Raw genomic sequence first — 461,373 nt, 5'->3', positions numbered from 1 at the left:
AGGACAAGGAAGTACAGGCCTTGGAAAACCAATTGGCTACCTTACGTTTAGAGCATGAAAATCAACTGCAAAAGACCCTCTCTGACCTAGAAAAAGAACGAGACCAGGTCAAAAATCAGCTTCTCTTGCAAGAAAAGGAAAACGAGTTGTCTCTAGCTTCCGTCAAACAAAATTACGAAGCCCAGCTCAAGGCAGCCAGTGAACAAGTCGAATTTTACAAGAATTTCAAAGCCCAACAATCCACAAAAGCTATCGGTGAAAGTCTGGAACAGTATGCAGAGAGTGAGTTTAACAAGGTTCGGAGCTTTGCTTTTCCAAATGCTTACTTTGAGAAGGATAATAAGGTCTCCTCGCGTGGGTCAAAAGGGGACTTTATCTTCCGTGAGTGTGATGAAAATGGGGTCGAAATCATTTCCATCATGTTTGAGATGAAAAATGAAGCGGATGGAACTGAGAAGAAGCATAAGAATGCGGATTTTTACAAAGAATTGGACAAGGACCGTCGCGAAAAGAACTGTGAGTATGCCGTTTTGGTTACTATGTTAGAAGCAGATAACGACTACTTTAACACAGGGATTGTTGATGTCAGCCACGAGTATGAAAAGATGTATGTGGTTCGCCCACAATTCTTTATTCAGTTGATTGGTCTCTTGCGTAATGCTGCACTAAACTCTTTGAAATATAAACAGGAGTTGGCCTTGGTTCGTGAGCAGAATATCGATATCACCCACTTTGAGGAAGACTTGGATGCCTTTAAGCAAGCCTTTGCTAAGAACTACAACTCCGCTTCGACCAATTTTGGCAAAGCCATTGACGAAATTGACAAAGCCATAAAACGTATGGAAGAGGTCAAGAAGTTCCTAACCACATCCGAAAACCAACTACGCCTCGCCAACAACAAGTTGGAAGATGTCTCAGTCAAAAAACTTACACGAAAAAATCCAACCATGAAAGCGAAGTTTGAAGCATTGAAGGGAGAGTGAGGAAGAAAATAATGTTTTACTCTTCGAAAAATAAGGCCCTTCAACTAGATCAGAAAAGCATGGATTATGTAACCTTTGGTAAAGGAAAGAAGTCTCTCGTTATCATACCAGGGTTGGGGGATGGATTACAGACAGTTAAGGGCATGGCTCAAATGCTAGCTTTAACTTACCGAGAATTTGCCAAGGTTTATAAAGTTTATGTTTTTAGTCGTATCAACAAACTTCCAGAAAATTATACAACACGAAATATGGCTGCTGATGTAGCGGAAGGTATGGGTGTTTTAGGGCTAAAAAGTTCTGCTGTTATGGGGATTTCCCAGGGTGGCATGATTGCTCAATGGCTAGTTGTAGATTTTCCAGAAAAAGTTGAAAGATTGATTTTGGCTGTTACAACTGCAAAACTTAGTGATCTTGGCATGGGGCGTATTAGACACTGGCTGAACCTGAGTCAAACAGGGACTTATAAAGAACTAATGTTTGATATGGCTAGTCACTCTTACACAACTAAATCCTTTGGAAAGTTTAAATACCTTTATCAAATAATGGGAATCTTTGGTCGCATTAAAGATAAACAACGTATTGCTATTCAGTCTGTATCTTGTTTGAAACATGATAGCCTAACTGTTTTGGAAAAAATCAACTGTCCTACGCTAATCATTGGAGCGGAAAAAGATGATGTTCTAGGTATAGAAGCTTCGGTTGAATTGCATCAGCATGTTAAAGGTAGCCAGCTCACTATTTTGCCAGAGTGTGGCCATGCACTCTATGAACAGCATAAGAATTTCCAAAAGAGTGTTTTAGTATTTTTAGAAAGTTAATCAATGAACGGTATTATCAACTTAAAGAAAGAAGCGGGAATGACCTCGCACGATGCGGTTTTTAAGCTGCGCAAAATTTTAAAAACCAAGAAAATCGGTCATGGAGGAACCTTGGATCCAGATGTGGTAGGTGTTTTGCCTATTGCAGTTGGCAAGGCGACGCGTTTGGTCGAGTTTATGCAGGATGAGGGCAAGGTCTATGAGGGTGAGATAACCCTTGGCTATTCAACAACGACCGAGGATGCTAGTGGGGAAGTGGTCGCAGAGACTTCTGTTTTGTCGCCCTTGGATGAAAAGCTTGTCGATGAAGCGATTGCTAGTCTGACTGGGCCTATCACACAGATTCCGCCTATGTACTCGGCTGTCAAAGTCAATGGTCGCAAGCTCTATGAGTATGCGCGTGCTGGTCAGGAAGTGAAACGTCCAGAACGCCAGGTAACTATTTATCAATTTGAGCGGACAAGTCCGATTTCTTATGAGGGCCAACTTGCTCGTTTTACCTTTCGTGTAAAATGCAGTAAGGGTACATATATCCGTACTCTTTCTGTTGATTTAGGAGAGAAGCTTGGTTATGCGGCTCATATGTCACATTTGACACGGACTAGTGCTGCAGGTATGCGACTTGAGGATGCTTTGACCTTGGAACAAATAACAGAGCGAGTAGCAGAAGAAGATTATTCTTTTCTCCAGCCGCTAGAACTGGGTATCGGGGATTTACTGAAAGTCGAGCTATCAGACGAGCAGCTTGAAGATGTGAGAAATGGCCGTTTTATCAGCTTGATATCAGATGAAGCTGAGCTAGCTGGTTTTTATGGAGAAAAGCTGGTAGCTATTTTAGAAAAAAGAAAGGACCAGTTCAAGCCTCGCAAGGTCTTTCTCTGATAATTTATGATAGAATATAAGAATGAAAACAATCCATATTTCAAATGACAAAGATATCCAACAAACTCAGGATACTGTCTTAGTTTTAGGTTATTTTGATGGTTTACACAGGGGGCACCAAGCCCTTTTTGCCGAGGCACGTCAGATTGCAGCAGAAAAAAAACTGAAGATCGCTGTGCTTACTTTTCCTGAATCTCCCAAGCTAGCTTTTGTGCGTTACCAGCCTGATTTATTACTTCATCTCAACAGTCCTGAAGAAAGAGAGCAACTACTTGAAGCACAAGGAGTTGACTATCTCTATTTGATTGACTTTACTAGCTGTTTTGCAGGAAATAAAGCAGAAGATTTTTTTGAAAAGTACGTTAAAAGACTGAAAGCTAAAGCTGTTGTAGCAGGATTTGACTATCATTTTGGATCAGACAAAAAAGAAGCCGAGGAACTTAGTCAGTATTTTGATGGCCAAATTGTTATCGTTTCATCGGTAAATGAAGATGATAAGAAAATTTCCTCTACTCGGATACGTCAAGCCATTAAAGAGGGTCGTGTTGCTGACGCTACAAAATTACTAGGCTATCCATTATCAACTAGGGGAATTGTAGTCCACGGAAATGCTCGTGGTCGGACTATTGGTTATCCAACAGCTAATTTAGCACCACTTGATCGAGTCTTTTTGCCGGGAGACGGTGTTTATGTCGTCGAAGTTGAACATAATGGTAAACGTTACAAAGGAATGGCAAGCGTTGGAAAGAATGTCACTTTTGAAGGTGATGAACTTCGTTTTGAAGCAAACATTTTTGATTTTTCAAGAGATATTTATGGTGATACGATTAAAATATACTGGCTTGATAAAATTCGGGATATGGTGAAGTTTGATGGAATTGAAAGTTTACTCAATCAGTTAAAATCAGATGAAGCCATTGCACGTTCCTGGAAAGCATAAAAGAAGTATCTGGATATAAAAAGGTCTAGTCAAGTGCTTATATTTTTAGTATAATAGAGGAAGTTATTAAGAAATAAGAAGAGAAGCGCATGATTACATTATTTTTATCACCGAGTTGTACGTCTTGCCGTAAGGCGCGTGCTTGGTTGCTAAACCATGAAGTTCCTTTCGTGGAACATAATATCATGACCAGTCCTCTATCAGCTCAGGAGTTACAACACATCCTATCACTGACAGAAAATGGAACGGACGATATTATCTCAACTCGATCAAAAATTTTTCAAAAGCTAGACTTGGATGTTGAGAGTTTATCTATATCAGAATTAATTAAATTGATTGAGGAAAACCCTTCTTTGTTGCGTCGTCCAATTATTTTGGACGCCAAACGGATGCAGATTGGTTTTAACGAAGATGAAATTCGAGCGTTTTTACCTCGCAGTTATCGTCAACAGGAACTTAGAGAAGCTACTTTACGAGCTGAAATTGAATAAGATATGAATAAGAACTATAGTTACCCACTAGATTTATCGTGGAGCACTGAAGAGCTTGCTTCAGTGCTTTCTTTTTTGAATGATGTTGAAAAGGCCTATGAGTCAAAAGTCTCTGCTCAGCAGTTACTGGGCTCTTATGCTGTCTTTAAGGAAGTTGTTCCCAGCAAGGCTGAAGAGAAAAGAATTGGCCGTGAGTTTGAATCGGTTAGTGGCTATTCTCTTTATCGTGCAGTTCAAGCAGCTAAAAATACAGAGAAAGGAATGATTTCTCTTGGAAAATAAATTTGCTTTTGCTAAAGATTTGGTATACAAAGCTGGTGCCTATATATTGGAACATATGGAAGAAGGCTTGGAAGTAGAAGAAAAGACTTGTGCAACTGACTTGGTAACTCAGATGGATAAAAATGTTCAGGCTTTATTGGTATCTGAAATCTTAAAGCATTACCCGAATGATGCTATTTTCGCTGAAGAAGGTCAACTCAAAGAAGATATAGAAGTTGGCGCAGTCTGGGTAATCGATCCAATTGATGGCACGGCTAATTTCGTGGCACAGGGTTATGACTTTGCAGTGATGGTTGCATACTATGAGAACGGTATTGGACAATTTGGGATTATCTATGACGTTATGAGAGATGAAATGTATCACGGCGGTGGACAGTTTGATGTCAAATGTAATGATAAAGTCTTGAAACCATTTCGCAATCACCCTTTGAAACGTTTTTTGATCGCTTCAAATGCTGGAATGTTAGAAAGAAATGACTGGGGAGTAGCAGACCTTACGAAGGACTGTCTTGGAGCGCGTGCCTATGGAAGTGCGGCTATTAGCTTCAGTCGTATTCTACAGGGGCGTTTGCTAACCTATATCACCTATCTTTATCCTTGGGACTATGCTGCAGCGTCAATTTTAGGGGAAAAACTAGGCTATCAAGTAATGACTCTTGATGGAGCTAAACCCGATTATAAGACGAGACAAGGGATTATGATGCTTCCTAAAGAAAAAATATCTGAACTACAAGAATATATTTATCGCAGAGGAGAGAATTAAATGCGGTTTCCGACAGGTTTTGAAGAAAAATACCAGCGACTTTTAGGAAAAGAAGCCACTTCTTTTTTCTCAACTTTTGATCAAGAGCCTATTTCCGCTTTTCGGACCAATCCTTTGAAAGAAGGGCGAGTTACATTTTCTAATCCTATTCCTGAAACCAAGTGGGGGTATTATGGTAAGGTATCAGGAAAATCACCTGAACACGTAACAGGCCTGATTTATTCACAAGAGCCTGCGTCTCAAATGGTTGCTCAAGTTGCTCATCCTCATGAGGGCATGAGGGTTCTAGATCTAGCTGCAGCACCAGGTGGAAAATCCACTCATTTGCTATCCTATCTAAATAATACAGGTCTATTGGTTTCCAATGAAATCAACAGCAAACGCTCTAAGATTTTAGTAGAAAATATCGAACGATTTGGTGCGAGAAATGTCCTTGTCACCAACGAATCAGCGGAGCGCTTGGCAAAAGTATTTCCTTCCTATTTTGACTTAATTGTTTTAGACGCACCATGTTCTGGTGAGGGAATGTTTCGCAAGCAACCTGATGCCATGGACTATTGGTCACTTGACTATCCAGCTCAATGCGCTGCTCTACAAAGAGAAATCTTAGAAGATGCAGTTAAGATGTTGGCGAATTGCGGGGAGCTTGTCTATTCAACTTGTACCTGGGCTCCAGAAGAAAATGAAGAAATTGTGGCTTGGCTACTAGACGAATTCCCTTTGGAATTGGTTGACCTTCCAAAGATTAATGGAATGACTCCTGGGATAGACTATCCAGAAACAGCTCGTATGTATCCTCATCGTTTCAAAGGAGAAGGGCAATTTGTCGCTAAGTTTCGATTTGTTGGCGAACACAAATTACCAAAGTTGAAGCCTGCTCGATCAAATTTAACTGCTGACCAGAGAAGTCTTTGGCAGATTTTCCAAAAAGAGCATTTGAAAGTAGAGCTAAAAGGTGATTTACAAACTTTTGGTGATCAACTTTATCTATTACCACTTGGTCTTCCTGATTTATCCAAAGTAAAAATAGCTCGTAACGGCCTTCATTTAGGTACCTTTAAGAAGAAGCGCTTTGAGCCAAGCTTTGCTTTAGGATTAGCCTTGCAACCTAGTGAAGTTAAGAATAAACTAGAATTAAGTCAACAAGACTTTGAAGTCTATGTAGGAGGAGAAACTCTTCAAATTAAGGAATCTCTTCCTAATGGTTGGTATCAATTGATTATTCATGGAAATGGATTAGGTTTTGCAAAATTAGCTAATCAAACATTAAAAAACTATTTTCCTAAAGGGCTTCGCTTTAGGTAAAAATCTTTTCAAAAATCTATATATATGATATAGTTGGAAATGAGGAGCAAATGCGAAATTGCAGGCTTTTCTGTCCAAACTAAAAGGAGATATAATTTGAGAACGAGTAAGAAAATAGCTTTAGGGCTGATAACCATTTTTAGTAGTTTTACTTTATCAGCCTGTGCTTCTTGGATTGATCGTGGAGAATCCATGACAGCCGTAGGTTCAACTGCATTACAGCCCCTGGTTGAGGCTGCAGCTGATGAATTTAGCTCCAACAATCTCGGAAAGACAGTCAATGTACAGGGCGGTGGTTCTGGAACTGGCTTGTCTCAGGTTCAATCTGGAGCGGTTGAAATCGGAAATTCTGACGTTTTCGCTGAAGAAAAAGAGGGAATTGATGCTTCAGCTCTTGTTGATCATAAGGTTGCTGTCGCTGGACTAGCCGTAATTGTCAACAAAGAAGTCAGCGTTGATAACCTTACGACAGAGCAACTGAAAAAAATCTTTTCAGGTGAATACACTAACTGGAAGCAGGTAGGTGGTAAGGACTTAGAAATTTCCATTATCAACCGAGCAGCCAGCTCAGGCTCACGTGCAACCTTTGATAGTGTAATTATGGGTGGCACTTCAGCCGTTCAAAGTCAAGAGCAAGATTCAAATGGGATGGTTAAGTCTATTGTTTCCCAAACACCAGGGGCAATTTCTTATCTAGCTTTTGCTTATTTAGATCATTCAGTAAAAACGATTAGTTTGAATGGAAATAAACCGACTACAAAAAATGTAGCCACAAATGCTTGGCCTCTTTGGTCTTATGAGCATATGTATACACTTGGTAAGCCGAAAGGTTTAGCAAAAGAATTCCTGGATTATATGCTTTCAGATGAAGTTCAAGAAGGCGTTGTTAAGGGAATGGGCTATATTTCCATCAATGATATGAGAGTTAGCAAGGATGCTGACGGCAATGTCACAAAGATAGAAGGAGATAAGAAATGAAACGTGAAGAACTAGCTAAGAAATTGCTATCATCTTCTAAGAATTCTCGTTTGGAGAAGTTTGGTAAGTATCTGACTTTTGCTTGTCTGTCTTTGATTGTCATTATCGTTGCTATGATCTTGATCTTCGTTGCTCAAAAAGGTCTTTCTACTTTCTTTGTCAACGGAGTTAATGTCTTTGAGTTTCTCTTTGGCTCAACCTGGAATCCTTCTGGTAAAGAATTTGGTGCTTTGCCAATGATTTTAGGATCTTTCATCGTAACCATCCTATCTGCTGTGATTGCAACACCTTTTGCGATTGGAGCAGCAGTGTTTATGACTGAGGTATCTCCAAAAGGAGCTAAAATATTACAACCTGCTATTGAACTTTTAGTTGGTATTCCTTCTGTTGTGTATGGATTTATTGGTTTGCAAGTAGTTGTACCATTTGTACGTTCTATTTTTGGTGGAACTGGTTTTGGTATCTTGTCAGGTATCTTCGTTTTATTTGTCATGATTCTGCCAACCGTTACTTTTATGACAACAGATAGCTTACGTGCTGTACCTCGTCACTATCGTGAAGCCAGTTTGGCCATGGGTGCTACCCGCTGGCAGACAATTTGGCGAGTAACCTTGAAAGCAGCTCGGCCTGGAATTTTTACAGCTGTAGTCTTTGGAATGGCGCGCGCATTTGGTGAAGCACTTGCCATTCAAATGGTTGTTGGTAACTCTGCAGTAGTCCCAACTTCTTTAACAACACCAGCAGCAACTCTGACATCTGTCTTGACCATGGGAATCGGAAATACTGTTATGGGTACAGTTGATAATAATGTTCTTTGGTCATTGGCTTTAGTTCTTTTGATTATGAGCTTGGCCTTCAACAGTGTGATTAAATTGATTACGAAAGAAAGGGGTAAGAAAAACTATGCACGCTAAGAAATTAGATAAATTAGCAACGAGCATTCTCTATACCATAGCAGGTATTATTGTGACCATTCTTGCCTCCTTGATTCTTTATATCTTGGTAAGAGGATTGCCACATATCTCATGGTCTTTCTTGACTGGCAAATCATCTTCTTATCAAGCTGGTGGTGGTATTGGGATTCAGCTATACAATTCCTTCTTTCTTTTGGTGATTACTCTGATTATCTCTGTTCCTCTTTCTATGGGGGCTGGTGTCTATCTTTCTGAGTACGCTAAAAAAGGTCCTGTGACCAATTTTATCAGAACCTGTATTGAGATTCTGTCTTCTTTGCCATCAGTCGTTGTCGGACTTTTTGGTTATTTAATCTTCGTTGTACAGTTTGAATATGGATTTTCAATCATTTCTGGTGCCCTGGCTTTGACCGTGTTCAACTTACCACAGATGACGCGTAATGTTGAAGATAGCTTGCGCCATGTTCACCATACACAGAGGGAAGCAGGACTAGCTTTAGGGATTTCTCGTTGGGAGACAGTGATTCACGTAGTTATTCCAGAAGCTCTCCCAGGGATTGTGACAGGGATTGTTTTGGCTTCAGGACGTATCTTTGGTGAAGCTGCAGCCTTGATCTATACCGCTGGTCAATCCGCTCCAGCTTTGGATTGGTCCAACTGGAACATCTTTAGTATCACTAGTCCAATCTCTATTTTCCGTCAGGCAGAGACTCTTGCGGTTCATATTTGGAAAGTCAATAGTGAGGGGACCATTCCGGATGCAACAGCTGTATCTGCTGGGTCAGCAGCCGTTCTTTTGATTTTCATATTGATTTTCAACTTTGGTGCTCGCAAGCTCGGTAGCTATTTACATAAGAAACTAACCTCTGCATAAAGGAGAAGAAATGACAGAATATAATTGGAATGAAAAACATATCATTACTTTTCCTCAAGAAAAAGTGGCCTTAGAGACCAAGGATTTACACGTTTACTATGGTAAAAAAGAATCCATCAAGGGCATTGATATGCAGTTTGAAAAAAATAAGATTACCGCTTTAATCGGTCCATCAGGTTCCGGGAAATCAACCTATCTACGAAGCCTTAATCGAATGAATGATACCATCGATATCGCAAGCGTAACAGGAGAAATTCTCTATGAGGGGATTGATGTCAACCGTCCTGAAATTAATGTTTATGAAATGCGGAAACACATTGGCATGGTCTTTCAAAGACCCAATCCTTTTGCTAAGTCCATTTATCGAAACATCACCTTTGCTCACGAGCGGGCAGGGGTTAAGGACAAGAAAGTCTTGGACGAGATTGTAGAAACTTCACTCAAGCAGGCGGCCCTTTGGGATCAGGTCAAGGACGATTTACACAAGTCGGCTCTGACACTCTCAGGTGGTCAACAACAGCGCTTGTGTATTGCTCGAGCTATCTCTGTCAAGCCTGATATCTTACTGATGGATGAGCCTGCTTCAGCCTTGGATCCTATCGCGACCATGCAGCTGGAAGAAACTATGTTTGAACTCAAAAATAACTATACCATCATCATTGTGACCCACAATATGCAACAGGCAGCACGCGCAAGCGACTATACTGGATTTTTCTATTTGGGAGATTTGATTGAATATGATAAGACGACTAATATCTTCCAGAATGCTAAACTCCAGTCTACGAATGATTATGTATCAGGACACTTTGGTTAAGTTTGTTTATTTTAAGTGAGATTGAGATAAGGGAGTTAATACATATACTAAAAAACTTGCTTTTCTTTACTAACTCATCAAAAAAATTAAGGATAGAAAAAATGACAGAACCTATTTTACAAGTCAAGGACTTGTCGGTTTATTACAATAAAAAGAAGGCTCTGAATAGTGTTACTCTAGATTTTTTGCCAAATGAAATTACAGCTTTGATTGGACCATCCGGTTCCGGGAAATCAACCCTTTTAAAAGCTATTAATCGTATGGGTGATCTTAATCCAGAGGTGACGACTACAGGAACGGTTCTTTATAATGAACACAACATTTATGGGCCTAGGACTGATACTGTAGAGCTGCGAAAAGAAATCGGTATGGTCTTTCAACAACCCAATCCTTTCCCAATGACTATCTATGAGAATGTGGTCTATGGATTGAGAATTAATGGGGTTAAAGATAAGCATATCTTGGATGAAGCTGTTGAGAGCTCTTTAAAAGGTGCTTCTATCTGGGATGAAGTAAAGGACCGTTTACATGATTCGGCTATCGGTCTCTCTGGTGGGCAACAGCAACGTGTCTGTGTAGCACGTGTACTTGCTACAAGCCCTAAAATCATTCTTCTGGATGAGCCAACTTCGGCCTTAGACCCCATTTCAGCAGGGAAAATTGAAGAAACCCTCTACGGTTTGAAAGATCAGTATACCATGCTCTTGGTCACTCGCTCTATGCAACAGGCTTCACGGATTTCAGATAAAACAGCCTTTTTCCTAGGTGGAGATTTGATAGAATTTAATTCGACCAAGCAAATGTTCCTAGAGCCTGCTCATAAAGAGACAGAAGATTATATTACTGGTAAATTTGGATAAGTAGAAAGGATAAAGACAGGTATGCTTCGTGTACAATTTGAAGAAGATTTAGAGAAATTGCATAATCAATTTTATGCGATGGGAAATGAAGTACTTTCGCAAATCAATCGGACAGTCCGTGCTTTTGTAACACATGATCGAGATATGGCTAAGGAAGTTATCGAGGAAGATGCTGAAGTCAATGAATACGAAGTGAAATTGGAAAAGAAATCCTTAGAGATTATTGCATTGCAGCAACCAGTTTCACAAGACTTACGGACAGTTATCACCGTTCTAAAAGCAAGTTCAGACTTGGAAAGAATGGGTGATCATGCTGTATCTATTGCTAAGGCAACCATTCGTATGAAAGGTGAAATTCGCATTCAGTCTGTCGAGGAAGAAATCAAGAAGATGGGTCGAGATGTGAAAAACTTTGTTGAATCAGCCTTGGATCTTTACCTTAATGGAAGTGTAGATCAAGCTTATGAAGTGGCTGCTTTAGATGAAAAGATTAATCATTATTTCGAAAATATTCAGGAGTTAGCAACAGAAGAAATTCGTAAGAATCCTGAATCCATCGTAACTGGTCGTGATTATTTCCAAGTAATCAATTATTTGGAACGTATTGGCGACTACGCAAAGAACATTTGCGAATGGGTTGTCTACTTCGAAACAGGTAAAATTGTTGAAATGTAATGTTATAAAAGATGCGATTTATATCGCGTCTTTTTTTATATATGAAGCTATATAAGAGGTCTGTTTTTCATTGGATCTTAAGCTTGACTATGATACACTAGTAGAATACACGAAAGGCAATATTTTCATAGCAAAGAATTTAGGAGACAAAAATGAAGAAAAAATTTTTAGTTATTATCAGTATCTTGCTTATTTTGCTTTCAGCTGGCTTTGTTTATATGACTCAATTTCACAGTTCAACAGGTTTAGATCAGAAGGAAGAAAAAATCATCAAACATGGTTTTCGTTTGTTGGAAGAACAGATTGGAACATATATCAAAGAAAACTACTCAGGAATCTCTAAAATAGAATTCTCGCCTATTTTCATCCAAGGTGGTAAGGACAATCCTCCATTCACAGCGGACGTCCTGCCAGTAATCTATGATGATGAGGGAAATAGAGCCGTTTTAGGAGGACAAATCGGGAAAACTGGTTATCCTTCTTATGGAATACTCTCAGGATTACTTTTAAATTTTGATCACAATGATAATGAAATTATTGAATTAGAAGATTCCGGAAAGGGTTTAGGAGTTGAAATAGATGTAAGTAATGCTAAAACTTTACCGGAAGAAGCGAAATTAACACCTCCAATTAAAGGAACAGACGATAACATTGATGCTTTGGTAAAAGATGGTCAGTTGAAAAATATCATCAAAAGTGATGGTGGAAGTCCGAAAGCAAAAATAAATTATAACCTTGAAATTGAAAGAGGAGAATATTGGAAATATAAATAGGCTTTGAAAAGAAAAACGATACTGTTATTCTTAATATCACTACCCAGAGGAAAAAAGTTATGAAGAAAAAAATTTTTACGACACTTGCTCTTATTTTAGTCTTGGTATCAGGGGGTATCTTTGTATACAACAAACTAACAAAACCTAACTTTGGGCCTAAAACAACCAGGCTCTATCAACATGGATTTCAACTTCTTGAAGAACAAATTGCAACCTATATCAAGGAACACTATAAAGGTATTAAGAAGATTGAATTTTCTCCAATATATGTTACAGGGGATGATGGTTCTTCCATGTTGAATGCGGAAATTGTTCCAATTATTTATGATTATCACGGAAATAAAGCAAAATTTGGAGGATTATATAAAAATTTTCAACACCCTGCTTATGGTACTATAGGTTATTTACGTCTGAGTTTTGATTATTCAGGGAAACCTTATATCGAATTAAGCACAGACACAGGAGAATTTAAAGATGTGACTTATGGACAATCATTACCAGAAGAAATAAAAGGGAAGAAAATAAAGGATATTGATTTTAATTTTGAAACCTTAATAAAAGAAGGCAGGCTAAAGGGTGTTGAAAAATCAGATGTTGGAAGTCCTAATGCAGAAATAAACTATAACGTGGAAATGAAAAAAGGAGTTCTTTCGGATGACCTTGAATGATAAAGAAGTCCAAGACTTACAAGTATTTACGAAAGGTCATGTAAGATTACCCGAGGGAAAAGTATTCAAACTTAATGATTTAGAAAATGCTGTAAAATTATTCTTCGCATAATTATGACACGATATATGTAACCAATTTATTGTTTTTTGTGTTTATTAATAAAATGGAGGAGTCTGATGAAGAAAAAAATTTTTGCAATAGGCGCAGCTTTTGTAGTTTTAATTTCAGGAGGAGTATATTGTATGACAAAATGGATTGAACATCAAAACTCTCCATATAATGTTAGTGACGTTTTAGACGACAAAGGAGTGAAACTTTACAAACGAGGATTTCGTTTGTTGGAAGAACAACTGGCGACTTATATCAAAGAACACTATTCAGGAGTTAGTAAAATTGAGTTTTCACCAATTTTTGTTCAAGGTGGGGATGGACAGACTATGTTCAGCGCTAATATTGTTTTTTCTGTTTATGATAAGAATCAAAATAAGGCATACTTTGGTGGAACAATAGGAGATATTACTTATCCAACTTATAATAATGTTTGGGATGTAAGAATGGATTTTAATGGCTGGGATGAAGAAATAATTGAATTAAGAACTAGCGATGAAAAGTTAATTGATGTATCTGATTTTCAGCATTTACCACCAGAGGCTAAACTTACAGTAAGCAATAAAGTAGATGAAAATATTGAAGCTTTGGTTCAAGATAAACAGATTGAAGGGGTTAAAAAAGATTCAAAAGGAAGCGCTGATTTAGATGTGGTATATAATGATGAAATAAAAAAAGGGGATGAGAGGGAATGGGAAAACTAAAGAAAGATAAGGTCATAAATCTGCACTGAAATCAAAATGGAAAGTTAATAAAATGGTATTTATGTTATAATACAGGTATATAGTTGCTGTTACACAGTTTTCACAAAATACAAAAGGAGGAGACTGATGAAGAAAAAAATTTTTGCAATCGGTGCAGTTCTTATAGTTTTAATTTCGGGAGGAGTATATTGTATGACAAAATGGATCGAACACCAAAACTCTCCATATAATGTTAGTGACGTTTTAGACGACAAAGGAGTGAAACTTTACAAACGAGGATTTCGTTTGTTGGAAGAACAACTTGCAACTTACATTAAAGAGCATTACTCTGGTGTCAGTAAAATTGAGTTTTCACCAATTTTTGTTCAAGGTGGGGATGGACAGACTATGTTCGATGCTAATATCGTTCCCGTAATTTATGATAATCATGGGAATAAGGCTTATTTAGGGCGGAAGGTTGGTAAGCATGGATATGCAAGCTACGGTCTTTTGGGAGATCTACGGTTAGATTTTAATGGATTTGATGAGGAAGTGATTGAAATTGATGTAGATGGTAAATTTCTTGACATAACGAATTACAAAAGCTTGCCTCCAAAAGCTAAATTGACAATCAACCCCTCAATGGATGAAAATATTGTAGCGCTTGTCAATGCTGGTCACCTAAAAGATGTGGTTAAAAGTGAAAAAGGCAGTCTAAAAGCAGAAGTTGCCTATAATACAGAAATTAGGAAAGGAAATGAGTGGGAATGGCATTGAATGATGAACAGGTACAGCAATTGCAAACAAGAGTTCTAAAAATAATTAAAAACCATTATGTTGGTGAAGATTTTTCGTTAAAAAGGGGAGGACAAAAATATGTCTTAATCAACGAAGTCAACGAAACCACCCAAGCTATTGCTGTCGCACCTCTTGATAAGGAAGGTAAGCCAGATTACAGTCAAACTACTATCGTTGTTGCTGGTACTCAATCACCTAATAATGAAAATAATAATCATGTTACAGAGTCAGTATTTAATGCGATACTAGCTAGAAATCAATTAACAGAACAGACAAAAGACGTTCGTGAGTTTTATAACCAATCATTATCTAAGGCTAAAAAAATGGCTGGAGAAGGACAAAAAGTTGATATTAGTAATATGTCGGGATTCAGTCAAGCTGGACCAGCAGTTGCTAAAGTAGCTGCGGAAATGAAAGTCCAGAAGATTACAAATTTCATGGACTGGGGTGCGTGGAATTCGTTGAAAAAAAATACGACTGATTATAGAGGTATTAGTGATGAAGAACTTGATTATCTTAATAAACACTTACATTCATACAGTGATCAGGGGAAGGATTTAACAAGTTGGGATGGCCATGGAGGTATCATTACATATGGAAAAGTATTTACCGTAGAGGGAAAACATCATAATGCTGGCTTGCCAAAGATTAAAGGTAATAGCCCAGATCTTGAATGGTATGAAAAAAATGGTCTTTTTTGCTCAGGTATGACCGAAAAGCAAGTTAGAAAGATTGCAAAACGTAAAGCAAAAATGTACGAAATAAATCCAGTAACTGCAAATTTTGGATTAGACTATGCTAAAAAAGATCCTGAACATTATGTTCTTGAGTATCTAAAAGAATATGGAGACTTTGCTCCTGAGCCTTCTAAGCAGGACTTAATCGCCATAAATAGAGGATACATTGATGAGCTACACGCTTCTTTAAGAACCAGCTCTGGCGACAAAATAATTAGTTTAAGAGAGGAACTCGTTCGCACAAGCGCTCAAACCGCTCAGCTTCAAGCCGAGGTCTACGAGCAAGAGATTAAAGATAAGTTAGCAAGTGCAAAATCAAAAGTAGAGGCGCACATCTCAGAACTAAGAAACGCAGCTTTTACATTAGCTCACAACCTTTCATCTGGAGAAGTAGAAGATCTCTTGTCTGAACTGACATTATCCAAAGCTTGGAATGGTGGGACAGAAACCTCAACTCTCGCCTCAGCAAGTGCATATACGACTAGAATGACAGAAATTGCTGGCAATTTAAACAAGGCCGCTGATAATATCGTAGCAATTGATCAAAAAGGCGCCCAGATTTTCACAAAAAAATAGGAGGAAACCCATGATTGAACCAAATACAGAAGATCGAGCTGAAGCAGAACGTATAAAAAAAGAATATTTAAAGATTCAGGAACGTATTGCCATTCGTGGCTTGATTTCAGCTAAAAGAGCTGTCCTTCTTGAAGAAAGTCAAGCTTTGCAAACTTGGTTAGATAGTCAAGCTGAGGCCATGAAAACTTTTGCATCCACTCAAGTACCAGCTGACTTATCCGGGGCCTTCACAGGTGGAGCAGCAGATTCAATCAAGGAGGTACTAGGTGCTGTTCCTAAGCCTAGTTTGACCAGCCCTATCTTATAGGAGGCTCTATGGATATTCAGAAAAAAATTGATCGTCTTGATGACGAGCACATAGCTTTTCGAAAGAAAGTTAGTGAGTATGAATGGGATTACCAAGATATGAGAAGAGAGGCTAGAAATGTCTCTGAAAGAATGAGTGAATCTATCCTGTCTTTCTGTCGTAACAATCCCGACTCTATCCCGACTTATGAATTGCATCAGCTAGAGGATAATAGGGATGAATTTGAAAGACAAATTCGACGATTTGAGGATCGTCTGCAAGAGACCTACCAGGAAGAAAACCGCATCTACAATCAAAGCATAGCAGAACTCGAAAAAGAAAAAAGAAAAACCTGATGTTTTGAGTTTCTCGTGAATTACAAAGACAGGTCATCCTTGTCTTTTTCTTTGCTTTAAAATGTGGTAAAATGGTTTCAAAAAGTATTTAATGAACAGGAATTCCTGTATCTTAGATGAGGAGAAAAACATGCAAGCAGTTGCACACTTTATTGACACTTTTGTTCCTGAACACTACGATCTATTTCTAGATCTCAATCGTACAGATAAGACCTTTTCAGGCAAAGTGACCATTATTGGGGAGGCTAAGTCAAGTAAGATTTCCCTGCACCAAAAGGACCTAGTAATCGAAACTGTCGAAGTAGCGGGGGAGGCGCGTCCTTTTACAGTCGACAATGCGAACGAAGCTCTTTACATCGAGTTAGATGCCACAGGTCAAGTTGAAGTAACGGTGACTTATACTGGTAAGATCACGGATAATATGACTGGTATTTATCCATCTTACTACACAGTGGATGGTGTAAAAAAAGAAATCATTTCTACACAATTTGAGAGTCACTTTGCTCGTGAAGCTTTTCCAAGCGTGGATGAGCCAGAAGCTAAGGCAACCTTTGACTTGGCTTTGAAGTTTGACCAGGCAGAAGGCGAGTTGGCTCTATCTAATATGCCAGAAATTGACATTGAAAATCGTAAAGCAACTGGTATTTGGAAGTTTGAAAGAACTCCACGTATGTCGTCTTATCTACTAGCTTTCGCTGCAGGTGATATGCAAGGAGTAACTGCCAAGACTAAAAATGGAACCCTGGTCGGTGTCTATGCGACAAAGGCACATCCGGCCAGTAATTTAGAATTTGCTTTAGACATTGCTGTTCGTTCTATTGAGTTTTATGAGGATTATTATGGAGTTAAATATCCTATCCCACAGTCTCTTCATGTAGCTTTGCCTGACTTTTCATCTGGTGCTATGGAAAACTGGGGTCTGGTTACTTATCGCGAGATTTACCTCTTAGTTGATGAAAACTCTACGGTATCCAGTCGACAAGATGTAGCTCTTGTTGTTGCCCATGAGTTGGCACACCAATGGTTCGGAAACCTTGTCACTATGAAGTGGTGGGATGACCTTTGGCTTAATGAAAGCTTTGCTAATATGATGGAATATGTCTGCGTCAATGCTATTGAGCCGACTTGGAATATTTTTGAGAATTTCCAAACAACAGGAGTTCCGCTTGCTTTGAAACGAGATGCAACAGACGGGGTTCAGTCTGTCCATGTGGAGGTGAATCATCCAGACGAAATTAATACCTTATTTGACCCAGCAATCGTATATGCCAAGGGAAGCCGTCTCATGCATATGCTTCGCCGCTGGTTGGGTGATGAGGCCTTTGCCAAAGGTTTAAACGCCTACTTTGCTAAACACCAGTATGGAAATACAATCGGACGTGATCTTTGGAATGCACTTGGAGATGCTTCTGGTCGTGATGTGGCAGCCTTTATGGACTCTTGGTTGGAGCAACCTGGCTATCCTGTTTTGACTGCCCGTGTAGAAAATGACACCTTGAAGTTGACTCAGAAGCAATTCTTTATTGGTGAACATGAAGACAAGAAGCGGACTTGGGTTCTGCCATTAAACAGTAATTGGAATGGTTTGCCTGATACACTGGAAACTGAAACACTTGAAATTCCAAACTATTCTGCTTTGGCAGCTCAGAACCAAGGAGCTTTGCGCTTCAATACAGAAAACACAGCCCACTATATCACAGATTATCAAGGTGTCTTGTTAGACCAGATTCTAGATACGATTACTGAGTTAGACAGCACCAGCAAGCTCCAAGTGGTGCAGGAACGCCGTCTCTTAGCAGAAGCTGGCCACATTTCATTTGCTGAATTAGTTCCAGTAATTGAAAAACTGACAGAAGAAAGCTCTTACTTGGTTGTTTCTGGGGTTAAAGCTGTTCTGAGTGGTTTGAAAATCTTTGTTGAAGAAGGTAGCGAGAGTGAAAAAGCTTATAATGACTTAGTTATCAAACTTAGCCGATTCAACTTTGATCGCCTAGGCTTTGAAGCTAAAGATGGAGAAAGCGATGAGGATGAATTAGTCCGTCAAATCGTTATTGGAAACTTGATTGCTGCCAATGATGAAAAAGCGACTCAAGAAGCTGACGGCATCTTTAAAGCTCATCAAGATGATCTGGAAAAACTTCCTGCAGCTATCCGCTTGCATATCCTGATTAACCAAATCAAACATCATGAGAACAAGGAGCTGACGGATCAATATCTGAAGAACTACGTATCGACAGTTGATGGAAGTTTCAAGAGACAATTGGCTTCGGCTTTAGCCTACACTAATGATAAGGAAACGCTTGACCAAATTTTAGAAGCTTTGAAGAATAAAGATATTGTTAAGCCACAAGATTTAGCTATGAGCTGGTATCTGCCTTTGCTCAATCACGATTTTACTCAAGCTACTGTTTGGGCTTGGGCTCGTGAGAATTGGGGCTGGATTAAGGCGGCCTTGGGAGGTGATATGAGCTTTGATAAGTTTGTCATCTATCCAGCTAATGCCTTTAAGACAGCAGAAAGGCTCGCTGAATACAAAGCTTTCTTCGAACCTCAATTATCAGATATGGCTATCAGTCGTAATATCAGCATGGGTATCAAAGAAATTGCAGCTCGTGTTGACTTAATTACACGAGAAAAAGAAGCAGTAGAAAAGGCTTTGAAAGCAAGTAAGTAATAGATAAAAAACAGCGGATCTTGCAATCTGCTGTTTTTTTGGAAGTCAGTATAAAGTGTCCATCCTAAAAATCATGTTATAATAGCAATGTCAAAGAAATTTTACCTAGAATTGTATAGGGTGTTAAAGAATTTCGTCTAGCCAATTCGTGAAGAAAAGAATAATATAAAGAGGAAATGCAGATGTTAGGAAAACAATTAAAATTACTTAGAGAACAAAAGGGCTATAGTCAGAATCAAATCGCAGAATATCTGGGCACGACTCGTCAAACTATCTCAAATTGGGAAAATGATAAAACAATTATAGATAGTCATAGTTTGATTCGCTTAGCTGATTTTTATCAGATCTCTTTAGATGAGTTATGTGGACGAAAAGTGATTCCTGTTTACAAGAATTCTAATATAAAGTCTATGATTTTAGCCAATGTTTGTTCACTTTGGACTTGCCTCGTTTCCACTCATCGATAAATCAATTGTTTACCTACTAGCTTTTCAATTCTATTGATTCTAGGAGGACAATGATGTCTTATGTTTATTTAACTCTTGCTATTGTATCTGAAATAGCAGCCACAAGTCTGTTAAAACTGTCGCAAGGTTTTTCGAAAATGCTTTTTGGGATTCTTGCTTTAGTTTTGTATGGCTTGTGTTTTTTCTTTTTATCCTTGTCTTTGAAAGGCATGCAACTAAATCTAGTGTATGCTATTTGGTCGGGTGTTGGTTTGGTTGGAACAACAGTACTATCTATTTTGCTTTTTCATGAAAAAGTAACGTTCGCAAGCCTCTTGGGAATTGCTTTGGTTATTGTGGGACTCGTAATATTAAACTTATCGCAAAAGGTTCACTAATGAGGGGGTATGTTATGTGTGACAATTATTTTAAAAATAAAAAGGTCGTTATTATTGGTGCTAGTGGTAATTTGGGAAAAGCATACACACAAGCTTTTTTTCAAGCGGGTTCTCATTTATTTCTTTTAGGTCGCAATATGAATAAATTAGCTGCTTTTTCTGAGGATATTGCTTCCAACATTCCAATTTGCTCGGTAGATATAACAAATGAAACTTCTATTAAAGTTGCAGTGTCTGAAGTTCAAAAGTGGTCGGATAATATAGATATTGTTATTAATGCAACGGGATTTGATGTTCGAAAATCTTTATTATCTCACTCTGAGGAGGAGATCAATCAGACTATGACGATTAACCTAATAGGGGCTATTCTTGTCAGCAAACATTTTTTACCTTTGTTAAAAAATCAAAAAGGAGCAACCATTGTGCATTCAGGAGGTTTTGCAGATGGTAGGCTGGCCTTTCCCTATTATAGTGTAGATGTGGCGAGCCGCGCCGGACTTTTTTCTTTTATCGAATCAATGAATCGAGAATTAAAACAGGAGAAGAAAAAAATGCATCTAACTTATTTTTGCCCCAATGCAGCAGATACACCATCAGAAAAGCCTTATCATCCAGTTTGGAGAGAGATGGGGATCTCTATATCAAGTACAAATCAAGTAATCCAAGCTTTACTTAAAGGTATAAAATCTCGTAAAAGAGTGATTTTGATGGGACAAGGTACAAAGATTTTTACAACATTGAACCTGCTATCCCCAGCAATAGCGGATTATCTTTTACTGAGACGATACGGTCGTATTTTAAAAAAATATTTTGGATAAATTTTCTATTATTTTTCTAAGAATTTTCTCATCATTTAGTATTCTTTAAGAAAAAATTTAGGTCACTTTAAGAAAAAATAATTAAAATGTATGTAACCTAAAGAAAGGATGTGGTGAATTCATGAAGTAAAACTTCTTTACTTTATCACAGAAACTTAAAACAGAAAGAAGGAAAAACCTAGAATGAATAAAGAGAAAATGATTGTTGTAGAAAAAAGCACCAAGTGGTGGCTATCGGTAGTAGCGACAGGTTCTTTAGTAGTCGGCTTGCTTGGTGGCTATACATTCGGTTCTTTGACGCAAAAAGCAACAAATCAGCAGTCAACCGTTCAAACATCGAAAACGCAGCAAAATAATCAAGATGGCAATAATATGCAAGGTCCCGGTGGACAACCGCCTCAAGGACAGGGTGAAAATAATGGAAATGGTATGCCACCTCAAATGAATGGTCAAGATGGACAAGGTGGTCCTGGTGGTAACGGTGGACCTGGAGGGCCAGGAGGACAGCCACCACAAGGAAATAATAATCAAGAAGGCGGTAGCAATTCTAAGAAGAAGCCAGCCAATGCAGATGGAAGTACAAAGGATAAGGAAAGCAATTCTAATCAAAATAATGAAGAAAACGCTACAAAATCTTAATCCATTTGTTAAAGTCATGATATAATAATTAAAGAATTATACTAAGATCCAAAAAAATGGGACAAAAATTCTTTATTTTACATAATCTTAGATGAAGCAGATCAGTATCTTATAGCAGGAGGAGAACAAGATGATTAAGATTTTACTAGTAGAAGATGACTTAGGGTTGTCGAACTCTGTATTTGATTTCTTAGATGACTTTGCGGATGTCATGCAGGTTTTTGATGGTGAAGAAGGACACTATGAAGCCGAAAGCGGTGTTTATGATTTGATTTTACTTGATCTGATGCTCCCTGAAAAAGATGGCTTTCAAGTTTTAAAAGACTTGCGTGAAAAAGGAGTCTCAACTCCTGTTCTCATCATGACTGCTAAAGAAAGTTTAGATGATAAAGGGCATGGTTTTGAATTGGGTGCAGATGACTATCTAACCAAGCCGTTTTATTTAGAAGAATTAAAGATGCGGATCCAAGCCTTACTCAAGCGTTCAGGAAAATTTAATGAAAATACCTTATCATATGGTGATGTAACAGTAAACCTCTCTACCAATACCACATTGGTGAACGGAAAAGAAGTAGAATTACTAGGAAAAGAATTTGATTTATTAGTTTATTTCTTGCAGAACCAAAACGTAATTCTACCTAAAACTCAGATTTTTGATCGACTCTGGGGCTTTGACAGTGATACTACCATTTCTGTCGTTGAAGTCTATGTCTCAAAAATTCGGAAAAAATTGAAAGGAACGACTTTTGCGAACAATATGCAAACCCTTCGCAGTGTCGGTTACATTTTGAAGAATGCTGAATAAACTTAGACGAACTTTTTATGCGGATGATTTTTCATATTTCATTCGCTATTTTGGTGTATTCACACTTATTTTCTCGGCCATGACTCTTTTAATCATTCAGATTATGCGCTCAGGGCTTTATACAACAGTTGACGATAATTTAAAAAGTTTAAGTCAGAATCCCAGATCTGTCCTCCACCTTGCTTTGGCTCGTGCAGCCAATATGCAACCAACGATTGATGAGGGTCAGTCATCTGATGATGATACTGGGCCACAAGACGCCCCAGACCCTGGACCAATGGATAATCTGAAGGTGAATTCGAACACTGAAGCAGTCTTGTTCGATGAAGACTTGAAACCATTGACTACTGCAGATCATTTTCTTAGTTTAAAAAAGATTTCAATCAAGAAAAAGGATGTAGGTAAAATTATTCAGACTACTTTGAAAAACAACTATGGTCAAGAAGAACTCTATCGTATGTTGGTTTTTGAGATTAATCCAAGCGAATTCTTATCTGGGAATCTTTTGAACAAAGTAAAATATGCAGCAGTTTTGATTAATGTCAATCAATTGGAGCAAACCAGTCAGAATCATGAACAAATCATTGTCATTGTTATGATTAGTTTCTGGTTAATTTCAATTATTGCCAGTATTTATTTGGCTCGGGTCAGCGTGAAGCCTCTAATAGACAGTATGCAGAAGCAAAAATCTTTTGTTGAAAACGCCAGCCATGAGTTGCGTACTCCTTTAGCTGTTTTGCAGAACCGTTTGGAAACTCTTTTCCGAAAACCGGAAGCTACGATTATGGAATCTAGTGAAAATATTGCCTCCAGTCTGGAAGAAGTTCGGAATATGCGGATGCTAACAACTAATCTATTGAATCTTGCAAGAAGAGATGATGGCATTAAGGCTGAAATTACTGAAGTTGAACCAGAATTTTTCACTACAACATTTGCCAACTATGAAATCATTGCGGATGAAAATGAGAAAGTATTTATCTACGAAAATCATATCGACCACAACATCAAGACAGATAGAACACTTCTAAAACAGCTGATGACTATTCTCTTTGATAATGCTGTGAAATATACAGAAGAAGATGGGGTTATTAAGTTTATAGTATGGTCAAAAGACCGTTCTCTATACTTACGAGTGTCCGATAACGGCCCTGGAATCAATAATGAAGACAAAAAGAAAATTTTTGATCGTTTTTATAGGGTTGATAAGGCTAGAACAAGACAAAAGGGTGGTTTTGGTCTAGGTCTATCTCTTGCAAAACAAATAGCCGATGCTCTAAAGGGTACAATTACTGTTAAAGATAATAGACCTAAAGGTACCATTTTTGAAGTCAAAATTTCAATCAAATCAGAAAGCAAGAAACGAGTTGGACGATTGAGTGATGGGAAAAAAGATTGAAGGTTTTATTCTAAAGAGAAGCTATTGGATAGACATCATTGTCTTTGTCAAAATAGGATTAACAGATATATAGTGATTCTAAAAAGCTTGGCTTTATTAAGCCAAGCTTTGTTGTTGTATTTAAAAATCAGCTCAAAGAGCTGATTTTTAATTTTTAATAGACCAAACGCTAACAGATTGTTCTTCAACAGGGAACTCTCCCCAGCCTTCTTCATCGATAGTGACAATTGTTTGGCAATTACCCAGGTAGTCCGAACACTCGTGCCCTGACCAATCTTGTCCAAAATACATCCGTTTTGACGTAGCAGTAGCATTTGAAATTAGAACTGCGATAGGCTGACTACCTTCTTGACCAGCCCTTGTCCATCCGATACAATTTGGGTCATCAAAATAGTCGGTCTCTTCACCATAAGCTAGGTTTAGACGAAGGTCTAATAGTTTGTCAATCTCTTCTCGGAAATCTTGCTGAGCGAATTCACCATTTATGCCATAGTAGTCTCCATAGAAAATACATGGTAGTCCAGACTCTCGAAGTAAAATAAGAGCATAAGCCGCTGGTTTAAACCATTCTTCCACAGTCGATTCAAGTGCTTGACCACGCTGAGTATCATGGTTTTCTACAAATGTCACTGCTGATTCAGGGTGGTTTTTCACTAAAGTATGATCAAAAATAGTACGCAAGTCATATTCTTCACCTTTTTGACTCGCTTCAAAAAGATTAGTATGCAATTTAACATCGACAAGGTCGAAGCGATAGTCAATATTTTCTAAGTAGTCATTATTAGCAGCTTCATCATTATTCCAAAACTCTCCGAAAACGTAGAAATCATCACCATATTCTTGCAAAATATCTCGAATAAAGTTGGCCATAAAGAAGGAATCTATATGCTTAACTGCATCCAAGCGGAAACCCTGTATACCTGTAGTTTCGATAAACCATCTAGCCCAATCGTATAGGTTTTTAATAACATCTGGGTGTTTGAAGTCCAGATCGGCGTACATTAGATAGTCATAGTTTCCGTTTTCGCTGTCTACCAGCTCGTCATTCGCCCAACCTTTATTGTCACCTTGAATTAAATAAATTCCAGACCGACGACTTTTTGCATCAAAGTCAGTTCCAGTAAAATGGTACCAATGCCATTCAAAGTCATTATATTGCTTGTTTCTTCCTGGAAAAGTAAAGTGAGTCCATCCTTTAATCATAAAGGGCTCAGAAATAGCAGTAGTACGGTCATTTGGATCTACTTCAATAACCGTAAATGTTTCAGTTCCGTCGGCTGCAGCCTTATGATTTAAAACGACATCAGCAATTGGATCGATTCCATTGTCTTTTAGTGTTTGGATCGCTTGAAGATATTCTTCTTTTAATCCATACTTAGTCCGAACGGTTCCTTTTTGATCAAACTCTCCTAAATCAAATAAGTCGTAAATGCCATAGCCGACATCATTTGAGGCAGTTGCTTTAAAAGCCGGAGGCATCCATATTTTTTTAATCCCTTTGGCCGCTAAATTTGGCGCATCCATTGCTAATCGATTCCAATGCTGGCCATCATCTGGCAGATACCATTCGAAATACTGCATTAAAGTTTGGTTTTTCATATCAAATTCCTTATTCAATCAATTATTCTGACTCCTAGAATGTATTCGTGTCAGATTTACCGCTATTTTATCAAAAATAGAAGGAGGACGCAAAAGTTTGCGTCACTGTTTTTTGAACCTTATCTCAAATACTGTACAATTATGATCGTTTAGAAGTAGCAAAATCGCATCCCAATGAATTAAGGCGCAAAAAAAGCTCCGAAGAGCTCATTTTGTATGCAGTTAATTGATTAACCAAGTTTTGCTGCAAGACGTGCTTTATCACGGCTAGCTTTGTTCTTGTGGATCAAACCTTTAGTTTCTGCTTTATCGATAGCTGAGCTAGCAGCGCGGTAAAGTTCTTCAGTTGGGTTTGCTTCAAAAACTTTGATTGCAGTACGCATAGCTGATTTTTGAGCTGAGTTTTTTTCGTTATGTTTAACGTTCAATTCAGCGCGTTTGATAGCTGATTTAATGTTTGCCAAGTTTTTCACCTCCAATGTATACTAACTATCTAATTATATATGAAAAGTTCGCATTTGACAAGCCTTAATTATTCTTTTAAAAAAATATCACTTGATTTCAATCGATTATAGTTATTTCTTTAAGTAAATCTCATCTATTTCATGGTTATGAGCTTTATGAAGGATTAATTCAGCGCGATTGCGAGTTGGCTCAATATAATCTTTTAAGTTAACTAAATTAATAGATTTCCATATGTTGCGAGCCATTTTCATAACATCTTCAACTGGTTCTTGGGTGAAGCGATGGTAGTAGTTCTTTGAATCCTGTCTAGCCAAGTCCAATAATTTACCAAAACGATCAAGATACCATTTCTCGATATTCTCAACCTCAGCGTCTACATAAATAGAAAAATCAAAGAAATCTGTTATATAGAGACGTTCATTTTGAGGATTTTGAAAAACATTAATCCCTTCAACAATGACGAAATCAGCAACTTGGATTGTCTGTGTTTGATTTGGAACAATATCATAGATTTCATGAGAGTAGACAGGAACCTGATAAGTTTGTCCGTTTTTTAGGTGATCTAAGAAATTTAGAAGAAGTTCCATGTTATAACTTTCAGGGAAGCCTTTTCTATTTAAAAGGTCATGTTTCTGTAAGACAGAGTTTGGATATAAAAAACCGTCTGTCGTTACGAGTTCAACTCTTGCATTTTCAAATGTCCTAGAAAGTAAAATTTGGAGAAGGCGGCTTGTTGTCGACTTTCCAACTGCTACGCTACCAGAAACACCAATGATAAAAGGCTGTTTTTTTAAGGTTTTTTGTAGAAATATTCCCTTTGAAAAAGCAAGATCTTCTTTGGCTCTCTTATAAATTTGAATCAGATTAGTTAATGGTAAATAGATATCCATAACATCTTGCAAACTAATTTCATCATTAAAACTTTTTATTGAATTTAATTCTTCTTCAGTTAATGGCGGTGTTGTTTTTCTATGTAATTGTTGCCATCTTTCTCGGCTAATTCTATCAAAATGAAGAAATTCGTTTGTCATATTTTTTCTCCTATCAACTTGATTAGTATACCATATTGTTAAAAAAAATTGTAGAAAATATTGTAAACGGTTTACATTTTAGGTAAAATTGTGATAAAATTAATTTATGTCAAAGATGTATTTTGCAGAAAATCCGGATGCTAAGCACGATATCCATAAATTACAACTGAATTTATTAGGTCAACCAATGACCTTCCTTACGGATGCTGGCGTCTTTAGCAAGAAGATGATCGATTATGGTAGTCAGGTCCTCCTGTCTACCATAGATTTTTCTATAGGGGATACTATTTTGGATCTGGGCTGTGGTTATGGTCCATTAGGTTTAACATTAGTAAAATCGCAAGCTGTGAAAGCCACCTTAGTGGATATTAATCTGCGTGCTTTGGATTTAGCCCGAAAAAACGCAGAACTTAATGGGGTTTCAGCGGAAATCTTTCAATCTAATGTCTATGATCAAGTAACTGGAGTTTTTGACCATATAATTAGTAATCCTCCCATTAGAGCTGGGAAGCAAGTAGTTCATCAAGTTATTGCAGGTAGCCTTGAGCATTTGACGGTAGGTGGTGACCTAACTATCGTCATACAGAAGAAGCAGGGGGCGCCAAGCGCTAAAGCCAAAATGGAAGAAGTTTTTGGAAATTGTGAAGTTGTCAAAAAAGATAAAGGCTACTATATTTTAAGGAGTGAGAAACTAGAATGAGAGCTGTCGACATTATTCAAAAAAAACGTGATGGTTTGGAATTAACAAAAGAAGAAATTCAATGGTTGATTGATGGTTATGTTGCTGGTACAGTGCCCGATTATCAAATGTCTTCTTTTGCAATGGCTATTTACTTTAAGGGAATGACAACCAGAGAAATTTCAGACTTGACTATGACAATGGTAGGAACAGGTCAGCAAATTGACTTATCAGAAATTTCTGGTATTAAAGTGGATAAGCATTCTACTGGTGGTGTTGGTGACAAGGTTACCTTAATCCTTGTTCCCTTGGTTGCTAGCTTTGGTGTACCAGTTGCAAAGATGAGTGGTCGAGGTCTAGGTCATACGGGCGGAACTATTGACAAACTGGAATCTGTAAAAGGATTTCAAGTGGAGCGCAGTCAAGAAGAATTTATCAAACAAGTTCAAGAAATCGGGCTTTCTGTAATTGGTCAGTCAGATCAACTTGTGAAAGCTGATAAGTTGCTTTATGCTCTTCGTGATGTGACCGCAACAGTCGACACAATTCCTCTAATTGCGAGCTCTGTTATGAGTAAGAAGATTGCTGCCGGAGCAGATAGTATTCTTCTAGATGTGACAGTTGGTGAAGGCGCCTTTATGAAGAATATTGAAGATGCGCGTCGCCTTGCTCAGACTATGGTTGAGTTAGGTAAAGCTGTAGGCAGACGAACAGTAGCTGTTATTACAGATATGAGCCAACCTGTGGGAACAAGCATTGGTAATCGTTTAGAGATTCTTGAGGCTTTAGAGATCCTTCAAGGAAAAGGCAGAGAAGATGTAACCCATTTTATCTGTGAGTTGGCTCAGATTATGCTTAGCTTAGCAAATGTAGAAAAAACTGTAGAGGAAGTTCGCGAGCACATAATGAACGGCTCTGCTCTCAGAAAGTTTGAAGCTATGATTCAAGCACAGGGCGGTGACTTGGAGGACCTTTATAGGCCATCTTCAGCCCAGTATATAGTAGACATCACTGCAGATCAGTCTGGTTTCATTTCTGAACTACCAGCTATGGAATTCGGTTTATTTGCTATGCGTTTAGGTGCTGGTCGAGCAGTTAAATCTGACAACTTAGATTATGAAACTGGAATTGTTTTTGAGAAAAAAGTTGGCGAAGCTGTTCAATCAGGTGAAGTAGTTGCTAAAATCTATGCTAACCAAAAAATCTCTGAGGAAATGATTACAGAATTCAAAAAAAATGTTAGAATAGATGTCGAACGGAAAAAAGTAAGCGAAATCATTGAGGTCATTTCTTGAGTTTAAAGGAGAAAAAATGAAATTGAACAAATACATTGACCATACTCTTTTAAAGCCGGAAGCAACAAAAGAGCAAATTGAAAAAATAATTGAAGAAGCCAAAGAATATGATTTTGCAAGTGTCTGCGTTAATCCAACTTGGGTAAAGCTTGCAGCTGAAGAACTAAGCGGATCTGATGTAAAAGTTTGTACAGTTATAGGTTTCCCTTTGGGGGCAACCACTCCTGAAGTAAAGGCATTTGAAACAAAAAATGCGATTGAAAATGGGGCTGATGAAATCGATATGGTAATCAATATTGGCGCTCTCAAGTCTGGCAACTTGGATTTGCTTGAAAAAGATATTCAAGCAGTAGTAGAAGCAAGTGGTGAGAAACTTGTGAAGGTCATTATTGAAACTTGCCTTTTGACTGATCAAGAAAAAGTTCTGGCCTGTCAAATTTCCCAAAAAGCTGGAGCCGACTTTGTAAAAACATCGACTGGCTTTTCAACTGGTGGTGCTACTGTAGAAGATGTAGCTTTGATGAGACAAACAGTTGGTCCTGATATGGGAGTTAAAGCATCTGGAGGCGCTCGTTCTTATGATGATGCTCAAGCTTTCATTAAAGCTGGAGCTACTCGGATTGGTGCTTCATCAGGTGTTGCTATCATGAAAGGGGAAACAGCTAGTGGCAACTACTGATTTAATCGATTTGGCCGTAGAGACAAGCAAAAATGCGTATGTTCCATATTCTCACTTTCCAATTGGTGCTGTACTAGTTGCTAAAGATGGCCGTGTCTTCACTGGAGTTAATGTTGAGAATGCTAGTTTTGGTTTGACAAACTGTGGTGAACGAACAGCAATATTTAAAGCAGTTTCTGAAGGAGCACTTGAGTTTGAAGAGCTGATTGTCTATGGGCAGACAGAAAAGCCAATTTCTCCATGTGGAGCATGTCGTCAAGTGATGGCAGAATTTTTTAATAAAGATCTAAAAGTGACATTAGTCGCTAAAGATAAATCGACGGTCGTGATGACGGTCGGGGAATTACTTCCATATTCTTTTACCGACTTAAAATAGTTGGTAGTCTGGGTCATCTGACCACACAATTTTGCAACATTGTTGCATATCTTATTTAGGAGGTTCAGAAATGAACAAGAAAAAATGGCTAGGCCTTGGTCTAGTAGCTGTCGCAGCAGTAGGACTTGCTGCATGTGGTAACCGTGCATCTCGCTCAAATAGCAATTCAGATGCTAAAACAGATCTGAAAGCTGCTATCGTAACCGATACTGGTGGTGTTGATGACAAGTCATTCAACCAATCAGCATGGGAAGGTTTGCAAGAATGGGGTAAAGAAAACGGTCTTTCAAAAGATCATGGTTTCACTTACTTCCAATCAACAAACGAATCTGAGTATGCTAATAACCTTGAGCAAGCTGCATCAAGTGGTTATAAAGCAATTTTTGGTATTGGATTTGCTCTTCGTAACGCTGTAGAAGCTGCTGCCAAAGACCACTCAGACATCAACTATGTCATCATTGATGATGAAATCAAAGGTCAAGACAATGTCGCTTCTGCTTTGTTTGCAGATAACGAAGCAGCTTATCTTGCAGGTGTAGCTGCAGCGAAAACAACTAAAACAAAAGTTGTTGGATTTGTAGGTGGTATTAAAGGTGCCGTATTGACTCGTTTTGAAAAAGGTTTCGAAGCTGGTGTTAAATCAGTAGACCCATCTATCAAGATTGATGTTCAATATGCAGAATCATTTGGTGATGCTGCTAAAGGTAAAACAATCGCCGCTGCACAATATACAGCAGGTGCTGATATCATTTATCAAGTAGCTGGTGGTACAGGTGCTGGTGTCTTCAACGAAGCGAAATCAATCAATGAAACAAGAAACGAAAGCGAAAAAGTTTGGGTTATTGGTGTGGACCGTGACCAAGAAGCCGAAGGAAAATTTAAATCTAAAGATGGTAAAGAATCTAACTTCGTTCTTGCTTCTACCTTGAAAAAAGTTGGTGGAACAGTTAAAGACATCGCAACCAAAGCATCTAAAAACCAATTCCCTGGTGGTAAAACAACAGTTTATGGTTTGAAAGATGGTGGTGTTGATTTGACAACTAAAGCTTTGTCAGATGATGCTAAAAAAGCAGTAGAAGATGCTAAAGCTAAAATTCTTGACGGAAGCATCAAAGTTCCTGCAGAATAAAATTCAAACATTGACTCTCAGGAAGCGATCTTAGAGAGATCGCTTCTTTGAGATTGAGACAAAAGGTTTTGTCTCAATAGAGCTTACTAACTCTTAGTAGGTTCTATTGAAATAAAAGTTTTGAAAGGATGGGATCACAATGACACATGAAAATGTCATCGAAATGCGGGAGATTACCAAAATCTTTGGACAATTTGTTGCAAATGACAAAATTAACCTTCATCTTCGTCGTGGTGAAATTCATGCTCTTTTAGGAGAAAACGGAGCAGGTAAATCTACTTTGATGAATATGTTGGCAGGATTGCTTGAGCCTACTAGTGGTGAAATTGCAGTAAATGGGCAAGTTGTTAAACTAGACTCACCATCGAAAGCAGCCTCTTTAGGTATTGGAATGGTGCACCAACACTTTATGCTGGTCGAAGCATTTACTGTTGCCGAGAATATTATTTTAGGAAGTGAAATTACTAAGAATGGTGTTCTAGACATCAAAAAAGCAATCCAAGAGATAAAAGAATTATCTGAAAAATATGGACTTGCCGTAGATCCTTCTGCAAAAATCGAGGACATTTCAGTCGGCGCTCAACAACGTGTTGAAATCTTAAAAACTCTTTATCGTGGTGCTGACATCCTTATTTTTGACGAACCAACAGCTGTATTAACACCAGCTGAAATCGACGAATTAATGATCATTATGAAGAACCTTGTCAAAGAGGGGAAATCGATCATTTTGATTACGCACAAGTTGGATGAAATTCGTGCAGTTTCTGATCGTGTTACAGTTATTCGTCGTGGTAAAAGTATTGAAACGGTTGAGATTGCTGGTGCTACAAACCAAGATCTAGCTGAAATGATGGTAGGACGTTCTGTTTCATTTACAACAGAAAAAAATCCTCCTCAACCAAAAGAAGTCATTCTTTCAATCAAGGATTTAGTTGTTAATGAAAACCGTGGTATTCCAGCTGTCAAGAATTTATCACTTGATGTTCGTGCAGGTGAAATCGTTGGTATTGCCGGAATTGACGGAAATGGACAAAGTGAATTAATTCAAGCGATTACTGGTTTGCGTAAAGTTAAATCAGGAACTATTAATATAAAAGGTAAGAATGTAGTTGGCTTGCCTCCTCGTAAGATTACGGAAATGAAGGTCAGTCACGTTCCTGAAGACCGCCACCGTGATGGTTTGGTCCTTGATATGACTATTTCTGAAAATATTGCTTTACAAACTTACTATAAAGAACCACTGAGCAAGAATGGTATTTTGAATTATACTAATATTCATAATTATGCTCGTAAACTGATGGAAGAGTTCGATGTTCGTGCAGCAAATGATTATGTTCCTGCATCAGCTCTATCTGGAGGTAATCAGCAAAAGGCAATTATTGCTCGTGAAGTAGACCGTGATCCAGACCTTCTAATTGTTAGTCAGCCTACACGTGGATTAGACGTTGGTGCGATTGAGTATATCCATAAACGTTTAATTGGTGAGCGTGATAAAGGAAAAGCAGTTCTTGTTGTCAGCTTTGAATTGGATGAGATTCTCAATTTATCTGATAGAATCGCTGTTATTCATGACGGTAAAATTCAAGGTATCGTAACGCCAGCTGAAACCAACAAACAAGAACTTGGTATTTTGATGGCCGGAGGAGAACTAAAGAAGGGAGATTCTAATGTCTAAGAAAACACAGCAGATTGCCGTTCCTTTGATTTCTGTCGTTCTTGGGATTTTACTCGGTGCGATTATCATGTGGATTTTTGGCTACGATGCTATTTGGGGGTATGAAGAACTTTTCAAAACAGCCTTTGGTACTCTAAGAAGTTTGGGGGAAATCTCTCGTGCAATGGGACCACTGATCTTGATCGCCCTTGGTTTTGCAGTGGCTAGTAGAGCCGGCTTCTTCAACGTTGGTTTGCCTGGTCAAGCTTTGGCTGGCTGGATTACTGCCGGTTGGTTTGCCCTATCATTTCCAAATTTACCGCGCCCACTTATGCTCATCATGACTGTATTCCTTGGTATTGTAGCGGGTGGTATTATTGGTGCGATTCCTGGTATTTTACGTGCTTACCTTGGAACATCAGAGGTCATCGTAACGATCATGATGAACTATATCGTTCTATATGTTGGTAATGCCTTTATCCATAGTTTCCCGAAATCTGTCATGCAGAGTGTGGATTCTAGTATCACTGTTGGCCCTAACGCCACCTATCAGACAGAGTGGTTGCGTGCTTTGACCAATAATTCGCGGATGAACATCGGAATCTTCTTTGCAATTATTGCAGTTGTTTTTGTATGGTTCCTTCTTAAGAAAACGACACTTGGTTTTGAAATTCGTTCAGTTGGTATCAATCCACATGCAAGTGAGTATGCTGGTATGTCAGCAAAACGTACAATTATCCTTTCAATGATCATTTCTGGTGCCCTTGCTGGTGTCGGAGGAGTAGTAGAAGGACTTGGTACATTCCAAAACGTATATGTTCAAGGTAGCTCATTAAGTGTTGGTTTCAATGGTATGGCAGTTAGTCTTCTTGCAAGTAATTCTCCTGTGGGAATTCCTTTTGCAGCCTTCCTGTTTGCAGTACTTCAAGTTGGAGCTCCAGGTATGAATGTTGCAACGATTCCTTCAGAATTGGTCAGCATTGTAACAGCAGCTATCATCTTCTTTGTAAGTGTTCATTACATTATTGAACGTTTTATCAAACCACGCAAACAAGAAAAGGGAGGTAAATAAGATGAATTTTGTCTCAATGCTAAATTTGTTAGTGTCGTCAATGCTTATTTATGCAGCTCCTTTGGTCTTCACTAGTATTGGTGGTGCCTTCTCTGAACATTCAGGTGTTGTTAACGTGGGACTTGAAGGTATCATGGTGATGGGTGCTTTCTCAGGTGTTGTTTTCAACCTTACGTTTGAAAGTACTTTCGGAAGTTTAACACCTTGGTTGGCCCTTTTGGTCGGTGGAATAGTCGGACTTGTTTTCTCACTTATTCACGCAGTCGCTACTATCAACTTTCGTGCAGACCATGTTGTCAGTGGTACAGTTTTGAACTTGATGGCACCTGCCTTGGCAATTTTCTTAGTAAAAGCTCTTTACGGAAAAGGTCAAACTGATAACATTCGAGTTTCTTTTGGTAAATTTAATTTCCCAATCCTGTCTGATATCCCTGTTATTGGAGATATTTTCTTCAAACACACCAGTCTGATGGGTTACTTGGCTGTAGGTTTTGCCTTTGTCGCTTGGTTCATCATGTTTAAGACGAAATTTGGTCTTCGTCTTCGCTCTGTTGGTGAACATCCACAAGCTGCAGATACACTGGGAATTAATGTTTATCTGATGCGCTATTGGGGAGTAATAATTTCTGGATTCCTCGGTGGTGTCGGTGGAGCGATCTACGCACAATCAATCTCAGTTAACTTTGCTGCAACAACAATCATTGGACCAGGTTTCATTGCTCTAGCAGCTATGATCTTTGGTAAATGGGATCCAATTGGAGCAATGCTTTCAAGTCTTTTCTTTGGATTATCTCAAAGTTTAGCAGTTATCGGAAGTCAATTACCATTTCTATCTCATGTTCCAGCGGTTTACTTGCAGATTGCGCCTTACGTTTTGACAATTCTTGTCCTAGCACTCTTCTTCGGAAAAGCTGTTGCACCTAAGGCGGATGGTATTAACTATATCAAATCTAAATAAAGTGAAACAGGAATTTTTCCTGTTTCTTTTTTGTTTTATGGAGAGGAAAATTGTATTATGTGGTATAATGTCCATAACAATTTAGGAGTGTAAGATGAATATACAAGTAAGAGTTCAATTGTCTGACAAAGAAAAGAATGATGCGTTTTCGATAGTAAAAGAATGTAACCAAGTAGATCAGACATATAGAATTCCATATTTAGACAGCAATTATAATGACAATCCCAACATGCCTGCTTTTATCTTAGCGTTTGTAGACGAGGCTTTGGTTGGCTTTCTATCAATATATGCTGATGAACCACATGAAGCAGAAGTGTCTATTTATGTTGCTCCTGCTTATCGCTGTCAAGGCATAGCTAAGGTACTAGTAAATGAATTTAAGAAGACTGCTAAGCGTTATCAGCTTATTAATATCCATTATATTTCAGAAACGAATTTTTTAGATCGATATCCAGATTTTTGGAATAAATATTCTGCTAACATAGATGAGAATGAGATTTGGCTGGAACAAGATTCTCGTCAATTCTATTTGGATGATGTTTCAGATATAGAAGTTGCTTTAGCAGACCTAAGTTTAATTAGTGATATCGCAAATTTTCAATCGCAAGAGTTTGGTACTACATTGACTTGTGCAGAAAAGTATGCCAGAGAGGCTGTACTTGATGAAACTTGTCGCTTATATGTCTTACGTAAGGATGGACGAGTTCGTGCATCTTGTTCGGTAGATGTCAGCTTAGGAACCAATTACTTATTTGGTTTGGCAGTGGAAAAAGGGTATCAAGGCCAAGGATTAGGGTCCTATCTAGTCAAATATATTCTAAACGATTTACACAAAATCAATGGCCGACTTTGTCAAATAGTTGTTGAAGTTGTAAACACTGGTGCCTTGAGATTATATCAAAGGTTGGGTTTTGAGAAAAAGTCGGAAATAGTTTACCTGGAAAGAAAAGATAATTTATAAAAAGGTCATGGTTAGTTTAACTTTGGCCATTTTGGAGAAGAAATTATGAAGATAAAGAGAAGAGAACCCTTGTTGGTCCAATCTGGTCTAGTATTAGGTTTGTTAGCCATTGGAAACTTGATTGGAAGTTTGAGTCAGATTTTACGGTATTTCTTTGCTGGGCTAGCAGTTTTCTTTTTAATTCATTTGATATTTGGTATGGTCTCATATAAAAAACTGGTTAGAAAACAGTTAAGAGATCCTCTCATTGCATCTGTCTTTCCGACTTTCTTCATGCAAGGGATGTTGCTTTCAAGCTATCTGGCAAGCTGGACATTTTGGGGATCTTGGACCATGTTCTTGGCTCGAATTCTGTGGTGGATTAGTTTTATCGGCTTAGTCTTTTTGATGATTTATTATTTCTTTTCGTTTCTTATTCCTTTCAAGTGGGAAAATGTTTATCCTTCTTGGACTGTTCTCTTTGTAGGAATTGGCGTAGCTCCTTTGACAATCTTTGTTTCTGATCAATTCTTTCTTGGGCAGATAATCTTTTGGTATTGTCTTCTTGCTACCATTCTAGTTTTGCCAATTGTTTTTTATAAGACTTTTAAGATTGGACTAACAGAAGCGATTCTGCCGAATATGACGACGTTTTGCGCTCCGGTTTCATTGATAACAGCGGCTTATGTAGCTAGTTTCCCAAATCCAAACAATCTTTTGCTCTTATTCCTTATCGTTTTTGGGCAGATACTTTATTTCTTTATTCTATATCAACTTCCAAGTCTTTTGAGAAGACCTTTTTCTGCAGGATTTTCCGCCTTTACTTTTCCTTTAGTGATTTCAGCAACAGCCCTAAAAACTTTCTTATTGCATTATAATATAGGAATTACTGGACAAATTATTTATGTATGTGAAGTGCTAATCGCTTTAGTTGTTGTTCTAAGAGTAACTTTCCTGTATTTAAAAGACATATTTGCATTATCAGAATAGTGTAAAAGAGGATCTCTAGTTTAGAGACCCTCCATTTCTTTATGAAAGAACGAATTTATGGTATAATATCAATACTTTACATGAGGAAGATAAAATGAATATTCAACAATTACGATACGTGGTTGCTATTGCAAATAGTGGAACTTTTCGAGAAGCGGCAGAAAAAATGTATGTCAGCCAACCGAGTCTTTCCATTTCCGTGAGAGATTTAGAAAAAGAGCTTGGTTTTAAGATTTTTCGGAGAACTAGTAGTGGGACCTTTTTAACTCGTCGAGGAATGGAGTTCTATGAGCGGGCTCAGGAATTGGTAAAGGGCTTTGATATTTTCCAAAATCAGTATGCTAATCCTGAGGAAGAAAAGGACGAATTTTCTATTGCTAGTCAGCACTATGATTTCTTACCCCCTCTTATCACAGAGTTTTCAAAGTTATATCCAGCATATAAGAATTTTCGGATATTTGAATCGACTACCGTCCAGATTCTAGATGAAATAGCCCAAGGTCATAGCGAGATAGGAATCATCTATCTTAACAATCAGAACACTAAGGGAATTATGCAAAAAATAGACAAGCTTGGTTTAGAAGTTATTGAGCTCATTCCTTTCCAGACGCATATTTATCTAAGGGAGGATCATCCGCTGACCAATAAAAAAGAATTGATTATGGATGATTTGACTGACCTACCTACCGTTCGATTTACTCAAGAAAAAGATGAGTATCTCTATTATTCTGAAAACTTGGTGGATACCAGCGCTAGTTCCCAGATGTTTAATGTGACCGACCGGGCCACATTGAATGGTATTTTAGAAAGAACAGATGCCTATGCGACTGGATCAGGTTTCTTGGATAGTAATAGTGTGAATGGCATTACAGTGATTCCAGTCAAGGATGCTCTAGATAATAAAATGGTTTATGTCAAACGTTCTGAGGTTGAACTATCTCAAGTTGGAGAGGCATTTGTAGCTGTTATGAAAGAATATTTTGAGAAGAAGAGAAAAGTATGAGAAGAAAAATAACCATTCCCCTTACGATTGTCTTGCTGATTGTTTTAGATCAGTTGGTTAAGTGGACTATTGTCTCTAATATTAAATTAGGTGAGGTTAAGGGATTCATTCCTTCAATCATGAGCCTAACATATCTTCAAAACACAGGAGCTGCTTTTTCTATTTTAGAGAATCAGCAGTGGCTCTTTACAATTATCACACTCCTTGTGATTGGAGGAGCCATCTGGTATTTGATAAAAAATATAAAAGGTTCATTTTGGCTTATCAGTGGGTTGACCTTGATTATTGCAGGTGGTTTAGGTAATTTTATTGATCGCTTGCGCCAAGGATTTGTTGTCGATATGTTCCAAGTTGATTTTATCAATTTTGCAGTCTTTAATGTTGCGGATACCTATCTAACTTTTGGAGTTTTAATCATGCTCCTAGTCATCATAAAGGAAGAAACTAATGGAAGTGAAAGTTGAGCAGGCTGGGGCGCGTTTAGATAAAGCCGTCGCTGATTTAACTGATTTGTCAAGAAGCCTAGCTAATGAACAAATTAAGACAGGTAAGATTTTAGTAAATGGCTTGGTAAAAAAAGCTAAGTACACTGTTAAAGAGGGCGATGTCATCTCTTACAAACTACCAGAGGTTGAGGAAGTTGAGTATGTAGCAGAGGATATTCCGTTAGAAATCGTCTATCAAGATGAGGACGTGGCAGTTGTCAATAAACCGCAGGGTATGGTGGTCCATCCTTCTGCAGGTCATACTAGTGGCACTCTAGTCAATGCTCTTATGTATCACATCAAAGACCTGTCTGGCATCAATGGAGTTCTCCGGCCGGGGATTGTCCATCGGATTGACAAGGACACTTCAGGGCTTCTCATGATTGCTAAGAATGACCATGCCCATGTGGCTCTGGCTGATGAGCTCAAGGATAAGAAATCCCTACGCAAGTATTGGGCTATTGTTCATGGAAATCTACCTAATGACCGCGGAGTGATTGAGGCTCCGATTGGCCGTAGTGAAAAAGACCGCAAGAAGCAGGCTGTGACGGCCAAAGGCAAGTCAGCTCTGACGCGTTTCCAAGTCTTGGAGCGTTTTGGTGACTATAGCTTGGTTGAGCTTCAGTTGGAAACAGGACGAACTCATCAAATCCGCGTTCACATGGCCTACATCGGACACCCTGTAGCTGGAGATGAGGTCTATGGACCTCGTAAGACTTTAAAAGGACATGGCCAGTTTCTGCACGCGCGAACATTAGGCTTTACCCATCCTCGAACTGGTGAAATGCTAGAATTTACAGCTGAAGCGCCAGCTATTTTCCAAGAAACCTTGAAAAAGCTACGTCAAGAATAATCAGGTTCATTCATTATTAAAATACAAAACAGTCCCTAGGAGCTTTTGAAGCTGCCTTGCGGCTGTTTTTTTATATTAAAGAGGAGAATTAATCATGTGCCAAGTTAAATTTTCCTATCACCCGAATATCTATCAATTGGAGTTTAGCCCAATCAAGCCTAATCAAGATAGTTTAGTTATGACATACCGGAACTGTGCTTTATCCCCAAATTTCATAACCAAAAAAATTAAAGTAATGCTACAAGTTCCTAATATACCTGCTACAAGATACATCATAGGATTTATCAATAATCTATAAAACTGCAAAAGTTTGACACAGTTTTCACATAGTTGTATAATCGTAGCATAGCTCTGACAGAAGTTTCATAATGAAATTTTTTGCCATAACTAACTTGTAAACCCTTTGCTGTTCAGCTATGAACGTGTCGCGGTATCATGGATACCAAGGAGGAATCATATGTCAAAAGTTGCTATTGTTACAGGTGCAGGTCAAGGGATTGGTTTTGCGATTGCAAAGCGCTTGGTTCAAGATGGATTTAAAGTCGGACTATTGGACTATAATGCGGAAACTGTTGAAAAGGCTGTTGCAGAGTTATCTGCTACTAAGACCTTTGCTGTAGTTGCAGATGTGTCTAAACAAGCAGAGGTAGCTGCCGCCTTCCAAAAAGTCGTTGATCATTTTGGGGATTTAAATGTTGTTGTCAATAATGCTGGTGTAGCACCAACAACACCACTTGATACCATCACAGAAGAACAATTTACACGTACTTTTGCCATTAACGTAGGTGGCGTCATTTGGGGATCTCAAGCGGCTCAAGCACAATTCAAGGCTCTTGGCCATGGAGGCAAGATTATCAACGCTACATCTCAGGCAGGTGTTGTGGGAAATCCTAATTTGACAGTCTACGGTGGTACGAAATTTGCGGTTCGTGGAATCACTCAAACATTAGCGCGTGATTTAGCCGACTCTGGAATTACAGTCAATGCTTATGCGCCAGGTATCGTGAAGACACCAATGATGTTTGATATCGCTCATGAAGTCGGAAAAAATGCTGGCAAAGATGATGAGTGGGGTATGCAAACATTCGCTAAAGATATCACGCTGAAACGTCTCTCTGAACCAGAAGATGTTGCAGCAGCTGTTAGCTTCCTAGCAGGGCCAGATTCAGACTACATTACTGGTCAAACTATTATCGTTGATGGTGGCATGCAATTCCATTAAGAAATGTTCAAAAGATTCGTTCAAAACTGTGATCAATTGGTCGCAGTTTTTTACGTCCTTTATAGAAAAAATTTTAGTTAGTTGAAGCTATTTTATCAAAGATAGCTTTAAAATCGACGAACAGTTATTTAATGCTCGCTGTATACCGTTCAAGTAAAATAACGTCCTTCACCCCCTCGACCGCTTCAATCACGGTCGTTTTTATTTTCCGTAAATCATGGTATAATAAGACAATCTAGCAGTGAAGGAAAAGGAAATGAAAGCAAAGCGAATCGTATTTAAAGTGGGAACTTCGTCATTGACAAATGCAGATGGTAGTCTGTCACGCGCTAAGGTAAAGGAAATTACTCGGCAGTTGGCTCTCTTGCATGAGGCGGGACATGAGTTAATCTTGGTCTCATCAGGAGCTATTGCGGCAGGCTTTTCTTCTCTGGGCTTTAAAAAGCGACCGACCAAGGTAGCAGATAAACAAGCTTCAGCTGCGGTTGGACAGGGTTTGCTATTGGAAGAATATACAACCAATCTTCTTTTGAAACAAATCATTTCTGCTCAGATTCTTTTGACCCAGGATGATTTTGCAGATAAGCGGCGTTACAAGAATGCCCATCAAGCCTTATCTGTCTTACTGAATCGCGGAGCTATTCCTATCATCAATGAAAATGACTCGGTGGCCATTGAGGAGCTCAAGGTTGGGGATAATGATACACTGAGTGCTCAGGTGGCAGCCATGGTTCAGGCGGACCTCTTGGTGCTCTTGACAGATGTAGATGGACTCTACACAGCCAATCCCTCTACCAATCCAGATGCCCGCCGGCTTGAAAAGATTGAGAAGATTAGCTCTGAGTTGATTGATATGGCAGGTGGCGCTGGATCAAGTAACGGAACTGGTGGCATGCTGACAAAGATTAAGGCTGCAACGCTTGCGACCATGTCTGGTGTTCCGGTCTATATCTGCTCCTCGCTCAAGACGGATGCTCTACTAGAAGCTGCGGAGGAAACCAAGGATGGCAGCTTCTTTTTGGCCCAGGAAAAGGGGCTAAAAACGCAGAAGCAATGGCTGGCTTTCTATGCTAAAAGTCAAGGGGAAATCTATGTAGACCAAGGAGCAGCCGACGCTCTCAGAAACAATGGTAAAAGTTTGTTGGTGTCTGGTCTTGTATCTGTATCGGGTAGCTTTGCCTATCAAGATACAGTAACGGTTTACGAAGAAGGTAGCGGAACTATTCTTGGTAAAGGGCGCGTGCGTTTTGGCAAGTCAGCTCTTAAAGATATGCTCAAGTCCAATAAACCTAAAGGTGTTGTCATTCATCGGGATGACTGGATTTCTCTGACACCGGAGTTGAATGATTTATTTGCAGAATTTTAGAAGACGAGGAAAGGAGAAGCGATGACCTCAACGCAAGCAATTTTTGAAAAGGTTCAGAAAGTCAAGAAGACGATCAATACGGCCACAACTACTGAGAAAAACCATGCTTTAGAAGAAATGGCAAAGCAGCTCTGGTTTTCTCGTGCGGATATTTTGACAGCTAATGAACTGGATATGACCGCGGCTAAAGGTAAGATTTCAGATGTGATGTTGGATCGCCTCTATCTAGATGAGGAGCGGATTGCTGCTATGGCAGAGGGCATTCGCCAGTTGATTGACTTGGAGGATCCTGTAAGGCAAGTCTTGGAAAGGACCGAGCTTGATAACGGCCTTGTCATCAGTAAAATGCGAGTGGCTATGGGCGTGATTGGTATTATCTACGAAAGTCGGCCCAACGTCACCTCTGACGCTGCGGCTCTGGCCCTAAAGAGTGGTAGCGCAGTCGTTCTCAGAAGTGGCAAGGATGCCTATCAGACAGCGCTAGCAATTGTCACAGCTTTGAAAGAAGGCTTGGCTCAGACGGAGATTTCGCCGGATTGTATCCAGTTGGTTTCTGATACCAGCCGGGCTTCCGCCCAGGCTATGATGAAGGCCAAGGGTTATCTGGATTTGCTCATCCCTCGTGGTGGCGCGGGACTGATTCAGGCGGTTGTAGAAAATGCTACTGTGCCAGTTATTGAGACAGGTACTGGAATTGTTCATATATATGTAGATAAGGACGCTGATCAGGACAAGGCTTTGGCGATTATTGAGAATGCCAAGACCAGTCGCCCCTCAGTCTGCAATGCCATGGAAGTGCTACTGGTACATGAAGAGATTGCAGCTGCATTTTTACCACGTTTGCAGAAGATTTTGGTGACAGATCGTGATGCTGTACAAGAAAAGTCTGTTGAATTACGTTTGGATGAGAAAGCGGCACAGTATATCTCGAGCTCGCAAGCTAGACCGGAAGATTTTGATACCGAATTTTTGGATTATGTCTTAGCGGTCAAGCTGGTTTCTTCGCTGGAAGAAGCGGTGGAGCATATTGAGGCTCACAGCACTCATCACTCGGATGCCATTGTGACGGAGAAGTCTGCAGCGGCAGCTTACTTCACAGAGCAGGTGGATAGCGCAGCAGTTTATGTAAATGCTTCAACCCGCTTTACAGATGGCGGTCAATTTGGCCTTGGCTGCGAAATGGGTATTTCTACTCAAAAACTTCATGCCAGAGGTCCTATGGGGCTGAAAGAGCTGACCAGCTATAAATACGTCATCCAAGGGACTGGTCAAGTGAGGAAATAATGATGAAAATTGGATTTATCGGTCTGGGGAATATGGGCGGCAGTCTCGCTCGCCTAGTTGCCCAAGATGAAAGATATAGAAGTGAATTACTCCTGGCTAATCGCAGTCGTGACAAGGCTGAAAAGATTGCTGCGGAACTTGGTGGCCAGCCTGTCAGTAATGCAGAAGTTTTTGCTCAGGCAGAAGTGATTTTCCTTGGCATCAAACCAGCTCAATTTGCTGACTTGCTAGCTGAATATCAGGAAATTATAGAAAAACGAGATTCTCTTCTGCTGGTTTCGATGGCTGCTGGTTTGCCTTTGGTGCTATTAGAGAAATTAACACCTAGCCACCATCGTTGGATTCGGATCATGCCTAATACACCAGTAGCCGTAGGTGAGGGTGTTATTACCTATAGCTTATCTCACCAGGCGAATCAAGTAGACGAAGATTTGTTGCGTGAGCTTCTGTCTTCTGCTGGTCTTTTGGTCAGACTAGAGGAAAAACAGTTGGATGCAGCGACTGCTCTTGCTGGCTGTGGACCAGCCTTCGTTTATCTCTTTATAGAAGCTTTAGCGGATGCTGGTGTTCGAGCAGGACTCAGTCGCGATATATCGCTTGAGCTTGCCAATCAGACTCTTTTAGGCGCTGCAAAGCTAAGCCAAGCCAGTGGGCAACATCCTGCCCAGCTCAAAGACCAGGTCTGCAGTCCAGGCGGATCGACCATTGCAGGGGTAGCTAGTCTGGAAGAAAATGCCTTTCGAGGAACAGTCATGGATGCCGTTCAAGCTGCCTACAAGAGGACCCAGGAATTAGGGAAAAAATCCTAACTAGTTTGTCAAAAGTCGCAGAATAGAGTATAATAAATCAGTATATTTTTAAAAGGGAGAAAATAATGAACACTTTACCAAATTGTCCAAAATGTAACTCAGAATATGTCTATGAAGATGGTGCACTTTTAATTTGCCCAGAATGTGCTTATGAATGGAACCCAGCTGACGTTCAAGAGGTAGAAGAAGGAGTGGTAGCTATTGATGCCAATGGCAATAAGTTGGCTGATGGTGACACTGTTACCCTAATCAAGGACTTGAAAGTCAAAGGTGCACCTAAAGATCTCAAACAAGGTACACGTGTGAAAAATATCCGCATTGTAGAAGGTGACCACAATATCGACTGTAAGATTGACGGCTTCGGTGCGATGAAGCTCAAGTCAGAGTTTGTAAAGAAAATCTGAGGTAAGTATGAATCGTAGATTGATTTTTGCATATCGTATCATACTCTTTTTTCTAAGCTTCCTCGGAGTATATCTCGAAATATCTAAATATGGTTGGGGTATGCTCATGTATTATACAGTCCTGTCAAATCTTTTAGTTTTGCTTTTTACTGGCTACCTTATCTATCTCATGACAAGAACAGATGATAAATGGCAGTCAGCAGGAGTGCTTAGAGTCAAGGGTGGTGTAACCATGTCTATCATGATTACTTGCGTGGTTTACCATCTTTTACTGGCCCCAATTGCGACAGACTTTTATCGTTTAGAGAATTTCCTTTGTCATTATATAGTTCCCCTTGCTTTTCTTTTGGATACTTTAGTTTTTGACAAAGCCCGTCAATACCGTTGGTTTGATCCTATTTCTTGGACAAGCGTCCCTTTGATTTACATGATTTTTTCACTGATTAACGGTTTTGTTCTCAAGATTGATATTCCAAGATCCAAGGACAATCCGTTTCCTTACTTTTTTCTAAATGTCTTTAAACACAAATGGCCCTATGTCATCAAGATGTGCTTAATCATCTTTGTAGCCTATCTGGTCTTTGGATTTATCTTTTACGGTGTAAAATCGTTCTCTTTTTCAAAGAAGAAAGCTTCTTAAAAAGAGACAAATGATAAATTAAACACAATTTTGTGATTACCTATGCATAAAAATACATTTTTCTCTTGAATTAGTTTTTAATTTGTGATAGAGTATTAACAATTAAATAATCCTTTAATTCTATCCAGAGAGATAGACAAGGAGCAAGTAAAATGATAGGTGGAGTGTAAGCAAGTGCGTCTTGTTTTAGCTTGCCTGATTAGATTTTTCTGAGGTCTCCTTGTATGAGGAGGCTTTTTCTGTTGTTTGAGGAGGAATGAATGAAAACAAAAGAAGTAGTTGATGACATCACCATGAATCGTGCGATTACGCAGATTATCTATGAAATCATTGAGCGCAGCAAGGACCTAAACCAAGTTGTTTTGGTTGGCATTAAGACCCGGAGGGTTCACTTGGCTTATCGCATTCAGAAGCGACTGGCTCAGTGTCTTTGTCAGAATGGCTATTATTGAAGCAGTTCTGAAAGGACGACAATAATCTCGGACAGTGAGCCGGGAGTGGGTGAAGCTATGCGAAGCAATCCTACTCCCTATTATTATATTTCTTATGTGGATGGTCATAGGTGGTCTGCATCTTAGACAGGAGGGAACAATGGTAAAGAGACTTTTAATATTAGAAAATGGCATGATTTTCGAAGGGGAAGCTTTTGGAGCAGATCTTCTCGTAACAGGCGAAATCGTCTTTAACACGGGCATGACAGGCTATCAAGAATCAATTACGGATCAGTCTTATAACGGACAGATTTTGACCTTTACTTATCCCTTAGTTGGAAATTATGGTGTCAATCGGGACGACTATGAATCTATTCTGCCGACCTGTAAGGGAGTTGTGGTCTATGAGTATGCACGACGTGCCAGCAATTGGCGCCAGCAATTGTCTTTGGATGAGTTCCTCAAAATCAAGAAGATACCAGGAATCTCAGGGATTGATACAAGAGCACTAACTAAGATTATACGCCAACATGGAACCATGCGGGCAATCATTGCCAACGCGAATGGTAGTATTGAGCGTTTACAAGACCAGCTTCAGTCTATAGTTCTGCCAACTGATAACATTAAGCAGGTTTCTACCAAGCAGTCTTATCCTGCTCCGGGAACTGGTCGAAACGTGGTATTGGTGGACTTTGGTCTCAAGCATTCTATCCTGCGGGAGTTAGCCAAACGCAACTGTAGCGTGACAGTGGTACCTTATAATACCAGCGCTGAGGAAATTCTCCAGCTTAATCCTGATGGGGTTATGTTGTCAAATGGACCGGGAAATCCGGAAGATGTGCCGGAGGCTCTGGACATGATTCGAGGTATTCAGGGCAAGATTCCAATTTTTGGAATCTGTATGGGACATCAGCTCTTCTCCATGGCTAACGGTGCAAAGACGCATAAGATGAAGTTCGGTCACCGTGGTTTCAACCATGCGGTACGTGAGATTGCAACAGGCCGAGTTGATTTTACCAGTCAAAATCACGGCTATGCAGTCAGTCGTGAGGGGTTGCCGGAATGCCTGATTGTGACTCATGAAGAAATCAATGATAAGTCTGTCGAAGGTGTGCGCCATCGGGATTATCCTGCCTTTTCTGTGCAGTTCCACCCAGATGCTGCGCCGGGACCGCATGACTCAGATTATCTCTTTGATGAATTTATGGAAATGATGGATGCCCATCAGGCATATTAGGAAGCAAGATTGAGAGGTACACTATGCCAAAACGTAAAGATATTCAGAAAATTATGGTCATCGGTTCTGGTCCTATCGTTATCGGTCAGGCCGCGGAGTTTGACTATGCTGGGACTCAAGCTTGCCTGTCCTTGAAAGAAGAGGGTTACAGTGTTGTTTTGGTCAATTCTAACCCAGCGACCATCATGACGGACAAGGAAATTGCAGACCGAGTTTATATCGAGCCTATCACGCTGGAGTTTGTTGCACGGATTTTGCGTAAGGAGCGGCCAGATGCTCTGCTGCCTACTCTGGGCGGTCAGACTGGACTCAATATGGCCATGGAATTATCCAAGTCAGGGCTTTTAGAAGAGCTGGGAGTGGAACTCTTGGGGACTAAGCTGTCAGCCATTGACCAAGCGGAAGACCGGGATCTCTTCAAGCAGCTGATGGAAGAGCTTGGCCAGCCCATCCCTGAGTCAGAAATTGTCAATACAGTTGATGAAGCGCTGGAATTTGCGGCTGAAATCGGCTATCCAGTCATTGTCCGTCCGGCATTTACACTGGGAGGAACTGGCGGTGGTATCTGTAGTAATGAAGAAGAGCTGCAGGAAATCGCAGAAAACGGCCTCAAACTCTCTCCAGTGACTCAGTGCCTGATTGAGCGCTCCATAGCAGGCTTTAAGGAAATCGAATACGAAGTCATGCGGGATGGCGCAGACAATGCGCTGGTCGTATGTAATATGGAAAACTTTGACCCAGTCGGCATTCACACAGGCGATTCTATCGTCTTTGCGCCAAGTCAGACTATCTCAGACTATGAATACCAGATGTTGCGGGACGCCAGCCTCAAGATTATTCGAGCGCTGAAGATTGAGGGCGGCTGTAATGTACAGCTGGCTCTGGACCCGCATAGTTTCAAATACTATGTTATCGAGGTCAATCCACGGGTTTCCCGCTCATCAGCCCTTGCCTCTAAGGCGACCGGCTATCCGATTGCCAAGCTGGCGGCTAAAATCGCAGTCGGGCTCACATTGGATGAAATCATCAATCCGGTGACAGGCTCTACCTATGCTATGTTTGAGCCGGCTCTGGACTATGTAGTCGCTAAGATTCCGCGCTTTCCATTTGATAAATTTGAGCAGGGTGAGCGCCGTCTGGGAACCCAGATGAAGGCGACCGGGGAAGTCATGGCTATCGGCCGCAATATTGAGGAGAGTCTGCTCAAGGCTTGCCGTTCTTTGGAAGTTGGTGTGGACCACAACGAGCTGCCTGCTCTCAGCCAAGTAAGCGATGTTGAGCTGATGAGGAAGATTGTCAAAGCGCAAGACGACCGGATTTTCTATATCTCAGAGGCTATTCGTCGTGGTTACAGTCCGGATGAAATTGCTGAGCTGACCAAGATTGATGTCTTTTTCCTGGATAAGCTGCTCCATATTTACGAAATTGAGCAGGAGCTGGTCAGCCATATCGGAGATAGCTATGTGCTTAAGAAAGCCAAGCAAAATGGCTTTGCGGATACTAAGATTGCTGCCTTGTGGGGGATGACAGCCGAGCAGGTGCGTCGCATCCGGCAGGAGCAGAAGATTGTGCCGGTTTACAAGATGGTGGATACCTGTGCTGCTGAGTTCGAGTCTGCGACACCTTATTTCTACTCTACCTATGGCTTTGAAAATGAATCTGTCAAATCCAGCAAGGAATCAGTTCTGGTGCTGGGCTCTGGTCCTATCCGAATCGGGCAGGGAGTCGAGTTTGACTATGCGACCGTTCATTCTGTAAAGGCTATTCAGGCGGCTGGTTACGAAGCGATTATCATGAACAGCAATCCAGAGACTGTATCGACTGACTTTTCTGTTTCTGACAAGCTTTATTTTGAGCCGCTGACCTTTGAAGATGTCATGAATGTCATTGAGCTGGAACAGCCTAAAGGGGTTATCGTTCAGTTTGGCGGTCAGACAGCCATTAATCTGGCAGAGCCTCTGTCCAAGGCTGGTGTTAAGATTTTAGGTACCCAAGTGGCGGACCTAGATCGAGCTGAGGACCGGGATCTCTTTGAGCAGGCGCTGAAGGAGTTGGATATTCCGCAGCCGCCGGGTCAGACGGCCACTAATGAAGAGGAAGCGGTAGAAGCTGCTCGTAAGATTGGCTTCCCTGTTCTGGTGCGGCCTTCCTATGTCTTGGGTGGCCGTGCTATGGAAATCGTAGAAAACGAAGCGGATCTACGCTCTTATATGCGGACAGCGGTTAAGGCCAGTCCAGACCATCCGGTTTTGGTGGATTCTTACATTGTTGGTGATGAGTGTGAAGTGGATGCCATTTCTGATGGTCGACAGGTCTTGATTCCAGGAATTATGGAGCATATCGAGCGGGCGGGGGTTCACTCAGGGGATTCCATGGCAGCCTATCCGCCGCAAACCTTATCGCAGAAAGTCAAGGATACTATTGCAGACTATACCAAGCGTTTGGCTCTGGGACTGAACTGTATCGGCATGATGAATATTCAGTTCGTCATCAAAGATGAGCAGGTCTATGTCATTGAGGTCAATCCACGGGCCAGCCGGACTGTTCCTTTCTTGTCCAAGGTGACTGATATTCCGATGGCACAAGTGGCGACTCGTTTGATTCTTGGGGAAAGCTTGGCAGAGCTGGGCTATGAAGATGGTCTTTATCCAGAAAGTTCCATGGTTCATATCAAGGCGCCAGTCTTCTCCTTTACAAAGCTGGCAAAGGTTGACAGTCTTTTGGGGCCTGAGATGAAGTCTACTGGTGAAGTCATGGGCAGCGACCGCACGATCGAAAAAGCGCTCTACAAGGCTTTTGAGGCTTCCTATCTCCATCTGCCAAGTTTTGGTAATGTCGTCTTTACTATTGCAGATGATAGCAAGGAAGAAGCCCTGCAGCTGGCTCAGCGTTTTGCAAATATTGGCTATGGTATCTGGGCAACCAAGGGAACAGCCTCTTATTTTGAAAATCACGGCCTGCACGTCCGTCTGGTAGAAAAAATCGGCAGTGATGATAACAAGGACATCCCAGCCTATATCCGCAAGGGCAAGATTCAGGCTATTATCAACACGGTCGGAACCAAGCGGACTGCAGATAAGCATGGTCAAATTATTCGCAGCTCAGCTATTGAGCACGGAGTACCCCTCTTCACAGCCTTGGACACAGCTGATGCCATGCTGAAGGTGCTGGAAAGTCGTAGTTTCACTACAGAAGCGATATAGAGCTAGATTTTTGTGTTTCAGATTGTCGTTTGACTGTCTGAAAGTCGGAAAAGTAATCTTATACAGCAAACATTGAAAAATCATCTGTCCAAGCTTATTCTGTCCTTGAATAGCCATAATAAATAACCGTTCAAATATATAAAATTAAAAGCAAAGAAGAAGTGGGAAAGTATCCTGCTTCTTTTTTTGCTTTATTTTGGTTTCTAGTCACTCTCAGCCATTCTTGAAGAATTTAAACTTAGGTGAGAATGAGCTGAAAAACTGGATGGAATTAATCAATTTACTTCTTTAGATAATTTGGATATGGACAAGAATAAAATCATAACTCTAGCACTTCAGAAACCAAATAAGATTGTAACTTTAATCAATGTCAGCGACAATCATGTCCCCAAAGCAGATCTTGAATCAAATGAAAATAAAATTCCAAAAGCAATGGCGCAGCATTTCCCTGATATTCAGTGTGGTAACATTGACAATAACAAGTAAGCTAAAGAAAGAAATGCTGATGAACTTAAAGGAGAAGCACCTTCTAAAGACACGCCAAGATATGAGGCGAAAGATGGAAATTCTTTGCCAATCATTGATGAGAAGGAGTCTCTAACCGCTGAGAAAAAAGAGACAGACATAAAAAACGAGAAAAAGAAGAAGTTCTGGGATAAATAATCTATTTTTTGCTTAAAATTTGAATTTAATTCTTGAAATTGTTTTTAATTTGTGATAAAGTATTAACAATTAAATATTCCTTTAATTCTATCCAGAGAGGTAGACAAGGAGCCAGTAAAAATTGGGTTGAGTGTATACAGGTGCATCTTGTTTTGCATGCCCAACGAATTATTCTGTAGTCTCCTTGAAAAAGGAGACTTTTTTATTGGTTTAGGGGGTATTCATGAAAACAAAAGAAGTTGTTGATGATATTACTATGAACCGTGCAATCACACGGATTACTTATGAAATCATCGAACGCAATAAAGAATTGAACCAAGTAGTTTTGGCTGGAATCAAAACTCGGGGAGTTCACTTGGCTCATCGTATTCAAAAACGTTTAGCCCAATTGGAGCAAATTGACCTTCCAGTAGCTGAAATTGATACAAAACCTTTTAGAGATGACAAAAAGAGTCAGGAAGCAGATACAACTTTAATTCCAGTAGATATTACCGACCGTCAAGTAATCTTGATCGACGATGTTCTCTACACAGGTCGTACCATTCGGGCGGCCATTGACAATCTCGTAAGCCACGGTAGACCTTCGCGCGTTAGCCTAGCAGTCCTGGTTGACCGAGGCCATCGGGAATTACCAATTAGAACTGACTATATTGGAAAAAATATTCCAACTAGTAGAACAGAAGAAATCATTGTAGAAATGACCGAAACTGATGGTCAGGATCGTATTTTGATAAAGGGGGAATAATAATCTATATGAATCAAGATGTAAAATATGATGTCCACGATATGCCAAAGCCAGGTTTACTTTTAGGCTTATCCTTCCAGCATCTGTTTGCCATGTTTGGCGCGACTGTTCTAGTTCCAATCTTAGTAGGGATTGATCCCGCAGTTGCCTTATTCTCAAGTGGCCTGGGAACCCTAGCACACCTCACAGTTACCAAGTATAAGATACCAGCCTATATGGGATCCAGCTTTGCTTATATAGCAGCCATGCAATTACTGATGAAAACAGATGGTATCGGAGCGGTAGCACAAGGAGCTATCACAGGCGGTTTGGTCTACTTTATCGTAGCCATGGTTGTTAAGTTTGCTGGAAACGCCTGGATTGATAAAATCCTACCTCCTGTAGTTGTAGGACCAATTATCATGGTCATTGGTCTGAGTTTGGCCAGTACAGCTGTTAGTGATGTTATGAATAAGACAGGAGCTAATGGTGAAAAGGTTTATGATTTAACTTATTTCACTATTGGAATGGTGACCTTGTTAGCAGTCATTCTCTTTAACATATATGGTAAAAAAATTATCGGTATCATTCCTGTCTTACTAGGTTTGATAGTTGGATACTTCTTTAGTTTAATTCTTGGTGCAATAACTGGACAGGAGATTGTCTCATTTGCAAAGGTTGGTGAAGCATCTTGGTTCCACCTTCCACCAATGAGCCTTCCTTTCTTAGATTATGATGTAAAATTTTACCCTAGTGCGATTTTAACCATGGCACCTATCGCCTTTGTAACTATGACAGAACACTTTGGTCACGTCATGGTACTAAATAGCTTGACAGGAAAAGATTTCTTCAAAGATCCGGGCTTAGATAAAACTTTGACTGGTGATGGGCTAGCTCAGATTATTGCAGGGCTTTTCGGAGCGCCGCCAGTGACTAGCTATGGAGAGAATATCGGAGTCATGGCGCTCAATAAAATATACAGCGTCTATGTGATAGCTGGTGCTGCAGTTCTTGCCATCGTCATGAGTTTTGTCGGAAAAGTTTCCGCTTTGCTCCAATCAATCCCGAGTCCAGTTCTAGGTGGAATATCCATTGCTCTCTTCGGTGTAATTGCCTCAAGTGGACTTAAAATTCTCATAGAAGCCCAGACTAATTTTGATAACAAAAAGAATCTACTGATTGCCAGTGTCATATTGGTTTCTGGTATCGGTGGCCTGACCTTGCAACTGTCGGGTCTGCAAATCTCAGGCGTAGCCTTGTCAACTATCTTGGGAATCGTCCTCTATCTTGTCCTGCCAGAACCTAAAAATTAGGTCTGACATCTGATTTTTAAAACTGTTCACCATTTATTTCAATCTTATCTTACAGAAAAAATTGAAATAGAGCTCTAATCATTATCACAAAGGAGATCTTATCATGTCATCTAACCAAATCGCTCTTAAAAATCTTGTCTCAATGGAAACTTTGTCAAACGAAGAAGTAATGGCCTTAATCAAACGAGGAATTGAATTTAAAAATGGAGCAAAAGCCAACTATGACGAACAGCATATCGTGGCCAATCTTTTCTTCGAACCTTCAACAAGAACCCACAAGGCCTTTGAAGTAGCAGAATTGAAATTGGGTTGCGACCTATTGGATTTCGATGTGAAAACCAGTTCAGTCAACAAAGGTGAAACCTTGTATGATACTATTTTGACCATGTCTGCACTCGGAGTTGACATTTGTGTCATTCGCCACCCAGAAGTAGACTACTACAAAGAGCTAGTGGAAAGCCCAACCATTACTACATCCATCGTCAACGGTGGTGATGGTTCAGGTCAGCACCCAAGTCAAAGTCTCCTAGACTTGATGACAATTTACCAAGAATTTGGACACTTCGAAGGATTGAAAGTTGCAATTGCTGGTGACTTAGATCACTCACGTGTAGCTAAATCTAACATGCAGATTCTTAAACGATTGGGAGCGGAGCTTTATTTTGCAGGACCAGAAGAATGGAGAAGTGAAGAATTCTCTCACTATGGTGAATTTGTAACAATCGATGAAGTTATTGACAAAGTAGATGTCATGATGTTCTTGCGTGTTCAACACGAGCGTCATGATTATGAGTCTATCTTTTCTAAAGAAAACTACCACAGACTGCATGGGCTGACTCAAGAGCGTTACGACCGTATGAAAGACACAGCTATTCTGATGCATCCAGCTCCGGTTAACCGAGATGTAGAAATCGCTGACCATTTAGTTGAAGCACCAAAATCACGTATTGTTGAACAGATGACGAATGGAGTCTTTGTCAGAATGGCAATTATAGAAGCTGTTCTCAAAGGTCGCCAAAAATGATAAGAAATATCCCAAAAATCAGGCATCTAGTCTGATTTTTTAATTATTTTATAAAAAAACTTACATTTGCAAATAGTCATCAAATTGTAATCAAAAAGCTATGAAAACGAAACGAATTTTATCTTTGTTTTTCACATAGACATGATAGAATAAGTCAAGCAATATGGTATGAATAAATATCAATATAAAAATTAGGAGGGTTTGGAGAGAGAAATGGAAAAGAAATTAGGAAAATCTGTTGTTGCAACGGGGATTGCAGCAACTACTTTGATTTCAGGAGTTGTAGGAAATCATGTAAATGCTGATGAGTTAACAAAACCTTCTCATCGATCAGAGCAAAATGATCTTGAAGTGACGGAGATTCAGAAAGATTTAGCGAAAGCACAAGTCGATGCCCAGAAAGAAGTTGTTGAAAAAGCTAAAGATGAACTTGAAAAGGCTCAAGAGACAAGCCAAAACACTCAAGCACAGCTTAATCAAGCAAAAGAAATCAACAAAGAAGCTAGTCCAGAAGCTGTGGCCGAAGCAAAAGCAGAAGTAAATAAAGCTGAAGCAGAAGTGAATGCAAAGCAAGCTTCACTAGACAACTCGCAAAATCAAGAACTTCCTTCAGAACAAGCAGTTCAACAACAGGAAAATGTCGTTGTCGGACAACGAACTTTGGTAGACGTTGCCGAAAGAGAATATAACGAAGCGAAAGCACCTATCGTTAGGGAAGAACAAGAACTAGCTCAGGCAAAAGCAGAAGAAGAACAAGCGAATCAAGAACTCGCAGCTAAACAAGCTAATCTTACAGCTGTTCAGCAAAATATTGCTAATTCACCAAGTAGTACAGCTAATCTTGAAAAAGCTATCCAGACAAACCAAAATGAAATCAACCAGATTCAGACTGCAATTAATCAAAAAGAAGCTGAATTGGCAAATACCCCACAAACTGAAACAACAACACAAGCTGCTAATACCTATCAAGAGCTCCTTCAAAACTTGCAAAGCCAAGGAGCAACTCAAGAAATTAGAGATGCTGCAGCTAACGCACTCGCTTTATACAAACGGTCCCAAGCTGAAGATGGATTAACAGTTGGCAGCGACTCTACCAGCTCAGCGACTCTTGAAAATAATTTAAAAGCTGTAGAAGTTATTCGAGCAATAAATAACTATCGAGCACAGGCAGGATTACCTCCATTATATGTTGATCCATATGCAAATGTTGCCAGTCAAATTCAATCAGCCTTTTTCGAGCAAAACGGTCGCCACATGTTTAAGTATATAAAAAATGAAAATGTGGCTATCAGCTTTACACCTAAGGCATCAGTTGATTTTTGGTACAGTGAAAAAGCATTGTATCAAGAGATCGCTGCGCGCTATAATTTACCAACCGACGAATCTCAGCTGGATGCCAATGATATTTATATGAAAATTGGTGCTGCTGAATTCGCAAGAGTTGGCCATTACTTGCAAATGTTGGACAATAAAGCAACTGCAATTTCTGCATCTTATAACACTGTTCCTAATCAGTACAGTTCAACAAATGGAACTGCAACAGTTGGTTTCCATCAAGTAGGAAACTTGAACCAACGCTTGCAAAACGGGACCTTGATGAGCCTAGCTGATTACGAAAACTTACTAGCTAGTGCACGCCAAACACGGACGAATACAAACGAAAAATATGCTACTTTAAGAAATGAAATTGCTGCCTTAAAAGTTGAAAAAACAAATCGCGAAGTAAGAGCTGGTATTTTAAACAGTCAACTAAATGATCTCCAGTCACAATCAAATGACCAAGCGCAACTTTTAGCAAATGCTCAATATCAACTACTGAATGCTCAAGATCGTGTAGCGGCGGCTGCAAGAAACACTGCTGACAAACAGCAAGCACTTGAGAATGCAACTAGAAGATACGAAGCAGAGTTCGAACCTAAGCGATTGGCTTTAGATTTAGCAAGAGAGAAATTAGTTGCAGAAAGTTCAAAACTTGAATCTTTAAGAGCAGCTTTACAATCAACTAAAGCGAATACAATCGAAGCAAGAAAGCAATTAATTGATTCTCAAGTTCGCTTGAAACAAGTTCAAGAAAGAGCTAAACAATTAGCTCAAGCTCCTCAACAGCTTTCTAAGGCTCGTAAGGCAGTTGCATCAGCCAAAGCTGATCTTGCCGCAAAAGAAACAAAATACAAAGCCGAAGAGAGTCTTTTGGAGCTCTATCAAGAAGTTCATGCTAGATTAGAAGCAAAACACAATCAATTAAGAGCTAAGAATGCTACAAAAGAAACTGCTAAAGATCAGCCTGTTGATGCCAAAAATGTTTATCAGGGTGAAGCAATACATCAAACACAAGATAAGTCTTCTAAAACAAAACAAAACGTATCTGCTACAGGAGTAAAGACAGAGCAAATTGGAATTATAGCGGCAGTAGCTGGATTCTTTGGACTTGCTGGTGTTGCTCTTAAACGATTTAGAAGAAAATCCTAAAAATTAACAAAGAGGTTTGAGATCTTCTCTCATCCTCTTTTTATAATAAATTTTTAGTGATAGAAAATGATAGAATTTGCTTGACATTGAAAAATATTGGTGTATAATGATAAATGTAAGCTGTTTCAGGAGGGAGAAGTATGCTAAAGTCTGAACGAAAACAAGTGATTTTAGAACAGTTAAAAGATCATCGAACAGTTTCCTTAGATCGTTTAGTTCATATTCTAAAAACTTCAGAATCCACTGTCCGGCGCGATTTAGATGAATTAGAAAGTGAACAAAAGCTTCGACGGATTCATGGCGGTGCAGAAAACATTCATTTTTTACAAGAAGAAGAAAGCAATCAAGAAAAATCTATCAAAAACATTCAATTTAAGCAGAAAATTGCAGAAAAAGCTGCTAGCCTTATTCAGGATCATGATGTAGTCTTTATTGATGCTGGTACTACAAATGAGTTATTAATACAAGCAATTCATAATCACAAAGTCACGATCGTAACCAATTCTATTCATCATGCATCAAAACTTGTAGAGCGAAATATCCCTACAGTTATCGTGGGTGGAATAGTAAAAAGATCTACAGATGCCAGTATAGGAGGGATAGCTCTTAATCAAATTGGTCAACTGAATTTTGATAAAGCTTTTATTGGAATGAATGGAATTGATGATAGTTTCTATACAACACCAGATATGGAAGAAGGAGCTGTTAAGCGAGCCATTATTGAAAACGCAAAACAAACTTATGTCTTATCAGACTCGTCAAAACTGGATCAAGTATCCTTTGTCAAAGTGGCTCCTCTTGCTAAAGCAAAAATAATTACTAATAAAATTTCGTCCATCTTGCTGGAAAAAATTAAGGAAAAAACGGAGGTGATTGAAGTATGATTTATACTGTAACTTTAAACCCGTCCATTGACTATATTGTTCGTTTGGATAAGGTCCTGATAGGAAGTGTCAATCGGATGGATAGTGACGACAAGTTTGCTGGTGGAAAAGGTATCAATGTCAGTCGTGTTCTAAAAAGATTAGGTATTGATAACAAAGCAACTGGTTTTATCGGTGGCTTTACTGGCAAATTTATCACAGATACACTTGAAGAAGAAGGAATCTCCAGTCACTTCGTAGAAGTTGAGGATGATACACGCATCAATGTCAAGATAAAGGCAGATTCTGAAACAGAAATTAACGGACCTGGTCCTGACATTTCTAGCCTGAAATTGGAGGAATTAAAGAGTATTCTTGCTTCTCTAACTGCTGATGATACAGTAGTTTTTGCTGGAAGTAGTCCTAAAAATTTAGGAAATACTATCTACAAAGACCTGATTGGATTAACCAGGAAAACAGGAGCGCAAGTAGTCTGTGACTTCGAAGGACAAACACTACTTGATTCCTTGGAGTTTGAGCCACTTTTGGTCAAACCTAATAATCATGAACTAGGTGATATTTTTGGAGTGAAACTCGAAAGTTTAGATGAAATCGAAAAATATGCTCGTCAAATCTTAGACAAAGGAGCACAACATGTGATCATTTCTATGGCTGGTGACGGTGCCTTGTTGGTGACTCAAGGAGGTGCATACTTTGCAAAACCTATCAAGGGGAGTGTCAAAAATTCTGTCGGGGCTGGCGATTCTATGGTCGCTGGATTCACAGGCGAATTTGTCAAATCAAAAGATGCAGTAGAAGCATTTAAATGGGGTGTGGCTTGCGGAACGGCAACTACCTTCTCAGATGACTTGGCAACAGCTGAATTTATTAAAGAAACATATGAAAAAGTTGAGGTAGAAAAAAGATGAAAATTCAAGACCTATTGAGAAAAGATGTCATGTTGCTGGATTTGCAGGCAACTGAAAAAACTGCAGTCATAGAAGAGATGATTAAAAGCTTGGTTGATCACGGTTATGTAACAGACTTTGAAGCTTTTAAAGAGGGAATTTTGGCGCGTGAAGCCTTGACTTCTACGGGTCTTGGTGACGGAATTGCTATGCCTCATAGCAAGAACTCTGCTGTAAAGGAAGCAACAGTTCTCTTTGCTAAGTCAAACAAGGGTGTTGACTACGAAAGCTTGGATGGACAACCAACTGATCTATTCTTCATGATTGCTGCTCCAGAAGGTGCTAATGATACTCACTTGGCAGCCTTGGCAGAATTGTCTCAATACCTGATGAAAGATGGCTTTGCGGATAAATTGCGCCAAGTGACTTCGCCTGATCAAGTGATCGAGCTCTTTGACCAAGCTTCAGAAAAAGCGGAAGAAGTTGCTGTGGTTGAACCCGCAAATAAAGGTGGAGACTTCCTTGTAGCTGTAACAGCATGTACTACAGGGATTGCGCATACCTACATGGCTCAAGAGGCCTTACAAAAGGTCGCAGCTGAAATGGGTGTCGGCATCAAGGTTGAAACCAATGGTGCCAGCGGTGTTGGAAATAAGTTGACAGCTGAGGATATTAAAAATGCTAAGGCTGTTATTATTGCTGCTGACAAGGCAGTAGAGATGGATCGTTTTGATGGCAAACCATTAATTAATCGTCCAGTCGCGGATGGTATCCGTAAGACAGAAGAACTGATCAATTTGGCTCTTTCAGGAAAGGCTGAGATATACAAGGCTACTAATGCCAGTGGTGTTGCAGGATCTAGCAACGAAAAACTTAGTCTGGGTGGCGCTTTCTATAAGCACCTGATGAGTGGTGTATCTCAAATGCTCCCATTTGTTATCGGTGGCGGGATTATGATTGCTATTGCATTCTTGCTGGATCAGATCTTAGGTGTACCAAAAGATCAGCTTTCTAATCTAGGAAGCTATCATGAGATTGCAGCGCAGTTTAAATCAATTGGTGGAGCAGCCTTTGGCTTCATGTTACCAGTATTGGCTGGTTACATTGCTTACTCAATTGCTGAAAAACCAGGTCTGGTTTCTGGTTTCGTAGCCGGTGCGATTGCTAGCAGTGGTGCATCCTTTGGTGGCGTTGCTTACGCTGCAGGTGGTGAAAAGACGCTTTCTTTGGTAGGCGTATCGTCTGGTTTTCTTGGAGCTCTGGTCGGCGGTTTCTTAGCTGGTGGGGTGATTTTAGTCCTTCGCAAATTACTTGCAGGTCTACCTCGCTCACTTGAAGGTATCCGTTCAATTTTGCTCTTGCCACTTCTTGGGGTATTAGTTACTGGATTCCTGATGTTGGCTGTTAATATTCCAATGTCTGCAATCAATACAGCCCTCAACGATTTCCTTGCTAGTTTGAGCGGAAGTTCAGCTGTCCTTCTTGGCCTCTTGGTCGGTGGTATGATGGCGGTCGATATGGGTGGACCAGTTAATAAGGCTGCTTACGTATTTGGTACTAGTACACTCGCAAGTACTGTTTCAACTGGTGGATCACCTGTTATGGCAGCGGTTATGGCTGCTGGTATGGTCCCACCTCTAGCAGTATTTGTGGCTACTCTCTTCTTTAAAAATAAATTCACTGAGGAAGAACGCAATTCTGGTATTACAAACATTGTCATGGGACTATCTTTCATCACAGAAGGTGCGATTCCATTTGGTGCTGCTGACCCAGCCCGCGCTATTCCAAGCTTTATCGTAGGTTCAGCTCTTACAGGTGCTCTTGTAGGTCTTTCTGGAATCAAACTCATGGCCCCTCACGGAGGAATCTTCGTAATTGGATTGACAAACAACCCAATCCTTTACTTGGTATATGTTTTGATTGGTGCAGTAGTCAGTGGTATTATCTTTGGATTCTTACGCAAACCATTGTCAAAATAAGTATAATATTGGACTTCTTCGGAGGTCCTTTTTTGTAGATAATTTTATTCATTATGAAGAAAAAGAGAATGAGTAAGAGAGAAACAAACTATAGTCAGTGATTGAAAATTATGCTATAATTTACATAACGCAAATTTTTAGGAGAACAACAATGGAACTACAACGCGAAAAAGAATTCGTCAGCCAATATCACTTTGATGCACGTAATTTTGAATGGGAAAAAGAAAACGGAACACCCGAAACAAAAGTCGATGTCAATTTTCAACTATTGAATCATGATCAAGAAAATCAAGTAACTTCTTTGGTTGTTATTTTGAATTACATGATCGTTTTTGAAGCCTTTGTGATTAGTGGAGTGATTTCTCAAGTTAACCATATTCAAGGTCGAATAATTGGCGAACCAAGTGAATTTGATCAAGAAGAAGTAGAGCAACTAGCTAAACCTTGTTTATCAATGCTTAACCGCTTGACTTATGAAGTGACAGAAATCGCCCTGGATTTACCAGGTATTAATTTGGAGTTCTAAATGAAACTAGCTGTTATTACAGATTCCTCAGCCTACTTTAAACCGGAAGTCTTAGAAAAGGAAAATCTATTTATTCTGGATATTCCAGTTTTCATTGATGGGAAAACATACGTTGAAGGGAAAAATCTGACTGCAGAAGAATTCTATCAAAAAATGGCACTCTCTGCTGAATTACCCAAAACAAGCCAGCCTAGTATAGCTGAATTGGAAGATCTGCTTTCTACTTTAGCGGGGAACGGATATACTCACGTTTTGGGACTCTTCCTTTCTAGCGGTATTTCTGGCTTTTATCAAAACATTCAGTTCTTAAAAGATGAATTTCCTCAATTGGAAATCGCTTTTCCAGACTCCAAGATTACCAGCGCCCCATTAGGAATTATGGTTCAATCTGCGCTCAACTGGGCAGAAGCAGGACTTGATTTCAATGAGATTCTCAGAAGAATTAATGTTCAGATTGACGGGACTAGCGCCTTTATCATGGTTGATGATTTGAATCATCTTGTTAAAGGGGGGCGCCTTTCAAATGGCGCTGCGATTCTAGGAAATCTACTAAGTATTAAACCAATTCTATATTTTAATCATCATGGTGTGATTGAGGTTTTTGAAAAAATTCGAACGGAAAAGAAGGCAACTAAACGACTTATTGAACTAGTTGAGGAACGGACTTCGTCAGGAAAATATGAAATTATCGTTATTCATGCTAATGCAGTTGACAAGGCTGAAACCTTACGCCAATCTCTACTAGAAAGTAACATTAGTGCAGAGATTTCTCTAGCAACTTTTGGTAGTGTTATTGGCACACATCTTGGAGAAGGAAGTATCGCATTAGGCTACATTCCTCTGTTTGAGTAATACTCAAATCTATCAAAAAAGGAGATGCAGATGGGAATCAAAATAATCATTGCAGGCTTCAAAGGTAAAATGGGCCAAGCAGCCTATAAAATGGCAACAGAAGATCCAGAACTAGAATTAGTTGGACTTTTGGATCCTTTTACGGATGAAAAAGAAGTAGCAGGTGTTCCTGTCTTCAATGCCAAGGAAGAATTGGCTGGACTGGAAGCCCATGTCTGGGTTGATTTTACAACCCCTAAAGTAGCTTATGACAATACTCGCTTCGCTTTGGAACAGGGATTTTGCCCAGTGGTCGGAACAACAGGTTTTACTCCAGATCAATTGAAAGAGTTGATCACGCTGTCTAGGGAAAAGCAGTTGGGTGGATTGATTGCTCCAAACTTTGCCTTGGGAGCTGTTTTACTAATGCAGTTTGCAGCTCAGGCTTCCAAGTATTTCCCAAATGTAGAAATTATCGAGCTGCATCATGACCAGAAAAAAGATGCACCGAGTGGGACAGCTATTAAGACGGCTGAGCTCATTAGTCAGGTTAGACCAAGCAAACGGCAGGGAGCTGCTGATGAGGAAGAGTCTATAGCTGGCGCCCGCGGAGCTGATTTCGATGGCATGCGTATTCATTCAGTTCGCTTGCCTGGTCTGGTTGCTCACCAAGAAGTAATCTTTGGCAGTCAGGGAGAGGGATTGACCCTGCGGCATGATTCCTATGATCGCGCTTCCTTTATGACAGGGGTTAATCTGGCCATTAAAGAAGTTGTCAAACGCTCAGAATTAGTCTATGGATTGGAACATTTACTATGAGATTAGAAACTCTGCCTTCTGAATTTCAGGAGGCTTTGCCAGTATTAGAGAAGATAAAAGTGGCTGGCTTTGAAGCTTATTTTGTTGGGGGCTCTGTTCGCGATGCCCTTTTGCAGCGACCTATTCACGATGTAGATATTGCAAGCTCCAGCTATCCCGAGGAAACCAAGCGTATCTTTGACCGGACGGTTGATGTGGGGATTGAGCATGGAACCGTCTTGGTTCTGGAAAATAACCGTGAATACGAAGTGACAACTTTCCGGACTGAGGATGTCTATGTGGACTACCGCAGACCTAGCAAGGTTTCTTTTGTGCGCTCTTTGGAAGAAGATCTCAAGCGTCGCGATTTCACCATCAACGCCCTAGCTTTAGCTGAAAACGGTCAAGTCATCGATCTTTTTCAGGGTCTAAATGACTTGGAAAATCGGATTTTGCGGGCCGTTGGGACGGCAGCAGAGCGTTTTAATGAAGACGCTCTTCGTATCATGCGGGGATTTCGCTTTCAGGCTGCTTTGGATTTTGACTTAGAGCAAGATACTTTATCAGCTATGACGGACTGTGCTCCCCTGCTGGAAAAGATTTCAGTTGAACGCATTTTTATCGAGTTTGACAAACTCTTACTGGCTCCGTTTTGGCGCAAGGGCTTAGAGGCACTCTTGACAAGCGGTGCCATAGAATTTTTACCAGATTTGAAGGGAAGCAGAGCTAAGTTAGAACAGCTCTTTGAATTGGATTCAGACTTTTGCTTTTCAGCATCTGAACAGGCTTGGGCAGCTCTTTTATTAGCATTGAAAACACAGGATGTTCAACGATTTTTGAGAATTTGGAAAACCTCTCGTGAATTTGCCAAAAGAGTAGCAGATATTGTTGAAATTATGACGATTCGCTCAGAACGGGACTTGACCAAGCGTGACTGCTATGATTACGATATAGACTTATTGCTACAAGCAGAGGAACTTCGAAAAGCGCAAGGTTTGCCAGTGAATTTTTCTGCCATTCAAGATCTTGATGCTAGTCTGACTATTCATAACAAGCAGGAAATGGTGGTCAATGGTGGCATGCTGATGAGGGAGTTTAATTTTAAGCCAGGACCAAAACTTGGTCAAATTCTAAAAGAGTTGGAATACGCTATTGTAGACGGCCATTTGCCTAATAATTTAGAGGCCATTTATGCCTATATCAAGGAGAAGAAATGAGCGATTTTATCGTTGACAAGCTAACCAAATCAGTAGGAGATAAGACTGTTTTTCGGGATATTTCCTTTATCATTCACGACCTAGACCGGATTGGTCTGATTGGTGTCAATGGAACAGGAAAGACAACGCTACTAGATGTCTTGTCAGGCAAGTCGGGCTTTGACGGCGATGTCAGCCCTTTTTCTGCTAAGACGGGCTATAAAATTGCTTATCTGACTCAGGAGCCTGATTTTGATGAGGAGCAGACGGTGCTTGACACTGTTTTATCCAGTGATTTACGGGAAATGCAGTTGATTCGAGAGTATGAGCTGCTTTTGACGGCTTATGATGAAAGTCAACAGTCTAGACTAGAAGCGGTTATGGCAGAGATGGACTCGCTCCATGCTTGGGAAATCGAAAGCCAGGTTAAGACAGTCCTGACCAAACTTGGTCTAACAAATCTGTCTCTCAAGGTTGGTCAGTTATCAGGAGGCCTTCGTCGCCGAGTGCAGCTGGCCCAGGTTCTCTTAGGCGATGCAGATTTGCTATTACTTGATGAGCCGACCAACCACCTAGACATTGATACCATTGAATGGCTGACGCACTTCTTGAAAAATTCAAAGAAGACCGTGCTTTTCATCACCCATGATCGCTATTTCTTGGATAATATTTCGACACGGATTTTTGAGTTAGATGGCGGTCGCTTGATTGAATACCAGGGAAATTATCAAGACTATGTCCGTCTCAAGGCAGAGCAGGATGAACGGGATGCAGCCTTACTCCATAAGAAGCAGCAATTATACAAGCAAGAGCTATCCTGGATGCGCCGGCAGCCTCAGGCTCGGGCAACCAAGCAGCAGGCTCGTATCAATCGTTTCCATGACCTCAAGAAAGATTTGGCCGGTCAGACGACTGATAGCAACCTGGAAATGAACTTCGAAACCAGCCGTATCGGAAAGAAAGTCATCGAGTTTCAAAATATAGACTTTGCTTATGATCAGAAGCCTATCCTCTCTCAATTTAGTTTTTTGATTCAGAACAAGGACCGCATTGGGATTGTCGGAGATAACGGTGTCGGCAAGTCAACCTTGCTTAATCTGATTGCTGGAAAACTTCAGCCTCAGGCTGGTCAGCTCATTATCGGAGAGACAGTTCGAGTGACCTATTTCTCTCAGCAGATTGAGGGCTTGGATGAGTCTAAGCGGGTCATTAATTACCTGCAAGAAGTGGCCGAGGAGGTCAAGATAGGCAGTGGAACGACTTCCATCGCAGAACTCTTGGAGCGGTTTCTTTTTCCTCGTTCTACTCATGGAACTTTAATCGAAAAGCTTTCTGGTGGAGAGAAAAAGCGCCTTTATCTGCTCAAGCTTCTCTTGGAAAAGCCCAATGTCTTGCTTCTTGATGAGCCGACCAATGATTTGGATATTGCGACTCTGACGGTCTTGGAGAACTTTCTGCAAGGCTTTGCAGGGCCAGTCATTACAGTCAGTCACGACCGCTATTTCCTAGACAAGGTTGCCAGCAAGATTTTAGCGTTTGAAGATGGAGGTGTCAGAGAGTTTTTCGGGAATTACACGGATTATTTAGACGAAAAAGCTTTTCTAGCAGAAAGCTCTGCTATTTCCCAAAAGACTGAAAAGGAAAAATCGACCAAGGTGCGCGAGGAGAAAAAGCGCATGACCTATTTTGAAAAGCAGGAGTGGGAGACTATCGAGGCCGATATCGAGGCGCTTGAGGAGCGGATTTCTGAGATTGAAGCAGCCATGCAGGAAAATGGCTCTGACTTTACTCGCCTGTCTGAACTCCAGCAAGAACTGGATGAGCAGAATGAAAAGCTGCTTGAAAAATACGAGCGCTATGAATACCTGAGTGGGTTAGAGTAAAAAAGCGTCAATGCGATAAACACACTGAGAAAATGTACTGACCCCAAAAGTTAGACAGAAAAAATCTAACTTTTGGGGTCAGTACAAAAGGATCTCAGTGTGTTTTTATGCTAAAATAAAATAGATTAACAAATAAAAAAACTTCTTTTATTAAAAATTTTAACGAAAAATCAATAAGATAGATTCTTTTAAAAAAATAGGAAAATAATGGAAAGCCAGAAGAATAGGGGCAATCTTTTAACCCTTTTATCAGTTTTCCTACCAGATTTGGCACAAAATTTATTCGACAAACCTCGTTGAATCTCTCAACAAAGAAATCAAACGTCAAACGAAAAAGAAGATTCTTTTTCCTAACGAGGAGGCTCTAGAACGTTATTTAGTTACTTTGTTTGAGGAATATAATTTCAAGCAAAGTTAACGAATCCATAAAGTGATTGACAATGTTCTGACACCCCTTGAAAGATTATTTGATTAAAACTTCGTAACTCTACTTTAGTGTTTACACAAAATTATTGTACTTTGTTTTAACTTGAAGATATAAAGACTTTACAAAGTTCGAATATAGTAATTTGGAGGAATTTATTAATAAAGGAATAAATCCAAATTTGAATCTAAGATTTAGCGATATAAATGAATTAAAGAAGGCGTTTTTAAAAATTAAACCAAAATAAAACCGCCTTATTAAATATGATGGTTGACTAATCTATTTTATGGTATTAATTGATGTCAATTTTATCCAAATCAGTGGATTTCGTTCCGTTTTTATGGAAGGTTCAAAGATAAAATTGTTGATATAAAGAGATTTGTGAGGATCGAGGTACCTTAGCGTTCAATGTGAAAAATCTCTAAACTTTAATATTCGTTTATGTGTATTTGAAGCATTTCGTTATATACGAGATGCTTTTTTATATTATCGAATATATAATTGATAATTGGAACAACTAAAAAGACATCTGAAAGAAATTAAATCAGATGTCTTTTATTCTTTCTTTTAAAGTAGTGGCTATGACACAATTATTGCTCAGGATGTTCGTTTTCAAAGGAATTATATACTTCAAAAAGTTGATTTCGTTTAGTGATCTCAAGTTTTATAAAAATATTGTGTACATGTGTCTTCACAGTTCCAACTGAAAGAAACAATTGATCCGCAATTTCCTGATTGTTTTTGTGTTCAAGAAGTAGAGGAAGAATTTCTTTTTCACGTTCAGTTAAATGAAGTTTTTCAGAGAATAGATCTAGTGTACTGGGGTTGTCAATTTTTTGGGATTTATCAGATGAACTTAATTGTTCTTCTACATTCGAAATAGCTTTCCAATCAGAAAGAATATATTTGATTATTAAATAACAAACAGCAATAGTAAACATGTCTTCACACATATTTCTATTTTGAATTCGCAGATTCAACAAGTCATACGAATCTACATTAAAAATAACAAATAAATCTTCTAAGATAATTAGAATGCCAAATAGCACTCCGATATTTGAAATAGTTTTTAAGTAATTTTTATTTCGACTACTAATATTTAAAGATGTTAGATTTCGTCTCGCATATATACCAGTATAAATCAAAAGAAGCTGATTGGGTAAATAGTACATAAAAACTCTTAATGGTGAATTGTTTAGAATTGGGAAAGCCATCCATATGAAAGTAATAGAAATAAAGCAATAGTGGGTTAATAAAGGTGTTTCTTTCCTCAGTCTAGCAACTATCCAAAACTGACAAATATTATTAACAAGATATATGACAGTTTTAACAAAAGGAACTCCCAGAAAGTGTTGGTTATATGTGTTTCCGAAATCTTTAATTATTTCTGTCATTGAAAGGATCAGATTATCAAAAATAAAAAAAACAAGATATAAACCGACTACAAAAAATAAGTATTTTTTATCCTTTTCTGAGTTTAAAGAATAGGTCAATACAATACCAAGGGTCAAAGTATACAGTATAATTAAAAATACATTGTATATATAAACTATTTCAATCATATTTAGCCTCCATTTATTCTGTGAAACTAATTAAAACTCTAAACTTTATCTAAAAGGAATAAAATAGGGAATTTATATTTAAAATAGCATTACATTTTTAAAAGCATAAATACTGGGTTTAGTACTTAAACTTTTAAAAAATAGGGTTTACACCTTTAAGTTTATCGCAAACTATAAAATTTTTCAATATCATTAAAGCATAACAACACAGGAGGTCTCAATTATGAGCAACAAAATTGATTATATTACAACAGAAGAGTTCTCTAAAGAGCAACTTTTAGAAATGGCTGAGCTATCTCTTAAGATTAAAGCTTGTATTAAAAATGGGTATTACCCACCTTTGTTGGAAAATAAAACTCTAGGTATGATTTTTCAACAATCATCTACAAGAACACGGATTTCTTTTGAAACCGCTATGACTCAACTTGGAGGGCACGCACAATATTTGGCACCTGGTCAAATTCAACTAGGAGGACACGAAACACTAGAAGATACAGCAACCGTGGTTTCTCGCTTAACAGATATTATAATGGCACGTGTTGAGCGTCATAAGAGTGTAGTTGATTTAGCAAAATTTTCTCAAGTACCAGTAATTAACGGTATGAGTGATTATAATCATCCTACACAAGAATTGGGAGATCTGATTACGATTATTGAAAATTTGCCGAAAGGAAAAAAATTAGAAGATTGTAAGGTAGTATTTGTAGGAGATGCAACTCAAGTATGCTTTTCTTTAGGATTAATTACATTGAAAATGGGTATGGAATTTGTTCACTTCGGTCCGAAGGGATTCCAATTGAATGATAGGCATAAGTCAAAATATGATGAAATTTGTAAACTATCAGGTGGTAAATATTTGGTAACTGATGAAATAGATTCAATTACTGGTGCAGATTTCTTATACACTGATGTATGGTATGGCCTATATGAAGCAGAATTATCAGAAGAAGAACGTATGAAGGTTTTCTATCCTAAATATCATGTTGATTCAGAGATGATGGCAAAAGCAGGAGAAAAATGTAAATTCATGCACTGTTTACCTGCTACACGTGGCGAAGAAGTGTCTGATGAAGTGATGGATGGGCCAAATTCAGTTTGTTTTGATGAGGCGGAAAATCGTTTAACTTCAATGCGAGGTATCTTAGTTTATCTACTTCGTGATTTTGAAAAACGACATCCATATGACCTTGAAAAACAATCTGTAGCTAAAGCAGAATTGGAATCATTTTTAAAATAAAAAGTGTCAATTTACTTTAAATTGACGATGTTACAACTCTCCTCTTAAAGGAAGGAGAAAAAAATGGAAGAAAAGAAAAAATTTAGTTTGTTTACTACAGTATTAACTGTAATATGTGTTGTATTTGTTGCAGAAGCTGCTGCTCCAGTTGCAGCGATTGGAAATTCTCAATTCTTTTGGTGGTTATTTCTATTAATTGCTTTTTTGTTACCTTACGGATTGATTTCAGCTGAATTAGGTACTACTTATATAGGTGATGGTGGAATCTATGATTGGGTGACTAAGGCGTTTGGACACCGATGGGGCTCAAGGACCTCCTGGTATTATTGGATTAATTTTCCATTGTGGTTAGCATCACTAGCTGTTATGACTCCTGGGTTGTTGACAACGATAACAGGAATTGAGTTTTCGATGTTCTGGACATTATTAATTGAACTTGTATTTATTTGGTTAATTATATGGATAAGCTTTTATCCCGCAAGTGATAGCGTATGGATCCTCAATGGTGCGGCAATTATAAAAATGATATTAGCTCTATTGGTGGGAGTCTTGGGATTATATATTGCCTTTACAAAAGGAATGGCTAATAAAATTACGTTGGATTCACTTTTACCATCATTTGATTTAAATAGTCTATCATTTATTTCTGTTATTATTTTTAATTTACTTGGCTTTGAGGTTATTTGTACGTGTGCGGATGACATGGAGAATCCTAAAAAACAAATACCACAATCTATAATTGTTGCAGGTTTAGTTATTGCTGCTATTTATATATTTTCTGCATTTGGTATTGGTGTAGCGATTCCTGTTGATAAAATTTCTACTAGTAGTGGTATGATGGATAGCTTTAAACTTTTGACCGGATCAGAAAATGGATGGTTTATAATTTTAATGGCATTTCTTTTCTTACTAACCCTTTTTGGAAATATGATTTCATGGTCATTAGGAGTGAATAACACGGCATGTTATGCTGCTGAAAACGGAGATATGCCAAAGTTTTTTGCAAAACGTAGTAAAAAGAATAACATGCCAATTGGATCAGCTTTAGCAAATGGTTTTGTTGCGACATTTGTAGTAGTCATAGCACCAATATTGCCAAATCAGGATCTGTTTTGGGCGTTCTTCTCATTAAACCTTGTTATGTTCCTACTTTCTTATATACCAGTTTTTCCATCATTTTATAAGTTAAGAAAAATTGATCCAGAGACCCCTCGACCTTTTAAAGTAGGAGGAAGTGATCTTATTTTAAAAATTATGGTTGTAATTCCAATTATTATGATTTTGATCTCGCTTTTATTTACAGCATTCCCATTATCTTTTGATGAAGTAACATTAGCTGATAAATTACCTGTAACTATCGGTTCATTGATTTGTCTTATCTTAGGTGAAGTAATTATTCGTGTGAAAAAAATCAAAAAATGATAGCAACTAAATACCAGTACAATAAAAGGAGGACTTGAGATGTCTAAACGTATTGTGGGGACAACCCCTAAAGTAGATGGATTTCGAATGCCAGGAGAATTCGAAGAACAAGAACAAATTTGGATGTTATGGCCATGGCGAAATGATAATTGGCGTCTAGGAGCCAAACCGGCTCAAAAAGCATTTTTAGATGTTGCTAAAGCTATTAGTGAATTTGAGCCAGTTTCACTTTGTGTACCACCTCTTCAATTTGAAAATGCTATAGCTCGTGTATCTGCTCTTAATTGCGAAAATATAAGAGTAATTGAGATGACAAATGATGATTCGTGGATTCGCGACTGTGGTCCTACATTTCTTATAAATGATAAAGGTGAACGTCGTGCAGTAGACTGGGAATTCAATGCATGGGGTGGTTTAGTAGATGGACTCTATTTCCCTTGGGATCAAGATGCGCTTGTTGCAAGAAAAGTTTGTGAATTAACAAATACTGATTCTTATAAAACAGATGATTTTGTTTTAGAAGGAGGATCAATTCACGTTGATGGTGAAGGTACAGTGATGGTTACTGAAATGTGTCTTCTTCATCCAAGTCGAAACCCACATTTGTCAAAAGAAGAAATTGAACAAAAATTAAAAGATTATTTGAATTGTGAAAAAGTAATTTGGGTGAAAGATGGTATTGACCCATATGAAACGAATGGTCATATTGATGATGTAGCATGTTTTGTAAAACCTGGAGAAGTTGCATGTATTTACACTGAAGATGAAAGCCATCCTTTCTACAAGGAAGCAAAAGCTGCGTTTGAATTCCTAAGTGAACAAACAGATGCAAGAGGCAGAAAATTAAAAGTACATAAAATGTGTGTTACTAAGAAGCCATGCTATCTAAAAGATGCAGATACGATTGATTTTTCAGAAGGGGCTATTCCAAGAGAGGAAGGAGAAGTTGCAATTGCATCATATTTGAATTTCTTAATAGTGAATGGAGGAATTATTCTCCCTCAATATGGTGATGAGAACGATGCGTTAGCGGTTGAACAAGTGCAAGCGATGTTCCCTGATCGTAAAGTAGTTGGAGTTGAAACTACAGAGATTGCATATGGTGGTGGCAATATTCACTGTATAACACAGCAACAACCAGCAACGAAATAACATATGCAGAGTCTGGTAAAGCAGGCTCTGTTTTTTCTAATATATCGCATTAAGTAGACGGAGGAATATGAAGATAAATTGTTTTACTAAGAGGTATTAGAGATGAAAAATATTAAAATAGAATATAGCTGGTTGAAAAATTCTGCTATAACAGGAGTCAATCAATTACCTGAACATTCTGAGCATTATTATTTTGATAAGTACGTAGATATAAATCAACTAGACTATTTTCAAATAGATAAGATGCACTTAAACAGTAATTGGACTTACATGAAATCAGATTTCAATGAAAAAAACGGTGATGACGAATCTACATTGGTAACTTTGTTTAATCATTTTAAAGGTGAAGATAAATTAATTACTAAAAATATTATCTTGAAAATGAAAAGCTTAAATCTTCCCGTGTATATTTGGATGAATGGGGTCTTTGTTGGATTTTCAAAGGGACTTGAACAGTCTATAGAGTTTGAAATTACAAATTTACTACGTTTGGAGGAAAATGAACTTATAATTAAGGTATGCTCTATTGAAGAAGAAAAACAAAACAATAATGTGATACTAGATTCAACGTTAGATTCTATCTTAGACAAAATTGCGGAGAGTATTATTTATAGTACTCCTAAACTACATGTATATGATTTTAATGCTGTATTAGGAAATAGTCAAAATTTAAATAAATCGACATTAAACATTGATTGCTTATTAAATGGATATTCTAATAGCGCTATAATTAGTGTTTATATATATGATAAAGAAAAAAAAATTATTTTTAAGGAGAATATAGATTATACTAATAAACTTGAAAAAAGATATGATTTAGATATAAATTATTTAGCGATTTCTTTTGTAGAATTGTTAATAATTGATGATGGAACAATAGTAGAAACAGCTATAACAAAAGTTAAGATAGTGTAGGAAAAGTTGTGTAAACATAAAAAGGGATAAATTCCTTATAGTAGAATTGCGAAACATTACTCTATAAGGGATTTATTTCTATGACACAATTTACTACATTATTGTTTAATTTCCCAGTATCAAAACGAGATACGATGAATTTTTTCATTCTTCTTATAGAGAAGAAACTATAATTTGCGCTTTTACATCTTTAAAACAAAAGCGCCCCATCAGATCAGTTTCTGGTGGGGCTTTTGGTGGGGAACCAATCAATTTTGATTGATTTTTAACCTTTTATAATAACCGAAAATGCTGTTAAAACAAACATTTCACTTCAAATCATGTTTATAAATCATTCCCACTCAACAGTTGCAGGTGGTTTGCTGGTGATATCGTAGACGATGCGGTTGACGTGGTCTACTTCGTTTACGATACGAACAGAAATTTTCTGTAAGACTTCCCAAGGAATCTTAGCGAAGTCAGCTGTCATGCCATCGATAGAAGTGATTGCGCGAATTGCAATTGTGTAGTCGTATGTACGTCCGTCTCCCATAACACCAACAGAACGAACACCTGTATTAACAGTGAAATACTGCCAAATATCGCGATCAAGACCAGCCTTAGCGATTTCTTCACGAAGAATAGCATCAGACTCACGAACAGTTTCTAGTTTTTCTTCAGTGATTTCTCCCATAACACGAATAGCAAGACCTGGGCCTGGGAACGGTTGGCGCCAGACGATTTCATCAGGCATACCAAGCTCTGTACCTAAGGCACGAACCTCGTCCTTATAAAGTGTGTTCAGTGGTTCAATCAGTTCAAACTGCATGTCTTCTGGCAGACCACCCACGTTGTGGTGAGACTTAATAGTTTGAGCGGTATCAGTACCAGACTCAATCACATCGGTATAAAGAGTTCCTTGAGCCAAGAATTTTACATCTTTCAATTTGCTGGCTTCGTCGTCAAAGACATAGACAAATTCATTCCCAATGATTTTGCGTTTTTGTTCTGGATCAGAAACACCTGCGAGTTTATCAAGGAAACGTTTAGCTGCGTCTGCTTTGACGATATTTAGTCCGAATTTTCCGCCCAACATTTCCATAACTTGATCAGCTTCACCCTTACGCAAAAGGCCGTGATCAACAAAGATACAGATCAATTGGTCCCCAATAGCTTTTTGCAAAAGAACACCGACCACAGAAGAATCAACTCCACCTGATAGACCGAGAAGGACGCGTTTGTCGCCAACAGTCTCACGTATTTGTTTGATCTGCATATCAATGAAATTGTCCATTGACCAGTCACCTTTGGCTCCACAGATATTTAGAGCAAAGTTGCGAAGAATATCATAGCCAAACTCAGAATGGCGAACTTCAGGGTGGAATTGAATCCCATAAATCTTCTTAGCAGGATGCTCAATTGCTGCAAAAGGACAATCAGCAGAAGTACCAGTGCGGACAAAGTCAGCAGGGATTTCAGTTACCGCATCTCCATGGCTCATAAGAACCAATTGTTCTTCAGGTGTACTCTCAAAAAGAGGAGAAGAAGTGCGAGTCAATTTAGACTGACCATATTCGCGGTTTCCAGCGTCACCAGCCGGCACTACCTTACCTCCTAATTTATGAGTCAGAAGTTGCATACCATAGCAAATTCCCAAGATAGGAATGCCTAACTCAAAAATTTCAGGATCAATATCAAAGGAACCGTCTTCATAAACAGAGTTTGGTCCACCAGAAAGAATAATTCCGACGGGATTGATCTCTTTTACCTCTGCAGCGGAAATTTTATTACTCTTTAATTCAGAAAATACCCCAATTTCACGAATTCGACGAGAGATGAGCTGGTTGTACTGGCTGCCGTAGTCCAATACGATAATTTTTTCGACATCTTGCAATTCAGATTTAGTCATCTTTTTCCTTCCCTAAAAGAAATTTATTTTTCCTTATTTTATCATAAAAGAAAGGCTTTTTCCAATGCCATGAAGTAAATGTTGACTTTTATTTCGATTGATAATACAATATTTTTAAAAGGAAATCCAAAAGGAAATCACTATGCTCCCTGCTTATTTACAAATTCATGATCAAATAAAAAAAGAAATTGATGAAGAAGTCTGGCAAATCGGGCAGAGATTGCCCAGTGAGCGAGACTTAGCTGAGACTTTTCAAGTTAGCCGAATGACTCTTCGCCAAGCGATCACACTCCTTGTAGAAGAAGGGGTACTGGAACGCCGGGTTGGAAGCGGAACATTTGTTGCCAGCACGCGCGTCCAGGAGAAAATGAGAGGCACTACCAGCTTTACTGAAATTATGAAATCTCAGGGTAAAACCCCTTCTAGTCAGTTGATTTCCTATCGACGAACTCTACCAAGCAAACAAGAAGTCGAAAAGCTAGGAATAAACAAGACTGAAAATATCATTCGAATGGAGCGGGTTCGCTACGCAGATAAGCTACCAGTTGTATACGAAGTAGCTTCAATACCAGAAAAGTTTATTAAAAATTTCAACAAAGAAGAAATTACCAGTCATTTCTTTCAAACTCTTCAAGAACATGGTTATAAGATTGGCAAATCCCAACAAACGATTTACGCACGCTTGGCTAAGGAAAAGATCGCCCATTATCTTGAAATCCCAAGAGGACATGCCATTTTGGCTTTGACTCAAGTATCTTATTTCGAAGATGGGACAGCCTTCGAGTATGTAAAAAGTCAATATGTCGGAGATCGTTTTGAATTTTATTTAGAAAACAACTAATTTACATAATTATAATTACGTCACACCCTAAAAAATACAAGGGTGTTTTTAAAACCCGAAAAAGATGAATTTGAATTACCTTAAAACATTTGCGAAAGAAAAGTCATTTCCACTGTGAGTAACTAGAGTTTATCAGCCTTTTTTGGTATAATATTTCTTATGGAAATCGAAAAAACCAATCGTATGAATGCTCTGTTTGAATTTTATGCTGCTCTATTGACAGATAAACAAATGAATTATATTGAGCTATATTATGCGGATGATTATAGTCTTGCTGAAATAGCTGAAGAATTTGGTGTCAGCCGTCAGGCAGTCTATGATAATATCAAACGAACAGAGAAAATTTTAGAAGACTATGAAATGAAGTTACATATGTATTCTGACTACATTGTTAGGAGCCAAATCCTGGAGGAAATCGCTGAAAAGTATCCTAAAGATGGTTTCTTGCAAGAGCAAATTGCAACTCTATCCAGCATTGATAACAGAGACTAATCATGGCAAGACAAGTTATCTATAAGGGAATGTCTTGCTGGTTATTGGAGTCGGAAGAACCTTTCCCTGCCAGAGTGCAAATCATCTCCCCCGACGATCTTTCTAAAGCGATGAAATTAGGATTCAGTTGCTGGGGATATCCAAATGAGATTATGAAAGAACTCTCTACAAAAGAATACCAATGTTTAAGTCGTCATGGACGATTTCCACTAAATTGATTGAAATAGAAACTAGGAGAAATAAAAAATGGCATTTGAAAGTTTAACAGAACGTCTGCAAAACGTCTTTAAAAATCTGCGCAGAAAAGGAAAAATCTCAGAGAGTGATGTACAGGAAGCAACCAAAGAGATTCGTCTAGCCCTTTTAGAAGCCGACGTTGCTCTGCCAGTTGTCAAAGACTTTATCAAGAAAGTCCGTGAGCGTGCGGTCGGTCACGAGGTTATCGATACCCTCAACCCAGCTCAACAGATTATCAAGATTGTTGACGAAGAGCTGACAACTATCCTGGGCTCTGATACTGCTGAAATTATCAAATCACCAAAGATTCCGACTATTATCATGATGGTCGGTTTACAAGGGGCTGGTAAGACCACCTTTGCTGGAAAGCTTGCTAATAAGCTCAAGAAAGAAGAAAAGGCTCGCCCGCTCATGATTGCGGCAGATATTTACCGGCCAGCGGCTATTGATCAGCTGAAAACACTGGGACAGCAAATTGATGTACCAGTCTTTGCCTTAGGTACGGAAGTTCCGGCTGTTGAGATTGTCCGTCAAGGTTTGGAGCAAGCAAAAGCCAACCACAATGACTATGTCCTGATTGATACGGCTGGGCGTCTTCAGATTGACGAAAAGCTCATGCAGGAGCTGTCAGATGTCAAAGCGCTGGCTAATCCCAATGAAATCCTCTTAGTTGTCGATGCTATGATTGGTCAGGAAGCAGCTAATGTCGCTCGAGAATTTAACAGCCAACTAGAAGTGACCGGGGTTATCCTGACTAAGATTGATGGTGATACCCGTGGTGGTGCAGCTCTATCTGTCCGTCAGATTACTGGTAAGCCTATTAAATTTACTGGTACTGGTGAAAAGATCACTGATATCGAAACCTTCCACCCAGACCGTATGTCCAGCCGGATTTTGGGTATGGGGGACATGCTGACTCTGATCGAAAAAGCCTCTCAAGAATACGATGAGAAAAAATCGCTTGAAATGGCTGAAAAGATGCGGGAAAACACCTTTGATTTCAATGATTTCATTGATCAATTAGACCAAGTGCAAGGCATGGGGCCCATGGAAGATTTGATCAAAATGCTACCTGGTATGGCTAGTAACCCTGCTCTTAAAAACTTTAAGGTCGATGAAAGAGAAATTGCCCGCAAGCGTGCCATTGTATCTTCAATGACACCTGAAGAACGTGAAAATCCTGATTTATTGACACCTAGCCGTCGTCGTCGAATTGCCAATGGCTCAGGAAACAGCTTTGTAGACGTCAATAAATTTATCAAAGATTTCAATCAGTCTAAACAATTAATGCAAGGCGTTCTCTCTGGTGACATGAGCAAGATGATGAAGCAAATGGGACTCAATCCAAACAATATGCCTAAAAACATGCCTGGAGGCGGTTCAATGCCAGATATTTCAGCCCTGGAAGGCATGATGGGACAAGGTGGTATGCCGGATATGTCAGCTTTGGGAGGAGCTGGTATGCCAGATATGAGCCAAATGTTTGGTGGTGGCCTAAAAGGGAAGGCCGGAGAGTTTCTGATGCGTCGAAGTATGAACAAAATGGCTAAGCAAATGAAGAAAAACAAGAAGAAGCGGAAGTAATAACAAAAAACAAGTCGCATAACTAAGTTTTATGTGGCTTGTTTTTGGAAACATCAGATTCAGATACGGAGACTAGAATGAAGCCTTTTTTGACTCAATTGATTCATCGACTTGCTAAAACATTTCAAAAATTATTGAATAAGCTGCCTAGCCACCCTATTTCTCATCTACCTGCCAGCAAGGTCGAAATACGCCCCATTATCATGATTCCGGGTAGTTCTGCAACGGAAAATCGCTTTAATCGAATGGTTAAAAAGCTCAACCGCAATCAGCATCCACATCATAGCCTTGTCCGTATCAAAGTCTGGAATGATGGACACATGACTTACCGAGGGCATTTGAAGCGCAAGGACAGAAATCCTATTTTTGTAGTTGGATTTCAAAATAATCGTGACGGTTATGAAAATATCAAGCAGCAGGCGGCAATGTTTGACACTGCTTTAACAGTTTTAAGAGAGAAGTATTCTTTTAACAGCTTTAAAGCGCTGGGGCATTCTAACGGTGGTCTAATTTATACAGTATTCCTGCAGCAATACCTTGCAAACCACTCTGAGCTAGAGATGGAAAAGCTCCTGACTATTGGTAGTCCTTATAATCTGAATAAGAAAAACATCAATCATCGAGTTGCGATGCTAGATGACTTCATATCTCACCAAGAAAATCTACCTAAGAAGTTGCAACATTTGTCAATTATGGGAATCTTTTTCCGAGACGGTGACGGAATTGTCCATAAAAGCAGTGTAGAGGCTGGGAGCTTGATTTATAAAGGAAAGATTGCTTCACACAGAGAAGTAGTCATCGTAGGCAAGGATGCCCATCACTCATCTCTACCACAAAATGAACAGGTAATTGATTTGATTAGAGAGTTTTTATTTTTGTGATTTTTTACATAATTTTAATTAGGTAAAAAATTTGCAAGTAATGCTCAAGAATTATCTGTGAGGAAAAAATTTAGATTAAGAAAGACAAGAAACAATGAAAATGACGGATATTCTTCATAGGTATTATGGTGAATTTGATCTGATAAATGAAAAATGGAATGAAGACTATGAAAGCATATTGATTATACCAAAGGATGATCAAGCATATAAAAGATGCCGTTTGGCAAAGAAAACATCCAAAAAAGAAGGCTACTTTACAGTCTTTTGGAAAAAAGACCAAGACAACAAGAATATTCCTTATACAGATGAAGACTTGGGGGATGAACTGGTTATTGTCGTCATCGACGATCATCATTGCGGTTTATTTATCATTCCCAAAGAGGTGGCTATCAGTAAAAAAATTCTCTCTACAAAGAGTTGTAAGGGAAAGATGGCTATGCGATTTTATCCACCCTGGTGTACAAAATTAAATAAAACAGCTCAGGCAACACAAAAATGGCAACTGGATTATTTTCAAAAAATCGAATTAGAAGAATAAGTTTTGCTAAAACAAGGCAGAATGTAGTTTCTCAATTCTGCCTTGTTTTTATTATCTGTTTTTAAAACTAAAAGTTTATGTACAATTGACTTAACATGAGTTAAACCATTGATACAACTGAATTAGAAGCATAAAGTACATTCTTTAAAAAGTGTACTTTATTTTTGTTTTGTACATTATTCTAGAGTGGTATTTTGTATGTTTTATAGTGCATCATATAATCAAATCTAAGAAATTGATTTGTACATTTTTTACTCAAGTAACAGTAGAAGGAGTGACGGTTCAATTGTGCATTTTATTTAAAATATTTATGGCTATAATAATAGTATTTGAAGCATAGATAAAGTAGATACAGTGGTATAATAGTGTCAAAAGACTTTCAGGAGAAATGAGATGAGATCGCATACAGTTATTCTAGGCGCTGGTGCTACTATTGCAGCAATTCCAGATGGTGATAAAAATGGGAAAAGCTCTTCAGTTATGAATGGATTGCTAAAAAAACTTAATTTAGAAGAAATTCTTGCCGGTGTTGAATTACAGACAAAGAGCGAAAATTTGGAAGATATCTATTCAGAATTATTTGAGAGAGAAGAGTGCTCTGAAATAGTTAGGAAGCTAGAAGAAAGACTCTATGATTATTTTGCTTCGTTGGAGTTACCTGATGAACCAACAATTTATGATCTTTTAATATTAAGTTTAACTAATAAAGATTGCATAGCTACGTTTAATTGGGACCCTTTACTTATACAAGCTTATGTTCGCTGTTCAAAAATTACTCTGAACCTGCCACAAATTCTTTGTTTACATGGGAATGTAGCTGTCGGTTTTTGTGAAGAACATACTGAGTTTGGAACAGTAGATTACTATTGCCCAACATGTTATAAAAATTTAAATCCAACAAAATTATTGTATCCCGTAAAAAACAAAGACTATTCTTCCGATGGATACATAAATTGGTGTTGGAAAGCATTAGATTACTTTGTCGATCATTCATATATGTTAACTATTTTTGGATACAGTGCTCCTAAGAGCGATGTAGATGCTGTTAATTTAATGAAAAAAGCATGGGGAAATATTGAAGACCGACCACTTGAAGAAGTTTCCGTAATAGATATTATAGACGAAGAGACTATGCTAAATACATGGAAAGACTTTATTCATAGCCATCATTATAGGTATTCAAATTCATTTTTTGATTCTTACTTAGCAAAATTTCCAAGAAGAACTTGTGAAACCGTATTTGCAACATTTTCATTAAATGTTCCTTCTGATGGTAGTAGAGGATTTAAAGAGAATTTTAATTGGGACATGATAAAAGAGTTTTTATCTGATATGTTAGTTGAAGAACAGGAAAATAAAGGAAAATCAAATTTAAAATCGAAATATTTAGTTTGGGGTGAAGATGTTAACAAATAATCCAATTAATCATAGTGTACTTAAATTGTCAATGGATTTCGATAATGCTTTTAAACATAAAAATATAAAGGAAATCCATAGACTAATAGAATTTGGAAAAAATATGGAAAACACTATTGATGATATTTCCAAAATTCAATTATTTTATTCTATTGGGACAGCATACGCTGATATATTTGAACTAAGTGATAACTTAGTTTTCAACATAGATACCGATTTTACAGTTCAACAAATTTATTACTTTAGAAAAGCTATAGAAATTTCAAATAAAGTTGATATAAATTCTGAGAACAGTAGGTTTGTTTTCCCATTATTATGTTCACTTTACACTAATTACGCAAATTTATTAGATGCTTGTGGTAGAAAGCAGTTAGCTATTAAGATGTATTGTAAATGTATACAAATCAATCCAAGATTCACAATGGCTAGTGGTAACTTAGCTATTTGTCTAGATCATTATCGTAATTTTTTGAATGATAACGAACACCTCCACTTTATTAAAAAAATTAAAAATTTAATAGAAACAAGCATAACTGTTTCAGATCCAAACAGAGTTGATTATGCAGAAAAGCGATTTATTGAACTTTACGAACAATATCTTGATTATAAAGATATAGATGAATGTTCTTGTAAAACAATCGATTATAATCCTAATTCACAAAAGTATCGTGAATGGTGTTGGAACAACGGGCTGTATCTTAATCCACTTAATGACTTACAAGCTGACGATATAAATAGATATGATGATAATCTTTTACTACCAAGTTTATTATTTCAATCGGATAAAGATTTAAACAAATATATTTCTATGTTTAATCAAATTAAGCAAGAATATGTTTATGCCCGTTATCTCTGTTTTAATAGCATTGAGAGTGATTCGGTTCATTATGCTGACGAGAATGTTGATCTTATTGATTGTCTAGACTACGTACAATACTCTATCCGAGTTGAAGGATTAAAAGCATCTTTTAAAACACTATATTCATTATTAGATAAAGTAGCTATGTTTATAAATGAATATTATTCTTTAAAAATTGAAACTCGAAAAGTAAATTTCCATTCAATTTGGAGATCAAATAGTGATTTAAATAAAATGTTGGATAAGAATATTGGTCTGTCATCTATATTTTGGATAGAGAAAGATTTTGATAATGGTGATAATTCTTTAACAGCTAATCCAAACTCAAAGCGATTGAAAATTATTAGAAATTATTTAGAGCATAGATTTACTAATATAACATTGAATATTTTTAATGGAAGTGAAGATAATGAAGATAATAATGAAACCAGACTGTATCTAACTGAATCTGAACTTCAAGAGTTTGCATTAGATTTATTAAATCTTGTAAGAGAAGTTATTTTTTCACTCAAAAATGCCATTCAAATAAGTGAAAATGAAAAACAATCTACTCTAAGCAGTGAAGTTGCTTTAATTCCGATAAATTATGAAGAAGTAGATTTGGAAGATAAATTATAGCATTGAGCATACAATTTATAGTCGTTATAAAAAGCAATAGTCTAAATTCATTTAACTAATCGACTTAACTAGAGTTAAACCATTGATAAAACTGAATTAGAAGGATAAAGTACACTCATTAAGCAGTGTACTTTATTTTTGTTTTGTACATTATTTGTTGATTGCTTAATCAATACTACATCTCTATCAGGCAATTCAGACTCCATTTAGTCCTCTAAAACCCATGTTGAGGCGGTAAGTTTGCTAGTCAAGGAGTAAAACGACGAAGATTAGCATTTACTTCCGCCCATGCGATAGCTGTCCGTGATTGACAAGTGCTAGCACGCAGACAGAACGGAGATAGCGAACCGCTGAGTGTGTCGCTCTGCTCGTAAAAGCTTAGAAACCTTTGAACGAAAGGGATAATGAAAGCCTTGATTGCAAGGCTTTTTGCTTTATGGTGGGTAAGTATCAGAGTGAGAAAATTTTTGGAATGAGTAGAAGTGATAGCTAGAAATTATCAGTTTCTATTTCCATTTACCCTGTGGGTACGTGTTTGTTTCCATTGACAAGGAGTTTGTGGGAATAGAAATGTACCCACCTTGTTTGAATCAAGTGAAGTGTAGTTGAAGGAAATCTGTTGAAAGCAATACTTCATTTTACCGAATAAGTAATAATTTAGGCAACTTCAAATCGATTAAAAAAAACTATTTTAAAGGTTAAGAGTAGACAAAAATTGTCCACTCTTTTTTGCAAACTCAATTTATCAATAAATGAAATGAGGGAATGTAAAATGAAATATTTTGAGGTTGAGTTAGAAAATCCTGATGAATTTTTAAAACTACAAACAGAAGATTTTGTGAAAGCTAATCGCTTGCTACTAAGGAAGATAATCCAGAGCGTTACAGTCTATGAAGAAAACTTCGTCATATCCTTTAAATCTGGCATCGAATTGGAAGTATGAGTCTCATTCCATAACTTTTATATTGAACATATCATCTTGTTGTGTTATACTATAAATTGATATAAACAAAGATGTAGGAGGAACCGAAACTATGACAGCCTCAATGCGTTTAAGATAAGCTGGCAATAAAAAAAGCAGAATCTATACCCGATGATAGGCTTTTTTGTTGTGCTTATTTATACGATATTGAGCATTCATTAGTTACGGTGAGGATATTGGTTATTTAACTATACCTTTATTTAACTATGTCTTTAATATGAATGTTTCCAAATTGTATGTATGCAGACCAAAAGCCACATTGTGGGGTTTGGCCTGCATTTTTTATTGCCTAGAATGCTATTCAAAATAGAAATTCAAGCAAAATAATATGCAGGAGATAATATAAATGGAAAAATACAACAATTGGAAACGAAAATTTTATGCAATATGGGCAGGGCAAGCAGTATCATTAATCACTAGTGCCATCCTGCAAATGGCGATTATTTTTTACCTTACAGAAAAAACAGGATCTGCGATGGTCTTGTCTATGGCTTCATTAGTAGGTTTTTTACCCTATGCGATTTTGGGACCTGCCATTGGTGTGCTAGTGGATCGTCATGATAGGAAGAAGATAATGATTGGTGCCGATTTAATTATCGCAGCAGCTGGTGCAGTGCTTGCTATTGTTGCATTCTGTATGGAGCTACCTGTCTGGATGATTATGATAGTATTGTTTATCCGTAGCATTGGAACAGCTTTTCATACCCCAGCACTCAATGCGGTTACACCACTTTTAGTACCAGAAGAACAGCTAACGAAATGCGCAGGCTATAGTCAGTCTTTGCAGTCTATAAGCTATATTGTTAGTCCGGCAGTTGCAGCACTCTTATACTCCGTTTGGGATTTAAATGCTATTATTGCCATCGACGTATTGGGTGCTGTGATTGCATCTATTACGGTAGCAATTGTACGTATACCTAAGCTGGGTAATCAAGTGCAAAGTTTAGAACCAAATTTCATAAGGGAGATGAAAGAAGGAGTTGTGGTTCTGAGACAAAACAAAGGATTGTTTGCCTTATTACTCTTAGGAACACTATATACTTTTGTTTATATGCCAATCAATGCACTATTTCCTTTAATAAGCATGGAACACTTTAATGGAACGCCTGTGCATATTTCTATTACGGAAATTTCCTTTGCATTTGGGATGCTAGCAGGAGGCTTATTATTAGGAAGATTAGGGGGCTTCGAAAAGCATGTATTACTAATAACAAGTTCATTTTTTATAATGGGGACCAGTTTAGCCGTTTCGGGAATACTTCCTCCAAATGGATTTGTAATATTCGTAGTTTGCTGTGCAATAATGGGGCTTTCGGTGCCATTTTATAGCGGTGTGCAAACAGCTCTTTTTCAGGAGAAAATTAAGCCTGAATATTTAGGACGTGTATTTTCTTTGATCGGAAGTATCATGTCACTTGCTATGCCAATTGGGTTAATTCTTTCTGGATTCTTTGCTGATAAAATCGGTGTAAATCATTGGTTTTTACTATCAGGTATTTTAATTATTGGCATTGCTATAGTTTGCCAAATGATAACTGAGGTTAGAAAATTAGATTTAAAATAAACAATATTGGAGGAATATTTATGTATCTTATTTTCATGTAACTCTTCCTGCTAAAATCGCAGGGTTTTCCCTGCATACAAGCAAATGAAAGCATGCGATTATAGACAGGAGGAAATGTTATGGAATTAATATTAAAAGCAAAAGACATTCGTGTGGAATTCAAAGGACGCGATGTTTTAGATATAAATGAATTAGAAGTATATGATTATGACCGTATTGGTTTAGTAGGAGCAAATGGTGCTGGAAAAAGCACTTTACTCAGGGTACTTTTAGGAGAATTAACTCCCCCAGGATGTAAAATGAATCGTCTGGGTGAACTTGCCTATATTCCCCAGTTGGACGAAGTAACTCTGCAGGAGGAAAAAGATTTTGCACTTGTAGGCAAGCTAGGTGTTGAGCAATTAAATATACAGACTATGAGCGGTGGTGAAGAAACAAGGCTTAAAATAGCACAGGCCTTATCGGCACAGGTTCATGGTATTTTAGCGGATGAACCTACGAGCCATTTAGACCGTGAAGGAATTGATTTTCTAATAGGACAGCTAAAATATTTTACAGGTGCACTGTTAGTTATTAGCCATGACCGCTATTTTCTTGATGAAATAGTAGATAAAATATGGGAACTGAAAGATGGCAAAATCACTGAGTATTGGGGAAACTATTCTGATTATCTTCGTCAGAAAGAGGAAGAACGTAAGAGCCAAGCTGCAGAATACGAACAATTTATTGCGGAACGTGCCCGATTGGAAAGGGCTGCGGAGGAAAAGCGAAAACAGGCTCGTAAAATAGAACAGAAGGCAAAAGGTTCTTCAAAGAAAAAAAGTACTGAAGACGGAGGGCGTTTAGCTCATCAAAAATCAATAGGAAGTAAGGAAAAAAAGATGTATAATGCTGCTAAAACCCTAGAGCACAGGATTGCGGCCTTAGGAAAAGTAGAAGCTCCGGAAGGCATTCGCAGAATTCGTTTCAGGCAAAGTAAAGCATTGGAGCTCCATAATCCATACCCTATAGTCGGTGCAGAAATTAATAAAGTATTTGGGGATAAGGCTCTGTTTGAAAATGCATCTTTTCAAATTCCGTTAGGAGCAAAAGTGGCGTTAACTGGTGGTAATGGAATCGGAAAAACAACTTTAATCCAAATGATCTTAAACCATGAAGAAGGAATTTCTATTTCGCCTAAGGCAAAAATAGGTTACTTTGCACAGAATGGTTACAAGTACAACAGTAATCAGAATGTTATGGAGTTTATGCAGAAGGATTGTGACTACAATATATCAGAAATTCGTTCAGTGCTAGCATCTATGGGGTTCAAACAGAACGATATTGGAAAAAGTTTATCTGTTTTAAGCGGTGGAGAAATTATAAAATTGTTGCTTGCTAAAATGCTCATGGGTAGATATAACATCCTAATAATGGATGAACCCAGTAACTTCCTTGACATACCAAGTTTAGAGGCTTTGGAAATACTAATGAAGGAGTACACCGGAACTATCGTGTTTATCACCCACGATAAACGATTACTCGAAAATGTAGCAGATGTAGTTTATGAAATTAGAGATAAGAAAATAAATCTGAAACATTAAATTTAAGGTAGTCGCTGGTCAGTATAGTCTGTTCTGGTTGGCGACTCCATTGTTAAAGAGTATAAAGACTTTAGATTTTATGAATATTAAAAATAGGAACAGTCAATTGAACTGCTCCTATTTTTCTGCTAAATATATTGTAGTTTTCTTATATGTATAATGATAGATTAGCGGATTCTCATCTACGGTACTTACTTCAAATATGAAGAAGTGATCGCGGTTATCTCTGGACTTTTCCTTATTGAGGACAAAGTAATTCTTACGTGAAGTCGCCATTGTTTTTAGGATATCATCAGTTAGGAAGGTCAATGGAATATTCATGTTAGAGTAGCGGTAGAAGTCACGTTCAAAATCTTGGTAGCTCTCGCTATAATAGTCCATTTGTAGGTGATTACGCTGAAACTCAAGCTGATTCATAGAGCACCTCCTCGACAAGTTCAATACTAATAATGTCTTTTAATTTCAAATTGATGTGACCTGTTGTAGTTTTTATCAAAATGAAATCTTTGGTCAGACTTGGTATTGTTCCAGTGTAGGAAACACGCTTGTTTTTTTCAATCACTTGAATGCGTGTGCGTAGCTGCCCGGCGTATACTTGACTGAGGAGTAATAATTTCTTCTCTAGTGATAAGTCAGACATGTACGTTACTTTGTTTGTATCATCAGAGAGTGCTGATGCATGTTCAGATAGGAAAAAGCCCATCCATTTTTGCATCTTTGTATCCTGGTACTCTCTTGCTGATTGAAATGGTAAATATGAACGGTCAATCATATCAAATCCTTTCTATGCAGAGGCAAGGGTATTTTTATCAAATTGAATCGTAAAACCTTGAATTCCCCCACCTGTGTAACATTCTTTAAAGCGATTGATTACCTCAGTATAGATTATCACAGATGAGCTTGTTGGCTTAATGCTAAATGTAAATTCCAATGGTAATCGGTTTTCAGATTTAGCATGTACTAGTCGTATCGATATTTCAGTTGTTTTGAGTTTTCTCTGACGAAGTTTTGAAGTTGCTGTTTCAACGATTCCATGTAAAAATCTTTCAAGCATTTCAATATCATTACATCCTTTGCTACGGATTTCTGAAAATTGTACTGTATTTTTTTCTTGTTTCATTTTAATCCCTCCAATCCACCCGCGGAATGACCACCGATAAGTTTACTGCGTTCAATATTTCTGGAACCTTCAGTTAGGACGGTTCCTTTTTGTATGGCTAAAAAACCAAACTGTTCTCTGACAACATCAATAGCTGTCTGAAGTCTATTATCTTTTTCAATTTGTTCTACATCATCAAAGAGTGATAGTAGAGTATAGCTTTCATCTACGAAGCCACTATAAGATACACCAATTTGTCTCACTGCACCAGAGGTGTATTTTTTCGGAATAATACAAGTACATGACTCACCATTGTTTTGGGGAGATTTGCGGGTTCAATTTTATTCTGAGCATTTATAGATTTTTTCATCTCAGTCCTAGAATAGCCAATATGAATAGAAACGACAGTAGTCAATACTAGGGCTACTGTTCCGTTCCACAGTATCATTTAAAAATCATTTTCACACCCTTTCGTCTATTAGTATAGAAGAAAGCTCTCAGCACATGTTGAGGCAGCATCACTGCTTGTACGAGCTTAGAAAAAATGTTAACGAAAAAGCCTTAGTGTCAAGGTTTTTTTGGTATCCTCAAAAAGGTAATTTTATAATTGACAATTTGTCAGTAGAGTAGTATAATTTATAAGCAGGAGGAATAAAATGCGAGATGTAAAAGATCCGGAAATTCGACGGGCTGAGATTATGGACGCTGCTATGCTCCTCTTTATGGAGAAAGGATATGCGAACACAACAACTCAGGATATAGTCGATAAGGTAAATATATCACGAGGTTTGCTATACTATCACTTTAAGAATAAAGAAGATATTCTGTATTGTCTCGTGGAACGTTATTCAGAGAAATTATTGAGTGATATTCACGTGATTGTCTATGATGATGACAAAACTGCTATTGAAAAAATAAGAGCCTTTATAGATGCCACAATAATCTCTACAGATAACGTTTCAGCGGAAGGAACTGAGTTACAAAAGACGGTTGATCTTGAAGAAAATCGTTATATGTTAGATAAGTTATCTCATAAGCTCATTGAAAAACTGACTATATATTTTGAGAGGATAATAAATCAAGGCATCTCAGAAAAAGTATTTTCTGTAAAATATCCATCAGAAACAGCAGAATTTCTGATGACAGCCTATGTTTTTGTTTCAAATAACATAGGTATAAAAACTTCAAAGAAAGAAACTGCCAAAGATTACTTGAATGCATTTAAGATAATGCTGGAACAAAATCTAAATACAAAAGGACTCTTTAGCAATTAAAAAAAGATAGAATGTTTGTAAAGAGAACTATGTACCGATAGCTAAATCAAAACAAGCTATCGGTATTATTTCAAAATATGACTGACAAATTGTCAATAGAGGTGAAAATATGTTAGAGATAAAGAATTTTAGTAAAAGTTATGGGGACAAGAAGGTTGTGGATAACCTATCTATTTCAGTACAGCCTGGAGATATTTATGGTTTTATTGGAGCAAATGGTGCAGGCAAAACGACAACGATAAAGGCAGTTGTCGGTATCCATGATTTTGAAGACGGAAGTATAATTATCAACGGTCATTCTATTAAAGAAGAACCTGTTATTTGTAAAAAAATGATGGCGTATATCCCAGATAATCCAGATTTGTATGAACATATGACAGGAATTCAATATATTAATTTTATTGCTGACTTGTTTGAAATTCCTACAAAAATACGCAAGGAGAGAATACAAAAATACGGTGATTTATTTGATATGACTGATCATCTTTCGGGGATTATTTCTTCATATTCACATGGAATGAAGCAACGAACAGCCATTATTTCTGCACTTGTACATTCTCCCAAACTGTTGATTTTAGATGAACCTTTTGTTGGGCTAGATCCCAAAGCAACTTTCCTACTAAAGAAAATTATGCATGAGTGTGTTTCAGATGGAGGTGCTATTTTCTTTTCAACCCATGTATTGGATGTTGCGGAAAAATTATGTAATAAGATTGCCATTATCAAAAATGGAAAGTTAATTGCAAGTGGCAATACAGGAGACGTCAAAGGTGATGAATCATTGGAGGCATTTTTCATGGAGGTGCAGAACAATGAGTAACATTTGGATACTGCTTAAAGCGCAATTGATTAATTTCTTTCCTATTAACGAGATTAGAGATTCACGAAATAAAAAACAAAGTTCAATGGCTATTGCGAGTTTTGGCATAATAACTCTTTCCTTATTTTGCTTTGTTTATAATATAATAACAGCGAAAACATTGGTACACGTCGGACAGCAGAACTTGATTCCAGCATATATGGTATCTGTCTCAAGTTTTTCAATATTATTTTTGACAGTATTTTATTCGAATGGCATTTTATTTGGCAGTCGAGATATGGAAATTCTCCAATCCTTACCTGTTAAAAGTTCGTATATTATCACCAGCAAGTTCATGTTTATGTACTTATTAAATTTTTTAATAGGCTTGATGTTTATGCTTCCGGGTGGAATTATATGGGGCTTGAACGGAAGTTTAAACCTCCTACAGATTATATTGTATTTTACTTCTATAATTTTTGCCCCTTTGATCCCCATGTGTATAGCGGCATGCATGGGACTCGTTATTGTTGTCGCTTCATCTTTTTTTAAAAGAAAAAATGTTATCTCTCTTATTTTTTCATTTGCGATGCTAGGTATAATTGGATATTTTGCATTATCAGCTTTGCAATCAGGTGATGAAAGTAGTATTGGGGTTACTCTGGCTAAGCAAATTACTGGACTGTATCCAATTTCTAGACTATTTATGTCATACTACAATTTTCCAATGTACTATGGGATGGGATTTTATATAGTTCTTTCAATAGTCGTCTTTTATCTATTTGTCAAAATTGCTTCGTTGAAGTATGGACTACTTAATACACTTGCCAATACAAAATCAAGTTATGCTAATGACAAAGTATCTTATGAAAGAAAATCGGTATTTTTTTCCTTGTATCAAAAAGAGCTTGGACGATTTTTAAGTTCTTATATGGCAGTCTTGAATGCTGGGCTTGGAGTGATTCTTTTATGTGTCTTTAGTATATGTTTCCTGTTTAATTCTGTCGGTCAAATAGGAAATTCAGCAGGAATTGAAAATATAAATGAGTATCTTTCAAACTTAGCTCCCGTCTTTATTGCATCTATGCTTTCACTCAGTTGTCCAGCAGCTTCATCTATATCTTTAGAAGGTAAAAATATTTGGATTTTGAAAAGTTCTCCAGTTGAAGTGAAAACGATTTTAAATGCTAAGATAGCTGTCAACCTTACACTTCATTTGATTGGATATATGATTTCTGTATCTGTATTTATGCTGAAACTTGATATGAGTCCTATTCAAGTTATGAATCTAGTTATTGTTCCTATATGTTACTCCCTTTTTATAATGGTAATCGGAATTTCATTAAATAAAAAATATCCAAACTATGATTGGGACAGTGAGATGATAGTTGTCAAACAAAGTCTTCCTGTTATTGTAACTGGAATTATTAGTATGATTACGCTTATTACGCCTATTTTGCTTAATTGGTTTTTTAATCTTCCAATTATATTTGTTTTGCAAGCAGTATCAGTAATTTTACTGGCTATTTCGTTTAGAGTTTATATAAAAATGACCAAGTTAAATTTTATCTAGTTAAAGGAGGAAAATAAGATGAAAAATAGACTGTTAAAAGATATTTTGGTTTTGTTGGGAATGATGGTCATCATAGTCATTATTTGTGGGTTTCTCCCTGAGAAAGTTCCTATTCATTTCAATGCAAAAGGAGTAGCAGATATGTTTGCAAATAAATACTATCTTCTACTAGCTACAGTCATCCCTTATTCTGCATATTGGAAGTTTGTTAGGGAAAGTGATAATAAAAAGATTAAATGAAACACCATCTATATTTACAAATTGCATCAAAATTAAGAACGAAGATTTTAAGAGGTGATTATGCACCTGAACAACAAATTCCTTCAATAAGGAGATTAGCAGAAAACGAGAAGTGTAATCCGGCAACTGTCCAAAAAGCAATGAAAGTTCTCGAAGAACAGAATTTGGTTACTAGCTGTGGAACATTAGGATATTTTGTCATAGCAAGCGAGCAAGAAATAAAAGAGATAAGATATCAAGAATCTAACAAGCTAGTTAAAATTTTGTTTGAAAAACTTGGTGAGCTAGGCTTTTCAGAAGATGAGATTGTCAATTTATTTTTTAGAAAAGATGCTTAGAAGAAGTTGAATGGAAATTTATTAGGATTATTTGTGAAAGTATAGAAAAGCCTTGATTTTAAGGCTTTTTTCATTTTCCAATAAAGAACTTGACATTATTAGTTACTTCCACTTCTTCAAGTAATCCTGAGGAATAGACGACAACTTTAAAATCAAATAAGCTAAAAATGCTATAAAATCATTAAATTGATATTAAAGTATTTTTTTGTCAAAATAAACAATTGAAAAAATTTCCAGTTTTTTTAAAATCACTGTCTCAGATGACAATTCAATCAAAATATGATATAATACAGAAAAAGTAAAAATAACAAAAGTAACTTACCAAAGTAAAAGAAAAAAAGTAAATAGATAGCCACGGTGGATATTCCTTTCATTGTTTAGAAGGAGTTGCTGTGGTTATCGTTGTTGCTGAGCTAATTAATTGCTCTTATTACTTAGATGAAGTTACTTTTATTATTGAATTAATTTAAATAATAATAACGATCAATGAAAGTACTCATCGATATTCCCTTTATGCAGTTTAGAGCACAAAGGAAAATGGTACTGATTTGATCGTTTTTTTGTGTATTGACATCATAAAACACAGTCAGAACCTTCAGTCATAATAAACAAGGAGATAACATGAGATTTGTTGTATATAAACATTCGCTAATTCTAGGCGATAATAATATCGTTACAAAGCAATTGATTGCACTCAAACATGATGATGGTACATTACAATTCACTGATTTTCATAGATATGTAAAATCTGCCACAAAGATTAAATCTATTTCAGACGATGGAAACAAACGATTTTCATACGTTGTTAAGTTTTTGAATTTTATATACGGAACAGTTGGGGTTAACAATCTTGATCAACTAACTTTAGAAATGGTCAAGGAGTTTTTTATGCTTTATGGTTTAGGACAACTTCCAGAAGATAGAAAAAATAGAAAGAAAAGTACAGTCGAAAAATGTGTAAATGCAGTTCTTGATTTTTTAACTCTATACTTGAATGAACGAAAAGGAAAGGTTAAATTGAAGCCAAAAGACCTTTATTCTATCAATACGTTTACCAATAGACGAGGCAGAGTCATCAAAAGAAATGAGTTGAATTTTGAGGTATTTGTTGATGGAAGCAACACACAGAAGTCAATTTTTAGGGATATGCCAAACAGCGCCTTTGAAATGCTTTTTGCTCACATTGCTCAATATCACAAGGATTTACTTATGGTTGTTGCTTTGGGAGCATTTGTTGGTTTAAGACCATCAGAAGCTTGTAATGTAAGGCGTGAAGATAGCCCTTTGGGGGCAGGTATCATATTTCACCAAAGTGATAATCAAGTATTTAAAATTGAGATTGATCTGCGAAAAGAAATGCCCCTTAGAAGCGATTTAAAGCCAACTGGACGAATTAAAAAGGAAAGACTTCAAGCTGTACCTTATATCTTCTTAGAGGTCTTTTTAGACACCTACAATGACTATATGAGCTACCTAGAAGGTAAAAGGTATGAGAGAGATTATGGTCCATTAAGCCTTAACAAGCAAGGGAAAGCATTGTCATACGATGTGTACTATCAACGATTTCGTAAGATTATTCGCGAAGAAATGATTCCAATATTTCTTAAATCTGATGACCCAGAGGTTGTCTTTTTTGGTCAACTCTTGCAAGAAAATAATATTTCACCCCATATCTTTAGGCACTGGTACACCACACAATTGGTTTTGTCAGGTGTTAATGAAGTTAGTGAACTGATGTCTGCTAGAGGGGACAATTCACCAGAAAGTGCTTGGGTTTATTTACAAAATAAAGGAGAAATTGCAAAACAATATGGTCAGGTTAATAATGGTGTTTTTGAATATATGAACTGGCAAGCAGAAAAATTGTTTGGAGAAGATTAAAAGGAGTAGCTATTGGTAGTAGATTTAAAAAATTATCTTGAAAGAATATTAGTCGAGTTAGGTGCTGCTACAATAAAACACCGTGAGAAAGTCAGTGGATTCTTACTAGACAATGAATGGTTTGGTGTGTCTATAAATCTTGATGATTATACTATTTCTGAAAAAGATGCTGAAGTTCTTAAAAATCACATCAAAGACTATCTAACAACACCTCCTGGAATTAAGAGTATGGAAGGAATCTTTTCAAAAAAATTTCCTTCTACAAGTGAGTTATTCGTACAATTTGCTGAAGAAGAAAAGCTGAGTGAAACAAATCGTTTCTATCTACTTGATTTTTTAGCATACTACTTAACAAAAGATTTGTTTCTATATAGTGATGCTGAAGTAGAGACCTTAGTAGAAGTAGCAACAGAAGTTCTTACGAAGTCACAAGGCAATATCCTCATTCAATTTATTAAATGGCTACTCAATAAAGGCGTTACTCGTTATCGAGTAAGTTTTGAAATGACAAAGCGTTACACGATTGAGAGTGCAAATGGAGCGTATGAATTAGATGAATACCTTGGATTAATGTACTACCTATTCAACGAAAACTACATCATAAAAAATGATATGTTGTGTAAAGCAGCAAATTCAAAAAACTATGCAGATACATGGTTGTATCTAGGGTTACATTTTATTTGCGCACTAAGATCAACAGACTTAGAAAGATTAGGACATCCTAAATTAACAAGAGAACCATTAGAAGTTTTAGAAGCAGTAGTAGATGGAACTTGGAGTAGTAGTGAAGCTAGAAGGACTTTACTAAGTATTACAACAAGATTGACTTATTTAAACTTAACACCTAATAAAACCAAAAACGCTTCTAATGTTGCTCAGTTAAAGTTTCATGTCCCAGAAAGTTGTCAGGTTCTTATTGGAACGTTATTGGCTATCTGTGAGGCACATTTCCAACTTCAAATACCATACAATGCAGAAAATCCATTGATCAGACAAATTAAAACTTATGAAAAGATTACTAGTTATATGGGGGAGGAAATCGGAAATTTATTTTTAGAGCGTAACTTTAGTAGTCGTTCTGCAAACAAGTCCTACTTACAATCTGTCGCAATGTTAGCAGATGATGTTCTTGAAGAAAAGTCAGAACTGAATATTAAAGGTTATTTTCTAGCAGCATTAGCTCGTAGCCATAAAGGGGATTTTAATGAATTTGCACAAACTACAACAACGTATCTAAAAGATGCCCAACTCGGACAACTAAAACCTGAAATGGTTGCAAAAGAGCTATTTGAACGAGGCGTATTATCCATGATTCCGTCTATGCTCTTGACCATTGTAACTAGAGGAAAGTATAAAAAATTAAGTCCAAGCCAACAAACTCAAATGATTAAAAGTTTAGATTTAACGCCAATTGAAATTGAAAAAACGTTGGAATTGAGTATTAGGGCTGATTCACGTTCGCAACAAGCATTAAAAACTCTAGTTGAAAATAATGTTGATCCTGAACAATTACTGACGATCTGTCATCGAATTGGTAACGGAGAAGCTTTTTCTAAGCAAGGAGAGAGTATGTGTCTTTTATCTGCACTAGGGAAACTATGTTCCTATGATGACCGTCAGCATTGCGTCGGCTGTCAGTATGAATTACAAACAAAATCTACCTTGCTTTTGTTAATTGGTGAGTTTAATCGACTCAATAAACAATATCAAAAATTAAAGAATGAACTTGAACGAGGAAAGGTTCGAGCCATTCTTGAGAAGCAGATTAAACCATGTCTTACAGAAATGTTGCAAGCTTTATCAGAACAGTATGGCGAAGCTGTATTGTCTGATTATGAGGATATTATTAAGGAGTTAGTCAGTTGAATAATCAATCAAAATTATTTCGTAAAGTAAATGAAATTATCCTGTTTGATGACAATATGATTGAGAGCGCAAAAGAATGTTTTCAAGACTATGTTGAAAAAGGGATTATTCTAACCACCAATTTTGAAGAAAATAAATGGGAAACGACTAATGAATATTCTAACGTTAGCTTCATTTTTAACTTGAATAAATTCCAATATAAAAGGTTTTATGAACAAGTATTTCAATTATCTTTTGATGATTTTGTTACCTACTTAAAGAGTTTTATAGTGCTATCTATGGAACATCATGTTTTAATCACTCTCCAAGCCTTTTTAAGAGATATAAAGAAATTAGTCAAAGAACTAAAAGTGAACGAAGTCTTCTCATTAGCAAATATGAAGATTTCCAACCCCTCAGTATGTATAGATTTTCTTTCTACACTACCATGTTTAGAGAGTAACGAATTAACCCAACTGATTGAGCAACTAGATGAACTTTTAAATGTTAGTTATCAACTGAACACTAAAAAACAGCGAAAGTTAGCCCAATTTCAATCCTATTTTTTATTTAATGATATTTTAAACGACTATTGGGTTAAATCATTATCAGATGAGGAAAGATTGTTTTACTACCCTCTTTACTTATGGTGGCAAATAACAGCAGTAGTACCACTTAGACCAAGGGAGTTTTTGCTCACTCAGAGAAATTGTCTCACAGAAAAAGACGGAAAATATTACTTAACTCTCAGACGAAATAACTTAAAAGGAAAAGACAAGGGAGTATCCCATAAAATTTCAGAGGATTATTATTTAACAACTTACGAAGTACCATTTAAGCTTGCGAGTGAGATTTTAAATTATTTAGAGCTAACCAAAGACTTATCATCTACACAGTTAGATACCCTATTTGTGACAGACTCTCATTATCGGAAATGGAAACGTATTGCTAGTACTAAAAACCGTTTCTTGACGTACAGTAACTTAAATACAATTTTAAAATATTTCTTTAATGAGATTGTATCTCAACAGTATGGGTATTTTGTCCATCATATCAATTCCCCAAATCAATTAGACGATCATGAGATTAATTTCATTCATATTGGAGATACTAGACACATTGCAATGATCAATCTGATAGCAGAAGGAGCTAGTCCAGTAACAGCAATGCTCTTAGCTGGACATGATAGTATCACAACATCTTCACATTATTTTTCAAATCTGAGTCAGTTTATTGAATGTAGGAGCTATCAGCTTTATCGTAAATTAACAAACTCTCAAACGTCTTACGCTATAAGTAAAACTCAACATAAATACACCATTAATAAAAACTATGTTCCTCTTGATAATAAGGGCAGATGTTATTCACCTCGATTTGCGGAAGGTGATTATTCAGACTGTCTTAAAGTCATTAGCTCACATGCAGAGCTTGGTGCTTGTACTAGTTGTCCATTTTACAGAAAAGCTGGAAAAGATTATTTCTCTATGGATAAATCCTTTAAGAAATCAATCGACGAGGAAGCTTTAATTGTAGATGAGGCTATAAAAAGAGTTCGACAAGGAAAGGGGAATATAGAAGATATTGGTGAGGCGTTATTAAAACTTAAAACAGTTAGTCATTCTTATCAAGAATATCTAACTGAAAAACATTTATCCTTACAGGAGTTCTCAAATGGCGAGAAAGAAATATATTGATAATCAAGAATTGCTATTATTATTTGAACATTATTTACTGGAACATTGTTCGAATAATCCTAGACTATTCAAAATTCCACAGTTTGGAAATTACCTTAGAAGCAACGGATTTCCGCAGGTTGCAGACACAACGATTAGAAGAAACAAAGAATTTAGACAAACCCTTAATGATAGATTGGAACTATTTGAAGACGACACTTATCAAACAGTTATAACGTATAAAACTCTAGATGTAGAACGTTTCTTAATAACCAATAGAACCCCTAAAGCAATCAAATCAGCATTGATGGAACTTAACAATTATTATAAAAGAGTTGTTGATGCAGCAATAGAATATAAGGAAGAAGCCAGTAAGCTCAAAACAAGAGTTTCAGAGTTGAAAAATGAGGTAGCACAACTTAATGAAAAGAATGCTGAAATAAAGGAGCAGACAGCGTTAAACAAAGAATTATTAGAGGAAAACAAAAAGTTAAGGAATCTTCTTAAAACTAGTTTGTATCCTGATATTGCAAATGAATTGTTAAAAGAAGAGGGCTTGTTAAAATCTGATCAGCAACTAGTAACTAAGAAGTATCTTAGTGAGAATGTTATTACTTCAGACACAAAAATATCTTTTGAAAAACATACTCATACTGAAAAGCAAACAAGCAAAAGTAAGATTTTGGAAATAAAAGACTTACTGGATAATAAGACTAAGTATTAGGAGGAGAAAATGTCAGACTTAATCACTGATTTTCCAGCCTTATTGAACTATTGGGACTTTGACAAGAATATCAAAATAGATGTAGAAAAAATAACAATTACCAGTAAAAAACACATTAACTGGAAATGTCCTACCTGTTCTTATGAATGGAAAGCAAGTACATCAAAATCTTATAAGAATATTCAAAATCATTCAAAAATCTGTCCAGTATGTGAGCTTGGAAAAGTGTTCATAAAAGGGGAAAACTCTATATCTGCAAGGATTCCTAACTTTCTAAGGTACATAAACTTTCATTATGAAAATATAGAAACCATTCAGGAAGAGATTGATAATTTATCTTTTTCTTCAAAGAGGTTATTTCACTTCAAATGTCCTACCTGTCATGTTGGTTGGAAAGATGTAGCAAACACTTCTAAATTAATCAATAAACATAATCAAGAGCTTGTTCATGTTGGATGTAATGAAAGTACACATTTTGTACCTTACACTAAAGCATACCCTAATCTTCGGAAAATTTATCTTCCAGGGGAGCAAAACAATGTAGAGTTTAATGATTTGAAGTTAAATGACAATGTTACAATCCCTAGAAATTGGAAATGCGACAAATGTGACCATATCTTTAAGTTGTCTATTGATCGGCTAATTTCAAGAATCAAAAGAGATGGTTTCTATTGTAATAACTGTAAAGCAACATTTGATACCGTAATTAAAGTGAAAGCCAACCCCCTATTGCATACAGATAGAAATCTTTTTAAGCAATTTATTCCAACTCTTGTAAAAAGTAATATGATTGATAGCTTATCCGACATCTTAGTAAGATGGCAGTGTTTTAAGTGTTATGGTCAATATGACTGTAGTGTTGTTAAAAGGCATCTCGAAGGCTGCCCTTATTGTGATGATAAGTTGATGTTAAAAGGGTATAATACTTTACAAGAAACTCATCCTTATTTAGAGAAATTTTGGGATAAAAGTAATGATAAATCTATTTCTGAATACTGGCATAAGTCTTCTGAATGTATAAATTGGATATGTCCTTGTTGCAATGTCAATTTTCATTGCAGTCCTAATGAAATGATTTCAAGAACCGACTTAGAGAATAGTAATTTTCAAACTTGTCCTAATCATTGTGATTGGGATACACTTGTTTTTAACAATGATATACTCTATAATTTCCCAAAATTACAGGAAGAATGGAGCGATAAAAATGGATTGCCTGTTCATTTAGCATTGAGCCACATTGAAACAAAAAAATATTGGTGGAAGTGTTCTGTTTGTCAAGGTGAATACCTTTGTTCAATTCCAATAAGAAAAGAAGTTATAGATAGCTGTCCATATTGTAATGATGAACAAGCATTAAAAGGTTATAATACAATTGCAGATACTTATCCTGAGTTGTGTGACCTTTGGAGTAGCAAGAATGTAGAAAAACCTGATGAGGTGACGAAATCGTCAGAAACCGAGAATAAAATATTTAATTGGATTTGTGATTGTTGTGATTTAGAATTTCAGGAGAGATTAGGGATTGTTCTAGGTGTGTTTACAAACAATAATTCTAATAGTCTCAATTCTATATGTCCTTACTGTAATAAAAAAATTCCTAAACCAAATGAAACACTAAGCTATGTTAAACCGTACTTAAACAATGAATGGGTAAAAGAACTGAATGGTGATATTGATACCTTCTTTTATGATTCAAATGCTTTAACCAATTGGATTTGTCGAAAATGTCACAGAAGTTTTAAAGCAAAAATTTCTGATCGCCACAAAAACGACCAATGTTGTCCATATTGTTCTTTTAAGAAGACTGCAAAAGGTTATAATGATCTTGAAACAACACATCCTTGGTTAATTAAAGAATGGTCATCATTAAATAAACAAGAAATGTCTTCAGTAAGGGCAAATTCAACATATAATGCATGGTGGAAATGCCCTGTATGTACTGGAGAATATCAGAAAATTATTAAAGAAAAATTTTACAGAGAAAATTCTTGTCCATACTGTAGAAATCAAAAAGTATTAAAAGGATTTAACGATTTAGCAACAACGCAACAAAGTCTAATGAATGAGTGGGATTATCTAAATAACTCCTTGATAGTAAGTCCAACTGAAATTACAGAGTTGAGTATTCTGCCTGTATGGTGGATATGTCAAGAAAATCTTAATCACCGTTACAAAATTCAAGTAAAAGAAAGAATGGCATACAAAAAACGCAATAAAAGGTCGTGTTCCATTTGCAAAGGCCACAGAAGAAAGCAAGAACACTTTGTACAGTTTGAAAAAATATAGATAAATAAAAACACTCTAAATTTCATTAAATTGATATTAGAGTGTTTTTTTATTGTCAAAATGTACATTTGAAAATTTTTTAGTTTTCACTTAAATAAAGTACATTTTCAACTGAATTGAGAGTAGTAAAAAATTCCAGTGTTCACTTAAATAAAGTACATAATTGAGTATAATTGGCTTAAAAAATTTTTTTGGTTATCCTTTTGTAATAAAGTTGGACTATATATGCCCTCTTACATCTTTCCGAAAAACTATAATTTTCTTGAAAAATATATCTAGATATGCTATACTACTTTTATAGAAAAAACGGAGAAATATGATGAGACGTGAACTGTTATTAGAAAGAATTGATAGACTTAAGGCCACTATGCCCTGGTACATTCTGGAATATTACCAGTCTAAGCTGGCGGTACCTTATAGTTTTACAACCTTATACGAATATCTCAAAGAATATGATCGCTTTTTTAATTGGGTGCTAGAATCTGGTATCACGGATGCTTCCCATATTGCTGAGATTCCTCTCTCGATCTTGGAAAATATGAGCAAGAAAGACATGGAAGCTTTTATTCTGTATCTGCGAGAGCGCCCGCTTCTCAATGCTCATACCACCCAAAACGGTGTTTCGCAGACAACCATTAACCGAACACTTTCTGCTTTGTCTAGTCTCTATAAGTATTTGACTGAGGAAGTGGAAAACGAGCAGGGTGAGCCCTACTTCTATCGAAATGTGATGAAAAAAGTTGCTACCAAGAAGAAAAAGGAAACTCTGGCTGCTCGTGCAGAGAATATTAAGCAGAAGCTCTTTTTAGGAGATGAGACAGAAGAATTCCTCCAGTATATTGATAGGGAGTACACTAAGAAGCTCTCTAACCGTGCGCTATCCTCCTTCAACAAGAACAAAGAACGAGATTTAGCCATCATTGCCTTGCTACTAGCCTCTGGTGTTCGTCTGTCTGAAGCTGTCAATCTGGATCTGAAAGACATCAATCTAAAGATGATGGTCATTGAAGTGACTAGAAAAGGCGGAAAAAGGGACTCTGTCAATGTTGCTGCTTTTGCTAAGCCCTATTTAGAAGAGTATCTGAGCATTCGGAGCAAACGATACAAGGCCGAAAAGACTGATACAGCCTTCTTTTTGACTGAATACCGTGGCACTCCTAATCGAATCGATGCTTCCAGTGTCGAAAAAATGGTAGCTAAGTATTCTGAGGATTTCAAGGTGCGAGTGACGCCACACAAACTCCGCCACACACTTGCTACACGTTTATACGATGCAACCAAATCTCAAGTTCTCGTCAGTCACCAGCTAGGGCATGCTAGTACTCAGGTAACGGACCTCTACACCCATATTGTCAACGACGAGCAAAAGAATGCTTTGGACAAATTATAGCAAAAAACATTACATAATTATTATTATGTAATGTTTTTTGCTTAATTAATGATTTGTCCCCATACTTAGCGTTTCTGGAAGAGTGCTGCCTCCATCAATTACAATTTGAGAACCGGTTAGATAAGAAGATTCATCACTACCTAGAAAAGCAAACAACTCGCCAACTTCTGTTGGTTTTGCCAATCTTTTCATTGGGACTGCTGAAGCAATATCTTGGATAGGTTCTTCTGGATTAATAGGATTAGATTCAAGAGCCATTTTTTCAACCATGGGTGTTCGAGCATAGCCTAATTGAGTACAGTTTATCCGAATATTTTTGTGGGCGTATTCTACTGCTAGTGCTTTTGTTAAACCAACAAGAGCTGACTTTGTCATTGCATAAGCCGCTTCCCCCGCATCTGCCACAAGGTCTCCAGTGACAGAAGAAGCTATGACGATTGAACCATATCCTTGTTTTAGCATAGGTTTTAAAGAAGCTTGGCAACTATTCCATACACCTTTAATATTGACGTCAATATGCTGATCACGAATTTGGTCGGACATTCGATCAAATGGTGCCAAGCGACAAATACCAGCATTACAACAGGCAATATCTAGGCTACCAAACTTTTCAAGTGTTAGAGTGACTGCTTCTTCTAAGTCTTGTCTATTACTAACATCACCTATAAAACTAATAATATCTTGATGGTAATGATCTCTTAACTTCTGAGCAGTTACTTCGACGTGAGGATCTAAATCAAAAAGACATAATTTTGCGCCATATTTGGCATAGACTTGAGCAATTCCTTCACCTAATCCAACAGCTGCACCAGTAATTAAAGCAATTTTTCCGCTTAATTTATCCATAGCTAGTAATCCTTTCTAATAAACTTGATTGGCGTTGTCTTCTCTTTTAGTTTAATACTTTGTGAAAAGCTTGTCAAACTAAGGATGTTTTTTATTTTTATAATAAAAAAATCAAGAAGATTTTACTTCTCGATTTAAATTTAAAAGATTTTTACCCTACAACAGCTTCAGCAATCTCTTCTCTGCTGATTCCAGCAAAGTAGCGGCTGATATCAATCGTTTCAAGAGCTTCAAGGACATCTTCTCGTTCGTATTTAACACCACGTAACACATCCTCTACTGCTGCTACGTCTTCAATACCAAAGAAGTCTCCATAGATTTTAATATCCTGAATCTTGGATTCAACAACATTGGCAAAGATTTCTACCTTACCGCTGGTAAACTTGGTGCCACGACGCACATTGTATTCAGGTGATTTACCATAGTTCCAGTCCCAAGTTCCAAACTTGCTATCTCTGATTTGCTTGATTTCTTCCAGTTCTTTCTCAGAGAAGACATATTCTGTCATCTCTGGATATTCTTTCTTCATATAGTCCAGAAGTAGGTCGCGGAATTCTTCGACAGTAATCTTTTCTGGCAATTCATTGACAATATTTGTCACGCGAGCACGAACAGATTTAACTCCTTTTGATTCGAATTTGTCTTTAGAGACTTTAAGTGCATTTGCCAAGACAGACAAATCAACATCAAAGAGCAGGCAACCGTGATGCATGATACGGCCATTGATATAGGCTTGTGCATTACCACAGAACTTCTTACCGTCAATCTCCAGGTCATTGCGGCCAGTGAATTCAGCTTTTACTCCAAGCTCTGCCAAGGTATTGATAACTGGTGTAGAGAAGCTCTTGAAGTCAAAGGCACGATCTTCGCTTTCCTTAGAGATAATGGTGTAATTTAGGTTGTTTAAATCGTGATAAACAGCTCCGCCTCCACTGATACGACGCACAACTTCAATGCCATGCTCACGAACATAATCACGGTTGATTTCTTCGATGGTATTTTGGTGACGCCCAACGATGATAGAAGGCTTGTTAATCCAGAGCAGGAAAATTTCATCCTCATCTAAGAGGTGTTTGAAAGCATATTCTTCCAGAGCAATATTAAAAGCTGTATCATTTGAGTAGTTAACAATGTATTTCATAATCTTCCTCTTTATACGATAGAGACTGGAACAATGATATATGCCCAGTCTAATCTATCTTTTAAATTATTTTTTCTTAGGTGAGTGAACTGCCAATCCCAGTACGTCAGCAAACGCTTCGTACATGACTTCTGAGAAGGTTGGGTGACCGTGGATAGTCTTAAGCATTTCTTCAACAGTGATTTCCATTTCGATGATGGTTGATGCTTCATTGATCAACTCTGCAGCTGCAGGACCTATGATATGAACACCGAGCACTTCTCCGTACTTCTTGTCAGCAATGACTTTAACGAAGCCTTGAGCTGCATCTGAAGCGATAGCACGACCATTAGCAGCGAAGTTAAACTTACCAATTGCTACATCGTATTTCTCACGAGCTTGCTCTTCTGTCAAACCAACTGCTGCTACTTCAGGAAGGGTGTAGATAGCTGCAGGTGTCAGGTTGAGTTTAGCAACATGATGGTTACCCTTCAGAGCATTTTCAGCAGCGACTTCTCCCATACGGAAGGCAGCGTGAGCTAACATCTTAGTACCATTGATATCTCCTGGTGCGTAAATACCTGAAACAGAAGTTTCCATGTACTCATTGACCTTGATACGACCGCGATCCAATTCAAACTCGACCTCACCAATACCTTCTAAGTCTGGCACACGTCCGATAGAAAGCAAAGCCTTATCTGCGAGAATATCTTCTTTTCCTTCAACCTTGATACGGAGTTTGCCGTTTTCCTCGATAATTTCTTCCAACTTGGTTTCAGTAAGGATAGTCATGCCCTTGCGTTCCAAGATGAGACGAAGGTTTTTAGAAACTTCCGCATCCATGGCTGGTACTATGCGGTCCATCATTTCAATGACAGTGACTTTTGAGCCAAATGTCATGAAGGCTTGTCCAAGCTCAATACCGACAACACCACCACCGATAATTACCAGATTTTCAGGCACTTCGTTCATTTCTAAAATATCATCGCTGGTCATCACAAGAGATGACTCCATACCTGGAACATTGATCTTGCTGACTTTTGAACCACCAGCAAGGATGATTTTCTTGGTTTCAAGCAATTCTGAACCATTTACTAAAACATTCTTATCTTTAGTAATGGTACCAATTCCCTTATGAACATCTACGCCGTAGCTGCGGAGAAGACCGGCAACACCGCCAACAAGGGTATTTACGACCTTGTTTTTAGTTTCAAGGACCTTGTCCATGTCTACTGAGAAGCTTGGATTTTCGATAATAATACCCCGGTTAGCAGCGTGACCAAGGTTTTCAATGATTTCAGCGTTGTGAAGGTAGGTCTTGGTTGGGATACAGCCACGGTTCAAGCAGGTTCCACCGAGTTCAGATTTCTCAACAAGGGCAACCTTACCACCGAGTTGAGCTGCTTTAATGGCCGCTACATATCCAGCAGGACCCCCACCAATCACAACGATATCAAAGGCATCATCGCTCTTGCCATCGTCGTTTGAGGCACTAACTGCAGGCCCTGGGCTAGCTTCTGGTGCTGCCGCTCCGGCTGTTGGGATGTTTTCACCTTCTTCCCCAAGGTAACCGATAACTTCCGTTACAGGGACAGTTTCACCATCTCCTTTGAGGATGGCAATCAAGTATCCATCTTCTTCGGCTTCCAATTCCATGCTGACCTTGTCAGTCATGATTTCCAGAAGGATTTCCCCTTCTTTGACAAATTCGCCGACTTTCTTATTCCATTGGACAATTTGCCCTTCGGTCATATCTACGCCGGCTTTTGGCATAATTACTTCTAAAGCCATCTTTATTTCCTTTTCTAATTTCGTTTTTCACTTGCTGAGCGCTTCTTTGCTTTTGAGAATAGCAAAGAAAATAAAATCTTATACCAACATCGAAATTGGATCTTCAATCAAAGCCTTCAAGTCCTTCATAAACTTAGCTCCAGCCATTCCGTCGACAACACGGTGGTCAATGGTCAAGCCCAGACTCATAATTGGCCGGATAACAATTTCGCCATTAACAACGACAGGTTTCTCAACTGTTGAGCTAACTCCGAGAATTGCTGAGTTTGGTTGGTTGATGATTGGCCCAAAGGACTGAACACCAAACATACCCAAGTTACTGATTGTAAATGTTGAATTTTGCAATTCACTTGGAGCCAATTTACCATCCAAAGTACGACCAATCACATCCTTAAAGGCTACAACTAACTCTGACAAGCTCATTTTTTCAGCATTATAGACAACAGGTGTCATCAATCCATTATCCATACCAACTGCCATAGCAAGGTTGACATAGTTGTGAGTGATAATGGTCTTGCCATCTTCTGTCAATGAAGCGTTGATGTAAGGATGTTTCATCAATGTTTTCACAACAGCGAGTGAAAGAAGGTCTGTTACAGTAGTCTTCTTACCAGTTGCTTCCATAATTGGCTCAAGAACCTTCTTACGAAGAGCCAGCATTTCAGTCATATCAACTTCATAGTTGAGTGTGAAAGTTGGCGCAGTTAGGTAAGATTCAACCATACGTTGCGCGATAACCTTACGCATTGGTGTCATTGGAATACGCTCAATCTCACCATAAGGAGTGATATTGTCTGGAACTTCTTCCACTTTTTCAATTTGAGCAGGAGACTTGATGGTGTCGTTTTCGATATTTTCAGGAAGCAAGGCCAAAACGTCCTTCTTCATGATCTTGCCACGATGACCTGTTCCTTGGATTTCCTGCCAAGCAATGTTATGTTCGAGGGCAATTCGTTTTGCAAGTGGCGAAATGCGAACCACATTTGTGTCTTTATAAGTTTCCACGTCTTCTTTGTGGACACGACCGTTTGCACCTGAGCCAGAAACGTCATAGAGGTTGATCCCTAGATCATCCGCTAACTTTCTAGCCGCAGGAGTCGCTCTTAGCTTGTCATCAGCCATGACCTCTCCAATTCTAATTATGATACTAAGGGCGTAAAAAGCGACTGAAAAATAGGAAATCGACGCTGGCTTCGATGAAGCCAAGGAGATTTATCTTTTTTCCGAGCTTTTAGCCCGTGTTCGAATATAATATATTAAGGACGCAAAGGGCAATGAAAAAATAGGAGATTGACGATGTGTTCGATGAACACAAGGAAATCTATCTTTTTTCGCAGACCTCCGTCCGAATTCAATTACATGATACAAAAGGCGTTTAAAAGCGATCGAAAAATAGGAAATCTACGCAGGCTTCGATGAAGTTAAGGAGATTTATCTTTTTTCCGAGCTTTTAGCCCGTGTTCAACTCTACAAGTAACTTGGACACGAAACGCGTCTCAAGTTACTACGGTTGCCGCTATTAGGCGGTCAACCTAGTAGACTTACTAAATTTTTTTTCGAATATTATCGATTCGTCAAAAAACTGTCGCAACTTTATATACAACTTGGATACAAAACATAACTCAAGTTATTAAAGTTAAAATCTTTAAAAATTTACACAATTTAATTTATGTAATATTATTCTTTGCTATAAGTCTTACGGATTGCATCTTTGATGCTTTCAACTGTTGGAATCATTGCATTTTCTAGATTTTGTGCATAAGGCATTGGCACATCTTCTCCGGCGCAACGGCGGATTGGTGCATCTAGATAATCAAATGCTTCTGACTCTGAAATGATAGCTGAAATCTCTCCGATATAGCCACTTGTTTTGTGGGCGTCGTTGACAAGCACCACCTTACCAATCTTCTTAACTGAGTTGATGATGATATCCTTATCAAGCGGAACAAGGGTACGAGGGTCCACAATTTCAACTGAAATTCCCTCTTCTGCTAATTCTTCAGCAGCTTGAACCACACGGCGAAGCATTTTTCCATAAGTAACGACTGTTACATCTGTACCTTCACGTTTGATTTCACCAACTCCAAGTGGGATTGTGTAGTCTGGATCAACTGGCACTTCCCCTTTTTGGTTAAATTCCGACTTGTACTCAAGAATGATAACTGGGTTGTTATCACGGATAGAAGACTTGAGCAGTCCTTTCATATCAGCAGGTGTACCTGGTGCTACAACCTTAAGTCCAGGAATGTGAGTGAACCAAGACTCTAAAGATTGTGAGTGCTGGGCCGCAGAACCAACTCCGTTACCAGCTGCACATCGAACTGTCATTGGAACCTGACCTTTACCACCAAACATATAACGTGTTTTAGCAGCTTGGTTGACGATATTGTCCATGGCAATGACTGAGAAATCCATAAAGGTCATATCGACAATTGGACGGAGTCCTGTCATGGCTGCTCCTGCTGCTGCTCCAGAGATAGCAGCTTCAGAAATCGGACAGTCACGGACGCGTTCTGGACCAAATTCTTCGAGCATTCCAACAGAAGTTCCGAAGTCTCCTCCGAAGACACCGACGTCTTCTCCCATCAAGAATACATTTTCATCGCGACGCATTTCCTCAGACATAGCAAGGATAATGGTGTCACGGAACGACATTGTTTTTGTTTCCATTTTTATCTCTTTCTCCTTAGTCTGCGTAAATATCTTCAAATGCTGATTCTAGTGGTGGGAATGGGCTTTCTTCTGCAGATTTAACAGAAGCTTCTACTGCTTCCTTAACTTGTGCTTGGATTTCTTCCAATTCTTCGGCACTTGCAATATTGTTTTCAATGAGGTACTTGCGAAGGTTTTCGATTGGGTCTTTTTGTTTCCACAATTCCACTTCTTCACGGGTACGATATTTACCAGGGTCAGATGATGAGTGACCAAGCCAGCGATAAGTTACACTTTCGATCAAGACTGGGCCATTGCCACCACGAACATGATCTACAGCTTTCTGAAATCCTTCATAGACATCAATGACATTGTTTCCATCTTCGATAAACATTCCAGGGATTCCATATGCAGCGCTACGGTGATGGATATGCTCTACATTAGTCATTTTCTTGATATCCGCAGAGATTCCATAACCGTTGTTAATGCAGTAGAAAATAACTGGCAGTTTCCAAATAGAAGCCATATTAACTGCTTCGTGGAAAACACCTTCGTTGGTCGCACCGTCTCCAAAGAAGCAGACTACGATTTTACCAGTATGTTTCATTTGCTGACTGAGGGCTGCACCGACTGCGATTCCCATACCACCACCTACGATACCATTGGCACCAAGATTACCAGCATCCAGGTCGGCGATATGCATAGAACCACCTTTCCCTTTACAGGTTCCAGTGTATTTCCCGAGGATTTCAGCCATCATTCCATTGAGATCTATTCCTTTTGCGATAGCTTGACCATGTCCCCGATGGTTGGATGTGATCAGATCGTCTTCATTCAACGCTAGCATAGCTCCAACGTTTGCTGCTTCTTCTCCAACAGAAAAGTGAGTCATACCCGGAACTTTTCCCTTTTTTACTAGTTGTGCAATTTTTAAGTCCATACGACGGATTTCTTCCATCTTACGAAACATCTCTAATAGGAGAGATTTGTCTAAAGTCGCCATATTATTGCCTTTCTAACCTACAATTTACTATTATATTTTAAACGATTATGAAAACCCTGTCAAAATTTATGCTTTTTGTCATTTCACAAAGAAAAACCAGTCTATCCATTGAATAGACTGGTTCTAGAAGTTTAATTAAAAATTTCACAAACTTTTTATGCTAGATTAGTTTTTAGCAATTTTAAACTGTTAAATAATAGAAAGACATAATCTAGCTTAGTCTGCTTTTTTGGCGAAATCTTCAATCATTTGCTCCATTTGATCACGACTAGGAGTGGTCAACATATAAAGATAGTCACCTTGCAGCTCTGCAAAGGCAGCTGGCATATCTTTTTTTACCTTGAAGTTATCTCTATATTTCTCCAGCAAATCTGCTTCAGCATATGCATAATTAGTTGAAGCACGACGTGAAGTAGCTAGACAGAACTGTGGTTCCATGTGTGTAGCTGGGAAAGGCTCTCCTGCTACAATAGCCGCATATCCTTTGTAAAGATCAATTGAATGAGCAAAATTATAAACATCAATTGTAAAACCACCCGCAGGACGGTTATTGTACTCAATTGCCACATAATCATCCCCATCACGGAAGAACTCAATATGGAAAAAACGCTCTTTCATACCGAAGACTTTAACAATTGCTTCTCCGTAAGCACGGAGCTTGGGATCCATATCCTTGAGGACGTAGTAGGAATTATCCATCTTATAGATCATCAAATCTAAAGGTGTATGGGCATAGTCGAAGGTAGTTGAAAAGACAATATTACCATCTTTATCTACCAAACCATCAAATGTACAAATCTCACCTGACTGAACAAACTTTTCAAAGAAATAAACTGTTTCTTGATTCCATTCTGATTTGAAATGTTCTACGTCTTCTTTCGTCTCTAATTTAAAAGTCGCTGCTGCTCCTACACCATTATCTGGTTTAGCTATCAAAGGTAAACCAAGTTTATTAACAGCTAAGTCAACTCCTGAAATGGTCTTGACAACCTGTCCAGGCACAACAGGAACACCAGCCTTTTTAAAGAGTTTTTTCATTTCAGACTTAAATTTTGTTTTCTTCAAATCTTTTGGCTTAGCTCCAAAGACATTAAATTGTTCACGAAGCTGAGCGTCCTGCTCCAACCAATATTCATTATGAGATTCAATCCGATCAATAGGCCCATGCTTATAGAAGAGAAAGGCAACAGCTCTTTTTACTTCGTCAAGATTTTCGAGATTTTCAACACGGAAATATTCTGTCAGAGCATCTTTTAAAGGTTGATCTAATTGGTCATACGGTTCCTGGCCAATTCCCAGAACAGTAATTCCTTTGTTAGCTAATTCTACAGTAAACTGTTGAAAATTTTGAGGATAATAAGGGGATATAACGATATAATTCATAAATGACCTCCATTAAAGGTTGAGTTCGTTAAGGAAATATGGCATTTGCTTACGCCACCAGACCCAGTCATGAGCCACATCATGGCCCCACTCAGCAAACCAAGCAGGAATCTGTTTATAATCAAAAGCTCTTTTCAAAGTGTAAAAAGATGGCAATCCATCCGCCTCCCAAGCTCCATGACCGGTGCAAACAATGATATCTGCTTGTCGATAACGATCAATAAACCAGCCATCATTTTGATTCCAAATATAATCTGCTGGGGAATTCTGATAAACTGCTTCATCGTTCCCATAATCACCTAAAAAATATCGTGCATCATAGACACCGCTAAGAGCAATTACTTTATTAAAAACATCGGGATGTTGAAGAAAGAAATTCATAGCATGATAACCACCCATTGAACAGCCTGTCGTCATCATAGGATCAAACCAGCCCGTTTTATGTTTAATAAAAGGAATGGCTTCTTGGATGACATAGTGTTCATAAGCACGATGCATCTCTGCTCTATCGTGCGGACTCTTCCAATCTGCTAACCAGCTTTCACTATCAACACTGCTCAAAGTAAAAAATTGTACTTTACCAGCTTCAATAAAACCAGAGCAAGCATCAATCATGCCAAAGTCTGCATATTCATTATGACTTCCACCAGAAGAGGCAAAGACGAGAACAGGAAGACCAGAATGCCCATAGCGATTAACATACATTTCTCGATTAAGATTTCCACTCCAATGACTTAAAAATTCAACATGCATAATAGACTCCTTTCTTTGATACATTGAGATCATTTCCTTTAGACTGTATTTACCACTGCTCACTTAAAAAACGAAGGCAATCAAGTAAATGTTCTGACCAAGCAATCTCGTTATGTTCGGCACCGGCCTGGATTTTTAAAACAAGATTGTCAATATCTATGCCAGCAACTAAGAGCTGACGATAGTATTTAACAGATGAATCAATATATGCTTGTTTTATATTACCAGCCATCAAGGTTTTATCCGTATCATCTGCCTCGTCGGTTCCAACATAAATAAAGACACGTTGATTCAGTTTAAGTGATTGACGCTTGATATAGCGATCAAAATCTTCTTGATGAAGCCAATTAGCGGATGAAAAAACACCGAGGCAACCAATTTGATTTTCATATTCAACACCTATAAACTGAGTAATATTACCACCTAAAGAGCTCCCAATCATAGCTGTATGTTTGAAATCAGATTTGGTTCGATAATTTTCATCAATAAAGGGCTTAACAACATCCATTACGAATTCAGCATACTCACTGCCTTTACCACCGAAAGAAACACCTGGAATATTCATTTCTTTATACTTCCACGCCGAGTATTCATTCATTCGATTGACTCCATCATTATCAATTGCGACGACAATCATTTTTTCTAAATCAGGATTGCGTTTGATAATTGGAATAATCTTCCAGGAATGACCGCTGAAAGACTCTTTACTATAAAGAACATTTTGTCCATCATGAAAATAAACAACAGGATAACTTTTTTCAAGATCCTCTGAGTAATTTTTCGGCAATAAGACTCGAACTCTACGTTTTGTCTGGCTATATGGGACAAGAAGTTCATGAGTTTTCATATCTAGGTAAAAATAAGATTTGTTCATTATCTGAAAACTTTCTATTTCCAATAAATTTTATCTATTATAACACAAAAAAAGAAAAAAAGTCAGGTTTTCCTGAACTTTTTTTAATTATATCTAATCAACGTACGTTTCTTCGTCTTTGTTCATCCAAGCATATGGAAGACCAATCAACAGACCACCACCAATTACATTACCAATAAATGTAATGCTGAAATGCCTTAAAATATTGAAAACATCAAATCCTTGGACCTGACTAGCAATCTTATTGAAAGCAATCAATGAGAAAGAGGCAAAGTTTGCAGCCAAGTGTTCGTTAGTCAAAAACACGAACATATATATAGCTGAAATGACGATCCACATTTTTGCTGTAGAACTCTTAATCAATAAGAATGATAAAATAGCAACATTTACAAAAATGTTAGCCACAATAGCTTCAAATAAAACTACACTATTACCTCGGCTAAGCTTGTTTGCAACAACTGTCCCAACGAAGCCATCCGGTGTCAATCCAGCATAAGCTACTGTTTGGTTGAAAATCCAACCAATAATTGCCGCTCCAACAAGATTAAAGAAAGTACAGTACAGTAAAATCAGCAAGGCTTTAGAAAACTTGATTTTTTTCAAAAAAGTTCCTGCAGTCAAGTACATCATGTTTGATGTTGTTAACTCAGCGTTTAAGAAGAGGATATATACCAATCCCCAAGCAAATATGAACGGAAACAGGAGGCGTCCAGAGCCTGGTACTATCTTGTTAATAACGTCTGCAGCAATTGCTCCTGCAGCAGTACTTAATGTTAAGAAAGCCCCAGCGTACATAGAACGAACAGCATACTTTGCCTTACTACTATCAAATAAGGCCTCTTTCTTCTGACAAGCAAATGCAACTTTTGTGATAAATGACGATTCTGCCATACTAATTTCCCCTTAAAAAATATTACGACCATTATATCATAAAATGAAGAATTACGAAATCGTTTTCTTAAATTTTAAGAGAAAAAAGAATTAGGATCTTTTCCTAACTCTTTTCCTACTTTTTCGTTTAACGATTCGCCCAAGCGACGTCTTCGTCCAATATTTCTTGACTAGTATACTGCTGACGATAAATATTATAAACAAGATCGCCACTGTATGCTTGCTGATAACTGGGAGTATCATATTGAGTCAAGTTATACTTTTCAATAATATAATTTAATTTTGCATTATAACTTGAATCCGTTGCATAAACACCAGTTAAAGCCGCTGTTGCATCTTGATAGCTAGTTGTGTTACTCTTCCATGCATTGGCATAATAACCTTGGCGAAGAATTGCTACATAATCTTGTAATGATTCATAATAACTTGGGTAAGAACGGAATTCTGCATCAATATTATAAGCATTACCTTGACCATCATCTTCCCAAGTAAGCATTGTAGCAGACTGGCCACCGTAGTGTCCTTTTACACCAAAGAGGTTGTAGTGAGGCGCTGAAGCTAAGCCTGAGCGACCTGAATTACTTTCAAGAATAGCTTGGGCGATCATTACAGAAGCGTATAAATCATTCTCCTGACCCAATTGACGAGCTGATTCAGCTATCTGAGAAATAAATACTTCAGTTGGATTATAGTATTGAACTGTTTGTTCTTCGTTAGCATCAACTGACTTTGTATTGTTTGCTAGTAAAGCACTAATCATAATAGCAGACATAAATAGTGTCATCACTGCTAAAAGTGCACTCATTTTCTTCTTCATAGTCTTAACTCCTAAAAAATACTACAATAATTGTAGCATAATAAATAATGACATAAAATGCGAATTGGTTACAATTTCATGACAGTTTTACTTTTTCTTAGTAAAAAAACAGAAGTTTCCTTCTGTTTTTTTGTTATTTATTAACTTTTTCTAAGATTGCATCCCAAGATGCATCTATACCAGTTTTATCTACTGATGAAAAGAGAATAAATGTATCGGCTGGGTCAAAATTTAGTTTTTTCTTGATGGCCGATTCATGTTTGTTCCATTTTCCACGAGGAATTTTATCTGCTTTTGTTGCTACTAGAATCACTGGAATTTCATAGTACTTCAAAAATTCATACATTTGAACATCATCCGCACTTGGTTCGTGTCGTAAATCAACTAAACTGACTACAGCTCGCAGATTCACTCTGCTGGTCAGGTATTCTTCAATCATTCTTCCCCATTTAGCACGTTCAGTCTTTGAAACCTTAGCATAACCATAGCCTGGAACATCAACAAACCGAAGTTTATCATCAATATTGAAGAAGTTTAATAATTGAGTTTTCCCAGGTTTCCCAGATGTACGCGCTAAATTTTTACGATTAAGCATCGTATTAATAAAACTTGATTTACCGACGTTAGATCTACCAGCAAGAGCGATTTCTGGAATATCATCTTGAGGATAGTGAGATTTATTAGCCGCACTCAGCAAAATTTCTGCATTATGTGTGTTAATTTCCATATTCTGACCTCAAGCAGTCTCTAAAATTGGTTTATCCGTACCATCAACAGCTTCTTTAGTGATTCGGACAAGTTTCACATTTTCTTTACTTGGAACTTCAAACATAACATCCATCATGGTTTCTTCGATGATAGAACGTAGACCACGGGCCCCAGTTTTGCGCTCAATGGCCTTGTTCGCGATTTCCTGTAAAGCATCATCATCAAACTCTAGTTTAACATCATCGTAAGACAAGAGAGCCTGGTATTGTTTAACCAAAGCATTCTTAGGCTCGCGAAGAATACGAACCAAGTCGTCTACAGTCAGTTGTTCCAGAGCAGCAAAAACAGGCAAACGACCAATTAATTCAGGGATAATCCCAAATTTTTGAATATCTTCAGCAATAATAGCTTGCATGTAGGACTCGTTTTCATCGATAGCTTTGTTATTTTGACCAAAACCAATAATTTTCTCGCCCAAACGTTGTTTTACAATTTCTTCAATCCCATCAAAGGCACCACCAACGATGAAAAGAATATTTTTGGTATCAACCTGAATCATCTCTTGCTGCGGATGTTTGCGACCTCCTTGAGGCGGAACACTTGCTACAGTACCCTCAATAATTTTTAAGAGAGCCTGCTGTACTCCTTCACCTGATACATCGCGCGTGATAGAAACATTTTCACTCTTTTTAGCGATCTTATCAATCTCATCTACGTATATGATTCCGCGTTCTGCACGTTCGATATTGAAATCAGCTGCCTGCAAAAGTTTTAAAAGAATATTTTCTACATCTTCTCCGACATAACCAGCCTCTGTTAAAGCTGTCGCATCAGCAATCGCAAACGGTACATTTAAACTTCTAGCCAAGGTCTGAGCAAGAAAAGTTTTTCCAGAACCCGTTGGACCGATCATTAAGATATTTGATTTTTGCAATTCAACATCATCTTCTTCGCGACTGTCATGAAAATTAATACGCTTGTAGTGATTATATACCGCTACAGCCAGCGCTCTTTTAGCACGTTCTTGACCGATGACATAATGGTTTAGAATATGCAATAATTCTTGAGGTTTTGGAACCTCTGACAAGTCAGCTAAGACTTCTTCGGCTAATTCTTCACGGATAATTTCTTGTGCTAATTCTACACACTCATTACAAATAAAAGCGTTATTACCCGCAATAATCTTTTGAACCTCATCTTGGTTCTTCCCACAAAATGAACAATATACCATCATCTCTTCATTACGATTTGTAGGCATAATACTAGTCTCCCTTTAATATATATTCGTCAAATTAAAATAAAGTCATATAAAAAGCGTGAATACTATTCACTAAATTTGTAAAGGCATTAAGCAAAAATAAAATGGACAAACCATACCGCCTTTTTCTAAAAGTTTGTACGGAACAAACAAGGCAAATGGCGCACAAAAAGGCCGTAAAAACCCCAAAAACACTTCTTTCCACTTTTTATGAACCCTTTCTTTCTAGAACTTTCACGGTAAAATCATAGGCATTCTTGTCATCTTTAGGATGAAATTGGCTATTGACTTCTCTAAATGCTGTTAAGTCAAAATCCTTTGGAAAATAAGTATCACCCTCAAAACTAGCATGAATTTCAGTTTTAATAATTTCATCTAAGTGATGCTGAAATAAGGAAAAAATTTGACCACCGCCAATGATATAAAGATTTTTTTCCTGTTCCTGATACCATTTTAAAACAGAAGGTAAGTCATGAAAAATTAAGACAGATTCATTTTCAACAGTATAATTCGGATCCTTAGTCAGAATAAGACTTGTCCGGTTTGGTAAAACACGCTGATCCATACCATCGAAAGTCACTCTTCCCATTAATATAGCATGACCGGAAGTAATTTCTTTAAAATGCTTTAACTCTGCTGGCAAATGCCAAGGTAGGGATTGATTTTTTCCAATCAGTCCATTTTGATCTTGTGCCCAAATCGCCGCAATCTTTTTAGTCATTTCATAATCCTTTTAATTGATATTTCTATTCTATCAAAAAATATAAAAAAAGACTTGATTGGACTACCACTTCTCTTCATTTATTTCCAACTGAAAACAGATAAAAATTCGATAACCTCAATGGTTATCGAATTAAACTTCGGATTTAAGATTTATTTTTTTTAGCCTTCATGAATAGAATGTAAACTACCAAAAGAGCTAAAACTCCAAATGCAGAAATATATAATACTGTAGAATCTGATCTTTTATGTTCAACAGAAGCGGTCTCCGTCTCCGAATTATCAGTATTAGGATCTACATCACAAGCATCTCTCTTTTTTGACTTTTCCTCTGTAGCAGTCTCTTCACCACTTGTTTGATTTTGTTTGTTTTTGGGCCCCTTTCCATGGCAGCGAAGAGCAAGAGATTTCCGTTTCTCTCTTAAAGTCTTCTTGTGGTTTCGAGATTCAATCTGTTTCGAACCATCAAGCACTTCAACTGAAGATTGCTCTCTCTTCTCTACTCTCCAGTGATTTAAGCGAACTTGATCATCAGCTTTGACTTCTGCTACTTGGAAGAATAAGACAAGAATTGCAAGCAAAGCGATAGATAATACAAGACCCCAAGATTGTTTTGGTCTATGCATCTTTAAAAAACCAGCTATCATATTAGCACCTCCAAAGGTAAGCGTTTGCAACAGTTATATCTATTGTCATTATACCACTTTATATCTTTCCTGCAATTATCTGCTACGAAAGAAAAATCCCACCGAAAAACTTCGGTAGGAATTATTGAAATTAAATTGCTAAATCAAATTTGAGCTGAGGTTTAACTGGATCATAGTCTAATAACTCAAAATCCTCTGCTTTAATATTGAAGAAATTGGTCCCGTCAGGCACATTTAGAACGAGCCGTGGCTGACAGTCGCTAGGTTCTCGACGCAACAGCTCCTCCGCCTGCTCGAACTGATTGTCATAGATGTGCAAGTTATTGATAAAGTAAAAGAACTTGCCTACCTTCCAGCCAAAATGCTTGGCAATCATCATCTGTAAAGCCACATACTGCATAGCATTAATATGGTGAGCAACTAGCATATCATTGGAACGTTGAGTCAGAGTCGCATCCAGATAAATGTCTCCATCCACACGACGAACGTCAAACATTGTTTGGAAAGCACACGGGAGCAAGCCGTCTGTTTCTTCAAAAGCTTCATAATCCCATAGAGAAATGATGTTGCGACGATTCCAAGGATTGGCTTCCAGCTGTTGGAGAATTTTATGGATAATATCATGCTTCTTGACAACCGCTCCGTAACGCTGACCAATGGTACCCGTATCGCTAACTTCCCAATCATTCCAATAGTGAACATTATACTTGTCGTTGAGCAGTCCTAGACTATTAGACTGGTCTTGATAAATCCAGAGTACTTCCTTGATGGCAGACTTAATGGCAATAGGGCGCAGAGTCGTGATCGGGAATTCTCCTTTGCTCAAATCGTACTCAGCAAAAGAACCAGTGATGTATTTGGAGTTAGCCACATTTCCATCCTTGTATCGTGGACGGGCATTTTCAGAGAATACTCCCTCTTTTAATATTCTTCTAATATTTTCTTTAAAAATCGTATCAGCTTTTGTCATTAGATCTCCTTCAACAGTAAACAACTTCTAGTATTATAGCAAACTTCCCATAAAAACTCTCCCACAGAGTCTGCAGGAGAATAAAATGAATTTTTAAATTATTGAAGAACCAAAGATGCTGCACCGATAACACCAGCATCATTTCCTAGAGTTGCCAAAGCTAATTTTGTTGATGTACGAACCTGAGGGAAGGTATTTTCGTCATAAACCTTTTGAATTCCCTCTAACAAGAAAGGTCCAGCAGCTGATACACCGCCACCGATAACAATCGTAGATGGATTAAGGATTGATCCAATATTCGCGCAAGCAATTCCTAGGTAACGAGAGAAGTTTCTATAAACGATAAGGGCTAACTCATCTTCTTCTTTTGCTAAATCAAAAACTGTTTTAGCTGTGACTTCTTCTCCATTATCGATGAGTTTCTTTAATTCAGCATCGCCAGCATACTCATCAGCATACCGACGAGTTAAGTTGACAATACCTGTCGCAGACGCAACAGTTTCCAAACAGCCCTTCTTTCCGCAAGTACATGGAATTGGCTGATCAAAATCAACAGTAATATGCCCAAGCTCTCCTGCTGCACCGGCAACGCCATGAAGAAGTTTACCTTCAGCGACAATACCGCCACCTACACCAGTTCCTAAGGTCATAAAAACAACATCAGGCTGATTTTCTCCAGCTCCCATCCAGCGTTCCCCCAATGCTGCGACATTCGCATCATTGTCGATAAAAAATGGAATCCCAGTAGCTTTTTCAATTTTTTCTTTTACAGGTTGCAAGGTTTTCCAGTTTAGGTTATAGGCACCAATAACAGTTCCTTTTTCACGGTCTACCACTCCAGGAGAACCCATTCCGATTCCTAAGAAATGTTCAGCAGTAAGCTGAAGCAAGTCCAAACGATGAAGAATAGATTCAATCATATCATCAACGATATGGCTTCCTTCATCTAAAATATTTGTTTTTATAGACCATTTTTCTTGAATTTGTCCTTCTTGAGTTAAAATTGCAAATTTGATGGAGGTACCACCAAGGTCAATACCAATGATTTTTTTAGACATTGTTCTCTCCTCTGATTCTTTTATTCAACCCCATTATATCAGATTTTTTCAAAGTGGAAAAGGTTTGCATAAAGAAAATATAAAAAGAGTCCTTAAAGATTCATAATTAGTGTAAAACTCTCTGTTCTTTTATCTTATTCCTTTGGCAAGAAAACTGTTTGGAGCTAAAATTCTCTTATTTTCTCCACAAAAAGTCTATTAAAAGCTGATCTACTTCAGAGTTCTCATGCAATCTGCTATGCTGGCCTCCTCGCCCAGATATTTTGACTTCTTTATAGGATTTAGCATGATTGATTAGCAAATATTTTAGCGCTTTTGATGAAATGTTTAGGACTGAGCCGTCTGTATTTCCACCAATATCACCATAGATATTCAGAACGTCTATTTGTTTGTCAGGATAAACCTCTCTTAATCCAGTAAGTTTTTGATATTGTTCATTCATCGCAGACGGCTGTCCTGTTTTGGAATCTAAGGTCAAGTTTGATGGAAGGTTCCAATTCTCTAAACCAGCTACATGATTCGCCAAATTAACCTGCTTAATCAATTTAGGTAGATTTTCTTCACTTCCGTATTCTAAAAGATAATAAAGAATGGACATATTTCCCATAGAATGTCCCACCATCTTCATTTCTTGAAATCCATAAGCTTGCTTAAGTTTTTCAACTACTGCTTTAGCATATGCTGCATCTTGTAAATAGTCAGGATTTCTGTTGTCCTCATATTGAACCATGACAATTGGATTGATTGCACCTTTGGGAATATGGCCTCTTAAAGTGACCTGACCTGTTCTGTCAACATTCGCTTGAATTATTGTTTCTGTTACACCAGCCTTTCTAGCTGATTCTGTCATATGCCTTTCCGCATTAACACTGGAGCCATAACCGTGAAAGAACAAGGTTGGGGTGGTAGATTGAATGAATTTACTTGAATTTAATTTTGAGCTTTGATTTGACAAAGTGAAGAATACTAAAAAACTAAAAATGATCATTAGTAAAAAAATAACAATAAATTTCTTTTTCATTTATGTCCTCTGTCTTATTATTTGAAGAAAATTATATCATGTATCAACCAGTGTTACAAGAAACTTTATCATAAAACATTTCCGACTTCAAAATGCCAAAGAAGGACTCCATCATGCCGTTGCCTGGGCTGTTACCCTTGCGTGACATGGATGGTTGAATTCCCTTACTCTCTAGAAACCGATGATAAGAATCGTGTTGGTATTGCCATCCTTGATCGCTATGGAGAATCGTCTTCTCGTAGTGTTTCTCTGTGAATGCTTGTTCCAACATCGTTACTTGTTCTAAATTAGGCGAACAAGAAAGATTAAAAGCAATAATTTCGCTGTTATATCCATCCAGAACAGGGGATAAATAGAGTTTCTGCCTGCTTGCTGGAATGGCAAACTCTGTCACATCGGTGTAGCACTTTTCCATTGTTTTGGCTGCTTCAAACTGGCGTTAAATAAGATTTTTTGCTTTCTTGCCAATCTCTCCTTGGTAAGAAGAATACTTCCGTTTACGACGAATCCGATCACTTAAACCAAGAACTTTCATCAAACATTGGACCTTTTTATGATTGACCGTATAACCACAATTCCTTAATTCTAAATGGATTCGACGATAGCCATAGTTGCCTTTATGTTCACTATAAATGGCTTGTATTTCATCCTTTAGCTCTTTATCCTTATCTGGTTGCCCCAGCTGTTTCAATTGATAATAATAAGTTGAGCGAGCTAAACGAGCCGTTTCAAGAAGTAAATCTAGTCGAAATCCTCCTGAAACCATTTCTCTAACTGTCTCTGCCTTTCTCGCTCTATGGCTTCGTCCCTGTCTTCTAGCTCTTTTAACTTTTTTAGGAAGGCCACCTCGGTACGTAGCGTTCATTCTCCTCTTGAAGTCGCTCTAGTTCAGTCATTTCTTCCCAAGTTTTCTTGCGTTTACGTCCCATTTTAGCTGGTCTCCCTCTTTTTCCTCAACAACAGTATACCGCACCAGCCAGCTAGGAAGCATCACACGATTTGGGAGAGCATAATCCAGAGAAACTCCATCTTGCGAACGGCCTTCACATAGGACTTTATCAATGATTCCTTGTTTTAATTCAGGAGAATAGTAACGATTCTTCCCCTTTTTAACGATCTATATTCCATAGCGATCAATCAATCGGATTAAGTACTCAAGATTTGAAAGGTTCATTCCATATTTTTCTGAAAGTCGCTTTAAGCTGATTCCTTGTTTTCTAAGATCGTATATCTGAACTTTGTCCTCATAAGTTAATCTTATAATAAAATACCCCAAAAGTTAGATTTTTTCTATCTAACTTTTGGGGTGCAGTTCAATCCGAATCGCTTTTAAACTTCACTCAATCTGTCGAATGGGGAGACATTGATCTCTCTTAATCTTCTTCAGATTTCTTCTTCCGATTTGCTAAACCAAAGAATGTTAAGCTGGCAATGGCTGCTAAGAGACCTGAACCAGTCTGATCACTTGTCTGACTTCCTGTTCTTGGAAGAACCCCTTTTTCATCTTTTGGATCGACATAAACAGATTCTACTCTCTCTTCAGCTTTAGGTGTTTGAACGACTACCGTAGGAGCAACAGGAATCACTGGTGCCTTTGGTTGTTCTGGAGTACTTGGTCTGTTTGGAACAACTGGAATTTCTGTCACTCTCGGTGTGTAGCTTGCAGAAATTGTTTGGCCATTGCGGTCCTTACGGATTACAACGACTCCTTTGGCTGTACCAACAAAGTTTGGCTCTGGAATAAAGGTTACAACACCATCTGGCGAGATGGTATAAGTTCCTTCTCCTGGAACAACTTTTTCAGTCGAACCATCTTCAAAGGTTGGCGCTACTGTTAAGTCTACGTCACCTTCAAAAATTGGTTTACCAGTCTGTGTTTGACCCTTGAGGCCTTCTGAGGTTACATCTTCTACTCGTGTTTGACCGATAACTGTTGGTGTATACTGGGCTGTAACAACGTTACCATAAATATCCAAACGTTTTACAACCACTCCTTTGGCTGTACCAACAAAGTCTGCCTCTGGAGTAAAGGTAATCTTACCATCTTTATCAATTGTATAGCTTCCTTCACCCGGAACAACCATAGTCGTGCTACCATCCTCAAAGGTTGGTGGAACTGTACTATCGATATGTCCTTCAAACGCTGGAGTTGCCACTTGCGATTGGCCTTTAGCTCCTGTAGAAGTCGTATCATGACCAGTAGACGGATCTACAACCGTTGGACGATAACTTGCAGTAACTGGGGTACCGTTCTTATCCTTACGAACAATTGTTACGCCAGTTCCTTTCCCTACAAAATCAGCTTCTGGAGTGAAGGTTACTGTACCGTCTGGCGCAATCGTGTAGGTTCCTTGACCTGGAATGGTCTTCTCTTTACTTCCATCTTCGAAGGTTGGCTCGACTGTTTCATCAATTGGAACCAGTGGATTACCTTCTGTGAACGTTGGGGTACCCTTTTGCGGTTGACCTTGGATACCATTTGAAGTGGCATCCGTTGAAGTTGGTGTTACTTCTTTCACAACCGCTTGGTACTTAACGGTAACAGGAGTTCCATTGGCATCCATACGAGTCAATTCAAGTTCTGGTGTTTCACCCTTGAACTGTTTATCAGGAGTGAAGGTCACCTTACCATCTGCGTCCACTTCGAACTTACCAACATTTGGAACTTCCTTCACAGCTGTCCCATTGTCAAATAGTGGAGTCGAATCAGCTGGGAATGGAACTGAGTCATGACCTGGAGTGAAAGTCACTTTACCTTCTTGCACTTGACCTTGAAGACCTTCTGTCTTATCACCTGTACCAGTTGGTGTTACTTTCGTAAATTCTGGACTGTAAGTCGCAGTAACTGGAGTACCATTCTTATCCACACGCTTAACGGTTACTGGATCTGGTTTGCCTACAAACTGCTTGTCTGGAGTGAAGGTTACAGTTCCATCTGGCGCAATGGTATAAGTTCCTTGACCTGGAATAGACTTCTCTTTGCTTCCATCTTCGAAGGTTGGCTCTACTGTTTCATCGATTGGAACCAGTGGATCACCACCTTGGAAGGTTGGAGTACCTGTTTGTGGAAGTCCTTGAGGGCCTGTGCTAGTTGCACCAGTTCCTGTAGGAGTGACCTTAGTGAATTCTGGGCTGTAAGTCGCAGTGACTGGAGTGCCGTTCTTATCAACGCGTTTGATCGTTACTGGATCTGGTTTACCAACGAACTTCTTGTCTGGGGTGAAGGTTACTGTGCCATCTGATGCAATCGTGTAAGTTCCTTGACCTGGAATAGACTTCTCTTTGCTTCCATCGTCGAAGGTTGGCTCAACTGTTTCATCGATTGGAACCAGTGGATCGCCACCTTGGAAGGTTGGAGTACCAGTTTGCGGAAGTCCTTGAGGACCTGTACTTGTTGCGCCAGTGCCTGTAGGAGTCACCTTAGTAAACTCTGGACTGTAAGTCGCAGTAACTGGGGTACCATTCTTATCCACACGCTTAACAGTTACTGGATCTGGACTACCTATAAACTGCTTATCTGGAGTAAAGGTTACTGTTCCGTCTGGCGCAATCGTGTAAGTTCCTTGACCTGGAATGGTCTTCTCTTTACTTCCATCGTCGAAGGTTGGTTCAACTGTTTCATCAATTGGAACCAGTGGATCACCACCTTGGAAGGTTGGTGTACCGGTTTGTGGAACACCTTGAGGACCTGTGCTGGTTGCGTTAGTGCTCGTTGGAGTGACCTTAGTGAATTCTGGACTGTAAGTTGCAGTGACTGGGGTACCATTCTTATCCACGCGTTTAACCGTTACTGGATTTGGTTTTCCGACAAACTGCTTGTCTGGAGTAAAGGTTAAAGTTCCATCTGGTGCAATGGTGTAAGTTCCTTGACCTAGAATCTTTTTCTCCTTGCTGCCATCTTCGAAAGTTGGCTCTACTGATTCATCAATTGGAACTAGTGGATCACCACCCGCAAACGTTGGAGTACCGGTTTGTGGAACACCTTGAGGACCAGTGCTAGTCGCATTGGTGCCAGTTGGAATCACTTCTTTCACTACCGCTTGGTACTTAACTGTAATAGGGGTGCCATTGGCATCAGTGCGTGTCAATTCAAGCTCTGGTGTTTCACCCTTGAATTGTTTGTCTGGAGTAAAGGTCACCTTACCATCTGCATCCACTTCGAACTTACCGACATTTGGAACTTCTTTCACTGTTGAATTGTTATCAAACAGCGGAGTTGAACCAGCTGGGAATGGAACAGAGTCATGGCCTGGAGTGAAGGCGACCTTGCCTTCTTGAACTTGACCTTGCAAGCCTTCTGTCTTGTTTCCAATACCAGTTGGCTTTACAGCCGTCACTGTTGCTTGATATTTTGCCTTAGCAAGGGTACCATTGACATCTGCACGACTGACTTCAATTTCTGGTGTTTTACCTACAAATGTCTTGACCGGGGTAAAGGTAATATTACCATCAATATCCACTTCAAACTTACCAACATTTTCAATTTCTTTCACATTGGTACCAGTGTCAAAAACTGGAGGATTTTCTGCTGAAAAACCAACTTCTCGTCTTCCAGCTTCAAAAATAATCTTGCCATTCTGAACCAATCCTTGTGGACCTTCAGTCTGATCACCAGTTGCGTTTGGAATAACTTCTTCAACAGTAGGAGTGTAAGTGGCCATCACTTCGGTGCCATTCGCATCTACACGTTTAACCGTGACTGGTGTTGCCTTACCAGTAAATTTCTTCTCCGGCTTAAAGGTGATGGAACCATCTGAATTAATCGTATAAGTTCCTTGATCAGCTACTACTAACGTGTCAGTTCCATTTTCAAATGTCATTGGTTTGGTCATGTCGATTGGAACTGCTTGGTCACCCGGAATGAAAGTTGGCTTGCCGCTTTGTGGTTGGCCTTGCAGGCCTGTTGAATCAGCATTTGTGCTTCTTGGTGTTACTCGCGTCACAGTTGGCGTATATGTTGCTCTTACTTCGGTGCCATTTGTGTCTACGCGTTTGATCGTCACTGGAGCTGGCGTGCCCACATATTGCTTTTCTGGAGTGAAAGTAATCGAGCTATCTGACTCAATGACATAAGTCCCGACCTTGTCTACCTTCTTAGTTCTTTGATTATCTTCAAAGGTCATTGCTTGAGTCATATCTATAGGCACAGCTTTGTCACCTGGTGTGAAAGTAGGAGTACCTGATTGTGGTAAACCTTGAAGACCAGTGCTAGTCGCATTGGTACCTGTAGGAACCACTTCTTTCACCACTGCTTGGTATTTGACTGTAACAGGAGTGCCATTCACATCTGCTCGAATCAATGTCAGCTCAGGAGTGGTTCCCTTAAACTGCTTGTCTGGCGTGAAAGTAATTTTACCATTCGCATCCACTTCAAATTTACCAACGTTTAGGACCTCTTTAACAGTCAAACCATTGTCAAAGAGCGGAGTTGTTTCAGCTGGAAACGGCACAGATTCATGACCTGGTGTGAAGCTAACATGGCCTTCTTGAACCTGACCTTGCAATCCTTCTGTATTATCACCAGTACCAGTCGGAGTTACCTTGGTAACAGTTGGCGTATAGCTTGCTCTCACTTCTGTGCCATTTTCGTCAACTCTTTTGACTGTCACTGTGGCTGGGGTTCCCACATATTTCTTATCTGGAGTAAAGGTAATAGATCCATCTGAATTGATGGTGTATTCTCCCACGCCCACAACTGTCTTCTTAGATTGACCATCGTCAAAGGTCATTGGCTTGGTCATATCGATTGGGACTGCTGGGTCGCCTTCCTTGAAGACCGGCGTTCCTGTTTGTGGCACCCCTTGAGGACCTGATGAAGTAGCAGGTGTGCTGGTTGGTGTGACCATGGTCACGTTAGGTGTATAGGTTGCAGTCACTTCGGTGCCATTGGTATCAACACGTTTGACCGTCACTGGAGTCGCCTTGCCAGTGAATTGTTTAAGTGGCTTGAAGGTAATGGTATCATCTGAATTGATAGTATAAGTTCCTTCATTAGCTACTTCCAAGGTGTTCGTCCCATTTTCAAAAGTCATGGCTTTGCTCATGTCAATTGGGATTTGTTGGTCGCCTGCAGTGAAGATTGGCTTACCACTTTGTGGTTGGCCTTGGAGACCAGTTGATTCAGCATTGGTGCTGGTTGGTGTGACTTGGCTTACCTTAGGTTGGTAACGTGCCCGATGTGCTTTACCATCGGTATCACTGACTTGAACTACCACTGGGTCTGGCGTGCCATAAAAAGTTTTGATAGGCTTGAAGGTCACTTGGCCAGTATTTGGATCCAATTCATAGGTTCCCACTTGCTGGCCATTAGACATTGCAGGCACCGTGTTGCCCGCTACCGGCTGACCACTCGCATCCACAAAGCTAGCTTGACGAGTAGCATCTGGTGTGACAGGGGTCGTATTCGCATCATCATCGTTAAAGACTAGCGTTTTGTTTTGTTCCAGTCCCTGAAGACCACTTGATTCGTAGCTTGGAATCTTACGGACTGTCGGCACATAACGGCCATCCATTGTAGTCAATTGATCATTTTTATTAGGATCAGAAGCATCCGTCGAAGTCCATCCAGTTGATGTACCATTGCTATCAGTCCAGCGAATATTAATTCCGTCAGCAGTTCCAGAAAAATCCGCTTTTGGTGTAAAGGTTACTTGCACATCATTGCCATTGACGGTCACTTGATAGGTTCCTTCAGGACGAATATAGTTACCATCAAGGGCTGTCAGAACTTGGCCTTGATTATCCAGAACCTGAGGCGCTTGGGTGCTCATAACTGTATTGACACTGTCGTCTGAGCGATCCGTTCCTTTAGGTGTGAAGTGAAGGACAGCAGTTTGAGTCTCACCTGTAAAGCCGTCTGTAGTCTGCTTCTCCCCCTTTGGAGGATAAATGCGGTGCAAGAGCATATCTTCTACTTCACCACTAAAAGCAATACCGGTTGGTTGCTCAATATCGCCTTTATTAGTCGCAATTCGGAAACGCATACCCAATTTGTCCACTTGACCGCCAGTAATATTTGAGTTGGCATTGAAGGTCAAGGTATAGTCACCAGCAGCTGTAATCTCTTGTAGGTTGCTACCTTCGCTTTCATTAAAGACTCCATCATTATTGAAGTCTATCCAGGCCTTGACATAAGATTTAGCATTGCCATTTGGGTTAGCTTTGATTTTAATCGTATATGTCCCATTTTTTGCTTTGTCTAAATCTAGCAAATCATTAGAAGTACTTAATTGATCGTCTGCTAGTAATTGGCTGGCCCCCTCGTCCTTATGCTCCTTTTTATCATCCAGAACCCAGTCATTAGATGACTCAACATCAATATCAGCTGGCGTTGTTCCTAAATAAGGTTGATTGATAGGATCGTTTGTCACTGAATCACGTGTCGAAATGGTATGGAAGGCCTCACCATAACTTTCCGGCGCATCACTTCCGTCTACCACGAGAAAGCCCATCATCATGGCTTGTTGCCCAGATGATGCAACATAGAAACCTACTTCAGAAGCCCCACGCGTCATTACCACAGGAACCGTCCGTTCGTTAGAACGGTTCGGCCCGAAGACCTGAGTCCCAAGACCACCCGTCACGGTATCTGGACTGAGGTATTTATACCAGTCTACGCTCTTATCCTTAAGGATTAAGAGGCCTCTTCTCTTAACGTCCTCATCATCCAACATTTTTTTGGTGATAACCGTATAGGCTTCTTTGGCCGGGCTCTTCATCTTCCATTCACCCATATATTCCCAACCCGTACCGTTAGTGGTAAAGATTGCGAATTCACCTGGGTTGGCATCTTCACCATCGGCCATAACCACCGTAGGGGCTACACGCTTACCAAGATAGGTAGCCTCAATATCGAATTTTACCCCCCAGTTGGTAGAGTTCATTGGATAAACTAACTGAGTCTTGCGCTTCTGAGTATTAAAGCCTTGGTCACGTATGGTCGTCCATTCGTTCTGGGCTGCCCCTGTGACTGATGGAGGTGGTGTTTTACCATAATATGGCGCAGATGTTAAGAAACCATTCTCAGCGTCGGGGTTATAGGTCCCCTCTGTTGCAGTACCTGCAACCCGCTTTTTATAGATTTCAGTTGAGTTAAAAGGCTTGAGCTCTTTGACCGTTAAGGTCACTACATAGCCAGGTGAAATTTCCTTGGTGAAGGTGGTCCCTACCTTAAGACCGCCACGTTGATCCAAGTTTTTCCAACTTGCGCTATCTGAAAAATCAAGCCAACTAATCTGCTTAGCTAGCTGAACACTGTCTTTCTTAAGAGATTCATCCAAGCTTGGTTTAGGGACCCTAGGCTTAGAAGTTGCATCGTCTGCTCCAGCAGGACCAGTACCTATCGTAACTCCTGTTGTTCCACTGTTCTCTTGTCCAGTAGGTGTAGCATCCCGTCTCACACGACGAGAACGACTAGCTTGAGTCACGTCTGTTTTCACTCCTGAATTCTCAGCTACTACCTGCGATTCAGTTGATCCTTGCCCAACAACAGTTGATTGAATATCATCACCACTTTTAGTTTCAATAGAATCGCTAGTTTTTTCTACTTCCTCTAATCCCGAATTTCTTTGAATAGGATTATCAGCGGATTGTGACTTTTCAGAATCAGGTACAGATTCCGTTTTTTCTGTATTTTGAACCTGTTCATAAGTTGTTGATTCGTCAGAAATTACTGGCGACTCGGTTACGTCTGCTTTACTAATCTCATTTTGGGATCCATTAGTACTAGTTTCTTCAGCACTAACTTGTGTAGCTGTCCCTAAAAGAATCAAGGTCGACAAGAGTACAGAACAAACACCAATGTTTAGTTTTCGAATTGAAAACTTACTCAGGTGAGCATTAAATAAATCTTTTCCCATTGTAATCTCCTAAATACGCATTTAATTCCAATTAATTATTATACATTATTCTAATTAAGATATCTATATATATATCTTAATATAGAATAATATTTTATAATGAGAATCAAAAACTCAAATAGAGTAAAAAAGCTTAAAATCAATGAATCCTTGATTTTAAGCCAATATCAAATAATTTTAGAACCAATTCATAACTCTCATAATATACATATTTAGTCTGACCTGACGGGAATAATAATAATTACCGCCGTTGATATAGAGCTCTGGACCGTGGAAAATTGAAATCAAGTTATAGTAGCCATAGGTCTTGCCGGTTACATTTCCTAAGCTTGGTGCTACTACTTCTTTGGAATACTTTTTGGCCAGCTCCAGTGTATTCTCACCACCGTTTTTAGCTACGTAGTCGATATAGGCTTGACCGAAATTATAGGCTTGTACTGCTGTCCAAACGTCTACCTTTTTCTTGCTAGCTAACTCTAGGTTATCAGATAAGGTCTGAACTCCCTGTCGAATACTTTCTTTGTTGTCCCTGATAGCATTGGTTTGACCGGTCGCGCTTTCACTGGACTGCATAACATCAGTATCTTTCCCCTTGGTCTCTGTATAAATCATGGCCAACACCAATTCTTCATTGGCCGCTGTGTCACGTTCGTCCAATACTTCTCTGACTAAAGTCTGATACTTCATAACCTGCTTGACATCATGATGAATCTGATAAATCTTGTAGCCAGCAAAGAGCACAAAAAGGACTAGAATCAGTCTTCTTAGAAATTTAAACATTATTTATTTTGGATATCCTCGATGTTCTTAATCAAAATAGAATAGGTCCCATTATCGTTCTGGATAAATTCTACTGACTCTGCGTCTTGATAGATATTATTAGGAACAATGAGCTCAATTCCATTTGAAAGGGAGAGTTTCTGATTTTCGAACCTTTTCTTCTGGCGACTACTGTCAATCTCATCAAACTTGACTGGCTCAGGAATAGCTTCCTTGACTTGGTCAATAAAACTAAGTCGAGCTGTTAGATTGTTATCAAAAAGATCGTCAGCCAATTTTTCAGGTGACAGTTCGTCATTTTCTTCCAGATTTTTGAAAATACTGGATTTGACCTTAGACTGGAACTGAAAATCGTCTTTATTAAAACTTTCGGCAACTTTTTGAGCAGTCTTCTCAAGTGCTTTGATTGATTTCTTAGCTGAGATTGTCGGATTGACCTGCAAGAGATTATCTGACATATAATTGAGAAAAGCACCATTGTACTTGATGCGTTTTTCAATCAGATGGTACTTGCGAGATTTGAGATTGATGACCAAAGCCTCGTCCGCACCCGTACCAAAGCCAGGCAGATTGTTCTGCGTCAGCTTGATAGGATTGTCCACCTCACCACCCAAGTGGGTCAGGGTTTCTCGCAGAGCAATCCGCAGAAAAGCGAAGTGCTCTACACCTTCTTTGTCAAACTGGACAAAAATCAGATCGTTGGTTTTCTGGTTTTCACTGACAGAAAACTCCCCCTGCCAGAGCTTAGCCACTGTTACTGATGTTTCCAATAAGTCATCTGAAATCTGGGCTAAAAAGATGTTTTCCGGATCGAAAACACCTGTTTTAGCATCGTCAGAGTAGACCCGCTCAATCTTCTTGCGCAGGTATTCTTCAATCTTGGGAGTGATGTTGAGAAACTTATCCGCCAGTAGCAGTTCGGTATCAGCTGGGCTGAATTGATGAATAATCGCTTTTTTTACGTAAATATCCATCTTAGTTCAAGCCCTCATAGAGCGGAAAAGCGTCCGTTAATTCGCGAACTTCCGCCCGCACCTGATTGAGCACCGCTTCGTTTTCAGCATTTTCCAGAGCCTTGATAATAAGCTCTGCTACCTTGATACTTTCTGTTACACCAAAGCCTCGAGCTGCAATAGCTGCTGTACCGATACGAATCCCGCTAGTCTTAAATGGTGACAAAGTCTCGTAAGGGATGGAGTTTTTATTGAGCGTAATATTAACCTCATCCAAGAGATTTTGCGCAACTTTCCCATTTTCTACAACCTCGGTAACATCCACCAAGAAAAGATGATTTTCAGTTCCATCAGAAATCACACGGAACTTGTCATGCTGACGAAAGACTTGCGCCATAGCTTGGGCATTATCCAAAATTTGCTGAGCATAAACCTTGAAAGCTGGGTCAAGGACTTCTTTAAAAGCCACAGCCTTGGCTGCAATGACATGCTCCAATGGTCCACCTTGAATGCCTGGGAAGATAGCTGAGTTAATTTTCTTAGCCAAGTCTTCATCGTTTGTCAAAATCAATCCACCGCGAGGTCCGCGCAAGGTCTTGTGGGTCGTTGTTGTTGTGATGTCTGCATAAGGTACAGGGCTTGGGTGGAGACCTGCAGCGACTAAGCCAGCGATGTGAGCCATATCAACCATGAGCTTAGCGCCTACCGCATCAGCGATTTCACGGAATTTTGAAAAGTCAATAATATGAGAGTAAGCTGAAGCTCCCGCCACAATCAGCTTAGGCTGAACCTCTTTGGCTTGCTGGAGGATGGCATCAAAGTCCAGTAATTCTGTTTCGGGATCTACGCTATAAGATACAAAATTGTAGGTTTGCCCAGAGAAGCTGACTGACGCACCGTGAGTCAAGTGACCACCTGCAGACAAATCCATACCCATAACTGTATCACCTGGCTCAATCAAAGCCATATAAGCAGCGCAATTAGCCTGACTGCCTGAGTGAGGTTGCACATTGGCAAACTTAGCACCAAAAATTTCCTTGGCACGTTCAATTGCAAGGCTCTCAATCACATCCACTACATCTGTACCACCATAGTAACGGCGACCTGGGTAACCTTCAGCATACTTATTGGTCAAAATAGAACCTTGAGCAGCCATGACAGCTTTAGAAACGACATTTTCTGAAGCAATCAGCTCAATATTATGTTGCTGACGTTCTTCTTCTTTTGCAACTGCTTCCCAAATCTCTGGGTCAAATGCTTTGTAGTCTTCTTGGTCAAAAATCATAAGGTGTCTCCCTTCTTTTGCGAAAATAGGACCCAAGGTCCTAAAAGTTAAAATTTTATACCATTTACTTGGGCGAGGATATCCTCGCGAGTAATCGCTCCCTGGCGTAAAATACGAGCCTTTTCTCCAGATAAGTCCAAGATGGTTGAATCCTGACCTGTCAAAGCAGCATCATCTTCTACTCCCGAGACTTGCTCTTGAAAATCCATCACAATCTGCTGAAAAGAAGTTCCACTAACTTTTCCAGAAAGATTGGCGGATGGACCAATCAAGGGACCGTACTTTCGAATCAAGTCCAGTGTAACCGGATGTTTAGGAATCCGAAAGCCAACAGTATCCATACCTGAGTTTATCCAAGTCGGCACTTGGTCATTGGCTTGGAGAATAATTGTCAATGGCCCAGGCAGAAAGGCTTGGTAGAGTTGATCTAGATAAGTGGGCTGATTCTTAGAAAAGGCATAAATCTCTTCTAAGCTAGCCACATTAAGATTAAGAGCCTTGTCGCGAGGTCTTCGCTTTAACTCATAGACTCGCTCAACCGCCTCTTCATTCAATGCCTGAGCAAAGAGGCCATAAACTGTTTCTGTTGGCAGGACAATCGCTCCACCTGCTGCCAGAGTCTTTTCCATCTTATCCATTGTCCATCGCCACCATTCTATCTTTGCCAAATTGATCTTTCAGGACTCGGATTCGTTTTTGGGGGAAGAATTGTTTCAATAAATCCACGACACCGTCTCCTTGCTTGTAGCCAATCTCCAGATAGATTTTTCCTTTTTCTGTCAGATAGTCTCCTGCCTGCTCGGCTATTTTCCGGTAGACTGCATAGCCATCTTCCTCCGCAAAGAGAGCCATGTGAGGCTCTGAGGTCAGAACATTAAGTCCAACTTCATCCTTATCTTCTTCTGAAATATAAGGCGGATTGGAGGCGATAATGTCAAATTTTCCTTGAATTGCATCCAAGCAGTCAGATTGGACAAAAGTGAGGCTGAGTCCACATGACTGAGCATTTTCTCTTGCCAAGGAAAGAGCGTCTTCCGAAAGGTCAGAAGCAGTAATCTGCCAGTCTGGACGGCTGTTTGCCAGTGCAAGAGCAATGGCTCCACTACCTGTTCCGATATCCAAGATAGAAAGAGAATTTTCAGGATTTTCTGACAAGATTAGTTCCACCAGCTCCTCCGTCTCGGGCCTTGGAATCAGAACTCGCTCGTCCACCTTGAGAGTCAGACTGTGAAAGTCACTGCTGCCAATAATATATTGGGCAGGTTTGTGAGCAAGTAGCTGCTCTTGAATTGCTTTTAGCTGCTCACGATCTTCTTGACTGACTTCTGCCCGAAGTTTGAGAACAAAGTCAGTAAAGGAAAGCTGATTGAGAGCCCGATAAACGAAAGACAGGCTTTCTGCTTCTTCTCCCGCTGCTACCAGCTCCTGCTCTAGCTCAGCCAAATATTGAGCCAATGTCATTACTTATTCAACTCTTCTAGTTTTTGCGTTTGGTCATAGAGAACCAAAGCATCAACGACTTCATCCAGTTTACCAGCTAAAATCGTGTCCAGTTTTTGCAAGGTCAGTCCGATACGGTGGTCTGTTACTCGGTTTTGCGGGAAATTATAGGTGCGAATCCGCTCTGAGCGATCACCGGTACCAATTGTAGACTTGCGTTCTGCATCCTGCTCATCTTGAGCAATTTGAGCAAAGTGGTCTGCCACACGAGCTCGGATGATTTTCATAGCCTTATCCCGGTTCTTCTGCTGGGTCCGCTCTTCCTGCATTTCAACTTTGATGTTGGTCGGCAGGTGGACAATACGAACTGCAGTCGCAACCTTATTGACGTTCTGTCCACCAGCACCTGAGGCATGGTAGATGTCAACACGAAGATCTTTAGGATCAATATCATATTCTACTTCTTCAATTTCTGGCATAACCAAGACAGTTGCCGTCGAGGTGTGAACGCGACCTTGGCTTTCAGTCACAGGAACTCGCTGTACACGATGAGCGCCCGATTCATACTTGAGTTTTGAGTAGACCGACTGACCCGAGACCATAGCGACTACTTCCTTGATCCCACCTACACCATTATAAGAGGCTTCCATAACTTCAAAGCGCCAGCCCTGACTTTCAGCGTATTTTTGATACATCTGCAAGAGGTCTCCTGCGAATAACTGTGCTTCGTCTCCTCCTGCAGCTCCGCGGATTTCAAGAATAATATTCTTATCGTCGTTTGGATCTTTGGGTAAAAGAAGAATTTTAAGCTTTTCCTCGTATTCTTCTTTTTCAGCCTTGGCATCTTTTAGTTCTTGCTTGGCCATTTCCTCCAAGTCCACATCACCACCAGATTCTTTGATCATTTCTTCAGCGTCGACGATGTTTTGGAGGACTTGTTTATATTCGCGATAAGCTGTTACAGTATCGCGAGTGCCAGCTTCTTCCTTAGAAAGCTCCATAAAACGCTTGGTGTCCGAAACGACATCTGGGTCACTGAGCAATTCTCCTAATTCTTCATAACGGTCTTCTACAGCTTGTAACTGTTCAAAAATATTCATAGATTTTTCATCATCTCCTTTATTTCAATCATTCAATTATTAATGTCTGGCTTAAAATAATGCTTGCGACAGACTGGGATATAAGTTTCATTACCACCGATTTGAATCTGTTCCCCGTCATATACTGGTTTTCCATGATCTGTTCGCAAAACCATAGTTGCTTTTCGTGAACAGTATTGGCAGATAGTCTTGATTTCCTCTATCTTATCAGCCAAGAGCAAGAGGTGTTTAGAGCCTTCAAAGAGTTCATTGCGAAAATCATTTTTCAGGCCAAAGGCCATAACAGGAACATCTAGCTCATCTACTACTCTAGCCAAATCATAGACATGGTGACGCTTTAAAAACTGAGCCTCATCGATTAAAATACAGTAAGGTTTTTCTGGTAAATTTTTGATATAGCCCAAAATATCTGTATCGTCTTCAATTGCCATTGCCTGACGTTTCATACCAATTCGGCTTGATACATACCCAACACCGTCTCGAGTGTCAATCGCGCTGGTCATAATCACAACACCCTTGCCCTGTTCTTCATAGTTATGAGCAACTTTTAAGATCTCAATAGTCTTTCCTGAGTTCATTGTGCCGTATTTATAATATAATTGAGCCATAATCTCTAACTTTTTCTTCTTCCATTCTATAAGTTAATCCATTTAATTGTACCATAATTGCACGAGCATTAAAACCTAAATTGTGATAAAATAAAGTTAAGAAAATAAAGGAGGCAATCTAATGCCATTTGTTAGAATTGATTTATTTGAAGGTCGTACTCTGGAGCAGAAAAAAGCTCTTGCCAAGGAAGTAACTGAAGCCGTTGTCAGAAATACTGGTGCTCCTCAATCTGCAGTCCATGTCATCATTAACGATATGCATGAAGGAACCTATTTCCCACAAGGTGAAATGCGTACAAAATAATCTATAACCGCTACTCAAGCGGTTTTTTTATTTGAAAAAAGACCGTAAATGTACTGACCCCAAAAAGTTAGATATTAGAAATCTAACCTTTGGAGTGCAGTTCAAAAACAGCCTTTTATTTATTTTTTCGATTTAAAACAGCGTTTAAAATAATTGCTATCAGACTGGCCATGACAATGCCATTTGAAAAGAACATCTGTAAACTAGAAGGCAGACTGTTAAAAAGGCTACTTCCGTTTAAACCAACCCCAGCCGAAATAGAAACTGCTGCAATTAAAAAATTATGTTCGTTGTGCTCGAAATCAACACGAGCCAAGATTTGCATCCCTTGAATTGAAACAAAGCCAAACATTACTAGCATCGCCCCACCCAAAACAGGATTAGGAATAATTTGAGCTAGAGCACCAAATTTTGGTACAAGTCCCAAAAGAACCAGGAATCCTGCTGCATAGTAGATTGGCAAACGAGTCTTAATTCCAGACAACTTGACCAAACCAACATTTTGAGAAAAACCTGTATAAGGGAAGGTATTGAAGATACCTCCAAACAAGACCGCTAGACCTTCAGCCCTGTAACCATTACGCAGGCGTTTGCTGTCTATCGGATCTTTGGTAAGATCAGACAAGGCCAAATAAACTCCCGTTGACTCTACCATAGAAACTGTAGCAATAATACACATCATGGCAATGGAAGAAAATTCAAACTTGGGAGCACCAAAGTAGAAAGGTGTAGGAATATGAACAATTGGTGCTTGAGAAACAGGAGTAATATCTACTAGACCCATACAACCCGCAATAAAAGTTCCAATAACCAGACCAATCAAGATAGAAATAGATTTGACAAAGCCTTTAGTAAAGATATTAATTAGTAAAATAATGAGCACAGTAACAGCTGCTAAGATTAAACTTTGAGCAGTTGGTTTCTCAACATTATTTCCCATATTACCAATCGCAACCGGAATAAGAGTCAATCCAATAGTTGTAATGACAGACCCTGTCACAACTGACGGGAAAAGATCAGCAACCTTTGAGAAAACACCAGAAATCAAAACGACATAGATACCTGACACTATGAGGGCACCAAACATGGCACCACTTCCGTGACTTTGTCCAATCATAATTAAAGGCGCAACAGACTGGAAGGCTACTCCCAAAACGACAGGCAAGCCAATACCAAAGTATTTATTTAACTGTAATTGGAGGAAGGTTGCCACCCCACACATAAAGATATCTGTCGAAATTAAATAAGTCAGTTGTTCAGCAGAATATCCTAGAGCTCCAGCAATCATGATTGGAACCAAAATCGATCCCGAATACATAGCCAATAAGTGCTGCAAGCCAAGAACGGCTGCTTGCGAATGTTTTTCTTCTTTGTATTCCATCTTATGCGTCTGCCTTTCCAAATACAACTTTTCCATTTTCAAACTTTTCAATCCTAGCTAGAGAAACAACTTTTTGTCCGTCATCTTCCAATAATTTTCTTCCAGATTGAAAAGACTTTTCGATGACAATTCCAATAGCTTCCACACTCGCTCCTGCTTGGCGAATAATTTCAACCAAACCTTTAGCTGCCTGTCCATTAGCTAAAAAGTCATCAATCACTAATACCTTATCCGAAGGACTCAAGAATTTTCCGGCAATCGAAACCGTCGAAGTCACTTGCTTTGTGAATGAGTATACTTCAGCTGTTAAAATTCCCTCAGTCATGGTAATATTTTTAGCCTTTTTAGCAAAAATCATTGGAACTCCTAATGCCTCAGCAGTATAGACAGCTGGGGCAATTCCAGATGCTTCAATCGTCACGACCTTTGTAATTCCAGACTCATGGAACGTATCAGCAAATACCTGACCGATTTCTTTCATCAAAGTAAAATCAACCTGGTGAGTCAAGAAAGAATCTACTTTGAGAATATTTTCCCCTAAAACATTTCCGTCATGGAGGATTCGTTCTTCTAATTTTTTCATTATATCTCCTTTTAAAAACTAAATAAGGACCTGCTTAAAGCAAGTCCTCATACAACGACAGTAACCTGTTACAAAAGTAACAGGAAACTTGTAAGACTCACTTATTGTTAGATGTTTGGCATCTTGTAGAAACCTTGCCCCAATCATTAGCAAGATAAATAAGTTTTTCTTTATTATACCTTAATGTGCATCGCCATTCCAAATAGAATTTTTAACGATAACATAATCCACTCTAGTCAAACTGTGCAGATCGCGACCGCCTGCATAAGAAATCGAACTTTGCAAATCCTGCTCCATCTCAGTCAAAGTATCCTGTAAATGACCTTTAGCTGGTAGCAGAATTTTTTTGCCTTCAACATTTTTATAAGCGCCCTTTTGGTACTCAGACGCGGAACCATAATACTCTTTGAATTTATCACCATCGATTTCAATAGTCTCGCCTGGGCTTTCAATATGACCGGCAAAGAGCGATCCAATCATAACCATACTAGCCCCAAAGCGAATAGACTTGGCAATATCTCCATGTGTCCGAATCCCACCATCAGCAATAATCGGCTTGCGCGCAACCTTAGAACACCATCTCAAAGCTGATAATTGCCAACCACCTGTGCCAAAACCAGTCTTTACTTTAGTAATACAAACCTTACCTGGTCCAATCCCGACTTTTGTCGCGTCCGCACCAGCGTTTTCCAGTTCACGAACCGCTTCGGGTGTACCAACATTACCAGCAATGACAAAAGTCTCAGGCAGTTCTTTTTTGATATGTTGGATCATCTTAATTACACTGTCAGAATGGCCATGAGCAATATCAATGGTGATATATTCAGGTGCATCTCCTTTCAAACTGCTAACAAAATCATATTCATAATCTTTAACACCAACCGAAATAGAGGCAATCAATCCTTTTTCATGCATTCGTTTAACAAATGGCTTACGTCCTTCTTCATCAAAACGATGCATAATATAAAAATACCCACCTCGAGCAAGCTCTTCCGCAACCGACTCATCAATAATCGTTTGCATATTAGACGGTACAACTGGCAAGCGGAAGGTGTGATTACCAAACTTCACTCGTGTATCTGCCTCAGATCGACTTTTAACCACACATTTTGCTGGGATGAGTTGGATATCTTCATAATCAAAAACTTGAAAATCATTTAGCATAGAGCTTTCCTCGCAATAATCTTTATTTAGACCTACCTATGCACTTTCGCATCGCTACGTCTTTCTTGACGTTTCCTAATGAAGTTTACCACAAAAATAAGATTTAGCAAAATTCTAAAGCTATTTAGCGAGTAATTGTTCGGATATCACGAACTTATATCAAACAAGAAAACTATTACATTTTATTAGGATTTCTTTTCGACTTGCTTCAAACGAATTTGATAAAGAATACCAGTGACAATCAAGCTGGCAATTAAGCCAATCCAGTAGCCATATGGACCAAATTTACAAATATTATCTAAAAATAATCCAAGCGGAAGTGCTACTCCCCAATAGCCAATTAGTCCAAGGTAAAATGGTACTGTCGTATCTTTGTAACCACGAAGAATACCCTGTAAAGGAGCCGCAAACGTATCTGCTAGTTGAAAGAATAGGCTATAAGTTAAGAAGATGGAAGTTAGAGCAATAAACTCTGAATTTGTTCCATAAAGAGAAGCAACCTGATTTCGAAGTAAATAGAGAAATACAAGCGTAAATCCTGAAATAAGCAAAGCCGTAACCCTTCCTAAGCGACAGTATTTTTTTACATCATCATAGCGTTTGGCACCAATTTCATAAGAAACCACAATCGCCATTGCCGAAGATATGCCAGCGGGGAAGGCGTACATAAGATTTGAAAAGTTCATTGCCGATTGATGGCTAGCAATCACCATTGATGGAAACTTGGCCATGATAAGTCCTACAACAGAAAAGATAACGACTTCAGCAAAAACAATTCCACCAATTGGTAAACCAAGCCGTAATCCCTCCTTAATTCCCTCGGCTACCACTTTTTGTCTTTTCCAAAGCTTATAGGATTTAACCTTTGGATGTTTGAATAAAATCAAGACAGAGATGAATAAGAGAACCCAGTACGCTACAGAAGTTCCAAGACCAGCTCCCGCACCTCCCATTTCTGGAAAACCAAATGCGCCATATATCAGGGCGTAATTAAAACCAGCATTTAAGGGCAAAAGTAAAAGCATCAAGTACATGGAGAGGCGAGTTAAACCAAGTGCATCTAAAAGTGAGCGTACAACACTAAAGAGTAAAAGCGGAATGATGCCAAGAGATAAGTAAATGAGATAATGCTTAGCCACTACTGCTACTTGGTTTTCCAAAGACAAACTGTCTAAAATTAAAGGAGCTCCAAAGAGAACCAACAAAAAAAGAACAATGGATAAGCCAAGCGAAAGATAGATAAATTGATAAAAATCTGAGGCAATCTTTTTTTCATCGCCTTTTCCCAAATGATGCCCAACAATCGGCACCAAAGCCGATACAATCCCAGTTAAAAAAGAGAAAAAAGGACTCCACAGACTTGTAGCCATAGACACACCAGCAAGATGGAGAGTATCATACTGTCCAGTCATGGTTGTATCTACGAATGACGCTGAATAATTTGCCAACTGATAAATCAAGACGGGAATAAAAATCGAAAGAAATAACTTCAAGCGCTGACTAAAATGATAGGTCTGATGCATAAAAATCTCCTCTAACCTTCTTTTCTCTAACTATACTATAAGCAAGGATGATAGTCAAAAAGAAAAAGGGTTAATCCCCTTTTTCCTTCTTTTCTTGCGAATCTGCATCTTTTTCATTATTGTTCATAGCATTTTTAAACTCTGAAAACATTTTTCCAATTGATTGTCCAAGCTCTGGTAAACGCTTGGGACCAAAAATTAGCAAGGCTCCTAATACAATAATAATTAGACCTGGCGCTCCAATATCTCTTAAAATGCCCATTATTTACTCCTCTTTTCTTTCTTTTTGTATATATAATAGCTGAGCAGCAGACTGACTTCATAAAGTAAAATCAAGGGAACTGTCATAGCTAAATCGCTGATAAAGTCAGCAGGTGTCAAAATAACTGCTAGGACTAACAAAATAAAGTAAGCATACCTTCTATATTGTACCAAAAATTGTGGCTTGAGCAAACCAAGCGACGTAAAGAATGATACTAGAACTGGCAATTCAAACAAGAAGCCAAGCGGAATCGTTGTATGAAAGAGAAAGGCCAGATAATTTGGGGCGGTAAGCTGTGTCTCAAACAAGCCCTCTCCCAGTGAAAGCAGGACTTGTAAAATAGCTGGACTAACCAGATAAAAACCAAAAGCTAATCCCAAAACAAAACAGATAAAGGTCGCCGGTATGTAGGCAAAAATCGCTTTCGATTCCCTTGAAGTCAGAGCCGGCCTAACGAACTGCCAAATTTGATAAACCATAAAAGGCAAGGTCACACTAAAAGCTAGCAGGCTAGACAAACTGACGTAAATCCAAAGAATATCATTCGGTCCTAAGACAAGCAACTTCTTTTCAAATCCACTGGTCAACCAGCTATAAATATCACCTGCGTAGATAAAACCAAGTAAAAATACCAGAAGAAAGCAAGCTAAAGTCCAAATGAACCGTCTACGAAACTCTGTCAAGTGTTCTACGATAGTTTGTTTTTTATGATCCATGGCTATTCTCACGATTCTTCCATGTAATGATAAGTACAATAACTACAAATATCAACTGACAAGTTACAACTTCCAGACTTGGATAAATTCCAGCCCAATCAATCGACGGGAAACCATTCATCAGATGACTTGGTAAAATATTAGTTAGCTGGAGAGCATGGATACTAACCCCCAGCATTTTAAATGCCAGAGCATAAATGAGCCAAGTCAGAATCAAGAAAATTCGATGTGGTTTGAAATAAGCAGAAGCTTTATTCATAACTAAAGCAAGAACAAACAAAACAAGAAATGCCAGTCCTATCCCTAGGAAAAAGCCTGCCTTATCAATCCTAGGATAGATTCCCGCATAAAACAGAATCGTCTCTGCCCCTTCTCGAAATACAGCGAGAAAACTAAGTGCAAACATAGAAATGAAACTGCCAGTAGCTGTGACAGCCTTCATCTGGCTGTTCATAAAGTCATTCCACTTTTTAATTGAGGACTTGCTATGTAGCCACATCCCGACCATAATCATCATCAAAACAGCAAAGATACCAACAGCTCCCTCAATGATCTCACGATTAGAACCTGAGGATACTGCTGGGAAAAGGAATTGAAGTAAGACAGCAATCGCTAAGCTTGCCAAAATCCCCATAACCGCTCCTGTATAAACCCACTTTAGTCCTTTTTTCATCTTGGCAGCTTTTAGTGTCGTGACAAGAGCCATAACGATCAAGATTGCCTCTACTCCTTCTCTCAAAAGAATGAGCATAGCATCAAAAAAGTTATAGGATGCACTCGTATCAATCTGCGACAAATCATTAATTAAGGCCTGTAGTTGATCTTGATATTCCTTTTCACTTCCCTTAACCATGATGACTGGAGTTTCACTCTCGACTCGAGTATAGAGACTAGGATTGCGCGTGCTTACGTCTCCTTCGATGCTTGGCCAGATAGTGATGAATTTTTTCATATTTGAGCTAGCTTCTTGAGTTTTTCCAGCTTTAAATCCATCCAAGGCTTTTTCGAGTAGCTGGATGCCATCTTTTAAAGTAAGATTGCCTTCGGTTGTTGCAACCTCTTCGCCCTTTACAAAACTATCAATAGCAGTCTTTAAATCATCAAAAGAAGATTGAACACTTGAAAAATCAACTGGCTCAGTCTCAATTGCACTACGTAAAAAAGAAATAGCAGTCTCAATCCTACCATAGTGGGCAGTACTATTGTCACGAACAACACCTTCGTTCACCGTCCAGGTCGAGTTCATTTTTTTATAAGCTGAACGAGTTTGTTCAAGATTCTTTGCTGAAATAGCTGCCTGTAAATCCGCAAATCTTGACTCTAACCGACTAACCAACTTTTCTTTTTCAGCATTAAGATCGACTGGATGTTGCTCCTTATCAAACTTTAAGAGCTCAGACGAAATCGTGGTTAAGTTCTCCTTAGTCACCTCATTCATTGTCAATGCTTTGCTGACTTCTTTACCAGCTGGTGAATCATGATTCTCTAATTGTTCAAATCCTTCCTTTATCTCAGCAACCAATTGCTTCGCCTTAGCCTGATTGCCTTGCTCTACAGCTCTTGTAGCATCTGTTACCTTTACAAAAAGCTGACTAAACCCTTCTTCAGCAAAAACAGGTTTAGCGAAAAAAAGGAAGGCTATTGCCAAGATAATTAGGAGTTTATTCAAATAATTTTTGACCAAGGTACTCTCCTTTTTTCACACCAGCAAAGCAAGCAAAGAGGCCGCTGCCAATATGTGTTACATATTCATTCATCTTGTCCTGAGCTCCAAGATTAGTCTGTACTTTTACAAAACTATCCGGATTCTTTTGGAATGCAAGAAAAAGAAGACCTGTATCAAACTGACCTGTTTTCTCGACGATACCATCGGAATAAGAATAAGATCGACGATAGATTGGTTTGTTTACTTCTTTAGCTAAGCGAACGTGAGAATCGACCGGTAAGAGATCTAGATCAACCTCATCAAATTCATCTTTCTTACCAAACGGGGCGCCACTTTCTTTATAACGACCAAATGTATTTTCCTGCTCCTGTAGGTTTGTCCGATCCCAAGTCTCAAGAAACATTTGAATACGACGAACGGCCAAATACGTGCCACCATTCATCCAGTCGTCACTCTCAGTCCAGATTACTTTATCAAAATCCTTTTCTTTGGTCACGTTGGCAGTTCCATCCTTGAATCCAAAAAGATTTCTAGGAGTTGACATACGGTCGCCAATCGCTGCAAAACCGGATTGACTCCATTTCATGGTAACAGTATTTCTAGCCTTGCGAACTAGATTTCTGACTGCATGAAAAGCTACTTGTTCATCATCAGCGCAAGCTTGGATTACAATATCACCACCCGTGTACTTTTCTTGCAATTGCTCTTTTGGAAATGGGGGTAAGTCACGAAATTCTTTAGGACGCTTCTTTTCCAAGCCCATTTTTTTCAAAAAATCAGCTGACACACCAAAAGTAAGAGTCAAACGATAGGGATTTAGACCCACTGTTTCACCAGTGTCGCTAGGTGGCAAAAGGGCATTAGAACCATCTTTTTTGACCAATTCTCCATCCACCAACTTGCTGCTATAATCAGTCCAGTCCTTAAACATTTGAATAACTTCTTCTTTGTCGGTACTATGCAAATCAAGCACTACAAAATAGATATTTTTTTGCATTGGAGTCGTAATTCCTGCTTGATGCTCACCGTAAAAGCTGATTTCTTCGCCACCATCGGAAATTTTCTTTTCTTCTTGTGCTTTATTAGCGAAAAAAGCAGAGGCACCAGAAACACCCAGTGCTAGACCAGCGCCTCCAATCCCTGCTTTTTTAAGAAATTCACGACGGTCCATCTTTTTTTCAAACCATTTTTCGTCGTTTGTCATATCATTACTTCCCGTTTAAAATGACTCCCATTTGGGACAGAGGTTCACCAAGTTTTGTAACAGCTTCTGCTAATTCTTTAGTGTCCTCTTTAGTTAAGTCGGTATATAGCTTATAGTGCTGACTATCTGTCATATGTTTATCCAAGAGGCTATTAACATTTTTAAATTCTTTTTCTAAAGAAGCTACAAGCTTTTCGTCTTTATTCTTGATAAGTGGTTTAAAAAGTTGGAAAATTTTCTCTGCACCCTCAATATTTGCACGGAAATCGTACAAGTCTGTATGAGAGTAGATTTCTTCTTCACCAGTAATCTTGCTTGTTGCAACTTCATTTAATAAGTCAACAGCACCAGTCAGCATCATATCAGGAGTAACTTCTACTGTTGCAACTTTGGCCTTCAATTCCTTAATGTCATTAACCAATTGATGAGCATAAGTTTCTGTTCCAGAAGTGGTATTTTGTTCCCACAAGATTTTTTCAATACGGTGGAAGCCTGACCATCCTTCTTCAGTCTTGTTCTCATCCATATAATCTGCTAAACGAAAATCAATTTTTACATCAGACTCACCAAAACTTTCAGCAATCGGTTCTGATCGCTCATAGCTCATTCGAATAAGTGGATAAATTTTCTTTGCTTCGTCAAGTTTACCTTCTTTAAGAAGAGATTCGAATTTTTCAGTATCAGTCAGCAACTGATCAATTTGTCCTTCCACAAAAGTCTTATATTCCGACGTAGCCTTATCTAAAGCCTTCTTATCATTAGACGATAAGGTCACTTTTGCTTCACTACTACTTGAAGAAGTTTTGCTTGTGTTTGTATTTGCAGAACAAGCTGTCATGAGAACAGCTGCTGAAAATAGGACAAGTCCCATTTTTTTCATGGTCTATCTCCTTTAATTTCTAAATAATGTTCAAGAAATTATATCAAAAATTTTCTCATTTTTCAACGAATTGTCAGATAATTTAATCCAAATAAAAATCCCTTGTCAATTTCAAAAAACAAGGGAAGTAAATCTTATAGTAATAAGTCTTTTATTTTTCCAATTTCATGTTGTTTAACTACCAAATAAATCGTATCCCCTAAGTAGAGTTTAGTACTTCCGTTAACAGTATTCTTCTTACCTTTATGAATATTCATAACAATCAGAATATCTGGCGGAAGATTTAAATCCCTCACCTGCCTGTTCGAAATTTTTTCGGAAACAGGGATTTCTATTAAAGTTGTTTCTCCATCATCTCCTATATTATCTGGGAGCATTCTTTCTAACATGGCTTCATAAACTGGTGCTCCGCCTAGCAGATCCATTATGATATAGGCTGTTAAAGTTACGATTGCTATAGGCATTAGATTTCTGATATCGCCCACCATCTCAGTCACTAAGATCATGGCTGTCAGGGGAGCTTTTGATATTGCACCAAAATAACCACTCATGCCTAAAATGATAAAAATTGGAAATTGATTCCAACTAACAAGGCCAAACTGCACACAGATATTTCCAACAATCGCTCCTAATAGAGATCCCAGTGCTAAAATCGGAAGAAAAATACCACCTGGCAAACCACTTCCATAAGAGATCATACTCCAAATAAATCGAATAAGAAAGAAAGCAATAAGGCTTGTAAGTAAATAATTTTGTGAATGCAAGGAGAGAATCAATTGATTACCTCCTCCTAAAATTTGAGGCAGAAAATAACCAAGAGGTATAATCAAGACAAATGCCACTGCCGGGTAGTAGTTCGGTGATAAGTGTAAAATCTTACCGATTTTTTTATACAAGTCTGGCATATACAGGACAACTTTTTCGTAAACATAACCTGAAATTCCTAAGAAAAGGCCCATAAGTAGATAAATCCAGTATTGTTGCAATTGCATTGCTGGGATATTATCAGGCATATCTAAAACAGGTGTAAGTCCAAAAATCACCAAGGAAACAAAATTTGCTACCAGACTAGCTACCAGAGTTGAGATCCAAAAAAGTTTTGAAAAATGGCGATAAACTTCTTCGACCACAAACAATAAACCTGCTATCGGAGCATTGAAGGCAGCAGCCAGACCAGCTGCAGCTCCACTAGCAATCAAAACCCTTTCTTCAACGGGACTAAGCTTAAGCCATTTTGCTAGCCCTTTGCCTCCAACAGCCCCTAGTTGAATACTAGGTCCTTCCCTACCTAACATGAGACCACTTGAAATAGCTAAAAAGCCAGCAAGAAATTTTTTCCATAATACACTCCACCAGTCCAAGGACATGAGCCCCTTCAGCTCAGCCTCAACTTGAGGAATACCCGACCCTTTAATATTCTTTTCAGACTTCATTAGCCAAGCAACCAAAAACATAATAAGTAGGTAAAGGATTAAAATTATTACTAGAAAAATTAAATTTTCATGGCTTTTTTCATACAAGGATTGAATCCAATGAAAACTCTTCTCAATCATGAGGCGAAAAAGACCAACAATACCTCCAACAAACAAGCCCACTAAAATCCCACGAAAAACTTGAGAAATAATAGAACTATTTGCCGACTGAAACTCTCTTTCAGGAAGAGATTGAACTACTTTTTCTTCCATAACTTCTCCTACCCTTTTTAAAACTATTGTACCATATTTTAAAATGGACCTAAACTATTTTTAAAAGTGGAACTGACAAGCAAAAAGCTCCTCAAAAAGGAGCTTTCTTCGTTTTATTCAGCTGAAAGTGCAGCCATAGTGATGTAATTATATGGCTTGTTGAAGTGTGGTAAGAAGAACAAGTCCATAAGAGCAAGCTTATCTATTGTTACTTGTTCTTGAATTGCTAATGAGAACATGTGGATACCCATTGAAATCGAGATATCACGAGAAACCATTTGTGCACCTAAAACAATACGAGTATCCTTGTCATAAACGATTTTCAATGCTACTTCATGGTTATCGTGCTTGATAAATTCTGGTTTTTGCAAGTCGTTGAAACCAGTTTCTACTGCATTATAACCTGCTGCTTTCGCTTTTTCAAGAGTTAAACCAGTTGACACCATATGAAGGCCGTAGATTGAAATACCATTTGAACCTTGAACACCGATTCCTTCCAATTCATGTCCACAAGCATTGTGTGCACCCACGATACCAGAACGAACAGCATTTGAAGCCAAAGCGATGTAACTTGTTTCTTGACGAGCATTGTCATAAATTGTTGCACAGTCACCCACTGCAAACACGCCTGGGATTGAAGTTTCTTGCTTCTTATCTACTAGAAATGCACCGTTACGGAACAATTCGATTTTTCCAGCTCCTAATTCTGTATTTGGACGGAAACCAACAGCAAGAACAACCATATCTACATCAAATGTTTCCTTATCAGTTACTAAGCGTTCAACTTTGCCATCGCCTTCAACTGCCTGTACAGTTTGACCAAGCGCTAAGCGAATATTGTGGTCTTCCAAGTTCTTAGCCATCATTTGCGTAAAGTCTTTATCATAGTATCCATTCAAGACAGTATCTACGATATCAACCAAAATAACTTCTTTTCCAAGACGCTCAAAGGCTTCAGCAAGTTCAACACCAATGTAACCACCACCAACTACAGCAACACGTTCAATATGCTTGCTCTTGTCTTGAAGTTTTTCAATAACTTCTTCTGCATTTTGGTATAGTTTTACAAATTGAAGATTTTCAAGAGTTGCTTTGAATTCACGATTTCCTTCAACAATTTCAGCACCCTTGATTGGAGGGATGATTGGAGTAGAACCTGTTGCAAAAATTAACTTTTCATAAGATTCAACATGTTCTTTACCATCTACTAATGCTGTAACTTCTTTTTTATCATAATCAATTGAAAGAACCGGAGCATTCATGTGAACTGTTGCGCCTTTTGCTTCTAACTTTTCTTTATCAGAGTAAAATAGGCCCTCAGCTCCATCGATTTGCTTTCCAATCCAAAGAGCCATACCACAACCAAGGAAAGAAATGTTTGAATTTTGGTCAAAAACTACAATTTCATTTTCTGAACCATAATTATCAAGCATAGTATTAATACATGCTGTACCTGCGTGGTTAGCACCTACTACAACAATTTTACTCATAGAATAAATCCACCTTTAAAATTTAATTTACCAGAGTATTATACCATCAATCTGTTAGCGGTTTCAACAAAAATGCTCATTAATTTTCAATTTTCTAAAAATCATATAAAACATCAAGTCATAGACCTTCATTAAAAATCAGATCAACAGTAGGGTTATCTGCAAAGAAAGCTACTTATTTTTTTCTGAAAATATATAAAATTCATTTGTGAAAACGTTGTCTTTTTGATATACTAATAAAGTAGATTATGAACTATTTAGGAAAGGTTGTGATAAAAGTGGATCTCACTTCTAGATCCATTCGTTTAATGGGATCAACAATTAGCATTTCTATTTTACATGAGAATGCTGACTTTCTTCTAGATGAGGTTTTTTCCTTATTAAAAATATACGAAAATCGTTTCAGCGCTAATGATGACAGCTCAGAACTAATGCAGGTCAACCACGCTGCTGGAAAAGAGCCGATCTGTGTTCATCCTGATTTGTTCGAGCTAATAGAACTAGGAAAAAAACACAGTCTTATTCCAGGCAGTCATCTCAATATCACTATAGGGCCCCTCATTCAAACTTGGCGTATTGGTTTTAAAGATGCCAGAGTTCCGAGTGCTTCAGAGATTGAAAAGGTTCTTTCCTTGACCAACCCCGAAAATATTGAATTAGATCCAATATCCCGTTCAGTATTTTTGAAACAGTCTGGGATGAAGATTGACCTTGGTGCCCTCGCTAAAGGCTATATCGCTGATAAAATTTCCCATTTCCTAAAAGAAAAAGATGTCACCTCTGCTCTTATCAATCTTGGGGGAAATATTCTGACTATTGGTCATAACCAACAAAATAATCGTTTATGGCGCATCGGTATTCAGAATCCAAAGCTACCTCGCGGAAACAACTTAGCATTACTGTCCATCCAAGACCAGTCCGTTGTTACTTCCGGAATCTATGAAAGAAATCTGAAAGCAAATGGCAAAGTCTATCATCATATTTTCGATCGAAATACTGGCTATCCAATTGATAATCAGTTAGCCAGTCTCACCATTGTTTCAGATAAATCAGTTGATGGAGAAATATGGACAACGCGCTTATTTGGTGAAAACCCTAGTTCTATCTTAGAAAAAGTCGAGCAGGAAAATGGAATCGAAGCCTTCGTTATTACAGAAGATAATCAAGTTTTTTATTCATCTGGTCTTACCCCAGAAATTATATCCTAAATCCAGAAAGGAACCTACTATGTTAAAACTTATCGCAATTGTTGGAACAAATTCTAAACGTTCCACAAACCGGCAACTTCTTCAATATATGTCTAAGCACTTTGCTGACAAGGCTGAAATCGAGCTGGTAGAGATTAAAGATATCCCAATGTTTAATAAACCTGCTGACAGAAGCGTGCCTGAGTTAGTATCAGAAATTGCCGAGAAAGTCAATGCAGCAGACGGTGTACTCATTGGAACACCTGAGTACGACCACTCTATTCCAGCTGTACTCATGAATGCTCTAGCTTGGCTTTCTTATGGTATCTATCCATTGCTGAACAAGCCTGTCATGATTACTGGTGCTTCTTATGGTACGCTTGGTTCCTCTCGTGCCCAGTTGCAGCTCCGTCAAATTTTGAACGCTCCAGAAATCAAGGCAAATGTACTTCCAGACGAGTTCTTGCTCTCACATTCTCTTCAAGCTTTTGACCCAAGCGGAGATTTGGTGGATCTTGATGTTGTCAAAAAATTGGATGCTATCTTTGATGACTTCCGTATCTTTGTCAAAATCACTGACAAATTGCGCAACGCTCAAGAATTGCTTCGCAAAGATGCTGAAGAATTTGACTGGGAAAAATTGTAAGATAGGAGACTGAAAGAATGAAATTTGTTGGAATTGTAGGATCAAACTACGAACAATCATATAACCGAAAATTATTGGAATTCATCCGTCGCCAGTTCAAAATTAAATTTGAATTGGAAGTCTTAGAAATCGATGAAGTCCCAATGTTTAACCAGGATGAAAAATGGGATGAAAGCTTCCAATTGCGTTATTTGTATAACAAAATCACACGTGCAGACGGAGTCATCATCGCAACACCTGAGCATAACCATACTATCAGCGCTCCTTTGAAGAGTGTCTTAGAATGGCTCTCTTACGAGGTTCATCCTTTCGAAAACAAGCCTGTCATGATTGTGGGTGCATCATACTACGACCAAGGGACATCACGTGCCCAAGTTCACCTGCGTAAAATCTTAGACGCTCCAGGTGTAAATGCTTATACTTTACCTGGTAATGAATTTCTTCTAGGAAAAGCAAAAGAAGCTTTTGACAATGATGGCAATATCACTAACGAAGGTACTGTTAAATTCCTTGAATCATGCTTAGATAACTTTATCAAATATGTAGAGGTGGTTTCAAAATTGAAAAAACCAAAACCAATTGAACCTGAAGACTTAGATTGTGGAAAACCAATCGCTACAACGATTACAGAAGTTGATCCGGATGATCCAGAATGGGTAGAAAAAGTTGCAGAAATCACTGGAGCTGTTTCTGGAGATACTTATGTCAAGTTGGACCATGGTATCTTGACTGTTAACCAGATTGATATGTTCTTGAAGGCTATGCCATTTGAATTAACATACGCTGACGATAACAACCAATTCCTCTACTACAACAACGCTCACCAAGATCCAGACACCATGTTTGCTAAACGCGTGCCACCTCAATCAGGTAGCCGTATGTCAACCGTTCATGGTTCTCTTCCGCCAGCACGTATGAAGAATGTAGAGTGGGTTATCGGAACACTTCGCAATGGAAATCAAGAATACGTACGGACAATTGTCCCAGGTTCACCTGCAGGTGTTATCAACACCCACAACTACCAAGCGATGTACTATCCTGATGGATCATACGCTGGTATCAATGAAATCGTCTTTAACTTCCAACCATGGCTTGACTGGTATCTAAAAGAAACTGGTCAACGTTTGGTTGGTGGTAGCGGACCATTTGCTCCTGCTGGAGGTCATGGAGACGCAGATGCTACTTCTGGCGCTTCAGATGCTGGTGGTCACGGAGATGGTGGAGGAGGTGCCGATGCCTCTTCTGGCGCAAGTGCTTAAGTAAAAATAAAGAATGGAAATTTTATCCATTCTTTTTTATATTCTATTTACTTCATTTCTTTAAAGGCTGCTTCAGCATCTTCGTTGCTGATAGCTCCAAATTGAATTTTACCAATTTTTCCTTGACTATCAATGAGAATTTCTGTTGGAATACTTCTGATCTGATAGGCTTGGAAGGTAGTTGCTTGGCTATCATATAAAACTGGAACATCTTTATAGCCCTGTTCTTCAAACCATTTAGGGAAGTCTGTTTCAGACTTTTCACCCTGAATTCCTGGGGCAATGACACTTAAAATTTCGAAATCGCGGTCTTTCTTTCCAGCCAATTCTATTAGTTCTGGCATACTTTTCTTACATGGTCCACACCAAGAAGCCCAGAATTTCAAGTAAACTTTTTTTCCTTTATAATCAGATAACTTAACAGTTTTTCCGTCCATAGACTTCAAAGTAAAGTCAGGAGCTTCCTGACCGACAGCTATCTGACCGACAGAATTCTGAGCAGGTTGATTGCTACTGCTTTTTGTTTCCATTCCCATCTCGTCAGAGCAAGCAGTTAAAAACACTGCAGCTAACAAACCAACACCAAAAGTTAAATATTTTTTCATCACTTTCTCCTTTTATTAGAAAATATCAAATCCCAAAAGCATAAAATTTTTTCAAATTGTTTGGGGCACTAACACTTATCCAAATAGCCCCGACAAGGCGTTCAATTGTCCAAGCATGAGCAAGATCCCCATCAGAATAATAATCGCACCACCGATTTTTTTCAGAAGTCCCATATAAGGTTTAATTTTATTAAAATACTGCATCACAAAGCTTGAAGCCAGAGCTAAAATTAGAAAAGGTAAGGCCATACCCAAGGTGTAAATCAAGGTTAGAATAGCTCCCTGAAAAGCACCATTCCCTCCTGAAGCAGCCAGCGCTAAGACTGAACTTAGAATAGGACCAATACACGGAGTCCAACCAAAACTAAAAGTAATTCCCAATACAAATGCTGAAAGAAACTCGTTGCGTTTATTATCTTTTTTAAAGGCGACATTTTTTTGCATTTGCAAGGGTTTAATATTGATTAATTCCATTTGGTGGACACCAAGTAGGATAATGATGATCCCCATAACATAGCGGAACCAAGAAGAATTAATAATTGCTCCTAAAAAACCCGCCCCAAATCCTAAAATGAAGAAAACACATGATATTCCCGCAATAAAACAAAGAGTCTTAACAAGTCCATACCAGGCAATTTCTCTGCCTAAAAATCGAACAGTTCTGGGTTTATCCTCTGAATCTAATAAGATTCCGATATACACCGGAAGTAAGGGAAAAATACAGGGAGAGAAAAATGATAGCACTCCCGCTAAAAAAACTGAAACTGAGAAAAGTAAGCTTTCCATCATCCATCCTTCTTTTTTATTATGTTACTTAACAGAGATGAGAAATGAATTTTCTCAATAACTCTACTAGTTTTTTCTAAACAATTTAGAACTTTTTACAGAGAGTCCTACTGTTCTATAAACCATTATAAATGAAAGCGGATTATTTTTCACAAATTTGCTACGGTATTTTTTTATTATTATTTTCGTACTAACAAAATGATGAATTTTAATTAAAAAACATAAAACAGAAAAAGCCGGAAAAACTCTCTCCGGCTATAAGTTATTTTATTCAATAAACAACTATTTATCATTGGATAGTGGCAGATATATTTTGATCAGAGTAAATATATCTTGCTCCGACTGGATTTCCATATGGTAATCTTCTCCAAACTGCAGTTTCAAGCGTTGATCGACATTTTTCAGACCAACACCACCTAGGCGAAGAAGCGTCTTCTCCGATGAATCTTGGAGATCAAAGCCACAGCCGTTATCATAGATAGACAATAGCAGTTTTCCTTCTTCTACTTTCGACGTCACTCGAATCATGCCTTGTCGGTCAATTTCCTTGATACCATGGTAGATGGCATTTTCAACCAAAGGCTGAAGTACCAGCTTGGGCAATTTATAATCAGCTAGAGATTCATCCTCTTCAATCGCATACTGGAGCTTGTCACCATAGCGTTGCTTCTGGATAAAAAGATACTGACGAACGTGATCAATCTCATCTTTAAGAGCAATCTGTTCATGTCCTTGATTGAGCGCCAAGCGGAAATACTGAGCGAGTGATTTTGTTAGCTCAACAACACGCTTGCTATCATTAAACTCAGCCATCCAGACAATCGTATCTAAGGTATTATAAAGGAAATGGGGATTAATTTGAGCTGAGAGAGCTCGGAGCTCATAGCGACGAACATTTTGTTCTTCAGTCTTGACAGCTTCCATTAGTTGTTCGATTTGATCCAGCATTTTATTGAACTGCTGAGCCAAGTCAACCAACTCTGGAGAACCCTTAGCCTCCGCTCGCAAATTTGAGTCACCTGCCCCAATCTTCAGAATGACTGTTTGTAGATTCTGGAGAGGCTTAATCCACAAACGCAGAACAAACCAAATACCAATCAAGCACAACAGGAGTGCTAAAACGCCCATTCCCACAAAAGAATAAAGCATTTGTGACTGAAGCATCTGTAATTGCTCTAATGAGGCAACGCCAATTAAAGTCCAATCACTATCTGGAATATCAATCTGGTAAACAAAGGCCTGCTTCTGGTCTGCATAACCATCCTTGACTGAGATATAGGGCTGCATCGCTTTCATTTCCTGACTGGAGGAATAAACACTCTTCTTAGGATGATAGACAAATTCATGCTGGCTATTAACAATAAAGCTAAAGCCCTTCTTTCCTAGCTGAAGCTGATCCAGATAGGCTTTGAGACTCTTATAGCCGATATCCAGACGTAAAACACCGAGATTCTGCCCTGCTTCATCCACTACCTCCTGAGTGACAGAAACAACCCACTTCTCCTTCTCTGATGACAGAGACTCTTTGCGAGCAGGAGTCAAAACAGGCATGGCTCTGGTATGGACAGCTTCCTGATACCATTTTTCATTCATCATATCAGAAGATGTCTGCATGCTGATTTGAGAATCTGTCGAGACCACGCGCCCGTCCTTGGTAACTAATACTGCCGACACTAAATCTGGATCTGTTTCAATGATAGTTTTCATCAAAGTTTGAACAGGAGTTTCACTGCTTTCTTGATTCTGAGCAAACTTACGAATCGCTTCTTCCTTGCTCAGTGTGGAGGTGGTTTGTTTTAATTTCTGCAAATAGGAAGCAATGAACTGCCCGCTTTGCTCCATACTATTGCGCGTCGTTCTCTCTGTCAGCTGCCGAATGGTCCCTGAGCTAGTCTGATAATAAAGGCTCCCAACAAGTCCCAAGAGTACAAGAACCAGAAGAAAGATATAAACGATCAACTGGATAAGAAGCGGATAGCGTTTCATTTCTCCTCTCCTTTTTTAAACTGTCTAGGCGTCAGCCCTACCACTTGCTTGAAGCGCTGAGAAAAATAGTTCATATCTTCAAAACCCACCTGCTCTGCTATTTCATAAATCTTCAAATCAGTAGTCAGGAGTAAGAGTTTTGCTTTTTTCATCCGTTCTTGAATCAAATAATCTTGAAAGGGTAAGCCTAGTTCTTTTTTTATGAGAACACTTAGGTAAGATGGACTAAATCCTAGTTGAAAAGCCAAACTTTTCAGACTTAATTCTGGATCAGCCAGTTGTGCATGAATGGCTTCTTCCATCTCAGAGTGCTGTCCTTGATCGACCAAATTTTGAATCTGGGCTTTTTTTCGTTCCTTATCAAGCTTGGCCTGAACCTTGTCCAACATTTCCTCAACATCTGTCTTGGAAAAAGGCTTAAGAAGATAGTCATCTGCACCTAGTTTAATGGCTGTCCTAGCATAATCAAAGTCATCATAACCTGTCAGGAAAACAATATGACACTTAGGAGCCTTTTCTCTGGCTAGCTTGGCTAGTTCAAGGCCATTCATCAGTGGCATATTGATATCGGTCAGCAGAATGTCAACAGGATTTTTCTGAAATTTTTGCCAAGCTTCTCTTCCATTTTCAGCCTGGGCAATGACTTGCATGCCAAACTGTTCATAGTTTACTAAGGACGCAATTCCCTGTCTTACCAGATACTCATCCTCTACAATCATAATTGAATACACAAGATTCAACTCCTTATTTATACTGGATTTATTATAGCAAATTTCCAATCAAAATGCTCTTAAACATAATCCAAAAGATAACCGTAGCCCTTCTCCTCCATCTCAGCTTTTGGAATGAACTTGATTGACAAACTATTAATACAATAGCGTAAGCCCCCCTTGTCCTTAGGTCCGTCTGTAAAAACATGACCCAGATGTGAATTTCCAACACGACTGCGAACTTCCGTTCGTGTCATATTGAAGCTCTTGTCTTCTTTGTAAGTTGCAACATCAGGACTGATAGGACGGGTGAAACTTGGCCAACCACAACCTGAATCAAATTTATCCTTTGATGAAAAGAGAGGCTCGCCTGTCACCACATCCACATAGATACCAGCATCGAACTTATCCCAATAGCGGTTAGAAAAGGCCCGCTCTGTGTCATTCTTTTGTGTGACTGCGTATTCTTCAGGAGAGAGCTTGGACTTAATCTCTTCATCACTGGGCTTAGTATAACGATTAGCATCAATAACAGGGTAGGCGGCTTGATTAACATCAATATGGCAATATCCATTAGGATTCTTTTTTAGGTAATCCTGATGATAGTTTTCAGCCTTAACATAGTTTTTTAATGGTTCTTTCTCAACAGCTAGAGGTTTATCGTACTTCTTAGCCACTTCATCAAAAACTTGATTGATAGTATTCAAATCTGCTTCATCCTTATAATAAACACCTGTTCGATATTGTGTACCTTGATCATTACCTTGTTTATTTTTAGAAGTTGGGTCAATAATACGGAAATAATGAAGTAAGATTTCTTTGAGAGATATCTTTTTAACGTTATAGGTGATTTTTACCGTCTCTGCATGACCAGTTTGAGAAACCAATTCATATTTGGTCGTGTCACCCTTACCATTTGCATAGCCGGACTCAGCATCAATGACACCTGGTACTCTAGAGAAATATTCTTCTACACCCCAGAAACAGCCACCTGCCAGATAGATTACCCGCTTATCGGCTTCTTTAACATCTTCTTTCTTTTTCTTTACTACTTCAGTCTTACTCATTGAGGCTTTTTTGATTTGCTCCGCATTGGCATGTGAAGAGTCAATTGACATAGATCCTCTAATCAAGAAAAAGAGTCCAAAACAGAGCAGAAAAGCGAGTATAAACATAATCATCTTCCATTTTGATTCCATTTTGTTACACCTCGTCTTTACTTAATTTCTTTCAGTGTTTTCTCAATATCTTCCTTGCTCATGTAGCCAATATGTGTCTTGGCAAGTGAACCGTCACTGCCTACGAAGAGTGCAGATGGATAAGAGCGAATACCGTATTCTTTCAGCAATTCTCCCTTGGTGTCCATGAGAACAGGGAAGTCTTTGTAATCCAAAGACTTGTACCATTTTTTAAAATCTTCGGCTGATTTTTCACCATTAAACGTTGGAGACACAACCGATAGAACAACATAGTCTTTCCCTTCCTGCTCCTTGGCCAGATCATTGGTATCGCCAAGAGTAGATAAGCAGATAGAGCACCAGGAAGCCCAAAATTTCAAATAGACTTTCTTTCCTTTAAAATCAGACAGTTTGTAGGTCTTTCCATCCACTCCTTGCAGACTAAAGTCTTTAGCCATCTTAGAAGATTGGTCAGAATCCTTCTTTGTTGTCATACTGCTTTTATCGTTAGTGGAGGCTTCTGATTCCATCTTCTGATTTGAACAAGCACCCAATAAGCCTGCACAAAGCAAACCCAGAGTTAATACAGTAATTTTTTTCATAGCTTTCCATCCTCTCAAAATAAGGAGAAAGCCGACAGGTATGACGGCTTCTTCTCTTTCTAATGATCTTATTTGTCAGAAGACATTTCTGACGAATCCTTCATATCTGAATCACTTGACTTCATTTCGTCTTTCTTCATATCATCTTTCATGTCAGACTTACTATCAGACATCATAGAAGAGTCCTTCATATCATCCTTTTTCATCTTATCATCTGACATGCTAGAGTCTTTCATTTCGTCTTTTTTCATGTCATCTTTTTTCATCTCATCTTTTTTCATCATACTGCTGTCATCCATCTTCTTCATGTCAGAATCTGATTTTTGATTAGAGCAGGCTGCTAAAGTAAAGATAGTAAGTCCAGCAATTGTAAGTGAAGCAATTTTTTTCATGATATTTCTCCTTTAATTATATAATATTTATCCAAATAATGATGCTAAAGCGTTTAGATTACCAAGCATCAACAAAATTCCCATAAGTATAATGAGAGCACCACCAATTTTCTTGAGCGTTCCCATATGTGATTTAAGTTTAGAAAAGCGTTGTAATACCCATCCAGAAGCCATAGCCATTGCTAGAAAAGGAAGCGCTAATCCAAGTGTATAAACCAACATAAGCAAACCTCCCTGAAGAGCGCCGTTGCCTCCAGAAGCAGCGATAGCTAAAACAGAACTTAGGACAGGTCCTACACAAGGTGTCCAACCAAAGCTAAAGGTAATCCCCAAGAGAAAAGCATTAAGAAAGTCACTTCTTTTACTATTCTTTTTAAGTTGAATGCTCTTTTGCTTTTGCAGTTGTTGGATATTGATAAGTCCCATCTGGTGGATCCCCAGCAGAATAACAATCCCGCCCAGAACGTAGCGAAACCAAGGGGCATAGAGGACTTGCCCCAAAGCACCAGCCCCATATCCTAAAACCAAAAACACAGTAGACAAACCGCCTATAAAACAAAGCGTTTTAACCATACCATACCAGGAAACTTCCCTCCCAAAAATCCGAATCGTTTTCGGCTGATCCGAATCCAGCAGAATACCTACGTAAACTGGCATGAGTGGTAAGATACAAGGGGAGAAAAAGGAAAGAATTCCCGCCAGAAAAACTGAAATAAAGAACAAAAAACTTGTTGCCATTTCAAAAACCTCTCTATCAATTTCTGACTTTAGTATAAAATAAAAATCTCCCTAAAAATAGGGAGATAGATTTGAAAAAACTTGAATTTGATTTTATCATTGCTAAATCAAAAGTTAAAAATATTTATCACTTATTGTGGATTTATGTTAAGTTGAGAGTAAATGTAAAAGTGCTTCCTAAGCCATACTGGCTTTCGACCGTTATTTCCCCACCCAGCTGATGAGCCAACTCACGTGCAATAGCAAGGCCCAGACCATGCCCACCTGTCTTCATATTTCGAGAAGTTTCCACACGGTAAAGGCGTTTAAAAATCTTATCCAAATTCTCAGAAGCAATACCCCGTCCCTCATCCTTCACACTGATTGTCAAGATTTGCTCAGTTAATTGAGCCACGATCTCAATTTTAGTTCCAGGTTCGGAGTATTTAAAGGCATTATTTAGCAAGTTGACCAAAATACGGGAAAGCTTATCGTAATGGCTCTTAATTTTCGCTGACTTGGGAGACACTTGAATGTAGATATCCCGCTCCTCCCGCTCAATCAATAGTTGAAATTCACTCATAGCCTCAATCAATAGCTGGTCTAGAAAGACTATTTCAGCTTCTCCATCTGATTCTATTCGAGGCTGGGCATTAAGAGTCAAAACATCCAATTCTTCCACCAATTTATTCAAACGCTCTGTCTGACGGCTAATCGTGGTCAAGTAATGAATCTGCTCCTCTTCTTCGATCACTCCATCTAAAATCCCTTCCACAGTCGCCTGAATAGAGGTAATGGGAGTTTTAATATCGTGAGAAAGCTGGGCAATCATCATTCCTTTTTCTCGTTCACTTTCATTAAGCGACTCAAACGTTTCTTGCAAATTATGCGACATATCGTTAAAAGCCTGACCCAACTCTTGAAATTCGATAGGGCCCTTGGCGTCAATCTCTGTACTAAAATCCTTGTCAGCTATATTCTGAGCCTGTTTTTTCAGATGCCGACCTGATAAAAACAGTGTTATACTGGCTTTAGTATAACACTATTTTTAGTAATTTTTAAATGATTTGAACCTTAATCTTTTTGTTTTTCTTTCAAACCTAGAAGGCTAAGAATTCCTGCCAAGGCTAGTCCTAAGAAACCAATGGTAGCTGTAGCTGTTTGAGCTTCACCAGTTGTGGGTAACGTAGCCTTATCATTTTTTTTCATCATATCTGCCATCGGCTTAGAAGTTGGGTGTTCCCCCTTCACATCAGTCATGCGATGATCTACTTCCTTCGTACCCTCAGCTGTACTCATAGAATCTGTTGCAGAAGGCTTCTTATTCATCTGACCTTCTTGAGATGGTGTTGTAGAAGGTTTCATATTCATTTGACCTTCTTGAGATGGTATTGTAGCCATTTCTTTTCCACGAAGCTGAATCGTTACTTGACGAGTCGCGATAAGATTTGTCAAATCTGGTTTTCCATCTTTAGCACCATAGACCTTGACAGTAGCTTGGTAACTGCGAGTGCCATTAGCACGAAGTTGGTCGAGAAGGGCTTGCCCATCTTTACCTGTAGTATTGCCGTTCAAATCCACTTCGTAGAAGTATTGACCTTTCGCCAAGCCTTCAAGTGGCAAGAGGGCTGGATTGTTCGCTTTGCCATTGTCTGACCAAGGTGCCTTATCAGAAGATTTGAGCAAGAGACGCGTCAACATACCATCTCCACCGAAAGCTTCATACGGAATGACTTGATTGACACCAGCCAAGAATGGACCGGGAACGTTCGCTTTTTCTAAATAGCTGGCTGGGACATCAATATGGTCTTTGATATTTTTAGTGACTGAATCTTTGACTGCTTCTTTTGACACAAGGCCGTTCAAGTTAACAGTTACATTTTTTGTTGCTACGAGATTGGTTAAATCTGCTTTTCCATCTTTAGCACCATAGACTTTAACAGTCGCTTGGTAAGCATATGTTCCATTAGTGCGAAGTTGGTCAAGAAGAGCTTGTCCATCTTTACCTGTAGTATTGCCGTTCAAATCCACTTCGTAGAAGTATTGACCTTTCGCCAAGCCTTCAAGTGGCAAGAGGGCTGGATTGTTAGCTGAACCATTGTCTGACCAAGGAGCCTTGTCAGAAGATTTGAGCAAGAGACGCGTCAACATACCATCTCCACCGAAAGCTTCATACGGAATAACTTGATTAACACCTGCCAAGAATGGACCAGGAACGTTTGCCTTTTCTAAATAGCTAGCTGGAACATCAATATGGTCTTTGATATTTTTAGTGACTGAATCTTTGACTGCTTCTTTTGACACAAGGCCATTTAAACTAACAGTTACATTTTTTGTTGCTACGAGATTGGTTAAATCTGCTTTTCCATCTTTAGCACCATAGACCTTGACAGTAGCTTGGTAACTGCGAGTTCCGTTAGCGCGAAGTTGGTCGAGAAGGGCTTGCCCGTCTTTACCTGTAGTATTGCCGTTCAAATCCACTTCGTAGAAGTATTGACCCTTCGCTAAGCCTTCAAGTGGCAAGAGGGCTGGATTGTTAGCTGAACCATTATCTGACCAAGGTGCCTTATCAGAAGATTTGAGCAAGAGACGCGTCAACATACCATCTCCACCGAAAGCTTCATACGGAATGACTTGATTGACACCAGCCAAGAATGGACCGGGAACGTTCGCTTTTTCTAAATAGCTGGCTGGGACATCAATATGGTCTTTGATATTTTTAGTGACTGAATCTTTGACTGCTTCTTTTGACACAAGGCCATTTAAACTAACAGTTACATTTTTTGTTGCTACGAGATTGGTTAAATCTGCTTTTCCATCTTTAGCACCATAGACCTTGACAGTAGCTTGGTAACTGCGAGTTCCGTTAGCGCGAAGTTGGTCGAGAAGGGCTTGCCCGTCTTTACCTGTAGTATTGCCGTTCAAATCCACTTCGTAGAAGTATTGACCCTTCGCTAAGCCTTCAAGTGGCAAGAGGGCTGGATTGTTAGCTGAACCATTGTCTGACCAAGGAGCCTTGTCAGAAGATTTGAGCAAGAGGCGCGTCAACATACCATCTCCACCGAAAGCTTCATACGGAATAACTTGATTAACACCTGCCAAGAATGGACCAGGAACGTTCGCTTTTTCTAAATAGCTGGCTGGGACGTCTACTGAGTCCTTAGTATTTTCTTCAACTCCTTTTCTAACTTCATCTGGAGTTGTTACCGATTGAGAAGTAGTCGCTTCACGATCTTGGTTTGAAACATCAACAAGAGTTGCCTCCGGTTTAGCTTCTTCTTTTTGATTGCTAACTTCTGCTATAGTCTGTTCTTCTTTTGGTTTTACCACTTCTTCCTTAGGAGCTAGGCTAGACTTATCTAGAGAAATAGTTTCATCAACCTCTTCCTTAGGAGCTGACTGATTTGCAGATAGAGCAGAATCCATTTCTTCTTTTAAAACTGTCTCTGGTGACTCATTCTTTTCTAATAATGACGAATCTTCTTGAAGAACTTTAGTAGTAGTTGAGGTGAGATCATCTGCATGTACTGTATTTGGTTGACCAACAAGCAAAAAGAAACCACTGGCAACAACGACGGAAGCCACACCCACGCTTAAACGACGGATTGACCAGCGGGTATATTTTTGATTTGTATTGAATTTCATAAGATTCTCCTTTAGGTTTGTTTTTTTATGACTTTAGTATAAAATAAAAATCTCCCTAAAAATAGGGAGATCGATTTGAAAAAACTTGAATTTAATATCTTGATAAAGAACTTTTTATTCATTTTAGGATTCCTCTGCTTCTCTTTCTGTTTCATATTCTTTATTCCATTCTTCAAGATGTTCAAGATAACTATTTAAATACTTTTCAAAATCTGCTTCATTCTCATAAGGATATGAATACAGACGTTTGGTATACCACTTAAGTCCTTTTTCTCCTTTGTAAAAATAATCAATTTTTGTAGGAAGAAAATCTTTATTAAAAGATATCCGAACTTTGCTAAAGCCAAACTCTTTATCCATGAATAATTCTTCAAATTCTGGAGATCTTTTAGCTTTGTAGAGCGATTTATTCACAAGGGTCTCTGGGGACATGATGATTTCATAATTTGCATTCTTAATTTGATTGGGCGTCACCTTAAGGTTAAGAAGAGCTGAGGAAACTTCGCTGTATAGAGCCTTATTATAAGAATCTTGCGCATCTTCTCGCCCATACTTGCTATACTCTTGCCCATCTTTAATGGCCCATCCATTACTAGTATCAAAGAATTCCCTTTTCTTTAAATCAAATGCAATTCCTTTCGAATAGAACTCCTCTTCTACATCTGTCACTTCCTGTACAAATACAAAACGTTTTTGCAGAAGAATGCTAGAAGCTTTGAAAGTGTAAAAAAATAACAAGTTCTGTATTACAATGACTAGGACAATAAAGATAAATAGAGCTTTGTAAGCCCTAATATAACTTGACCATTTTTTAAACATTCTCACTCCTTTTGTTATGAAGGTAATTATCTATGATAAGAAATCCTACTTTTTACTTTTCTTTTTATCTGCTTCTATTTTCTGTTGATCCTTGTATATCTTGTAAACACTATCCAAGTCTTCTCTAAAATCAGCTTCATTCTTGTAAGGATAGGAATAGGTTCGCCAGGAATACCAAGCTAGACCATTTTCACCCTCATAATAAAGTTCAACTTTCGTAGGTAAATTTTCTTTATTAAAGCTAATCCTCACTTTTTTAAAACTATCTTGATAAATTGAATAAAGTCGTTCAAGTTTTGGTATATGCCTTTCCTTCAGCAGATCCTTATTGATAACTTCATCTGCCGAAAGTGTGATCTGATAACTTTTTATAAATATTTGATCGCTCGTCAATTTAGGGTGAGACAAGATAAATGAAAACTCATCTAAAAGAAGCTGGTCAAATCGATCTTTTGCATCTTTTTCCCCAACGTCATCATATAATTTTCCGTTTTTAATAAGGTATTGGTCATTTTCAAAAGCCTCTTTATTTTTAAAATCAATTCCTCTGACACTATGATATCGGCTTTCAACGTAGACAAAACCTTTCTTTTCTAACAGCTCATACATGGGACCTTTTTGAAGAGAATCCCTAGGAATCATAAAGAAATAAAAGGCAATAGAAAGAAAAGGTAAAGAAGCAAGGATTAAAATCAAACTTTTCTTATTTTTCATTCTTTCAATTCACACCTCCTTAAAGAAAATAAAAAGCTGTTTCATAAATATATCTTAACTGTTCTAAAAAAAGCTATTCACTAGAACAATATTATACCAAAGTACTTCAACAAGAGCTTGAAACAAATAAAATCCCCAAGCCACAAAAACTTGAGGATTATACTCTAGATCATTTCAAAAGATTCACTTTTTTGTTTATCAGGTAAAATGAGTGACAAAATAATTCCTAAAAGAGCTGGAAGTAACCAAGGCAAAGAAGCTTGGGCAAAAGGCAAAGTATTTATTGCATCCATAACTTCCTTGACTTTGAATAAAGAACCCAAAATGCTTGCAAGAGCAATCAAAGTCACTAGCGTAACTGTCACTTGCATGCCAATTTTTGACAAGGGTAAGAATTTATTTACAATAACAATCATCACAATCACAATCGTAACTGGATAAAGGATTTGCAAAACTGGTACTGAATACTGGATAATCGCATTTAAACCAAGGTTAGCAATGGCATAACCAATCAAAGTAAAGATGGTTGCATAAGTTTTATAAGAGACTTTGGGGAAAGTATTATTAAAGAACTCTCCTGTTGAAACAATCAAACCAGCTGTAGTCGTAAAGCAAGTCACCGTAACCATAACAGCCAGGAAGATTTGTGCTGTAGGACCAAAAATAGCTTGAGTGGCTTGAGATAGGACATATACACCAGGGTTGCCTTTTGCAATCACTTCAGCAGGAACTGGAAAATGATTACCTAGATATCCTAAGCCAATATACATAGCACTAAAGGCAAGGGCAACAATTAGTCCAACAATCCAAATAGTTGAAATGTATTCTTTTTTATTTTTGAAACCCAGTTGATTCAGTGTAGTTACAGCAATCACACTAAAAGCAACCGAAGCCAAGGCATCTAAAGTATTATATCCTTCCAAGAATCCTTGTCCAAATGCTGATGCAACATAGGTAGCTGAAGCCTGCTGAGGTGCTGCTGAGCCATATTTAAAGGCACCCAGTATAATTAAAATAATAATTAAAATTGCAAAAACTGGAGTTAGAATGCGACCAATCCGATCTAAAATCTTTGATGGATTTAAAGAAATCAGATATGCTGCAGCAAAATAAATTGTCGTAAAAACAATCAAACCAAGACCAGTCATATCTTTAGGAAGTAAAGGAGATATCCCAACTTCATAGGCTACTGTTGCAGTCCGCGGAATCGCAAAGAAGGGACCGATGGACAAATAGAGAGCAACCAGATAGACGATAGCAAACCAGGGCGCAATTTTCTGAGAAATCTCATGAATGTATCCCTTAGGATTGAGAGTCCCAATAACCAAGGTTAATACAGCAATCCCGACCCCAGACAAGACAAAGCCACCAATAGCTGGCCAAAAATTAGAACCCGACTGAACACCCAAAGATGGTGGAAAAATCAAGTTTCCTGCACCAAAAAATATTCCAAACAAGAGCAAGCCTGTTAAGGCACCTTTTTTTATCATAATAACTCCTCTTTATTTATAACATTTTCACATTATAACAAAAATATTATATTTTGCAAAACAAGTGAAATCAAGAACAAATCAATCATAAAAAAGACAAGTACATTCAGACAAAGACCTCTGAAAAACAGTTCAGAGGTCTTATTTATTTACGCATCACTAAATCTTCTATACTTAATTTCAAATTCAAAAAAGTTCTTCTCTTGGAGCATATGAAAAATATCCCGATAGGCTTCCTCATCAAAGTGATCGCCTAAATATAAGATTTCAAAGCTTAGGTCATCATATTCTAGAAAAGCATTACTCGTTTTGAATCCATTTCTTTTATAGAAATCCATACGTGCTTGACGTTGCTCTAGATTATCACACTCTTCATCTAAACGTTCTACTTCTAAAACCATGGTTTTTTGGTAAAACTCTGTTAGTTTATGGATGATTTCTCCACCATAACCGTGACTTCGAAGATGTGGCATAATCGCAAAAAAACTAACATAAAAGCATTTTTCATTGTAGATCGCAAAAGCAAAGCCCACAAACTCTTCTTCATTGTAAAAAGCAAAGAAATGGGACTGCTCATCATTGGTATAGCGGAGAAATTCACTAATAGGAACTCTCTCTTCTTCAGGAAAAGCTTCTCGATTAAGAGCTTCTACCTTATCTAAATCAGGAAATTCTGCTGTAATAATTTGACTAGTTAAAGACATTGCTACCTCACTTCGTTTAATATTCTAGCAGTTACCAAACATTTTAGCAAGTTTTTCAAGCTTCTTCTGCTTTCTTAGAAAATTGACTTTGATAAAGGTCATAATAAAATCCTTTATCTGCCAAGAGACTCTCGTGATTGCCTTGCTCGATAATCTGACCATCCTTGAGCACCAAAATCTTATCTGCCTCCTGAATGGTCGACAGTCGGTGAGCAATGACAAAACTGGTCCGCCCTTGCATGAGTGTCTTCATAGCCTTCTGAATCAAGAGCTCCAGACGTGTATCGACAGACGAAGTTGCTTCATCCAAAATCAGAATCTTAGGATCTGCTAAAAGCGCTCGTGCAATCGTAAGCAACTGTTTCTGACCCAGCGAGATATTGCTGGACTCTTGGTTCATTTCCATATTATATCCACCTGGTAATGTACGGATAAAGTGATCCACATTAGCTGCCTTGGCCGCTTCTACAATTTCCTCATCAGTAGCTTGTAAATTCCCGAAACTAAGATTTTCCTTGATCGTTCCCTCGTAAAGCCAAGCATCTTGCAACACCATACCAAACTGTTTGCGGTAGTCCTGACGGGAAAGATCTCGAATATCGTGACCATCCACCGTAATCGCACCTTTGGTCACATCGTAGAAACGCATGAGCAAATTAATCAATGTGGTCTTACCAGCACCAGTCGGACCGACTATGGCTACCATTTCTCCAGGTTTGACTTCCAGATTGAAATTCCGAATGAGTGGCTTATCTGCCACATACTGAAAGTCTACATCATGAAAGCTGACCTGACCAGTTAAATCATGTTCCAGTCTTTCAGACACATCATTGACTTCGTCTGCCTCATCCAGCACTTGGAAAACCCGGTCTAAAGAAGACTTGGCGCTTTGCAATTGACCTGCTAACTGTGTTAGGTTTTGAATTGGCTGACTAACCTGCCAAACATATTGAACAAAAGCTTGCATATTCCCAATTGTTAATTGACCAGAAATAACTTGCAATCCACCAATAACTGCTACAAGTAAATAAGTCAAATCAGAAATCGCGTTCAAAACAGGCATCATCAAACCTGAAATAAAACTAGCCTTAAAACCTACTTCTTGAAGATTTTGTGTAATAGCTTCAAAGTCTTGACTGGAAGCCTCTTCTCTTCCGTAAAGTTTTAAAACATTAAAACCACTTAGATTCTCTTGGACAAAACCATTCATTTCTCCCAAAATATCAGCCTGCTTTTTAAAGTAAGGTTGAGATTTCTTCAATATAAAGTTTGCCGCAAAATAGGTCAAAGGAATACTGATAATCACAAGCAGAGCAAGTGACAGGTTTAGATACAGAACCATAAACATAACCAAGGAAATAGTAAATACAGCATTCACTACTTGCAAAAAACTTTGTTGCAAGGCGTTTGATACTGTCTCTACATCACTAGTAAATCTGCCCAGTAAATCCCCAAACTGGTGCTTATCAAAATAAGATACGGGAATCTGATTAATTTTATGGCTGAGTTCATTTCTCAAATCCCGAATGGTATTTTGTACTGCATTGGTCATGAAATAGTTGGAATAGTAAGAACCGATTTCATAGAAGAGTGCTCGAACAAAGTACAAGACCATGACCCAACCAACATAACTGACATTAATGTGAGCTCCTTCAACTCCCTTAGCCATATCCAAAAGATTGCTAGTCAGTTCTGTAATTGCAAGCCCCAACACAAATGGCTCCAAAACACTCATAACGACACTAAGAATCTTGAGGAAAACAGCTAAAATGACAGATACTTTATAGACTTTTAAATAGCTCCATAAACGAGCAAAAGAATGTTTTTTCTCCATGTTTCCCTCCTATTCTTCTGTTAATGACTGACTGTTAAGCTGGGATTGGGCAATTTCTCGATAAATGGCATTGGATTCCATGAGTTCTTCATGTCTTCCCCGACCAACGATTTCACCCTTATCCAAAACGATAATTTGATCTGCATCCATAATCGTGCCAACCCGCTGGGCAACGATTAAAACCGTTGCATTCTGGGTTACTTCTTTCAAACGACGACGTAAGATAGCATCCGTCTTGTAGTCGAGAGCTGAAAACGAATCATCAAATATATATATATCCGGCTCTTTTACAACAGCACGAGCGATTGACAGACGTTGTTTTTGACCTCCAGAAAGATTGCTTCCTCCTTCAGCCAGGTGTGTTTCAAATCGCTCCTCACGACTTTCGATAAATTCTTTAGCTTGAGCCACATCTGCAGCTTGATTTAGTTCTTCATGACTGGCATCTTCTTTACCATACCTCAAGTTTTCTGCGATGGTACCTGTAAATAGCAGAGCTTTTTGGGGAATGAAACCAATCTTTTGACGCAAGGCTTTAAGTTGATAGTCTCGAACATCAACTCCATCTACCAAAATTTTCCCTAGAGTAACATCATAAAAACGTGGTATCAATTGTACTAAGGAAGACTTACCTGATCCTGTAGAACCAATAAAGGCAACAGTTTCACCAGGTTTGGCCTTGAAAGAAATATTATGAAGGACCGGGCTCTCCGTCTCCCCTGGATAAGCAAAGGTTACATTGTCAAACTCTAGATAACCATGGCTTTCAGTTTCAGTAATACCATCTTCATTAGGATTAATGGAGATAGGCATATCCATAACTTCCTTTAGACGCTCACTAGAGACGGCTGTTCTAGGATACATGGTAAAGAGACTTGATAAAAATAAGAAAGACAGTAAAGCATGAAAACTGTACTCAATAAAGGCAACCAAGTCACCAATTCTTAATTCACCACTTCCTAAAGGCTGCAAAGCAAACCAAACAATAGCGACAATCATGGCAATAATGATTTGAACAAATAAAGGTTCTGTTAATCCTGTCAGTTTGAACAATTTATTGGAATTGTCAGCATAGATTTCATTTTCTGAAGCAAAGCGCTCCTCTTGAAACTCTTCTCTTGCAAATGCACGAATGACCCGTAAACCTGTTAAATTCTCTCTAGCATATTGGTTAATTTTATCCAAAGTTTTTTGCTGCTTCTCTGATAGAGGACGTGTCTTAACAGCCACATACCAAACCACTACCGCCAAAAAAGGAACAGAAATGGCAACAATCCAAGCCAAGGACGGACTTGTTAAAAAGATCATAAAAACACTTGAAAGCATCATCATGGGCGTAATAACCCCCATTTTTAAGCTCTGCTCAGCAAATTGCATGAGAACAAAAGCATCACTTGTTATCCGTGTCACAAGCGAAGACACACCAATCTGTTCATATTCATGATGAGAATACTCTTGTAGCTTAGCGTAAAGATCATTTCTCATATCCCGAACCATACTAGTCGTTAATTTGCCAGCTGCATAGGACAGGACAATTCTACCAAAGACTCCAGCTACAATAACTAATAACATTATAAATGCCCAAAAATACAGACGACTGGTATCTCCTTGGTTAATCCCCTCATCAATCATACGAGCAAGAACTGTAGGAAGGCCTAAATTTACAATAACAAAGAAAATCGCTCCTATGAAATCCAATAAGAGCCATTTAGGATATCTTCTTAAATAAGACCAAATATATTTCATCTCTCCTCCTAAAAATCATTTTTAAACAATAAAAAAGCACTCCCCAGCACTTTTTCATACACAACTGAAAAATTGAATTCCTTTGCTTCAATTCATCAATATTATACCAAAAGCTATCTCTTTTCTGCAAGAGAAATCTGAAGAAAATGAGCATATCTTCTTTGAAAGTTTGTAGTTTCAATAAAGCTATTCATATCTGCTATTAATTTTGCAAGTCATAAACCATTGAAAAAAGTGAGATTAAAAATCTCACTTCGTTCACTATTTAGTTCGTTTAAACTTAGCATCTTTGAAGATTGCCAAAGTAGCTTTGTCAGCTTGACCAGATTCCAACTGAGAAAGATCCAATGTCAAGACATCACCATCAATTTTGTACTTAACTTTGTCGTTGCCACCCTTTTCTGATTCAAGAGTTTTATTCTTTTGATCAACTTTCAATTTATAATCTTGATTTTTCTTATTGCCCATAGCTTTAGCTTCAAGAGTTACTTTACCTTTGGTATCTTTGATTTCAATCGTCATTTTCAAAGAAAATTGATCAGCGTATTTTTCTGCTTCTTCACTTGAAGCACCTTGCTCCTTAAGTGTGTTCTTAATAAAATCCTTAGAAGCTTCATAAACATAAGTTCCGTTGTCGCTCTTAGCAGCACCAGAACATGCTACAAGGATAATAGCACCAATTGCAAAAATTGTAGCTAAAACAATACGTTTGATAGATTTCATTGTATACTCCTATAAATTTGATATTGCTATTATAACAAAAATTTCACTATCTAACAATAGCCTGAAAAGGGAAATTGATTTTTGCGAGTTATATAGTCTTATTAGAAGAGGAGATTCTTTTTTTAAACCTTAGAAAATGATATAAACTAAAAATCACATACTAAAAAAACCGAAGCCTAAACTTCGGTTTGATTTTTGATTGGAAACTCTATTACTTAAGAGTAACTGAAGCTCCAGCTTCTTCCAATTTAGCTTTGATTTCTTCAGCTTCTGCAGTTGCAACGCCTTCTTTGATAATTCCAGGTGCACCATCAACAAGTTCTTTAGCTTCTTTAAGACCAAGACCAGTGATTTCGCGTACAACTTTGATAACGCCAACTTTTTTGTCACCAGCAGCTGTCAATTCAACGTCAAATGAATCTTTAGCAGCACCAGCGTCAGCAGCACCAGCAGCAGCTACAGCTACAGGAGCAGCTGCAGTTACACCAAATTCTTCTTCGATAGCCTTTACAAGGTCGTTCAATTCAAGGATTGAAGCTTCTTTAATTTCAGCAATAATGTTTTCAATGTTCAATGCCATTGTTATTTCCTCCAAATAAGTTTTTTAATTTTAAATATTTTTTCGTAGCTAGGCTACGCTGCGTAGCTTAAAATTAAGCTGCGTCTTCTTTGTTGTCTGCAACTGCTTTGACAGCAAGTGCAACGTTGCGCACTGGCGCTTGAAGTACAGAAAGGAGCATAGAAAGAAGTCCTTCGCGGTTTGGAAGAGTTGCAAGTGCAAGAATCTCTTCTTTTGATGCGACAGCGCCTTCGATTGCACCACCTTTGATTTCAAGTGCGTCAGCGTTTTTAGCAAAATCGTTCAAGATTTTCGCTGGTGCGATAACATCTTCGTTAGAAAATGCTACTGCAGATGGTCCAACAAAAACTGATGCAAGATCTTCAAGACCAGCTTTTTCAGCTGCACGACGTAAAATTGAGTTTTTGATAACTTTGTACTCAACTTCGCTTCCACGAAGCTCACGACGAAGAACTGTATCTTGCTCAACTGTCAAACCACGAGCGTCAACAACGACAATTGATGCAGCGGCTTTCATTTTTTCAGCTACTACGTCAACTAGTTCCGCTTTTTTAGCAATAATTGCTTCACTCATTAGTGTGTTCACCTCCGTAATTATTTTGCTTGGGGAATTTTTCCAAAAGAAAAACGCGCCCAAACCTAGACACGAAAGTACAATACGCTTCTTTTTACATGATACGTTTTGTCCTCGGTAGGATCTTTATGAGTCGAGCTCCCCTACTGTCTTAGGCAGTTTTTTCAAACCATTGATAATCATACCATAGATAAAAAAAGATTGCAAGGCTTTTTTGCAATCTTTTTAAAATATTTTTTATCAAATTTCTTATTTATCTAGATAAGGTGCTAAGTCCTGTAGAGCACGTTCGGCAATCTTCTCATAACGTTCTTTCTTATCACGAATACGAGGGCCGTCCAGTTCTTTGATAATGCCGAAATTGACATTCATAGGTTGGAAATGCTTGCTATCAGCATGGGTAACATAATGTGGCAGGCTACCGATAGCTGTTGTTTCTGGAAAGATAAGTGCTTCTTCTCCTTTGAAGAGTCGAGCGGCATTGATACCAGCAACTAGGCCAGAAGCTGCTGACTCGACATAGCCTTCAACTCCAGTCATTTGACCTGCAAAGAAAAGATTTGGCTGTTTCTTAGAGCGGAAAGTCTGTTCAAGCAGATTTGGAGAGTCCATATAAGAGTTTCGGTGCATGACTCCATAGCGGACAAATTCTGCATTCTCAAGACCAGGAATCATCTGAAAGACTCGTTTTTGCTCGCCCCACTTGAGATGAGTTTGAAATCCGACGATATTGTAAAGACTACCAGCTGCATTATCCTGGCGAAGCTGCACCACAGCGTATGGCGTCTTATATTCACCATCTCGAGGTCCTTGGTAGTCGTCTGGATATTCTAAACCAACTGGCTTCATCGGTCCATAAAGCATGGTTTTAATGCCTCTCTTAGCCATAACTTCAATAGGCATACAGCCTTCAAAATATTTTTCTTTTTCAAAGGAATTGAGCGGTGCTTCCTCAGCATTGACCAAAGCATCATGGAAATCCATAAATTCTTGCTTGGTCATTGGCGCGTTGAGATAGGCTGCTTCTCCCTTATCATAGCGGGATTTGAGATAGACCTTGGACATATCAATGGTATTGACATCAATAATTGGCGCTGCTGCGTCGTAGAAATAAAAACCGTCGCCTCCATTGAGCGCGTGAATTTTTTCGGCCAGAGCATCACTAGTCAAGGGTCCTGTCGCAATGACTGTGATAGCATCCTCTGGAATTTCAGTGATTTCTTCGCGAATAACCTCAACCAATGGATGATTGGACACTAGCTCTGTTACCATCTGAGAAAAACCTTCTCTATCAACTGCTAGAGCACCACCTGCTGGCACCCGAGTCGCTTCTGCTGACTTTAAGATGACCGAGTCCAATCTTCGCATTTCTTCCTTGAGTAGACCAACTGCATTGGTCAGCGCATCCCCTCGCAGAGAGTTGGAGCAGACCAGTTCTGCAAAGTCTGTAGTCTTGTGTTGAGGCGTCAACTTAACACCCCGCATTTCATAGAGTTTGACTGGAATTCCACGCTTGGCAATCTGGTAAGCTGCTTCACTACCAGCCAGACCAGCACCGATAACATTGATATAAGATTGAGACACGACACTAATACCTCTTTGGGTGGAACCTAAGTCCATATCAAAACAATCCACTGAACTGTTTGACACCCACAAATCTTTCTAAATTAATACTTGGTCCATTATAACAAAAAGCCAGCAAAAAAGACAAACAGGAGGATTCCTGTCTATCCATCATTTTGTCATTTTTTCCAAGTAAGCAATCTTAGCAAAATCCTTATGATTGTTATTTTCGTTTCGGTAAGAATCTTGAGAAGAGGCACGGTAGATAGCTAAAAATTGCTCTGCAGTTGGCAGTAGAAACTCAACGCCTTCTACTTCTTTTCTAGTCAGCTTCTCTAGTGGCACACCTGAAAATGCCTCCAAGGTTTCCATGGCTCCGAATTCAATAGATAAGCCTTCTTTTTGAAATTCATGCTCGTGCAGATCGACTAAGCGATAGCCCAAGCGCTCCATCATAGGCTCAATCTTGTCCATATCATAAATACGTTCTTCATCTGGTGCTTCCCAGCCACGTTCATCACCATGAACATGAATATCAATATCCCGCGCCTGCCAGTCCTGACCAGTAACCTGCTCCAGCCCCAAGGAACCCATCAACAGAGGAACAATTCCCATCTTATTCAGTTGAGACGCGATTTTTAGAAATTCTATAAATTTATTATCCATACTATTTTCTTTCAAAACTTTATTTTATACTAATCCAGGCGGCGAGCAAGGCTGACAAAATACTGACCAAGGATCCAATCAAGTAATACTCTGCAAATGCTGGACTTTCTGATATTTTGTTATAGCGGGCAATGGATTTAGCTGTAAACACTAAACCAATCGAAGCAAACTGTCCATAAAGAAGACAAGCTCCGATAACCAAACGCTCTAAGAAACCAATCATGGCTCCTGCTCCATCTATCGTATCCAACTCCAGACTCGTTTCAGGTTGAAATTTACCAAATAAAATTCTAAAAGCAATATTGGTTGGCTTTCCTACCAATAAGACAAACAAAACGGCTTTTAAGAAAGTTAATGGAAGGAAACTTGGCAAAAACTCAGTATTCATATTAGAGAGTCCGTAGATAATAGCCAAATGAAGGATTTGATCAAGCACAAAAATGATTGACACTTTTAACTTGAATATCCTTTGTAGGATTGGTTTGAAATAATCAATAAGAGCATGGCTTAAGAAAACAATGAAAGTCTTCCACCACAAACTTGGTATTATAATAGTTAAAACAAATAAAGGTAGCCCTACAAGTAAAATATGAAATGCCAGGACTCGAATGTTTTTGTCCTTTCTGTCAGCCATTTTTTGACTTTGAAAGTAATAATCTGATAACAAATGACAAATCAACAAAAGTACGAAAAGGTGATATGAATCCATACTAGAAAATCCGTTCATTCTGACCTCCTTCTGTAACATCAATGGCTTGGATAGCTGCAAGTGCAGCTGCTCTACTTCGAAGATAGACTCTGATGCTACTACTTTTTAGGCGTTTGGAAAGGGCACTGGGATTTAATGAAAGAGCCTGAGCCAGCTCTTGCTGACTAAAATCCTCACTATAGATGGATAGTTTGAGTAAGCCCCTTAAAAGTTCTTCCTGACTTTCTCGCCAGTCTGATTTGATTGCCTCTCCTGCAGCTAATAAAGCATTTATTTGAAAATCTTCTTCCTTTTTTCCACTAGAAAAATACAACTGAGTATTTCCATAATCATTCTTTTGATGAACGAGATTAATAGCAGCTCGCGCATTCCAATAGGCAGGACCATCAGCACCAATACTTTGTAAAGGATCAATATCAGTCACTATTTTACCCAAACCGATTCCAAAGCGTAGCTGAGCAGGCTTCAAATCTTGACGTAGGGAGTCAATAATTTGAAAAATTGGTGCATCTAAAGTAAACAGAGCCTGAAATTCATCTCCAAGAGTCAAAGTTAATCGCGAAGCTAAATAAGTTTCAAAGCGATTGTTCATATGAAAGAGAACTGCTTCCAACTTCTTTTGTAAGTCTGATCTCTCTTTAAATAGTTTTGAGTCAATGACGTCTGCAATTAAGGCTATATACACTTCACCACCTCCTTTTGTCTATTATAACAGACAAAACAAAAAATGTCCATTTTAACAGACATTTTTTGTTTTTGCCGTTAAAATGGACTAAATTGATTGCTAAAAAAGACTTATTTGACCTTTTCTTCTTCATAATCACCATTGCTGCAAACTACCTGCTTACCGCCACCACGGACTTTCTTTTCAACCAGATAGTGGTCACATTTTGGACAGTTTCGTCCGACTGGCTTATCCCAAGATGTAAAGTCACAGTCTGGATAACGATCACAGCCGTAGAAAATACGATTCCTCTTAGTCTTACGTTCAATAACATGGCCTTTTTGGCACTGCGGGCAGGTCACGCCAATTTCCTTGACAATAGCCTGAGTATGACGACAATCCGGGAAATTACTGCAGGCATAAAATTTCCCAAACCTACCCAACTTGATGACCATCGGACTGCCACAAACCTCGCAGTCGAAACCAGCTGGCTCATCCTTGATTTGGATTTTTTCCATTTCAGACTCAGCTTTGGCTACTTCCTTTTCGAAAGGTCGGTAAAACTCGTCAATAACCTTCTGCCATTGCTCTTTTCCGATTTCTACATCGTCCAATTTTGCTTCCATCTCAGCGGTAAACTTCACATTCACGATACCTGGGAAGAATTCAACAATTAGAGAATTGACGATTTCACCAAGTTCTGTTGGTTCAAAACGCTTAGAAACCAGTTTAACATAATAACGTTTTTGAATGGTCTCAATGGTCGGTGCGTAAGTAGACGGCCGGCCAACTCCATTTTCTTCGAGAGTCTTGATAAGAGTGGCTTCAGAATAGCGAGCAGGCGGCTGAGTGAAGTGCTGCTCTGGATTGGTATTGACACGTTTGACAGTATCACCCTTTTCCATATCTGGAAGCATTTTATTTTTATCAGAGTCATTATAAATAGCTAGATAACCATCAAACTTGACCTGACTTCCATTGGCCGTAAATTGAACACCATTTTGCTCAATTTTAACATTCATAGTATCAAAGACTGCAGCTGTCATTTGGCTGGCAACAAAGCGGTTCCAGATCAGTGTATAGAGCTTAAGCTGATCCTTATCAAGATACTTCGCAATGCTCTCTGGTGTATTAAAGACACTAGAAGGTCGGATAGCTTCGTGGGCATCTTGAGCTCCAGAGGCATTTTTAATCTTGCTACCGTGTTTTGAATACTTAGCTCCAAAACGATCGGTAATGTAATTAGCAGCTTCATTTTGCGCAACAGGACTAATACGAGTTGAATCCGTACGCATATAAGTAATAAGACCTTGAACGCCAGAACCGATATTGATACCTTCATAGAGTTGCTGAGCTACCATCATAGTCTTACGAGTCCGGAAATTGATCTTATTAGCCGCATCCTGTTGCATAGAAGAAGTCGTATACGGCAAGGGAGCATTACGGCGACGTTCTTTTCTTTCGACACTTTCAACCTTAAAGTCATCTCCCTTAAGAAGGGAAAGAACCTCTTTCACTTCATCGTTATTGGTCAGTTTCATTTTTCGGCCATTTATGCCATAAAAACTAGCTTGAAATTGTCGACTTCCTTTTTTAAAGGTAGAGTCAATGGTCCAATACTCTTCAGGCTTGAAAGCATTGATTTCATTTTCCCGATCAATAATTAACTTGAGAGCAACAGACTGAACCCGACCAGCTGATAGACCTTTCTTGACTTTCTTCCAAAGAATAGGAGAAATAGAATAACCAACTAAACGGTCTAAAACACGACGAGCTTGTTGCGCATCGACCAAATCCATATTAATCTGACGAGGCTCTTTGAAAGCATTCTTGACTGCATCTTTAGTAATTTCGTTGAAGACGACACGGTTTTTTTCTTTTTCATCCAAGTTAAGAATGTGTGCCAAATGCCATGAAATAGCCTCTCCTTCTCGGTCCGGGTCACTTGCCAGAAAGACTTGTTTAGCTTTTTTTGCTTCTTTCTTTAAATCATTGATGAGTGGTCCCTTGCCTCGGATATTGATATATTGTGGTTCATAATTATTTTCAAAATCAATGGACATTGTTGACTTTTTCAAATCACGAATATGCCCAACACTGGCTAAAACTTTATAGTTCCTTCCCAGGTATTTTTCTATTGTTTTTGCCTTGGCAGGCGACTCCACGATAACCAGATTTTTCTTGGTTGTGGACTTTTTACTTGTTTTTGTTACCAATTTATACACCTTCTATCAGAATAAATCTCATAGAGTGTAAACTATTTTTCTGGGCTTGTCAACTGTTAAATTCTCCTATAGGAAAACTTGTTTTAAAAATCAAACTCAGACAGGACATCAGAGCCCGACATAATGCACTTAGCGCCTTCTTGAATCAAATGATGGCAGCCATCAGATTTTCCATCTAGAATTGATCCAGGTATAGCAAATACATCTCTTCCTTCTTCCATCGCTCGCTCACAAGTTATCAAGCTGCCAGATCTCATCTTAGCTTCAGCAACAATGACGCCTCTGCACAAACCTGCGATAATTCGATTACGTTCAGGAAAATGAAACTTCAAGGGCTGTTCACCTGGACCGTATTCTGATAAAACCAGGTGATTTTTGCCAATATAAGACTGAAGTTTCTTATTGGCTTTAGGATAAAAAACATCTAATCCAGTCCCAATAACAGCTATAGTTCGACCGCCATTCTGTAAGGCTGCCATATGAGCAGCTGTGTCAATCCCACGCGCTAATCCACTCACAATGATTAATTCATTATTCAATTCTTTAATAATTTTCTGAACGGACTGATTTCCAAGCCTACTACTATCGCGACTTCCGACTACTGCTACTTTTGGCAATTCAAGTAGATCAATATTTCCCTGATAAAACAAAAGAGCAGGTGGGTTGTATATCTCACTCAAATCCCAAGGATAAATTTCATCCAAGATAGAAAAAGAGGGAAATTCCTCAAAGGATTTCTTTAAGAAATCGTCGTCAATTTGCTTATAGCGTTCGATAAACAGGGCAGGATTACGGCACTCTGAAACCACCGCTATATCACGCAAAGAAAGCTCCTTTTCCTTGTTTTCAGCATATCTCAAGACATTGAGAACTTGTCCATTAGTCAGTCCAGCATGTTTCATTTTATAAATATCATAGTTTTTCATTTTTTCACCTCACTATTATATTCGTAAAATCTACAAAAAAAGACTGTTTTACAGTCTTTTTTATATCCTGACTAATTTCTCTAAAAAAGCATCTCTTCTCATTCAAAGTAAATAGTCGAATATTAATCATCCCAAGCCTTTATCTGTCATAGCATTAGGAATTTCTTTGATAATTCGAGCTGGATTACCAGCTAAAACAACATTGTCTCCAAAAGACTTGGTCACAACTGATCCTGCTCCTACTACCACATTATCTCCCAGTGTCACACCAGGCAGAATAGTCACACCACCACCAGCCCAGAAATTATCTCCAATGGTAATAGGAGCTCCATACTCAATACCAGAATTTCTTTCCACAGGATCCAATGGGTGTAATGGCGTTAGCAATTGACAATTGGGACCAAACATGGCATTATCTCCAATCCGAATCGGACAAACATCTAACATTGTCAAATTCCAGTTAGAGTAAAAGTTCTCTCCTATATGGATATTAACACCATAGTCACAAACAAAAATTGGATGAATTGAGAGATTCTCACCAGTAGAACCAAACCATTCTTTGACAATAGCTTTTCGTTTATGACCATCTTGTTCTTGATTAAAAGTATATTGATATTCCCTTGATTTAGCTGCTAATTGCCTTAATTCCTGATCTTGAGGGCGATAGGGTTCACCAGCAATCATTTTTTCGTATTCTGTTTTCATGGTAACTTCCTTTTCATACGAGATAAGTGGATGATTAAATAGAGCTGTTCATCTTCTGATGTAATGTAATTGCGAGTTTTTTCAAGATGACCAACAATCTTTTGGGTTGTTTCAAAAGCATAAGGGTATTTTGACTTCATCATCATAAACATCTCATTATCTTCTAAATCTCTATATCCAGAACCTGTCAACACCCGCTCGCAAAAAAATTTCAGATGAGTCACAAAGCGTTGTACATAAATATCTTCCTCATCCAGAGAAATTTCTAAACTGTACTTGACAATAGTCATGATTTCTTCCATCAACATGGTCAAATCTCTTGCAGCTGCACCATTCTCTAATTCCGCATTCACAATTGTTAAGGCCATGAAACCAGCCTCATCATCCGGTAAGTCTTTACCAAAATATTGACTTAGAAGCTGATTAGCATATTTTCCAACTTCAAATTCCTCTGGAAAGAATCGCTTGATATCCCACATAAGAAAATTTTTCAAATAGATGTCATCCTTCTCTCGCAAGGCGACTCCATGCATGTGGTCAGCCATTGCTATAAAGGCATGATGATTTAACTTTTTAGAAATCTTTTTATGGGCAAATGCAATGACTTCGCCAGCTATTTCTATAATTTCAGGATCAATTTCGTTAATTAGTTGCTTCCTGTCTGCTGACAAAATAAATTTTTTCTCAATCAGATCAAGTGGAATCTCCTGACCTGCTTTTCTACCAAAAGCCAGCCCTCTTCCCATGAGCACAATTTCTTCTTGGTTTTCTTCAGAAATAACGACATTATTGTTTAAAATTTTAATAATCTGCATTTCCAACCTCTTCATAACTAGTCAAGCATAGACTTAACAGGTTCAAATGTCTTCCGGTGAATTGGACTCACTCCACAGTGTTCTAAGCCTTCCAAGTGACTCTTTGTTCCGTAGCCAGCATTTTGAGCAAAATCATAACCAGGAAATTCCTTGTCGTAGTCCGCCATCAGCCTATCCCTAGTAACCTTAGCAACAATGCTAGCCGCTGCGATAGACAGAGAATTGGCATCTCCTTTAATAATAGACTCTTGTGGAATTTCGACATCCAGTCTCATTGCATCAATCAGCAAATAATCTGGCTTGAGAGGAAGTTTTGACAAAGCCTCTTTCATAGCAAGCTTGGTCGCTTCATAGATATTGACTTGGTCAATAATATCATTGTCAATCAGGCCAACACCTACTGCCAAGGCCCTATCCATAACTGCTTGATAGATTTCTTGATGCTTTTTCTTGGGAATCTTCTTACTGTCGTTGAGCCCCTTGATTTTACATCCTGGAGGTAAGATGACAGCTGCAGCGACAACTGGTCCAGCTAGAGGACCACGGCCAACTTCATCAATTCCAGCAATAGCTTGGTAGCCTGCTTGATAGAGCTCTTTTTCATACCGTAGCATCTGATTCAAACGCAAATCTTCATCTAACTCTGCTTGAATAGCCTTTTTACGCTTTTCAACGGCCTTTTGAACTCCACAACGCTGATCCTTCGCCACCTCTTCTAAAAAAGAATCGGACAACTCTGTCACTAACTCCAAACGCTGCTGAATCTCCTTAATCGTTGCCATCTAATTCTCCAACAATATCCAAGCAATAACGACCCAGCTTGCCATCACGAACATCTTTAACAAAAAGACTATAAAAACGATCGTAGTCATCACGGAAGCCAAGTTTTTGAGTCATATCCATAATCATATCAGGCGCTTCCTGACTTAGATCCAGCTGCTTGAAGCGTGCTGTCAGCTCATCAGGATAATGCTCCCTAAAAAAGTTGAGACCAAAAATGGTCACCTCATCCATAGGGAGTAAGTTATCCTTGATTGCACCAGTCAGAGCAAGCTTAAGAGCAACTGTCTCATCTTCAAACTTAGGCCAGAGGATACCTGGTGTATCCAAGATTTCCAAATCTTTATTTGACTTGAGCCATTGCTGACCTTTTGTCACACCGGGTTTATTTCCTACAACAGCAATTTTCTTACCAGCCAAGCGATTCATGAGAGTTGATTTTCCAGCATTGGGAATGCCGATTATCATGGTACGCAGAGTTTCTATGCGAATTCCCCTCTCCTTCTGACGAGCTAATTTATCAGCCATCAGTTTCTTAGCAGCATCTGTCACCTTTTTAACCGCAGACTGTTCTTTAGAGTTAAGTGACAAGGTAGGAATCCCCTGACTTTCAAAATAAGTCTGCCACTCTTTGAGACGAACAGGATCTGCTAAATCTGCTTTATTTAAAATCAAAAGCTTTGGTTTGTCACCTACAATTTTAGTTAGCATGGGATTTTGACTAGATAAAGGGAGACGGGCATCAACCAAGACAGTCACAAAATCAACAAATTTAATACTTTCTTGAACCTGTCTCCGGGCTTTGGACATATGCCCAGGAAACCATTGAATCTTTGCCATATTTTTTCCTTTCAGCGAATATCTTTCAGAATATTTTCATCTTTAACTATTTTAACATATTTCTAGAATTTAAGAGGGAGAATCCAAAACGGACAACTCAACATCTCTTAAAACAACGAAAAAAAAGCCCCAATGGGCTTTAGCATTTATCTAACTTGTTCAAAGTGAAGGTGAACTGCAATATGATCTCCATAACCACTACGCTCTAGATCACGTTGCAAGCGATAAGAAATATAATGCTCAGCAATGGTAATATAACCAGCACCCAACAAACGACTTTCTACCATAGACTGAATCATACTGATAGTTGCTCGTTCAACTTTAGCTTCTTGCAAATCCAAAACTACTTTTTTTGTAACTTGTGCTAAATTCTGGCGAAGATCATCAGTCAAAACATATACTGTTTGAGCTGCTTTTAAAACAGCTTGATAGATTTTATCCGGATCAAAATCTACAACTTCACCACTGCGTTTAATTACTTGCATAATAAACTCCTTTATTTATCTATTTCTAATATAATGTAAGTCACTAATATGACTTCTGCGAAGCTAGTTCTTTACAGCCTGCTCAAAAAGAAAACTCAAAGCTAGACCACACCTTAACATTATATAATTTTTTCCAATATTTTTCAAAGGTAGCTTTCTTTTTTAGACTTTAAAAAGCGAAAAAGAAAGGAAAGCACTTGGCAATCCTTTCTAAAAATAATTTGTTTTAATTTCATCAATCAATAATCCGGTCTCAGGACACCTTTAACAGTCTCTTTGGTTGCTTGGTAGTCACCATCAACCACGACCTTAATAATGCGTTTGGCATCTTCTTCAGGTGCAGGCACAAGTGGTAAGCGAGTTGGGCCTGCCGCAAAGCCCAAGTAATTAAGGACAGCCTTGACTGGAGCTGGGCTCGGGTAAGAGAAAAGAGCATTGACTTTGGGAATGAATTTCCGTTGAATAGCTGCTGCTTTTTTGATGTCATTGTGCTCAATTGCGTCCAGCATTTCAAACATTTCATCACCGTTTGTGTGAGAAGCAACAGAGATAACTCCATCAGCCCCCAGATTCATAGCATGAAAGGCATCACCGTCCTCACCAGTATAAATCAGAAACTCCTCTGGACGATGCTCAATCAAATAAGCCATATTAGCAAGACTAGTACATTCTTTAACACCGATAATATTTGGATGTTCTGCCAACCTCAGCATGGTCTCGGGAGTCATCTCAACTACTACCCGTCCTGGTATATTGTAGATAATGATAGGCAGGTTTGAAGCATCTGCAATGGCTTTAAAGTGCTGGTACATGCCCTCCTGTGAAGGTTTATTGTAATAAGGAACAATGGCTAAACCGGCTGCAAAACCACCAAAGGCATCCACTTCTTTGACGAATTCGATAGAGTCGCGTGTTTCATTGGTACCGACACCGGCTATCAAAGGGACACGTCCTTTAACAACCTTTTGAACTGCCGCAAATAATTCCAACTCTTCATCGTGAGTCAGAGTGGGACTTTCTGCTGTTGTACCTGCTAATAGAATCCCATCCGTGTGGTGAGCCAAAAGATGCTCTATCAGATCAGGAATAGCATCAAAATTAATTGATCCATCTTCATGAAAGGGCGTAATGAAAGCAGTAATTATTTTACAATTAAGCAAATCTTTATAAGCCATAGGAAAACCTTTCTATATGAGGAAAGGAGGCCTAAAGAATCTCTTCCCAGCCTCTCTTGGTTATAGCAAAACTTATTTGAGGTTTAATTTACTTAATGATACTAGTTATTTACCAGTTCTCTCATCTAGAAACTGAACAAAAACCAGAAACATTAAAATTCAAACTAGCTTTATCCTATTTTGAAAACTATTAAGTTTTCTAATCAACCTTTTATTTTAGCTCGTAAACAAGCTCTTCAGTCGGACGAACTAAGCCACGCTCATGCAAGGTCTCAGCAATCTGTACTGAGTTCCATGCAGCACCTTTAAGAAGATTGTCAGACACAATCCACATGTGAACGCCATTTTCGACATCTAGATCCTTGCGAATCCGACCAACAAAAGTTTCTTTTCTACCAACTGCGTTGACAGCTTGCGGATAAATTTGATGAGTAACATCATCTTCTAAGACTGTACCCGGAAAGGCTGCAATGGCAGCCTTTATTTCTTCGATAGAGGCAGTTTCTTTAGTTTCAATATAGACAGATTCAGAATGCGCTGACAAGACTGGAATGCGGACGCAGGTAGCAGAAACTTTAACAGAGTCATCTTCTAAAATTTTCTTAGTCTCCTTGGTCATTTTCATTTCTTCATAAGTATAGTCATTGTCAGTGAAAACATCGATTTGTGGCAATGCATTAAACGCAATTGGGTAATGCTTCTTGTCTCCTCCAGAAGGCAAGATATTAGCAGTCAAATCCTTTGGATCAACACCATTATTTAAGACCTGACGCAACTGATCCTGCGTTTCCAAAATTGCACCCATACCAGCACCAGATACAGCCTGATAAGTTGATACAATCACGCGCTCAATTCCCCATTTATCAGCGATTGCTTTCAATGGAAGCATCATTTGAATCGTAGAACAGTTTGGACAAGAAATAATGCCGTTGTGGCGATCCAAGGCATGGGCATTAACCTCTGGTACTACTAGTGGTGTTTTGCTGTCTTGGCGGAAGTAAGAAGTATTATCAACAACTACTGCTCCTGCCTTAACTGCATAAGGAGCATACTTTGCAGAAGTCGAGCCACCAGCAGAAAAAAGAGCAATGTCAACGCCGTCAAAAGCAGTTTCAGTAGTCTCTTCAATTACAATATCCTGCCCCTTAAACTTCAAAATCTTTCCAGCTGAACGTGCAGACGCTAAAAAGCGCACTTTATCAATAGGAAGACTTGATTCTTCCAACATTTTAATCATCTGAGCTCCAACGGCTCCAGTAGCACCCACTACAGCAACTGTATATCCCATACAATTTACCTCTGAATTTTCTAAAAATTTTGTATATTTGATAATTATACTATTTTTTTTAAAAAATGTAAATCTAATCTGAGACTATACAGGACTAGTATTGAATTATTTCTGATCTTAAATATGTTTTATTTTTTACATGAAATGTTTTATCCACATCAACAGATACAAAATCCCTTACCTTCTCAAGAAATTTTTATGAGGTTACTGCTTCTTCCCCTCACGAACAAAATTGTATCCATTGCTCTATGACTCAACTTCTTCCTGCGAATTCATTTCATCAAGATCAATAGAACTAACGACATGGTAGGCCGTTTCAGTATCAATGTCTCTAAGATTGGCTTCGACTAATGGTCTTGCCTCTCTAAGAAATCTTTCATGGTTTACAGTTTTTGTTCTCACGAACAAAACTGTATCCACTGCTCTACGACTCAACTTCTTCCTGCGGACTCGTTTCGTCAAGAGCAATAGCATTCTCAACGCCGACCGTATCAGCATCAATTTCTCTAAGTTCGGCTTCGACTAATGGTCTTGCCCCTCTAAGAGACATAGAAAAATCCCCAATCCGAAGACTGGGGATTCGAGGCATCTTTCGATGAGAACAGCTGGTTCACACAACTGCTCAAGGTCCGCTCCTGCGTTACAATTCAATGTAGACCTCCTCAGCGCAAAAGGCTCCTAAGAGCCAATCGACTCATCGCATGAAATATAGTCTACCTTATCTCTCACCACTTTGTCAAGACATTTAATCTAAAATATAAACAAAGACTTGTCTATCCTTCCATTTGTGACCTTCTTTTTGGAATTGTTTCCGTACTCCTTCAAGATAGAAATCAGCTTGCTCTAGTAAATTCTGGGAAGGGATATTCTTTAGATCCACATGTGCTTCTAAACGATGAAATCCTAATTCACGACTGACTTGCTTGAGTTCTTCTAGCATTGCTCTGGCGTAGCCCTGACGCCAAAATTGATTATGTATCGTATAACCTATTTCCGCCCATTGAAAATCGTCTCTAGCTAGCACAAATAGATTAACCATACCTACATGTTTTCCGTTTTTTTCATCATAAATTCCCCAAATATACTGTTGGTCTTTGTCTCGGAAATCGCGGTGTTTAGCCACCAAATCCGCAAACCAACTTTCTGTACAAATTGTCATATCTAAAAGTCCATCATCAAACGGTGATTGGGAAGGCAGTCTATTGGAAAAACCTTCCAGGCAAACCGAGTAATCTTTCTCTTCCAGATATTTTAAATAAACCTGTTTCATAAATACTTACTTCCCTCTCGAATACTAAGGGCAGCCATTTCTGCTCGATACCGTTCTATAAAATCTCTGACCCAGTCTGGATTGGTTTTGGAATAATCTCTCAGCGCCCAGCCAATGGCCTTGTTAATAAAGAATTCTGCTTGGCCTAGATTATTCACTAAAAATTTCTCCAAGAGCTCCGTGTCCGTTTCTTCTTTTCGCAATAGCTGATGATCAATCGCCAAGCGCCGTAACCAAATATCCTCATCGCAACTCCAAGCTAAAATAATCTCTTTGGTTTCTGGGAATCGGGCGATGATTGATCCGACCAAGCGGTCTAGAAAGTCAATCGTATCCCACCAAGATTTTGTTTGGGCTAGCTTCTTTAAGTTAGGCAAGTCAGATGGAGTCAATAGCTTCTTGCGAATCTCCAGATAATCTAGCGCAGTGTACTGCAGTTCTCGATAGGGATAATTCCAAGCTTCATTTATGAAATTCCAGTCAATGACTAAGTCAGACTGTTGTTTGAAAAAAGCTTTTGCGAGCTTCCGTCTAGCCGGAGTCTTAACTCCTAGAAACTCAAATTTATTTTTCATATAGGCTTTCATAGCCACTGCATTATTAGGTATGGCTACAGCTTTTAACTCTTTTATTAATTCCTCTACATTCATAACTTACTCCAGCAATTCACGGTCATAAATAGTGTAGTCACATCGATAAATCACGAGGCGTTTGCCATCAATCAGCAACTCCGAAGTCTTAGGGGCATCAGATTTATCAAGAGACACGGTCGCCAGCATAGGCTGCCAGTGGGGTCCCATTTTGAGAGCGAATCAAAATAACCTTTTTCTTTCCGGTAAAGTCATTTTTAAAGGCTGAAATCATACGATTTAAAACAGGGACAGAATGACTATTCTCCTCAACATCTGCCGTCTTTTGATACTGGGCAAACACATCTTTCAATCCTTTTTCTTCTGCAATCAGAGAAGAACCTACATGGTCAATCTCGTACTTACCCAAGGTGATTTTGAGCACAGAAGAATCTTCCTTGGAATTTCCCTCCGCATCAACTGAGTCAAACTCCTCGTTACGCGAGATGGATAGGGACTTACCTGACATCTGGTCAATAAGCTGAGAATTTTCATCATAGGTCCGAACTGTCATCTCTAAACCAATCCATTCCTCCTTGGCATTTTTAATCCAGTTCTCAATCATCTGACAACCAGATAAGGTAATTAAACCAATGGATAACAACAAAATAATTAGATATTTCTTTTTCACACTTCCGACTCCTTTTCTTTTAAAAGCTTGATTGGTCTAACTTCCTTTTCTAAAGACTTTTGTAGCCAAACAATATCGTGCCAACGGTTGAATTTATAGCCAATTTTAGGGAAATGCGCCACCTGCTGATAGCCTCTTTTTCTATGCAAAGCCAGACTAGCCTCGTTTGGCAAAGAAATACAGGCTAGAAAATGGATATAACCCATCTGTTCTAACATTTCTTCCAAAGCATCATAAAGCTTACTGCCGACTCCTTTCCCTCTAGCATCTTGACTGACATAGACGGATAATTCTACCGCCCAATCATAGGCTGCACGCGCATAATAAGTCGAAGCGTAAGCGTAAGCATAACCTAAGACTACACCGTCTTCTTCCGCCACCAAGTAAGGATATTTTTCCAATGTTTTCTCAATCCTAATTGCAAAATCCTCAATGGTCGGAACTTCATATTCAAAAGTAATGGCTGTATTCTCGACATAAGGCGCATAAATATCTAACAAGGATCTAGCATCTGATGGCTTAGCTAATCTAATCTCCATAATGACTCCATGTTCTCAGTATTTTCATTATTATACCAAAAAAGACTCGTAACGAGTCTTTTAAACCATGATCAAAATAGACCAATCGCTGTGCCGTCTGCTGCCACATCCATATTGAGTGCCGCAGGGCGTTTTGGTAGGCCTGGCATGGTCATGACATCTCCTGTCAAAGCCACGATAAAGCCTGCCCCAAGTTTTGGTACCAATTCACGAATGGTAATTTCAAAGTTTTCTGGTGCCCCCAGCGCAGCAGGATTGTCTGAGAAGCTATATTGGGTTTTGGCCATACAGATTGGCAATTTGTCCCAGCCGTTCTTGACAATTTCACGAATCTGAGTCTGCGCTTTTTTCTCAAAGTTCACTTTTGAACCACGATAGATTTCTGTGACAATTTTTTCGATTTTCTCTTCGATAGTTGAGTTATTGTCATAGAGACGAGTGTAGTGTGCTGAACTTTCGTCAATGGTTTTGACAACAGTTTCAGCTAGAGCCACACCGCCTTCAGCGCCATCAGCCCAGACACTGGCAAGCTCAACCGGTACCCCGATTTCTGCACAGAGTTCCTTAAGAGTTGCAATTTCAGCTTCCGTATCAGAGACAAATTCATTGATGGCTACGACCGCTGGAATACCGAACTTACGGATATTTTCAACGTGGCGTTTAAGATTAGCAAAACCTGCACGAACTGCTTCTACATTTTCTTCTGTCAGAGCATCTTTCGCAATGCCGCCATTCATCTTAAGAGCACGAAGGGTTGCGACAATGACTACTGCATCTGGAGAAGTTGGCAAGTTTGGCGTCTTAATATCCAAGAATTTCTCAGCTCCAAGATCTGCCCCAAATCCTGCTTCAGTCACCGTATAATCAGCCAAGCGTAGCGCTGTACTAGTTGCTAAAACAGAGTTACAGCCGTGGGCGATATTAGCAAACGGTCCACCATGAACAAAGGCTGGTGTCCCGTAAATAGTCTGTACCAGATTTGGCTTAATCGCATCTTTCAAGACCAAAGCCAAGGCTCCTTCTACCTCAAGGTCACGAACATAGACTGGTGAGCGGTCATAGCGATAACCAATAACAATGTTAGCCAAGCGCTTTTTCAAATCTTCAATATCCGTAGCCAGGCAAAGAATCGCCATAATTTCAGAAGCGACCGTGATATCAAAGCCATCTTCGCGTGGAATACCGTTAACTGGACTTCCTAAGCCAACAGTCACATGGCGAAGAGCCCGATCATTCAAGTCCACCACACGTTTCCAGATAATGCGGCGCTGATCGATTCCCAGGGCATTTCCTTGATGTAAATGATTATCAATAAGAGCTGACAGGGCATTATTAGCAGTCGTAATGGCATGCATATCCCCAGTAAAGTGGAGATTGATGTCTTCCATAGGCAAGACTTGTGCAAAGCCACCGCCAGCTGCTCCTCCTTTAATTCCCATTACTGGACCCAAAGACGGTTCGCGGATGGCAATCATCGTTTTCTTACCAATCTTGTTCAAGGCATCCGCAAGACCAATGGTAATAGTTGATTTCCCTTCACCTGCTGGAGTTGGATTAATAGCCGTTACCAAAATCAACTTACCAACTGGATTTTTTCTTACCTCAGAAATCTTATCAAAGCTAAGCTTAGCCTTGTACTTACCATATAATTCCAAGTCATCATAGTCGATGCCAATTTTTTTCACCACATCCACTATAGGCTGTAATTCAATACTTTGAGCAATTTCGATATCTGCTTTCATCAAATTCTCCTTCATCCATTTAGTATATAGATTATAACAAAAAAAGAGTAAAACCTACACAATTTAACTCTTTTAAAAAATATTGTTCGTGTTTTGCTTTGCGAAAACTAGAATTCATCAGATAAAATTATGAAATTCACTTGAAACTTTATAGAAATCTAAACTTTAAGTTGTAATTCCTTTAATCAAGAAATCCACTCAAAAGAATCTCCGGATGGTATTTATTTAAGACATCGTTGATATCATACTGGTCTTCATCTAATTTATCAATTGAAATTTCGTAATCAGGACCATCTTGGGTATAGGGACAAATATAATGCTTTACACTTCTATGTCCTTCAGAACTATATTCGGAACGCTTCTTATAAGAAATTCTTTGAATATCTTTCCATGGAATGCTAATTTGTTCATCATCAATGCGAAAGACGAACTCATCCTTTGTCCCAGCTAAAATCGGTACCTTGCTTTCTTTTTCTTTAAATATATTTTTAATAAGATAGAGTATGATTCCGCCAAAGATCGCTGCTAGGAATATAATCATTAAGGTAGAGTGCGACAAATCATGCTCTATGCCCTTATCAATATCCATGTATATACTTATAAAAGCAACAATTCCAAATCCAAACATGACCAATATAAACATCAAATTTGTGAAATAAAAATTCGAACCAGCGTAATATTCAAACTGATATTTCTCTTTCTCCATACTCTCTCCTTTTTCAAAAAATTACAATCATTCCTATAGATTATTGATAAGAAACAAGTAACTTCAAGCTGTTTTCAAAATTTTAATTCTCAGTAGCTTTCTGTAAATATAATTATTTTACTAAATTTACTTTTTCTTGTAAAATAAGGCTATGAATATATTGATTACTTCAGGTGGAACAAGTGAAAAAATCGATCGAGTCCGTTCTATTACCAATCATTCAACTGGGCAGTTAGGAAAAGTCATAGCCGAAACTTTCTTAAACAAAGGCGATCGAGTGACTCTAGTAACGACTTCTAGGGCTGTCCGTCCTCTACTACATCCCAATCTTACTACAGTAGAAATTGAAAATGTCGCAGAGCTTCATGAAAAGCTGGAGCAACTTGTACACACGCACGATGTACTAATTCATGCTATGGCAGTTTCTGACTACACTCCAGTTTATATGACAGGCTTTGATAAAGTTTTAGCTAGCTCTGACCTTACAGAATTACTGAATAAGTCTAACTCAGAAAGCAAGATTTCTTCTCAGGATGATGTCCAGGTACTTTTCCTTAAAAAAACACCAAAAATCATCTCCTTAGTAAAACAATGGAATCCCGACATTCGCTTGATTGGATTCAAACTCTTGGTTGATGTTCCTAAGGAAAAGTTACTTGAGACTGCGCGAGCCAGTCTCCAAAAAAACAAAGCAGATATTATTGTTGCCAATGATTTAAATAAAATTACTGAGAAAGGGCATGAAGCTTATCTAGTTGAAAAAGATAGGGTGACGCAAGCACATTCCAAGGTTGAGATTGCTCAACTCCTCTACCAATATATCCACAGGGAGGCAAAAACATGACTCAGATTACTCTAGCAGTTAGTGGTAGCATATCAGCCTACAAGGCAGCAGATATTACTAGTCGCCTAAAGAAAGAGAACTTTGATGTGGCCGTCCTCATGACACAAGCTGCGACAGAATTTATCACACCTCTAACTCTGCAAGTCTTATCACAAAGGTTGGTTGCTCTTGATATCATGCAAGAACCTGATCCTAGCAAGGTCAACCATATTACCATTGCCAAGGAGACTGACCTCTTTCTACTAGCTCCTGCAACGGCAAATACGATTGCTAAATTAGCAAATGGTCTAGCAGATAATATGGTAACAGCTACTGCTCTGGCCTTACCGACTCATACTAAGAAAGTTTTGGCGCCAGCTATGAACACCAAGATGTATGAAAACCCACTAACCCAGCACAACCTAGAGCGTCTGCAAAATTTTGGATGGAAGATTATCCAACCACGCGAAGCTGTTTTAGCCTGTGGTGATCAGGGGACAGGTGCTCTAGCTGAGGTTGACACAATTATTGATACAGTAAAGGAACTTATTTATGAAAAAACAATCTAAGATTGCACAAATTGCTATTTTCTTTGCCATTATGTTGGTACTGCATCTGCTTAGCTCAGTGATTTTCAACCTTCTGCCAGTACCAATTAAACCAACGATTATTCATATACCTATTATTATCGCTAGTATCCTTTACGGTCCTCAGGTTGGAATGGTCTTAGGTTTCCTTATGGGATGTATTAGTGTGATTACTAACACCATAGTGCTTATTCCTAGTAGCTATCTTTTTAGCCCTTTTGTACCAAACGGAAATCTACATTCGCTTATAATCGCTATGGTGCCCCGCATTTTAATCGGTCTCACTCCTTATCTTGTCTACAAAGTCCTACATAACAAACTTGGTTTAGCTATAGCTGGAGCAGTTGGTTCTGCTACTAATACCATCTTTGTCTTGGGCGGAATCTTCTTTCTATTTTCAAATGTCTATCAAGGAAGTATCCAAGCTATGCTTGCTGTTGTTTTATCCGCAAATTCAATTGCAGAGTTACTTATTTCGGTAGTCTTGACAACAACTATCGTCCCTGCACTTGAAAAAGCTAAGCAATAATCTTCTAATCAATAATCTTGTAAGGGCAGTTATCTATCTGTCCTTTTTTGAATTCCTCTATATGATTTATTTGAAATTCTTTAAAAAATTTTTTCAAAAGTATTTCATCATTTTCTATATCTGACCTTTCAAAATAAGTGAAAATATGCTACAATGAAAGCGATTAGATATACTCAAGAGCGGGATGATTTATCATGATTTTCCTCTCTTCATTTTTTAAATAAAGGAGACATTCTATGACTTACCAAGAAAATTATCAAAAATGGGTCGATTTCGCTGATCTTCCAGACTACCTTCGTCAAGATTTAGAAAATATGGATGAAAAAATAAAGGAAGATGCCTTTTATACCAATCTTGAATTTGGTACTGCAGGTATGCGTGGATTGATTGGTGCTGGTACAAACCGCATTAATATCTATGTTGTCCGTCAAGCAACTGAAGGTTTGGCTCGTTTGATTGAGTCAAAAGGTGGAAATGAAAAAGAACGCGGTGTGGCAATTGCCTACGATAGCCGTCACTTCTCTCCAGAATTTGCCTTTGAATCTGCTGCAGTTCTTGCAAAACATGGCATCAAATCTTACGTATTTGAAAGCCTTCGTCCAACTCCAGAACTCTCATTTGCAGTTCGTCACCTCAACTGTTTTGCAGGTATCATGATTACTGCCAGCCACAACCCTGCACCATTTAACGGTTACAAGGTTTACGGTGAAGACGGTGGGCAAATGCCTCCACACGATGCGGACGCTTTGACTACATACATTCGTGCTATCGAAAATCCATTCGCTGTAGAAGTTGCTGATGTCGAAGCTGAAAAAGCTTCTGGCTTGATTGAAGTCATCGGCGAAGCTGTCGACGTAGAGTACCTAAAAGAAGTGAAAGATGTGAACATCAATCCAGCTTTGATCCAAGAATTTGGTAAAGACATGAAGATTGTCTACACACCACTTCATGGTACTGGTGAAATGTTGGCTCGTCGTGCTCTTGCCCAAGCAGGATTTGACTCTGTTCAAGTTGTTGAAGCGCAAGCAACTGCTGACCCAGACTTCTCAACTGTAAAATCTCCAAACCCAGAAAACCAAGCAGCCTTTGCCCTTGCCGAAGAACTTGGTCGTCAAGTTGGTGCAGATGTTCTTGTCGCAACTGACCCTGACGCTGACCGTGTTGGTGTTGAAGTGCTTCAAAAAGATGGTAGCTACCTTAACCTTTCAGGTAACCAAATCGGCGCTATCATGGCTAAATACATCTTGGAAGCTCATAAGAGCGCTGGAACTCTTCCTGATAATGCTGCTCTCTGCAAATCCATCGTATCAACTAACTTGGTAACGAAGATTGCTGAAAGCTACGGCGCAACAATGTTCAACGTCTTGACTGGTTTCAAATTTATCGCTGAAAAAATCCAAGAATTTGAAGAAAAACACAATCACACTTACATGATGGGATTTGAAGAAAGCTTCGGTTACTTGATCAAACCATTTGTACGTGATAAAGACGCCATCCAAGCCGTTCTTGTCGTTGCTGAACTTGCTGCCTACTACCGCTCACGTGGTTTGACACTTGCTGACGGTATCGAAGAAATCTACAAAGAGTACGGCTACTATGCTGAAAAGACCATCTCTGTGACTCTTTCAGGTGTAGACGGTGCTGAACAAATCAAAGCCATCATGGCTAAGTTCCGTAACAATGCTCCAAAAGAATGGAATGCAACAGCTATCACTGTCGTAGAAGACTTCAAAGCCCAAACTTCTACTGCTGCAGATGGCACTGTAACAACCTTGACAACACCTCCAAGTGATGTTTTGAAATACACACTTGCGGATGGTTCATGGATCGCTGTTCGCCCTTCTGGAACTGAACCAAAAATCAAGTTCTACATTGCAGTTGTAGGTGAAAGCAACGAAGATTCACAAGCTAAGATTGCAAATATCGAAGCGGAAATCAACGCTTTTGTAAAATAAGAAATTATAAAAGATGAGACCAACCAATCTCATCTTTTTTTCGTATCAAATCTAAGCAATTTTAGAAACTTTATGGCATACTAGTTCTATCAAAAGAAATGAGGATGATTTATGGAACAATTTGCTCAAAATATTAAAGACTTAGAAGTCACAACTGTTGATCGTGCCCGCCAAGCGATTGCTGACAAAGAGACAGCAACTTTCTTCGTTGGTCGTAAAACTTGCCCTTACTGCCGTAAGTTTGCTGGAACATTAGCTGGTGTCGTAGCTGAAACTAAAGCACACATCTACTTCATTAACAGTGAAGAAGCTAGTGAATTAGAGAAACTGCAAGCCTTCCGCTCTGAATATAGCATTCCGACGGTTCCTGGCTTTGTTCATGTTCAAGACGGCCAAGTAGCAGTTCGTTGTGATTCTTCTATGACTGCAGATGAGATTAAAGCATTCGCTCATTTATAAAAATAATAGCTAGAGATCATTCTCTAGCTATTATTCGTTTTCCGTAAAAATTGTTCAGTTCTATTGTTGTTTTTTTACAAACTATTCTAGTAGATCATTTTTCTTTTAAGAAAAATATTGGAAATTCATGCTCCTCTAGCCTATCATCAAGATTAAAGTGTTTTGTAAACCATTTTCTATACCTTTTAAAAAGTAATTCTAATATATAGATTAGCACAAATAATAAGATGAAGATGATACAAGAATAGATTTTATTTTCATTATTAAAGTCTGTTATATTAAAATGTATTATAAAATAAAAATATATAAAGGGACAGATGGGCACCAAATTTAAATAAAGCAAATAACTGATTAGGAATAGAAATTGGTGTTTCCTTGATCTTCTTCTGTAATGTCTTTTATATGTTTTCGTTATTTTATTGAATAAGGGAAACCTCCCTCTGCTAAATCTATAATATTTTGGTGAGGCATGATAGCCACACCAATGAAGGATTTTAAAATTTAACTCACGAATCAAGAAAAATAAATTGTAACAAATAAAATAACAAATTAAGATAGAACTGATTTTTGCATGATTAGAATATAATTCACGAATAAAAGCAAAATATGCAAGAGCCAAAAAATAATTGAAACAAGCTAATATAAAATAGAGAATACTAGCAAATATACTACGAGCTCCTATAAAATTTTTATCTGAATAATCTGGTCTATAATCCATATAAGTTACATAATCCTATTATTTCTTCATAAACCTATGCTCTAAATTGAAATGAACGTTCATTTATTAAATGCCTCCCACATCTTCTGCTGGGGTTTGGCAAAAGGGTACTTCTCAAATTCATCTGGATGTAGCCACATGACCTCTCCATCAGCTACGATCTGGCTATCATTAACTCGGCCATAAGCTAGCTGGATATGCCACTTGCGATGGCTGAAGACATGTTGCACCTTTGGAAAAGACCCCTGCTGCCAATCGACAATCAAATCATAATCCTGCTCAAAGCTTTCTTGAGGAGACAAATCCAGACTTGGCTGATTTTCAGCTATCTCAAAGAGGGACATCTGATTTTCAGTTTGAAATTCCTCAACTTCAATCAAGGGAAAATGCCAAAAACCTGATAACAAGCCAGCAGCTTCATTCTTTTCAAGCAAGAATTGTCCCTGCTCGTTTTCGATAATCAAGCCCTGCAGATAGACCGAAACTGGCTTCTTTTTAGGGGCTTTAATAGGATATTTATCCATAGTTCCATGTAAATAGGCTGCACTGAACTCTTTTACAGGACTGTCTTCTGGATGAGGATTAAGAGGAGCTTCGATATCTGACCCCAGATCCATCAGTGCTTGATTGAAATCTCCGGGCCTGTCTGGATCAATCAGAATCTCCATCATAGCCTGAAAGACCTTCCGATTGCTGGGTTGACCAATATCTAAATCCACTTCAAACAATCGACTCAGCACCCGCATGACATTGCCGTCCACCGCAGGCTCAGCTAGACCAAAGGCAATACTAGCAATAGCACCAGCCGTATAAGGTCCAATTCCTTTGAGGCTAGCAATTCCTTCATAGCTATCAGGAAATTTTCCAGCGAAATCTGTCATTATCTGCTGGGCTGCTTTTTGCATATTTCTCACCCGCGAATAATAGCCTAACCCTTCCCAAGCCTTGAGCAGTCTATCTTCTGGTGCCTGTGCTAAGTCAGCTACTGTCGGGAACCAGTCAAGAAAACGCTCATAGTAAGGAATCACCGTATCCACCCGAGTCTGCTGCAGCATAATCTCAGAAACCCAGATATGATAAGGATTATTTGTTCTACGCCAAGGCAGATCGCGTTTGTTTTTATCATACCAAGTTAATAATTTCTCGCGAAAAGAAGCAATTTTATCTGCCTCCCACATCTCAATTCCGTATTCTTTCAAATTTAACATAAATCTAGTATAGCATAAGGATAAAAAAATTGGAGAGCTTACGCCCCCCAATTATCTCATATCGTTTAATAATGACCAACTACCTGACTAGCTGTAATCAAGGTCAGCTTGTAAACATCATCCGCATTACATCCACGAGAAAGATCATTAACTGGATGATTAAGCCCTTGTAAGATAGGACCTACTGCAGAAAAGCCACCTAAACGTTCTGCCAGCTTGTAGCCGATATTACCAGCTTCAATGCTAGGGAAGACAAAGACAGTCGCTTGACCAGCCACAGGACTACCAGGTGCTTTTAGTTCTGCTGTTGCAGGTACAAAAGCCGCATCAAACTGCAATTCACCATCGATAGCCAAATCTGGACGCATTTCCTGAGCCAGCTTAGTTGCCTCTACGACCTTATCAACCTTCTCTCCAAAACCAGAACCTTTGGTAGAATAGCTGAGCATAGCGACTTTAGGATCAATATCAAAAATTTGTGCTGTCAAAGCTGAGTTAATAGCAATCTCTGCTAAAACACTGGCGTCAGGATCGATATTAATAGCACAGTCACTAAAAATGTAGCGCTCATCATCACGAACCATGAGGAAAGCTCCTGAAGTGCGCGAAACCCATGGCAAAGTCTTGATGATTTGAAGAGCAGGTCTAACAGTCGCTGCTGTAGAGTGAATAGCACCTGAAACCATTCCTTGAACCTTGCCAAGATAAACTAGCATAACACCGAAATAGTTGACATCTTCCTTCAGCAATTGGCGCGCTTCATCTGCAGTAATTTTTCCTTTACGACGCTCAACAAAAGCTTCCACCATTTCCTCAAAGCAAGAACAGTTTGTAGGATCAATAACCTGATACCCTTCTGTTATTCCTTCTATTTCTAAATAAATACGAATTTTCTCAGGATTACCCAAAAGAACTGGAGTAATACTAGTTTCTTTTACAAGGCGCTTAGTTGCTTGAAGAATACGAGGTTCTTCTCCTTCAGGCAAGACAATTTTCACTTCTTTATCCTGCAAGGCATCACGAATATCATCAAAAATTTTCATATTTTGTTAATCTCCTCTTAATTAATTTTTAAATGTCTGAATTACATGTTCAAAATCTGTTGGAAGAGGACTGGCACGTCCAATTTCCTCTCCACTGAATGGATTGTAAAATTTCAAAGTATGACAGTGAAGAGCTTGGCGACTGATACCTTCAGTTAAGCTTCCACCATATAAATCGTCTCCCAAAAGTGGAAAGCCGATATGTGAAAAATGAACTCGAATCTGATGCGTCCTTCCTGTATGAAGGTGAATATCCACTAGATAGATGTTGCCAAATTGCTCAATCACCTTGTAACTAGTATGAGCATATTTACCTCCTTTGGCAACTCTTCGTGTAATAATACTATCTTCATCACGCGCAATCGGAGCAATAATTTCCCCTTCTTTTTCTAAAAGACCATCTCCCTTAACCAGGGCTAAATAACGCTTCTCAATAGTTCTTTTTTGTAATTGTTTATCCAATCGTGCATGGGCATAGCCGTGTTTGGCAAATAGCATAAGACCGCTAGTATCCTTGTCCAAACGTGTCACAATATGGACTTGATGATTCTCATAACCGGAATCTATATAATAGGCTTTGACATAGTTAGCCATAGTATTAGAGTGGTTGACGCTAGGAATGCTTGCAACACCAGCTGGTTTATCAAGTATTAAAAAATGATCATCCTCAAAAACCACTTCTAATTCTCTCGAAATCGCGTCTAGACTTTCAAAACCTTCTTCCTTGGGGATATCGATCGTAACTTTATCACCAATGTCTAACAAGTAAATCGCATTTTGTGGTTCGTCATTTACTAAAATACCACCACCTCTATACTTAATTTTAGCAAGAAGCCCCTTTGAGACATCATGTTTTTTGAGAAAAGTTTTGACTTTGACATGTTCATCTGCAATAAACTCAAATCTCATCGTCTACTTCTCCAATAAAGGCATCCTTAACTCGGTTCCAAAAACTCGTATGGCTTGGACTGGCAACAAATTGTATTTTATGATTATCTATTTGAAATTCAACCTTGGTAATATGCTTGAAAGTATAAGTTCTATTATCCACCGAAATCGTATGCTGATCATTTCGAGTTGGAAAGATTTCGATCTTGTCTTTTTTAGGAACAATGATCGACGAACCTAAAGTACGATATACACGATTATTAAGGCTTGCCACTTCAGCAATTTGCAAGGCTTCTATTGTCGGATGAAGAACTGCTCCACCTAAGGACTTATTGTAAGCTGTGCTGCCGGTTGGAGTAGAAACCGAAATCCCATCCCCACGGAAGCGTTCAAAAGCCACATGGTTAATCATGACATCAGCAACCATAGTCCGATCTGATCGCTTTATCGTAGCTTCATTCAAAGCTAGCTTACTCTTTACAGAACCATCCTCTAGGAAAATTCTAACATTTAAAATCGGATAGGAAACCTGAGCTCCGGTGTCCAATTTTAGATTTTCTATTAACTTGTCGATTTCGAAATCTCGGTAATCAGTATAAAATCCTAAGTGTCCAGTATGAACACCGACAAAACGAACTTTATCTAATTGTTTTTCATATTTGTGAAAAACTGACAAGAGCATGCCATCTCCACCTACAGAAATAACTATATCAGGATTTTTATCGGTTAAAATGAAACGATTCTGCCTTAGTTTCTTAATCAATAATTGGCAGACTTCTTTACTTTGAGGTTTATAATTGCTAAAAACTGCAATCTTTTTATCTATATTCTTCATCTGTATCGTCACTATTTCCTACGCCATCATTTAACTTCCGATAAGGCGGATCAAACAGAACTTGAGCCTCTTGAATATCATGGCGAATTTCACCCATTGTTTTATCCAATTCATAGGCAATTCGAGCTGTTATTTCCAACCTTTCCTTAATTTCTTGAGGAAATTCTCCCTTATATTTATAATTCAGAGAATGCTCAATTGTCGCCCAAAAATTCATGGCTAAGGTCCGAATTTGAATTTCAGCCAAGACAACTTTATTACCGTCAATTGTATCAACAGGATATTCAACTATCACATGATAGCTACGGTAGCCACTTGGCTTCTTATAAGTGATATAATCTCGCTCTAGAACAATCTTCATATCTTTCCGCTGACGCAAGACTTTCAGAACTTCAGTGATATCATCCTCAAATTGAACCATAATTCGAAGTCCTGCAATATCATTCATATCACGGTCTAAGTTTTCTAAACTTATTCCATGCATAACCATCTTCTCTTGGATACTTTCAATAGACTTGACCCTACCGGTTACAAATTCTATAGGTGAGTGTCGTTGTTGCTTGCGGTATTGCTTTCGAATCCCACGCAGTTTGACTTTTAACTCACCAACAGCTTGGACATAAGGGTCTAAAAATTGTTCCCACTCCATAAATGCACTCACTCACCTTGTCATTTTTAATTATTTTATATAAAATAAATACGTCTATTATTATAACATAAATCGTTTTCAAGCGAAAGAAAAGGATCAACAATGAATCATTTAGAAATTGAATATAAATCTGGATTAAACAAAGAACAATTCGACAGTCTGCTACCACTTTTTAAAGATATTACTCCAGTAAAACAAACAAATTATTATATAGATACCCCTGATTTTTTTATCAGAGACCATAAAATGGCTTTCCGAATCCGTCGTTTTGATGATTCAGCCGAGCTGACTCTGAAGATATCGCAAGAGGTGGGAACGATGGAATATAACCAAGCTTTATCAGCTGATGAAGTTCATTCTATAATTGAGAATATGACTCTACCAGAGGGACAGATTCTTGAAAACTTGAAAAAAACGAAGATTCAGCTGAATCAATTAAATATCCTAGGCCACTTAACCACCATTCGCAGAGAAATGAAACATGAGTTTGGACTTCTAGCTCTGGATGAAAATTTTTATTTTGATGTTCACGATTATGAAATCGAACTTGAAGTTCAAGATGCTGAAGATGGAAAAGTTAATTTCTTTGACTTTCTACAAGAAAACAATCTCCCATACACACCCCTAAAAAGCAAGATCGCTAGATTTGCTAAAAACTTGCCAAATAGCTGAAAAAATCTTATATTTTTGATAAAATAGTAATCAGAAAATTAAAGGAGTTATCTTTAGGTATGTTTGGTTCAATCAATGACAAAAAGAACATGAAATTATTCTCGCTCAACTCAAATCATGCTATCGCTGAGAAGATTGCAAAAGCTGCTGGAGTACCGCTTGGGAAACTTTCATCACGTCAGTTCTCTGATGGAGAAATCCAAGTCAACATCGAAGAAAGCGTACGTGGCTTTGATGTTTTCATCATTCAATCTACAAGTTTTCCAGTAAACAACCATTTGATGGAACTGCTCATCATGGTAGATGCTTGTAATCGTGCCAGTGCTAACTCAGTAAACGTTGTAATTCCATACTTTGGTTACGCTCGTCAAGACCGTACAGCAGCACCACGGGAACCAATCACAGCAAAACTAGTAGCAAATATGTTAGTAAAAGCAGGTGTGAATCGAGTACTGACTCTTGATCTACACGCTGTTCAAGTCCAGGGATTCTTCGACATTCCTGTTGACAATCTTTACACTGTTCCTCTTTTTGCAAAACACTATTGCGATAAAGGCTTAACAGGTGATGATGTTGTCGTTGTAAGTCCAAAGAACTCAGGTGTTAAGAGAGCTCGCAGTTTAGCAGAACATCTAGATGCTCCTATCGCTATTATTGACTATGCTCAAGACGATGCTCACCGCAATGAAGGATATATTATTGGTGAGGTAGCTGGTAAGAAAGCGATCTTAATTGATGACATCTTGAATACTGGACGTACCTTTACTGAAGCTGCTAAAATTGTCGATCGAGAAGGAGCAACCGAAATCTATGCGGTTTCAAGCCACGGTCTCTTCGTTGACGGTGCCGCTGAAAAATTAGATGCTGTTCCAATCAAAGAAATTTTAGTAACTGATTCTGTAGACACCAAAGAAAAAACTCCAAAAAACATCCAGTACATTACAGCAAGTGAGTTGATTGCTGATGCTATTGTCCGCATCCAAGAGAGAAAACCTGTCAGTCCTCTCTTTGCATATAATAAAAAATAAGGACTGAAAATGATTTATTTTGACAATGCAGCCACGACCCCTCTTTCGTCTATAACTATCCAAAAGATGACTGATTTAATGGGACAGGTCTATGGAAATCCATCTAGCACTCATCAACATGGACGAGAGGCTAGTAAGATTCTCAGACAAGCCAGGCAGACTATTGCTCAGGTATTGCGAACTAATGCCAAAAATATTCTGTTCACTTCTGGTGCTACCGAAAGCAATAATACCATACTAAAAGGCTACGCTCTCAAGAACCAAGATCTAGGCAAACATATTATTACGACAGCAATTGAGCATCATTCTGTTTTAGAACCCTTGCAACACTTAGCCGAGAAATACGGATTTGAGATTTCTTTTATCCAACCAGTCGACGGAAAGATACGAGTAAAAGATATCAAGGGAGCACTCCGTCCTGACACCATTCTCGTCTCTACAATGTTTGCTAATAATGAGACAGGTTATCTACTACCTATTAAGGAAATTGGAGAAGTTTTAAAAGATCATCCAGCTAAATTTCATGTAGATGCGGTTCAAGCTATGGGAAAGATTCCAATCTATCCAGAAGAGTTAGGAATTGATTTTTTAAGCGCTTCTGCCCATAAATTTCACGGACCTAAGGGAACTGGCTTCTTATATGCAAAAGATTTCCACTTTGATAATCTACTTCACGGTGGAAGTCAGGAAGATAAAAAAAGAGCTGGTACGGAAAACATCATTTCCATTGCGGGAATGGCCACAGCACTGGAAAATAACATTGAACATATAGCCGAAAACTTCAGTCATATTCAAGAGCTTCGATATGAACTTTTGCAAGGACTTGGTACTACCGACTATTATCTAAATGAACAGGAGCCTCATTTACCTCATGTGGTTAACATGGGATTTCCCGGCCAGGCAAACGATATCCTGCTGATGAAGTTAGATATGGCAGGAATTTCTGTCTCCACAGGATCAGCATGTACTGCTGGAGCGATTGAGCCAAGCCACGTTTTGTCGGCTTTTTATGGTGAGACATCCCCCCGATTAAAAGAATCCTTCAGAATCAGTTTTTCTGATCAAAATACTGTTCAAGAAGTACAAATTTTAACAAAAAAATTAAAAGAAATTTTAGGAGAAACATATGGCCTTTGAAAAGTCAGTAGCATTAAAAGATTGTTTATACAGTTATGAAGTAAATCCAAATGTTAAAAAATTTACATTAAAAGACAATACCTTTGCCGAAACAAAAGTAGGAAACTTTGAGCTAACTCGCCTCTTAGAAGAAATTCCAAATAGTGGTCAAGGATTTTTGTTGAAGATTATTTTCAATAAAGACCTGTCAGGCTTTAAAATTAATATCACAGATAAATCTGGTCTTCGCTTAGTTAATATTTTTAAATCAGAAGATCAAAAGATTATTCAGCAGAAATTCTACTTTTTGATGGATAGTTTAGTTGAGAGAGAGATTTTTACAAAGACAGAACAATAATCCAACATTCATTCAAGAATAGCAGAGAATATACATGATTGAACTTAAATACTTAGATTCTTATAAGGTCGAACGAATCGTTCGTTATCTTGATTTTGATGAATTCATGCTAGCTTTTTCAGGATGTGTCACTATTCCGGATAACTTAAAGGTCCTCTCTTTGACTTATAACGGTAAGGAACTTCCCTACAAAGGAAAAATAGGCAATCTCTATCGAACCATGTCACAGTTTGATTTGTCAGCATACGAAAATAAAAAAGAAAACTAAGGATTTTAGTTTTCTTTTTTATTTTTACTTTCTTTGATTATTTTAAAATAGTTGATTTTTTCACAAACTTTCTATAAAATAGAAATGAAAGGACGTGATTTTGTGAAAACTGAAAAAAATTCAAGTATTCCTCGTGCAACTGCCAAGCGTTTATCCCTCTACTACCGTATTTTTAAACGTTTTAATGCAGAAAAAATAGAAAAAGCCAGTTCCAAACAAATTGCTGAAGCAATTGGTATTGACTCTGCTACTGTTCGAAGAGATTTTTCTTATTTTGGTGAACTTGGACGCAGAGGTTTTGGCTACGATGTTAAAAAATTAATGAATTTTTTTGCTGATCTACTTAATGATAACTCAATCACCAATGTCATGCTTGTAGGCGTTGGTAATATGGGGCACGCTCTTCTCCACTACCGCTTCCACGAAAGAAATAAGATGAAAATTGTCATGGCTTTTGACGTTGATAGCCATAAAGAAGTTGGAACAAAAACTCCTGACGGCATTCCAATTTATGGAATTTCTCAAATCAAAGAGAAAATCAAGGACGCTGACATCAAGACAGCAATTTTAACTGTTCCAAGTGTAAAAGCCCAGGAAGTAGCCAATATTCTTGTAGAGGCTGGAATAAAAGGGATTATGAGTTTTTCACCTGTACATCTTCACCTGCCAAAAGAAATTGTGGTTCAGTACGTCGATTTGACAAGCGAACTGCAAACTCTTCTCTACTTTATGAAAAAAGAGCATGATTAAGCACTATAGCTAACCGTCCTTAAATGAGGTCTGTTTCCTCTCGATAACTATAATAGCTATCCCCTCCCACAATTAAATGATCCAATAAAACGAAGCCCATCATTTCGCAGGCTTCTTTTATTTTCTCAGTCACCTGATCATCATCCCTACTTGGCCTAGTCGCGCCTGAAGGATGATTATGGACCAAGATAATTGATGTCGCCATATGCTTAATCGCATAATGAAGAATCTCCCTAGGTTCTGCTAAACTCCGAGTCAGACTTCCAATGAAAATTGTCTGTTGATGAATAATCTGATTTTGAGTGTTTAAATAAAGTGCAACCAAATGCTCCTGTTTTTTATGACTTAATTCCTGTTGCATTTTCTTAGCAAGTTTTTGACTACTCAGTATACGTTCTCCTTCAAAATTCTCCGCTTTTGAAATACGACTACCCAACTCAATCATGGCCTGTAGCTCAATCGCCTTTACTTGCCCTATACCAGATATCCCCTGTAGTTCAGATAGAGTCATGTGACGCAGTTCAGTCAGACTTGATACTGATGCTAAAATTCTACTAGCTATTTGGAATACATTCTCTTTTTTATTTCCTGTACGAATGAGAATAGACAGCAATTCCTGATTGCTTAACTGCTCTGCTCCTAGTCTTACTAATCGTTCCCGTGGTAATAATGATTCCTCTTGAAATGATATACTGTACATAAAAACCTCCTTACAATCTATTTATTCGCAAAAGAAAAAAGGAAAGCATTAAACTTATGCTTCCTTCTTTTTTATTATAAGATTTATAGTTGCATTTGATTGTATGATTTATTGAAGTAGTTCAAAATCTTCTTCGGTGTTTCTTTGTATGGAGTTTCACTTTCTAAAACACCCTTAACAATTGTACGAGAAGTTGCCGCAGCATCTTCACAGGTTACCAAAGTAACCTCTGCTGTACCATCAGCTGCATCATCAACCACATCTACCCTTTCAGGTTCCACGTTTTCAACACTAGTTATTGAATAAGTATAAACTTTATCTTTATCTGTCAGATAAATCTTCATACCAGCTTTTGCTCGATCAAGAGGGGAGAAGAGCATTTCATTGGCTCCCGTAATCCCGAAAACATGGTGGCTAGCTAAAGCATAGTTTCCTTTTCCCATTTGCTGAGTTTCTTTCATAGTACCAGCGCCATAATAAAGACCTGCATTCTCCAGTCCATTAAAAATTGGTAAATTAAGGGATAGTTCAGGAATCGCAATCCCACCGATAACAGGAAGTTGTTGCGCTTTCCATTGAGCATTTAAAACTGCTTCAGTCGATAGAGGCTCAACCTTTTCAAAATTGAAACTACCTTTACTTGCTTTATTCTTCTCAATTTCTTTCTTGGATACTTTAGAAACCTGGTACTTGTTTGTATGCCAAACCATAATCATATTTCTAATTGAAGAATTAAAAATTAGGGCAAGTGCAACTAACAGTAAGATAACCGAAAGAATATTTAATATAATATTACGTCTACTACGTTTCTTCTTGGCTCTTCGTGATCCTCTAGCCATATTTTACTCCTTCTCGTCTTGCAACTCTTCTTTATCATCTGCTTCTACAGTTGTAAAGGTAACAATCTGAGCATTCTGATCAAGACGCATAACCTTAACACCCATTGTAGAGCGACCAGTTTGTGAAATATTTGCAACACTTGTCCGAATAATCACACCAGTATTGGTTATGATCATCAGATCTTCTTGACCATTGACCGTCATTAAACCAGCTAAAGGACCATTTTTCTCTGTAATATTAGCTGTTTTAATCCCTTTACCACCACGGCCTTTTGTCGGATATTCACTAGCAAGAGTTCGCTTACCATAACCCTTCTCAGTAATAACAAGAACTTCATCGTTGTCAGACACAACACCTGCTCCAACAACCTGGTCACCGTCTCTTAGGTTAACACCACGTACACCAGTTGCAATACGACTCATGTTACGAACAGCTGTCTCATTGAAGCGAACAGAATAACCAAATTTTGTTCCGATAATAACATCAGCAGCTCCATCAGTTAGGAAAACATTAATCAGCTCGTCTTCATCCTTCAAATTCAAAGCCTTGAGTCCATTCTGACGAATATTAGCAAAATCAGCTACGCTAGTACGCTTGACTACCCCTAGACGAGTCGTAAAGAAGAGATAAGAGTCTTGGCTATGATCCTGTTCCACATTGATAATAGTTTGAATTGTTTCTCCTTCATCCAATTTCAGGAGATTCACAATTGGTAAACCTTTTGCAGTCCGGCCATATTCAGGTATCTCATATCCTTTCAGACGATAAACTCGTCCCTTATTAGTGAAGAAGAGTAGACGATCATGAGTACTAGTCGAAACAAGTTCCTTGACGAAATCATCGTCTTTAACACCAGTTCCTTGAACACCGCGGCCACCACGCTTCTGAGCTGTAAACTCATCTTGGTTTAAACGTTTGATGTAGCCTTTATTTGACAAGGTGATCAAAACATCCGCTTCTTCAATCAGATCTTCATCTTCTAGAGAGAGAACCTCTCCTACCATAAGCTCTGTACGACGTTCATCAGCAAATTTCCGCTTAACTTCATCCAATTCTTCTCTAATAATTGTAAGAACTCTTTCAGGTTTAGCTAAGATATCCGCCAAATCAGCTATTAGAGCAATCAATTCATCATATTCTGACTGAATTTTATCGCGTTCCAAACCAGTCAAACGACGCAAGCGCATATCGAGAATAGCCTGACTTTGACGTTCAGACAATTCAAACTTAGCCATTAATTCAGCCTGTGCTTCAGCGTCTGTCTCGCTGTTACGAATGATACGAATAACTTCATCGATGTGGTCAAGAGCAATTAGTAAACCTGCTAAAATATGAGCGCGCGCCTCGGCCTTATCTTTATCAAAGGCTGTTCGACGAGTCACAACTTCTTTTTGGTGCTCGATATAAGCTAAAAGGATCTCACGGAGAGAGAGTATTTTAGGAACACCACCCTGAATCGCTAACATATTAAAGCTGAAATTGGTCTGCATTTGTGTCAATTTAAAGAGATTATTTAGAATGACATGAGCAGACGCATCCCGACGAACCTCAATGACAAAACGGACACCCTCACGATTAGACTCATCACGGACAGCTGTAATACCATCGATGCGTTTTTCCTGTACTAAGCGAACAATGTGTTCATGAACCTTAGTCTTATTAACCATATAAGGAAACTCAGTTACGACAATCCGCTCGCGACCATTTTTCATTTCTTCGATTTCAGTCCGAGAACGTAAAACGATCGAGCCTTTCCCCGTTTCATAAGCACGGTGAATACCTGATTTGCCCATAACTAGAGCGCCAGTTGGAAAATCAGGCCCAGGCAAAACTTCCATAATATCACGGGTTGTTGCTTCAGGATTATCCATGACTAGCTTAACTGCATCAATAGACTCCGCTAAATTATGAGGCGGAATATTAGTCGCCATACCAACAGCAATACCAGTTGCGCCATTGACCAAAAGATTTGGAAAACGTGCAGGAAGGACTATTGGTTCTCGCTCATTAGCATCATAGTTATCGATAAAGTCAACAGTATTCTTGTTGATATCACGAAGCATCTCAAGAGCAATTTTGCTCATACGTGCCTCTGTATAACGCTGAGCAGCAGCTCCATCTCCGTCCATGGAACCAAAGTTCCCATGGCCATCAACAAGCATGTAGCGATAGCTCCACCATTGCGCCATCCGAACCATAGCTTCATAAATTGATGAGTCACCATGCGGATGGTATTTACCCATAACATCACCTGTAATACGGGCTGATTTTTTATGTGGTTTATCAGGAGTAACTCCCAGCTCATTCATTCCATAAAGAATCCGACGATGAACCGGTTTTAATCCATCACGAACATCTGGAAGTGCACGAGAAACGATAACACTCATAGCATAGTCAATGAAACTTGTCTTCATTTCACTCGTTAGATTGACATTTACTAAATTCTTATCTTGCATTAAAAAAATGCCTCTTTTCACTTTATATAACTGTACTATTATATCATATTTTAAACATTTTTTCAGTAAATAGCCTTGATCCTAAAAACGTTTACATCTTTTAAAGATGACCATCTGCCGTGACAAAGCATGTTAAAAGTGATAGAATAGACTTGTTTGGGACAAACCCGTAAAAAAATAAAAGGAGATGTTTAGATAATGACTTCAACTAAACAACACAAAAAAGTGATCCTTGTTGGTGACGGTGCCGTAGGTTCATCTTACGCTTTCGCACTTGTTAACCAAGGAATTGCACAAGAGCTTGGAATTATCGAAATTCCACAATTACACGAAAAAGCTGTTGGTGATGCGCTTGACCTTAGCCACGCCCTTGCCTTCACTTCACCTAAAAAAATCTACGCTGCTCAATACTCTGACTGTGCAGACGCTGACCTTGTTGTTATCACTGCAGGTGCTCCTCAAAAACCAGGTGAAACTCGCCTTGACCTTGTAGGTAAAAACTTGGCTATCAACAAATCAATCGTAACACAAGTTGTTGAATCAGGGTTCGATGGTATCTTCCTTGTTGCAGCTAACCCAGTTGACGTTTTGACTTACTCAACTTGGAAATTCTCTGGATTCCCTAAAGAACGTGTTATCGGTTCAGGTACTTCACTTGACTCAGCACGTTTCCGTCAAGCACTTGCTGAAAAATTGGATGTTGATGCTCGTTCAGTTCACGCCTACATCATGGGTGAACACGGAGATTCTGAATTTGCGGTTTGGTCACACGCTAACATCGCTGGTGTAAACCTTGAAGAATTCCTTAAAGATACTCAAAACGTTCAAGAAGCTGAATTGATTGAGTTGTTCGAAGGTGTTCGTGACGCTGCCTACACAATCATCAACAAAAAAGGAGCTACATACTACGGTATCGCTGTAGCGCTTGCTCGTATCACAAAAGCAATCCTTGATGACGAAAATGCAGTACTTCCACTCTCAGTCTTCCAAGAAGGTCAATACGGTGTTAAAAACGTCTTTATCGGTCAACCAGCTGTTGTTGGTGCACACGGTATCGTTCGTCCAGTAAACATCCCATTGAACGACGCTGAAACTCAAAAAATGCAAGCTTCTGCTAAAGAATTGCAAGCTATCATTGATGAAGCATGGAAAAACCCTGAATTCCAAGCAGCATCTAAAAACTAATCAAAAAAATTCCCTTGTCAAAAGGGGATTTTTTTTGCATTGTATATTTAAGCAAATAAGGTACAATGAACTCTCCTACCATGTCTTCCAAAGAAGAAAAGCAGACAAAATCTGTATGCTCTTCTGGATCAAATATAATATCACGCACTTCCAAAATCTCGCCAGCATAAACTAGACGTGTAAAGACAGTATCTTTGCTAACATCAAACTGACTATCTTCGTGGATAATCTAATTAATCCGAAGGTTTTGATTAACCTCCTCCATAGCCTCACGTAGAGCAGCCTCTCTAGGCAGTTCATTCTCTTCTACACTTCCGCCTGGAATATCCCAATAAGATGGAAAGACATTAGGAAGGCCTCGCTTTATCTTAGAGCGTTTGATAAGCAAATACTTCTCATCTTTTTAAACTACAATAAAAGCTATTAATTTCTGTATCATGATATTCTCTACCGAAACGAAAAAAGACTCCGAAGAGTCTAATTTTAAGTCATCCACCCTGAGAGAATCGAACTCCCATCTCAAGAACCGGAATCTTACGTGATATCCATTACACTAAGGGTGGCAACTTATTTATTATAACTAATTTTCACTAAAAATACAAGTCAAAAAAGAAAAAGAAGTTGAGAAAACTCAACTTCTAAATTATCTTATAATTCGATATCACCGAACAAGTCAGCCATTGAAAATCCAGTTTGAGTTTCTGGAAGTTCAAAGTCACGTTTTTCTTGACGTTTAGGACGACGTGGACGTGATTGGCGTTTTTCTTCTTTCTCTTGTCCTTCTTCTTGTGCAGGACGTTCTTCAAGAGCCTTGATAGAAAGTGATACACGCTCATTAGCTGGGTTAACTTCAAGAACTTTAACAGTTACTTCTTGGCCAACTGACAAGACATCTTTAGGATTTTCAACACGTTTGTGAGAAATTTGTGAGATGTGAACCAAACCATCAATACCTGGCAATACTTCAACAAAAGCACCAAAGTCAGTCAAGCGTTTAACAGTACCTTCAATTACATCACCAGCAGCAAGTTTTTGTTCAACACCATCCCATGGTCCAGGTGTCGTAGCTTTAAGTGAAAGTGATACACGGCCTTCTTCTTCGTTTAAGTCAAGGACCTTCACTTCAATTTCTTCACCAACTGTTACAACAGATTTAGGTGATACGTTACGCTCATGTGACAACTCAGTCAAGTGAACCAAACCATCAACACCACCAAGATCAATGAAAGCACCAAAGCTAGTGATACGAGCAACTTTACCAGTTACAACATCACCAACATTTAATTTACCAAATACTTCGGCACGAGCTGCAGCAGCTTCAGCTTCAACAACTTCACGACGTGAAAGGATGAAGCGGTTTTCTTTTGGATCAACTTCTTTAATCTTAGCATCAAATTCTTGACCTACAAAACGTTCTGTATTACGTACAAAACGAGTGTCAAGCATTGAAGCAGGAATGAAACCACGAAGTCCTTCAAACTCAACAGAAAGTCCACCCTTAACTGCACGAGTGCCTTTAACGGTAACAACTTCTTCTTCACGGCCAACCAATTTGTCCCATGCTTTGCGAGCTTCTAAACGTTTTTTAGATACTAGGTAAGTAACTGTATCTGTATCTTTACCCACTACTTGACGAAGAACGAGCAATTCAAGTGTTTCGCCTGTTTTTACAAGGTCGTTAATGTCAGCATCACGATCATTAGTCAACTCACGAAGAGTTAACACTCCTTCAACACCAGTTCCAGAAATTGCAACATTAGCTTGGTTTGCATCAACTGTCAATACTTCAGCAGTAACAACATCACCTGGCTCGACTTGGCTAACACTGTTTAGCAAATCTTCAAATTCATTCATCTAAAAAATCCTCCAACAATCAAGTTTTCACTTGACATCCATTTTATTTTCCTAAGCGCCCGCAACGACATGTTAATTTATCTTTACCGTTTTTATACCTTTTATAAAGAAATAAAATACCCTAAGATATTTTAACCCCTCATCTGATATATCACCTAAGAACTGGGGTAGCTGGATTCGAACCAACGCATGAGGGAGTCAAAGTCCCTTGCCTTACCGCTTGGCTATACCCCAAAAAGAGCGCTGACAATAGTCACTTTATCATCGTCAAAATGAACGCTAATGGAGAGAGAGGGATTCGAACCCCCGAACCCGAAGGAGCGGATTTACAGTCCGCCGCGTTTAGCCTCTTCGCTATCTCTCCGTATACAATCAACGTCATCTATTATAACACGAAAATAATGGAAAATCAACACCTTATTTGCCTAAATTATAGGTTTCTATTAAATTTTCTACAGCCTTTTCAAGTTTTTTATAGAAAGCATCCGCATTGCCGTTTTTAATTATAGCATACTGGCCGTCTAATTCTGCAATCTCGCCAATTACTTTTTTACCAATAACGAGTGAATAGCCATCAAATAAATCTGCTCCTACTTTGACCTTACTATCATTAATTTGAATTTCAATCTTTTTATCTTTTTTACTCATTTCTTACCTCTTTCAAAATACTATTTTACACAAAAAGCAAAAACCTGGCAAGTGATTTCCTGCAAATAAGAAGAAAAGAGCCTTTTAGGCTCTTCCTATCAATCAACTTTGTAGATCCAACCTTCTGGCGCTTCAACATCACCAAATTGGATACCTGTTAATTCGTCATAAAGCTTACGGGTGACTGGACCGACTTCCGTCTCACTATAGAACACATGGAAATCATCACCATGCTGGATACCTCCGATTGGTGAGATAACTGCCGCTGTACCACAAGCTCCGGCTTCAATAAAGCGATCCAAATCATCAATCCGAACATCACCTTCGATCGGAGTCAAGCCCAAGCGGTGTTCTGCCAAGTAAAGCAACGAGTACTTAGTAATAGATGGTAAGATTGATGGGCTCAGTGGTGTTACAAACTCATTATTAGCTGTGATTCCAAAGAAGTTTGCTGAGCCGACTTCTTCAATCTTGGTATGAGTTGATGGATCAAGGTAGATGACATCTGAAAAATTACGAGACTTAGCTATCTTACCTGGTAGGAGACTGGCTGCATAGTTACCACCTACCTTAGCAGCACCTGTACCATGTGGAGCCGCTCGGTCATATTCGTCTTGGATCAAGAAATTGGTTGGAACCAAACCACCCTTGAAGTAGTTTCCGACTGGCATAGCAAAAATCGTAAAAATATACTCCTCTGCTGGTTTTACCCCGATGATATCTCCGATACCAATCAAAAGTGGACGAAGGTAGAGAGTTCCTCCTGTTCCATATGGAGGTACATATTCTTCATTTGCACGGACAACAGCCTTACAAGCTTCCACAAACATTTCAGTTGAGACTTGTGGCATCAAGAGACGATCGCAAGTGCGTTGCAGGCGCTTAGCATTCTCATCTGGACGGAAGAGCTGGACACTGCCATCCTTGGTTCGATAAGCCTTAAGTCCTTCAAAAGCCTGCTGACCATAGTGAAGGCTTGGTGAAGACTCAGAAATATGCAGGGTCGCATCTTCTGTCAGTTTGCCTTCCTCCCACTGACCATTGCGATAATAAGCTAAAAAGCGATAAGGCAATTTCATATATGAGAATCCTAGATTTTCCCAGTCGAGATTTACAGTCATAATCTTACTCCTCTACTTCCAAACTTCATTTTTTAGATACTCCTTATTTTACACCTTTTTAAGAAATTTTCAAGCATTATTTTCAATTTTCAGAAAATTTTGTTATTAAATTTTAGTTTGAAAAAACCAGCTCGTTTGAACTGGTTTGAAAATTATTTAATATAAGCTGAGAAGACTTCTTCGTCTGAAATGGTATCAGAGATAAAACTTCCGTTACTAGTTCGCTCTGATAAGCCGAGCTCAGCTAGGTTTACATCATAGACAGTTCCTTTATTAGAAAGCACCTGCAAAATCTGCTCCTCACTGGCTTCTGCTTCTGTTGTGAAGAGATCAAAGTCCACTGCTTCGCAAAAGACTGGTCCAGCTGCAAAGACACGATGGGGCTTGGTCTTAAGCTCTCTCAGAACTTGAAGACCACGATTTGCACGACTAGTAACAGGAATATCAGCGACTGCCATACGCTTGAGCGAACCGCGCTGAGTCAGGATGTAAAGCGAGTCTGTGTTGGCGATAAAGGCTGCCGCTAGAACATCGTCCTTCTTAAGATTGATGGCTTTAACCCCAGCTGCCTTAGCACCAATAACAGGTACTTCCTCAATATTGAAACGAAGGGCATAGCCATTCTTGGTCACGAGCATAACATCATCCAGCTTAATCGGCGCCAGAGCAATAACCTGGTCATCTTCATTTTTCAGCTTGGCAAACTTGAGCGACTTAGACTTGTAGGTCCGCCAAGGACTGAACTCCTTGCGCTCCACTCGCTTGATTTGTCCCAGCTTGGTCGCTGCAAAGTAAGTGCCTTCCTCAAAGCTGTCCAGTAATTCTGTATAGATAACTTCTTCCTTGGTATCAAAATTACTGATGGTCTGGCTGAGGTGTTCTCCAATTTCTTTCCAGCGGATATCTGACAGCTCATGAACAGGCCGGTAAATAACATTTCCAAGACTTGTGAAAATTAGCAAATGCTGGGTCGTCTTGGCCGGGCTGACGAAAATCAGTCGGTCATCATCACGTTTGCCCATTTCTTCTAGGGTCGATGCTGAGAAGGAACGTGGACTGGTCCGTTTGATATAACCAGAACGTGTCACGCTGACATAGGTTTCTTCCTCAACGATGAGACTAGCTGTATCAATCTCGATAGCGTTTGCTGTATCCTGCAGCTCGCTGAGACGCGGATTTCCAAACTTCTTCTTGACGTCACGGAGTTCTCGCTTCATAAGATTATACATGGTGCGCTCATCACCGATAATAGCAGCCAACATTGCAATCTTCTCGCGCAGCTCTGCTTCTTCCTCTTCAAGAACTACTACGTCTGTATTGGTCAAACGGTAGAGTTGGAGAGTGACGATAGCCTCAGCCTGCTCCTCAGTGAAATCATAGCTAACTTTCAGATTTTCCTTGGCGTCTGCTTTGTTTTCGGAAGCACGAATCAGGGCAATCACCTCGTCCAAGATGGAAATAACCCGAATCAATCCTTCCACAATATGGAGCCGTTTCTCAGCCTTGGCCTTGTCAAACCGGCTACGAGCTAGAATAATCTCCTTGCGGTGGGCAATATAACTGGTCAAGATTGGTACAATCCCCACCAAACGAGGTGTGAAATTGTCAATAGCCACCATGTTGAAGTTGTAATTAACTTGCAAATCAGTGTATTTGAAAAGATAGTTGAGAATCAGCTCGGTATTGGCGTCTTTCTTGAGCTCGATGGCAATGCGAAGGCCGTCTCGGTCAGACTCGTCCCGTACCTCAGCAATACCGGCCACCTTGTTATTGACCCGCACATCGTCAATCTTCTTGACCAAGACCGCTTTATTAATCTCGTAAGGAATCTCGGTGATGACGATTTGCTCTTTACCACCCTTTAGCTTTTCAATCTCAGTTCTGGAGCGCACCACGACGCGACCTTTCCCAGTCTCGTAGGCTTTCTTGATCTCATCACGGCCTTGGACAATGGCTCCTGTCGGGAAGTCTGGACCAGGCAGAAACTCCATGAGTTTGTCCACCTTGGCAGACGGATGGTCGATCATATAGATAACCGCGTCAATAACTTCAGCTAGATTATGAGGTGGAATATCAGTCGCATAACCAGCGGAAATCCCAGTTGCTCCATTGACCAAAAGATTAGGAAAGGCTGCCGGCAGAACAGTCGGCTCCTTCTCGGTATCGTCGAAGTTCCAAGCAAAAGGAACAGTATCTTTCTCGATATCCTGCAAAAGATAGCCAGCCATCTCAGACAGCCGCGCCTCAGTATAACGCATAGCTGCCGGTGGATCACCGTCCATGGAGCCGTTGTTACCGTGCATCTCAACGAGAATCTCACGGTTTTTCCAGTCCTGAGACATGCGGACCATGGCATCGTAGATGGAGCTGTCACCGTGGGGATGGAAATTCCCCATGATGTTCCCAACTGACTTGGCTGACTTGCGGTAGCCCTTGTCAAAGGTGTTGCCGTCCTTGTTCATGGAATAAAGAATACGGCGCTGAACAGGCTTCAAGCCATCTCGAATATCCGGCAAGGCCCGCTCCTGAATGATGTATTTGGAGTAGCGACCAAAGCGCTCTCCCATGATGTCCTCAAGGGACATGTTTTGAATGTTAGACATAATAATTCTCTTTTTAGTGTTTTATTGTAAAGTAAATCTATATTTTATAAATTTAACTATTTCTTTGTAGGTAGTGAGAAAAGAAGAGCAATCCTACTAATCCTAGAATGAATAAAAGATTAATTTTAATAACAAATAAGCTAAGTAGGGTATTATTTAGACCATGAAAAATGGCGCAAAAGAGGACCGACTTAGTCTTTTTGAAAACAGCTGCTAGAAGAATACTGAGATAAATTGCAAATAGACTGAATAATATAAAAGGCATCCTACTTTGGGAACTTCCAATCACAAACCATAAAGGTAGATGCCATATCGCCCAAATACAACCTGTTATCAAACCGGAAATCCAAAAGGAGAATCTAGTTTCCAAAGTTGGTTGCAAGATGCCTCGCCATCCCAATTCTTCTTCGCCACCATAAACACAGACTGCACTCAAAAAAACAACAAACAAATTTCCTAGTGGAAAAGCTGGATTAAGCTCCTTAGATGAGAAAGCAATGACACCTGTCTGCACGAAAATTAGTAAAAGAAATAACAAAATATATTTCTTTGAGTCCCCTAAGATAAAAGAGACTATGCTTTTAATGGATTTTTGAGGCAAACAAGAAATGGCTGCAATGGTTGGACCGAAACCTCCTAGTAAATGGAGAAAAACTCCTAGTGGACTTGTTAGACTTAAGAGGCTCATTTGCGTCAGAAAAGCGAGCAATCCCCAACCAAATCCCCAAGAAATGAGAAAACTAATCAGTAAAAATTTTGTTATCTTATTATTTTGTAAATGTTTCATTTGTTTCAAGCCTCTCCTCAGCATATTCAATCATCTTCTCGGCGGTTTCTTTGCCATAGTGGAAGCCGGTTTTTAGAGAGAAAGCTTGGGCTTCTCTGTGGAAAAAGTCCATGGTAGCAAAGAGAGACTTAGTGATTTCTTTCTGGTCAGAAAAGTCAAGCAAGGCTGTAAATTCCTTCTCTTTCTCAGCAGGCAAATACTGAAAGAGGTACTTGTAGTTCTTGCCAACATCGACAGTTCCTTTATCCGCTGCTACTTGCCAAGCTAAAAGCTTGAGCAATTCTTGCTGACAGATTCCATACAGATGATCCGTCGCATAGACAAAGTGGTTCCGATGAATGCCCTTGACTACATAAGCTGACACCCACCAGAATTCATTGCAGGATTTGTCAAAGTCAGTCGCGATGGCTGGTGCCGTCCAATAGCGCTTGGGTGTCGGTGCGTAAGGAGCAAACAGTCCCTGCGGGTCATCCAGCACCGTGAAATCCGCTTCGCTATCCACCCACTCTTTGATATGCTCCTTGGGGCAAAGAGTCAAATCTATCCGATTGCCATCTTCAAAGAGCATGAGATAGAGGCGACGATGGTCTAGTAGAACATGCTGCTCAATCACGCGCTCGCCAAACCTTTCCAACCAAGCAAGGTCGGCCACCAGAGCATGCAAATCCTCCACAATGTAGACCACATCATAGTCTTGGAACTCATCCTTGGTAGCATTTGGGTTTGACCGCGAACCAGACATAGCGACAGCGTAGACCTGTAGCGCTTTTGCAGTTTGCAAAATCACATCAAACATCTCGGTTTCAGTTTTCATGGGAATACCTATCTTTTCAGTGGAACTTCTTTATATAGAATCAAAGTTGGCAAAGCGGATTCCTGCATGTCTCGAAAGATGAGACCGACCATTCCAAGTATAGTCATCTAATCACTCCTCTGCTCACCTAAATCTCAAAATAACTCTACTTATCCTTTTTAAATTTAAAACTTTCTCCATTAGTTGCAGAAATTCCGTCGGATGTAAAAGATTGATATTCAATAGTATTTTCATCAACTTTTTTTATCTGATGACGATTACCATTAGCATCAACAATAGTGAATTGATCGCCTTTTTTATCTTTTACATCGCCTTTTTCAGCAATTTTTTCCTTACCGTTTAAAATGTTCCATTTACCTTGCTTTTCTTCAAAAACATAGGTGCTTTTTGTTTTTTCACTCTTCCATGTACCGTTTAGCCAAGCTTCCTGCGAAGAGCAAGCAGCTAGGATAAATACTGAAAATACAAGTAATGCCAGTGTATAGATTTTTTTCATAATAAAACTCCTAAATAATGTAATTATCTATAATGATTAGTTAAACAAATTTTAAAAAGCTGTCGCTTCTTCTAGCGTAAACTTAACATTATCCTCAATCCACTTACGGCGTGGTTCGACCTTGTCACCCATGAGGACATTGACACGGCGTTCTGCACGAGCCAAGTCTTCGATGGTGACACGGATGAGAGTGCGAGTTTCAGGGTTCATAGTCGTCTCCCAGAGTTGGTCGGCATTCATTTCGCCGAGCCCCTTGTAGCGCTGGAGCATGGCTCCCTTACCAAACTTGCGGCGCAGGTCATCCAGTTCGCCATCAGTCCAGGCATACTCGACGACTTCGCTCTTGCCCTTACCCTTGGACATCTTATAGAGAGGCGGCAGGGCGATATAGACGCGGCCAGCCTCGACCAGCGGGCGCATATAGCGATAGAAAAAGGTCAGCAGCAAGGTTTGAATATGGGCACCGTCAGTATCCGCATCGGTCATGATGATGATCTTGTCATAGTTGGCATCCTCAAGGGTAAAGTCTGAACCAACACCAGCTCCGATTGTGTAGATCATGGTATTGATTTCTTCGTTCTTAAGAATGTCAGCCATTTTAGCCTTAGCAGTATTGATAACCTTACCGCGCAGTGGCAGGATGGCTTGGAACTTACGGTCACGTCCTTGCTTGGCAGAGCCACCGGCAGAGTCACCCTCTACCAGATAGAGTTCATTCTTAGCTGGATTCTTAGATTGGGCCGGAGTTAGCTTACCAGAGAGTAAGCCCTTGTCTTTCTTATTTTTCTTGCCATTACGGCTTTCGTCACGCGCCTTGCGGGCCGCTTCTCTCGCATCTCTAGCCTTGATAGCCTTGCGGATGAGGTTTGATGCCAACTCACCGTTTTCCAAGAGGAAGAAAGTCAGCTTGTCAGAGACAATGGAGTCCACAGCAGGACGAGCCAAGGGACTACCTAACTTGTCCTTGGTCTGGCCTTCAAACTGTAAATGCTCCTCAGGAACTAAGATTGATAAGACGGCAGATAGACCCTCGCGATAGTCTGAACCTTCCAGATTCTTATCCTTTTCCTTGAGCAGACCCGTCTTTCTGGCATAGTCGTTCATAGCCTTGGTAATAGCGGTCTTGAGCCCCGTCTCATGAGTACCACCGTCCTTGGTGCGGACATTATTAACAAAGGATAAGATATTATCTGAATAACCGTCATTATACTGGAGAGCCACTTGAACTTGGAAACCACTTTCCTCTCCTTCAAAATAGAGAACCGGAGTCAGTGTTTCCTTGTCTTCATTGAGATAGCTGACAAAATCTTCAACACCATTCTCATAATGGAACTCTACTTCTTCGCCAGTGCGAGCATCCGTCAGAGACAGGCGGACATTCTTGAGCAGGAAGGCTGATTCCTTAAGCCGCTCGGCAATAGTGTTGTACTTAAAATCAATCGTTGAAAAAATCGTATCGTCCGGCATAAAGGTCACTTTGGTTCCAGACTTGGACTTAGGTGCAGTACCGATTTTCTTGAGCGTAGTGACTGGTTTTCCGCCATTTTCAAAGCGTTGCTTGTAGACTGTACCGTCACGAGTAATTTCTACTTCTAACCAGCTAGATAGGGCATTAACGACCGAAGAACCAACCCCATGGAGTCCTCCTGAAGTTTTATAACCACCTTGACCAAACTTACCACCAGCATGTAATACTGTAAAAATGACCTCAACAGTAGGGATACCCATAGCGTGCATACCAACTGGCATCCCGCGTCCATGGTCAGATACTGTTAAGCTCCCATCTTTATTGATGGTGACATCAATCCGATCACCAAAACCTGATAAAGCCTCATCAACCGCATTATCCACGATTTCCCACACTAAATGATGGAGTCCTGTCCCGTCAGTGGATCCGATATACATACCTGGACGTTTACGTACCGCATCCAACCCTTCTAATACTTGAATGGCATCATCATTATAATTATTAATATTGATTTCCTTCTTTGCCACAAGGAACCTCCTGCATTATTCATCCTTACTATCTTACAAGTTTTTATAAAATTTTGCAAAAGTTTTTGTCACAAAAGCCTTGAAATAAACATTTTTATCGGATTAGACAAATAATTTACTAGATTGTTAAATACAAAGCAAAATTCGTGATATAATAAATTTATGATAAATACAATTTTGGGCCTAATTTTGGCATATTTACTGGGTTCAATTCCAACAGGTTTATGGATTGGACAGATTTTCTTTAAAAAGAATTTACGAGAATACGGTAGTGGAAATACCGGCACAACTAATACTTTCCGTATTTTAGGAAAGACAGCTGGAACTGTTACTTTTGCAATCGACTTTCTAAAAGGAACTCTTGCAACCCTACTTCCACTTTTTCTCCATATCAATGGTATATCACCCATGATTTTTGGTCTAATAGCTGTTCTTGGCCACACCTTTCCTATCTTTGCTGAATTTAAGGGAGGCAAGGCCGTTGCTACAAGTGCAGGTGTTGTTCTTGGATTTTCTCCCCTCTTCTTTTCCTATCTGATTATTATTTTTATTGTAACGCTTTACTTGGGAAGTATGATTTCTTTGGCTAGCATTGTTGTAGCTGGCTTTGCGATTATTTCCGTTCTTATATTTCCTTTATTAGGAATTATCCTTCCTAGTTACGATCTTCTTTTTACTTTGATCATTATTCTTCTAGCATCAATTATTCTGATTCGACATAGAGATAACATGGAAAGAATTAAAAATAAATCGGAGAATCTTATCCCTTGGGGAATCAATATCACTAAACAAGTACCAAAAAAATAAGCCCTAGGGCTTATTTTTTAGTCTTCTTGACTCTTCTTGAAACCAAGGATTCCCAAGAAAGCAGTAAACAAGGATACAATTAGTAAAGCTGGTGACTCTTTTGTTCCAGTTTCAGGAAGTCTAGCCTTAGATGATGTAAATGTTTTAGCAACATTAACTGTCAAAAGCTTACTGTTTGTAACAACTTCTTCCTTCTTCTCTTCTTTTGCAGGGTCTACTGTGCCTGCTGGTTTAGGAGACGGTTGAACTACATTGCCATTTGAAGAGTAATTTGGAAGAGGTTGATAGTTTTGGCTACTTTGATTCTGATTAGACTGGCCATTTGGAACATCTGTTCTGCCAGGATAAGATTTTGGATCAGATGGATCAGTTCCATTTTTGATTTCTTCAATATCAGAAACTCCATCTCCATCGCTATCTTTTTTAGAAGAAATAGAAATCGTACGGGAATTTGGATTTATAACCGAATATGCACTTAAATCTGCTTTAGCTAGATAGTCAGCAAAAGCAACGTCCATAGAAGGGCCTTCTTCTCGCGCACCACCCAACATGGTGTAGCCATCACCACCGGCTGCTAAGAAATCATTTGTTGTCAAATAGTATTCTTTAGCAGGATCTAAGTTTTCATACTTACCGGTTTCTGGGTTTTTAATTTCAATATACAAAATACGTTTTTCAGCAGGCAAGGTTGTATCGTAATAAACCTTAGCACCTGAAACCTGTAGGAAGCCTCCGCTTGGTTCAAGAAGAGGTTGTCCATTTTCATCTAAAACAGGCTGGCCATTTTTTTCTTGTAAGATTGATCCAAGAGATTTAGCAAACATATCAGCAATGTTTTGACCTGTTACTTTGATTTGAGAAATGGTGTTTCCGAAAGGAAGAACCGCGATCACATCACCTTTTGTAATTGGCTTATCTTTGGCAATCGTTTCACGCAAACCACCACCGTTTGTCACAGCAAGATCTGTTTTATGGCTAAATCCAGTTTGGCCGTATTCGTAAAGGGCGTCCGCCACCACATTACCAAGATTGGTCTCGCGAACCCGGACATTTTCACGCTGGCCGTTTAGCTCAACTGGACTGTTATCACGGACCACTTTAGCATTTTCAGCATCATAAGCTTCCTTAATTTTCTTGACCATAGCTGCTATTTTAGCATTTGGTACAACATCTTTAGTAGAAGCTGCAGAGATTTGTTGTGGATTTCCCAATAATTGATTAGCCTTATAAGTAATTTTACCAATGTTATTCAAATAACTTCCCGTTTGGTTATAAGTAACATTGTCTCCATAGGTTGTAGATTGAACTGTATGAGAGTGACCGTCAATAACCGTTACACGTTTGCCTTTGAGCTTTGGATTATTTGAAAGAGCTTCAGCTAAAGTAGATCCACGCCACTCTACTGGAGTAGTCGTATCAACACCTAAGTGAGCCAAAACCACATAATTCTTGTATGTTTTCCCCTCGGCAGCAGCGCGAGCTTCTACTTCATCAATAACTGAATTAACTTCTGAAATTGGATCTTTAAAAGTTACGCCTTGAACATTCTTAGGATGAGTTTTGGTTGCAGTTTCAGGTGTTGTCACACCGATTACCACAAACTCATCACCCACAACATTCTTATCCTTATCTACGATAGTTGACGCTTCAAATAAGCGAGCACCATTTACATAGGTGTTAGAACTTAAAAGAGGAAAATTAAGAATTTCTTTATATTTCTTAGCTTCATCTAGGCCAAAATCAAACTCATGGTTCCCAACGGCCATGGCATCGTAGCCCATCTCATTGAGTAGTTTAGCACGCTCTTCACCTTTGGAGCTATTTGAAATTGGCAGTCCTTGAAAGGCATCTCCCGCATCAACTACAAGAGTTGAAGGATTGTTTTTTCGTTCCTCTTCAATAACGGCTGCTAATTTAGCGTCTCCAATAACTCCTTTTTCTTCAACAATACGTCCGTGAACGTCATTTGTATGGATAATATTCGCTTCAAGCAAATCATTTTGTTGACCGGAAGCGCTTTCTTTACCCTGCGCACTTGTATCAATAGCTCCGTCCGGGACATTACCCTCTTGAGCTGAAGTTACTGCTGCAACTTCTTGACTAGGTTCAGTAGCTACTTGTTCATCTGCGTATGCTTGATGAGCTAGAAATGCTGGAGCAAGCAATAAAAGCGGTAAAAGAATTTTTTTCTTTTGCATAAACCGTCCTCTTTTTCTTTTTTATTAGTTTTATTATATCGAAAAAGGGAGTAAAAGTGAATTATTTTCTGTTATTTACCTATTTTTGTTCGTATCTAAACAAAAAATCTGAGATCTTATTTATCTCAGATTTCTATAGTTTATCCTTCAAAAACAACTTCCCCATCACAGATGGTGAACTTCACTTGGCCTTTAAGCTTTTCACCAACGAAAGGTGAATTGGCAGCCTTGGAGGCAAAGTGGTCAGTCACAAGTCTATCGGCTTCCGGGTCAAATATTGTCAAATCTGCAGGACCATCCTGAGCGATGAAGCCAACATCAAAACCATACAAACGTGCTGGATTGATTGTCATTTTCTCCAAAAGTTCCATCAAGCTCAGATGGCCAGCCTCAACTAGGTAGGTCAGTCCCAGAGAAAGCGAAGTCTCAAGACCAGTCATACCAGAAGGTGCTTTAGTGATGTCTTCAACATTTTTCTCGTCAGCATGATGTGGAGCATGGTCCGTCGCAATGACAGAAATGACACCAGATTTGAGCCCATCGATAACTGCTAGACGGTCCGATTCTAAGCGTAAAGGCGGATTCATCTTAGCATTGCTGCCCTTGGTCAATAGCAGAGCTTCTGTCTTAGAAAAGTGCTGAGGTGCTGCTTCAGCAGTGACTTGAGCACCTAGCTTCTGAGCGAATTCCACAACCTTTACACTCTCAGCCTTGGACAAATGCTGAATATGCACATGAGCCTTTGCATCATAAGCAATCATAACATCGCGAGCAATCATGCTGTATTCTGCCACACCTGTCGCGCCGCAGATATGAAAATGCTCTTTGGCAATATGCTCATTGAAACCAAGTATGCCGTTGAGATTGGGATCTTCCTCGTGCAAGCTGATAAAGGTGTTATTTTTACGCGCTTCTACAAGGGCTTGGCGGACAATGCCAGCATTGGTCAGCGGAATACCGTCATCAGAAAAACCTACTGCACCAGCTGCCAAGAGACCTTGGAAATCTGTCAAATGCTGACCATCAAAATTCTCAGTGATCGTTGCGACTGACTTAATATGGATATTTTCACGACTAGCCGACTCCAGAACTTCTTTCAGGGTTTCAACTGTAGAGATGGTTGGATTGGTATTGGCCATCATAACAACAGTCGTAAAGCCACCTGCTGCTGCTGCCAAAGCCCCCGTATGAATATCTTCCTTATGAGTCTGGCCAGGCTCCCGGAAATGCACATGTATATCCACCAAACCAGGAGCCACAACCAAACCACTGGCATCAATAACTTTTGCTCCTTCTGCCTGCAAATTTTGACCGATTTTGACAATTTTCTTCCCCTCAACCAAGAGGTCAGCAATTTGGTTAAAACCAGTCTTAGGATCCATAACTCGTCCGTTTTTGATTAATAGCATCGTCTTATCTCCTTATTCGTAAAAGTCCACCTGCGTATCCAACAGCTTATCCCCGTCATAAACAAACTTTGCTGAAAAGAAAGGCTTGTCTTCTAAAAGCCACTCAACAAAGGTGTGATCGCCTTCCCAGGTTGGTTTAGACAAAACCTGATCATAGGGCACCCATTCCAGAGTCCCTTCGTTGCAGTCAATCAGTTCCCCCTCAAACTCCGTTACCTTGAAAACATAGGTATACCAGTCTAAGTCGGGAGTAAATTCTGGAAAAGTGATAACGCCTTTAAGAACGGGCTTTGCCTTTAGACCTGTTTCCTCTAGAATCTCGCGCGCAGCACATTCCTGTGGGGTTTCTCCTCGCTCTAGTTTGCCACCGACACCGATCCATTTCCCAGCGTGAACGTCGTTGGGCTTTTTGTTGCGGTGAAGCATGAGAAACTCCCGACCATTATCAATATAACAAATCGTTGCTAACTGAACCATATTACCTCCTAAGCTAACCAATTGATAGGTTCCAAGCCCTTAGCCACTAAGAAATCATTGGTACGAGAAAAAGGTTTGCTACCAAAGAAACCACGATACGCAGACAGCGGACTTGGGTGAGCCGACTCGATTATCAAATGTTGAGGATTGCTTATCAAGGCTTTTTTCTTGCGAGCGTAAGACCCCCATAGGATAAAGACAACTGGATTAGACTTTTCATTGACTACTTTGATAATAGCGTCCGTAAAAGGCTCCCAGATTAAGCCAGCATGCGCATTGGCCTGACCAGCAGGCACAGTCAGACCAGCATTGAGCAAGAGAACACCTTGCTGAGCCCAGGAAGTCAAATCATGCGACTCTTTCACTCCAATATCATCAGCCAGTTCTTTGAGAATATTCTGCAAAGAAGGCGGAGCTGGAATGTCATCAGGTACCGAAAAACTTAAGCCTTGTGCCTGTCTCGGTCCGTGGTAAGGATCCTGCCCTAAAATAACCACTTTAACATCCGCTAAATCTGTCGTCTGAATCGCATTAAACACCTTTTCCCTAGGTGGGTAAATGGTTCCCGAAGCATACACTTCATCTAAAAAATGATTGATTTTTGCAAAATAACCTTCCGGCAGCTGCTCCTTAATCAAAGTGTGCCAAGCTGAATGTTGCATATATGTCTCCTCTCATTTTCTAGGATTGGATATTTTATCGAATCCACCTAAGTGCTCTTCTGAGTTTTGCTGTTCCATTTTCCAGAAAACAAGAACCGTGAGCTAGTATAATTTTTTCTGGTTGCCATGCCAACATCTGCTCCAAGCACTCCTTAGCTTCTTTTTGATGACCGATAAAGGTCATACGATAGTCAATAGGGGTCTGCCCATCAGGAGCCGCAACACGCACTAATTTATAAGCCTTGCTGCGAAGCGGACTTGCAAAATGCTCTGTTTCAAAATTCTCGATCAAATCTGTCAAGATTAAGGTTTGACTGTCCTTGTGAAAAAAGACAACTTCCTCAATATAAGCACTTCCCTTGAAAACCAACTGATTTATCTGGTCTTCCCAAGCTTGTGGAGCCTTATCTGTCAGCTTTTCATCAAAAGAGACCGGGATTTTCTGCTTGACTGCTCTCTCTTCCACTCCTGGGCTAGACCAAGTAATCGCCTTAGGATAACGCTTCTTCCAGTCAGCTATATAGGCATAGTGAATCTTATTAGGTGAAACAAGGTGTGCAACTGGTCCCAAAGCGTCCAACTGGTCAAACAAGGCTTGATTTGGTTGGATTGGTGAATGGCACCAGAGCTGGCCATTTGCTAACTTGATGACCGTCATGCGGGTAGAAAAAGGCAACTTTGTCAGCACCGCATCCATCTCAATCAAATCACCGTCGACAATCCAGATATTCTCAGCAATGGGCTTCAAGGTATAAAGCGGTTCATAGATAGGAACAGGTCTTTTCATCTTTAATCATTCCTTTTCAAAGACTTTCGTTGGGAAATTTTTAAGTAGCAGACGACTTTCTTCAAATCTTGAGAATACTGACTTAAACCAAGAGCAGAAACCAGTAAAATCTGTGGTAAAAATTGGATGAGGTAACGGGTTTTCCCACCTTCAAAAATCTGTAGGAAGAGTAAGCCTCCAAAAACAGCAAGATTCAAAAAATTGACGCGATCATCTGGTCGGTACTTCCACAAAGTCATAACGAGACCTAGACTCATAACAATCCAAACTAGCTGCTTTATAAGAGCGTAATAGACATACTCCTTCTTATCAATGCTTAAAAAAAATGTTCGAACAAACTGAGCAAGTGGATTGTTTTTGGTCATTTCGTATAAAGGATTAATAAATGGTGTCTTTTCATTTTCAACATCCCGATAGAGCCAACCCAGAGTCCCTTCTGCCACCGTTAGAGATTGCTTGTAATATAAGTGCCCCCAAAATGTCGCGGGTGTATATTCCTTCAAGCGACGCTTAATTTCCTTAATGACATTTTCCTTAGCAAACATGCCATTATTATAGTCATCTCTTTTGTTGGGTTCAATATATTGGAGCAACCCTTCTTTCATATCTGCTTGATTATGACCTATGTATGTAAGCCCCAAATTGATAAAGAGAAGCGGTCCCTTAGCTAATCCTTCTTTTTGAATAATTGTCACTTCATTCTGGTTCTTAATAGCCGTATGAAGTCCACTATAGGTTATTCCAAAAGCAAGGACAAATATTGATAAAACCAAAAGAAAATTTTTCCACTGCTTCTGCAAAAAGAATGTTACGAAGAAGGCAATCAAGAGAATCATGACTGTCGGGCGAACAAAATACAAGAAGCCTGTGAGCAAACCCAATGATATACTTAAGGCAGTCAATTTCTTAATACTGTCAGCTTTAAAGATTCCAAAAATTAAGAAAATCTGTAAAGAAATAAAGGGCAGTGGCGGAATATCCGTATACATAGAGAAGAAATAAGGAGAAAATCCAGCCAAAAGCACATAAAGACTAAAAACGACATCAGCCGATTTTTGATTAAAGAATTTTTGACTTCCCTTATACAAAATCAAAGCTGTTAGATTAGCATACACCATGTTTAGTCCCTGCATTATCCAAAGTGCAGACGACTCCCCAAACAGCTTGTAGAAAAAGCGTTCGTAGAGAAAGAGAGGTAAGTTATTTGGGTTACGTGTGATATAGCTTGAAATCGATGTTTCTTTAAGTAAGCGAAATGCCCCGTTCAGAACAACTGCTGCATCCCGACGCACAAGTAATTCAGCTGCCCAAATCATAATAAGCTGAAAAACTACTACAGCCACCATAATCGCGATCTTATGTCGCATCAAATAGCGGTATACTTTTAAAACTTCTTTACGATAATAATAAGCTCCAATCAGCAAGATAGCAAAAATTGGATAGGCCCAATAACTCATCTCACTGATATAAAAGATTGAAACAAAAAACCAATGTACTACAAGGACTAACATGATTTTTTGTAAAATGGAAAACGATAGACGATAAATCTTTGACATAGGCTTATTATAGCAAAAATCAAGGTTTTTAGCTAAGAAAATACAGCAATCAAGAGACTGCTGCTTTTCTTTTGGCAAAGATAAAGTATCTGTTTCGATATGAAATATCGTTTAAACTCAAGCAGAACAAACTCTTACAGATGCCAATTTTCTTGGTCTTCCTTAAAGCGTTTCAATAAGGCTAATCCTTCAGCATTGATATAGCCTTCTTGCTCAGCTAGGTAAATCAACTCTGTATAGTTTGACAAAGTGACCAATTTGACACCCGCTTCATTGAAGTTCTTTTCTGCTTTTGGTAGCTCATAGGTAAAGATAGCTGCTGCGCCAATCACATCCGCACCTTCACGTTTGGCGGCAGCGATAGCATCCAAGACCGAACCACCAGTCGAGATTAAGTCCTCAATGACAACCATCTTCTGCCCAGGCGCTACGCGACCTTCTATTTGATTGCCCGCTCCGTGATCTTTTGGTTTGCTGCGGATATAGGCAAATGGCAGGTTCATCTTATCAGCGATAATGGCTCCGTGGGGAATACCGGCTGTCGCAGTTCCAGCAATGACTTCTACATCTGGAAATTCTGCCCGAATTTTTTCGACGAAACCATCTTCAATCAAGGTCCGAGTCTCTGGATAGGCCAAGGTCACACGGTTGTCTGTGTAAATAGGTGACTTGATACCTGATGCCCATGTAAAAGGCTCTTCTGGCTTCAAATACACTGCTTTGATTTTCAATAAATCACGCGCAATCTCTTTTGCTAAAGTCATTATTTGCTCCTTATAAATTTGAAATTTTATGATACTGTTAATTTTGTATAACGATTTAATTCGAATTACTTGTTTTGCTTAGCTATTCCACTGCTTCTTTATTTCATGATAAGCATCCCAAGGATTTTCAGCTTGGATAATCGGACGACCGACTACAATATAATCACTACCGATTTGATGTGCTTCTTGCGGAGTCATAACCCGTTTCTGGTCACCAATTTCTGCTCCAGCTGGTCGAATACCCGGTGTCACACAGAGAAAGTCTTCAGCAGTAGCCGCCTTAATTAGTTCAACTTCTTGAGCTGAACAAACTACACCATCCAAACCAGCTTCCTTAGCTTTACGAGCGTAATTTACAACAGACTCCTGAACCGTTGTCTGGATGTTTTGACAATCACGCATATCTTCTTCACTGGTCGAGGTCAGCTGAGTCACTGCAACCAGTTTAGCCTTGTCTCCCAAAACCTTCTTAGCTTCGCTCATCATCTCCACACCGCCAGCTGCATGAACCGTCACCATGTCGATGCCAAAAGTTCCTAAGACAGACATGGCTGAGCGCACAGTATTGGGAATGTCATGTAGCTTCAGATCCAAGAAAATGCTGTGTCCAAGTCCTTTCAAATAATGAACAATTTCTGGACCGATAGCATAGAAGAATTCCATACCGATTTTTACAAATAGTTTTTCATCTTCTGGAAAATGCTCCAAAAAAGCTTTGACATCGTCAAAAGATGGAAAGTCAAGGGCGATAATAGGACGTTCTTCACGCATGTAGGGATAATCTCCTTTTTTGATTATTAGCTTTAAAGAACTCCGGCAGGTACTCCTGTTGTCAACTATATCTTCACACTAGACTCGAAAATATAGAAAAAACCTTGCCTGAGAGCAAGGTTACACGAAAATGTGGCAGAATTTGCCATTCAAACGTATGATCCTTAGTAGCCTCTCTGGACTTCTTTAAAGGTTATATTTAGTTCATTCTATAATTTCACAGCAAGATTGTCAAGCAAAAATGTAACTTTAAAGCAAATTATCTCGAACTTCTTTTCGTAAGCTTTCAAGACTTTCGATGCCGTATTTATCCATCGCCCTAGGCAGATCTTCAATGATGGTCGGACAGGCATATGGATCTGTGAAATTGGCAGTTCCCACTCCAATAGCTGAAGCGCCCGCTATAAACATCTCCAGAGCAGCCTCCGCCGAATCAACTCCCCCCATACCAATGATAGGAAGTTTGCTTGCCTGCGCCACTTGACGGATCAGCTTGAGCGCTACCGGAAAGACAGCTGGACCCGACATACCACCTGTGCCATTAGCGATAATATGCTTGCGTGACTTCAAGTCAAATCGCATACCTACCAAGGTGTTAATCATGGTAAATCCAGCAGCTCCAGCATCTTCAACGGCCTTGGCTACCTGAGTAATATCAGCCACACTCGGAGTTAATTTGACATAGACAGGTACATCAGAAGTATCTACTGCTGCCTTGGTTGCTTGGTAAGCCAACTCTGGAACTTGACCAATCAAAAGCCCAGCATTTCCATGGTCAACATTAGGACAGGAGATATTGAGCTCAATAGCCTTTACATTAGGGGCTTGAGAAATTTTCCCAGCCACTGTGGCATATTCTTGATTGGAAAAACCTGCTACATTAGCGATGATTGGAAGGTCGGGATAATGTTTTTCCAACCAAGGCAGTTTTTCAGCTAGAACAGCCTCAACACCTGGATTTTGCAGACCGATGGCATTGAGCATTCCAGCTGGCGTTTCTGCCACACGCGGAGTGGGATTGCCAAAGCGGGGCTCCAAAGTCGTAGCCTTTATCATGATAGAACCCAGCAAGTCCAAGTCATAGTATTTGGCATATTCTTGACCGAAACCAAAGCAACCTGATGCTGGAATAATTGGATTTTTCAGGTCCAAGCCTGGCAAGGAAACTCTTAAACGTTTATCACTCATTTTTTCCTCCTAGACAATAATCGTGCCCGTTTCGAAGACCGGACCATCTTCACAAACCCGCTTATTGACTGACTCGTCCTGACCTGCCACATGAACGACACAAGCATAGCAGGCACCCATACCACACGCCATACGAGATTCCATGGAGAGATAAGCATGCGGATGATCCTGAAACTTACGATCGACGTACTGAAGCATAGCTGGCGCTCCACAAGAATAGACAGCCACATAGTCTTGGGTCATCTCATCTACCACCGCTGATACATAGCCCTTGCGACCATAGGAACCATTATCCGTCGTGACAATGACATCAGCGTATTTTTTCATTTCTGCTTCCAAAATAACAGCAGATTTATCATAAAATCCCAGAACAGCTGTCACTTGAGCTCCCTTAGCATGCAATTCTTTAGCAACCTCAAGCAGGGGAGGGACACCAATCCCACCACCGATTATCAAAACTCGGTCACCTGTCCTTACAGGGCTCAAATCAAAGCCATTGCCCTGAGGCCCCATAACATCAAGAAACGAGCCGACTGGCAGTTGAGAAAAAATAGCCGTCCCGCCGCCTTCTATCCGATAGATGATGCGACAAGTAAGATTGTCACGATCAATCTCTGCGATTGAGATCGGCCGGCGCAAAAGCTTGCTGTCATCTGGTACCCGAATATGTAAAAACTGCCCAGCCTGCATCTGGCTGACCATTTGGCCCTTTAGGAGCATGGAAAAAATATTAGGTGCAATTTCTACTTGCTCTAGCAGTTCCATCTGTTCCAGCATAATCTTACCAAATCTCTTTTTGCAACTGTCACTAACCATGACAACCTCACTTTCTACAAGAAAAAACCTCGCCACAGCAAGGTTTCGCAAAAAACAAGGCAGTCAATTGCCTCTTATATCGTTTTTCCTACCTTGCAGCCTCACTGGACTTGATTAAAGGTTTAAATTTATCATATTCTACAACTAAATAGATGTTTTGTCAATCCTATTATGATAAAATAGTCCTATGAGAATTCAACAACTACACTATATTATCAAAATCGTCGAAACTGGCAGCATGAATGAGGCTGCCAAGCAACTTTTTATTACCCAGCCTAGCCTATCTAATGCTGTGAGGGACCTCGAAAACGAGATGGGGATTGATATTTTCATTCGCAATCCCAAGGGAATCACTTTGACCAAAGATGGCATGGAATTTCTATCTTATGCTCGTCAAGTGGTTGAGCAAACACAACTTCTAGAGGAACGGTACAAGAACCCTGTCGCCCATCGCGAACTCTTCAGCGTATCTGCCCAACACTATGCTTTTGTAGTCAATGCTTTTGTCTCCCTCCTTAAGAAAAGTGATATGGAAAAATATGAGCTATTTCTTCGGGAAACTCGTACTTGGGAAATCATTGATGACGTTAAAAACTTCCGCAGTGAAATTGGTGTCCTCTTTCTCAACAGTTATAATCGTGATGTCCTATCCAAAATGCTAGATGATAATCATCTAGTTGCAACTCATCTCTTCACCGCCCAGCCCCATATATTTGTCAGCAAGTCCAATCCTCTGGCTAAGAAAAAATTGGTTCAACTGTCAGATTTAGAAAATTTCCCTTATCTCAGCTACGACCAAGGGACCCATAATTCCTTCTACTTTTCTGAGGAAATCCTCTCCCAAGAACACCATAAAAAGTCTATCGTAGTCAGTGACCGAGCTACTCTTTTTAACCTCTTGATTGGTCTGGACGGATACACGATTGCTACTGGTATCCTCAACAGCAACCTCAATGGTGACAACATTGTCTCTATTCCGCTTGATATTGATGACCCAATCGAGCTAGTCTACATCAAACATGAAAAAGCCAGCCTATCTAAAATGGGAGAACGATTTATAGAATATTTGATTGAGGAAGTGAAGTTTGATAAATAGATAAACGCTATTAGGAGATTAAATGGAATCAAAACGCCTACTTAAAATATCTTGGATTTGTATTACCCTTTTTCTTGGAATAATCATTTACTTCAATATACACCCTATCCCTACTTTGATTAAACCTGGGCTAACCATCACTATAAAAAATAGTGACAGTGGTTTTTTTAACACTACGAATTCTGTTAAAAACCTAGAAGACGCTGAAAACAATTTTTATGTAAAATTCAATATAAAAAAAGTTGATTATGTTTCTAAATCAGATTTTAATATTTATGATAATAACGGAAAGCAAGTCCCTATAATTGACTTTAGTTCTACTTTTGCTGAATATTCAAGTAATGATATTCAAATTTGGTTCAAAGGAAAAGCAAATACTAAATATAGACTTGTATATAATGATGATAACAATACTAACTATAGCGTCAATTTTGATACCCCTTCAAAAAAATCATATCTAAAAAAAGATGATCAGATTGTTAAAGCTTATGTAAAAAAATATTTAGAAAATGGAATAAAAGACGAATTAACTGAAAATATTATTAAATATAATTCAGATAGTATAGTATGCTAATATCTCACCATACTATACTCCATCAGATAAGGAAAATAAAGCTATTGTTCAAGCATATTGGGATGCATTTATAAAAAATTGGAAAAACTACAGTATCGAAATGACAGAGGCTAGTGATGATAAATATTCATATACTATTAGGTATAGGTGGGGTAAGCCTGATATGGAAGAGTTAAATAAAAGGATAGATGAGAGAGAAAACCAATTAAAAAAAGAGCTAGGTAGTGATTATGAAAAACTCTTCAAGAAGATTATTACTGAGATACCAACTATGATTAAAAAGACCCCGCAGAAAGAACCAGAAGAAAAATCTATAAGTTTTACAATAAATAGAGAGGATATAGAAACACTTAATAGTCGAACCAGTTACAATAATATTTCAACGATTTCAAGTGAATTTAAATCGCCTCTCATGAAATTATATCCTTAAAATGAAAGAATCCAGATATTTTCTAAGCTACCTGGATTCTTTTTTATTTTGATATAAAACTTCAGCAATGTATTCAGATTTATTTTCATCTGTATAGGTTTTTGAGCTTGACTTGACCTTATAGTCATGATCATTAATTTGCTCTACAATATAAGAATGCGTAATGGTCATTTTAAACTGACTCCCTGTCGTGCTAACACTTAGAGGTAAGTTAGTAAATTCGTCTGAATAGAAGATTCTGGGGTAAGAGTGATTTGAAGTATGAGTTAATCTATTGTTATAAAAATCATACTTTCTATCCCAGTAGTTACCCTTATGCTGCTTTTGATAATCTTCAAAAAAATCTAATTTATCATCCAAACTATTTTTCGAACTAGTAAAAAAAATAGGAGTCAAACTAAAATCAGGTTTATTCCCATATTCAAAATACGTTTGCTTCTCTCCTGTTTTAGGATTTTTTAATTGGTAAGAAATCTCACTGCTGACTTCTGGAACCTGATAAAGAGTATCGCCCTCATAAAGAAATAATAATATGTCTATAAGATTGCTAGTTCTCTTGTTATCGGGCAACTTAAAGTCCGGAAAACGAAAACTTAACTTTTGATAAATAGAATCATTTAACAAATTGGCACTAAATGATGGACCAATTTCAGAAGTCTCTTCTACGGGAATTTCTGACTTACTACCATCGGTAAAAGTAACATGTAAAATTTGTTTTTCATTATATTCATTCCAATTTGATAATATCTTCTCTGTCAAATCTTGATTTTGGGGTACTTTTTCATTCATTTGATGTACAAATTCAATGTTCAAATCCTTAACTACTTTTTTCTTAGGTTTGATCTCACTTACTTTGTAGTTGTATACTGTATAATATTGATTTTCCCAATCAAACCATTCTGGCTTAAGATAATAACGCAAGCTGATAAATGTAACCAACAAAAAAGATATTACAATTAAGATTACTTTGTGCTTTCTCTTTAATTTTTTCATCTAGACCTCCTAGGCTCTACATTTTATTATAACATAGTCACATGAGTTTATATAGTAACTTCCCAACAGTAGAAAATATAAAACACCCGAAAAAGCATTTTGGGCTATTTTCAGGTGTTCTTTTATTGTCTTAATTGAGAAAATACTTGGCCAATCTTCCCTTCAATGACCAGGTCCGCCTGACTGTCTTGAGGAATACTGGTCTTGTTGATGACGACCAGATGCTTTCCTGAAAAGTACTGGATGAGGCTGGCTGCAGGATAGACGACTAAGGAAGTGCCACCAATTATCAGCAGGTCCGCTTGATGGATAGCTTGAGCAGCCTGCTGAAAAACCTCCATATCTAGAGGTTCTTCATAAAGAGTCACATCTGGTTTGACAATGCCTCCACAGTCAAGACAGTGAGGAATTGTATCATCCAGAGCCAGAAAACCATCCAAATCATAGAATCGTTGACAATTCAGACAGTAATTTCTATCCGCACTGCCATGAAGCTTGAGAACCCTTTTCGAACCAGCCATTTCATGCAAGCTATCGATATTTTGGGTCACTACAGCCTTAAGCTTGCCTTCCTTCTCCAAATCCGCCAAGTAGGTATGAGCTGCATTGGGCTTAGCATCTGGATAGAGCAGGTACTTCTTGTAAAAGTCAAAAAACTCCTGCGGATAACGCTCAAACATAGTGTGAGAAACTAGCTGCTCTGCTGTAAAATGCCGTCCTAGCTTGACACTGTATATCCCATCGGAACTTCGAAAGTCCGGAATATTAGACTCAGTCGAAACACCCGCACCACCGAAAAAGACTATATTTTGACTTTGGTCAATCAATTCTTGCAGCCTTGCAATTTTATCCATCCTACTACTCCTTATAAGAGACTTTCTACGATCGCATTTGCTCGGTCGAAGTAAAAAGGCTCCCTCTGATAAACTATGCCTGTCTCCTGCGCCAAATCAACCAGAAGCTCCATAAAGTGCTGAGACGAGAAACCAGTCGTCCGGTGCAATTCTTCCTCATCAAAAGGCCTGATAAGATGAGCCAGTGGATTGCGGACTGACTTTTCTAACTCTCTTAGCTGCCCTGCTGATTTCTTGACAGATTCAGGGAAACCTAATTGTAAAATTAATTCTGTCAAGCTAGAAGAGTTGACCGTACTTTCCGTATGGAAATTTTGCAAAATAGGATTATCAGAATTCCTCATCTTCTCAAACTTCCAACGGTCGTAACTGGCCTCTCTAGAATTATGAATATAGCCGTCAATATCCGGCAACTGCATGCGAATCAACCGCATAAAAATCCTATAAATGGCCGGACTAACTGCTCGAACAAAGTCAATCAATTGTTCATTTCTCAATTTTGCATCTAGGTCATAAAGGTAATTAGCCAGCTGCTCGTCTGCTTCATTTTCATGGCAAAAAAGCTGAAAATCAGCTGAATTCATTCCAGTGATTTCCAACTTTAGATTCATGATAGATTGGATGTTGAGCTCTCTTCGCTCTGCTAGTGCCCTAAGAAGACGAACCAAGTCAGACTGGGTAGACTTTCCTGCTTGCTCAGCCAGTTTAAGGGCATAAGCATAGTCATAGCGGGAAATCGCAAAGAGAATAGCTTCTTTGACATCTACTTTCATGCTTCAGCAATCAAGGTTTCCAAACCAACCTTCATCATATCGGTGAAGGTATTTTGACGTTCTTCTGCAGTAGTGTCTTCATCTGAATTGACCAAACTATCAGAAATAGTCATGATAGCTAGCGCATCAACATGGTGTTGGGCAGCAAGATAGTAAAGCGCTGCTGCTTCCATTTCCACAGCCTTAACACCCCATTTACCGAGCTCAATGTTCTTTTCAAAGTAGTTTGAATAAAAGACATCAGAAGACAAGACATTCCCAACATGGGTGGTCATACCGAGATCTTTGGCAATATGGTAGGCCTTGTCTAGTAAATCAAAGCTAGCGATTTGTGGGAAATCATACTGTGGCCAGTCGTTGCGGATGATGTTTGAGTTGGTTGCAGCTGCTTGCGCCAAAACCAATTCACGGACATGGACATCCTCATTCAAAGAACCCGCAGTTCCCACACGGATTAATTTCTTCACTCCGTAGTCAACAATTAACTCACGCGCATAGATAGAAATCGAAGGCATTCCCATCCCAGTTCCCATGACAGATACACGGTGACCTTTATAAGTACCAGTGTAGCCAAACATGTTGCGGACTTCGTTAAAACAAACAGCATCTTCAAGGAAGTTCTCCGCAATAAACTTAGCACGAAGGGGATCCCCCGGAAGAAGAATTTTATCAGCAATTTCACCCTGCTGAGCAGCAATATGGATAGACATAGTTTATGATACAAAGAGCGAGAAGAAAACGACTGAAAATTAGGAATCTGACGAGAAATCCTGATTTCTCAGTCAGATTATCTATTTTCCATGTTTTCCGCTCGTGTTCAAATCAGAACACCTTACTCTACCTTTCTTTTTGTATATTTAGGATAGCGACAGAGAACAAAGTAAAAATAGGAAACTGACGACGCATCGCAGATGCTAGACAGTTTATCTTTTTTACACAGTTCTCCGCCCGTATTCAGTTCAGCAAATACGGTTTACCCATCCTTTCTTTTATTCTTATGAAAAGTTTTCCGCTCGTGTTCAAATTAGAACACCTTGCTCTACCTTTCTTTCTTAATTTTAAATTTAAATATGTCGCAGAACAGTTAGACCGAGTTTGACTACAAACTCAAATGCTCTGCCTTTCTGTAGTTCCTAGTTTACCAATGAATCTAAAAATGCATACAGTTTTGTATTCATTTCTTGATAATCATAAGCTCGAATGACTTCAGGATTTTGGAAAAAGGTCAATTTTTGGCTTTGGTCTTCCAAGACCTCTTCACCATCCGCTGCAATTAATAGTTCAACAGCTTCTGGATCAAATTCCAAATGAGCCTGAAAGGCATAATGTTTCGGACTGAAGCGAATAATCTGACGTGGACAACCTTGACTCGTCGCAAGAACAACAGCATTCTCTGTCAGCCCAGGCATATCACCATGCCAGTGTCCGGTAATTAGAGTTGGTCCGAGAATTTTGACATGCTCGTCTTTTAAACCAGCTTCAGTTAGAGTTATTGGAAAAATACCAATCTCACGCTCTGGACTATGTTCATACTTCGCACCATAAGCAACAGATAGAAGCTGCGCACCAAGACAAACACCAACGATATAGATATCTGCAGCAATCGCTTCTTTCATAAAAGAAAGCTCAGCCTTTGGATCATAATATGGGAAGTTTTCTCTATCCTCATCGGGAGATTGAGGACCACCCATGACAATCAGAAAGTCAATCCCGTCAATTGTTTCAGGAAGAGGTTCTTTTTCGTAAACCTTTGTTGTTGTAATGTGATGACCTCGTTCCAGAGCCCATTTGAGATAAGCGCCTGGCACTTCAAATGTTTCATGCAGTACAAAATGTACCTTCATTGTTCCTTCTCCCATCTCTTTCTAATCACGTAAGACATTCCTGCCGCTAGTACAAGCGGTATTGTCAAAATCCAATCCTGACCTGTAAATCCAAGACTTAGGGCAATAGCCGTCAGAGGAGCTTGTAAGGTCGTCCCTAAAAAGACTGTTGCTCCTAATAGCATTCCTAGAACTGGATCCAGATGAATGCCAACTACTGTCAAAAGCAAGGTCACTAAGTAGCCAGATCCAATCCCCAAGGCAAATGATGGTGTCAAGGTTCCCCCATAGGCACCATTGCGTAAGAGGAGATAAACCAGAAGCCCCTTCATTGCAAGAGCCAGTGGAAGATAGGGAACCGGCTGGCGAGATAACAAGGCTTGCGCTAGTACCTGACCATTTCCCATAAAGATAGGGAAAAAGGATACAAGGCCCCCCAGCACTAGAAAGGCTAGAGGAAGAGCCCAAAGAATCGACTCATCCTTCCGTCGTTTACGACTAGCCAACTTGGCTAGAGAACTAAAGACCAGAGCCAACGGAGTTACTATTAAAGCAATCAAGATAGCCTGCAAGAAACTGCTGGCCGACCAAGAGACTGTTGACAAGTGATAGATAGCATCATGACCAACAATGGGCCGAGCAACCCAAGTTGCCAGATAAGTACTAGTCAAAACCAGCAAAAAGTTCTGCCAACTATAGGCAAGTCCTAAGGTCTCAAAGACAAATAAACTACTAGCAAATGGAACTTGATAAACAGCTGCGAGTCCAGCACCTGCACCACAAGCGATCAATACTTTCTGATCTTTAAGAGTTAAGGAACATTCCCTAGACAAGCAACTCCCAAGAAGAGCCCCAAACTCACGTGGGGCTCCTTCTTTTCCGACAGAAGCGCCTGCCCCTACAATTGCTATCTGCATAACTGCATGAAGAATCTGGACTAAGGGCGATGGACTCACATCTCCAACCAACTCAATTTGCTTTCGAATTGACAGAATTTTATAGCGTCTCTGTAGGACATACCAAAAACATGCCGCCAAACACCCTGCCGTACACAAAACTAGGAACCTACGGACCCCACCAGCTTGCTCAAATTGTTGTAGCAAGTCCAACCTATGTTGTCCAAATGCTACCCATTGTACGCCTTCTAATAGATAATGGCAGGCAATTCCAACCAGACCTGTTCCCATTCCCAATCCGACAGTCACTAGAAGCAGGCGCAATCCGTATGGTAGTCTTTGGAGACGCATTTTCATGGCATTACAATTCAGCAAGAATAGCTTTAAGCAATCCTTTGAAGTTGCCTTTGACTCGCTCAGTGACTTCTACAACTTCTTCGTGATTAAGTTCTTCTTGGAAACCAGCAGCATAGTTAGTAATACATGAAATTCCAAGAACTTTCAAACCTGAGTGAGCTGCCACAATTACTTCTGGCACAGTAGACATGCCAACAGCATCTGCTCCCAAAGTCTTGTAAGCACGGATTTCAGCTGGTGTTTCATAAGTCGGACCAGTTACACCGATATAGACACCTTCATCAAGCTTGATACCGAGTTTTTTAGCCACTTCATGGGCAGTAGCGCGGTATTCTGGTGTGTAGGCTTTTGACATATCTGGAAAACGTGGACCAAAGTCATCCAAGTTTTCACCGATCAATGGGTTCTGACCCGTCATATTGATATGGTCAGTAATAGCCATCAATGTACCAGGTCCGAATCCGATACCTCCAGCAGCGTTGGTTACAAGAACCCCTTCACAACCAAGGACTTTCATCACGCGAACAGGGAAAGTGACAACTTCCAACGGATTTCCTTCATAGAAGTGGAAACGGCCTTGAAGCGCCAATACTTTGCGACCCGCCAAGTCTCCATAGACTAATTTACCAGCGTGGCCAACTACAGTTGAACGACCCCAGTTTGGAATCTCAGCGTAGTCTACCACTGCTGCGTTTTCGATTTCTTCAGCTAATTCTCCAAGACCTGATCCAAGGATCAAACCGAACTCAGGAGCTTCAACTCCTTTACCTTTCAAATAAGCAGCTGTTTCATTGATTTTTTCTAATAATGACATTAATATTCCTCACCTATCTATTGTTTTATAAAGCAATAAACTAATTCTCAAAGGTATTTCTATTGCCTACTACCCTATTATTATGATGCTATTTTGATTAGCTTAGTCCTATCTTCTTACACCAATTTATCTAAGAAACTTTCACCAATCATTGCCTTGTCCACTCCAAAGTTCTCAGCAACAGTAGCTGAAATATCGGCAAAGTGTCCAACAGGGATATGACCATGACCGCTTAAAGATTTTCCAAAAATTAAGAGAGGGATATATTCACGAGTATGATCAGTACCAGCGTAGGTAGGGTCATTACCATGGTCAGCAGTAATCATGAGCAAGTCATCTTCACGCATATTTTCAATGATTTCAGGAATACGAGCATCAAACTCTTCCAAACAGTCGCGATAGCCATGTGGATTACGACGGTGACCATAAAGAGCATCAAAGTCTACTAAGTTAGTAAAGGAGAAGCCATGTTTGAAGTTTTCGTCCTTCAATGCTTTAACTAAATTATCTACCCCATGATTATTGGACTGATTGTGGCCCATGTCATGGTTGATTCCAGCTCCATTGAAGATGTCGTTGATCTTACCAACAGAGTATGTATCGATTCCCGCTTCATTTAGCTTATCAAGTACAGTTGGCTCGAATGGTGATACTGCGTAGTCGTGACGATTAGCAGTACGGGTGAAGTTTCCTGGTTCACCAACATATGGACGGGCAATGATACGTCCTAGAAGCGCAGGTCTATCCAAAGTAATAGAACGAGCATATTCACAAATGCGATAGAGTTCTTCTAATGGAATCACTTCTTCATGAGCAGCAATCTGCAATACTGGATCAGCAGAGGTATAGATAATTAGCTCGCCTGTTTCCATCTGACGAGGACCAAAGTCATCAATAACTGCTGTTCCTGAATAAGGCTTATTAGCCTCACGAATAACTTTACGACCAGAGAACTCTTCAATCTTAGTAAGAATTTCTTCGGGGAAGCCATTCCAGAAAGTATCAAATGGTTCAGTAATATTTAGTCCCATGATTTCCCAGTGGCCAGTCATCGTGTCTTTTCCGAGAGATACTTCCTCAAGTTTAGTATAATAGCCACTTGGATTTGCTTCCTGAGGAACTGTCTTCAAAGGAACAGGACGTTCGATATTTCCTAAACCGATCTTAGCCATATTAGGGACGGTAAGTCCAACTGTTTTGGAAATATGTCCCAGAGTATCTGAAGCACCATCTGGCACTCCAACATTAACAAAGTTGTTAGCATCTGGTGCTGCACCGATACCAACTGAGTCCATAACTACTAAGTGAATACGATTAAATTTTGTCATAAGATCCTCCTTTTATTAGCTTCTAAAACTTGAACACCAGCTTTTCCTGCTACAATAACCTTATCTACCATTTGGTTAAAGAGGCCATGCTCAACTACACCAACGATGTGGTCCAATTCACGGGCAAACTCTACAGGATTTTCAATTACACCCAAATCTAGGTCAATGATAAAATTCTGCATATCCGTAACAAAACGTTGACCATCTTTCTGACGAAAAGATGGTTTGTAACCTGCACGTTCAAAGCGACGAAAAACTTGCTCTGCACCATACTGGACAACTTCGACTGGAAGCTTAAAAGCTCCTAGCTTATCAACCAATTTACTCTCATCAACTACCCAAATGTAGCTTTTTGTCGGTGTTGCAACGACCTTCTCCATAAGGAGAGCGCCCCCACCACCTTTTATACCATTAAAGTTTGGATCAACCTCATCTGCCCCATCAACTGTCACATCAACCAAGTCAACTTCATCAATGGATTTGAGTGGAATTCCCAAACCTTCTGCTTGTTGGCTGGTTACACTTGAAGTTGTTACTGCGATAATCTGCAGTCCTTCTTCTTTGATCCGACGGCCAATCTCTTCGACAAAATAATAAGCGGTCGAACCCGTTCCAAGTCCAACTACCATACCATCTGTCACGAACTCAGCAGCCTTAATACCTGCCATCTTCTTTAGATTCTCCATTTTGACCTCCTTTGCATTTTTCAGGCGTTTGAACCGTAAAAAAAAGGTTCTTTGCCCAGCCAAAAGAATCAATCTGTTTATAGTATAGCACTATTTTATAGAACATGAAAGCATTTTCCAAATTTCTAATAATTTTTTGAAAATTGCCATAGTTAAATCAAAACCTTGCTCCCCTTTCGTTTTTGCGTTACAATTAAGGTAATTGATTTTAAAACACAAGGAAAAATACAGTATGATTACCAGAGAATTTGATACAATCGCTGCGATTTCTACTCCTCTTGGCGAAGGGGCTATCGGTATTGTCAGGTTAAGCGGGACTGACAGCTTTGCTATTGCCCAAAAAATCTTCAAAGGAAAAGATCTAAGTAAGGTAGCTAGCCACACGCTCAACTATGGCCATATTGTCGACCCTCAAAACCATGAAGTACTAGATGAAGTTATGGTCGGTGCTATGCGCTCACCCAAGACTTTTACACGCGAGGACATCATTGAAATAAACACTCACGGGGGAATTGCGGTTACTAATGAAATCCTGCAATTAGCTATTCGAGAAGGGGCTAGAATGGCAGAGCCTGGTGAGTTTACCAAGCGGGCCTTTTTGAATGGTCGAGTGGACCTGACTCAGGCTGAGGCAGTTATGGATATCATCCGCGCCAAGACCGATAAAGCCATGAACAATGCTGTCAAGCAGCTAGATGGCTCTCTCTCCAATCTTATCAACAATACTCGTCAGGAAATTCTCAACACTTTGGCTCAGGTCGAGGTCAACATTGACTATCCGGAGTACGACGATGTGGAAGAGATGACGACCCAATTGATGCGAGAGAAAACAGCTGAGTTCGAGGCTCTGCTAAGCAATCTTCTCAATACTGCAAGACGAGGTAAGATTTTACGCGAAGGCATTTCCACTGCTATCATCGGCAGACCTAATGTTGGCAAGTCCAGTCTGCTCAACAATCTCCTGCGCGAGGACAAGGCCATTGTGACTGATATCGAGGGTACGACTCGGGATGTGATTGAGGAGTATGTCAATATCAAGGGAGTGCCGCTCAAGCTTATTGATACAGCAGGAATTCGGGAAACCGATGACCTTGTAGAACAAATTGGAGTTGAGCGCTCTAAAAAAGCCCTTCAAGAAGCTGACTTGGTCCTCTTAGTTCTTAATGCCAGCGAGCCTCTGACGGATCAGGACAGACAATTGCTCGAAATCAGCCAAGATAGCAATCGTATCGTCCTACTTAACAAGACTGACCTTGAAGAAAAGATTGAACTGGACCAACTGCCAGCAGATGCTATCAAGATTTCTGTCCTCCACAACCAAAATATCGACAAAATTGAAGAACGCATTAATCAGCTCTTCTTTGAAAATGCTGGTATTGTCGAACAAGACGCCACTTATCTTTCCAACGCCCGTCACATCTCCCTGATTGAAAAGGCTCTGGAAAGCCTGCAAGCCGTCAACCAAGGCTTGGAAATGGGTATGCCGGTAGACCTTCTCCAAGTTGATATGACCCGCACCTGGGAAATCCTCGGCGAAATCACTGGTGACGCCGCACCAGACGAACTCATCACCCAACTCTTCAGCCAATTTTGCTTGGGTAAATAAGGTTTCTATATAGGCATTAAACTCTATTTTAACAACACCTATCTACATAAAATAAAAGGTATGATTCTTGTGGCTTACAAGAATCATACCTTTTATTATTTATTAAAACCTACTTAGAAACTCTAATATAAGCTTGCATTTTAATTTAAAATCTCTTCTAGCTCTTTTTCGAGCGCTGCTTCGTCATGAAAGTTTAATATCACTTTTTTTACTTTTTGATTCTTATCGACTAGGTAAATCCCAGGAATTGATTGAACATGGAGGATATCCGCTGCTTTCTCACCTGCATCATAGTAATACGGGAAGGTATAGCCTTTCTCACTGACATACTGATCCGCTTGTTCCTTTGTTTCCTTATGAAAATCAAGCATATCTAACATGACAAAATTAATTTTGTTTTTATACTTTTCATAAACTTTTTGAATCTCCGGCAACTGTCGCTGACAATAAGGACACCAGCTGGCCCACTCTACTACCAGCATAGGCTTATCGTAAAACTCTGAACTTTTCTTTAAGGCTCCTACCTGATCTTCCATTTCAAATTCTGGCAATTGCTGACCTGTCAATACATGTTCTACAGCTGCACTTCCACTTGTCTGTGTAGAAGCTTTATCGTTCTTTTTAGTTCCAGAAAAATAAAGCATAGCAAAAACTGCCGCAACAATAACTCCTACAGTCAGAAAGGGCAACCACCATTTATCTTTTAACATTTTCTCACCTCATAATAATCCATCTCAAAATATTTAATAAATATAAGAGATTGCAGTCTATAAACGCTCAAAAAATATTGTTCTAAACTATTGAAAATATTTTTGTATAACGCGCCAGTTGTAAAAATTATTATATCAGTTTCACAGTACTACATCAACAACTTTAACTTAAAAGATATACTATAGTATTGTAAAATTCATAACATCATTCTTTCGGCTAATTCATCCATTAGAAATCTTGATTTTGCTGACCTAAAGATATTGTTCCCCATTTCCATTTTTCCCTCTATTTATAGCTAAAACTAAATTTCTTTCTTGCATCCTACTTCTTAAAAGTATTTCACTTTATAGCAACTTAAAACGACATTTCAACAAGATAAGAATTCATCAAAAACTAAAAAAGAGGGTATCCCTCTTATTTTCCTAAAATAAGCCCAGCAATTAAAGGACTGACAAAAACATACATTAAACCTGTCACTCCAATGGCCAAACCAGCCATAGCTCCTTCAACTTGGCCATATTTAAAGGCCGCTCCTGTTCCTACTGCATGCCCTGTCCCCCCAAGTGCTAAGCCAATAGCAACCGGATCTTCAATTTTAAGAAGTTTTAAAATACTAGGACCCATTACACTCGTCAAAATCCCAGTAGCTACAACAACTACCAAAGTAATTGTTGTAATCCCCTGCATCTTATCCACAATACCAACTGCCATTGCAGTGGTTACTGACTTTGGAAACAAAGAAATAGCTAAGAAAAAGTCCATTCCAAAAAATTTTGCTACAAGTGCTGTAAAACTTGTATTTACCAAAACTGATAAAAAGATACCTAATAAGATACTTCTAGCGTGGTGTTTCATTAAATGGAAAGTCTTGTAAAGCGGAATCCCTAAAGCAACTGTCGAAGGTACAATCAGATTATTCAAGTATGATCCTCCGATATAATAATCCTTGTAAGAAATCCCAGTCCAAGATAAAAAGAGAATCACTAAAATTGTTGCCAAAAGTAGAGGCGTTGTCAAAGGATGTGGAAAACGTCTAAAAATCAACATTCCAATAAGATAAGCTAAGATAGACAAAGCCAAGCCAAACAAAGGATTAGTAACTACACTAGTCATGTCTTGCTCCCCTTTCTTCATAATCACCTTCATAACGTCTTTTAATAAACTGCACTGTATAGGCAATGACCACAACGTTCAGAACAATTGCCAAGACAACAATCAAAATGATAGGCAGGAGATAAGGTGCTATAATATGAAATTTATCCATAATACCAACTGCTGCCGGCAAAAAAAGAATAGTCATATTCGCCAGTAAAAAATTACCAACCATATTTACATGACGTAGGCGTAACCATTTGAATTCTAAAGCTAAAAATAACAAAATTAATCCGATGATGCTACCTGGAATCGGTAAGTGAAAAATAGTTGAAATTCCCTCTCCAAGTAACGAAATCGAAAAGATAATCATCAATTGTACGTATAATTTCATGAAGTCCCCTCACTTTTCTAAGTAACAGTCTACTACTTTTCAGAAAAATTTCAATATATTTTACAAAAATAAAAAGATGGAAACGAATCCATCTTTCTTCAGCGTATCATAAAGTCTAAATAGGAGTCCAATTTTAGATTTAGCCACCAAATCAGCAAAAAATTCCAATCCTTTTAAGCCAACAAAAAAACGCCAATGAGCGCCTTATAAATATTACGGAAGACATGGGATTCGAACCCACGCACGCTTTTACACGCCTACTGCGTTTCCAACACAGCCTCTTAAGCCTCTTGAGTAATCTTCCATTTTTAAAGATGGAGCCGGTGGGAGTCGAACCCACGTCCAAACATCTGCCAACACATTTGTCTACAACCATAGGCTATGTATTGTTTTAACTTGATTTTGACACATAACTCAAGCCCAAATCAAGCGAGTCTATCAATCTCTTGTAAAATCCCTAGACAAGATTCTACCGTAGCTTGCTAAAATAAGACCTGTCATCAGACACAAGCAATCCGAATCGGGTCACGCCCGCTGGTTTTTAGGCAGCTAAAGCGTAAGAAGTATTATTTTTTGCAGTTATATTTAACTGGCGTTTTACATCCGCAAGATGAGTCGCAAAATGTGCCACATAATGCCTGTCGAATCCGTAACGACCCCAAGACAATAGAATTATTATATCATATTTCAGCAAAATTGCAATTTTTTCAGATCAGATATTAATGATTTACTTTAGAAAAAAATCTCGAACCCAGTTAGATTCGAGATTAATTTTTATTTGATTCCAAGTGCAATTCTTGCGTAACGGCTCATTTTTTCAACAGTCCAAGCGGGATACCAAACTAGCTTAACTTCAACCTTAGTTACTTCTGGAATTTCTTCAAGAGCATCGTGGATTTGATCTGTCAGTAGATCAGCCAAAGGACATCCCATAGTTGTTAGAGTCATGTCGATTTCTGTCTCACCATTTTCTTCGTTGAAACGAATTTCATAGATCAATCCCAAATTGACAATATCAATTCCCAACTCAGGGTCGATTACTTGTTCCAAACTTTCAAGAATGCGGTTTTTAATGCCATCAATTTCTTCTGCTGTATATTTTTGCTCTGCCATCCTATCATCTCCTATTTAGTTCATATCTGTAAAATCTATATTTCATCATTTTTTAATCTTCAATGAAATCACGGAGTGGCTTGCTACGGCTTGGGTGGCGTAGTTTACGTAGGGCTTTAGCTTCAATTTGGCGGATGCGTTCACGGGTCACATTGAAGACTTTACCAACATCTTCCAAGGTCCGCATTTTACCATCATCCAAACCAAAACGCAGACGAAGAACATTTTCTTCACGATCTGTAAGGGTGTCTAAAACTTCATCCAACTGCTCACGAAGAACAACACGAGTTGTGTAATCAACTGGATTTTCAATTACTTCGTCTTCGATAAAGTCACCCAGATGGCTATCATCTTCCTCACCGATAGGTGTTTCCAGCGAAACTGGCTCCTGAGCAATCTTAAGAATCTCACGAACCTTATCTGGTGTCATATCCATACGCTCAGCAATCTGCTCAGGTGTTGGATCTTGACCTAATTCTTGCAAGAGATTACGTTGCTCACGAACTAGCTTGTTAATCGTTTCTACCATGTGAACTGGAATTCGGATTGTTCTAGCTTGGTCAGCGATCGCACGAGTAATGGCCTGACGGATCCACCAAGTTGCATATGTTGAAAACTTAAATCCTTTGGTATAGTCAAACTTGTCAACAGCCTTCATCAAGCCCATATTTCCTTCTTGGATCAAGTCAAGGAACTGCATGCCACGTCCAACATAACGCTTTGCAATAGAAACTACCAAGCGAAGGTTGGCTTCAGCCAAACGTTGCTTAGCCTCAGTATCTCCCTGCTCTACCAAGATTGCCAATTCTTGCTCTTCTTCGTTTGTCAAAAGTGGAACGACTCCAATTTCTTTCAAGTACATACGAACAGGATCGTTGACTTTAGCTGAATTGCTACCTAAAAGTTCTTCATCAGTCAGCTCTGCTTCTTCCTCTTCGTTGTGTAAAACACGTGCACTTGGATTCCCTTCTTTATCTGTGATAGAGATCCCTGCATCTTGGATACGTTGCAATAGATCTTCGATACCATCTGCATCTAAGGTAAAAGGAATAATCAATTTATCATTAATTTCATCATCAATTGCCGTACCAGTTTTTTTATGGTTTCGAATAAATTCTGCAACTTGTACGTCAAATGTTGTTACTTCTTTTTGTTTTGTAGCCATTCCTACTCCATTCTTCTTTTCTGAGCGATCAAGCGCTCCAGTTCTTCAATAGCCGTATCAACATCACCATTATGAGATGCTTCTCGAACTTTTTTCCCAATTATTTGATTTTCCTTACGGAGCAATTCTTTATCTCTGATAGACTCTACTTCTGCCAATTCATTATCCGCAATTTCGCTAGGTAAATCTTCTTCTAAAATACGATACCAGGCTTGCTGGACCCCATCTGATTGCTCGGACAAATCTTGTGATGTCACTTCACCATTTTCGCAAAGTATCTGGTATAGAATCTGTAATTCAGGTGTTGCAAACTGAAAATCTTCTCTCAAACGGTAATCATTTAAAACAATAGGATATTCAATCATTCGATTAAGAAGGTGATTCTCAGCTTTTACTAAACGAGACACTTGCTTAGAAAGCGGAAGATTTGTCTGAAAATGAGGCTGTTGATAAACCTGTTCTTGCTGACTCTGTCGACTACTTAAGCGACTATTGTTAACAGCCTGCTCAACTTGCTGGTAATCGAAGTCTGGTAGAAGCTCTGCCAGCATATAAATATAAGAATTCTGCGCCGTAATTGATGAGGTCTGAGCAATGATCGGAGCCATTTTCTCAACAAATTCAATCTGAGCCTGCAAATTCTCTGTATTTTCCGGTTTCAGATAGCGAATTAGAAACTCCACATCACTTATCCGAGTTTTGGTTAGCAAATGTTGTAGTTCTTCAGGAGAATTTTTTTGAACAAATTCATCTGGATCCATCTGATCTGGAATAGAGACAATCTCAACAGCCAAGTCTTTTAATTCATCCAAAGCTTTAACAGTTGCTGCCTGTCCAGCCTTATCACCATCGTAAGATAAGATGACCTTTTTACAATACTTGCTAAGATGCTGAACATGTTCATGTGTCAAGGCCGTCCCCATTGATGCGACTGCATTTTCTATCCCTGCCCGGTAAGCAGCAATGACATCCATGAATCCTTCCATCAGATAGACTTCATGACTTTTCTTTATGGTTGGTTTTGCCTTGTCCAAATGATAGAGTTCGTAACTCTTATTGAAAATAGCTGTGCTGCGACTATTTTTATACTTAGCTTGATGACCATCAGTCTGAGGAGATTCTTTCCAAATCCTTCCGGAAAATGCCACTACCTGGCCATTATCATTAGCCAAGGGAAACATGATACGATTTTGAAAAGCATCATAAACTAGATTACTCTCTGCTAGATTAAAAAGACCTGAATTCATAATGGTTGCTTCATCAAATTTTCCAACCATACTCTGATAAAGATAGTTGCCCTCACTAGGGGCTAAACCAATCTGAAAATGCTTAATGATCTCATCAGTCAATCCACGTTTGTAAAGATAAGTTCTAGCTTCTTCTCCCATCTTGGTCGTCATCAAGACAGCGTGATAAAATTTCGCAGCCTCAGTATGAATATCATAGAGAGCTTGATGCGGGTGTTGTCTTTTTGGTTGGGATAGATCATTTTTATCAACTGCAAGTTGAATACCCGATCGTTCAGCAATTATTTGGACGGCTTCCATAAATGAAACGCCACGATATTCTTCGATAAACTTAAAAACATCTCCCGACTTGCCGCAACCAAAACAGTGGTAAAACTGCTTATCTTCAACGACATTAAAGGAAGGTGTCTTTTCTCCATGAAATGGACATAGTCCAAGAAAGTTGCGTCCAGCCTTAGTCAGAGCAACAACTTCTCCTATGACTTCGACGATATTGACGCTGTTTTTAATATCAGAAATGATTTCTTTATCAATCACCCGACAATACCTCCAATTTACCATAGAATACTATGTTATATTTTATAATAAATTAACAAAAAAGTAAAATATCAGCTACAGATTTACAAATAAATATACTTTAAAAGATAGACATGAAAATTTAACAATCCTATAAAACCAACCACTTGCAAAAGGTTGTTATTTTCATTATAATAGAGACTGATTAAAAAAAAGGAGATGTTTCTATGTTAAAAGAGTTAAAAAGCTTTTTACTTCGTGGCAACGTAGTTGACCTAGCTGTTGCTGTTATCATTGGTGCTGCTTTTGGTGCAATTGTTACTTCATTAGTAAATGACATTATCACACCACTTATTTTAAACCCAGCCTTGAGCGCTGCTGGTGTAGATAAAATTGCTGAATTATCTTGGAACGGTATTGCCTATGGTAACTTCCTAAGTGCGGTTATTAACTTCCTTGTTATCGGAACAGTTCTTTTCTTCATTGTTAAGGCTGCTGAAAAAGCTCAAAGCTTCGGTAAAAAACAAGAAGAAGTTGTCGAAGAAGAACCAGCTCCAACTGAACTTGAAGTACTTCAAGAAATCAAAGCTTTGCTTGAAAAAAAATAATATAACGAAAAACCTGAAAGTATATGTTCAGGTTTTTTTATTGCATTCCTACAATAACGCAATAGCTCTTTAACAAAAAACAGCCTAAGGGCTGTTTTTTATTTCAATTAGAATTTCTTGCGCTTACGAGCTGCTTCTGATTTACGTTTACGTTTTACAGAAGGCTTTTCATAGAATTCACGTTTGCGTGTTTCTTGAAGAGTACCAGCTTTAGTAACAGCGCGTTTGAAACGGCGAAGAGCGTCATCAAGAGATTCGTTCTTACGTACTACTGTTTTTGACATGTTTTTCACTCCCTTCAAGTTCAGAATCTAGTTAATGATATCATATTAGGGAATTCATGTCAAGTTTTTATTGAATACTATGTGTCTGTTCTTTTTGAGATTTCAAAAAATTACTCTAAAATTCACTTTACAATGTTTTTTTCTTTTTAGCAGCTTTGGAAATAGTCATCGACAAAACCTTATCATAGACGAGAAACTGCTGCATGAGCTTACTATCACTTATCTCCGGTAATAAATCAATGACGTATTCCAACTTGATCAATTGCTTTTCAGCTGCTTCAATTGATGTCATTTCAACACTTTTACAGTTAGCTGAAAAAATAGCTTCAAAGAGCAATTCATAATCAAAATTAGCTGGAACCCTCATTTCCACATATCGTCTTGTCTGGCTAACAGAAGTAAAATTCATTTTTTCAAAAATCAACCAAACAAAGGAAATTGATAGGGTAAAAACGACAGCTAAAGCAACAAATCCCATCCCTGTTGTAATTCCGATGGCTGTTGCCATAAAGACTGCCAAGAGCTCTTTTGATCCTCCTGCAGCAGATCGAAAGCGAATCAAACTAAAAGTTCCCGCTACAGCAACACTGGTACCTAAATTGCCATTCACTAGGAAAATGATAATAGAAATAATAGCAGGTAACAGAGACAATGTAATCACAAATTCTTTTGTATAAATCGTTTGACGTTTATATACCTTGGCTAAAACAATCCCTAAAATCAAGCTTGTGATCATTGAAAAAATCAGAGCTAAGGGATTAATTTTCACTTCAGCCGAGGAATAAATACTATTAAATAACTGATTGAGCATTGAGATCTCCTTAAGACTTGACTGTGTGGCTTAATCTTTCTTTTGTCTGTAGGTATGCTTTGCCATATTTTGAGAAGGATTGATCCATGAGACCAAATTTATTAAGAATACCAGCCATCCATTGAGGATATTGACCAGGGACCTTAATTTCCATAATGGCTTTTCCATCTTCTAGCAAAGGCCAGCCATAGCGTCCAGAAGTCAACTCAACATCATAATCTCTATATCGAATATTTGAATCAACGGTCACACGCACCTTCTTATCCTCTAATCCCTTCATAGAATAACGATCATAGCTAATCACCATTTTTGGTTTTAAATCTAGATAGCGTTCTTGTAATGCGACTACTTCTGCCTTCACTCGATCATCAGAAATAGTCGCATCAACTAATCCATTTTCAATGAAATTTACAACCGAAACTGGATTAGAGATTAGCCGATACTTAAATCCAACTTCTTCAGACTTTTTCTTAATTTCTAAGAAAACTTGACAATCATCTGTAGGTTGCTCTGCATAAGTTCTCATACGTAACTTTTCACGCCCACCTTTGCGAGCAATCGAATCTTGAATCATCTGAAAATCATCATTATCAAAATAGATATTTGTTATAGTTGATGTTGCATAGTCATCAGCAATAAGATAAGGAGCCATCTCAGCCTCTAAACGCTCTAATGTGGCCCGGTCTAAGATATACTTAGTCTCGATACGCTGAAAGTTTGTTTGAATCTTCTTTTGTTTCATGGGGATTCTCCTTTTTTATTCTACAAATGTAGTTTAATGATTTAAAAGAAAGAGAGCAACTGCTCAAAACCTAAAAATTTTATTTCTACATTTGTCGTTTATAGTTATATTCTACACTTGTAGTTTTTGTTTGTCAAGAGATTTTTTAAAAAATATAAAACTCTATCTATTTAGGTTCATATCAAACCTAAATAGATAGAGTTAATTTTAATCATCATCGTCATCCTTATCATCATCGGCGTCTTTATCGTCATCATCTCGAGAAGATGAAGTCTGACTCTTACTTGGTGATGGAACTGTTGTGACACTTGGACTACTACTATGGGTTGTCACAGCTGGCTGATTAGTATCTGTTGAAGTATGATTCGAACTTGGGACTTCTTTCTCAACTGTTACAGTCTTTTCGACTACAGTGTGTTGTTTAGATTTTAAAACTTTTCCATTCTTTGCATTGATTAGAAGCTCATGGGCAGTTTGACCGTGAGAAAAATAGATTTGGTAATTGTCCTTATCTCGAACAATCTTTAAATTTTTAATATCTTTTTCGCCAAGACCTAAATCTTTCAAGGCAACAGCCAAAGCCTGGTCTTGACTAAATTCTTTAGATACTTTTTTATTGATTACTTTCTGCGTTTTTTGAACATTAATTGCAGAAGTTTCAATAGCAAAGACCGAGCTAGTCAAAAGCAAGAGAACTGAAACGGCTACTACAAAAACGGTTGACAATAACTTCTTAGGTAGACGACTATCCATAATGCTGACAATCCGTCTCTTTAGATTAAATTTTTCAGAGTAAAAGCAGGTCGTCAAAGCAATCGGCGTCTTTTTACTGCGATCAATCATAGTTAAAATTGTCTCTCCATAAAAAGTCCGGTAATGCATATCTTGATCATTTAAGACATCATAATCACAATACATTTCTCCTACTTCTTGAGTTTCACGACAAGCTAGACGAACTATTGGATTAAACCAATGAAGACTTTTAACAAGGATCGCTAAAAGATTAATCAAGACATCATAGTGTTTGTAGTGCGTCAATTCATGTCTGAAAACAAGTTGCAACTCTTCCTCAGTGTAGTCAGACTCTGGTAATACAATCAATATATCTCTGAAGCCAATTAGCATAGGACTTTGTGACATAGGATAGTGAAGCAGGCGAACCTTATTTTTAATTCCCATCTCTTCTTGGATCTTTTGTAATTGGGCCAGAGCTTCTTCATCTTCAACGGGAGTCCCCCATCGTTTTAGCATCTTTCTAAAAAGAATATAGGAATAAGCATATCGAGCGATGCTAAAGACAAAGCCTAGCAACCATATTGCAATAAGAATCTCGAACCAAGGCAAATTTAGAAAACTTTGCCACAGATTGGGCTGAATCGTTTTTTCAGTAACTTGAGAAGCTACTTGTGCTGTTCCTGAAGGAACCTGTGTAGCCACTGTATTGATCGTTGATCCTGCATTCATCCGAATCAAACCTGAACCAAACTGAGGACGAAATGGGAAGAGAAAACTCAGCAAAACCAAAAACCAAATGACATATTTTGCTCGGGCTGAAACCCGCGTCTTAAAAAGCGCAAAAAGTAAACTAAGTAGGATTACTAAAATCGAGGTAGTAAGACTGGTTAACAAAAAAGATAAAAGGAATTGCTTCATGGTGATGACTCCACTTATTTATTCTGATCAAGTAAACTCCTCAACTCGTCTAATTCATTGTCTGACAAAGAATTAGATGAAAAGAGAGTTTTAACAAGGCCCCCCATGGAATGACCACTATAACGCTTTAGAAAATCTGAAGTTTCTACTTCTAGGTATTCATCTTCTGAGATAATGGCCGTATACTGTCTTTCACGTCCCTTACGGACACTTTCTAAAAAGCCTTTTTCCGTTAAGCGAGCTAAGACAGTTAACAGGGTCTGGGGTTTCCAATGGTTATCTTCGCCCAGTTTTTCCATAATTTGGGCAGAAGTTGTTGGGTTTGGCAATTGCCAAATTACTTTTAAAATAGTAAATTCTCCGTCAGGCAAACGTTTAATGGATGTTTTCATAGTCTTCCCGTCTTTCTATATTCTATTCTCATCTTTATTCTACACTTGTCTAATTAAAAAGTCAATCCTTATGCAAAAAAGAGTGAGAAATAAAATACTCCCACTCTTTTTAGAAAAATAAACTGATTAAGGTCAGTATAGCTAATCCTCCCTGCTTAAGCAAGATTTTCGGATCACTAGTCAATGCTCCATAGGCCGCCACTAAGATAATGTAAATCATAAAGATAGCCATCCAAAAAGAATCTTGGGTAAAAACAGCTAGTAAAACCAAGACAGCAATCAAACCATTATAGACTCCTTGGTTTTTAAAAAGAGTGTTAACCGATTCCCTCTCAAGCTCCTCCTGAGTCATGTTAAAGACTCGAGCTGTTATTTTTGAAGCTGTTGCAAATGTCTCCAAATACATGATATAAAAAAATTCTAAAGAAACTAAAATTGCTGAAATAATAGTAAATATAGACATCTTGTCCTCCTTCTTTTAAAACCTAATTTAATCAGTATAACATAGAAATCAACATGAAAGGAAAATATTGCTCAAAACGTATACATATCACTTTTAAATGTCAAATAAAGAGCATAAATAAAATAGGCGTAGCAGAAATCAGCAATTTCTGACTAGATGTGATACAATCTTTTTGAAAAATGGAGGTAAATTATGTTAACTTATGATCTGATTGTTATCGGCTTTGGTAAGGCTGGTAAAACATTGGCTGCTAAAATGGCAACCCAAGGAAAAAAAGTTGCTTTGATTGAGCGAAGCAAGGCTATGTATGGGGGAACCTGTATCAATATCGCCTGCATCCCAACCAAAACTCTCTTAGTCGCAGCTGAAAAGGGCTTAACTTTTGACCAAGTCATAGCTGAAAAGAATGCTGTAACTAGCCGCCTTAATAGTAAAAACTATGCAGGAGTTAGCGGTGCTGGTGTCGACATTATCGATGGGGAAGCTCATTTCCTTTCCAACAAAGTCATCGAAATCACAGCTGGTGATGAAAAAGAGGAACTGACTGCTGAGACTATTGTCATCAATACTGGTGCTGTTTCCAATGTCCTACCGATTCCTGGATTGACTGATACTAAAAATGTTTACGATTCAACAGGTATCCAAAACCTGAAAGAACTTCCTAAACGCTTAGGAGTTCTAGGTGGCGGTAATATCGGCCTAGAATTTGCTGGACTCTACAACAAATTGGGCAGTCAAGTAACTGTACTGGATGCTGCACCTGTCTTTCTCCCTCGAGTAGAATCTTCTATCGCTACTCTAGCTAAGAAGTACATGGAAGAAGACGGAATCCAGCTCTTACAAAATGTTCGTACCACACAGGTCAAAAATGATGGTGATGAAGTTGTCGTTGTGACAGAGGATGGAGAATTCCGCTTTGACGCCCTGCTCTATGCTACTGGACGCAAACCGAATATTGAGCCACTTCACTTGGAAAATACTGACATTGAGCTGACAGAACGCGGAGCTATCAAGGTTGATAAACACTTGGAAACATCTGTACCTGGTGTATTTGCAGCGGGTGATGTCAATGGCGGTCTCCAGTTCACTTATATCTCACTGGATGACTTCCGTATCCTTTATAGCTATCTGGCTGGGGATGGCAGCTACACACTAGAAGACCGTAAAAACGTCCCTACTAGCATGTTCATCACACCGCCTTTGGCTCAAATCGGATTGACTGAAAAGGAAGCGCAAGAGCAAGGACTGCCGATTGCAGTTAAGGAGATTCCAGTCGCAGCAATGCCTCGCGGACATGTCAATGCTGACTTACGCGGTGCCTTCAAGGCTGTTGTCAACACTGAAACCAAGGAAATTGTTGGAGCGACTATCTTCTCAGCTGGAGCTCAGGAAATTATCAATATCCTGACTGTAGCCATGGATAATAAGATTCCTTACACTTACTTGAGCAAGCAAATCTTTACCCACCCGACGCTGGCTGAAAACCTCAATGATTTATTTGCTATCTAATTTCAAGCCCCATCAGGGGCTTTTAATATTAGGTAAACTTACTCACTTACATTTCTCCCCCTTTTTGTGGTACAATAATGCTAGTTTATTTTAAAAAAGATTGAGGAAAATTATGTCTGAACTGTATGATATTACGATTGTCGGCGGTGGTCCAGTTGGCCTATTCGCAGCTTTTTATGCTCATCTGCGCCAAGCCAAGGTTAAAATTATTGATTCCCTGCCTCAGCTGGGCGGTCAGCCAGCCATTCTCTATCCAGAGAAGAAGATTCTGGATGTCCCTGGCTTTACCAATCTAACTGGCGAAGAGTTGACACAGCGTCTAATTGAGCAGCTGGAGACTTTCCAGACTGAGATTTGTCTCAACGAAACAGTGCTGGATATCGTGAAAGGCGAAGAGGGCTTCACTATTACGACTTCTAAAGCGAAGCATCAGACCAAAACCATTATCATTGCCATGGGAGGTGGCGCCTTTAAACCAAGAGCTTTGGAGCTAGATGATGCTGAAAGCTACAGCAACCTCCACTATCATGTGTCAAATATCAGCCAGTACGCTGGCAAAAAGGTTGTTGTTCTGGGAGGCGGCGACTCGGCTGTTGACTGGGCACTAGCTTTTGAAAAAATCGCAAAAACCAGCCTGGTTCATCGTCGGGACAACTTCCGGGCTTTGGAGCATAGTGTGGAGGAACTCAAGGCTTCCAGCGTTGAGATTAAGACACCATTTGTACCCAGTCGATTGGTCGGTGAAAATGGCAAAATTACCCACTTGGAAATCAGCCAGGTCAAGGGAGAGGAAAGTCAGCTTTTACCTCTAGATCATCTCTTTGTCAATTACGGTTTTAAATCCTCTGTCGGCAATCTCAAAGATTGGGGCTTGGAACTCAACCGTCACAAGATTTTGGTCAATAGCAAGCAAGAAACCTCCGTACCAGGTATCTATGCTACTGGAGATTGTTGCAGCTACGAAGGTAAGATCGACTTAATTGCGACTGGACTCGGTGAGGCACCTACTGCTGTCAACAATGCCATTAACCATATCTACCCTGATCAAAAGGTCCAACCCAAACATTCTACAAGCTTATAATATAAAAACGCAATCGAGGTTGGGATATCCTGTCTCAGCCTTCTTTTCTATTGACTTTCTTAGCTCCTTCTGCTAGACTTAAGGCAGAACTATTTCGGAGGTACACGGAGACATGAAAAATTAAGTCTATTTTTTAAAGGAAACTTTATTTAGTAGATTTTGTCATGTTTCTGCATATCCGCGGGATGTTCATTTTTTGTGCTTTCTAGCTTCTATTTGCTTATCTTTAGTTTAATCCTGTCGCTCCTATGACAGTGCAAGCTGGAAGCCTATAGACGAATAATCCTACTTAGACACTCCTGTGTCTGATTTGTGCAATAAAAAACAGCTCTGCTAAATAAAGCAGAGCTGTTTTTTGTTTTAAAAATGAAGGAGACATCTATGCTTCAAATAAGAAATCTAACGATTACCCACCTAAAAGATCTGAAAGAGTTAGTCAAAGATTTGTCACTGACTGTCAATCAAGGAGACAAGATCGCTATTATTGGTGAGGAGGGCAATGGCAAGTCCACCTTGCTCAAGCTCCTACTTGACGAGCGACTGGTCAGTTCCTATGTCAGCTACAGTGGACAGATTGATAAGTCCTATACTGCTGCTGTTTATCTGCCCCAGCAGCTGCCTTCAGAGGATGCCCAACTGACGCTCAATGACTATTTCTTTGCTGATTTTGAGACCGAGCTGGACTATGCCAAGCTCTATCGCTATGCGGGAGAGCTCAACTTTGACAGCCAGCGTTTTGCTAGCCAGCAGCAGCTCTCTAGCCTATCTGGAGGAGAAAAGCTCAAGGTCCAACTCATCAAGAAACTAGCCAGTGATTGGGACATTCTCTTTCTTGACGAGCCCTCTAATGACCTTGATCTCGAAACTCTAACTTGGCTGGAAAACTTTATCAGCCACAGCCAGAGAACGGTCCTTTTCGTCTCTCACGACGAGCACTTTCTCGCTCAAGCCGCGACCAAGATTGTTCATCTGGAGCGAATCAAAAAGAAGCAGGAAGCTAGAACCAGCGTCAAAAGTCTGGACTATGAAAATTATCGCCATCAGCGTCAGGAGGCTTTTGAAAAACAAGGGCAACTAGCACGAAAAGAGCGAGAAGAACACGCTAAGACTATGGAAAAACACCGACGGGTTAAGCAGAGTGTGGAGCATACTTTACGAAACACTCATGACGCTACTGCAGGTCGACTGGTGGCTAAGAAGATGAAAAATATTCTCTCGCAGGGCAAACGATTTGAAAAGGCAGGCGCTGAAATGACTGAAATCCCAACACAGGAAGATGCCATCAGTCTTCACTTCTCAGATATAGAAGCTCTGCCATTGACCAAAAGAATCCTGAAATTAGAAGGAATGAAACTGGAAACAAACGAACGACAACTGGCGGAGAACCTGACTCTGGAGGTCTGCGGTCAGGAAAAAATCGGACTGATTGGTGCTAATGGTGCAGGCAAATCTACTCTGCTTAAGGAAATATGGAAGATCCTGCGTGAGCGGACAGATATGCTAGTAGGCTACATGCCCCAGCATTATGGCGACTTGCTAACTGATGGAAGCAGTCCCTTGGACTTTCTGGCTCCCTCTGGCGACAAGGCTCAGGAGGAGAAAATCCTGACTCATCTAGCTAGTCTCCAGTTCACGCGCGACGAGGCTCGCCACCCGATTGGGCAGCTTTCTGGTGGCCAAAAAGCCAAGCTCCTTCTGCTCAAACTAGTCTTAGACCGTCCCAATGTCCTCCTTCTGGACGAGCCAACCCGCAACTTCTCTCCCACCTCTCAGCCTCAGGTTCGCCAGCTTTTGGCGACCTATCCTGGCGCCATTATCGCTGTCTCCCACGATCGTATCTTTCTCAAAGAAGTCTGCCAGAAGATTTATCGACTGACAGAGACAGGGTTAGAAGACGTTGAACTATAAGCAAAAAGAGTTGGAAATTCCAACTCTTTTAGTTTTGTTTAGCATCAATCTGTGAACTTTAATAAAGCTCCCCTTCTACTCCTGCGCCGTCTGCATTTGGTAATAAACACCTTTGGCATCTATGAGCTCCTGGTGATTACCATGTTCGACGATATTGCCATCTACCATGACGAGGATGATGTCAGCATTTTGAATAGTAGACAGACGGTGGGCGATGATAAAGCTAGTCCGTCCCACCATGAGCTTGCTGAAAGCCTCCTGAATCAAAACTTCTGTTCGGGTATCAATAGAGGAAGTCGCCTCGTCCAAGATTAGGATTTTAGGAACAGCCAAGAAGACACGGGCAATAGTCAAGAGCTGCCGCTGACCTTGAGACAGGGAGTCCCCGGCATCCGCCAGATAGGTGTCATAACCCTGAGGAAGCTGCTGGATAAAGAAATGAGCATTGGCTGCCTTAGCAGCTGCAATGACCTCTTCTCGGCTAGCGTCTGGCCGGCCAAAGGCTATGTTGTCGTGAATGGTCGCCGTCTTGAGCCAAGTCTCTTGCAGTACCATACCAAACTGCTGGCGATAAGAGGCTCTGGTGTAATGCGTGATGGGAGTACCGTCTAGCGAAATAAGACCACTGTCTACATTGTAAAAGCGCATGAGGAGATTGATCAGGGTTGACTTACCAGCACCAGTTGGCCCGACAATTGCGACCTTGCTAGCTGCTGGAATCCTTATATTCAAATCCTGAATCAGCTCTTTGCCAGGGTCATAGCCAAAAGCCACATGCTCAAAGCTAATCTGTCCTTTGACATCTTCAGACTGAAGAATTTCTTGACCTGACTCTGCTATTTCTTCTTGGTCCAAAACGCTGTAAATTCGCTCCGCACAAGCTAAAGCACTTTGCAATTCCGACATGACAGACGATATATCATTGAAAGGCTTGGTGTACTGGTTGACGTAGTTGAGAAAAGTTACCAGCTGCCCAACCGTAAAGCCTGTTCCCTGAATGATTCGGACAGCCCCAAAGCCTACAATCAAAGCATAAATCAGGGCATTGATAAAACGAGTCGAAGGATTGACCGTCGAAGAATAGAAAATAGCCGCCTGCGAATAGTCTGCATAGATTTGATTACTGCGAGTAAAAGCTGTATCAAACTGCTCCTGAGCATTAAAAGCCTGGATCAGACTTTCCTGGGTCAGACTTTCCTCAATCAGCTGGGTCTGCGCTCCTCTTGCCTGCGTCTGCCGTTGGAAAAAGCTAAAACTTTTTCTAGCAATAAAGCGAGCTAAGAAGAGAGAAAGGGGTGTCAAAAGCAGAACCAAAAGCAAGAGGAAAAAGTCCAACTGAGCCATACTAATGATGGTCACTAAGATTGTCAGCAAACCCACAAAAAATTGATTGAAAACCATAAGCAGGCCATTGCTAAGCTGCTCCAAGTCCGTCGTCACCCGACTAACCAAGTCGCCGGTTCCCTGCCGATCCAGATAAGCCAAAGGCAGATAATGAACTTTCTTGATGACGCTTTGACAGAGCTGCCGGCTATAGCGATAGACCAGCTGATTATAGACCAAGGGATTAAGCCACTGAATCAGAGTATTGGCTAAGATGACCAACAACATCTGACCCAAAATCGGCATCAAATGCTGCTCTGCTTGAGGAAGAAGAACACTATCAACCGCATTCCCGATTAAAACTGGGAGAAGAACAGATAGAGCCACTTGAGCCACCGTTCCCAGACTAGCTAGGAGAAAGAGCCAGCGCGCCTGTAGCAAGTCTTGAGTCAAACGCCTCAAGCTGCTAGGTGATGTCTTATGCTTCATGATTACCCTCCTCTCCTTGACTATGCTGTGAATGATGGATTTCTCGGTAAATGGCAGAGCTGACTAAGAGTTCCTCATGGCGACCAAGAGCCACCTGTTCTCCCTTATCTAGGACTAAAATTTGATCTGCTGAGCGCAAGCTATTGGTCCGCTGAGAGATCAAGACCAGACTGGTCTCTGTCAATTCATTCTTGATAGCCTGCAAGAGTCTTGCCTCTGTCAGATAGTCCAGAGCAGAGGTTGCATCATCTAAAACCAAGAAAGGCGCTCTCCGCAAGACAGCTCTGGCAATGGTTAAACGCTGACGCTGACCGCCAGAAAAATTCCGACCAAAGGCCTCTACAGTCGCATCCAAGCCACCTTCCTTCTGAGAGACAAAGTCCGCCGCTTGAGCAATCTCTAAAGCCTGCCACAAGTCTGCGTCTGTTGGCTTGCTTGACATGCCCAAGGTCAGATTGGAACGAACAGTTCCTTGGAAAAGCTCCGCCTTCTGAGGCACCAGACTGATCCAAGACCGCCATTCGCTGAGATTTTTAGGACTGCGTCCTTGGGAAAAGATGGTCAACTGACCAGCAGCCACAGGATAAAGATGAGCCAGCAGCTGGACTAGAGTAGACTTCCCTGAACCTGTCCCGCCAATAACACCTAAAGTCTGACCTCTTTTCAAATCAAAAGTCAGACCAGTCAAGGCTGGACTAGCCGCATTGGGATAGGAAAAGCTGACCTGCTGGACTTTAATGGCTTGATTTGGCAGAGCTGTTTCCTGCACTAATTCCTGCAGGACATCTTCTTCTGCTTGCTCGAAGACTTGACTAATGCGACCTGCACTGATATAGCTTTGATTGAGAGAATTGACTAGCATAGCTAGCTTGAGCAATTCCACCAAAATCTGCAATAAATAATTGACCAAGGCCACTAGCATTCCCTGAGTCAACAAGCCCTTGCCGATAAAGGTATTCCCCTGCCAAATCACAGCAATCAGGGTACCATTGACCGTAAGAAAGGTCAGAGGACTAATCAGACTAGCCAGAGCTCCCGTCCTGATTTGCCAGGTTTTATAGAGCTCGTTGCGATTGCGAAAACTCTGAATCTCACGCTGGGTCTGACCGAAAGCTCGTATAACCCGCATGCCCTGTAGCTGCTCACGAGTCAGATTGACTAGCTGGTCAGTCAGCTGACGAATCTTGGCATAGAGGGGATTCATCAGACGAGACATGAAAACGATAATAGCCGTTAAAATTGCTACCATGAGCAAAAACCACAAGGTAATGACTGGACTGATAGTAAAGGCCATGATGATGGAGCCAAAAACAATGATAGGCGCCCGCAGGAAGAGACGAAGAAATTGATTGATGCCCGTCTGGATCTGATAGGTGTCACTCGTCAGTCGAGTCACCAAGCTAGAAGTCGTCAGCTCATCCCGACTAGCCTTGGGCAAGCGCAGAATCTTTTGATATAGGTCACCTGTCATCTGACGAGTAAAGCCCACTGCTGCCTTTGACGAATAATACTGGGCCACCACTGCTACCACCACACCCAGAGCAGCCAATCCCATCAAAAGAAAAACCATCCAGTAGAGATGGGAGCTGTCGTGTCTAGGAATGGTCTCATCCACAATCCCCGCAATCAAAATCGGAACCAGTAGTTCAAAACTGGCTTCCAAAAGCTTGAACAAGGGGCCCAGCAAAGACTCCCTGATATAGCCCTTGAAATATTTCAATAAATCTTTCATACTGCCTACTTCTCCATTAAACTGTATTTATTTTACCATAATTTTCAAAGAGTAAAAAATATTCTCCTTCTGACCAGCAGAAAGAGAACATTGATATTAGACTTCTTGTAAACTCTGGCTTATTTTCTTTAGCCCCATATGCAAAAATGGAGTTACAGCAAATAAGAAGCCGCCTAAAACTATAAACGTCCAGTCAAAACCAAAGTGATCAATCAACCAGCCCGTCACAGGGAAGATGACAATCATACTAAGGCTGAACATCATAGAATAGACACTAAGCATGGTCGCCCGCACTTCACTTGGCAACTGCTTTTGCAAATCGTTGTCAAAAATCGGCTGAAAGAGTGCATACAAGGCGTTGCTGATTAGATAAATCAAAATATAGATGACTGGTGTTCCAAAATAGGAAAACAGGTAAGTCACTCCAGTTAGAAGAACTACTGAAGGAAAAAGTTTCAAGGCAGAATACTTCTTTCCAATCACACTCGCCAGATAGGCAGCTAAGATATTCAAAGCACTGCCAATCAGCATGACTACCGAAATCTGCCAATCTTTTAAGTCGGGCAATTGATTTTGATAGTAAAAATAAAACATACACATCAGTGTTCCGATGATTTGAGAAAGAATCATCCAGATAAAAAGGCTGGGATTTCTCTGCAACTCCTCTTTGACTGCCCAGATAATCTTTTTCATAGTCAGGCGTTCTGCTTTCTCTGCTTTGACACTTGGCTCTTTCAGCATCCAGGTCAAGAAAAGAACGACGATAGAGGTGCCAATCATGATATAGTAGGTCAGATGCAATTGTCCATGGACAAAAAATCCAGCCCAGACCGTTCCCAAAGACCGAGTCGCTTCAGCCACCCCCGACATAAAACTGGAGATGGACAGGTAACGTTCCTTGAGTCCGGCCTCCACAGACGAATCATAAACCATGGCTGCGCTTGTCCCCGAATCAAAATTATAGGACCAAGCACTAATCACCATAGCCAGTGCATAGACCCAGAAGTTCCCCTGCCCAGCTAACATAAGAATCGAAGACACAATCCCGGCTATTCGGCTCAGATAAAGATTGGTCTTGTAGGAAAAGCGATCCGCCAACATCCCAGAAGGAATTTCACAGATGACACTAGTCGCATGGAAAATACTTTCCAAAAGCCCAATCTGCCAAAGGGACATGCCGTTTTGACTTAGAAATAAAATCCAAAAACTGGTAATGCCTAGAAAGGCAAAAAATTCTACTCCGGCCATCAGGCCGATATTTTTCCGATAACTTCTTTTAAACATATTTTCCCCTTTAACAAGTGTTTTCTAATTTCTATCCTTTGTCACTTGTTAATCTGCTGTTTACATGACTCCTACCTCTTCTTTCTCTAAAATTCTATATTTTGGATTATTTCATTGTTCAATCTTGAAAAAACGCCACATGGGCGTTTGATTCAATTTACGGTTTAATACGGTGCAGCATACGTGGGAATGGAATGGCTTCACGGATATGCTTAGTACCTGCTACAAAGGTTACCATACGCTCGATACCGATACCGAAGCCACCATGTGGAACTGTTCCATACTTACGAAGATCCAAGTAAAATTCATATTCTGTCGTATCCATACCAAGATCATTCATCTTAGCAACGAGGGCATCGTAGTCTTCCTCACGCATAGAACCACCGATGATTTCACCGTAGCCTTCTGGAGCAAGCAAGTCTGCACAGAGGACACGGTCTGGATTTCCAGGAACTGGTTTCATATAGAAAGCCTTGATGGCTGCTGGGTAGTTCACGACAAAGGTTGGTACACCAAAATAGTTTGAAATCCATGTTTCATGTGGTGAACCGAAGTCATCTCCACGTTCAAGATGCTCATAGTCAGCATCTTCATCATTTTCATGCGCTTGCAAGAGGTCAATCGCTTCATCATAGCTAACACGTTTGAAAGGCTCTGCAATATAGCGTTTCAGAAGTTCTACATCACGTTCCAAGGTTTCCAAAGCTTGAGGAGCACGGTCAAGAACACCTTGGATCAAAGCTTTAACATAAGCTTCTTGCAAGTCAAGTGACTCATCATGCGTCAAGTATGAATACTCTGCATCCATCATCCAGAACTCCGTCAAATGACGACGGGTTTTTGATTTTTCGGCACGGAATACAGGACCGAAGTCAAAGACGCGACCAAGAGCCATAGCACCTGCTTCCAGATAAAGCTGACCTGACTGACTCAAGTATGCCGGAGTTCCGAAGTAATCAGTTTCAAAGAGCTCTGTTGAGTCTTCTGCTGCATTTCCTGACAAGATTGGGCTGTCAAACTTCATAAAGCCATTCTTGTCAAAGAATTCATAGGTAGCGTAGATAATGGCATTACGGATCTGCATCATAGCTACTTGCTTACGAGAACGGAGCCACAAGTGACGATTATCCATAAGGAAGTCAGTCCCATGTTCTTTTGGTGTGATTGGATAGTCATTTGACTCTCCGATTACTTCGATATCTGTGATATCCAGCTCATAACCAAATTTTGAACGCTCATCTTCCTTGACGATCCCTGTCACAAAAACAGATGTTTCCTGGCTAAGTCGTTTGATAGTATCAAATTTCTCAAGTCCTACTTCTTCACCAAATTTCTCGATAAAATTAGGCTTGAAGGCTACACCTTGGAAAAAAGCTGAACCATCACGTAGTTGCAAGAAAGCAATCTTACCCTTACCTGACTTATTGGCAACCCAAGCACCGATGGTCACTTCTTGACCAACATAATTTTTCACATCAATAATTGTTACGATTTTCTTTGACACGTTTTTTCTCTTTTCTATTTTTTATTCTTTATGACAGACTGCCTCGACATTATTACCATCTGGATCCAAGACAAAGGCTGCATAATATGATGAAAGGTTCCCCCGATAATTTGGCGCACCGTTGTCTTTTCCCCCTGCCTTTAAACCAGCCTCATAACAAGCTTGAACCTGCTCATGGTTTTCTGCCAAAAAAGCAAAGTGAATCGGAGACTGCTCTCCCTCTCCCAACCAAAAATCTCCACCAGGATGTGGGCTGTTGGGAGCAACAAAACTGAGTAGAGAGCTACTTCTAAAAGCTAATTTATAGCCTAGAGGAGAAAGAAAACTTATATAAAAGTCTTTCGAAATTTGCAGATTTCTGACCTTAATTTCAAAATGATCAATCATATCTGCCTCCTAGATTGGTTGCTAAATGTCACTTTATTTCAAGACAAATCTTTTGGACATCTGTTCTATATTTTACCATAAAGCGATTGCAATAGCTATCCTTGAAGAGACGAAAATTTAAAATTCTTTAAAAAGCTATCTTTTTCCAAAAATACTATTCTATAAGAAATCAGAAAAAGAAAACAGCTGTTTAGAAAATCAGTCTCCTTTCTTATTTTTAAGCTTCTCAGACTTTTCATAAACCATACTACTTTTCTTAGTATTTACCTCTCCCTTATCATTGACTTCAATATGTACCTTAAAATAAGTCTGCTCAATCTGAGGGTTATAACGAGTCTCATAAACCATAGTAAAGTCTGCATATCCCTTCCCAGAAAGTTCCTGCTCTGAAGGTCCACCGACAGAATTTTTCAAATGCTCGCTATTCAAAGTTCGTAACTTTAACTCTAACCCTGGTTGATAATCGTTCAAGTACCAATCCATTCGGGTTGATGCATTTTCTTCAAAAAGGATCCGGTACTGTCTACCCTTGGCTTGTAAGCTATAAGTAGATTCGCCAGACTTTGATTCAGAAATAGTTGTCCACCCTTGCTCAGCATTAAGGAAAGAACAAGCCGTCAATAGGAGCAAACATATTATTAGGTTTAAAAATATCAAACTACGTTTCATGCCACATTCCTTTCTAATAGAAATCAAAACATATATTAGATACACTTTAACTGATATTGAGGTTATAGTTCATCATTCTAAACTTCTACATAAGGAAGCCCTAGAACAAACGCTTTTAGAATTATTCTATCACTTTAAACAACCTCTTACCAGCTAGAGTCGAAGAAAAGCAAAAAGGACAGGCTTTAAGCCCATCCTCTATTTTAAAAATATAATTGCTTTTCATTTATATGTTTACTTAGAATCAACCTTTTCAGTCTTAACTAAGACCATACTGCTTTCTGAAGGTTTGATTTGTCCATTCTTGTCGGCAGTTATTCCAACTTGATAATAATTTATTTCTTTTTGACTACCTGAATAATGTTCATACACCATAGTAAAGTTAGCCGAACCTTGACCAGACAGCTCCCTCTTGGCTGTCGCCCCGTCTAACCCTTTTATCTCTTCTTCATTAAGAGTATGGCACTCAAGATTTTCAAGTGGATTATAATTATCTAAATGCCAGGTTTTTCTAGCTGAACCATTGTCATTGTATAGAATCTGGTACATTTTTCCAGACACTTGTAACTTATAAAAGGGTTCTCCTTCCTTAGACTGAGAAACAGTGGTCCACCTCTGCTCTGGATGAACAAAAGAGCAAGCGGTCAAGCAAACCAAACTGACTGCCAACATTGCAAAACAGGAGATTCTCCTCATGCTTTAGCGCTCCATAAATTGCTGCAGGCGTTGAACCGCTTCCTTCAGTGTTTCCAGATCAGTCGCATAGCTGAGACGGACATTTTCTGGAGCGCCAAATCCTGCTCCGGTCACCAAAGCCACACCAACTTCTTCCAAAATAGCTGTGGTAAAGGCTGTCACATCTGTAAAACCTTTCATCTCCATAGCTTTTTTGACATTAGGGAAGAGATAGAAGGCTCCTTGAGGCTTAATGACCTCAAAACCTGGCACTTGAGCTAGAAGTGGGTAGATCGTATTGAGACGCTCTTCAAAGGCCTGACGCATAATTTCAACAGTCTCTTGACTACCTGTCAGGGCTTCAATAGCTGCATACTGGGCAACTGTCGTTGGATTGGAAGTGGTTTGACCTGCAACCTTGCTCATAGCAGCTATGATTTCTGGTTCACCAACAGCATAGCCAATCCGCCAGCCGGTCATGGAATAACTCTTAGAAACGCCATTGATAACTACTGTTTGCTTGCGGATAGCCTCTGATAGACTAGAAATTGGCGTAAATTCATTGCCGTTATAAACCAGTCGTCCATAGATGTCATCTGCCAAAATCAGAATATCATGTTCCACGGCCCAGTTTCCAATAGCCAAAAGTTCCTCTGCTGTATAAATCATACCCGTCGGATTGGATGGTGAATTCAGAACCAAGACCTTGGTCTTGTCAGTCCGAACAGCTTCCAATTGATCTACAGTTACCTTAAAGTCGTTCTCCTCAGTAGCTTGAACAAAGATAGGGACTCCTTCAGCCATCTGAATCTGATCGCCGTAACTGACCCAATAAGGCGTAGGAATAATTGCTTCATCACCTGGATCAAGAACACTCATAAAGAAGGTGTAGAGGGAGAACTTAGCTCCTGTTGCCACAGTCACTTGATTCGGTTTGATTTCATAACCGTAGTAGTTTGCAAAGTATTGAACAATAGCTTCTTTTAACTCAGGAAGACCACTAGCCACTGTATAGAAACTAGCTTTTCCATCTTCAATAGCTGCCACTGCTGCTTGCTGAATATTTTTAGGAGTCGGAAAATCCGGCTCTCCAAGAGTTAGCGACAGAATATCTCTGCCTTCAGCCTTTAAAGCTTTGGCTCTGGCCGCTGCAGCCAAGGTCACACTTTCTTCCATTTTTAAAACTCGATTAGATAATTTCATAGCCCCTCCTTGCTCAGCAATTTCCTTTTTTCAAAATCGACAATATAGTAACTCTTTCCAGATTTGACTTCCCAAATTGGCCGGCCATTCAAATAACCAAAAGTCACTTTGTCAATCGCATCAGCTCCATTTTTCCTTGCTATCCTTTCAGCCTCCTTTTTGCTAGCTCCATCACTGAGCTCATAAACGAAAATCTTGTCAGAACCCTTCTCAATCAGGACGGCTTTTTTCTTTTCTTGATCCGTTTCGCCTAGCAAGCTGTAATAGGTCTTGTCCCCATTATAAATACCAAAGCTATCAACCTTACTGACTCCTGCATACTTGCGAGCCAACTCAATGGAATTAGAACGAGCAGCCCGATAAGGCTCCATTGATAAATTAAATAGATTTAGCAGAGAAAAGGCAAGTACCGTTAAAAGAATACCTATTCCAATGACGTACTGCCATATAAGGATTTTTTTATTTCTTTTTCTTCTATTTTTCACTCGTCCATTATACTATAATTCTATCTATATTTCTATCTTTTTCACATTGATTTTAATACTATTTATTGATAAAATATGGCTATGAGAACACTAGAAGAATTATTAGAAGAAAATAAACTAGACCTTAAAACCATGATTGTTTTTAGGAAGGCTGAGCGGACCATACGCTCCATTGAACAAAGAGTCATCAAAGAAAACAAACTAACCCCTACTCAGTTTTCTGTTCTGGAAACTCTCTACAGTAAGGGAAAAATGCGAATCCAAGATTTGATAGACCATATGCTTGCGACCTCTGGAAATATGACTGTCGTCATCAAAAATATGGTTCGTGACGGTTTGATTTCCCGGACTAGCGATCCAAATGATCGCCGTTCTTATCTGATTGAATTAAGCCAGAAAGGTCAGGAATTAATCGAAGAAATCTTTCCTCAGCATATCCTGTGTGTAAAGGATGCCCTGGCTATTTTATCAGACGAAGACAAGGAGACTCTCATTTCAATTTTAAAAAAATATAAGAATCTGAGCTAAATAATTGCTAATTAGTAATATTTGTTGTAACATATTCGGTAACAAGAGGTCTAACCCTCTTTGATTAAAAAATATGGAGGACTCATAATGTCTAAAGTACTATTTATCGTTGGATCCCTTCGTCAAGGTTCTTTTAACAATCAACTGGCACAAGAAGCTGAAAAAGCTTTGGCTGGTAAAGCTGACGTATCCTATCTTGATTGGTCTCAAGTTCCAATCTTTAGCCAAGATTTGGAACAATCAACGCCTTCAGCTGTTGCTAAGGTCCGCGAAGAAGTCCAAGCTGCAGACGCTATCTGGATTTTCTCACCAGTTTACAACTTCTCTATTCCTGGTTCAGTGAAAAACCTGTTAGACTGGCTCTCTCGTTCACTTGATCTTTCTGATCCTCGTGGCGCTTCTGCTATTAACGAGAAGATTGTGACTGTCTCTTCAGTTGCCAATGCAGGACAAGAACCAATGTTTGCTATCTATAAAGACTTACTGCCATTTATTCGGACAACTGCTGTGGGCGAATTCACCTCAGCTCAAGTCAATGATTCTGCTTGGGTCGATGGTAAATTTATTGCTAGCTCAGAAACTCTTGCAGGACTAAAAGCTCAAGCGGACGCTCTTCTTGCAGCTATCAATTAGAAATTATAACTCCAATGATTTAAAACACTGGGATGCCAATCTCAGTGTTTTTCCTGTTTAACCAACAATAAAAACCAGTTTAAGTAACCAAACTTGGTCTACTTAAACTGGTTCAAATAGGGGGCAAAATAATCGATCTCGCTCAAGCTATATCATAAAATTCTAACGTTTTTATATTCAATTTATCAGCATTTGTTAAGACAATATCTGTCCCAAATTCTTTTTCATAAAACGTCATAGACATTGTTTGTCCATTTACAAAAAGCTCGATTGAATTAATATCTCGAAGAATTTCCAAGGTTAATGACTTAGGAGGATCTGATATATTCAGATGGCGAATATCCGCATAAGGTTCTTCTTTTCCAATAATCTTATGGCCCAGTCGTTCACGTCCCAAAGATAAGACCTGATTATTTTCATTATAGGAGATTTTCACACCCTGCTGATTTATGACATTTCTTGCATATATCAATTCAAAATCTTCTGGCTTTTCAAGCTCTAGTATTAGGTATTGTTGCTGTTTAACAGCACTGGAGAAGACTAATTCTGATTGATCAACTTGACCTGAAAATCTCTCTTGTATAGTTAGTTGGCTTGTTAATGTCTCAGGAATCTCTTGATACAAACGATTATTCTTAATGGATAATTTACGAGGAATGGTCATCATACCAGCCCATCCGTGATTTAAATCATGTGTGGGAATATTTCGATGCCACATCTGTTGCCAAGCTACTAGATAGCGTTCCCCTTTGTCATTAACACAGGTCTGTGGAGCATAAAAATCCAATCCGCCATCTATTTCGTGAAAATTTTCCACTTGAAAATAACCTGATTCCCAGTCAACACCTCCAATGAATGCAAGAGTAGAGTTTAAATTCCAATATTGGTTGCCTTTACGTTCCATCTCAATTGGAGACATAATAAGAACCCATTTGCCATCCAATTCAAATAGATCTGGACATTCCCACATGATTCCTTGATCTTCTTTTCCTACTAATAGTACTGATTTAAAACGCCAATCGAAGCAATTATCCGACTCAAACAAAAGAATTTGTCCCCTATTGTCCTCTGTTTTAGAAGCGACAACTGTATAATAGTGGTTGTCGTATTTCATAATTTTCGGATCACGAAAATCCGCAATATCTGCAATTCCGTTTATATGCTTTTCTCCAATAACTGGATTTCCGGCATACTTTTCAAAATGAATACCATCATGTGAAACTGCCATACATTGGGTCTCTGTGCGTACATTTCCTTCTTCAACATGACCAGTATAGATAAGAACTAACTTATCATCTATCACAATGGCACTTCCAGAGAAACAACCATTTCTATCATAAACTTCACTCGGAGCCAAAGCTACTGGTAATTCCTCCCAGTGAATCAAATCTTTTGATTTAGCATGTCCCCAATGCATAGGTCCCCAAACACTATCATATGGGTAAAATTGATAAAAGAGATGATACTCGTTCTTATAGTAAACAAAACCATTTGGATCATTCATCCAACCAATTGGGGGCAACAAATGAAACTTGCCTCGATAGCAATGATTAACTCGATGACGATTTTCTTTGATATATCGATTTACTTGTTCAATCTTTTCTTTCATAAAGTCACCTACTTAATACCTGTCCCTGAACCACCCAAACCTTGAATAATGTATTTTTGAGCGACAATATAAACCAAGATCAATGGAATTGTTGAAATCGTTAAGACAGCCATTACTTGGTTGATATAGACAGGTTGAGTTGTATTAATGGTTGTAATCGCAACTTGGAGAGAGAATTTTGATGAATCCGTCAAAACCATGAGTGGCCAAATATAATCATTCCAGCTAGAAATAAAAGACAAGACTCCTACTGTTGCTACTGCAGGTTTAGACATGGGTAGCATAATACGGAAGAATATCCGTAAAATACTTGCGCCATCCATCCGAGCAGATTCGATGATTTCTTCAGGAATAGCAATAAAAAAATTTCTAAATAGATAAATATTAAAAACACTTGCTAAACCAGGTATAATAACAGCTAAGCGATTATTAACCAACCCTAGTGCGTTAATAATGGTAAACTGAGGAATCAACATCGTTTCCATTGGAATAATCAACAAAGCCAAAAGGATACCAAATAAAAGTTTTTTCCCAGAAAAGTTAATTTTAGCAAAGGCAAAACCTGCTAAAGAGTTAACGATGATAGATCCTATAGCAAAAGTTCCAGCATAGAAAATACTATTTCCGATATAGGTAAGGATGCTAAAACGCTCTAAAACTTCTTGATAAGGCTTAAACCAATTTGCTGGATTTAAGCTTGGTAAGAAAGCCTGCCAACCTGTCAAATTCTTGTAAACATCAGCTTCTGGCTTCATAGAGGAAACCACCATCCAAATCATTGGAAAAAGAAAGAGAGCAGCTAAGAGGGTTAAGAGGACATATTCCAGAATAGTCGTTGGTCTAAAAATTTTTCTACGTTTCATTCTAGTTGTCCTCCTTCAATACACGTCTTTGGACTAAGCTAATCATACCAATCAATGTTGTAAATACAAGGGCAATTGAACTTGAATATCCAACCAATCGATCTGTGAACCCTTGTTGGTAAATATAATAAACCATGGTAATAGTTGAGTTCATCGGACCACCCTGAGTCATAACCATTGGCTGTACAATGAGTTTAAAAGCAGAAATCAATGTTGTCAACAGAACAAACAAAGCGGTTGGTTTCAAAAGTGGCATCGTAATGTAACGGAATTGTTCCCATTTAGTAAAACCATCTAATTCTGCCGCTTCATAAACATCTTGTGGAATATTTTGCATACCGCCAAGGAAAAGGAGCATTTGATAACCTGCACCTTGCCAAGCTGATACAAAGACAATAGCATACATGGCTTGCTTTGGACTCCTCAAGAATGGCTGAGACGCAATTCCAATTTTATTCAACAAGGCATTCAAAAGACCATTATTTGGATTCAATAGATAAAGCCATAAAATTGAAATAACAACTAGTGACATTACAACTGGAGCAAAGAAAGCTACCTTAAAAAACATATTTCCTTTACGTTTTTTATTGACAATCAAAGCCATACCTAGCGCCGCACCAAGCTGAACAGGAATAATCCATACAACAAATTGTGCCGTATTAACAACACTCTTTAAGAAAATTGGATCTTTAAACAAACGTATAAAATTTTCTAAACCAATAAATTTTCTGTCGTCTGGTGTCAATAAATAGTAATCTGTAAAAGCATAATAAACAACCATACAGACTGGAATAACCAGGAAAATCAAAAGCAGGATTAAAGCTGGCGATAAAAAACCATATCCTAAAAGATTTTCTTTTAATTTTAAACTCTTTTTCTGGTTCATGTTAAATTCCTCCAAGATATGATAAATTAAGTAAAATCATGATAAATTAATGTAAAAATGGAACATTAAAAAATTGACATACTTATCTGCATATTCGCTAAACAAAAACTGGCTGAGACCAACTTCATATTTGACGTTTCGCCCCACCCAGTTTTATTGTCATCTATTTTTTCAAACTATCATCAATAGCCGTTTGCATCTCTTTGGCACGTGAATCAAGCACTTTTTGAACATCTGGATTTTCTTCATAGTAGCTGATGTCTTGCATAGCTTGTTGGAATGAACGTGATACTTGCGGATAGGCTACTACAACGGGACGCGCATGCGCAGTAGCTGCGTTTTGTTCCATCAAGAAACGCATTGGTTCAGAAACTTTGTCTTTGATATTTTCAATAGTTGATTTACGGATTGGCAACACACTATTTCCAAGGCTTAAAATTTCGCTTGATTCAGTATTCGTTGCGAATTTAACAAACTCAGCAGCTGCATCTTTTTTGTTAGACTTAGTTGTAACTGCTAATTGCCAACTTCCTGAAGGTGATACCAATTTCTTAGTCTTGTTTGACACAGGATATGGCAAAATACCGAAATCAATATCTTTATAGTTGGTTTGCAAATCAGCAATTGTCCACGAACCACTTAACACCATTGGATACTGTCCAGTTTCAAATCCTTTTTCAACTGGACTAACAGTTGTATATCCTTCTTTTACTAGATCTTGGATAAATTGAACAGCTTGTGTACTTTCTTTAGAGTTAAAGTACCCTTCCGCTTTTGTTCCATCTTCATTTACTACACTACCACCATTTGACCAAATCAATGGCATATATGCATAAGGAAGCATTTCATCATTTGAGTTCAAACGGAAATCAATAGCAGCTTCTTTAAAGTGATCTTTTAGCTTTTTACTAACCGCTTTGAATTCATCCCAAGTCCAAGGCTTTTTCAAAGTTGGTAAACTTGATTCATCAATTCCAGCTTCTTTAAACATTTTTTTATTATAATAAATTCCTACGTTTGATTCTGAGTAACCAAATGCATAGAATTTACCATCGTAAGTCCCTTGTTGTTTGATACTGTCAAGCACATCCCCCATATTATTATCTTTCAAATAATCATCTAATGGAGTAATAACCTTTGATTTAGCATATGCTGCTGTATTCGGACCATCAAGCGTAATCACATCAGGTAAACTATTTGTTGTAATCGCTGCGTTAACTTTATCTTCATATCCACCGCCACTTCCGCTACGCGGAATATACTCAGTTACAACTTTGTATTTTCCTTTATACTTCTTATTAAAGTTTTGAACTACTTGTTCCCAAGCCTTCCCTTCTGCAGTCTCATCAGAAAATTGGACCCAAACTTTCACGTCATCTTTTGATGCTGCTTCTTTAGAAGTCTTACTAGATGAACCTCCACTACATCCAGCAAGAAGCCCTAGTGATAGAGCTGCAACCATTGACAGAATTACGCCTTTACGCATATTTTCCTCCTTTTTGAAACGTTTCATTTTTATTTGTTTTATATAAAGATTTATATTAAACCTTTATATTTTTGAAACGTTTCATTTTTATGGTTTCATTATACAACCGCTTTCATTTTTTGTCAAGTGATTTCTGTATTTTTTTTGTAGTACCACCTTCTGCAAAATAAACTGGTAATAAAACCCTTGATAACACAGCTTTTTCTTTAGAAATAAGTTGCAACAATAATTTGACAGAAGCTTGGGCAATCTTATCCAGAGGTTGTGCAATTGTTGACAGTAAATAAGTTTGATCCGCAGCATTTCTCAAACCATCAAAACCAATAATCTGATAATCTTGTGGAGCTTTTTTACCAAATTTCTCCATTACTTTCATAACTTTAATAGCCATAAAGTCATTAATAGCAAAAATACCATCAATTGTTGAATGTTCTAGTAAAAATTTCTCAATTTGTTTTTCAGGTTCAACAAGTGGTTCTGACATATCTAATTTTAAAACAGAATGTCCCATACTCATCAACTTTTCACAAAAACCTAATTCACGTTGTTTAGTTTCATTCTCATGGATATTAGTACTTCCAATATAAGCGAGCTGTTTAGCACCTCGATTAAGCAACTCTTCCGCTGCCATCTGCCCCCCTTTATAATTCTCTGAAGTCACATAGGAGACATTCTCTGAAAAATGTCGATCAAAACTTACAAAAGGCAAACTGCTTGAAACATACTTATCAACATCTGAATAAGTTACAGCAATAATGCCATCTACTTTGTTTTTCTCTAACATTTGAATGTACTCAATCTCATTTTTGACATCGCCATCAGCATTACAAATGAATAGTTTATATTGATTTTTAAGTAATTCTTTTTCAACATAGTAGGCTAATTCTGAAAAAAATGGGTGCCAAATTGTCGGGATTATAAGAGCAATATTATTACTTTTATTGGTCTTTAGCCCCCGCGCATAATTATCTGGAATATAATTCAACTCTTCAATTGCTTCTTGTACCTTTTTTAGTGTGACTTTTTTGATACCTTTCTCGTTGTTAATAACGCGCGAAACTGTTCCGACACTAACACCAGCACGACTAGCTACATCTTTCATTGTGATGGATGTCCGACTTTTTCCTTGCATTTCTTAACCTCCATTTTAAAAAACAAGACCATATCTTGCAATCGTTTTCCTTAATTGATTATAAATAATTTCACTTTTTTTGTAAAGTTTTATCCATCTACTTTCTTTACAAAAACAAATTCTCTTTCTTGTGAAAGATTTTCTTGAAACTTAAATCCAGAAAAAGAACTCTGTTTAATATCAGATAGTTTTGTAACGTGATTCTCAATCAAATAACTCAAAAATTGGCCACGCGCCTTTTTGGAGATAGTCGAATGAATTTTCCGTTTTCCATCTTTTTCTTCCATGAATTTGAAGCGGATCATCTTGTCTCTCACCTCTTTAGGAAAGACATCTTCAAATTCACTAGACAAGAGCGAAAGCAGAATTTCCTGATCTGCAACAGCTTGACCATAGGTCTCTGTCCACAGCTTTTTCAATGATTGCTTTTCGACATTGAGCTTTGTCATAAAGTCCAAACGGTGGGGAGCAATGGGCGCCAAAGCTGGAATCACTCCATACAAGCTAGAGGTAATCAAAAGATGATTTCGGATATACCGTTCTTCTTCCTTGCTCAGATCCTTACGCTTAATGTTTCGATACATGAGACCGTCAAAAAGATAGAGAGCAGGATAGGTTGGTGCTGTCTCATTTTGAAGTTCCTGAATACGTTGGTATTCCTCATCTGCTTTCTCTAGTCGAATCTGATATAGCTGGGCTAAGTCAGTCACTGAATACTGACTCAAAGCCTGAATAATTAATTTCGTCTTTTCTGACAGACTTTCTGGCTTAATCTGAGCGACTTGAGTATTTAGTTCTTTTGCTGTTGGAATTAAAATTTTCATAGATTCATTATAACAAAACTTGTATTTTCTTGACTATCCTTACGATTTATTCTTGACTAATTATATTTTATATCATATAATCTAGTTATCAATACTAGATTATAGAAAGGTTGATATTTTATGATATCCTTTCCCCTCTGGCAAGAATTACCTGATCTTGATTTATATTTAGACCAGGTCCTGCTCTACGTTAACTCTGTCAATCAAAAGGCTTTTCCAGGACAGGAAAAAGTCTTAACAGCAGCGATGATTAATAATTATGTGAAGCATGCTCACATTCAAAAACCAATCAAGAAGAAATACAATCGCACACAAATTGCTCGGCTAATTATTCTCACAACGCTAAAACCAGTATTTCCTATTCAGGATATTATTGAGACTGTTGAATATCTAGTGAAAAACCAAGAGAGTTCCGAACTCTTTTACAATCAATTTGTTAGCTATATGAAAGAAGAGACTAATATAGAAATCCATCCTCTTGTTTCATCTGCTTGTCAGACAGTCAAACTCTACCATCAGACCAGACAATTATCTCTAGAATTGAAAGGAGCACATGCAAATGAATCTAACCATGAAATTAAGTAAACGTTTGAGTTTTGGCGAGGAAGTGGCAAATGCTGTTACCCATGCAGTAGGTTCTGTCCTTACTCTTATCCTACTCCCCTTATCAGCTATCTATAGCTATGAAGTCCATGGCTTACTATCAGCTATTGGCGTCTCCATTTTTGTCATCAGCCTCTTTCTTATGTTTCTTTCATCTACAATCTACCACTCCATGTCTTATGGCTCAACTCATAAATATATCTTGCGTATCATTGACCACAGTATGATTTATATTGCCATTGCGGGTAGTTATACTCCAGTTGTCTTGGCTTTGATGAATAACTGGTTGGGTTATTTGATTATTCTAATCCAGTGGGGGACGACAATCTTTGGTATTCTCTACAAGATATTTGCCAAAAAAGTCAATGAGAAGTTTAGTCTTGCTCTTTATCTTATGATGGGCTGGCTGGTTGTCTTTATTATCCCACCAATTATTAGCCAAACAAGCCCGCTTTTCTGGGGATTGATGCTTGCTGGAGGTCTTTGCTATACCATTGGAGCAGGATTTTATGCCAAGAAAAAGCCCTATTTTCATATGATTTGGCATCTCTTTATTCTTGCTGCCTCTGCCTTTCAATACATCGCTATTGTCTTTACCATGTAACCATCTTTCGTCTTAAATGATTACTTTAAACTTGTATACTAATCATAGCAAAAGCTCTCTGAGAAAAATTCTCAGAGAGCTTTTTAGTCAAATATAGTTAAAAATAGAATAAGTTCCAAACTTCTTGAATATCCATATATCACTTCGGTTGAATTATTCTTTATTTTTGTCTTTTTTAGGCTTTTCTTTTTTAAAAGCAAAATAGAATAATAAGACCGGAAGTAACACATTAGCTGCGAGAGCCCCCATCCTATAAGAAACATCTGAATCAGCAGGTAATGGAGTTACAAAAGCATGATAAACAGCAAAAACTCCTAAAATCAAAAATAAAACTCTTTTAAAAGACATATAGACTCCTTCTAAACTTGCATTTCACCTCTTCAAGAGGATAAAATTCATTATTTAACAATAAATAGAATAACATACATTCATTTTTAATGATTGATTCTTCCCCTTTTTTCTAGCATTTTCTTAACAAAATAGGGCATTTTTACGTTTTCAATTCCCTTTTTTTCAATTAGTTTTTTTACAAATTCAGGCATTTGAGGCTCATCAATTTCTTTTAATATCTTAGAGCTTGTCTCAGAAGGAGCCAGTTCATCAAAAGTCGTTTGTTCTGGATAGAGATACTGAAAATCATCTCCTTCATGCTTACGAATGGTCGCCACGATTGCAGCAATCAAACGAGGGTCTGCATTAGGCATTGGTGGACGATGATAAGCTACACCAAGCTCTTGACACAATTCTTGACATTCTACATCATTATCAAAAAGAACTTCTATATGCTCACTGATAAAACTAATCGGAACAAAAATATAGTGTTTAGGATGGACAGTCTGATCACGAAGATATTCTAAGACATCTGGTTTGATCCAAGGAAGGCCGATATCACTTTCACTTTGCCAAGTATTAGTATATTCAAAAGAAGATAGTCCCAAGCGTTCTGCAATTATCTGTGCATTGTCAACAATTTGGTCAATATAAGGATCTTCAAAATCTAGAGCTAATAGTGGTACACTATGTGCTGAGAAAACAACTTTAAAGCTTTCACCCTTAACTTGTTTATCGATAATCTTCCTAATTTCATCTACCCAAAAGTTTAACAAATCTTCTGAACGGTACCAGTCCTTGATAATATTAAAACGGATTTTCTCACTGTGGATGAACTTTTCATATCCCATAACCGAGTAAAAAGAATAATGTGGTTCCAAAATCAGACAGATACATTCTTCAATGTCATCTAACTCCATTTGACGAATAAGGTCTGGGATGAAGGGGGATGAGAATTTATTCGCAAAATAAACTGCATATTCGCCTGCTAAAGCTTGTCTGACCAGCTCAACTTCTTCTCTTGTAATTTCTTGTAAAGGACTGCCACCAATTAGCTGATAGTTATCATAAAGATGCTGAATTTCTTGGTCTGTAGGACGCACACCTCGACGAATATTAGTAAAAAATGCAGCAACGTCTTCAAAAGTATAACCTTCTGGTGAACCAAAGGTCATCATCAAAATAGCTTTTTTAGTCATATTTCCCTCTTTTTCTAAAGCTCTCTGCTATTATAACATGATATCAGTCAAAATAAGTATGACTTTTCAATTCTTTTCTATTTTGTCAGAAACATGTCAATATGCTAAAATAGATTAGAGAAAACAGAAAGAAGGAGCATTTATGAAATATCCTAATCTTTTAGAGCGTTTCTTGACATATGTCAAGATCAACACGCGCTCAGACGAGACATCTACTACTACACCCAGCACCCAGAGTCAGGTGGACTTTGCTAACAATGTCCTCATTCCTGAAATGAAGCGGGTTCGCTTGGAAAATGTCTACTACCTGCCCAACGGCTTTGCGATTGGAACTCTGCCAGCCAACGACCCTAGCTTTACCCGCAAGATTGGCTTTATTTCCCACATGGATACGGCGGACTTCAACGCAGAAAACATCCAGCCGCAGGTCATTGAGAATTATGACGGTGGAGTGATTCCACTGGGGCAATCTGGCTTTAACTTAGATCCTGCGGACTTCTCCAGTCTCCATAAATACAAGGGCCAAACCTTGATTACAACTGACGGAACAACCCTTTTGGGAGCAGACGACAAGTCAGGTATTGCTGAAATCATGACTGCTATCGAATACCTGTCTGCCCATCCAGAAATCAAGCATGGAGAAATCCGAGTGGGATTTGGCCCAGACGAGGAAATCGGCGTCGGAGCTGATAAGTTTGACGCTGAAGACTTCGATGTGGACTTTGCCTACACAGTAGATGGCGGACCTCTAGGCGAACTCCAGTACGAGACCTTTAGCGCTGTTGGAGCCGAACTGACCTTCCAAGGTCTCAATGTTCATCCAGGAACTGCCAAAGGTCAAATGATCAATGCTCTCCAGCTGGCTATTGACTTCCACAACCAGCTACCAGAAGCCGACCGACCAGAGAAGACCGAGGGCTACCAAGGCTTCTACCACCTGATGAATCTGACTGGTACTGTCGAAGAAGCTCAAGCAAGCTACATTATCCGCGACTTTGAGACAGATGCTTTTGAAAATCGCAAGGCTGCTATGCGGACCATTGCTGATAAGATGAACCAAGAGCTGGGCAGCGAGCGAATTATCTTGACCCTCAAAGACCAATATTACAACATGAAGCAGGTCATTGAAAAAGACATGACACCTATTCATATCGCCAAAGCAGTCATGGAAAGTCTGGATATCCAGCCGATTATCGAGCCGATTCGTGGCGGAACTGACGGCTCAAAAATTTCCTTTATGGGTATTCCGACACCGAACCTCTTTGCCGGCGGTGAAAACATGCACGGACGCTTTGAGTATGTCAGTCTAGAAACCATGGAACGAGCTGTCGATACCATTATCGGCATCGTCTCTTATCAAGAAAAATAAACCTCTCATGAACATAAAAAGCAAACAAGCTAATTCTTTTCAAAATTAGCTTGTTCTTTTTTTCTTCTTCTAATTTGATTGAGCTTCTATGAATGAGATTATATCTGCAAAATCCTAAGCAAACTTATTTAGAAACTTACGGAATCTTCTCAAAATGATTCTTTTCTTTATTTAGTTGCTCACTTCGTTTGTCGTTGACGCTTGTTCAGAAGACTGAGCTGGCTCTTCTTGAGTAGCCTCGCTTCCTTGTTCCTTTGGCTCTGAAGCAGGACTAGCTGCTTCTGTTGGACTGGAACTTTCACTTGATGAACCAGCAGAATCATTAGGCTCACTAGATGCCTGATTGGATAAACTATCGGTTGGAGTTTCCGTAGGTTTTGCAGTCTCAGATTCTTTTTCCTCTGATTTAGCTGTATCAGAAACTGGTTTTTCTACCTTCCCTTGATTTTGAAGCCCTTCAACAAACGATTGAACTTCGGCAAGCAACTCTTCTTTATTGACTTTGCTATCTGCAAGCTTATCAAATAAAGTATCTACTTTAGTAAATAATTCATCTGACGCATTTTGCTCTTCAAGTAGCTTATGGGCCGCCATCAGTAAAGCATAAATTTTCTTATACAGTTCTTGATCTTTTGGATTTGTTTCTTCTTGCTGGTTTTTAATAGTATCAACCATTTGAGACAAGAGTAACTTAAGCTCTTCCAAGATGGTCTCCCGATCTTTACGTCCTTCTTTAAGATCAGCTTGAAGAGCCAATAATTGATTCTTGTAGTTTTCTTGACTAGTAGAATCTTTAACCTTATCTAAAAGTGTTTGTCCTTGCAGGAAGAGTGCTTGGAAGGTTGCATCAGGAATTTCTACTTTTGGCTGTGGCGCAAATTCACCATAAAGTTCTTTTAAGAAACCGTAAATGGCTGTTTTGTAGTTCTGATCATCCGTTTTTTCGGTATCTAGAATAGTTTTATCTTTAGCTTGACTTGCCTCTCCACTCGCAAGAGCCTTATCAACTTCTAGTTTGGTTTGATAGAGATCCAAGAATAAAGCTTTCAGATCCACAGCCTCGATAAAGGCTTGCGACTTGTAAAGTTTCATAGCTAAATCAGCAACTTTTTTACGAAGTTCTGGTTGCAGGCGAGCATCATCTACAGCAAGGTAGAATGTCTTAAGATATTCGACAGAGGTCATACCTGTCCGGTCTTGATAATCTTGAAGACTGGTCAGAAGCTGATCAATTTCTTTCATCTTATCTTCATTTTTTTCAACCTTTGCCATTTGCAAGTCGCTTAGTAGGGAAGCTTTATTAACATTGTAGCTATCTGTTTCCAAGCGTTTGATCTTATCAACTAATTCCTGATACTTCTTATCTACTTCTGTCAGTTGCTCAGTCTGGGCGTTTTTATCCACATGGATATAATGCTTATCAAACTGCTCTAAACTTGCTAAATAACCAGCCGTTGAGTTGCTCGGTAACTGCTTCATGGTTTCTACAAAATTCCCTAAAGCAAGCTCAATTCGACGTTGCATCAAGAGATCATTTTCGTAGATTGTTCGACTAGCAGCTAGCAGTGAGTCTACTTTCTCTAAAACTGCCTTTTCACTATAAGCTCCGGCCTGATATGCTGATTGTAAAGCAGGCAATTTATTCTTCAAGCCTAAGTTAACCCCTTTAGATTGAACTCGTATGTAATGATTGTGATCTCCATGAGGAATGACAAACTGACCGTTTTCGACTTGAATGCTATATGGTGACAAACCTGAGCGAAGAGCCGTTGTGTAGAGTTCGTTTAAGAAGTCTAACTCAGGATTTCCAGTTTCTAAAGGAATACGGACATGTTCTTTTCTAACAGCATATGGATGGATATGGGTTGGATCATAAGCTTGATCCGGATTATTAAAGACGAAGAAACCTTTAGAAATCTTAATGGCTTCACGAGGAACTCCATATGTTTTAGAGATATAGGCCATCTTTTCTTCATCGCTCGCATCACGAGAAAAACGATCATAATCAGAGTTCTCTTGACTTGCTTGCGCTGAATGTTGTTGCTTTGTCAACTGTGCTTCAGCCGCTGCAATTTGGTCTGCTGTCAAATCCTTTTTAAAGAAGTAGTGAGCATGACCACCATGTTGAACAACGTATCCTTCCTCATCTTTTGAGATGACATTTTCAGCATGGAAACCGTGATCATCTTTTTCAACTGGTTTTGTTGGTTCACTTGGTTTAGAAGGCTGAGTAGGTGTACTTGTAGCTGACTTAGGATACGTCTTTTGACCTGCTATTGGAATATTTCTTGCAATCTCTTCTTCTAGAGCTGACAAGCTGCTGTAAGGAATAAAGTGATAATGGTTCCCGTGAGGAATAGCCACTCCCTCAGCTGTCCTGTGGGCAATTTTTGCAGGATCAAAAATCAAGCCATCTTTTTCAGCATAACGTTTTTCTTTCGGCATGCCGTAAAGCTTCTGCAATTCATCCTGATAGTTTTTGCTAACCTCAGTTCCTTGACCACTCGGTTTAGTGACTAATCCTACTCCTCCAGTTTGATTTGGCTTGGAAGGCTGACTTGGAACAGGAGCTGGATCATGATTTGCTTGATGATTGGAATTTGCTATATGGCCTGTGTTCTGGTCTTGAGAAGGATTGTTTGCAAGATTCGAATTTTCTTCTACAGATGGTTTATCAGTCGAAGAAGCCTGTTGATTTCTGCCTTGCAAATAGTTCCAATAAGCTTGAGCAGCAGCTAATTCACCAGCTGATAAGTCTCCCTTTGGAATATAATGAATGTGACCAGCATGAGGAACCAAATAGCCATCACCCGTGTCCGAAATAATGTCAGAAGGACTAAAAACATAACCATCGTCCGTCGTATAAGCTCCTCCCCTATTCTGTGATGCAGTATTCACAGGTGAAGTACTTCTTTTCCCAGCAGCAAACGAAGCACTTGGGCGACTAAAGTCCTGCGTCTTTCTGGATTGATTTTGACTTGATTTACCATCCGTTTCGACTCCAGCTTCGTCTTCCTTACCAGGATGAAGCTGACGTTGTCGAGCAATTTCATCGACTGACCGAACATTAGTTGTTTCTTTAGCATTCGTCAAGTATAAATAATACTTCCCAGCTACTTTGATAATATAACCGTCTTTCACCTGATTAACAATATCAGCTTCTTGCAACTGATAATTGGGATCACGCATAATCAATTCTTCACTAAGAATCGCATCAAATGGGACTTTCCCGTTATAGTAATGATAGTGATCACCGTGAGAAGTAACATAGCCCTCCGCTGTGATTTTAACGACAATCTGCTCTGCTGCAATACCTTCTTTGGCACTAACCTGGTCAGGTTTTAAGTTTTCAGCCTTTCTAGCTTTGCTATTTTGTTTACTATTTGCTTTTTTCTCTACATAAGCGACCTTATTTTTTGATTCTGTCTGTTCTGATTGATGTTGCATAATAGCATATCCACATATTGTTAGGGTCGCTAAGGCCGCAACTGAACCAATGATATATTTCTTTTTCATTCTAAACCTCAATTTTTTAATTCTTTAGCTAATATTTTAAAGTTATCTTCCAAATTCTCCAGATAGGACTTATCATTTTCAGGGTCGGCTTCCAAAGGATTTAATACCTTAAGATTGACACCTGTCGCCTTCTTGAGGGTTTCTGCCAATTTAGAAGAAGCATTGCTTTCTACAAAAATGGTCTTTACTTGATAAGTCTTAATAAAATCTTGAATTTCAGTTAATTGTCTTGGACTGGGCTCTTGGTCAGGAGAAATACCAGAAATCCCAAGCTGCTTCAAACCAAAACGCTTGGCCAGATAAGAAAAGGCTGTGTGTTGCGTAACAAAAGTCTTGTTCTTAATTCCATTAAAAACTACTTGATACTTCTTACTCAGTTCTTTAGCCTTTTCAGCAAATTTCGACGCATTTTTCTCATATTTTGTAGCATTTTTACTGTCTAACTTAGATAAGTGTCGAGCAATTAATTGTGCCTCTTCAGCTACTTTGTCAGGATCTAACCAAGTATGAGGATCATAAAGAGTCTTTTCATCAATTCCCTTATCAGCAGAAACATCTTCTAGGCCAGCTACCTTTTCTAACTGCATACCTTCACTAGCTTCAACCACTTGAACCTTAGACTTTTCAAGACTTGGATCCAGACTACCCGCCCAAGATTCTAACGTTCTTGAGTGGTAAACAAAAATATCAGCGTCATAAATAGCTGCCACATCACTGGCAGATGGTTCGAATTCATGAATCCCAGAACTTGATTGGATCATTCGGACATCATTCAAGTCACCCGAGACTTCCTTCACCATAGAATAGATAGGATAAAAACTTGTAACAATTTTGAGCCCCTTACGGCTCTGAGGTGGACTCGATTCCTTTTTTGTACAAGCTACAAGTGAGAACCCTACTATCACAAGAGCTATTAAACGAAGTATTCTTTTAATTTTCATAAAACTCCTTAACCAGTTTAATAATTAGTCAAATGAATAGCTATTTCTAAAACACTAAAACATGTCTTAAAAACAGCTTTTTTCTTAACCGGTTTATTAACCAGTTAACATATTACGCCTTTTGGACTATCCTGTCAAGTATTTTTTTCATATTCTTAAAGATATTCGTCTTTTCTCAGAAACCTTATGACAACAAAAAAGCCACCAATGGTGACTTTTGGGGAGATTATTATGAAAAAGATTAGGATACTATCAAATAAAATTAGGAGTTTTTATTTGATGGTTATAGTATAGAATAGGCATCTTAAACTATTCTTAAAGATTTTTTCTTTCTAAAGATTCTTTTATTTGATCCAAAAATGCTGTTTCTTCTTCTGTGAAATTATAATTTTCTAAGAGATCAGGCCGTCTTAGATAAGTCTTTTTCAGACTTTCATAGAGACGCCACTTGCGGATATTTTCATGATGGCCACTCATCAATACTTCCGGAACGACCATACCCCGATATTCATAGGGTCGAGTGTACTGAGGATACTCTAAGAGGCCAGACGAAAAACTGTCATCTGTATGACTGGCTTCCTTGCCAATAACCTCAGGAATCAGGCGAACAGTAGCGTCAATCATGGTCATTGCTGCTAACTCTCCTCCAGTAAGGACATAATCACCAAGTGAAATCTCGTCAGTCACTAAAGTCTTGATCCGCTCATCATAGCCTTCATAATGCCCACAAATGAAGATGAGCTCCTCTTCCTTAGCCAGCTCCTCAGCATAGGCTTGGTCAAAAGTCCGACCAGCAGGATCCAGTAAAATCACTCGCGGTTGCTTCTTTTCGATAGCATCATAAGCATCAAAAATGGGTTGAGCTCGTAGCAACATGCCTTGACCACCGCCATAAGGCTCATCGTCTACGTGGCGAGACTTCTCTGCATTTTCTCGGAAGTTATGATAATTGATTTCTAAGAGGCCTTTTTCTCGCGCTTTTCCTACGATAGAGTGCTCCAAGGGCGCAAACATCTCCGGAAAGAGAGTCAAAATATCAATTTTCATCGTCCAATCCTTCCGGTATCTCTACATCAACTCGACCTTGCTCGATGTTGATTCCCAGCACCACTGGCGGAATGTAAGGCAAAAGCAAATCGCGCTTGCCTTTGCGTTTGACAACCCAGACATCATTAGCTCCTGGCTGCAGAATCTCCTTAATCGTACCAAGAAGAACATCATTTTCATAAACTTCAAGTCCGATGATTTCATGGTAGTAAAACTCTCCATCTTCTAGATCCGATAAATTTTCTTCAGCCACTTTCAGGCTAAAATCACGAAATTTTTCAATGTCATTGATGTGGTACATCCCCTTGAACTTAATAATATCAAAGTTTTTGACCTTGCGATGACTGGCAATCTCTACATCCATGACAAACTGATCTTTCTTGTCAAACAGGGCAAGGGTGTTGCCTTTTTTAAAACGCTCTTCTGCAAAATCCGTCACTGACAAAACCCGCATCTCACCTTTTAGACCTTGCGTATTGACGATTTTTCCAACATTAAAATAATTCATCTCGACTCCAACATATTATACTCTGCCTAGTATTTTATCATGATATAGGGGAATGTACAAGGGAGATAAAGGGGAATTTCCTTCCCTATATTTATTTGATTAAAATTGCTGTTTAACGTATAATTATACATATAGAGCTTTAACACTATAAACACCCGAGTGTGTTTACGCAAAACTAGAAAGAAGTTGGTGACGACTATGGGAAAAAAGTTAAGTAAACTCCTGCTCTCTACTGCTATTCTAGCCACAACAGCCGCCAGTCTGACTGCTTTGACACAGGTCAAAAAAGGCCAAGCAATGGAAAATGAAACGAGGGAAACTAGAAATCTCTCAGCCCTTGATGAAAAAATTGCTCAAATTGACAATCCAACCATCAAGGCTTTTCTAGAATACTATGCTAGTCAGAACATGACCTCCGCATCGTCTCTTCCAATGATAGATGATCTCGAGTCCAATACTCGCATCATAGTTATTGATACTGATGATGCGGATAAAAGTTTGCCACCAGCCATCGGAACATCTGTGGACGGATCCGAAGGGCCTGTAGGTGGAACTGTTGATGCTGATGGCAAATACATTGAGTTTGATACCAGTGACCATAGCAAATCCGCAACCGTTCAGGAAATTCGAGATGCTATTGCTGAGATTCTAGGGTAGACTCTCATAAATACGTACTAAATAGCTGAGACTAAAATCTCAGCTATTTTGCATGTATATTTACTCCCGCTTTCGATATACTAATTAAAGTTTGCATACAACTTTTCATCACATTTCTAAAAGAATCTCAGCTATCTTTTCTGACTGACTCCAATGTAAATAATGATGGTTGCCTCCTAAAATAATCTGAGTATTTTGTGAAGCAAATTCGGAATCTTTATATTCTTGTTCTCGATAGGCCTGACTCAGGATAAAAATCGGGAATTGAAAAGAAATATCTAAGTTCTGAAAATCGCTTTCTGCGATACTGCAGTAATGTTGAAATCCTTCTTGTACAGATTTTAATCTATCTGAACTCTTTTCTGCCTTAGCCCATAAGATTTTAAAATCAGCTACTGGAAAACTCTCTTGTCCTATTTTTTTCAGATATACATATCCTCCACCGAGCGTCTGAACTTTCTCCTGTAAGGATAAAAATTCGGGATAAGGATTCTGAGCTAATTCGCCATATAGAACAGAATAAGTGGTCGGTTCAATCAAGATTAGTCCCTGACAAAACGGCTCTGACTCAGCAATTTTAACTGCTACAAGGCCGCTAATACTGTGCGCGCAAATAGCATACTGAATGACTTTAAAATGCGATAAAACCTCTATAATAGATTGGACCAAATCGTCCAAAACAAAATTTTCTTGATTTTCCAGTGGGCTTTGCCCAGCATTAGGGTAATCTATTGTTAAATAGCCCCAATTTTTAGGTAACTTCCGAATAACTGGCAAAAAATTTTCATAGGACGGCAAACTCCCTGCACCGCTTAAAAATACAGCAATCTTTTCTGCAGGTTGATAGGACACAAATAGCTGTCCTACTTTCGTTTTGATCATTCTTTCTTTCATAATGTTTCCAATCAATTCTTAAAAATATTATCTGGGCACACACTACTATCTGAGAGATAGCTATTTTACTAGTGTAATAAGGACACCTCTATAACAGATTTTGTTCATATTCAACCAAGGACCGTGTCACAAGAGGCAGTTGCTAGTATTGCCTTAAAAGCGTTAAAACCTCTCTTCGAAAACCTGTTTAACAAAGTTCTCCACCAGAGCATTAAACTTGGCTGGTTGGCATAGATTCGACGGATCAAACGAATCAGCAATGACAACATTTTGAACATGACTAAGATGTTCTTTAGTTGTTTTCATCATTTGGACTAATTTCCCTGAAAAATCTCCCGCCAACAAAAGTGTAGGAATCTTGCACTTATCCAAGGCAGTACGATAATCAATGGCTTCAATTGCCCTGCGCTGCAAAACAGACTCGTCAGGTCGCATCCGGTCAAATAAGTCAACAAAATAAGAGCGAGCTAAAGGCCATCGTTTATAAATCGGCAAGGTTGATAGCTTCATAAACCATGAGTATTTCACCAAAGGAGCCGTAAGTTGAGCCAGTCTATTCATCATTGGTGACAAATCTGTCGCACAAAAAGTATCGCACAAGAAAGCTCCCTTAAAGATTTCCGGATTTTGTGTCATGAGATGCATGGTTAAGATACCGCCATAGGAAGTCCCTCCGATAATGGCTTGGCGGATGCCTTCTTTTTCCAAAATCGCCAGCACATCTGCTGCCTGGATATCTAGAACCTGGTCCAACTGACAAGTTAGCTGGCTTGATTGCCCATTTCCTCGTAAATCAGGCGCAATAACCTGATAGCGATCCTTAAAAAAATCTATTTGAGGCTGAAACATGCCCGAGTCAGCACTCAGACCATGCAGGAGGACGAGCGTTTCTTCATGACCTCGCCCTTCTATCCGATAGTATACCCTACCATCAGTTCTTTCAATATGATCCATCCTATGCCTCCATTCTAGATCTCATTTATACTTTTCTGCCACTTTGTAGCTAAGCCTATCTGCTTTTCTCTTTCTTTTCTAACTGCTTCTGTATCATCTGGACTCTGCAGATTCAGAACTTTGACAGCATAATCCGCTGAGACAATGGCATGCCCTCGCATATGGGCTGTTGCAACCGCTTGGGCAAAGACACGCGCGGCATACTTACTGACTTGTGATTTGGCTTGCTGAGATAGCTTCTGAGCTAAGAAACCAGCCTGCCTCAGTTCATAAGCAGAAACATTTCCCGCAAGTCGCGCTTCAAACACTTCCTGAACCTGAGTCAAGATTTGCTGCTTTTTCAGAGCGTCACCAATATCTATCAGAGCTATAAAGCGAGTGGCGTGCTCCATTGCCCATTGGGCAAGCTGCTGCTGAGGAAGCTGGGCCAAGATTTGCTCCAGTTCCAATCTTTTCTGACCGTCATCAAGAATCTTGATCTTGTAAGGACTAGGCAGACTCACTTGTCCATTCTCATAACATTCTCTTTCATGGGTATTCCAAGCGTAATCTTCTGACTTCATCCTTCACTCCTATTACTAAGCATCTGTTTGGCAGACCATCCTATAGATTACATACTTGCTCATTTTTAATAAATAGAAAACAGCAGGACACAAGTGTCCCACTGTCTCATTTTATTTTTCGTCAATTACGATTCGTACTTTTTTATCTTCGGTTGGGACAGAGTAGACAATCGTTCTTATGGCAGAGATAGTACGACCTTTACGACCGATAACACGTCCAACGTCAGTTTGATCAAGATCGAGATGATATTCCATAAACTCTGGAGTATCTTCGATTCGGATAGTTAAGGCATCTGGTTGTGAAATCAAAGGTTTCACTATTGCAATAATTAGATTTTCAATCGTGTCCATAATCAACCTACAATTCTATTATTTAGAGTATTTTGAATCGTGGAATTTCTTCAATACACCTTCTTTTGAAAGGATGTTGCGAACTGTATCAGATGGTTGCGCACCATTTTCCAACCATGCAAGTACACGGTCTTCTTTCAAAGTCACTTGGTTTTCAGCAACAAGTGGGTTGTATGTTCCAACTGTTTCAATGAAACGTCCGTCACGTGGTGAACGTGAATCTGCTACGTTGATGCGGTAGTAAGGTTTCTTTTTAGAACCCATACGAGTCAAACGGATTTTAACTGCCATTTTTAAATTTCTCTTTTCTGTTTTATATTTTAGTAAATAACAAAGCTATTTACTGACAGAGACTATCTTACCATAGTTTTATGGAGGTGTCAAGAAAAAAACTTGACAGGATTGAATTTTTACCGAGAAATTTCGCCATTCTTTTCGGATGTTTGAGTTAATAAGCCTGCTTGATCCATTTCACGAATCAATTGTTTTATTTCAGATTCTTTACCGGGCTTTACAGTGATCGTATCAATGTGCCTTATGGCTGAATTATCCTGGATATCAACCAAGGTCAAAGCCTTCTCATAATATTCAATCCCTTTTTTTAGTCTTTCCTGATTGTTCCATTGCAAAATTGAGTAATTTATAGACTGATCTTTCCCAATTTCTTTAAAGTAGTCCCAACTTTTTTCTTCTAAAAACTGATATAAACCAGTATTTAATAAATTTTCCCCGACCTCAGCATAAGAAATATCCTCTAGCTGTACAACATATACCTCAATTCGGTTGTTTGTTCGTTTGGGACTTTCTTTTAGTACAGGGTGACGCTGAATCATTTCTTCTGAAAAATGAACAGTAAATGTAAGTCCTCCACCTTCATAATGATAGCTTCCATCAGATTCGACTTTTTCCGGCTTCAAATCTAGAGAAGTAAAAATTTTTTCGATTTTTGTATTTCCTTCCCTTATATCGCTAGGGGATGCCTTAAAAAGATTAAAAGTTAAGGGATTAAAAGTTGAAAAAAGTATCAAAAGTGAAATTGTTAGAAGAACCGCAAAAGCAATCAAAATTGCTTTTAGGAGTTCAGCTACTCTATCGTTCATTTTTCACTCCTTCGAATCTACTATGAAACTCCAACTCTTTCCTATGCAACAACTCAGACCATAAAATTGTCAGGACTTGGATTTTTCTAGAAGACCTTCTCATACTATTATAAAAATAGCATATATATTGCATTTCCAATCATGAAAATCGTAAAGAGCCAAAACCAGACAGACATAAAAGCTGAACGAAAGCTTCCGCTCTCAGGTTTATTTATTTCTATATAGACTGAAATCTCTTTTCGAAGACTGTAAAGGAAATAAAGGGCTAGACCACTTCCACCATAGAGTAAGATAACGTGCACAAGTCCAACTAAAACTCCCGGTAAGAAGCTATAAATCAATGCTAAACCATCTCCAAGGACAAGATTGTTGAAGATGTGAAGTCCAATGGCCCAAAATACTGAGTATTCTAGAGTGACGTAAGAGAAAATGAAACCAACAAAGGTAGCGAAAATGATCTGAGGTAAATTCCCGTGGAAAATTCCAAATAAAAGGGAAGAGAAACTGATGGCAAATACTTTTCCATATTTTTCGAAAGTCCTTAGTCCTGCAACCCGGAAAATCAACTCTTCTGATATGGGACCGACAATAGCACTGTATAAAAACATCGTCCAGGTTGTAGAATCTGCGGAAGCAGCCTCAACTGAAGACATTATTGAGAGACCAAAAATATTCAAAAAGTATTCAAAGAATTGACTAAACAAGTTAAAAAAAGTCTGGGCAAGTAAAAGCAAGCTAGTCAGAATAAGAAAAGCTTTTGGTGTCATTGCTCTTTTTTTATGTCTAAGATCAGTGCTAAAAAGTTGCTTCTTACGATATAACCAGAAAATCAAGAGGCCAACCGGTACAGCAAAAAGATACATTCCCCCATCATTTGCTAGAAATTGTGATGCTGCTTCCTTTGCAGCTCGTAAATTGTCCCCTCCATATTGATAAATAAAAATTAGCAGAGTCACAATTGAATAAACAGTTACTACTGCTGACATTGCTAAAGTATACAAGAGACACAACCCTGAAAATCGAGAAACATCTTTGCGGATTTCTTGATTAGTTTTACTTGTCATAAATATTTCCTTAATTAACTTAGTCATTTAACCTTTTTGCTCAGGAAATACAAGGTCGAAAAAATTCCCTCATAAAGCAAAGCAAAAAGAATAAAGGAGTGCATGAAAAATTCTTCAGGTAGAATCCAAATGACTGGATCCTTAGCCGGGTCAAACATCCAGGTACTATCACCAACAAAAAGAACTTGATGAAAGAGCGTAAAAAAATTGTCAAAACCAATCAGGAAGACTAGTCCTGCTAGAATAAGTGGTAAAAGACAAATTAACAGAAATACCCGTCTGTAGAGACCTAAAAATCCCTTTTTGACCACTTTTTTGATAAAGAAAACCAAAGACGGCAGAGTGACTAGAAAAATAGCCTGCGCCAAGTGAAAGAGGTACTTAACTGCCTGAAAATGATGCAGCCCAGCTGCAGACGATCGAAAATCCGGCATCGCTAGCTTTTGACTAAAAGGATTAGTCAGGTAATTCATCAAAATATTAAAATTATACTGGATGGTCTCTGATTTTAAATAAACTTTACCTGGCAGGTTGAAATAAGAAATCTCTATTGGGTATAAGAGCCAGGCCAGATAAATGGTTAACAAAATAGCTGCTGCCAGCAAGCACAAGACGCTGGCTGAAATTCTTACCTTATCACGCATCGAAGTCCCACTCCGCTAGACTGGACAAGACATGCGTCGGTTGGATTGGCAGATTTGGCACTTCTTCTGGCAGGGTAAAACCTGTCGTAACCAAGAGGGTCGGAATGCCATTGTCTATACCCGCTCGAATATCTGTCAAATAGTTATCCCCCACCATGACCACTTCTTCACGCGCCAGTCCTAGATGCTCTATGGCTTTTTCCATGATGATGGCATTTGGCTTGCCGATAAAGGTTGGCTCAACCCGAGTAGCTGCTTCCAAGAGGGCATTGATCGCGCCAGCTCCCGGCTGCAGACCTCTCTCAGTCGGAATATTGAGATCTGGATTGGTTCCGATAAAGTGAGCACCCTTTTGAATGGCCAGCGTCGCTATTGTCAGCTTCTCATAGTCCACTTCCCAGTCAAGACCTACTACTACATAGTCAGGATTTTCAGTGTCTTCTATATAACCAGCTTCTTCTATGGCATGTTTCAGTCCGATATCACCGATAACGTAGACTTTCTTGCCCAGATTTTTCTCCTGCATATAGTCAATGGTAGCCAGAGTTGCTGTGTAAATAGTCTCAAGTGGCGTCTCAATATTGAAATTCTCAGCCAACATGCTCTGTACCATTTCTGGCGTGCGCGTGGTATTATTGGTCACAAAAAGATAGGGAATCTTGCGCTTCTGCAACTCATGCACAAAAGCTTCGCCAGCCGGAATTCTACTCTTTCCCTTATAAATCGTCCCATCTAAGTCAATCAAATAACCTTTATATGTCATTTCTACTCTTCCTCATTCTCCTGATTAAACTCTTGCCAGGTAACCAAAGCCTGAGCATTCACTTCACCTTCACTGGAAATCTGGTGATTACTTTGTAGACCATCTAAGTCGTAGCTTGAAGCAATCATGCCACCTGGTCGAACTTCTTTGACATACTTGAGATGGATTTTCTTAGGAATATACTTCATGAGGAAGTCTGCCCCCATGACCTCAAAAATCCAGTCCAGATACTTGCTATTATTGACATGGCCGTTCATATCCAAGTCGTAAAAGCGCACATGATAGTCCTTGCTCACAGGATTTTCTAAAGCTGGATACTTGGGACCGCGCAGTAATTTCTTGGAAAAATCAGACTGATAAGGAGCAACAATCTCTGGCTCAACTGCGTGAACCTTGCGGCTATCTCGATCCATAAGGACAAAGGTCGCCATCATCTGGATAATGGCCTCACCTGCTTCATCAAAAATCGTAAAGCGACGGTAGCAAAAGAGCCTATTGTAAGTCAAGGCTTCTGTCTCAATAGTAATCTCCTCTGCAAAGCTAGGCAAACGAGTCACATCGATATCGTAGTCCGTGATAATCCAGACTAGATTATACTGATCTAACATATCCTTGTCGCTGACACCAAGCTCAATTGACTGCATCCCCGATACCTGCAAGGACAGCAAAATGACATCAGGTAGCTTGATATGGCCATTCATATCTGCCATATCAAAAGGAATTTTCATTTTCATTTGATAAGTTAAGCCCATGATTTACTCCAATATAAATTTCTCAGCAACCGTATCTCCCAAAAAGAGACCTTTCTTGGTCATACGAACGATGTCTCTGTCAGGCACTAGCAAGCCCTGCTCAGTCAGTTCAGCCACAACAGCTCCGTACTGATCTTCAAAGGAGAGACCGAATTTTTCCTCAAAGCGCTTTTTAGATACCCCCGACTTCTTACGCAGTCCTAGAAACATCTCTTCTTCTATCTTTTCTTTCAGCGTCAGCACTTCTTCCTGCACGCGGGCATTGCCCGCTTCCACCGCCTGAAGATAATGACGAATGGGACCGTGGTTTTTATAACGAACACCATTGACATAACCAGACGCTCCCGCTCCAATACCATAATATTCTGCATTGTCCCAGTACATGAGGTTGTGACGACTCTCAAAGCCTAGCTTAGAAAAGTTTGAAATCTCATAATGATCAAAACCAGCCTTTTCCAGCTCAGCTATAATGTATTCGAACATCTCCGCTTCCAAATCTTCCTTGGGCAGAGGCAATTTTCCTCGCCGCATCCGATTCATAAAGACCGTATGATTTTCCAAAATCAAGCTGTACAGACTCATGTGGGGAATGTCCAGGGCAATAGCCTTGGCAACATTGATTTTTACATCCTCCATGGTCTGCTTGGGCAGGGCATAAATCAGATCAATCGAGATATTGTCAAAACCCGCTTTTTTGAGATTAGCAATATTCTCATAGATGTCCTTTTCTAAGTGACTGCGGCCAATCTGCTTGAGCATGCGGTCGTTGAAAGTCTGTACACCTAAAGAAACCCGATTGACAGGCGAGTCTTTGAGTACAGCAATCTTCTCCTGATCTAAGTCCCCAGGATTGGCTTCAATGGTCAACTCTTCTAGATAAGATAAATCTAACTTGTCCGTCAGCTTTTCCAGCAAAAAGGCTAATTGAGGCGCAGATAGAGCCGTCGGAGTCCCTCCACCGATATAGAGGGTACGGAGCTTTTTAATATCGTAAGAATCATACTCCTCAATCAAATGCTCCAGATAAGAATCCACCGGCTGATTTTTGATAAAAACCTTGGAAAAATCGCAGTAATAACAAATCTGAGTACAAAAAGGAATATGCACATAAGCAGAGGTTGGTTTGGTTTGCATAGTACTTATTATACCATATATTATAGACAGTCAAGTGAGAAAGTTATCTTATATTTGGTATTAGAAAAGTAGCAAACGATTTGTTTGCTACTTTTCTTATTAGGATGTAAATTTCTTGTTAGCTAAGATATTTCTTTAACTTTCCGTATTTATCCGCCAGCTGGTAGCTGTTTTTCTTTCTTGGATAAACTTACTGTAGATACCTTGTTTAGCTAGTAAGTCTTGGTGTTTACCCTGCTCGACAATGCGACCTTGATCCAGCACCAAAATCTGGTCTGCATGCTCAACCGTCTTGAGTCGGTGGGCAATCATGATAATGGTCTTATCGCGAGTCAAAGCTTGAATAGCCTGCATGAGGGCTTCTTCGTTTTCTGGGTCAACATTGGCTGTTGCTTCATCCAGAATGATAATAGGTGCATCCTTGATAATAGCCCGTGCAATGGAAATGCGCTGACGCTCACCTCCAGAAAGACTAGCACCTCCTTCACCAATCTTGGTGTCATAGCCATCAGGCAGCGATAGGATAAAGTCATGACAGGACGCTTTCTTAGCAGCCTCTATCACTTCTTCCTGACTGGCCTCCGGCTTGCCAAAACGAATGTTATTGGCAATGGTATCCTCAAAGAGATAGACACTTTGGAAGACAAAGCTGAAATTACGAATCAGGCTGTCATAGCTGTAATCCCTGACATCATGCCCGTCCAGACTGATACTTCCCTGGTCCACATCCCAGAAGCGGGCAATGAGGTTGCAGAGCGTTGTTTTGCCTGATCCAGAAGGTCCGACCAGAGCAGTTGTCGTCTTTTCGGGAATGGTAAGGGAAACCCGGTCAATGATTTTCTTATTTCCATAAGAGAAGCTAACATCTCTCAGCTCAATCCTGCTGCTCTTAGGCTCAATATCCTGACCGCTGATGTCCATCGGCTGGATAGCCAAGACTTGATTGACCATATCAACCGACAAATCAACAATGCGCAGGAGAGAAGAGAAAGAGCCAACGCCGTCTAGATTTTCATAAATCATAAAACCACTGACAATCATCATAATGGTTACCAGCAGCTCCATACTGCCATTGAGGTAAAAATAGATAGAGAAAAGACCCATAAAGAGACCGGTCAGCTTGGTCACTATGCCTTGGAGGGCAATGTAAGGTGAAGTCACTAGTGTCATTTTGGTATCTAGCTGACTCTTGCCTTCAATAGCCTTGGACAGCTTCTTGGCAGAACGGTTGACCAGATTGTAGTTCTTAACTTCAGCAATCCCTTGGCTGTACTCCAAAACAACGGCTACTAGGTCCATATCCGCCTGATACTTGTCATCAGAAACCTTGCCAACTTGCCAACGCATGAGGGTATTGGGCAGGAGAAAGAGGACAAGACCCACCAAGAGAACCAGACCAACTCGCCAGTCATAGAGAAAGACCAAAACGGTTATGAGACCAGTCGTCAGAAAGCCCTGCACAGTCATCATAACCACTCGCGTAGCTACATCAGACAACCCTTCCAGCGTATTAGTCGTAACACTGGTAATCTTGCCTAAGCTATTTTGATTAAAGTAACCCATGGGCAGATAGCGCATGTGCTCGGCAATTTCAATCCGCTTCTGAGCACAGGTATGATAGCCCGCTTCCGTCTGCAGCATGGTGATTTTCAGGGTAATCCATACGTTTAGCACAGTGGATACCAACATGATAGCCAGAGCCAGCCAGAAGGTCTGCATAGAAAGATTCTTCTCAATCAGTCCCATAACGACTAAGCCGATCGCTGGGATACGCAGAGCGATGATAAAGGACTTGATGACGCCCAGATAAATGGATTGATAAAATTTCCTACGGTCCTCTGCCGTACAGAAATCAAAGAATTTCTTCAGTATATTAAGCATGAGTCAACCCTCCTTCCATCTCATCACTATCCTAGTAGCAATATGGGCCTGCCACATGGAAGCATAAAGCGGACTTGCTGTCAGCAATTCTTCATGCCGACCTCTAGCTTCAATCCGACCATCATTGACCAAGACTATCTGGTCTGCACTCATAATCGTAGACAGCCTGTGGGCAATGACAATCAAGGTCCGTCCCTCAATCAGACGAGCTAGACTGGACTGGATACGTGCTTCATTTTCCGGATCTGTATAAGCAGTCGCTTCATCCAAGATAAGAATCGGCGCATCCTTGAGCATGGCACGGGCGATAGCAATCCGCTGACGCTCCCCACCAGATAGATGACCGCCGCCAGAGCCTACTTGAGTTTCAAAGCCGTCTTCTAAGTTCATGATAAAGTCATAACAGCCACAGCGACGAGCAATTTCGATGACCTCTTCGTCAGAAGCTGCTGGATTTCCCATCCGGATATTTTCCATAATAGTCTCATCAAAGAGATAGTTATCCTGGGTCACGTAAGCAATCTGCCGACTGTAATAGTCTAGCGGAAGCTGGCGAATATCCAAGCCACCATAGGTAATTTGACCAGAACTGACATCCCAGAAAGAAGCTAGAAGCTTGGCAATTGTAGACTTACCTGAGCCTGATGGCCCAACTAAAGCATTGATACTGCCAGCCTTAATATCTAGCGAAATTCCATGTAGCACTTCCTCTTCATCTGTATAGCCAAAGCTGACATCCGTCATGACCAGATCCCTTCCTTTTGGAAGTTCTCTCATCTCCTGAGGCCTTTTCAAATCAGGTTTTTCCAAAATATCAATGATTTGACCAAAAATAGTGCCGATTTTCCGTAAATCGTCCATATAGCTAGCCACTAAAATCAGAGGAGTTAGAAGACTGAGCGAAAGAATAATCATCAAAATGAAATTGCCAGCAGTCAAGCTACCTTGCAGATAGAAATAACAGCCAGCCGGAAGCAGAAAAAGCAAGCCTGATGGCAGAAAAGCAGTCACAATGCCCATCTCCAGATTGAACTTACGCATCCACTCAATAAAGCAGTCTGCTCCTTCTCTAGCAGCCGTCACAAACTTATCATAAGAAAATTTTTCCTTGCCAAAGACCTTGATGACCTCAATCCCATTGATGTATTCCACCGCTGTATCATTGAGTTTTTTGGTCTTGACCAGAGTATTTTGATAGTCCGCTTCGCTATTGGCAGCCATCCGTATATAAGCAAATGCCACAATAGGAATTGTCAGGAGAGACAGCAAGGTCAGCCGCCAATCGATGACCAGCATGGCAATGAGGACAATAATCGGACCAAAAATTCCAGCAGTAAACTCTGGAATCAGGTGAGCCAAGGTCGTTTCGGTCGCATCCACCCGCTCAACGATAATGTTCTTATAACTGCCTGATGACTGACTAAGCACTGTACCTAAAGGTAGCCCAGCCAGCTTGTCTGTCAGGCGGTGCCGCATTTCCGCTAAAATCTTAAAAGTAGCCGTATGCGACAGCATGGTGGAGATACCGTGAAATCCCCAGTAGCCAATCCAGGCCATACCTGCCCAAGCCGACTGCTGCAGGTAAAAATCCCAGTTTTTATTGCCAGCCAAGAGCTGATTAATCATTCCACCAATAAAGAAATAAGGCAGAAATCCTGAAAGCACAGAGGCAAAGGCAAAGATCAGACTGAGTACAAAATATATCTTATGAAGGGAAACAAAGTCCCAGATCCAAGTAAGGACAGATTTTTTCTTCATAGAATTTCCTTCTTTCTATCAAAAACCTAGCAAACCTCCCCAGTCAAACAAGTCCATGATGGAATGGCAAAATTCCAGCGCCTGCTCTTGGGGCCAGTCTTGAGCCAAAGGCTCAAATACAGCTGTGTAATAAGCTGTCATGCACGATCGCAGAAACTCGTGTTTGACCAAATGGCTGATCTTTCCCTCTTTGTAAGCCAGCTCCAAATAGCGATAAGTCTCGTCTGCAGCCAAATGAGGCAGACGCTTCCTGAAGTCCGCTTGCGAAGATCCCTGAGATTTAAAGAGCAAGAGCTGCATAATATCCTTATGCTCATAGAGAATCCGCATCAGGGACTGGAGATCCTCTAAGCGATGTACCCACATGTCAGATAGGTGTCCCTCTTCTAGGAAAGCATAGTCACGTCGCTTCTGCTCTTGCCCATACTGATCTAAGGCTATCAGAGTAGGCTCAAGCAGGGAAGTAAAGAGACTGTCCTTACCCTCATAGCGCTTATAAAGAGCACCAGTCGTCAAGCCAGCAGCGCGACAAATTCTCCGAAGTGAAGCATCCTGATAGCCATAAGTCAAGAACTCACTCCTTGCGCTTTCCAAGATTTTTTCGTTTAACTCATCTGTTTCTTTTTTCATGATTTTAATTCGATAACACCGTTATCACCTTTCTTCTTTTATTATAAATTCTGACAATTTAACTGTCAAGGAAAAACAAAAGAGACCGAGAAATATTTTTGTCGGTCCAGTACTATTCCTTTTCCTCTTGTAAACATGACAAAAGAGGCTGAGACAAAAGTCCTAGCCTCTAAATTGTCTTTGGATTGTCGAGCAAGACGCAGTGGTTGAGTGGGCTCTACTACGCCGATTTCATCAGCTTTTACAGCCCTACTCAACTGTGCGGAGGTGGGACGACGAAATCGAATTCTAACGAATTACCGATTTCTGTCCCACTCTCTCTAGAATTTCATTTTTTATTAGGTGCATAAATCATGCCAGTACAGTCGAAATCTTCCTGTCGGCGAAAGCCGAGCTCTCTATAAAAAGCTAGATTTTTGTCTGACTGCTCCGTTGCCAGCTGGATTTGGTAAACATCCTTAAATCGTACCAGCGTCTGCTCAAGAAGACTCCGGCCAATCCCCTGACGCTGATAGTGTGGACACACCAGCAAATCCTGAATAAAGACAATGGTTAGTCCATCCCCAACCGCTCGGATCAAACCAACCAACTCTTCATCGTCATCATAGGCTGCCATTACAAACAAGGACTGATGGAAGGCTTGCTCTAACCGCCGAGGATGATTGGTGTAATTGCTCCAACTAACCGAAGCATAGAGATCTAGCACTGCTGCAAAATCTAGCTGTGGATTGCAAACATAACGGATCACACCAAACACCTCCTTCAAACTATAATTTCTCTAATCTTATAATTGTTCCAAGGCTAGCTTGAGATCTTCAATCAAGTCATCCACATTTTCCAAGCCGATAGAGAGACGGATTTGATTTGGTGTAATGCCTGCTGCCAGCTGAGCATCTGGCGACATCTGACCGTGAGTTGTCGTAGCTGGATGGACAACCAAGGACTTAGCATCTGCTACATTGGCCAAGTCAGAGAAAATCTCTAGGCTGTCAATAACCTTACGAGCTTCTTTCTCTCCGCCTTTGACATTAAAGGTGAAGATAGAGCCCACGCCTTTAGGGAAATATTTTTCTGCCAAAGCATGATATGGACTGTCAGCAAGTTTGGGATAATTGACCTGCTCGACCTTAGGATGCCCTGCTAAGAATTCCACAATCTTCTCAGCATTGGACACATGGCGCTCTACACGCAAAGAGAGAGTTTCCAACCCCTGCAGGAAGAGAAAGGCATTGAAGGGAGACATGGCTGCGCCCGTATCGCGCAAGAGCTGGGTCCGCACAGCAGTAACAAAGGCTGCTGCTCCGACATCGCGCGTATAACTGATATCATGATAGCTCGGGTCCGGGTCCACGAACTGCGGAAACTTGCCAGAAGCTTCCCAGTCAAAACGACCGCTGTCCACAATCACACCGCCAATGCTGGTTCCGTGACCACCGATAAACTTGGTCGCAGAATGGACTGCAATGTCCACTCCGTGAGAAAAGACATTGATCAGATATGGTGTAGCAAAGGTATTGTCGGAAATCAGCGGAATCTTGTGGGAATGGACCAACTCTGCCAAAGCATCAAAATCCGGGATATTAATCAGCGGATTGCCCAAGCTTTCAATCAGAACCAACTTGGTATTGTCCTGAATAGCTGCTTCTACTTCAGCCAGATTTTCAATATCAACAAAAGTCGTGGTAATGCCATAGCGAGGCAGGGTTTCTTTGAGCAGATTAAAGGTACCACCGTAGATGGTAGAGGCTGCTACTACGTGGTCGCCAGCATGGGCCAAAGCTAGAATGGTGTAGGTAACAGCTGCCATACCAGAAGCTGTTGCTAGAGCTCCGACTCCACCTTCCAAAGCCGCAATCCGTTCCTCAAAAGCAGACAGGGTCGGATTGGTAATCCGAGTGTAGATATTGCCCGGCTTACGTAGGGCAAAAAGATCTTCTCCCTCCTGAGTATCATCAAACACATAGGAAGTTGTCTGGTAAATAGGCAGAGCCCGTGACTTGGTTGTCGGGTCAACTGTCTGTCCGGCATGAAGTTGCAGGGTTTCAAATTTAAATTCACGTGTCATAAGGTCACCTCACTATAGTTATGTGATAAGTCTACCACTAAACGCCCCGCTTGACTAATAGAATTTCCTTATCAAAAGAAATAAAGAGAAGCTATATCTTATAGCTTCTCAGATATCATCTCAAAAGTCGCCTGATTGCTGGGCCAGTACAACTGCGACGAAACTTTGTCTAAAGCTACCCACTGAGATCCCACATGCTCATCAGAAATCTGGATGTCCTTCTGCTCTGTCAGAACTAGAAAGAGATCTTTGTGGATGGTCAGATTTTCATCAATCTTTACCGTAAAATCTCCAAGACTCGTCAGATTTGAACAAGCTAAGAGCAAGCCGGTTTCTTCTTTTATTTCACGAAGGCAGGCCTCTTCTGGGCTCTCACCACTCTCAATCCCACCAGTAATAGGCTGCCAAAATGAAACTGTCTCATCCTCAACTTTCAAGAGCAAGATTTCTCGATCCTCTGTATGAAAGATCCAGGCTTCAATCGACTGTTTCATCATGATTTTTTCTCAATCGGTGCTATGCTGGCCAGCACTTTCTTCAGACCGACTTCTGGGAAATTAATCTTAAGCTCTTGACTGTTTCCGCTACCAGAGACTGCTAAAACTGTCCCATCTCCCCATTTCTTATGATGGGCAATATCTCCGATAGCCCAAGCAACTTCTGGCTTAGATGGCCGGTTCTGACCGCTCTTTCCAAAAGGCAGACTGCCTGTAGAAATCGAACTTGGTGCCGCCTGACGCTTTCGCTCTTGCAGAGCCTGGGCCAGACTCATGCCCTGACCGAATTTGGTAGTATCGCTATTGATATAACTGACCTTAAAGGGGCTGTTTGCTGGTCGAGCCAGTCCCTGATAGTCTAGCAGGTCTGAGCTGATTTCTCTCAAAAAGCGAGTAGGTTGATTATAGTTGGTTTTACCATAAAGCATACGGGAATTGGCATTGGTCAGATAGAGCATCTTCTCTGCTCGGGTGATACCGACATAGGCCAGACGCCGCTCCTCTTCCAGCTCATCCTCATCTTCAGATGCTCGGCTCAGAGGGAAGACATTTTCCTCCATACCAACCAGAAAGACGACCGGAAATTCCAATCCCTTGGCCGCGTGGAGGGTCATCAGAGTCACTTCGGAACTCTCCGTATCTCCGTCATCTGTGTCTGCAATCAAGGCTAAGTCATTGAGAAAACGGCTGAGCTTATCAAGACCAGATTCATCAGCAGGATTGTCTGGACTTTCGTCAAAGTTCTTGGTTACAGACAAGAATTCTTCGATATTTTCAATCCGTGCTTGGCTTTCCAAGGTTGCCTGCGCAGCCAAAGCTGCAGAATAACCTGTCTTTTCCAACACAGCTTCTACCAGCTCCGTTACTGTAAAGTCGTCCAAGCGCTCCCGCAAATCAAGAAGCATATTGGCAAAATCATAGACCGCCTGAGCCGCCTTGCCCTTGACTGGCGACAATAGGATATTGGCCGACGCATCCAGTAAAGACATTTCCTGACTAGACGCAAAATCCCGAATTTTCTCCAACGTTCCTGGACCGACTCCACGCTTGGGCTCATTGATTACGCGCTCATAGCTGATATTATCGCTAGGATTGGCGATGAGATTGAGATAAGAAATGACATCGCGGATTTCCTTGCGGCTGTAGAACTTGGTTCCACCGACCATAGTATAGGGAATATTGGACTTGAGCAGGGCTTCCTCCACCGTACGTGACTGGGCATTGGTCCGGTAAAGAACTGCAAAATCCTTATGACTGTATCCTTCTCGGCTCAGCTGATCAATAGTCCGAGCGACAAAGAGAGCCTCGTCCTGCTCGTCATTAGCCCGATAGTAGACAATTTCCTCACCGTCTTCGTTTTGAGTCCAGAGATTTTTAGGACGGCGGTTGCGGTTGTTTCGGATGACTTCATTAGCCGCCTGAAGAATGGTCTTGGTTGAGCGATAATTTTCCTCCAGCAGAACTACCTTAGCTTCAGGATAATCCTTTTCAAAGTCCAGGATATTCTGCATATCGGCTCCCCGCCAGCCATAGATAGACTGGTCAGCATCTCCGACCACGCAGATATTCTTAAAGCGGGAAGCCAAGAGCTTGACCAGCTGGTACTGGGCATGGTTGGTATCCTGATACTCGTCCACATGGATATACTGGTAACGTTGCTGGTAGTAGGTCAGAACATCAGGATTTTGATCAAAAAGCCGCAGGGTCAGCATAATCAAATCGTCAAAGTCCATAGCCTCAGACTGGCGCAATTCCTTTTGATAGGCCGTGTAGCACTTGGCCACAATCTCCGTGTACATATCACCAGCTAGATTTGCATAGACCACCTCATCAATCAGGTCATTCTTAGCATTGGAAATAGTCCCCAGAATGGCGCGCTCATTCCACTTTTTAGGATCTAGATTGAGATTTTTGAGAATCCGTTTCATCAGAGTCCGCTGCTCACCTGGATCCACGATAGTAAAGTTGCGGTTGTAGCCAATATGATCTGCTTCTCGCCGCAGGATGCGCACACACATGGAGTGGAAGGTAGCGATTAAGCAATCTTGGGCCTCCGTTTTAAGTTTTTCAGCCCTTTCTCTCATCTCCCGTGCCGCCTTATTGGTAAAGGTAATGGCTAAGATATTCCATGGATTGACCATTTTTTCATCAATCAAATAGGCAATGCGATGGGTCAGGACACGGGTCTTACCCGAACCAGCTCCCGCCATAATCAGCAAAGGCCCTTCTGTTGTTTGAACCGCCTCAGCCTGACGGTCATTCATACCGTTTAATAAAGGATGCATTTTTCTTCCTCTTTCAAAGTCAATGTCACTATTATACCAAAAAATACCTCCGAAGGGTGTACAAAGTCAGCAGAATAAAAAGAGAAATAAGCAAGAAAGTTGCAACATTCTCCTAGCTCTCTATATATAAGCTACACTTACCAATGTTTATTTGAAAAAAAAGCAAAAAAAGGCTATAATGTACTATCTGAAAGGAGTAAGCATGAACAATCCCTCAAAAAACCTCAAACTGGCAGAACAGGGTGCCTTACTAGCTATTGTCACCTATATTCTTCTTTCTACTGCTAAGCTGATTGCAGGCTCTATGCTCCACTCTTCTAGTTTGACTGCTGATGGTTTCAATAACATTTCTGACATCGTCGCTAATATTGCAGTTCTTATTGGTCTACGAATGGCTCGAAAACCAGCTGATATGGACCATAAGTTTGGTCACTGGAAGATTGAAGATCTGGCAAGTCTAATCACTTCCCTAATCATGTTTTTTGTTGGACTGGACGTCTTATTTGAAACCGTTCAAAAGATTATTTCCAAACAAGTCACAGCCATCGATCCTCTAGGTGCAATCGTAGGTTTTATTTCAGCCATCATCATGACTGGGGTTTATCTCTTTAATAAAAAACTTGCAAAAAGAGCCAACTCTAAAGCCCTAGAAGCAGCAGCAAAAGATAATTTATCAGATGCTATCACTTCCCTTGGTACTTCAATTGCTATTATAGCGAGCGCCTTGAACTATCCCCTAGTTGACCAGCTGGTAGCCATTATTATTACTTTCTTCATCTTAAAAACTGCTTATGATATTTTTATGGAATCCTCCTTCAGTCTTTCTGATGGATTTGATGAAAGCCTCTTGCAAGATTATAAGCAAGCCATCCTTGAAATTCCTAAAATCACACAAGTTAAGTCCCAGCGAGGCCGCACTTATGGAAGCAATATCTATCTAGATATTATTCTTGAAATGAATCCAGACCTTTCCGTCTATGAAAGTCACGAAATTGCCGATCAAGTTGAAGAGATGCTAATGGAACGATTTGGCATTTTCGATATTGATATTCACATTGAGCCCGCTCCCATACCAGAAGATGAAATACTCGATAATGTCTATAAAAAACTCCTAATGCGTGAACAACTAGTTGACCAAGGAAGTCAGTTAGACAATTTACTTTCTGAAGAATTTTTCTACATTTCCCAAGATGGTCGTCAGCTAAATAAGGCTGAATTTCAGGCTGAAAAATCCTCAGAAAAAAAGATCAAAAATTTTGAACTGATTTCTATCAGCCACAAAACCAAGCTTATCCGTTATCAAATTGGCGACGTTCTTCACACAAGCATCTGGCGACGTCATGAAAACTGGCAAAATATCTTCCACCAAGAAACCAGAAAAGGAGATTAAAGATTTCCTAAGTGACATAATCCTAGGCTTTAACTCAGATTGGTTTGAATAAGATCTAAATACCCAAAAAAGAAGAGACTTAGGCCTCTTCTTTTTTGTTTTCTACTTATTCTCAATAAAACCAAACTTCTTTAATGGGGAAATTCTGAATGAAATGACTCCCTGAATCTGCTTGCTAGTAATTAAACCAAACTCTCGACTATCTCTTGTATTCTGCCGATTATCATTTAATATCAAGTAGGAATCCTTCGGAATCTTACGAGTTTTTGAATCAGTCAGCGTCTGCAAGCTAAAGTCATGCGTAAAATAACCTGAGTTACCAGGTGTTGCCAGGTATTTTTCCTTTAAACTAGATAAGTAATTCTCAGTTTTAATCTTATTGTTCAGATATAAGACATCATCCATATAGATGAATGAATCATTTTCTTTGGCAATCACTCGTCCTACATACTCTTTACCATCTACTTCATAAAGAACGAAATCTTCCCTCTGAATCTTTTCTCCTCTAATTGCTAAAACAAAATCATTCTCAGCAAGATAGTGATTTGAATCTTGTGATTTTATAGTATAGGGAGTAAAAACTAATAGACGCAAGGCAACAAAAATGAAAATTGCTATCACAAGGATCAGCAAATTACGAATCAAATCTCTCTTAACCATCATCTCTCCTTTTTCACCCTATTATACCATTTTTTACAGAATAAAAAAAGCCAATGATTCTCTTGTAATCATTGGTTTTATATATTTGTTTAGCGAACTGTGCGGATACGCATTGTGTTTGTACGAACAGCTTCTCCAACTGGTACACCAGCAACGATAACGATATCATCACCAGATTGTACAAGACCTGCTTCAACTGCTTTACGTTCAGCAATTTCAAACATGTCATCAGTTGATGATGGAGTGTCTGTCAACATCGGGATAACACCCCAGTTCAACATCAATCCACGCTCTGTTAATTCGTCAAATGTCAATGCCAAGATATCAGCATTTGGACGGTATTTAGAGATCAAGCGGGCTGTGTGTCCAGTCTTAGTAAGTGTTACAACCAATTTGATATCCATTGAGTTAGTAGCATCTTTAACTGCTGAAGCCATAACTTCTGTTTTAGAGTTACGTTCAAATGAATCTGAGTTCAAACGTCCGTATTCGTTAAGAAGAGTTTGAGCGTTCTTGTCGATTGTAGCCATTGTAGTTACTGACTCAAGTGGGTATTTACCATTTGCAGACTCACCTGAAAGCATTGTTGCATCAGTTCCGTCGATAACAGCGTTAAATACATCTGATACTTCTGAACGAGTTGCACGTGGTTTTTCAGTCATTGTTTCAAGCATGTTTGTTGCTGTGATAACAACTTTACCAGCTGCATTTACTTTAGTGATGATCATCTTTTGGTAAACTGGAACCATTTCAAATGGTACTTCAATACCCATGTCACCACGAGCAATCATGATACCGTCAGCAGCTTCAATGATTTCATCCAAGTTATCAATACCTTGTTGGTTTTCGATTTTAGCGAACAATTGAACGTGACCATTACCAGTTTCTTCACAGATTGCACGAACTTCGTCGACGTCTTTTGCAGTACGTACGAATGAAATCGCGATGAAGTTGATTCCTTGCTCAAGACCGAAGCGGATATCAGCATTGTCGCGCTCAGCAAGTGCTGGGAAAGGAATTTTAGTGTTTGGGATGTTTACACCTTTCTGCTTAGCAATGATACCGTCATTTTCAACGACTACTTCAAATTCACGAGTTGCATCGTCTTTTGCGAAAACACGAAGACCAAGTTTACCATCGTCAACCAAAACTTGGTGACCAACTTCAACATCATCGTAGATGTCAAGGGCACCAGCAACGTTCAAAGCAATCACTTCGCGAGTTGATTTGATTCCTTGTTTAGTTGCAACACGGATTTTTTCACCAGTTTTGTATGAATATTCTTTTGCGTCACCTTCAAACAATTCTGTACGGATTTCAGGTCCTTTTGTGTCAAGAAGAAAACCAACTTTTTGTCCAGCAATTTCTTCTGCAAGCTTAACAGTTGCCATACGCTCACCTTGCTCTTGGTGATCACCATGTGAGAAGTTGAAACGGAAAGTGTTTGCTCCTGCTTCAATCAATTTAGCAATATTTTGAGCTGAAGCTTCAACGTCAAGTTTTTCACCCCAGTAGCCGTCTTCACCGAATTTTTTACCACCACGGATTTCAACCGCAGGACCTAATGTTGCAACAATTTTTACGCGTTTGTTCATGATCTTATGAAACTCCTTTTATATATTTGGCCATTCTGACCTTTATAACAAATTAAATAGAAATACTACGATTTAGACTAGACAAAGCAAGATCTGCCTTGTGCGGATTGTTGACGATAATCTTACCATCTTCCGCCAAGCTAAAGAGTGCTCCCTCTTCTGCTGTTCCAAGAATTGGATTTTCAACCATTTTCTCATTGCGGATACCAACGGCTACACCACCGATCCCTTTTTTAAGTAATTCAACAGCATGTGCTCCCATGCGAGAAGCAAGAACACGGTCACGAGCGGTTGGAGAACCACCACGTTGAATGTGACCAAGCTCAGTTACACGAAGGTCACTTGTATCACCAGCAGCTTTTAATTTTTCACCAAATTCATCAGCTGACATAACACCTTCTGCAAGAACAATGATATTGTGCTTCTTGCCTTCCTCATATCCATGCTTGATGCTAGCCACAATCTCTTCAAATTTGAAACCTTCTTCAGGAACAATAATCTCATCTGCACCAGTAGCAATACCTGCCCATAGCGCGATGTCTCCAGCATTACGTCCCATTACTTCAACAACAAAAGTACGGCGGTGACTAGATGAAGTATCACGAATCTTGTCAATCGCATCCATTGCTGTTGTTACTGCTGTATCAAAACCAATTGTAAAATCAGTACCAACAATGTCATTATCAATGGTTCCTGGTACACCAACAGCTGGGAAGCCATGCTCTGTCAAACGCATAGCACCGTGGTAAGAACCGTCACCACCAATAACCACGACACCTTCAATTCCATGCTTTTTCAATTGCTCAATTCCCTTAAGTTGCCCTTCTTTTTGCGCAAACTCAGGATAACGAGCAGAGTGAAGGAAAGTACCGCCTCGAGAAATGATATCCCCTACCGATGCAGCTGTTAATGGTTGAATCGAACCAGCAACCATACCAGCATATCCATCATAGATACCAAATACTTCCATTCCTTCAGAAATTGCTTTACGAACTACTGCACGGATGGCAGCATTCATTCCAGGGGCATCTCCACCACTGGTCAAAACAGCAATACGTTTCATTCGTTTATGCTCCTTTTTCTTTTAACATTTTAACTGATTATACCACAATCTTAGGGAAAATTCTTCCTTTTTTAGCGATAAATCGTTTTCATTGTAAATTTTTGTAAATCCTCTTGTAAATCCTTTGATTTTTCCACTTGGTAATGCGGTGTAGCGATTGTTTTACCGTCACTTTCATAATGTAAAACAACAGGAATCGGTCCCGGAAATCGTTGGAGGATTTCTGCAATCTGAATATCATGTTCATGGTTTTCTAGCTGAATCCAAAATCGTTCTAAACTAGCTTCTACCGCCTCAGATAAAATCATTTGCAAACGACTATCCCTTTCCTGAATACGCCCCGTTAAAAAATAAATACCTTGTTCTTTTATACGATTCGCTAATAACTTATAAGTTTCTGGGAACAGGGTCACATCCAGTTTCTTTTTGGTGTCAGTGACCTGCAAAAAGGCCATATTCTCACCATTTTTCGTCCGAATAACTTTGATAGACTGGACTTGAGCAAGAATTTTTGCCCTGCTGTTTTCAGCTAGATCTCCTATCCAAGAAAAGGATTCTGTTGTCGCTTTGGCAATGGTCATTAAAGGGTGATCCGATAAGCCAACACCAAGAATAGATTGCTCCAGCTCAAACTTTTCAGCCTGACTATAATCCTCAGCCTCTGTCCATGAATAACTGCTATCAGCAAAAAGACTTCCCAATTCTTCCACAAAAATGAATAGGTTCGACAAATTAGAGATTATCTTTTGACGGTTAGGCTCAAAACTGTCAAAAAGGCCAATCTGAACCAGAGGAATCAAAGAAGACTCTTTCCGATACTGGGATGGTAAGCGTAGCAGAAAATCCTCAATTCCAGTAAAAGGTCGCTCTTCAATAATCCAGTAAGCTAAATCGCGAGGAAGCCCCTTAATATTTTTCAGACCTAGAAAGATTTGATTTTCCTCAAATTTATCGTGATAAGGGACTGTATTAATGGTCAAGGGAGCAAGCTTAAATCCAAAGCTAAGTGCGTCCGTAATATAGTCACTGCTAGAATAATTTAAGAGAACGTCAAAGAAAACTTCTGGATAATGAGCCTTGAAATAAGCCAACTGAAAGGCTAAGGCAGAGTAAGCATAAGCATGACTGCGGTTAAAGCCATAGCCAGCAAATTTCTCCATGATGGCAAAGACTTCTTTAGCTTTCTTTTCTGAGTGTCCAAGCTTCATTGCGCCTGAGACAAACTCTTCCTCCATCTTATGCATTTCTACGGCATTTTTCTTCCCCATGGCTCGACGCAAGATATCCGCCTTTCCTAGACTGAAGCCGCCAAAGCGCTGGGCAACTTGCATGACCTGTTCCTGGTAGAGCATGATACCATAGGTTGGAGACAGGATATCGTCTAGGCTTTCATCAATTGAAACAACAGCTTCACGACCATGCTTTCTCTTGACAAAATTGTCAATATAATCACTAGCACCAGGTCGATTCAAGGAGGTTGTAGCGACTACTTCTTCAAAACAAACAGGCTGAACTCTCTTAAGTAAACTGATAGCACCTGGCTGTTCAAATTGAAAAATTCCTTTGGTATCACCAGCAGCGAAAAGTTGTAGGGTTTTTTTATCTTCCAAATCAATGGACTCGATTTGGATGTCTATCTCGTATTTTTTTAGGACAGCTTCTTTCATTCGCTGGACAAAGGTTAAATTGCGCAAACCTAGAAAGTCCATCTTGAGAAGTCCATTGCTCTCGACTCCGTGGGCGTCATACTGAGTAATATACATATCCTCGCCATATTTGAGTGGTATCTGGTCTGTCAAATCATTGTCACTCATTACAACACCGGCCGCATGAATAGAGGTCTGGCGGGGGTTACCTTCGATTTTTTTAGCGATGTCAAAGGCCTTTTGATACTCTAACTTACTATTGATAATCTGTCGGAATGCAATATTCTTTTCATAGGCCGTATTCAAACTATCACCAAAGCGAATCTTCTTAGTGATGTTGGTCAGCTCATACTCTGCGACACCAAAGCGTTTGAAAACATCACGAATGGCCTGCTTAGCTCCAAAGGTTGAATAAGTCACTATTTGAGCTGCATGCAGTGTACCATAACGATCACGGACATAACGAATAAATTCCGGCCGGTATACATCTGGAATATCGATATCAATATCAGGCATAGTGTAGCGTTCCAGATTTAGAAAGCGTTCAAAGAGTAGATTGTTTTTGACAGGATCAATTCCTGTGATTTCTAAAGCATAAGCCACCAGACTTCCTACTGCAGAGCCTCGCCCCATTCCCATGTAATAGCCCTGACTACGTCCAAAACGCAACAAATCCCATACGATGAGAAAATAATCATCAAAGCCCATCTGATGAATAACAGCAAGTTCCTGATTGAGGCGTTCCTGATAGAGAGAGCTTGTTAAGCCTCGTTTTTTCAGCCCAGCTTCTGAGCGCTCACGTAGTTCTTCCACTGCTGGACGCTCCGGATTAAAACGTGGCAATTTTAACTCTGTATCGATATCATAATGGACATTCTGGACCAGTCTTTCAAGATTTTCTAAACTCTCTGGAAAGGTCTTCTCAAAAGCGTCCCTAAGTTGCTGGGGTCGCAAAAAATGCTGACCGCTTGGCAAATCCCCTACCTCTCTCAGACTAACATTCTCTCGAATAGCCCTCAGCATCTGCAAGGTTTCCAAGTCTCCTGTATCAAAATAGCGGACAGTATAAAGAGGTAGCGTAGGCCTTGAAAAATCTTGAAGAGGAGTCGTTGGAGAAACCCCAATGTAATAAGCTTTTCCCAGATCTAAATCATCAATTCCAGGAAAAGCAGGAACAATCAGAGCCAAACCTTGCATCAAATGCTGAATATCTGACCACTCTTTTTTATCAAGCATGATGAGAGTTGAAACCTTCATCAAATTCCGATAACCTTGGCTATTTATCGCCAATAATCGTAAGGACAAAGGCTGTCCATCTTTGGCTAAATTCAAATCCAGACCTAAAAGCCCCTGAATTCCAGCTGCTTTCGTTTCTTCTAAAAAATGATAGGCTCCGTAGAGATTATCCATATCCATAATCCCTAAGTGACTATAACCAAATTCTTTCGCCTTTTCCACATATTTTTTAATTGAGACGAGGCTGTCCATAAAACTGTATACTGTTTTAGTATCTAACTGTGCAATCACTGGCCTCTCCTTCGCTTGTAATCTTTAGTTCCTATTATACTAGAATTTAAAAAAAGAAGAAACCAATGACAAAAAAAGCCTTAGAGAATCTATGGAATCTCTGAACAAATTTGATTTTTTTTTTAACAAACTATATAATATCTTAAAAGCATATTGATTTTTAGCCCAAATAATACTAATTGTATTGGCAACTAAGAATCAAATCTAATATCAATACCGCATGATGCTGTCTTGTTAGCTTTGTATCTTTTAGGAGGTTTATATGTCAACTTCATCTTTGCTTCGTTTGGAGCATGTTCAAAAGAATTATGGAAAGACTGAAGCTCTTTCTGGTGTTAACTTGGATATCCAACCTGGACGTATTGTTGGTTTGCTAGGACCAAATGGTAGTGGAAAAACAACTATCATCAAACTTATCAATGGTCTTCTGCAGCCAACTTCTGGACAGGTTCTTATCAACGGAGAAAAACCTTCTCCAAAAACGAAAAAGGTTGTCTCTTATCTACCAGACACAACTTACCTTGGTGATAATATGAAAATCAAGGAAGTATTTGCTATGTTCAAAGACTTCTATTCTGACTTTGACGAAGAAAAGGCCAACCACCTTTTAGAAGATCTCAATTTAGACGAAAAAAGTCGTTTGAAGAATCTTTCAAAAGGTAATAAAGAAAAGGTTCAATTGATCCTAGTTATGAGTCGAAAGGCTGATCTCTACGTTCTTGATGAACCAATTGGTGGTGTGGATCCGGCAGCCAGAGACTATATTTTGAAGACAATTATTCAAAACCGTTCAGAGAATTCTTCTGTGTTGATCTCTACCCACTTGATTTCCGATATTGAAGATATTCTTGATGATGTTATCTTTATCAAAGATGGGGAAATCTTGTTGCAGGAAGATGCTAATGAGCTTCGCAGAAAACATGACAACACTATTGACCATATCTTCCGTGATCAGTTTAGAATTTAAAGGAGAGATTTATGTTTGGGAAATTATTAAAATATGAATTTAAAGCAGCCGGAAAATTATATGGCGTCTTGTTCTTAATTCTGGCTATTGTCTCATCAATATTTGGTCTGATGCTATCTAACAGTATATCTACTGGAATTACGTCAGATGATGCTGTCTCAGCAGTCTATTCATTCTTTACTATTGTATTCTTTTCAACCTGTACAGCACTTGTTATTTCTAACCTAGTCATTACCATTAGACGTTTCTATCAAAATATTTTTGGTCGTGAAGCATACTTGACTTGGACACTGCCCGCAAATGCCCACCAAATCATCCTTTCAAAAATGACAATGGCAACTATTTGGTATATTGCGAGCGTCTTGGGAATTTTCCTAAGCATCATCTGGATGGCTTTTCTTGTAGCTCTTGGTTCAGGGGTTGATGTCCTCAATAAAATTGGTCTTCTTCTTTCCTACATTCCATTGATTCCTACTCTTCAAATAGCCTTCTATTTGCTTCTAGGTTCGATTTCTTTTGTATTATTCCTATACTTGTCTATTTCCATTGGCCAGCTTTTCCAAAATCATCGCATTCTAATGTCCTTTGTAGCTGCCTTTGTTCTATGGATTATAATAGGAGTACTGAATCGTCAGCTTTATTTCACAAATCCTTTCATCTATGCGATTACCTATGCACAATATGTTGGTTCTTATTCCCAACCGCCTATTCAGTTTTCATTCCTGTCCGCTTATACTTATGAGATTATAAAACTTCTTCTTTTCTATTTTGGGGTTTACTATATTACTCGCACTAAGCTAAACCTTGAATAAAAATCTTAAATCATCAAAAGAACAATCAGAAATTTCTGATTGTTTTTTTACTCTAGTTTTCAAGGGCGCTTATTCGTGTTACAATAAGACAGTATATTATTTTATTTAAAGGAGTTACTTTCATGCAAAAAGAAATCAAAGCTTCTGTTACGTCTTCACTAATCTGGGTTATTTTGGGAAGCCTTGGCCTGCTATTTCTGCTTTTGAACCTACCATCTGCTCTGCAAAAGAATGACACCATTGGACTTGTATTCACTGGAATCTTTGGAATTATTCTTTTGGGGATCGTTATTGCTTTTGGCCACTTGGCTATAAGAGCACCGCAAAAAATCCGAGAAAAATACCAAAGCATTTACGAACGCTACCCTGAGCTTGCAGACCAGCACCAGCTCATCCAAGAAAAGGCACTCGTTAAAGATGATTTTAACTCGCTTTATCTCTACCGAGGCGCTATCTTTCTCGTTAAAAAGAGACTCCTTATGCCTGTTTACTTAGATGAAATTGAGTCTATCACTTTAAAGATTGAGTGGGTTCATGCTGGAAATGTAAAAACAAAAAATTTCTTCCTTTATACAAAGAATGGGAAAGAGCAGCAAAAGATTGGTTTGGGAATCATCGATCCCAACAAATACCAACACTTGATGGCATTTTTTGAAAAAGTACTAGAATTGAAACCTGACCTAGTTTTCCAAAATGAGGTTGAAAATAAATAATATAAAACAAGTGACCGCATCTTTTATTGACGCCGTCACTTGTTTTTGTATGCAAGCATTAAGTCAGACTTTTTTCAGACCACCTTGAAATTCGCTTACTTAATCTTATGTTTACTCATCTTTTCTTCAAAAATGCTTGTCATAATGGCGCGCAATTCTTCTCTTTCCTTGTCGGGAAGTTCGCCTTGTTGCTTAGCGACAGCGTATAGTTCAGGATATTGCTTAGCAACTCGTTCAACGGTCTTGGTCGTCGCATGCCCTCTCACGAAGAAAGGAATCCTCTTAATCCATTCCTCAGGCACAAGTGCTAAAATCTTTTTAGCAGCTTCCTTATCGGAAATTTCTGCAGTGCTTAGCCCTTGATTGATCTGCTCCTGCTCTTTTTCTGTAAAATCTTTTAATTCCATATGCTAAATCTCCCTCTTCTATTTTCTTAATGCTAACAGAGCACACTATTTACCCTCTACCCACTCATCGTTGTCCATGATAAAGGGCTTGGCCAGACCTTCTCCTGTGTAGTCCTTATACTTGGTCTGCAAGTATTTGTAGACATCTTCCTTGGTCGCAAATTTGATTGCCTGATAAGGCTCTTCAAAGGTCAGCTTTTCGATAAATAAGTAGCCATCTTTATCTGGAACCAAGACGCCGACATGACCGACAAAGAGAGAATCGCCGTCAAGATTGTCATGAACAATGACAGAGAGCATTCGAGCCTTTTCATTAAACTTGAACTGTTTGAAGTATTCCTCCATCTTCTTAGCATGGACTTTTACATCTTGAATCGCTTCAGTCTTAACTCTTGAAAATAGGATATTAAAATCTTCCTTATCCTTGGCATCAAAGAGCTTCCCCTTGTCAATCGAGTCATTATCAACGAACAAGAGTTCGTCATCTTTTTCTATTTGAGGGATTTCGATGCTATTTTTCAGCAAAGTATAAGTATTAATCCGACAATTTGTCCCGATAAAATCACCCTTCTTGGCCTGCCATAGTGGATTGATTTTTTCTACATCATATTCGGTTTTGGTAAACTTAGTGAAGTCACCCTTTAATCCGGTCGATCCAACAAGTCCATTGTAGTCATTAACTAGATTTATAAAGTTATCCACGCTACCTTCATCCAAATGAGCTGATAACAAACTCTTCACTTCTTCGACACTCTTTTTACTGTTTAGATTTGAATAGGTTGATGTAGTTTGACTTGTTTCTTTATTTTTCTGCGAACTAGCACATGCCACCAGCCCAAAAGCTAAAGCTAGGCAAGTGCAGAACATAATTATTTTGCTGTATTTCTTCATTCTTATTTCTCTCTAATCTTGTCTTCTACAGACTTTTTTGCCTTACAATTTTTCTGATGAGCCTTCAATTTCTTCACGGCCCAATCATAATGGCTGGAAGTTGCACTTACAAAATAGGAGCCAAGTACAGTCCCTCCGACCCATTTATAGACATTTTTTGAAAACAATTCTTCGTTTGTAAATGTGTCAGCTAAGTCCAAAACATCTTGATGGGACTGATGAAAGATCTCAGTTGCCTCTTCAAGAGAAGTATTTTGATGCTTCTGCCAAAATACCAGATTCAGCTCGCCATAAGTCTTCCAGTTATAGGGCGCAGGAAGAAAGGGCTGCTCTTGCCCCTTTTGATTGGAATGCACCCAATTCAACAAGAGCTGATGCCATTCATAGAGGTGAATCAAGACATCTCTTAGATTTTTATCTCGTCTCCAATGGGCCTCTTTCTTCTTTTCATCTCGAGAAAAATCAAAAGGGGTATGTAACTCTTGATCAGATAATTTGGAAATGAGAGTTTGTAGCTTCTCATAGTTTTCCTTAGCAGCTAACAGCAAATCTTCTTTAGTTTTTGGTCTAGGCATGAGATTGAACTCCTTTGCATATTTTCTCTGCTTATAAAGAACTACCTTACAAAAATCATCAAAAAGAAATGTTCTGAAGTAAGATAATTTCCATTTTATGAAAACAAAATTTGAATATATTATAACAGAAAGAAGGTAAGAAAGACATTTAATGCTACGGTTAGAAACTTGTGCAAACTACAAATCCCTTTGGTAAGATGACAAGTTTCTCGTCATTAGTTTGGCAATAGCTCACCAAATCAGCTGAATCTCTGTCTAACAGATAATTTTCTTTGGACTGATTAAAAATGGCTCGGATTGCTTGATGATCATGTTCCCATTCTAAAATCAGCACATCAGGAGCAATTTCTTCTAGGGTATACTTCCCATGCTGAATAATGCCCGCAACATCCTTGCGAAGCTGGATCAAGTTCTTCATAAAATTGAGCATGTCATTGCTACTTGAAACCCGGTCCCAAGGCATGACCCGTCTACAATCCGGATCCATATCTCCGCCCAATTCTAGCTCAGTCCCATAATAGATGCAAGGCGTTCCTCTTTGTAAAAAGAGAAAGACAAGTGCAGATTTGACAAGCTGGATATCACCTTGAGCTGTCGCCAAGATGCGCTCAGTATCATGCGAATCCAAGAGATTAAACATAACCTCAGAAATCTGCTGCTTGTAGTACATGGACTGGCAGTTAAACTCAGCTATAAATTGACTGGTCTTCTTGCTCCTGCTCAAAAAGTAGTTCTTGATACTATCCGATAGAGGATAGTTCATGACGGCGTGAAACTCATCTCCATTTAACCAAGGCTGAGACGTATGCCAAACCTCTCCAAGAATATACAGGTCAGGCTTTTTAGCCAAAACGACCTTGCGGAAATCTCGCCAGAATTGGTGATCAACCTCATTAGCCACATCCAATCTCCAAGCATCAATATCAAAATGTTCAATCCAATAGGTCGCAACGCTTAAGAGATAGTCTTTCACCTCAGGATTTGCCGTGTTTAACTTAGGCATATAGCTGGCAAAGGCAAAGGTATGATAAGGGAGTTCTTTTGGATTCAAAAGATTGTCATTCGTCACTGGAAACTCTTGAATATGGAACCAGTCTTTATATGCTGACTTTTCACCATGTTTGAGAACATCCTGCCATTGAGCGGATTGATCGCCCATATGATTGAAAACCGCATCCAGCATAACCTTCATGCCACGCAGATGAGCTTGCTCCACCAGTTGACGGAAAGTCTCCTTGTCCCCAAAGTGTCGATCGATTTCAAAGTAATCCGTCGTATTGTACTTGTGATTACTTGGAGATTCAAAGATGGGACAGAGATAAAGCCCTGTAATCCCTAGGTCTTGCAAATAATCCAGATGATCAATAATCCCCTGTAAATCCCCTCCAAAGAAATCACTACTTTTAGGTGTGATTGACGAATCCCAATCTAGAGCTCCTTCTGGTGAAAGTTCAGCATTTCCATTGGCAAATCGTTCTGGGAAAATCTGATACCAGACCGTTTTTGAAACCCAGTCAGGAACCTGGCAGCCATCGATTTCGTGAATATAAGGGAGTTTAAAGCCATTGCCTTCTAAAGCAAGGTTTTCTGGACTATTGTCAGCAAAACCTTTATCTCCATACAAAATGCTTTGCCCCTCTTTATCCTTAAGCTCAAACAGATACTGGATCCGAGCAAAGCGCACAGAGACAGCTACTTGCCAATAATCAAATAAGGCATCAGATGTCACTTTGACCATCTCTTTGACATCTTCATAAGAATCCTCAATAAAGATAAAGGGATCCCCATAGTGCAAAATGATTTTCTCTATATCCTCTTTCTTAGTCCTAATTCTGATATGCACTTGACCTTCCTTATAAAGATAAGCATACTCCGACTCTGGTCTATGATAAATGGCTGTTAATTCCATATTTTGTCTCCTAAACTTTCTCTTTCAATTTTAAAGCAAACGTTTTCATAGCGTGACACTAGTATACTATTTTAAAAAAATGATTGCAAGCTATTGTTCAATTTTGGGAATAAAAGGTATAGCAGAGAATATTAAAAAGCCTTGAGGACAAGGCTTTAGACTTTATTGCAACTCTTTTTGTACCGAGTACACTTCTAGTGAATTTCTTAGTATCTTAATTCTACTAGTAAGTTATCTGATCCTTCGTCATCAACATCAGAATATATATTAATATTTCGCTCCTTAATATATTTGATGTTGGCATTTCAAACAACATCCACTTCAAATAAACCAGAAATGATAGGTAATTTGGAAAATATAGAGATATCTTTCACTATTCAAGCTGTACAAGAAATGAGAATAACAGCCAATATAATCGTAAATTTTCTATAAAGAGCATATTTTTTCATACTGCTAGATAATTCATTGTTGTTTCTTTTTCCAAGAAGGGTCGTCCGACAACTCGATCTCACCTATTAACCACCGTGACATCTTCTTATTTTTGTCTTTAAAAGGGTCGAGTTTAATCAAAGTAAAAGGTGAAATACTTGCATCTGGAAAATACAACTCCGCTTTTAAAGACTGCTTAGGATTATCGTTGGCATAGGCTGAAAATTGAATATGGTAGTTTACACAAACTTTCTTCATAACCAAATTGATTATGAAGAACTAACTTTTTAGGTCTTATTTCCATATTTCTTAACCATTTTTATTTTTAAGCTAATTCATCACTATTAGGGTGCTTTTTAACATAAATAGCTGCATAAACTGCATCTACCATAACAGCTGGCAAAGTCAAGGTAAATAAAATTCCCAATAAAATACCAAAAGCATTTTGAATATAGCCTGTTAGGAGAGAGGGAATGATTGTTGCCCCCGTAAAAGCTATAGCAAAATTATTCCACCATGTTTTCTTTCTATCTCCCTCTTTTACTTGATTAAAAGCCCAGACTTTCCCCTGATTCTTTGGGAGGTAGTACCAAGCATAGAGGCCACAAGCAAAGATAAAAAGTAACAACATTGGTATAACATAAAATAGACTCAAATCTGAATCATAGACAGTTCGTGCACTAATAGAATCTCCGTTTGAGATGAACATCAATAATCCGATAAAGGTTAGGCATACCAGTACTATCAAGGACACTAAAGCAATTAAAATATAAGTCAACGACTTAAAGCGATTGATTAAAGAGTTAAAACAAGCAAAAAAAATACTAGCCACATTAATAATAATGCATATAAGAAATACTGCTTTAATAGTGCCAATATTATCCTCATAGCCCCCACCAAAATATAAAAATAAACTAATTGGTAAGCTAATCCATGGATATAATTTAATATAACCTAAACTGACACCATGTGTGATCAAAGGGCCATAGTATCTGTCTCTTTCTATATCAGTAATCTTTTTCTTACCTTTCGTATTCACCTTCACCAATTAACTAAACCACCCTCCTACTGTTTTTAAGCAATTGCCAATTGCATCTGTTGTGTTTATTAAGGCATTCTTAGCTGCATCCGTTATAGATTGATTATTTAATCCCTTGATTTTAAAGCCATCCATAGCCCATCCAATAGCTGTACCATAATAGATATAGTAGTTGTTCCTATCTTTGTTTTAGACTTAATATCAAAACTATCATCAGAGGGAGTCAACTCAATTATATCAAGAGTGATTAAGTTAGGCTGCAATCCGAGAGAATAGTGTTTTCATCTCATTGAACCTAAGTCCATAAGATACTTTTTATTTTCTATTTCTACAATGCTATACGCCACCGTATTAGCATTCTTAAACTTTAAACGAATCATTCAGCACTCAAACACTTTCTGAATGGATTTAATACCTGAATCAATGCCATTTGCAATGTCATTGATTCTATATTTTCTCAATCTTTTCAACCTCAACTTGACCATGCTTGTATAGATGAGCGATTGGAAAACTTCCTAGAGTAAACATGAAAAAGAATAACGATACGATTCCATTGATTACCAAGAAAGCTCCTTCTGTTCCATTATTTAAACCAAGGAAAAAAAGTAAACAAAGTAAATTTAATCCAATGAAGGGATATACTCCTCCGTTACTTTTTTTAGTAGTTGTAAATGTAACTATGTATTTATTGGCATTGTTTGGAATCCATTTATCTGCTTTTTTATGGGATAACTTTAATGAAATCAGAATGGCAAAATAAGAAATCAGCATAGAAATTGCAAAGAGTAATAACTTTAATAATATTTGTTCACTAATATTATTGTGAATAAAAAAATTTTTCAGTGCATCATAGCTAACCTTGACGATTGGTTGAACGATTACGGCTCCCATTGTCGCGCTTACTGGTCTGCTAGGTTTAATTTCGAATTGGTTATTATTCTTTTCAATCTCTACCATGTCCACTGTAATCGTATCTGTTTTGAATCCCCAGTAATAGCTCTTGGGGCTTATAGCACTCGTATCCATGACATACTTCTTCGATTCTTGAGCTATCTGAACAATTTGAAAGCACGTCATACTTGAATTTTTAAATTTTAATTCCAAAATTATCCTCAAAAAACTTTCTAATTAACCTAATAAATCCTTATTAAATTTCTCGACTTCCTACAACTATGATGTTTTCAATCCTGAGAAGCTTCCGATAAGACTACTGACATTTCAACTCAGTGATTACTCTTTTCAATTCCGTTCATAAAAATCTCATTCTTTTTCAAAAATAATACTACTAATTTGTACAATCTTTTGATTAGATTTTAGGTGAATAGTTGCTCTATATATGGTTGAGCTGGAATGACTTACTACTACTACACATGTTGTTTCCTCTGGTAAATCATATTTTCTTTTTAGGTGTTTATAGAGGTCAGAGTTCTTTTCTGGCCGATATATAATCTCACGAAATTCTGTTTTCTCAGTCTTGAAGATTTCTTTCACATCCAAAGAAGCAAAATAATCTCTTTTCACAACTAAATTAAGGATTTCTTCATCAAATAAAGGATTTATCTCTGAACCATAATTTAGTTCACCATTAGAGTAATTAACAGGAACTGTCTCTTTGGTGTCCCTAGTTGTTATTGTGTAATCCCCCTTAATATCAGCTTTAGTGATATCTAAGTCCACTTCGTATTTTTTGACTTCATCTTGATTTTTTATATAAACTCTACTAGTGTATGACTTTAGCCCAGTAAAATCTTTCTTGTCTTGTTCTAAAAATCTAAACATAGATTCAAACGTTTTTTCAAATTCGTACTGTTCCTTTGTTCTGTTTTTGGGAATGGTCTCACCACCCAAACTACATCCATTCAATGACAATAGTGATATCAGTATGATGACCAAGCTAGAAAGCCATAATAAATCCTTATATTTTTTCATTTATATCTCCTAAATAGTAATGAGTGGTATTTTTATCTTACAATATTTTTAATTAACTTCAAGGAATCACTTTTCTTTCACAAAATAAATTGCAGTGCTGATTTGTATCAATTTTTCTTTAGATTCTATACTTAGAAGGATATCGTATCTATCATAGTACGCATATCCAAGACTAACTGAAAGTTTTGTATCAGATGGAAGGTTATACTTTTTCACTATTTTTTTATATAACTCTGATTGATTTTCTGGTTGGTAAATAATATCACTCAATTCCGTTTCCGCACTCTTAAAGGTTTGTTTCACATCCAAGGAAGCAAAATAGTCTCTTGAAACTACTAGATTAAGGATCTCCTCATCAAATAAAGGACTTATCTCCGAGCTATAATTCAGTTTACCATTAGAATAAGTAACAGGAACAGTTTCTTTATCCTCCCCAAGTGTTATTGTGTAATCCCCCTTAATATCAGCTTTAGTGATATCTAAGTCCACTTCGTATTTTTTGACTTCATCTTTATTTTTTATATAAACTTCACTAGTGTATGACTTTAGTCCAGTAAATTCCTTCTTGTCTTGTTCTAAAAATTCAAACATCGGCTCAAAAGTTTTTTCAAATTCGTACTGTTCATTTGTTCTATTTTTGGGAATGGTTTCACCACCCAAACTACAACCATTCAATAACAATAGTGATGTCAGTATGATGACCAAGCCAGGAAGCCATAATAAATGCTTATATTTTTTCATTTATATCTCCTAAAATAACGAAAGCTGAGTCTATTATAGCATGAACATACTAAAAATGACTTTCAATAACCATTTATATTCACTTATAAACTTCATTTAAAGGCAATCAACGCATCAATATGAAAGCTTAATATTTTTTTAAATGTTTATACTTACACTAGCTCAAAAAAGACATTCAAAAAAAAACTTAAATGTCTTTATTAATACATTATCAAGGATATTGTTTGCTTAACAATCTAAATTCCAATCTCCTAATCGGGATCAATAGCTGTGAACCTTACTTTATAACCATTATTTGTATATAGAAATTCTATTTGAAGTGTCATATCCAGTAACTCAGAATAACAATTCATTTGATAGCTATCGGCAACCTTTTATTGGTTAGGATTACTGGACTTATAATCCTCAATCCTAATTATATCATCATAATTATCTTCTGTAAATTTATGAGCAATTTCTATAATAGTACAATTTTGGGAATAAATCAGTGCACGAATTTCTTTAGCATTCATATCATCCAATGAAGCAGTCACTTCATCAACTAGTAAGATCGGCTTAAGTCTGAGCAAGCATCTCGCAATTTCTAATTTCATCATTTGACCACCAGATAAGTTTTGACCATCAAGTTGGGTCTCAAGATTATTCCCCATCTCTTCTAGAAGGTTTACTTTCTGCAAAACATCACGTAAATTACTATCAGAAATTTCCTGAAATAACGTTAAATTATCTCTTAAACTACCATTAAATATATACGGTTTTTGGTGTATTAGAGACACCTTGTTATAGGATGGTTCATAACAAGTTCCTTTTTCATTTTCAAAATATAAATTTCCGGAAAATTCAGTATCTTCACCACTTAAAATTTTAAACAAGGTTGATTTTCCACTACCACTTGCTCCCGACAATAAAATCTTTTTTCCAAAAGGAATGTCCAAAGATAATCGTTCAAAAATGAGCTTATCTTCAAATGACTTACTAAGATTTCTACCATAAATCCTCAATTTTTCCTTTGAAGTTTTAATTTCTATTTCTTCATCATCATTATTTCTCATATTTAAAATGAAAACCATCTTATCCCTAATAAACTTAGCTGACTGCAAGCTAGAGGTTCCTTCTAAAAGTTGTTGTAATGGAGAAATTAAATTCATTGACGCAGTCATCATGGCTAGTAAAGTTGTAAGTGTGATAGAAGTTGACTTAATAAAAAACAAACCTATCATTAGTGGAACCACTAAGCCAATTCCTTTTAGAGGGCCCGTCCAAAACATGACCAGATTATGACTAGTAAAATATCGGTATTGTTTTTTCTCCGTATTCCTGATTTCGTCCAAAACATGGGATGAAAACTGTTTACTTGCTTGATTACTACGAATTGTATCTATTCCTTTTGTAAAATCTGTAATAGATGTCATACTATTTACTCTCGCTGTACTTAGCTCCTCTCCTCTCTTCTGCAACATTTTATTAAATATAAACTGAGGTATAATCATTAAAAATCCCCCGATTGTAAATAGCAGACCTACTTGGATATTTTGTAGGAGGAGATATGACACTGAAGCAAGAATAGATAATACGTAGATGGGATAAACTATCAAAGGAACTAAGTATTCCTGCCAAAACATTGGAATATCCTGTGTTAAAAAGGAGTTTAGCTCCTCAGAGGTATAATTTATTCTTTTTTGATAAAAATTTTCAATAGCCTTTTTAGAAATTAGGACATTAAAATCTTCAATTATTGTACGTACTAAGATGTTATTTATATACATACAAGCATAAACAAATATAAATAGTAGCACTCCACCCAGTCCAAATGTTAGAACCATCTGAGTATTATTCACGTCAATTTCCCCTGCAATCTGTATGAGAAAAGACGTAAGTAAGCCTTGTAAAGAATATAGCATAGAAAATAGTATATAGACAAATAATTTTAATTTTGATATATTCTCTAGAATTGTCTTCATATCATTCAACCTTTAATTCTTAGTTTACTTTATTAGATAAGATAGCGAGTTCAAAATTTTGTATAATATTTTGTTGCATTCTTTTACACTTTTCATCAAAGTTACGTTCGTTAAAAATATCACGCTTTGGACAAGCGCGTATTAATAATTTCATTTACAACCATGCTTCTTCTCCTTTCATTTTTAATGCTTCTATTATATAATGTTAGAAACTTAAGAAAGAGAAATTTCGGAAATCCGAACATGAATAATCGAGAAAAATTTAAAGCTATTCGAAAGCAAAGAAAACTTTCCCTAAAAACACTCGGAAAAATTGCTGGCTCTGCAACAAGTATTTCTGACTTTGAAAATGGCCATACTAACCTTTCTAAAGATGTACTCTTTAAACTGTTAGGATTCATGATAGTTGAAATTAATGAATTTTTTGAGTGGAAGGATTTTCAGGATGATGATTTTTACAAAATAATACAACAAATAGAGGATGCTTTGAGTAATAACGGTATTCAGACACTCTCTAAAGTAAAAAAAGAGCTTTTGGAGTTATCTTCGAAAAAAGAGCAATATATTTATCTTATTATCTCACTCGTTCTTGAGGTTATGATCTGTGAACTACAACAGGAGACAGTTAAACAAGAGGCCATACTTCAGTTGACAGACTACTTTTTTTCATTAGAATATTGGACGAACCTTGACGTAGGATTATTTGGAAATCTCGTCCCATATTTCACAACTGAAGCTCTGGTGGTATTCACTAATACTATTCTAGATAGTATTCCTCAATCACTAAAAAATAACCTTGATCGAATCAAGATTGATACAGTCCTAAACTGTCTTTCTGCTTTTATTGAACGAAAAGAGCAAGGAGCAAGTCAAAAACTTCTATGCTTACTGTTCCAAAAGAAATATCCAAACTACTTTTTATTTGAAAAGCTTTATCTACATGAACTTCAGGCCATGTCTGACTATCTATGGGGAAATAGGGAAAAAGCCATAAAAACACATAGTACAATCCTAGAAACAGTTAATATCATTCTCAGTCCTGAAACGATGAATGAATGGGATGATTACTTTAAAAAAATTACTAAGCAAAATTCTAATTTGGGTTAGTGAAGAAATCTTTTTAATTTCCAGCAATTATACTAGTTTTCAAGTTGCAATCTCCTCTGATCTATTCATAATCAGCATAAAATAAATAGGCTACACTAAACTATACTCCATATAGAAAATGTTTTCCACTAGAATGGAAATTCTATGTCTAATAAAGTGTAGCCTATTCACCAACTTGCAAAAAGGAGTGGCCTCTGCCACCCCTTTTTGTAAACTATGTATCATTTTATTTATCCAGTTTTATCACCTTATCATAGCGCTTCAAGTCCTCTTCGCTGTAGTGATGAATCACTTCTACGAGTGCTTGTGGGAGAGAGAATAGAAGCTGATTGATTTTCTCTTGGTTTTTTAGATCCAGATTGGCTTTGACCTCGTCAGCCAGGATAAATTGACGATTGTGATAGAGAGCACGGGCAATTTCTAGCCGCTGCTTCTCACCGCCCGACAGAGTTTGGTTGCTAGGTGTTTTGCCTTGGAGGCCTTTCAAACCGGTTTGCTGCAGGATTTCCTCCATCCTTCTGGAATCCAATTCTTGTCCCAAAGCAATGTTTTCCTCTAGACTCAATCCATCAAAGACATGACTGGACTGGAGAATGTAGGCTCCTGCCTGATAGAGTTCATCTGAGCTTAGCTCTTGTCCATGGTAACGAATCCGACCTTGACTAGGCTTGATTTCTCCATAGATGAGGTTAAGTAAGGTTGTTTTCCCAGATCCACTTTCTCCGATAATGGCAATCTTTTCCCCTTCCTCAATGGTAAGGTCGCAAGGGGCTAGGATTTCTTGACCATCACGCTCTACGCTGACTTGCTCCAGCTGGATAGGAAAGACGGAATCTTCGAGTACAGAAGGCATCATCAACTCCTCTCCCAGCAGTTTTTGATACTTATCACAGAGAGACTTGGCTGACTTTCTGGTATTGATAAAGTAAGATAGCTCCTGAAATTGGTAGCCGATATTATGCGATACTAGGTAAATCCCAACAAAGCTGGCTGCAGATAGGTAGTTATAATAAGTCATGAAACCACCAATGACAATCGGCGCGATCGAGCAAAAGGCATCAATCCCATTGATAAAGAGACTGTTTAGCGTCCGCTGCTTTTCATAGGCGATTTCTTGCTCTAAAGCCTTGTGTAAATCTTTGGTAAACCGTTTGTAAAATAAGCTTTGTCCCCGATAATACCGTATGGGACGAGCACCCGCAATCATATTGGTCACTTGAGAAACGTAGCCTTGGTTAGCTAGGGACTTCTTCTTAGTAATCGTATCCAAGCGTTTGGAACCTATACTACTACAAAGAACAGGTATCGAATAAAAAATAATAAAGAGCAAGCCAAGATAAAAATTAGTCCAGAGAGCATAACAGATGGAAACAGTTGTAAATCCTAAAGAAGAAATGATAATGACAGTAGGCTCAATATAGTTATCTTCTAGCTGTTTCACATCATTTTCCAGGTCGGACAAAACCTCTTCATCCGCTATCCGACGGCTATATAAGAAAGTCTGAAAGATGGCCTGCTTAATGCCCGACTTAAAGTCCGTCAGCACTCGTGCATAGTAATAGCGTTTCCCCGCCAAACCCAGCAAGAGAATCAAATTCCCCACAATCCCCCAAGTCAAGACCTGCCACAGCAAATGCAACTGGTGATTGGTAAAACTAGAGACAATATACTGAATCAAAGCTGGTGTAATAACAGCCTCCAGCCAAGTAATCATAATCGCCACAAAATAGAAGAATAAATACTTTTTAGTTACATAAGATCTAATCATAGCGTATAAACCTCCTGAAGTTATTTACCAACTTAGATGGTCGTTTTTTATCTAGACAGTGATAAAAGGGCTTAATATTTTGTATAAAATGTGTATGTAACACCAAAAGCCTCTATTATCCTCCTGGAATGAACTTTTTCCATCGACCAATGACATCCTTTAACGGCTCATCAAGATAGGAATAGGCCTTTTCCTTGATCCAATCAGGAATACCATATGCCGCCTCGGCTATGCTCCCCGTTATTGCAGCAAGTGTATCACTATCGCCACCAAGCGAGATGGCGTTTCTTATAGCATCTTCGAAGTCTCTACTTTCCAGAAAGGCAATAATGGCCTGGGGTACGGTATCCTGACAAGTTTCATTGAAACGGTAAGTAGGGCGGATTTCATCTAGAGTTTGAGATAGATTGTAGCCGTACTCCTGCTCAATATAATCCTTGATCCGTCTTTTACACTCTGTAGGATTGTCGTTGATTGGTTGCTCATAATCCTCACAGTAGCCTCCAAAGTAATAGCGACACATAAAGATAGCATCCGACGTTGCCATAGCTCCCTTGATGCCCTCTGGATGGGTTATGAGTCGCCTCAGCAGAAAGTCGTGCGAGAGATCTTCTAGAAGGCCAGGCTCCTGTTCTGGCACAAAAACCACAGTCCATAACCCAAGCACAGGGAGAAACACGCATAGCAGAACCATTCCCAAAACTATTGTAAGGCTCACGATTATCACTATTAATCCATGTACGAAATCTATTGCCATATCCAGCATCGGGATACATCTTACCATACTTTTTCATGGCGTCAATAAAGTTATCTTTCTGACCACCCTTCATAATAGCCTCAGCAACAGCGCAGGTCATAACAGTGTCATCTGTGAAAAAGCAGTCTTCACGAAATAAAGGGAAATCCTTTGTCTTAATATTATCCCACTCATAGACAGAACCTACAATGTCTCCAATAATTGCTCCTAGCATGGTATCCTCCTTACGAACTATTGGTTTAGACTGACATTTCTACTTGCCATACTCTTTTATTTTATCAGCATATTCGGTTAAAAGATTCTTTGAGTAAATTTTTTCATTTTTTGAATTTCTAACTTCTTTCCAAAGAATAGAAGCAACTTTTAACTTGTTGGAGTAGTTGCGACTATTTTCGTCTGCACAGAAATCCTTTAGAAATTGATTCCATTGACAAACCGAATGGTCATACTTAGCATAGTCTGAGTTTCCATAATAAACTTTTAGCATATCTTGGATTGTAAAACTCAAATTATTTTCTCTTTTTACTTTTCTCCAAGCAGTCGCCATATCAGCAGTAAATTTAAAGGGCGAAACATCTGTTAAAGTTGAGAAATATTCTCTAAAGTGTGCATTAAAGGAGAATCCGCATTCAAGTAAGGGCGTATCTAAGGTAACGACTTCTACTCGTTTCTTATTTCTTTTTGTTGATGATTTTTTAATCAAATTTCCCTTAAAGTACTGCTCAATAATGTCATTAAGTTCCTGTTTTGTCCCTCTATATTCAAGCCCTAATGACTTGCATATCTGTGAAAGTTCATCACGATACCAGTAGTATTTATTAAATTCATCAAAGGATAAGATTTTTTCAAACTCAGGTCTGCTCTCTATCAATATAACACCTCCTTAAAGCCAATTTAGGCTGTCATCTCGAAATAATGTAGTTTTAGTTTCTTTATTTTGAGGATTAGCTACGTTTCACTAACAAGCTTACACACTCAACGGTTCGGACTTACCGTATCATCTGTAAAAAAGCAGTCTTTCCGAAATAAAGGAAAATCCTTCGTTTTGATATTGTTCCATTCGTAAACTGAACCTACAATATCTCCAATAGTTGCTCCTAGCATGGTATTCTTCCTTACAAACTATTGGTTTAGACTGAAATTTCTACTTGTCATACTCATCTATTTTATCAGCATATATCGTTTTTAACGGATAGATTTAAAATCTCTTTCCAATCAATGATCACATTTTCCTCAGGATTAAACGAAAATCTAGATAAAGGCACAATGTTTCCATTAAAGATAATTTCCATATAATCCGGCAAGTGTTCAGGATTCACATACTCCACTTCAAACCCATCTTCTATTTCCAAAGTATATCCGGGTATTTGAGAAACAAAGTCTTTTCCATCTTCTAAAGAATCAAACACGACTTAATCTTTAGAATAATCATTTTGGTACAATTCCAATAGATACATCTTCCATTCTCCTAATATTTGAAAAACTAACCGATATTTTAAGCAACTTACAATCAAATTATCTAGCCTTAATATACGCATTTATCATATAACGAAGATAATTAAGTGTTGTTTATCCAGGATCGACATCTATAGAAGTTATTTTGTAACCATCATTATTGTATAAAAATTCTAATTGTAGGGTTAAATCTACTAATTCAGAATCGGAGGTCATCTCATATTCAACAACAAAGCCAGTTTGATCATTAAATTCATAAACTTGTAGTTGGGAGTACTCATAATTCGGATGGAAATTACAATCTACACCATATTCATCAATTTTATCAAAATCATTTAATTGTAATGAATCGTCAATATATTCAAGTAACTCTCTTACATCATCAACTTCCGAACCATCAACACAATCCATAATATCTCTATAATTATTTAGATGAATGGCTCTTAAAATCTTTTTAAGTACTTCAATTACTTTTTCTTCATCTTGGTAGTTTTCTTTGTACTCAAAATCATCGAATATTCCCATGATAATACTTCCTTTTTTTAATCAATTTTAAATCTTATGAATATTAAAAATGTTTCACTAACAAACTCACACACTCAGCGGTTAGGACTTACTGTATCATCCGTGAAAAAACAATCCTCACAAAATAAAGAAAAATCCTTCGTTTTGATATTGTTCCATTCGTAAACTGAACCTACAATGTCTCCAACTATTGCTCCTAGCATACGTTTCCTCCTTATGGCATATCAGATTCGTTACACATTTCAAATGAATCACTCTTTAAAAATGGCACCACCAAATCAATCCACTCATAAGGCAGGTAAGCTGATAAATAGCCGTGGTTATAGCCCTTTGCTTCATACAAAATTGTATTTGAATGTAGCTGATGAAATAATTTCGCTGATTCTTTCACACAGTTCAATTCTTTTTCACCATAGATATACAGAACCTGAGCCTTGCTAGCAGAAATCATATCTTTCAGCTTGTAACATCCCATATAGTTTTTGTAAATGGTCACCAATGTTTTGACAGGGGTCCTTGGCAAATCCTCCAAATAATAAGCTTTTATTTCCTCTGGATAAGCCAGTTTAGGATAGAGTTTGTTCATCATGCTTAACTGAAGTTTGCAAGAGAATTTATTGAACATCAGTTTACCAAATAGATACACTAGAAAGATGCTGATTTTAGCTAACCTTGGTTGAGGAATGCAGAGGCTTCCATCTATGATGGCCTTCTCAGCAATTTCACTGTCTAAAGACAAAAGCTCCATGGCAATTTGACCACCAAGTGAAACACCACCGATTGCAAACAATTTCCCACCACAGTTTTCTTTGATATAGTCTAGAATCTCCAAAGCAGAATCTTCAGTAGAAACATAATCAAGTTGATATTCCTCGCCGTGGCCATTCAATGTGGGTAGAATAATACGGTATTCTTTTGACAAGATTCGTGCTTGACGAAGATAATTCCACCAAGAACTGCCACCTCCATGTATCAGTAAAATAGGAGGCAAATTCTTATCACCAAATTCATGGAATTTCATGTTTAAACTCCTTACTGTAGGACTTTCACTAGCTACACCCATGTTTAATCAGCTCTTAAAAGCAGTACCACACACTCGACATAAGACGAGTGAACACTATGTATGCCAAGTGAACATGTATGTATGTGGGAACATGTCTATAAACCTTTTTCGATAGCATAAGGTTATCATTAAAAGGTATTACCCCGACAAACTGTGATTTACTCATTTTATTAAATCAGCTATTTCTTTCTTCCCATACGCCTTTACATTTTGAATTACATCCTGTTTCCTCTTGATTGATTCAAATAATAATTTATCTAGTACATTTGCGAATTCTTCAAACTGAACCTGCCCGATTCTTCTTATTTCTTTAAGTTTCTCAGCATCTCTTACCTTTCTTTCTGCCTCACTTTTTGGGTATCCTTGCCCAAATGGCTCCGAGAAAAAAGCTTCTATTGTTCTTTCAAGATTTTCAGTACCTGACCATGTATAATCTTCACCTAATGGTAATGATATCGCATTTCCATTATTAATCTGAGCAAATAAATAGGCATCATTCGGTGTAGGTGCATATCCGCAAATGACATCAGGCATACTATTACAAGCAAGCATCATTCCTTGTCCGGAAGAACAGCCCGTAACAACGAAATCAACTGTCCTACTCGCCAACAAGATACCTACAAGAATAGAAATCTCTATATACGAATATTTTTCATTTTCTTCTATCGTACAGCCAAAATTTATAACCTCAGATTTCTTTGAAGCATACTTTAATACAGCATCATAGTTTATTTGATTTTTGGTCGCTTGCGAACTTGCTTGAATAACTCCGATTCTCATTCTTCCCCCCTACAACTTCTAATTTAATTATTTCTTTTTCTTTGGTTTGGGTGCCGGTAATTCATCATATATTGAATTGAACAAGCCTTCATTTCTACACTTCATTTATTCACGGGTTGCAACTTTTAACATCAAAACTACCGCCTCAACATGATGCGTTTGAGGAAACAGATCCACCGGCTGGACTTTCTTCAACTCATATCCTAATTCTTGGTAGAGTTTGATATCACGCGCCATGGTTGCGACATTACAAGAGATATAGGCGATGCGATCTGCTCCTGTTTGAGCGCTTGCCTTGATAAAGCTTTCTGTGAGGCCTTTTCGTGGTGGATCCACTAGAATAAGACTTGGTTGAATCCCATTTTTAAGCCAATTCTTCATGGCATTTTCAGCTGTATCGCAGACATAGTGGGCGTTGGTAATCCCGTTGATTGCAGCATTCTTCTTGCTATTCTCGACCGCTTCTGGTATGACTTCTACACCATAGACTTCTTTAACAAGCTTAGCGACAGAGAGGCCAATCGTTCCGATACCTGAATAGGCATCGATAACCACATCATCTTCTTTTAGTTCCGCAAAGTCAATAGCTTTTTGATAAAGCTTCTCTGCCATTTCTGTATTGACTTGGTAAAAGGATGGACCAGCGATTTGGAAGTCGTTCACCAACATTTGGTCAGTAATGTAATCCTGACCATACAGTGTACGCCACTCCTTGCCAAAAATAGCATTGGTATTTTGGTCGTTGATATTTTGCATGACAGACACAATCTCTGGGAACTGCTTGATTAGTTGTTCAATCAACTGTTCCACTCGGAAAACTTTGGGACGAGTCGACACCAAAATGACCATGATTTGTCCTGAATAGTGGCCACGACGTACAACGAGGTTCCGAATCAAGCCAGATTGCTCCTTTTCATCATAAGGTTTCAAATCAAAACGACGGAGCAGGTCTCGAAGGGCTACTACGACTTGGTCAATGACAGGATCTTGGATAAAGAAATCTTCTAGAGGCATGAGGTCATGCGAATTTTTACGGAAAAAACCAGTTTCCAAGACACCATTCACTCGACGAACGGGCACCTGTGCCTTATTTCGATACTTGACTGGATTTTCCATGCTGATCGTTTCAGCAACCTCTACATCCCTAATACCTGCAATCTTGTAGAGACTATCTTTCACTTGCTTTGTTTTAAACTTGAGCTGCTCTGGATAGGCAAGATGCCCCAAATCAGCGATACCTGAGCGTAGATAAGCTAGGTCAAGGTCTTGGTTACGGTGTGGAGAGTAAGTAAGGTATTCTTCAACTTTCCCGTAGCCAATCTTTTTATTGACCTTGAGGACCCGCATGAGAATTTTCTCACTCGGTAGAGCATTTTCTACAAAGAAAACCAAGCCATCGACCTTGGCAACCCCAGCACCTTCATGAGTCAAATCAACAATTTCAACTTCTACAATATCATTTTTCTTTAACATATTTTTCTCTTTCTGCTTTATCGCTCTGCCATTTTCCAAAAAGAAAAGGTAGAAACTTGTCCTACCTTCCATTATATCATAGATATCTATCTCAAGCCCATTTGCTGTAATTTGGCCTTATAGGCTTCAAAGTCGATCAGGAGACCTTGGCCACCGTACATGTCATAGGCATCTTGCCAGTCACCTAAGTTAGGAATGGTGACACGTTCAACTCCACCCGCTGCACCACTCAAGAGTGACCAGCTATTGGTCAAAGGGAAAGTGTAAGGTAGATTTGTTGAGGTCATAGCATAGACCTTACCCAAAGCCTCTGAGCCTGAAAAGAGTTTCATTGGATTTTTGGATTGCTGAATCACAGCAGTCAATACTTCCTGCTGGCGACGAGTCCGACCGAAGTCACCTTCGTCGTCCTTACGAAAACGCGCATAGTTGAGCAAGGTTCTGCCATCCATCCGCTGCGGACCGACTTTAATCGTTTGATTGGGAACCACGCCATCCTTCATATTGAGGTCATCTGGGACTTCTACTTCCGTTACAGGCTGGCCATCAATCGTTGAAAATTGTGCATTCATCTCAACGCCTTCTGGAAAGAGCGTGTCAATAGCTGTCGCAAAGGTTGAAAAGTCTACCAAGGCATAGTATTTGATATTGATATCAAAATTATCCTTGAGCATTTCACGCACCAATTCTGCCCCCTGGTGATTATTTTGCTCACCAATGGTATAGGCTGAGTTGAGCTTCTGATCATACTCACCAGGCTGACTGACACCTTCAATATTAACCAGAGTATCCCGCATGAAGCTGACTAATTTCAGTTTCTTGTCTTTGCCACCAACATTGAGAACCATGATAGTATCAGTTCTCGTTTCATCAGAAGTCTGCCCAACACGACCATCTGTCCCTAAAATAAGGATATTGGTTCCATTTGGACTATCTTCACCATGAAAGACTTCAGCTGTCGGTTTGTTTTCAGCTGGTACTGACCAGACTCCTTTGATAAACATGACAAGCATTCCAGCTAATACGAGAACGATAAAAGTAAGCACCCATTTCAAGACACGACCAAAGGTCCATTTTTTCTTGCGTTTTTTGGGTTTCTTTTCCTCTCCCTCGGGACCTGAGTCAGTCTGAATCGGCTTTTCTATCCGCCGTTTTTTAGGCTTCTCTACTTTTTCGGACTGTTGCCGATCCTTTCTGCGGTTTGTTCTATTTGGGTAAACAGGTAAAGAGTCTTCCAACTTGTCAGAAACAGGCTTTTCCTCTTCTCTATAGCTAGGCTCAAAAATCTCTCCCTGAGCCTTACGCATCAGATAGTTATATTCTTCCTGTTCCCGCTCATTTAAGTAATGAAAGTTTTTATATAAATAATCTAAACGTAATTGTTCATGATGGCTCAGATTGTCTTGTTGTTTCGCCATATTTCCCCCAACATTTATGCAATAAGATGGACACTGTATTGTCCTAAAATTTTATAAGTAATTCCGATGGCTGTTAATTCTTCCAGAGCAAATTGGAGCAGAGACTCCTGTTCACCATTGACATCAATGATAAAAAAATACTCTCCCAGAGCTGTCTTTAGAGGTCTACTTTCAATCTTGGTCAAATCGATTCCCCGCCAAGCAAAGACAGACAAAGCCTTATAGAGAGCACCTGGTAGATTATCCGGCAAGGTCAAGCCCAAGGTCTTTTTGGGAGCAAGTTTTTCTAAAGCGAACTCCGGTCTCTTACAGCCTAAAACCCAAAAACGTGTGAAATTTTCACTCATTTCTTGGATATCTCTTGCCACAAGTTGCAAGCCATACTCCTCAGCAGCCGTTTCTGGTGCTATAGCAGCATAAGGCTCCTCTGGATGTTCTGCCACTAGACGCGCTGCTGCTGCCGTACTGGCGGTTATTTCCAGCTTAGTATTTGGATAATGCTCCAGAATATAAATCTTAGACTGAGCAAGAGCTTGTGGATGAGAAAAGATGGTCTCTATCGGTCCATCAGTTTGACAGGCTAGGAGCTGCTGCTTAATTGGTTGAATCAGCTCTGCTACAGCTTGAATCTGCGCCTGATGAAAGAGATAGTCCAAAGTCTCATGAACACTTCCTTCAATCGAATTTTCAACTGGAACAATTGATAGGTCCACTTGACCTCTTTCATAAGCCTTGATGACTTCTGTGATATTTGGATAGGGCTCTAAATGCGCTTCTGGAAAAGCTTTTAGAGCCACTTGATGAGAAAAAGAACCCTTGGGCCCAAGATAGCCTACAAGCATCGAATCATCTCCGCAATTTCTTCTGGTGTTTTTCCTGCCACATCAATGATATGCGTGGAAATTTTCTCGTAAAGAGGTAAACGAGCTTCAAAAATTTTCTTAAATTCTTCTCGAGTGTTGTTCAAAAAGAGAGGACGTTGCATGGAAAGATCATTCTCAATGCGCTTATACAGAGTATCAAAATCCACTCGTAGATAAATATTGTATGGATTCTTTTCAAGTAGGTCTCGGTTATGTGGATTGACCACAATTCCTCCACCAGGAGAAATGATTTCAGCCTGGTTCGTCAATAAATTCTCTAGCATCTCTGCTTCGATCTTTCGAAATGCGTCCTCACCTTTTACGGCAAAAAAATCATTGATTGACATACCAATCTCATCAGTGATTAACTCGTCCATATCGTGAAAATTAGGATCCAGTATACGACCAACTGTCGTCTTTCCTGCTCCCATAAAACCTAATAGTATTTTAGTCACTTAACAATCCCTCCAAATGAGCAAAAAAGTCCGGATAGCTGGTATTGATTGCTTCTGCCCTCTCAAGCTCCACGTTTCCATCTTTTACTAAAAGTGCTGCGATGGCAGTCATCATACCAATTCGATGATCTCCATATGTATGAACGGAAGCTCCTTTCAAAGGTGTTTTCCCTTGGATAATCATTCCATCCGCTGTCGGCTGGATGTCTGCCCCCATACTATTGAGTACATCAGCCACAACCTGAATGCGGTCCGTTTCTTTAACTTTCAACTCCTCAGCGTCTCGAATCAGGGTTCGTCCCTCAGCTTGAGTCGCTAGCAGAGCAATGATAGGCAACTCATCAATTAAGCGAGGAATTAGCTCTCCACTGATTTCTGTTCCATACAAGTCCGAGCTTTCAACAGTGATGGTTGCCGACTTGGCTACTTCATCAACCTCAGACACTGACAACTTGCCTCCCATAGCTTGGATCACATCTAAGATGCCTGTTCGAGTCTCATTGATACCGACATTGGTTAGAGTAATTTTAGAGTTTGGAACAATCAGACCGGCTACCAGCCAGAAAGCTGCACTAGAAATATCTCCAGGAACAACAACTTCCTGAGCTTGCAGTTCTTGTTTACCAGCTACTCGGATCTCTTTGCCGTCCACCTTTAGCTGACCGCCAAATTGTAAGAGCATATCTTCCGTATGGTTTCGTGTCAAGTCTTTTTCGATAATCAGAGACTCCCCTTGTGCTTGCAGAGCTGCAAAAATGAGGGCTGATTTAACCTGAGCCGAAGCAATAGGCAATTGATATTGAATGGGTTTTAGGTTTGGATTGCCATGAATAGTCAAAGGAGGTAAATCCCGCTCTGTTTGACCAGCAATCTCAACTCCCATCTGTCGCAAAGGTAGGCTGATACGATCCATAGGTCTCTTAGACAAGCTGTCATCTCCTACCATCTGAGCAGAAAAGTTCTGACTAGCTAAAACGCCAGCAATCAAGCGCATAGAGGTACCTGAGTTCCCCATATCAAGTGGACGCTGAGGTTCCTGCAAACCATCAAAACCACAGCCATGGATTTCAACAAGATCTCCCTTATCCTCAATTTGAACGCCCATCTCTCGGAAAACCTGCATAGTTGAGAGGACATCCTCTCCACGCAAAATATCATGAACTTTGGTGACACCCTTGGCCAAGCTCCCAAAAATAATGGAGCGATGGCTAATTGACTTATCACCTGGCACACGCAAACTTCCTCTTAAACCTTTTGCATTTGTCCTTAGTTTCATGGAATACCTCGCACAATTGTTTCCTTTCATTTTAACACAAATAGCTTTTGAAAACAAATGAAGAAAGAGGCTTAGCAACGAGAAAAAACACTCTAAATCTATTAGAGTGTTATAGGATTAGGGTATTTTTTGAATGATTAAATATGTTCTGAAAACTTATCTTGAATAAATTGGGCAGAACGAGCTAATTTAGCTTCTTCCTCTTCTGTCAAAGTCAATTGCAACTGTTCGATAATACCTGAACGACCAACAAGAGCTGGATAACTTAGATAAGTATCAAGCGGTGCATAGTAATTTGTCACAGGAAGTTCTTCATGGGCATCTGAAATGACAGCCAAAGCCAGACGGATAGCTGCACTAGCAATCCCGTAGGAAGTGTACTTTTTCCCGTAAAAGACGGTATGACCGCCCTTCATAGCTTCCGTGCCAATTTCTTCTAAAACTTCTTCTGAAGTCAGCTTGCTAATAGGTTGCCCCTTAACTCGAACTTGGCTCCAAGCGGTAAACTGGGAATTTCCGTGCTCGCCCAGATTATAGCCGTAAACGCTACGAGGATCGACTCCAAACCGGACTCCAACTGCCCGCTTCATTCTTGCAGTATCCAGCAAGGTACCAGTCCCAATCACTCTTTCTTTCGGAAGGCCTGTATAGTGCTGGTATAGGCTGGTCACAACATCAACTGGGTTTGTGATGGCAATCAAAATCCCTTTAAAGCCTACTTCCTTGATTTTTTTGGAAACTTCAATCACCTCTTTTGAAGTGAAAGGCAACTCTGCAAATCGGTCAGCATTTGGATTGTCTTGTAATTTAATATTTCCTAAGGCTGAAATAATAACATCAGCATCCGCTAAGGCTTCATAAGAATTAACTGTGATATTAGCATGATGATTGAGATTGGCTGCAGCATCTTGAAAGTCTAAAGCATCAGCCTTGACCTTAGCTTCATTCGTATCAATCAGCACATAATCATCAAAAGCTCCTTGAGCAATCAAGCCGTGGGCAACCGCAGCTCCAACATTTCCCATTCCAATAATAGCAACTTTTCGTGACATAGAAATTCCTCCCATTTCCCTTTCGTTATGATTCATTATACTCAGAAAGCATCAAAAAGCAAGTCTTTGAAGCAAAAAGCCTGTTGACTCAAAAGAGAAAACAGACTGTCAGCTTTTATTTCATCAAATCTTGAATTGGCTCAAAGACAATACGTTCAATATCAGACAAGTAAACAGAAAGTTGTTGCTGCTTCGTGAAGAACTCCGTCACAATTGCATTGGCTTGGATTTTTTCTCCGAATGACTTCATTTCTTCTTGCAACTCTGGTGTCGGCATTTGGCCTGTCTGCATTAATTGCTGGATTTTTCCTTGGAAAGCAATATAATCATCAAAAAGAGACTTGGCTTCACTATCTGCATCAATAGCTGCCTTGCTCTCCAAAACCGCCTTGTACTCAGGTAGCTCACGGAAAGTACGGTTGAGTTCATTAGCTAGATCATAAATATTTGACATAGTATTTCTCCATTTCTTTAATTTAAAAATACCTGATATCTTGTATTTTCTCTTACTATTTTAGCAGATTTTTCTAAATCTTGACGATTTTTAAAGGTGATTTGCAGAATTCCGTTGATATCTTCACGGTTTTCCTCGTTGATACGAATGTTGACAACAGAGATCCCTCTCAGTAGTTCTAAGACGCTAAGAATGGCTCCTTCTTCATCAGGCACCTCGACAAAAAGATCGTAAAAGCTATCCACACCAGCTCGTTTATGAATTTCCATCTGTTTGCGACTCTGCCGTCCTCGATCGAAAAATTCCCAGATTGCGGTCTCGTCCTTAGCCTCAATCGCTGCAGCTACCTTGTCTAGCTGTTTTTTAAAATCTTCCAACCGCTCCAAGATAGCTTGAGGATTAGTCAAGAGAATAGAGGTCCACATGCCCGGCTCACTCTCTGCAATCCGCGTCATATCTCGAAAACCACCAGCTGCAAAAGACTGGGTCAGCTCATGCTCTTGGCTATAAGCTGCCGTTTGCTCCATAAGGCTGGAGGCTAAAATATGCGGAAAATGACTGATTTGACTAGTCACTCGGTCGTGCTCTACAGGATCTACCTGAATAAAGCGGGCATGAAGACCACTCAGCAAGTCCTTCATTTCCTCAAGAGTACCAGGCTTGGTCAGGTTAGAGGGGGTGAAGATATAATAGGCATTTTCAAAGAGGGTGACATGAGCAGCCTTGGCTCCAGTCTTGTGACTTCCGGCCATCGGATGAGCTCCGACAAAGCGGACGGGCTTATTCTGCAGATGCTTTTCTGCAGCTGCCACAATCTCAGCCTTGGTCGATCCAGCATCAGAGATGATAACATTTTCCTTCAGGTCCAGCTCCGCTAGATTCTTGATAAATGCTATGGTCTGCTTGATGGGCACAGCCAGAATAATCACATCAGCCAATGGAGCAAAAGCGGCAAAATCATCCGTTACCCGGTCTACCATTCCTCGTTCCAGGGCAACTCTGCGCGATTCCTCACTGCGATTGTAGCCGAGAATTTCAATCTCAGGATGAGCTCGCCTGATGCCCAGAGCCAAGGAAGCTCCAATTAGTCCCAGACCTGCGATATAGACTGTTTTTCTCTCCATGCCCTTCTCCTTACTTCTAAAAGTTCTTGACAAATTCCCGATGGCGAGCTACCGCATCTTTCAGTTCTTCCAGATTGTCCGAAGAGAATTTCTCCAGAACTTCGGTGGCTAAAACAGTCGCCACCACGCTTTCCATGACAACACCCGCTGCTGGCAGAGCCGTAGGATCGCTCCGCTCCACTGTCGCCTTATAAGGCTCGTGGGTCTCAATATCCACGCTCATCAGTGGCTTGTAAAGGGTTGGAATGGGCTTCATGACACCTCGCACTACGATTGGCTGACCATTGGTCATCCCACCCTCAAAGCCACCAAGATTATTGGTCCTGCGAGTGAAACCATCTTCCTCAGACCAGAGGATCTCATCCATGACTTGACTGCCCTTGAGACGGCCGGCTTCAAAGCCCACGCCAAACTCGACTCCCTTGAAAGCGTTGATGGACACAACTCCCTGAGCAATCTTGGCATCCAGCTTCTTGTCCCATTGGACATAGGAGCCTAGACCGACCGGCACACCACCAACGACTGTCTCAATGACACCACCAATGGTATCCCCGTCTTTCTTAATCTGGTCAATGTAGGCCTTGATTTCTTCTTCGCGCTCGGGATTGACAATGGAAACCTCTGACTGGGCGGCTCTTTCCTTGATTTCCGCTACAGTGAGCTGATCTGGAACATCAATATCAATACCACCGAAGGTTACGATATGACTGGCTACCTCTACACCGATTTCCTCCAGTAAACGCTTGGCTACCGCTCCGACTGCTACACGCATAGTCGTCTCGCGGGCAGAAGAACGCTCTAGGGAATTTCGCAAATCGTCAAAGCGGTATTTCATACCACCGACCAAGTCCGCATGACCAGGGCGTGGTTTGGTAATCTTACGCAGCCCTTTTTTCTTTTCATCCACATCAGCCACACTCATAATCTCCAACCACTTCTGATGATCCAGATTTGTGACATTGAGAGTTATTGGACCGCCCATAGTCAGTCCATGCCGAACCCCGGACGTAATCTCAACTTGGTCGCTTTCAATCTTCATGCGGGCTCCACGGCCGTATCCACCCTGACGGCGCTTGAGCTCAGCATTGATGTATTCAGCAGTCAGAGGAAGACCAGCCGGCACTCCCTCAATAATAGCTGTCAGACGTGGTCCGTGGGATTCTCCTGCTGTTAAGTATCTCATACATTTTCTCCTATTCTAGGATGGAAAAGCTGGGCAGCCCGTTTGTCTTCATCTAGACTCCCCAATTGTCTCAGCTTCCATCTGGCACTTATTTCTTAAGAAATTCTTTCATCTCTTCCAGCGGAATCTGGTGAATGCTTGCTGAACCTAGCTCGGGCACAAGTACTAGCTTGATAGAGTTGCCTCTAGCCTTCTTATCATGGGTCAGTGCTTGATAAAGAGCATTCTCATCCCAAGGCTGGTAATCCACTGGCAAGCCAAACTTCTGACACATATGGATGATGTCTTCAGTAATCCCAGCTGGCATAAGGCCTTGCTTTTCAGCGACACGAGAAACCTGTACCATGCCAATCGCTACAGCTTCTCCGTGCATGACCTGACCATAGCCTGATATTGCTTCAATGGCGTGCCCAATGGTATGGCCAAAGTTCAGATAAAGGCGGACGCCATTATCCAGCTCGTCCTCGACCACAACCTTACGCTTGACATCGCAGGAATGGTAAATGATGCTCTCCGCATGCTCCAAAATCGACTCTGGGCTGCCATCCATTTCTGAAAGCTCATTCCAGAGTTCCTTGTCCTCAATCAAGCCGTACTTGACCACCTCGCCCATACCTTCGATCAATTCACGTTGCCCTAAAGTCTGCAAAACTTGAGGGTCAATCAGAACTCCGTCAGGCTGGGTAAAAGTCCCAACCATATTCTTGGCCCAAGGAGTATTGACACCTGTCTTACCACCAATAGAAGAATCCACTTGAGCTGTCAGACTGGTCGGAATCTGCACGAAATGAATGCCTCGCATGTAGGTCGAAGCAACAAAGCCTGCCAAATCACCAACAACTCCGCCACCCAAGGCTACAATACCGTCGCTACGAGTCAAACCAACCTTTGCCAAAAATTCATAAGCTTTATTAACAGTTGTTAGATTTTTACTAGCTTCACCTTCAAGAAAATCAAAGGTAAAGACCTTAAAGCCAGCAGCTTCCAAACTCAATTTAACCTTCTCTGCGTAAAGTCTAGCCACCCGATTATCTGTGATAATTACTAGTTTCTGAGGCTGCCAAAGCTGACTCAGCCAATTTCCAGCCTGAGATAATGCCCCATTTTCAATGATGATATCATAGGGATGATGAGGAAGATTTACATTCAGTTTCATAAGCGCCTCCTTTATATATGAAAATGGACACCCAAAGCCTACAAAGTCCAAGAATGTCCCACACTATCTACTATAAACTATATTTCCAATTTTTCTATCAAGGCTTTTTTGATTTCTTCAGATGGCATCTTTTTACCTGTCATTAGTTCAAATGCTTTTTCTGCTTGATATAGCAGCATACCCAGACCATTTACAGTCTGCAGGCCTTGTTCTCTAGCCAAGCGCAAAAATGGTGTCTCAGCCGGACAATAGGTCATATCGGCTACTAGCAGGCCATTAGGAAAAGCAAAATCGCTTGGAATTGGCAGTGATTTTCCATCCATTCCCAGACCTGTCGCATTGATAAATAAATCTGATTGATTGACTGCATCAGAAAGAGCTACTAGATCTTCAACAGCTAGTAATTGAATAGGATGACCCAGACGACGAGACATCTGTCCCATTCTCTCTTGATGTCCTGCCAATCTATCTCTGAGGTCAAAGGCACAGACCTTTCCTACACCATCCAGCATAGCCTGACCAATAATAGCTGAAGCTGCACCTCCAGCCCCAAGGATTGTCAGATTTTTCCCCTTAATATGAAAGTTAGACAAACTTCTGAAAAAACCAAAACCATCTGTATTGTATCCGATAAGTCGACCATTTTGATTGACAATCGTATTGACCGCGCCGATAAGCAAGGCCGACTCATCAAGCTCATCAAGATAAGTAATTACCTCTTGCTTATAGGGCATAGAAATATTAGCCCCCAACATCTGATGAAGCCGAATATTTTCAACAGCCTGTTCCAGATTTTCCCTGTCCACCTCAAAAGCCAGATAAACCGCATTGGTATCTGTAAGGGCATAAGCCATATTATGAATAAAGGGCGAAATACTGTGCTTGATTGGCTTAGCTATGACAGCAGCCAAACGAGTGTGTCCATCAATTTTCATTTAAAATATCCCGAATTTTTTTCATGCTGCTCAAAGAAATCTGACCTGGTGCTGTTGCTTCGTCTAAACTAGCAAAAGACCAAGCAGAACCCGTCAAATCAGATGCAATTCGTGAGATGCGTCCAACCCTTCCCATAGAAATAGTTACATACTCTTGCTCAGGATTTAAAGTCTTAAAGCCACGAGTATAGTTCATCAAGTCCAAAACATCCTGGCCACTATTAGCCATCACCGATACTTTGACAGCCTTAGGCGTTAAGCTAGTCAGCTCAGACAAGATTTCCATCATGTTTTCAGGGGTTTCCTCAAAGTTATGATAACTCAAGACCAGGTTTGGAAATTCCAGCATTTCATCGATTTTGTCCTTGTGGGAGAAATACTCAAAGTCCACATAATCTGGTTGATAGAGCTGGGTTACCTTTTTTATCATTTCCACATACTCGTCATCAGATAGCTGAATATGACCACCTTCATCCTTGGTCCGAAGTGTAAAAATCAGTTCGCGGCCAGCAAATTTTTCAAAAATCGCCGGTGCAACCTTCAGGATTTCTTCTTTTTCCAAGAAATCTGCTCTCCACTCGATCAAATCCGCATCTACAAAACGTTGCGCGTCGATCTGTTGAGCTTCTTCTAAATTTCTAGGGGTGACAGAGACAACTAACTTCATTCTTCTACCTTAATCGTAAAAACCTTTAAGTAATTACTACTTTCGTCTTTCTTATTATAACTAAAGTCTGCCGGCAAACCATATTCTTTGATATAACGATGGTGCTTTCCTGCAAAACCTTTTTCAATTTCTTTTTTAAATTTAGCACGCGTCACATTGGACGCATTGGTACTGGCAATCAGCACTCCCTTTGGATTTAAAATTTCCAGTGATTCTTTGATAAGCTTATGGTAATCTTTCGCGACAGAAAAAGTCTGCTTTTTATTACGGGCAAAGCTTGGTGGATCTATCACTATGACATCATAGCTGAGACCATGTCGCTTGGCATATTTGAAATAATCAAAAACGTCCATAACCACAAACCTATGATTGTCTAAAGTCAGGCCATTGGCTTGAAAATGTGCTTCGGACAGTTCCCGACTACGTTTTGCCAAATCAACTGAAGTTGTCTGGCTAGCACCTCCCATAGCAGCTGCAACAGAAAAAGCAGCTGTGTAGGAAAACATATTTAACAAGCTTTTGCCAATGACCAAACCGTCAACAAGACTGGCCCTAACCTCATGTTGATCTAGAAAAATCCCAGTCATAAGACCATCATTCAGAAATACTTGATAAGCCACACCATTTTCTAAAACCGTAAAGACCTCTGGTGCTTCAGCTCCATAGACGTGGGCTGACTCGTAGTCCAGCCCCTTAAAACGAATTTTTTCATAAGCTCCCATTAATTCTGGAAAGACTTCTTGAAAAGCTTGAAGGATTTCTTCCTTTAAAGAAAAGACAAAAGGATTGTACCAAGAAAAGAGAGCATAGTCTCCGTACTGGTCAATAGTCAATCCTGCAAAACCGTCGCCTTCTTGATTAAAGAGACGGTATGCAGTTATATCCTCTGCCAGACGGTAAAAACGACGCTTTTCCTTGGCTTTCTCAAATAAGGAAATAAAAAAATCTCTATCAAAATCTACTTTTTGCTTAGAAACGAGCCAGCCAAGTCCCTTGTTCTGTTTTGAGATATAACCACATCCCAGAAACTTTCCTTGGCTTGATACCAGCTCCACAGCTTGATGATCAAAAGATAGCTCTGGAAAGTCTTCTTTTTCTAAAAGCAGGGCACCCTGCCGAATCTTTTCTTCCTTATAACGAGAAACCGTAAGCTTTTTCATATTCTAAATTATATCAAATATTGAGAAATATTTCAAAAAAATTACGTAAAGCAGGCCCTTAGTAACATTAGCTCCCTCTATCTCCTACTTCTTTTACCTCTTAACCAGCTCACCTCAGAAAATTATGACTAACTGTTAATTTAGGCAAAGCTTATACTTTTCGTTCACCCTATAAAACAAAATGTGATATACTTAATACGATACAGAAAAATTTAGGAAATAAGACAAGGAAGTACTTTTGTGAAAAAAATGACTAGGAAATTACTCAATTTCATGAGTACCAGACTAGGTTTTGTCTTGACCTTGCTTTGCTTCTACTGGTTAAAAACCATGTGGGCATACACTGTCGACTTTAATTTGGATATCCAAGGATTTTATCAGGCCTTCTTAGCCTTTGTAAATCCTATACCCTTAGGCTTATTATTTATTGGCTTAGCGCTTTATTTCAAAAGAAGCGCCATATTCTATGGATTTTCAATTTTTGTTTATATTTTGCTCTTTATCTGGCTGTTTTCAAATGCCGTATACTACCGCGAATTTAGTGACTTTGTAACCGTCAATACCATGATGGCTTCCAGCAGTGTTTCTGCTGGTTTGGGTGAAGCCGCCCTCGGCCTATTTAGACCATGGGATATCATCTATCTGATTGATTTCCCGATCCTAGGCTACCTCATGTATAAAAAGCTCATCAGGGTTGACCATCGTCCATTTAATAAGAGAGCTAGCTTTGCCATCACAGCACTTTCTACTATGCTCTTTACAGCCAATCTCTTTTTGGCGGAAATTGACCGTCCTCAGCTTTTGACCCGTGGTTTCTCAAACTACTATGTCGTTCGGGCATTAGGACTTCCAGCCTTTCTAGGCTACAGCGGAAATCAAACCTATCAAGCCAACAAAGAGCGCTCTAAAGCCTCTGCTGAAGATTTGAAGCCTGTAGAAGAATACATTCAAAGCCATTATGCAGAACCTAACAAGGATTACTTTGGTATTGCTAAAGGCCGCAATGTTATCTATGTCCATCTGGAAAGCTTCCAGCAGTTTCTGATTGACTATAAGCTACAGGCAGATGGAAAAGCGTACGAGGTGACACCTTTTCTCAACTCCCTCTACCACTCCAATTCGACTCTAGCTTTCTCAAATGTCTTCAACCAGGTTAAGGCTGGTAAGACTTCTGATGCTGAAACCATGATTGAAACTGGGCTCTTCGGTCTCAACCAAGGCTCCTTCATGGTTAACTACGGTGGTACCAATACCCAGCAAGCTGCACCTTTTATTCTTTCCAAAAACGGCGACTATACTTCTGCTGTTTTCCATGGTAATGCTGGAAGCTTCTGGAACCGCAATACAGCCTATAAACAATGGGGTTATAACTATTTCTTCGACGCGTCTTACTTTACTAAGCAGGACGACACTAACTCCTTCCAGTACGGCTTAAATGACAAGATTATGCTGAAAGATTCCATCAAATACCTGGAGCGCCTACAGCAGCCTTTCTATGTTAAATATATCACGGTTTCCAATCACTATCCTTACACAACTAGCTTGATTGGTGACGAGATTGGATTCCCTCTGGCTAAGACCAAGGATGAGACCATCAATGGCTACTTTGCTACTGCCAACTATTTAGATTCTTCTGTCAAGGCCTTGTTTGATTATCTCAAAAAATCTGGCCTCTATGACAACTCTATTATCGTTCTCTATGGAGACCATTTTGGAATTTCCCAAACCCGTAATCCTAACTTGGCCCCTCTTGTAGGAAAGACTTCTGAGACTTGGTCCAACTACGACAATGCCATGATGCAGCGCGTCCCTTACATGGTCGTAATTCCTGGCATGGACAAAGGGAAAATAATAGATACATACGGTGGTCAAGTAGATATGCTACCAACATTGGAGCATTTGCTGGGTATCGACTCTAAAAACTACCTTCAGGTCGGCCAGGATATGCTATCAACTCAGCATCAGCAAATTACAGCTTTCCGATCCAGCAATAACTTTGTCACACCAAAATACACTAGCTTCAACGGACGGACCTACTACACTCAGACCGGTGAAGAAATTACCAATCCAGACGAAACCATCAAGAAAGAACTGGATGACATTCGTAATGCTGCCAATACCCAGCTGAAGATTAGTGACGCTATTCAAACCGGTGACTTAATTCGCTTCTACGAGGGTAATGACTTGGGCAAGGTAGATGTCAAGAAATACTCTTACAACCACTCTTTCAAAGCATTGAAGAAAATCGAGGAAGAAAAAGGAGACCAATCAACCAGTCTCTACAGCCAACGCAAGGGCGAATCGACCATTGACCTCTTTGATGCTCCAAGCTATCGAGCGCTCCACCCAGAACAATTTGAAAGCACCAGCTCCTCAGAAAACAGTTCTGAATCCAGCAGCGACAGCTCAAGTAGCTCAAGTTCTTCTAGTAAGCAGTGATAAATGAAAACAACCACCTATTTAGGTGGTTGTTTTTTGGATAAATTCGTATAGCATAACCTAATCACTCACTTAAATCTTATCTACAATCCTTACACCATGACTGATTCCTAATCTTCCCATTTCCCATATCTCTATAACCAAAATCGCTTATTGGTTTTTCATTACCACAATTCGGGCATACTCTAGTAGGTTCACTTCCATTATAACCCTTAGCTTGAATAATAACTTCTTTATCATTACCATACATAATCATAACTCCTTAATTTTTATATATTTACTAAATTAAATATCCAGTTTAACCAGCCTATAACAGAAGTCGCTCTCCTTGAAGCTACATTCTTACTACAAACATTATATTCCAATTCAAGTTCAACAACTCTTTTACTACTCGGAATCTTAGCTGTTTCTACAATTTCTGCAAATAAATCTCTAAAGATTCTATGAGATAAAATTAGTTTGACTAATTCTAACTGTCTTTCTTTATAATTCTTTTTAAAGACGCTCACTCCAACGTTAGTCAATCCATATTTTGTAACTTTATCTTCTTTAATTTTTTGGAACAAACCTAAATATTTACCAGCATTAAAATAATAATCTCTTTGCCTACTTGTAAACTTCATCAATTCGATAATTTCATCACTTGTCATTGGATTCTCATACATATTTTCTAACAAAGACACTATTCTTTCAAAATTATCAGCCTGTATAAATGGAACACTGCCTTCAACATTCATATTATCACTAATAACTTTATTATCTTCAATGCTGTCATAAACAGCTTTTATTTCATCAAATGAAATTGAGGTATCTTCCAAAGAATAATTTTTAGTTTTAACTAATTCTATTGAAGAATAATTCTCCTTTTCCTTAAAACAATACTCCATTAAACGGAATATTTTATTTGTATAAATCGAAAATATCAAGCGTATAGGTTTATTGATTTTACTTTCCCACAATCTAAATGGGTAATAAAGCTGACGAATATGAAAATCCTCATGCAGAACATTCTTGGCTTCTAGGATCACAACATAATGACTTGATTCAAAACCTCCATCAATTTCTATTTGCGCCCTACTAACATCTACTTTTCTTTGAATTTTTCTTCTTGTATCTACTAGAAAATCGAACTCACCTGATGACATACGACCATTAAAAGTTCCATATAAAACATCATCTGAATCAAGTTCAAGAAAATCTTCTAGTATTCCTGAAATCTGTAATACATTTATCGCGTTTGCTTCGGAAGTTATATTATTAACATCAATAGTTTGTAAGTCAGGTAATTCAACTTTTGCCATATTTTTTACATGTTCTACCTTTTTAGGTAGTTCTTGATACAACAAAAAATCACTTAAAATATAAGAACTTCGGCTATCAGGTAAAATGTTAATCTTATTCTTTTTTAAACTTTCAGGCAACTGCTCTGAACTATCCCATTTAGCCATCAATCTGGGCTCTTTTACTTCCTTTATCTGAGAAGCAGAAATTTTAAAAAAACCTTTATTAGATATTTCTGTTAAAATATTATACTTTTTAATTAACACTTGCCAAGCGTCTGAAACGTTTATTTTTCCCATAACTTACTCTTTTTCGTAATTATAAATTAAGACCTCAGAAATTTCCCCTCTTTTATCTGACTGACTATTAATACTTCGTTTTGCTTTCACAATTTCAATATTAAAAACTTTCTGATCAGAATACAATTCTAAAATTTCAGGAGAATAAGAATTAGATTGTAGAAATTTAACTCCTCTATCATGGAGTTTTAAACATTCATCTCTAAGTTCAACTTGTTTCTCATAGCCAAAGCCATGTTCTGTATATCCTGTAAAACTAGAAGAAGATGAAATAGGCATATAAGGGGGATCAAAGTAAACAAATGCACCCCTTCTCAAACTTTTCAGTGCTTCTTTATAATCACCAGTTAAAAATTTAATATTCGCTGAATTAAAATAATTTGAAATAGCTTTAATAGTCACCTCATTCACAATAGAAGGATTTTTATATTTTCCATAAGGTGTATTAAAGAAACCTGCTCTATTCACTCTAAATAAACCATTATAACAAGTTTTGTTTAAATAAATTATTCTTCCAGCTTTTTGTACACTTGATAAATTTTCAAAATCATCTCTACGATCTAAAGAACGAATTTCATAAAAATAATCTTCTGAATTTAACTCTTTATGTTCCTTTAAAACCTTTATTAGTTCATTCGGATTATCTTTTATCACTTGATAAACATTCATCAATTCTTTATTAAAGTCATTGATAATCGCCTTCTTTGGTTGAAGATGAAACAATACTGCCCCGCCACCAACAAATGGCTCAACATAAGTAGAAATCTTTTTAGGAATTAAAGGTTCAATATCTGAAATTAGTTGTCTTTTTCCACCTACCCATTTAAGAACAGGTGCAATAAGTATATTTTTTTTCATTTTTTTATATAACCTCGTTATCTTTTAATTATATCATAATCCACTTAATTCTTTCAGTCAATACATTCTCAAATACTAAAAAATTCAAAGTCAAAAAATAGAAAATAAAATAGACCAGTTCCCTGATCTACCTTACTCTATAAGTAGAAACTCGAATTTAATTTGGTAATCTTTTGATAAAAAACAAAAAATACTAAATTATTTTTAATTCAAATAAGCACTTTGTATATTCTTTGTTTTTCTTTACATTTCCAAAAATGTCCCCTGCCGGAATCGAACCAGCAACTACTCCTTAGGAGGGAGTTGTTATATCCATTGAACTAAGGGGACCTAGAGAAAAACTCTGCCATCTGACAGAGCTTTCTAAGATTAACGACGGATTTCTTTAATACGAGCCGCTTTACCTTGCAATGCACGAAGGTAGTACAATTTAGCGCGACGCACTTTACCGTAACGAACGACTTCAATCTTGTCAACACGTGGAGTGTGGATTGGGAAAGTACGTTCAACACCTACACCGTTAGAGATTTTACGAACTGTGTAGTTTTCTGAGATGCCAGCACCTTTACGAGCGATAACGACACCTTCAAAGATCTGGATACGTTCGCGAGTTCCTTCGACAACTTTCGCGTGAACGCGGACAGTGTCACCAGGACGGAATGCAGGGATATCAGTACGAAGTTGACCTTCAGTCAAGCTTTGGATTAATGGATTCATTTTTTACTCCTATCTTACTAATCTTATGATTCATGACCAAAGCGGATTAGCCGTTTTTTTGTGCTCCATTTGCACAAAGAATATTATATCAAAATTCCGGTAAATGTAAAGATTTTTAGATAAAAATTCCTAAAATAATGGCTAAAAATCCTAAAAGATAAGTCAGCATCAGATAATGGATGAATTTCTTCTTATTGGAAAAAAGACCTACCAGCTCAGCATTAAAAGTAGACAGGGTCGTCAAGCCTCCGCAAAAGCCAGTTGCTAGGATAGTATAAAGTTGCTTGTCTTGAACATGGTTATAGAAATATCCGATCAAAAAAGCTCCTAGTAAATTGGCCATCAAAGTCCCTACTGGCAAAACAGCTCTGCTATTGACCTTGGAAAGAAAATAACGGACGAGAGCACCACCACCGCAAGCTATAAGCATAAGCCAAATCACAGAGCCACCTTCTTTCCAGCCCACAAGGCAATCCACAAACTACCGCCAATGCTCAAGACTAGATAGAGGATAAAGTCTGTGTATAGTCCTAGATCCAGCAGTTTAATAGAGTCTAAAAGAAGACTTGAAAATGTAGTCAAGCCACCACAAAAGCCTGTCGATATAGCCAGAATAAAACGTTTAGACACTTGCTTGTTTGCTAGATAGCCCTTTACCAAATAAACCAGAATGAAGGTCCCCAAGTAGTTGACCAAGAGTGTAGCTAAGGGAAAATGTCCAGTGAAGGTGACGAAGGAAGAGATTAAATAACGAAACCAGCCACCTAGCATAGCAGCTAAGCAGATGGCGAGAGAATTTTTCACTTCCTTCATGCTTTTTTCTGCTCCTGATAAGCACGGGAGTTCTTCAAGATATCCTTAAAGGTAGCAAGAATCGTATCTTTGTAGGCTGGATTTTCAACATGATCAGCCACTCGGCCTAAAATAACTTCTTCCCTCTTCGTGTCCAGCACTGCCTTGCCTGTCTCCTGCTTGTAAGCAGCCACTTGGCTCACGAGTTTCATCCGTTTTTCCAGCAAGACTACGAGTTCATCGTCTATTTGATTGATTTCTTGTCTCAGTTCTTCTAGATTCATTCGTTACCTCCTTATATTTTACCTATCATATCAAAATTTTGGATGTTTTTCTAGTTTTCTTGGAAAGCGAGTCAAGTTTAGAAGCATTTTGTAAGAAAGAGGACCCTTAGCGCGAGCCCTCCTTTATCATCATAATGTGATTCTTATCTACAGATTTCAAGGTTCCTCGAACCTTAGATTAAGGGGAACTCGCAAAAGCGAGTTTTTATCTGCAACCTAAAAATACCCGTTAGGGTATTTTTAGCCAACTGAGCCTTCCATGCTCATGTTGATGAGTTGGTTGAGTTCGACGGCGTATTCCATTGGGAGTTCTTTGGTGATGGGTTCCATAAAACCATTGATAATCATAGCTGTGGCTTCTTCTTCGCTGATACCGCGACTCATCAGATAGTAGAGCTGGTCCTCAGATACTTTGGAAACCTTGGCTTCATGCTCTAGGGCGACATTGGAATTATGGATTTCATTAAAGGGAATAGTGTCGGAGCTAGACTCACCATCCATGAGAATAGTATCGCACTCAATATGCGACTTGGAGCCAGCACTATTCTTACCAAAGCGAACTTGGCCACGATAGTCTGTCTTACCACCGTCCTTGGCCACTGATTTAGAAATCAAGGTACTGGATGTCTTGGGTGCATTATGAAAGACCTTGCATCCTGCATCCAAGTGCTGGCCGTAATTTGCAAAAGACATAGAGAGAACAGAAGTCCTTGCATTGTGGCCGTTGAGAATACTGCAAGGATATTTCATGTTAACCTTGCTTCCTAGATTGCCATCAATCCACTCCAAGGTACCACCCTCTTCGACAGTGCCCCGCTCCGTTACTAGATTATAGACATTGTCCGACCAATTTTGGATGGTCGTATAGCGGAAAAAAGCATCCTTTTTGACTATGATCTCAACAGTCGCGGCATGAAGACTATTGGTCGTATAGGTCGGTGCTGTACAACCCTCGATGTACTGAATGGAGCCACCCTCCTCGATAATCATTAGGGAGCGCTCAAACTGGCCTGCGTTTTCCCCATTGATACGAAAATAAGTCTGAACAGGAATTTGACAGTGCACATTTTTAGGAACATAGATAAAGGTTCCTCCTGACCAGACTGCTCCATTCAAGGCTGCAAACTTATGTTCAGCATTTGACACGACTGTTCCAAAATATTGCTTGACTAGCTCTGGATACTCTTGAACTGCTGTATCCGTGTCAGTAAAAATAATTCCTAACTTTTCGAATTCTTCCTTCATATTGTGGTAGACAACCTCAGATTCGTACTGGGCAACAGCACCAGATAGGAATTGCTTTTCTGCTTCTGGGATTCCCAGACGATCAAAGGTCTTTTTTATTTCTTCAGGAACGTCATCCCAACTACGAGCTGGCTGTCCGCTTAGTTTCTGGTAATAGATGACATCTTCAAAGCGAATGCCTGACAAATCAGGGCCAAAATCTGGCATGGGCAATTTGTTAAATAGCTCTAAGGAGCGTAAGCGATAGTCTAGCATCCACTGGGGTTCCTTTTTGATGGCAGATATTTCACGAACAACTGCTTCTGTCAATCCTTTCCCAGTCGAATAAAGCGGTGCTATATCATCATGAAAACCGAAAGCATAATCACGTTGTGGCATAAAAGCCTCCTTTCTCCATACAGAAAGAATCACATGGGTTCCTACCCTTATTATACTCTTCTAGATTAGAATTGTCAGAAAATAAGAGCCGGTTGTTCCATTTGAACTAGCAAAAAAGCAGAAGGGTTCTGATCTCTCCCATTCTGCTTCAATGATTTTATAAAGTAAGCTCATCTAAAATGAATCGACTCAAGCTAAGATCTCAAAAACGCTGGCGGTTAAGTTCTCAACTTCTGTCTTAATTTTGCTACGGTTATTGCTGACGACTAGTTTGAGCTGGTCCGCATTTTCCAAGCGATAAGGTGTGCCACTAGCATTAAAGACGACTAAATAATGCTTCTTGTCCTTGACTTCAAAAATGATAAGACCACTATTTGTCTGTGCATGACGAACATAGACATGCTGGTATATTTCTTCGTAAGTCGAGTAAGAAAATTCTTTCCTGGTCGTTTTTAGTTGGATAATCTTGCGGATAAAATTGACACTGTCTTGATGTTTCGAAAGTAGATTCCAATCCACCTGGTTGACTTGGTCTGGCGCATTGTAGCTATTCATAGCTCTTTCTTTATCTGCTTGAGTCACCTGGCCATTTGGTCCTGTTCCCACCAACTTAGTTCGAGAAAACTCCTGCCCCAGCTCCATAAAGGCTAAGCCTTGCATGAGAATATTCATGGCAGTTGCCAGTTCAATCCGCTTGGTAAGCGTTTCTAGATCATCATGTGGATGGAATTCTTCTAGTAAGTCATGCAGATTATAATTATCATGAGCTTCGACATAATTGACGACCTGATTTGGCATTAGGTAGCTACCCAATTCACTGCTTCCTAAAATAGCCTTGGCAATAATATTTTCAGTCCCTTGTCCACTGACAAATCCAGCTTTCAAGGTTCCAAATACCTCAGCACCTTTGATGGCATCTCGCTCATTGTCGTTGAAAAATCCAATATCTAAGAGCTGGTAGGCATTGTCTTTCTTGGCCTTATCTTGAGGAAGGAGGCCTGTCCCCATATCCCATCCTTCTCCGTAAGTCAGGATACGTGGGTCTACCTTGTCCAACTCATCTCGAATGATCTGCATGGTCTCTACATCGTGGATTCCCATCAAATCAAACCGAAAACCATCCACGTTATACTCTTTTACCCAATACAAAAGTGAATCAATCATATACTTACGGAACATCTCATGCTCGCTCGCGGTTTCACTCCCGACTCCGGTTCCATTCTGGAAAGAGCCATCTGGATTCATCCGATAGTAATAATCGGGAACACTGGCTTGAAAAGGAGAGTCAAAGGTAGAGTAACTGTGATTATAGACTACATCAAGAATCACTCCGATACCAGCATCATGATAGGCTTGAATCAAGGTTTTTAAATCACGAATAGCCTGAGCTGGATCAGATGGGTTACTAGAAAGGCTAGTTTCTGGGGCATTATAGTTCTGCGGATCGTATCCCCAGTTATAGGTTACCTGCCCATTTTCATCATAGTCTTTATGGCGGTCTGAAATGGGCTGGAGCTGGACATAATTCACACCCAAGTCACGAATATGATCAAAGGTTGTCGCTTGACCATTGCCATTTGTCGTACCTGTTTGACAAGCACCGAGGAAGGTTCCGCGGTAAGCTGGTGTGACACCTGAGCTTTCTGACTGGCTTAGGTCACGGATATGCATCTCATAGATAACTGCTTGACAGGCATTCTTCACGCGCCAGTGGGCTTCTTGCCCTTGCTTAACTTGAAAACCAAGTGGATTTCGTTCTTGGTCTGTCACAATAGCTGTTCGTTTTCCATCAGGACTGGTAGCCAGGCTATAAGGATCCCGTGTCAAGTATTCTTCGTGATCAAAGATCACACGATATTGGTAAGCACGCTTGGCTAGATCTTCAGAAATGCTCCCTTGCCACACTCCAATTGTATTCTTTGTGTGATCTGTCGAAAAATCTCGACCTCTCTTTAGAGAAATAGTTTTCCAAACGCTGGCTTTGTTGCTAGCATCTTTATAGATGACCACTTCAACCGCTTTTGCTGTCGGTGCCCAAAGTTTAAACTCAGTCTTATCAGCCTGGTAAAAGGCACCTAAACTTCCCTGATAGCCCCAGTGACGGTCGAATTCTTTGGAAGAAACTGCCATATCAAAAGCATGAGGATCTCTGTATTTATAATAGTGGCTAGTGACTGCCGCCTGCCTAGAATAATAGACTTGATGGTCTCCCTCAAGAATCCAAACTTCTGTAACCAGGTGGGCTGGCAAGAGACGAATGGTATAATCAATGGTCTGGCTTGACCAGTCTGCTTTTTTTATAATCAAATGGACATAATCCAAGTTTGTCTCACTTTGGTAAGTAACAAGTCCACTTCGCCCAAAATAATCAAAATTAGAAAATGACGTTTCCTTTCCGATTTGGTTTTCCTGCCACTGCCATATATTGTACGAAAGGTAATCATCAGTGGGGTTATGGTAATGGACTAAGACCTGGTAGTCTGGCATTTTTATCTCCTAGGTTCATCATGATTTTTCCGAACAAAGAGCATCGTCGCTGATTTCATCGATATTGGCAAAAAATTCTAAGTGATTGTGGAAGACTTCTAATTCAACTGGGGTGTCTCCACCATATTCGCCATCAAGATTAAGCATAAATGGTTCTTTGCTGTCTAAAACTTCTAGTTTTAGTTTGCTTGTTTTTAAGTATTCGACATTGACATCTGTCACGTGTTGGCCACCATTAATGGCCTGAATCAGTAGGGCTAACATTTCAAAAAGTTTGGCTGTTTTGACCAAAATCAAGGTAAAGTTGCCATCGTCTAATTTGGCATCAGGAGCGATTCGCTCAAAGCCTCCAATTGAATTGGTCAGTGCTGCAAACATGAGTGAAATCTTACCTTCAAAAACACCATGATCATGAGTAATACGCACCTTGCGGAATTTAGAACGTGGCAACATTTCAGCACCTTTGGCAACATAGGCAAAGTAGCCCAAGCGAGATTTAGCTTCACTTGGAACACGATAGGTCAGCTCACTCAAAGTACCAGCTGCTGCTATGTTAATGAAATATTTTTTTCCAAAGGCACGGCCGATATCCATTTTGATGGTCTGATTCTTAGCAATGATTCTCGCAGCTTCGACAGGTTTTCCCATAGGAATCTTCAGCGCACGCGCGTAGTCATTGGTCGTACCTGTCGGGATGAAGGCCAAACGGGGCCGATTTTCCAAGGGGGCTACTCCATTTACGACTTCATTGATGGTGCCGTCCCCTCCTGCTGCGATAATCAAATCAAAACCAGCCTTAGCTGCCCGCTCTGCTTCTTTTTGCGCAGAAAGAGGCTCTGGCGTCGTTTGATAAGCACTGGTTTCATAGCCTACGTCCTCTAAAACGTCCAGCACTTCCGCAATGTTCTTTTTGATAATTTCCTGACCAGATGTCGGGTTATAAATGAGTCTTGCTCTTTTTATTACATCTTTCATACAGCGCCTCTATAACTGTTCAAGCCATGCTTCATCTTGGATTTCGATTTCCAATTCTTGGGCCTTGGCCAACTTGCTACCTGCATCCGCTCCAGCAATAACCAAGTCCGTTTTCTTGGAAACACTGCCAGCAACATTGGCTCCTAGACGAAGAAGTTTTTCTTTAGCTTGTGTTCGTGTTAATGTTTCTAATTTTCCTGTTAAAACAACTGTTTTACCCGATAGGACTGCATCTGCAGCCACTTTTTCACCAAGGTAGGCCAAGTTAACTCCAGCTTCTTCTAGCTCCTTCAGCAGGATCTGTGTCCCTTCTTGGGCAAAATAGCTGTGCAGGCTTTTAGCAATCACCATGCCAAGACTATCAATGCTGGCAATCTCTTCTTGCTCTGCCTGAGCAAGGCTTGGAATATCATGGAATTTCTCCAGTAAAATCCTACTGGCCTTGCTGCCAACATGGCGAATACCTAAGCCAAACAAGAGTTTTTCAGCTGAGTTTGACTTAGAAGCCTGAATAGCATTATATAACTTATTAGCTGATTTTTCCTTAAAGTTCTCTAACTGGAGTAAATCCTCGATGCTTAAGCGGTAAATACCAGCCACATCTCGAACCAAATCCTTGGCAAAGAGCTTTTCAACTACTGCCGGTCCTAGACCACTAATATTCATAGCATCACGACTGGCAAAGTGCGCCAATCCTTCCATGATTTGGGCAGGACAGAGTGGATTGATACAACGTAAGGCAACCTCATCTTCAAAGTGGAGCAAATCGCTCTGGCAACTCGGACACTGGCTTGGTACATCCAAGTGTTCATCTGAAACACGCTTGCTTTCTACCACACGCAAGACGGCTGGAATGATATCTCCAGCTTTATAGACAATAACTGTATCATCTTTGCGAATGTCCTTTTCCCTGATGTAATCAACATTGTGTAGAGTCGCACGACTAACAGTTGTCCCTGCCAACTGAACTGGTGTTAAATTAGCTGTAGGTGTTACTACTCCAGTCCTACCCACTGTCCAGTCTACAGATAAAAGCTGGGCTTCCTTTTCCTCAGCTGGAAACTTATAAGCGATGGCCCACTTAGGCGCCTTAACAGTAAAACCAAGTTCTTCTTGCGCAGCCAAATGATTGACCTTTATGACAATACCGTCAATCTCATAAGGAAGACTGTCCCGCTCCTGACCAATCTTTTCGATAAAGTCCCAGACTTGGTCTATAGTACTAGCCAGTACCCGTTTTTCATTAACAGAAAAGCCAAGTTGACTCAGTTTTTCAAGGACATCTTCCTGAGTCGCTTCAGTTGTCGGGTTTGCTTCTTGGTAAAGGAATGTCGCTAGATTACGCTTGGCCACAACTGATGTATCCAGCTGTCTCAAGGTTCCTGCTGCAGCATTTCTTGGATTGGCAAATTCTGCCTCCCCATTTTCCTGACGAAGCTGGTTTACCGCATCAAAAGATGCCTTTGGCATATAGCATTCCCCACGTACTGTAATAGTCAAGGGTTTTGGTAAGGTCAAAGGAATATCCTTGACACGCTTGAGATTCTCCGTAATGTTCTCACCAATGGATCCGTCACCACGAGTCGCTCCTGCTACCAAAATACCATTTTCATATGCCAGGGAAATAGATAGACCATCAATTTTCAGTTCACAAAGGTAGGACGCATCTGGAAATTCTTTTCTTACTCGTTCATCAAAGGCAACTAATTCTGCACGCGAAAAAGCATCCTGCAAACTATAGAGAGGATACTGGTGTTGGTATTTTTCAAAACCATCTAAAACTTTTCCACCCACTCGGTGAGTTGGGCTTTCTGGTAAAATCTCGTTTGGATATTGCTCTTCCAATGAAACCAGTTCCCTGTATAGCTGATCATACTCACTATCTGACACACTTGGCGCATCTTTTGTATAATATTCATGAGCATAACGATTGAGCAGGGAAACTAACTCAGACATTCTATCTTTCATACTCTTATTTTATCATAAATATCTCTATTCGCCCTATTTTTTCCCTTAAAAAGCGAAGAAAAAGGCCTATCAATCAAAGTTTCTCTTAGCCTTAACGGCAACAAAAAAGGCCTCAGATTTCACAAACCTAATAAGCCTTTTCGTTTTTATTGGGTTAGGTCAATGCGCTTACTGATTTTATCAATCAAGATAGCTCCGACAAGTAGAGATGCACATTCTCCAATAGCTGTTGTAAACCATGTAAGTAAGAATGGTGCTCCAGTAACAATATTCAATTCAATAGCAATTGTCACCATTGAAATCGAAAAGAAAATTGAGAATAAAAAGAAGTCTTTTCGAAGCCAACCGTTGAGCAGATAGCCCGGCTTAACTTTGCTGAATAGGACAACCCCAAGAGTTAGAAAAACTAAAGTTGAACCCCCTCCGACAAAAACATCTAAGATACCAAAGCTAAAGAAATTGGAAATCATACAACCGATTGTTACACCAATAATGTATTTACGATTGTAAAAGGCCATAAAGTTCATCATTTCAGAAATTCTAAACTGATAGGCACCAAAGCTGATCGCATTGAAGGGTGGTGTGATTGTAAGTGCAATGTAAATAGCTGCTACAAGAGCAATTTGCACCATATCACGGGCAGTTAATTTTTTCATCAAATTCTCCTTTAGCGGTTTTACCGCGTGTAATATGCTTGGCGAAAGAAGCTAAGCGCCAAGGGTTGCTAGGAATAAGAAGAAAGACAAGCCTCTCCCTTACAAACTCGGCAACTCAACTAGTATAGCATAAATATTTGAAATATGATAGACTATCTTTATGAAATCCTTAATAAAAAAATTCTTTGATAATGAGATTCTATCCTATCTCTTTTTTGGAGTGGCAACAACAATCGTTTCTGTTGCCAGCCGTATGCTCTGCTATGAAGTGACCGGAAACGAAATACTAGCTACGATAATCGGTGATGTTCTCGGTATTCTCTTTGCCTTTGCGACCAATGACACCATCGTTTTTAAGCAAAAAAGAAAGGGCTGGCCTGCTAGATTAGTCAAGTTTTTCACAGCTCGATTGGCTACGATGGGTTTAAATTTACTCTTGACCTTTATCTTTGTGACTAGCTTCCCGCAGATTATCGGCCAGTTTGTTAATCATAATATCAAAATGGTCAACACCATTGAAACCCTTATCGCTCAGGTGCTTATTATTGTTCTCAACTACGTTTTCAGCAAACTCTTTGTCTTTGAGAAAAAGAACTAAAGACCTCGGAAAGAGCTCCATGGAGGCAGAAATGAACTTAAAATTTGAAAATGGTGACTCAGCTAAAAGAGAAGAACTGAGAAACTTACTCAGAACCTATAACCGCTCAAAAAGAGAACCGTCAGAAAGCCAAGCTCTGGACATTTATTTAGAGGATGAAGAAGGAAATCTCATAGCTGGCTTGACCGGAGAAACTTTTGGAAATTGGCTTGAAATCGAATATCTATTCGTGAAAGAAGACCTTCGTGGGCAAGGTATTGGATCAAAAATTTTGGATCAAGCTGAAAAAGAGGCTCGAGTCAGAAACTGTACCTATTCATTCGTCAATACCTATCAGTTTCAGGCGCCTGATTTTTATAAAAGACATGGATACCAAGAAGTATTTACCTTAAAAGAATATCCTTATAGCGGAAAGAGGTACTATTTTACGAAAGACTTAGGACCTGAGAACTGATGATAAGGGTGGCATTCTGGCAACTATTTATAAAAAAAGGATCCACCCTACATAAATTAATCTGGACCAGATAATTCTGATCCAGATTTTTTGTTTTTAAATTTCCAGATTGGGATGTTCAGCAGTCAGATGGGTGATTTCACCTTTAACGCCAAAATACTCTTCAATCAAGGTCTGGAGTTCTGACATCGCTGCTTGGGCACGCGTTGCCTGCTCTCCATTGATAGCCTCAATGACCAAGATAGCATCCTTGGTCTCCTCTGTTAGCATGCTACGCTGGGCTTCTCGCCAGTTAAGGCAACGGCAGACAGCTCCCTCTTCATCATAGTAGATGATTTCTTCTGGCAATGCCGGCGCGTCACTCTCAGCGCCCAATGGGAAAAAGGCTTCCCCACCCTTGGCTTTTCCTAAATAAAGACCTCCGACAATCTTATCCAAATCCTCACCGCCACAAGGAACTGCATAAGAAAGCGAGACACTGTTGTAGATATCAACCAAAGGATTGATTGGCTGGAACCCTCGCCCCTGACTGACCCGCTTAAGCAGAGCTTCGATAGAGGATCGTGCTCCTTTCTTGGTCTTGAATTTGCTGAAGGCCTGCCGCCACTCTTGAATGACTTCATTTTGAGTGAAGTTCTCATCTAAGATAAAGTCCTCAGCTCGTTTCGCTCCCTTATCCAGCAGGGATTTGAAATATGGATCCTTACTTTCATCCACTCGATTATCCAGTCCTTTGACTACTAAAACACTAATCTGAGCTTCTGGAAATACTTGCCAAAATTCATGTTCAACTGTAACTTTCATGATGCACCTCTTTAATCTTAATAGTTTCTTTTTTGTCCTTTTTTGACTGCTTCCCAGTCACCTGTGATGTTTTCACGCACTCGTACCAGCATTTTCTCCAAGGCTTTAACTTCCACCTGAGAAAAGCCCTGCAGGGATGTCTCTTCAGAATAGTTATTCTCCGCTAGGATAAAAGGATAAAGTTTTTCTCCTTTTTCCGTCACAAACCATTCCTTGTTCTTCTTGTTTTCCTTAGCTGCCTTCTGCTGGACCAAGCCCTTGGCCTCTAGCTTCTTAACAGAACGGGCAACCGTTGAGCGATCCACCTTGAGCAGCTCCGATAGCTCCTCTTGGATAATTCCTGGATTCTCCGCGATTCTTACCAAATAAAGATATTGCCCCCGCGCCAGCTCTATGTCACGGAACTCAATATTAGCAATGGAATCCAAAGCTCGGGCGATAATCCCAATTTCCCGCAATACTGACATATCCCCTCCTTTAAACTTTTATTTGAATCTATTATACCGCTTTTTATTGCAAATGCAATAAAAAAGACTAAAAAAGAAAAGAGGAAAATTCCTCTTTAAAAAATCAATATCAAAATCCTTACAAGTAAAGGAGTTTCTTATTCTTATTAAGATTAGTAATGATACTAGAGAAAAATGCAGAATTCAGTTCTTGACCATCCGTTAGGTTGCCCTTTAGCTAGTTCTTCTTTTTAAAGGAAAAACTTCCTATTCTATCTAATTGAAACTCGGATTCAGAACAACTTTGAATACTCGCATTGAGAATAGCACCGATAATCAATATTTTAGAAACAATGATAAACCATAACATAATGATGATCACAACTACTGATCCGAAAAAACGGACATTAATAAAGTGGTGCATGTACGCTTCTAAATAGACACTAAATAAATTTAGTAGGCCAAAGAGAATTCCCACTACAAAGATGGTCCCTGGTAAGACGTACCGAAGTTTGTTTATCTTAACATTAGGCAAAAGATAATAGAGGGCAACTAAGGTTAGAAAGAGAACCAGGAAAACAAGTCCCTCAGTTATAGTAGTGATTTGTCTGTAAAAAGAGACATCTAAATCAAAAACATTGTAAACCACAGTTAAAATACTTCGACCAAAAACAGATAGAATCATGGAAAGGATCAAGAGTATCTGTAAACCAATACTCACCACAAAACTAAACAGGCGGTTTCGAAGCAGGCCATGGCCTTTTGTGACACCGTAAGCCTTATTAAATGCCTTTTGCAAAAATGAGATACATTTGGAAAAAGCCCAGAGAGCTGATAAGATGGAGAAACCGAGTAAACCAGAAGACGGCTGACCAAAAACGGCTCTCACAGCTTTAGCCACCATGGGGTAAAGCGAATCTGGTAGTATTTCGTTTAACAAATTCAAGAGAGCGTCCGTTTGAACTTGAAAATAGGGTAAAATATTGGCTAAAACCAGCAATAAAGGAAGGGCCGAAATCAAAAAATAGTAGGCCACAGCTATACTGGTCATACCTATTTCAGACTTATCATAAAAGCCTATAAAAGCCCGTAAAAACTGCTGTTGTTTCAGTTTTTCAACTATTTTTTTCATGAGCTTCCTTTCTAAAACTAGGGCAAAGGCCCATCATTTATTTCTCTTTGATTTTCTAGTAGCAAGGTTCATTTCTTGCTACTAGTCTCATTCTATACCAGACAAAGTTAAGAGGCTAGGAACGCCTTATCCCAACCTCCTATGTTTTTTAATAAGTTCCTTCTTCACCCTGACTGGTCAAAATCACTGGACCGTCTTTGGTGATGACAAACTGATGTTCGTATTGGCAAGATAAGCCACCATCTAAGGTTTTATGAGCCCAGCCAGTTTTAAAATCAGTGTCAATTTCCCAAGTACCGGTATTGATCATTGGTTCAATGGTTAATACCATTCCTTCTCTTAAGCGCAAGCCACGTCCTGCACGTCCATAGTGGGGTACCATTGGTTCCTCGTGCATAGTTGGACCAACTCCGTGACCAACCAAATCTCTCACAACACCATAACCATGACTTTCAGCGTATTCTTGGATTGCTGCACCAATATCTCCAATTCTATTACCAACTTGCGCTGCTTCGATTCCTCGGTAAAGACATTCTTTGGTCACATCCATGAGTTGCTGTGCTTCTGGACTGACTTTCCCAACTGCATAAGCCCAGCAAGAATCCGCAATACCGCCACGAAAACTTTCTGTGTATTTTTTTACTTCTGAGACCTTATTAAAATCCAGTTTTGAAACATCTAATTCAGCCTTATCAACCAATCCGACAACCATATCTACACAGATAATGTCACCTTCTACCAGCTTTTGATGACGGGGAAAAGCATGAGCCACTTCATCATTTAGAGAGCAACAAGTAGCATACGGATAGTCCATGATGCTACCTTCTACACCAATCTGTAAGGGCAAAGCATTTGCTTCTTTACAGCGTTTGCGGACGTATTCTTCAATATCCCACATATCGATTCCTGGCTTAATCAAGTCTCTCAAACCTCGATGAATAGAAGCGAGAAACTCCCCACTTTTTGCCATTAAGTCAATTTCGCGTTGCGATTTTATTGTAATCATTCTTAGATTTTATTCCTCTTCTTAGTTTATTTTCACTGTCATAGTCGCTTTAGCTACTAATTGATGGTCTAAATAGACATCGTAATCTATAATTGCTGAACGTCTTGTTTCATGCACCACACGGGACGTCAAAGTCAAGTAGTCATCCAATTGAACAGCCTGTAAAAAGTATATCACCATCTGTTCAATAATTAAACTTCGTCCATTAGAAGCTACCAGCTGATGAGTTGCAGTATTTAAGATTTCTGTTAGAACTCCATGCGATAAAACCCCGTTATTTTCCAGCATAAAAGGCTCTACTGTAAAGGAGAAACCATTAGCGTTCTGGACTAACTTCTGAGCAATCTGGTCGCTGAAGGTAGGTAGACTCGATACCTGCTCCCGGCTCATTTTTTCCAAAATATCCCGCCGAGTAATGACTCCTAGCAAGGTTTGATTACTCCGTATGACAGGAATCATCTCAAAATCTTCTGCAATCATCCTTTGACTAATATTGGCAATATTCGTCTTCAAACCTGTCATAAAAGGATTTTTTGTCATGATTTTATCAAGATTTGTATGGGGCGATTTATCTCCTGCATCCCGCATTGTCACTACTCCAACTACCATTTGATGTTGGTTAATGACCGGAAAGCGACTGAAACGATTTTTACGCACCAGCTCCAAATAATCACGAACTGTATCCGTTTCCCTTAAAAAGCCATATTCATGACTGGAACGATAGACCTGTTCAACTGTTAAAATATCTGTTTTTATTTGAATATTGGAAAGCGCACGATTAATGATTGTCGCTACTGTATAGGTATCATGCTGGGTCCGCATGACCGGGATTCCCATCTGATCTGCAAGAGTTAAAATATCCTCTTCAACTCGAAATCCCCCTGTAACCAAGACAGCATTTTCATTCTTTAGAGCTAAGCGTTGAATTTCTGTCCGGTCTCCGACAATCAAGAGACCTCCTTCAGTCAGATAACGCATAATATTTTGCTCTGTCATGGCCCCAATGGAGAACTTACTGAATTCCTTATCTAAACCGGCCTGTCCAGCTAATACTTCTGAGCGAGTAATTTCAGCGATTTCATGATAGGTCAAATGCTCTAGAACAACTTTTTTAGATTTCACTCGAACAGTACCGCTACGAGGACGAGTCTCAACCAAGCCTCTGTTTTCAGCTTCCTTAATCGCTCGGTATGCCGTTCCATCACTAACACCTAGATAGTTCGAAATACTACGAACACTGACTCTTTTACCAATAGGAAGTTTCTCCAAATAAGCGATAATTTCCTGGTGTTTACTCATAAAAATCACCTCTTTCATAGCGAAATTCGATATAGTCTCTCATCTTGCGTGTATAGCGGTCACTTCCTTTAAATTGCCGATACATTCTAAAACCTGCCTTTTGAGCAACACGCTGACTAGCTAGATTTTCCTGATGAGTGACTATGCTTAGCCTTTTTAGGTCAAATTCGCTAAAAGACAGAAAGAGAATCTCTTTGACACACTCGGTCATTAGTCCTCTTCCCCAATAATCCTTTTTTAAAAAATAGCCCAGTTCAGCTTCTTGCTTAATTTCATCTAACTTTTCAAATTTGATAGAACCGATCATTTGCTGGCTTTCTTTATCACAGATTGCCCAAACACCAAGAGGATTCTTCATAAAAAAGTTAGCCACTACATACTGGCTCTCCTGCAGACTGGATTGGCTTGGAAAGATAAACTCCAGATTCTGTGGATTAGAGGCTATGGCATAGAAATCTTCTGCATCCTGGTAAGAGAAGGGTCTTAGTAGCAGGCGGTCCATTTCAATAAAAGCAAATTCAGCTAGTTTTGTCCAAATATTCATAAGCTACCTTTAGACAATACTTTCGTATATATCCTATTCTTGTATCCTTACGCTTCTTCTACCAACTCAATATCGGCACCCAAATTTTTCAGCTTCTCAATAATATTAGAATAGCCACGAAGGATAAACTCAATATTGGTAATCTCTGTCCGGCCATTAGCCATCAAACCTGCAATAACCAATGCCGCTCCCGCGCGTAAGTCAGTAGCTTTTACAGCAGCACCATGTAGCTGATTTGGTCCTTCATAGATAATTTGATGACTGGTTGATGAGATTTTAGCTGTCATTTTAGCAAGCTCAGGCACATGATTAATTCTCTTCTCATAAATCGTATCCATTATCATGCCCCGTCCTTTGGCTTTCAACAAAAGCGGAGTGATTGGTTGCTGTAAGTCAGTAGCAAACCCTGGATATGGAGCAGTTTTAATATTGATAGCTCTGAGTTCTCTTTGCTCTTCAACATAAATGCTGTCTTCTGAGACAGTCATTCTAACACCCATTTCTTCTAGCTTAGCGATAAAACCTTCCAAGTGCTCATACAAGACATTATTAATCTGAACCCCTTGGCCGACTGCTGCTGCCAGTGAAATGTAAGTCCCTGCTTCGATTCGATCTGGAATAACCTGATGACGAGTCCCATGAAGCTTATCTACACCTTCGATTGTGATAATATCTGTACCAGCACCACGAATATGGGCACCCATATTATTCAAAAGAGTAGCAACATCAATAATTTCAGGTTCACGGGCTGCATTTTCAATAACTGTCCGACCGGATGCTCGAACAGCAGCTAACATAGTATTAATCGTCGCACCGACACTTACTGTATCCATGTAAATGCTTGCTCCTCGCATGCGTCCAGTCTCGGCTTCCAGATGCATGGCATTACCTTCTTGAGTCATCTGAGCTCCCATAGCTTCGAAAGCTTTCAAATGAAGGTCAATCGGACGCGGTCCAAGGTCACATCCACCTGGAAGACCGACTGTTGCTTTTCCAAAGCGCCCTAAAAGACTTCCGTAGAAATAATAGGAAGCGCGGAGGCTATTGATTTTACCATAAGGCATCGCCATACTTTGAACCTGACGTGGATCAATCTCAAGACTGTCTCCATCTCGCTTCACACTAGCTCCCATGGTTACCATGATATCAATCAAGCTATCAACGTCTGAAATAGCTGGCACTCCATCTAAAGTCACAATGCCATCTGCCAAAATAATAGCTGGAATTAAAGCTACAACACTATTTTTTGCACCACTAATCGTAACCTCACCTTTTAAAGGACGGCCACCATTTATCACTATTTTTCTCATTTTATTTCTCTCTCAAGCTTTTTCATACATAGAATTCCTATCTATTATATCACAGATACCTGTTTTTGCCTATTCTTTTCGTAAGACAGAGATTTTAAAAAGAGAGAAGACTCTTTCTTCTCTCTTGAATAACAGTTAGGTAAACTGGCACTTTTTAGAATGACCTATTTCATATTTTGTTTCTTTATCAGCATAGCCAGGTCTAACAGACGTTAGATGAGCTCATCTTCCCCAATTTCAAAGGCTTCCAAGATTTTCTGGATTTGATCAAAACCAAGTCTAAAATGCTCCAGCTTGTGGCCATCTGATCCCACTGAAAAGCGCTGGCCACCCAGCTCCTTGACTAGAGAAAGAGCGTAGATATAGAGTTCCTCGTGACCATATAGATACATGGATTTGCAGTTAAGCTCAAAGGCCAGACCATAATCAATCATCTTTTGAAAAAGATGTCGCAGCTCTGGTTCAAAAGTTTTTAACTCCTCTACAGTAAGCGCAAATTTGCGGAAACCGTAGTCAAAGTGAGCAAGTACATCTGCTGGCACAGCCTCAATAGCCTCCTCTAACTCTCTCAGATAGGAGGGAATTAACTCCGTCTTATCCAGCTGCAAGACTGGCTCTTCCAGATAGTCAAAACTGCCATTGTGGTGGACAGACAGGAGCTTGAGGTCATAATCCTTGTCCGCTAAGAAAGCGAGGATATCGTCTTTACGCGGAGCGAAATAGCCAATTTCAATGCCCTTTTTGATGCGGTTGCCATATTGCTGGTTCAGCTCTGCTATTTTTGCTGAATAGGCCGCATAGTCAGGCACATCATCGTGGGGCGAGGCAGCTTCGTAGGGGTAGGGGTTGGACAAATCATAGTGCTCGGTGGTGACAATCTCGCCCTCATAATGGTCCAGATAGTCACAGAAATCTGCCTCAGAATCATAGGAAAAATAGGTATGAAGATGGTTGTCGCGCATGCTGGACCGCCTTTCTGCAAATCTTGTGTCACTTTAGTATTGGTCAATTTCAGGTCGGTCGTGAATCCGACTCTGCTTGCCCTGACGAGCTTGGAGGACGGCCTCTACCTCTTCCAGACTGACGCCAGTCTCGACGAGAGCGACCGCCAGATGGTAGAGCAGATCAGCTGTCTCATTTGCCATCTCGTCCTTGTTAGCATTTTTAGCCGCAATGACCACTTCTGTCGCTTCTTCACCGACTTTTTTGAGAATCTTGTCCAGCCCCTTGTCATAGAGATAGCTGGTATAGGAGCCTTCCTTAGGCTCTTTTTTGCGTTTGAGGGCTTCTTGATAGAGAGTTTCTAGCATAGTATCTCCTTGTTACTGTCCTTATTTTACTATAAAAAGCAATTCTTTCCAATGGCAGGCTGGTTTCTTGATGCTGACTTCTTAGTTTTATATTTGCATTAACCAAGTACAAAAGTAAAGCAAGGGAGCTTTTAGTCAGTTTTGCTGTCTTCTTCATCCCAGATTATATGGAAAAAGCAGGATTTAGAACCAGTGTGGCAGGCTGCTCCCAGCTGATCTACCTCGATCAGCAAGGTATCTTGGTCGCAATCAGCTGTGATTTTTTTGACAGTCTGGTAGTGGCCGCTGGTGGCTCCCTTATGCCAAAGCTCCTGACGCGATCGGCTCCAGTACCACATCTGACCACTAGTGCGAGTCAGATGGTAGGCTTCTTCATTGAGATAGGCCAGCATGAGGACTTCTTTGCTGGTGTGGTCTAGGATAATGGCAGGTATAAGACCGCCTTGCTTTTGAAAATCTAACTTCACTTTTGTCATCAGATACGCACCTCCAATCCAGCTGTTTGCATGGCTTTTTTGGTCTCTGAGATGGAGACCTGCCCATAATGGAAAATCGAAGCTGCTAAAGCACCTGTCGCTGCAGTCTTTTCAAAAACTTCTAGGATATGCTGGCTACTGCCAGCACCACCAGATGCGATGATAGGAACGGAAACCACTTGGGAGACGGCTTCCAGCATAGGCAAATCAAAACCAGACTTGGTTCCGTCCTTGTCCATACTGGTCAGAAGAATTTCCCCCGCTCCAAGACTGACAGCTTCTTGGACCCAGTCTAACAGGTCGCGACCGCTGTCCTTGCGGCCGCCAGCCAGATAGACATGCCAGCTGCCATCCGCTTCTTTCTTAGCATCCACGGCCAGCACCACACATTGGCTGCCGAATTTCTCAGCGCAATCAGCCAAAAGCTGAGGATTTGCCAGCGCCGAGGAATTAACTGCAACCTTATCTGCCCCAGCCTGTAGCATCCGCTTCATATCCTCAACCGTGCGAATCCCACCCCCGACGGTAAAGGGAATAAAAACCTGTTTCGCCACGCGCCGGACCATCTCGACCGTCGTGTCCCGCTCCTCATGGGTGGCGGTGATGTCCAGAAAGACCAACTCATCGCAGCCTGCTTCATAGTAGGCCTTGGCCGCATCAACCGGATCACCAACATCAGTCAGATTGACAAAGTTGATGCCCTTGACCACCCGGCCGTCCTTGACATCCAGACAGGGAATAATTCGTTTTTTCAGCATGGCTAGCCCCTTTCTGCTTCTTTGATCTGATCCAAGCTAATTCGTCCACTGTAATAGGCTTTGCCCACAATGGCACCAGCCAAGCCCAGTTTTTTCAGCTCCTTTAAATCATCCGCTGACTGGATACCACCAGAGGCAATGACATGAGCATGCTTAAGGGACGCCAGCAATTTTTGGTAATGCTGGATATTGGGGCCAGTCAGAGTCCCGTCTCGGTCCACATCTGTATAGACAAAGAGACGGACGCCGATTTTTTCCATGGCCAGCGCAAGGCTGATATAGTTCTGATTGCTGGTTTCCAGCCAACCCTCAGTCGCAACTAGACCCTCTTTCGCATCAATGCCAATAACGATTTTGCTACTTCCAAAGCGCTCCAGCGCAGCCTCAACAAATTCAGGATTCTTAACAGCCATGGAGCCAATAATGACACGGTCAATGCCAACCGCCAGGTAATCTTCAATCTGCTCCAGACTGCGAATGCCGCCACCGACTTGGATGGCTAGGCCAGTCTCCGACTTAATCTGGGCAATCAAATCTCGATTGGCCGCCCGACCTTCTAAGGCCCCGTCCAAGTCAACCACATGAATCATGGTAACGCCCGCTTCTTTGAAAACTCGGGCTTGCTCCAAGACATCGGGATTGACTACCGTCTTCTGACTAAAATCCCCTTTAAAAAGGCGGACGGCCTGGCCGTCTTTGATATCAATAGCGGGCAGTATTTTCATAGACATACTCCTTAAACTTCTCTAGGATACCGAGGCCAACAGCACCAGACTTTTCTGGGTGAAACTGGCAGCCAAAAACCGATCCTCTGTGAATCATGGCTGGGATTAGCCGCCCATAATCAGCCGTCACATCCAAGTACTCCTCCGGAACATCTGTATAGTAGCTATGGACGAAATAGACTGACTGACCCTCAAGACCAGCTGTCAAGACAGACGACTGCTGGACCTGTAAGTCATTCCAGCCCATGTGAGGCACAGGCAGACCAGCCTGATCCGGAATCCGACGGCAAACACCAGGAATCAAACCCAGTCCAGAGCTTTGACCATTCTCCAATCCAGACTCCAGCAGGAGCTGCATGCCTAAGCAAATGCCCAAGAGAGGCTTGCCATCGGCCACAGCCTGCTGGATAACTGACACCAGCCCTCGCTTTTCCAACTCCTGCATGGCAGTAGGAAAAGCACCGACACCTGGTAAAATCAAACCATCGGCTGTTAAAATTTCCTGCGGATTAGCTGACAGGCGTGCTTCTACTCCGACCTGAGCCAGAGCACGGAGGACATTGGCAGTATTTCCCGCGTCATAATCAATAACAATCATCATCTCTACATCAACTCCTTTCACTCAGAAGGGCAAGCTAGAGCAAGCCCTTGGTGGAGTTGACTCCATGTATCTCTGGATTTATGGTAATAGCCTCCCGCAGAGCTCGGCCAGTCGCTTTAAAGAGGCTTTCCGCCTTGTGGTGGCTGTTCTTGCCATGAAGGATTTTCAGGTGCAGATTCATCTGCAGATTAAAGGCTAGGGCTTGGAAAAATTCCTCTACTAGCTCGGTGTCAAAATTCCCAAGCTTGGGATTGTCAAAATCCGCCTCAAAGACCAGATAGGAGCGACCGGATAAGTCTAGACTGGCCATGCCCAGCGTTTCGTCCATGGGCACAAAGCTAGTGCCGTAGCGGTTGATGCCGGCCTTGTCTCCCAAAGCCTGACGCAGGGCCTGTCCTAATACGATACCCACATCCTCGACCGTATGGTGGCTGTCCACCCAAAGGTCGCCTTCAGCCTTGACCGTCAGAGAAATCCGACTGTGGCGGGCAAAAAGGGTCAACATGTGGTCAAAGAATCCGACACCAGTCTCAATGGCTACCGGCTCCTGTTGGTCGAGATTGACAGCCAATTCAATATCGGTCTCCTGTGTTTTACGCTTGATTTCAGCTTGTCTCATGGCAACTCCTTTTATTTTTCCTGTCTGCGGGCTTCGATGGCCTTGGCATGTCCCTGCAGGCCTTCTGCATAGGCCAGACTAGTAATATCCTTGTCAGCTGCCCCTACAGCAGCACGGCTGTACTGGGTGTATTGGATGCGCTTGATAAAGTCATAGACACCCAGAGCTGATGAAAAACGGCTGGTGCTGGTCGTCGGCAAAACGTGATTGGCTCCCGCATAGTAGTCACCGATTGGCTCGCTAGTATAATGCCCCAGAAAGACAGAGCCAGCATTTTCAACCTGATCCAGATAGCTGTAGGCATCATCCATGGCAATCTCCAAATGCTCAGGTGCCACCTGATTCATGAGCTCAAACATGGCTTCCTTAGAAGGCGCAAGGATGATGCGACCGTTGTTCTCAATCGAAGCACGCGCGATTTCCTCCCGCGGTAGCTCTTTTAGCTGTCTGTCCAGCTCTGCTTCGACTTGGTCTGCCAGCTCCTCCGAGTCGGTCACCAGAATAGCCCGAGCCAGCTTGTCGTGCTCGGCTTGTGACAGGAGGTCAGCTGCCACATAGACTGGACTGGCTGAACGATCCGCAATGACCCCAATCTCCGAAGGTCCGGCAATCATGTCAATTCCCACGACACCATAAACCATCTTCTTGGCTGTAGCCACAAAGATATTGCCCGGACCAGTTATTTTATCCACCTTGGGAATAGTCTCAGTCCCATAAGCCAGAGCTGCTACACCTTGGGCTCCGCCAATTTGGAAAATCCGATCCACACCAGCCAGCTTGGCTGCGACCAAAATCGCTGGAGTAAAGTGCTCTTGGGGCGGTGTAATCATGATGATTTCCTTGACACCGGCAATCTTGGCTGGGATAACATTCATGAGTACGGAGGACGGATAGGCTGCGGTGCCACCAGGTACATAGGTGCCAACCCGCTCAATTGGCCGAATTAACTGACCACGTACAACGCCCTCGCTTGGACTATCCTCAAAACCAGTCTCCAACTGCTGGCGGTGGTAGGATTCGATATTGATTTGGGCATTTTTCAGAGCGGCCAGGACCTCTGGATCAATCTCCTCGAAAGCCTGGTCAATCAGCTCCTGCCCAATCTCAAAGTCTGTCACCTCAACCTTGTCAAAAAGCATGGTATAGTCTCTTAAAGCTTGGTCACCGTATTGTTTGACCGTTTCAATAATCTCAGCCACCGCTTCTTCCACATCTAAGTTCTGCTGACTAAGCTGCAGCTGCTCTTCGTATAAAATCCGTGAAATTTCTTCGTTACTTCCGCTTAAACGCTTGATAATTGTCATTTAAAAGCCACCTCTCTTCTTCCTACTAGGGATTCAATCTTTGCCACAAAAGGCATGATATCCGGGTTATTTTTCAGGGAAGCCTGATTAGCAATGAGCCGGGCTGACACCCGACAAATGTCTTCAAAAACCAGCAGGCCGTTAGCTGACAAGGTATGCCCCGTCTCCACAATATCAACAATGGCATCCGCCAGACCTAGGACCGGTGAAATCTCCACACTGCCTTGGATGGAGATGATTTCCACATCTTCTCCTTTTTGATTAAAATAATCAGTCGCCACTGTCGGATACTTGGTCGCAATCCGCTTGCGCTTGTGATCATGAGGGTCATAGCTGGGAACCGAGGCCAGTGAGAATTTACAAAGGCCAAAGTTCAGATCCAGCAGCTCCAGATAGCCAGTCGGATGCTCAAAAAGAATATCCTTGCCGACGATGCCCAGATCAGCGACTCCATGACGCACATAGGTCGTCACGTCAGGCCCTTTGACCAATAGAAAGCGAAAACGACTGTCTGGACTTTCAAAAATCAAGCTGCGCCCCTTGTCTGCCATGAAGGACATATCAAAGCCAGCCCGGGTCAAGAGCTTGACCGTATCTTCCTCAATCCGCCCCTTGGTCAGGGCAATGGTAATCTGACTCATCTGCTGTCACCTTCCTTTCCGCCCTCGTCCGGCAGGTCATCATGAATGGCCTGATAGACACTGTCAATGTCAAGGGACCAGCCGATAGCTGTCAGCTCTGTTGCCCCGAAGCGCTTGAAAAGCTGGTCATAGCGACCACCAGATAGAAAAGCATCTGGCACTCGGTCGCCAAAGACCTTGAAGGTCAATCCAGTATAGTAAGGCATGGTCGCTACCTGCCCCAAGTCCATGGTTGTCTGATCCAGCAAGCCTGATAGGCTCTGCAGAACCTGCTCTACATCATCTAAAGCCATCAATATCCGCTCGTTGTCAACTATCTCTCTAGCCCTGGCTAAAACCTGTTGGCTAGGGCCGAACAGATGGGGCAGCTCCTGCAAAAAAACATCAAATCCACTCGATCTGGTCTGGGTGAATTCAAAGAGTCCCGTCCTATTTTTCTTACGAATATAATCTAGCAGCTGGGCCTCCTCCTGCGAATCCAAGGTCAAACTCTCTAGGATTGTCTGCAGGATTGCTGCATGGGAAAACTCAAACTGATAAGACTTAACCTGCGCCAAATCCAGCGACTGCTTGGCTGTCTTGATAGCCTCAAGTACTGCCTCGCGAGCTGGATAGCCGATAATCTCAATACCAGCTTGGCTGAGCTCATTGGCAAGACCGCGCAGCTCTTCTTGATAGTGAAAGACCTTGCCCGAATAGGAAAACTTGGTCGGCGTATGCACCCTGGTCGAAGCAATAACCCGACCAATCTGGCTGGTCACATCTGGCCGTAGCACCAATAGCTCGCCTTTTTTATCGAAAAGATGATAATGATGGGGCTCCACATGGTCACTAAAGACCTCAAAGTGCTCCAAAGTCGGTGTGTCAATCCGATTGAAGCCCTGAGCCATCAGAAAATCACTAATGTCCCGCTCAATCTCGTAGGTCACACGCGCTCTCTTGAAAAGCTTGTCGTGCATGCCAATCGGAAGGGTGATTTTATTCATAGGCTGCTTTCCTTTCTTGCTCTATTTTTACACTGGATGGCTTTGAGTCTAACTCTCAGCTACTGCAAATGTCCTTGATAGCTGCCAGGACTTTTTCCATCTCCTCTCGCCGTCCGATAGAGATGCGCAGGAAATCCTTGATTCGTTCTGCTTTTGGAAAATACCGCACATAAATCCGACGCTCCTCTAACTGCTGAAAAAGCTCTGCTGCAGAAATTCCACTAGGCTGGGCTAAGACAAAGTTGGTCTGACTAGGCAGGACTTGGAAATCCAGCGCAGACAATTCCCCAGCAAACCAATCTCGGGTCTCTTGTATGGCTCTGCCAGTCTCCAGATAATAATCCCAATCTTCCACCGCAGCAAGGGCCAAGCGCTCTGCCAACAGATCCACCGAGTAAGGATTAATGGAGTCCTTAACAGCTTTCATGACAGCTATTAAGTCTGGATGACCGATACCGTAGCCCACTCGCAGACCAGCTAAGGCAGCATCCTTGGAAAAGGTCCGTGTGATAAAGAGGTTGGGATAGGTGTCTAGCAGAGGCAGGGCAGATTGACCGCCAAAGTGAATGTAAGCCTCATCCACCACCACTACCGCATCCTGATTGGACGCCAGAATTTCCTCTAACTGATTCAGCGGTAGATAAATCCCCGTTGGGGCATTGGGATTGGCTAGGATAATGCCACCATTATCTCCAAAATAATCTGACGGATGGACCTCAAAATCAGCTGTCAGTGGGATTTCTCGAAAAGGCACTTGGTAGAGGTCTGCCCAGACCTTGTAAAAACCATAGGTCAAGTCCGGAAATAAGACCGACTCGTCGCTATTAAAGAAAGCCAGAAAAGCCATGGACAAGATGTCGTCACTCCCGTTACCGATAATGAGCTGGTCGGGTGATACACCCAAATTTGTAGCCAAAGCCTGACAGAGCTCCGCCTGATCCAAACTGGAATACTTGCGCAACTCCTGGGCATCAAAGTTCTGCAGGGTCTCTGCCACCTTAGGACTTGGTCCATAAGCATTTTCATTGGTATTGAGCTTAATCATATCTGGCTCATTGGGCTGCTTCCCCGCTACATAAGGATTGATCTGCCTGAGACCTTTTAGCTTAACCATTTTGCCACCTCTCTTTCACACACTAGCCATTATCTGACTCTGATTATCTTTTAGAACTTCCAATAAATGAAAGACGAAATTTACCGCTTTGCTAAAGAAAAATAGGGGAATCTTCTAGTTTAAATATAATAAAAAGCCCTCGCAAAAAAACTTTGCAAGGACGTTGACACGTGGTTCCACCTTTATTCGGACCCCAGTCGCCTGAGGACCCTCTGGGAGTACGAGACTCCAGATTGATAACGGTAATCAGCCGTCGGACACTAGTCTTGGTCTACTGACAGATTTCGCACCCGCACTCAAGAATGTGTCGTCTAAGGATTGGATGCCGTCTCACCAATAGGCACTCTCTGTTTCTTGTCTTAGACTTTTTCTCTCATCGCTTTCAATTTATTGTTGAATATTCTACATGAATTTTAAATAAAAAGCAAGAGAAAAATGAAAATTATTAATTTTATTTGTATTTTTAAAACATACTATCGTTCTTTTAGCATGGAACTGGACAAATCCAGCAGACTAATCGCTGTTTCAAAATGCTCCCCCATTAGGTCATAGACAGCATCTTCGCTTAAGACACCGCAAGCTATATTTTCAGGGAAATCTGGACTATTTGAGTATTCTAAATCATCAAAAAATTCCTGACCAGTATAGTAGTCCCTCAGCTGGATATAATCTGACTGGCAGCGCTCCAGTTGATCTAGAGCTTTCTGAGCATCTGCTAGGACTTGAGCATATTTATTCAGACGTTCTTCCATTTTTTGAATTCGTTCTAACTGCTCCATCTAATTTTTTCCTTTCTGAAATCAACCAACCAATCAGTCCACCTGAACAACCTGTAGTTGTTCACCTCCCAGCAGAATCAAATATTTTTCAATCCGAGAAATACCATATGAACGACTGAGAGCTTGAGCATATAGGTCAAGCTGACTATGGTAGCGAGCTATCAACTCAGATGCTTCCTTATATTTATCCGTCTTGTAGTCAAAGAGGATAATTCGGTCTTCAAAGAGCAAGTAGCCATCCAGAATCCCCCGAAGAACAAATTCCTGACCACTGATTTCGTCCCTCTTAAGCATGGCAAACGGTGCTTCTCTATGCAACTTATCTGAGTTAGCTAGCAAGATTTCACCAAGCTGACTCTCAAAGAAACTTGCAATCTTGTTGAGGTCAATCTGTTTTTTCACCGACTCTTCTGCTTGAACTTGTCTTAGACTTAATTTTAAAACTGCCATGTCAGGCTTCTGATCTAAAGGAATCCTTTGCATAAGCTCATGAACAGCACTACCGACTTGTGCCCCAGTCACTTTGGCTTTCCTGCCGAAATCAGGTAAGTCAAAGTTAGGCTGAGGCCGAAATGCTACTCGCTCATCCATGATATCCAGGCCTTCTGTGTCCATGATTGGCTCATAAAACTTCTTAATCTGGCTTGGTGTTCGCACACTAGGCAGCTCAATGGCAGAGCGATATTGGCAATTTAGTCGATCTACACTTTCTAAAATATCCAGAGCCCTGCCGATATCTTCAGACTGACGGTTGTCTGTCAAATCATCCGCATCAAAGGGATTTGAATGGTGGATCTGGCCAATCTTGTCAGCAGTCAAATCTTCGTCACTGACAAATCTCAAATCAAAAGCAAGCTGATCTTCTGAAAAAACAGCCTGGATAGCATAAATCCAATCTTGGAAAGAAGTTAGCTGACTACGTATGGAAGCCGATAAAAGCCCCAGTTCTGCCTGCCCCCAGCTTCGCTTCTCAAGTTTTTCTTGACTGCCTTTTCCAACCAAGTAAAGCTTGGTTTCAGCCCGTGTCATGGCTACATAAAGCAAGCGCATCTGCTCAGAAAGACTAGCTAGCTTGATTTCTTCTAAATTTTGTTGGAAGGGGAGAGTATCCATTGACAAACGGATTGATCTCGGTTTCACTTCTTCTGGATATTCAACCTCTACATCAGCGATATATTTAATCCCAATCCCATTTTTACGACTCAAGATAATGCTAGAACTGGTATCTTGGCGGTTAAAGGCTTTGTCCATATTAAGCAGAAAGACATACTTGAACTCTAGTCCCTTACTCTTGTGGACTGTCATCAGATGAACCGCATCTTGTGGTGCAGCATAGGGAACGCTAGCCAAATCGTGCTGGTTCTCTAAAATCTTATTAATCATGCTGATGAATCGAGACAACCCTTTAAAGCTTGATTTCTCGTAGTCATTAGCTCTGAGTGAGAGGGCATAGAGATTTGCTTGACGCTGGGCTCCATTGGGCAAGGTACCAACATAGTCATAATAAAAGCGGTCTTGATAAATCTTCCAAATCAGATCGTACAAAGAATGAGTTTTAGCAAAGGTTCTCCACGATAAGAGCGTCTTTTGAAAGAGAACTAACTTCTTTTTAAGGTCTGGCAAGATTAAGTCTGGATGCAATCCTTGATTAGTCAAGGCATTTTCTAACTTCTCATAGAGATTTTCCTGCGATTTTTCCTGACTTTTCTGTAGCGCTATTCGAGCCAGCTCATCTTCTCCAAAGTCAAACATTGCTGATTTGAGTAGGGCTGTCAAGGCATAGTCATTTAAGGGATTATTGATCGTTCGCAAAGTGTCCAGCATGACCATGACCTCGACAGATTGGAGGTAATTGTCTTCTCCTCCATCTGGTACAAGAGGAATATTGTGCTTAGCAAACTCATCCAAAATTATATCATTTCGAGTCCGAGAAGCCGTTAAAAGAGTAATGTCCTTAAAGGCAACCGCTTCTTCCTCATGCAGTCGAATGATTTCCTTGATAACTAGAGACACTTCTCCAGCAGAGATGCTTTCCTCGCTTAGTTCCTCGCTTGCTACCGTCGAATCATAAAGGAGGAATTCAGCCCTATTTTTTGGATTAGGTGATGCTTTCGTCGGATTTCCCGCCACCAAATAATGGGTCTCATCATAGTTGATTTCCCCGACCTGCTCATCCATCAGTCTCTTAAAGACATCATTGGTTGCTTCCAGTACCTCTACATGACTACGGAAATTCTCCTTGAGGACAATCAGTTTCCCTTGGCTCGGATCTGCTTGATAAAGCCGAAACTTATCATTGAAAATCTGGGGATCTGCTTGACGAAAACGATAGATGGATTGTTTGATATCCCCCACCATAAATCGATTATGGCCGTTAGATAGGAGCTCCAACATTCGCTCCTGGGTATGGTTGGTATCCTGGTACTCATCGACCATGACCTCGTGGTAACGCTCCTGATAAAAGCTTCTTACCTGTGGGAAGTCCTCTAAAATCTGTATCGCAAAATGGCTGATATCCCCAAACTCAAAAGCATTCTCTGTTTTTTTTCGCTCCAGATAAGTTCGAGTAAAATCACTCATGAAATCGCGCAGCAAATCTAAGAGAGGCAGACTATCATCCTGATACTTCTCAAGGAACTCAAATTGATAGATGCTGGACTCAAGAGCTCGCAAATGCTCGATTCTTTCTTTACGTCCTTGATTAAAGGTATCAGCCAGCTCTTTTAATTCTTCCTTGCGAGTAGTGATGGTCAAGGCTCGGCCACCGCTAGCCCGTGATAGAAGAACCACGTCTTTTAAGACACGGAAATAGTCCTGCTCAGAGGACGATTCCTGCAAACTCCCCAATTTATCTAGCGCAAGCAACACATTTTCTTGGTATTTAGCTCCCGCAAATTCACGTCCCTCATGATCCAAGTGAAAACGGAAAAAATCTTCAAGGTCAAAAAGAGCACCTTTCACTTGCTGTAAAATTTTGTCTCTCTCGCGAGAAAAATCTGTCTCTTCATAGCCTTTAAGGAAAAAGTCCTGCAACCATCTCTGAGGATTGCTGGTTGATTGGAGAAACTGGTAAATGGCGTAAACTTGCTGGCGAAAACCAGAGGTGTTCTTTTTCTTGCCCGTGAAATTTTTGACTAACTTTTCAAAAATATCCTTCTGATCACCAGTATAATATTGTTCAAAAAGCTGCTGAAAGACTTCATTTTGTAGCATAGTTTGCTCACTAGCTGACTGGAGAATACGAAAATTTGGGGCCAGGCCCAGGAGATAACCATACTTGTTGAGAAGCTTTTGTGTAAAAGAGTCCATGGTCCCAATATCAGCCGTGGCAATAGCCGCTAACTGCTGGGCTAGGTGTTGTTTAAGTTCTTCATCCTGACTTTCTTTGAGGACTTTACTTAACTCTTTTTCTAGACGCTCCTTGAGTTCTCCAGCCGCTTTTACGGTAAAGGTTGAGATGAAGAGTTCCTGGACGGACACTCCACGGAGAATCTGGTCAATAATCCTCTGAACCATGACAAAGGTTTTCCCTGACCCAGCTGATGCAGAGACTAGGATGTTTTGACCTGAGGAATAAATAGCCTCAATCTGCTCAGCAGTTCGTTTTTGTTCCTTATTAGAAGTGGCTTCAAAATGCTGTAGCTGACTGATTTCTTCTGGGCTTAAAAAAGACTTCTTCCTCATTTTTTCAACTCCTCCCTCATCTTTTCTATCCATGCTTGGCGCAGTTTCTCACCAACTGGACGTTTTTCAAATTTACTCAAATCTAATTTATCTAACTGTCTGGCTTGGCCTAGGTGGCGATTGGCTTCAAAGCCTGTAATAGCCTTAAACTGATCGACATAAGGTGCTATATTCCGGCCATTTTCTGTATAGGGATTAACCTCAAAGTGACCAGCCAGAATGCCTTTAGCTACTTTTTTATAGAGAATTTCATTATAAGCTAGTAAAATAGCCAGTTCTTCTTGACTGAGACTATTAACCTTGCTCTTTTCATAAACAGGACCCAAAGAGGCCAGCTTATCTGCTAAAAAGAGTCCCTTGTACTGCATGGTTTTCGCAACTTCCTTGACCGCATCTCCTAGCTCTTTGGTATCTTTAAGGGCAACAATAGGCTCTGTCATTTGCAAGTACATGGCACCGAAAAGATCTCTACCTTCCTGCTGACCTTGGAGTTCCTGGATAGCCTCTAGATAAGTCGGAAGCTGAGAATTCAGACCATTAAAGAATTTTTCATAGCTAAACTTAGTCTCGCTAGACTTATAGTCCACGACTCCCATACTCCCATCAGCTAGCAATCGGTCAATTCTATCCACCTTGCCTCGAACACTAACAGCTCTGCCATCTTCCAAGATAAGGAAAGGCTCTTTACTGTTCCCAAAGACTGTTTCTTCTCCAATCGTTTCAATCCCAGCTGACTGAGCCAGAACTTGACCAGTTGACTTAGCAGTATCTAGTAGCAATTGACGAGTAAAGAGACTCTCGCTAGATTCATTGTATAGACTTTCAAATTCAGTCTCCCGCATGGTTTCGTCTATTGCCACTTCTAGTCGCTGGTCAAAGTCTCGACTAGTATTCTCCTGAAGTACTTTCTCAAAAATTCGATGCAGAAAATTTCCGTGGCTTCTAGCATCTGGATGAATAGTCCACTCTTCCTGTAATCCTAAAATATATTTGATGAAATAGCCATATTGATTTTTGAAGTATTCGTTTAAAGCAGAGGCTGAAAGTCGGAGAGGCTGATCTTTTGGATAAAGAGCTTGCAGAGTTTCCGGTTGCAGAGACTCCGTTTTCAGTTCCTTGCTGATTTGCGGAATACTGATGCCTTCTGCTGCTAACTTCTTGCGGAGAACCCGCACAGCCACCGCCCAAAAAGTTTTCTCCTCTGCTGTCCACTCTCGGTCAATCTCCTCTTGATGAAGCTCGATGATCTGAGACAAGAGAGCTCGGTAGCTACCAATATCGTCACTGGAAGCCTGAGGCTTTTTGACAATGATGGGCAAGGACAGCGGTGCTGCAGTCAATTCCAATAGATAGGTCGACATGCTGTCCTCTACTTCATTGACTAAGGCCGGCGCAGACAAGACCAGCTCTTTGGTAGCAGAATTCATCAGCGACAGCGCTGTGTAGCGATTCTTCTTGAGATTTTCTGAGCTAGCAATCTGCAGTTCCGCCTGAGAATCCGTTGCGTCATTGAGCCGAGCCCGATCTTCATCACTGAGCAAACTCTTGTTTTGCGCGATTTTCGGAAAACGCTCTTGAGTCAGTCCGATTGCATAGACGTAAGGAGCGGCTAAAGGTTCTATCAGGTCATAAGACTGGACCTTGACCACATCTACCGTCGCCGGTACTGTCCGATAGTTGGACAAAAGCATGCCTGAGAGGACCAAGGCCAGAAAGTCGTCTAGTTTGACCTTACTATCTGCAAAAACCTGAGCAAACTGCTCTAAGACATGGCTGAAAGCCTTCCAGACTTCCTCATGACGCTCCTGCTCCTGCTGACTTTCTCCCTGCAGCAGAGCTGTCAAATTGTCAGACAAACGAGCTGCTTGTACGAACTCCGTAAACTTAGCTAAGAGTCCCGATGCCGTCTGGCTGCGGGATTTGAAAAAGTCTTGCAGCGGAGTCATGACTCGGCGACGAATATGATTGAGACAGTCTAGGTCAAATTTCCCTTGGCTATTGGCCGTGAAATCCTTGGCTAGCTTGCCTGCCCCCTTAATGTCCGCAAAGCGCAGATATTGCTCAAAATGATCCAGCTCTTCTTGAGTCAAATCGCCATAGAGCCCCGTCTTTAAGAGATTGAGCAGGTCTTCCAGTTGGAAATTATAGCGTTTTAGCCGCTCCAAAGATTCGACAAACTGGACCAGCGGATGCTGCGCCATCGACTCACTCCGACCCAGATAGTAGGGAATCTGATATTGGTCAAAAATAGTCTTGAGCTGAAGCTGGTAGGCTTCCACATCTCCCAAAAGCAGGCGAATATCCTTATAACGCGCCCCATCATGAACCCGCTGTCGGATGGACTTAGCCACATACTCCAGCTCTTCTTTCTGATTCATAGTAGCCCAGATTTGAAGCTGGGAGCGGTCTAGATCACTCAGACTCACCGTTGATTCTGAAAAGTCATAACGACTCTCCAAGATCTTGGAAATCCGTCCAAAGGCATCTTCTGCTTCCGCATGAGGGATATAGTCAGGCTTGACCTGATAGTCCTCGGCCAGCTTTCTCAGAAAATCCACGCTGGCCTGATAGAGATTGCCCTCACGAAAGGCTGCTCGATAGGCTTTTTGGCTAGCATAGGTCCCGATAACAATCTCCACACCTTTCCGATGTAGGAGACCGACCAGGTATTCCTCTTCAGCAGAAAAACGCGTAAAGCCATCAATGACCAGAGCTAGATTCTCCAATTCCTCATCTGTATCACCTGACAGAATATGCTGGGCAAAAGTCGCAATCTGAGAGGATGAATCAAAATCACCCTTATTTAGAGCCGTAGCCACAGCTGTAAAAATCTTGACCAGATCCTCCCCCTTCTCAGGCTCCTCAAGAAATTCCAAATCCTCAAAGGACATCTGGGCTGTCTGCAGTTCATGGTAAAGATCCATCAGCTGCTGGATAAACTGGGGATCCTTCTTAATCCTACCATAGACCTTAAGCTCTCCATCATCTAACTCTGTCAAGGTCCGATAAATTAGCATTCCCAGACCAATATCGTCCAAACTCTGCCCTTTCCGGACATCATTGAGGACAAAATACCGAGCCATCTGGGCAAAGCGCGTCACCGTAATAGCAAAGGATGCCTTGTTCTTCAGGCACTCCAAAACCGCCCGCTCCTTCTCAAAAGAAAGCGAATTTGGCGCAATATAAAAGACTCGCTTACCAGCCACCACCAAACTCTCAGCCTCAGCCACTAAAACCTTGGTCAAAGAATGGCGAATATCTGTATAAAGTAATTTCATAGCCTGCCTTTTCCTCTAGAAAATATAGGTTTATTATATCATTTTTGAAGGGATTTGACTCTTAGCTATACACATTCAACTAATCCTTTTTCATCCCCTAACAACTAGATGAGACGTTTTGCATCTACTTATTTTTCCTACTTTTTTAAACAGCAGAAACTTCAACCAGCTTAGAATATTTCAAATGAAAACACCCCGAAGGTTAGATTATTTCTAACTTTCAGGGTGCGATTTATCTGCTAGATTACAAAACCAGTCTTATTTCTATAAAAAACGATTTGCTCCAAACTACTGAAGATTCTCTAGAGTTCGGTGTTTCCTATTTAGGCTTAGAATTTAATCCAGCAAGCAAGATGGGAAATGCCAAGTGTAAATAAAATGATGAGATAGCATTATTTCTCTTCTTTACGTCCACTAATCACCTTCCATAAGCCGGCTAAAAGTAAGCTTAGCATACCATAGACTGACCAAAAATTTGCTTTTTGACCTGTTTCAGGAAGTCTTGCTTCTCTTGAAAGACCTACTTCTTTTGAAGAAGCATCATTTTCTTTGTGTTCAAGATTAGCGATTTCAACCTTTTGTTCCTTACGGAATTCCATAGAGTCCCGTCCTACTGGTGGTTGTTGATCCATTTGTCCTCCCGGCTTAAGTTCAGAACCACTTCCCTTGTCCTGCTGATTGTCCTTTTCTACTGCAGGGTTCTTTTTAGCAATTGCTAGGATACGGTCTGCTAACTTAGCGTACTCGGTATCTTTCTCATTTGGCTGATAACGAAGTAAGAGAGATTGATTTTCTTCTACAATTGGTATCGTTGCAGAAATAGAATCTGTCTTAAACTTGACTTCGTATGGATCAGCATAATAAATGTAGTCTGGATCAAAAGCATGTAAGGTTAGGACCAGACGATGACCCTTTTTAACAGTATACAAGTTTGGCTGCAAGTACATAGTATAGTTGTGGTACTCATTTTCTTTTAAATCGATTGAATGTCTAGAACTTGCAGAATTAAAACCTGAATCTGGGTTAGCCAAGTTCATCCAGCCTCTAGAGATAACCACGCTTTTCACTTTATGCGTTTTGTATTCTTTCACTGGAAGGCTGTCTAGATTGCTACCATGCCAGTCCCCTTTTTCATCAACCGTTTCCTTTTCGAGTGTACGAGTACTATAACCGTTCTTGTCATAAGTAATTTCTTCTTTTACAACATCAAATTCCTCATCAGATACATCCATCAAAGTCGCGCTGACATGAGCATGCTTCTTATCACCTTTCAAGAAGGCTGCACTAAAATGAAGAGGGATATTGCCTTTAATAGTAATATCACGATCAACTGGAGCCGCATATGAAGCACTGACAGCAGATGAATGAAAGGCTGCGTCTTGGTTTCTCGTAGTCCAATTTTCACCCGTGCCATAAAAATCACTAGATACAGTCACATCCTCTCTCTTGGAATAGGCACGAGCAGTGATTTTATTGTCCGTTTCCCATTTGTCAAATCGACGCCACTTGGTTGGATCTAGGTTGTCCTGAGCAGTCACCTGTGGAAGATGTTCAATGCCATTTTGAAGGCCGAATAAATAATGACTATACCATTGATTCATTAAATCGTTAAAGGCTTGACCAGCCACTGTGGTTCCTGCCCAGCGAGTGGATGGATAAACGTGATTTCCTTGGTGCAGCAATACTTTTGGATCTATACCTGCCTTCTTATATGCTTCTAGCATTAATTCAAAATGTTTTGGTTTAACATTATCATCATTAAGCCCTTGGATCAGCAAGGGAGCAGCTTTTAGATTGGCTGCATTTAGGGTATAGTCACGCTTAGCATATTCTTCATTATAATTATGACCATCCTTGTGTTGCAGCTCATTTAGTTTAGTGATATAAGCAGCATAGTAGTCTTTAATTTTATCCCAGTCATCCTTGTCTAAAATCCGACCAGAGGTATAAACAGACAACCAAGATAGATCATTTGAAGCTCCCGTATCAAGTGGAGATCCTTGACTATTAAAGTGATCATACCAACTGGCAATTCCCGCTGCCGGTACAATGGTTTTAAGACCTTCTACACCAGTAGATGCGACCCCAAAAGTTGTTGTTCCAGCCCAAGACAAACCAGTCATGGCAACATTGCCACTCGACCAATCCGCCTTGACCTCCCGATTGCTTGTTTTATCTGCATAGGCCTTGCGTTTGCCATTCAACCATTCGATAATACTCTTGTAGGCAGCAACTTCCAAATCAGAACCTGTTGTATTGATTCCATCTGACCCTTTTGAGCCCAATCCACTACTTGTTACAACCGCATAACCACGGACCAGGTAATAATTGTACCAGTTCAGGTTTTCATAATCATAATGAGTGTAATCTGCTGAACTTTCACGTGGATTGACATAGTACCAATCTTTAGGTTTAGTCGCTTTTGCAACCTCTTCTGTCGAAATTTCTTTGACTGCTTTTCTCTTGTCTGGCTTGGTATAGAGCTTAGCCATGTCAAATTTGCCACCTTCTTTGAGACCAAGCCCTTCTAGGGTACGTTCTTCTGTCGTACCTGCAACGTATGGGCTAGCTTCAAAGATTGTCGGAGCTTTATAATCCCCTTTTACAGCAGCTTTCGGAACTTGGACGAAAGTCTTTACCAAGTCTGGTTTCCCATCTCCATCTGTATCATAGTCCGTTTCAACATAAACAACATAACGAACAATATCACTATTCTCATATGAATAATGTTCAGGATCATCACCACGAGTAAATGGGAAAATAGGCTGTGCTCTCCCATTCATAAAGAGAGGTGTCTTGCGCTCTGCTCTATAAGCAGCATGGAGTTTTTTCGCTGCAGCAACCATAGTCACAAGGTCTGTAACTGGATCGGATCCTTTCGCCTTTTGGTCAATCATTCCTAGACTCTTAGCAAAGGCTAACCGATCCTGGTCAGTTGAACCGACTTGTCCTTCTTTTGTCGATGCCCATTTCAAGAGTTGATTAACAGCTTCGCCAACTGTTGCTTCCTTCTTAGAATCTTCCTCAGTCCTTGCTTGACCAGTTACTTCTGACAAGTCTGCTAAGGTCGTCTTAGGTGGATTAGACACTCTAGTAGCACTTCTATCATTTCCTGGCTCTCTACTCGAATCTACAGCTGTTGCATTGTTCTCTATCCTTGAATCAACTTTCTTTTCAGTATCACTACCAGTATCTGCACCTGACTTTTCAGGAACCGCTCCCTTGTCCGTAGCTGATTTATCCGACACATTTGAAGACTCAGGGACTGCTTTATCGAAATGATTTTCCTTCTCACCTATAGATTGATTGGAATCGATTGCTTCCTCAACGACCGCTTTTTGCCCTACACCTTCAGTAGAGCTTTCCTTATTAACTTCAGCATTCTCACTTGATTCTACATGCTCAGATACCGATTTATCAGGACTAGACTCTTGATCCGTACTGGTCGCCAAGACTGGCTCGACACTATTTGTGCCAACTTCATCTGCTTGAACGTGACGCGCTAAAACAAGAGGACTAATCAATAAACTTGCAGCTACAATCGAAACAATGGTTGATTTTTTCATAAAATGACTCCTTATACAATGTTTTCAAAATCAGCAGTCAAGGCTAGTAAATACAATTTCCTTCACTGCCGTCTGATAAACAAATAACGAAAAAATTTTTAAATACATTCAGGACTTTCAAAAGCTTGAAGCGCTCCACCCCTCTTTCACTTTACAAAACGCCTCTTTTAAAAAGGCAAGATGACTCCCCCTCCTTATTGGAAATATCTGCTCTATTTCTTAAACTTAGATAGAAAGCAAGATCATTGAAGAGGAGAAACAATTAGGAATTTAAACTGTAATACACTATTTTAAAGGCCAATTAGTATCAGATACTGCAAAACATAAACTAGCAAATTACTGATAAATCAAGCCAAACTACTCATCATACTTTTCTAAGACTCACGTTATACTGAAAACACCTCTTAATCAAATAAATCCTATTGACTCTCATTTAACTACAGTCAAAGAGGCTTTCTGAGGGCCTCTTACTATTATTCTTCAGCAAACTACAGCTTCATTCTAGCACTATATGTAAGCGCTGTCAATCTATCTTTGTCTATTTTACACAAAATCAAAAAAAATAAGAACACCACATTGTTCTGTGGTGTTCTTATTAGATTGTAAAGTCTATTCCTGCTTGTCTAAGAGTTTTCAATTAAAAGGAAATGCTAAATCGCATCCATTTACCATCAACAGCTTCAAACTTATAAGCAAACTGATGCTTATCTAAAATTTGCTGAACGATAAAGAGTCCCAGACCTGTCCCTCCATCTTTCCGGTTTCGGCTATAATCCGGCCTGTAAAATGGTTGAAAGATCTGCTGGATCTGAGTCTCATCTAAAACACGCTCAGCCTGGTTTTCAATGACCAAGAGGTGTTCTTCAAGGCGGATTGAGATTTTCCCATTTTGAACAGTGTAGTTAAATGCATTATCAATGAGATTTTTGATCGCCTTGACCAAGTAGATCTTATTGCCCTTCATTTCAGCCTCTTCTAAACTCACTTGGAACTGATAGTGCTTCATGTCTGCCATCAGTTTGTAGGCGCCGAGATTTTCTTCTAGAACCTGCTTCAACGAAAAGACTTCCTCAGTCACCTCTGTTCCCATCTCCATTTTAGAGATAGCTAAGATGGACTGAACCAGATCGGACTGCTCTTCTAAAATTTCTCGACATTTATGAAGGTAGGTATCTCGATCCTTGAATTCCCCTACGCCGTATATCATACCGTCAATCATTCCCATCATACTGGTTATTGGCGTCTTTAGCTCATGGGAAGTCATACGAAGGAACTCAGCCTTCTCTCTTTCACTCTCAGCAACCTTTTCATTTTCCACTTTCAACGCTTCCATACTTGTCATTAGGTTAGCATAAAGGTGATTGATATCCTGAGCGAGTTCAGCGATTTCATCTTTTCCTTTAGCTACACAAACAACATCTGGCGCTAAACTGGTCATCTGACGAGTTGCAGCCGATATATCCTTTATCCGCTGACTAGAGGTCCGGCTGTAAAGATAGGCAGAAAGTCCTCCTAGGCTAAGGGATACGACTAAAACAAAAGGATAGAGATTGAGCAAAATATGACTGGCATCACTGACGGGCTGCAGAGAATATTCTCCCTGCAGGGTCAAGATTTTTCCATCAGATGTTTTAAGCTTTTTACTGATACTTTTATGCTTAGCTGTTCCATCAGCCATGGTAGGAAGGATTGTTAGTTGTAAGGAATCTTGCGTTTCACTTACTTCAACAGTCGGGTAAACGACCTGATCTTTGGCATCTGTCAAATTAAACCAGATTCGATTATTTTTATGACTATAATCAGTGAGAAGAGATTTCATTTCGTCAATCGACTTTCCCTTCATTTGCTGAGTCACTTGTTCAAATTCATGATTAGATTCTCTACTCTTTACTTGCTCATAATAGATTGGCATAGCAAAATAGAGACTAGCAAGCACTACTGTGACAACAACAAAGATAATCGAACTGGTCAGCAGGAAATTCTTTTTTACAATCTTCACGCCTGATCTCCACCCAATTGATAGCCCATACCAGTAATGGTTGACAAAGGAATTCCAGGAACTTTCTTGCGAATATTCTTGATATGATTGTCCAAGACACGACTATCTAGCTCACTATAGCCCCAAATGGTATTCATAAGCTGGTCTCTTGTCACTAAATGGCCCTTACGTTTAGCAAGAACTTCTAGAATTTCATACTCCTTCTTGGTCAGAGCTAGCTTTTCTCCTTGCCAGAAAATCGTACAATCTTCTAAAACCACGCGCAAGTCACCGATGACAATTTCAGAATAAACAGCAGTCCGACGTAAAATATTTTCTATTCTTTTCACCAAAATGAGGGGTGAAAAAGGCTTAGTCACGTAATCGCTAATCAAGTGATTAAAACTCACTAGCTGGGTATATTCATCATCTAGAGCAGTTAAAATCATGACTGGGATCTGCGATGTCTTACGGATTTCCTTGAGGACATCTAAACCACTAACGGATGGCAACATCATATCTAAAATGACTAAATCAAAAGTCTCTTCTTCAAACTGACGTAGAGCCTCTGCGCCATCATAAACTGGCGTAACACTGTAGTTACTTTCTTTTAAAAATTCACATATGACTTGGTTAATAGTAGTATCATCTTCTACGACCAAAATCTTATACATAATGACTCCTTATTACTTCTATTCAAAGCGCAAAGCTTCGATTGGATCAAGCTTGGACGCCTTGACGGCAGGTAGCAATCCAAATACTACCCCTATTATACAACAAAATAGCAAACTTACAAAGACTGAGAAGAGGGAAAGAATGTAAGGATAAGCCAATGACTGAGTAATAGCAAAACCAGATAGGATTCCAGCCACTACTCCTATAAATCCACCCATCAAGGTCAAGATAACTGCTTCAATCAAAAACTGCTTGAGAATGATTTTTCGTCTTGCTCCCAAAGCCTTTTTAATACCAATTTCACGAGTCCTTTCTGTAACAGAGACTAGCATGATGTTCATAACACCAATCCCTCCGACCAGAAGGGAAATACTGGCAATCCCTGCCAAAAGTACAAAGTTTGATTGGTTCAAATTATCTAATTGGCGTTCAAATTCCTGTAAATTCAGCACCCCAAACATATAATCAGAACTAGGGACTTGTTGATTGAGATAATCTCCAACTTTTTTTGCCACCTTCTTTAGATCATCTGCTTTATAGGTTTGAACTGTCACCTCAGGATTGACATTCAGCTCCTCAAAAAGCCTGTGCCATTGTTGGAGTGGAATGTAGGCAACCCGATCAGCTCCCGCTGTCAAGCCACTTTGTTCCGTAGACTCAAAAACACCAATTACCTTGAAAGGACTTCCCTTGACTTCGATGTATTTTCCAATCCCATTTCCATTTGGAAAGAGACTATCATAGAGAGATTTTTCCAGATAAGTAACCTGCTCTTGGTTTTGGAAAGCAGGATCGGAAAAATCTGCACCCTCTACGGTCCGCATTTTCTTGATTTCTGCGATATTTTGAGAAACAGCCTGTACCTTACCAGATGTTTTTTGTTCCAGATGGTAAATCTTGTCATCCGTTCCATAGGTTAAAAGAGCATTCTTAACACCAGGAATTTCTCGAATCTTATTTAGTATATCTTCACCCATGAAAGGGATGTAGCCAGGTTTTTTTGCCTGAGCCTTTTCAGGTATACTAGGGTCAATCACATTCTTCTTATCATAGACCACTTTGATGGTATTATTACTGCCACCGATCAACTGTCTCTTGGTGTTTTCTGTATTTCCTTCGATAATTGAAAAGATAGCAATGATGGCACCGATCCCAATGATAATTCCCAGCATGGTCAACATTGAGCGCATTTTATGCGATAAAATGGAATTTAGAGCTACAAAAATATCTTCCATAAATGTCTTAATTCCTTTCTACCTCTTTGTGTTCAATATTTCCATCTCGTAAAACAACTGTTTTCTTGCACATTTGAGCCACTTCTGGTTCATGGGTAATAATCACGATTGTCTTTCCAGCTTCATTAAACTGCTTAAAAAGTTCCATGATTTGTACGCTGGTCTTGGTATCCAAGGCCCCAGTCGGTTCATCTCCAAGAATAAAACTTGGGTTAGTAACCAAAGCGCGGGCAATGGCTACCCGCTGCTTTTGTCCCCCTGATAATTCCATTGGCTTAAATTCGCTTCGCTCTTCTAAGCCTACCAAACGTAACATTTCCATTGCCCGTTCCCGTCTTTCCTTTTTGGGAATCTTCATATAAGTTAAAGGCAATTCCACATTTTGACAAGCCGTTAATTTTGGCATCAGATTGAAGTTCTGAAATACAAAGCCAATCTTTTGATTTCGTAAATCTGACAATTGATTATCCGACAGATTGGATACATCCGTACCTTCAATATGATAAGTTCCAGCATTAGCCTTGTCCAAGCACCCTATGATATTCATCAGAGTTGATTTACCGGATCCTGACGGACCCATAATAGCTAGAAAATCACCTTCTTTTACATGAAGATCGATTCCTTTTAGAATAGGAAATTCCTGACTGCCCTGTTGGTAAGATTTATGGATTTCTTTAAGCTTTAACATCTGCTCCTACCTCCATGCCCTCTTTCATGCCGTTCTTAACACTAGAGATACTGTCTTCCATCTTCAAACCTTCTGTGATTTCAACAAGCGAACCCTTAAGGTCCTTGGTCTTGACTTCTTGTTTTTTGATCTTTTTGTTTTCTACTTTCCAAACATAAGATTTACCGTTTTCTGTGAACACATAAGATTTATTCACAACAACCTTGCCTGCTTCAGGCGCATTTTCAATAACGTTGACATAAGTATGAGAACCAATCAAAGGCATATTTTCGGCTTGGTCTAACTCTACTTTATATGGATATTTAGCTTGATTTGGATTTTCCTGTTGTTGTTTGTTACCATTTGCTGCTGCATCCGCTGTAAGAGTACCGACTTGAGTTACTGTACCTGTCCATTTTTTCTTAGGGTTCTTACGGTCAACTACTTCAACCTTTTGTCCTACTTGTAATTTCTCGCGATCAAATTCACTAACGTTCCCTTTTACAAAAGTCTTGGACTTGTCCATGATTTCGATAAAGTTTTCTTCTTCTTTCTTAGCCTTTGATTGAGTCGGTAAGTCTTCATTCATAGAAGTGATAGTGCCCGCTGTATCTGCTGTTACTGTATCATATTTCATTCGGTCTGATTCAGTTTGAGCTGTTGCCTGAGCTTTTTCTGCTTCTATCTGAGCATTCTTTACTTCATTATCAGCTGAATTCGCATCGCTTAAACTTTGAGCAACTTCATCTTCTGCAGATTTGATCTGCTCTAGTAGAGACTCATCATTATTCGCATTATATTTTTCACGCAAGCTGTTCAAATTTGCTAATTTACGATTATAAGTCTCCCACTTAATTGAGGCATTACTTTGCGCCGTACTAATACTATTAGACTTAGCCTGAGCATCATATTGAGCTGATTGAGCCGTCAGCTCTTGGGAAGTTACATAGGAAAAGAGAGGCTGTCCCTGTGTGACAGTGTCGCCATTTTTGACGAATACTTCCTTGACCTCACCTTTTGATGGATCGATCTTAACCTTACTGCTATTATTCGGTGCAACTTCACCAGATAAAACCAAACTTTTCTTCTTAGCTTCATCCACAGCTTCTTGAACTGTTTTAGAGTCAACTTTATTGTTAACAACAACAGATTGATTTTGACCTGGCTGCAAAAGGAAGTATCCTCCCACAGCTGCACAAGTCAATAAAGCTACACTACTGATTAAAATAATTTTAGAATTTTTCTTTTTTCCTCGTAACATACTGCCTCCAAGTCTCACGACCACTCATTATTATTCTGCACTTGAATCTGCTGTATCTGTATCTTCTTCATTATCAACCGGAATTTGAACAATATTTCCATCTGGCATGGTATATTCTGTCACTTCTTTCCCATCAACTACTTTGTTTTTCTTATCTACAGCATCCTTCTTGTAATCAATTGGCTTGCCATCTAAGGTCTCTGTTTTTTGCTTATCCTTATTTCCACAAGCTGCTAAAAATATAATTGAGAGTCCTAAGACAGCGATAAGAGTAGCTAATTTTTTAAAGTTCATGATGTTCTCCTTTTTAGTAAGTTATTGGGTTAAAATCTGTTGTAAATGTTTTAATCAACAAACATAAACAGCTTTTTAACCTTTTTGTTTTGTTTGAACAAATCTATTCTAACAAAGCTATCTAAGACCCTCCTACCTGCCATCTGTTTTTTTTGTGTTTTTTAAACTGATACTATTCTTTTGAATTTTTTGCATATCCTATCATGAAAACCAATCCAAGCTATTTTATGATATAATGACAATATCTTTAATAAACACCAATACGAGGTAAGATTATGACACAAACAGTTTACTTTGGTACTTATACACGTCGAGAATCAAAAGGTCTTTACAAGGCAGATTTTGACTCAAATAATGGAATTTTGTCAAACTTAGCGCTAGTGGCCGAAGAAGCCAGTCCGACCTATCTTGCATTTGACGCTGCTGATCATCTTTATACTGTGGGGGCTGAAAATGGGCAAGGAGGAATCGCTGCATATGATAAGGATTTCAAGCTTTTAAATCATGTCGTTGAAGAAGGAGCTCCGCTCTGTTATGTTGCAGTAGATGAAAAGCGTGATTTGGTATATGGAGCCAACTATCATAAGGGGCAAGTCCTAGTCTACAAACGTTTATCTGATGGCAGTCTGAAGTTAGCAGTTTCTGACACGCATGAAGGATCTGGTCCACATGAGAATCAAGCTTCTGCTCATGTTCACTTCACTGACTTAACACCTGATCAATACTTAGTTACATGTGATTTAGGAACTGACCAAGTGGTAACCTATGACCTTTCAGAAGATGGGAAACTAAAAAAATTAGATACTTACACTTGTGCGCCTGGTGCTGGAGCACGCCATCTAGTCTTCCATAATTATTACAAAATGGCTTATCTCATTTGTGAACTAAACTCAACGATTGAAGTTCTTATCTATGATGGCGTCGGCCAATTTGACCACTTACAAACTATCTCGACCCTACCTGAAGACTTCACTGGAGCAAATGGTACTGCTGCTATCAGACTTTCTGCAGATGGCAAATTTCTCTATGGATCCAATCGTGGGCATGATTCAATCGCTGTCTATAAAATTCTCAAGGATGGCAGTTTGGAATTAGTCGAAATTACACCAACTAATGGAAAGAATCCACGCGATTTTAATATCACACCTGATCAAAAGTACATTATTGCTGTTCACCAAGACTCTGACAATGCAACAGTTTTCAAACGTGATATAGAAAGAGGTAAATTAACAGAAATCTCTCATGACTTTTATGTTCCTGAATCTGTCTGTGTCACCTTTAAGTAAGCAGATTTCTTGCTTTCTATTTAATAGTTTGATTAAATTATTACCGTATGAAAAAATGACTAAGTAGCCTGTTATGAATCCCCTAGATTTATTTAACCAAGTAAAAGAAATGATCGAAAAGAAAGATTTCGATGCAGCTAAAAAGTTTGTTGAAGATAATAAAGACAAACTTGGCGAATACCTAGACCAAGCCAAAAAATTAGTAGCTGGAAATGAAATGGCCAGTGACGCTATCGATAAAATCAAAGGTTTGTTTTAAGCAAACTATAAAAAGCATCCTCATTGAGAGATGCTTTTTTATATATACACAAATTTCAGATACTGGCTAGGCATTTTAAAAAATAGCTCCCAGTTTCTATTTAAAAACTGGGACTTAAGTACTAAATATTAATCTGACTTTCTTCTTTTCTTTGCCCTGTAACAAACATGGTAAATGTTGCCTTGCAGACATTTTCTTTTTCTTGATTGCTAATAACCACATCTACTACTCTCGTTTTACGTCCTGGATGAACACAGGTCCCTGAGATAGTAAGCTTATCACCAGCATGTCCTGCTCGCAGGTAGTTAATTGAAGACTGGAGCGTTACTCCATCTAAACCTTGTGATATCAAGACTAGACCAGAAATCTGATCACAGAGAGTAAAAAGGTAGCCACCGTGAGCATTACCATAATAGTTTAGAGAAGACGTCACCACTTCGGTCGTAACAATGACTTGGCCATCCTCCATTTTTTCAATTTCGTAGTTCTCAAATGCTGAAATCGCATCAAAGTGAAAATCTTTCATTTATTTCTCCTCACAATCTGTGTCTTATCATACTACTTTTCATCGATTCAAGCAAGGAAAGTCCCCAAGAAGTCGATAAATACTCTGATTCTAGCTAATCTATTGTCTTTGCTGATTTCTTTTATTAATAAAGCCTTTTAATTCTTCCAATCGTTCTCTTGTTAGCGATTGAGCAAGAAAAGCATCTTCGTTAACATCTTTGGCTTCATTAAATTCATGCATAGGAACATTATCATACTGCTTTACATTTACTGGTATAAGCTTCCCTTCGCCATAAGTTATAATCTCTATATTACTATCACTAAAAAAAGTTCCATAGTAGTCTTCTCGAACTACTACTGTCTGCCCTTTTTCCTCAAGATAGGCATAATGGCTTACTGGAACATAAATTGTAAAAAGAAAGCCAATTATAGGAGAAACTGCCAACAGCAACAAACCTAAAGTAAGAGCAGGATAAAGAACCCATTTGTATCTTTCAATCAATAAATAGAAAGCGAGGAATAAAAAGAGAAAAGCAAGCCACGGACTCAACTGAGGTTTCCACAATATACTGGTGACCAAAAAGAATAAAAGAACCGCTAAAAGTGCCAGATTCCTAGACTTCCATCGATGAGCTACAAGAAGTCCAACAATCAAGAGAATAAGAGCTGGCCACTCTCTACTTAGAATATATAGAAGAAAATAAATCATCTCCCGAGTCTCCCTTTACTTTATTCAAAAATCCCTCAAGTCAAGCTTGAGGGATCCTTACTTCATTCAATCTGAATGAATTATTTTTTCAAGTCATCTCCCTATTATATAGGATATCACAATATACTCAAGCAACAACACTTTTTTTACTAATCTTAAAATATAATACAAAGTATATACAAGCACATTATTTTTAAAAGGTAGTAAAAAAGGTATTAAATTTATGAGTTCAGCAGGCGAGAAAAAACCTCCTATTCTGGGGCTTTTTATCTAGTTCTTCTGCGTATTCTTGGCTTCTTATTCCACTTAGATTTAATCGACTCCATCGTACTGATGGATTTAAAGCCATAATATTTAGCAGTATCATCGTCTTTTATAAGCTTATCCAGCGAATTAACGATATCACTGAAATGGTACTTAGGGTTTATTTTATTCATCATATAGCTAATTATAAGAAACGGTAAAGCAATTCTATTTGAATAAACCCCTGGTTTTAACTCATACAAATCATTTTTCCACTCATCTTTTAATTGAGGAACTGTTTTAAATTTAAAGTCAATAATATTTGAATTATGAGCGCAAATATTTCTAACTAAATTTATACATTTTAACCAAGATATTAACTCTGAATTATCACAATTAAAAAAATTAGATATCTTACTAAGATTCCTAACAGACATTAGTTCTAACATATTAACCATTTGTCCGAACGTAAGGACATTTACAGCAAGCCAGATGGGAGGATATTTTGATTGATCAATCTTTAATTTTTCATCTATTTCCGAATTAGAAGATTTCCTTAGCTCAACTAATAAATTTTTTCTAAATTTATTTTCACTATACTTAAGATAATGCTTACAATATTCTTCTTTATTGCACCACTTTGAAAAATTAAGATAGCCATAACCATTTAAATCACTCTTTCCCAATACATAAGCTATCTTTGTTTTTAAAGCAACCTCAATATCTTCAATTGCGTGTAGTAAATTTAACCTCAAATTTTTATCTTGATAATATCTCGAAATAACAATTTCAAATTTAGTATTTTGGTAATTAATAATTTTCTCAGTACCATTCTTTGTTATCTTTGCAAATGGTTTGGCAAATTCCTTAATTTTATAGTACGAAACTATTGATAGACTATTTATTGCCTTGTCTCTAGATGCTTCATTCCCAAAACACATAGACCTTGACTCTAAAAGTTTTATTTGTTCTTCATAGCTTTTATGCTCAAAATGCTCAATCATAGTATTTCCCACTTAATTATTTTTATGAAAAAACCTCCCATCAGAACGTGTCTGCGCATACGCGTGGGAGGCCATTGATATCTTTCGTATTAATTATATAATATAAGTTTCAGAAAAACAACTATTTTTATTCTTTTTATCAATTTTTTTACTTTTCATCAAGTTTAGTGTATTTTTCGAAGTGTTAACAGTTTATATCTACTTTTCAATCATTTTTCATTTGCTAATCAAATACCACTATGATTGTATGCGTAAAACAGCATCCAATTGAGGACTTGTTTTTCCTGAATTTGTGGTGCTTTAAGTTAGTTTCAGCAGTTTTTCGATCTTATCAAGTAATTCTCTATATTTTAGATTATCATTCTCATTATTGATAAGATATTCATTTGCAACGATGTTTAGTGATTGGTAGAGTCCCCCCATGATACCAGACTGTTCATCAGTTAATCTATCTTGTTCTGAGTATTTATCGTAATACATCTTACAATTCTCATATATTCGTTCATTCAATTTGTTATAAAGATCAATCAATTCCTAGTTCTCCTGTCTATCATATTGCCAATAAAGTTGAACTATTTTTAAATACTATATTAAGGCAGTTATAATCTATACAATAAAAACCTCATTTCTGAGGTTAAAAAAGTAGTAGGACGGATTTGCACCGCCATTTCTCTATGATATAGAGCGTATTCCTTCTTCAAACCACTGCTCTACTTACCCTATTCTTATTATCTCATATCTTATTGACTTTAGCAAGGAAATCAATTTTTTACTAACTTATGATAAGTAGATATATCAGATAATGGAATAATACTAAAATACAAGTCAGAATAAGTATCAAACCTTTTATTAAGATGAGCGTAGGCCTGACTAGAACTTAAATACAAAATCTTTTGGCACGCGCCAATCACATTGATGCGATTATACACATAAACTTCTTTCACTGTTTGCAAAACATCATCTTCACTAGTTTGTACCCTAATATCCGTTATCTGCTTAATAGTATTGTATTTCTTATAAGCTAACATATCTTGATTTTTAGCAGCATCTCGTATCTTGCGCTCTAACACATTATACTGGGGTAGTACAAAGGGTAGTAAATTCAAAAAAGCACCTTAGGATAACGCCCCAAAGTGCTTAATATCAAGGCTTTACAACCTCTAATAATATTAAAAGATTATTTTTTCAAGTTGTAGAAAGATTGAAGACCTTTGTATTGAGCAACTTCACCAAGTTGATCTTCGATACGAAGCAATTGGTTGTATTTAGCAATACGGTCTGTACGTGAAAGTGAACCAGTCTTGATTTGACCTGCGTTAGTTGCAACTGCGATGTCAGCGATTGTTGAATCTTCAGTTTCACCTGAACGGTGTGATACAACTGCAGTGTATCCAGCTTCTTTAGCCATTTCAATCGCTTCAAAAGTTTCAGTAAGAGTACCGATTTGGTTAACTTTGATAAGGATTGAGTTAGCAGCACCTTCTTTGATACCACGTGCAAGGTAGTCAGTGTTTGTTACGAAGAAGTCATCACCAACAAGTTGTACTTTCTTACCAAGACGTTCAGTAAGAGCTTTCCAACCATCCCAGTCATTTTCATCCATACCATCTTCGATAGTGATGATTGGGTATTTGTTAACCAATTCTTCAAGGTAGTCGATTTGTTCTGCAGATGTACGAACAGCAGCGCCTTCACCTTCAAATTTAGTGTAGTCGTATACTTTACGTTCTTTATCGTAAAATTCTGATGATGCACAGTCAAATCCGATAAATACATCTTTACCTGGAACATAACCAGCAGCTTCGATAGCAGCGATGATAGTTTCTACACCATCTTCAGTTCCTTCAAAACGAGGAGCGAATCCACCTTCGTCACCAACGGCAGTTTCCAAACCACGAGATTTAAGAATTTTCTTAAGAGCGTGGAAGATTTCAGCACCGTAACGAAGAGCTTCTTTGAATGTTGGAGCACCAACTGGCAAGATCATGAACTCTTGGAATGCGATTGGAGCATCTGAGTGAGATCCACCATTGATGATGTTCATCATTGGAGTTGGAAGAACTTTAGTGTTGAATCCACCAAGGTAGCTGTAAAGTGGGATTTCAAGGTAGTCAGCAGCAGCACGAGCTACAGCGATAGACACACCAAGGATTGCGTTTGCACCCAATTTACCTTTGTTAGGAGTACCATCAAGAGCGATCATTGCACGGTCGATAGCTTGTTGGTCACGAACATCGTAACCGATGATAGCTTCAGCGATAACATTGTTTACGTTATCAACTGCTTTTTGTGTACCAAGACCACCGTAACGAGATTTGTCGCCATCACGAAGTTCAACTGCTTCGTGTTCACCTGTAGAAGCTCCTGAAGGAACCATTCCACGTCCGAATGCACCTGATTCAGTATAAACTTCTACTTCAAGTGTTGGGTTACCGCGTGAGTCTAGGACTTCGCGAGCGTAAACATCAGTAATAATTGACATTTCTTACTCTCCTTTGAGTTTTTTTATTTACTCTTCTATCATACTCTAAAAAAGCGTTTTTTTCAAGAAAAAATCGTCTCTTAACCTTAAAAAATCTAGATTTATCAAGCAACCGCTTACACACTTCATGCTTTTTCTATTCTTATGAAATATTATGAAAATAAGTATTTTTGCAGCACCTATAACTTTGTGCTATACTAAACCTATGACAGATATTAATAAAGTAATCATGGAGAAAGCCCAAGGTGGTGCCAAACTTAAGCCTGATGAGCAACGAAAATTTTTAGGAACTTTTGAGGAACGAGTACTAGCCTTCTGCTCTGTTGAACAAGCAAACGGTTCTCTCGTTCGTAGTCACTTCAAAGAAGTGCTCAGCAAAATTGTAGAAAACTATCAGCCTGTCCTAGTCAAAATTTCACCAGAAGTGGAGTCTAGCAATCAAATCTTTTATTTGAAAATATCTAAAGATCTTAGTTGTGAGGCAACAATTGTTTCTAGTGATTGCCAAACTTCTCCTTTTGGCCTCATTATCCACAGTGACCATCTAGTCCAAGTGGATGACAAGGACATGTTCCAACAGTTTGCTAGTCTTTTTCAGCCAACAGAAAAGCCTACAAAAGAAAAGCAAACTATCTGGAAAAAGTGGTTTGGATAAGATGACTAACTTAGAGAAACTTTTTGCTTTTTTTGATGCAGAAAATCAGCGAGACTGGCAAACCTATCAGACCTTTCTTTCTGATCAAGTAAGCTGGGAATTACAGGGTGATACAATCGAAATCATCAAAGGCAAGGCGGACTATCTAACTAAAATTCAAAAAGTCTACCAAAACAACCCCGTCCAATTTCGTTGTACTTATTATCAGCTTAGTCCCGACCAGAATCGGATTGTGACCATTTTAGAAAATGACTTTGGGGACCTGTCTTGTGACATCTTCTTCTTTGAAAAAGGCTTGATAGTCAAAGAAATTGAATACCTACTAAAAAAGGCGGACTAACCGCTTTTTTTCATTTTTAGTACATTGCCAATATTTCTTGCTGTTCGAATCAAATTTTGCTCCGCCTGCTCTAGTATCTTATCTAAACTATCTGCTCGCGCAATAATCGGAAAAGCTGCCTGGATATTCCCAACTGGGAAATCCGGTAAATCATCTTCCAGACTTCCGCAAATAGCCAGTACAGGGATACCTTCAGGTGTTCGTCTTGCGACCCCAACAGGTGCTTTACCCGCCAAAGACTGACGGTCCATCTGTCCTTCGCCAACGACGACCAAGTCCGCTTTTTTAACTCTGTCATCAAAATCCAGTAAATCTAAACAGGTTTCGATACCCGAAACGATTTTTCCTCCAGCAAAAGCGACCAGTCCTGCAGCCATTCCGCCTCCGGCTCCAGCTCCATCCATATCAATCACCTGAGGATCAACCAACTGATAGAAATCTGCCATGGCTTGATCCACTTGAGAGAATAATAAGGGAGCTAGACCTTTCTGACCTCCGAAAACAATTGTCGCACCACGCTCACCGCAAAGAGGATTGTCAACGTCAGTCAAAATCTCAATCTCAAGTTCTTTCAAGAAAGCAGGAACCTGCTCAGCTGATATTCGAGCGACCTTTCCCAAAGACGAGCCAATGGGGCGCAATCTATGATTGCCCACATCGAAAAATTCATAGCCCAATCCAGCTGCCAATCCAATTCCACCGTCGTTACTGGCCGAACCTCCAACACCCACTAAAATTTTTCTGACACCGTCTTCAGCTAGGTACAAAATCAATTCTCCCAATCCTTTGGTCTCTATGGCCAAGGGATTTCGTTTTTCATGAGGAATAGAGGCGAGTCCGACCAAGTCAGCCATCTCAAACAGTGCTTGCTGACCGTTCCTAGCATAAGGCATTTTTACTGGCTGGCCAAAAGGGCCAGTCACAGTGTGGTAAAATTCAGTCCAGCCCAAGGCTGCTGTCAGCGCAGCCATTGTCCCCTCGCCCCCGTCACCAACCGGCAGCAAGTCAAAGCTAGCATCTGGCAAGGCCTGAGAAAATCCGTTCTGCAGAGCCTGAGCAACCTGAGCAGCTGATAAACTTTCCTTGAAAGAATCTGGTGCAATTAGGATATGCATACTTCTCTCCTATTCTTTTCTATTGTCTAAAAGATCAATAACCCGATAGAGGTTGCGTTCTTGAATCTGGTAAGGAGCCTGCTCACGCACGATTGGCTTGGCCATAAAGGCGATTCCCATCCCCGCCGCCTGAATCATAGACAAATCATTGGCGCCATCCCCCATAGCAATCGTTTGATTTAATTCTAAATTGTTTTCAGCTGCCCATGCATTTAGCATGGCAAGCTTGGTATCCTTAGTGACAATCTTTCCTAAGACTTGACCAGTCAAAATGCCCTGCTGGATTTCCAAACGGTTTGCCTTGACGTAGTCAACTCCTAGCTGCTCAGCCAGTCTGTCCACCGTCTCATGAAAACCACCTGACACCAAGCCTACTTTATAACCACGTTTATGTAGCTCCTTGACCAAATCCTCGGCTCCTGGCATGAAATGGATCCTTTCTGCAATTCGAGCAAAAATATCCTCTGGCAGCCCTTTTAAAAGGGCCACCCGCTCACGCAAGGCAGCTTCAAAGACCAACTCTCCTCGCATGGCACGCTCGGTAATAGCCGCGACCTGAGTTTCTATACCAGCCTCCTCTCCTAGCAGGTCAATCCCCTCTTCCATGATTAAGGTGCTGTCTACATCCATGACTAACAAGCCTTTGACTGTTTTCATCTCTTAACTCCTTACCAATTATTGATTATCCATCTTATTGTTTAAATATAGTTAAATCTATTTGAACAGCCTCATCCTTTGATTCCATTAGTATTGAAATCCCATAAATTGTTCCACTAGAGTGATCTAATCTTATTCGACAGGTAGTATCCTCTGGTAGATCATACTTGTTTTTGAGATGTTTAAAGAGTTCAGATTGATTTTCTGGCTGGTAGATGATATCGCGAAGCTCTGTTTCTGCACTCTTAAAAGTCTCTTTCACATCTAAGGATTCAAAATGATTTCTTTGAACAACTAAGTTAAGAATCTCTTCATCAAATAAAGGAGTTATCTCTGAGCTGTAAGTTAGTTTGCCGTTAGAATAAGTAACGGGAATAGTCTCTTCTTTATCACCGATTGTTATTGTGTAATCACCCTTAATATCAGCTTGAGTAATATCTAAATCCACTGAATATTTTTTGACTTCGTCTCCATGTTCTATATAAACACGACTTATGTAACCTTTTAATCCAGTAAAATCCTTTTTCTCTTGTTCTAAAAACTTAAACATTGGCTCAAAAGTGCCTTCAAAATCATACTGTTCTCTTGTTCTGTTTTTTGGAATGGTATAATCATCCAAACGCCAGCCATTTATCAACGTTATCGATAAAACGACTACACCTCCGAGAATAATGAGAGTAATATATTTTTTAATCTTTTTCATTCTTTTATAGACTTTCCGCTTTCATTTTTCCCTCTATTATAACATAAGAGCTTTTTTGCTGAGAATGAAAAAAAGTTCCCTTAGGAACTCTTTTAAAATCGAATATTCTCGCGTGTTTTCTCATAAGATGTAACAAAACGACTTGTTACGCCAGGCTCAACAACCTCGAGAGCTTGAGAAATCACTTCGAATGAACTTTCATAATCGAATTGATTTTCAAAGATATCCAAAGCTTTATTAAAAGCTTCCTGAATACTTTGATCAAAGGAACGATAACGATTAGAATACTGAAGAAGCTGTTCTGTCAAAGTTGCGTACTGAACAATCTGATAGGTTTCAGTTTCCAAATCATGAATGTCATTTGTAACATTTTCAAGTAACAAATTAACATTATCAATATTTACGCGCAACTGCTCCAACTCTGTAAGCAAGGCCTCTGTATGATCACTGGCTGTAAAGAAGAGACTTAAGAAACTCTTTGGAATTCCTGGTAAATTGCGTTTTTCCATATAGCGCTTAATTGTGTGAAGCTTGTTGATGTAGATGTTGACTTTTTGACGAGCATTGTCATCATCTTTTTCAATTCTCTCTAGACGCTCACCAAGAGTGATTTGTTCGTCTTCAATTTCTTTCAAGCGCTCTTGAGTTGCTTCAAGTGCTTCCTGAGTTAACGAATAAGCTTGTTTATTTTCAGCTGAGTCTTCTACAGTAGCTAAAACAACTGCCTCTAATGCAGATAATTCACTTTGTAAATCACGAACTTTCTCATCTTCTTCATCAGATAGAAGATACATCTTAGACAAACGATCCAACTCACTTTGAAGGTGTTGGTTGTTTTCTTTTGTGTGTTTCAAATAAGCCGGTAAGTTTTCTTGTAATTTTTCAACAACTTTCTGAGCAGCAATCTCTCGCGTAAAGATGTCATACAAAGCATTGATTTCTTCTTGAATTTGAGTATTTTCATATTGGGCATTATCCAACTCCAAAGCAGCAATATTCTCATAGTTTTGAGTGATATTAGAATGGAGTTGTGAGAAGCGAGACTCGATATCCGTTTCAACAAAATGATATCCAGCTTCCACTAATTTCCGATAACCAGATTCAAGATCTTCCAGCTGGTCTGGTAAAACTTCTCTTAGTTCAGTGACAATACTTGGCACCTTATCAACAATATGAGTTAAAGCAAGGATATGGTTCTCAGTTTTATCCAAAATATCCGCAGCTTCTACTGGATCCCCAGAAGAATTAAGGGTAACAAATTGGGAGAACTCTGATTCAATATTTTGCAATTGCTTTTGAATCTCTTGAACTGCTGGTCCATACTTTTCAGTGTCTTCAGCTACTTTAACTTGTAGATTTTCAAACAATTCCAAAGCATGAAGAACACGTCCACTATTTTTTGCTTCTTGCTTTTCTAAGTCTGCTAAGGCCTCACGGATTAACTCAATATCTTCTTCAACCAGATTAATCTGACTTTCAATGTTATCAATCGCATGCTTTGCCTTTAGAAAGCGAAAGGAATTGTTATAACCTTCTGCTTCAAAGATATTATTTTCAATATCTGCAAAAGAATTAAGGGAAAGATCGACCCATTTTTGATTCCACTCACGGAAAGTCACCTGACTTTGACCGATGAGATGCATATTCTTAATCGCCTCTACTTCATCATTCACAGGAAGATTATATAGTTTCTCTTTACGTTCTTCCAAACTATCAAGTAGAGTCTCATTTCTCTTTCTTAGGACAACAGCAGCTACATAAGCAAGAATTAAAGCTACTGCAATCACTATGATTAGAATAATTAGTCCGTTAGACATATAAAACTCCTTCGTATTATTACTTGAGAATAAACATAATGATTATATCATAATTTCATTAGTCTTGTATACAATTTCTTCATTTCTATACATCTAATGTACTGTAAACAGCATTTTCTTCTATAAATTCGCGACGTGGTTCTACCCGATCTCCCATCAGCATATCAAAGATTTTGTCTGCTTCTGCAGCATCGTCAACTGAAACACGCGCCATCAAGCGGTGTTCTGGATCCATGGTTGTTTCCCACAATTGGTGATCATCCATTTCTCCCAAACCTTTATAACGCTGAATTGTAGGCTTAGAGCGACCTTCACTATACCTAGCTAAGGCTTCTTGAAGTTTTATTTCTTGATCAGCACCTGGCTGAATATATTCTTTTACTTCGCTTCCAACTTTAACGCCATAGATAGGTGGCTGAGCGATGTAAACATAGCCTGCTTCCAAGACCGGCTTCATATAGCGATAAATCAAAGTCAAAAGCAAGGTACGAATATGGGCTCCATCGACATCGGCATCGGTCATGATAACCAATTTTTGGTAACGACACTTGCTAATATCAAAATCAGCACCAAAACCAGTTCCCATAGCCGTGAAAAGACTCCGGATTTCTTCGTTGGCCAAAATTTTATCCATGCTGGCCTTCTCAACATTGAGAATCTTACCTCGAATTGGCAAGATTGCCTGAAATTCACGGTTCCGTCCTGACTTAGCTGAACCTCCAGCTGAGTCTCCCTCTACGATAAAGAGTTCTGTTTCAGCAGGATTATTTGAGGAACAATCCGCCAGTTTACCTGGCAAATTCGAAATTTCCAGACCAGATTTTTTACGGGTGACTTCTCTCGCTCTTTTTGCAGCTATTCTAGCTTTTGAAGCCAAAATTCCTTTTTCAACAATCTTCTTAGCAACTGCAGGATTCTCTAAAAGAAAATCTGAGAACGCTTCGCTAAATAGACGGTTGGTAATTTTAACAACTTCGCTATTTCCCAGTTTGGTCTTGGTTTGTCCTTCAAACTGAGGATTCGGGTGTTTAACAGAGATAACTGCTGTCAAGCCTTCTCGAACGTCTTCACCTGTGAGATTATCTTCGTTTTCTTTGAGAAGTTTATTCTTCTTAGCATAGTCATTGATGACTCGAGTTAGGGCTGTACGGAAACCTTGCTCATGTGTCCCACCTTCATGTGTGTGGATATTATTAGCAAAACTCATCACCGTTTCATGGTAGCCTGTCGTATACTGCATAGCTACTTCCACGGTTATATCTTCCATTTCTCCATCTGTATAAATAGGATTGTCGAAGATTACTTCCTTATTTTCATTGATGTACTGGACATAACTAGCAATCCCACCTTCGTAATGGTAGTCTTTACTTTGTTCCATACCATCTCGTTTATCAGTAATCGAGATAGACAAGCCTCGGTTGAGAAAGGCAAGTTCTTGGATCCGTTTATTGAGTTTTTCAAAATCAAATTCAACAGTCTCGGTGAAGATTTCTGGGTCTGGCGTAAAATGAACCGTTGTACCTGTACGATCTGTATCACCGATCACTTTCAAATCAGCCACGACCTGGCCACGAGTGTATTCTTGGAAGTGAATTTGACCATTTTTATATACTTTAACATCTAGTTGGGTGGACAAAGCATTTACAACAGAAGAACCTACACCGTGAAGACCTCCTGAAACCTTGTAGCCACCACCGCCGAATTTCCCTCCAGCGTGAAGGACAGTAAAGACAGTTTCAACAGCAGGACGGCCAGTTTTTTCCTGGATATCAACTGGAATACCACGTCCATCATCGACAACTGTAATAGAATTGTCTTTTTCGATAAAGACTTGAATATGACTAGCAAAACCAGCCAAGGCTTCGTCGATAGAGTTATCAACGATTTCCCATACCAAATGGTGCAGACCTTCTTTAGAAGTTGATCCAATATACATACCCGGACGCATACGAACTGCTTCAAGTCCTTCAAGGACCTGAATCTGGCTGGCATCATATTCTTGAGATTGGATGTCTTGTTGCTTTTCTTCTGTCATTTTATTCCTTTTCTGTATTTAAATGTAAATAATTCTTTAGATTTTCCATGCTATCAAAAAGATAAGTAGCAAAACCTGCAGCTTGACCAGCCTCTATATCTAATGGGCGATCACCAATAACTAAGCAGGAGCTAATCTGGTACTTTTCCTTAAGATAATTCATGGATTCTGGGTCTGGTTTCCTCTTAAAACCATTATCAGCTGTGACAATTTCTGTAAAGAGGGATTCAATTCCTGTTTTAGAGATAATTTCTAAAACCTGATTGTCCCGGTGGGAGACTAAAAAGTTTCTGCCACCTTGCTCAATTATGATCTCTAGTAGCTCTTTTGCTCCGTCAAATAAAACAGGATGCTGAAGTTCCTTAGCTTCATTGGCCTTGTAAGACCTCAAAAAATCGTTCACTCCCGAAGCAAACTGTTGTACTGCATAATCCGTTGACACTTTTAAAGCTTGATATACTTCATCATGGCTGGCTTCTATGCCTAATGACGCTAAGGTTCGTACAAAAGCAGCTGTGGAAGTTTCATAATTATCGAGAAGCGTACCGCCTAAATCCCAGATATAATCTTGATAATCCATAGCTTTTATTATACCATATTTTTCCTGAAAAAGCGCTAATATTGGTCAAATATACTGTTAAGAATCCTTTTAATCCAAATAAAAATAAAGAATCAATTTCGCATTTATTTTTTAAACACAAAAACCCACTTATTGATAAATGGGTTTTCTAGTTTATTTTCCAAAAACATCTGTATATAGCATACCCTGGCGTAAGGAATCCGCATCACCACCTAGCTTCTCCACTATGGCATAAGCAAAAGCAAGCGCAGTTGAGGGACCTCGACTTGTAATAAGTTTGCCATCAGTAACCACCGTTTCCTTCAGGTAATTCCCGCTCTTAATGCTCTCCTCAACGCCATCATAACAGGTGAATTTTTTATTCTCCAGTACTCCTGCTTTTTCAAGTGCTATGGGAGCGGCACAGATTGCGGCAATCCACTTATCTTCTTCCTGCATCTTAGTTAGAGCTTTCATCAGGCCCTGGTCATCTCTAAGGTTAGCAGACCCAGGCATTCCACCCGGCAAAACAACCATATCATAATCGTCTAAATTTCCTTGCCACAATCGGTCAGCTTGAACACTGATTCCATGAGAACCTGTCACTACTTGCTCAAATCCAAGAATATGACAGGCAATATTGGCTCGACGCAAAACATCCACAACTGTGAGTGCTTCTATTTCTTCAAAACCATTAGCCAGTATAACCGCAACTTTCGTCATGAATCCTATCCTCCTATTTTAATTTTTTCAGAATAATTTTCTTTCGTCTTCTAGAATATCCTGTCTGTTGCTCTTCTAAAAGATTATTTTGATAACTAACAGAAAGCAAGAGACCTACTCCAATTAGGTTACTGATAATAGAGGAGCCTCCTTGGGAAATAAAGGGCAGGGGAATTCCTGTTAAAGGAAGTAAGCCCGTCACAGCTCCAATATTTTCAAAAATATGAAAAATCAGCATCATAGTGAGACCAGTAGAAATGTAGGTATAAAATTGATTGTTCGATTTCAGAGTAATCCTTAACATGCGATAAATAAGCAAGAGGTAGAGGGCAATCAGGAAGATAGAGCCTATAAAGCCAAAGTCTTCCGCAATTACCGTAAAGATCATATCACTTTCTCGCACCGGCACTAATAAATTGGATACATTAAAACCTTGCCCCCAGATTCCACCGCTACCGATAGCAATTTGGCCCTGAGCTTGTTGATAAGTAGTTGTTTGGGCATATTCAAAAGGATGAAGCCATGCTAAAATCCGATTAATTTGGTAAGTCGGCATGCCTAGATTGTGAAGAAATGCCCTACCACCTTCCCAGGTAAAAATTAGCATAAAAGCTAGAAAAAGTGAAACGCCCGTTAGAAAGATAGGAAGAATAATTTTCCAAGAGACTCCAGATAAGAGTACAATTCCTGAAAAAATAGCCATAAAAACAAGAGCCGTCCCCAAGTCACTCTGTAAGGTCAGCAAAATCAAGACTGGCACTGTATAGAGAAAGAGCTCTAAAATCAATAGCCAATCCATTTTAATCGTCCTAATCTTGTCTTTATTTCGTTGGCTGAATTGAACAACTGAACGCGATAAGATCAGAATATAAGAGATTTTCATAAACTCCGACGGCTGGAAGAGGGTCGTACCACCAATAGTTACCCAGTTTTTAGCTCCTGTCGAAGCAACAAGAGACGGGCTATAAAAGACCAAGGGTAGAACCATGAGACCTAAACCAAAAACGTAGAGAAGGGGAGTTATCTTCCAAAGAAATTTGGTGTTAAAAAACATGACGACAAAACTAATCACAATCCCTAAAGCTATCCAAGCAATTTGCTGTCCAACTATTGCCCAGGCACTAGCAGGGTAGTCATGACTCACTGCTATATAAATGGCCATGATCCCAAAAATCAATAAACAAATAACTGGTAAAATTAAACTATAATCCACTCGAGAATCAATCGAGGGTTTAAAATAAGACATACTCACTCCTATCTAGAAAAAATACTGAATAATCAAGCTAGATACTGCAACAACAAACCAAGCAAAGGCACCAGTTAAAAGTGGAGCTGCTCCCGCTTGTTTAAACTGGGCAAAAGAGACCCGAGAGCCTATTCCTGCCAAGGCCATTGCCATCAGCCATTGAGATAGAATTTTTGTAAAGGAAATAAAGGAAGCAGGTAAAACACCCGTACTACTAATCAGAGATGCACAGACAAACCATAAAATAAACCAAGGGAAAATTTTCTTTAGATCTACTTTTTGCTTAGATGACTGGGACTTAAGATAGCGAACACCTGCAAAAATGAGGCAAGCTGGCACAATCATTAGTGCTCGACTTAATTTAACAATGGTTGCCAAATCACCAGAGGTCTGACCATAGGTATAGCCAGCAGCTACTACAGACGAAGTATCATTGATAGCTGTTCCTGCCCAGATTCCAAAGGTTTCAGCCGACATCTGCATGACATGTCCAAGAAAAGGGAAAATGAAAACTGCCAAAATATTGAAGAAGAAAATAGTTGAAATCGAAAGAGCAATCTCTTCTTCTTTAGCCTCCAAAATCGGTGAAGCCGCCGCAATAGCAGAACCACCACAAATAGCTGTTCCAAAACCAATCAACAAGGTCAAGACTCGTCCCATTCCCAAAAAACGCCCAATAAGATAAGCGGATAAAAAGGCTAGTAAAATCGTAAGAATACTGATTTTTAAAGATGATAAGCCTGTTGCAGAAACTTTTGAAATAGAGAGACTAAACCCCAGTAAGATAATGGAATACTGCAAGAGTTTCTTACCCGAAAAAGCCAAACCAGGATGAAATTTCTGAGGAATTTTCCAAAAATGATTCAACAGAATACCAAGTAAAATTGCAAATACACTAGAGCCAAACAAAGGAAAAGCTTTGCCCAAACAGGTAGCAATCGCAGCTATGGCTAATGATAAACCCAAACCTGGAATGTATTTTTTAAACATGATTAATCAGAACCTTCTTCTTTTTTCAATGTTTCTATTATAGCAAAATTTAAGTACTTGAGTCAGAGGATTATTTGGAGAAATTTTATCTTTCTTCAAAATTTTGCACCCATCCACTAGTTCTTCTTTTTAACAGTTTTATTTTTAAAATAAAATCTCATATCTTGCAGAATCTGCTCAAAAGAAGACTGCTCAATTGGTGCTGTCTTCGTCAAGACTCCTCTAATCTGGCGACTATATCGCTTGGTATAGACACGATTATCCAAGATAAGAACAGCAGACTGCTGTTTGCGATGTCGTACTGTTCGCCCCAAAGCTTGTTTCAAGCGTAAAATCGCAACTGGCAAGCCATAATCATAAAAGGGGTTTTTCCCTTCAAGACGAAGCCGACGATTCATCTTTTGCGTGAAAACATTTTGCGGATTGTCAAAAGGTAGACGTGTAATGATTTGAATCATTTTATCCTGACTAGAAAAGTCCGTTCCTTCCCAGAAACTACCTGTCCCCAGTAATATTGGAGCTTCTCCTCGATCAAAGCGACGTTTAATGTTACTAGCATCTCCATTCTTATACTGAGCTAAATGCTGCAAAGACAAGTTTTCTGATACTTCTAACAAGAGCTCCTTAGAAGTAAACAGAACCAAAATCGGAAGGTTTAAGCTGGATAAACTTTCAATCCTCTCAGCAATCAATCGGGCATGCTGAGAAAGTGGCAAATCAACCAAGTCCGGAAAGTCTTTATCGACCCAAATTCTCTGCTGGTGATAATTCTTAGCTGGCAAATGATAAAATTGATAGGCTTGAAAGCCAAGTAGCTGAGCTAGATTCACCTTTCGGCTGATTTCCAAGGTTGCAGATATGAAAAAGAGCTGGACCCTTTCAGGCAGAAAATCCTGAAAATTCATTAAAGATAATCTAGCAGCATGAAGACTAGTTACTCGATGTTGTTCGAAATATTCATCTTCCAACCAAAATTGTTCATACCTGTGATCCAAAATCTCACGCAATTCTGGAAGATAGTGATCTGGAAGTTCAGACAAATCCTGTCTAAGCTTAAGTAAGGTTTTGTCACTTACTTCACTCACTCTTTCGTTATGAAGAACTTCCACTAGCTGTGCTAGTTCAAATTGCAGACTTTCAAGTAGACGTTGTTCCAGCAGGGAATCGGCATGAGGAATTTCTTGCTGAATTGTCTGCAGTAGCTGATTCATCTTGAGAGCTTTCTGAGAAAAGCTTTCTAAAGCCAAAAAGAGCTTCTGAGCTTCATCTACTACTAAAATACGTCCTTCAATCAAACTTTTATCATCTTCTAAACGAGTGAGGAGGTAAGCGTGATTAGTCAATAATACTCTACTCTCCCTTGCTTTTTCCTGTCCAATCTGCCAAAAATCTACACCGTAAAACAAAGATTTTTTGCTCAATTGGCCGTCATGTCCTATCTCCTCGAAAAAAGCTTGATAACGATGAGCTTGACCAATTTCTTCTAAGTCTCCTGTTTTAGTTTCAGTAAGCCAAACTAAAAGCTGCATCTTGCAACGGTTAAGCAAGCGATTATCATCCAAGCGCTCTAAACTCTGGTAAAAAGCATCCAACTTGATATAGGATTTTGGACTTTTTAAACTATGAAAAGCTACTTGAAAAACTTCTTCAATCGCTCTTCCTTCTCCAGTTGCAATTTGATCCTGCAAAATTTTAGTCGGTACACTGACTACGATCTTTTCCTGACAATGTGCCAAAAGAGGTAGCAGATAACCATAGGTCTTTCCTAAACCAGCCTGGGCTTGCAAGAAATTAGGCAAAGGATTTTTCATGGCCTCTTCTATGAGAGAAGCAAACTTTTGCTGTTCAGGTCTTTCTTCTAGTCCAAGCAAAGAAATATTTTTAGCAAAATCACTAGATAGACATCTTTCTTTACCAATCTTAGTCTGCTTTTTTAGATAAATACCTTGACAATCAAGCCAGTCACAAGCTCTTCCATCTGGCATCTTCTCAAAACAGTCTTCCAGCACCAAGCGGGACTCATAAATCAAGCTGTCAGACAAGACAAGAAGGCGTTCTAGTAAGGGCTTGGGTAGACTTTGAATTTTTTCTTGGATTTTTAAAAATAGTAGGGCTGTCGCCATAGCATCTGAAATAGCCGTATGGGCTTGTTCCAAAGGAATTTCCAGCAGTTCACAGAGACTGGAGAGTCCATATTTTTCATAAGTTGGAAACACGACTTGAGCCAACTCTACAGTATCGACACGAGGAGACAATAAGTCAAAACCTTCCCAAAAAAGCGATTCTGCTAATAAATTTGCATCGAATTTAACATTATGGGCTACAAAGACAGCATCTTCAATCAATTCATAGATCTCACGAGCCACTTGCGAAAAGTCTGGAGCTTGACTCAAGCGCTGATCAGACAAACCTGTCAGCTGTTTGATATGTTCTTCTAAAGCCTCATGAGGATTAATATCTGTTTGATAGGTCTGCTTAATCTCTCCATTTTCTAGAATGACAATTCCTACTTGAATAATTTTTGCGGTGCTACCTGTTCCTGTCGCTTCCAAATCGACAATAGCATACTTCATATTTTTTCGTTTCATCTTATCAAAATTATACCATGTTTGCAGTCAAGATGCGAGGCTAGAATAATGAAAGCCAGAGAGTACTTAGATGATTTCTAGATTAGATAATCTAGCTTTAACAAGAGATAGATATTCCATTATTGAGCTTCATTTCTGCTAAAACTTAATTTTTTTGATACACTCATCATAGATAGAGAGGAAAAATCATGAAAGTACATAAAACATTAAATCCTTTAGCTTACGAAAATACCTATTATATAGAAAATGATAGTCATCTGATCCTAGTTGATCCCGGTAGTAACTTTCAAGCAATCCAAAAGAAAATCACTGAAATCGGAAAGCCTATTTCAGCAATTTTACTAACCCATACCCATTATGACCATATCATGAGCCTAGATTTGGTTCGAGAATCATTTGGATATCCTCCAGTCTATGTAGCTGAAAGCGAAGCCAGCTGGCTCTATACACCTGAGTTGAATCTTTCTGGACTCGATCGCCATAACGATATCGAAACACTTGTCTTGAAACCAGCTGAGCATTTCTTTAGTTATCATCAAAATTATGAATTAGATGGTTTTAAATTTTATGTCCTCCCCACTCCGGGGCACTCTATCGGAGGGGTCTCACTTGTTTTCCCTGAAGGTCATTTTGTTCTGTCCGGAGATGCTCTCTTTAGAGAATCTATTGGACGCACAGACCTTCCAACTGGAAATTTTGACCAGCTGATTGCTGGTATCAAACAAGAATTGCTTCATTTGCCGAAAGAATATGATGTCTATCCAGGACACGGACCTGCTACAACAATTGCCCATGAAAAAATGTTCAATCCATTTTTAAAATAAAAGGACAGAATGAAAAGGATTAGCTAAGCTAATCCTTTTGTTTATATCTTCAAGAAACGTCTCATTGAGAAGACAGATCCAATTGAGCCAATAATGATTCCCAAAACAAAGAGAGAGGCAATCATGATCGGAATAAAGAGTTTAGGTGCAATCATTGAGAGATTTTGCGCCACTAAACCTTTATTGACTGATCGATAGGCAATATTATATGCAAAATAAACTAGGGCTGCCGGCATAACAGCTCCAAGTAGACCAATCCAAGCACCTTCTAACAAGAAAGGTCCGCGGATATAACTATTTTTTGCTCCTACCAATCGCATAATTTGAATCTCCCGACTCCGAGAAATAATGGTAATCCGAATAGTATTGGAAATCAAGAAGATAGCAATGAATATCAACATACCAGCCAAGATTAAGCCCCAAGTCTGAATAAAGTCAGCCAAAGAGAAAATCCGCTTGGTGTTTGCTCCACCATCTTGTACATCTGAGACCCCGTCGATTTTCTGGGCTTCTTCCTTCACTGAAGAAACATATTTTGGATCGGTTGTCTCAACGATGTAGGCATCATATAGGGGATTGGCGTCACCATCAAAGATTTTCCAATCGCTTCCCATAGTCTCTGTCAATTTTTCGTATTGCTCTTGCTTACTTGAAAAAGTGATTTTTTCAATATGGTCAATTTTTTTCAAAGCATCATAGACTTTATGGTAATTTTCATTATCAACAGTCTGACCTTCTTTAACAACCGTCATACTATTGTCTTCAATATCCTTGCGAACATAAACCATCACTCGAACATTGTTTTTCAAGTCATTGGCTAATTTTGTCGTATTCAAAATAACCGAAACAAAAATAGCAACCAAACTAAGAGTAATCATTACCGTACTGATTGCGGCTACCGTCATCCAACCATTTCGCTTCAAACTTTTTAGCGACTCTATCAAATGACGGAAAAATCTACTAATCATCGTATCCGTATTCTCCTTCCGCTTCATCACGTACCACACGGCCATTTTCAATCGCAATGACGCGATGGCGTAAAGTATTTACAATTTGGCTATTGTGGGTCGCCATTAGAACTGTTGTACCTTGCAGGTTAATCCGCTCTAATAAGTTCATAATTTCCCAAGAGTTATCTGGGTCCAAGTTCCCAGTTGGCTCGTCAGCAATCAAAACCTTAGGGTTATTGACAATGGCACGAGCGATAGCAATCCGCTGTTGCTCTCCCCCTGAAAGCTCATTAGGGAAAGAACGAACCTTGTGCTTAAGTCCTACTAGGTCTAATACTTCCATAACCCGTTTCTTAATGTGACTTCTGCGTTCACCAATTACTTCCATGGCATAAGCAATATTTTCATATACTGTCTTCTTTGGAAGCAGTTTATAGTCTTGGAAGACTACTCCTACTTTACGGCGAAGCATTGGTACGTCACGTTTTTTTATCTTAGCCAAATTGAAGCCAGCAACTGTCAACGCACCCTTATCAAGTGCAACTTCACGGTAGAGCAAGCGAATAAAAGTTGATTTCCCTGCACCTGAGGGTCCTACAATATAGGCAAACTCCCCTGGCTCTACTTTTACCGTCACACCTCGCAAGGCTGTTGTTCCGTTGTCGTATTTTTTGACAACATCTCTCATTTCAATAATAGACATTTATTACTAAAATTCCCTTCTGTTAGTTGAGACGCCATTTTAAATAAGCATCGATGAAGCCATCTAAATCGCCGTCCATTACCTTATCAACCTGGGCCACTTCATAACTGGTCCGGTGGTCTTTAACCATAGTATAAGGTGTAAAGACGTAAGAGCGAATTTGGCTTCCCCACGAAATTTCTTTTTTATCGCCCTTTAATGAGTCAACTTCAGCTGCCTTTTTCTCTTGTTCAAGTTGATACAGCTTAGCCTGAAGCATCTTCATTGCACGATCACGGTTTCCATACTGAGTCCGATCAACGGTAGACTGCACCACAATTCCAGTAGGAATATGCGTCAGTCGCACACCAGTAGAAACCTTATTGACGTTCTGACCACCAGCTCCGCCCGAACGGAAGGTGTCCATCTTAATATCGTCTTCTCGAATTTCTGCCTCAATGGTATCATCCAATTCAGGCATAACCTCTACGGAAGTAAAGGACGTATGGCGACGTTTAGCTGAGTCAAATGGAGAAATTCGAACTAAACGGTGAACTCCCATTTCCGACTTAAGCAGACCATAGGCATGCGGCCCCTCAAAAGAAAGAGTGACTGATTTAATACCAGCTTCATCACCTGCCTGATAGTCTAGAACCTCTACCTTGAAGCCCTTGGCATTGCCAAAACGTGTATACATACGGAGCAGCATGTCTCCCCAATCCTGAGCCTCTGTACCTCCAGAGCCTGGATGAATCTCGAGAATCGCATTATTATTATCATATGGTTCAGACAAAAGCAAAGTCATTTCATAGCTGGTCATCATTTTCTCGAGTTCTGCCAGCTTTTCCTCTAACTCCTCTTGAACCGAATCATCCTCAGCTAGAAAATCAAGCAAAATTTCCGATTCATCAAAAAGATCCGTCATCTGGTGGAAATTTTCATAGGTTTGTTTGAGTTCATTTAATTCCTGAGATGTCTTTTGAGCGGCAATATTATCATCCCAAAAGTCAGGTTCTGTCATCTTATTTTCTAAGATGGCGATTTCTTCTTCCAGACCTTCTAAGTCAAAGAGACCCCCTGAAAGAAGCTAATTTTTCACGATTTGCGTCAATCTTTTGACGAATTTCTGAAATATCCATAACTACCTCTTTTCACATATCGTTTAATTATACCATACTTATACACGTTTGACTATTTTTTGAAATAAAATTCAAAAAGTCCAGAATCCAGTGTATGATACTTTTTAATGAATAGCAAGCCAAGGGACTCCTTGTTACAAAATTGTTAGAAAAGTAAATTTCACGACATGAAAATGTCTGTTCTTTTCCTAATATCTTTACTGTTCTTCTTTGAACATCCCTTAAAATCTTCTCTGCGCAACTAATTAAACTTATATATGTTCATGTAAACAATTTTGTGCTAGACTAAAACCATGACAAGAATCGGATTTATGAGCGACCTCCATCTGGACTCCAATCAGTTTGGTCACTTTGAACTAGAGACACTTAAGTATATTTTTAAAAAAGAAAGAATTGACCATCTTCACATTGCAGGGGATTTATCTAATGATCTAGCCCATATTAGTTTGCCCTTTATTGAAGACTTGATGCAAGAACTTCCCACCTCTTTTAATCTCGGCAACCACGATATGCTGGGACTTTCTGAGCAAGAGATTTCTAACTATGATTTTCAGGTCCAACAGTTTGGTCAGACCAAACTCGTTAGCTTTTCTGGCTGGTATGATTACAGCTTTGTTCCAGAAAAAAGCAAGGAAGAGCACCTGAGAACAAAAAATAACTTCTGGTTTGATCGTAGATTAGATAGGAAACTAGACGATCCCAGCATTACAGCTCACAGCCTCCTTCAGTTAGAAAAACTGCTGGCTTCTTTGGATGGTCCCATTATTATTGCTCTACATTTTGTCCCCCATCAAGACTTTCTTTATGACCACCCATATTTCCAACGCTTCAACGCCTTCCTAGGTAGCCAAGCTTTTCACCAGCTCTTTGTCAAATATGGGGTGAAAGATGTCGTTTTTGGCCATCTTCATCATCGTCACCATAGCCGAGTCATTGATGGTGTTCGCTATCACATGCGTCCTTTGGGCTATATTCGTGAATGGAAACTGACTCAAAACTTTTTTAATGCCTTTCCTCAGCACAAAATCTCACAGATGTATCGTCTTCACAAGCGTTATAACACTATTAAAGATTTAGAAGAATTTCTTGACTATAAGAAAAATCACCTGGCAGATGAACTGCGAGATGCTCTTATAATTCTTGATACTAAATCATAAAGACTTAAACAAAAGCAGCCCTTGAAGTGCTGCTTTTAATATTAGAAACCTGCTTATTTTCAAGCCCTCTTAAACCGACCTTTTTCTTCTAAAAAGTTTTCTTTTGAAAATATTTCTTTTAAATAATTCGTCAAACAGAAGCAAGGCCAGAATCAGAATAAAAGAAACCAAAGAATAGTTGATCAAGAGGTTGTCACCACTGATAAACGGAGGTCTAGCTAGAAGGCCATAATTTCCTCCTGTCACTTGATTGACCCCTATCAAGAAGAGATTCAACATCAAGGTATAGGCAATAATCTCGGACTTTTTTAGTAAACGTTTATCATAATGATTAAATAGATAAATCAAAGAATTAACTAAAAGTGCATAATGACCAATCAAAAATGAAAAGCTTGTAATATGTGGAAAGTCATAAGGATCAAATACAGGATAACCCAAGGCAAAAATAGCACCACTAGCTCCAAGTATAGCAAAATACTGCTTTATCTTCCATTTATCTGGTAAGAAAATCATGGCAAACATGGCTAGTCTACAATGATAAAGAGGAAGACTGTTGGCCAAAGGAAGACGGAAACCGATATACCAAGCATAAAGAGCCAAAAGCTGAACAAACTGAATCCACTTAAACGCCTTAACAAAGCCTGGATTGTCGTGATATTTTACTGCACCATAAATGGATAAGGCGACAAGAGAAATCATCAAAGCATAGGCAAGAGCCGAGATCAAAGGCGGAGCTGTCTGATTTGTCGTTAAAAATGGAATCATTTCATTCTCTCCAATCTTTTAAAAGGAATATTCTGTTTTCCTGAGCTTCTTTTAAGCGTTTAAAAAGAAGGGAAAAACCACACAGAGCTACAACTAATACTGTAGATACTAAGAGGAAATTTCCTAACATACCATAGTCACCAACTAAAGGAGGATTTTTGAGGAATCCATAGTCTCCACCAGTTAGCTGATTCACAAGGAAAATGACAGCATTCATGCCAAAAGTTATTTCAATAATCCGACGATTGGATAAAATTTTATAGTCGTACTCATTCATCAAATAAACAATAGAGTTTCCCAAAAGAGCCAAATGCCCAACTAAATAAGAAAATAAGGTAATATGCGGAAGCGGGTAAGGATCAAAAATTGGGTGAAGCAAGGCACAAATCGGTCCAAATACCCCCAATAAGGCAAAGTATTGTTTATAAGATGTTCTCCTTGGCAAGAGCAAGACTGCAAACATAGCAATCCGACAATGGTAGAAAGGCAAACTCTCAGTCAAGGGAGCCTGAGTAGCCATGTACCAACCATACAAAAGAACCAATTGGACAATCTGCAGTCCTTGAAAAATTCTTTGAAAGCTTTTTTGTTTGTAAAATCTACTTGCGCTATAGATTACAATACATAAAGCAAGTAGCATGAGCACTAATCCCAGAGGTGTTAATACGGGCGGTTCTGTTTTTTGACTTGTAAAAAAATCTCCCATTCTCATCTCCTATTTTTAAAATTAATAATAAAGTATTTAATAGTCTTTGACTAATTTTTCAACTAATCCAAATACTGTTCTCTATCTCCTTGATAAATTTCCCAAAGGATTTCCAACTGCTCTTTTGTAGTCCGCTTAGAAGATAATTCTGGTAAAGATTGGATATCAAAAAAAGCTAACTCTTCTATTTCTGTATTAGGCTGAAAATCTCCATCCTCTATCTGACACTCGAAGACCAGTTTAGCATATTGCTTACTCTGAAATTGAAATTTATTAGTATCAAAAATTGCAAGCAGACGAGAAACTGAAACATTAAATCCCGTTTCTTCTTGGACTTCCTTGACGATATTTTCCTTAGGAGATAGGCCGACTTCACAAAAGCCGCCAGGTAAAGCCCAAGTATTCTCATTTTTCCCCTTAACCAAACAGACTTTTCCGTCTCGAACCAGTACAGCTCGGACATCAATCAAGGGAGTGGCGTAAAAATCCGTTGGGCGCAACAGCTCTGCCAATTCTTTCCCATCCAAATCTGACCAATCAGCCAGGAGGTACCCCAAAAGCTGACGGAGTTCTAAGTAACGTTCTCGATCAAATTCATCACGACTAAATGCCAGTCCTGTCTCTGTAATAGAAAGGAGGCGTTGAATGATTTTTGCAGTTTCTTTAGTTTCCATCTTCCAAGTCCTCTACCAGCTTAGCCAAATTCATGGAATTGCTGCCTTTGAGAAGGATTTGGTCGGCAGTAGTCAGATTCTCTCTGACAGCTTTGGTCAGCTGTTCAAACTGATCTTTCTCGTCATTTTTGATAAAGTAATGCACCTTTCCTGGAGGATAGATTTCCTTGGCATAGTCATAGAGGGCTTCCATGTCCTGTCCATAGAGGAAAAGGTCGGTCACAATTTCTGGATTGAGGCTGGTAATCATAGAGCCGTGCATGGACTTAGAGTCCGCTCCCAGCTCTTTCATATCCGCCAGCACTGCCAATTTTCGTCCGCCTGGATTGGCTGGAATGGTCGAGAAAGTCTCCAGAATCAAACGCATAGCTGTTGGATTAGCATTGTAGACATCCGATAAAATATCTGCGCCATTGGCAGCTTTTTTCCACTCCGTTCGATTTCGGGTCAGCTCCAGCTCGGAAAAGGCCTGAGCAATATCTGCTTCAGACACACCTTCCTGCAGAGCCGCATAAGCTGCAATCATGGCGTTAGTTGCATTGTACTTACCGGTCACAGGCAGGTCAATCCTCTGCTCTAAAAAGTTACATTCAAAGCTCAAACTATCCTTGCGCTCTTCCAGACGCGTCAGGAAGATATCCGCATCAGGACCAAAGCGAACTAGCTTGCAGTCTGCTGGCAGAAATTCATTGACAATCTTATCCGCCGGAACAATCAAGAGACCATCTTTTCTCAAGCCGTCCGCAATCTGCATCTTGCCTTGGGCAATCTCAGCTCGGCTACCGAAAAATTCCAGATGGGCTTCTCCGACCAGAGTCACAATGCCCGTCTTAGGTTTGGCAAGTTCAGACAGGAGATGGATATCACCCAAGTGATCCTGCCCCATTTCTAAGGCAAGTTTCTCTGTATCCTCAGGCATGTGAAGAACTGTGTAAGGCAGACCGATTTCGTTATTGTAATTACCTTGTGTCTTATAGGTCTTGTAGCTGGTTGCTAGTAGCTGAGCCAGCATATCCTTGGTTGTCGTTTTACCATTGGAACCTGTCACCGCCAGCACATCCACCTGCATCTTTTCCAGATAGTATTTGGCCAAGCACTGGAAGGCCTTCAGGACATCATCAACCAAGATATAAGCCCCCTCTGCCACTGGACGCTCAGATAGGGTGGCAGCAGCTCCCTGAGCAAAGGCTGTCGCAATAAAGTCGTGGCCGTCACGCGCTCCCTTAAGCGGCACAAAAAGGTCACCCGACTCAATCAAACGGCTGTCAAACTCAGCATTTCTAAGTGCGACATTTTCAAACTGAGTCACATCATTTTTCGCAGATAGGACTTCTGCGATTTCATATAAATCTAATTTCATACTTCTTCCTCGTTTTTCGGTTTGCTCGCAAAAAGAAAGGACCGAAAATTTTCAGCCCCTCTATTATATCATATTTTAGAGAAGATGCGCCTCTCTCTTGGCAAACGCCTCTTCAGCAAGTCTGACTAACTTCTCAATCAAGTCAGGATAGGCTAACCCCATATTTTCCCAGAGTAGTGGATACATTGACCACTGGGTAAAACCTGGCATAGTGTTGAGCTCGTTGAGAAAGATCTGACCACCTTCTGTGTAGAAAAAATCACAGCGAGATAGTCCTAAACCACCAATAGCACGAAAAGCTGTCTCGGCATTTTGACGCATAGTATTCACAACACCTTCAGGAAGCTGAGCTGGGATTGCCATGGTGATTTTATTGTCAATGTATTTGGCTTGATAGTCATAGAAAGCCACGTCCTTAACAACTTCCCCTGGAAGACTACTTTTGACATCAGCGTTACCAAGAAGCCCGACCTCAATCTCACGAGCTGTTACACCTTGCTCGACTAGTACCCGACTATCATATTTGAAAGCCAGTTCCAGAGAAACACGCAGTTCTTCCTGATTATCAGATTTTGAAATGCCGACACTGGAGCCCATATTAGAAGGTTTGGTGAAGACGGGATAGGACAATTTCTCTTCGATTTCCTGGATTTTTTGCTCTAGATCCTCACCATCAACCACCGCTACATAAGGTACTTGAGCAATACCTGCTGATTCCAGAACTCGCTTGGTCGTGATTTTATCCATGGCCAGGCTAGAAGATAGAATATTACAGCCGACATAAGGCATTTTGAGTACTTCTAGGAAGCCTTGAATTGAGCCATCTTCGCCCATGGGACCATGCAGGACTGGAAAGACCACTGCTCCAGCTTCGTAAATATCGCTAGGCTTAATCTTCCGAGACATGTCCACTGTGGCATTGGTCATCAGCTTTTCATCAGCTACTGGCTTTGCTTCAAATTCCTGAGTCTTGATAAAGTCGCCCCCTTTCGTGATGAAGTATGTTTTTACAGAAAATAGATCATAATTGATAGCCCGCATAACGCTTTCTGCCGACAAGACTGATACTTCCCGCTCTGCACTACGACCACCGTACAACAAAATTAAACTTTTCTTTGCCATCTCGTCTATCCTATTCTTTAAAGATTTTATACTTGAGATTGATTCTCTTTAGACCGTTTTAGTATATCATAATTCCGTTTTTTTTTGAATAGAAAAAAGATTCTTCAAGAATAGAAGAATCCTTATTTTTATAATTCTGTACGATTTTCGATAGCGCGAATCAGCGTAACCTCATCCGCATACTCAATGTCGGAGCCAACTGCTAAACCACGCGCTAGTCGAGTAACTTTAATACCAGCAGGTTTCAAGACCCTTGAGATATACATAGAGGTTGCCTCTCCGTCTGCTGTCGCATTGGTCGCAACAATAACTTCTGTCACCTCACTATCCATCAAACGAGTAATCAGACTCTTGAGATTGATATCGTCTGGTCCAACACCATTCATAGGTGAAATCAAGCCGTGCAGGACATGATAAAGTCCATGATATTCCTGGATGTTTTCCATGGCTGAGACATCTCTACTATCCTCAACAATTAAGATTGTAGATTGATCACGCGACTCGTCTCGACAAATAGCGCAGGGATCTTCATCCGTCAGATTACCACAAATTGAGCAGTAACTTAGTTCACGCTTAGCTGCCAAAAGATTTTTAGCAAATTCGTTGACATCATCATCACTCATTCCAATGGTGTAAAAGGCTAAACGTGTAGCTGTCTTGATACCGATACCAGGCAGTTTTGAGAAACTATCAATGAGCTTAGCGATAGGGGTTGGATATAACATAGCATCCTTTCTAATTCATAGGGTGTAGTTGATTATATAGATTGATAATATCCCGAGTAACGCTGTGGCTAACCGTTGATGATAGATTGGTATTATGTGGGAAAACAACCGCCACTGCGATCTTAGGATTATCACTTGGTGCATAGGCTACAACATTAGTGTTGATAGCCTGCTGACCATTATTAACAAAGGTTTCAGCCGTTCCTGTCTTGGCACTGATTGGAACTGACTCACCTTGAGAAATGGTTCTTCCTGTCGTAAAACCACTTCCCCCGTGAACCACTTGGTAGAAACCTTCCTTGATCAATTTCATATTCTCTTCAGAAATGTTCACTTGATTCAAAACCTTGGTTTCTTTCTTTTCAATCAAGTCTCCTAGGCCACCATTTTTGTCGTTAGCATAAATACCTTCAACTAAATGCGGGGCAACCCGTTTACCATTATTCGCGACTGTAGCTGCATACTGGGCTAATTGCAAAGGTGTGTAGTTATCAAACTGACCAAAAGCATTGGTCAAGTAATTAGCAAAAGTGAACTCTTTAGGAGTATAACCTTGAGATTCTGTAGGAAGGTCCACTCCCGTTTTAGCACCCAAGCCATATTCTGCAAAAGTCTCTCTCAATTTTTCCATGGAAGAGTCTAAATTCTTCAAATCCACTCCCATATTCGGAGTATAAGGTGTTCCCATCATCTTGAGGGCAACTTGCACCATATAAGTATTTGACGAATACTCTAAGGCTTCCACAGCTGTAATATCCCGATTCCCATAACTAGTAAACCATGATGTAATTGATGACGAATCCTGACCGAAGACTATTGGTTGGTCCGTCAAGGTCTGGTTGCCTGAGATAGCATTATTAGCCCAACCTGCTGTCAAAGTGGCTGCCTTAACTACTGATCCTGGTACCACGATATCTGTCACAGTTCCCAAAGAGTTTGAGCTAACATTTCCTGATTTCAAATCATGCTTAACTCCGGCCATAGCAAGAATAGCTCCAGTTTCTGGGTTCATGACAACAGCATAGGCTCCTTCAGAATAAGTGGCATTCCCTGCTGTTAATTCCGCGACAAAAGCGTTTTTTAGAATCTCATCTACACCATTTTGAAAAGCCATTTCCACAGTCAGCTTGAGATTTTTTCCCTTGCTTCCTTCAGAAATTGTGTCGATACTTTCCATATTCCCGTTCTTGTCCAGGTGGATTTCCTTAATCGCCCGTTCTCCTTGCAGGACTGACTCATATTCTTTTTCGAGATAGGAGGTCCCCACACGGTCTTTCAAAGAATAGCCCTTCTTCAAATAGGCATCTACTTCCTCAGCGGGAATACCTGCTTTTTCACTTGAAACACTACCAATAATAGAAGCCAAGGGAGTATCCAAGACCTTGCGCTCCCAGGCAGTTGAAATACTAATTCCAGTTAATTCCTTGCCACTAGACGCAATTAGGGCCACTTGTTCTGTTGATAAATCGTCCGTACGAATATTTCCCGTCTCGAAATTAGCAATCTCATTCATCTGACTAAAGAGAAAAATAGCCTTTTTTTCCTGATCACTATAGTTAAGACTAGACACATCCACGCTCTCTACAGCGTTGTTGTAAATCTTTGATTCAGACAAGCGATTTCCATCTGAGTCAAACTTCTTCTTCTTCGGTAGCTTGGCAACTACTTCTTGGTAAACCTCTGGATCTGCTAGATAATAATCAGCAATCTGGCGCTTTCTTAAGTCTACATCTGTCACATCCACATAATCAAGTAACTTATTGGCAGTCTCTTTGATATCGGCAGCAGTCATCTTATTACTGCGAGTAAAGGAAACAACTTGTTTGGTTGCATTTTCAACCAAAGGCTTCCCAGATGCGTCATAAATTTGCCCACGAACCGAGCTTAGTTTTATCTTTGTTTGGCTAGCAGTTGCTAATTTTTTAGTATAAAAATCTTGGTTGAGGACTTGCATATAAGCCAGACGGCCAATCAAAGTCACAAATAATATAATCACCATTCCAAATAGGAGATTTAAGCGTCTCGGAATAGAATGGCTATCAAATTTTCTTTCTTTCTTAGGCATAATTTCTCTCATTCTAGTAAAAGTCTCTTCTATTCTACCACAAAAAGATAAAAAATAATCCGGGAAAGAAGCCCAGATTATGAGAGGAATGTCTCCAGATGAAGGAGCGTCTTATCATTGGAAAAGGATAAATTCGTTTGGCTTCTTTCCAATTTTATAAGTTTTAAATGATTCCTCAAAGTAGCTCAGTGCCAGTTGGATCTTGCTTGATTTTCCCTGCCTTCATCAGGCCACCCAGAGCTTTTTTGAACTGTCCCTTAGAAATACCAAAAGTGGCTTTGATATCTTCTGGTGAGGATTTGTCATTCAAAGTCATAAAGCCGCCGTTGCTTTCCAGGTAGGTCAGAATCATCTGGGCATCATTTTCCAGCATCTCAAAAGAGCGAGGTTTAAGAGAAAGATTAAGAGTACGGTCTACTTCACGGAAACCAATGACCCGCGCATCTAAGACCTGCCCCAAACGTGGCTCTGTATAACGCTCACTTGGATGGATAAAACCCAGCATATTATTCTCCGGAAGGTAAACAAAGGTACCTGAAAGCTTCAGGCGATAGACAATAGCTGGCCAATTTTGATTTTGCATATTGTTATAGGCCGGACGAGCCAAACGTTGGAAGTCTTCCTGATAGGCCAGATTAGCCCAGATTCGGTCTTTCTTGTCTACACTCAGGCGTACATAGAGCTTATCACCCTTTTTGGGCCAAAGCTCCTTCAACTCAGGTAAAATATCCAGTGATACAACAATTTCCTTATCAGGAAGTCCAGTATCGACAAAGACACCCAAGTCCTTACGCACTTCAGTCACTGTTCCCCAGCCAAAGCTTTCTTGGGTTGCTGTTACATCTAGAGTTGTCAGGCGTAATTTTTGCTTCATATCAGTGTAGGCAAATCCCTTAACGGACTCGCCCAGCTGATGCTCGCCTTCTTCCTTAGCTAGGGCGTAGGTCTGGCCATCCTTCTGGACAAAGTAAAAACGATCGTTTTCATCTGTAACCAAACCCACAATAAAATTAGCAAGATTTGTATTCATTGATTCCTTCTTCTACCTTGCTTTTTTTGAAGGGCAAGGATGTTTATGTTAAAACAACTCAGTCAGCAGTGCCAACTGAGTGTTCATTTTGATAAAATTTTAAACTTCTAATAGTTCTTTTTCTTTGTGCGCAGTCATTTCATCAATATGCTTGACGGCGTCATCTGTTACTTTTTGAATATCTTTTTCTAAAGTCTTCAATTCGTCTTCAGTGATTTCTTTTGCTTTTTCTTGCTTCTTAGCTTCATCCATAGCATCACGACGGATATTTCGAATCGCAATCTTAGCGTTTTCGCCAATTTTTTTCACTTCTTTAGCCAGGTCGCGACGAGTTTCCTCTGTCAAAGCAGGAATAACCAAACGGATAACAGAGCCATCGCTAGCTGGTGTAATACCAAGATCAGACGCATTAATAGCACGTTCGATATCTTTAAGAGAAGATTTATCAAAAGGTGTCACCAAAAGAACACGAGCTTCAGGAATAGTAATTGAAGCAATTTGGTTGAGCGGAGTCTCTACACCATAGTATTCAACACTGATACGGTCTAACAAACTTGCGTTTGCACGACCCGCACGGACAGCTCCAAATTCACGCGCCAAACTTTGATGCGAATGACTCATTCTTTCTTTTGCTTTTTCTACAATTGCATTTGCCATAAGTTTTTCATCTCCAATTTCTTATAAATTATTTGATACTGTTGTCCCGATTTGCTCTCCAAAGACAACACGTTTGATATTTCCGGCTTCATTCATGTTAAAGACAACCAAATCGATATCGTTGTCCATAGAAAGAGTAGAAGCTGTAGAATCCATGATTCGCAATCCCTTGCTGATGACATCGCGGTGGGTCAATTCGTCAAACTTAACAGCAGTCTTATCTTTCTTAGGATCCGCATTGTAGACCCCATCAACACCATTCTTAGCCATCAAAATTGCATCTGCTTCAATTTCTGCAGCACGAAGGGCGGCTGTTGTATCGGTTGAAAAGTAGGGTGACCCAATACCAGCTCCAAAAATAACAATACGTCCCTTTTGTAAATGACGGAGTGCACGACCTCGAATGTACGGCTCTGCAACTTGTTGCATAGCAATTGCAGTCTGAACGCGAGTATCAACCCCAACTCTCTGTAGAGAATCAGCCATGACCAAAGCATTCATAACAGTCCCCAACATACCAGTATAGTCAGCTTGTACACGATCCATTCCAGCTTCGGCAGCTGGTTCTCCACGCCAGAGATTGCCACCACCGATAACAAGAGCAATTTCAATTCCTAAATCGTGAACTTCCTTGATCTCTTCAGCCATTTTTTGAACGGTCTGAATATTGATACCAACACCTTTGTCACCAGCAAGAGCTTCGCCGGACAACTTGATTAGAATACGTTTATACTTGGGTTCTACCATTTTTACACTCCTTATTTTATCTGTACTATTTTACCACATTTTATGATTTTTATATAGTTAAATCTTTTAAAATTTTCTTTTTTGATAAATCGGCATCCCGCTCAATCAGTAGCAAAGAAAAAGTAGCCTTATCAAGGGATAAGACTAGCTTCATTCAAGAGATAAACAAATATATTGGATGATTTTTTTCTTAAGAAGGATATCGGCGAATTGCTTCTACCATTTCTTGGTACTTGTCAGTGGCAAAAATTCTTTCCGTAATTCCTTCTGTCTGAGTAGTCTCAAAAGCAAAAATCGGCTTTCCTTGCTTTTCGATCATCTCTAAAAAATCTAGAAACTTGTGGTCATGATTAATGTCTAGATAAAAATCGCAAGCCACAGCTAACTGCTTCAACGGAATCGGTAGAACCAAACGATGCAGGCGAACATTCTCGTAAGACAAAAGACTGATCAATCGATCTGACATATCTGAGTAAGCAGCGATATGGAAAAGACAATCTGGTAAAGCTTGAATCAATTCTTTGATGCACTCCAAAGAGTCACTGTTGGTCAAGGTCAATAATTCTTTCTTGTAGACTTGGATCTGGTCTTGACCTTGATTTTCTACACCTTTCAGTGCCTTGCTCGCAATGATCGCTGTCCAATCAAGGTCATTATAAAACCACCAAACTTCCCTCAGTCTCATATTTGTTAGAAGATTCCATGGTTTTAGAGCGGAAATATAGTGAACAATAGCTGGCAGAGGAGACAGAGGGATGTCGAAGACAAAATCATGACCATACTGAGCAGCTCCCATATCAAAACCGATTTGGAAATTATAGCTATCCTCTAGCTCTAAGTACTGTCCCACAAAGAGCATATTTAAAATACTCTGATCTCCTTCTAAGACCCTTTCAATTTCCCTGTCAGTCAACTCAACTAATTGCTGAGAAATATTTTCCCTCCGCCAACGTTCGTTATTTATAAGCATGACTCCAGAATTAAATCCAATCCCCAAACCAAAGGTAGCTCTTACTGCTGCAATATAGTAATCTTCCAGATCCAAATCAAATAAGTGATCCAAGTTCTGAGTGACAACCAAGTCGCAATCAAGGTAAAGAGCTCGATCAGCCTTCACATATTCTGGAATAAAATAGCGAGCATAGGCCATGTAGTTAATATGAGAGTAGGTTGATTCTTCCCACTTCATCCTTAAATCATCTCGTAAAAGCTTGATATCAAGCAGATCATTTCCTGTCCCTTTTACTTTTTTTCGAGTATTGATGAACCATTCTTGTGGTATATCTTGGTTAAAAACATAGATCAGCAGACCTTCATGATAGCAACATAAAGACTTGATAGTTGTCTCAATTTGACGAATATAACCATAATCTCCTGCTAAAACAATACTTTTCATCTGATTCATCTTTCCTCTATTTGCTAGTCTTATTATAGTATCTTCATTATAGCGAATTCGCTTGTTTAATTCAAACAATCCATAAGTAAACAGAGCTTTCATCAGTTTTTGCTTTGATTGCAATAAGATACCTTAACATCTTTTCTACTCATCCAAATTTAAGTATAAAATATTCACTACTCTGCTGCTCATCTTGATTATGAGCTATCTGACTCTATTAAAATCAGCCCTATCATCAGATAGGACCGATTTATATATATTACTTAATTTATTTCTCAGCGATTTCTTGTCGACGGGCTTGTCTTTTCTCACGCTTAGCTAGTAAAGGCAAAATAATTCCCAAACTAATCAAAACAAGAGGAGTTAAAATATTGGTTAAGAGAGAGAATTTCCAACCAGCTGGATCTTGAACATAATCCACTTTTGGAACCATCCCCAGAATACAAGCGAAAGCTGTAAAGAGGAAGCACCAAGCTCCAATAACAAAGCCAACTTTAGGATTTTTTGTTAATTTATACTCCGCATTTTTGTACTTCTTCCAAGCCTTGTTTAACAACATATAGGCAAGGAAAACCCAGAGATAACGCATCGGCATAACGATAGAGTTAAGATTGGTCATCCATTTAACCAAACCATCAATTTCTTTTATTCCAAAGACTGGCAGGATAATCAAGAGACTCACCAAAATCCCTGTTAAGATATAACCATTAATCAACACACCCTTTGAAGTGCGCTTACGCAACCAGCTTGGAACAAATTCAGCATCAGCATTATTAAGTAAAATCTGCAGAGGTGCATCTATAGAGAATGCCAGGGCAGCAATTTGTCCGACCATATTTGTCAAGGCGTAAATTACAACCAAAAGGTTACCTACACCCCAATAATTTCCAAGTTTTTGAAAGGCTTGGTAGGCACCATTACGCATCAAATCATCTGGAATATTACTTCCATCAAATAGCATTCCCATAGCTAGAGACCCCAAAATAGCAGAAGCTCCAACCATAACAGCCATGACAATCATTCCCTTTGGAAATTCCCTGGCAGGATTGCGGGTTTGGTTAACGTAAGGAGAAATTTTCTCAGCTCCACCGACCGCAAAGACCAAAAGAGAAATTGTTGTAAAATATGAAAAGTCAAAATTAGGAATATAGGTACTAAGCTTATCCATATTAGCCGTTGCAAATTGCATATCAGGCTTGATAAAAGGCGCACCTACAGCTAAAAGAACAAAAAGGATAGACATGATGAGCATAGCACTTCCGGCTAGCCCCCCAATTACCTTGAGGGTAGAAAGTCCCTTAGTAGACAAGTAGAGAAAGGCTCCGAAAATTAGCAAACTCAAAATCACGATCCAATGAATGTCGAGATTACTTAAAAAATCACCATTCCCTTGAAGAGCCCAACCAAGCGGAATCAAAACTCCCTGAGGTTTTTGCGCCAAGTAGGGAATATGCACTACCCAATAAGTCCAGGCAGCAAAATAAGCCAAGCGCTTGGTAGAAGTCTTCTCAACCCAGTCACTGACACCTCCCCCACTTTCCTTAAATGTAGAACCCAGTTGTCCTACAATTAGAGCATAAGGAATGAAGTATAGAGCTAGGATAAGAATCCAGGAAACAATAACAGAGATTCCCTGCTGAGAATAGTTATTGACGACATTTCCAAGCCCCCAAACCATATTAAAGGCAATCAGGGACACCATCAGCCAAGTAAGCTGATTCTGATCTTTTTTCATCGCATCGTCTCCTTTTTATATAAATAAATTGTTTCACCATATTATATCATGTTTATCTGGACTTGTAACTAGGCTTATTGGGAGAACAGCCAGTTTTAGCATGATATTTCTTAGCCTCTCTTATACATTTAGTCTGCTAACATTGTTAAAATTTGAATAAACTTTCATGCACCAAGTAAAATATTTTGATTTTTCTCTAGAAAAAAACTCTGGTAAAACCAGAGTTTTTTATTATTTTTAAAGTGAGTTTACGTCAACCTTGATACCAGGTCCTTGAGTAGTTGTGATTGTCAAGCTAGTTACGTAAGTTCCTTTAGCTGTAGCAGGTTTTGATTTTTGGATAACTTCGTTGAAAGCTTTGAAGTTCTCAGCCAATTTGTCAGCGTCAAATGAAACTTTACCGATGATAGCTTGTACGATACCTGCACGGTCCGCACGGTAAGTGATTTTACCACCTTTAGACTCTTCAACTGCTTTAGCAACATCCATAGTTACAGTACCAGTTTTAGGGTTTGGCATCAAGTTACGTGGTCCAAGGACACGTCCAAGACGTCCAACAAGAGCCATCATGTCAGGTGTAGCGATAACTACATCGAAGTCCAACCAACCGTCGTTGATTTTAGCAACGAGGTCATCTTCACCAACGAAGTCTGCACCAGCAGCTTTTGCTTCTTCTGCTTTAGCACCACGTGCGAAAACAAGAACGCGAGCTGTCTTACCAGTACCGTTTGGCAATACCATTGCACCACGGATTTGTTGGTCAGCTTTTTTAACGTCGATGTTCAAATTGTATGCAACTTCTACAGTTGCGTCAAATTTTGCAAAGTTAGTTTCTTTTGCAAGAGCTACAGCTTCTTCTACGCTGTATGCTTTTGTGCTGTCGATTTTTTCAAGAGCAGCACGAAGTTGTTTGCTTTTTTTAGCCATTTTATCTTTCTCCTTGTAATGTGGTCATATCGATTTTCATCTCCCACGTCACTCGTCTCATGATCAAGTGTATTGCGGGCAAATAGGATTGTTACAATTAGTCAGTAACAGTGAATCCCATAGAACGAGCAGTACCTTCGATCATACGCATTGCAGACTCAATGTTTGCTGCGTTCAAATCTGGCATCTTAGTTTCAGCAATTTGTTGTACTTGTGCACGAGTAACAGTTGCAACTTTCGTTTTGTTAGGTGTACCTGAACCTTTTTCAACACCTGCAGCTTTTTTCAAAAGAACAGCAGCTGGTGGAGTTTTAGTAACGAAAGTAAATGATTTGTCTTCGTATACTGAGATAACAACTGGAATGATCATACCAGCTTGATCAGCTGTACGAGCGTTGAACTCTTTAGTGAATCCCATGATGTTGATACCGGCTTGACCAAGCGCAGGACCAACTGGTGGAGCTGGAGTAGCTTTACCAGCAGGGATTTGCAATTTTACAAGTTTTTCGACTTTTTTAGCCATTTTAAATCCTCCTTTGTGGTTAGGCGGTAGAATTTACTCAATAAAACTTGAGCATTACCTCCCACAAGCATGCTTATCGCATACCTTTCTATTATACACTAAAGAATTGAAAATGCAAGGATAATTCTCTTCTTTTTTGACTTTTTTTGTGATAAAATAAAGCTATGATGTTATTAAGAATTGCTTCCGTTTTATTTATTTTTTTAACTATTGCTTTATCTATCATTTTAATAAAATTTTTACGTTTAAAACGCTTTGGTCTTAACTTTGCAGATCTAGCCTTCCCAATGTTCTTTTTGGAATTCTATATTATTTCTGACCGAGCATACTACCATAGTATGTTGCCACAGCTGGTACTGGCTTTATCTGCCTTGGCAATCGGAATTACGATCTATTTTCTCAAGAAAAAGCAGACTTTCTACTATCCAAAATTTTTAAAATTTTTTTGGCGGGCTGGCTTTATGTTGACTTTCTTTTTATACCTGGCAATGGTCATTGGCCTCTTTTTAGCAAAATAAAATGAAGTTGGAAAATTCCAACTTCATTTTATTTACGTTTTTTGTACAGAGCTACTACCTTGTTAGTTAGAAATTGAAAGAACCATATCAGTCTTTCCAAAAGTAATGAAAGCAAGACAGTCATTAGAATTGCTTCGATTGAAAGGCCACTCAAATTAAAGATGCGAGGTAAGAGCAAAGCAGCAAGAATCATCCCTGTAATATTCAGGAGCATAATGCCAATCTTAATGCGATTAAGAGGTCGAATAAGCTTATACATTATGATAAAGCCTACCACTGCAAGAAGAATAATCGAACTTGTACTGATTTCCTTTGGAGAAAGTCCAAGCCAATGACCACAATATACTGCCACTAAAACCGCTAGATAATCTACAATGGCAGCAGGCAAGGCATTTTTCAAAACCGTCTCTAAAAAGCGTCCTCTAATCCGTGCCTTATTGGGCTCTAAAGCCAGCAAGAATCCGGGTATCCCAATTGTAAAACCACTGATCAAGGACATCTGCGAAGCTTGCAAAGGATATGTGAAGGCAAATATGGTCGAAGTCAGGGCTAGTAAGATAGAAAATATATTTTTAACTAGAAAAAGACTGGCTGATCGCTGGATATTATTAACTACACGCCGTCCTTCTGCAACGATGTGGGGCATATGTGAGAAATCTGAGTCCAGCAAAACTACTTGCGCTATCTGCTTGGTTGCGTCATTTCCAGATTCCATCGCAATGCTACAATCTGCCTTTTTCATAGCAAGAATGTCATTGACACCATCGCCTGTCATGGCAACATTATGGCCATGACCTTGTAATGCCTGAATCAATTTTTGCTTCTGCTCTGGACTGACTCTACCAAATACTGTATACGTTTCTGCAGCTTGAATAATCTTTTCATCCGAATCCAAGCTTCTAGCATCGACATAGTTTTCTGCATGAGGAATCTTTGCCTTCTTAGCAACTGCGGCGACAGTAATAGGATTATCTCCTGAGATAACCTTAACTGTCACACCTTGTCTTTCAAAATACGAAAAAGTTTCAGCAGCATTCTCTCGAACAGGATTTTCCAAAATGATAAACAGAAGCGGACTAACAGGGGCCTCTAAGCTAGCTTCCAAGTTTGAGCCCTCATAGAGACCAAAAACTAGCACTCGACTCCCTTCTTCTGCTGCATCTTGAAAATAAGATTGATAATGTTCCAAATCTTGTCGAAGGACATACTCTGGAGCTCCTAAAACAAAGGTCCCTTGGTCAAAAGATACTGCTGCATATTTATTTTTAGAGCTAAACGGGTACTGCCGTTTAATGGACCAGGCTTGTCCACTTTTTTCAATCCCAGGATAAGCTCGCAAGGTCTCAATTGTATCATTGGCGTCCTGGCTAGCCTCAAGATATTGACTCAGTGCTTCTAATGCCAACTCTTTCTGATCTGCTACTGGAAGCAACTGACTAACAGCCATTTCATTTTCTGTAATAGTCCCTGTCTTATCTACACAAAGGACATCAACACGCGACAGAGTCTCAATACCCTTCATACTGTTTAGAAGGACCTGCTGTTTGGCTAGGCGAACAGCCCCCAAAACTAGGGCAAGCGTCATCAGGAGGTAGAGTCCCTCCGGAATCATTCCCACAATAGCTCCGACAGTTGAAGTCACACTGACTTGCAAAGTTTCTTGATTACTGATGAAACTGCGGAAGAAAAGCAGAAGCCCTAAAGGAATAATCAATATCCCAATGATCTGTACTAGGCGATTGACAGCATGAACCATCTTGGATTCTTCTACACCGCTTATTTCTTTGGCTTCTTTAGCTAGCTGGTTAATATAAGCCTGGTCTCCTACTTTGTCCAGACGAGCATAGGCTTGGCCAGCAACCACGAAGCTACCAGATAGGACCTCATCTCCCGAATTTTTTTCAATCTCATCAGCTTCACCAGTCAGCTGGGATTCATTTACTTTCAAGCTTCCTAAGAGAATCTGTCCATCGGCATAAATCTGATTCCCAGCAGAAAATTTAACCACATCATCCTGAACAAGTTCTTCGACAGAGAGCACCTGCTCTTCTCCATCTCGAATCACATTGGCTGAGAAAGTGTGTAAGAGTTTCATTTGGTTGAGAACTTTTCTAGCCCTCAATTCCTGAAAAATCCCAATCAAGGAATTAATGACAACGATGGGAACAAAGAGGAGATTATTCCATGAATGAACTAGGACCAAGAGAATGGCCAGTACAAGAAAAATAAAATTAAAATAGGTAAAAATATTGGACCGAACAATCTGCCAGGTCGTTCTTTCTGTAGAGATGGTAACCTGATTAGTCAGACCTTTTTGGCGACGTTCTTCAACTTGTGCTTGACTAAGTCCTTGAAATTGATTCTGATGCATAGAGTTTTCCTTATTGATTTTGCTTTACTTATTGTAGCAAAAACAGGGCAACATTTCTTCAGACTTTAGGCTGAAGTATGGATATTTAAAATTGCCCTTGTAAAATAGAATTACATTTTCATTCGTGAATTTCCAGAGGTAGGCCATCCGGATCAAAGAAGAAAGCCATCTTACGACCGTCGAAGTCGTCATAGCGCAACTCTGTATGAGGAATCTCCAAACGGTCAAATTCCGCTAAGTATTCTTCGACATTTGTCACTCGGAAGGCCAGGTGTCGCAGACCTGTATGCTCAGGATGCGGCAAGGCTGGCCGCTTGGGTGCTTCTTTCTTGATGAAAATCTCTAGAGTTAGATTTCCCTTGCGGACATTAAAGAGAATATCCTGCTTATCTGGCCGGTGGTGCTCATCCAGCTGCTCAAAGCCCAGCTTGTCTACATAAAACTCTCTGGTCTTGGCATAATCATGACCGATAATAGCTATGTGGTGAATAGTGTCCAGTTTCATACCTTCTTTCCTTTCCGTTGAGTGAGTAGAGAAAATCTGCCGGCTGGTTGCTGGCAGATTTATTTTTATAGAATGATTTTCTTGCTAACAGACTAGTGAAATTAGAATCAATTCGTCTGCAAAACCTTTCTCGGCTTGGTTCCTTCGGCTGGTCCGATAACGCCTGCCGCTTCCAACTCTTCCATGAGACGTGTAGCTCGGTTAAAGCCGACCGAGAGGCGCCGCTGGATCATAGAAGCACTGGCTTTTTGAGTCTCGATAACAAGGGCCTTAGCTTCTTCAAAGAGCGGATCTCCTCCATCATCGCTACTACCAGACTCCATATCGCTTTCAGATACTTCGCCCGGATCAAAGCTATCGTCGTAGTCCGCTTCAGCTTGGTTCTTGACAAAGGCTACGATTCGCTCCACATCTTCATCTGAAATAAAGGAGCCCTGCAGACGAACCGGATGGTTTTCATCAATGGGCTTAAAGAGCATATCCCCTCGACCCAAGAGCTTTTCTGCTCCATTTTCATCCAGAATGGTCCGGCTGTCTGTCCCGCTGGACACAGCAAAGGCAATCCGAGAGGGCACATTGGCCTTAATCAGACCGGAGATAACATCTACTGATGGTCGCTGGGTAGCCAGAATCATGTGAATCCCAGCCGCACGCGCTTTTTGTCCCAGACGAATAATGGCGTCTTCCACTTCCTTGCTGGCCACCATCATAAGGTCAGCCAGCTCGTCCACGATGACGACGATTAAAGGCAGGGGAACCTGCTTGTACTCAGATTGGGCATTATACTCGGCTACCTTAGCATTGTAGCCAGCAATATTACGGGCACCGACCTTGGAAAAGAGTTCATAGCGGTTTTCCATCTCGTCTACGACCTTCTGGAGGGCACGGCTAGCCTTGCGTGGATTGGTCACGACTGGGATAAGCAAGTGGGGAATGTCATTATAAACAGACAGCTCCACCATCTTAGGATCTACCATCATAAACTTGACTTCATCAGGTCTGGCCTTCATGAGAATACTAGCGATAATACCATTGACAGCCACAGATTTACCGGATCCAGTAGAACCCGCTACTAAGAGGTGAGGCATCTTAGCCAAGTCAAAGGAGCGAACAGAGCCGTTGACAGCTTTACCAAGTGGGATTTCCAGGAGCTTACTCGCATCCGTCTTCGACTGTTCCCAGAGTTCTCGGAAAGTCACGGTTGCAATTTCAGAGTTGGGCACTTCAATCCCGACAAGTGATTTTCCAGGAATTGGTGCCTCAATCCGTACATCCTTAGCAGCCAAAGCTAGAGCTAAGTCATCTGCCAGATTGGAAATCCGATTGACCCTGACACCGACAGCTGGCTTAACCTCGTACTTGGTGACAGAAGGGCCGATTTCAGCCCGCTCAACAGTGGCCTTGATGCCAAAACTCGCAAAAGTTTCTTCCAAGATCTTGATGTTTTCACGAACAATCCGCTTCTCTTTAGACTGATTTTTTGGTTTATCAGGCGCAAAGAGGTTGATGGTCGGTAGCTTATAATCCAAACTTTCTTTGGCTGTGAAGTCTACCTCAACATCTGTGTCAGAGTCTGCTTCTTCTGACTCCTGCTGAATTTTGAAATCTTGAGCATCTTCAAGTTCAAATTCTCCCAAATCTTCATATTCCTCTGTTTCAATGGCAACAGGAGTTCTTGCCTGATTTTCATCATCCAAAATTTCTCCTGTTTCCAAATCGACTTCAGGTCCTTCTTGCTCCACTTCAATCGCCTGCATTGCCTCTAAAGCAGCCTGTTCTTCTTTTTCAATAAAACGCTGTTGTCGCTTTTCTTCACGTTTTTCACTAAGACGGTGGAATGTTTCAACCAACTTTTCAGAAATATCGTAAATGGTCCAAGGACTGATTAGTAGAGCACCTACTAAAATAAAGAGAATACCAATAAAGTAAGAACCAAAATTTGAAAAGAGAAAAGAGATGGGTAAGTGCAAGAGTGATCCTAATAAACCACCACCAGCAAATGAACTAACTTTAAATGCAGTTAAATCAGAAAAAATTCTGGCTAAAGTGCTGGACAAGACTTGACCTTTGAGTGATAAGACATCTACAAAGTAAGCTTGATAGATTAAAAGTAAACCAACAAAAATGCTAATAAAACCTGAAATCAGACCTTCGCGCTTGCTTAACCATTTGAAAAAGAAAAGATAAATCAAAGTCGCTACAATTGCTAAGTATGCCAAGCTACCAACCACTAATCGAATCAGATTGTAAATAGTCACCCCAAAAACACCTAGTTTTAAGGCAGCAAAAAGAAGAATGAAGGCCAAGCCAAAACTCAGTAACATCCTTTTAATAGCTCTTTGTCTTTCTAATTCTGCTTTTGTTGGCCGACGTGTTGTTCGGCCTTTTTTCGTATTTTTACTATTTGCCATAACCTTTATTATACCACAATAACTATAGACAAGAAACGATAAATTTTACGCTTTGACACACTTAATCTTCACCTTTAATAATTCTTACGAAAAGAAAAAAACCAGCTTAGCTGGCTTGGGATTTTAAAAGATCAAGTCTTCTTTTAGTCTTGGGTTGCTCCCTCTTCTGGCATAACGAACCAGCAAACTGCATAAGCAAGAACCCCTGTTCCAAGAGCAAACACTGAAATAATCCACAGTACGCGAACAAGTGTAGGATCTACGTTGAAATATTTAGCTAAACCAGCACAAACACCAGCAATTTTTTGATTCTTAGTATCTCGTGTAAGTCTTTTCTCCATGGAAAGTGCTCCTATTAATTTTTATTTTTTTCATTTTACCATAATCTTCTTGTATGCACAACCTTTCAGGTAAAGATAAGAACTAGCATCTCATCGCCTTACATTAGATTCTAATTAGACTCTTGTCGCTTTCATCAAAATTCTCACCTTGTCCTTCCCTAGATAGCGTCAGAAAGATTTTAGGAATAAAACAAAAATTATGACCAACTAAATAAAGGCCCTAGTGATTAGCTAGATTTCACAATCGCAACTTTTTTCGTTAATACGTTTCTAATCTAGTATTCTAAACATTATTTTGTTAAACTTGATGAATAGAAAAATTAAGGAGTTGCTTATGAGAGCTGGCGTTCTTATCTATCATCCCAAACTAAATAGCATTCTGACCATTTATCGATATAAAAATGGACAACACTACTACGTCCTTTCAGGTGGGCAAATTGAGAAGAGTGAGAGTCCAATCGAAGCTGCTATAAGAGAAATCAAAGAAGAAGTCCAGCTTATTTTTAAGTCAGAAGACCTAAAACCTGCCTTCACTTATGACTCTGACGATAATCAACACATTTATTTCTGGACAATCTATACGGGCTTAGAAAACTTAACGATAGGTGGTGAGGAAAAGGAACGCAGTCATTCTCAAAACCTATATGAAGCTAGGTGGATCAACCTTTCTGACTTCCCTCATCTTCCTTTCAGACCAAAAGCTTTGCAAGTAAGGATCCTTTCTTTTTTAACAAGATTTGAAAATCGTTGATCTTTATAGTAAAATGTGAGTAGTTTCTATTTCAGAAAGGATCATGATGAAAAAAATAATTATTTTGGGTCTATCAGCTAGCCTTTTGTTAGCAGGCTGTACTAGTATCCAACGTGTCTTGCGGGGTGATGAATATGTAGACTCTAGCCTAGCAGCTAGTGCAAGCAGTGCTGAAGCCAGCAAAAAAGAAGCTGAAATCAAGGAAGCATTGACAAATAAAAATGCCAACTTCCCTCAACTATCAACCAAAGTTGCTAAAGATGAAGCGAAAGTTAAAATCGTAACGACAGCTGGTGATATTACTCTCAAACTCTTTCCCAAATATGCACCTCTAGCTGTTGAAAATTTTCTAACTCATGCCAAAGAAGGCTATTATGATGGAGTTATCTTCCATCGCGTCATCAAGGGCTTCATGATTCAAAGTGGTGACCCTAAAGGAAACGGTACAGGTGGAGAGTCAATATGGCATGGAAAGAATCAAAAAATTGACTCAGGAAAAGGCTTTAAGAATGAAACTTCTGCCTACCTATACAACCTCCGCGGGGCTCTATCTATGGCCAATGCAGCATCTGATAATACTAACGGCAGTCAATTCTTTATCAACCAAAACCAGACAGACAGCTCAAGCAAATTATCTGAAAGCAAATATCCAGCTCAGATTATTAAGGCATACAAGAAAGGTGGAAATCCTTCTTTAGATGGTGATTATACAGTCTTCGGCCAAGTCATAGACGGCATGGATATTGTTGATAAGATTGCCGAAAGCGAAACTGATGAAAACAATAAACCTAAAAACGAGATCAAGATTCAAAAGATCGAAGTGATCAAGGATTACAACTTTAAAAAATAATCCTTTAGTTTAACTAAGAAAGGAATAAATTCATATGATTATTTGGGGTTACAAAGGCTATAAAAAAGAACTAGGACACACTCAGTCTGCTATCCAATGTGGAAACTGTCAACAAACTGCTCCTTGGGATCTTATTGAAACAGGTCGGAAATTTTCCCTCTACTGGATTCCTCTCATCCCTTATGGTAGAAAATATTATGTACTCTGCCCTGTCTGCGAATATGGCAAAGAGATTGAAAAACAAGATATTAATGAATATTTAAATTATTAAGTTCAAAAAGAGGTTGGTCAGTATATGACCAGCCTCTTTCTCTTTTATCTAAAAAACAAAATACTTTTTCTACAGAAAAAAATCTTTATGTCAATTGATTGAAGTCCCAAATCTGATCCATCCAACCTTCGTAGAAATCAGGCTCATGGCAGACCATGAGGATGCTACCCTTGTATTCTTTCAGAGCTCGCTTGAGCTCTTCCTTAGCATCAACATCCAGGTGATTGGTCGGCTCGTCCAGCACCAGAACATTATTTTCTCGGTTCATGAGAAGACAAAGGCGGACTTTGGCCTGCTCTCCACCTGAGAGAACTTGGATCTGGCTCTCAATATGTTTAGAAGTCAAACCACATCTAGCCAGAGCTGCTCGAACTTCTGCCTGATTAAGAGCTGGGAAGGCATTCCAGACTGCTTCGAGCGGTGTTTGACGATTGCCACTTTCAACTTCCTGCTCGAAATAACCCAGTTCCAGATAGTCCCCACGCTCAACTTGACCTGAGATAGGCGGGATAATCCCCAGCAGGCTCTTGAGCAGGGTCGTTTTCCCAATTCCATTTGCCCCGATAATCGCTACCTTCTGATTGCGTTCAAAAGTCAGGTTGAGGGGCTGGGTCAGCGGTCGGTCGTAACCAATCTGCAAATCCTTGGCTTGGAAGATAAAGCGGCCAGGTGTACGTGCAGACTTGAAGTCAAAGGATGGCTTAGGCTTCTCACTCTGAAGCTCAATAATGTCCATCTTATCCAGTTTTTTCTGGCGGGACATAGCCATATTACGAGTCGCCACTCGGGCTTTGTTGCGAGCCACAAAGTCCTTAAGGTCCGCAATTTCCTTCTGCTGGCGCTCGTAGGCTGCCTCCAGCTGAGATTTTTTCATCTCATAGACCTCTAGGAACTGGTAATAATCACCAGAATAACGGGTCAGTTGCTGATTTTCTACATGATAGACGATATTGATCACGTCATTCAAGAAGGGGATATCATGCGAGATCAGAACAAAGGCATTTTCATAGTTCTGTAGGTAGCGCTTGAGCCAGTCAATGTGTTCGGCATCCAGATAGTTGGTTGGCTCGTCCAAAAGCAGGATATCCGGTTTTTCAAGAAGCAGTTTAGCCAAGAGAACCTTGGTCCGTTGCCCACCAGATAACTCCGTCACATCACTCTCCATACCATAGTCCATAACACCTAGTGCCCGCGCAACTTCGTCAATCTTAGCATCTAGGGTATAGAAATCTCGACTCTCCAAGCGGTCCTGCAGCTCACCCACTTCTTCCATGAGTGCATCCACATCCGCTCCATCCTCAGCCATGCTCATATAGATGTCGTTGATGCGGCTTTCTGTCTTGAAAAGCTCGTCAAAGGCCGTGCGCAAAACATCACGGACAGACTGACCTTGCTCCAGCACAGCATGCTGGTCCAGATAGCCAGCCGTCACATACTTGGACCACTCAACCTTGCCTTCGTCCGGAAGCATTTTACCCGTCACAATGCTCATAAAGGTTGACTTCCCCTCACCATTGGCACCGACCAGACCGATGTGCTCACCCTTAAGGAGGCGGAAGGATACATCCTCAAAAATAGCCCGGTCACCAAAACCGTGGCTAAGATTTTTTACTTCTAAAATACTCATCTTTTTCTCCTCTATCATTGATTGCAGTCCTTTGATTATAACATCAAAAGGGATTTTTTGGCAAGAATAGAAAAAGACCGACTAGCTCGATCTTACTCTAAATTAACTCTTTTAAAAACTGAATCAAGGTTTCTGCCGAGCGTTTACCAGCTTCAAGAATAAATTCATCAAAAGTGACATTTGCATCATGACTAGCTGTGTCGCTCATTGCCCGAATAACCATAAAAGGCAGGCCAATCGAATGTGTGGCTTGAGCAATAGCTGCACCTTCCATCTCGACAGCCAAGACATCTGGAAAATGTTCCTTGATACGATCAATCTTTTCTTGACCAGCAACAAAGCTATCGCCTGTCGCAATCAAACCTACCCTTGCCTTTTGATGGGTCTTGTCTAAAATTTTCTTCATTTCAGAGACCAGATAGCGACTAGCCTCAAAATAGAGTGGCTGGCGAGCCATCTGACCATAGTCATAGCCGAAGGCTGTCACGTCCACATCATGGTAGACCAGACGATCTGCGACCACCACATCACCGATAGCCAGACCTTCAGCCACCGCTCCAGCTGAGCCTGTATTAATGACAGCAGTAACCTTGAAATCATTGACCAGAACAGCCACACTCATTGCAGACATGACCTTTCCAATTCCGCTCTCAACCAAGACTACTTCATGACGGCCGATAGAACCCGTATGATAGACATGTCCCAATCGAAGATGCTTTTCTGGATTTTCTAAATGCTCCAGCAATACTTTTAACTCTTCGGGCATAGCCGCGATAATTCCAATTTTCATTATTTCCAACCTTTTCTAAAAAAGCGAAAGCCTTAGGCTTATCGCTTATTTTTATAGCCAAATAATGGCTGCAATCAAAACCACCAACAGGAGAATAATCCACAACAAAATTTTATTGAGTTTAGCTTGAAAGACCCCTCGCTTCTGATTTTCAATGCGTCGGCTTTTCACAACTTCCCGATCAACTTCAATTTGCATGGTGTCCTGATTAAACTCTCCTTGCGGTGTAGCATAACCAAATCTTCCTTGATCAGTTCTAATTATCTTAGTTTCCTCATCATCCACGAGAGGAGGATCTGATATGACTTCACCACGGTTAGCCCGCTCGATGATTTCATCAGTTAATAAAGGTCTTCCCATAGGTTTTCCCCCTATCTTTGATTTTCCTGCATTTCCCAATATTGAAGAGCCATGATGGTCTTGGCATCGCAGATGTCACCGTTTTGCAGCAACTGATGTGCCTCCTCCAGACTGACTTCAAAAAGTTGCAAGGTTTCATCTTCGTCCTGAGGACGAGGATTTTCTACTTTTGTCAATTGGCTAGCTTTATATAGCTTAATCTTTTCATTGCAAAAACCAATAGCAGAATAAAAATCATAAACTAGCTCTAGCTGACCTGTGTAACCAGTTTCTTCTTCTAATTCTCGAAGGGCAGCTGCATGCGGATCAGCATTTTCTCCCACTTCTAGCTTACCAGCTGGAATTTCATAAGAAGTTGTCTCAATAGCCTTGCGGTACTGCTTAACGAGAATCATCTTATTTTCAGGAGTAATAGCAATCACAGCCACCGCTCCATTATGAAAAATCAAATCTCGTTGGGCCTGGCCTTTCCCTTCTGGCAGCTCTACCTGGTCCTGAACCACTTTAAAAATCGGTCCCTGATAAATCTCCGTCCGTTGGACGGTTTTTTCTTCAAATTCCATGATTAAACCTACTTATTTTGAGGGTGATGAGGAAGACGCTTAGCATAATCTTCCTTGTTAATCTGACGGCCACGTCCCAGAGCAATGGCATCTGCTGGCACATCCTTCGTGATGGTAGAACCTGCACCGACCAGTGAATTGTCACCTAGCTCAACTGGAGCAATAATGGTCGAGTTGGAACCGACAAAGACATTGTCGCCAATGATAGTCTTGTACTTCTTCTGACCATCATAATTAACCGTAATCGTACCCGCACCAAAGTTGACATTAGCACCGACTTCAGAATTTCCAATATAGGTCAAATGACCAGCCTTGGTATTTTCTCCAATTGACGATCCTTTAACTTCTACAAAGTTGCCAACATGGACATCCTTGGCCAGACTAGAACCTGGACGAATGTGAGCGTAAGGCCCGACCGTCACTCCATCTGCCACACTTGACTCCTCAATCATAGAGCTGGTAATAACGGTCCGTTCTCCAATAACAGAGTCCACGATATAGGTACCATTAGTCAGAATAGTCTCTGCCCCAATCTTGGTCTGACCTTTCAGGGTCACATTTGCTTCAACTTGAACCTCTGGCGCGATTTCCACATCCACATCGATATAGGTCGCATCTGGATTGACAAAGCTGACACCGTTGACCATATGCTGCTGGTTAATCCGACGGCGCATAACACTCTCAGCTGTAGCAAGGGCCACGCGGTCATTAACCCCTAGACTTTCATCAAAGTCTTTGAGCGTATAAGCACCGACTTTTTCACCATTTTCACGGAAAATACCAATCACATCTGTGATATAGTATTCGCCCTGAGCATTATTAGTATTGATATTTTTGAGGGCTTCAAAGAGACGGGCATTGTCAAAGACGTAAGTCCCAGTATTGATTTCCTTGATCTGCTGCTCAAAGTCAGAAGCGTCCTTCTGCTCAACAATTTTCAAGACTTCTCCGTGCTGGTTGCGAACGATACGGCCGTAGCCAAAAGGATTGTCTGCTTCTGCTGTCAAAATGGTCGCAACATTCTTGTGGTTGATATGGAAGTCAATCAGGTTTTTCAAGCTTTCTCCTGTAATCAGGGGAGTGTCGCCAGCAATGACTAGCGTCTGACCCGTCAGATTTTCCAAAACAGGCTCTGCCATCATAACGGCATGTCCCGTTCCCAGTTGCTCAGTCTGACGAACAAACTCAGTCTGACCTGCCAAGACTTGCTCCACCAGCTCGGCCTTGTGACCGATAACTGTCACGGTCTTTTCTGGATTAATGGCATTGACACTGCGGAAAACGTGCTCTAGCATAGAAATTCCTGCCACCTTGTGCAGTACCTTTGGTAAATCCGACTTCATGCGAGTACCTTTACCCGCAGCCAAAATAATCGCGTAATTTGTCATAAAACAACTCTTTTCTGTAAGATAGTACCATTATTATACCACTAAAAGAAAATTTTTAAAAATACTATGCGAATTCAAAATAAACACTACTCTTCATTCAAGGGATAGACCTTGCGAAATTCTTCTAAGACGACACCCATTTCTTGGGAAAACTCCAAACCAGCTTCCTCTAGACACTCTGTGAAGAATGCCTGATGGACCTGCTGCCAATATGCCAAGGATTTATCTCCTTCTCCTTCCTTAAAGGCATGATCAGCTGAAACCTCATTAAAAGGTAAAACAGAGACTTTGGTGATTTCAACGATACAAACAGCCTTTTCCTGACTGTCTAAAATGACATCAAAGCTTCCTGCCTGAGGCAAGGGCTCATTTTCAAGCTTATAGAGCTCATAGGCCGAAGACGTCGCTGTCTTCTCACCACATAGCACTAAGTCGGCAAGCTCATCTGCCGAAGCACCGAAGGCCCAGGCGTCAAGCGCATCACCAATCTCTGGATTGATTTTCTTGTATGCTTGCCACATTTCTTTTGGAGTCATCACTTCTCCTGTCTTTCTAAAATGAAAATTTTTGTTTATAAAAAATCTTCCTACAAAACTGTATCTTTATCAAAATCCATAAAGTCATCATGCTCATAATAGTAAAGCAGAGCCTGTAAACACTCTTGATCAGTCGCTTCTGCTTTCTGCTCCATGACTGACAAGAGAACATCCGCAAAATCTTCACCGTAATAAATCAGCTCCAGCTCTTGCTCCCTTACTTGTCTAGGATAAACATCCTTATTGTCCACTACTTGAGGATAATCAGCAAGCAAGTAGCTGTCCTGAAAATTCAGTTCTCCATTTTCCTTAGCATACAAACAGAAATCATCATCTAGCTCTTCCGATTTTACAGCCTGAATGATATCTTTTAAGTCATAGCTCTGGTTTTTCTTCATTGGTCAAAAGTCCCTTTCCATTCATAAGCCGGATAAGCTCCTAGACACTGATAGCCCAAACTTTTTGCAACCTTCTTGGAAGCTTCATTGTGCGCATCCCAGAGAGGAAAGAGTGAGCGGTTTTGGGCTTCTAAAATCATCTGGGCACCCAAGATTTTGGCTAAGCCCTGCCTTTGGTAGGCTGATTTGGTAGCAATTTCAATCTCAAGGGCTCCATGATAGACCAATCCTGTCGATACGCCAGCGATGATTTCCTCTCCTGAATATACTGAAAAACCAAAGCCACCCGCCACTTGAAAATGGTCAAAATCAGAAAAATCACCCTGCAAATCCTGAGACCAGGCTTCCCTAGCCAAACATTCATAACTCTCCTTATCAATCGGACTAAGGTAGTAATTTGCTGGTAGCCTGCTCTGCCATTTCTCCAAATCCTCTGTATCAAAATCAGCCCTGTCCGAAAAAGCGTAGCGAGTAAACCGCTCCAGTCCACTCTGACTATCCAGAAACTCTTGCCAGCTGAAATCTTCAGAGATGATAATCTTATCAGCCAGACCATACTGGCTACTATAATCCTGCCAAAAATCCAAATCCACCTGACCAGCTGGAAAAATGAAATTTCCTAGTTGGTAAAGGCAGGATGTCTCAGACGCGTTCATAAAGAACTCCCCTAGGCCAGCATCCAAACCGTAAAGTACCATATTTTTGGTCCAGGATTGGAAAAGATTTTTAGCTTTTTCATTGTTCGCATTCTTCATTCACTTACTTCAAACTCCAGCCACCGTCGATTTTGATAATCTCGCCCTGCATAGCAGCTGCCTTACCACTAGCTAGAAAGAGACTAACGTCAGCCACTTCTTGGGGGTCCAGCCAGCGCTTGATCGGCGTTTCATCAGCAACCCAGTCAGCTAGTCCGCCTGGTTCAAAATCTGCGGCAGTCATGGCTGTCTTAACAGCGCCTGGTGCCAAGCCAAAGACTTGGATATTTTTATCCGCATAGTCTAAGGCTATCTGCTTGGTCAGGCCTGCCAGAGCATGCTTAGAGGCCGTATAGGCAGCACCGCCACCGCCAGCCAAAAAGCTAGCAATCGAACACATATTAATGATGATACCAGACTTTTTCTCCAGCATTTTCTGCAGGTAAAAGCGGGTGATTTTCATGGTAGCGGTCAGATTAAGCGCAAAAATCTGATCCCAGTCCTCATCGCTGGTCTCGTGCAGAGGACGATAATCGTCCAAGATTCCTGCTGTATTGCAGAGAATGTCTACCTCGGGCAAGCTGGTGAAGAGTGGCGTCAAATCACCTGTCAAATCCAACTTGACGAAACGAAGCTCATTTAGAAAGCCAGGATTTTCATCCTTATCCACCCCGTAAACCCGGTAGCCATTTTCCAAAAAGCTCTGGGCTTGAGCTCTACCAATACCAGAGCTAACCCCCGTCACTAGTACTGTCTTAGTCATCTACTTCCACCCAATCTGTCGCAAGAACATCACAAGGAGTCGGACTCCACATGGAGAAGCCCTCCCCCTCACCTGAAACATTGATGAGAAAATATGGTGTCACTTCAAGAGCCACCCCATTTTGCTCAATCGTGTCAAAGAGCTGGACGTAGTTTTCTGCTCCGCCCCAGCCTGTACGCACATATTTTTTCTTGGCCTTAAGGCCTGGTAAAATCTCTTCAAATGTCATGGTTTTCTCCTTTGTTTTATTGATATTTACTTACAAATTTACTACTTAGCATTAGTAATTATATTAGACGATGATTGCTCTTGGCAATTTGGTTCTCTGGTTGAGATATGAAATTTTGCCCAAGATTGAGCTCATTATTCTGCTCCAAACTTGCCATTATAATATTTCTGAATATCTTCATAGCTCATGATTTTTGTGTCCTGTCCTTCAGTACTCCACTTACCCGGCAAGTATAATCCATCATAAACAGATGCTCCTGTTTTCAAAAATTCTGTTTCGAGTTCAATGAGCTCCTTACCATTTGTAATAAGCCCATTTTCTGATTGAATTACCTTATAAGCGAAGCTGTTCTTTTTAGAAAATAGCTTGAAGGCTGAGGAGTTAGATTGTCTTAAATTGATGTCCCCCTTATAATCTTCAGATTTCCAAAATCCATTATCAAAAGGTTCAACACCCGATCTGTTTTTTTCATCTGTGAACAACCTGATGTCAATCTGATTTGTCACGTTAAGCTCCTGCTCTGTTTTCTCTGCGTCTATTTTTAGAGTTCTAAGATTTAGTAAAAAGTATCGATATTTTTTCTGTTCGGTTATCGAAAGGACAACATAATCATTGTTACCTATTTTTCTAAGAATTGGCAAGGTCCCATGAAACTCTATCTGATCATTTTTCAAATAATTTACCATTAATTTCCAAACATCTATTTCTTTTTTAGGGGCTTTTTTATTAGTTAAATCAAAGATATCCAAATACGCGAATTCATCTGACTTCATTTCTTTACTAGCAGTCGCTCGTCTTAATTTTTGGCGTTCTCTAACAAGAAAATTTGGATTTACTCTAATCCAATCAGAGGAATTAATAGCTTTCGCCACCTTGTTATTTTCAAAATCCCACTCAACAATAATACCGTTTTTATCATGAATAAATTCAAATTTGTGAATATCCGCATTAGCATTATAAATTGTATATTGATAAGACTCCTTTTTATTACTTGACTTCTCATTTTTCTCTTGTGAAGAACAAGCCGAAATAAACAATATAAATATTAAACAAATGATAATTTTACATATGTCTTTTAGAATTTTTGTCATCTAGTGTACCTCTTCTGCTTAACAAATCATTTTCCTCACATTCAATCACCGTGGTTTCCATCGATTACTATAATCAGAAAGTTCAATTTTATCTTATCTTGCTTCTGAAAGATGATCTAAGAATCGGCGTTTTTCTCCATCTCCACAAATAGATGAATATCGCCATTGCTTTCCTGCGGAATGCGCCTCACCACTTCAAAGCCCATGTTGAGATAAAGTTGCTGGGCTCGGTGATTGAAGTCGGCCACGGATAGACTTATGACTTGGGGTGCAAAATTTGCCATGATAAAGTCCAGAATTTCCTGCAGAAATCCAGCGCCCTGACCTTTTCCACAATGCTCTGGCTTCATCCCCAAACCAAGCTCCAAAGTTCGCTCTCCTTTCTGCTCCAAGCAGAAAAATCCATAGAGTTCTCCTTCTCTAAGAACTTGATAATAACGGTCTCCACGCGCTTCTGGGGAGACTATTTCTTCATAATCTTCCAAATCATTTTTCATATCATAAAAATCATAGGGCGCCTCGTAATGCCAGTCATTAGCAATTTCTAAAGCATGCTGCTGAGATAGTGGTTCAATCATCATCTACTCCTCTTTTCTCTAAAACTCCCAATAAAATCGTTTCTGGTCTGCTTTTTCGCTACAGCCAAGACTACGATAAAATTTATGGGCAAATGTGCGGGAAATACCTGAATTAATCCGAATCCCTGTGTAGCCTGCTGCTTTTCCCTCGTCACGCAAAGCTTGCATCAGCGCTCTGCCATGTCCCTGCCCTTGAAAATCCTGAGCGACGGCCAAAGCTAAGAGATTGAGCAAGGACGGGAAATAGAGACAGTCGTAGCTAGCCGCATGAGCGTAACCTATGACCTGTCCATCTTCTTCAACTACCAAAATCAAATGCTGGTCAGTCTCTAGGAGTCTCTTCAGTTGAGCCTCCGTCGATTCCCTATCAAAATCATATCCTAGACTCTCAGCATTAAGTCGCTGAATTGCTGCGGCGTCACTTAGTTTTACTTTACGAATCATTTGTCACCTCGTTTTACATTTTATTATATCAGAAAAGTAGCCTGCTCTGCTGTCTTCAGGTGGCGTTCTTCTTCCGATTTTCTTTAGACGAAAGATTCTGTTTGGAAAGCTTATGCTTTTTCATATCAATCTGATTTTTTTCTTAAAAAAGACAGAGCTACAAACAGCTCTGCCTAATATTTTCGCGATAAAAATTAATGATCTGCATAAATTTCAGAATGCTTATAGCCATATCCAAAATAAATCAAACTCCCCACCAGTAAAGCAATACCAAAAGCCTGCCAGGTTTCCTTAGTATACTGGGTCATGAAGGACAGGCAGATGATAATAGATAGAATTGGCAAGACCGGAACAAAAGGAGTCTTGAATTCACCTGCTTGGGGCATCCCTTTGTCTTTTCGTAATTTCAAAATGGCAAGAGCCAATAAAATTAGATAGGCCAAGGTACAGATATTGAGGAAAGATGCGATACTAGCCAAGGGGAAAATACCCGCACAAACAGCTGACGCAAGCCCCACCAAAATCGTTGCATTCTTTGGTACCCGACTGGTCTCTGTCAATTGTCTAAATGAACGAGGTAAGAGACCATCACGCGCAATACTGTAGATCATTCGAGACAGGGCAAAGGTCATGGAAATGCAAACGGTAATCAAGGTCAAAATCGCCACTACTGAGACATAGTTTGCCGCCCAGCCAAGTCCAACACTGCGAAGAGCAAAGGCTACTGCATCTGAAACATTTAGCTTAGTGTAGTGAACAATCCCTGTCAGAACCAAGGTCACCAAAATATAAAGAATGGTCACAATGGTCAAGGACAGGACAATCCCACGCGGAACATTCTTTTGAGGTTCCTTGATTTCGTCGACCGCCATAGAAATGGACTCAAAGCCTAGAAAGGCAAAGAACATGAGCGAAGCCCCAGCCATAATACCGACCTTCCCGCCATAAATCTCACCAAAACCAAAAGGGGCAAAGTTAGACCAATTTTCTGGCTTGATAAAAAAAAGACCTGCAATAACAAAAAGTGCCAGAGCTGAAAATTTCAGGACCACCAAGGCAGAGTTAAAGCGTAGAGCAGCTTTAGAATTTAATAAGACAACTGCGGTGACAAAAAGTAAAACCAAGATAGGCAAGAGATCTACATAAGTCCCCTCTTTAGGATTAAAGGTGCCATTTAAGGCCGTAGGGAGCTGGATGCCAAAGCCACTCAATAGCCCCTTTAAATAAGATCCCCAGCCAGAAGCAACACCTGAGATAGCAGTCATAAATTCCATAATAGTCAGCCAACCAGCAATCCATGCCGGAAACTCACCGAAGACAGCATAGATATAGCTATAAGCTCCACCATTTGCCGGAATGCGAGAAGCAAATTCAGCGTAAAAAAGAGCTGACATGCTCACACAAAGCGCTGAAATGATAATCGAAATAATCAAGGACGGACCAGCATAATTGGCTGCTCCAATCCCTGTGATGGTGAAAATCCCTGTTCCCACCATGGCTCCAATTCCTAATAAAATCAAATCGTGAATCTTTAGATGTCTTTTCATCCCAGTCCTAGACTTGCTGACATCTTTTTTACGAAAAATATCCATCATCATCTCCTCCAAAATATAGACGGTTCATTATATCACAAGTTTCCGTATTTAGAAATAGCAACATCACTTTTGACTTTGCTTCCATCCATAAAAATAGAAGTTGGGAAATTCCCAACTTCTTACATTGAAATGATTTTGCGATAGCTACGTGATGTAATCGCAAAGACAATAATATAGCTGATAAAGAAGATTGCACAGACTCCCAAGGTTACTGCTAACATTAAGCTTGCATTGAGTACTCCAAGAGCTGATAAGATGAGGCTTAGCATATGGTAAGCAAAGGCTAGATGGATAAAGGCAAAGGCCAAAGGTAGGAAGAAGACTATCAAGATCTGTCTACGAATGGTTTGCTTGATTTGTTTTTCATCTAAACCGACCTTTTGCAGGATCACAAAGCGATCCCGATCTTCATACCCTTCAGATATCTGCTTGTAATAGATGATGAGTACAGTTCCAAGCATAAAGACGACGGATAAGAAGATTCCGATAAAGAACATACCTCCCAGCATCCCCTTGATTTCTTGCTTATCAGAAGTCGATACTGATCCATAGACTGCATGATTTTCAGGCAGGGTTGTATTATAGGCACTGAGCTTTTCTTGATAGGCATCTCTCAATTTACTTTGCTGGTCTTTTGGCAGATCCAGATTCAGACCTCCGTAATAGTTACTATTGACAGCATATTTTCCCATCAAGCCAGCGAAGATCTTACTTGGATCTTTCACCACCATATAGATTTTTCCGGGAACAATCATATTCATCTGATCTGGTAAATGACCATAAATAAAGTCTTCTTTTAACACTTTCTTGATTTTCAAAGTTTGGTCAGCGATTGTCATCGTTTCTTGATCTTTCAGTTTCAAACCTTGTTGGAATATTGCCACTTCATTTTCTTCAAGATTAAGTGACTTTCCAGTCATGTCTTGATAAACTGCTTCAGAGACAGCCAAGATATAGATATTGGGTGCTACTGCTTTTTGAGTACTTGGGTATAAGTCCAGCTGATTGTCATTTAGACTTTTGACTCCCATAGTATAGTACTGATAGACAGCTTTTTTAGTCACTGATAAGTTCTGCTCTTGAGCAAACTCTGTCAAGACTTGATCTATTTGCTGACCATTCACACCCTTTCCTTGTAGGCTGATATCATGAGGGAACATGGCATTTTGCATATATTCTCCACCAGCATAGATATTAGCACCGCCAGACAAGGTCACCAGAACCATGGTTGACAAGATTGTAATTGTTGCCAGACCAACAGCATTTTTTTTCATTCGGAAGATCAGGTTGGACACCGAAATCATATTATTGGGCTGATAGTAGTAGTAAGTTTTTCTCTTTTGTAAGAAATGTAAAAATTTCGTGATTCCTGCATTGAAGAGAAGATACGTTCCTAAAATGACAAAGAGAACTGCAACAAAGAACACTAGGATTGCTGCTATTGGACTGGTTACTCCTGATGCTAAGTAATAACCATAAATAAGAGATGCTAAACCTAAAATGGTTTGCAGTCCTAGGAAGCGACTTTTCTTTTCACCACTATTTTTTTCCTTGACGAGCTGGAGGGCATCTAATTTTCTCAAATACAAGCCATTTTTAATCATCAAGAAGAAAAATACAAAGCCATAGAAGAAAGTGACTAGGAATAGTACTAGAGGTTGAAAAGTTGAAGTCAAAACAACCTTCAGATCCATGATTTTCAGCAATAAAGCGTAAATCAACTGGTCAAACAAGAGACCTAGCCCCAGACCAATTATGAGTGTCACCAGCCCAAAGACTATCAACTCTATGATCATCATGATGAAGAGATGAAATCTATTCAGCCCCAGCATACTATAGAGCCCTAATTCTTTGGACCGATTTTTAATGACAAAACTATTGGCATAAAAAACAATAATAGATGTGGTAATACTAACAATAATTAATCCTAGAGCTAAGACCATGGAAACGGCACTCGCTCCAGCCATTTCTGCCAAATGGGGATTAAAGGTCAAAGAGAAAAAGATGTAGGAAATAGCTACTGCCAGACAGGTCGCGAGGGCAAAGGGATAATAGAGCTTGCGATTTTTCACAAGATTGGAAAGCGCAAGCTTACCGGTTAATCTAATCATGAGCACCCACCTCACTTGCCATGACAGTCAAAGTATCAGAAATCTCCTGGAACATCTGACGTTCTGTCTTATCTCCACGGAAAATCTGATTGTAAAGAATACCGTCCTTGATAAAGAGTACCCGCTTGGCTCTGCTAGCTGCTGATGTCGAGTGGGTCACCATCAGAATGGTCTGACCTCGGTCATTAATATCGTCAAAAACATCTAAAAGCGCAGCCGATGACTTGGAATCCAGTGCCCCTGTTGGCTCATCCGCTAATAAAATCTCTGGCTCCGTGATGATGGCCCGCGCCACCGCAACCCGTTGCTTCTGACCACCGGAAATCTCATAAGGAAACTTCTCTTGCAGCTTGTTAATACCTAATTCAGTACAAGTAGTGACTAGCTTTTGCATCATCTCGGTGACGGGACGTCGAGAAAGCACTAAAGGCAAGAGGATATTGTCCTTAACTGACAAGGTATCCAGCAAGTTAAAGTCCTGAAAGACAAAGCCTAGCTTTTCTCTGCGGAAGCTGGATGCTTGGCTATTTTTGATAGTCGCTGTATCTGTTCCGTTCAGAAAGACTTGCCCTTCTGTTGGCTTGTCCAGCATGGCTAAAATATTGAGGAGTGTTGACTTGCCTGAGCCAGACTCTCCCATGATAGCCACATAGTCACCCTCATCTACTGTAAAGTGAATATCCTTTAGCGCTTCTACTTGATTGCCCTGAAAACGGGTCTTATAAATCTTTTTTACGTGTTGTACATCTAATAAACTCATAACTTCTCCTTTAAAATCCTAAGTACATTTCTTGAGCCGCCTGATTGGCTTGGCATCCGAATTTCGTCCATTCAATTTCTTTTTGACTTGGCCGAATGGAAGGTTTATCTTTCTTATGACTTATTTTAAATAATTTCATTCTAAACACTTCTTTCTTTTGATAATCTTATTCTACCGAATTTGCACTCGGCTTTCCATAACCTAACCTTACAATCTTACTTCTAATCTTACATTTTTGTCATCTTTGATTTTTAATCGTATAAAGAGAAAGTTTTGATAAACTTTCTCTTTATAGAAGTTGGAACTGGATATTCCTTAATGACTATACTGCAACCAGAAGTAATATTGACTAGAGGCACAGCCTAAGCGAGTCTTCTCGATTTCTTCTTTAGAAATCTTTTGTGCTTTTAGAGGACGTTTGTCTTGGTTAAAAAGTTTAGTTTTCATAGTGGGCCTCCTTTATAACATTTGCTTTTATCAAGGGAAAGTATTCTTTCCCTTTCCTTTACACTTATAAGGATACTGCTTTTTTAAACTCGCTTCCATAACTTAACCTTTCATTTGGGCTTTTAAAGCTTACAATTTTGTCATCTTTCAACACAAGGAGTCAATGTGAACCTTATCTTGCTAGACTCAGCTTACTAGAAGTGCTGTAGTTACATAAAAAAGATCAGGGATAATTCCCTGATCTCTTCGTCTAGTTCAACGGATTGTCCTCTTACCTAATCATTAAATCTCAGTCTTCTTTTCTACGTTTCCTTGCAGCAAGACCAGCGCCTAAGCCCAAGAGAGCTAAGCCCGTGGTTATCGTAGCTTGATCTGACTGACTTCCTGTATTCGGTAAGTAACCTTTTTCAGTTGATTTGACTTTTTCTGCTTGAAGCTGCACTGCTTCAGATTTAGCTTTTTTATGATCTTCTTTCACAGCTTTGGTGCCTTGAACTTTTTCTTCTAGACTCTGATCTTTGCCTTGCCCAGAAGTTTGTGAATAAGCTTTATAAGTATCTTGTGACTTTGTTTTCTCTTCTGAAAGGGCTGTTCCCACTTCTAGAATCTGATCTTGTGTTTCTAATTTATTGTAGCTTTCTTTAAGAGTGCGTTTGCCATTTTCAAGCTCGACTAAGTTCACACGAATACCTTTACGACCTTCTTGGATAATACGCGTTTGACCAGCTGGAAGCATATGATTCTTACGCTCTTGCACTTGGAAATCAACCTCTTCTTCCTCTATCAGAAGCTCTGGTCTATATAGAACCAAATCTTTAATATCATCTTCTGGAAGAGCTGTTCCTTTCTTAGTACCGACAAGCAGGCCGCGATTGATTGGATCTTGAAGCACTTCTCGTAATTTTTCTGCTCGCTGACCATCTGGAGAAACTTCAGTAAAGATTCTTTCCTTACCATTTTGTCCTTCTTTTTCTACACGGCTTTCCCCAAGGTAGAGATTGGCATCTTCTTTTTCAATCGTCTGATAAGGAAGTTCTTTTTCTTCGACTTCTAGACGTGGAAGTTCTTCTTGAACTGCAGCTGCTACCTTACCAGCAGTAGTTTTTTCTTCCGTCAATTGAATACGGTATTCCTTAACCTGCTTACCATTCTCAGACAGAAGTCGAACCAAGACTGGCAAACGATTATCTCCACTATCTACAACAGTTGAAGCCACTTGGTCATTTTCTTCTACTGTCACTTTAGGACGTTGACCACTATAGGACACTTGATATTCCAAGCGTTCTGCAGAGAAGTTTGGAAGTTCTTTACCATCAAGTAAGATTTTTGATTTTGTACTTTCTTTAGGCAACTCACTTGGCGCCAAGAAAGTCATCTCAATTAAGGCAACTCCATTCTTATCTGCTTTTCTGTCCATTCTCCATCTCATAGCCTTGGATTTCACAGCACTAAAGGTTGCTGTCAATTCTGTACCAGCCTGGATATCTTGATTCATATTGTAAGGAACGGACTCCCAGTTATCAGGATTGTTAAACAAGTGGTTGGATTCATAAGCTCGATAGTTTGAATAATAGATTGGAACATCAAAGTCTGGGCCAACATAGCGCTCTAAGACTAGTTTAGACGGAGCATCTGTACCGCTATCAGCAAAGAAGTGCAGTTTGGCTTGATTGACTGTTCGTTCGACAATCTTACCGTTTTCTTTGAAGATAACACCTGCTGAAACATCTAGATTCGCTGATGGTGTCGCTGACCAATTTGTCCAACGGCGGCTCTCATCGAGGTCCCCGTCGTTGATATAATCCACTCGATCATGAGAATCTGGATCAGCATCATTTGTCTCAGAAGCAAAAGCCTGGTTACTATTCTCATCATAGTAAAGATTGTCTGATACAGATTCGCCTAACTTATCAGTCACTCGAACTCTTAGCTCGACAGGTAAGTCGCTTCCAACCAGACGACCGTGAACAGTAAACTGACCAGCTTTTGATAGGTTTTCAGCTGGAACAGGTTCCCATTCGACAGCCAAATCTTTCACTTCATAGTCTTTTTCCCCTGTAAAGTAAACAGGGACCTTGCTTGGTAGCTCTAGATTTTGACCTAGTTGGAGCAGGCGAGCTTGTTTTACTGTCGCTATTGGTTTACGTGCCAATAGATCTTTATCATTTGTAAAGTGGATGCGATACTCACCTAGAATATCTCCATTTTCAGCCTTGACGATAACGCGAACAGGATCTCCCTCGCGGACACTTGGTACGACAGTTGCCAGACCATTATTGCTGACACTTGCGGTTACTGCATCCGCCTTTCCATCCTTAGCTTCTAAATAGTAGTCTGTTAAGTCTGGATTAAAGTTTGGCAAATCTTGTCCCGCCACCTGTATTCTAGTCTGTGCTTGCTTAGCTGGAGCAACTTGTTTCGAGAAGATTTGAACTTCTGTGATAGAGGTTCCAAGTTTGTCATCTGCTCTCACCATACGAATACGAACAGCATAGGTATCTACCTTATCAAAGTTAAAGTGATTCATTTCACCTGCTTTTAGCTGATCTGGAGCTTTCAGATTGGTTACAGGTTTCCAATTGCTATCATCATTAAAGACATGCTCTTCGCTTTCTACAAAGCTAGGATTTTTTGGAGCTGTTGGCGTAGCTTGCCCAACATAATATTCAATCACATAAGACTTAGGTGCCCCAACCCCGTGATCTTCATGGAAGGCTACATTTAGGTTGTCTACTGACCGTTTAGTCAAGATACCAGAATCTCCAAAGAGAACCCCTACCGAATCTTCTTCACGACGGTTCCAGTTAGTCCAGCGGTTGGCTGGCTGATCCGTATAAGAAATCACTTTATCATTAACATTAGATACTAAATCGCTCGGGTTAGAATCTGAAGCAAAAGCAAGTGGCAATTCTGAACCAGTCCATTGGTCAGAGATGTTAGCACCATTTTCTGTTTGAGCTGATACTCGTACATGAAGCTTGGTTGGTAAAGCACTTCCTTCCACCTGTCCTGACACAGTAAAGACACCTTCTTTTTGATATTGACTAGGTGCAATAGGCTCCCAAGTAACTTTTGCTGACGAAACCTGACCATTTGAGTGGTAAGTCCGTACACTCTCTGGCAAGTGTGGAGCTTCTGCAATCGGTGTCGTAACACTGACTTCTTCGACTGCAATGATCCCTTCAACGGAGACTTTAGCAATGGCTTTTTGATCAATACCTTCGACCTTTCCTACTACTTCAAAAGTATGGTAGCGATCAAGTTCCTCCTTAGCCACTGCTTGCCAAGTAACTTTATGAACTTTAGGGAATCCTTTGTCGTACTCAACAGTAACAGTGGTTGGAAGATTTGGTTCTTGATGCAAATCAGTTACCACACTAACAGGACGAACGGATTGAACCGTTTTATTTTCTGTATTAGCCTGAATCGTCAAGTTTACTTGTCCTTCTGCTCCCTCGTATTCAGCTTTGAGTGTGACAATTCCAGGCTTGTGTAATTCAAGCATTCCTTTACGAACAGCCAGCTCTCCCTCTCCTGTTGTAGAGAAAGCAACCTTATCAGCCTGTAAGACCGCCTGAGTACCGTCTTGATAGTGGGCCAAAACAGTTAATTGAACAGTCTGATCCTCTTTTAGATGATTCGTTTGCTCAACTTGTAAGCTCAAACGTTCAATTTTAGGAGCTTCTTCTAAGAACTGAACAGCATAGGACTGTAGGGTACCGCCATCCTTAGGTTGAACATAAATGCTGGCCCGCAACCCATTTGCAACACTAGCTTGAACAACTGTGACATCTGCATTTTCAGCAGTCGCGGCTACTAAAGGAAGTTGAGATCCGTAAGCAAGACTATGGTAATGAACTGGTTTCTGACTAGTTAGACCTGTTACAGAATCACCGTCAAGAGTTACAGCTGGATTCACAGGTGCTTCTGCTTCACTATCTGTCACCAGTAAGGTTGCTGATACCTTTGTACCTGCAAGTTGCCCAGTCATTTGAATGCGGGAACCTGGAACAGAAAGTTTGTCCTTATCTTCTGGTGCAATTTCCCATTTATCCACATCATAGTGTTCGAGACTACCATCAGTTAAGGCAAGAGCAACTGACTTATCTACAGTACTCAAATCTGTCCCTGGTGCTACTCGTTTGATAACTGGCAATTCTCTTTCAACGGCTAAAACTTCAACACGTGCTTCTACCTGACGGCCTTCTGCCTCTCCTTTGACAGTCACAATGCCTGAATGACTAACATCTGCTTGTGACCAAGTCACAGGCTGTTCAGCCCGGCTTCCGTCACTGTAAACAAAAGGAACTGTCGCTGGCAAGCTTGGAGCTTGTCCCAAAACTGTACGAACTTTTGGCACTTCCGTCCCTAACACTGTCTTTTCTTTCTGATCATCCTTTCCAGTGAAAATAGTCACCTGGTCCGATTTTAGTAAATCAGAATGAGCCGTTAAGGTGAATTTCCCTGCCTGGTCTGTTGATTTGACAATGGCAACCCCTTTACCATTAAAGGCTTTGCGAATCCAAGAGCCGTCTGCTTGTTCCTTGTAACGTTCACGGCTAGCCTGTTCTCCATTATCTACTCCGACTAGCTGACCTTGTCCATGCAATTGGAAACGAACGAGGTTATTAGCAGTTGGCACGACATTGCCGTCACGGTCTACGATTTCATAGTAGATATAGGTCAAGTCTTTTCCATCTGCTGCAATAGCGTGCTCTTCCTTGACCAAGCGTACACCTGCAGGTTGACCTGCTGTTACAATCTTATCTCGGGCAATTTCTTTACCTTGATCATCACGAGCTACTGCTTCCAAAGTCCCTGGCTGATAAGCTACTTTCCACTCAAGGTAGAGTTCGTGAGGATTTGCCCCCTCTTGATAGCTACGGCCGTCACTTGTCTCTTTTTTGTTAAATTTCTTGATTCCCAAAGATTGGTTGTTCAAGAATAATTCAACACTAGCAGCATTGGAGTATGCACGGACTGGTATTTTATTTTCAGCATCTGCAACATTGTCTGCTAATTCCTGATCTTCCCAATTCCAATGAGGAAGCAAGTGAACCATTGGTTTCTTCTTGGCAGAAACCCACTGACTTTGGTAAAGGTAATAGTCGTTTTTAGGAATCCCAGCTGTATCCACTATTCCGAAATAAGAACTCTTTACAGGAGTACTGTTTTGGTTGTGCCAAGGAGTTGGTTCACCGATATAGTCTGTTCCTGTCCAGATAAATTGTCCTGCGTAACCAGCATTATCTCGGTCAAAAGTCCAAGAAGCTGTTGCCGTTTTACCCCAGCCAACTCGATCATTTCCATAGTCCGATTGTTCATAGTTTCGCCAAGACTGATTGCTTCCAACCCATTCTTGTTCTGGATGGAAATAACTGCCACGTGTACGAGTCGCAGAAGACGTTTCAGAACCATAAATCAACCAATTTGGATGTTTGGCACGCAAGGCTTTGTAATTATCTTCTGAATAGTTAAAACCAACTGCATCTAGCTCATCAGCGATTTTTTCGTGGCCACCACTACCATCACCGAAGCGGAATTTGTCTGCCCCCATCGTGACATAGCGGGTTTTATCAACTGACTTGATAACCTTGACCAGACGTTTAACAGTCGCTAAAGAATGAGCATCTCCATTAGCCTCACCGATTTCATTTCCGATAGACCACATGACGATAGCTGGGTTATTTTTACCTCTTTCTACCATTGTCCGCAAGTCATAATCAGACCATTTTTCGCCCTTTTTGGCCTCTGGGTGAGTGGCGTCTTTTTCAAAGAAACGACCGTAATCGTAAGGCTTCTTACCTCCATACCAGGTATCAAAAGCCTCTTCTTGGACTAGCAATCCCAACTCTGCCGCAATCTGCAAAGTCTGTTCACTAGCAGGATTATGGGTCGTACGAATCGAATTGACCCCCATTTCCTTCATTTGCTTGAGACGACGGTACTCAGCCTTATAGTTTTCTTCTGCTCCTAGGGCTCCGTGATCATGGTGCAAGGAAACCCCGTGAAATTTGATTCTCTGACCATTCAAAGAGAAACCTTCATTAGGAGTCCAGTTATAATAGCGATAACCAAACAAGTCTTTCTTAGCGTCAACAAGCTGACCATCACGATAAATCTGTGTCACTAGCTCATATAAGGCAGGCTTATCATTCAACACCGTCCACAGTTCTGGCCTTTCAACTTGTAAACTTGTCTGAATTGTACTAGTCTCATGAGCTTTCAGTTTTTGACTGGCAGTACGAATCACTTCTGTTACAGCTTCCCCGCCTCGTCTCACAATTTGGTATTCAGCTGTAATTTCATGATCTTTATCATCTGTATTAGCAATCTTACTGCTGACAAGAGTGTCTACCTTTCCATCTTTTTGATTTTCCAACTGAGGAGTCAAGATGGTTGTTCCGTTCTTTTGAACATGAACCTTATCTCTGATAAGAAGAGAAACGTCACGGTAGATTCCACTTCCTGAATACCAACGACTGCTTGGTTGCTTGTTAATCACATGAACAGCAATGATATTTTCCCGGCCATCTTTGTGAAGATAGTTTGTAATATCGTATGAAAATTGATTATAGCCATTTGGATAATGACCGACCAGCTGGCCATTCACATAGACTTGCGAATCCATATAGACCCCATCAAAGGTCAGACGTACATTTTTATCTAAATCCTTTTCATCTAATTTAAGGGGCTTGCGATACCAAGCGTCTCCACCATTAAGTTGGCCCCCTTCATTCTGTGCAGGAGAGTCATGATCAAAGTCAAAGTGGATACTCCAGTCATGAGGTAAGTCTAATTTTTTCCATGAAGTTATATCGGCCTCATCTTTTATTGCTTCCTTAGCATTAGCGTTTAATTTAAAGTGCCAATTCTGATTAAAATTGACCTTTCTATCCTCAATCATTTGACTCACTTCCTCCTCAGTAGCAGATTTCACCTTATCCTTTTCTGATCCTTCTTGGGCAGAGGACTCGCTTATTTCTTTCACTTCATTTTTTACTGATTCAGAAAACTCTTTTTCTACCTTAGGACTAGGTGAATTCTCTTCTGTTTTCTCTGGAAAAGTTTCCTGTGTTGAAAGAGCTGGACTAGCATCTGCAGTCTCAGATGATTCACTAGTGGCAACTGCCTTATCAGAGTGCTCTTCCTCAATCTTTCCTTCTTCTTTGACGCTTTCAGCACTAGCGTTAACGGCCACTTCTTCCGCATAAACAGGGTTTCCTGCAGAAAGACTAGCTCCAAACAAAACTGCACAAGTTCCAATAAGTACTGAGCATGCACCAACAGTAAATTTTCGGATGCTATAGACTCTTTTACGATTCCAATATCCTTTTTCCATAAGGCCCTCCACCAAGTAATCGCTTCCATTTTTATAGAAGCAAGCTATTCCTATAGTTTTCTTCACCTTATTTTATAAAACAAGTTGCATAATCTCAATACGAATGAAGCCGTTTTCATATTTATGAGTGATTTTTCTAAAATTAGGAGAATCATAGAATTTTCTTCAGTTATCAGCAATTTTTATCTGTTCAGTTCTGTCACTTATTTCTGATAAAAAAAGTAAAAGACATAAAAAAACAAGCGTCAATTTTCATTGACACTTGTTTCTTGTTTTAGTTTTTAAAACGAGTCCCGTAGTAAACTCCCCATCCAACAATCATAGTTAAACCAAGGGCAAGAAGTGTAAAGCTAAGCTCTGTACCTGTTAATGGTAAAGTATTCTTAGTCTTATCTTTTTCTTGTGGTTTTTCTGAATCTTTTGGATTTGTCTTACCAGGATCTTTAGGATTTTTCTTATCCGGATCCTTTGGTTTTCCATTGCCTGGATCTTTAGGATCTTTATTACCTGGCTTATCAGGTTTATTTGGTTTGTTTGGTTTATTTGGTTTATTTGGGACACTTGGAATTGTTGGAATACTTTGGTCTGTTACTACTAACTTCCCATCCTTGTACTCTACTGTGTTTCCATTAGCGTTCAAAATTGTTATCGTTCCGTCGAAGTTCACTTGGAAAGTGATGTCTTTAACAGCTAGGTAACCAGCTGGGGCTGTCGCTTCATGGAAAGTATATACTCCAGGAGCTAATTCTAAATCATGTGATTTGTTTACTTCTGAAGTCCATTCTGCTACAGGATTACCAGTTGCCTCGTTGCCTCGGAAAATTTGAATTTGTGCACTACCAATTTCGGTACCGTATTGGTTGATCTTACTGAAAGTTACCTTACGTGGAAGGTCATCATCTTTATCAGTTACAGTTACTTTGGAACCATTGGTAACGACCTTGTTGTCTTCACCTTTAGAGTCTTTTTCGCCAACGTTTGTCACTTCCACTGTGCCGTCGTGTTTGACTTGGAAAGTAATATCCGTTACTTTGAGGTAACCGGTTGGAGCTGCTTCCTCATGGAAGGTGTAAGTACCTGGGGCCAAGTTGAGATCTTTAGACTTACCAGCTTCTGAAGTCCAGTTTTCTACTGCATCTCCTTCTGCCTTATCGCCCTTGTAGATCTTGATCTGAGCTCCCGCGATTTCTGTTCCACCAAGGCTAACCTTGCTGAAGGTAATCTTACGTGGAAGATCATCATCTTTATCGGTTACAGTCACAGTTGAGCCGTTAGTTACGACTTTGTTATCTTCACCCTTAGAGTCTTTTTCTCCAACGTTTGTCACTTCCACTGTACCGTCATGTTTGACTTGGAAAGTAATATCCGTTACTTTGAGGTAACCGGTTGGAGCTGCTTCCTCATGGAAGGTGTAAGTACCTGGGGCCAAGTTGAGATCTT

Annotated in this window: 437 protein-coding genes, 5 tRNA genes, 1 other RNA gene, 9 pseudogenes, 2 riboswitches and 1 other annotated feature (1 of these 455 only partly in view); of the genes and pseudogenes, 139 read left to right on the top strand and 313 right to left on the bottom strand. The window is 39.6% G+C overall.

Annotated elements, in window-relative coordinates; translation table 11 throughout:
* The 28 genes from PCY09_RS02255 to PCY09_RS02120 all read left to right on the top strand — a co-directional run.
* Positions 1 to 983, top strand: the 3' portion of a protein-coding gene (locus PCY09_RS02255) for a DUF2130 domain-containing protein (protein WP_125397022.1). The gene continues 292 nt to the left of window position 1, outside the view; 983 of the gene's 1,275 nt are visible here — the last part of the coding sequence; its start codon lies beyond the left edge, outside the window; the stop codon is at positions 981 to 983.
* A gap of 11 nt (positions 984 to 994) precedes the next feature.
* Positions 995 to 1,801, top strand: coding sequence for an alpha/beta fold hydrolase (locus PCY09_RS02250; RefSeq protein WP_125397023.1), 807 nt, complete (start codon positions 995 to 997; stop codon positions 1,799 to 1,801).
* 3 nt (positions 1,802 to 1,804) lie between these two features.
* Positions 1,805 to 2,683: a tRNA pseudouridine(55) synthase TruB gene (gene truB, locus PCY09_RS02245; RefSeq protein WP_125397024.1), complete on the top strand. Its 879-nt coding sequence runs from the start codon at positions 1,805 to 1,807 to the stop codon at positions 2,681 to 2,683.
* A 22-nt stretch (positions 2,684 to 2,705) separates the two neighbouring features.
* Positions 2,706 to 3,623: a bifunctional riboflavin kinase/FAD synthetase gene (locus tag PCY09_RS02240; protein WP_045773958.1), complete on the top strand. Its 918-nt coding sequence runs from the start codon at positions 2,706 to 2,708 to the stop codon at positions 3,621 to 3,623.
* 89 nt (positions 3,624 to 3,712) lie between these two features.
* Entirely contained in the window at positions 3,713 to 4,114 is a 402-nt protein-coding gene (locus PCY09_RS02235) for a Spx/MgsR family RNA polymerase-binding regulatory protein (protein WP_045773959.1), read from the top strand.
* Between the two features lie 3 nt (positions 4,115 to 4,117).
* Complete coding sequence (locus PCY09_RS02230) at positions 4,118 to 4,396, top strand: UPF0223 family protein (protein WP_012000465.1); 279 nt, start codon at positions 4,118 to 4,120, stop codon at positions 4,394 to 4,396.
* Positions 4,386 to 5,159, top strand: coding sequence for an inositol monophosphatase family protein (locus tag PCY09_RS02225; protein ID WP_061600357.1), 774 nt, complete (start codon positions 4,386 to 4,388; stop codon positions 5,157 to 5,159). Before PCY09_RS02230 ends, PCY09_RS02225 begins: the two co-directional genes overlap by 11 nt.
* The gene (locus tag PCY09_RS02220; RefSeq protein WP_301556691.1) at positions 5,160 to 6,464 is read left to right on the top strand and encodes an RsmF rRNA methyltransferase first C-terminal domain-containing protein; all 1,305 of its coding nucleotides are present in this window, start codon (positions 5,160 to 5,162) and stop codon (positions 6,462 to 6,464) included.
* A gap of 96 nt (positions 6,465 to 6,560) precedes the next feature.
* Complete coding sequence (locus PCY09_RS02215; protein ID WP_061601961.1) at positions 6,561 to 7,442, top strand: phosphate ABC transporter substrate-binding protein PstS family protein; 882 nt, start codon at positions 6,561 to 6,563, stop codon at positions 7,440 to 7,442.
* Positions 7,439 to 8,356 (top strand): phosphate ABC transporter permease subunit PstC, encoded by a 918-nt coding sequence (gene pstC, locus PCY09_RS02210; RefSeq protein ID WP_045502786.1) that lies wholly within the window; start codon positions 7,439 to 7,441, stop codon positions 8,354 to 8,356. The genes PCY09_RS02215 and pstC overlap by 4 nt, the downstream gene beginning before the upstream one ends.
* Entirely contained in the window at positions 8,346 to 9,230 is an 885-nt protein-coding gene (gene pstA / locus PCY09_RS02205) for a phosphate ABC transporter permease PstA (protein ID WP_008808748.1), read from the top strand. Before pstC ends, pstA begins: the two co-directional genes overlap by 11 nt.
* Before the next feature lie 10 nt (positions 9,231 to 9,240).
* The gene (gene pstB / locus PCY09_RS02200) at positions 9,241 to 10,044 is read left to right on the top strand and encodes a phosphate ABC transporter ATP-binding protein PstB (RefSeq protein WP_008808747.1); all 804 of its coding nucleotides are present in this window, start codon (positions 9,241 to 9,243) and stop codon (positions 10,042 to 10,044) included.
* Positions 10,045 to 10,145: 101 nt separating this feature from the next.
* Entirely contained in the window at positions 10,146 to 10,904 is a 759-nt protein-coding gene (gene pstB, locus PCY09_RS02195) for a phosphate ABC transporter ATP-binding protein PstB (RefSeq protein WP_012000471.1), read from the top strand.
* Between the two features lie 21 nt (positions 10,905 to 10,925).
* The gene (gene phoU, locus PCY09_RS02190) at positions 10,926 to 11,579 is read left to right on the top strand and encodes a phosphate signaling complex protein PhoU (RefSeq protein ID WP_045773965.1); all 654 of its coding nucleotides are present in this window, start codon (positions 10,926 to 10,928) and stop codon (positions 11,577 to 11,579) included.
* A gap of 152 nt (positions 11,580 to 11,731) precedes the next feature.
* Positions 11,732 to 12,352 carry a hypothetical protein gene (locus tag PCY09_RS02185; protein ID WP_045773966.1) on the top strand — a complete coding sequence of 207 codons (621 nt, stop codon included), beginning with the start codon at positions 11,732 to 11,734 and terminating at the stop codon, positions 12,350 to 12,352.
* 59 nt (positions 12,353 to 12,411) lie between these two features.
* Positions 12,412 to 13,020: a hypothetical protein gene (locus PCY09_RS02180; protein ID WP_045773967.1), complete on the top strand. Its 609-nt coding sequence runs from the start codon at positions 12,412 to 12,414 to the stop codon at positions 13,018 to 13,020.
* Positions 13,021 to 13,197: 177 nt separating this feature from the next.
* Entirely contained in the window at positions 13,198 to 13,833 is a 636-nt protein-coding gene (locus PCY09_RS02175; RefSeq protein ID WP_061593087.1) for a hypothetical protein, read from the top strand.
* A 126-nt stretch (positions 13,834 to 13,959) separates the two neighbouring features.
* The gene (locus tag PCY09_RS02170) at positions 13,960 to 14,589 is read left to right on the top strand and encodes a hypothetical protein (protein ID WP_041789663.1); all 630 of its coding nucleotides are present in this window, start codon (positions 13,960 to 13,962) and stop codon (positions 14,587 to 14,589) included.
* Positions 14,580 to 15,923, top strand: a complete 1,344-nt coding sequence (locus PCY09_RS02165; RefSeq protein ID WP_061600938.1) for a hypothetical protein — start codon at positions 14,580 to 14,582, stop codon at positions 15,921 to 15,923. Before PCY09_RS02170 ends, PCY09_RS02165 begins: the two co-directional genes overlap by 10 nt.
* A gap of 10 nt (positions 15,924 to 15,933) precedes the next feature.
* Positions 15,934 to 16,230: a hypothetical protein gene (locus PCY09_RS02160; protein ID WP_125377865.1), complete on the top strand. Its 297-nt coding sequence runs from the start codon at positions 15,934 to 15,936 to the stop codon at positions 16,228 to 16,230.
* An 8-nt stretch (positions 16,231 to 16,238) separates the two neighbouring features.
* Entirely contained in the window at positions 16,239 to 16,565 is a 327-nt protein-coding gene (locus tag PCY09_RS02155; RefSeq protein ID WP_125397027.1) for a hypothetical protein, read from the top strand.
* Between the two features lie 130 nt (positions 16,566 to 16,695).
* Positions 16,696 to 19,239, top strand: a complete 2,544-nt coding sequence (locus PCY09_RS02150; RefSeq protein ID WP_125397028.1) for a M1 family metallopeptidase — start codon at positions 16,696 to 16,698, stop codon at positions 19,237 to 19,239.
* 182 nt (positions 19,240 to 19,421) lie between these two features.
* The gene (locus PCY09_RS02145; protein WP_096755255.1) at positions 19,422 to 19,706 is read left to right on the top strand and encodes a helix-turn-helix domain-containing protein; all 285 of its coding nucleotides are present in this window, start codon (positions 19,422 to 19,424) and stop codon (positions 19,704 to 19,706) included.
* 50 nt (positions 19,707 to 19,756) lie between these two features.
* A complete protein-coding gene (locus PCY09_RS02140; RefSeq protein WP_008808733.1) occupies positions 19,757 to 20,083 on the top strand; it encodes a multidrug efflux SMR transporter in 327 nt (108 codons plus the stop codon).
* 14 nt (positions 20,084 to 20,097) lie between these two features.
* Positions 20,098 to 20,901 (top strand): SDR family oxidoreductase, encoded by an 804-nt coding sequence (locus tag PCY09_RS02135; RefSeq protein WP_061593323.1) that lies wholly within the window; start codon positions 20,098 to 20,100, stop codon positions 20,899 to 20,901.
* A 183-nt stretch (positions 20,902 to 21,084) separates the two neighbouring features.
* On the top strand, positions 21,085 to 21,540 hold the full coding sequence (locus tag PCY09_RS02130; RefSeq protein WP_096755253.1) for a hypothetical protein: 456 nt from the start codon (positions 21,085 to 21,087) through the stop codon (positions 21,538 to 21,540).
* Between the two features lie 130 nt (positions 21,541 to 21,670).
* The gene (locus tag PCY09_RS02125) at positions 21,671 to 22,345 is read left to right on the top strand and encodes a response regulator transcription factor (RefSeq protein WP_125397030.1); all 675 of its coding nucleotides are present in this window, start codon (positions 21,671 to 21,673) and stop codon (positions 22,343 to 22,345) included.
* Entirely contained in the window at positions 22,335 to 23,741 is a 1,407-nt protein-coding gene (locus tag PCY09_RS02120) for a cell wall metabolism sensor histidine kinase WalK (protein ID WP_061599021.1), read from the top strand. The genes PCY09_RS02125 and PCY09_RS02120 overlap by 11 nt, the downstream gene beginning before the upstream one ends.
* A gap of 147 nt (positions 23,742 to 23,888) precedes the next feature.
* Here the strand turns inward: PCY09_RS02120 and PCY09_RS02115 are convergent, their stop codons facing one another.
* The 3 genes from PCY09_RS02115 to coaA all read right to left on the bottom strand — a co-directional run bounded on the left by PCY09_RS02115 (position 23,889) and on the right by coaA (position 26,836).
* Entirely contained in the window at positions 23,889 to 25,340 is a 1,452-nt protein-coding gene (locus PCY09_RS02115) for an alpha-amylase (protein WP_185760614.1), read from the bottom strand.
* A gap of 230 nt (positions 25,341 to 25,570) precedes the next feature.
* Entirely contained in the window at positions 25,571 to 25,819 is a 249-nt protein-coding gene (gene rpsT, locus PCY09_RS02110; RefSeq protein ID WP_081105536.1) for a 30S ribosomal protein S20, read from the bottom strand.
* A 96-nt stretch (positions 25,820 to 25,915) separates the two neighbouring features.
* Positions 25,916 to 26,836 (bottom strand): type I pantothenate kinase, encoded by a 921-nt coding sequence (gene coaA, locus PCY09_RS02105; protein ID WP_125376441.1) that lies wholly within the window; start codon positions 26,834 to 26,836, stop codon positions 25,916 to 25,918.
* A gap of 106 nt (positions 26,837 to 26,942) precedes the next feature.
* Between coaA and PCY09_RS02100 the strand changes: the two genes are divergently transcribed.
* The 36 genes and pseudogenes from PCY09_RS02100 to PCY09_RS01925 form a co-directional block, all read left to right on the top strand.
* Positions 26,943 to 27,536 (top strand): class I SAM-dependent methyltransferase, encoded by a 594-nt coding sequence (locus tag PCY09_RS02100; RefSeq protein ID WP_048775849.1) that lies wholly within the window; start codon positions 26,943 to 26,945, stop codon positions 27,534 to 27,536.
* The gene (locus PCY09_RS02095) at positions 27,533 to 28,810 is read left to right on the top strand and encodes a pyrimidine-nucleoside phosphorylase (protein ID WP_048775851.1); all 1,278 of its coding nucleotides are present in this window, start codon (positions 27,533 to 27,535) and stop codon (positions 28,808 to 28,810) included. Before PCY09_RS02100 ends, PCY09_RS02095 begins: the two co-directional genes overlap by 4 nt.
* 16 nt (positions 28,811 to 28,826) lie before the next feature.
* Positions 28,827 to 29,489, top strand: a complete 663-nt coding sequence (deoC, locus tag PCY09_RS02090) for a deoxyribose-phosphate aldolase (RefSeq protein WP_045773983.1) — start codon at positions 28,827 to 28,829, stop codon at positions 29,487 to 29,489.
* Positions 29,476 to 29,865 (top strand): cytidine deaminase, encoded by a 390-nt coding sequence (locus PCY09_RS02085; protein WP_008808721.1) that lies wholly within the window; start codon positions 29,476 to 29,478, stop codon positions 29,863 to 29,865. The genes deoC and PCY09_RS02085 overlap by 14 nt, the downstream gene beginning before the upstream one ends.
* 70 nt (positions 29,866 to 29,935) lie before the next feature.
* Complete coding sequence (locus PCY09_RS02080; protein ID WP_020992636.1) at positions 29,936 to 30,994, top strand: BMP family protein; 1,059 nt, start codon at positions 29,936 to 29,938, stop codon at positions 30,992 to 30,994.
* A gap of 139 nt (positions 30,995 to 31,133) precedes the next feature.
* Positions 31,134 to 32,669, top strand: a complete 1,536-nt coding sequence (locus PCY09_RS02075) for an ABC transporter ATP-binding protein (RefSeq protein ID WP_061601967.1) — start codon at positions 31,134 to 31,136, stop codon at positions 32,667 to 32,669.
* Positions 32,662 to 33,720, top strand: coding sequence for an ABC transporter permease (locus tag PCY09_RS02070; protein ID WP_045634862.1), 1,059 nt, complete (start codon positions 32,662 to 32,664; stop codon positions 33,718 to 33,720). Before PCY09_RS02075 ends, PCY09_RS02070 begins: the two co-directional genes overlap by 8 nt.
* A 1-nt stretch (position 33,721) precedes the next feature.
* The gene (locus PCY09_RS02065) at positions 33,722 to 34,678 is read left to right on the top strand and encodes an ABC transporter permease (RefSeq protein WP_045502853.1); all 957 of its coding nucleotides are present in this window, start codon (positions 33,722 to 33,724) and stop codon (positions 34,676 to 34,678) included.
* Between the two features lie 94 nt (positions 34,679 to 34,772).
* On the top strand, positions 34,773 to 35,639 hold the full coding sequence (locus tag PCY09_RS02060) for a GNAT family N-acetyltransferase (RefSeq protein WP_045634861.1): 867 nt from the start codon (positions 34,773 to 34,775) through the stop codon (positions 35,637 to 35,639).
* Positions 35,640 to 35,684: 45 nt separating this feature from the next.
* Positions 35,685 to 36,608: a TDT family transporter gene (locus tag PCY09_RS02055; protein WP_045634860.1), complete on the top strand. Its 924-nt coding sequence runs from the start codon at positions 35,685 to 35,687 to the stop codon at positions 36,606 to 36,608.
* A gap of 94 nt (positions 36,609 to 36,702) precedes the next feature.
* Entirely contained in the window at positions 36,703 to 37,611 is a 909-nt protein-coding gene (locus PCY09_RS02050; protein WP_048779550.1) for a LysR family transcriptional regulator, read from the top strand.
* A complete protein-coding gene (lspA, locus tag PCY09_RS02045; protein ID WP_045634858.1) occupies positions 37,608 to 38,075 on the top strand; it encodes a signal peptidase II in 468 nt (155 codons plus the stop codon). Before PCY09_RS02050 ends, lspA begins: the two co-directional genes overlap by 4 nt.
* Positions 38,059 to 38,949, top strand: a complete 891-nt coding sequence (locus tag PCY09_RS02040) for an RluA family pseudouridine synthase (RefSeq protein WP_045634857.1) — start codon at positions 38,059 to 38,061, stop codon at positions 38,947 to 38,949. Before lspA ends, PCY09_RS02040 begins: the two co-directional genes overlap by 17 nt.
* A 457-nt stretch (positions 38,950 to 39,406) precedes the next feature.
* A complete protein-coding gene (locus PCY09_RS02035) occupies positions 39,407 to 40,171 on the top strand; it encodes a (S)-acetoin forming diacetyl reductase (RefSeq protein ID WP_045502872.1) in 765 nt (254 codons plus the stop codon).
* Between the two features lie 256 nt (positions 40,172 to 40,427).
* Positions 40,428 to 41,537 carry a glutamate 5-kinase gene (gene proB, locus PCY09_RS02030; protein WP_061595734.1) on the top strand — a complete coding sequence of 370 codons (1,110 nt, stop codon included), beginning with the start codon at positions 40,428 to 40,430 and terminating at the stop codon, positions 41,535 to 41,537.
* A 21-nt stretch (positions 41,538 to 41,558) separates the two neighbouring features.
* Positions 41,559 to 42,821 (top strand): glutamate-5-semialdehyde dehydrogenase, encoded by a 1,263-nt coding sequence (locus PCY09_RS02025; protein ID WP_048779554.1) that lies wholly within the window; start codon positions 41,559 to 41,561, stop codon positions 42,819 to 42,821.
* A gap of 2 nt (positions 42,822 to 42,823) precedes the next feature.
* Positions 42,824 to 43,630: a pyrroline-5-carboxylate reductase gene (proC, locus tag PCY09_RS02020; RefSeq protein ID WP_048779559.1), complete on the top strand. Its 807-nt coding sequence runs from the start codon at positions 42,824 to 42,826 to the stop codon at positions 43,628 to 43,630.
* 65 nt (positions 43,631 to 43,695) lie between these two features.
* Positions 43,696 to 44,034, top strand: coding sequence for a zinc ribbon domain-containing protein YjdM (locus PCY09_RS02015; protein ID WP_045502884.1), 339 nt, complete (start codon positions 43,696 to 43,698; stop codon positions 44,032 to 44,034).
* Positions 44,035 to 44,041: 7 nt separating this feature from the next.
* Positions 44,042 to 44,674, top strand: a complete 633-nt coding sequence (locus PCY09_RS02010) for a Pr6Pr family membrane protein (RefSeq protein WP_048779561.1) — start codon at positions 44,042 to 44,044, stop codon at positions 44,672 to 44,674.
* A 260-nt stretch (positions 44,675 to 44,934) separates the two neighbouring features.
* Positions 44,935 to 45,099 (top strand): annotated as a pseudogene (locus tag PCY09_RS02005) (bifunctional pyr operon transcriptional regulator/uracil phosphoribosyltransferase); the annotation flags it as partial.
* 166 nt (positions 45,100 to 45,265) lie between these two features.
* The gene (locus PCY09_RS02000) at positions 45,266 to 46,342 is read left to right on the top strand and encodes a carbamoyl phosphate synthase small subunit (protein ID WP_185760615.1); all 1,077 of its coding nucleotides are present in this window, start codon (positions 45,266 to 45,268) and stop codon (positions 46,340 to 46,342) included.
* Between the two features lie 23 nt (positions 46,343 to 46,365).
* The gene (carB, locus tag PCY09_RS01995) at positions 46,366 to 49,545 is read left to right on the top strand and encodes a carbamoyl-phosphate synthase large subunit (RefSeq protein WP_125397033.1); all 3,180 of its coding nucleotides are present in this window, start codon (positions 46,366 to 46,368) and stop codon (positions 49,543 to 49,545) included.
* A 303-nt stretch (positions 49,546 to 49,848) separates the two neighbouring features.
* Positions 49,849 to 50,031: a hypothetical protein gene (locus tag PCY09_RS01990; protein WP_223358686.1), complete on the top strand. Its 183-nt coding sequence runs from the start codon at positions 49,849 to 49,851 to the stop codon at positions 50,029 to 50,031.
* A 400-nt stretch (positions 50,032 to 50,431) separates the two neighbouring features.
* Positions 50,432 to 50,953 (top strand): bifunctional pyr operon transcriptional regulator/uracil phosphoribosyltransferase PyrR, encoded by a 522-nt coding sequence (gene pyrR / locus PCY09_RS01985; RefSeq protein ID WP_060553619.1) that lies wholly within the window; start codon positions 50,432 to 50,434, stop codon positions 50,951 to 50,953.
* 8 nt (positions 50,954 to 50,961) lie between these two features.
* Positions 50,962 to 52,245 (top strand): uracil-xanthine permease family protein, encoded by a 1,284-nt coding sequence (locus PCY09_RS01980; RefSeq protein ID WP_125397034.1) that lies wholly within the window; start codon positions 50,962 to 50,964, stop codon positions 52,243 to 52,245.
* A gap of 103 nt (positions 52,246 to 52,348) precedes the next feature.
* Complete coding sequence (locus tag PCY09_RS01975; protein WP_008808699.1) at positions 52,349 to 53,269, top strand: aspartate carbamoyltransferase catalytic subunit; 921 nt, start codon at positions 52,349 to 52,351, stop codon at positions 53,267 to 53,269.
* A 213-nt stretch (positions 53,270 to 53,482) separates the two neighbouring features.
* A complete protein-coding gene (locus PCY09_RS01970) occupies positions 53,483 to 55,738 on the top strand; it encodes a CAP domain-containing protein (RefSeq protein ID WP_301556690.1) in 2,256 nt (751 codons plus the stop codon).
* Positions 55,739 to 55,878: 140 nt separating this feature from the next.
* Entirely contained in the window at positions 55,879 to 56,622 is a 744-nt protein-coding gene (locus PCY09_RS01965; RefSeq protein WP_125397036.1) for a DeoR/GlpR family DNA-binding transcription regulator, read from the top strand.
* On the top strand, positions 56,619 to 57,530 hold the full coding sequence (gene pfkB / locus PCY09_RS01960; RefSeq protein WP_125397037.1) for a 1-phosphofructokinase: 912 nt from the start codon (positions 56,619 to 56,621) through the stop codon (positions 57,528 to 57,530). The genes PCY09_RS01965 and pfkB overlap by 4 nt, the downstream gene beginning before the upstream one ends.
* Entirely contained in the window at positions 57,527 to 59,488 is a 1,962-nt protein-coding gene (locus PCY09_RS01955; RefSeq protein WP_125397038.1) for a fructose-specific PTS transporter subunit EIIC, read from the top strand. The genes pfkB and PCY09_RS01955 overlap by 4 nt, the downstream gene beginning before the upstream one ends.
* 151 nt (positions 59,489 to 59,639) lie before the next feature.
* Positions 59,640 to 60,014: a DUF1149 family protein gene (locus tag PCY09_RS01950; RefSeq protein ID WP_008808694.1), complete on the top strand. Its 375-nt coding sequence runs from the start codon at positions 59,640 to 59,642 to the stop codon at positions 60,012 to 60,014.
* Entirely contained in the window at positions 60,015 to 60,866 is an 852-nt protein-coding gene (locus PCY09_RS01945; protein ID WP_125397039.1) for a DegV family protein, read from the top strand. It begins immediately after the preceding gene.
* 30 nt (positions 60,867 to 60,896) lie between these two features.
* Complete coding sequence (gene dapB, locus PCY09_RS01940; protein ID WP_125397040.1) at positions 60,897 to 61,664, top strand: 4-hydroxy-tetrahydrodipicolinate reductase; 768 nt, start codon at positions 60,897 to 60,899, stop codon at positions 61,662 to 61,664.
* Positions 61,661 to 62,860, top strand: coding sequence for a CCA tRNA nucleotidyltransferase (locus PCY09_RS01935; RefSeq protein WP_125397041.1), 1,200 nt, complete (start codon positions 61,661 to 61,663; stop codon positions 62,858 to 62,860). The genes dapB and PCY09_RS01935 overlap by 4 nt, the downstream gene beginning before the upstream one ends.
* On the top strand, positions 62,857 to 64,722 hold the full coding sequence (locus PCY09_RS01930) for an ABC-F family ATP-binding cassette domain-containing protein (RefSeq protein ID WP_125397042.1): 1,866 nt from the start codon (positions 62,857 to 62,859) through the stop codon (positions 64,720 to 64,722). The genes PCY09_RS01935 and PCY09_RS01930 overlap by 4 nt, the downstream gene beginning before the upstream one ends.
* Before the next feature lie 244 nt (positions 64,723 to 64,966).
* Positions 64,967 to 65,140 (top strand): annotated as a pseudogene (locus PCY09_RS01925) (transposase); the annotation flags it as partial.
* Between the two features lie 596 nt (positions 65,141 to 65,736).
* Here PCY09_RS01925 and PCY09_RS01920 read toward each other — a convergent pair.
* Positions 65,737 to 66,708: a response regulator transcription factor gene (locus tag PCY09_RS01920; protein WP_061601979.1), complete on the bottom strand. Its 972-nt coding sequence runs from the start codon at positions 66,706 to 66,708 to the stop codon at positions 65,737 to 65,739.
* Positions 66,709 to 66,931: 223 nt separating this feature from the next.
* Here PCY09_RS01920 and ptcA point away from each other — a divergent pair, with 223 nt between their 5' ends.
* The 4 genes from ptcA (at position 66,932) to PCY09_RS01900 (ending at position 71,434) form a co-directional block, all read left to right on the top strand.
* The gene (gene ptcA / locus PCY09_RS01915; protein ID WP_061594879.1) at positions 66,932 to 67,945 is read left to right on the top strand and encodes a putrescine carbamoyltransferase; all 1,014 of its coding nucleotides are present in this window, start codon (positions 66,932 to 66,934) and stop codon (positions 67,943 to 67,945) included.
* A 63-nt stretch (positions 67,946 to 68,008) separates the two neighbouring features.
* Positions 68,009 to 69,367 (top strand): APC family permease, encoded by a 1,359-nt coding sequence (locus PCY09_RS01910; RefSeq protein ID WP_061594878.1) that lies wholly within the window; start codon positions 68,009 to 68,011, stop codon positions 69,365 to 69,367.
* A 39-nt stretch (positions 69,368 to 69,406) separates the two neighbouring features.
* The gene (gene aguA, locus PCY09_RS01905) at positions 69,407 to 70,519 is read left to right on the top strand and encodes an agmatine deiminase (RefSeq protein WP_061594877.1); all 1,113 of its coding nucleotides are present in this window, start codon (positions 69,407 to 69,409) and stop codon (positions 70,517 to 70,519) included.
* A 102-nt stretch (positions 70,520 to 70,621) separates the two neighbouring features.
* Positions 70,622 to 71,434: a beta-galactosidase gene (locus tag PCY09_RS01900; protein ID WP_061594876.1), complete on the top strand. Its 813-nt coding sequence runs from the start codon at positions 70,622 to 70,624 to the stop codon at positions 71,432 to 71,434.
* A gap of 331 nt (positions 71,435 to 71,765) precedes the next feature.
* On the opposite strand, the gene guaA is transcribed toward PCY09_RS01900, so the two are convergent.
* Entirely contained in the window at positions 71,766 to 73,322 is a 1,557-nt protein-coding gene (gene guaA, locus PCY09_RS01895; RefSeq protein WP_045502934.1) for a glutamine-hydrolyzing GMP synthase, read from the bottom strand.
* A gap of 142 nt (positions 73,323 to 73,464) precedes the next feature.
* Here guaA and PCY09_RS01890 point away from each other — a divergent pair, with 142 nt between their 5' ends.
* From PCY09_RS01890 to msr(D), 11 genes are all read left to right on the top strand, one after another.
* Positions 73,465 to 74,163, top strand: coding sequence for a GntR family transcriptional regulator (locus PCY09_RS01890; RefSeq protein WP_045774012.1), 699 nt, complete (start codon positions 73,465 to 73,467; stop codon positions 74,161 to 74,163).
* Between the two features lie 159 nt (positions 74,164 to 74,322).
* A complete protein-coding gene (locus tag PCY09_RS01885) occupies positions 74,323 to 74,655 on the top strand; it encodes a putative DNA-binding protein (protein WP_061583395.1) in 333 nt (110 codons plus the stop codon).
* Positions 74,656 to 74,657: 2 nt separating this feature from the next.
* Complete coding sequence (locus PCY09_RS01880) at positions 74,658 to 74,873, top strand: hypothetical protein (protein ID WP_061583394.1); 216 nt, start codon at positions 74,658 to 74,660, stop codon at positions 74,871 to 74,873.
* Between the two features lie 28 nt (positions 74,874 to 74,901).
* Entirely contained in the window at positions 74,902 to 76,476 is a 1,575-nt protein-coding gene (gene ffh / locus PCY09_RS01875; protein ID WP_125397043.1) for a signal recognition particle protein, read from the top strand.
* Between the two features lie 77 nt (positions 76,477 to 76,553).
* Positions 76,554 to 77,357, top strand: coding sequence for an alpha/beta hydrolase (locus PCY09_RS01870; RefSeq protein ID WP_125397044.1), 804 nt, complete (start codon positions 76,554 to 76,556; stop codon positions 77,355 to 77,357).
* Between the two features lie 94 nt (positions 77,358 to 77,451).
* The gene (locus PCY09_RS01865; RefSeq protein WP_125397045.1) at positions 77,452 to 77,895 is read left to right on the top strand and encodes a MepB family protein; all 444 of its coding nucleotides are present in this window, start codon (positions 77,452 to 77,454) and stop codon (positions 77,893 to 77,895) included.
* A gap of 393 nt (positions 77,896 to 78,288) precedes the next feature.
* Entirely contained in the window at positions 78,289 to 79,311 is a 1,023-nt protein-coding gene (locus PCY09_RS01860; RefSeq protein WP_064520786.1) for a hypothetical protein, read from the top strand.
* Complete coding sequence (locus PCY09_RS01855) at positions 79,298 to 80,788, top strand: LA2681 family HEPN domain-containing protein (protein ID WP_049422417.1); 1,491 nt, start codon at positions 79,298 to 79,300, stop codon at positions 80,786 to 80,788. The genes PCY09_RS01860 and PCY09_RS01855 overlap by 14 nt, the downstream gene beginning before the upstream one ends.
* Positions 80,789 to 81,560: 772 nt before the next feature.
* Positions 81,561 to 81,731, top strand: coding sequence for a hypothetical protein (locus PCY09_RS01850; RefSeq protein WP_000873143.1), 171 nt, complete (start codon positions 81,561 to 81,563; stop codon positions 81,729 to 81,731).
* Between the two features lie 385 nt (positions 81,732 to 82,116).
* A complete protein-coding gene (gene mef(A) / locus PCY09_RS01845; RefSeq protein WP_000417519.1) occupies positions 82,117 to 83,334 on the top strand; it encodes a macrolide efflux MFS transporter Mef(A) in 1,218 nt (405 codons plus the stop codon).
* Positions 83,335 to 83,453: 119 nt separating this feature from the next.
* The gene (gene msr(D) / locus PCY09_RS01840) at positions 83,454 to 84,917 is read left to right on the top strand and encodes an ABC-F type ribosomal protection protein Msr(D) (RefSeq protein ID WP_000420313.1); all 1,464 of its coding nucleotides are present in this window, start codon (positions 83,454 to 83,456) and stop codon (positions 84,915 to 84,917) included.
* Positions 84,918 to 85,034: 117 nt separating this feature from the next.
* Here msr(D) and PCY09_RS01835 read toward each other — a convergent pair whose 3' ends face one another.
* From PCY09_RS01835 to PCY09_RS01820, 4 genes are read right to left on the bottom strand one after another with little or no spacing between them, the layout of a single operon-like run.
* Entirely contained in the window at positions 85,035 to 85,334 is a 300-nt protein-coding gene (locus tag PCY09_RS01835) for a DUF5960 family protein (protein ID WP_001072467.1), read from the bottom strand.
* The gene (locus tag PCY09_RS01830) at positions 85,321 to 85,689 is read right to left on the bottom strand and encodes a hypothetical protein (protein WP_000567222.1); all 369 of its coding nucleotides are present in this window, start codon (positions 85,687 to 85,689) and stop codon (positions 85,321 to 85,323) included. Before PCY09_RS01830 ends, PCY09_RS01835 begins: the two co-directional genes overlap by 14 nt.
* A 12-nt stretch (positions 85,690 to 85,701) precedes the next feature.
* Positions 85,702 to 86,037 carry a hypothetical protein gene (locus PCY09_RS01825; protein WP_000806926.1) on the bottom strand — a complete coding sequence of 112 codons (336 nt, stop codon included), beginning with the start codon at positions 86,035 to 86,037 and terminating at the stop codon, positions 85,702 to 85,704.
* Positions 86,034 to 86,279 carry a hypothetical protein gene (locus PCY09_RS01820; protein ID WP_001813542.1) on the bottom strand — a complete coding sequence of 82 codons (246 nt, stop codon included), beginning with the start codon at positions 86,277 to 86,279 and terminating at the stop codon, positions 86,034 to 86,036. Before PCY09_RS01820 ends, PCY09_RS01825 begins: the two co-directional genes overlap by 4 nt.
* 393 nt (positions 86,280 to 86,672) lie before the next feature.
* Between PCY09_RS01820 and PCY09_RS01815 the strand changes: the two genes are divergently transcribed.
* The 11 genes from PCY09_RS01815 to xerS all read left to right on the top strand — a co-directional run bounded on the left by PCY09_RS01815 (position 86,673) and on the right by xerS (position 100,039).
* Positions 86,673 to 87,290, top strand: a complete 618-nt coding sequence (locus PCY09_RS01815; RefSeq protein WP_064520785.1) for a TetR/AcrR family transcriptional regulator — start codon at positions 86,673 to 86,675, stop codon at positions 87,288 to 87,290.
* Between the two features lie 109 nt (positions 87,291 to 87,399).
* Positions 87,400 to 88,110 (top strand): ABC transporter ATP-binding protein, encoded by a 711-nt coding sequence (locus PCY09_RS01810; protein ID WP_064520784.1) that lies wholly within the window; start codon positions 87,400 to 87,402, stop codon positions 88,108 to 88,110.
* On the top strand, positions 88,103 to 89,662 hold the full coding sequence (locus PCY09_RS01805; protein ID WP_101799728.1) for a hypothetical protein: 1,560 nt from the start codon (positions 88,103 to 88,105) through the stop codon (positions 89,660 to 89,662). The genes PCY09_RS01810 and PCY09_RS01805 overlap by 8 nt, the downstream gene beginning before the upstream one ends.
* Before the next feature lie 18 nt (positions 89,663 to 89,680).
* Positions 89,681 to 89,902, top strand: a complete 222-nt coding sequence (locus PCY09_RS01800; RefSeq protein ID WP_002890487.1) for a DUF1648 domain-containing protein — start codon at positions 89,681 to 89,683, stop codon at positions 89,900 to 89,902.
* Positions 89,899 to 90,240: a GntR family transcriptional regulator gene (locus PCY09_RS01795; protein ID WP_002890488.1), complete on the top strand. Its 342-nt coding sequence runs from the start codon at positions 89,899 to 89,901 to the stop codon at positions 90,238 to 90,240. The genes PCY09_RS01800 and PCY09_RS01795 overlap by 4 nt, the downstream gene beginning before the upstream one ends.
* A 621-nt stretch (positions 90,241 to 90,861) precedes the next feature.
* A complete protein-coding gene (locus tag PCY09_RS01790; protein WP_064520782.1) occupies positions 90,862 to 92,121 on the top strand; it encodes a site-specific integrase in 1,260 nt (419 codons plus the stop codon).
* Between the two features lie 12 nt (positions 92,122 to 92,133).
* On the top strand, positions 92,134 to 93,987 hold the full coding sequence (locus PCY09_RS01785; protein WP_064520781.1) for a hypothetical protein: 1,854 nt from the start codon (positions 92,134 to 92,136) through the stop codon (positions 93,985 to 93,987).
* Complete coding sequence (locus PCY09_RS01780) at positions 93,984 to 95,660, top strand: hypothetical protein (protein WP_049422435.1); 1,677 nt, start codon at positions 93,984 to 93,986, stop codon at positions 95,658 to 95,660. Before PCY09_RS01785 ends, PCY09_RS01780 begins: the two co-directional genes overlap by 4 nt.
* Positions 95,638 to 96,363: a hypothetical protein gene (locus tag PCY09_RS01775; protein ID WP_049422436.1), complete on the top strand. Its 726-nt coding sequence runs from the start codon at positions 95,638 to 95,640 to the stop codon at positions 96,361 to 96,363. Before PCY09_RS01780 ends, PCY09_RS01775 begins: the two co-directional genes overlap by 23 nt.
* 9 nt (positions 96,364 to 96,372) lie before the next feature.
* Positions 96,373 to 98,649, top strand: a complete 2,277-nt coding sequence (locus PCY09_RS01770) for a zinc-ribbon domain-containing protein (RefSeq protein WP_064520801.1) — start codon at positions 96,373 to 96,375, stop codon at positions 98,647 to 98,649.
* A 319-nt stretch (positions 98,650 to 98,968) separates the two neighbouring features.
* Entirely contained in the window at positions 98,969 to 100,039 is a 1,071-nt protein-coding gene (gene xerS, locus PCY09_RS01765) for a tyrosine recombinase XerS (RefSeq protein WP_045634833.1), read from the top strand.
* Between the two features lie 45 nt (positions 100,040 to 100,084).
* On the opposite strand, the gene ucpA is transcribed toward xerS, so the two are convergent.
* The 27 genes and pseudogenes from ucpA to PCY09_RS01630 form a co-directional block, all read right to left on the bottom strand.
* Positions 100,085 to 100,885, bottom strand: a complete 801-nt coding sequence (gene ucpA, locus PCY09_RS01760; RefSeq protein WP_125397046.1) for an SDR family oxidoreductase UcpA — start codon at positions 100,883 to 100,885, stop codon at positions 100,085 to 100,087.
* A gap of 151 nt (positions 100,886 to 101,036) precedes the next feature.
* Positions 101,037 to 102,026, bottom strand: a complete 990-nt coding sequence (locus PCY09_RS01755) for a lipoate--protein ligase (protein ID WP_061585046.1) — start codon at positions 102,024 to 102,026, stop codon at positions 101,037 to 101,039.
* Between the two features lie 66 nt (positions 102,027 to 102,092).
* Positions 102,093 to 103,796, bottom strand: a complete 1,704-nt coding sequence (lpdA, locus tag PCY09_RS01750; protein WP_045634830.1) for a dihydrolipoyl dehydrogenase — start codon at positions 103,794 to 103,796, stop codon at positions 102,093 to 102,095.
* A gap of 78 nt (positions 103,797 to 103,874) precedes the next feature.
* Positions 103,875 to 104,918 carry a dihydrolipoamide acetyltransferase gene (locus PCY09_RS01745; protein ID WP_061600429.1) on the bottom strand — a complete coding sequence of 348 codons (1,044 nt, stop codon included), beginning with the start codon at positions 104,916 to 104,918 and terminating at the stop codon, positions 103,875 to 103,877.
* 555 nt (positions 104,919 to 105,473) lie between these two features.
* Positions 105,474 to 106,466, bottom strand: a complete 993-nt coding sequence (locus PCY09_RS01740; RefSeq protein WP_125397047.1) for an alpha-ketoacid dehydrogenase subunit beta — start codon at positions 106,464 to 106,466, stop codon at positions 105,474 to 105,476.
* Positions 106,467 to 106,482: 16 nt separating this feature from the next.
* Positions 106,483 to 107,451, bottom strand: a complete 969-nt coding sequence (locus tag PCY09_RS01735) for a thiamine pyrophosphate-dependent dehydrogenase E1 component subunit alpha (protein WP_125397048.1) — start codon at positions 107,449 to 107,451, stop codon at positions 106,483 to 106,485.
* A 216-nt stretch (positions 107,452 to 107,667) separates the two neighbouring features.
* The gene (locus PCY09_RS01730; RefSeq protein ID WP_061593130.1) at positions 107,668 to 108,834 is read right to left on the bottom strand and encodes an acetyl-CoA carboxylase biotin carboxylase subunit family protein; all 1,167 of its coding nucleotides are present in this window, start codon (positions 108,832 to 108,834) and stop codon (positions 107,668 to 107,670) included.
* Between the two features lie 12 nt (positions 108,835 to 108,846).
* A complete protein-coding gene (locus PCY09_RS01725) occupies positions 108,847 to 109,587 on the bottom strand; it encodes an esterase family protein (protein ID WP_045634825.1) in 741 nt (246 codons plus the stop codon).
* Between the two features lie 49 nt (positions 109,588 to 109,636).
* Positions 109,637 to 110,461, bottom strand: coding sequence for an alpha/beta hydrolase (locus PCY09_RS01720; RefSeq protein ID WP_045502979.1), 825 nt, complete (start codon positions 110,459 to 110,461; stop codon positions 109,637 to 109,639).
* Between the two features lie 93 nt (positions 110,462 to 110,554).
* Positions 110,555 to 111,352 carry a formate/nitrite transporter family protein gene (locus PCY09_RS01715; protein ID WP_227955167.1) on the bottom strand — a complete coding sequence of 266 codons (798 nt, stop codon included), beginning with the start codon at positions 111,350 to 111,352 and terminating at the stop codon, positions 110,555 to 110,557.
* A 127-nt stretch (positions 111,353 to 111,479) separates the two neighbouring features.
* Positions 111,480 to 112,169 (bottom strand): glucosaminidase domain-containing protein, encoded by a 690-nt coding sequence (locus PCY09_RS01710; protein WP_061600435.1) that lies wholly within the window; start codon positions 112,167 to 112,169, stop codon positions 111,480 to 111,482.
* 133 nt (positions 112,170 to 112,302) lie between these two features.
* Positions 112,303 to 112,896 carry a ribosome biogenesis GTP-binding protein YihA/YsxC gene (gene yihA, locus PCY09_RS01705; protein WP_125397049.1) on the bottom strand — a complete coding sequence of 198 codons (594 nt, stop codon included), beginning with the start codon at positions 112,894 to 112,896 and terminating at the stop codon, positions 112,303 to 112,305.
* A 9-nt stretch (positions 112,897 to 112,905) separates the two neighbouring features.
* Positions 112,906 to 114,135: an ATP-dependent Clp protease ATP-binding subunit ClpX gene (gene clpX / locus PCY09_RS01700; RefSeq protein ID WP_008808666.1), complete on the bottom strand. Its 1,230-nt coding sequence runs from the start codon at positions 114,133 to 114,135 to the stop codon at positions 112,906 to 112,908.
* A gap of 208 nt (positions 114,136 to 114,343) precedes the next feature.
* Positions 114,344 to 114,856: a dihydrofolate reductase gene (locus tag PCY09_RS01695; RefSeq protein ID WP_045774031.1), complete on the bottom strand. Its 513-nt coding sequence runs from the start codon at positions 114,854 to 114,856 to the stop codon at positions 114,344 to 114,346.
* Positions 114,857 to 115,001: 145 nt separating this feature from the next.
* Positions 115,002 to 115,502 (bottom strand): hypothetical protein, encoded by a 501-nt coding sequence (locus PCY09_RS01690; RefSeq protein ID WP_045634819.1) that lies wholly within the window; start codon positions 115,500 to 115,502, stop codon positions 115,002 to 115,004.
* Positions 115,503 to 115,632: 130 nt separating this feature from the next.
* Positions 115,633 to 116,472, bottom strand: coding sequence for a thymidylate synthase (locus PCY09_RS01685; RefSeq protein ID WP_045634818.1), 840 nt, complete (start codon positions 116,470 to 116,472; stop codon positions 115,633 to 115,635).
* Between the two features lie 98 nt (positions 116,473 to 116,570).
* Positions 116,571 to 117,530: an ROK family glucokinase gene (locus PCY09_RS01680; protein WP_045634817.1), complete on the bottom strand. Its 960-nt coding sequence runs from the start codon at positions 117,528 to 117,530 to the stop codon at positions 116,571 to 116,573.
* A 175-nt stretch (positions 117,531 to 117,705) separates the two neighbouring features.
* Positions 117,706 to 118,551 (bottom strand): alpha/beta hydrolase, encoded by an 846-nt coding sequence (locus PCY09_RS01675; RefSeq protein WP_045634816.1) that lies wholly within the window; start codon positions 118,549 to 118,551, stop codon positions 117,706 to 117,708.
* Positions 118,552 to 118,621: 70 nt separating this feature from the next.
* Positions 118,622 to 119,812, bottom strand: a pseudogene (locus tag PCY09_RS01670) (IS3 family transposase); the annotation flags it as partial.
* A gap of 112 nt (positions 119,813 to 119,924) precedes the next feature.
* Entirely contained in the window at positions 119,925 to 127,409 is a 7,485-nt protein-coding gene (locus PCY09_RS01665; protein ID WP_125397050.1) for a CshA/CshB family fibrillar adhesin-related protein, read from the bottom strand.
* A 177-nt stretch (positions 127,410 to 127,586) separates the two neighbouring features.
* On the bottom strand, positions 127,587 to 128,189 hold the full coding sequence (locus tag PCY09_RS01660; protein ID WP_046165585.1) for a lysozyme family protein: 603 nt from the start codon (positions 128,187 to 128,189) through the stop codon (positions 127,587 to 127,589).
* Entirely contained in the window at positions 128,189 to 129,163 is a 975-nt protein-coding gene (locus PCY09_RS01655; protein ID WP_061601988.1) for a nucleoid-associated protein, read from the bottom strand. The genes PCY09_RS01660 and PCY09_RS01655 overlap by 1 nt, the downstream gene beginning before the upstream one ends.
* 1 nt (position 129,164) lies before the next feature.
* Complete coding sequence (gene glyA / locus PCY09_RS01650; protein ID WP_061583792.1) at positions 129,165 to 130,427, bottom strand: serine hydroxymethyltransferase; 1,263 nt, start codon at positions 130,425 to 130,427, stop codon at positions 129,165 to 129,167.
* A gap of 47 nt (positions 130,428 to 130,474) precedes the next feature.
* Positions 130,475 to 131,065, bottom strand: a complete 591-nt coding sequence (locus PCY09_RS01645; protein ID WP_061583791.1) for an L-threonylcarbamoyladenylate synthase — start codon at positions 131,063 to 131,065, stop codon at positions 130,475 to 130,477.
* The gene (prmC, locus tag PCY09_RS01640) at positions 131,058 to 131,888 is read right to left on the bottom strand and encodes a peptide chain release factor N(5)-glutamine methyltransferase (RefSeq protein WP_061601989.1); all 831 of its coding nucleotides are present in this window, start codon (positions 131,886 to 131,888) and stop codon (positions 131,058 to 131,060) included. The genes PCY09_RS01645 and prmC overlap by 8 nt, the downstream gene beginning before the upstream one ends.
* Complete coding sequence (prfA, locus tag PCY09_RS01635) at positions 131,888 to 132,967, bottom strand: peptide chain release factor 1 (RefSeq protein ID WP_061583789.1); 1,080 nt, start codon at positions 132,965 to 132,967, stop codon at positions 131,888 to 131,890. Before prfA ends, prmC begins: the two co-directional genes overlap by 1 nt.
* Before the next feature lie 32 nt (positions 132,968 to 132,999).
* Positions 133,000 to 133,575: a thymidine kinase gene (locus tag PCY09_RS01630; protein ID WP_061583788.1), complete on the bottom strand. Its 576-nt coding sequence runs from the start codon at positions 133,573 to 133,575 to the stop codon at positions 133,000 to 133,002.
* Between the two features lie 121 nt (positions 133,576 to 133,696).
* On the opposite strand from PCY09_RS01630, the gene PCY09_RS01625 reads away from it, so the two are divergent.
* On the top strand, positions 133,697 to 133,879 hold the full coding sequence (locus tag PCY09_RS01625) for a 4-oxalocrotonate tautomerase (RefSeq protein ID WP_061583787.1): 183 nt from the start codon (positions 133,697 to 133,699) through the stop codon (positions 133,877 to 133,879).
* A gap of 115 nt (positions 133,880 to 133,994) precedes the next feature.
* On the opposite strand, the gene PCY09_RS01620 is transcribed toward PCY09_RS01625, so the two are convergent.
* From PCY09_RS01620 to nox, 11 genes are all read right to left on the bottom strand, one after another.
* Positions 133,995 to 135,260, bottom strand: a complete 1,266-nt coding sequence (locus PCY09_RS01620) for a nucleobase:cation symporter-2 family protein (protein ID WP_061601990.1) — start codon at positions 135,258 to 135,260, stop codon at positions 133,995 to 133,997.
* Between the two features lies 1 nt (position 135,261).
* Positions 135,262 to 135,843: a xanthine phosphoribosyltransferase gene (locus PCY09_RS01615; protein ID WP_061583785.1), complete on the bottom strand. Its 582-nt coding sequence runs from the start codon at positions 135,841 to 135,843 to the stop codon at positions 135,262 to 135,264.
* Positions 135,844 to 135,927: 84 nt separating this feature from the next.
* Positions 135,928 to 136,025, bottom strand: a riboswitch (purine riboswitch).
* Positions 136,024 to 137,007: a GMP reductase gene (guaC, locus tag PCY09_RS01610; RefSeq protein WP_008808651.1), complete on the bottom strand. Its 984-nt coding sequence runs from the start codon at positions 137,005 to 137,007 to the stop codon at positions 136,024 to 136,026. It overlaps the preceding riboswitch by 2 nt.
* Positions 137,008 to 137,192: 185 nt before the next feature.
* Positions 137,193 to 138,530 (bottom strand): MATE family efflux transporter, encoded by a 1,338-nt coding sequence (locus PCY09_RS01605; protein ID WP_061601991.1) that lies wholly within the window; start codon positions 138,528 to 138,530, stop codon positions 137,193 to 137,195.
* A gap of 70 nt (positions 138,531 to 138,600) precedes the next feature.
* Entirely contained in the window at positions 138,601 to 138,792 is a 192-nt protein-coding gene (locus PCY09_RS01600) for a twin-arginine translocase TatA/TatE family subunit (protein ID WP_045774046.1), read from the bottom strand.
* Positions 138,792 to 139,508, bottom strand: a complete 717-nt coding sequence (gene tatC, locus PCY09_RS01595; protein WP_061601992.1) for a twin-arginine translocase subunit TatC — start codon at positions 139,506 to 139,508, stop codon at positions 138,792 to 138,794. Before tatC ends, PCY09_RS01600 begins: the two co-directional genes overlap by 1 nt.
* A complete protein-coding gene (locus tag PCY09_RS01590; RefSeq protein ID WP_125397052.1) occupies positions 139,498 to 141,192 on the bottom strand; it encodes an FTR1 family protein in 1,695 nt (564 codons plus the stop codon). Before PCY09_RS01590 ends, tatC begins: the two co-directional genes overlap by 11 nt.
* Positions 141,170 to 142,378 carry an iron uptake transporter deferrochelatase/peroxidase subunit gene (gene efeB, locus PCY09_RS01585; RefSeq protein ID WP_096755232.1) on the bottom strand — a complete coding sequence of 403 codons (1,209 nt, stop codon included), beginning with the start codon at positions 142,376 to 142,378 and terminating at the stop codon, positions 141,170 to 141,172. The genes PCY09_RS01590 and efeB overlap by 23 nt, the downstream gene beginning before the upstream one ends.
* Positions 142,379 to 142,382: 4 nt before the next feature.
* The gene (efeO, locus tag PCY09_RS01580; protein ID WP_125397053.1) at positions 142,383 to 143,258 is read right to left on the bottom strand and encodes an iron uptake system protein EfeO; all 876 of its coding nucleotides are present in this window, start codon (positions 143,256 to 143,258) and stop codon (positions 142,383 to 142,385) included.
* A 134-nt stretch (positions 143,259 to 143,392) separates the two neighbouring features.
* Positions 143,393 to 144,943, bottom strand: coding sequence for a ClC family H(+)/Cl(-) exchange transporter (locus tag PCY09_RS01575; protein WP_125397054.1), 1,551 nt, complete (start codon positions 144,941 to 144,943; stop codon positions 143,393 to 143,395).
* 113 nt (positions 144,944 to 145,056) lie between these two features.
* Positions 145,057 to 146,433 (bottom strand): H2O-forming NADH oxidase, encoded by a 1,377-nt coding sequence (nox, locus tag PCY09_RS01570; protein WP_125397055.1) that lies wholly within the window; start codon positions 146,431 to 146,433, stop codon positions 145,057 to 145,059.
* Between the two features lie 278 nt (positions 146,434 to 146,711).
* Here nox and PCY09_RS01565 point away from each other — a divergent pair, with 278 nt between their 5' ends.
* Genes PCY09_RS01565 through PCY09_RS01555 form a run of 3 tightly spaced genes read left to right on the top strand, consistent with a single transcriptional unit; the run spans position 146,712 to position 149,525 of the window.
* The gene (locus tag PCY09_RS01565; RefSeq protein ID WP_185760618.1) at positions 146,712 to 147,641 is read left to right on the top strand and encodes an FAD:protein FMN transferase; all 930 of its coding nucleotides are present in this window, start codon (positions 146,712 to 146,714) and stop codon (positions 147,639 to 147,641) included.
* Between the two features lie 19 nt (positions 147,642 to 147,660).
* A complete protein-coding gene (locus PCY09_RS01560; protein ID WP_125397057.1) occupies positions 147,661 to 148,266 on the top strand; it encodes an NADPH-dependent FMN reductase in 606 nt (201 codons plus the stop codon).
* Positions 148,267 to 148,283: 17 nt separating this feature from the next.
* Entirely contained in the window at positions 148,284 to 149,525 is a 1,242-nt protein-coding gene (locus PCY09_RS01555) for an NAD(P)H-dependent oxidoreductase (protein ID WP_045503061.1), read from the top strand.
* Positions 149,526 to 149,572: 47 nt separating this feature from the next.
* Here the strand turns inward: PCY09_RS01555 and sdbB are convergent, their stop codons facing one another.
* From sdbB to PCY09_RS01355, 40 genes and pseudogenes are all read right to left on the bottom strand, one after another.
* Entirely contained in the window at positions 149,573 to 150,130 is a 558-nt protein-coding gene (gene sdbB / locus PCY09_RS01550) for a thiol-disulfide oxidoreductase-associated lipoprotein SdbB (RefSeq protein ID WP_045503064.1), read from the bottom strand.
* Positions 150,131 to 150,205: 75 nt separating this feature from the next.
* Positions 150,206 to 150,916 carry a thiol-disulfide oxidoreductase-associated membrane protein CcdA2 gene (gene ccdA2, locus PCY09_RS01545; RefSeq protein ID WP_061596672.1) on the bottom strand — a complete coding sequence of 237 codons (711 nt, stop codon included), beginning with the start codon at positions 150,914 to 150,916 and terminating at the stop codon, positions 150,206 to 150,208.
* Positions 150,917 to 151,198: 282 nt separating this feature from the next.
* Positions 151,199 to 152,902, bottom strand: a complete 1,704-nt coding sequence (locus PCY09_RS01540; protein WP_125397058.1) for a sensor histidine kinase — start codon at positions 152,900 to 152,902, stop codon at positions 151,199 to 151,201.
* The gene (locus PCY09_RS01535) at positions 152,899 to 153,633 is read right to left on the bottom strand and encodes a response regulator (RefSeq protein WP_125397059.1); all 735 of its coding nucleotides are present in this window, start codon (positions 153,631 to 153,633) and stop codon (positions 152,899 to 152,901) included. The genes PCY09_RS01540 and PCY09_RS01535 overlap by 4 nt, the downstream gene beginning before the upstream one ends.
* Positions 153,634 to 153,692: 59 nt before the next feature.
* Entirely contained in the window at positions 153,693 to 154,811 is a 1,119-nt protein-coding gene (gene msrB / locus PCY09_RS01530) for a peptide-methionine (R)-S-oxide reductase MsrB (protein ID WP_012000579.1), read from the bottom strand.
* Positions 154,812 to 154,828: 17 nt separating this feature from the next.
* Positions 154,829 to 155,392: a TlpA disulfide reductase family protein gene (locus tag PCY09_RS01525; protein ID WP_012000580.1), complete on the bottom strand. Its 564-nt coding sequence runs from the start codon at positions 155,390 to 155,392 to the stop codon at positions 154,829 to 154,831.
* Between the two features lie 68 nt (positions 155,393 to 155,460).
* Complete coding sequence (locus PCY09_RS01520; protein WP_045635336.1) at positions 155,461 to 155,784, bottom strand: hypothetical protein; 324 nt, start codon at positions 155,782 to 155,784, stop codon at positions 155,461 to 155,463.
* A gap of 27 nt (positions 155,785 to 155,811) precedes the next feature.
* Complete coding sequence (gene ccdA2 / locus PCY09_RS01515) at positions 155,812 to 156,522, bottom strand: thiol-disulfide oxidoreductase-associated membrane protein CcdA2 (RefSeq protein ID WP_301556689.1); 711 nt, start codon at positions 156,520 to 156,522, stop codon at positions 155,812 to 155,814.
* A gap of 142 nt (positions 156,523 to 156,664) precedes the next feature.
* A pseudogene (locus PCY09_RS01510) lies at positions 156,665 to 157,539 on the bottom strand (ATP-binding protein); the annotation flags it as partial.
* Positions 157,540 to 157,575: 36 nt separating this feature from the next.
* On the bottom strand, positions 157,576 to 160,146 hold the full coding sequence (locus PCY09_RS01505) for a fibronectin-binding SSURE repeat-containing protein (protein WP_301556688.1): 2,571 nt from the start codon (positions 160,144 to 160,146) through the stop codon (positions 157,576 to 157,578).
* A gap of 123 nt (positions 160,147 to 160,269) precedes the next feature.
* Entirely contained in the window at positions 160,270 to 160,965 is a 696-nt protein-coding gene (locus tag PCY09_RS01500; RefSeq protein WP_125397151.1) for a hypothetical protein, read from the bottom strand.
* Positions 160,966 to 161,010: 45 nt separating this feature from the next.
* Positions 161,011 to 161,679 carry a hypothetical protein gene (locus PCY09_RS01495; RefSeq protein WP_125397150.1) on the bottom strand — a complete coding sequence of 223 codons (669 nt, stop codon included), beginning with the start codon at positions 161,677 to 161,679 and terminating at the stop codon, positions 161,011 to 161,013.
* Positions 161,680 to 161,843: 164 nt separating this feature from the next.
* Positions 161,844 to 163,169, bottom strand: coding sequence for a branched-chain amino acid transport system II carrier protein (brnQ, locus tag PCY09_RS01490; protein ID WP_125397149.1), 1,326 nt, complete (start codon positions 163,167 to 163,169; stop codon positions 161,844 to 161,846).
* Positions 163,170 to 163,318: 149 nt separating this feature from the next.
* The gene (locus tag PCY09_RS01485) at positions 163,319 to 163,873 is read right to left on the bottom strand and encodes a GNAT family N-acetyltransferase (protein ID WP_008808625.1); all 555 of its coding nucleotides are present in this window, start codon (positions 163,871 to 163,873) and stop codon (positions 163,319 to 163,321) included.
* Positions 163,874 to 163,928: 55 nt separating this feature from the next.
* Positions 163,929 to 165,707 carry an ABC transporter ATP-binding protein gene (locus PCY09_RS01480; RefSeq protein ID WP_096755225.1) on the bottom strand — a complete coding sequence of 593 codons (1,779 nt, stop codon included), beginning with the start codon at positions 165,705 to 165,707 and terminating at the stop codon, positions 163,929 to 163,931.
* Positions 165,708 to 165,716: 9 nt separating this feature from the next.
* A complete protein-coding gene (locus PCY09_RS01475) occupies positions 165,717 to 167,453 on the bottom strand; it encodes an ABC transporter ATP-binding protein (RefSeq protein WP_125397148.1) in 1,737 nt (578 codons plus the stop codon).
* Positions 167,454 to 167,714: 261 nt separating this feature from the next.
* A complete protein-coding gene (locus tag PCY09_RS01470) occupies positions 167,715 to 168,176 on the bottom strand; it encodes a hypothetical protein (protein WP_012000592.1) in 462 nt (153 codons plus the stop codon).
* Positions 168,177 to 168,387: 211 nt separating this feature from the next.
* Positions 168,388 to 168,756: a 50S ribosomal protein L7/L12 gene (rplL, locus tag PCY09_RS01465; RefSeq protein WP_008808621.1), complete on the bottom strand. Its 369-nt coding sequence runs from the start codon at positions 168,754 to 168,756 to the stop codon at positions 168,388 to 168,390.
* Between the two features lie 73 nt (positions 168,757 to 168,829).
* A complete protein-coding gene (gene rplJ, locus PCY09_RS01460) occupies positions 168,830 to 169,330 on the bottom strand; it encodes a 50S ribosomal protein L10 (RefSeq protein ID WP_012000594.1) in 501 nt (166 codons plus the stop codon).
* Between the two features lie 38 nt (positions 169,331 to 169,368).
* Positions 169,369 to 169,504, bottom strand: a sequence feature (ribosomal protein L10 leader region).
* Positions 169,505 to 169,579: 75 nt separating this feature from the next.
* Complete coding sequence (trmFO, locus tag PCY09_RS01455) at positions 169,580 to 170,914, bottom strand: methylenetetrahydrofolate--tRNA-(uracil(54)-C(5))-methyltransferase (FADH(2)-oxidizing) TrmFO (protein ID WP_061601281.1); 1,335 nt, start codon at positions 170,912 to 170,914, stop codon at positions 169,580 to 169,582.
* A 150-nt stretch (positions 170,915 to 171,064) separates the two neighbouring features.
* Positions 171,065 to 171,559, bottom strand: coding sequence for a phosphoribosylanthranilate isomerase (locus tag PCY09_RS01450; RefSeq protein ID WP_012000596.1), 495 nt, complete (start codon positions 171,557 to 171,559; stop codon positions 171,065 to 171,067).
* 19 nt (positions 171,560 to 171,578) lie between these two features.
* Entirely contained in the window at positions 171,579 to 172,286 is a 708-nt protein-coding gene (locus PCY09_RS01445; RefSeq protein ID WP_012000597.1) for a DUF3307 domain-containing protein, read from the bottom strand.
* Positions 172,270 to 172,953 carry a SatD family protein gene (locus tag PCY09_RS01440; RefSeq protein ID WP_045635330.1) on the bottom strand — a complete coding sequence of 228 codons (684 nt, stop codon included), beginning with the start codon at positions 172,951 to 172,953 and terminating at the stop codon, positions 172,270 to 172,272. Before PCY09_RS01440 ends, PCY09_RS01445 begins: the two co-directional genes overlap by 17 nt.
* Positions 172,954 to 173,063: 110 nt before the next feature.
* A complete protein-coding gene (topA, locus tag PCY09_RS01435; protein WP_125397147.1) occupies positions 173,064 to 175,157 on the bottom strand; it encodes a type I DNA topoisomerase in 2,094 nt (697 codons plus the stop codon).
* 83 nt (positions 175,158 to 175,240) lie between these two features.
* Positions 175,241 to 176,083: a DNA-processing protein DprA gene (gene dprA / locus PCY09_RS01430; RefSeq protein ID WP_227250298.1), complete on the bottom strand. Its 843-nt coding sequence runs from the start codon at positions 176,081 to 176,083 to the stop codon at positions 175,241 to 175,243.
* 126 nt (positions 176,084 to 176,209) lie between these two features.
* Positions 176,210 to 176,788 (bottom strand): sugar O-acetyltransferase, encoded by a 579-nt coding sequence (locus PCY09_RS01425; RefSeq protein ID WP_125397145.1) that lies wholly within the window; start codon positions 176,786 to 176,788, stop codon positions 176,210 to 176,212.
* Entirely contained in the window at positions 176,785 to 177,603 is an 819-nt protein-coding gene (locus tag PCY09_RS01420; RefSeq protein ID WP_125385141.1) for a PRD domain-containing protein, read from the bottom strand. Before PCY09_RS01420 ends, PCY09_RS01425 begins: the two co-directional genes overlap by 4 nt.
* Positions 177,604 to 177,620: 17 nt before the next feature.
* Complete coding sequence (locus PCY09_RS01415; RefSeq protein WP_061602005.1) at positions 177,621 to 178,385, bottom strand: ribonuclease HII; 765 nt, start codon at positions 178,383 to 178,385, stop codon at positions 177,621 to 177,623.
* Positions 178,372 to 179,223, bottom strand: coding sequence for a ribosome biogenesis GTPase YlqF (gene ylqF, locus PCY09_RS01410; RefSeq protein ID WP_061602006.1), 852 nt, complete (start codon positions 179,221 to 179,223; stop codon positions 178,372 to 178,374). Before ylqF ends, PCY09_RS01415 begins: the two co-directional genes overlap by 14 nt.
* Positions 179,224 to 179,369: 146 nt before the next feature.
* The gene (locus tag PCY09_RS01405) at positions 179,370 to 179,708 is read right to left on the bottom strand and encodes an ATP cone domain-containing protein (protein WP_008808609.1); all 339 of its coding nucleotides are present in this window, start codon (positions 179,706 to 179,708) and stop codon (positions 179,370 to 179,372) included.
* Positions 179,709 to 179,947: 239 nt separating this feature from the next.
* On the bottom strand, positions 179,948 to 180,883 hold the full coding sequence (gene dapA, locus PCY09_RS01400; protein ID WP_008808607.1) for a 4-hydroxy-tetrahydrodipicolinate synthase: 936 nt from the start codon (positions 180,881 to 180,883) through the stop codon (positions 179,948 to 179,950).
* A gap of 211 nt (positions 180,884 to 181,094) precedes the next feature.
* A complete protein-coding gene (locus tag PCY09_RS01395; RefSeq protein WP_125397144.1) occupies positions 181,095 to 182,171 on the bottom strand; it encodes an aspartate-semialdehyde dehydrogenase in 1,077 nt (358 codons plus the stop codon).
* Between the two features lie 246 nt (positions 182,172 to 182,417).
* Complete coding sequence (locus PCY09_RS01390; protein WP_125365521.1) at positions 182,418 to 182,606, bottom strand: hypothetical protein; 189 nt, start codon at positions 182,604 to 182,606, stop codon at positions 182,418 to 182,420.
* Positions 182,596 to 182,721 carry a hypothetical protein gene (locus tag PCY09_RS01385; protein ID WP_260470023.1) on the bottom strand — a complete coding sequence of 42 codons (126 nt, stop codon included), beginning with the start codon at positions 182,719 to 182,721 and terminating at the stop codon, positions 182,596 to 182,598. Before PCY09_RS01385 ends, PCY09_RS01390 begins: the two co-directional genes overlap by 11 nt.
* A 195-nt stretch (positions 182,722 to 182,916) precedes the next feature.
* Positions 182,917 to 183,441: a GNAT family N-acetyltransferase gene (locus PCY09_RS01380; RefSeq protein WP_061602007.1), complete on the bottom strand. Its 525-nt coding sequence runs from the start codon at positions 183,439 to 183,441 to the stop codon at positions 182,917 to 182,919.
* Positions 183,438 to 184,091, bottom strand: a complete 654-nt coding sequence (locus tag PCY09_RS01375; protein ID WP_125397143.1) for a DNA alkylation repair protein — start codon at positions 184,089 to 184,091, stop codon at positions 183,438 to 183,440. Before PCY09_RS01375 ends, PCY09_RS01380 begins: the two co-directional genes overlap by 4 nt.
* Before the next feature lie 3 nt (positions 184,092 to 184,094).
* Positions 184,095 to 184,701: pseudogene (locus tag PCY09_RS01370) on the bottom strand (DUF5052 family protein).
* Entirely contained in the window at positions 184,698 to 185,240 is a 543-nt protein-coding gene (locus tag PCY09_RS01365; protein WP_061602009.1) for a GNAT family N-acetyltransferase, read from the bottom strand. Before PCY09_RS01365 ends, PCY09_RS01370 begins: the two are co-directional and overlap by 4 nt.
* A 71-nt stretch (positions 185,241 to 185,311) precedes the next feature.
* Positions 185,312 to 186,982: a formate--tetrahydrofolate ligase gene (locus PCY09_RS01360; RefSeq protein WP_125397142.1), complete on the bottom strand. Its 1,671-nt coding sequence runs from the start codon at positions 186,980 to 186,982 to the stop codon at positions 185,312 to 185,314.
* Between the two features lie 181 nt (positions 186,983 to 187,163).
* Entirely contained in the window at positions 187,164 to 187,688 is a 525-nt protein-coding gene (locus PCY09_RS01355) for a hypothetical protein (RefSeq protein WP_125397141.1), read from the bottom strand.
* Positions 187,689 to 187,839: 151 nt separating this feature from the next.
* Between PCY09_RS01355 and PCY09_RS01350 the strand changes: the two genes are divergently transcribed.
* The 5 genes from PCY09_RS01350 (at position 187,840) to PCY09_RS01330 (ending at position 192,041) form a co-directional block, all read left to right on the top strand.
* Positions 187,840 to 188,532, top strand: a complete 693-nt coding sequence (locus PCY09_RS01350; RefSeq protein ID WP_125397140.1) for a phosphopantothenate--cysteine ligase — start codon at positions 187,840 to 187,842, stop codon at positions 188,530 to 188,532.
* Entirely contained in the window at positions 188,529 to 189,080 is a 552-nt protein-coding gene (gene coaC, locus PCY09_RS01345) for a phosphopantothenoylcysteine decarboxylase (RefSeq protein WP_125397139.1), read from the top strand. The genes PCY09_RS01350 and coaC overlap by 4 nt, the downstream gene beginning before the upstream one ends.
* Positions 189,064 to 189,627, top strand: coding sequence for an ECF transporter S component (locus tag PCY09_RS01340; RefSeq protein WP_125397138.1), 564 nt, complete (start codon positions 189,064 to 189,066; stop codon positions 189,625 to 189,627). Before coaC ends, PCY09_RS01340 begins: the two co-directional genes overlap by 17 nt.
* Before the next feature lie 236 nt (positions 189,628 to 189,863).
* Entirely contained in the window at positions 189,864 to 191,582 is a 1,719-nt protein-coding gene (locus PCY09_RS01335; protein WP_125397137.1) for a phospho-sugar mutase, read from the top strand.
* A gap of 111 nt (positions 191,583 to 191,693) precedes the next feature.
* The gene (locus PCY09_RS01330; protein ID WP_061410692.1) at positions 191,694 to 192,041 is read left to right on the top strand and encodes a PedC/BrcD family bacteriocin maturation disulfide isomerase; all 348 of its coding nucleotides are present in this window, start codon (positions 191,694 to 191,696) and stop codon (positions 192,039 to 192,041) included.
* A gap of 777 nt (positions 192,042 to 192,818) precedes the next feature.
* On the opposite strand, the gene mutY is transcribed toward PCY09_RS01330, so the two are convergent.
* From mutY to PCY09_RS01305, 5 genes are all read right to left on the bottom strand, one after another.
* A complete protein-coding gene (gene mutY, locus PCY09_RS01325) occupies positions 192,819 to 193,967 on the bottom strand; it encodes an A/G-specific adenine glycosylase (RefSeq protein ID WP_125397136.1) in 1,149 nt (382 codons plus the stop codon).
* A 65-nt stretch (positions 193,968 to 194,032) separates the two neighbouring features.
* Entirely contained in the window at positions 194,033 to 195,010 is a 978-nt protein-coding gene (gene pta, locus PCY09_RS01320) for a phosphate acetyltransferase (protein WP_125397135.1), read from the bottom strand.
* 21 nt (positions 195,011 to 195,031) lie between these two features.
* Positions 195,032 to 195,919, bottom strand: coding sequence for an RluA family pseudouridine synthase (locus tag PCY09_RS01315; RefSeq protein WP_125397134.1), 888 nt, complete (start codon positions 195,917 to 195,919; stop codon positions 195,032 to 195,034).
* Complete coding sequence (locus tag PCY09_RS01310; RefSeq protein WP_125397133.1) at positions 195,909 to 196,733, bottom strand: NAD kinase; 825 nt, start codon at positions 196,731 to 196,733, stop codon at positions 195,909 to 195,911. Before PCY09_RS01310 ends, PCY09_RS01315 begins: the two co-directional genes overlap by 11 nt.
* On the bottom strand, positions 196,717 to 197,382 hold the full coding sequence (locus PCY09_RS01305) for a GTP pyrophosphokinase family protein (protein WP_046165521.1): 666 nt from the start codon (positions 197,380 to 197,382) through the stop codon (positions 196,717 to 196,719). The genes PCY09_RS01310 and PCY09_RS01305 overlap by 17 nt, the downstream gene beginning before the upstream one ends.
* Positions 197,383 to 197,484: 102 nt before the next feature.
* Between PCY09_RS01305 and PCY09_RS01300 the strand changes: the two genes are divergently transcribed.
* The 6 genes from PCY09_RS01300 to PCY09_RS01275 all read left to right on the top strand — a co-directional run bounded on the left by PCY09_RS01300 (position 197,485) and on the right by PCY09_RS01275 (position 201,574).
* Positions 197,485 to 198,054, top strand: coding sequence for a CYTH domain-containing protein (locus tag PCY09_RS01300; protein ID WP_125397132.1), 570 nt, complete (start codon positions 197,485 to 197,487; stop codon positions 198,052 to 198,054).
* A 71-nt stretch (positions 198,055 to 198,125) separates the two neighbouring features.
* Positions 198,126 to 199,082: a ribose-phosphate diphosphokinase gene (locus PCY09_RS01295; protein WP_111724295.1), complete on the top strand. Its 957-nt coding sequence runs from the start codon at positions 198,126 to 198,128 to the stop codon at positions 199,080 to 199,082.
* A gap of 9 nt (positions 199,083 to 199,091) precedes the next feature.
* Positions 199,092 to 200,219: a cysteine desulfurase family protein gene (locus PCY09_RS01290; protein WP_048775810.1), complete on the top strand. Its 1,128-nt coding sequence runs from the start codon at positions 199,092 to 199,094 to the stop codon at positions 200,217 to 200,219.
* On the top strand, positions 200,209 to 200,556 hold the full coding sequence (locus PCY09_RS01285; RefSeq protein ID WP_046165517.1) for a DUF1831 domain-containing protein: 348 nt from the start codon (positions 200,209 to 200,211) through the stop codon (positions 200,554 to 200,556). The genes PCY09_RS01290 and PCY09_RS01285 overlap by 11 nt, the downstream gene beginning before the upstream one ends.
* Positions 200,557 to 200,590: 34 nt before the next feature.
* Positions 200,591 to 200,824 carry a DUF4649 family protein gene (locus PCY09_RS01280; protein ID WP_060970993.1) on the top strand — a complete coding sequence of 78 codons (234 nt, stop codon included), beginning with the start codon at positions 200,591 to 200,593 and terminating at the stop codon, positions 200,822 to 200,824.
* A gap of 102 nt (positions 200,825 to 200,926) precedes the next feature.
* Entirely contained in the window at positions 200,927 to 201,574 is a 648-nt protein-coding gene (locus PCY09_RS01275) for a redox-sensing transcriptional repressor Rex (protein WP_008809175.1), read from the top strand.
* 19 nt (positions 201,575 to 201,593) lie between these two features.
* Here PCY09_RS01275 and radC read toward each other — a convergent pair whose 3' ends face one another.
* The 3 genes from radC to gyrA form a co-directional block, all read right to left on the bottom strand.
* Entirely contained in the window at positions 201,594 to 202,274 is a 681-nt protein-coding gene (gene radC, locus PCY09_RS01270) for a DNA repair protein RadC (RefSeq protein WP_008809176.1), read from the bottom strand.
* 83 nt (positions 202,275 to 202,357) lie between these two features.
* The gene (locus tag PCY09_RS01265; protein WP_008809177.1) at positions 202,358 to 203,113 is read right to left on the bottom strand and encodes a class A sortase; all 756 of its coding nucleotides are present in this window, start codon (positions 203,111 to 203,113) and stop codon (positions 202,358 to 202,360) included.
* Between the two features lie 3 nt (positions 203,114 to 203,116).
* On the bottom strand, positions 203,117 to 205,570 hold the full coding sequence (gene gyrA, locus PCY09_RS01260; RefSeq protein WP_046165514.1) for a DNA gyrase subunit A: 2,454 nt from the start codon (positions 205,568 to 205,570) through the stop codon (positions 203,117 to 203,119).
* 198 nt (positions 205,571 to 205,768) lie between these two features.
* Here gyrA and PCY09_RS01255 point away from each other — a divergent pair, with 198 nt between their 5' ends.
* Positions 205,769 to 206,755: an L-lactate dehydrogenase gene (locus PCY09_RS01255; RefSeq protein WP_000204722.1), complete on the top strand. Its 987-nt coding sequence runs from the start codon at positions 205,769 to 205,771 to the stop codon at positions 206,753 to 206,755.
* Here the strand turns inward: PCY09_RS01255 and PCY09_RS01250 are convergent.
* The 12 genes and pseudogenes from PCY09_RS01250 to parE all read right to left on the bottom strand — a co-directional run bounded on the left by PCY09_RS01250 (position 206,745) and on the right by parE (position 217,073).
* Positions 206,745 to 207,143 (bottom strand): annotated as a pseudogene (locus PCY09_RS01250) (NUDIX hydrolase). The gene PCY09_RS01255 and the pseudogene PCY09_RS01250 overlap by 11 nt on opposite strands.
* 103 nt (positions 207,144 to 207,246) lie before the next feature.
* A tRNA-Arg gene (locus PCY09_RS01245) sits at positions 207,247 to 207,318 on the bottom strand.
* 85 nt (positions 207,319 to 207,403) lie between these two features.
* Positions 207,404 to 208,609 (bottom strand): 30S ribosomal protein S1, encoded by a 1,206-nt coding sequence (rpsA, locus tag PCY09_RS01240; protein ID WP_008809181.1) that lies wholly within the window; start codon positions 208,607 to 208,609, stop codon positions 207,404 to 207,406.
* 162 nt (positions 208,610 to 208,771) lie between these two features.
* Positions 208,772 to 208,843, bottom strand: a tRNA-Gln gene (locus PCY09_RS01235).
* Between the two features lie 49 nt (positions 208,844 to 208,892).
* Positions 208,893 to 208,973 (bottom strand) — tRNA-Tyr (locus PCY09_RS01230).
* 53 nt (positions 208,974 to 209,026) lie between these two features.
* Positions 209,027 to 209,257 carry a DUF2969 domain-containing protein gene (locus PCY09_RS01225; RefSeq protein WP_008809182.1) on the bottom strand — a complete coding sequence of 77 codons (231 nt, stop codon included), beginning with the start codon at positions 209,255 to 209,257 and terminating at the stop codon, positions 209,027 to 209,029.
* A 98-nt stretch (positions 209,258 to 209,355) separates the two neighbouring features.
* The gene (locus PCY09_RS01220; protein ID WP_060970349.1) at positions 209,356 to 210,378 is read right to left on the bottom strand and encodes a branched-chain amino acid aminotransferase; all 1,023 of its coding nucleotides are present in this window, start codon (positions 210,376 to 210,378) and stop codon (positions 209,356 to 209,358) included.
* 152 nt (positions 210,379 to 210,530) lie between these two features.
* Positions 210,531 to 212,981, bottom strand: a complete 2,451-nt coding sequence (gene parC, locus PCY09_RS01215; protein WP_061602015.1) for a DNA topoisomerase IV subunit A — start codon at positions 212,979 to 212,981, stop codon at positions 210,531 to 210,533.
* A 52-nt stretch (positions 212,982 to 213,033) separates the two neighbouring features.
* A complete protein-coding gene (locus PCY09_RS01210; RefSeq protein WP_060970351.1) occupies positions 213,034 to 213,768 on the bottom strand; it encodes a CPBP family intramembrane glutamic endopeptidase in 735 nt (244 codons plus the stop codon).
* On the bottom strand, positions 213,749 to 214,582 hold the full coding sequence (locus PCY09_RS01205; RefSeq protein ID WP_060970352.1) for an aminoglycoside 6-adenylyltransferase: 834 nt from the start codon (positions 214,580 to 214,582) through the stop codon (positions 213,749 to 213,751). The genes PCY09_RS01210 and PCY09_RS01205 overlap by 20 nt, the downstream gene beginning before the upstream one ends.
* Before the next feature lie 145 nt (positions 214,583 to 214,727).
* Positions 214,728 to 215,078 carry a hypothetical protein gene (locus PCY09_RS01200; protein ID WP_061602018.1) on the bottom strand — a complete coding sequence of 117 codons (351 nt, stop codon included), beginning with the start codon at positions 215,076 to 215,078 and terminating at the stop codon, positions 214,728 to 214,730.
* A 51-nt stretch (positions 215,079 to 215,129) separates the two neighbouring features.
* A complete protein-coding gene (gene parE, locus PCY09_RS01195; protein WP_060970354.1) occupies positions 215,130 to 217,073 on the bottom strand; it encodes a DNA topoisomerase IV subunit B in 1,944 nt (647 codons plus the stop codon).
* Between the two features lie 162 nt (positions 217,074 to 217,235).
* Between parE and plsY the strand changes: the two genes are divergently transcribed.
* Positions 217,236 to 217,880, top strand: a complete 645-nt coding sequence (gene plsY, locus PCY09_RS01190; RefSeq protein WP_012000642.1) for a glycerol-3-phosphate 1-O-acyltransferase PlsY — start codon at positions 217,236 to 217,238, stop codon at positions 217,878 to 217,880.
* A 17-nt stretch (positions 217,881 to 217,897) separates the two neighbouring features.
* On the opposite strand, the gene nt5e is transcribed toward plsY, so the two are convergent.
* The 10 genes from nt5e to PCY09_RS01140 form a co-directional block, all read right to left on the bottom strand.
* A complete protein-coding gene (nt5e, locus tag PCY09_RS01185) occupies positions 217,898 to 220,078 on the bottom strand; it encodes a cell surface ecto-5'-nucleotidase Nt5e (RefSeq protein WP_061586209.1) in 2,181 nt (726 codons plus the stop codon).
* Between the two features lie 140 nt (positions 220,079 to 220,218).
* Positions 220,219 to 221,487 carry a dihydroorotase gene (locus PCY09_RS01180; protein ID WP_125397131.1) on the bottom strand — a complete coding sequence of 423 codons (1,269 nt, stop codon included), beginning with the start codon at positions 221,485 to 221,487 and terminating at the stop codon, positions 220,219 to 220,221.
* 12 nt (positions 221,488 to 221,499) lie between these two features.
* Positions 221,500 to 221,964 (bottom strand): 8-oxo-dGTP diphosphatase, encoded by a 465-nt coding sequence (locus PCY09_RS01175; protein WP_002904550.1) that lies wholly within the window; start codon positions 221,962 to 221,964, stop codon positions 221,500 to 221,502.
* Between the two features lie 8 nt (positions 221,965 to 221,972).
* On the bottom strand, positions 221,973 to 222,626 hold the full coding sequence (locus PCY09_RS01170) for a uracil-DNA glycosylase (RefSeq protein ID WP_061595897.1): 654 nt from the start codon (positions 222,624 to 222,626) through the stop codon (positions 221,973 to 221,975).
* Between the two features lie 34 nt (positions 222,627 to 222,660).
* Positions 222,661 to 223,413, bottom strand: coding sequence for a DUF4336 domain-containing protein (locus PCY09_RS01165; protein ID WP_061598805.1), 753 nt, complete (start codon positions 223,411 to 223,413; stop codon positions 222,661 to 222,663).
* A gap of 2 nt (positions 223,414 to 223,415) precedes the next feature.
* Positions 223,416 to 224,969, bottom strand: a complete 1,554-nt coding sequence (locus tag PCY09_RS01160; RefSeq protein ID WP_061595956.1) for a glycosyltransferase family 39 protein — start codon at positions 224,967 to 224,969, stop codon at positions 223,416 to 223,418.
* Positions 224,970 to 225,103: 134 nt separating this feature from the next.
* The gene (pyrE, locus tag PCY09_RS01155; protein WP_061602367.1) at positions 225,104 to 225,733 is read right to left on the bottom strand and encodes an orotate phosphoribosyltransferase; all 630 of its coding nucleotides are present in this window, start codon (positions 225,731 to 225,733) and stop codon (positions 225,104 to 225,106) included.
* A gap of 78 nt (positions 225,734 to 225,811) precedes the next feature.
* Positions 225,812 to 226,504 carry an orotidine-5'-phosphate decarboxylase gene (gene pyrF / locus PCY09_RS01150; protein WP_045503251.1) on the bottom strand — a complete coding sequence of 231 codons (693 nt, stop codon included), beginning with the start codon at positions 226,502 to 226,504 and terminating at the stop codon, positions 225,812 to 225,814.
* Positions 226,505 to 226,753: 249 nt separating this feature from the next.
* Positions 226,754 to 227,692 carry a dihydroorotate dehydrogenase gene (locus PCY09_RS01145; RefSeq protein ID WP_125397130.1) on the bottom strand — a complete coding sequence of 313 codons (939 nt, stop codon included), beginning with the start codon at positions 227,690 to 227,692 and terminating at the stop codon, positions 226,754 to 226,756.
* Positions 227,693 to 227,701: 9 nt separating this feature from the next.
* Positions 227,702 to 228,508 (bottom strand): dihydroorotate dehydrogenase electron transfer subunit, encoded by an 807-nt coding sequence (locus PCY09_RS01140; protein ID WP_125397129.1) that lies wholly within the window; start codon positions 228,506 to 228,508, stop codon positions 227,702 to 227,704.
* A gap of 187 nt (positions 228,509 to 228,695) precedes the next feature.
* Here PCY09_RS01140 and PCY09_RS01135 point away from each other — a divergent pair, with 187 nt between their 5' ends.
* From PCY09_RS01135 to PCY09_RS01125, 3 genes are all read left to right on the top strand, one after another.
* Positions 228,696 to 229,604 (top strand): LysR family transcriptional regulator, encoded by a 909-nt coding sequence (locus PCY09_RS01135; RefSeq protein ID WP_061585546.1) that lies wholly within the window; start codon positions 228,696 to 228,698, stop codon positions 229,602 to 229,604.
* Positions 229,605 to 229,626: 22 nt separating this feature from the next.
* A complete protein-coding gene (locus PCY09_RS01130; RefSeq protein ID WP_227250296.1) occupies positions 229,627 to 230,178 on the top strand; it encodes a hypothetical protein in 552 nt (183 codons plus the stop codon).
* A 163-nt stretch (positions 230,179 to 230,341) separates the two neighbouring features.
* Positions 230,342 to 230,608: a hypothetical protein gene (locus PCY09_RS01125; protein WP_227250295.1), complete on the top strand. Its 267-nt coding sequence runs from the start codon at positions 230,342 to 230,344 to the stop codon at positions 230,606 to 230,608.
* Between the two features lie 27 nt (positions 230,609 to 230,635).
* Here the strand turns inward: PCY09_RS01125 and PCY09_RS01120 are convergent, their stop codons facing one another.
* From PCY09_RS01120 to rpiA, 9 genes are all read right to left on the bottom strand, one after another.
* Entirely contained in the window at positions 230,636 to 231,601 is a 966-nt protein-coding gene (locus PCY09_RS01120; protein ID WP_061602363.1) for a hypothetical protein, read from the bottom strand.
* 122 nt (positions 231,602 to 231,723) lie between these two features.
* Complete coding sequence (locus PCY09_RS01115; RefSeq protein ID WP_061602362.1) at positions 231,724 to 232,455, bottom strand: NAD-dependent protein deacylase; 732 nt, start codon at positions 232,453 to 232,455, stop codon at positions 231,724 to 231,726.
* A gap of 11 nt (positions 232,456 to 232,466) precedes the next feature.
* Complete coding sequence (locus PCY09_RS01110) at positions 232,467 to 233,228, bottom strand: hypothetical protein (RefSeq protein ID WP_061602361.1); 762 nt, start codon at positions 233,226 to 233,228, stop codon at positions 232,467 to 232,469.
* Complete coding sequence (gene deoD, locus PCY09_RS01105) at positions 233,225 to 233,938, bottom strand: purine-nucleoside phosphorylase (protein ID WP_061602360.1); 714 nt, start codon at positions 233,936 to 233,938, stop codon at positions 233,225 to 233,227. Before deoD ends, PCY09_RS01110 begins: the two co-directional genes overlap by 4 nt.
* 423 nt (positions 233,939 to 234,361) lie before the next feature.
* Positions 234,362 to 235,072 (bottom strand): type 1 glutamine amidotransferase, encoded by a 711-nt coding sequence (locus tag PCY09_RS01100; protein WP_125397128.1) that lies wholly within the window; start codon positions 235,070 to 235,072, stop codon positions 234,362 to 234,364.
* Positions 235,069 to 236,304: a chloride channel protein gene (locus PCY09_RS01095; RefSeq protein ID WP_185760622.1), complete on the bottom strand. Its 1,236-nt coding sequence runs from the start codon at positions 236,302 to 236,304 to the stop codon at positions 235,069 to 235,071. The genes PCY09_RS01100 and PCY09_RS01095 overlap by 4 nt, the downstream gene beginning before the upstream one ends.
* 4 nt (positions 236,305 to 236,308) lie before the next feature.
* On the bottom strand, positions 236,309 to 237,118 hold the full coding sequence (locus PCY09_RS01090; RefSeq protein ID WP_125397126.1) for a purine-nucleoside phosphorylase: 810 nt from the start codon (positions 237,116 to 237,118) through the stop codon (positions 236,309 to 236,311).
* Positions 237,119 to 237,234: 116 nt separating this feature from the next.
* Positions 237,235 to 238,446, bottom strand: coding sequence for a phosphopentomutase (locus tag PCY09_RS01085; RefSeq protein WP_125397125.1), 1,212 nt, complete (start codon positions 238,444 to 238,446; stop codon positions 237,235 to 237,237).
* Complete coding sequence (gene rpiA, locus PCY09_RS01080; protein WP_125397124.1) at positions 238,443 to 239,132, bottom strand: ribose-5-phosphate isomerase RpiA; 690 nt, start codon at positions 239,130 to 239,132, stop codon at positions 238,443 to 238,445. The genes PCY09_RS01085 and rpiA overlap by 4 nt, the downstream gene beginning before the upstream one ends.
* A 232-nt stretch (positions 239,133 to 239,364) precedes the next feature.
* Between rpiA and mnmE the strand changes: the two genes are divergently transcribed.
* Complete coding sequence (mnmE, locus tag PCY09_RS01075; RefSeq protein WP_045773334.1) at positions 239,365 to 240,738, top strand: tRNA uridine-5-carboxymethylaminomethyl(34) synthesis GTPase MnmE; 1,374 nt, start codon at positions 239,365 to 239,367, stop codon at positions 240,736 to 240,738.
* A gap of 140 nt (positions 240,739 to 240,878) precedes the next feature.
* Here the strand turns inward: mnmE and PCY09_RS01070 are convergent, their stop codons facing one another.
* The 8 genes from PCY09_RS01070 to dnaG form a co-directional block, all read right to left on the bottom strand.
* A complete protein-coding gene (locus PCY09_RS01070; RefSeq protein ID WP_061602127.1) occupies positions 240,879 to 241,448 on the bottom strand; it encodes a TlpA disulfide reductase family protein in 570 nt (189 codons plus the stop codon).
* Positions 241,449 to 241,863: 415 nt separating this feature from the next.
* The gene (locus PCY09_RS01065) at positions 241,864 to 242,562 is read right to left on the bottom strand and encodes an LrgB family protein (protein ID WP_008809213.1); all 699 of its coding nucleotides are present in this window, start codon (positions 242,560 to 242,562) and stop codon (positions 241,864 to 241,866) included.
* On the bottom strand, positions 242,555 to 242,935 hold the full coding sequence (locus PCY09_RS01060; RefSeq protein WP_008809214.1) for a CidA/LrgA family protein: 381 nt from the start codon (positions 242,933 to 242,935) through the stop codon (positions 242,555 to 242,557). Before PCY09_RS01060 ends, PCY09_RS01065 begins: the two co-directional genes overlap by 8 nt.
* Before the next feature lie 216 nt (positions 242,936 to 243,151).
* A tRNA-Ser gene (locus PCY09_RS01055) sits at positions 243,152 to 243,239 on the bottom strand.
* A gap of 8 nt (positions 243,240 to 243,247) precedes the next feature.
* Positions 243,248 to 243,595: a transfer-messenger RNA gene (ssrA, locus tag PCY09_RS01050) on the bottom strand.
* A gap of 114 nt (positions 243,596 to 243,709) precedes the next feature.
* Positions 243,710 to 244,048, bottom strand: coding sequence for a metal-sulfur cluster assembly factor (locus PCY09_RS01045; protein WP_012000664.1), 339 nt, complete (start codon positions 244,046 to 244,048; stop codon positions 243,710 to 243,712).
* Between the two features lie 52 nt (positions 244,049 to 244,100).
* Positions 244,101 to 245,213 (bottom strand): RNA polymerase sigma factor RpoD, encoded by a 1,113-nt coding sequence (gene rpoD / locus PCY09_RS01040; protein ID WP_008809216.1) that lies wholly within the window; start codon positions 245,211 to 245,213, stop codon positions 244,101 to 244,103.
* 2 nt (positions 245,214 to 245,215) lie between these two features.
* Entirely contained in the window at positions 245,216 to 246,997 is a 1,782-nt protein-coding gene (gene dnaG / locus PCY09_RS01035; RefSeq protein WP_301556687.1) for a DNA primase, read from the bottom strand.
* A gap of 206 nt (positions 246,998 to 247,203) precedes the next feature.
* Here dnaG and mscL point away from each other — a divergent pair, with 206 nt between their 5' ends.
* Positions 247,204 to 247,584, top strand: a complete 381-nt coding sequence (gene mscL / locus PCY09_RS01030; RefSeq protein WP_045503293.1) for a large conductance mechanosensitive channel protein MscL — start codon at positions 247,204 to 247,206, stop codon at positions 247,582 to 247,584.
* A 107-nt stretch (positions 247,585 to 247,691) separates the two neighbouring features.
* Here mscL and rpsU read toward each other — a convergent pair whose 3' ends face one another.
* From rpsU to PCY09_RS01000, 6 genes are all read right to left on the bottom strand, one after another.
* The gene (rpsU, locus tag PCY09_RS01025; RefSeq protein ID WP_000048054.1) at positions 247,692 to 247,868 is read right to left on the bottom strand and encodes a 30S ribosomal protein S21; all 177 of its coding nucleotides are present in this window, start codon (positions 247,866 to 247,868) and stop codon (positions 247,692 to 247,694) included.
* A gap of 127 nt (positions 247,869 to 247,995) precedes the next feature.
* Positions 247,996 to 248,679: a DUF4956 domain-containing protein gene (locus PCY09_RS01020; RefSeq protein ID WP_061602125.1), complete on the bottom strand. Its 684-nt coding sequence runs from the start codon at positions 248,677 to 248,679 to the stop codon at positions 247,996 to 247,998.
* Positions 248,680 to 248,689: 10 nt separating this feature from the next.
* A complete protein-coding gene (locus PCY09_RS01015) occupies positions 248,690 to 249,421 on the bottom strand; it encodes a polyphosphate polymerase domain-containing protein (protein WP_048780164.1) in 732 nt (243 codons plus the stop codon).
* 207 nt (positions 249,422 to 249,628) lie between these two features.
* Positions 249,629 to 251,074, bottom strand: a complete 1,446-nt coding sequence (locus tag PCY09_RS01010; RefSeq protein WP_048780167.1) for a M56 family metallopeptidase — start codon at positions 251,072 to 251,074, stop codon at positions 249,629 to 249,631.
* Positions 251,075 to 251,088: 14 nt separating this feature from the next.
* Positions 251,089 to 251,466: a BlaI/MecI/CopY family transcriptional regulator gene (locus PCY09_RS01005; RefSeq protein WP_008809223.1), complete on the bottom strand. Its 378-nt coding sequence runs from the start codon at positions 251,464 to 251,466 to the stop codon at positions 251,089 to 251,091.
* 109 nt (positions 251,467 to 251,575) lie between these two features.
* Positions 251,576 to 251,929, bottom strand: coding sequence for a DUF1304 domain-containing protein (locus PCY09_RS01000; RefSeq protein WP_045773326.1), 354 nt, complete (start codon positions 251,927 to 251,929; stop codon positions 251,576 to 251,578).
* 192 nt (positions 251,930 to 252,121) lie between these two features.
* Here PCY09_RS01000 and PCY09_RS00995 point away from each other — a divergent pair, with 192 nt between their 5' ends.
* The 3 genes from PCY09_RS00995 to PCY09_RS00985 all read left to right on the top strand — a co-directional run bounded on the left by PCY09_RS00995 (position 252,122) and on the right by PCY09_RS00985 (position 256,427).
* The gene (locus PCY09_RS00995; protein ID WP_048780169.1) at positions 252,122 to 253,438 is read left to right on the top strand and encodes an FAD-containing oxidoreductase; all 1,317 of its coding nucleotides are present in this window, start codon (positions 252,122 to 252,124) and stop codon (positions 253,436 to 253,438) included.
* A 112-nt stretch (positions 253,439 to 253,550) separates the two neighbouring features.
* Positions 253,551 to 254,519, top strand: a complete 969-nt coding sequence (locus tag PCY09_RS00990; protein ID WP_125397123.1) for an NAD(P)/FAD-dependent oxidoreductase — start codon at positions 253,551 to 253,553, stop codon at positions 254,517 to 254,519.
* A 381-nt stretch (positions 254,520 to 254,900) separates the two neighbouring features.
* Positions 254,901 to 256,427: an ATP-binding cassette domain-containing protein gene (locus PCY09_RS00985; RefSeq protein WP_125397122.1), complete on the top strand. Its 1,527-nt coding sequence runs from the start codon at positions 254,901 to 254,903 to the stop codon at positions 256,425 to 256,427.
* A 75-nt stretch (positions 256,428 to 256,502) separates the two neighbouring features.
* Here PCY09_RS00985 and PCY09_RS00980 read toward each other — a convergent pair whose 3' ends face one another.
* From PCY09_RS00980 to PCY09_RS00940, 9 genes are all read right to left on the bottom strand, one after another.
* Positions 256,503 to 258,239 carry an ABC transporter ATP-binding protein gene (locus tag PCY09_RS00980; protein ID WP_125369562.1) on the bottom strand — a complete coding sequence of 579 codons (1,737 nt, stop codon included), beginning with the start codon at positions 258,237 to 258,239 and terminating at the stop codon, positions 256,503 to 256,505.
* Positions 258,229 to 259,971 carry an ABC transporter ATP-binding protein gene (locus PCY09_RS00975; RefSeq protein ID WP_125397121.1) on the bottom strand — a complete coding sequence of 581 codons (1,743 nt, stop codon included), beginning with the start codon at positions 259,969 to 259,971 and terminating at the stop codon, positions 258,229 to 258,231. Before PCY09_RS00975 ends, PCY09_RS00980 begins: the two co-directional genes overlap by 11 nt.
* Positions 259,972 to 260,067: 96 nt before the next feature.
* The gene (locus tag PCY09_RS00970) at positions 260,068 to 261,255 is read right to left on the bottom strand and encodes an MFS transporter (RefSeq protein WP_048774644.1); all 1,188 of its coding nucleotides are present in this window, start codon (positions 261,253 to 261,255) and stop codon (positions 260,068 to 260,070) included.
* 157 nt (positions 261,256 to 261,412) lie between these two features.
* A complete protein-coding gene (gene asnS, locus PCY09_RS00965; RefSeq protein WP_125397120.1) occupies positions 261,413 to 262,759 on the bottom strand; it encodes an asparagine--tRNA ligase in 1,347 nt (448 codons plus the stop codon).
* 21 nt (positions 262,760 to 262,780) lie between these two features.
* Entirely contained in the window at positions 262,781 to 263,146 is a 366-nt protein-coding gene (locus PCY09_RS00960; protein WP_061602115.1) for a VOC family protein, read from the bottom strand.
* Positions 263,147 to 263,344: 198 nt separating this feature from the next.
* On the bottom strand, positions 263,345 to 263,815 hold the full coding sequence (locus PCY09_RS00955; protein ID WP_061602114.1) for a hypothetical protein: 471 nt from the start codon (positions 263,813 to 263,815) through the stop codon (positions 263,345 to 263,347).
* A gap of 234 nt (positions 263,816 to 264,049) precedes the next feature.
* On the bottom strand, positions 264,050 to 264,511 hold the full coding sequence (locus PCY09_RS00950; RefSeq protein WP_061602113.1) for a hypothetical protein: 462 nt from the start codon (positions 264,509 to 264,511) through the stop codon (positions 264,050 to 264,052).
* 3 nt (positions 264,512 to 264,514) lie between these two features.
* The gene (locus PCY09_RS00945) at positions 264,515 to 265,693 is read right to left on the bottom strand and encodes a pyridoxal phosphate-dependent aminotransferase (RefSeq protein WP_061602112.1); all 1,179 of its coding nucleotides are present in this window, start codon (positions 265,691 to 265,693) and stop codon (positions 264,515 to 264,517) included.
* Entirely contained in the window at positions 265,690 to 266,178 is a 489-nt protein-coding gene (locus tag PCY09_RS00940; RefSeq protein ID WP_061602111.1) for a DUF5590 domain-containing protein, read from the bottom strand. Before PCY09_RS00940 ends, PCY09_RS00945 begins: the two co-directional genes overlap by 4 nt.
* An 81-nt stretch (positions 266,179 to 266,259) precedes the next feature.
* On the opposite strand from PCY09_RS00940, the gene PCY09_RS00935 reads away from it, so the two are divergent.
* Positions 266,260 to 266,706 (top strand): MarR family winged helix-turn-helix transcriptional regulator, encoded by a 447-nt coding sequence (locus PCY09_RS00935; RefSeq protein ID WP_045635360.1) that lies wholly within the window; start codon positions 266,260 to 266,262, stop codon positions 266,704 to 266,706.
* 84 nt (positions 266,707 to 266,790) lie between these two features.
* Positions 266,791 to 267,339 carry an NADPH-dependent FMN reductase gene (locus PCY09_RS00930; RefSeq protein WP_125397155.1) on the top strand — a complete coding sequence of 183 codons (549 nt, stop codon included), beginning with the start codon at positions 266,791 to 266,793 and terminating at the stop codon, positions 267,337 to 267,339.
* Positions 267,340 to 267,481: 142 nt separating this feature from the next.
* On the opposite strand, the gene PCY09_RS00925 is transcribed toward PCY09_RS00930, so the two are convergent.
* The 6 genes from PCY09_RS00925 to yaaA all read right to left on the bottom strand — a co-directional run bounded on the left by PCY09_RS00925 (position 267,482) and on the right by yaaA (position 274,139).
* Entirely contained in the window at positions 267,482 to 268,948 is a 1,467-nt protein-coding gene (locus PCY09_RS00925) for a glycoside hydrolase family 32 protein (RefSeq protein WP_045773321.1), read from the bottom strand.
* A gap of 8 nt (positions 268,949 to 268,956) precedes the next feature.
* Positions 268,957 to 269,811, bottom strand: coding sequence for a carbohydrate ABC transporter permease (locus PCY09_RS00920; RefSeq protein WP_008809240.1), 855 nt, complete (start codon positions 269,809 to 269,811; stop codon positions 268,957 to 268,959).
* Position 269,812: 1 nt separating this feature from the next.
* Positions 269,813 to 270,697: a carbohydrate ABC transporter permease gene (locus tag PCY09_RS00915; RefSeq protein ID WP_012000693.1), complete on the bottom strand. Its 885-nt coding sequence runs from the start codon at positions 270,695 to 270,697 to the stop codon at positions 269,813 to 269,815.
* Between the two features lie 163 nt (positions 270,698 to 270,860).
* Positions 270,861 to 272,183, bottom strand: a complete 1,323-nt coding sequence (locus PCY09_RS00910) for a sugar ABC transporter substrate-binding protein (RefSeq protein ID WP_012000694.1) — start codon at positions 272,181 to 272,183, stop codon at positions 270,861 to 270,863.
* A gap of 112 nt (positions 272,184 to 272,295) precedes the next feature.
* Positions 272,296 to 273,315 (bottom strand): LacI family DNA-binding transcriptional regulator, encoded by a 1,020-nt coding sequence (locus PCY09_RS00905; protein ID WP_045635255.1) that lies wholly within the window; start codon positions 273,313 to 273,315, stop codon positions 272,296 to 272,298.
* Between the two features lie 89 nt (positions 273,316 to 273,404).
* Positions 273,405 to 274,139, bottom strand: a complete 735-nt coding sequence (yaaA, locus tag PCY09_RS00900) for a peroxide stress protein YaaA (RefSeq protein ID WP_125397119.1) — start codon at positions 274,137 to 274,139, stop codon at positions 273,405 to 273,407.
* A 120-nt stretch (positions 274,140 to 274,259) separates the two neighbouring features.
* Between yaaA and PCY09_RS00895 the strand changes: the two genes are divergently transcribed.
* Entirely contained in the window at positions 274,260 to 274,724 is a 465-nt protein-coding gene (locus tag PCY09_RS00895) for a DUF1836 domain-containing protein (RefSeq protein ID WP_008809245.1), read from the top strand.
* Positions 274,699 to 275,346: a hemolysin III family protein gene (locus tag PCY09_RS00890; RefSeq protein ID WP_012000697.1), complete on the top strand. Its 648-nt coding sequence runs from the start codon at positions 274,699 to 274,701 to the stop codon at positions 275,344 to 275,346. Before PCY09_RS00895 ends, PCY09_RS00890 begins: the two co-directional genes overlap by 26 nt.
* Before the next feature lie 153 nt (positions 275,347 to 275,499).
* Here PCY09_RS00890 and PCY09_RS00885 read toward each other — a convergent pair whose 3' ends face one another.
* Entirely contained in the window at positions 275,500 to 275,694 is a 195-nt protein-coding gene (locus PCY09_RS00885; RefSeq protein ID WP_045635253.1) for a hypothetical protein, read from the bottom strand.
* A gap of 86 nt (positions 275,695 to 275,780) precedes the next feature.
* Complete coding sequence (gene hemH, locus PCY09_RS00880; RefSeq protein ID WP_045635252.1) at positions 275,781 to 276,875, bottom strand: ferrochelatase; 1,095 nt, start codon at positions 276,873 to 276,875, stop codon at positions 275,781 to 275,783.
* Between the two features lie 142 nt (positions 276,876 to 277,017).
* On the opposite strand from hemH, the gene pepT reads away from it, so the two are divergent.
* Complete coding sequence (pepT, locus tag PCY09_RS00875; protein WP_061602110.1) at positions 277,018 to 278,244, top strand: peptidase T; 1,227 nt, start codon at positions 277,018 to 277,020, stop codon at positions 278,242 to 278,244.
* Positions 278,245 to 278,415: 171 nt separating this feature from the next.
* Here the strand turns inward: pepT and PCY09_RS00870 are convergent, their stop codons facing one another.
* The 4 genes from PCY09_RS00870 to rimM form a co-directional block, all read right to left on the bottom strand.
* On the bottom strand, positions 278,416 to 281,760 hold the full coding sequence (locus PCY09_RS00870) for a pneumococcal-type histidine triad protein (RefSeq protein ID WP_125397118.1): 3,345 nt from the start codon (positions 281,758 to 281,760) through the stop codon (positions 278,416 to 278,418).
* A gap of 8 nt (positions 281,761 to 281,768) precedes the next feature.
* Positions 281,769 to 282,701, bottom strand: coding sequence for a zinc ABC transporter substrate-binding protein (locus tag PCY09_RS00865; RefSeq protein WP_125397117.1), 933 nt, complete (start codon positions 282,699 to 282,701; stop codon positions 281,769 to 281,771).
* 315 nt (positions 282,702 to 283,016) lie between these two features.
* Positions 283,017 to 283,748, bottom strand: coding sequence for a tRNA (guanosine(37)-N1)-methyltransferase TrmD (trmD, locus tag PCY09_RS00860; protein WP_061602107.1), 732 nt, complete (start codon positions 283,746 to 283,748; stop codon positions 283,017 to 283,019).
* Positions 283,738 to 284,256, bottom strand: coding sequence for a ribosome maturation factor RimM (gene rimM / locus PCY09_RS00855; RefSeq protein WP_125397116.1), 519 nt, complete (start codon positions 284,254 to 284,256; stop codon positions 283,738 to 283,740). The genes trmD and rimM overlap by 11 nt, the downstream gene beginning before the upstream one ends.
* 198 nt (positions 284,257 to 284,454) lie before the next feature.
* Between rimM and PCY09_RS00850 the strand changes: the two genes are divergently transcribed.
* The gene (locus tag PCY09_RS00850) at positions 284,455 to 284,913 is read left to right on the top strand and encodes a hypothetical protein (RefSeq protein ID WP_125397115.1); all 459 of its coding nucleotides are present in this window, start codon (positions 284,455 to 284,457) and stop codon (positions 284,911 to 284,913) included.
* A gap of 108 nt (positions 284,914 to 285,021) precedes the next feature.
* Here PCY09_RS00850 and PCY09_RS00845 read toward each other — a convergent pair whose 3' ends face one another.
* The 18 genes and pseudogenes from PCY09_RS00845 to pcrA form a co-directional block, all read right to left on the bottom strand.
* A complete protein-coding gene (locus tag PCY09_RS00845) occupies positions 285,022 to 285,807 on the bottom strand; it encodes an alpha/beta fold hydrolase (RefSeq protein WP_061582927.1) in 786 nt (261 codons plus the stop codon).
* Positions 285,808 to 285,969: 162 nt separating this feature from the next.
* The gene (locus PCY09_RS00840; RefSeq protein ID WP_125397114.1) at positions 285,970 to 286,761 is read right to left on the bottom strand and encodes an alpha/beta fold hydrolase; all 792 of its coding nucleotides are present in this window, start codon (positions 286,759 to 286,761) and stop codon (positions 285,970 to 285,972) included.
* Between the two features lie 14 nt (positions 286,762 to 286,775).
* A complete protein-coding gene (locus tag PCY09_RS00835) occupies positions 286,776 to 287,324 on the bottom strand; it encodes a putative immunity protein (protein ID WP_061602104.1) in 549 nt (182 codons plus the stop codon).
* 111 nt (positions 287,325 to 287,435) lie between these two features.
* The gene (locus PCY09_RS00830) at positions 287,436 to 287,675 is read right to left on the bottom strand and encodes a KH domain-containing protein (RefSeq protein ID WP_008809259.1); all 240 of its coding nucleotides are present in this window, start codon (positions 287,673 to 287,675) and stop codon (positions 287,436 to 287,438) included.
* An 18-nt stretch (positions 287,676 to 287,693) separates the two neighbouring features.
* A complete protein-coding gene (rpsP, locus tag PCY09_RS00825; protein WP_008809260.1) occupies positions 287,694 to 287,966 on the bottom strand; it encodes a 30S ribosomal protein S16 in 273 nt (90 codons plus the stop codon).
* A gap of 119 nt (positions 287,967 to 288,085) precedes the next feature.
* Complete coding sequence (locus PCY09_RS00820) at positions 288,086 to 288,775, bottom strand: hypothetical protein (protein WP_061593218.1); 690 nt, start codon at positions 288,773 to 288,775, stop codon at positions 288,086 to 288,088.
* Between the two features lie 107 nt (positions 288,776 to 288,882).
* Positions 288,883 to 289,839, bottom strand: a complete 957-nt coding sequence (locus tag PCY09_RS00815; protein WP_008809262.1) for a CPBP family intramembrane glutamic endopeptidase — start codon at positions 289,837 to 289,839, stop codon at positions 288,883 to 288,885.
* 23 nt (positions 289,840 to 289,862) lie between these two features.
* Entirely contained in the window at positions 289,863 to 290,483 is a 621-nt protein-coding gene (locus tag PCY09_RS00810) for a TIGR01906 family membrane protein (RefSeq protein WP_045773309.1), read from the bottom strand.
* Positions 290,476 to 291,246, bottom strand: a complete 771-nt coding sequence (locus PCY09_RS00805) for a TIGR01457 family HAD-type hydrolase (protein WP_061602103.1) — start codon at positions 291,244 to 291,246, stop codon at positions 290,476 to 290,478. The genes PCY09_RS00810 and PCY09_RS00805 overlap by 8 nt, the downstream gene beginning before the upstream one ends.
* 2 nt (positions 291,247 to 291,248) lie before the next feature.
* On the bottom strand, positions 291,249 to 291,998 hold the full coding sequence (locus PCY09_RS00800) for an acyl-[acyl-carrier-protein] thioesterase (protein ID WP_045773307.1): 750 nt from the start codon (positions 291,996 to 291,998) through the stop codon (positions 291,249 to 291,251).
* A gap of 3 nt (positions 291,999 to 292,001) precedes the next feature.
* Positions 292,002 to 293,132, bottom strand: a complete 1,131-nt coding sequence (gene hemW, locus PCY09_RS00795) for a radical SAM family heme chaperone HemW (protein ID WP_061602102.1) — start codon at positions 293,130 to 293,132, stop codon at positions 292,002 to 292,004.
* 135 nt (positions 293,133 to 293,267) lie between these two features.
* Positions 293,268 to 295,013: an ABC transporter ATP-binding protein gene (locus PCY09_RS00790; protein ID WP_061602101.1), complete on the bottom strand. Its 1,746-nt coding sequence runs from the start codon at positions 295,011 to 295,013 to the stop codon at positions 293,268 to 293,270.
* Positions 295,006 to 296,771: pseudogene (locus PCY09_RS00785) on the bottom strand (ABC transporter ATP-binding protein). The gene PCY09_RS00790 and the pseudogene PCY09_RS00785 overlap by 8 nt, the downstream one beginning before the upstream one ends.
* Positions 296,772 to 296,789: 18 nt before the next feature.
* Complete coding sequence (locus PCY09_RS00780; protein WP_061595937.1) at positions 296,790 to 297,401, bottom strand: TetR/AcrR family transcriptional regulator; 612 nt, start codon at positions 297,399 to 297,401, stop codon at positions 296,790 to 296,792.
* A gap of 328 nt (positions 297,402 to 297,729) precedes the next feature.
* Positions 297,730 to 298,149, bottom strand: coding sequence for a GNAT family N-acetyltransferase (locus tag PCY09_RS00775; protein WP_045635236.1), 420 nt, complete (start codon positions 298,147 to 298,149; stop codon positions 297,730 to 297,732).
* A 36-nt stretch (positions 298,150 to 298,185) separates the two neighbouring features.
* Complete coding sequence (locus tag PCY09_RS00770) at positions 298,186 to 299,466, bottom strand: O-acetylhomoserine aminocarboxypropyltransferase/cysteine synthase family protein (protein ID WP_061595938.1); 1,281 nt, start codon at positions 299,464 to 299,466, stop codon at positions 298,186 to 298,188.
* A gap of 98 nt (positions 299,467 to 299,564) precedes the next feature.
* The gene (locus PCY09_RS00765) at positions 299,565 to 299,963 is read right to left on the bottom strand and encodes an NUDIX pyrophosphatase (RefSeq protein ID WP_045635234.1); all 399 of its coding nucleotides are present in this window, start codon (positions 299,961 to 299,963) and stop codon (positions 299,565 to 299,567) included.
* Positions 299,960 to 302,248: a DNA helicase PcrA gene (gene pcrA / locus PCY09_RS00760; protein WP_125397113.1), complete on the bottom strand. Its 2,289-nt coding sequence runs from the start codon at positions 302,246 to 302,248 to the stop codon at positions 299,960 to 299,962. The genes PCY09_RS00765 and pcrA overlap by 4 nt, the downstream gene beginning before the upstream one ends.
* 202 nt (positions 302,249 to 302,450) lie before the next feature.
* Here pcrA and PCY09_RS00755 point away from each other — a divergent pair, with 202 nt between their 5' ends.
* On the top strand, positions 302,451 to 303,638 hold the full coding sequence (locus PCY09_RS00755) for a cation diffusion facilitator family transporter (RefSeq protein WP_045773299.1): 1,188 nt from the start codon (positions 302,451 to 302,453) through the stop codon (positions 303,636 to 303,638).
* Positions 303,639 to 303,740: 102 nt separating this feature from the next.
* Here PCY09_RS00755 and lepB read toward each other — a convergent pair whose 3' ends face one another.
* The 4 genes from lepB to PCY09_RS00735 form a co-directional block, all read right to left on the bottom strand.
* A complete protein-coding gene (gene lepB / locus PCY09_RS00750; protein ID WP_046165437.1) occupies positions 303,741 to 304,298 on the bottom strand; it encodes a signal peptidase I in 558 nt (185 codons plus the stop codon).
* Between the two features lie 89 nt (positions 304,299 to 304,387).
* Positions 304,388 to 305,893 (bottom strand): pyruvate kinase, encoded by a 1,506-nt coding sequence (pyk, locus tag PCY09_RS00745; protein WP_045635229.1) that lies wholly within the window; start codon positions 305,891 to 305,893, stop codon positions 304,388 to 304,390.
* Positions 305,894 to 305,945: 52 nt separating this feature from the next.
* Entirely contained in the window at positions 305,946 to 306,956 is a 1,011-nt protein-coding gene (gene pfkA / locus PCY09_RS00740) for a 6-phosphofructokinase (RefSeq protein ID WP_008809277.1), read from the bottom strand.
* Positions 306,957 to 307,027: 71 nt separating this feature from the next.
* Positions 307,028 to 310,129: a DNA polymerase III subunit alpha gene (locus PCY09_RS00735; protein WP_061602098.1), complete on the bottom strand. Its 3,102-nt coding sequence runs from the start codon at positions 310,127 to 310,129 to the stop codon at positions 307,028 to 307,030.
* Positions 310,130 to 310,391: 262 nt separating this feature from the next.
* Between PCY09_RS00735 and PCY09_RS00730 the strand changes: the two genes are divergently transcribed.
* The 3 genes from PCY09_RS00730 to PCY09_RS00720 all read left to right on the top strand — a co-directional run bounded on the left by PCY09_RS00730 (position 310,392) and on the right by PCY09_RS00720 (position 312,621).
* The gene (locus PCY09_RS00730; RefSeq protein ID WP_060553478.1) at positions 310,392 to 311,096 is read left to right on the top strand and encodes an ABC transporter ATP-binding protein; all 705 of its coding nucleotides are present in this window, start codon (positions 310,392 to 310,394) and stop codon (positions 311,094 to 311,096) included.
* A gap of 11 nt (positions 311,097 to 311,107) precedes the next feature.
* On the top strand, positions 311,108 to 311,908 hold the full coding sequence (locus PCY09_RS00725; RefSeq protein ID WP_008809280.1) for a hypothetical protein: 801 nt from the start codon (positions 311,108 to 311,110) through the stop codon (positions 311,906 to 311,908).
* A 122-nt stretch (positions 311,909 to 312,030) separates the two neighbouring features.
* Positions 312,031 to 312,621, top strand: coding sequence for a hypothetical protein (locus PCY09_RS00720; RefSeq protein ID WP_061602097.1), 591 nt, complete (start codon positions 312,031 to 312,033; stop codon positions 312,619 to 312,621).
* 95 nt (positions 312,622 to 312,716) lie between these two features.
* Here the strand turns inward: PCY09_RS00720 and PCY09_RS00715 are convergent, their stop codons facing one another.
* The 10 genes from PCY09_RS00715 to PCY09_RS00670 all read right to left on the bottom strand — a co-directional run bounded on the left by PCY09_RS00715 (position 312,717) and on the right by PCY09_RS00670 (position 322,502).
* Positions 312,717 to 313,028, bottom strand: a complete 312-nt coding sequence (locus tag PCY09_RS00715) for a hypothetical protein (RefSeq protein WP_061602096.1) — start codon at positions 313,026 to 313,028, stop codon at positions 312,717 to 312,719.
* A gap of 45 nt (positions 313,029 to 313,073) precedes the next feature.
* Positions 313,074 to 313,919 carry a DUF4300 family protein gene (locus PCY09_RS00710; RefSeq protein ID WP_061602095.1) on the bottom strand — a complete coding sequence of 282 codons (846 nt, stop codon included), beginning with the start codon at positions 313,917 to 313,919 and terminating at the stop codon, positions 313,074 to 313,076.
* Between the two features lie 2 nt (positions 313,920 to 313,921).
* The gene (locus PCY09_RS00705; RefSeq protein WP_125397111.1) at positions 313,922 to 314,494 is read right to left on the bottom strand and encodes a ClbS/DfsB family four-helix bundle protein; all 573 of its coding nucleotides are present in this window, start codon (positions 314,492 to 314,494) and stop codon (positions 313,922 to 313,924) included.
* 160 nt (positions 314,495 to 314,654) lie between these two features.
* Complete coding sequence (locus PCY09_RS00700) at positions 314,655 to 316,403, bottom strand: glycoside hydrolase family 13 protein (RefSeq protein WP_061602093.1); 1,749 nt, start codon at positions 316,401 to 316,403, stop codon at positions 314,655 to 314,657.
* A gap of 754 nt (positions 316,404 to 317,157) precedes the next feature.
* A complete protein-coding gene (locus PCY09_RS00695) occupies positions 317,158 to 317,880 on the bottom strand; it encodes a hypothetical protein (RefSeq protein ID WP_061602091.1) in 723 nt (240 codons plus the stop codon).
* Positions 317,881 to 318,006 carry a hypothetical protein gene (locus PCY09_RS00690; RefSeq protein ID WP_260470021.1) on the bottom strand — a complete coding sequence of 42 codons (126 nt, stop codon included), beginning with the start codon at positions 318,004 to 318,006 and terminating at the stop codon, positions 317,881 to 317,883.
* Between the two features lie 312 nt (positions 318,007 to 318,318).
* Entirely contained in the window at positions 318,319 to 318,975 is a 657-nt protein-coding gene (locus tag PCY09_RS00685; protein ID WP_227250293.1) for a hypothetical protein, read from the bottom strand.
* A 156-nt stretch (positions 318,976 to 319,131) separates the two neighbouring features.
* Positions 319,132 to 319,800, bottom strand: coding sequence for a hypothetical protein (locus PCY09_RS00680; RefSeq protein WP_301556686.1), 669 nt, complete (start codon positions 319,798 to 319,800; stop codon positions 319,132 to 319,134).
* A 66-nt stretch (positions 319,801 to 319,866) separates the two neighbouring features.
* The gene (locus PCY09_RS00675) at positions 319,867 to 320,541 is read right to left on the bottom strand and encodes a hypothetical protein (protein ID WP_061602089.1); all 675 of its coding nucleotides are present in this window, start codon (positions 320,539 to 320,541) and stop codon (positions 319,867 to 319,869) included.
* Between the two features lie 374 nt (positions 320,542 to 320,915).
* The gene (locus PCY09_RS00670; RefSeq protein WP_061602088.1) at positions 320,916 to 322,502 is read right to left on the bottom strand and encodes an ABC transporter ATP-binding protein; all 1,587 of its coding nucleotides are present in this window, start codon (positions 322,500 to 322,502) and stop codon (positions 320,916 to 320,918) included.
* A gap of 243 nt (positions 322,503 to 322,745) precedes the next feature.
* On the opposite strand from PCY09_RS00670, the gene PCY09_RS00665 reads away from it, so the two are divergent.
* On the top strand, positions 322,746 to 323,609 hold the full coding sequence (locus PCY09_RS00665) for an Rgg/GadR/MutR family transcriptional regulator (RefSeq protein ID WP_060553463.1): 864 nt from the start codon (positions 322,746 to 322,748) through the stop codon (positions 323,607 to 323,609).
* A gap of 226 nt (positions 323,610 to 323,835) precedes the next feature.
* Here the strand turns inward: PCY09_RS00665 and PCY09_RS00660 are convergent, their stop codons facing one another.
* The 22 genes and pseudogenes from PCY09_RS00660 to PCY09_RS00560 form a co-directional block, all read right to left on the bottom strand.
* Positions 323,836 to 325,377, bottom strand: a complete 1,542-nt coding sequence (locus PCY09_RS00660) for an ABC transporter ATP-binding protein (protein ID WP_061602087.1) — start codon at positions 325,375 to 325,377, stop codon at positions 323,836 to 323,838.
* Positions 325,378 to 325,492: 115 nt separating this feature from the next.
* Positions 325,493 to 326,348, bottom strand: a pseudogene (locus PCY09_RS00655) (ADP-ribosylglycohydrolase family protein).
* A gap of 39 nt (positions 326,349 to 326,387) precedes the next feature.
* Entirely contained in the window at positions 326,388 to 327,005 is a 618-nt protein-coding gene (locus PCY09_RS00650; RefSeq protein ID WP_061602086.1) for an SAP domain-containing protein, read from the bottom strand.
* A gap of 104 nt (positions 327,006 to 327,109) precedes the next feature.
* Positions 327,110 to 327,238 (bottom strand): ADP-ribosylglycohydrolase, encoded by a 129-nt coding sequence (locus tag PCY09_RS10460; RefSeq protein ID WP_082245467.1) that lies wholly within the window; start codon positions 327,236 to 327,238, stop codon positions 327,110 to 327,112.
* Positions 327,239 to 327,312: 74 nt separating this feature from the next.
* A pseudogene (locus PCY09_RS00645) lies at positions 327,313 to 327,543 on the bottom strand (hypothetical protein); the annotation flags it as partial.
* 160 nt (positions 327,544 to 327,703) lie between these two features.
* Entirely contained in the window at positions 327,704 to 328,114 is a 411-nt protein-coding gene (locus PCY09_RS00640) for a hypothetical protein (protein WP_045591387.1), read from the bottom strand.
* A 74-nt stretch (positions 328,115 to 328,188) separates the two neighbouring features.
* Entirely contained in the window at positions 328,189 to 328,317 is a 129-nt protein-coding gene (locus PCY09_RS00635) for an ADP-ribosylglycohydrolase (protein WP_080998590.1), read from the bottom strand.
* 11 nt (positions 328,318 to 328,328) lie between these two features.
* Positions 328,329 to 329,135 (bottom strand): alpha/beta fold hydrolase, encoded by an 807-nt coding sequence (locus tag PCY09_RS00630; protein WP_061582947.1) that lies wholly within the window; start codon positions 329,133 to 329,135, stop codon positions 328,329 to 328,331.
* Between the two features lie 204 nt (positions 329,136 to 329,339).
* Positions 329,340 to 329,957, bottom strand: coding sequence for an RpiB/LacA/LacB family sugar-phosphate isomerase (locus PCY09_RS00625; RefSeq protein ID WP_045773280.1), 618 nt, complete (start codon positions 329,955 to 329,957; stop codon positions 329,340 to 329,342).
* A 105-nt stretch (positions 329,958 to 330,062) separates the two neighbouring features.
* A complete protein-coding gene (gene rlmD, locus PCY09_RS00620; RefSeq protein ID WP_061602085.1) occupies positions 330,063 to 331,430 on the bottom strand; it encodes a 23S rRNA (uracil(1939)-C(5))-methyltransferase RlmD in 1,368 nt (455 codons plus the stop codon).
* A gap of 86 nt (positions 331,431 to 331,516) precedes the next feature.
* Positions 331,517 to 332,848, bottom strand: a complete 1,332-nt coding sequence (locus PCY09_RS00615) for an LCP family protein (RefSeq protein ID WP_061594527.1) — start codon at positions 332,846 to 332,848, stop codon at positions 331,517 to 331,519.
* Positions 332,849 to 332,862: 14 nt separating this feature from the next.
* Positions 332,863 to 333,690 carry a prephenate dehydratase gene (gene pheA / locus PCY09_RS00610; protein ID WP_061602083.1) on the bottom strand — a complete coding sequence of 276 codons (828 nt, stop codon included), beginning with the start codon at positions 333,688 to 333,690 and terminating at the stop codon, positions 332,863 to 332,865.
* Positions 333,681 to 334,166, bottom strand: coding sequence for a shikimate kinase (locus tag PCY09_RS00605; RefSeq protein WP_061582951.1), 486 nt, complete (start codon positions 334,164 to 334,166; stop codon positions 333,681 to 333,683). The genes pheA and PCY09_RS00605 overlap by 10 nt, the downstream gene beginning before the upstream one ends.
* Complete coding sequence (aroA, locus tag PCY09_RS00600; RefSeq protein ID WP_061602082.1) at positions 334,159 to 335,442, bottom strand: 3-phosphoshikimate 1-carboxyvinyltransferase; 1,284 nt, start codon at positions 335,440 to 335,442, stop codon at positions 334,159 to 334,161. Before aroA ends, PCY09_RS00605 begins: the two co-directional genes overlap by 8 nt.
* Positions 335,443 to 335,579: 137 nt before the next feature.
* On the bottom strand, positions 335,580 to 336,494 hold the full coding sequence (locus tag PCY09_RS00595) for an L-lactate dehydrogenase (protein WP_061602081.1): 915 nt from the start codon (positions 336,492 to 336,494) through the stop codon (positions 335,580 to 335,582).
* A 115-nt stretch (positions 336,495 to 336,609) separates the two neighbouring features.
* Positions 336,610 to 336,948: a YlbF/YmcA family competence regulator gene (locus PCY09_RS00590; RefSeq protein WP_008809305.1), complete on the bottom strand. Its 339-nt coding sequence runs from the start codon at positions 336,946 to 336,948 to the stop codon at positions 336,610 to 336,612.
* A gap of 17 nt (positions 336,949 to 336,965) precedes the next feature.
* A complete protein-coding gene (locus PCY09_RS00585; RefSeq protein WP_125397110.1) occupies positions 336,966 to 338,072 on the bottom strand; it encodes a prephenate dehydrogenase in 1,107 nt (368 codons plus the stop codon).
* A 16-nt stretch (positions 338,073 to 338,088) separates the two neighbouring features.
* Positions 338,089 to 339,255, bottom strand: coding sequence for a chorismate synthase (gene aroC / locus PCY09_RS00580; RefSeq protein WP_061602079.1), 1,167 nt, complete (start codon positions 339,253 to 339,255; stop codon positions 338,089 to 338,091).
* Between the two features lie 88 nt (positions 339,256 to 339,343).
* Positions 339,344 to 340,411: a 3-dehydroquinate synthase gene (gene aroB / locus PCY09_RS00575; protein WP_061602078.1), complete on the bottom strand. Its 1,068-nt coding sequence runs from the start codon at positions 340,409 to 340,411 to the stop codon at positions 339,344 to 339,346.
* 77 nt (positions 340,412 to 340,488) lie between these two features.
* Positions 340,489 to 341,346 (bottom strand): shikimate dehydrogenase, encoded by an 858-nt coding sequence (locus PCY09_RS00570; RefSeq protein WP_061602077.1) that lies wholly within the window; start codon positions 341,344 to 341,346, stop codon positions 340,489 to 340,491.
* Entirely contained in the window at positions 341,336 to 342,013 is a 678-nt protein-coding gene (gene aroD, locus PCY09_RS00565) for a type I 3-dehydroquinate dehydratase (protein ID WP_045635203.1), read from the bottom strand. Before aroD ends, PCY09_RS00570 begins: the two co-directional genes overlap by 11 nt.
* Positions 342,010 to 343,173, bottom strand: coding sequence for a class I SAM-dependent rRNA methyltransferase (locus PCY09_RS00560; RefSeq protein ID WP_045635202.1), 1,164 nt, complete (start codon positions 343,171 to 343,173; stop codon positions 342,010 to 342,012). Before PCY09_RS00560 ends, aroD begins: the two co-directional genes overlap by 4 nt.
* Positions 343,174 to 343,413: 240 nt before the next feature.
* Between PCY09_RS00560 and PCY09_RS00555 the strand changes: the two genes are divergently transcribed.
* A complete protein-coding gene (locus PCY09_RS00555) occupies positions 343,414 to 345,612 on the top strand; it encodes an LTA synthase family protein (RefSeq protein ID WP_125397109.1) in 2,199 nt (732 codons plus the stop codon).
* Between the two features lie 79 nt (positions 345,613 to 345,691).
* On the opposite strand, the gene PCY09_RS00550 is transcribed toward PCY09_RS00555, so the two are convergent.
* The 13 genes from PCY09_RS00550 to PCY09_RS00490 form a co-directional block, all read right to left on the bottom strand.
* The gene (locus tag PCY09_RS00550) at positions 345,692 to 345,862 is read right to left on the bottom strand and encodes a hypothetical protein (protein WP_185760620.1); all 171 of its coding nucleotides are present in this window, start codon (positions 345,860 to 345,862) and stop codon (positions 345,692 to 345,694) included.
* A 19-nt stretch (positions 345,863 to 345,881) separates the two neighbouring features.
* Positions 345,882 to 347,192 (bottom strand): type II restriction endonuclease, encoded by a 1,311-nt coding sequence (locus PCY09_RS00545; protein ID WP_125397108.1) that lies wholly within the window; start codon positions 347,190 to 347,192, stop codon positions 345,882 to 345,884.
* A gap of 3 nt (positions 347,193 to 347,195) precedes the next feature.
* The gene (locus PCY09_RS00540) at positions 347,196 to 348,050 is read right to left on the bottom strand and encodes a DNA adenine methylase (protein ID WP_125397107.1); all 855 of its coding nucleotides are present in this window, start codon (positions 348,048 to 348,050) and stop codon (positions 347,196 to 347,198) included.
* Between the two features lie 258 nt (positions 348,051 to 348,308).
* Positions 348,309 to 348,380 (bottom strand) — tRNA-Arg (locus PCY09_RS00535).
* A 39-nt stretch (positions 348,381 to 348,419) separates the two neighbouring features.
* A complete protein-coding gene (rplS, locus tag PCY09_RS00530) occupies positions 348,420 to 348,767 on the bottom strand; it encodes a 50S ribosomal protein L19 (RefSeq protein ID WP_008809321.1) in 348 nt (115 codons plus the stop codon).
* A gap of 115 nt (positions 348,768 to 348,882) precedes the next feature.
* Positions 348,883 to 349,209, bottom strand: coding sequence for a fluoride efflux transporter CrcB (gene crcB, locus PCY09_RS00525; protein ID WP_061602070.1), 327 nt, complete (start codon positions 349,207 to 349,209; stop codon positions 348,883 to 348,885).
* Positions 349,206 to 349,580, bottom strand: coding sequence for a fluoride efflux transporter CrcB (crcB, locus tag PCY09_RS00520; protein ID WP_125397106.1), 375 nt, complete (start codon positions 349,578 to 349,580; stop codon positions 349,206 to 349,208). The genes crcB (PCY09_RS00525) and crcB (PCY09_RS00520) overlap by 4 nt, the downstream gene beginning before the upstream one ends.
* The gene (locus PCY09_RS00515; protein WP_045773260.1) at positions 349,577 to 349,843 is read right to left on the bottom strand and encodes a chorismate mutase; all 267 of its coding nucleotides are present in this window, start codon (positions 349,841 to 349,843) and stop codon (positions 349,577 to 349,579) included. Before PCY09_RS00515 ends, crcB (PCY09_RS00520) begins: the two co-directional genes overlap by 4 nt.
* A gap of 240 nt (positions 349,844 to 350,083) precedes the next feature.
* Positions 350,084 to 351,466: a Fe-S cluster assembly protein SufB gene (gene sufB / locus PCY09_RS00510; RefSeq protein WP_125369481.1), complete on the bottom strand. Its 1,383-nt coding sequence runs from the start codon at positions 351,464 to 351,466 to the stop codon at positions 350,084 to 350,086.
* Between the two features lie 189 nt (positions 351,467 to 351,655).
* A complete protein-coding gene (gene pulA / locus PCY09_RS00505) occupies positions 351,656 to 353,953 on the bottom strand; it encodes a type I pullulanase (protein ID WP_125369479.1) in 2,298 nt (765 codons plus the stop codon).
* A gap of 18 nt (positions 353,954 to 353,971) precedes the next feature.
* Positions 353,972 to 354,928, bottom strand: coding sequence for a diacylglycerol kinase family lipid kinase (locus PCY09_RS00500; protein WP_096755127.1), 957 nt, complete (start codon positions 354,926 to 354,928; stop codon positions 353,972 to 353,974).
* A 9-nt stretch (positions 354,929 to 354,937) separates the two neighbouring features.
* Positions 354,938 to 356,896: an NAD-dependent DNA ligase LigA gene (ligA, locus tag PCY09_RS00495; RefSeq protein ID WP_125397104.1), complete on the bottom strand. Its 1,959-nt coding sequence runs from the start codon at positions 356,894 to 356,896 to the stop codon at positions 354,938 to 354,940.
* 146 nt (positions 356,897 to 357,042) lie between these two features.
* Positions 357,043 to 357,552, bottom strand: a complete 510-nt coding sequence (locus PCY09_RS00490) for a QueT transporter family protein (protein ID WP_045635190.1) — start codon at positions 357,550 to 357,552, stop codon at positions 357,043 to 357,045.
* Positions 357,550 to 357,684, bottom strand: a riboswitch (PreQ1 riboswitch). (Overlaps the previous gene by 3 nt.)
* Before the next feature lie 28 nt (positions 357,685 to 357,712).
* Between PCY09_RS00490 and PCY09_RS00485 the strand changes: the two genes are divergently transcribed.
* Both PCY09_RS00485 and PCY09_RS00480 read left to right on the top strand, forming a co-directional pair.
* Positions 357,713 to 358,150, top strand: a complete 438-nt coding sequence (locus tag PCY09_RS00485; protein WP_125397103.1) for a GtrA family protein — start codon at positions 357,713 to 357,715, stop codon at positions 358,148 to 358,150.
* Positions 358,151 to 358,181: 31 nt separating this feature from the next.
* The gene (locus PCY09_RS00480) at positions 358,182 to 358,604 is read left to right on the top strand and encodes a GNAT family N-acetyltransferase (protein ID WP_125397102.1); all 423 of its coding nucleotides are present in this window, start codon (positions 358,182 to 358,184) and stop codon (positions 358,602 to 358,604) included.
* Between the two features lie 96 nt (positions 358,605 to 358,700).
* Here the strand turns inward: PCY09_RS00480 and PCY09_RS00475 are convergent, their stop codons facing one another.
* From PCY09_RS00475 to PCY09_RS00340, 28 genes are all read right to left on the bottom strand, one after another.
* A complete protein-coding gene (locus PCY09_RS00475; protein WP_061582968.1) occupies positions 358,701 to 359,408 on the bottom strand; it encodes a B3/4 domain-containing protein in 708 nt (235 codons plus the stop codon).
* Positions 359,409 to 359,425: 17 nt separating this feature from the next.
* Positions 359,426 to 359,875: a MarR family winged helix-turn-helix transcriptional regulator gene (locus PCY09_RS00470; protein ID WP_046165389.1), complete on the bottom strand. Its 450-nt coding sequence runs from the start codon at positions 359,873 to 359,875 to the stop codon at positions 359,426 to 359,428.
* A 217-nt stretch (positions 359,876 to 360,092) separates the two neighbouring features.
* The gene (locus PCY09_RS00465) at positions 360,093 to 360,986 is read right to left on the bottom strand and encodes a YihY/virulence factor BrkB family protein (RefSeq protein ID WP_061586186.1); all 894 of its coding nucleotides are present in this window, start codon (positions 360,984 to 360,986) and stop codon (positions 360,093 to 360,095) included.
* A gap of 148 nt (positions 360,987 to 361,134) precedes the next feature.
* Positions 361,135 to 361,992, bottom strand: coding sequence for a methionyl aminopeptidase (locus tag PCY09_RS00460; protein ID WP_061582970.1), 858 nt, complete (start codon positions 361,990 to 361,992; stop codon positions 361,135 to 361,137).
* A 21-nt stretch (positions 361,993 to 362,013) separates the two neighbouring features.
* Entirely contained in the window at positions 362,014 to 363,291 is a 1,278-nt protein-coding gene (gene spxR / locus PCY09_RS00455) for a CBS-HotDog domain-containing transcription factor SpxR (RefSeq protein ID WP_061582971.1), read from the bottom strand.
* Positions 363,284 to 363,835, bottom strand: coding sequence for a GNAT family N-acetyltransferase (locus tag PCY09_RS00450; RefSeq protein WP_125397101.1), 552 nt, complete (start codon positions 363,833 to 363,835; stop codon positions 363,284 to 363,286). The genes spxR and PCY09_RS00450 overlap by 8 nt, the downstream gene beginning before the upstream one ends.
* Before the next feature lie 47 nt (positions 363,836 to 363,882).
* Positions 363,883 to 365,145, bottom strand: a complete 1,263-nt coding sequence (locus PCY09_RS00445; RefSeq protein ID WP_125397100.1) for a UDP-N-acetylglucosamine 1-carboxyvinyltransferase — start codon at positions 365,143 to 365,145, stop codon at positions 363,883 to 363,885.
* A 212-nt stretch (positions 365,146 to 365,357) separates the two neighbouring features.
* Entirely contained in the window at positions 365,358 to 366,107 is a 750-nt protein-coding gene (locus PCY09_RS00440; RefSeq protein ID WP_045773249.1) for a PHP domain-containing protein, read from the bottom strand.
* A gap of 33 nt (positions 366,108 to 366,140) precedes the next feature.
* Complete coding sequence (hisE, locus tag PCY09_RS00435) at positions 366,141 to 366,455, bottom strand: phosphoribosyl-ATP diphosphatase (protein ID WP_045773248.1); 315 nt, start codon at positions 366,453 to 366,455, stop codon at positions 366,141 to 366,143.
* A 131-nt stretch (positions 366,456 to 366,586) separates the two neighbouring features.
* On the bottom strand, positions 366,587 to 366,931 hold the full coding sequence (hisI, locus tag PCY09_RS00430) for a phosphoribosyl-AMP cyclohydrolase (protein ID WP_061601348.1): 345 nt from the start codon (positions 366,929 to 366,931) through the stop codon (positions 366,587 to 366,589).
* Entirely contained in the window at positions 366,931 to 367,689 is a 759-nt protein-coding gene (hisF, locus tag PCY09_RS00425) for an imidazole glycerol phosphate synthase subunit HisF (RefSeq protein ID WP_046165381.1), read from the bottom strand. Before hisF ends, hisI begins: the two co-directional genes overlap by 1 nt.
* A 2-nt stretch (positions 367,690 to 367,691) precedes the next feature.
* Positions 367,692 to 368,414 (bottom strand): 1-(5-phosphoribosyl)-5-[(5-phosphoribosylamino)methylideneamino]imidazole-4-carboxamide isomerase, encoded by a 723-nt coding sequence (hisA, locus tag PCY09_RS00420; RefSeq protein ID WP_061602059.1) that lies wholly within the window; start codon positions 368,412 to 368,414, stop codon positions 367,692 to 367,694.
* Positions 368,392 to 369,015 (bottom strand): imidazole glycerol phosphate synthase subunit HisH, encoded by a 624-nt coding sequence (gene hisH, locus PCY09_RS00415; RefSeq protein WP_061602058.1) that lies wholly within the window; start codon positions 369,013 to 369,015, stop codon positions 368,392 to 368,394. The genes hisA and hisH overlap by 23 nt, the downstream gene beginning before the upstream one ends.
* A gap of 34 nt (positions 369,016 to 369,049) precedes the next feature.
* Positions 369,050 to 369,634: an imidazoleglycerol-phosphate dehydratase HisB gene (gene hisB, locus PCY09_RS00410; RefSeq protein WP_002912765.1), complete on the bottom strand. Its 585-nt coding sequence runs from the start codon at positions 369,632 to 369,634 to the stop codon at positions 369,050 to 369,052.
* 11 nt (positions 369,635 to 369,645) lie between these two features.
* A complete protein-coding gene (gene hisD, locus PCY09_RS00405; RefSeq protein ID WP_082245466.1) occupies positions 369,646 to 370,938 on the bottom strand; it encodes a histidinol dehydrogenase in 1,293 nt (430 codons plus the stop codon).
* Complete coding sequence (gene hisG / locus PCY09_RS00400; protein WP_061602057.1) at positions 370,935 to 371,579, bottom strand: ATP phosphoribosyltransferase; 645 nt, start codon at positions 371,577 to 371,579, stop codon at positions 370,935 to 370,937. Before hisG ends, hisD begins: the two co-directional genes overlap by 4 nt.
* On the bottom strand, positions 371,576 to 372,565 hold the full coding sequence (locus PCY09_RS00395) for an ATP phosphoribosyltransferase regulatory subunit (protein WP_061602056.1): 990 nt from the start codon (positions 372,563 to 372,565) through the stop codon (positions 371,576 to 371,578). Before PCY09_RS00395 ends, hisG begins: the two co-directional genes overlap by 4 nt.
* A gap of 55 nt (positions 372,566 to 372,620) precedes the next feature.
* Positions 372,621 to 373,679: a histidinol-phosphate transaminase gene (gene hisC / locus PCY09_RS00390; RefSeq protein WP_061602055.1), complete on the bottom strand. Its 1,059-nt coding sequence runs from the start codon at positions 373,677 to 373,679 to the stop codon at positions 372,621 to 372,623.
* Between the two features lie 473 nt (positions 373,680 to 374,152).
* Positions 374,153 to 374,458, bottom strand: coding sequence for a DUF4298 domain-containing protein (locus PCY09_RS00385; protein WP_061602054.1), 306 nt, complete (start codon positions 374,456 to 374,458; stop codon positions 374,153 to 374,155).
* A gap of 33 nt (positions 374,459 to 374,491) precedes the next feature.
* Positions 374,492 to 378,142 carry a helicase-exonuclease AddAB subunit AddA gene (gene addA / locus PCY09_RS00380; protein ID WP_125397098.1) on the bottom strand — a complete coding sequence of 1,217 codons (3,651 nt, stop codon included), beginning with the start codon at positions 378,140 to 378,142 and terminating at the stop codon, positions 374,492 to 374,494.
* Complete coding sequence (gene rexB / locus PCY09_RS00375) at positions 378,139 to 381,420, bottom strand: ATP-dependent nuclease subunit B (RefSeq protein ID WP_125397097.1); 3,282 nt, start codon at positions 381,418 to 381,420, stop codon at positions 378,139 to 378,141. The genes addA and rexB overlap by 4 nt, the downstream gene beginning before the upstream one ends.
* A 392-nt stretch (positions 381,421 to 381,812) precedes the next feature.
* Positions 381,813 to 384,986, bottom strand: a complete 3,174-nt coding sequence (locus tag PCY09_RS00370; protein ID WP_125397096.1) for a CocE/NonD family hydrolase — start codon at positions 384,984 to 384,986, stop codon at positions 381,813 to 381,815.
* A 637-nt stretch (positions 384,987 to 385,623) separates the two neighbouring features.
* On the bottom strand, positions 385,624 to 386,985 hold the full coding sequence (locus PCY09_RS00365; protein WP_125397095.1) for a HAMP domain-containing sensor histidine kinase: 1,362 nt from the start codon (positions 386,983 to 386,985) through the stop codon (positions 385,624 to 385,626).
* Complete coding sequence (locus PCY09_RS00360) at positions 386,982 to 387,638, bottom strand: response regulator transcription factor (RefSeq protein ID WP_008809355.1); 657 nt, start codon at positions 387,636 to 387,638, stop codon at positions 386,982 to 386,984. Before PCY09_RS00360 ends, PCY09_RS00365 begins: the two co-directional genes overlap by 4 nt.
* A gap of 18 nt (positions 387,639 to 387,656) precedes the next feature.
* Entirely contained in the window at positions 387,657 to 388,874 is a 1,218-nt protein-coding gene (locus PCY09_RS00355) for an ABC transporter permease (RefSeq protein ID WP_008809356.1), read from the bottom strand.
* A gap of 7 nt (positions 388,875 to 388,881) precedes the next feature.
* The gene (locus tag PCY09_RS00350; protein WP_053794512.1) at positions 388,882 to 389,562 is read right to left on the bottom strand and encodes an ABC transporter ATP-binding protein; all 681 of its coding nucleotides are present in this window, start codon (positions 389,560 to 389,562) and stop codon (positions 388,882 to 388,884) included.
* Positions 389,549 to 390,802: an efflux RND transporter periplasmic adaptor subunit gene (locus tag PCY09_RS00345; RefSeq protein ID WP_125397094.1), complete on the bottom strand. Its 1,254-nt coding sequence runs from the start codon at positions 390,800 to 390,802 to the stop codon at positions 389,549 to 389,551. Before PCY09_RS00345 ends, PCY09_RS00350 begins: the two co-directional genes overlap by 14 nt.
* A 30-nt stretch (positions 390,803 to 390,832) precedes the next feature.
* Positions 390,833 to 391,096: a hypothetical protein gene (locus PCY09_RS00340; RefSeq protein WP_008809359.1), complete on the bottom strand. Its 264-nt coding sequence runs from the start codon at positions 391,094 to 391,096 to the stop codon at positions 390,833 to 390,835.
* 275 nt (positions 391,097 to 391,371) lie between these two features.
* On the opposite strand from PCY09_RS00340, the gene PCY09_RS00335 reads away from it, so the two are divergent.
* Entirely contained in the window at positions 391,372 to 392,382 is a 1,011-nt protein-coding gene (locus tag PCY09_RS00335) for a lactonase family protein (RefSeq protein WP_125397093.1), read from the top strand.
* Between the two features lie 73 nt (positions 392,383 to 392,455).
* A complete protein-coding gene (locus tag PCY09_RS00330) occupies positions 392,456 to 392,641 on the top strand; it encodes a hypothetical protein (protein WP_045503673.1) in 186 nt (61 codons plus the stop codon).
* Positions 392,642 to 392,762: 121 nt separating this feature from the next.
* On the opposite strand, the gene PCY09_RS00325 is transcribed toward PCY09_RS00330, so the two are convergent.
* The 6 genes from PCY09_RS00325 to eno all read right to left on the bottom strand — a co-directional run bounded on the left by PCY09_RS00325 (position 392,763) and on the right by eno (position 397,586).
* Positions 392,763 to 393,167, bottom strand: coding sequence for a PaaI family thioesterase (locus tag PCY09_RS00325; RefSeq protein WP_060970156.1), 405 nt, complete (start codon positions 393,165 to 393,167; stop codon positions 392,763 to 392,765).
* A 99-nt stretch (positions 393,168 to 393,266) separates the two neighbouring features.
* On the bottom strand, positions 393,267 to 393,857 hold the full coding sequence (locus PCY09_RS00320) for a hypothetical protein (protein ID WP_125397092.1): 591 nt from the start codon (positions 393,855 to 393,857) through the stop codon (positions 393,267 to 393,269).
* 266 nt (positions 393,858 to 394,123) lie between these two features.
* Positions 394,124 to 395,104 carry an Abi family protein gene (locus PCY09_RS00315; protein ID WP_046165368.1) on the bottom strand — a complete coding sequence of 327 codons (981 nt, stop codon included), beginning with the start codon at positions 395,102 to 395,104 and terminating at the stop codon, positions 394,124 to 394,126.
* Between the two features lie 300 nt (positions 395,105 to 395,404).
* A complete protein-coding gene (locus PCY09_RS00310) occupies positions 395,405 to 395,584 on the bottom strand; it encodes a hypothetical protein (RefSeq protein WP_046165943.1) in 180 nt (59 codons plus the stop codon).
* A gap of 281 nt (positions 395,585 to 395,865) precedes the next feature.
* Positions 395,866 to 396,210 carry a hypothetical protein gene (locus tag PCY09_RS00305; RefSeq protein ID WP_061584912.1) on the bottom strand — a complete coding sequence of 115 codons (345 nt, stop codon included), beginning with the start codon at positions 396,208 to 396,210 and terminating at the stop codon, positions 395,866 to 395,868.
* 71 nt (positions 396,211 to 396,281) lie between these two features.
* Positions 396,282 to 397,586, bottom strand: a complete 1,305-nt coding sequence (eno, locus tag PCY09_RS00300) for a surface-displayed alpha-enolase (protein WP_045503682.1) — start codon at positions 397,584 to 397,586, stop codon at positions 396,282 to 396,284.
* Positions 397,587 to 397,791: 205 nt separating this feature from the next.
* Here eno and PCY09_RS00295 point away from each other — a divergent pair, with 205 nt between their 5' ends.
* Entirely contained in the window at positions 397,792 to 398,241 is a 450-nt protein-coding gene (locus PCY09_RS00295) for a DUF1694 domain-containing protein (protein WP_125397154.1), read from the top strand.
* Position 398,242: 1 nt separating this feature from the next.
* A complete protein-coding gene (locus PCY09_RS00290; RefSeq protein ID WP_046165941.1) occupies positions 398,243 to 398,581 on the top strand; it encodes a nuclear transport factor 2 family protein in 339 nt (112 codons plus the stop codon).
* Here PCY09_RS00290 and PCY09_RS00285 read toward each other — a convergent pair.
* The 10 genes from PCY09_RS00285 to PCY09_RS00240 all read right to left on the bottom strand — a co-directional run bounded on the left by PCY09_RS00285 (position 398,578) and on the right by PCY09_RS00240 (position 411,014).
* Positions 398,578 to 399,696: a glycerate kinase gene (locus PCY09_RS00285; protein ID WP_125397091.1), complete on the bottom strand. Its 1,119-nt coding sequence runs from the start codon at positions 399,694 to 399,696 to the stop codon at positions 398,578 to 398,580. The two genes, PCY09_RS00290 and PCY09_RS00285, sit on opposite strands and share 4 nt — an antisense overlap.
* A gap of 9 nt (positions 399,697 to 399,705) precedes the next feature.
* Positions 399,706 to 400,353 carry a phosphoserine phosphatase SerB gene (gene serB / locus PCY09_RS00280; protein WP_125397090.1) on the bottom strand — a complete coding sequence of 216 codons (648 nt, stop codon included), beginning with the start codon at positions 400,351 to 400,353 and terminating at the stop codon, positions 399,706 to 399,708.
* 34 nt (positions 400,354 to 400,387) lie between these two features.
* Positions 400,388 to 401,056, bottom strand: coding sequence for a hypothetical protein (locus PCY09_RS00275; RefSeq protein WP_061584914.1), 669 nt, complete (start codon positions 401,054 to 401,056; stop codon positions 400,388 to 400,390).
* A gap of 92 nt (positions 401,057 to 401,148) precedes the next feature.
* Positions 401,149 to 402,873, bottom strand: coding sequence for a septation ring formation regulator EzrA (gene ezrA, locus PCY09_RS00270; protein ID WP_061584915.1), 1,725 nt, complete (start codon positions 402,871 to 402,873; stop codon positions 401,149 to 401,151).
* An 85-nt stretch (positions 402,874 to 402,958) separates the two neighbouring features.
* Positions 402,959 to 404,908 (bottom strand): DNA topoisomerase (ATP-hydrolyzing) subunit B, encoded by a 1,950-nt coding sequence (gene gyrB, locus PCY09_RS00265; RefSeq protein WP_125397089.1) that lies wholly within the window; start codon positions 404,906 to 404,908, stop codon positions 402,959 to 402,961.
* A gap of 1 nt (position 404,909) precedes the next feature.
* Positions 404,910 to 405,488 (bottom strand): HAD family hydrolase, encoded by a 579-nt coding sequence (locus PCY09_RS00260; protein ID WP_125397088.1) that lies wholly within the window; start codon positions 405,486 to 405,488, stop codon positions 404,910 to 404,912.
* 153 nt (positions 405,489 to 405,641) lie between these two features.
* Positions 405,642 to 406,190: a DJ-1 family glyoxalase III gene (locus tag PCY09_RS00255; RefSeq protein WP_125397087.1), complete on the bottom strand. Its 549-nt coding sequence runs from the start codon at positions 406,188 to 406,190 to the stop codon at positions 405,642 to 405,644.
* Between the two features lie 13 nt (positions 406,191 to 406,203).
* A complete protein-coding gene (locus tag PCY09_RS00250) occupies positions 406,204 to 407,436 on the bottom strand; it encodes an FtsW/RodA/SpoVE family cell cycle protein (protein WP_125397086.1) in 1,233 nt (410 codons plus the stop codon).
* Positions 407,437 to 407,448: 12 nt separating this feature from the next.
* Positions 407,449 to 408,426 carry a YeiH family protein gene (locus PCY09_RS00245; protein WP_125397085.1) on the bottom strand — a complete coding sequence of 326 codons (978 nt, stop codon included), beginning with the start codon at positions 408,424 to 408,426 and terminating at the stop codon, positions 407,449 to 407,451.
* A gap of 116 nt (positions 408,427 to 408,542) precedes the next feature.
* On the bottom strand, positions 408,543 to 411,014 hold the full coding sequence (locus tag PCY09_RS00240; RefSeq protein ID WP_125392424.1) for a bifunctional DnaQ family exonuclease/ATP-dependent helicase: 2,472 nt from the start codon (positions 411,012 to 411,014) through the stop codon (positions 408,543 to 408,545).
* 188 nt (positions 411,015 to 411,202) lie between these two features.
* Between PCY09_RS00240 and PCY09_RS00235 the strand changes: the two genes are divergently transcribed.
* Positions 411,203 to 411,838, top strand: coding sequence for an MBL fold metallo-hydrolase (locus PCY09_RS00235; protein ID WP_125376873.1), 636 nt, complete (start codon positions 411,203 to 411,205; stop codon positions 411,836 to 411,838).
* Positions 411,839 to 411,879: 41 nt separating this feature from the next.
* Here PCY09_RS00235 and ftsX read toward each other — a convergent pair whose 3' ends face one another.
* The 3 genes from ftsX to prfB form a co-directional block, all read right to left on the bottom strand.
* Positions 411,880 to 412,806 (bottom strand): permease-like cell division protein FtsX, encoded by a 927-nt coding sequence (gene ftsX / locus PCY09_RS00230; RefSeq protein ID WP_020992596.1) that lies wholly within the window; start codon positions 412,804 to 412,806, stop codon positions 411,880 to 411,882.
* A complete protein-coding gene (gene ftsE / locus PCY09_RS00225; protein WP_008809379.1) occupies positions 412,799 to 413,491 on the bottom strand; it encodes a cell division ATP-binding protein FtsE in 693 nt (230 codons plus the stop codon). Before ftsE ends, ftsX begins: the two co-directional genes overlap by 8 nt.
* Positions 413,492 to 413,513: 22 nt before the next feature.
* Positions 413,514 to 414,609 (bottom strand): peptide chain release factor 2 gene (gene prfB / locus PCY09_RS00220; protein WP_125397084.1). Its coding sequence is split into 2 segments (ribosomal slippage): positions 413,514 to 414,536 and positions 414,538 to 414,609, totalling 1,095 coding nucleotides; the frame shifts between segments, so codons are not numbered across the junction.
* A gap of 293 nt (positions 414,610 to 414,902) precedes the next feature.
* On the opposite strand from prfB, the gene PCY09_RS00215 reads away from it, so the two are divergent.
* Entirely contained in the window at positions 414,903 to 415,766 is an 864-nt protein-coding gene (locus PCY09_RS00215; RefSeq protein WP_125397083.1) for a metallophosphoesterase, read from the top strand.
* A 69-nt stretch (positions 415,767 to 415,835) separates the two neighbouring features.
* Here PCY09_RS00215 and PCY09_RS00210 read toward each other — a convergent pair whose 3' ends face one another.
* The 14 genes from PCY09_RS00210 to rplK form a co-directional block, all read right to left on the bottom strand.
* Positions 415,836 to 416,531: a TIGR02206 family membrane protein gene (locus PCY09_RS00210; RefSeq protein WP_061582998.1), complete on the bottom strand. Its 696-nt coding sequence runs from the start codon at positions 416,529 to 416,531 to the stop codon at positions 415,836 to 415,838.
* Between the two features lies 1 nt (position 416,532).
* Complete coding sequence (locus PCY09_RS00205) at positions 416,533 to 417,243, bottom strand: TIGR02206 family membrane protein (protein ID WP_060970146.1); 711 nt, start codon at positions 417,241 to 417,243, stop codon at positions 416,533 to 416,535.
* Between the two features lie 56 nt (positions 417,244 to 417,299).
* A complete protein-coding gene (locus tag PCY09_RS00200) occupies positions 417,300 to 417,911 on the bottom strand; it encodes an NUDIX hydrolase N-terminal domain-containing protein (protein WP_046165354.1) in 612 nt (203 codons plus the stop codon).
* Positions 417,901 to 419,271, bottom strand: coding sequence for a UDP-N-acetylmuramoyl-tripeptide--D-alanyl-D-alanine ligase (murF, locus tag PCY09_RS00195; protein ID WP_125397082.1), 1,371 nt, complete (start codon positions 419,269 to 419,271; stop codon positions 417,901 to 417,903). The genes PCY09_RS00200 and murF overlap by 11 nt, the downstream gene beginning before the upstream one ends.
* Before the next feature lie 75 nt (positions 419,272 to 419,346).
* Positions 419,347 to 420,393: a D-alanine--D-alanine ligase gene (locus PCY09_RS00190; RefSeq protein ID WP_125397081.1), complete on the bottom strand. Its 1,047-nt coding sequence runs from the start codon at positions 420,391 to 420,393 to the stop codon at positions 419,347 to 419,349.
* 128 nt (positions 420,394 to 420,521) lie between these two features.
* The gene (gene recR, locus PCY09_RS00185; RefSeq protein ID WP_061593300.1) at positions 420,522 to 421,118 is read right to left on the bottom strand and encodes a recombination mediator RecR; all 597 of its coding nucleotides are present in this window, start codon (positions 421,116 to 421,118) and stop codon (positions 420,522 to 420,524) included.
* 10 nt (positions 421,119 to 421,128) lie between these two features.
* Positions 421,129 to 423,195: a penicillin-binding protein PBP2B gene (gene pbp2b / locus PCY09_RS00180; protein ID WP_185760619.1), complete on the bottom strand. Its 2,067-nt coding sequence runs from the start codon at positions 423,193 to 423,195 to the stop codon at positions 421,129 to 421,131.
* A 163-nt stretch (positions 423,196 to 423,358) separates the two neighbouring features.
* Positions 423,359 to 424,213: an RNA-binding virulence regulatory protein CvfB gene (cvfB, locus tag PCY09_RS00175; protein WP_125397079.1), complete on the bottom strand. Its 855-nt coding sequence runs from the start codon at positions 424,211 to 424,213 to the stop codon at positions 423,359 to 423,361.
* Positions 424,214 to 424,312: 99 nt separating this feature from the next.
* On the bottom strand, positions 424,313 to 424,870 hold the full coding sequence (frr, locus tag PCY09_RS00170) for a ribosome recycling factor (protein ID WP_008809390.1): 558 nt from the start codon (positions 424,868 to 424,870) through the stop codon (positions 424,313 to 424,315).
* Between the two features lie 21 nt (positions 424,871 to 424,891).
* Positions 424,892 to 425,617 (bottom strand): UMP kinase, encoded by a 726-nt coding sequence (pyrH, locus tag PCY09_RS00165; protein ID WP_008809391.1) that lies wholly within the window; start codon positions 425,615 to 425,617, stop codon positions 424,892 to 424,894.
* A 190-nt stretch (positions 425,618 to 425,807) separates the two neighbouring features.
* A complete protein-coding gene (locus tag PCY09_RS00160) occupies positions 425,808 to 427,022 on the bottom strand; it encodes a glycosyltransferase family 8 protein (protein WP_061596661.1) in 1,215 nt (404 codons plus the stop codon).
* A gap of 259 nt (positions 427,023 to 427,281) precedes the next feature.
* The gene (locus tag PCY09_RS00155) at positions 427,282 to 428,748 is read right to left on the bottom strand and encodes an APC family permease (RefSeq protein ID WP_125397078.1); all 1,467 of its coding nucleotides are present in this window, start codon (positions 428,746 to 428,748) and stop codon (positions 427,282 to 427,284) included.
* A gap of 237 nt (positions 428,749 to 428,985) precedes the next feature.
* Positions 428,986 to 429,675 (bottom strand): 50S ribosomal protein L1, encoded by a 690-nt coding sequence (rplA, locus tag PCY09_RS00150; RefSeq protein WP_061583006.1) that lies wholly within the window; start codon positions 429,673 to 429,675, stop codon positions 428,986 to 428,988.
* A gap of 97 nt (positions 429,676 to 429,772) precedes the next feature.
* Positions 429,773 to 430,198 carry a 50S ribosomal protein L11 gene (gene rplK / locus PCY09_RS00145; protein ID WP_008809395.1) on the bottom strand — a complete coding sequence of 142 codons (426 nt, stop codon included), beginning with the start codon at positions 430,196 to 430,198 and terminating at the stop codon, positions 429,773 to 429,775.
* A 164-nt stretch (positions 430,199 to 430,362) separates the two neighbouring features.
* On the opposite strand from rplK, the gene PCY09_RS00140 reads away from it, so the two are divergent.
* Entirely contained in the window at positions 430,363 to 430,716 is a 354-nt protein-coding gene (locus tag PCY09_RS00140; protein WP_125397077.1) for a DUF3397 domain-containing protein, read from the top strand.
* A gap of 28 nt (positions 430,717 to 430,744) precedes the next feature.
* Here the strand turns inward: PCY09_RS00140 and PCY09_RS00135 are convergent, their stop codons facing one another.
* The 4 genes from PCY09_RS00135 to PCY09_RS00120 all read right to left on the bottom strand — a co-directional run bounded on the left by PCY09_RS00135 (position 430,745) and on the right by PCY09_RS00120 (position 436,344).
* Positions 430,745 to 433,087 carry an HAD-IC family P-type ATPase gene (locus PCY09_RS00135; protein ID WP_125397076.1) on the bottom strand — a complete coding sequence of 781 codons (2,343 nt, stop codon included), beginning with the start codon at positions 433,085 to 433,087 and terminating at the stop codon, positions 430,745 to 430,747.
* A 118-nt stretch (positions 433,088 to 433,205) separates the two neighbouring features.
* Positions 433,206 to 433,592, bottom strand: a complete 387-nt coding sequence (locus PCY09_RS00130) for a VOC family protein (RefSeq protein ID WP_045773210.1) — start codon at positions 433,590 to 433,592, stop codon at positions 433,206 to 433,208.
* Positions 433,593 to 433,699: 107 nt separating this feature from the next.
* Positions 433,700 to 436,003, bottom strand: coding sequence for a DNA translocase FtsK (locus PCY09_RS00125; protein WP_125397075.1), 2,304 nt, complete (start codon positions 436,001 to 436,003; stop codon positions 433,700 to 433,702).
* Positions 436,004 to 436,146: 143 nt separating this feature from the next.
* Complete coding sequence (locus tag PCY09_RS00120; RefSeq protein ID WP_008809400.1) at positions 436,147 to 436,344, bottom strand: PspC domain-containing protein; 198 nt, start codon at positions 436,342 to 436,344, stop codon at positions 436,147 to 436,149.
* A gap of 334 nt (positions 436,345 to 436,678) precedes the next feature.
* Between PCY09_RS00120 and PCY09_RS00115 the strand changes: the two genes are divergently transcribed.
* From PCY09_RS00115 to PCY09_RS00105, 3 genes are read left to right on the top strand one after another with little or no spacing between them, the layout of a single operon-like run.
* A complete protein-coding gene (locus tag PCY09_RS00115) occupies positions 436,679 to 437,095 on the top strand; it encodes an NUDIX domain-containing protein (protein WP_125397074.1) in 417 nt (138 codons plus the stop codon).
* A 46-nt stretch (positions 437,096 to 437,141) separates the two neighbouring features.
* Positions 437,142 to 437,945, top strand: a complete 804-nt coding sequence (locus PCY09_RS00110) for a peptidylprolyl isomerase (RefSeq protein ID WP_125397153.1) — start codon at positions 437,142 to 437,144, stop codon at positions 437,943 to 437,945.
* A 34-nt stretch (positions 437,946 to 437,979) separates the two neighbouring features.
* Positions 437,980 to 438,216 (top strand): zinc-ribbon domain-containing protein, encoded by a 237-nt coding sequence (locus PCY09_RS00105; protein ID WP_008809403.1) that lies wholly within the window; start codon positions 437,980 to 437,982, stop codon positions 438,214 to 438,216.
* Positions 438,217 to 438,301: 85 nt separating this feature from the next.
* Here the strand turns inward: PCY09_RS00105 and PCY09_RS00100 are convergent, their stop codons facing one another.
* From PCY09_RS00100 to PCY09_RS00005, 20 genes are all read right to left on the bottom strand, one after another.
* Complete coding sequence (locus PCY09_RS00100; protein WP_125397073.1) at positions 438,302 to 439,843, bottom strand: ABC-F family ATP-binding cassette domain-containing protein; 1,542 nt, start codon at positions 439,841 to 439,843, stop codon at positions 438,302 to 438,304.
* Positions 439,844 to 439,940: 97 nt separating this feature from the next.
* A complete protein-coding gene (locus PCY09_RS00095) occupies positions 439,941 to 440,633 on the bottom strand; it encodes a 5'-methylthioadenosine/adenosylhomocysteine nucleosidase (protein WP_082307516.1) in 693 nt (230 codons plus the stop codon).
* A 51-nt stretch (positions 440,634 to 440,684) separates the two neighbouring features.
* Complete coding sequence (gene macP / locus PCY09_RS00090) at positions 440,685 to 440,993, bottom strand: cell wall synthase accessory phosphoprotein MacP (protein WP_020992595.1); 309 nt, start codon at positions 440,991 to 440,993, stop codon at positions 440,685 to 440,687.
* A gap of 11 nt (positions 440,994 to 441,004) precedes the next feature.
* Positions 441,005 to 441,556 carry an NUDIX hydrolase gene (locus tag PCY09_RS00085; RefSeq protein WP_061602025.1) on the bottom strand — a complete coding sequence of 184 codons (552 nt, stop codon included), beginning with the start codon at positions 441,554 to 441,556 and terminating at the stop codon, positions 441,005 to 441,007.
* An 8-nt stretch (positions 441,557 to 441,564) separates the two neighbouring features.
* Positions 441,565 to 442,944, bottom strand: coding sequence for a bifunctional UDP-N-acetylglucosamine diphosphorylase/glucosamine-1-phosphate N-acetyltransferase GlmU (gene glmU, locus PCY09_RS00080; protein ID WP_061599364.1), 1,380 nt, complete (start codon positions 442,942 to 442,944; stop codon positions 441,565 to 441,567).
* An 86-nt stretch (positions 442,945 to 443,030) separates the two neighbouring features.
* Positions 443,031 to 443,480, bottom strand: coding sequence for an ASCH domain-containing protein (locus PCY09_RS00075; protein ID WP_125397072.1), 450 nt, complete (start codon positions 443,478 to 443,480; stop codon positions 443,031 to 443,033).
* A gap of 50 nt (positions 443,481 to 443,530) precedes the next feature.
* Positions 443,531 to 443,878 carry a hypothetical protein gene (locus PCY09_RS00070; RefSeq protein ID WP_125397071.1) on the bottom strand — a complete coding sequence of 116 codons (348 nt, stop codon included), beginning with the start codon at positions 443,876 to 443,878 and terminating at the stop codon, positions 443,531 to 443,533.
* Entirely contained in the window at positions 443,875 to 444,633 is a 759-nt protein-coding gene (locus PCY09_RS00065; protein ID WP_125397070.1) for a GNAT family N-acetyltransferase, read from the bottom strand. Before PCY09_RS00065 ends, PCY09_RS00070 begins: the two co-directional genes overlap by 4 nt.
* A 4-nt stretch (positions 444,634 to 444,637) precedes the next feature.
* Positions 444,638 to 445,336 carry a 3-oxoacyl-ACP reductase gene (locus PCY09_RS00060; protein WP_045635142.1) on the bottom strand — a complete coding sequence of 233 codons (699 nt, stop codon included), beginning with the start codon at positions 445,334 to 445,336 and terminating at the stop codon, positions 444,638 to 444,640.
* Entirely contained in the window at positions 445,329 to 445,565 is a 237-nt protein-coding gene (locus PCY09_RS00055) for a DUF2829 domain-containing protein (RefSeq protein WP_002899859.1), read from the bottom strand. Before PCY09_RS00055 ends, PCY09_RS00060 begins: the two co-directional genes overlap by 8 nt.
* A 134-nt stretch (positions 445,566 to 445,699) precedes the next feature.
* The gene (locus PCY09_RS00050; protein WP_125397069.1) at positions 445,700 to 446,656 is read right to left on the bottom strand and encodes a hypothetical protein; all 957 of its coding nucleotides are present in this window, start codon (positions 446,654 to 446,656) and stop codon (positions 445,700 to 445,702) included.
* Between the two features lie 116 nt (positions 446,657 to 446,772).
* Positions 446,773 to 447,237 carry a GNAT family N-acetyltransferase gene (locus PCY09_RS00045; RefSeq protein WP_082307509.1) on the bottom strand — a complete coding sequence of 155 codons (465 nt, stop codon included), beginning with the start codon at positions 447,235 to 447,237 and terminating at the stop codon, positions 446,773 to 446,775.
* A gap of 15 nt (positions 447,238 to 447,252) precedes the next feature.
* The gene (locus PCY09_RS00040; RefSeq protein ID WP_082307508.1) at positions 447,253 to 447,678 is read right to left on the bottom strand and encodes a GNAT family N-acetyltransferase; all 426 of its coding nucleotides are present in this window, start codon (positions 447,676 to 447,678) and stop codon (positions 447,253 to 447,255) included.
* A gap of 194 nt (positions 447,679 to 447,872) precedes the next feature.
* Positions 447,873 to 449,270: an amino acid permease gene (locus PCY09_RS00035; protein ID WP_082307507.1), complete on the bottom strand. Its 1,398-nt coding sequence runs from the start codon at positions 449,268 to 449,270 to the stop codon at positions 447,873 to 447,875.
* A gap of 122 nt (positions 449,271 to 449,392) precedes the next feature.
* Positions 449,393 to 451,384, bottom strand: coding sequence for an ABC transporter permease (locus PCY09_RS00030; RefSeq protein WP_125397068.1), 1,992 nt, complete (start codon positions 451,382 to 451,384; stop codon positions 449,393 to 449,395).
* On the bottom strand, positions 451,377 to 452,144 hold the full coding sequence (locus tag PCY09_RS00025; RefSeq protein ID WP_060970654.1) for an ABC transporter ATP-binding protein: 768 nt from the start codon (positions 452,142 to 452,144) through the stop codon (positions 451,377 to 451,379). Before PCY09_RS00025 ends, PCY09_RS00030 begins: the two co-directional genes overlap by 8 nt.
* Positions 452,145 to 452,154: 10 nt before the next feature.
* Complete coding sequence (locus tag PCY09_RS00020; protein ID WP_260468547.1) at positions 452,155 to 452,283, bottom strand: hypothetical protein; 129 nt, start codon at positions 452,281 to 452,283, stop codon at positions 452,155 to 452,157.
* A gap of 176 nt (positions 452,284 to 452,459) precedes the next feature.
* A complete protein-coding gene (locus tag PCY09_RS00015) occupies positions 452,460 to 452,591 on the bottom strand; it encodes a hypothetical protein (RefSeq protein WP_008809422.1) in 132 nt (43 codons plus the stop codon).
* Positions 452,592 to 452,880: 289 nt separating this feature from the next.
* The gene (gene bgaA, locus PCY09_RS00010) at positions 452,881 to 459,933 is read right to left on the bottom strand and encodes an LPXTG-anchored adhesin/beta-galactosidase BgaA (RefSeq protein WP_125397067.1); all 7,053 of its coding nucleotides are present in this window, start codon (positions 459,931 to 459,933) and stop codon (positions 452,881 to 452,883) included.
* 274 nt (positions 459,934 to 460,207) lie between these two features.
* On the bottom strand, positions 460,208 to 461,373 hold a 1,166-nt coding region (locus tag PCY09_RS00005; protein WP_301556685.1), incomplete at its 5' end, for a SpaA isopeptide-forming pilin-related protein.

The sequence above is a fragment of the Streptococcus sp. SG2 genome (assembly GCF_030439925.1).
Lineage (GTDB): Bacteria > Bacillota > Bacilli > Lactobacillales > Streptococcaceae > Streptococcus > Streptococcus gordonii.
The sequence above is the reverse complement of the archived record's forward strand: the minus strand, read 5'-3'. Positions and strand labels throughout refer to the sequence as shown.

Excerpts from the sequence above, each read along its gene's own strand:
- PCY09_RS02250 (WP_125397023.1), top strand. The coding sequence starts at position 995 with ATGTTTTACTCTTCGAAAAATAAGGCCCTTCAACTAGATCAGAAAAGC.
- truB (WP_125397024.1), top strand. The coding sequence starts at position 1,805 with ATGAACGGTATTATCAACTTAAAGAAAGAAGCGGGAATGACCTCGCAC.
- PCY09_RS02240 (WP_045773958.1), top strand. The coding sequence starts at position 2,706 with ATGAAAACAATCCATATTTCAAATGACAAAGATATCCAACAAACTCAG.
- PCY09_RS02235 (WP_045773959.1), top strand. The coding sequence starts at position 3,713 with ATGATTACATTATTTTTATCACCGAGTTGTACGTCTTGCCGTAAGGCG.
- PCY09_RS02230 (WP_012000465.1), top strand. The coding sequence starts at position 4,118 with ATGAATAAGAACTATAGTTACCCACTAGATTTATCGTGGAGCACTGAA.
- PCY09_RS02220 (WP_301556691.1), top strand. The coding sequence starts at position 5,160 with ATGCGGTTTCCGACAGGTTTTGAAGAAAAATACCAGCGACTTTTAGGA.
- pstC (WP_045502786.1), top strand. The coding sequence starts at position 7,439 with ATGAAACGTGAAGAACTAGCTAAGAAATTGCTATCATCTTCTAAGAAT.
- pstA (WP_008808748.1), top strand. The coding sequence starts at position 8,346 with ATGCACGCTAAGAAATTAGATAAATTAGCAACGAGCATTCTCTATACC.
- pstB (WP_008808747.1), top strand. The coding sequence starts at position 9,241 with ATGACAGAATATAATTGGAATGAAAAACATATCATTACTTTTCCTCAA.
- pstB (WP_012000471.1), top strand. The coding sequence starts at position 10,146 with ATGACAGAACCTATTTTACAAGTCAAGGACTTGTCGGTTTATTACAAT.
- phoU (WP_045773965.1), top strand. The coding sequence starts at position 10,926 with ATGCTTCGTGTACAATTTGAAGAAGATTTAGAGAAATTGCATAATCAA.
- PCY09_RS02185 (WP_045773966.1), top strand. The coding sequence starts at position 11,732 with ATGAAGAAAAAATTTTTAGTTATTATCAGTATCTTGCTTATTTTGCTT.
- PCY09_RS02180 (WP_045773967.1), top strand. The coding sequence starts at position 12,412 with ATGAAGAAAAAAATTTTTACGACACTTGCTCTTATTTTAGTCTTGGTA.
- PCY09_RS02175 (WP_061593087.1), top strand. The coding sequence starts at position 13,198 with ATGAAGAAAAAAATTTTTGCAATAGGCGCAGCTTTTGTAGTTTTAATT.
- PCY09_RS02170 (WP_041789663.1), top strand. The coding sequence starts at position 13,960 with ATGAAGAAAAAAATTTTTGCAATCGGTGCAGTTCTTATAGTTTTAATT.
- PCY09_RS02165 (WP_061600938.1), top strand. The coding sequence starts at position 14,580 with ATGGCATTGAATGATGAACAGGTACAGCAATTGCAAACAAGAGTTCTA.
- PCY09_RS02160 (WP_125377865.1), top strand. The coding sequence starts at position 15,934 with ATGATTGAACCAAATACAGAAGATCGAGCTGAAGCAGAACGTATAAAA.
- PCY09_RS02155 (WP_125397027.1), top strand. The coding sequence starts at position 16,239 with ATGGATATTCAGAAAAAAATTGATCGTCTTGATGACGAGCACATAGCT.
- PCY09_RS02150 (WP_125397028.1), top strand. The coding sequence starts at position 16,696 with ATGCAAGCAGTTGCACACTTTATTGACACTTTTGTTCCTGAACACTAC.
- PCY09_RS02145 (WP_096755255.1), top strand. The coding sequence starts at position 19,422 with ATGTTAGGAAAACAATTAAAATTACTTAGAGAACAAAAGGGCTATAGT.
- PCY09_RS02140 (WP_008808733.1), top strand. The coding sequence starts at position 19,757 with ATGATGTCTTATGTTTATTTAACTCTTGCTATTGTATCTGAAATAGCA.
- PCY09_RS02135 (WP_061593323.1), top strand. The coding sequence starts at position 20,098 with ATGTGTGACAATTATTTTAAAAATAAAAAGGTCGTTATTATTGGTGCT.
- PCY09_RS02130 (WP_096755253.1), top strand. The coding sequence starts at position 21,085 with ATGAATAAAGAGAAAATGATTGTTGTAGAAAAAAGCACCAAGTGGTGG.
- PCY09_RS02125 (WP_125397030.1), top strand. The coding sequence starts at position 21,671 with ATGATTAAGATTTTACTAGTAGAAGATGACTTAGGGTTGTCGAACTCT.
- PCY09_RS02120 (WP_061599021.1), top strand. The coding sequence starts at position 22,335 with ATGCTGAATAAACTTAGACGAACTTTTTATGCGGATGATTTTTCATAT.
- PCY09_RS02115 (WP_185760614.1), bottom strand. The coding sequence starts at position 25,340 with ATGAAAAACCAAACTTTAATGCAGTATTTCGAATGGTATCTGCCAGAT.
- coaA (WP_125376441.1), bottom strand. The coding sequence starts at position 26,836 with ATGACAAACGAATTTCTTCATTTTGATAGAATTAGCCGAGAAAGATGG.
- PCY09_RS02100 (WP_048775849.1), top strand. The coding sequence starts at position 26,943 with ATGTCAAAGATGTATTTTGCAGAAAATCCGGATGCTAAGCACGATATC.
- PCY09_RS02095 (WP_048775851.1), top strand. The coding sequence starts at position 27,533 with ATGAGAGCTGTCGACATTATTCAAAAAAAACGTGATGGTTTGGAATTA.
- deoC (WP_045773983.1), top strand. The coding sequence starts at position 28,827 with ATGAAATTGAACAAATACATTGACCATACTCTTTTAAAGCCGGAAGCA.
- PCY09_RS02080 (WP_020992636.1), top strand. The coding sequence starts at position 29,936 with ATGAACAAGAAAAAATGGCTAGGCCTTGGTCTAGTAGCTGTCGCAGCA.
- PCY09_RS02075 (WP_061601967.1), top strand. The coding sequence starts at position 31,134 with ATGACACATGAAAATGTCATCGAAATGCGGGAGATTACCAAAATCTTT.
- PCY09_RS02070 (WP_045634862.1), top strand. The coding sequence starts at position 32,662 with ATGTCTAAGAAAACACAGCAGATTGCCGTTCCTTTGATTTCTGTCGTT.
- PCY09_RS02065 (WP_045502853.1), top strand. The coding sequence starts at position 33,722 with ATGAATTTTGTCTCAATGCTAAATTTGTTAGTGTCGTCAATGCTTATT.
- PCY09_RS02060 (WP_045634861.1), top strand. The coding sequence starts at position 34,773 with ATGAATATACAAGTAAGAGTTCAATTGTCTGACAAAGAAAAGAATGAT.
- PCY09_RS02055 (WP_045634860.1), top strand. The coding sequence starts at position 35,685 with ATGAAGATAAAGAGAAGAGAACCCTTGTTGGTCCAATCTGGTCTAGTA.
- PCY09_RS02050 (WP_048779550.1), top strand. The coding sequence starts at position 36,703 with ATGAATATTCAACAATTACGATACGTGGTTGCTATTGCAAATAGTGGA.
- lspA (WP_045634858.1), top strand. The coding sequence starts at position 37,608 with ATGAGAAGAAAAATAACCATTCCCCTTACGATTGTCTTGCTGATTGTT.
- PCY09_RS02040 (WP_045634857.1), top strand. The coding sequence starts at position 38,059 with ATGGAAGTGAAAGTTGAGCAGGCTGGGGCGCGTTTAGATAAAGCCGTC.
- PCY09_RS02035 (WP_045502872.1), top strand. The coding sequence starts at position 39,407 with ATGTCAAAAGTTGCTATTGTTACAGGTGCAGGTCAAGGGATTGGTTTT.
- proB (WP_061595734.1), top strand. The coding sequence starts at position 40,428 with ATGAAAGCAAAGCGAATCGTATTTAAAGTGGGAACTTCGTCATTGACA.
- PCY09_RS02025 (WP_048779554.1), top strand. The coding sequence starts at position 41,559 with ATGACCTCAACGCAAGCAATTTTTGAAAAGGTTCAGAAAGTCAAGAAG.
- proC (WP_048779559.1), top strand. The coding sequence starts at position 42,824 with ATGAAAATTGGATTTATCGGTCTGGGGAATATGGGCGGCAGTCTCGCT.
- PCY09_RS02015 (WP_045502884.1), top strand. The coding sequence starts at position 43,696 with ATGAACACTTTACCAAATTGTCCAAAATGTAACTCAGAATATGTCTAT.
- PCY09_RS02010 (WP_048779561.1), top strand. The coding sequence starts at position 44,042 with ATGAATCGTAGATTGATTTTTGCATATCGTATCATACTCTTTTTTCTA.
- PCY09_RS02000 (WP_185760615.1), top strand. The coding sequence starts at position 45,266 with ATGGTAAAGAGACTTTTAATATTAGAAAATGGCATGATTTTCGAAGGG.
- carB (WP_125397033.1), top strand. The coding sequence starts at position 46,366 with ATGCCAAAACGTAAAGATATTCAGAAAATTATGGTCATCGGTTCTGGT.
- PCY09_RS01990 (WP_223358686.1), top strand. The coding sequence starts at position 49,849 with ATGGACAAGAATAAAATCATAACTCTAGCACTTCAGAAACCAAATAAG.
- pyrR (WP_060553619.1), top strand. The coding sequence starts at position 50,432 with ATGAAAACAAAAGAAGTTGTTGATGATATTACTATGAACCGTGCAATC.
- PCY09_RS01980 (WP_125397034.1), top strand. The coding sequence starts at position 50,962 with ATGAATCAAGATGTAAAATATGATGTCCACGATATGCCAAAGCCAGGT.
- PCY09_RS01975 (WP_008808699.1), top strand. The coding sequence starts at position 52,349 with ATGTCATCTAACCAAATCGCTCTTAAAAATCTTGTCTCAATGGAAACT.
- PCY09_RS01970 (WP_301556690.1), top strand. The coding sequence starts at position 53,483 with ATGGAAAAGAAATTAGGAAAATCTGTTGTTGCAACGGGGATTGCAGCA.
- PCY09_RS01965 (WP_125397036.1), top strand. The coding sequence starts at position 55,879 with ATGCTAAAGTCTGAACGAAAACAAGTGATTTTAGAACAGTTAAAAGAT.
- pfkB (WP_125397037.1), top strand. The coding sequence starts at position 56,619 with ATGATTTATACTGTAACTTTAAACCCGTCCATTGACTATATTGTTCGT.
- PCY09_RS01955 (WP_125397038.1), top strand. The coding sequence starts at position 57,527 with ATGAAAATTCAAGACCTATTGAGAAAAGATGTCATGTTGCTGGATTTG.
- PCY09_RS01950 (WP_008808694.1), top strand. The coding sequence starts at position 59,640 with ATGGAACTACAACGCGAAAAAGAATTCGTCAGCCAATATCACTTTGAT.
- PCY09_RS01945 (WP_125397039.1), top strand. The coding sequence starts at position 60,015 with ATGAAACTAGCTGTTATTACAGATTCCTCAGCCTACTTTAAACCGGAA.
- dapB (WP_125397040.1), top strand. The coding sequence starts at position 60,897 with ATGGGAATCAAAATAATCATTGCAGGCTTCAAAGGTAAAATGGGCCAA.
- PCY09_RS01935 (WP_125397041.1), top strand. The coding sequence starts at position 61,661 with ATGAGATTAGAAACTCTGCCTTCTGAATTTCAGGAGGCTTTGCCAGTA.
- PCY09_RS01930 (WP_125397042.1), top strand. The coding sequence starts at position 62,857 with ATGAGCGATTTTATCGTTGACAAGCTAACCAAATCAGTAGGAGATAAG.
- PCY09_RS01920 (WP_061601979.1), bottom strand. The coding sequence starts at position 66,708 with ATGATTGAAATAGTTTATATATACAATGTATTTTTAATTATACTGTAT.
- ptcA (WP_061594879.1), top strand. The coding sequence starts at position 66,932 with ATGAGCAACAAAATTGATTATATTACAACAGAAGAGTTCTCTAAAGAG.
- PCY09_RS01910 (WP_061594878.1), top strand. The coding sequence starts at position 68,009 with ATGGAAGAAAAGAAAAAATTTAGTTTGTTTACTACAGTATTAACTGTA.
- aguA (WP_061594877.1), top strand. The coding sequence starts at position 69,407 with ATGTCTAAACGTATTGTGGGGACAACCCCTAAAGTAGATGGATTTCGA.
- PCY09_RS01900 (WP_061594876.1), top strand. The coding sequence starts at position 70,622 with ATGAAAAATATTAAAATAGAATATAGCTGGTTGAAAAATTCTGCTATA.
- guaA (WP_045502934.1), bottom strand. The coding sequence starts at position 73,322 with ATGACTAAATCTGAATTGCAAGATGTCGAAAAAATTATCGTATTGGAC.
- PCY09_RS01890 (WP_045774012.1), top strand. The coding sequence starts at position 73,465 with ATGCTCCCTGCTTATTTACAAATTCATGATCAAATAAAAAAAGAAATT.
- PCY09_RS01885 (WP_061583395.1), top strand. The coding sequence starts at position 74,323 with ATGGAAATCGAAAAAACCAATCGTATGAATGCTCTGTTTGAATTTTAT.
- PCY09_RS01880 (WP_061583394.1), top strand. The coding sequence starts at position 74,658 with ATGGCAAGACAAGTTATCTATAAGGGAATGTCTTGCTGGTTATTGGAG.
- ffh (WP_125397043.1), top strand. The coding sequence starts at position 74,902 with ATGGCATTTGAAAGTTTAACAGAACGTCTGCAAAACGTCTTTAAAAAT.
- PCY09_RS01870 (WP_125397044.1), top strand. The coding sequence starts at position 76,554 with ATGAAGCCTTTTTTGACTCAATTGATTCATCGACTTGCTAAAACATTT.
- PCY09_RS01865 (WP_125397045.1), top strand. The coding sequence starts at position 77,452 with ATGAAAATGACGGATATTCTTCATAGGTATTATGGTGAATTTGATCTG.
- PCY09_RS01860 (WP_064520786.1), top strand. The coding sequence starts at position 78,289 with ATGAGATCGCATACAGTTATTCTAGGCGCTGGTGCTACTATTGCAGCA.
- PCY09_RS01855 (WP_049422417.1), top strand. The coding sequence starts at position 79,298 with ATGTTAACAAATAATCCAATTAATCATAGTGTACTTAAATTGTCAATG.
- PCY09_RS01850 (WP_000873143.1), top strand. The coding sequence starts at position 81,561 with ATGAAATATTTTGAGGTTGAGTTAGAAAATCCTGATGAATTTTTAAAA.
- PCY09_RS01835 (WP_001072467.1), bottom strand. The coding sequence starts at position 85,334 with ATGAATCAGCTTGAGTTTCAGCGTAATCACCTACAAATGGACTATTAT.
- PCY09_RS01830 (WP_000567222.1), bottom strand. The coding sequence starts at position 85,689 with ATGATTGACCGTTCATATTTACCATTTCAATCAGCAAGAGAGTACCAG.
- PCY09_RS01825 (WP_000806926.1), bottom strand. The coding sequence starts at position 86,037 with ATGAAACAAGAAAAAAATACAGTACAATTTTCAGAAATCCGTAGCAAA.
- PCY09_RS01815 (WP_064520785.1), top strand. The coding sequence starts at position 86,673 with ATGCGAGATGTAAAAGATCCGGAAATTCGACGGGCTGAGATTATGGAC.
- PCY09_RS01810 (WP_064520784.1), top strand. The coding sequence starts at position 87,400 with ATGTTAGAGATAAAGAATTTTAGTAAAAGTTATGGGGACAAGAAGGTT.
- PCY09_RS01805 (WP_101799728.1), top strand. The coding sequence starts at position 88,103 with ATGAGTAACATTTGGATACTGCTTAAAGCGCAATTGATTAATTTCTTT.
- PCY09_RS01800 (WP_002890487.1), top strand. The coding sequence starts at position 89,681 with ATGAAAAATAGACTGTTAAAAGATATTTTGGTTTTGTTGGGAATGATG.
- PCY09_RS01795 (WP_002890488.1), top strand. The coding sequence starts at position 89,899 with ATGAAACACCATCTATATTTACAAATTGCATCAAAATTAAGAACGAAG.
- PCY09_RS01790 (WP_064520782.1), top strand. The coding sequence starts at position 90,862 with ATGAGATTTGTTGTATATAAACATTCGCTAATTCTAGGCGATAATAAT.
- PCY09_RS01775 (WP_049422436.1), top strand. The coding sequence starts at position 95,638 with ATGGCGAGAAAGAAATATATTGATAATCAAGAATTGCTATTATTATTT.
- PCY09_RS01770 (WP_064520801.1), top strand. The coding sequence starts at position 96,373 with ATGTCAGACTTAATCACTGATTTTCCAGCCTTATTGAACTATTGGGAC.
- xerS (WP_045634833.1), top strand. The coding sequence starts at position 98,969 with ATGAGACGTGAACTGTTATTAGAAAGAATTGATAGACTTAAGGCCACT.
- ucpA (WP_125397046.1), bottom strand. The coding sequence starts at position 100,885 with ATGGATAAATTAAGCGGAAAAATTGCTTTAATTACTGGTGCAGCTGTT.
- PCY09_RS01755 (WP_061585046.1), bottom strand. The coding sequence starts at position 102,026 with ATGAAATACATTGTTAACTACTCAAATGATACAGCTTTTAATATTGCT.
- lpdA (WP_045634830.1), bottom strand. The coding sequence starts at position 103,796 with ATGGCTTTAGAAGTAATTATGCCAAAAGCCGGCGTAGATATGACCGAA.
- PCY09_RS01745 (WP_061600429.1), bottom strand. The coding sequence starts at position 104,918 with ATGGCTGATGACAAGCTAAGAGCGACTCCTGCGGCTAGAAAGTTAGCG.
- PCY09_RS01740 (WP_125397047.1), bottom strand. The coding sequence starts at position 106,466 with ATGGAAACAAAAACAATGTCGTTCCGTGACACCATTATCCTTGCTATG.
- PCY09_RS01735 (WP_125397048.1), bottom strand. The coding sequence starts at position 107,451 with ATGGCGACTTTAGACAAATCTCTCCTATTAGAGATGTTTCGTAAGATG.
- PCY09_RS01730 (WP_061593130.1), bottom strand. The coding sequence starts at position 108,834 with ATGAATTATATCGTTATATCCCCTTATTATCCTCAAAATTTTCAACAG.
- PCY09_RS01725 (WP_045634825.1), bottom strand. The coding sequence starts at position 109,587 with ATGCATGTTGAATTTTTAAGTCATTGGAGTGGAAATCTTAATCGAGAA.
- PCY09_RS01720 (WP_045502979.1), bottom strand. The coding sequence starts at position 110,461 with ATGAACAAATCTTATTTTTACCTAGATATGAAAACTCATGAACTTCTT.
- PCY09_RS01715 (WP_227955167.1), bottom strand. The coding sequence starts at position 111,352 with ATGGCAGAATCGTCATTTATCACAAAAGTTGCATTTGCTTGTCAGAAG.
- PCY09_RS01710 (WP_061600435.1), bottom strand. The coding sequence starts at position 112,169 with ATGAAGAAGAAAATGAGTGCACTTTTAGCAGTGATGACACTATTTATG.
- yihA (WP_125397049.1), bottom strand. The coding sequence starts at position 112,896 with ATGGAAATTAACACACATAATGCAGAAATTTTGCTGAGTGCGGCTAAT.
- clpX (WP_008808666.1), bottom strand. The coding sequence starts at position 114,135 with ATGCCTACAAATCGTAATGAAGAGATGATGGTATATTGTTCATTTTGT.
- PCY09_RS01695 (WP_045774031.1), bottom strand. The coding sequence starts at position 114,856 with ATGACTAAAAAGATTGCGGCGATTTGGGCACAAGATCAAAATGGACTG.
- PCY09_RS01690 (WP_045634819.1), bottom strand. The coding sequence starts at position 115,502 with ATGATAGCTGGTTTTTTAAAGATGCATAGACCAAAACAATCTTGGGGT.
- PCY09_RS01685 (WP_045634818.1), bottom strand. The coding sequence starts at position 116,472 with ATGACAAAAGCTGATACGATTTTTAAAGAAAATATTAGAAGAATATTA.
- PCY09_RS01680 (WP_045634817.1), bottom strand. The coding sequence starts at position 117,530 with ATGTCTAAAAAAATCATTGGTATTGACCTTGGTGGTACCTCCATCAAA.
- PCY09_RS01675 (WP_045634816.1), bottom strand. The coding sequence starts at position 118,551 with ATGAAAAAGAAATTTATTGTTATTTTTTTACTAATGATCATTTTTAGT.
- PCY09_RS01665 (WP_125397050.1), bottom strand. The coding sequence starts at position 127,409 with ATGGGAAAAGATTTATTTAATGCTCACCTGAGTAAGTTTTCAATTCGA.
- PCY09_RS01660 (WP_046165585.1), bottom strand. The coding sequence starts at position 128,189 with ATGTTTAAATTTCTAAGAAGACTGATTCTAGTCCTTTTTGTGCTCTTT.
- PCY09_RS01655 (WP_061601988.1), bottom strand. The coding sequence starts at position 129,163 with ATGGATATTTACGTAAAAAAAGCGATTATTCATCAATTCAGCCCAGCT.
- glyA (WP_061583792.1), bottom strand. The coding sequence starts at position 130,427 with ATGATTTTTGACCAAGAAGACTACAAAGCATTTGACCCAGAGATTTGG.
- PCY09_RS01645 (WP_061583791.1), bottom strand. The coding sequence starts at position 131,065 with ATGGATAAGATGGAAAAGACTCTGGCAGCAGGTGGAGCGATTGTCCTG.
- prmC (WP_061601989.1), bottom strand. The coding sequence starts at position 131,888 with ATGACATTGGCTCAATATTTGGCTGAGCTAGAGCAGGAGCTGGTAGCA.
- prfA (WP_061583789.1), bottom strand. The coding sequence starts at position 132,967 with ATGAATATTTTTGAACAGTTACAAGCTGTAGAAGACCGTTATGAAGAA.
- PCY09_RS01630 (WP_061583788.1), bottom strand. The coding sequence starts at position 133,575 with ATGGCTCAATTATATTATAAATACGGCACAATGAACTCAGGAAAGACT.
- PCY09_RS01625 (WP_061583787.1), top strand. The coding sequence starts at position 133,697 with ATGCCATTTGTTAGAATTGATTTATTTGAAGGTCGTACTCTGGAGCAG.
- PCY09_RS01620 (WP_061601990.1), bottom strand. The coding sequence starts at position 135,260 with ATGGAATACAAAGAAGAAAAACATTCGCAAGCAGCCGTTCTTGGCTTG.
- PCY09_RS01615 (WP_061583785.1), bottom strand. The coding sequence starts at position 135,843 with ATGAAAAAATTAGAAGAACGAATCCTCCATGACGGAAATGTTTTAGGG.
- guaC (WP_008808651.1), bottom strand. The coding sequence starts at position 137,007 with ATGCTAAATGATTTTCAAGTTTTTGATTATGAAGATATCCAACTCATC.
- PCY09_RS01605 (WP_061601991.1), bottom strand. The coding sequence starts at position 138,530 with ATGCATCAGACCTATCATTTTAGTCAGCGCTTGAAGTTATTTCTTTCG.
- PCY09_RS01600 (WP_045774046.1), bottom strand. The coding sequence starts at position 138,792 with ATGGGCATTTTAAGAGATATTGGAGCGCCAGGTCTAATTATTATTGTA.
- tatC (WP_061601992.1), bottom strand. The coding sequence starts at position 139,508 with ATGGATCATAAAAAACAAACTATCGTAGAACACTTGACAGAGTTTCGT.
- efeB (WP_096755232.1), bottom strand. The coding sequence starts at position 142,378 with ATGACAAACGACGAAAAATGGTTTGAAAAAAAGATGGACCGTCGTGAA.
- efeO (WP_125397053.1), bottom strand. The coding sequence starts at position 143,258 with ATGAAAAAAATGGGACTTGTCCTATTTTCAGCAGCTGTTCTCATGACA.
- PCY09_RS01575 (WP_125397054.1), bottom strand. The coding sequence starts at position 144,943 with ATGGAAGAAAAAGTAGTTCAATCTCTTCCTGAAAGAGAGTTTCAGTCG.
- nox (WP_125397055.1), bottom strand. The coding sequence starts at position 146,433 with ATGAGTAAAATTGTTGTAGTAGGTGCTAACCACGCAGGTACAGCATGT.
- PCY09_RS01560 (WP_125397057.1), top strand. The coding sequence starts at position 147,661 with ATGTTAAAACTTATCGCAATTGTTGGAACAAATTCTAAACGTTCCACA.
- PCY09_RS01555 (WP_045503061.1), top strand. The coding sequence starts at position 148,284 with ATGAAATTTGTTGGAATTGTAGGATCAAACTACGAACAATCATATAAC.
- sdbB (WP_045503064.1), bottom strand. The coding sequence starts at position 150,130 with ATGAAAAAATATTTAACTTTTGGTGTTGGTTTGTTAGCTGCAGTGTTT.
- ccdA2 (WP_061596672.1), bottom strand. The coding sequence starts at position 150,916 with ATGGAAAGCTTACTTTTCTCAGTTTCAGTTTTTTTAGCGGGAGTGCTA.
- PCY09_RS01540 (WP_125397058.1), bottom strand. The coding sequence starts at position 152,902 with ATGAAACGCTATCCGCTTCTTATCCAGTTGATCGTTTATATCTTTCTT.
- msrB (WP_012000579.1), bottom strand. The coding sequence starts at position 154,811 with ATGGAATCAAAATGGAAGATGATTATGTTTATACTCGCTTTTCTGCTC.
- PCY09_RS01525 (WP_012000580.1), bottom strand. The coding sequence starts at position 155,392 with ATGAAAAAAATTACTGTATTAACTCTGGGTTTGCTTTGTGCAGGCTTA.
- PCY09_RS01520 (WP_045635336.1), bottom strand. The coding sequence starts at position 155,784 with ATGAAAAAAATTGCTTCACTTACAATTGCTGGACTTACTATCTTTACT.
- ccdA2 (WP_301556689.1), bottom strand. The coding sequence starts at position 156,522 with ATGGCAACAAGTTTTTTGTTCTTTATTTCAGTTTTTCTGGCGGGAATT.
- PCY09_RS01505 (WP_301556688.1), bottom strand. The coding sequence starts at position 160,146 with ATGAAATTCAATACAAATCAAAAATATACCCGCTGGTCAATCCGTCGT.
- PCY09_RS01500 (WP_125397151.1), bottom strand. The coding sequence starts at position 160,965 with ATGTTTAAAAAATGGTCAAGTTATATTAGGGCTTACAAAGCTCTATTT.
- PCY09_RS01495 (WP_125397150.1), bottom strand. The coding sequence starts at position 161,679 with ATGAAAAATAAGAAAAGTTTGATTTTAATCCTTGCTTCTTTACCTTTT.
- brnQ (WP_125397149.1), bottom strand. The coding sequence starts at position 163,169 with ATGATAAAAAAAGGTGCCTTAACAGGCTTGCTCTTGTTTGGAATATTT.
- PCY09_RS01485 (WP_008808625.1), bottom strand. The coding sequence starts at position 163,873 with ATGTCTTTAACTAGTCAAATTATTACAGCAGAATTTCCTGATTTAGAT.
- PCY09_RS01480 (WP_096755225.1), bottom strand. The coding sequence starts at position 165,707 with ATGGAGAAAAAACATTCTTTTGCTCGTTTATGGAGCTATTTAAAAGTC.
- PCY09_RS01475 (WP_125397148.1), bottom strand. The coding sequence starts at position 167,453 with ATGAAATATATTTGGTCTTATTTAAGAAGATATCCTAAATGGCTCTTA.
- PCY09_RS01470 (WP_012000592.1), bottom strand. The coding sequence starts at position 168,176 with ATGAAATCTATCAAACGTATTGTTTTAGCTACAATTTTTGCAATTGGT.
- rplL (WP_008808621.1), bottom strand. The coding sequence starts at position 168,756 with ATGGCATTGAACATTGAAAACATTATTGCTGAAATTAAAGAAGCTTCA.
- rplJ (WP_012000594.1), bottom strand. The coding sequence starts at position 169,330 with ATGAGTGAAGCAATTATTGCTAAAAAAGCGGAACTAGTTGACGTAGTA.
- PCY09_RS01450 (WP_012000596.1), bottom strand. The coding sequence starts at position 171,559 with ATGGATAATAAATTTATAGAATTTCTAAAAATCGCGTCTCAACTGAAT.
- PCY09_RS01445 (WP_012000597.1), bottom strand. The coding sequence starts at position 172,286 with ATGAACGGATTTTCTAGTATGGATTCATATCACCTTTTCGTACTTTTG.
- dprA (WP_227250298.1), bottom strand. The coding sequence starts at position 176,083 with ATGAAAAACTATGATATTTATAAAATGAAACATGCTGGACTGACTAAT.
- PCY09_RS01425 (WP_125397145.1), bottom strand. The coding sequence starts at position 176,788 with ATGAAAACAGAATACGAAAAAATGATTGCTGGTGAACCCTATCGCCCT.
- PCY09_RS01420 (WP_125385141.1), bottom strand. The coding sequence starts at position 177,603 with ATGCAGATTATTAAAATTTTAAACAATAATGTCGTTATTTCTGAAGAA.
- PCY09_RS01415 (WP_061602005.1), bottom strand. The coding sequence starts at position 178,385 with ATGGCAACGATTAAGGAGATTCAGCAGCGTTTGGAGTTAGTGACAGAG.
- ylqF (WP_061602006.1), bottom strand. The coding sequence starts at position 179,223 with ATGGCAAAGATTCAATGGTTTCCTGGGCATATGTCCAAAGCCCGGAGA.
- PCY09_RS01405 (WP_008808609.1), bottom strand. The coding sequence starts at position 179,708 with ATGCAAGTAATTAAACGCAGTGGTGAAGTTGTAGATTTTGATCCGGAT.
- dapA (WP_008808607.1), bottom strand. The coding sequence starts at position 180,883 with ATGGCTTATAAAGATTTGCTTAATTGTAAAATAATTACTGCTTTCATT.
- PCY09_RS01395 (WP_125397144.1), bottom strand. The coding sequence starts at position 182,171 with ATGGGATATACAGTTGCTGTAGTGGGTGCTACTGGAGCCGTTGGAGCT.
- PCY09_RS01385 (WP_260470023.1), bottom strand. The coding sequence starts at position 182,721 with ATGTCTCTTAGAGGGGCAAGACCATTAGTCGAAGCCGAACTTAGAGAA.
- PCY09_RS01380 (WP_061602007.1), bottom strand. The coding sequence starts at position 183,441 with ATGAAACAGGTTTATTTAAAATATCTGGAAGAGAAAGATTACTCGGTT.
- PCY09_RS01375 (WP_125397143.1), bottom strand. The coding sequence starts at position 184,091 with ATGAATGTAGAGGAATTAATAAAAGAGTTAAAAGCTGTAGCCATACCT.
- PCY09_RS01365 (WP_061602009.1), bottom strand. The coding sequence starts at position 185,240 with ATGGAGATTAGATTAGCTAAGCCATCAGATGCTAGATCCTTGTTAGAT.
- PCY09_RS01360 (WP_125397142.1), bottom strand. The coding sequence starts at position 186,982 with ATGAAAGCAGATATCGAAATTGCTCAAAGTATTGAATTACAGCCTATA.
- PCY09_RS01355 (WP_125397141.1), bottom strand. The coding sequence starts at position 187,688 with ATGGAGAAAGAGAAATATCAGTTTGAATATTACGCTGGTTCGAATTTT.
- PCY09_RS01350 (WP_125397140.1), top strand. The coding sequence starts at position 187,840 with ATGAATATATTGATTACTTCAGGTGGAACAAGTGAAAAAATCGATCGA.
- coaC (WP_125397139.1), top strand. The coding sequence starts at position 188,529 with ATGACTCAGATTACTCTAGCAGTTAGTGGTAGCATATCAGCCTACAAG.
- PCY09_RS01340 (WP_125397138.1), top strand. The coding sequence starts at position 189,064 with ATGAAAAAACAATCTAAGATTGCACAAATTGCTATTTTCTTTGCCATT.
- PCY09_RS01335 (WP_125397137.1), top strand. The coding sequence starts at position 189,864 with ATGACTTACCAAGAAAATTATCAAAAATGGGTCGATTTCGCTGATCTT.
- PCY09_RS01330 (WP_061410692.1), top strand. The coding sequence starts at position 191,694 with ATGGAACAATTTGCTCAAAATATTAAAGACTTAGAAGTCACAACTGTT.
- mutY (WP_125397136.1), bottom strand. The coding sequence starts at position 193,967 with ATGTTAAATTTGAAAGAATACGGAATTGAGATGTGGGAGGCAGATAAA.
- pta (WP_125397135.1), bottom strand. The coding sequence starts at position 195,010 with ATGAAAATTTTTGATGATATTCGTGATGCCTTGCAGGATAAAGAAGTG.
- PCY09_RS01315 (WP_125397134.1), bottom strand. The coding sequence starts at position 195,919 with ATGAGATTTGAGTTTATTGCAGATGAACATGTCAAAGTCAAAACTTTT.
- PCY09_RS01310 (WP_125397133.1), bottom strand. The coding sequence starts at position 196,733 with ATGAAGAATATAGATAAAAAGATTGCAGTTTTTAGCAATTATAAACCT.
- PCY09_RS01305 (WP_046165521.1), bottom strand. The coding sequence starts at position 197,382 with ATGGAGTGGGAACAATTTTTAGACCCTTATGTCCAAGCTGTTGGTGAG.
- PCY09_RS01300 (WP_125397132.1), top strand. The coding sequence starts at position 197,485 with ATGAATCATTTAGAAATTGAATATAAATCTGGATTAAACAAAGAACAA.
- PCY09_RS01290 (WP_048775810.1), top strand. The coding sequence starts at position 199,092 with ATGATTTATTTTGACAATGCAGCCACGACCCCTCTTTCGTCTATAACT.
- PCY09_RS01285 (WP_046165517.1), top strand. The coding sequence starts at position 200,209 with ATGGCCTTTGAAAAGTCAGTAGCATTAAAAGATTGTTTATACAGTTAT.
- PCY09_RS01280 (WP_060970993.1), top strand. The coding sequence starts at position 200,591 with ATGATTGAACTTAAATACTTAGATTCTTATAAGGTCGAACGAATCGTT.
- radC (WP_008809176.1), bottom strand. The coding sequence starts at position 202,274 with ATGTACAGTATATCATTTCAAGAGGAATCATTATTACCACGGGAACGA.
- PCY09_RS01265 (WP_008809177.1), bottom strand. The coding sequence starts at position 203,113 with ATGGCTAGAGGATCACGAAGAGCCAAGAAGAAACGTAGTAGACGTAAT.
- gyrA (WP_046165514.1), bottom strand. The coding sequence starts at position 205,570 with ATGCAAGATAAGAATTTAGTAAATGTCAATCTAACGAGTGAAATGAAG.
- PCY09_RS01255 (WP_000204722.1), top strand. The coding sequence starts at position 205,769 with ATGACTTCAACTAAACAACACAAAAAAGTGATCCTTGTTGGTGACGGT.
- rpsA (WP_008809181.1), bottom strand. The coding sequence starts at position 208,609 with ATGAATGAATTTGAAGATTTGCTAAACAGTGTTAGCCAAGTCGAGCCA.
- PCY09_RS01225 (WP_008809182.1), bottom strand. The coding sequence starts at position 209,257 with ATGAGTAAAAAAGATAAAAAGATTGAAATTCAAATTAATGATAGTAAG.
- PCY09_RS01220 (WP_060970349.1), bottom strand. The coding sequence starts at position 210,378 with ATGACTGTAAATCTCGACTGGGAAAATCTAGGATTCTCATATATGAAA.
- parC (WP_061602015.1), bottom strand. The coding sequence starts at position 212,981 with ATGTCTAACATTCAAAACATGTCCCTTGAGGACATCATGGGAGAGCGC.
- PCY09_RS01210 (WP_060970351.1), bottom strand. The coding sequence starts at position 213,768 with ATGAAACATTTACAAAATAATAAGATAACAAAATTTTTACTGATTAGT.
- PCY09_RS01205 (WP_060970352.1), bottom strand. The coding sequence starts at position 214,582 with ATGAAAACTGAAACCGAGATGTTTGATGTGATTTTGCAAACTGCAAAA.
- PCY09_RS01200 (WP_061602018.1), bottom strand. The coding sequence starts at position 215,078 with ATGAAAAAAATCTATACACTGGCATTACTTGTATTTTCAGTATTTATC.
- plsY (WP_012000642.1), top strand. The coding sequence starts at position 217,236 with ATGATAAATACAATTTTGGGCCTAATTTTGGCATATTTACTGGGTTCA.
- nt5e (WP_061586209.1), bottom strand. The coding sequence starts at position 220,078 with ATGCAAAAGAAAAAAATTCTTTTACCGCTTTTATTGCTTGCTCCAGCA.
- PCY09_RS01180 (WP_125397131.1), bottom strand. The coding sequence starts at position 221,487 with ATGCTATTAATCAAAAACGGACGAGTTATGGATCCTAAGACTGGTTTT.
- PCY09_RS01175 (WP_002904550.1), bottom strand. The coding sequence starts at position 221,964 with ATGGTTCAGTTAGCAACGATTTGTTATATTGATAATGGTCGGGAGTTT.
- PCY09_RS01170 (WP_061595897.1), bottom strand. The coding sequence starts at position 222,626 with ATGCAACATTCAGCTTGGCACACTTTGATTAAGGAGCAGCTGCCGGAA.
- PCY09_RS01165 (WP_061598805.1), bottom strand. The coding sequence starts at position 223,413 with ATGAAAAGACCTGTTCCTATCTATGAACCGCTTTATACCTTGAAGCCC.
- PCY09_RS01160 (WP_061595956.1), bottom strand. The coding sequence starts at position 224,969 with ATGTCAAAGATTTATCGTCTATCGTTTTCCATTTTACAAAAAATCATG.
- pyrE (WP_061602367.1), bottom strand. The coding sequence starts at position 225,733 with ATGACTTTAGCAAAAGAGATTGCGCGTGATTTATTGAAAATCAAAGCA.
- pyrF (WP_045503251.1), bottom strand. The coding sequence starts at position 226,504 with ATGCGTGAAGAACGTCCTATTATCGCCCTTGACTTTCCATCTTTTGAC.
- PCY09_RS01145 (WP_125397130.1), bottom strand. The coding sequence starts at position 227,692 with ATGAGTGATAAACGTTTAAGAGTTTCCTTGCCAGGCTTGGACCTGAAA.
- PCY09_RS01140 (WP_125397129.1), bottom strand. The coding sequence starts at position 228,508 with ATGGTTAGTGACAGTTGCAAAAAGAGATTTGGTAAGATTATGCTGGAA.
- PCY09_RS01135 (WP_061585546.1), top strand. The coding sequence starts at position 228,696 with ATGAGAATTCAACAACTACACTATATTATCAAAATCGTCGAAACTGGC.
- PCY09_RS01130 (WP_227250296.1), top strand. The coding sequence starts at position 229,627 with ATGGAATCAAAACGCCTACTTAAAATATCTTGGATTTGTATTACCCTT.
- PCY09_RS01125 (WP_227250295.1), top strand. The coding sequence starts at position 230,342 with ATGGAAGAGTTAAATAAAAGGATAGATGAGAGAGAAAACCAATTAAAA.
- PCY09_RS01120 (WP_061602363.1), bottom strand. The coding sequence starts at position 231,601 with ATGAAAAAATTAAAGAGAAAGCACAAAGTAATCTTAATTGTAATATCT.
- PCY09_RS01115 (WP_061602362.1), bottom strand. The coding sequence starts at position 232,455 with ATGGATAAAATTGCAAGGCTGCAAGAATTGATTGACCAAAGTCAAAAT.
- PCY09_RS01110 (WP_061602361.1), bottom strand. The coding sequence starts at position 233,228 with ATGAAAGTAGATGTCAAAGAAGCTATTCTCTTTGCGATTTCCCGCTAT.
- deoD (WP_061602360.1), bottom strand. The coding sequence starts at position 233,938 with ATGTCTATCCATATTGCTGCTCAGCAGGGTGAAATTGCTGATAAAATT.
- PCY09_RS01100 (WP_125397128.1), bottom strand. The coding sequence starts at position 235,072 with ATGAAGGTACATTTTGTACTGCATGAAACATTTGAAGTGCCAGGCGCT.
- PCY09_RS01095 (WP_185760622.1), bottom strand. The coding sequence starts at position 236,304 with ATGAAAATGCGTCTCCAAAGACTACCATACGGATTGCGCCTGCTTCTA.
- PCY09_RS01090 (WP_125397126.1), bottom strand. The coding sequence starts at position 237,118 with ATGTCATTATTAGAAAAAATCAATGAAACAGCTGCTTATTTGAAAGGT.
- PCY09_RS01085 (WP_125397125.1), bottom strand. The coding sequence starts at position 238,446 with ATGACAAAATTTAATCGTATTCACTTAGTAGTTATGGACTCAGTTGGT.
- rpiA (WP_125397124.1), bottom strand. The coding sequence starts at position 239,132 with ATGGAGAATCTAAAGAAGATGGCAGGTATTAAGGCTGCTGAGTTCGTG.
- mnmE (WP_045773334.1), top strand. The coding sequence starts at position 239,365 with ATGATTACCAGAGAATTTGATACAATCGCTGCGATTTCTACTCCTCTT.
- PCY09_RS01070 (WP_061602127.1), bottom strand. The coding sequence starts at position 241,448 with ATGTTAAAAGATAAATGGTGGTTGCCCTTTCTGACTGTAGGAGTTATT.
- PCY09_RS01065 (WP_008809213.1), bottom strand. The coding sequence starts at position 242,562 with ATGACTAGTGTAGTTACTAATCCTTTGTTTGGCTTGGCTTTGTCTATC.
- PCY09_RS01060 (WP_008809214.1), bottom strand. The coding sequence starts at position 242,935 with ATGAAATTATACGTACAATTGATGATTATCTTTTCGATTTCGTTACTT.
- PCY09_RS01045 (WP_012000664.1), bottom strand. The coding sequence starts at position 244,048 with ATGGCAGAGCAAAAATATACAGCAGAAGAAATTGATGGCATTAAAAAC.
- rpoD (WP_008809216.1), bottom strand. The coding sequence starts at position 245,213 with ATGGCTACAAAACAAAAAGAAGTAACAACATTTGACGTACAAGTTGCA.
- mscL (WP_045503293.1), top strand. The coding sequence starts at position 247,204 with ATGTTAAAAGAGTTAAAAAGCTTTTTACTTCGTGGCAACGTAGTTGAC.
- rpsU (WP_000048054.1), bottom strand. The coding sequence starts at position 247,868 with ATGTCAAAAACAGTAGTACGTAAGAACGAATCTCTTGATGACGCTCTT.
- PCY09_RS01020 (WP_061602125.1), bottom strand. The coding sequence starts at position 248,679 with ATGCTCAATCAGTTATTTAATAGTATTTATTCCTCGGCTGAAGTGAAA.
- PCY09_RS01015 (WP_048780164.1), bottom strand. The coding sequence starts at position 249,421 with ATGAAACAAAAGAAGATTCAAACAAACTTTCAGCGTATCGAGACTAAG.
- PCY09_RS01010 (WP_048780167.1), bottom strand. The coding sequence starts at position 251,074 with ATGAAGCAATTCCTTTTATCTTTTTTGTTAACCAGTCTTACTACCTCG.
- PCY09_RS01005 (WP_008809223.1), bottom strand. The coding sequence starts at position 251,466 with ATGAAAACATCCATTAAACGTTTGCCTGACGGAGAATTTACTATTTTA.
- PCY09_RS01000 (WP_045773326.1), bottom strand. The coding sequence starts at position 251,929 with ATGTCTATATTTACTATTATTTCAGCAATTTTAGTTTCTTTAGAATTT.
- PCY09_RS00995 (WP_048780169.1), top strand. The coding sequence starts at position 252,122 with ATGTTAACTTATGATCTGATTGTTATCGGCTTTGGTAAGGCTGGTAAA.
- PCY09_RS00990 (WP_125397123.1), top strand. The coding sequence starts at position 253,551 with ATGTCTGAACTGTATGATATTACGATTGTCGGCGGTGGTCCAGTTGGC.
- PCY09_RS00985 (WP_125397122.1), top strand. The coding sequence starts at position 254,901 with ATGCTTCAAATAAGAAATCTAACGATTACCCACCTAAAAGATCTGAAA.
- PCY09_RS00980 (WP_125369562.1), bottom strand. The coding sequence starts at position 258,239 with ATGAAGCATAAGACATCACCTAGCAGCTTGAGGCGTTTGACTCAAGAC.
- PCY09_RS00975 (WP_125397121.1), bottom strand. The coding sequence starts at position 259,971 with ATGAAAGATTTATTGAAATATTTCAAGGGCTATATCAGGGAGTCTTTG.
- PCY09_RS00970 (WP_048774644.1), bottom strand. The coding sequence starts at position 261,255 with ATGTTTAAAAGAAGTTATCGGAAAAATATCGGCCTGATGGCCGGAGTA.
- PCY09_RS00960 (WP_061602115.1), bottom strand. The coding sequence starts at position 263,146 with ATGATTGATCATTTTGAAATTAAGGTCAGAAATCTGCAAATTTCGAAA.
- PCY09_RS00955 (WP_061602114.1), bottom strand. The coding sequence starts at position 263,815 with ATGAAACGTAGTTTGATATTTTTAAACCTAATAATATGTTTGCTCCTA.
- PCY09_RS00950 (WP_061602113.1), bottom strand. The coding sequence starts at position 264,511 with ATGAGGAGAATCTCCTGTTTTGCAATGTTGGCAGTCAGTTTGGTTTGC.
- PCY09_RS00945 (WP_061602112.1), bottom strand. The coding sequence starts at position 265,693 with ATGAAATTATCTAATCGAGTTTTAAAAATGGAAGAAAGTGTGACCTTG.
- PCY09_RS00935 (WP_045635360.1), top strand. The coding sequence starts at position 266,260 with ATGAGAACACTAGAAGAATTATTAGAAGAAAATAAACTAGACCTTAAA.
- PCY09_RS00925 (WP_045773321.1), bottom strand. The coding sequence starts at position 268,948 with ATGAAAGAAAAGATTGAACAAGTAAATCGATATATCAAAGAAAATCGT.
- PCY09_RS00920 (WP_008809240.1), bottom strand. The coding sequence starts at position 269,811 with ATGAAACGTAGAAAAATTTTTAGACCAACGACTATTCTGGAATATGTC.
- PCY09_RS00915 (WP_012000693.1), bottom strand. The coding sequence starts at position 270,697 with ATGAACCAGAAAAAGAGTTTAAAATTAAAAGAAAATCTTTTAGGATAT.
- PCY09_RS00910 (WP_012000694.1), bottom strand. The coding sequence starts at position 272,183 with ATGCGTAAAGGCGTAATTCTGTCAATGGTTGCAGCTCTATCACTAGGG.
- PCY09_RS00905 (WP_045635255.1), bottom strand. The coding sequence starts at position 273,315 with ATGCAAGGAAAAAGTCGGACATCCATCACAATGAAAGATGTAGCTAGT.
- yaaA (WP_125397119.1), bottom strand. The coding sequence starts at position 274,139 with ATGAAAATTTTAATTCCAACAGCAAAAGAACTAAATACTCAAGTCGCT.
- PCY09_RS00895 (WP_008809245.1), top strand. The coding sequence starts at position 274,260 with ATGATATCCTTTCCCCTCTGGCAAGAATTACCTGATCTTGATTTATAT.
- PCY09_RS00890 (WP_012000697.1), top strand. The coding sequence starts at position 274,699 with ATGAATCTAACCATGAAATTAAGTAAACGTTTGAGTTTTGGCGAGGAA.
- PCY09_RS00885 (WP_045635253.1), bottom strand. The coding sequence starts at position 275,694 with ATGTCTTTTAAAAGAGTTTTATTTTTGATTTTAGGAGTTTTTGCTGTT.
- hemH (WP_045635252.1), bottom strand. The coding sequence starts at position 276,875 with ATGACTAAAAAAGCTATTTTGATGATGACCTTTGGTTCACCAGAAGGT.
- pepT (WP_061602110.1), top strand. The coding sequence starts at position 277,018 with ATGAAATATCCTAATCTTTTAGAGCGTTTCTTGACATATGTCAAGATC.
- PCY09_RS00870 (WP_125397118.1), bottom strand. The coding sequence starts at position 281,760 with ATGAAAAAGAAATATATCATTGGTTCAGTTGCGGCCTTAGCGACCCTA.
- PCY09_RS00865 (WP_125397117.1), bottom strand. The coding sequence starts at position 282,701 with ATGAAAATTAAAAGAATACTTCGTTTAATAGCTCTTGTGATAGTAGGG.
- trmD (WP_061602107.1), bottom strand. The coding sequence starts at position 283,748 with ATGAAAATTGATATTTTGACTCTCTTTCCGGAGATGTTTGCGCCCTTG.
- rimM (WP_125397116.1), bottom strand. The coding sequence starts at position 284,256 with ATGAATTATTTTAATGTTGGAAAAATCGTCAATACGCAAGGTCTAAAA.
- PCY09_RS00850 (WP_125397115.1), top strand. The coding sequence starts at position 284,455 with ATGGGAAAAAAGTTAAGTAAACTCCTGCTCTCTACTGCTATTCTAGCC.
- PCY09_RS00845 (WP_061582927.1), bottom strand. The coding sequence starts at position 285,807 with ATGAAAGAAAGAATGATCAAAACGAAAGTAGGACAGCTATTTGTGTCC.
- PCY09_RS00840 (WP_125397114.1), bottom strand. The coding sequence starts at position 286,761 with ATGGATCATATTGAAAGAACTGATGGTAGGGTATACTATCGGATAGAA.
- PCY09_RS00835 (WP_061602104.1), bottom strand. The coding sequence starts at position 287,324 with ATGAAGTCAGAAGATTACGCTTGGAATACCCATGAAAGAGAATGTTAT.
- PCY09_RS00830 (WP_008809259.1), bottom strand. The coding sequence starts at position 287,675 with ATGGACACGATTGAAAATCTAATTATTGCAATAGTGAAACCTTTGATT.
- rpsP (WP_008809260.1), bottom strand. The coding sequence starts at position 287,966 with ATGGCAGTTAAAATCCGTTTGACTCGTATGGGTTCTAAAAAGAAACCT.
- PCY09_RS00820 (WP_061593218.1), bottom strand. The coding sequence starts at position 288,775 with ATGAACGATAGAGTAGCTGAACTCCTAAAAGCAATTTTGATTGCTTTT.
- PCY09_RS00815 (WP_008809262.1), bottom strand. The coding sequence starts at position 289,839 with ATGACAAGTAAAACTAATCAAGAAATCCGCAAAGATGTTTCTCGATTT.
- PCY09_RS00810 (WP_045773309.1), bottom strand. The coding sequence starts at position 290,483 with ATGCGTGATAAGGTAAGAATTTCAGCCAGCGTCTTGTGCTTGCTGGCA.
- PCY09_RS00805 (WP_061602103.1), bottom strand. The coding sequence starts at position 291,246 with ATGACATATAAAGGTTATTTGATTGACTTAGATGGGACGATTTATAAG.
- PCY09_RS00800 (WP_045773307.1), bottom strand. The coding sequence starts at position 291,998 with ATGGGCTTAACTTATCAAATGAAAATGAAAATTCCTTTTGATATGGCA.
- hemW (WP_061602102.1), bottom strand. The coding sequence starts at position 293,132 with ATGCAAACCAAACCAACCTCTGCTTATGTGCATATTCCTTTTTGTACT.
- PCY09_RS00790 (WP_061602101.1), bottom strand. The coding sequence starts at position 295,013 with ATGCTTAATATACTGAAGAAATTCTTTGATTTCTGTACGGCAGAGGAC.
- PCY09_RS00780 (WP_061595937.1), bottom strand. The coding sequence starts at position 297,401 with ATGAAAAAAGAAACAGATGAGTTAAACGAAAAAATCTTGGAAAGCGCA.
- PCY09_RS00770 (WP_061595938.1), bottom strand. The coding sequence starts at position 299,466 with ATGACACGTGAATTTAAATTTGAAACCCTGCAACTTCATGCCGGACAG.
- PCY09_RS00765 (WP_045635234.1), bottom strand. The coding sequence starts at position 299,963 with ATGATGAAACAGTCGATTGAAGCCTGGATCTTTCATACAGAGGATCGA.
- pcrA (WP_125397113.1), bottom strand. The coding sequence starts at position 302,248 with ATGCATCCTTTATTAAACGGTATGAATGACCGTCAGGCTGAGGCGGTT.
- PCY09_RS00755 (WP_045773299.1), top strand. The coding sequence starts at position 302,451 with ATGAACAATCCCTCAAAAAACCTCAAACTGGCAGAACAGGGTGCCTTA.
- lepB (WP_046165437.1), bottom strand. The coding sequence starts at position 304,298 with ATGGTTAAGAGAGATTTGATTCGTAATTTGCTGATCCTTGTGATAGCA.
- pyk (WP_045635229.1), bottom strand. The coding sequence starts at position 305,893 with ATGAACAAACGCGTAAAAATTGTTGCAACATTAGGTCCTGCGGTTGAA.
- pfkA (WP_008809277.1), bottom strand. The coding sequence starts at position 306,956 with ATGAAACGTATTGCTGTTTTGACCAGTGGTGGAGATGCCCCTGGAATG.
- PCY09_RS00730 (WP_060553478.1), top strand. The coding sequence starts at position 310,392 with ATGTCAACTTCATCTTTGCTTCGTTTGGAGCATGTTCAAAAGAATTAT.
- PCY09_RS00725 (WP_008809280.1), top strand. The coding sequence starts at position 311,108 with ATGTTTGGGAAATTATTAAAATATGAATTTAAAGCAGCCGGAAAATTA.
- PCY09_RS00720 (WP_061602097.1), top strand. The coding sequence starts at position 312,031 with ATGCAAAAAGAAATCAAAGCTTCTGTTACGTCTTCACTAATCTGGGTT.
- PCY09_RS00715 (WP_061602096.1), bottom strand. The coding sequence starts at position 313,028 with ATGGAATTAAAAGATTTTACAGAAAAAGAGCAGGAGCAGATCAATCAA.
- PCY09_RS00710 (WP_061602095.1), bottom strand. The coding sequence starts at position 313,919 with ATGAAGAAATACAGCAAAATAATTATGTTCTGCACTTGCCTAGCTTTA.
- PCY09_RS00705 (WP_125397111.1), bottom strand. The coding sequence starts at position 314,494 with ATGCCTAGACCAAAAACTAAAGAAGATTTGCTGTTAGCTGCTAAGGAA.
- PCY09_RS00700 (WP_061602093.1), bottom strand. The coding sequence starts at position 316,403 with ATGGAATTAACAGCCATTTATCATAGACCAGAGTCGGAGTATGCTTAT.
- PCY09_RS00690 (WP_260470021.1), bottom strand. The coding sequence starts at position 318,006 with ATGGATGGCTTTAAAATCAAGGGATTAAATAATCAATCTATAACGGAT.
- PCY09_RS00680 (WP_301556686.1), bottom strand. The coding sequence starts at position 319,800 with ATGAAAAAATATAAGGATTTATTATGGCTTTCTAGCTTGGTCATCATA.
- PCY09_RS00675 (WP_061602089.1), bottom strand. The coding sequence starts at position 320,541 with ATGAAAAAATATAAGCATTTATTATGGCTTCCTGGCTTGGTCATCATA.
- PCY09_RS00670 (WP_061602088.1), bottom strand. The coding sequence starts at position 322,502 with ATGAAGACAATTCTAGAGAATATATCAAAATTAAAATTATTTGTCTAT.
- PCY09_RS00665 (WP_060553463.1), top strand. The coding sequence starts at position 322,746 with ATGAATAATCGAGAAAAATTTAAAGCTATTCGAAAGCAAAGAAAACTT.
- PCY09_RS00660 (WP_061602087.1), bottom strand. The coding sequence starts at position 325,377 with ATGATTAGATCTTATGTAACTAAAAAGTATTTATTCTTCTATTTTGTG.
- PCY09_RS10460 (WP_082245467.1), bottom strand. The coding sequence starts at position 327,238 with ATGCTAGGAGCAACTATTGGAGATATTGTAGGTTCAGTTTACGAATGG.
- PCY09_RS00640 (WP_045591387.1), bottom strand. The coding sequence starts at position 328,114 with ATGGGAATATTCGATGATTTTGAGTACAAAGAAAACTACCAAGATGAA.
- PCY09_RS00635 (WP_080998590.1), bottom strand. The coding sequence starts at position 328,317 with ATGCTAGGAGCAATAGTTGGAGACATTGTAGGTTCAGTTTACGAATGG.
- PCY09_RS00630 (WP_061582947.1), bottom strand. The coding sequence starts at position 329,135 with ATGAAATTCCATGAATTTGGTGATAAGAATTTGCCTCCTATTTTACTG.
- PCY09_RS00625 (WP_045773280.1), bottom strand. The coding sequence starts at position 329,957 with ATGAGAATCGGAGTTATTCAAGCAAGTTCGCAAGCGACCAAAAATCAA.
- rlmD (WP_061602085.1), bottom strand. The coding sequence starts at position 331,430 with ATGTTAAAGAAAAATGATATTGTAGAAGTTGAAATTGTTGATTTGACT.
- PCY09_RS00615 (WP_061594527.1), bottom strand. The coding sequence starts at position 332,848 with ATGGCGAAACAACAAGACAATCTGAGCCATCATGAACAATTACGTTTA.
- pheA (WP_061602083.1), bottom strand. The coding sequence starts at position 333,690 with ATGCTTGTAGGCTATCTTGGGCCCAAGGGTTCTTTTTCTCATCAAGTG.
- aroA (WP_061602082.1), bottom strand. The coding sequence starts at position 335,442 with ATGAAACTAAGGACAAATGCAAAAGGTTTAAGAGGAAGTTTGCGTGTG.
- PCY09_RS00595 (WP_061602081.1), bottom strand. The coding sequence starts at position 336,494 with ATGTCACGAAAAGTTGCTATTATTGGAATGGGAAATGTTGGAGCTGCG.
- PCY09_RS00590 (WP_008809305.1), bottom strand. The coding sequence starts at position 336,948 with ATGTCAAATATTTATGATCTAGCTAATGAACTCAACCGTACTTTCCGT.
- PCY09_RS00585 (WP_125397110.1), bottom strand. The coding sequence starts at position 338,072 with ATGGAGAGAAAAACAGTCTATATCGCAGGTCTGGGACTAATTGGAGCT.
- aroC (WP_061602079.1), bottom strand. The coding sequence starts at position 339,255 with ATGAGATACTTAACAGCAGGAGAATCCCACGGACCACGTCTGACAGCT.
- aroB (WP_061602078.1), bottom strand. The coding sequence starts at position 340,411 with ATGAAACTGAATGTAAATCTTCCTCATCATCCCTATGATATCATCATT.
- PCY09_RS00570 (WP_061602077.1), bottom strand. The coding sequence starts at position 341,346 with ATGAAAATTGATGGACACACTCGTTTGGCTGCTGTCATAGCTAAGCCA.
- aroD (WP_045635203.1), bottom strand. The coding sequence starts at position 342,013 with ATGAAGTTAGTTGTCTCTGTCACCCCTAGAAATTTAGAAGAAGCTCAA.
- PCY09_RS00560 (WP_045635202.1), bottom strand. The coding sequence starts at position 343,173 with ATGAAAAAGCTTACGGTTTCTCGTTATAAGGAAGAAAAGATTCGGCAG.
- PCY09_RS00550 (WP_185760620.1), bottom strand. The coding sequence starts at position 345,862 with ATGTATGGTAATGATAAAGAAGTTATTATTCAAGCTAAGGGTTATAAT.
- PCY09_RS00545 (WP_125397108.1), bottom strand. The coding sequence starts at position 347,192 with ATGGGAAAAATAAACGTTTCAGACGCTTGGCAAGTGTTAATTAAAAAG.
- PCY09_RS00540 (WP_125397107.1), bottom strand. The coding sequence starts at position 348,050 with ATGAAAAAAAATATACTTATTGCACCTGTTCTTAAATGGGTAGGTGGA.
- rplS (WP_008809321.1), bottom strand. The coding sequence starts at position 348,767 with ATGAATCCATTAATCCAAAGCTTGACTGAAGGTCAACTTCGTACTGAT.
- crcB (WP_125397106.1), bottom strand. The coding sequence starts at position 349,580 with ATGAAGGAAGTGAAAAATTCTCTCGCCATCTGCTTAGCTGCTATGCTA.
- PCY09_RS00515 (WP_045773260.1), bottom strand. The coding sequence starts at position 349,843 with ATGAATCTAGAAGAACTGAGACAAGAAATCAATCAAATAGACGATGAA.
- sufB (WP_125369481.1), bottom strand. The coding sequence starts at position 351,466 with ATGCCACAACGTGATTATGCTTTCGGTTTTCATGATGATATAGCACCG.
- pulA (WP_125369479.1), bottom strand. The coding sequence starts at position 353,953 with ATGCCAGACTACCAGGTCTTAGTCCATTACCATAACCCCACTGATGAT.
- PCY09_RS00500 (WP_096755127.1), bottom strand. The coding sequence starts at position 354,928 with ATGAAAGATGTAATAAAAAGAGCAAGACTCATTTATAACCCGACATCT.
- ligA (WP_125397104.1), bottom strand. The coding sequence starts at position 356,896 with ATGAAAGATAGAATGTCTGAGTTAGTTTCCCTGCTCAATCGTTATGCT.
- PCY09_RS00490 (WP_045635190.1), bottom strand. The coding sequence starts at position 357,552 with ATGAAAAAATTAACTGCCCGTGATATGGTGCAAATTGCTCTTGTAGCA.
- PCY09_RS00485 (WP_125397103.1), top strand. The coding sequence starts at position 357,713 with ATGAAATCCTTAATAAAAAAATTCTTTGATAATGAGATTCTATCCTAT.
- PCY09_RS00480 (WP_125397102.1), top strand. The coding sequence starts at position 358,182 with ATGAACTTAAAATTTGAAAATGGTGACTCAGCTAAAAGAGAAGAACTG.
- PCY09_RS00475 (WP_061582968.1), bottom strand. The coding sequence starts at position 359,408 with ATGAAAGTTACAGTTGAACATGAATTTTGGCAAGTATTTCCAGAAGCT.
- PCY09_RS00470 (WP_046165389.1), bottom strand. The coding sequence starts at position 359,875 with ATGTCAGTATTGCGGGAAATTGGGATTATCGCCCGAGCTTTGGATTCC.
- PCY09_RS00465 (WP_061586186.1), bottom strand. The coding sequence starts at position 360,986 with ATGAAAAAAATAGTTGAAAAACTGAAACAACAGCAGTTTTTACGGGCT.
- PCY09_RS00460 (WP_061582970.1), bottom strand. The coding sequence starts at position 361,992 with ATGATTACAATAAAATCGCAACGCGAAATTGACTTAATGGCAAAAAGT.
- spxR (WP_061582971.1), bottom strand. The coding sequence starts at position 363,291 with ATGAGTAAACACCAGGAAATTATCGCTTATTTGGAGAAACTTCCTATT.
- PCY09_RS00450 (WP_125397101.1), bottom strand. The coding sequence starts at position 363,835 with ATGAATATTTGGACAAAACTAGCTGAATTTGCTTTTATTGAAATGGAC.
- PCY09_RS00445 (WP_125397100.1), bottom strand. The coding sequence starts at position 365,145 with ATGAGAAAAATAGTGATAAATGGTGGCCGTCCTTTAAAAGGTGAGGTT.
- PCY09_RS00440 (WP_045773249.1), bottom strand. The coding sequence starts at position 366,107 with ATGCGCGACAACCATCTTCATACCTATTTTTCCTATGATTCTGAGGCA.
- hisE (WP_045773248.1), bottom strand. The coding sequence starts at position 366,455 with ATGCTAGAAACTCTCTATCAAGAAGCCCTCAAACGCAAAAAAGAGCCT.
- hisI (WP_061601348.1), bottom strand. The coding sequence starts at position 366,931 with ATGACAAAAGTGAAGTTAGATTTTCAAAAGCAAGGCGGTCTTATACCT.
- hisF (WP_046165381.1), bottom strand. The coding sequence starts at position 367,689 with ATGCTGAAAAAACGAATTATTCCCTGTCTGGATGTCAAGGACGGCCGG.
- hisA (WP_061602059.1), bottom strand. The coding sequence starts at position 368,414 with ATGAAAATACTGCCCGCTATTGATATCAAAGACGGCCAGGCCGTCCGC.
- hisH (WP_061602058.1), bottom strand. The coding sequence starts at position 369,015 with ATGATGATTGTTATTGATTATGACGCGGGAAATACTGCCAATGTCCTC.
- hisB (WP_002912765.1), bottom strand. The coding sequence starts at position 369,634 with ATGAGACAAGCTGAAATCAAGCGTAAAACACAGGAGACCGATATTGAA.
- hisD (WP_082245466.1), bottom strand. The coding sequence starts at position 370,938 with ATGACAATTATCAAGCGTTTAAGCGGAAGTAACGAAGAAATTTCACGG.
- hisG (WP_061602057.1), bottom strand. The coding sequence starts at position 371,579 with ATGAGTCAGATTACCATTGCCCTGACCAAGGGGCGGATTGAGGAAGAT.
- PCY09_RS00395 (WP_061602056.1), bottom strand. The coding sequence starts at position 372,565 with ATGAATAAAATCACCCTTCCGATTGGCATGCACGACAAGCTTTTCAAG.
- hisC (WP_061602055.1), bottom strand. The coding sequence starts at position 373,679 with ATGGTTAAGCTAAAAGGTCTCAGGCAGATCAATCCTTATGTAGCGGGG.
- PCY09_RS00385 (WP_061602054.1), bottom strand. The coding sequence starts at position 374,458 with ATGGAGCAGTTAGAACGAATTCAAAAAATGGAAGAACGTCTGAATAAA.
- addA (WP_125397098.1), bottom strand. The coding sequence starts at position 378,142 with ATGAGGAAGAAGTCTTTTTTAAGCCCAGAAGAAATCAGTCAGCTACAG.
- rexB (WP_125397097.1), bottom strand. The coding sequence starts at position 381,420 with ATGAAATTACTTTATACAGATATTCGCCATTCTTTGACCAAGGTTTTA.
- PCY09_RS00370 (WP_125397096.1), bottom strand. The coding sequence starts at position 384,986 with ATGAAAAAATCAACCATTGTTTCGATTGTAGCTGCAAGTTTATTGATT.
- PCY09_RS00360 (WP_008809355.1), bottom strand. The coding sequence starts at position 387,638 with ATGTATAAGATTTTGGTCGTAGAAGATGATACTACTATTAACCAAGTC.
- PCY09_RS00355 (WP_008809356.1), bottom strand. The coding sequence starts at position 388,874 with ATGGAAGATATTTTTGTAGCTCTAAATTCCATTTTATCGCATAAAATG.
- PCY09_RS00350 (WP_053794512.1), bottom strand. The coding sequence starts at position 389,562 with ATGTTAAAGCTTAAAGAAATCCATAAATCTTACCAACAGGGCAGTCAG.
- PCY09_RS00345 (WP_125397094.1), bottom strand. The coding sequence starts at position 390,802 with ATGTTACGAGGAAAAAAGAAAAATTCTAAAATTATTTTAATCAGTAGT.
- PCY09_RS00340 (WP_008809359.1), bottom strand. The coding sequence starts at position 391,096 with ATGAACTTTAAAAAATTAGCTACTCTTATCGCTGTCTTAGGACTCTCA.
- PCY09_RS00335 (WP_125397093.1), top strand. The coding sequence starts at position 391,372 with ATGACACAAACAGTTTACTTTGGTACTTATACACGTCGAGAATCAAAA.
- PCY09_RS00330 (WP_045503673.1), top strand. The coding sequence starts at position 392,456 with ATGAATCCCCTAGATTTATTTAACCAAGTAAAAGAAATGATCGAAAAG.
- PCY09_RS00325 (WP_060970156.1), bottom strand. The coding sequence starts at position 393,167 with ATGAAAGATTTTCACTTTGATGCGATTTCAGCATTTGAGAACTACGAA.
- PCY09_RS00320 (WP_125397092.1), bottom strand. The coding sequence starts at position 393,857 with ATGATTTATTTTCTTCTATATATTCTAAGTAGAGAGTGGCCAGCTCTT.
- PCY09_RS00315 (WP_046165368.1), bottom strand. The coding sequence starts at position 395,104 with ATGATTGAGCATTTTGAGCATAAAAGCTATGAAGAACAAATAAAACTT.
- PCY09_RS00310 (WP_046165943.1), bottom strand. The coding sequence starts at position 395,584 with ATGTATTACGATAAATACTCAGAACAAGATAGATTAACTGATGAACAG.
- eno (WP_045503682.1), bottom strand. The coding sequence starts at position 397,586 with ATGTCAATTATTACTGATGTTTACGCTCGCGAAGTCCTAGACTCACGC.
- PCY09_RS00295 (WP_125397154.1), top strand. The coding sequence starts at position 397,792 with ATGACAGATATTAATAAAGTAATCATGGAGAAAGCCCAAGGTGGTGCC.
- PCY09_RS00290 (WP_046165941.1), top strand. The coding sequence starts at position 398,243 with ATGACTAACTTAGAGAAACTTTTTGCTTTTTTTGATGCAGAAAATCAG.
- PCY09_RS00285 (WP_125397091.1), bottom strand. The coding sequence starts at position 399,696 with ATGCATATCCTAATTGCACCAGATTCTTTCAAGGAAAGTTTATCAGCT.
- serB (WP_125397090.1), bottom strand. The coding sequence starts at position 400,353 with ATGAAAACAGTCAAAGGCTTGTTAGTCATGGATGTAGACAGCACCTTA.
- PCY09_RS00275 (WP_061584914.1), bottom strand. The coding sequence starts at position 401,056 with ATGAAAAAGATTAAAAAATATATTACTCTCATTATTCTCGGAGGTGTA.
- ezrA (WP_061584915.1), bottom strand. The coding sequence starts at position 402,873 with ATGTCTAACGGACTAATTATTCTAATCATAGTGATTGCAGTAGCTTTA.
- gyrB (WP_125397089.1), bottom strand. The coding sequence starts at position 404,908 with ATGACAGAAGAAAAGCAACAAGACATCCAATCTCAAGAATATGATGCC.
- PCY09_RS00260 (WP_125397088.1), bottom strand. The coding sequence starts at position 405,488 with ATGGATTATCAAGATTATATCTGGGATTTAGGCGGTACGCTTCTCGAT.
- PCY09_RS00255 (WP_125397087.1), bottom strand. The coding sequence starts at position 406,190 with ATGACGAAAGTTGCGGTTATACTGGCTAATGGTTTTGAAGAAATAGAA.
- PCY09_RS00250 (WP_125397086.1), bottom strand. The coding sequence starts at position 407,436 with ATGTCTTATTTTAAACCCTCGATTGATTCTCGAGTGGATTATAGTTTA.
- PCY09_RS00245 (WP_125397085.1), bottom strand. The coding sequence starts at position 408,426 with ATGTTTAAAAAATACATTCCAGGTTTGGGTTTATCATTAGCCATAGCT.
- PCY09_RS00240 (WP_125392424.1), bottom strand. The coding sequence starts at position 411,014 with ATGAAACGAAAAAATATGAAGTATGCTATTGTCGATTTGGAAGCGACA.
- PCY09_RS00235 (WP_125376873.1), top strand. The coding sequence starts at position 411,203 with ATGAAAGTACATAAAACATTAAATCCTTTAGCTTACGAAAATACCTAT.
- ftsX (WP_020992596.1), bottom strand. The coding sequence starts at position 412,806 with ATGATTAGTAGATTTTTCCGTCATTTGATAGAGTCGCTAAAAAGTTTG.
- ftsE (WP_008809379.1), bottom strand. The coding sequence starts at position 413,491 with ATGTCTATTATTGAAATGAGAGATGTTGTCAAAAAATACGACAACGGA.
- PCY09_RS00215 (WP_125397083.1), top strand. The coding sequence starts at position 414,903 with ATGACAAGAATCGGATTTATGAGCGACCTCCATCTGGACTCCAATCAG.
- PCY09_RS00210 (WP_061582998.1), bottom strand. The coding sequence starts at position 416,531 with ATGATTCCATTTTTAACGACAAATCAGACAGCTCCGCCTTTGATCTCG.
- PCY09_RS00205 (WP_060970146.1), bottom strand. The coding sequence starts at position 417,243 with ATGAGAATGGGAGATTTTTTTACAAGTCAAAAAACAGAACCGCCCGTA.
- PCY09_RS00200 (WP_046165354.1), bottom strand. The coding sequence starts at position 417,911 with ATGGAAACTAAAGAAACTGCAAAAATCATTCAACGCCTCCTTTCTATT.
- murF (WP_125397082.1), bottom strand. The coding sequence starts at position 419,271 with ATGAAATTAGATTTATATGAAATCGCAGAAGTCCTATCTGCGAAAAAT.
- PCY09_RS00190 (WP_125397081.1), bottom strand. The coding sequence starts at position 420,393 with ATGGCAAAGAAAAGTTTAATTTTGTTGTACGGTGGTCGTAGTGCAGAG.
- recR (WP_061593300.1), bottom strand. The coding sequence starts at position 421,118 with ATGTTATATCCAACCCCTATCGCTAAGCTCATTGATAGTTTCTCAAAA.
- pbp2b (WP_185760619.1), bottom strand. The coding sequence starts at position 423,195 with ATGAGAGAAATTATGCCTAAGAAAGAAAGAAAATTTGATAGCCATTCT.
- cvfB (WP_125397079.1), bottom strand. The coding sequence starts at position 424,213 with ATGAATACAAATCTTGCTAATTTTATTGTGGGTTTGGTTACAGATGAA.
- frr (WP_008809390.1), bottom strand. The coding sequence starts at position 424,870 with ATGGCAAATGCAATTGTAGAAAAAGCAAAAGAAAGAATGAGTCATTCG.
- pyrH (WP_008809391.1), bottom strand. The coding sequence starts at position 425,617 with ATGGTAGAACCCAAGTATAAACGTATTCTAATCAAGTTGTCCGGCGAA.
- PCY09_RS00160 (WP_061596661.1), bottom strand. The coding sequence starts at position 427,022 with ATGAATCAGATGAAAAGTATTGTTTTAGCAGGAGATTATGGTTATATT.
- PCY09_RS00155 (WP_125397078.1), bottom strand. The coding sequence starts at position 428,748 with ATGAAAAAAGATCAGAATCAGCTTACTTGGCTGATGGTGTCCCTGATT.
- rplA (WP_061583006.1), bottom strand. The coding sequence starts at position 429,675 with ATGGCTAAAAAAAGCAAACAACTTCGTGCTGCTCTTGAAAAAATCGAC.
- rplK (WP_008809395.1), bottom strand. The coding sequence starts at position 430,198 with ATGGCTAAAAAAGTCGAAAAACTTGTAAAATTGCAAATCCCTGCTGGT.
- PCY09_RS00140 (WP_125397077.1), top strand. The coding sequence starts at position 430,363 with ATGATGTTATTAAGAATTGCTTCCGTTTTATTTATTTTTTTAACTATT.
- PCY09_RS00135 (WP_125397076.1), bottom strand. The coding sequence starts at position 433,087 with ATGCATCAGAATCAATTTCAAGGACTTAGTCAAGCACAAGTTGAAGAA.
- PCY09_RS00130 (WP_045773210.1), bottom strand. The coding sequence starts at position 433,592 with ATGAAACTGGACACTATTCACCACATAGCTATTATCGGTCATGATTAT.
- PCY09_RS00125 (WP_125397075.1), bottom strand. The coding sequence starts at position 436,003 with ATGGCAAATAGTAAAAATACGAAAAAAGGCCGAACAACACGTCGGCCA.
- PCY09_RS00120 (WP_008809400.1), bottom strand. The coding sequence starts at position 436,344 with ATGGAGAAAAGACTTACACGAGATACTAAGAATCAAAAAATTGCTGGT.
- PCY09_RS00115 (WP_125397074.1), top strand. The coding sequence starts at position 436,679 with ATGAGAGCTGGCGTTCTTATCTATCATCCCAAACTAAATAGCATTCTG.
- PCY09_RS00110 (WP_125397153.1), top strand. The coding sequence starts at position 437,142 with ATGAAAAAAATAATTATTTTGGGTCTATCAGCTAGCCTTTTGTTAGCA.
- PCY09_RS00105 (WP_008809403.1), top strand. The coding sequence starts at position 437,980 with ATGATTATTTGGGGTTACAAAGGCTATAAAAAAGAACTAGGACACACT.
- PCY09_RS00100 (WP_125397073.1), bottom strand. The coding sequence starts at position 439,843 with ATGAGTATTTTAGAAGTAAAAAATCTTAGCCACGGTTTTGGTGACCGG.
- PCY09_RS00095 (WP_082307516.1), bottom strand. The coding sequence starts at position 440,633 with ATGAAAATTGGAATTATCGCGGCTATGCCCGAAGAGTTAAAAGTATTG.
- macP (WP_020992595.1), bottom strand. The coding sequence starts at position 440,993 with ATGGGAAGACCTTTATTAACTGATGAAATCATCGAGCGGGCTAACCGT.
- PCY09_RS00085 (WP_061602025.1), bottom strand. The coding sequence starts at position 441,556 with ATGGAATTTGAAGAAAAAACCGTCCAACGGACGGAGATTTATCAGGGA.
- glmU (WP_061599364.1), bottom strand. The coding sequence starts at position 442,944 with ATGACAAATTACGCGATTATTTTGGCTGCGGGTAAAGGTACTCGCATG.
- PCY09_RS00075 (WP_125397072.1), bottom strand. The coding sequence starts at position 443,480 with ATGACTCCAAAAGAAATGTGGCAAGCATACAAGAAAATCAATCCAGAG.
- PCY09_RS00070 (WP_125397071.1), bottom strand. The coding sequence starts at position 443,878 with ATGAAGAAAAACCAGAGCTATGACTTAAAAGATATCATTCAGGCTGTA.
- PCY09_RS00065 (WP_125397070.1), bottom strand. The coding sequence starts at position 444,633 with ATGAAGAATGCGAACAATGAAAAAGCTAAAAATCTTTTCCAATCCTGG.
- PCY09_RS00060 (WP_045635142.1), bottom strand. The coding sequence starts at position 445,336 with ATGACTAAGACAGTACTAGTGACGGGGGTTAGCTCTGGTATTGGTAGA.
- PCY09_RS00055 (WP_002899859.1), bottom strand. The coding sequence starts at position 445,565 with ATGACATTTGAAGAGATTTTACCAGGCCTTAAGGCCAAGAAAAAATAT.
- PCY09_RS00050 (WP_125397069.1), bottom strand. The coding sequence starts at position 446,656 with ATGACAAAAATTCTAAAAGACATATGTAAAATTATCATTTGTTTAATA.
- PCY09_RS00045 (WP_082307509.1), bottom strand. The coding sequence starts at position 447,237 with ATGATGATTGAACCACTATCTCAGCAGCATGCTTTAGAAATTGCTAAT.
- PCY09_RS00040 (WP_082307508.1), bottom strand. The coding sequence starts at position 447,678 with ATGATTCGTAAAGTAAAACTAAGTGACGCCGCAGCAATTCAGCGACTT.
- PCY09_RS00035 (WP_082307507.1), bottom strand. The coding sequence starts at position 449,270 with ATGGATATTTTTCGTAAAAAAGATGTCAGCAAGTCTAGGACTGGGATG.
- PCY09_RS00030 (WP_125397068.1), bottom strand. The coding sequence starts at position 451,384 with ATGATTAGATTAACCGGTAAGCTTGCGCTTTCCAATCTTGTGAAAAAT.
- PCY09_RS00025 (WP_060970654.1), bottom strand. The coding sequence starts at position 452,144 with ATGAGTTTATTAGATGTACAACACGTAAAAAAGATTTATAAGACCCGT.
- PCY09_RS00020 (WP_260468547.1), bottom strand. The coding sequence starts at position 452,283 with ATGAAATTATTTAAAATAAGTCATAAGAAAGATAAACCTTCCATTCGG.
- PCY09_RS00015 (WP_008809422.1), bottom strand. The coding sequence starts at position 452,591 with ATGAAAACTAAACTTTTTAACCAAGACAAACGTCCTCTAAAAGCACAA.
- bgaA (WP_125397067.1), bottom strand. The coding sequence starts at position 459,933 with ATGGAAAAAGGATATTGGAATCGTAAAAGAGTCTATAGCATCCGAAAA.